Here is a 461,373-nt window from a genome sequence, read left to right as displayed (position 1 = left end):
TAAGGAGACAAAAAGATCTGTTCCGACAGTATACTTTTGATCATAAGCACCTGAATACGAGTACGTATTCTCTAAATGGATAAGCCTTCCTTTATATTTTCCGTTCATTATTTTAGCAACAATTTCCTGAGAGTATACGGTATCTTTGTTATGATTTAAATCAGCAGATTTGTTTTTTTCTACAACATTCGTCTTCACTACCTCAGCTATTGGTTTTTTATAAAGAGAATAATTGTGGTTTGTTACAACGAGCGCTATACACAAACAGCAAATCCCTAATATGTAGAGAAAAATTTGTTTCCGTGATGACTTATTGGACTTTATTTTCGAAAAAAGGTTCCTTATGTGCTGAGCATACAAAGTAGACATAAATACTTTCCTTTCTGGTTATCAGTTGAACGCAGAGCTTTTGAACATGAAGAGACTGCAAAGAGATCCAAATTCCCTTTGCAGTCTTTTCATTCGTTTATTATGAGCGTTATAGAGCAAGACATACTCCAAGTACACAAGACGCTTAAACCTACTGTTTTTTCCCTTCCGTACTGTATCAGAGAAAAATGAAATTATAGTGAAAACATAGAACGATTTATCTACTTCACTAGTTTTTTATGACTATCTTATATAATCATAGGAATATAAAAACAAATAGAAAACTGGCTGCGCTATAATAAGTTGACTTTATAGCTACTAATTAGTTATAAAGCTCATGAAAAGCGACAAATAGTTGCTAAAAACAAGGAGGTTATTTCATGTTAACGAAAAAAACACTTGTCATGCTTTCTACTCTTACGCTTGCAACAACATGCGTAGCATTCAGCACTCCAACTACTGAAGCAGCTGCTAAAGATGCCTACTCACAAAAAATTGAAGCTAAAGCAGAAACGAGGCCTACGCTTCGTAAAGGTTCCCACTCTAGCTACGTAAGAGACTTACAGCAAAGTTTAAAGGATGTGAAGTATAACACATCAGTTGATGGCATTTTCGGTACGCGAACGCAAAATGTAGTAAAAGAATTTCAAACCGATCACCGCTTGTCTCCAGATGGTATTGTTGGTCCCTTAACATGGGCAGCTTTAGATGAGAACAAGGTAGAAAGAAAGCAATTTCCTGTCAGCACGGCTATTGCATTCGGTAAAAAAGAACTCGGTGACAACATTGTCTTCAGTACAGACGACCGCTTACGGAAAGATAACAACGATAAAGCTTACTATAGATTCGTAGCAAAAAATAAAGACTGGATGGATCAAGGGGGATCAGGTACCATAGGCTGGTATCATATTTACAAAAGTGGAGATGTGATTGAAGAATCCAATTAAATCTATTTGCAGATAACGGTTCGAAAAAAGCCTTTATAATCACTCTTTTGAGTGATTTACTGCCCGCCTTACAGAATGCTAAAATTTAAAGGAATCATTCCGTAGGTATTTTACTTGAACAAGAACAGCTGCTACTCCCCGTAGCTGTTCTTGTTATTTTTTTAAGTAAACATACAAAAAGCAGCATGTAAACATTCCACACGCTGCTTTTTGCAATTACATGGCTACTCTGCGGGTCGAGGTCCTGCTTCTCGTCCTGAGCTTTCTACCGTTAGTATTGGCCGAACGGTGACATCTTCATTTACACGAATTTGGCATGATAAGCGCAAATGATCTTCAATTGAACTTTCTGAGTATGCATTTTTCTCTGCGTTTGTTAAGTCACAATATTCACCTTCGAGCACTTCTACCCTGCAAGTTGTGCATTTGGCTTTTCCGCCGCACCGATGAAGAATGTTTATACCGTTGTCTTCAAGTGCCAAGACAAGCTTTTTTCCTTTTTCCACTTCAAAACTTCCGTGTCCTAAAACGGTTACTCTTGGCATGTATCTCCCTCTTTCCCTCTACTGTGTACAAGCGATTTGAATTACACTCTATGCAGTTTTTTTATTGCATGCCTAAGTTGCAATCCATTATTTCTACTGATTGCGACGTCTGTTGTACGTTGCAAGCTCCTTTTACATGCCTAAATCCAATTAAGAAGACCATCATTTTGTAATACGGCCACTAAAACGACAAGCCCAAGTATAATAACAGGTATCAGTGCTTTTAAAATTTGGTACTTAGATAATTCTATGCGCTGAGGTTCCTTTAACAAATGACTTTGATTTAACTCAGTATTGGTTTCACTTTCTTTATGATTCATGTTCCTCTGCCTTTCTATTTTTTATAGTGCGATTCATGTCTACTTCTGCTGAAATCACAAAAATAGACATAGAATTTCTTCATAAAAACCATCTTAACCTTTTTAAGAACATGCTATACCAACAATGCTATTTTAAAACAAGTCCCTATCGCATGTTTCAAACAAACAAACTCACCTTGTTTCTTTTCTTAATAGCGTCAGATCAGAAGACTAGACTTTTTCACATGACTAAATGCATGAGCAAGGTCGTTATTTATAATCAAAAGTAAAACCCCATAACGAGTCATGGGGTTTTACTTCGTACGTTGATTTTTTGGAATTTTAATTTGTTTAATATCTCCCAGCACGTAAATATAAAAAATTAACCCTAGCAACAATACAATTCCCGCTACAATAAAGCTTAGATTAAAAGAACCAGTTTTATCCAAAAGATATCCCGTTAAAGCTGTAGCTATAATTCCACCAAACAAATTATTAGCTAAATTAACAATAGAACTGAGAAGAGAAATAGAGCCTGCAGGCGCAATTTCAGCGGAAATAGACCAGCCGATTGGTGCCGTTGCAGATATACCTGCCAGTCCAATCGAAATACAAATCATCGCTACGACGACATTATCGGTGAAAATAGAGCCTAAAAACACAAACCCTAAGCATAACCCTACTACAATGATCGTACGATATACGTTTTGACTGTTATACCCTTTTTTTATAAGGTAATCAACAAGCCATCCGCCAACTAAAATGCCAGCAAATGTAGCAATTAGCCAAGGTACTGCCGTAAGCAGGCCCGATGACATGATATCCATACCGTATTTTTCTTTTAAAAAAGTTGGCAGCCACGTTAACAGTAAATTAAACGTATATCCATAGCCTGTAAACCCAATCATTAGCCCCCAAACTTTCCGATTCGTAAATAATACTTTTAAGGTATGTAAAAATTTTGATGTTTGCTCATCGTTTGCATTTAGATTATTTTCTTGAATATACTTCAACTCATCATCTGATATGCGTCTATGCTTTTCTGGCTTTTCGTAATAAAACCAAAACAGCAGCGTAAACAGCACGTTTATAATTCCAATGGATAAAAATGCTGTGCGCCAATCAAATTTGGTGATGAGAAATGCTACAAGAGGCGCGCCAAGTACATTTGAAAATTTGGCCGCTGAATCAAACAAAGAATTTGGTAAGCTTCTTTCATTTGGAGGAAACCATAGCGACGTAGCTTTTGATGCTGCCGGAAATGCAGAAGCACTCATTATTCCTATTAAAAACCGGATAATATAGAGAAGAAGTTTTCCTTGCAAAAAAGCCATCGACATCGTTAATAAACTCCAAATCACCATACCGACTCTTGTCACCCATGCTACTCCGAACCGATCAAGTAAGCTTCCGGCAGGTATTTGCATGATCGTATAAGAATACGTATAAATAGAAAAGACAATTCCGAGCTCTGTTCCCGTTAAGTGAAATGCATCTTGTATTGCAGGAGCGGCCACTGACACCGCTACACGATCAAAATAGTTTAAAATAATCATACTGCTTAACAAAGATGAAATGAACCATCGTGTGCGTCCTGTTCGCTTTACTGTATGTTCACTCATAGCTAGCTCCTTTCATCAGTAGTTTGTTCGTTTTATTACCGTAGCATTCTACTTAATACCGCAACTTCTTTTGAAAGAAACATGAGTTTTCTTCATACATCATGTCAGAAATTCATCATTATAAAACATAAAACAAGAAGCGAACAAAAAAAGCCTAAGAATACATCTATTCTTAGGCTTTTCTCGCTAACAGTCTATTTGGTTGAAAGTTCACTTTCGGTTACCCACTTATGATTTTTCACTTTCTCTCCGCCTGTAGTCGGCGTGTAGTCTACCATATATACCGTTGTTTTTTCGGCTGAATCGATCGTTGCTTTTGCCCCTTTCATACCTTTCATATGATCTGCTTCAAGCGTCACTTCGCTACCTGGCTTTAACTGTTCGTTACCCGCATCTTTTATTTCTTCTTGAATAACCCACTTATGATTTTTTACTTTTTTTCCGCCAGTCTTTGGCGTATACGAAACGGTATAGGCCGTAGTGGCGTAAGCACCAACAATTGTTGCTTCAGCCCCGTTCATGCCTTTCATATGATCTGCTTTTATAACGGCTTTATCTCCAACTTTATATGTTGGATTCTCAGCTTGCTTTAATCCTTTTGGAACCTCTCCTGAACTAGAGTGATTCATCTCTGAATGATCGTGCATGGATTCGTTTTTGTCAGTTGAAGGCTTTTCATGACTAGAATCGTTTCCGCATCCGCTTAGTCCAATAATGACAGATGCACCAAGAATAAATAGCTGTTTTTTCATAACAGTCCCTCTTTTCCACATAATAAATTTTAAAATAAAAATCATTTAATCCTTAAAAACAACTTATCTTTGCCTACTCTTCTACTTTTCTTTATTGTAGCCAGACTTTGTGCAGATTTTGTGAAGATGAAGGTAATTGGGTACAAAAAATTCCTGTGCCTAAAAAAGGCCTTCGTATGAAACACTTACCACAAGGAAAAAGTATAAAAATAAAAGGAGGAAAGAAACATGCTAAAAATACGCTTTGCTCTATCCTCACTCTTACTTGCGTTTAGCTTGGTGATGGGAGCCCCCTTTGCTTCTGCACACTCCACGCTCTCATCCAGCGTACAAAAGATAGAAGTAACGTCCATTAAAATGAAAACGCTCAAAACATTTATCGATGAACAAGATATGAATGCATTCACCAATAGTATAAAAAAGGCACAGCATATGAACATTCTCTTAGATGAAGAATCTGCTGGGAGTATTGATTGCAAAATGACCATTACCTATGGAGATGGTTCTAGCCGTCATTATTTCATTTGGATTATGGATGATGGACGCGATGTGTTAATTGCTCATCAAAAGTATCCCGAGGACCTTCATCTTAAAGGGTATGAATTAAGCCAAAAAAATTCCTTGCACCTAACAAAGCTGCTAAAGAATATTCTTTAGCAGCTTTGCTTTTGGATCACTTTCACCGAGAGTGGCTCGATGACTCCAATATTTTTTAGTTTATATTGCCCACATAGCATATACTGCTATGACTGCGAGCACGTACAAAATAGCTGAGATGATCCACTTTTTCATATCTTATAGCCTCACTCTCTGCAATCGCAGTGCATTTAATACAACCGATACAGAACTAAAGGCCATCGCGGCTCCAGCGACCCAAGGAGCTAACAGCCCAACTGCTGCAATTGGAATACCAAGGGTGTTGTAGCCCATTGCCCAGAATAAGTTTTGCTTAATATTAGAAATCGTTTTTCTACTCATTTCAATCGCATCTGCAATGCTCATCAAGTCTCCTCGCATCAGCGTAATATCAGCGGCTTCCATCGCTACATCCGTTCCTGTTCCGATGGCCATTCCAATATCAGCTAACGCAAGTGCAGGAGCATCGTTAATACCGTCTCCTACCATTGCGACTTTTTTACCTTGCTGCTGAAGCTTTTTCACTTCTTCTGCTTTTCCTTCTGGCAACACTTCTGCTATAACATGCTCAATACCCGCTTGCATCGCAATAGCCTGAGCTGTTTGACGATTATCACCTGTAATCATCATCACTTCTAAGCCCATTTCTTTTAACCTGGAAACTGCTTCTTTAGAAGTTGCTTTAATGGTATCTGCAACAGCAAGCATGCCGGCATATTTTCCGTCCAGAGCAACGAGCATGGCCGTTTTTCCTTCTCGTTCTAAATTTGTCATTTCTTCTAAGGCTGTATCAATATTCACTTTATACTGGTTCATAAGCTTTCTTGTTCCCACTAACAGCTCTCGCTCTTGTACAGTTGCTTTTACTCCATATCCTGGAATAGCTTCAAAAGATAATGGGTCTTGAATCTCTATACCTTTATTTTTTATACCTGCTACGAGTGCTTGAGCTAGAGGGTGCTCTGATAAACGCTCAGCCGATGCAACTAACTGTAATAGCTCATTTTCTTTGTATCCTTGTGCAATACGCACATCGGTTAACTCGGGGGTTCCATTTGTCACAGTTCCCGTTTTATCTAAAAGAATCGTATCGATTTTATGCGTTGCTTCTAAATGCTCGCCGCCTTTGAATAAAATACCAAATTCTGCTGCACGGCCCGACCCCGCCATAATGGAAGTTGGAGTAGCTAAGCCTAACGCGCATGGACATGCAATCACTAGTACAGCAATAAGTTTCTCTAAAGCCGGCGCAAATTCGCCAGGCGCAATCCAAATATACCAAACAAAGAAAGTAAGAAGAGCAATTCCGACTACAATTGGCACGAATATACCCGAAATATAGTCAGCTAATCGCTGAATAGGCGCTTTAGACCCTTGCGCTTCTTCTACTACTTTAATAATTTGCGCAAGCGCCGTCTCTTTTCCAATGTTCGTAGCTTTTATTTTTAGAAAACCATTTTTATTGAGTGTAGCTCCGATTACTTTATCTCCAATGTTTTTATCTACCGGTACGCTTTCACCTGTCAGCATAGACTCATCTAAAGCTGATTGCCCTTCAATAATCTCTCCGTCTACTGGTACTTTTTCACCAGGTTTAATAAAAATAACTTCGCCTTTTTGCACTTCTTCCACTGGTATTTCAACTTCCGCTCCGTCTCTTACTACAACGGCCGTTTTAGCTTGTAAGCCCATCATTTTTTTTATCGCTTCTGAAGAACGGCCTTTGGCATTTGCTTCAAACAATTTCCCTAAAAGAATCAGCGTAATTAATATAGCGCTCGTTTCATAATAAAGCTGAGCTGTATGAGTAGATGACCCAAGCGATTTAAGAGAAGAGTATAAACTGTAGAAATAAGCTGCGCTTGTGCCTAGTGCTACTAAAACATCCATGTTGGCGCTTTTGTTACGCAGAGCTTTAAATGCGCCTACATAAAATTGCTTCCCTACCACGAACTGAACAGGCGTAGCTAAAGCGAGCTGAACCCATGGATTCATCAGCATATGAGGCAAAGGAATAAACGATGTAAACGTAAAATGGATAACCATTGCCCATAATAGCGGTACGCTTAAAATCAACGAAAACCAAAACTTCCCTTTTTGTTTACTGAGTTCTTTTTCTCTGTAGCTTTGCTCTTCTTCTTTTTCTTCTGACTTTAGCTTTGCTCCGTATCCAAGTTTTTCAACTCGCTGCGTTATATCTTGCGGAGCTATTTGAGAAGGGCTGTATTCAACAGAAGCAGTTTCTAAAGCAAGGTTAACGCTTGCCTTTGTCACGCCTTCTAATTTGTTTAACCCTTTTTCAATCCGAGTCGAACAAGCGGCGCACGTCATGCCCGTAATAGCAAATTCGGCTTTTTCACTTACAACTCCATACCCAAGCTTTTCGATTTTTTCTTCAAAGGCCTGTGGACTTGTTTTAGACGGATCGAATATGATAGTAGATCTTTCCAAAGCCAAATTCACGTTTGCTTCTTTTACACCTTCTATTTTTTTTAATCCTTTTTCAATTCGGTTAGAGCACGCTGCACATGTCATACCTGTAATTTGCAAGGTGGCTTCTTTTGGTTTATCACCCATCACGTTTCGCCTCCCGTTATATACCTATAAGGGGTATATATTTTTCCTAAATCAAGCGTGCGAAGGTATTCGCACGCGATGCTGTTTATGCTACGTCATAACCTTGGTCATCAATAGCCTCTTTAATATCTTCGACCGTTACTTGACTTGGATCAAATGCAACCGTTACTTTTGCATCTTCTAAGCTTACTTCTACGCTTTTAACGCCATTAAGTTCGCCTACGCCGCCTTCAACAGCTTTGACACAATGACCGCAAGACATTCCTTTTACTGATAATGTTACGTTTTCCATTTCTAGCATCTCCTTTATTTCATTAATCGTTTAATGGTTGTTAATAATTCATCCACTACTTCTTCATCACCAGCTTGCACACGTTCTACAATGCAATGCTTCAAGTGACCTTCAAGCAAAATTTTACTTACACTATTTAAAGCAGACTGCGCAGCTGCGATTTGAGTAATCACGTCGTCACAATACGTATCTTTTTCAATTAATCCTTTAATTCCTCGAATTTGTCCTTCAATTCGATTTAATCGGCTTGTTAGATTTTTTTTCACTTCTGGAGAATGGTGACTTTTTCTTTCACTATTTATCGTACAACATTTTTCTTCACTATTTATGTGATTCGCTTCGACCATCTAACATCCTCCCTTCATAACTTCATCATACTATACCCCCCTACCCTATGTAAAGAGAAAAGCTCGCTTCTGCTTACTTTATCTTTTCACCAATTTCGATAGCTATGCTTATATCATTTTCAACTAACATCAACCCACTTATAGCCTATTCCCCATACGGTTTGCAGGTATTCGTCTACAGGAAAACCCGCTTTTCTAAGCTTATCCCGAACATTTCGTACATGGGAGTCAATAGTACGATCTCCAATCTCCGCCTCATATCCCCACACTAACACAAGCAAGTCGTCCCGGCTGAACACACGATTTAAATGCTGAAGAAGTAACCCCACCAATTCAAACTCTTTAGGCGTCACTTGAATGTGCTGATTTTTATATTGTAATACGTGGTCTTCCTTGCTCCATACTAACCCTTTGTAGGTGACTTCATGTTTTTCTTTTAACGAACGTCTAAGAACCGCGCTGATGCGTGCAACCAATTCTTCTTCGCTAAACGGTTTAGTAATATAGTCGTCTGCCCCTATATTTAATCCCTTTACTATATCTAACGTTTGGCTGCGAGCTGTGAGCATAATGACCGGTAGATCAGACATCTTCCTTACTTTTTGACAAATCTCCCACCCATCTTTGCTTGGCATCATAATATCTAATAACATCAAATCTGCTTTGTTACCTTCATCAAGATAGCGCAGCGCTTCAGTTCCCTTTTCAAACTTTATACAGGTAAATCCGTTTGGCAGCAGATAAAGTTCTAGTAAATCCAGCATCCTTGCTTCATCATCTACTAATAAAATAGTGGGCATCCTATCCATCCTCTCTTAATACAATCTCTACAGTCGTTCCTTTTCCCGTCTCGCTTGTGATGGTTATTTCTCCTTCATGAGCTTCTACAATCTCCTTTACAATTGATAACCCTAATCCGTAACCTCCGCTTTTTCTCGAGCGAGATTTTTCCACTCGATACAGCTTATCAAATACGTAAGGCAGATCTTTTTCTGGAATGCCTATGCCTTGATCTTTGAGAGTTATTGTCAATGATTCGGCTGATTTTTTTACCATTAAATCGATTTTAGTCCCTTCTTTTGAATATTTCATTGCGTTATCAAGTAAATTGATAATCACTTGCTGAAATCTTTCAGGATCTAGTGAAATATAAAGACCTTGAGAGCAGCTTATGTCCAGCTCCATCTCTTTTTCTTTTAAAGCTAAATGAAAATGCGCGCATATGGTGTGCAAATACGTAGCCAGTTCTACTTTTTGTTTTTGAATAAAAAATGTATGCTGATCCAGCTGCGCCAGCTGAAACAAATCTTTGACTAACTGTGAAATTCTTCCCGCTTCTTCTTCCACAATAGCAAGATATTTATCCCTTTCTTCCGGTGTATTAGAAGGCCTTCTTGCTACGTCTGCATAGCCCTTTAAATACATCAAAGGAGTTTGAAGTTCATGTGAAATGCTGCTTAAAAATTCATTTCTCTCTTTTCGTAACCGCTGCAGCTCATTCGCTAACGACTGAATGGACATTCCTAATTGTCCAAGTTCATCTCTTGAATGAGCGCCAAGTTTCACAGACAAATCTCCTTGACTCAGCTTCTCTGTTGCTTTTTTCATTTTGATTAAAGGAGCAGTTATAAATTTAGACAGAGCAAAAATAGTCACAATGGAAAATAAAACGGACACAGCTCCCGCTACGTAAAAATGATGCTGTAGTCTCGCAATCATTTCGTGAATATCCTTTGTGTTTTTGAACATATAAACCGTTCCGAACTGTTGATGGCCTTCTTTAATAGGTGATGCCGTGGCGATATAAGGTTTGCTTTTCCAGTCGCCTTGCATAATTTCACCTTTATATGTAAGAGACCTTCCTTTCCATTTCTCTACTTCTTTTCTTGCACCTTGAATTAAAGGTCTAGATGAACTGATAATTTCCCCTGTTTTATCCGTTATGATAACATCAGTTTCTGCTTCTGATTCCATCAGTGCAACATGGTTAAGCGTAGCAGAATCATGATGCTTCTCTAATACTTCCCGGTGACTGTTTCCTCTTAAACGCAAGCTTTGCAGCTCCTCTGAAATTCGTGTATTGGCAAGACCGCTATATAAATAGAAAAAGAGAGCGGCTTCAATTAGTAAAATGAACATTAAAAACAAGAGTCCAAGCTTAATAGAAATACGATTCATTTATTCACATCCCTTGCTTTCATTATAAAAGTAATAAATGAAGAAACTGTGCAGAATAAAACATACCTAATTAAATAACGGTTATTCTTTGACATTTTACCACGGGTATCTGACAGCTTAGCGTATGAAGTAAGTTTATCATACAGCAAATTTCGAACTTACGAAGCGTGCAGCAATACATAATCCAAAAGCAAAAAGAGATTGAGACATAACAAAATCACTCTAATCTAAAGACGAACAAATTGGATAAGGTAGCTAGTATAAATTACTGGTCACACCGCAGTTGATTTCCGTGCAAGACTTCGCTTTCCGCGGGCGGCCGCTGAGCCTCCTCGTTGCTTACGCTCCTGCGGGGTCTCACCTGTTCCGCTTTCCCCGCAGGAGTCTTCGTCTTACCCTCCAATCAACTGCTAGAAGCAACTATATACATGAAACCTACGTTCACCATACCAATAAAAAAATCCAAACGAGTTGGATTCTTCATCAAGAATCTCGATTCATCGTTCGGATTTTTCTTTAACTAAACTACTTTTACCCCAGCCTCTTTTTATTTAACAATAATAACAGGACATTCTGCGGATTGAGCAACTTCGTGACTTACACTTCCTAGAAAGGTCTCTTTAACAAAGCCCTTTCCTCGGCTTCCTATCACAATGACGTCTTGTTGATTGTCACGTGCGTATTCAATAATTTTCTTTGAAGCGGTGCCTTCTACACCGTATGCCTCATATGGAATACCTGATTGAGTTAAATGATTGTGAGCTTCAGATAAAATATCGCGGTTTTCTTCTTCTATCAGTGCGTCCAAGTCAACGCTAAAAACAGGCTGCTGCAAGTGAATTCTTTCCTTAATATGTACAATTGTCAGCTTATTAGCATTTACGCTTTCAGCTAGTTTACTTGCATGTTGAAGAGCACGAATAGAAGGTGCGGAGCCATCAAAGGCGACTAAGATTTTGTTATACATATCAAGAACCCTCTCTCTTTTTGTTCTTTCATGATGTATTACCATCTAGATGCTGTAGATGATAAAGCAAAAAATAATAAAGTAAGAGACTTCTTGATTTTTGCTTTATCATCCATACTATACTTTTACCGCTTTCAGAAAAAACAAAACATTTATCCGTTTTTTTCCATATGAAAAGCCTTTGCTCACTAGAAGCAAAGGCTGATTGTTTATGTTAGTAGGTTATTTAACAAACTTCTTTTAACTCTTCAGTTAAACGTAAAAAAGTTTCTTTATCTCTTTTTTCTAAAGACTGATCGATTTGCAGTAAAAGCTGTGCTTTTTTAAAGTCACGAAGAGATTTGTTTAGCACTAGTTGAGCTGCTGTCGCGTCTGATACTTTTACTTCTTCTCGTGTCATTTTGCGGGACGTATAGTTTTCCATTACAAGTCAACTCCTCATCCTTTTCGCTATTATATAAGAAATCATATAATTATTCAAATGTTTTTTCTTATTTTTCATTTTAAATTTGACCCCCAAAAACCGAGATTAAGACATAGCGAAATCAATTCAATCTAAAGACAAACAAATTGGATACATGAGCTGAACCGCTTGTGACACCGCTGTTGATTTCCGTGCAACCGCTAGAAGCATCTACCCCCATAAACGAAACCTACGTTCATCACAATAACAAAAAAATCCGAACGAGTTGGATCCTTTATCAAGAATCTCGATTCATCGTTCGGATTTTCTTTCCACTAAAATAATTTTGTCTCAGCCTCTTGTTATCACAACCACTCTGGGCGTGAAGAACCTCGAGGAACGAGAACCGTCTTATATTCCCCTGGAGTTTCCGACATTTCGATTTGTTCTGTAAGCCCTTGGTACAATCCTAAAGGTGTTTGGGCTGTAAAGAGATCCGGTGCAATGTACTCATGCTTCTCTGACGAACCAGCTGTTTGATGAGCATATGTTTTATCATAGATGCCCATTGATAAAATCCATAAAGATACGCGATCTAATGATACACGCACGCGGTAGCTGCCTCCTTCTTTTGCTCTTCTTTCTAGTGCCATTAAAGCACCAACTTCAAGCAGCCAAGAAACTGCATAATCATTGACAACTACAATAGGAGGCAGCTTAGGATTTTCTGGCGATCCTTCTAACGCCATGACTCCCGTTACGCTTCCCGCTGTCTGGTCAAATCCATTTCTTTTTGCCCACTCTCCTTGCGTCCCGTGCAGGTTAACGGTGCAGTGGATGATTCCAGGTTTTAATTTTGCACACTCTTCAGCTGTTAGACCGTATCTCTCTAGAAATCCGTAGCGACGGTTCCCAAAAAAGATATCGGCTTCTTTTAGAAGATCAACCATTTTTTCTTTTCCTTCTTTTTCACCGATATCCAGCGTTGAAGAGCGCATACCGATATTAGACGTAGCGTAAATCGTATCATGCTCCCAATCCGTTGGCTTCCAAATATTTAAGACGTCCGCACCGTGTAAAGCGAGAGCTCTACCGAATCCTGCTCCTGCAATAACGTGGCCAAGACCTAATGCTCGAATACCATCTAGCGGCGTTTTAGGGTTCTTTGAAAAAGGAATTGGCTCACTTTCTCCAATCTTTTCAATTTCAATCAAAGGAAGCTGCGCTACTTCTTCATACACGGACTCATTCATAAACTCTTCAATTGTCCGCACAACAGGCATAATAACTCCTCGCTCCGCTGCAGCTTTTTCCAATTCTTCTGCATTCCATCCGCGAATCGCTTTTGCCACTGCATCAGGGTCTTCTATACAATTTAACAGCTTTAGCGTTTCATGCTTAGAGCGTGGATATGGATTCAGCGGCATCACCCATTTGCCGTCTTTTGTTTGATAAAAGCGAAAGCCTAATGGATTATAAGGATCATTTGCTTTACTCGGTGCGTACCCATTAAGCTTTTCCCATTTTTTATCGTAAAAAGGTGATAATCTTCGAATCGCTTTTCGTAAATCCATATGAATATCTTGACCTTTTCCTCCGCGTATTCTCCAAATTTTTGAGACAGCTACTGACTTAGCAACCAGTGCAATAGCTGCTGCTGAGGCAAGTCGCAGCGTACTAGGAACAATTGGATCTTCTCCGTAAAATGTAATGTTTCCTCCACTGTCTTTTGCTGATAAGCCGACTCCTTGAAGCACATTTTCCAGCTCTTGATAGATATCAAAATCACTATTATCCGTTAAACGATTTTCATTTGCTTTCACAATAGATTTTGTTAGCTGACCTTTCGTAATGTTGCTCATGTGTAGTCCCTTCTTTCCTCGTATAATTACCTCATTATGTCCCTGCTTGCTGAAGTTATGCCCTCATCGAGTTAAATCAAAACACTTTAAATATAACCTTTACGTTAACGTTAATATTATCTTAAAACGAATGTATCATATATCACTTGGGCGAACAAATAATTTGTTTCATAAACAAACAAAAGCGTTTTATGTTTTTGTACATAAAACGCTTTTTTCCTATTTTATATTTTCTTTTTCGAACTACTTTTCGATTGGTTTTTTTAATGCATGTAAATTTTCTTCTGCAGAAAGCATGACCTGGTTCATAATATCTTCCGCATCTTTAATGGCTTGGTTATAAAAGTGAGGACCTATATGTTCTTTAATAAACTCCAATACATTTTCCGCTGCAAATTCACTGATTTCTTCATCTCGTTCGTTATAAAAAAACGTTTGAATTTCATTCAGCATTTTATCTTTGTCTTCTTTTGAAAAATTAATAAACATAAACAAAACTCCTCTTTACATTGATATCTGTCTACCTGACATCATAGCAAGAGGAGCTGAGAAAATGCAGTCTTTTTTTCTTGTGATTTTTGTGTACAATGCTTGTGTTGATTTGAATTAGCTAGACACTTTCATAGCCGGTTTTTCTTTTATGCGGCTTGAGCGTTTTTTCATATCCTGTAAAATCTCTAAATATCTCTTTTCCGTCAACTCATATTTTACGAGTGGGACAAGTGATAACAAGCAAAGAATACCCGGAATAATCGTAAAGATTAAAGCAATCCAAATGAGCGTGCTGTGTGACTGAATTTGATTTGGCACGTACCCTACTGCTGAAAGGATGTACCCACCTACTGCTCCACCCACTGCTGAAGCGACCTTTGTTTTGAAAATATTCGTAGAAAACACCATTCCTTCTGCTCGGTTCCCCGTTTTCCATTCGCCGTATTCTACACAGTCAGCGAGCATAGATGTTTGAGCAATGTTACTAACCCCACCGCCAAAAGAAGCTAAAAAGCTTAAAATCATCACTGGCATAACGTGGAAACCCGTTGCAAACATTGTAAGAGTGGCTACAGCATTTAGGGCAATTCCCCCTATTGCTGCACGTTTCTTTCCAAATTTATTTGAAATGAAAGGAGACGCGATCGCTCCTACAATTTGTGCTGTGAAAAATAAGGTTAAATAAAGAGACGCGATGTTCTCTGCATTTAAATTGTATTTAAAATAGTAAATAGAAAACGTAGTTCGAATCGTTAAAATTGTTTCAACTAAAAGCATTGAGAAAATCAGGTAGCGCAACGGTCTATTTTGAATAAATAAGTTCCAAACTGCTTTTGGCGTCTGCTTTTCCTGTCTTTTTACGGTATAGTTTTCTTTTACTCCTGAAAATGTGATGATCATTGTAATCATTAAGATACACGCATAAATAAGACTAAGCATAAACCAGTTTCCAAAATAATGAGCTAGTGGAAGAGTTAATAAACTAGCAAATAAAGACCCTACTGCTGCAATTGTTCTAGGAAAAGCTACAACTTTATTTCGTTCTTTTACATCTTGTGTAATCGTTGCTGAAAGCGACCAATAAGGAATATCCATGATAGCAAAGCTTGTTCCCCACGCGATATAAGTGATATAAGCATAAATTAATTTTCCTGTGTGAGAAAGATCAGGACTAATAAAACACGCGACTGTAGCAACAGCTGCAAAAAATCCGCCTATTAAAAGATATGGCCTAAACTTACCAAATCTCGTTTCTGTATTATCAACAATCATTCCGATAATAATGTCTGCAATTCCATCCCATATCCTTGCAATAAGAAATAAGGTTCCTACGGCTGCAGCATTTAATCCTACGCTGTCCGTATAAAAAATCATTAAATATGTACTTGTTAATGCATAAATAATATTGTTTCCAAAGCTCCCCATTCCGTATGATAATACGGTCTTTAGAGAAACTTTTGACTGTACCCCCATGCTCATATAACCTAACTCCCTTCTCCTATAAAACGCTTTCATATCATATTATGAGTGACTAGAATCTCATTGCTTTATGAGATTCTAGTCTCCTGTTGCTACTACATGTTTTCTACAACTCGACTTTCGTAAGGCTGCAGAACAATATCTTTAAATACTTTTACTTCTGGCGTATGGTTCATAAGGAAGTAATAACTTGTCTCTCCAAGCTTGCGAGGATATACTTCAACTCCATCTTCACTTTCCGTATGCTCAATCTGCTGCTGTTTTACAATATCAAGCGCAATTTTTTCAAACGTTTGCCCTTCAATTCCACAGCCTACATAATAAACCGTCCCGCGACCAAACTGATTTTTTGTTACAGCGGCTTGATTATAAAATGGATCATCATACTCATACAGCACTTCAGCTGTTACAGGTGTGATAATGTCTCTCCACACGGACGCACTTGCTTGTTCTCCTTCATACGATCCTTTTCCTTTAATAGCTGCTTTTTGAGTAGAAGACAGTGCTTCCACTTCATGAATTTCAATCCCTGTTATTTCTTTTACATATCCGGGCAGCGTCTGTTTAAAGTGAATATTATTTTGTTTGTCTTTAATGCCGGTTCTAAACGTAAAAACGATAACGCCTCCGCTTTCAGTAAATTCAGTAAATCTTTTACCTAGTTCTTCATCAATGATTTGCAAAGCTGGAACAACCAGTACTTTATAGCTTGAAAAATCTCTTGTAGCAGGAATAACATCAATAGGTGTATTCAACTTATAAAACGGTGTATACCCTCTAAGAAGCTCTTGCGTAAAGTCAAACCCTTCACTTTGCTGCTGAAAGCGCCATGACCATATATTTTCATAGTCATATAAAACAGCAACATCCGACTTAATGTCAGATTCAAGTACATGTTCGTACTTAACGATTTCACTAAATAACGACTGAACTTCTTTGTAGCGTCTTCCATAATGATTATCGTGACCTACAATTCCGTAGCAGTATTGCTCAGCTCCTCTTGTCATTCCGCGCCAACGGAAATACAGCATGTCCGTGCATCCATGAGCAAACGCTTGATAAGACCACATTTTTGCCTGATTAGGCCTCGGTAGATAACCGATGACATCATGACCTTGAGCACCCATTAATTCCTCTACAATCCAGAAGTTTTTATGTAGCAGACCTCTATTAAAATCATGTCCCAGTGCAATATGAGCAGGGGTAATCGGCTCTGTTTGACCGCCCCATACCGGATAATTGTCATAGGATACAAAGTCCATGACTTCTAGATTCTCTTCATGGTCAAACCATTTATCAAAAAAGCCTCCTGAGACGTTCGTTGTCAACAGCTGGTGATCACCTTTATATCTCTTCACAATTGCTGTTTGTTCATGAGCATATCTGTTTAACGAAAAAGAGCGAAAGCGCGCCCAATCAAGCTTTAACGAAGGACTGTGTGTCGTAATTGTTTTTACAGGCATAGGCACTTCGGTAAAGTCGTTATACGTTTGTCCCCAGAAAATAGTGCCATACTTTTCATTTAACTCATGAATATCTTTATATTTTCTTTCCAAAAACTGCTGAAACTCTTTATGACATTGTTCGCAGTAACACATATCACTGCCTTCATGGCCAAATTCATTGTCAACTTGCCATGCTACGATTGCTTCTTCTGAGCAGTAGTGCTTTACTAGTTGTTCTGTAATCTGAGCGCTATACTGCCGGTAAAGAGGAGAATTAAAACAATATTGACGTCTTCCTCCAAATGCTCTGACCGCCCCATTTTCATCTATTGATAAAATAGAAGGATGCTGCTTCGCAAGCCAAGCCGGAAAAGTGGCAGTAGGGGTACCAAACATAATGTCAATATTCTGTTTTTTAAGCTTATTGATAACGCTATCAAAAAAAGAAAAGTCATATTGCCCTTCTTTAGGCTCCATAAGATGCCAAGCGAACTCCCCTATTCTCACCATATTTGATCCTAACTCTTTAATACCTTGGATATCTTCTTCTATCATATTCTCTGGCCAATGTTCAGGGTAATAATCGACGCCGATGTACATTTTTCTCTACTCCTATCTATTTCTTTATTTCATTAAATGAACGTTTTGCTGTTACTTGTTAAGGTATTCTTGGAAACGGTGATCAAAAGCAAAAAAATCACATTTCCTGTCTTCATAAATAATTCTCTATTCAACTTTTAAGATACATACTTTCTAATCTTTTAAAACGCTTACAAGTTTATTTTATGAACTTTATTCAAAATATTCAATGGTAAAAATTTAGAGAAAAACATCCTTTTTTTGCTCTTTATTAAAATAAAGAATAAAACGCTTACAAAGACAAATGTTTTTATAATTCTTTTATATATCTTCCCTCACACTTCCCACATCCACATTTAGGTAATAAATTGCTTAGAAAACAATCTTCAAAAGTCATTTCTTTCATACATGTTATCTATCAATTAGTAAGAGTCATTTGACTTATCTATAAAATAGTAAAAATTCCAGAGCAGGTTTTTACCATTATTAACACATTGATCCTACGTTCACCATCACGACAAAAAAAAGACCGCACAATGAATCGATAATCTCGATTCATTGTGCGGATACTTCTTGGGCTAAAATACGTTTGTTCTACCTCTTACTTGCAGCTGATTATGAACACGCCCTTTTACGGATTTGTATTCATGCAGCTTCCATTTATACAAAACTCTTCAAACACAGGGCTCTTTACATTCTCCATTAACAATGGGGTTGCAACATGCTGGAAATTAGAATGACGAATTGTTAGGTTTGTAACGGGAGAACGTTCATAGGCTCGAATCCATAAGCCGTATTTCCCTCCATTACTTTGCAAATTTTCTATGTTGATATTACGAACGACGGGCGTAAAATTCCCTGTGTCTCCTTCTTCATAGTACATGTCTATTTGAATCACTTCACTGCCAACGCTTTTGACCGTATTGCTGCTAAAGTCGATATCTTCAATCGTTCCGCCGCGAACTGAATTTGTTTTAATGCGCAGCGCCCGGTCTAGATTGGGACTGTCCATAACATTGTGCTGAGCAAATACGTTCCGGACGCTTCCTGATATTTCGCTGCCGATCACAACGCCCCCGTGGCCATCTTTCATTTCGTTTCCTTCAATAATAATATTTTCACTTGGTACGTTGATTCTTCTTCCATCTGCATTACGCCCCGACTTAATCGCAATACAATCATCTCCATTGTCAAAATAAGAATCTTTAATAAGCACATTTTTACTCGATTCAGGGTCTACTCCATCATTATTAGGACCATGACCTATAATTTTTACATCATCAATTAAAATGTTCTCGCTTAAGACAGGGTTGATTTGCCACATGGGCGAATTTAAAATGGTTACACCTTTTATCATAATATTTTTGCTGTGATAAGGCTGAATAAAACTAGGTCTCAAATAGTGCCCTTTGCCAAATACGCGCTCTTTAACAGGAACTTTCTCTTCTGCCATTTTAAACAGCAAATCGCGATCTTGCTGTTGATTGGGCTCGCCTTCTTTCCATCCAAACTCCTTTTTTCCTTTCCAGGGCCACCAATGTTCGTTATCACCCTGTCCATCTAACGTACCTTCTCCTGTAATCGCAATATTTTTTTCGTTATAAGCATAGATAAGCGGTGAATAATTATATAGCTCCACGCCTTCCCATCTTGTTAAGACAGCAGGTAAGTATTTGTCAGGATTTTGACTAAACTTAATGGTAGCTTTTTTCATTACATGAAGATTTACATTGCTTTTTAAATAAATCGCACCGGTAACATAAGTTCCTGGTGGAACAACAACGCGCCCTCCTCCTGCTTTGTTAGCCGCTTCGATTGCTTTTTTAAAAGCAGCCGTTGAATCAGACTTTCCATCTCCTGCTGCTCCGTACCGCTTAATATTAAACGTACGGTTCGGAAATGAAGGAGGCTGAATTTGTTCTTTAACTGCTGTTATTTTTTCACTTGCTGAAAGAGCTTCTCCTTGGGCAGAAAACGGTAAAATAAGCATCAGAGTCATCACAAACAAAGAAAGCACATATTTTTTCACTAGCTTTTCCCCTTTCGTTTAACAATCTAGTAACCGACTTATTTATAAAGTAACGCCTGTTTTAAAAATGGCCATTTCTTTAAAATCATTTTTTTCGTTATTTACAAGCTCTCCGCTAGAAACCCCGATCATGTACTCAATAAAGCTTTCTAACGTAGCTTCTTCTGTGTCACCTTCAACCAGTACCCCTCCATTAAAATCAATCCAGTGCGGCTTCTTGTTATAAAGAGCGGTGTTTGTAGAAATTTTTATAGTGGGCACAAACGTTCCAAACGGCGTTCCTCGTCCCGTTGTAAACAGTACAATGTGACACCCTGAAGCCGCTAAAGCAGTTGAGGCAACTAAATCATTTCCAGGAGCACTTAGTAAATTTAAACCGTTAGTTTGTAAGCGATCTCCGTAATTTAACACGTCTACGACTGGGGCCGTGCCTGCTTTTTGAGTACAGCCAAGTGATTTATCTTCTAACGTTGTAATGCCGCCTGCTTTATTGCCGGGAGAAGGATTTTCATACACCGGCTGTTCATGATTGAGAAAATACGTTTTAAAGTCATTAACCAGATGAACAATTTTATCAAATGTTTGTTCATCAACAGCTCTTTCCATTAGCAGGGTTTCTGCACCAAACATTTCAGGTACTTCTGTTAAAACTGTTGTGCCTCCTTGGGCAATGAGCCAGTCAGAGAATTTACCGAGCAGCGGATTTGCTGTAATACCAGATAATCCATCTGACCCACCGCATTTAAGACCTACTTTCAGCCTGGAAATATCAACGTCTTCTCTTTTATCATCTTTAGCAGCAGCATAAATTTCTTTTAACAAAGTGACTCCTGCCTCAATTTCATCCTCGACGTCTTGAGATTGTAAAAACTTCACTCTGCTTTCATCAATTGTACCTAGCGCTTGTTTAAATTCTGTTAAGCTATTATTCTCACATCCAAGCCCTAATACTAATACGCCTCCAGCATTTGGATGCTGTACCATTCCCGTAAGCATGGTTCTTGTATTAAGGTGATCATCACCGAGCTGAGAACATCCGTAATTGTGTTTTAAAACGGTTACATGTTCAAAAGGCGAGATATCCCCTATTTCTTTTTGAAACTGTTTAATCATTTGTTCGGCTATACCATTTACGCACCCTACCGTTGGAATAATCCAAAGCTCATTTCTAATTCCAATGTCTCCGTTTTTGCGGCGATATCCTTTAAACGTTAGCGATTGTTTTTTTTCTTTAGGAGCTGCTAACTTTTGATGAAATTCATATTCGTTAACATTATTTAAATTTGTTTTTGTGTTATGCGTATGCACCCATTCACCAGGTGAAATAGAGTGCGTCGCATGCCCGATTGGAAAACCATATTTTATAATGTTGCCGCCCGCTGAAATTGGCGTAAGAGCTATTTTATGGCCCCTTTTTACTTCTTCTTTTAGAGAAATTTCTTTTCCATCAACCATAAGGTTCTCTTGTGCTAAAAAATCTCGTAAAGCTACTGCTACATTATCTTCCTCATGAATACGAATTACTTCTTTCATATGCTTCACCTCTTACTGTTTAGTTGCGGTTACATAGAGAATTTCTTTTATTGCCTGTTTCATTCCGAGAGTTTCAATGGCTAAGACTCCATTTGTTACGGCTTCTGTTAAGCTAGGAATCGTATTTAAATTCTCTCCCCAATGCTCTTTATATCCCAGCACTTCTTTTACAATGTAAGAAATGCTTTTTTCAGTACCGTCAAACGTATTCCAAAGAGATTCATACATTTCTAGAACTGCAGGGTCATCTGATAGTTCAATTTTTTCTCCTTCTCTTTTTCCTTTATAAAAAGAAATGAGGGCACTGAGAGAAAATGTAAGCAAAGCCGGCAGCGCTCCTTGCTTTTCAACGTACTCTTTAAGAGTTGGGATGTTTCGCGTTTTAAACTTTGTCATGCTGTTCAAAGAGATGCTCATTAATGCGTGGTGGATAAACGGATTTTGAAAGCGTTCTAATGCAGATTTAGCAAATGGCAAAGACTCTTCTTCCGAAACTGGTAAACTAGGAATAATTTCTTCATACAGACACTTTCGAATAAACGTTCCGATTACATCATCTTCGACTGCTTCTCTGACCGTATTTAGTTCCGCTAAATACGCAACAGGCATCATAGCAGTATGAATCCCATTTAAAATTCTGACTTTCTGCAGCGCATATGGTGCAATGTCGTTCACAAATTTCACATGTAAACCAGCTTCTTCCGCGGGAAACTCTTCTTTTACCCACTCAGGTCCCTCAATAACCCATAAGTAAAATGGCTCTGCGATCACAAAAAACTCATCTTCATAACTCAGTTCATTGAGCAGATTTTCATCGTTTGGATAACCTGGCACAATTCGGTCAACAAGCGTGCAGCAAAAAGCATTTGCTTCGTGTATCCATTCGGTAAACTTTTTCTCTAAATTCCATTTGTCGGCATAGCGCAATACCATTTTCTTTAACAAATCCCCGTTTCGCTCCACTAATTCACAAGGAAGGATAATAAGTCCCTTTGTTGGATCTCCTTGAAAAGCTTGAAACCGCTTATATAGAAATGCCGTAACTTTACCAGGAAAACTCGTTTGCGGTGCATGTTCCAAGCGGTCTTCTTCTAAAAATGCGATACCTGCTTCTGTTGTATTAGAAATAAGAAATCTTAGCTCTTCTTTCTCCGCTAATTGCATATACGCCTCATAATCTTCATATGGATTTAGACCTCGGCTAATAGATTCAATTACTTCATGTTCTTTGACTGCTTTACCGTCTTGAATTCCTTGAAGAGAAACCGTAAACAAACCGTCTTGCTCATTCAATTTACCTGCATTTCCCGTAATTCTCGGATTGACAGCTACTATACTGCCTTTAAATGCAGTGTGTTTGTTCATTTGATGAATTTGCCAATCAGCAAACCCTCTTAGAAATACGCCTTCTCCAAACTGCAGTACTTTTTCTGAGTATATACGTGTGTTAGCTTGCATCTGACGGTTTAACTTCATGTTAGCATCTCCTTTTTTGCACACATTAACATTGTTATTTTTATAGCTTTTTATATTGTTTTATTTCTTAAAAATGTTAACGTTAACATTTTTGGGCCGGTTATACTAAATAACCGGCTACATAGATGAGCGTGACTTTACAGACTGGCGAACCATTAATTCGGTATTAATTAAAACTTTATTTTGCAGCATCTTTTTGTCATCTTTGTCCATTAATGATAAAACTGCTTCTGCTCCGGTCATGCTGATTTTCTCGATTGGTCTTTTAACGGTTGTGAGTGAAGGAGTGGTGTATTTGGCTAATTCAATATCATCAAATCCAATAATTGAGATATCACTCGGTACGTTTAGCCCAGACTCGAATGCGGCGTTCATAGCACCGATTGCCATATCATCATTTGAACAAAAAACAGCAGTAGGCGGCTGCTTTAACCTTAACAGTGCTTTCATTCCTTCATATCCGCTTTGCATATCGTAATTTCCTTGAATCATATACTCTTGGCGAATGGAAACATTGTGATCAATTAACGAGTTAAGAAATCCTTCCTTACGCTGTTGAGTTGATTTAAAACCTTCTATTCCTTCTATGATTGCAATATGCCTGTGACCTAATTCAATCAAATATTCGCCGGCTTTGTAGGCTCCTTCTTTGTCATTTGACAAAATATTAATAATCGATGAATCGTCAACTTGACGGTTGAGCACAATCAACGGGATGCCTTTTTCTACTACGTTATATATAAAAGTGTTATCACGGTCGCTTTGACTCATTAAAATAATCGCATCAAAGCGTTTATTGTTGATGTACGTATAATCATCATAATCGTCAATGCCTCTTACAAATAAATTATACTGAACATCAATTACTTTACTTACCCCTCTAATACTATCTACTAAAAAACTTGGTGACGTACCGTTTGCCATGCTCGTAAAAAACAATCCAATTGTATGAGATTTTTGAAGCACTAAATTTTTCGCATGATAATCAGGAATATAGTTAAGCGTATTTGCAATCTCTAAAATTTTCTTTTTTGTTTTTTCTTTAATAAGCGGACTATTGTTTAATGCACGTGAAACCGTTGTATGTGATACGTTTGCTAGTTTTGCAATATCCTTAATTGTAACACCCATTTCATTTACCTTCCTTTAATGAATCAGTATCGATTTTTATTATAAGGATATCACAAGTTAGTAGGAATAATAAGCAAATGGTGAATGTTATGACAGTTTTGACTAAGACCTAGCATGAATATCTTGGACAATCTCCGCGTGTTTCTTATCCGTTAGCTTATACATAAAACCAATAATCACTGCAGCAATGGACAAAGCAATAGCAGGATATAGTAACAGCAAACTTTTAATTCCCACTAATGTACCTGCCTTTTGTGCCACGTTTGGGATATACCCAACTAACCCTAAACCAATACCTGATAAGAAGCCGGATAGCGACTGAGCAAGCTTTCGAGAAAAGTTGAACAATGAATACGTTGTGCCTTCTTTTCTTTCGCCTGTTTTCCATTCACCATAATCAATAATATCTGATACAAATGCCCATGTAATCCCGTTAGGAATGCTGATACCTATAAAAGCAATACTTGCTAAAATCGTAAAAATTACGACGTTAGAAGGCATAAAGAAATTTACTGTGTCCGCTGCAATACTGATTCCTAAGCCAATCATTGCAGCTTGCTTTTTTCCAAATCGGCTAACAAGCTTTGGCAGCATAATGACTCCTAGAAAGGATGAACCAATAATAATAAAGTTCATGTAAGCCATCAATTTAACATTTCCTAAATTATACTGTGCAAAGTAAATAAGCATAGCTGATTTAATATTGTAAGCTGAAATGGTAAATACCGTCATAAACACTAAAATTAAAAGAGGTTTGTTACTTACAAACGTCTTAAAAATAGACTTGACTGATAGTTTTTCTTTTGGACTCTCTTTTACGACAATGCGTTCTTTGCAATTGCGATAGCATACATAAAAAGCGATGATTCCAATGACCGACATAATTCCCATAACAACGGGATAACCGATTTTTTCATTTGGAAATAACAGAATGAGCGGTACAACAGCAATGCTGGTTACAAACAGTGCACCTAATGATCCTGTTTGACGAAAAGCAGCAAGAGACGTGCGATCAGAAGTATTTTGAGTCATGGATGCGCCTAGCGATCCGTATGGAATATTGACAAATGAATAGCCAATTCCCCAAATCATATAAGAAGCGTACGCATAAATTAATTTACCTGCCGGTGAAAGATTTGGCGAAATAAACGTGAGTACGGTTAAAATGGCTAACACCATACTTCCGAATAGTAAATACGGCCGGAATTTCCCTTTAGCTCCGATGTTTTTTCGGTAATCAATGGACGAACCAACAATGGGATCACAAACTGCTGCAAATAACTTACTTACTAGAAAAATCCCTCCCGCAGCCGCGGCAGGGATGCCTGCCACATCTGTAAAGAACTTCAACAAATAAAGCTGCCCTAAATCGAACATGAAACCGTTACCAAAATCACCCATACCATAAGATATTTTTTCTTTTACACTAAGATTTTTCTTTTCTACTTTTATTTCAACCTTTCTTTCTGTTGCCACAACACTCATGGTAATCCCCCTTCTCCCCTTGCAATTCTTTAAACTATTTTGCGCCTTTATTTTTGCAACGTATAGGCTGGGAAGCTAAAGTAGTCTTTAGCATTTTCATAACATATTCCTTTTACAATTTGCTCAAGCAGCTGTTGGTCATTAGGTACTTCCCCTTCTTCCACCCACGTACCAATTAAGCTGCATACTAGTCTTCTGAAATATTCATGCCTTGTATACGAAAGAAAACTTCGGGAATCTGTTAACATACCGATAAACCGACTAAACAACCCAACATTTGATAACGCTTTCATTTGTTCTAACATACCTTCTCGTTGATCATTAAACCACCAAGCCGTGCCAAGCTGCAGCTTGCCAGGAATACCGTCTCCTTGAAAGCTGCCAATTATACTTGCTAATACATAATTATCTTTTGGATTTAACGAATATAAAATCGTCTTTGGCAAACTATTTTGTACGTCCATTTGATCAAGAAGCTGTACGAGAGGCTCTGCCACTTGTCCGTCATACATCGAGTCATACCCTGTATCTGGACCTAACTGACGAAACATTTTGGTGTTATTGTTTCTAAGAGCATGAAGGTGAAATTGCATTGCCCAACCTAGCTCATTATACAGCTTCCCTAAAAAGATTAACGTATATGACTTGTATTTACTTTCTTCCTCAGTACTTACGCCTTCACCTTTTAAGGCTTTTAAGAAAATCTCCGAAACTTCTTCTTTCGAAGTCTTCGTATATACCATTTTATTTAGTGCGTGATCAGATAAACGCCCTCCCATGGAATGGAAAAAACGAGCTCGACTTTCAAGAGCTTTTAACAAATCATCATAGGTGTAAATGGAGCGGTTTGAACAATCTTGCAACTTTGCAATCCAGCTCTTAAACCCTTCTTGGTTGATTTCAAGCCCTTTATCCGGACGAAAACTTGGAAGTACTTGGGTCTCAAAACCTTGGACATCTCTTAGTTTCATATGATACTCTAATGAATCTGTTGGGTCATCCGTTGTACAGATAACTTTTACGTTAGAACGTGTAATAAGATCCCTTGCACCAAACTTACCGCTGCGTAATTTCTCGTTTGCTTTTTCCCAAATAAACGGTGCCGTCTGTTCATTTAATATCTCATCAATATTAAAAAAACGCCTTAACTCTAAATGCGTCCAATGATATAGCGGATTCCCAATCGTCATCGGAACTGTTTTAGCCCACGCGAGAAATTTTTCATAGTCACTCGCTGATCCTGTTATCTTTTCTTCTTCAATTCCGTTCGCTCTCATCAGTCTCCATTTATAGTGATCTCCATCTAGCCAAACGTTAGTTAACGTTTTAAACTGTTTATTCTCATAAACTTCCTGCGGGTTTAAGTGGCAATGATAATCAATAATCGGCATATCTTTTGCGTAAGTATTATACAAGTGTGCTGCTGTTTCATTTGTTAATAAAAAATGGTCATCCATAAACTGTTTCATTTCTACCTACTCCTTTACTTTTTTGTTAACGTTAACAAAATTTTATATGAGGATAAATAATCTTATTTATAGATAACTATTTTAATAAGATATAATCTTCAACAACAAAAATGTTAACGTTAACATTTTATTTAATTCTATTACTTATTTCTAAATTTTACAACAATTTATCTTTATATTTTTTCGATTTTTTTCTTTTCTTGTTTTCATATACTGATTCTTTAATTTTAAAAACACGATTTCTGACATGATTCCATAAGAATTAAAGCAAGTTTTTTCACATAGGGCTTATACAAGAGTAATAAGGTGAACGGCTGTCTTTAATGCTATAATAAATTTCATATGCAAAATATCACTACTAGCATTTAAATCATACATAGCCGCTCCACCTTGTTTTCGTATCATTTAAAATAAAGGAATTTTAAAGAGAAAAGTGAATAGTATAAACATGCACTTTATTTACTATCTCTTTTTAATTTTCATATATTCATTGCTTTTAAAGGAGAGGATATCATGCCAGGAGCCACAAGCATGGTCGTAATCGGGATTACTGCCTTAATTGTATTTGGACCAAGCAAATTGCCGGACATAGGACGAGCATTTGGACATTCCCTGCGAGAATTTAAAAATGCAGCGGAAGGAATTATACAGGATGACGACAAAAAAACTCCAGAGGATACTACTGAAGATAAAGAGGAAAAATCCTAATTTTTATGTAAATGAAAGTTATACAGACTAAAAAGCCCACTTTTAACGTGCAGTGGGTTTCTTTTTTGATGTATGATAGTAAAAAATAGTAAAGAAAGAGGGTAACTTTTTGTTTAAATCGAAACTGCATTTTTGGACATTAGAACTATTAATGATTGCTTTACTGATTTATATTTGTAAACATATTTCGTTTGTTTTTCTGCCAATCGGTGTGTTTATCTCCACTTTGTTTTTCCCTATTCTTGTAGCTGGTTTTCTTTTCTTTTTATTCGAACCAATTGTGTCATTTCTCACAAGAAAAAAAGTGCCAAAAACACTGGCCATTTTACTATTATACGTTGTTTTTATCGGCGTAATTGCTTCTATTGTAGGCGGTGTGGGACCTACTTTATCTAAACAATTAACTGATTTGGCTAAGAATATTCCGTCTTACATTGTAGAAACGAGAGAGTACATAAATGATTTATCTAATTCAAGATGGTTTAACTGGCTCGTTGAACAAAAATATGTGTCGCTCGATCATATTGAAGAGTCACTTTTAAACTACGCGTCTACTTTACCTACGAATCTCACAAACAGTATTTCATCTGTTTTAAGCGTCGTAACAAATATTACACTTACGGTTGTAACCGTTCCTTTCATTCTTTTTTATATGCTTAAAGACAGCCATAAACTTCGTAAAAATACGCTGCGTATGGTTCCTGCTTCTTACCGAAAAGAAACGTTACGTACAATGAAAGAAACAACAAATACGCTAGCTACTTATATTCAAGGCCAAATGCTCGTTTGTTTGTTTGTCGGTATTAGTACATTCATTGGTTACCTCATCATCGGGTTGCCTTATGCATTAATACTCGCACTAATAGGAGCCCTTACTAATATTATCCCGTACGTTGGCCCTTTTATTGGCGTAGCACCCGCTTTAATCGTAGGTTTATTATACTCTCCTACAAAAGCGATATTAGTAATTATTGTCGTCGTAATCGTTCAACAGCTCGACGGGAACATTATTTCTCCGCTAGTAATTGGAAAGAAATTAAACACACATCCTTTAACAATTATTATTTTATTGCTTGTTGCGGGTAATATTGCAGGAATACTCGGAATGATCTTAGCGATTCCGGCTTATGCTGTAACAAAAACCATTGTGATAAATATTGTAAGAATGATTCAATTCAGAAATAAATCTATCAAGTTGTAAAATGCAAAGGCAATACAATAAAAGGACCTTCTCTTGAAGGTCCTTTTATTGTTCCATAGGTTCAGCACTGACACACCATCAGGTGATTTCCATCCGGATCTTTAAATGTAAACCAATGATTGTGTTGAATTCCTGTCGTTAGCTCTACTTTTTTCTGTTTCATATATTCATAAGCTTCTTTAATATCGTTTGTATTCAAATGAAAAGCTGGCGTTTTAAAAAGCGTATTTTTTGAATAAGTTTTGCTATCTAATACAATTCCTGTTCCATTCATAGGTATCACATATAAATGATCATATAAAATGTCTCCATCTGCCGGCAAACCTAGCACGTCACAATACCAGTCTCGTGCTTTTTGTATATCTTCTACAGGAATAAAAATCGTGCCTACTTCATTTAATATAGGGTTCATTCATGACCTCCAGGGTATGTTTAGTAGTTTTAGAAAGTATTCTCTTTTAACCGCTGATATCCTTTTATTTTAAATTGCTTGCTATTCATCCAGTAAACTCCGCAGCAGAATTAGCAGTCTTGCGAACAGAGTTATCCTTCTTACATAAGCTACACAGCAAATGTATATACTTCATGACCAAATTTGGATTGCGAAAAAAGAAAATAAGAAAATCTCCCCCTTCGCCCCCTTTGCACGTGTATAATGAAAAATAGACTATAGATAGTAGCCGTCTTTTGTTTGTGGCATCGAACTTTCGTGCATTACAATAGATTTAAAGCTACTATCCAACTAAGAATTAAAATGACTAACTTAAGATTAAGGAGGTTAGATGTGTATGGATTATTCATCTTTACTCATACGCGAAGTCATTGATAGAGTATCTAAATTACGCCTCTTATCTGTTTATAACGAAAGTATAAAAGGTGATTTAGAGAGCACCATCCTCCCTCTTTATCAGCAGCACTTTGAAAATAAAGATGTAAACGAAGCGTTGAGAATTTTAAAAAAAGACTTTCTCAATCGTACGAAACGCAGGTGGTTAGATGCTGCTATACGCGACTATGAGCAAAAAAAGCCCAAGAAGAATAAAGAGCTGATTGGGGAATACAGAGCGCTAACAGCTTATTATAAAACAAACGGAAAAGAACTCTTTTGCAAACAGTTTGAAAACATACCGTCTCCGGAAGAAGTCATTAATAAACGAATTGATATCCTACGTGAATGGAGTCAAGAAGATAGCTTCTTCTTAACTGATTATCCTTATATTCATCAAAAAACCAAAACGCAGCGAGAAAAAGCAATTCATACGGATATATCTATTATTATTGGGCTGACTATACTGGACCCTAGCTTCCAAAACGGAAACCACAGTATTATTGAAAGCCCTTTTTCAACTGTAGAGAACCCTTTTTTCTCTAACTCAAGAGCAAAGCTTCTCGTCGAGCAACCCCTATTAGAGAAAGAAGGAAAAGAATATTTCTTAAGTACTTATAACTCTGAAGACGGGACAGATTACGAATTGTTAATAGAAAAAGAATACGCTGAAGAAAATGGAAATAAAATTAGTGATTTAGATCGGTTTGATTATAAAGTGTTTTTAGAGATCATGAGCCAACGCGACGAGTTGTTCGCTACACAAAAAATCATTAATGTAAAGATTGGTGACCTTGTGAAAGCACTTTATAAAACAGACAGTAAGCGCAATTACCAGATGATAGAAGAAAGAATTACAAAAATGAAGCACTACAGCATGTCAAAAGTACAGCATAATAAGACAATTGCCTATGGTATTTTTGACTTTGTGGATATTACTACGATGCCAAACGGAACGCGAATTGCTGAAATTCACGTCAATGAAGTGATATATAGAGACTATATTCAACGCCAAACGGTGCGTATTTACAAAAATAAAGTAGAAAAATTAAGTTTAGACGCCGCTTACCATTTGCTATTCGTTATGCAAAAAGAGCGTCTCATTTGCTATGAAACAAAATCTTCATACAATGTCACAAGAGATTATTTATATTTTTCGACAAGAGTCCGCTTTCGAAAAAGACGCAAAAAAGAAAACCTTGTCGAAATTGAAACAGCCTTAGATGAGCTAGTCGAACAAAAACTAGCTGTCCAATCTTATAAAAGAGTGGGCCAAGTGTTTCAGATCACCTTTATTCCTGTGGGAGAAAGTGAAGTAAAAGACTTATTAGCCGGTGATTACGAATATGCTCCCCTTTCTATCTATCAAAACGTAACAAGTTCTATAGGCTAAAAAAAGAATGCTCTTATGATCTTTATAAGAGCATTCTTTTTATCTGCCTACCATTAGTTACTGCATTTTTTGCTCCACATTTCCGTGCAAAAGTGTTTTTTTGCTCCAATTCTCCATATAAACATACTATTTCCCCTGCTGATATAGTTATTAAACTTCACCTTCCCTATCATTTTGTGAACTTTTTGTGCCTAAAAGAAGTGTTATAACTAATTTTTGCTCCAGGTTCCCGTGCAAAAGTGTCGTTTTTCTTTCTATACTGTATTTACTATAAGTTTGGCTCCAATCTTCCGTGCAAATATGCCACTTTTACATAATTTTTCTTGAGACAGCGACTTTCCCCCTTCGTTTTCTGCATTTTTTGCTCCAAATCTCCGTGCAAAAGTGTTTTTTGCTCTAGATTTCCGTGCAAACATGCCACTTTTTTAAAAAAGCGCGATTTTTTCTGCAAATGTTCATTTATTCTTTGTAAAAATGTGAACTTTCTGTGTCTAAAAAAGGGCATTTTTTTGTTTTATGTCCCTATTTTCCGTGCAAATGTGTCACTTTGTTGCCCAAATCTTTATTTTTATCATTTTTGCTCCTATTCTCCGTGCAAATATGTCATTTTTACATCAAATTTTTTTTTGAATTTGTCACATTACGTGTATTTCATCCGTCATAATACGACATTTGTCTTAAGAATGCTGTTTTATCAACGTTTATGAAATGTAACGCTATTTTTGCTCCACATCTCCGTGCAAATATGTCACCTTGTAAATAGATGTCTCGTCCCTTGGTATCACTAGTCTTTTAAAAAAATGCACCATTTTTCCGTGCAAATATGTCATTTTACAGCCTATATGACTGTGTCTATACTGTAAAAGATGACGTATATAGTTTTGGAAAGGAGGTAACTACATGAGTATACAAAAGCTGGCACTAAAACGGCACACTCTGATAGCAAACAAGCTGCTGATTGTCATGAGCGGTTTAAATAGAGAGACGAAACGAGACAACAGCTATTACTATGAAAAACATTCATTTGGTCTAGCAAAAAACTTTGTAGACATAAAGTGGACGGGTTCTCTGATGAAGCAAATTTTAGCTTACGTAGCCAAATGTAACAGCCAAGGTCATATTTCAATTATTTCTGAGCAAGAACTGGCTAATACAATCCAATGTTCCGTTCGGACCGTTCAAAATAATAATAAGCTTTTAGAAGACTATGACATCATTCGCTGGAATCGTTTATGGGGAGACTATATTCAAGTTTCTTTAAACAACTATTTAGAGGATTTTTTAGATTTACATATAAAAGAAGCTGCTGATGCTCAAAACATATCATATACTCCGGAAATGCTTGATAAAGATCACAATACATATACTTCAAAAGGTGGTTACACTTCTGTTTCAATGGAAGTGATTTATCAATTGCTGGCTATCAAAAATATTAACATGCTGCGCCTGGCTTTACGTGCTTTGTATGTATACGAATCTGATGTAAACGTAAAGAAAGATTCAGAAGCCCTTTTATCTTACACCGAGGTAAAACACATTCTTCCGAAATACATTGGCTATAAAGCTGCTATTAAAGAAATGGCTAGTAAATTAAGTAAAATTTTCCGTATCGATGTACTAGAAAAAGATGATTGTGTCAAAACATTATTAGAAGAAAAGCAGCCAAGAAAATCGATTATTGAAAAAATCAAGGATGGTTTTATTTTAAGTTTCAATTTAACTGGTGCTCATGATAGTAAAAAACAAAAAGAAATCGAAAAAATCCGTGGAGAGCATGCATTTGCTCAGTTTAAGAATTTCTTTAAATCTTTTGGCCATTATTCTATTAAAAAAGAAGATATTCATTCCATTGTGCATGAGTTCGGTTTAGATATAATCGAAAAATCATTAACGTCCGTTCAGCGTTACCTACAACAAACTTACATAGAAGAAAGTATGGATGCATTTCGCCCTCTTGTGCATGAAATGGAGTCAAACTTCTTTACGTATATCCGCAAAATTGCCAACGGGTATTATCAGGCAAAAATTAACGCTCTATAATACTCTTTTTTGTTATGCCTTTTTTTACTCACCTCTACTTTATTTCCCTCCTATTCTTTCTTTCTCTTTAACTTACTAAAATATATTTGTCTATTAACTATAATAAATCTCTTTAAATGATAATGATTTTCATTTTCGTGAAAAAAATCAACTAAATGAACAAAAAATACAATAAATAAACGTTATTTTCCGATCGATTGCGTAGAAAATATGGCCGTTATAAAAAAATCCTATATTTTTTCGTGAAAATTCTTGTTGTTAACTGCAGTTTTTTTGATTCCTTAATACCCCTTAAACTCAGTCAGCAGAAGGCTTTTACCAATATAATTTTTAACAATGTTTATAATCTCTTTAATTTCTTTTTAATCTCTTATAAATGTATAGTAATTTCTTTAAAATAAAGAGCAGCGAATAAATAGCATTTTTTATACAGGGAGACATTGAGCTCCTATACAAATTTTAATCCTAAGCTGGTTTAGTTTAATGACTAGTAAATATAAAAACAGGATTAACAGCTTTTTTTCTCTTCAAATAAAACACACACAAAACCTGGAGATCTGTATTGTGTGTGTTTTATTCAGTAGAGCTATATAGGTTAAGAACTTTTTACATATTTTATGGCAGGTTGTTTCATTAGTTGGAGTTTAAATGATCTCTATCTACCGCTTCCGGCGGTGTTTCCATCCAGCCGTTTTCCATCATAATAGATGCAGCATCATATACAAACCTTGAGATATTTGTCATTGATTTTCCATATAACAGCGCCAAATCATGCCTTCCATTGACGGCTACTGAATTTCCAAAAGCTCTCATTTTCATTGAGAACATATCCATTTTGTGAAACAGCATCAATTTATCCGAAAATGGTGAAAAAGTAGAAGTAGTGACTAAATGATCAAGAAAAGATGGCGCTGGTAAATTAGCTCGGTGAAGCTTTTCGATATAGCGTTCTACCGCATTATTTGTCAGGTCTTCTCCTTTTACAAATAATGCGCGGATTTTTTCACTTTTAACAACTTGACTAAATGCTAAGATTAAGGCTTTACTTGTCACATTATTCTCGATGTTATCGTACAAATGAGCAATTTCTAATGCATGCAAAGGTCGAACATCTTCTATAAACCCGCTTAAATAATGAGTGTTAGCCATGTTCACTTTTTCTGGTGCAGGAATAATTGGCGGCTTAATAATAAGTCCTTTATCCATTAAGATTGCTTTTATTTGCTCCATCAGTTCCATTGTAGCTTTCATACAATACGTTAAAAATGTCTTTACATCTTCTCTATACACTAGGGGCAGTGCGATACTGTAAATGCTTAGTCCCGCTTTAGCAGCATATTTTAAATAATGCACGTAAAATTCATCTTCAAACAGCTTTGGAGCGCCTACGTTCACGTCTTCTTCCGTAAATCCATATGGAATTGGCACATTCTCTTTTGTGAAAATGTCTTTTACGGTACTTTGAAATTCTTCCGTTAGGCCTTTTGCATGCTGTAACAGCTTTTTTATATCGGGATCTTCAACGTGTTCAAGAAAATAACTTAAAATATACGAAGACATGCTGTTGCCCATATAGGTTGCCCAAAGTTTACCCATTTCGGGGGCTGTTAATTTCTCTTTCACGCTTGTTTTTTTTGAACCTATTTTAATTGGTTTGATTCTTTCCATCTATAATCTCCTAATTCAATTTGTTCTTAGGTTGGTCTTTTCTATTTTATCTATTCCTCCACTTTTGTCCTTTGTTTAACGAGTTAACATTATCAGGTGAGATATGCAGGTTTTCAGTGTTTTAATCTAAAGTCGCACCTATTCGCTGTTTGTTTCCGTGCTTAACCTGTACGTTGACCTTCACATTTATTGAGTCTTGTGTTAAAGGAATGGCCCCGTTGCTTTGAACAGCTTTCCATTTGCGCAGTTCTTTTTTGTAAAGAACATGAGAAAGCCTGTAAACATCGCTGTTTATACTTAAGCCTTGCGCGTACGTTTCAATAATTTGTTTCTTAATTTTCTGTTCAGCTTCTTTTTTTATAGTTGATAGTTTTTCGTCCTGCGGCATAACTAAAATCGTTGCTTTTGCCCGAACTTTTATATTAAATGTTAGATCACTACCTTTTATAACAGGTTCAATTTTTACTTTTTTCTTGTCTACCACAAGATCAATATCGGAATGATCAGGCAGCCTTACCCGTAAACCAGCTCGTACAAATTCATCGCTTATCCATCTGAGCCCTTTGATTTTATTCTCAGAAAAAACTCCTTTTAATTCAGATGATGTAATAGCCACTGCTCCGTTTACTTGAATAGCTGTTTCTCTTTTTTGATCCGTTGTTAAATGTTCTTTAGTCTCAACTAAAGGAATGTTTACTTCATGACTTGGTTCGTTAAGATGGATAATGAGCTCTCTTAAATCAACTGGTGGAATAAATGAGTTTTGCTTAAAAATCACTTTAGGATCGCTCAAGCGTGAAAGAGCGTTAGATACTTCGAACATAGGGGTAGCTAACAACGTTTTTTTCAAAGGGCTTTTTGTAGCATACATCCAGATGTTGTATCTCGTTTCCCGATAACGATCTAAAAAATCCACCGCAGATTTGACAGCGCCATGCTTTAACGCATCGTCCGTTAAAACAAGGAAAGCTAAGTGCCCAAAAAAGATTCTGCGCTGGGAAATTTGATAATACCTAAAAATAGCTTCATCAATGGTTTTTCCTGTTGCATAGCCAACTTCTACTTTGACTTGACCAGCGCCAGCACCGCTTGCCTCGGATTTTGCCAGTAAACTTAAATTGATTGTCTGCAGATAGAGAACGTAACGATTATCTTTAAAATCTACCCCCATTCCCTGTGCGTATACCATTTGTTCCGGTTCATTCGTATCCCAGCACCCCGAAAGAAACAATAAAAAAGAGCTCATAACAAGTATAAGTAAGTTCCTTATGGTTCTTTTCACTAACTTCCTCCTTCTTCGCGGGTGGAATCGCTTGGGTTAAGCATACTAGCTCTTGTAGCTTTTTTACTTTCGGGCAGGCGGAAGAGAGATTTTAAAATGTTTTTCGCGTCTAGTCGGGTTGCTAATTCGAAATATGGCACACCAAACGTCCGAATGTTTGTAATATAAATCATGACTAAAAAGATGGAAATAAAAAAGCCAAAAAAACCTAAAATGCTGACACAGATAATACTAAAAAAGCGGATCAGTGAAATGGTTCCTATCAGGGACTGATTTGCTAGCGTAAACGTAGCAATCGTAGAGCCTGCAATAACAACAAGCATGGCGGGACTTGTTAAACCGGCTCTAATGGCTGCATCACCGATAATAAGCCCTCCGATTACACTGAGGGTCTGCCCGACAGAAGTCGGGAGTCTAAACCCTGCCTCTCGAAACAATTCAAATAAAAGAAGCATTAATATTGCCTCAAGAGAGGTAGGAAACGGGACACCTCTTCTTGCTTCAACAATCGTAGCTAATAAGCTGAGCGGAAGCTGATTTTGATGAAAAGCCGTCATTGCAACCCAAAAACCCGGCAAAAAAGCAGCGATAGAAAGCCCGAAGATTCGAAGAATACGCTCAAAAGAGCTGTATAAATATGTATTTTCTTTATCCTCAGATCCTTTTAATAAGTAAAAAAGGTTAATGGGTGTAACATACGCATATGAAGTTCCATCAATTAATATAATGAACCGGCCATTTAAGAGAGATTGAACTGCAAAATCAGGTCTCCCTGTATAAGCGTGGCGAGGAAAAAAACTATACGGATTTTTATTAATGAGCTCTTCTAGCTGTGTTCCGCTGAAAATACCGTCGATATCGATATTCCCTAACTTCTCCATAATCTCGTCAAGTATCTTCTTGTCCGCTACGTCTTCCATGTATAAAATGCTTACTTTTGTTTTTGTTCGTTTTCCAATCTCTAAAGATTTTGTTAACAAGGAAACCGATTTAAGACGCTTGCGAATTAAAGCAATATTCACAGGTAAGTCTTCAATAAAATTATCTCTAGGACCCAATATGGTTACTTCATTTTTCGTTTCTTCTGGACTTCTTTGAGGACGGTCAGAAATATCGATAGACACAACAGCGTGTGGTAATCCAAAATCAATGAATAATTTGCCGGAAAAAATTTCTGAAACTGCCTGTTCTTCATTTTGAACGATAGAAACTGAGGGAAGGTTTAATAATTTTATGATCTGGTCTCCTTCTACTTCCCCCTCTAGCTTAGCGCAGCATTCCTCTAATCTTTTAGGGATCATTCCATATAGCATTTCCGTACTCACTAAACCGGTACAATAAATCATAAGCACTCGTTTGTTATAAAAATAAACGGTCTCGAAGTTAATATCGCCGCATTTTCCAAATAAATCTCTTAACGTACGCTCATTGATGATCTGAGAACGAGAAGAACTTTCTTTTAAAAGACTTTCGCTCTCTTGTTTTTTAGAGCTGTAGTCTTTTTGCTTCTTAAAAAATTCCACTTTTACCCCTCCTTGTTTTATGAGAAATTAGAAAGACTATGACTACTAAGAAAAGAGAAAAAGCAACGAACAGCCAGAAAGTAGCCGGTATGATTGTAAAAAATAAAAGATTTGAAAAAGTAAAGTCTGTTATAGGAGCCAGCGTGCATACAGTGATAACCACTAAAATGAGTAAAAGAAACCTTTTGTGGCCTTTTTGAAATGGAACTAATTCTTTCATAATAAAAAGAAAGGTCGAAATGCGGATGAAGGTACCCGACAGCCACTGATAAATAGATAAAAAGTCGATATGCTCTATAAACTTTCCAAGCGATGCAATTCCCCATTCTTCATAGGGAGGGAAACGTTGCTTAGAGGCTTCTACAGGACCAAATTCAGTAATTGCCCCAATGAGAGGCCCAATTGTAAGGCCTGTTAAGAGAATTCCTGCCACCGCTAAATGCTTATAGCGTATAGGCTGCGGTACTTTGTGCTGCAAGAAAAGCAGCAGCAGCAGCTCTACCATCCCTGATCCTTGAAATACAATACTTTTAATAACCGGAAAATAGCCATTTTCTAAAACAGGCTGCAATAAAGAATAATCTTTAAATTGAAAGTTTGTAAAAGAAACAAAAAAACCTAATAGTACAATAAAAAATAAAAGAAACACGTTTACAATACTAATCGTTCTCATGCTCGTAGCGGCAAGTAAGCAACAGGTAAAACCAAATAATAAAATGAGTATAATTAAAGGTGTTCGCTGAAGAAAAATAATATTGATCCACGTAATCGTCTCTCGTAAGGTGGCAATTTCCATAATGGTCAAATAAGCGATTATAAGAAAAATAACAACATTGGTAAATGACTTATTCATATGTTTTTTCATCCATTGAAAAAGATGTTCGCCGTTTGTTTTTTTATTTACATATACGAGTAAAGGAACCCATATGAGTGTTAAAAGACAAGTAAGAAGAACAGTGATCCAAGCATCGCGCCCTGCCGTTTTAATTAATGGAGATATAAGCATCACATGAGTTTTTAAGCCAATAAACGTCATCGAAAGAAGGATCAGCTGAAAAACAGAAATTGAGTCTGACTTATTCATGGTAACCACTCCTTCTCTCCGGTAAATTTACTACTGGTAGCTTATCCTAAATTTCTCATAATATAATGGAGAATCATTATTCACAAAATAAAAAAGAGCTGTTTTATACGTGAAGTTTCTCACGGATAAAACAGCTCGGTCTGTTATTCACTTATTTTCACGAGGCCCTATTCTCTGCCCATTATTCAGCGCGTTCAATTACTAGTTAGCTGGACTTCTTTCTTATCTTCATTTTCTTCTATTCCCGCTTCTTCTATATTCACAAAAGGTTGATCAGCAACGGTCACTAGGTCGCCGCCGCAAACGTGACGAACAACGGTTACGAGCTCTGGAAAATCGGGAAATTTTCCGTATAACGTTTTTAAAGGAAGTGCACCTTTGCACACCTTACTGTTATGTGGTTCATACCCTTTGAGCGTGTCAAGCAATAATTGTTCTCCATTTTCAGTCAGTTTGATATAGGTGTTTCTTTTATCATTTTCTCTTTTGGATAGATACAGATACCCTTGATTTTCTAATTTTTTCGAAAAATTAAATGCTGTAGAGATATGCATAGCTCCTAAGTTAGCTAACTCTGACATCGAGATTTCTCCCGTGCTGCTAGCCAAACATAAAATATGATGCTCATTTACATTCAGACCATAAGGCTTCACCCATTGCTCCCAATCATCTTCTGCAGCTCGCCAGATGGCTTTACTTACCTGCATTAATTTAAATCCAAACAATGATGCATCTTTTATTGTGTATTCATTTTCTTGTTTCGACATACTATCATTCCTTATTTGTAGGCTATTGTAAGTTAGTTTATTTTTAAAGCGTGTAAAAACATTTTTATTTCATCTAATTTATCAGTATACCTACAAAATCAGACGAAAAAATACACGTGCAGTTTAATTTCTCAGCTTTATTCCACAATATCTCTGCAATTTTGAAGAAACGTCTACCAACTAAAAAGAGTTGCTTACCTTATTTTTATTTAAAAAAGTAATACATGTCTTTTTAATTACTAATAGGTGATGCAGATTCTAAGTGAGCAAATGCTTGTTCTAAGTCTGCAATTAAATCTTCCGTATCTTCAATTCCTACAGATATGCGAACCAGTCCTTCGGATATTCCAAGAGCTTTACGTTCTTCAAGCGTACATTCTACGTGACTAGTCGTTCTTGCCGGACCGTAAATCGTTTCAACTGCTCCTAAATTACCGGCTTTATTTGCATACGTTAACTTTGGCAGCAAAATTTTAATAGCTTCCATTTCTCCTTTTAACACAAAGCTTAATATTCCACCAAAGCCTTTCATTTGTTTTTTGGCAATATGATGATGAGGGTGTGTTTCCAATCCAGGATAATAGACGGCTTCAACCGCTTCTTTCTTTTGAAGAAATTTAGCAATTTCCAAAGCGCTTCGTTCTTGTTGACGTATACGTAATTTTAACGTCTTCATTCCTCTTAAAATAAGATACGCTGACATGGGGTCCATGGTCGCGCCATTGATTTCACGGTAGTGATACACATGCTGTATTAATTCTTTAGAGCCGCATACTACTCCTCCTAAAGCATCGGCGTGTCCGCTTAAAAATTTTGTGGCACTGTGAATGACAAGATCTACTCCTAATTGAAGAGGGTTTTGGTTAATTGGTGTCGCAAACGTATTATCAATAATGACCACTGCCCCTACCGATTTTCCTGCTTTCGCTATTCTTTCAATATCAATAATTTTCATCGTAGGATTTGTAGGAGATTCTAAATACAGCACTTTACATCCTTTATTTACTTCCGCTTCAATTTCTTCATGATTCCCCGTATTACATAAGGTTACATCCACTCCAATGTTAGGAAGAAACTCAGTGAAGATTTTGTTTGTTCCCCCATATGTATCTTTTACCGATACGACTCGGTCTCCGGGTTTTAAAAACGTGTATAATGTGCTGCTAATAGCCGCCATGCCGGAAGAAAATGCGACCGCTTCTTCTGCTTCTTCGAGTATCCTTACTTTTTCTTCAAAAGCTTTAACCGTAGGATTACTCATGCGATTATACGTATAGCCTGGTTTGTTTCCTAACGCAACTTCTTGCCATTCGTCTACATCATCATAATTGTAAGCTACGCTGAAGACGACAGGAACTTGGGTGGCATTGTAAGCAAGCGATTCTTTTTCTCCTGCCCATACCGCTTTTGTTCCGTCTTGTACATTTTTAAACTGTTTGTCTGTCATTCACTCATCACCTCTGGTTTTGTTAATTAGATATTGATTAAATTATATATTGTATACAATATACTGTATATAGTACAGAATAATCTGATAATAAAATATACGTACATTCCTCATTAAATTTAAAAAAGATCGAGATATAACGAAAGCAATTCAATCTAACGACGAACAAATAGGATACATGAGCTGAACGCTCGTGACACGGCAAGTTGATTCCGTGCAAGACCGCGGGCACTAAGCGCGAAGGAGTCTTCGTCTTACACTCCAATCAACTACTAGAAGAACTTAAAACGAATCGAAACTACGCTTATCATAACAAAAAAAACGAACCACTAATCAAAAATCTTGATCAATGGTTCATTTTTTACTTCGTCTAAATTTAAAACAGCTAAAAACTCTCAGCTTATAAATTGAATTTTTTTAGTCTGTTATAAAATGTACTTCTTGGTATATCTAACAGTTTAGCGGCAAGTGACACATTACCCTGCGTTTTACGTAAAGCATCCATGATCAAGTCTTTTTGAACTTTTTCACGAAATGTGAGTGCGGATAGGGACGTAAAATCGTTTTTTTCTATTTCTTGTGAAGTATCAGAGTGAGAGATGGTCCTCTGACCACCAAGATGTAAAGAACTCAAATAACTCAATATTGTCTCTTTTTCTGTGTCCGCGTTTAGTGAAATTTTCAAGCGTTCAAGTACATTAAATAATTCTCGAACGTTTCCGGGCCACTGGTAATCTATCAATTTATCTACTAGTTCCTTGGGGAAATTCATATTCCAATCATTCGTTTGACAAAAGTACCGCATAAGATGCGGAATATCTTCTTTTCTTTCCCGTAAAGGCGGAACATGCACGGGGTACACGTGAAGCCGGTAGTATAAATCTTCTCGAAACTTCCCTTCATTGACAAGTTGGCGAAGATCTCGATGAGTAGCGGTAATAATCCGGATGTCTACCGGAATTTCCTGATTGTTTCCCACAGGCGTGACCTTGCGCTCTTGCAATACTCTTAACAAAGAAACTTGCATAGAATGAGGAAGCTCACCTATTTCATCAAGAAAAATCGTACCATGATTAGCCTGTTCAAACTTCCCTTGATATCCTTGACGCCGTGCTCCTGTAAAGGCTCCTTCCGCATAGCCGAATAATTCACTTTCCATAAGTTCCTTCGGAATGGCACCACAATTAAGAGCAATAAAAGGCCCGTTTTTACGCGAACTGTTTTCATGAATCGTTCTCGCCACTACTTCTTTTCCAGTACCTGTTTCCCCTAAAATATAGACCGTTGTATCCGTAGGAGCCGCCTGCTTTATTTCTTCTAATGTTCGCTGAAAGGATCGGCTTATGCCTGCTTCTCCTTTAAAACAAAATGATTGAGCAGAGATCTGTTTAGTTGTTTGGTTATGAGTCGTTTCTTCTGACAAGTAAACAATCTTTCCAATAGAATGACCGTGTCTTTTTGAAATGACAGGCACTTCCATCACTATACGAAATCCCTGTTGTACAATCGTATTCAACTGTTGTCCTGACCATTTAGGTATACATTCCCGAACGGTTTTACTTGCTCCTACAATCACTTCTTTGTAATTGCAAAGCAGCAAGAGCTGCTTGCTATCAATGAAATTCATAGAAGCATGAACCAACTCAATTTCGTCTTTGTGCATTCGAATGCTTAATTCCCGTTCGATTGTATAAGCGATGGACGTAACCATTCCAAGCATATAAGGATGAGCTCTGTTTACGGGACAAGAAATATTAATAACCCCAATTAAATTTCCGTCGTCATTTCGTACAGGCGCTGCCGAACAGCTCCATTGATGCGAAGCAATCGAATAATGTTCTGTACCTGTTATCATAATGGGTTCTTCCGTTTGCAGAGCCGTCCCGATTGCATTTGTTCCTACTTCTTTTTCTGTCCAACAGGCACCTTCCACAAAATTAATTTTTCTTGCTTCATTCAGTGTAAGTCTATTTCCTGTAATAGATAAAATATAGCCTTCTGGGTCAATTAATAGAGCAACCATTCCTAAATCTGCCGCTGATTGTCTGATTCTTTCTAAGTGCGGCAACGCCGTTTCAAGAAATAAAGAGTTCATTTGTTTTCGAGAATGAAAATCTTCGTTTCTTAAAATCGATCTGCCTTTATTTAGGTAAGGGTTAACATCTGCGCTTTTACAGCGGTGCCACGATTTTACAATGATGTCGTTTAACCTTGAAGATTCAAGTGCTCCTTCGTTTACAAAACGTTTCCATGTGTTTAAAGAAAGTGTGGATTCCATTTCTTACCTCTCCCCTATAAACTTAATTGAATATAGTAAATCAAGGCTTGTTACTATTATTATAAATCACAAAGAAAACGTTATCATTATCAAAGATAGATTCTTAAACTCACGTTATGTAAAAATTAATAGAAAAACTAGACGAGGATGCAGGAAAATCCCTCTCCCTCTTTCATGATTCCTTCATCCTCTAGTTTACCTTTTTGAATCATTCATTTTTACTTTTCATTCTTAAAGAGCTTAATAACTTGAGCACTTGTATAATCATGAGTGAACGGCCTGACCCGCTGACTGCAAAAGAGCTTCATGAATCGCTTCGGATAATGTAGGATGAGCAGCGATAAAGTCTTCCATTACATCCGTGGTCAACTCCCCGTGCAGCATGATGGTTCCTTGTCCAATTAATTCTGTAGCATGTGCACCTACAATGGAAAGTCCAATAATTTCATTAAACTGCGGTTCTACGATTACTTTCACTTTTCCAACAGAATCATTTGCAATCATCGCTTTGCCGTTTGCCGTAAACGAAAATTCTCCGACACGAACATCACCGTATTTTTCTCGGGCCTGTTTTTCTGTCAAACCGACACTTGCAATTTCAGGATGAGTATAGATGCAGCGTGGTACAGCTCGGTAATTCACGCTCTTATCTTTTCCGCATGCGTGCAAAGCAGCAACTGTGCCTTCATGAAAGGCTACATGAGCAAGCTGAATTCCGCCGACTACATCTCCACAAGCATAGATATTAGATATATTCGTTTGCATATGCTCATTAACATCAATTCCTTGTTTTGAAAAATGTATGCCAAGCTTTTCTAAACCTAAACCTAGCACTCTAGGCTTTCTCCCAATTGAAATTAATGCATAGTCAGCCTGCAGTTCATGCAGCTCTTCTTTATGTTTAAATAGAGCCGTTTTATCTTCTGGCTGCATTTCTGTTAGCGAAGCAGATGTATAAATCGTTACGCCTTTTTTCTCTAACTCTTCCTGTAACGTAAAGGCGATATCGGCGTCTTCGCCAGGAAGCAGCTGATCTGCCGCTTCCACAATCGTTACTTTTGTTCCCATTTGACTGTAAATGCTTGCAAATTCACACCCAATTACCCCTCCTCCTACTATTAAAAGAGATGAAGGAATAGCAGGCAGCGACATCGCTTGTCCACTGTGAATGATCCACTTTCCATCAAAAGGTGCAAACGGCAGGCTAGCAGGTTCTGAACCTACAGCAATAATAAACTGTTCAGCCTCTATTTCTTCTACTTGATTTTCATTTCGCACGGCTAGGCGATGATTTGTCAAAAAAGAAGCTTCTCCTTTCATGACTTTAATACTGTTCTTTTTCATTAAATAGCCAATTCCCCTGACCAAGTTTTTAACAATGGCTGTTTTATGATGCTGAACGCCATCCCAGTTAATTTTCACTTGTTCTAAAGGAAGAGTGATGCCGAATTGCTCAGCTTGCTTTATTTTCTCATAGGCTTCCGCGCTTGCTAATAATGACTTTGTCGGCATACAGCCCTCATTTAAACATGTTCCACCTAAATCTTTTTGTTCGATTAACGTAACTTGTTTTCCTTGCCGGGCGGCAGTGATTGCCGCCACATATCCTGCAGGACCGCCGCCAATGACAACTAAAGGTTTCATGGAATGCACCACCTTTCTATAAGAGTAGTAAAATAGGTTGCTCTAAGTATTGTTTAATAGTTCCAAGGAAATTAGCTGCAGGTGCTCCGTCCAGTACGCGATGATCAAACGTCAGGCTTAAAGGCAGCACGTTTCTTCTTTGTAAATCGTCTCCTATATACATAGGTACATCTTCAGTAGCTCCCACACCAAGGATTCCTGTTTCAGGCGGGTTCAATACAGGTGTAAAATACTCTACTCCGTAGGCACCGAGATTAGTAATAGTGAATGTGGAACCTTGCATGCTATCAGTACTCAACTGACCTTGCCGAGCATCCGCTGCTCGTGTTTTAATCTCTGCAGCTAATTCAACTAACGGCATTTTTTCAGCATGTTGCACAACAGGAACAACTAGCCCATTCTCTAAAGCCACGGCCATTCCAAGATGAACATGATGATAGAGATGAATTTCGTTATCGATATACGCACTGTTCATTTGCTTGTGTTCTTGAAGTGAAAGAACAACAGCGCGAGCAATAAAATCAGTTAGAGAGATTTTCACCTTATGGCGTTGTTGAATCACTTCTTTAATTTCTCGTTGAAGAGACAGCAAATCCGTCACGTCAGCTTTCATATTAATCGTTAATTGAGCACTGTTTAGTAAGCTATTATGCATTCGGCCTGCAATGACTTTCCTCATCCCCGCTACTGGAAGCGTTTCTTTTTTTGTAGCTTTATCTATTTCAACTGGTGGATGACTTGTTTCTGAAGCTTTTTCTGTCAGCACTTTCTCTACATCCGCTTTTGTGATTCTTCCTTTTGGTCCCGTGCCTTTAATCATTTCAATGTCAAGGTTTTCAGATTCTGCTATTTTCCGTGCAATTGGTGAAATGCGCACAGTTTCTTTGCTCTTCTTTGATGAAGCTACGTTTGCTGGTGGCTCTTCTAAAGAGATAGTGGCGGCTACCTCGTTTTTAGGAGCCTGAAGCTCATTTGCTGAACTGCTTTGCTCAGTAAGCTGCTCGTTTGGATTTCCAACATAACAGATAATCGTTCCAGGAGGCACACCTACATCTTCTTGCACAAGGATATCAAGAATCACACCGTCCTGCGGCGCTTCAATTTCCATTTCTATTTTTTCAGAATTAATGCTTGCAATCATATCTCCTTTTGAAACGGAGTCTCCCACTTTTTTATTCCATGTCGAAACGGTTCCTTCTTTCATTGCCATACCTAGTTTTGGCATTACAACCTCTGCAGCCATTTGCTTCCTCCTCCTTTCTCTTTACTTACACGCTTAGAAGCGATTTATCTCCTAGCAACTCCGATACAACTTCAATTACTTTTTGCGGTGTTGGCAGATAAATATCTTCTAATGGAGGTGAAAATGGTACAGGTGTATGTGGTGCTGTAATTCGTTTAATAGGTGCATCAAGCATATCAAATCCTTTATCAGCAACTAGCGCAGCAATATCTGTTGCGATGCTGCATCTTGGGTTAGCTTCGTCAATAACAATTAATCGATTCGTTTTTTCTACAGAAGAAAGAATCGTCTCTTCGTCAAAAGGTGATAGACTTCGCGGATCGACTACTTCTACGTCAATTCCTTTGTGAGATAATTGATCTGCGGCTGTAAGTGCAGTATTTACTTGTTTGCCAATCGCTACAATAGTTAAATCTGTTCCTTCGCGTTTCACGTCTGCTTTTCCTAATGGAATCGTATAATAGCCTTCAGGAACCTCACCTTTCATGTTGTACAATGTTTTGTCTTCAAAAAAGATAACCGGATCATTGTCTTCAATTGCTGCTAATAATAAACCTTTTGCATCGTAAGGGGTAGAAGGCACCACTACTTTAATGCCAGGAATGCTAGTGAACAAAGCATACAAGCTCTGAGAATGCTGAGCCGCAGCTCTGAATCCAGCTCCATGAGTCGTTCGAATCGTGACGGGCACTTCTGCTTTTCCTCCGAACATGTATCTAAATTTTGCGCCTTGATTCAGCACTTGATCTAAGCAGCAGCCAATAAAGTCATTAAACATTAATTCTGCAACCGGTCTTAACCCCGTAGCTGCCGCTCCCATTGCAGCTCCTATATAAGCTGCTTCTGAAATAGGCGTATCAAGAATTCGTTCACGTCCAAATTCTTGTACAAGTCCCTTTGTCACTCCAAGGACACCGCCCCAAGCCTCATCATCTTGCAGGTGGTCAATTTCCGCTCCGCCAGCTACATCTTCTCCCAGCAGAATTACATTCTCATCTTTTCGCATCGCTAGTTTCATTGCTTCATTGATAGCTTCAGACATACTTAATTTTCTAGTCATTTTCTTTTCCCCCTTTAATTAGTAAGATACATAAACATCTGTTAATAGTTCGGAAGCATCAGGATAATCGCTTGTTTCTGCTAGCTCAACTGCGCGTTTTACTGCTTTTTCTACGTCACTTTCAATATCTCTAAGCTCTTTTTCTGTTACTACTTGTTCTGAAAGCAAATAGTTTTCAAAAAGAGCAATCGCATCTTTTTCCTGAAGGTGTTCTTTCTTTTCACTGCCTGATTTATACGTTTGTGCGTCGCCTTCGAAATGCCCGTAATTTCGATACGTTACACATTCAATTAACGTTGGGCCTTCCCCTCTGCGAGCTCGTTGAATCGCTTCAGCAGCTGCTTCATAAACTGCCATCACGTCTTTTCCATCCACTCGTACGCCTGGAATATTGTAAGATGCGGCACGGTCTGCAATCGTGCTGCAGCTTGAAGCATAAGAAAAGGGAGTTGCTTCTCCGTAGCCATTATTCTCAGCAACAAAAACAACCGGCAGTTTCCAAATGGCTGCTAAGTTAATTCCTTCATGAAACGTTCCTTCATTGCCCGCCCCGTCTCCAAAAAAGCAAACGCTTACATCTTTTGTCTTTTTATACTTAGCAGTTAAAGCAGAACCGCATGCAAGCGGAAATCCTCCTCCTACAATTCCATTTGCTCCTAAAATTCCTTTATCTAAATCCGCGATATGCATAGATCCACCTTTTCCTTTGCCTAACCCGGTTACCTTCCCAAATAGTTCAGCCATCATTCCATCTAAATCGCCGCCTTTAGCAATACAATGACCGTGTCCACGATGAGTGCTCGTAATACTGTCACTGTCATTAAGGTGAGCGCACATTCCAACCGCTATCGCTTCTTCACCTGCATACAGATGAACAAAACCAGGTAGTACACCTTTTGCAAAAATTTGATGTACTTCATCTTCAAACTTTCGAATTTCTACCATTTTCTGATACATCCAGCTGGCTTTTTCTTTCGTAAGCTTTTCTGTTTTATTTTGAGCAGTTTTCATTATGGTAAGCCTCCTCATTTGATTATCAAACTTCACTTAATTCCTCTTGCAAGTACCGTGCCAACATGAAAACCGCTTTATCTTAGCAATCCATTGTTTTATTTGTTCTCACAAAGTTAGACAAAATTGGACACTGTTCCAACTTTGTCTAACTTTGTCCGATATTAGAGGAATCAATTATGTAAACTGAATTTAAGGTGCATAATAAGCGTGTGGGTTGAAAATCACATGAATAATTAGCAAGAAAGCTTTTATGTAAATATGATATAATGCTGAAGGAATCGTCTGCATTTTGAAGAACACCAAAGCTTTTAAAGGAGGTTGGTTAAAGGAAAGCGGATTTTATAGAAGTTTTACCGTAAAGTTGGATGTAAATTAAACGATGAAAGATGAGGTGAAAACCTGGAAAACATCCAAAGTTTGCGTCATCTACACTTCGCGACGTCTAGATGACATATCGCCAGGTTACAGTTATGCACAATGCAATTCAACACATTACAAGTTTTCATGTATACGCAGCCATTATTATATTTATCATTACATATTTTCTGATTATGACTGAAAAGATCAATCGCGCTTCAGCAGCTCTTTTAGGTGCTATATTAATGATTTTGTTAGGTATTGTCGATTTTAATAATGCTATTACCGAACACATTCAGTGGGAAACAATTGTCCTTCTTATGGGTATGATGATTTTAGTAGGCATCACAAATAAAACAGGCGTGTTTCAATACGCAGCCATCAAGTCTGCTAAAATTGCTAAAGGTGATCCGGTTCGAATTCTAGTTATTTTATCGATTTTAACAGGCGTCGGATCAGCTTTTTTAGACAATGTAACAACGGTGTTGTTAATTGTTCCCGTTACATTTTCGATTACTACTATCTTAAACATTAATCCTTTTCCGTTTCTTATATCAGAAGTGCTGTTTTCAAATATTGGAGGAACGGCAACTTTAATAGGCGACCCGCCTAATATCATGATTGGGGCAGCGAATCCTCACCTTGATTTTAATGCTTTTTTATTAAATTTAACTCCTGCAGTACTGATTATCGGTGTTGTTACACTGGGGATTCTTGTTCTTATCTATCGTAAAAAGTTAAAAGTAGAAGATAGTAAAAAGCAAGAGCTAATGAGTTTAAATGAAAAAGATTATATTCAAGATTCTGTTTTAATGAAAAAATCGTTAACTGTATTAGTATTAACGATTCTAGGTTTTACCCTGCATTCTGTTTTGCACATTGATGCGGCTATGGTAGCCATTACAGGTGCTGCTGTACTACTGGTAATTGGATTAAGAACTCATGATGAAGTAGAAAGCGCATTTGATTCTGTTGAATGGACAACCATTATTTTCTTTGCAGGTTTGTTTGTTCTTGTCGGAGGCTTAATCGATGTAGGCATTATTAAAAAGCTGGCTGCTGGCGCGTTGAACGTTACAGACGGCAATATCGCACTGTCAGCTTATCTCATTTTGTGGATTAGTGGCATTGCCTCAGCTGTTATTGATAACATTCCTTTTGTTGCTACAATGATTCCACTTATTCAAGATATGGCTCATGGAATGGGAATGAGCCCTGATTCTGCTCAAATCAATGTACTATGGTGGTCATTGGCTCTAGGAGCATGTTTGGGAGGAAACGGTACGTTAATTGGAGCATCTGCCAACGTCATTGTAGCTGGCATGGCTGTAAAAAAAGGACATAAATTTTCATTTATGGATTTCTTAAAAATTGGAGCTCCAATCACACTCGTATCTCTTTTGATTTCAACGTTATATATCTTCCTTCGCTATCTTTTATTTCTGTAAGGGAGAGAAATTAAAATCTACACGAACAGTAAAAAAGACTTCTCAGCTGAGAAGTCTTTTTTGCTCTAGATATATGCGCTCAGGCAGCCCAGATGAAGTTGATAATAAAAGCGGCGCTAATGATGTACATAATCCAGTGGATTTCTTTCGCCTTGCCGGCTAACAATTTAACGAACGTATAAGATAAAAACCCTAGCGCTAAGCCTTCGCCGATACTAAACGTTAACGGCATCAAAATAATGGTGCAAAAAGCAGGTACAGCATCTGTTATTTCGTCGAGAGGAATGTTTTTAATTTCTGTTAACATGAGAGCTCCAACCATAATTAAAATAGGCGCTGTAGCAAAAGCAGGAATAATGCTGATCAATGGAGTGAACAAAATACTGACTAAAAACAGCGTGGCAACAACCAGTGCTTTAAGACCCGTTTTGCCTCCTTCTGCAATTCCCGCCGCGTTTTCTACATACGCGTTCATTGCGGTAGATCCCATAGCAGCACTGGCTACAGTCGCAAGAGAATCTGCCATAAGCGCTTTATCTAACCCTTTAATTTCTCCTTTTTCATCCATTAGTCCAGCTTTTTTAGATAATCCAATCATCGATCCTAAATTATCAAATAGCTCCACAAGCGTAAATGAAAAAATAATAGAGAAAAGACCGTAATGGAGAGCAGATTTAATATCCATTTGTAAAAAAGTTTCTGACATGCTTGGCATTGAAAACGAAACAACGCTGCTGATGCTTTTAGGTGCTTCTACTATGCCCAGCACCATCCCTGCAATTGATACTAGTAAAATACTAATCAAAGCAGCTCCTTTAATTTTTCGAGCAGTTAATACAGTTACCGCGATAAAACCTAATAAAGCAAGTAATGGGCCCGGTTTTGTCAGTTGTCCAAGCGCTACTAAATTTTCTTTGTTGCTTACAATAATTCCAGCTTGCTTAAAACCGATAAAAGCAATAAATAGACCGATTCCAACGGAAATAGCACTTTTTAAAATAGCGGGTATCCCTTCAATAATCTTCTTGCGTAAGCCTGTTATGGTTAAAATAAAAAATACAATCCCTGAAATAAATACGGCTCCTAAACCTGTTTGCCACGTTAACCCTTCACCCAATACCACTGTATACGTAAAAAAAGCGTTTAGCCCCATTCCCGGTGCAACTGCAATAGGCATGTTCGCCCACAATGCAAACAAAAGAGTTGCAAAAACAGTGGCAAAAATTGTTGCCGCAATTGCCGCTTCTTTTGGAATGCCTGCATCTGCTAAAATCGTCGGATTAACAAAGATAATATAGCTCATCGTCACAAAAGTCGTAATTCCCGCAAGAATTTCTGTTTTTACATCTGTTTTACGTTCTGTTAAATGAAACAGCTTATCTACCCATGAAGGATTAGGTGCTGATTTTTTTGTTAGTTCCATATGCTGAGTTTCCATTTTTTCATTCATCGCCACTTGCTTTTCACTCCTTTAATGATCGATTGGATTTTTTTAACTAGTTTTTACAGCCGCTTTATCAACAAGTGTATATTCAGTCATTTCCCCACTCCTTTTTTATGAAAATATGTATAAAAAGAGCCGTGAAAACAGAAGGAAACCCTTCTATCTTCACGGCTCTTTGCTTCTGTAAACAGAAGATAAGCATCCGTCTTTTACGTTTTTTGCAAAACAAACGATTTCATCGAACGTTTTGCCATTTATATAGAGAAGTTATTTAAAGCAAATAACCGTACAAGAATTCTCAGTAGCAGGATCATAATCTCTAAATAAAGAAGTGACCTGGATATCAAATAAAAGCTCCACTTTTTGCTTTAGCATTTTTTTATATTTAGTCGACAAAGCGGCATCAAGAGACATCACTAATTCTCTGTATTCTTCACTGAGGGCTTCTAGTGCCGGCATTCTTTTTGATTGAGCTAGAATAAGAATTTTATTATCAATAATATCTATTTTTTGAGTATTCACGCCTACATTAAAAATCTCTTGGCTAATTTGAGTATACAAAGTAGCTATCTTCTTTTTAGAGATCGGCTCCATATGCTTCACCTTTTTCGTTGTTAAAAATGTGTTTTGCTATATTGTTTTTACTTGATTATCGTCCTTTGACCAGCTGCCGATAAATTCAGGCTCATTATAGTCAAAGAAATTGGTTAAATTCTCATGGCGGTTATCAATAAAAAGCTGATTAGCGACTTCTGATACGAGCTTCGGTATCGCATATTTTAGACCTGAAAGAGCGGAAGCAGAAATTCCACAGCTAATTAAAGCGGAATAATTAAAAGCAAAAAGGCCATATACCATTTTTTGACCTTCACCATCGCGATTTGAAAAAGCAAAGCCATTACTAAGATAAGGGTGGGCATCCAATACTGGATTGGCGATTTCATGTGGTGCTTTGTAATGATCGCTCCAGCGGGCGATGTGTTTTTCAACAAGGCGTAATTCTGGACGAAGAGCCGGATCTGTTAGAAGCCCTGTGCTAATAATTAAATAGTCAAATGTAAAGATTCCCTGAGGAGTTGTTACAACTGCTTTGTTCTGTTTTTCTTCGACATCCAGCCACGGTGCATGTACGTGTAAATGAAAACCCGGCCATGAGGAAGCGCGTCCAAATGTATCATTCGTAGGTGGCTGGTTGTATTCGAAAAAATGAGCCATCACTTCATATTTTTCAGCATCTGACAAAGCGTGGAAACGTTCAATCATTCCTGAAGCTTCCATTTGTCTGATTGGGTTAATACGCGGAAGTTCTTTTCGGCGAACAAATACATGAGCTTCAGCAACCCCTTCAGAAAGCGCATAGTTGGCGTTATCAAACGCGGAAGCTCCTCCTCCTAAAACAGCTACTTTTTTGTTCTTCAACGTAGTAAAATCAATGGTTTGGGAAGTGTGAGAATAAAGGTGAGGCGGCAACTTTTCAGAAATCATAGGCGGGACGTGCCACTCTCCTCCTCCTTGAATTCCTGTAGCTAGTATAACTTTACGTGCCATCAGTGTAGGACACGAAGCTCCATTCCCTTCAATATGCAAGCGATGAATACCTGTTTCTCCCGGCTCAATTAACGTTAATTTTATTTCATTTGCCACAGGAAGGTTAAGAATGCTCCGGTACCAGCGTAAATAATTCATCCAGTCTCCTCTTGGAATTTTGTCAAGAGCTTCCCAGCCCTCTGAGCCAAATTGTGCTTCCCACCACGCTTGAAACGTAAGCGAAGGCATACCTAAATCGATAGATGTTAAGTTTTTGGGCGTTCTCAGCGTAATCATTCGTGCATACGTTTCCCACGGACCTTCTAAACCCGAACGGTTTTCATCAATAACAAGAATATTTGACACGCGTTCTCGCAGCAAGCCAAAAGCCGTTCCTAAACCGCTTTGACCTCCTCCAATAATGATTACATCGTATACGTGTCCACTTTTAGGGATAATTGGCTGTACTTCTGTTGGTTTCCTGAAAGAAAGGTAAGAAAGATCGGTTTCTACTCTTTTATTTAAAGCTTCTAAGCTCATCGTTATCTCTCCTTTCAATAAAGCTTCTCTATGATAAAAAGTTTATTTTTTACCTAACATAAAATGATAGGTTTTATAACATCATTTGATTTATATTTATATTATCACTTTTGGAATATGATTGTATCTCCATTCTCTCTAAAGTTTTTTTTGCAAATTGTATAAAATCACTAATATAATTTTTTATATCTTATGTATGAAAGCATATTTACATTGTTTAAAAGGAAAAAACCATTACAAAGCTTAGTGAAGAAAGCTTTTCTGACATCAAATTTAAGGAAAACATGTGCGAGTTTGTGACAGTTATTTGTTAATTACGCTCTACTACTTGACTATCGTATTCATCAAATCTATAGTCATAATTAGTAACTCAACAAAGGGAGTCAACGTATGAGAAATTTATTTAAAATAACAGCTATATTTACAACGATTGTTATGTTTATTTTAATGATTGCCGGCAGTCTGGTCACAACCACAGGATCTGGATTAGGGTGCGGAAACGAGTGGCCACTATGTAACGGGCAGTTAATACCCGAATACGCAGTAGCAACAATGATTGAATATACGCATCGTTTGATTACCGCATTTGCAGGTCTTCTTGTTTTAGCATTTTCTATTTGGGCTTGGATTCGTTATCGCAGAAACCGTGAAGTGAAAATTTTAGCGATCATGAGTATTGCATTTATCGTTATCGAGTCGTTGCTCGGGGCTTCTGCCGTTATCTGGCCTCAGTCAGCTGAGGCGCTAGCCCTGCATTTCGGTCTTTCGCTTATTGCGTTTACCGGTGTATTTTTACTTTCAATATTTGTTATTCAAAAGGACCGTTCGGATCATTTTATTAAAGGAGCCGTTACAGGCAAATTTAGATGGCTCGCATGGTTTACGCTTATATTTACCTACTGCGATATTTATTTAGGTGCATATGTGCGTCACAAAGGTGCAAGCTTAGCGTGTACAAGCTTTCCGGCTTGTTATGGCAACACTCTTATTCCAAAGCTATCAGGAACAACAGGCATTCACTTTGCCCACCGATTTGCTGCTCTTGTGCTGTTTGTTCTTATCATTTGGATTATGGTATCTGCTATCAAACAGTATAAAGAAACTCGCCGTGATATTTACTATGCGTCCATCATTGCAGTTGCTTTAACCTTTGCTCAAATATTTAGCGGTATCTTTGTTGTCATGTCTCGTTTAAATGTCTTTGCTACACTGTCTCACTCGGCGTTTATTACAGCTTTATTCGCTACGCTTAGCTACATTTGTGTACAAACTTTAAAAGGTAAAAGACGATAAAACCAAAAAACACGTGCAGTTATGAACTGCACGTGTTTTTTGGTTTAAGCTAGTTCTATTCCGCCTGTAATTCCGTAAACTTGAGCTGTTACGTAGCTTGCATCCGTTGAAGCTAAAAATACGTATACATTTGCTAACTCTACCGGCTGACCAGCACGCTGCAAAGGTGTATCTTGTCCAAAGCCTGGAATAGCGTCGCTTGGCTGCCCTCCAGAAATTTGAAGCGGCGTCCAGATAGGTCCTGGAGCAACGGAGTTAACGCGAATACCTTTTGGAGCTAATTGCTTGGCTAGTCCGCGAGTGAATCCGTTAATGGCAAACTTTGTAGCTGCATAATCTAATAAATTAGGACTTGGGCTATAGCCTTGTACAGAACTTGTGGTAATAATAGAAGCACCTGCTGGTAAATAAGGCAGCGCTGCTTTTACGGTCCAATATAAAGAGAATACATTTACTTCAAAGGTTTTGCGCAGCTGATCCGTTTCTAAATCAGCAAGATCTTCTACTGCCTGCTGTTTACCCGCTACGAGCGCTAAAACGTCTAATCCATCTAATTCTTTATAAGCTTTTTCTACTAGCTCCTTGCAAAAAGATTCTTCGCCTACATCACCAGGTATAAGTACTGCTTTTCTGCCTTCTGCCTCAATAAGCTTTTTTACTTCTTCTGCATCAGCTTGCTCTTGTGGCAAGTAATTAAGCGCAACGTCCGCTCCTTCTCTTGCGTAAGCGATAGCTGCTGCTCGGCCAATACCTGAATCTCCACCTGTCACAAGAGCTTTTCTGCCTTTTAATTTACCTGCACCTATGTAACTGTTCTCCCCGCAGTCTGGGATGACGTTCATTTCTTTTTGTACACCAGGAGGTTCTTGATACTGTTTTGGATAGTCTTCATGGAAATATTGAGTTAATGGATTATTTAACTTTGACATATTCGTCACTCCTTTATAAATCAACCTTAACCAACTAAGGAAAAGTTTTCTATATGCTTGTTCTTCCCCTCTTCTTCTTTCATAAACATGTTTGATGTGCTCTACTATCCTCACCTTTCTTTCTGCCATTCCCCTTCAATCAACAGCTAGAAACAGCTGGATACATGACAACTATATTCACCATCACAATAAAAAAATCCGAACGAGTCACGTTCTCTCTTGAGAACCTTGACTCCTTGTTCGGATCTTCTTTTAACTAAAATACGTTTTCCCCCCCTCTTTAAATAAATGGTGAGAGCTTTGTATTTTGCTGTGCACAACAAGTTTTATTTCTCGTCTGTACCTGTTACTCTGTTAGTTCTACTTGTAAAGGCTTTGATTCCTCTTCAGCTTCTTTAGGCGTGCGAACGATTAACACATCACATTTGGCATAGCGTAAAATATGCTGAGATACACTTCCGATTAAGATACGCTCTACCGCGTTTAACCCGGTTGCACCGCATACAATTAAATCAACGTGCTTATCGGGAGCAATTTTTTTAGATATTTTTGTTTTAGGAGAACCGTGTTCAATTAAGGTCTCGACTTTCGTTACTCCAGCCTTAATGGCTAGGTTACTATAGTTGGTTAAAAGTTCTTCAGCAAATTTCTCTGCATCTTGAAAGCGTGTATCCGTATAAAATGCATAAGGTGATGGACTTAACGCCTGTATATCGATAACGTGACAAATTATCAAATGAGCGTTATTTTTGGTCGCACTGTTAACTGCTTTTTTGAATGCCCACTCCGCTTCTACAGAACCGTCTACTGCTACGAGGATGTTACGATAAGCCATATTCATCATAATCTCTCCTTTAACATTCGTTTATAAAGAACTTTCTTTGCTACACTTTTATTGTACTTCTTGCGCAAGCGAAAGTATGTGATTTTTATCACAAGTTATAGAAATTAATAAAAAATGGAGCCGCGCACATCGTACACGGCTCCATTTTTATTGAACTTGAGAGTTAAAAGTCATTATCCAAATAGATCCTGCTACAATCGTAATAACAAAAACGATTCCAAGTATTAAAGCCATCACATTATAACGAGGCTTCTCTCCGTCTTTAATATGCATAAAGAAAAACAATTGAACGAAAAATTGAAGCACGGCCATTCCTAGAATGCTAGCTAGTAATATATTTTTAACAAGTACGTGGTTTAATACCAGTAGCAGAGGAATAACGGTTAAAATAATTGAGAAAATAAATCCGGTTGTATAAGCTTTTAACGACCCGTGGTTCTCCATCTACATCACCCCCATTAAATACACAACCGTGTAAAGGAAGATCCAGACGGCATCAAGAAAATGCCAGTATAAGCTGATAATCGTCACTTTTCGTTTTGTTACAGAGGTAATTCCGTATCGTTTTAACTGGATTGTAATTGAAATCATCCAAATGATGCCAACCGAAACGTGCAGCCCGTGTGTACTAACCAGCGTGTAGAAAGCCGTAAAAAATGCGCTCGTAGAAATGGTTGCTCCTTCGTGAACCATTGTTTGAAATTCATGAATTTCAAGGCCAACAAAGCATACACCTAAAAGCAGAGTTACGATTAGCCAGCCAATTAAAGGCTTTATTTTTCCTTTGTGCATGCTTAATACAGCTAATCCGCTCGTAAAGCTGCTCGTTAATAAGATAAACGTTTCAGAAACAAATCCTGGAACTTCAAAAAATTCCTTTCCCGTAAGGCCTCCCGCAGTATGATTAACAAGAACGGCATACGTAGCAAATAATGCTCCAAATAAGATACAGTCCGTTACGAGGAAAAGCCAAAAACCCATAACTTTGATTTCTTCATCATGTTCATGATGATGTTCTTCGTGGTGCGCTGTCGCATATGCCATGTTATCCGACCCTCCCTACTGAATCTTCTGTATGTTGAATTTCATCCACGGGAATATAATAGTCCGAGTTGTATTGAAAAGAACGAGCTAGTAAACAAGCTCCTACTCCTGTCAAACCGAATATCGCCACCCATACCCAGTGGAACGTTAAGCCAAAACCAGCAATGAACCAGAAAATCGACATGATAAATGGAATACCTGAATTCTTAGGCATATGAATTGGAGAAAAAGCCGCTGTTTCCTTCGCTTTTTTCTTTTTTCTTTCTTCTTTTATCGTCCACCACGCATCTTGCCCCGTTACTGTTGGAATCACTGCAAAATTGTAGTGCGGCGGAGGTGAAGGGATGGACCATTCTAATGTACGTCCATTCCATGGATCTCCTGTTACATCTCGTTCTCCGTACTTAATGCCATGAAGAATCTGCCATGCTTGAAAGATAAACCCTATGCCCATAAAGAAGGCTCCCACTGTAGAGATAACGTTCAGCGGTCCCCATCCCATGTCAAAATCGTACGTATAAATACGGCGCGTCATTCCCATAAACCCTAGTGCATATTGAGGCATGAAGCATACATAAAAACCAATATTCCACGTCCAAAATGCCCATTTGCCAAGACGGTCATTTAGTTTAAAGCCAAACATTTTTGGCCACCAATAGTACAAACCTGCAAAGAAGCCGAATACAACGCCTCCGATTAACACTTGGTGAAAGTGTGCAACTAAAAAGTAGCTATTATGATACTGATAGTCTGCGGGAGCTGCTGAAAGCATAACACCGGTTGCTCCTCCTACAACAAAGCACGGGATAAAAGCAATTGTCCATAGCATTGGCTGAGTCATTTGAATACGGCCGCGGAACATCGTAAATAACCAGTTAAACACTTTAACACCCGTTGGAATTCCGATAGCCATCGTCGTAATAGCAAAAAACACATTCACATTAGCCCCTGCACCCATCGTAAAGAAATGATGCACCCATGTGAAATACGAGAGAACGCTAATAATCATCATTGAAAAAACCATAGATTTATAGCCAAATATCTTCTTTTGAGAAAACGTTGCAACAATTTCAGAAAAAATGCCGAATGCCGGAAGTACAACGATATACACTTCAGGATGTCCCCACATCCAAATTAAGTTAATGTACATCATCGGATTTCCTCCGCCGGTCATAGTAAATAAGTGTCCGTCAAAGAAGCGGTCGATAAACAATAAAGCAAGCGTTACGGTTAATACAGGAAACGCGAAAATGATAATAATACAGCTTGCTAGAACAGACCACGTGAATAGCGGCATGTGCATAAGTTTCATGCCAGGTGCACGCATTTTTAAAATGGTCATAATGAAATTAATTCCAGAAGCCAAGCTGCCAATACCTGATATTTGAATGCCCCAAATATAAAAATCTTGACCTGGTCCAGGACTGAACTGCATGCCAGAAAGCGGTGGATAACTCAACCATCCTGCATTTGGCGAGCCTCCGATTACAAACGACAAATTGAAAAGCATGGCGCCAAAGAAAAATAGCCAAAAGCTTACCGCGTTTAAAAAAGGATAGGCGACATCTCTTGCTCCAATTTGAAGCGGTACAACAATGTTAAAGAACGCAAACATAAGCGGCATTGCCATAAATAGAATCATAATGGTTCCATGCGTAGTGAAAATTTCGTTGTAATGATTAGAATCTAGAAAATGCCACTGAGGGAATGCTAGTTGCATACGCATTAATAATGCATCTACTCCGCCTCGAAACAGCATTAACAATGAAGAAAGCATATACATGATTCCAATTTTTTTATGATCCACCGTTGTGAGCCACTCACGCCATAGCCACTTCCAATTTTTAAGATACGTAAGAACAAAAATAATACCGGCTAGTGTTAACAAAATGGCGACATCGGCTCCATAAATCATCGGTTCTCCAGTCACAAAAAAATGAGATGAAAAATCTTTTAATTTGTCTAACAACTTAGTTTCCTCCTTCCTGGTGCTCATGCTGTGTATGTGCTTGTTCTTCAGAAGCCACATTCATAGTCTTCATGTCCTCATTTTTCATATGGTGATGCTGACTATAATATTGACCACCGTTTTTAATAACAATTTCTTGAAACAAACCTTTAGGAATGGTAGAGTACGATTTTTCCAAGGAAAGACCTTGTTTGGCAAGATTGTTATAATCAGCTTTTGTTAAAGCTGGTGATGTTTCTTTCACTTGCTTTACCCACTGATTAAATTCTTTTGTCGATGTAGATTTAACTTTAAAGTTCATATGAGCGAACCCTTCACCCGTAAAATTAGCACCCGAACCAAAATATTCTCCCTTGTGATCAGTTTGCAGCCAAAGCCCCATTGCCATTCCCGGCATTGTATATAATTGTCCTCCCAACTCCGGTACCCAAAAAGAATTCATAGGTGCATCTGACGTTAGCACGAATTGAACGGGCACATTCTTTGGAATGTTGACATAGTTCACTGTCGCAATATCTTGATCCGGATATTGAAATAACCATTTCCAGTCAAGGGATGTTACTTCAATTGTTAGCGGCTTTACATCTTTTTGCGGCGGATCTACTAAGTCATACGTCGTCTTGGCCGTAGCGAAACCTAAAATACCAATAATAATAATAGGGATGCCCCACCAAATAAATTCAAGACGCTTACTATCGTCCCAGTCTGGCCGATACGGAGCCTTGTTTCCAGGCTTATCACGGTAGCGTAAAACGATATACACAAGCAGCCCTAAAACAGGAATAACAACGATTGTGCATAAAATTATGGAAAAAATAATTAAATGGTATTCTTTTTGAGCCACCGCCCCCTGTGGATTTAAAATCAAATAACGACTATCACAGCCTGCTAAAAAAATTGTAATGAATACGGAGAGAACGATTAACTTGCCAATATGCATTGATTTTTGCTTTATCACCTAAGCTCAGGCTCCCTTCCTCTAAATCTCTGTACATAATAATGATATATAAACGTTCATATTAGAGATGCATCTCAACGGATCAAAGAGCTAATAACCTCCTAACATATTGAAATTTGTCATGACATATTGCTTACTCCTAAAAAATTATCATGTTGTATGTTTAAAAGGTGTGATATTTATCACACTTGAAGCGATTTTTATCTATTTTAAATGGCTTTACCATAATTTCGTCACATATTTGGTTAAATGTGGTGTGAAATGCCTTGCTCCTGGCGGGTAGATTCTTATAAAAGCAAAAAGCTCTTCCAGTTATTATTAACTGGAAGAGTTTTTTAGGAGTAATGAAGTATTGAGCTTTAACACTTACTAATTTGCTTGTTTGACCTGCTGAAACATCCAATCAATCATTTTCTGATTCCGATACGTTGGAACCCATGAAGCATGGTCATACTTTAATTCTTTAGGATATTCCGTATATAGCGGATGCCCCCCAGCTTTTTTTATAGCCTCTATGATATTCCTTGAATAGGTAACAGGAATGATAGAATCGTCTTCAGCATGAAATCCCCATATCGGTTTGTGTGTAAGAAGATGTGCTTTAGCTGGATCGGCTCCTCCCGCTATTGGAACCATAGCAGCAAACAAATCAGGGTGTTCTATATTTAAGTTAAATGTGCCAAATCCTCCTTGAGATAATCCTGTAGAATAAAGGCGATTACTATCTATATTGTAGGATTTTCTTACACTTTGTAGAATTTCATAGGCCGTTTTTAAATCTTCTGATGTTTCGAATACTTTTGCTAAATTGACTTCATTGTTATTATCTCTTGTAACAGTGAAGCCCCCGCTTGGTACATTACGAGCTTGGGGAGCTAAAATAAAAGCGGGGTGCTTTCGTTGATTTTCTGGTGAAGCCCAAATGATCGCTCCGTCGTTGCCAAGAAGCTGTTTTTTATTATCATTTCCTCGTTCACCACCTCCATGTAAAAATAGCACCAGGGGATATGATTTTTTAGAATCATAGTCTTTAGGTACATAAAGTCGGTAAGGCATTGCCTTATAAGTGAATGATAAAAATTGAGTAGCTATAGATTCTCTGCTTTCAAATGAATAAGTAAATATAGCTATACCACTATGATTCTTTTGATGTTTATTTTTCGCGTTTCCTCTTATGGAAATTGCTTTAAGCACCGTATCGTTATTAATAATAAGTGGGTTCGTATACGGATTGCTTTGACTGGTCGGAGTGCTCCCATCAAGTGTATAGTAAGTCTTCGCACCTGGTGTGTTTGTCTTTAATTCAACCTTCTGCTCTAGATAATATTCGCCTGATAAAACTGAAGAAGTTGGTTTTTTTACGTTTCTATAATCATTTTCTCCTTTTGCCGCGACGATATTTAAAGGGAAAAAAGCTAGAATAAGAACTCCTACAGTAATAAAACTTATAACTTTTTGTATTGATATATTATTCATTGATAATGTACCTCCTTTATATGGTTTTTTAAATGTCTACTTCCATTTCTAGAAGGGCATAGCTTAAGCTTTTCCCGTGCGTATCCACTCCTAAAGAAGTAGTTACTCCACCAAGTAATGCGCGGTGACATACAAATTGAAAAGCTGATATATTAGGAACCTCGTAGCGAACAACGTCTCCTTCTACAATATTTTTTAAGTGTTTTTTCACTTCCAAAGCAGTCACTTTTTCACGTAATAAGAAATAATCTTTTTCGTTATATGGAATTAGTGATAACATAAGCGTGTTTCCCTTATCTCCAGCTCGACTGTGAGCAAGTTCATATAATTTCTTTTTCATTTGTTAAGCTCTCCTTTAATGTAAGATAAGTTTTTATTTTGTTTCGTGGAATCAACGTCGACACAATACCTACTACCTCATTAACATACTTTCTTGCTCCGCCTCCGCCCGCTGGTCCGTTCGTATAAAGAGCTTCTACCTCTTCTCCAATTTTGGCTGCTTCCTTTGAAGTAAGACATCTCCCTGCTACTCTCAGTCTGATTTCATAAGGAGCTGATTCTTGAAAAGAAACTCTATGAACGGAGGAAAGACCGATATAATCAATTCTTAAGTCGACTACTTTATCTTTTAAACGACTATATAAAATTTCACCGGCTAGCTTAGCTCTTTCTAGAGCATTGGAACCAGCGTAGGAAATTTCTCCTTCTCCAATAACACCTGCTTCGTAACCTACGCTGACTTTTAACGTTTTAGGTCTTGGTATACCTGTTCCACCAGATACATGAATTTGATTCAATTTAATTTCATGCAAATGAACCGAAGTAAAGTCAGCAATAACATCTGGTGTTATATATTGATGAGGGTCAGTTACTTCGTAAAGCAGCTGTTCTTTTACAGTAGCTAAATTAATGACTCCTCCTGTGTCTTCTACTTTAGTAATAATTGCTGTCCCATCTTCTTTAATATCAGCAAATGGAAATCCTAATTCAGCAAGCTGTGGGACTTCTTTTTTTCCAGGATCAGCAAAATAACCACCAGCTATCTGTCCCCCACACTCCAATAAGTGTCCAATTACTGTTCCTTGAGCAATTTTATCTACATCGTCTAAAGACCATCCAAAATGGTGTACCATTGGAGCAACAAATAAAGACGGATCTGCTACTCTACCAGTAATAATAACTTGAGCATCTGTCTCTAGAGCTGGCAATATTGTTTCCACACCAAGGTAAGCGTTTGCAGATATAACGTTACCAAAATGAGATATCGGTTCATTTGTTTCTAGAGTCAATCCATTCCTATCTATCAACTTTAGTACATCATCTCCCGTTACGGCTGCTACCTTTATCTCAATGTTTAGTCGGTTAGCTATTTCAACAACTTTTTCAGCAGCATCTATTGGATTGGCTGCTCCCATATTGGTAATAATTCGCACCTTATTTTCCTTAATAATAGGTAAAAGAGGCTCTAGTCTTTTTTCTAACAAAGGATCATAACCCATTAAAGGGTTTTGACTTTTTCTTTTTTGGGCAAGTGCGATTGTTCTTTCGGCTAAACATTCCAATACTAAATAATCTAAATTTCCTTTTTCAGCTAGTATAACCGCCGGTTCTAATCGATCTCCTGAGAAACCCGCGCCTGATCCAATTCTTATCATTTTTATCACCTCAAATAGTAATTGCTCCTGTTATTAATGCCACAATCGTCATAACAATGGTCGTTCCAAAGGCCCACTTAAAGATAAAACGCTGATGATCGCCTAAATTCACTCCGGCTAACCCTACAAGGATAAAGGTCGATGCGGTTAAAGGACTTAATGGAAATCCAGTTGTCATTTGTCCTAGAATAGCTGCTCTGCCAATCTCAATTGGATTGATGCCAAAGTTAGAAGCCGTCTGGCTAATAATTGGTAAGACCCCAAAATAGTAGGCATCCGGTGTAAACACTAAGCTAAGAGGCATACTTGTAATTGCTACTAGTACAGGTAAGTAAGAAGCTAGTGATTCAGGGATAATACTAACCATTGCAGAAGCCATTCCATCTATCATCTTTGTTCCTGTCAAAATACCCGTGAAAATGCCTGCAGCGAAAATCATCGTAGAAACAATTAAAACGTTATTTGCATGGCTTAGTAAGCGTTTTTGCTGCTCTTCTGGATTTGGATAATTGACTAAAAGAGCAATTGCAAACGCGACAATAAATAAAATCGGTAAAGGCAGCCATACTTTAATTAACGCGATAAGAAGCAAAATTGTTAAAGCAAGATTAAACCAAAAAAGCTGGGGCTTTTTCATTTCTAGAGCAGCTGCATGTTCTGTAAACCCTTGTATATGTTCTTCTAGTTCAATGACTCCTAGTCTCTGCCGCTCCTTTTTCCCAATCCAAAAAGCAGATGCTAACACCCACACAATCCCAGCAATCATCGCGGGGATAACAGGGTTAAATAATTGAGAAGAATCTGCATTAAATGTAGTCATGGCTCTAGCAGTAGGCCCCCCCCAAGGAGCTAAGTTCATAACTCCTGCTCCTAAAGCAACCACTCCTGATAAAATAAGAGGATTCATCTTTAATCTTTTATAAAGAGGTAGCAGCGCTGTAATGGTAATCATAAAAGTAGATGCACCGTCACCGTCTAATGATACAAGCATCGTAACAATAGCTGTACCTACGACTACTTTTAATGGATCTCCTTTAACTAGACGAAGCATTTTAGAAATCATAGGATTAAATAAACCCGTATCAATCATTAAACCAAAGTACAAAACTGCAAAAACAATCATAATGCCTGTAGGTGCTACTTTTATAATGCCTTCTAACATCATGTCTCCCATTTCTAATCCAAATCCACCTATTAATGCAAAAACAGTTGGTACGAGAACTAACGCAATCAATACAGATAAACGATTGGTCATAATTAAAAATAGAAATAAACCAATAATTAAAAATCCTAATAATGCTAACATGTAATCCCCCCTGCCCTAAATTTGTAGATTGATGAATCTTGGATGTAAAAAACTTCTGTACTTTTTATTCTTGCAGGATTCATGCCAAGGATATGTAAAAACAGCAACAAACCTTTACAAAATCCTTTCAAAATGTGACAAAAAAATTTATTGCACAACAAAAAAGAAAGCGTTATCAATGAATCTGCTTTCTTTTTTTGTTCTTGTCAATTGAAATTCTAATATTTTAGAAATAATCACCGCTCAGTGAAGAGATACGTTTCTTAATACATAGTTTCCAGCATTTCTGAAAATCTAGAAATCTTTCTAACGACTTAGAAATGAATATGATATTTCTTCATTTTATTGTATAAAGTAGCTAAAGAAATACCTAAAACCTCTGCTGCTTTCCTTTTTCCCCCAATATTATTTGGGTATTTTCTTAATATTTCCTGAATAAATGCGCACTCTTTATCCTGTATAGCTTCCTGCAGTGTTTGATTAGGTTTATCTACCTTACCTAGAACGTCTGAAAAGCTTTGTTCATCTTTAATCATAAATTGTGGAAGGTGATGAAACATAATATCTGTACCTTCTGCCATACATGTGGCATAGTCAATCACATTTTTTAATTCTCTTACGTTGCCAGGCCAATGATAGGATTGAAGAAAGCCTAGTGTATATTCGTCAATTTTGTAAGATGCATTGGCGGTCGAGTATTTAATAAAAGAGGAGACGAGTTTACGTATATCTTCTTTCCTTTCTCTCAAAGGAGGTATCTCTAGTTGAATAACGTTAAGTCTATAAAATAAATCTTCTCGAAATTGTTTCTTATTCACAAGCTGCTGTAAGTTGCGGTGCGTAGCAGCAATAATTCTTACGTCAACTTCTCGTTCAGTAGCTTCTCCTACCCTTCTGATTTTCTTCTCTTGCAGAACTCTTAACAACTTAGCTTGAAGATCATATGACATATCTCCAATTTCATCTAGGAATATAGTTCCGTTGTTTGCTATTTCGAATAGTCCAGCCTTTCCGCCTTTTTTAGCATTTGTAAAAGCACCATCTCCATATCCAAAAAGTTCACTTTCTAACAGAGACGAAGGAATAGCCGCACAATTTACAGGTATAAAAGGACCATGCTGGCGCTCACTTTTATTATGTATAGCCTGTGAAAATAATTCTTTTCCCGTGCCGCTTTCTCCCGTCACAAGAATAGGAAATTGAGATTCTGCTACTTTTTCAGCTATATGAACGACGTGCCTTAACCCTTCTTCCCTACCAATTATTTGTTCAAATGTATATTTTGCTTCATAGATAGAATCCATTCGGTTTTCTAAATTCTTTAACTTTTCGGTTTGTCTTCTCAATTCCTTTGATAACTTGTCAACTTCATTAAGACTTTTACAAACCGATACGGCTCCTGCAACTTTACCTTCTATTATAATTGGAGCCATATCCACCATATATTCCCGATTTTTTTCTTTTCGATATACACCTACTCTGCATTGTTGGTCTTTTAGAGCATTTGTTAACTGAGCTCCTGGGCGATATTCTATTAGTGGCTTTCCAATAATATCACTTTTTACTCCTGTAATCTTTGTATACTCTGGGTTAATAAATCTGACAATACCTTCTCTGTCGATAACTAGAATACCATCATTTATCGAATTTATAACTGCATGCCACCAGTTAAAATTTTTAGAAGAGCAGTCGACCTCTATGTGCTCTTGGAATGTATTCTTCACAGTATTGTAAGCTCCTTTCTATAATAACTTGAGAGTAGATTCTTGCTTTATTTATAATTATCAACTAATTTTCTCTTTTTTGAAACAGAGTCCACTCAATTAATTTGAATAATCTGATTTATAAAAGCGGATATAACCGTGGTTGATCTTATTCCATTATTTGTATTCAAGATGAAGCATTCTTTGAAAAGAGAAATATTTCTCTTTTCAAAGAAACTTATCACCGTAGTTTTTCCGTATTTAACCATTTTGGATTTTGAATTAGAACCGAATTTAACAGCTTCAGCTACCGGTCAATCTTTAACGTATTTGCCCATGACCGTGTACAGATAAAGTTTATATACATGACAAAAAAGAGAAACGTGAAAGAGATTGGTCTTCTCCCTCACGCTTCTCTTTTTATTATTTCGCTATTTATTGGACTTTTAGTATCTCTGCTAAGTATTTATGTACTACACTTGAAGACCTTTAATACCATTCAAGATTGGCAGTAAGCGACACTTAAATGCCGATGAGCTCGTTAACGAACTATCACCTATTGTCTTCTCTGCCTTAAAACATCTTCTATAAAATGCTGATACAAATAATTAATAAAAGCAGTCGCAATCGAGATGAGAAAAAGTTGAAAGCGCGTCATGTTTACCATTTTATATACCTTCAGTTTTTCTGCCAGACTGGTCAAAGGATAAGCAAATAGATAGTCAAATAGGACGTTAATTAACAAATATTTTTTGAAATTCCCATAGGTCAGCTTGAATACCCAAAAATTAGCTATAAAAAACGGTCCAAATATAAAAGAAACGTCGCTTGAAAGTTTAGGGAAAAGAGGTTTCCTTACTTTCCACCATGTAAAGCTTTTAGATAACTCACTGATAAAAGCAATAACTAATGAACTAAATGTCAAAACAGGTAGGTATCTTTTAAAGACAAATTTATCAACTTTTACTATAGACAGCCAAGGCAATAAAAGTACTGCCAACAGCGTTAACTTTCCTTTCATTATGTACCCAACTCCTGCCGTTACGAAAATGTAAGCTAAATCATATTCTCTTTAGTTTTGTGTAATAGGCTCTTTTTTATGTGTTTATTACACTGCGTTAGTTCTTTTATTCGTCTTTTATTACAAGATTTTTTGCTTTCAGGAAATTATTGATTCTCATATTCTGCATGTGCATGGAGAAAATACGGAGGTGAATGTTTAAAGGGAGGAATTAAAAATGACCACAGTACGTGAAGTTATGACTCAAGATGTGAAAGCTTGTGCACCGCACGACCCAGTAACAGCAGCTGCAAAATTAATGCGTGATATTAATTGTGGCTCTGTGCCGGTGTGTCAAGAAAATCGAGTAATGGGAATGATCACAGACCGTGATATCGTGTTAAATTGCGTGGCGGATGGAAAAGATTGCAACACTGTGCATTCCCATGATTGTATGACTAAAGATGTAGTTACGTGTTCTCCGGATACGGATATTCATGAATGTGCACGTATGATGGCAGATCATCAAATTCGCCGCATTATTGTAGTGGAGAATAATAATATGGTTGGAATCTGTGCAATCGGCGACCTTGCGACAGTGAACGTATATGTTGATGAAGCCGGTGCAGCATTAAGCGAGATTTCTAATCAAGTTCATTGAAATTTTTTAGCATATAAATCCTTAATGCTTGTACAAAATAACCCTGTCTGCAAGGAGGTGCTAATATGCCAAATTTAAACGATAACAAATTTAAAAAGATTCAGTCTGAGAGTCAAAAGCAAGGAAAGTCTCAAGAAGAATATGCGGCTGAGCTTGACGCTAATCGTGCAAAAAGCCAAAAGAAAAAGTAAGAATAAAAAAGGATTACAATCGGCAGAGGTTCGGTTGCAATCCTTTTTATCATCCCGTTTTGTTATAGGCTGCGATCAGTTATAAATGTATAGTGAGTAGATGCTTCATACTTCTCACCAGGCTTTAATACACAAGAAGGAAAATGCTTATGATGAATAGCGTCTGGTAAACCTTGTGTTTCCAGGCAAACGCCAAGATATTTCTCTGAGTGAACCCCTCTAATTTCGAATTCTTCGTCTAGATGATTTCCCGTATAGAGAACAACTGAAGGCTGATCCGTTTTGACTTCTATTTTGCGACCGCTTGCTGGATCAAATAATGACATCTGATTTTCAGTTTCTGCTTCTAAAAGAAATGGATGATCGTATCCTTTACCAACTAATACATTTTGCGGATGTTTGGATTCCACACCTTCCTTGAGACTATGTCCTTCTCTAAAATCAAATGGGGTATCTGTGACACTTATCGTTTCTCCAGTAGGTAAAAGATCATCACTCAGCTCTAAGAATTCGTTACTTTTCAGCTTTAAAACATGATCTAAGACCGTTTCCTTTAGATTTCCGCTTAAATTGAAATACGTATGGTTTGTTAAATTGATAAGAGTGTCTTGATCTGTTGTTCCTTCGTAAGAGATATGAAACTCATTTTTATTAGTCAACGTATACGTAACTTTCACTTCAAGATTGCCAGGGTACCCTTCTTCTCCATCTTTACTTACATATGTAAATTCAACACCTACGTGATCACTTGCCTCGATTGTTTTTGCATGCCATATTTTGTGGCTAAACCCTTCTGAACCGCCATGCAAATGGTTGTTTCCTTCATTTTTCTCTAGACGATAGGTTTTATTATTAAGCTCAAAGGCTGCTCCACCTATACGCCCCGCTACGCGTCCGACCACAGCTCCGAAATAAGGAGAATACTTTTGGTATTCTTCTATTGAATCAAATCCCAAGACAACACTTTCAATCTTCCCTTCAGAATCCGGCATTTCAATATTTGATATCACACATCCATAGTCAAGGCAGGTAATTTTAAGCCCTTCATCATTTAATAAGGTATAAGCATGTACAGCTTGATTGTTTAGTTCGCCAAATTTCTCAAAATTCACTTTCATTTTTAATCAGTCCAATCCTCTTTTTATTCGTAAATTGCTTAACGGACCCTACATGTTATACACATGGGATATGTTCTTATAGTTCCCTCTGCAATCCTTCCTGAATCTTCATTATTCTCATTTTATTGTAATCGTGTACATTTCCTAATTCAAGCTTGAATGATAAAGGCTGGCTACTGTTTGTCATTGCTATTTCTTTAGTATTCCTAAGTATTCTTCCCAAGGTCCTACATCTTCTCTGTATCGTTCTGCCATTACTCGAACAATTTGGGCAATATGCGTTAAATCGTGAGCAACCCAAGTCGAGAGCAACTCTCTGACTTTTACTTCCCCAAACTCCGGGTGTTCTCCTCTCACTTCAAGATGCTTTTCAGGCTTAATTAACAGCTTTAGTTGTTGTAAATTCTGCATTCTTATCATGTTGAATTCAAGAAGCTTTTCTTCAATAGAACTAGTAGATTCCTTGTGTAAATGAGCATAGCGATCAAATGGAGGGAAAGCTCCTCCTTTTCCTTCTTGAAGGATGAATTTTAGCCTTGGTATCCAATTGTTTTTTTCTGCTTCTATTAAATGTTCTATTATTTCCGAGGTACTCCAAGTTCCTTCTCCTTCATTACATTGCAGCCACCCTGCAGATAGACCCGACAAAAGTTTTTCAAGCGTCTTAGGCGTACGCTCAAGTATTTCGGTCGCTTCTTTTAAATTAAAATTCATGCTCATTCCCCTTTCTCAACGTAATGATGCTGAGCTGTCAGTTATGTAAAAATTCTTGCGATTCTAGTCAATTTTATCACAATTGACTTCTATTAAAGGAAGGAGATAATCTTCTCCTTCCTTTAATGCTTACTAAAACAAAAACAGAACAGACGTTTGGTTTTTCTCTAGAAATATGATAAAATATATATAGGCTAGAACGCAGTGAGTATCAGTCTGAATGGGTACTACTCATTCGTAAAATAGATTGCTAGCAACTTTTTCATCTTGAGCTTTCCGTGTGAATTGGAGTGGGACAACAGTGAGTAAAAATCAAAAGCGATGGACAAAAGAAGAAGATAAATTTCTTATCCAACACTATGGCGTTATGACGCTTCAAAAGATGGGTGAGCATTTACATAGAAGCAAGGAATCGGTTAATAAACGGCTTACTCGATTAAATCTTCGAGCTTCAGATACAGCTTTACGTAAAAAGTGGACGCCGAAACAAGATGCTTTTTTACAGCAGAACATTGATATCATGAACAACCGTGAAATGGCACACTCCTTAGACAGAAGTCCTTCTTCTATTGCTACGCGCATAAAAGTTTTGGGACTAACACGAAAAACTGCGATGCGAAGATGGACCGTACAAGAAGACGAATATTTGCTAAGGTATTACGGAATAAAACCCCTTTCGCGCATATCAGCGAAATTGCAGCGAAGTGTGCAGGCACTAGAATCGAGGTTAAGTCGTTTAGAGGTGTATGGAGCTAAATCGCACGTAGGACATATCACAGCGTGTGAGCTAGCAGCCTGCCTTGAAGTAGATGTTCATACAATTTACAAGTGGATTCATAAAGAGAATCTACCGTATAAAATGATCATCGCCAAGACAAGAACATTCATGGGAATTGACATTCAATCTTTTTGGAAGTGGGCTGAACAAAATAAATCGTGCCTTAACTTTTTTAAAATACCTAAAAATACGCTTATTCCAGAACCAGCGTGGGTGAATGAACAAAGAAGGCTAGACTATGTAAAGCGCCCTAAATACGAGCATAAAAAGTGGACAGCAGAAGAAGATGCTAGATTGTGGCGTATGTTTTATCAGGAAAAGCGCAATCAGCGAGAAATTGGGCAGCTGCTCGGGCGTTCGAGAAATAGCGTGCAGCGACGCTTAGAGCGTTTACGCAAAAAGAAACTAGCTAGTTAAACGATAAAAAGCTTGGAATAAGCTATGCTTACCCCAAGCTTTTTTTATTGATATGACTTTTGGTTAAGCTTTAACTGCTTTTTCCCAATCTGCTGCAAATTTTTCCATTCCTTGGTCAGTTAACGGGTGTTTTGCTAATTGCTCAATAACAGCGTATGGAATTGTGGCAATATGAGCCCCTGCAAGTGCTACGCGCGTTACATGATCCGGGTGTCTTACAGATGCGGCGATAATTTGAGAGTCGATGTTTTGAACGCGGAATAACTCCGCAATTTTAGATACCAGCTGTACTCCGTCTTCTGAAATATCGTCAAGACGTCCTAAAAATGGAGAAACATACGTCGCTCCAGCACGAGCTGCTAAAAGCGCTTGGTTTACTGTAAAGATTAGGGTTACATTTGTTTTTACGCCTTTTTTTGCAAGGTAGCGCGTCGCTTCCAAGCCAGCCAATGTCATAGGCAGCTTAATCGTAATATTTTTATCTCCGTCGTTAATTTTAATCAGTTCCTCAGCTTGAGCGATCATGTCTTCAGCAGAAAGTGCGTCAGGCGTTACCTCAGCGGAAACGGATTCAACCTCCGGTACCATTTGAAGAATTTCTTCGATGCGGTCTTCAAATCTTACGCCTTCTTTTGCTACTAAAGATGGATTGGTTGTTACACCTGCTAGAACACCAACTTTATATGCTTTCTTAATATCCTCAAGGTTTGCTGTATCAATAAAAAATTTCATCTCACTATTCCTCCTTATTGTTGTACATCAATCTGCATCTCAACTTGCGTGAACTATCGCCTAGCCAATTTGCTGCAGGGCATATAGATTTTCTATAGAAGCGTTTTCAATCTCTTTTGCAGTTAATACCTTTAATTTTTCTAAAAATTGTATGGCGTCCACTCGGTCTTCAATGTCTTCTTCTGTACGAATATTCTCCGTTTTAATCTGATGGATACATTCGTTGATGACTTCTTTATACGCATTCGTTTGGATAAACCATTCTGCTAACAGCGTTTTTGTTGCTTCTCTTTCTTCTTTACTTTTAACTGCAAACAAACTCTCTGTTTCCGTTTCACTCAGCATAAGGCTGCTAAAATCGTGATTCATACAAAGCCAAAAATAACCTTTTTGGCTATCGTAATACTTTCCTTCTCTTAAAAGAAAATACTTAATTCCAAATTTAATTTTATGAGATTGATTCTCTGAACTCGGCATATGAATTTCTTTTATTTCTACGCTTTCTGATACATCCAGATATGTTTCTAAACCGTACTTTGTATTCACTACTTTTGCATCCAATATGTCCATTCTCATTCTCCTTTTCTCAAGTTCTATTTATTTTTATAAAAAAACAGAGGTCTGATTTTATGTAATAACGAATCCCATTTTTGTGGATGTTTTTCTTAACCAACCGACATGTTTTACTGTTTACGCTTTCATTATATATCAGATTATTCGAAAAAACATCAAAAACAATCAAATTCATTCAAAAAAAGTCATAAAATCCTAAAAAAGTAGTCAAAAAAGTTCATTAACTATTAAAAATAGATAAACTTTTATGTTGATTACATGTTTCAAGGCGTCCTAAGGTAATTACCTCTTCAAAAAAAACCGACTTTTATTACATACCCTCTTCGCAAAAATATACCCACTCATTTCACCGTTTTTTCACTTTAACATGATATCTTGTAGTATACTTTTGTTTCACGTGCTAATTCCCATAATTTTTTACTATTTGAGGTTATTCGTTTTTATTAGTGGGAAAGTTACATAAATACAACACGTTATAGGGGGACTTTAACATGGATAAAAGAATTGAAACATTAAAAGAAAAACTGCCTGATAATCATAAGGAGGTTGCTGTTCTTACCTCTCATATTTTTGATGCGCTCGATAAATTAACAACTGAACATCGCAGATATGTTGATATTTCGGCAGCAGCCAAAATAAAGCCGAATCCGGATGAAGAGAAAGCTTTTTTTGATACCATCTATGAAGTAAAAACACTCATTATGTCAGAGCTCGAAAAAACCGTTGAAGATATCGAGCACAAAGGGGATAAAAACTGGCATAAGAACTATAAAGACGGAATCGAGTGATAGACAAATAAGACGTTTAAAAGCCTGTGCTTTTTGGAGCACAGGCTTTTTTCCATGAGATTCTCTACATTCTACTGGGTCGATTGGATAGCTCATGGAATTCAATCATTGAAGGTTTAATACCGTTACTTTTTCACGAGTCATCGATTCAATACTTTTACGAATACCTTGAGCGCCCATACCGGATCCTTTTACGCCGATAAAAGGAAAATGATCAGGGCCGCGTTCTGTGCGGCCGTTGATTTGAACGGAACCGACTTCCATTTTATTTGCAATTGAGAAGGCTTTATTAATATCTTTTGTGAAAACGCTTGCTTGTAAGCCGAATTCTGATTCGTTTGCGATGTCAATGGCTTCTTGGTCAGAAGCGACGCGGATAATTGGTAACACAGGACCAAATGGTTCTTCCCATGCTACGCGCATAGTATCATTCACGTCATCTAAAAGAGTAGGATAGATAAGGTTGCCTTCACGCTTGTTCCCAGTCACAACTTCTGCACCTTTTCCGAGCGCGTCTGCAATTAAAATTTGAATAAAGTCCGCTGCCTTACTATCAATTAATGGAACGATTGTGCATCCATCTTCAGGAGAACCAACTGATAGTTTATGTACTTCTTCTTTTAGGATGTCGACCAGCTCGTTTGCCACTTTTTCATGTACAAGTACACGTTTAATAGCTGTACAGCGCTGACCCGAATAAGAAAATGCTCCGCTTATAATATGTTTTGCTGCTTCCTGTAAATCTGCATCTTCACATACAATACCCGGGTCTTTTCCTCCAAGTTCTAGTACAAGAGGAATCATGCCTGCCTTTTTAGCTAACTGAGTACCTGTATTTGTTCCTCCGGTAAACGAAATCATGTTAATGCCTTTATGTTCAACCAAGTAATCACCAATTACAGATCCGCGACCCGTTACGACGTTTACAAGTCCTTGTGGAATACCTGCTTGATCAAGAGCTTCAATCATCTTAATACCGCTGATCGCTCCTTGCGTTGCGGGTTTGAAGATAACTGCATTTCCTGAAATAAGCGCAGGCGCAAGCTTAGCAGCTGACAAATTTACCGGATAATTAAATGGAGGAATCGCAAGTACCACGCCTAAAGGCACGCGTTCAACAATGGCAACTTTAGACTTAGAACCTCCAGGAAAACTATCTCCTTTCATGCTTTCTCCATTCATATGAAGGGCTTCTTCAACTGTATAGCGAATAAAATCAGCTGTGCGCACGACTTCATTCCTTGCATCTTTTAAGCTTTTTCCAACTTCTCTCATAATAATTTCGGCAATTTCACTCTGCATTTTTACCAGCTCATCTGCCCACTTATATAAATATTTGGCACGGTCTTGCAGAGAAGTTTCCGCCCACTCCTTCTGAGCTTTCTGTGCGGCATGTACCGCTTCATCGACTTCTTCTTTTGTGATAGCCTGCACTTTTCCAATCACATCATGACGGTATGGAGAAACAATATCGATCGTCTGCCCTGATTTGCTTTCTTTCCACTCACCGTTAAGATAAAAAGAATAAGTTGATACATTTAAAACCGTTGTTGTCATAAAAAGTCCCCCTTAATAAAAGTGAAATTTATTATCAAAATTTTCAGTCTTTTTTACGAATGAAAACTATGTGAATATTTGAGCAAAAAGAATTCTACTTGTATTCATTTCTATAACTTTTATATTTCGTGTAACTCCCTAATCTTATACTGCTTACTTGTTGCCTTTAAAGCAGCAGCTTTTTTCTTTTTAACTTAAAACAAACCCTCGTATAATTTAATGAATATTTCGTATTTTTAATATATATAAATTTCTTTCATTCGTACAATATAAATAAGTTATCTTAATGATTAATAATTTTAATGATTCATGCCCCGAATACGAAGAAATCTTTATGGTTTCCTACTTTTTTAAGTGAAATGTCTGTTTTAAGCTCCCTTGATTGTATTTACTTTGGATGGATATTCAGGCGATGCATACACTCTTTTTATTCTATGTGTTGAGAAAATAAAATAAGGGTATAAAATAAATATAGGAAAATGAAGATGAAAGTAGAATATATATTCTAAAGGGAGGGATTTATTGTGATTGTTACTTTAGGTTTTGTGGCATCAATTATTGCGTTGTTTATGCTTTTTACTAACCGGACGTCCAATATCCCGGAAGAAATAATCCATGAAACAACAAATGCCAATAAAGAAGAGCAGTATATGTATTATATATAAAGCGTCTTAACAGACGCTTTTTTGTTGCGCTTTTTACAAAGTCTATAGCGGTTAGAAACGGCCCTCACCTATCATTTATCTTTATTTGTCAGTGCCTGATAGCCATAAATAGTTAAACAGAAACCAATAAATGAAAAAAAGATATGTTTTGGTTTAAAGTTGACTAACTTAAAAAAGTCCAATCTTATGTTAACATGCCTAAATGTAATCTGATTATGCCTATATCCAAAAAACAGGGGAAGCTCTGTTACTCCGTCAGTTATTTACAACCGGTGGAACAATCATAATTAAGACAGAGCGCAGCTTCCAGCAAAACGTTTAAGAGTTAATTCTTTTTAAATGAAAATATCTGAATTCAAAATACGACAGACTTCGACACTATCTATTTGTTACTATATTTTTTAGGTTCTATTTTTAGATTTGAACCGTTTTTACATAAAAAATTCAATAATTTAAACCTTTAAAATGACGTGGCAAGTGGAGGAAACTTAATGTGTTTCAAATGTAGGCTACTGCTGATAAAGATAGAATTTATACGAAAAATGATGATGATGATTGCCCTAGAAGAAGGGTTTACAAGTAGTAATACGATTAAAATCAGTCAGGATCTAGATGTATTGTTAAATCGGTTTGAAGCTACTTGTTAAGAAATGCTGGTTGATAACAGAAAAAGGATCTTTCGATAAGATCCTTTTTTTGCTGTTGGTCGACAATTATTTGTTTCAAAAAAATGAAGGCTGATGTTATTTAGTAGTACATCTTGATCGCTCGTTCATATTCTATTTAAACATTCTGTGCTTCAAAAAAATCCCACATCATTTTTGAAGCATTAGGACCTTTTGAATCAGTATCTGATCCATTGTCATTTCCACCTGACCATGCATGCCCCATATCCTCTACCATAATTTTTTTCATCCAGATTTTATTTTCTGCATCTACGTAGTCATAAGTTATGTAACTATAATGATTTTCGTTTTCCCTTGAAGTGTAAGAAGCAGCATTTTCATGTAGGTCGATACCGAAATACTTATATGTATAAATCCACTGCTGAATTAATGTAGACGCATTAATTGGATTAACTGTTGTATCTGATTGGCCATGAAACGTAATGATGGGAACAGGCCGTGCGTAAGATCCCATTTTCTTATAAGCTTCACCACCGTCAAATTCAGGATTTAGAGATCCATATAGCATAACTTCTCCGGCTGTTATGAGGTCTACAGCATACGCATTACTGCCTGCTGAATGAATGCCTACCGCTTTAAATATATCAGGATAAGCAATAGCCATCACATTCGCCATAAAGCCTCCAGCTGACATGCCAGCAAGGTATATATTAGTAGAATCAATCGCATACTTAGTGGTTATGTGATCAATCATATCTTTTATTATGTCTGGCTCTCCATTACCGCGAAACTGGTTATACTCATAAAACCAATTCCAGCACCCGTTGGAATTAGCAAAGTAATTCATTTGGGGATAGAGAACAATAAAACCTTTTTCTTCCGCTAGCTTATTCATTTCCGTACCCGCAGCAAAATCATCTGCATCTTGTTGACATCCATGAAGCATAACGATTAATGGTACTTTACTTAACCCAGTATATGTACTTGGAACATATACCTTGTAGGTAAAATAATCATCATAATTATACTCTTTCCAAATAGGTTGAAAGAACACGCTCTGTAATTCTATTAAAAGCGTAGAAGCAGTTAAAATTGGATTTGTAAAAAAGGAACATAAAGTATTCACGGAGTTTACCCTCTCTCTATTTCTGATGTATATACTCTCTATTTCGTTATATCACAAAATAATCCTTTTATTATGGCGCTGATCTTTTTTATATGCCTTTAATTATTTTCCTCTTTATGCTTTAATCGTACAAATTCATAATGCAAAACTATAGAAAAAAGAATTCTATAGCAAGAACCGTCACTTAGTGCGTTTAATACAAGTATACGCGCGGAATACTAGAAAAGGACTGGCTATAAAAGCCCGTCCTTTTTTATGTTATCAAACGATTATTTATTTAACCAAAATTAAAAACTGATATTATTTGGCGGTACATTGTCTTCTTTGTCCTCTTTCTTGAGCTCAGATTCTATGTATGAATCTTTAGAGGACTCTCCCATACGCCAATAAACAAGGAAGCTGATGGCAATACACCCTGCTACATAGAAAAAGAAAATTGATTCATGGCCGATGCTTTTTAGCCATAGGGCGATGAATTCTGCTGTCCCTCCAAATATGGCAACTGTAAGTCCGTACGGTAATCCTACACCAAGAGCTCGAATCTCCGTTGGGAAAAGCTCAGCTTTTACAATTGCGTTAATAGATGTATAACCGGTTACAATGATAAGTCCAACTGTCATTAATAGAAAGGCCATGACTGGGTTATGTGCTTGTTTCATAAAAAGAAACAGCGGTACAGTCAGCAATGTTCCCAAAATACCAAAGCTCATTAACAGAGGTCTGCGTCCAATTTTATCAGATAGCATCCCTGCTATTGGCTGAATGACAACAAATACAAGCAGCGCACAGAAGTTAATCCAGCTTACGACCCCTTTATCTAGTCCTACACTGTTTACCATAAATTTTTGCAAATACGTTGTATACGTATAAAACGCAACCGTTCCTCCTAATGTTAAACCAATAACGGTCAACACCGCTTTAGGATGCTTCATCAGTGCTTTAATAGTCCCTGCGTTTTCACGGCTTTCAGAGTCCATTTTAGAAAATTGTTCTGACTCATCCATTGTACGGCGCAGCCATAAAACGCTTAGCGCTCCGATAGCTCCAATGACAAAAGGAATACGCCAGCCCCATGAAATCATATCTGCTTCACTGAGAACGTTTTGCAGAATAATTTGAACACCTAATGCTACCAGCTGACCAGCAACAAGCGTTACATACTGAAAGCTTGAATAAAATCCTCTTCGCCCGCTGCTTGCCATTTCAGAAAGATAAGTTGCAGACGTTCCGTATTCTCCCCCTAAGGAGATTCCTTGAAGCAAACGTGCGAGTACTAGAATAATAGGAGATAATAATCCTATCGTACTGTAGCTGGGGGTACAAGCGATAATCAAAGAACCGCTCGCCATAATCGTAATAGATAAGGTAAGCGCAGCACGGCGACCATATCGGTCCGCGTAGCGTCCCATTAATAAACTACCGATTGGACGCATTAAGAAACCGACGGCAAAGATTGCCGCTGTGTTAAGCAGCTGACTTGTTGGATCGCCTTCTGGGAAAAATTGCGATGAAAAATAGACGGCAAAAGCAGAGTAAACGTACCAATCGTACCATTCAATTAAATTCCCAACAGATCCTTTAAAAATATTACTTGTAACACGCCTGTTGTTTGCAGCTTCACTGGTATGAGCCATGAGTGATCCCTCTTTTCTTTGAGTGTTTAATGTTGGTTCTCCTGTAACATGAAGTAGTAAGTAATTTACCAGCAAATCTTTTTTAACAGCTAGATTGTATTGCTTTCTATAAAACCTGTTCAACCAATTATTTATATAATGAGAGCGCTTAAAAAAGGTTGAATAATTCATTTTGATATCACCTATAGATACAAAATAAGCGGGTTTAAAAGCGGCTGCTGTCTATTACATATGTAGTGTTAATCCTCCCTTCTATTTATATATTGTACTATTGATTTATTAGAAAATATAATATTTTCTAATTATTTATACAAAAATTTTACAAAGTTTGGTTTTCTAATTTATATGTGAAACAGAAAAAAACCACGTTCTTTAAGTAAGAACATGGTTAAGAAAATACTCTTTTCAACTTGAGAGTGTAAGCTGCTTACATTTACATAATATGTAGAATAAACATAACTTGTACTAAGCTCTAACCTAAATTTAAGATAATTATCGAATTTTAATCTTATCCTCTAATATATATACAGCCATAGATGTTCTATAATTTTGTTACATTGGCAACCTTAATTTGACTCAACTGCCTCTTTATCTGTCTCAGCAAAAATAGAATGTATATCATAGTTCTTACAAAGAAAGCGAATCATGCTGCTTCCTATTCCTTTCCCTCTCTCTTTTGGTAAAACAGCTATATGTTTTATAACAGCTTCCTTGGCGTTAAGAAATTCAACTCCTATACAGCTAACTGTTTCTCCATTTACTTCAATACTATACAATTTCCGACTTGGCAAACAAGTGTATTTTTTATACTCTCCATCAACCTTCTCTTCTAAAGTTGCATAAGATAACAGCTTTTTTATTGTCGGGTTCACCATAGTTGAAGTGATTTCTTTCATCCTAGCACCTCTTTTCGCTATTATCTTATGAATAATTAGTTTGTTTTTTAGGACCTTGCGGCTTGCTCTTACATGTCGAAGAATAAACTATACAAAGTAATGAATGAGAAGAAATACCCCGAGAACTGGAGCGGCAGCTAGCATAAGGTTTATAGAGTTTGTAATTCTCCACTTCTTGTCTGTTTTTGATTCTGTGGAAAGGTTAGCTCTCATTCGATCACCGCTTACAGCTGCTCCAGATATGATAAGAGCTAGCCCCACTAATATAATGAAAGCGGTGAAAAGTACTGTTTCTGAATTTACGTTAGCTATTGTACATGCTACTAAAAGAATAAAAGATAAAATGAACCCACCAATAATTGATTTAATCATTTCTGTCTTCCTCCTAGTTTTTTTATAAAACCCCACATATTATCTATATAATATCATTTTTTCTATATTTTTACTTTTGTTTTTTTGTTATTCCAACAGTAATTAAAGCAACTAAAAAAGCGAAACGCTTATGTCTAAGTGCGTTTCGCTCAAGGGAACTACATTTCAACTATCTTTTGTGATGTCTGCCGGACGTATACGAATTACTTTTGATAAGTCACTTAGTGGTAACTGTATCTGATGACCTACACGCCCGCCTGAAAAGTAAATCGTTTCACAGTCTTCTGCCGTAGAGTCAATGAAGGTTGTGAACTGCTTCTTCATTCCGATAGGAGAACACCCGCCGTGAACATATCCTGTAAGAGGTAACAGCTCTTTTTGAGGAATCATTTCTAAGGACTTTTCACCAGCCGCTTTTGCCGCTTTCTTTAAGTCAAGCTCCTTTTCAACCGGTACCATGAAGACATAATGTTCTTTTGATTTTCCTACGGTCACAAGTGTCTTGAAGACTTTAGCAAGATCCTCTCCGAGCGAAGTAGCTACCTGTACCCCACTCAGATTTTTAGTTTCATAAGAATAATAATTGTACTCAATTTTTTTCTGATCTAAAATTCGCATTACGTTCGTTTTGTCTGCTTTTTTACCCATAATTATCACCGATACCATCATAACACGTTTGGTTTTCATATCTCCATATGTTAGGATAGGTAGATTATTTTGTTTATTAAAAAAGCCACTAGAGACGCTAGTGGCTTTTTTCATTCCATACATTCAATTGTTCTACTGCATCAATACGTTTATCTACAGTCTATTCTATATAGTTAAGATTTTCACCTTAACTATATAGGTGACATTTTACTTTATGCTTGCTATCAATCACTGTATCTTCAGGTGTTTCTTTCATGCAGCGGTCAAATGCGAACGGGCATCTTTTATGAAACGCACAGCCTGAAGGTGGATTAAGAGGAGAAGGAATTTCACCTTTAACCTCAATTTTTTCACGTTTTTCATGTTCGTTAATCGCTGGGACAGATGATAAAAGAAGTTTTGTGTAAGGATGACGAGGGTTTGAAAAAATCTCATCTGTTGGTCCTTCTTCTACTAATCTTCCTAAATACATCACGCCAACGCGGTCTGCAATATGTCTTACGACGCTTAAATCGTGGGAGATAAAGAGATATGAAAGCTTCATTTCTCTTTGCAAACTGCGCAGTAAGTTTAAGATTTGAGCTTGAATGGATACGTCCAGCGCTGAAACCGGCTCATCACAAATGATAAGCTTTGGATTCAAAATCAATGAACGTGCAATGCCTATACGCTGGCGCTGACCGCCTGAAAATTCGTGCGGATAGCGGTTGTAATCTTCTTCGTTAAAACCAAGCTTTTTTAATAACTCAATGACAAGCTGCTTTCGCTCGCTTTTTGCGCCTACATTATGAATTGTTAATGTTTCTTGAATGGAAGCTCCAATCTTTTTCCTTGGGTTAAGGGAAGTATGCGGATCTTGGAAAATCATTTGCAAATCTTTACGAATGGTTCGTAAGCGTGATGCTTTGGATTCGAAAATACTTTCTCCATTAAACTGTGCTTCTCCGCCTGTTGGTTCTACTAATTTTAAAAGCGTGCGCCCTGCTGTACTCTTTCCGCAGCCAGATTCACCTACTAATCCGTACGTTTCGCCTTCATAAATGTCAAAGGATACATCTTGAACCGCTTTGATTTGTCCCTTCGCTTTTCCTAAAGCAGAACGAACCGGATAGTATTTTTGCAGGTTGCGAACTTCAAGCAAGGGCTTCACGCTTTGCTGCTTTGCTTCACTAGACATACGCAACCTCTCCTTCTTGAATTTTTTCATAGTGCCAGCATCGAACGCGATGCGTCTCATCGGCATGCTCTAAAACAGGCACTTCTTTATGGCATTTTTCCGTTGCAAACGGGCATCTTGGTGCAAAACGACAGCCGTCTGGCACGTTTGAAAGCGGCGGAACGGTTCCGGGAATGGACGAAAGCTCTTGTGTTCTGTCGCCATCTAAGTGAGGAACCGACTTAATTAAGCCCATTGTATAAGGATGAAGCGGCTTTGAAAACAGCGTTTTAACGTCCGTTTCTTCCATCACTTGTCCTAAATACATCACGGCTACTTTTGTACAAATATTAGCGACAACTCCTAAGTCATGGGTGATGAACAGCACGCCCATGTTGAGCTTGTCTTTTAAATCCATCATAAGGTCAAGGATTTGCGCTTGAATGGTTACGTCTAAAGCCGTTGTTGGCTCATCGGCAATAAGAAGCTTCGGCTCGCAGGCTAAAGCCATCGCAATCATAATGCGCTGCCTCATTCCTCCCGAGATTTCATGCGGATACTCTTTTGCTCGCTGTTCTGGAGACGGAATGCCAGTTAGTCTCAAAAGCTCTACGACTTTCTTTTGCGCTTCTTTTTTAGAGACTTTTTGATGCAGACGAATCACTTCAGCAATTTGTTTTCCAATTGGCATAACGGGATTTAATGACGACATGGGATCCTGGAAAATCATTGAGATTTCGTTTCCTCTTAGCTTTTGAATTTGCTTTGAAGACATGTCCAATAAGTTTTTTCCTTCAAACAAAATCTTACCATCGTAGCTTGTTAGGTCTTCATCTAATAGCTGAAGAATAGATTCGGACGTTACGCTTTTTCCAGATCCGGATTCACCGACAATGCCTAATACTTCTCCTTTATTTAATTGAAGAGATACATTGTCCACAGCCGTTACTTCTCCGCTATACGTTGTAAAAGTTACTTGTAAGTCTTCTAATTTTAAAAGGGCGTTACTCAACGTTTTTTCCTCCTTTTCTTCAGCATTACGTTTTTCGGATTTAACCAATCGCGCAGACCGTCACCAAATAAATTAAGACCGAGTACAATTAAAATGATGAATACACCCGGAAACACGGTCATCCACCATGCGTTGTAAATCGCAAGCTTTCCGTCATACAGCATATTCCCTAAGCTTGGCGTTGGCGCAGGAATTCCAGCTCCTAAAAAGCTTAGAGAAGCCTCTGTTAAAATCGTCACGGCAAACACGTATGTTACTTGAACGATTAAAGGTGATAAGACGTTTGGTGCCATATGAAAACAAATGATTCGAAGTGAGCTTGCTCCTTGAGCTTTTAGCGCTTCAATAAACGTTTTTTCTTTTACAACAAGCGCAGCTGAACGAACAATTCTCGCAATCGAAGGAATAAATACAAGGCTCAGTGCGATAATAACGTTGCTTGTTTTAGGTCCTAAAGCAGACATGATGGCAATTGCTAGTAAAATAGATGGAAAAGCAAACAAGCCGTCACAAATTCTCATTAAAATATAATCGAGAATTTTATAATAAGAAGATAAAAGTCCAACGATTAAACCAAGTACAGTAGCAATAATCGTTACTGCGGCTCCAATCATTAACGATATTCTGACGCCGTACATTGTCCGGCTAAATACATCTCGTCCAAAGTTATCCGTTCCAAACCAGTGCGTGCTTGATGGCGGTGCCAATCGATTTGCAGGGTCGATTTGTAAGCTTCCAAAAGGAGAAATGAGCGGAGCAAAAACAGCAATCAAAATAGATAATGAAATAAGTATCGCTCCTCTTACTAGCAAACGATTTGAGAAAAAGCGAGCTGCCGCTGGGTTTCTTTTTTTCTTTGCAGTTACTGAAATGGTCTCTGTATTTTGTTGTGCGTTCACATTCATCACCCTCCTTTAATCATGATAAGAATTGCGTACACGCGGATCGATCACGGCATACAGCAAATCAACAACTAAATTGATGACCACATAAGCAACCGTAATTAAAAGTACAGCTCCTTGAATAAGCGCGTAATCTCGGCGTTCAATTGATGAAACAATTAGCTGACCTAACCCGGGGATGTTAAATAATGATTCTGTTACTGCCGCGCCGGTTACAAGTCCTGCAAATGATTCTCCGATAACTGTTAAAATCGGTAAAAAACTCACGCGCAGCGTATGCTTAAGCATAATTGTACGTTCATTTAACCCTTTTGCTTTTGCCGTTTTAACAAAGTTTTCAGAAATGGTATCGAGTAAAGAGGAACGCGTCATACGCGTAATTAATGCAGCTTGAATCGCTCCAAGCGTAATCGTTGGTAAAACTAAATACTTTAAGTATTCAAATAATCCAGCATTTAACGGAACGTATCCTGAAACAGGGAAAATTCGAAGCTGTACAGCAAAAAGCAAAATAAGGAATGAACCGAGAAGAAAGCTAGGAATAGAGATACCTAAAAGACTGGCTCCCATAATGCTTTCATCACGAATCGTTCCTTTATGTTTAGCTGCATATATACCAAATAGTAAAGCAAACACCACGCCAAAAATTTGCGCAAGTATAGCTAGAGAAACCGTAGGACCTACATTATCCCAAATCGCCCCGAGCACAGGTTTATTTAAAAAGTAGGAATAACCAAAATCTCCGTGAAAGATGTTAGATAGCCAAATAAAGTATTGATTGACAACAGGCTCATCCAATCCCATTTCTTTGCTCAGCGCTGCAATTTGTTCCGGACTTGCGCCTTGTCCTAAAATGATTGCTGCGGGACTTCCAGGCGTTAAGCGCGTAATTAAGAACACAACAATAGATACAATGAATAAAACAGGAATTAGTGCAAAAAGTCTCTTAAGTGTATAAGCTCCCATCGTAAACTCCTTTCTAAAACAGAGAGCATAAGCCCTCTGTTTATTAGAATAATAAGATATTATTTTGTTAAACTCATATTGTAGAAAATTGGACCTAAATTATACTCATAGCCTTTTGCATTGTTAGAAACGGCATTGATGTTCACTTTATGACCAATAAGCGTGAACGGAAGCTCGTCCCATACGTATTGCTGAATGGCATCAATGTCACCGCGAGCTTCTTTAACAGAAGGAGCAGCTTTAATTTTGTTTAAGTAGTCCAGTGATTTTTCAACTGATGTACCTTTTGTAGTCCAGAATCCTTGGAAGATGGTAGAACGAGCATTCCAGTCAACAGGATAGATGTCCCATTGGTTTGTATCACTCATTTTATCGCTGAATGTCGCCCAGTCGTACACTTCTAATTTCACATTCATACCAATGTCTTTTAATTCTTGTTGAACCACAACAGCTGTATTGTATTGATCTTGGTAATCACGAGACGCCATTAAGCGAATTTCTTCTCCGTTATAACCAGATTTCTTCAAATATTCTTTTGCTTTTTTCTTATCGTGCTGGTTATATTCTTCTTTTCCAGCTGTACTGTAGTAGTTTGGATACTCTTTGTTCACAATGGATGAAGAAAGCTTGTAATAATCTGAGCTTCCGTAAGAACTGTCTAAAATATCTTTTGAGTTAAGAGCTGCGTTAACTGCTTTTCGTGCATTGATGTCTTTAAAGACGCCTTTATCTGCGTTGTAGAAAAGTCCCATAAATCCGCCTGGTGATGTTTCTACTTTTGCATTTTGGCTGCCTTCAACTTGTTTGGCATTATCACTTGATACAGATAGCGCAACGTCAAATTGTCCGGTTGTAATACCAGAAATCCTAGTTGACTCATCGCTTACGAAACTAATCTTAATTTCATCGACGTGAGGAGTTTTCTTAACTTCGCGGCCTTTCGAAGAATAATCTTTAAATTTTTCTAATAAAAGATATTGATTTTTCTTCCACTCTTTTACTTTATATGGACCTGTTCCTATGTAGTCTTTGATCCCTTCATCAGATGCATTGTCAACCACTTCTTTTGGTAAAATAGCTGCTGCGGGGATTGGATCAGCTAATAAAGATAGCGTGTTAACATTTGGCGATGGTAAATGAAGCTCTACCGTATAATCACCGGTTTTTGTCATTTCAGCACCAGAGAAGTTTGTTTTCCCAAGGGATGATAGCTTAATCCATCGGTTAATAGAAGCGACAACGTCATCTGCAGTCATTTCTTTACCGTTATGGAATTTAACCCCTTTTCTTAATTGGAACGTGTATGTTTTTTTATCATCGCTAATATCTACTTTAGACGCTAAGTCAGGCTTAGGATTTCCTTTGTCGTCTAAAATCATTAACCCTTCATAGATACTGCGCGTTGCATCTTTTACATCTGAGTCCCCAGTGATTTGAGCATCTAGCGTTGCTGGCTCACTTTGAGACGCGACGTTTAGTGTTCCGCCTTCTTTTCCTTCTTTTTCACTTGAAGTATTTTTACTTGCGTTACCACTGCACCCTGCTACCATGAGGACAATGGTTAAAAGAGAGATGAAAAGTAAATAAGTCCTTTTCACTAAAATCACTCCTATTTCCTTGTATAAAATTTTAATCCGACTATAATAAGAAGAATAGTAGGAATGTGAACAATTGTAGCACTACCTTCTCCCTTTGGCAATTAGTATTTTTGACACACAGAGGCTATTATACCATTTTCTATTAAATAAATATGGTATATATGTATAATAGTTGAATAAAAGAACCATTTATTTCTTATAAAGCAAGCGATTGAAAACACTTTATCAACGCAGTAAAAAAGAAAAAACATCTTAAGAAATGGTAATTTAACAAAAAAGGAGAAAACAACAGTGGGATTTTTAATTGGTATATCAGGAAGCATTATTGTGGATCAAGGAGGACGCTTTCCAGGCTATAAGCGAGCGTATGTGAATAACGACTATATCGAATCAACAGCGCTAAGCGGCGGAGTTCCTTTTATCTTGCCAGTACTAGAAGATGAAGAAATGATTAAAGCGCAGGCAGAAAGTATAGACGGGTTGATTTTATCAGGTGGACAAGACGTCAATCCCCTTTTATACGGTGAAGAACCGACAACCAAAACAGGTTCACCTTTTTTAGCACGAGATCAGTCTGAACATCTATTGTTAAAGCATGTGATTGATCAAGGAAAGCCCGTATTAGCGATTTGCCGCGGTTTACAAATTTTAAACGTTGCTTACGGCGGCACGCTTTATCAAGACATGTCAGACATTAAAGAGTCATTTATCAAACATGATCAATACAACAATACAAGCGACCCTTCTCATTCCATCATGATTAAAGACGGAACACGCCTACATGACCTTTACGGTAATCAAGCTCTTATTAATTCATTTCACCATCAAGCGATTAAAGACGTAGCGTCAGGCTTTGAAGTTTCCGCATGGGCAAAAGACGGAGTCATTGAAGCCATTGAAAAACAAGGAAATCAATTTGTAGTCGGCGTCCAGTGGCATCCAGAAATGATGGCAAAAGAACATAATTCAATGCTGAACTTGTTTAAGCTGTTTATGGAGCATGTGCAGCAGACAGCTACGAAAAAAGTCAGCATTTGACGTTTCAATCTACTTTGTTACCAATATAAAAAAGGCAGGCCATTGTGGCCTGCCTTTTTGTATGAACTGAAGATGCGCAAAGAAATCTAGACAAATCTTCATCTATTAATTAGATAAAATAGTGCAAGTATTTTTGGCTTTTACAGTATTTCAATATACCCTTCTGTTCCATGTACGCGAATTCGCTGACCGTCTTTTATTAGCCGAGTAGCATTCTCTACTCCGACAACCGCGGGCAATCCGTATTCGCGGGCAATGACTGCGCCGTGAGTCATCAGTCCCCCAACTTCCGTAACAAGCCCCTTTATCCCTACGAATAACGGGGTCCAGCTAGGGTCAGTAAAGGAAGTGACTAATATATCTCCATCTGATAGATTAGCTTTTTCCATGTTTAAAATGACGCGCGCTCGCCCTTCTATCACTCCGGAAGAAACCGGTAAACCTACAATTGCTTGGGACGGAAGGTTTTCTCGTTTATACGCACCTGTAATAATTTCACCTTGAGACGTAATCACACGCGGAGGTGTTAGCTTTTCATATAATTTGTACTCTTCTTTTCGTTTACTGATGATTTGGTAATCCAGTTTATGTGTGCGCACAACTTCTTGAAGTTCTTCAAATGTCAAATAGTATATATCTTCTAGTTCATCAATAACGCGGGCTTTTACTAGCAGAGCGGCTTCTTTCAGGAGAGCCTGCTTATAAACAAAATAACGGTTAATCATCCCGTATTTGGGATATTCACGATAACCGATAAAATTTCGGAGGAGATCAATTCTTTCTTTTGTTTCTTTTGCTTTTTGTTCGCCATCGGGCAATTGCTTTAATCTACTTAATAGCTCTTTCTCTTTTTTTAAGGCTTCCTGCAAACCTTTTTCAAATTTTTGTTTGCTGGCGTTAGCCTCAAAGTTTTTAATATTACCAAGAATCACAGGGATAAGTGCAGCTGGCTTTTCGCTCCACCGAGTTTTCGTAATATCGATTTCGCCGGGACATCGCATTCCGTATTTGCTGAGATAATCATAGATAGCGTCTTTGGTTTCCTGTCCGCCTTCTAACTTAACCAGGTTCTCCAAAAAGTTATCATCTTTTACATGTTTTAAATAATGAATAACTTCTGGATAAGGACGAATTACATCTGCGACATCCAATAGCGCCAGACCCATTTCTGAAGTAATATTGTTTGGTACAGATTGAGAAAGCGCGTCTGCTGCGTTTTTTTCACCTAACCATGTCTCCATTTTTTCATTAATCCATGATGAAGCATCCATAGCGGCCATAAACACAGCTGTACTTTGTGGATCAAATAAATTCTTCTTTAATGTCCCGATATCTTCTGAAATAAAATCGACTAATTCCGACCCTGACTTCGTTTGGATGGTTTGTTTTAGCTCTTTTATTGCTGCTTGATTCTTCTTGATCAAGTCAAAAACGATCGTAAAGTCGTTTTCGATTTGTACCTTAGGCTTAGTAGGCGGCACGCTTTTATTGCTTTTACCGGAACTTTGATCATTAGATAAAAATTTTATGAAATCTCCTCGCTCTATTATGCTTGTAAGTGCGTCTTTCATGAGCGGATCATGCTGTCCCATGGCACCTAACATCATTTTTCTGCTGTCAGGTGAAGCCAGCATAGGGGTGACATCAACAAACAGCCTTCCACCGGCTGTACGCATCGGTGCATTAGTCGTTAACAGAAAAAAAGACAATCCCAGTGGTTTCATGGCATCGGTCATCATTTGTTGGTGTCCAACAGATACATACACGTGATTTTCTTGATCAGCTGCTTCTGGAATTGGATATAAAGTAGTGATTGGACGACTTTGGACAATATAAAATGTATCATCAGCCAAGCACCATTCAATATCTTGAGGACAATCAAAATAAGCTTCAAGCTGTCTTCCAACGCGTTCTAATTGTAAAATTTGAGAGTCAGTGAGCGCTTGATTTTTTTGCAGATCAGAAGGAACTTCCTTGGTTTCTGTTCCACCTTCTTTTAATCCGTAGATAGCTACCTTTTTAGCTGCTATTTTTTTATCGACGATTTCTCCTTCTTGTACTTTATAGCAATCGGCGGATACCAAACCAGATACCAGCGCTTCTCCAAGTCCAAATCCTGCATCAATGGATAGCAGCTTTCGATTAGAAGTGACTGGGTCAGCGGTAAACAAAATACCTGAAGCCTGCGGGAAAACCATTCGTTGAACAATAACCGATGCGTGCACTTGACTATGGTCAAATCCATTTTTTATACGGTAGGTTACCGCGCGATTTGTAAACAGGGAAGCCCAGCATTTGCTAATGTGCTCAAGGATGGCTTCTTTGCCTCTGAGATTTAAATAGGTGTCATGCTGACCAGCAAAAGAAGCATGTGGCAGATCTTCAGCTGTCGCACTTGAACGAACTGCATAAGCATGCTCTTCCCCAAACTGAGAGAGAGAATGAATAACTGCTTTTACAACGTCAGAAGGAATTTTTATTTCCATAATGGTTTGGCGAATTTTTTCGCTGATTTCACCAATTTGATCTCGATCATCAGCATTTAGCATCGTCAGCTGGTTCAGTAACGCTTGAAATGTTTCATTTTGTTCAAGAGCTTTTTGATACCCGGCCGCTGTCACGCAAAATCCTTCCGGTACTTGTATTCCTTGAATTTTTGATAACGCGCCTAAATTTAAAGCTTTTCCTCCAACAAGTGAAAGCTGTGTATCTTTTATTTCTTGAAAGCTAAGAACTAAAGAGTTCATTCAACATCTCTCCTAACCGGTAATGTTTTATTGATTTTACCAGCAGTAAATGAGAATAAACAGTCTATATCGGCATTTTTTTATGTGGTATAATTAAAGTAGGAAGAGAAATACACAACTTTTTGTTTGCGTTTACATATTTGGGAGTTGTATAACTAACTTATCTAATTGATTTGTATCCTTTTTAAAGCAGATAAGCACACGCCTCATAACGCTGCTATTCTTCCCTCCTCGTTTGACTGCAAGAGCATTTTTTTCAATGTTTTTAATCACTTTATCTTCTCATACAGAATGAATTTCTTTTTACCCCTTCTTTCAGCTAGTCATCTGAAGAGTCTGGCCCATCAAATGACTAACTCTCTTTTTTGCTATTTTGAAACCATAGCGTTACGAATGTATCTCTTCGCTCGCTTTCTAGCAACTGTATAAACAATCATCTGCAGTACAAGCGCCGCAAGGCTTATGAGTACGATTTGCTCAACCGAAGTAACAGGCGAAAAGTATTTTTCCCATTTTGGATCAGGAAGTCTTAACGCGTTATAAAAATATGAAGTACTAAAAGAAACGATATTTCCTAAAATAAGTGACAAATCTGCTCTAATCAGCCCGCTTAGATAAGATAGTACGACTGTAACCATGGCCATGATTATATAGTTTATTTTTGAATCATCTTCAAAATCTTTTCGTATAGATAGATAAACATATGGAATGCAGTAAATGGTAAAAATTATAAAAGGAAGTATTCTTCTCATATAGTAATCTCTCCAATATTTAGGATTCGACATAGTTCTCTATTATTATAAATGAACGAAGAGAATTTTTTCCAGTTTTTTGTGCACAGCGAGTGTAGAAATACCCATATGTATCATGATTGTTTGTAAAATCATTTCTTAAGGCAAAGTAAAAAGCACTCTTGTGAGTGCTTTTTTACAGCATATTTATTTAAGCAGCACATGTGTTTATTCAACTATTCTTTGTTTACTAAAGAATAGTGCGTCTTTATATACTACTGCTGCGCTCATAGAGTTTTTAATTGTAACTGAACTTTTTCATTTTCACGCCCGGCGTACTGTTTTTCCGTTTGGCTAAAATGATTAAATTGTAGTGTAATCCTTATATTTTCAACAATAAATTAGCCAATAAAGATGAACGTTCAGCTAGCTTATCAATTTGTATATGTTCATGCGCAGCATGAATTCCTTTACCACAAGCACCTAAACCATCCAGTGTAGGAGTACCTATCGCGGCGGTGAAATTTCCATCACTGCCCCCTCCAACAGCTTCCTCTGTTAACGCTATATCTAATTCGTTAGCAATAGATTGAGCGCATTCGAATAGTTCCTTTGTTTGTTCAGTTTTGACCATAGGAGGTCGATTCATCCCGCCAGTTACTTCAAGTTTGATTCCTTTTGAAAGTGGTTTTAAGTTTAAAATGATGTCCGTCACTCTTTTTGCCTCTTCTTCTGTCGAGACACGCAAATCAATATTTGCTTCTGCGTATTCGGGAACCACGTTTATTCCACTTCCTCCAGTAATTGTTCCCACATTAACAGTTGTCCCTTTTTGATAGTCAGTTAATCTTTGTAGTACTATTACTTGTTTAGCTAATTCTTCAATCGCATTTACACCGTCTTCATGATGATTACCGGCATGAGCTGCACGTCCCCATATTTTTAAGTTGAAAATCCCTGCCCCTTTACGAGAAGTCTTTAAGGCTCCTGAACCAGCCACAGCAGGCTCAGCAACGAGCACGGCTTCACTTTTTTTAGCTTCCTCTTCAATATATTTTTTAGAGGCAATCGAACCAATTTCTTCATCGGAGTTGCAAAGAAAAACAATTTTTTTATTAAGAGGAAGCTGCAATTCTTGAATTGCTTTTATTGCCCATAGAGATTGAATAATTCCCCCTTTCATATCCAAGATTCCAGGGCCAAACAACTTGTTTCCTTCTTTTTTAAGTTTAAGTCTACCTTTCTCCCAAACCGTATCAAAATGTCCTATAATTAAAATTTGTTGTTCTCCTTTTCCTATTGTAAACTTCATGTGATTTCCCACTTTATCTTCTTTTATTACTTCATAGTGTTCCACATCTAATCGGTATTGGAACAGGTCAGTTAAATATGCACCACATTCGTCTACTAACTTTTTATTACGTGAAGGCGATTCTTTTTTTACAAATTTAATTAAATCATCTAGCATAGCTTGTTCATGTTCTTCTAAATAACTATGAATAGTTTGCGGTGTTAACAACTTACCCAATATAATTCCTCCTCTGAGCTCTACAATATCTGTTTGGTGAGCCGTACGCGGCCTCAATTAATACCAATGCAAGAACCTTGCCAACTTTGTTTTCTTAGTAAATTTGTATATTTTTAATTTACTTTCTTTTTATAGGATGTTTTTTGTTTGGTTAATAACCTATAAACGATCCTATAAATTCTATTCTTTTAATGTAAAATACTTTAAAGGCTTAATTTAGGGGTTTAAGTATTTGGCATGCTTTTTGCATTTATTGTAAGTGTGTAAAGTAACAAAAATTTTCAGGGGTTTAAAATTCTGAATAATTAAAATCATTAGAGAGGAGCGAGCATTTTTCTGAACTGTGTACAAGTTAAATTGAAGGGGGATTTATATTTATGCAATCTACAGCTGAAAAAACAGTCCATAAACCTATTAAACGTAAGTTATTTAAACCTGACGCCTATGTCCTTTTATTTTATATTTTAATCTTCTGCACTATTGCTACGTACCTTGTTCCATCTGGAGTATTTGATCGAGTAAAAAAAGGTGACATTACCATGACCGTTCCTGGAAGCTATCACTTGGTTAAGTCCACTCCTGTTAATTTCCTTGAGATTTTTACAGCTATTCAAGCTGGAATGGTAGCTGGAGCGCCCCTAATTTTCCTTATTTTATTTACAGGTGGCGCACTAGCTGTTATTGATAAAACCGGAGCCATTGATACATTTATTCGTAATGTTATAAATTTATGTAAAGGAAGAGTTCTTCTTCTTATCATTCCTATTTGTTTAATGTTTTCTATACTAGGCACCACAGGTATCATTGTTAATTCTGTTATAGCTTTTATTCCAATAGGAGTAATGATTGCGCGTAAATTAAAATCAGATGCCATTTTTGGCGTATCTCTTATCTATCTTGGTACGTATGCAGGATGGAATGTTTCATTAATAAGTCCACAAACCTTAGGGTTATCCCAACGAATTGCGGAGCTTCCTTTGTTATCTGGGATGAGTTTTCGTATTGTGATTTATCTAACTTTTCTATTGTGTACCATATGTTATATCTATTGGTATGCACGTAAAATCAAGAAGGATATTAGCCAAAGTATTTTGGGTTTAGACCGTTTTCCTAATTCTTTAGGTATAAACGAGAACGAAATAAAAACAGAGAAATTAACATTGCAACACAAAATTGTTTTATTATTTTCAGGAGGTTCTCTATTAGCATTCATTATCTGCACACTTATCTTTAAATGGACTGAAAACGAGATGGCAGGCTTGTTTATTTTTATTGCTATAGGTGCAGGGATTATTTCTCGTATGAAAGTTAATGATATTGCTAAAACATTCATGGATGGATGTCAAAAACTTGTATATGGAGCTTTAATTGTAGGAATGGCACGCGCAGTCATTATTTTGCTTGAGCAAGGCCAACTTTTAGATACAATTGTTCATGGCCTTTCAACTCTTTTAGCGCCCCTTTCTCCAGTTACTGGAACGTTAGGTATGTTCATAGGTAGTGCCGCTATTCACTTTTTAATTTCATCTGGCTCTGGTGAATCAACGATGTTAATGCCAATACTAGTACCGCTTGCAGATTTGTTACACATTACCCGTCAAGTAGCCGTACAGTCCGTTTTGTTTGGTGAGGGAGTAGTAAACTGTATTAATCCAACATCAGGGGTTTTAATGGCTATATTGGCTACTAGTGGTATCTCATATGGTAAATGGCTGAGATTTATGATTCCTTTAACTGTTATCTGGGCTGTATTGGCTGCTATCTTTTTAACGATTGGTGTATTAATAAAATGGGGTCCTTTTTAATTCCATTTAAAATCTGATAGAATAAGAGCAAAATGCAACCGTGGGGTAAGGAGAAAATAATGAAAAAACCTACTATACTTCTGGTGACTATCAGTAAAAAAGTATGCAAAACATTTGAGGGAAATCTAAGGATGTTTTTTGGATCGAAAATTCGTATTGAGACATGTTATGAATCTCTACAATTAAATAAGGAGATGATCAATAAAGCAGATTTGGTTGTATTATCAAGCCCAGTGCTTGAAGATACTATTAAAGTCCTGAAACCGAGCATTCCTGTTATGCTTGCTAGACGATCTATCCGAATTGCGAAGCTAGAGCAACTTCTAGATTTGGCTCCTCAAACAAAAATTTTATTGGTTACTAATTATATACAGAATGTTAGAGATTCTATTGACCTTCTGCATGCGTTTGGTTTTGGTCATTTAACATTAATTCCTTATGTGCCAGGAGTTACAAATGCCAAAGAGACTCACAACATCGAGCTGGCAATTACACTTGGACAAGTTGAGTTAGTTCCTAGTCATATAAAAAAAATTATTGATTTAGAGAACCGACCTATCGATCTAACAACTATGCTCGATATTGCTCGTCTTTTAAATCTATCTTTAGAAAATGCTCATTTTTATACAGCAGAATTCTTTAGGGATTTTGTGAAAATGGGAAGGAATTTATCATTATCTATTCAGAATGAGAAAGAGTTAACTCAGAAATTAGAATCTGTTTTAAATGCAGTCCACGAAGGAATTGTAGGGCTAGATGAAAAAGGATTCATTACATTAATTAATGAAGATGCTCATCGAATTCTACAACTCCCTTCTATAAACTATATTGGAAAGCATTACAATGAGGTTATACCTAATTTTCAGATTAGTGAAAATTTAAATAAGCAGAAAGAACAACTAGATAGCATATTTCAAATAAATAACCGATCGATGCTAGTGTCTAAAGTCCCATTAACCTTTAATCAAAAATTTACAGGACTGGTCATTACGTTTCAAGATGTTACGAGAGTTCAAAGAATGGAACAAGAAATTAGACGGAAAAGTACAGAACTGGGTCTAACAACTAAATACTCATTTGATAATATTATTGGAAACAGCCATTTAATTGTATCCGCCAAACAGAAAGCAAATCGTTTAGCTCAAAGTGACTATACAGTTTTGATCACTGGAGAGAATGGGACAGGAAAAGAAGTCTTTGCCCAAGCCATACATAATGATTCTGAAAGGAAAGATGGACCGTTTGTAGCAGTAAATTTTGCAGGGTTAACCGAGACTTTAATCGAAAGTGAATTGTTTGGTTATGAGGGTGGAGCATTTACAGGCGCTAAAAAAGAAGGCAAAATGGGATTGTTTGAATTAGCTCATAATGGAACTATTTTTATGGACGAAATTGGAGACGCTTCTTTAAATATTCAAGCATCCCTTTTGCGAGTCCTTCAGGAACGACAGGTAATGCGTGTAGGCGGTCATAAAGTTATACCAATTAATGTACGAGTAATTGCTGCAACCAATAAAAACTTACAGGAAATGATTAAGGAAGGTACGTTTCGAGAAGATTTATATTTTCGGTTCAACGTCTTACCACTAAACATCCCGCCACTTCGAGAAAGAAAAGAAGATTTATTTATATTAATAGATTTCTTCTTTAAGCTAAATAAAAAAAGGTTAACATTTGATTCAATTGTTAAAGATTTTTTAATAAATTATAATTGGCCAGGCAATATACGTGAGCTCGAAAATTTCATTCGCTATTTAATAGTTATCGTCGAAGGTAATACAGTAACTAAAAATCACCTGCCAGATCAAATTTTGTCATCACAAAGGCCTTCTAATTTAGCAAATGATTCATTTTCGGAGATTGAAGAAGCTCTTCTCTTTTTAAAAAATGGAAGGTTCACAGAAGATTATAAATCTATACTAAAAATACTAAAGGTTTTTAAAAAACAGGGCTTAAATATAGGAAGAGGAGTTATGCAAGAAATGCTCCCTTATTTCCTTTCTGATTCACAATTGAGACGTCGGTTAGCTACGTTAAATAAGGTTAAGTGTATTAAAGTCGGAAAGAGAAAACAAGGAACAGAGATTACAGAATTAGGTATAGAAGTACTAAGTCAATTTGAAAATTTGATGACTGCTAATGAAAAAAAGGCTGTTACTCTTTTGGAGTAACGGCCTTTTCGGTAAGTATTTAATTAACCCATAATTAAGTAACATCTTCTACAAACTCTTCTAGAGAATCATATATTTCTAAAGCGTCCCATTCACCCATACCATGTTCAGCTGTAAAAACTGGATAATCTTCATTCGCTATATCAATAAAAAGCGGGTCACCGCCGATTTCTTCATCATACCCTATGACAAACCAGCTTTCTTGCCAATCTCCTTCTTGATTTCCTATAAGGGAATTTGCTTCTAGACCTTCTCTATAGCCTAATTGTCCATCTAAAAACTCGCTTTTAAGATAGATATAATAAGGAGTAGAAAGAATTTCTCCCACTTCATCTTCAAATTCTACTTTCACTGACGTACCTGGAAGTGCTTTAAGAATTTTATAGATTCTCTCTATATCCGGCTTTATCATTTGCTTCTCCCCTTTAATGATCTGTATGATTTATCGTAGCCATCACCCATTCTTCTAAGCTATCTGCTATTACTTCACGCTGTTCCCAATCGTGCCAAAAGGTGATAATTTGGCCGACTTTTCCTCCTTCATCAGGATCCAAGTCTATACAAATATCGTCTCCTCCTCCATTCGTGGCAATCGAAATCCAACGCGGGTTCCACCACAATTCTTTTTTCACTGGTCCAACAGGTTCTACTTCTGGAAAATCTTCAAATTCTCCTCCATCTAAAAGCTCTTTTAAGGTTTGCCACGTATACAGAATCTCCTCTAGAGGTAATAGAGTATAATTTTCAATAACTCCTATATACTCATCGCTCTGTCCATTATGTATCATTAACCAGTCTTTAAGGTTTTGGGGGAAGGTTAGTCCCATCTTTTGTTCAACCGCTGCAATTTCTGATTCAGCAGCTGCTTCGTTAAGTGTTCCTACTGCTTCTGGCCGATTTATTCTCAACCACTGTTCAAATTCATGCCAAACCTGCTTCATTTTAAAAGCCCCCTTATATAACATTACTAAATGAATCTATGAAAATGATCCTGTACTTTTTAAGCTTATACTAATTATGTATGGAAATCTTATGTAAATAAACTGTTTTATTATTTTCTACTACATGAAACGAACATCAATTAGTTCACTTAGCCTCATTTTGTTTGTTTGCTTACATCCTTCATCTATAAAAACAAAGACATCTCCTAGAGAATCAACAAATTGAATAATTCCTGTTTCCGTTATACACTGCCCATGCTTGTAATACGTCAGGTACACTTTTTTATGTGTATGAAGCGCTTCGATCAAAGTGAAATTAATCTGTTCCATTTGATCTTCTGTTAAAAAAGGTTGTGGTATCTCTGCTTGTTTTTTTATAATTTCCTGTAATCCTTTGTATTGCTCTGGCATAGTGGCGAACGGTCGCCATTTTTTCATTCCTCTGTTCTGCATATTATTTTCCTCCTTTATGCTTTATGACCTCCTAGAAGGCCGTTTCGATAACGAGCCGTTGAATGATCGAGATAGCTTGAGGCCCGTAGAACGCTATTCTTTCCATAACGAAGACGAATGTCATCGATCGTTTTTGCAAGTGCATAGGCTCTTTCACGCTGGTCAATGTCTTCAAATAAACTCATTTGCTCCTCTTCTTGAATGCGTGTGTTCGATAAGGAAATGCCAATGGAGCGAATCGGCATTCCACTATCAAACGTATGTAAAATGGTTAAACAGTACGGAAAGATATCTTGACTTAAGTTCGAAGCTCTCCCCATTTTCTTTTGTCTGGAGAAGCCTCCACCTGTTTGTTTGCTGTAGCCAATGGATAAATGGATCGTTTGAGCCACCACTTGATGCATGCGTAAGCGAAAACAGACATCGTCCAATAGCTCCAACAGCAATAACTCCACTTCTTTTCGGTTTGTATAATCACGGAATAGAATTTGACTCTTTCCAAAGGAACGAGAGCTAGGAATGTAGACATCAGAAATGCGACTGTAATCAATGCCATTCGCATGTTGGTGCAACTCTTCGCCTAGTATGCCAAATTCCTTTTGTAACATCTCTTTTGAAGAAAGAGCGAGTTCTTTGATAGAGTGAATGCCCAAACGATTTAAGCGTCTTTCTGTAGCAGACGAGATTCCCCAGAAATCCTTCATCGGATGAATGGACCACAACTTAAAGGGAATATCCTCATATCGCCAATACGCAACTCCTGTTGGGCTATTCTTAGCCTCATGATCTAAGCTCACCTTCGCCAGTAAGAGATTCGGACCGATGCCTGCGGTAGCTGTCAGCCGTGTCTTGCGATAAATCTCGTTGATGATTTTATGGGCTAATTCTTCTGGTGTTTTAGCGAATAAATGCAAAGAAGCTGTCGCATCAATAAACAACTCATCAATGCTATAGGCATGAAAGTCTTCAGGAGCCACATACTGTAACACCAAACTCGAAATATAGTTCGAAGCCTTGATATATCTCTCCATGGATGGATTCACCACATGGATATCTTTCCTTTTAGGAATGTCTAAAAGGCGACTTCCTGTTTTGATCCCTTCTTTCTTTAATAAGGGTGTGGCAGCTAACACAACCGATCCTGACCTTTTGATATCTCCTACTACCGCAAGCCTTGTTTTCAACGGATCTAAGCCCCGTATGACAGAAGAAACGGAAGCAAAGAACGCCTTCATGTCGATACATATAATCACTCTGTTTGGTAGCTGCCCATAATCCATCGAAAGAACTCTTTAAAAAAGAACGTTTGTTCTCTATATTATATACGAACAAACGTTCTTTATTCAACAAAAACTCTAAATTTTTCCCGATTATTGTAATCATCATAAAGAATATAAGGCAAAATAATTAATAGAAAACTATTAAATGTTTATTTAAACTTGCGAAGTGAATAATAAGAATGATTTATTGAAGAAAAAGCTCTTCATCTTAAGAATAGTGATATAATTTTGGTGTTATTTACCTTGATAGTCAGAACATCTTGGGTATATAGAAAACTAACTTTCTGCAGTTGATAAAATAAATGATGGACTTATAAATCTCCACTAAATAACAACAGGAATTCCTTTGTAAGTTAAATTATTTGCTAACTCTAACTTTGCCTAAAACAGTTGAAAATAGGTGTCGTTTTTAATTTTTTGAATTATATGAAAAATTTTAATAAATTTATTATTCCATGCAGAATTAAGGGAATTATTATATGAGGTTAAAGTGTTCACAGCAAACAGCGATATGACTGAGTTGCATGAAATGCCTTTTATTTATTTTAACTTTGATGTTAACTTCAATATTATTATAGAATTAATGAGTTAACCCGAAAAAGGATATATATAAGTTAAAAATCACAATCCAATTAAGTTTACTCCGGAGATTAAACTTAATAATGGTGTAAATCACCTGCTCAACATAAAAAATCAAGTTATTAATTGAAGATAAGTGATTTGTAAGAATAGCTAAAAAAAAGAAAGCTAATAAAAGATCAGGATTTTGAACTGTTTGAAGATGATAATGGAGAAGCTAAAGAAGCGAAATTGATGATACAAATTCACTTCTGGATTGCTCACTAACAAAGTTAGATATTAACAAAAAGGATAGCATTAAAAGCTATCCTTTTTGTTAATATCGGTTACAATTTAAGTTTTAGCTTGTAACAAATCTATACTGCTGATTATCAATATAGTCTGTTACAGATTGATTTAAAAGTTTTAGATAATCAATTATTTCGTTTTTATACACTTCTAAATCCTCTAGGGCAGAATCCCTTGCACTGTCAATAAATGAAACGTTTCCATGAGCAATAGTATTTCTTTTAACCTTTATTTCTCTGAGACCTGCTCCTACATTTGAACCATGGTTTGTTGGTGTCATTAAACCATGATTTTTAAAAAGTTCTTTAATTACTCTAATATCTACATTTCCACTAAGGTTAATATCTTTCTCTGTAAGAGAAATTTTTTCTCCCCCTATAACAAAACTAATCATCTCTATAGCTTTATCTTTATGCTGATTAAAATTTGTTGTTGTATGACCCAATGTGTCATAAGAAACGTCAACCCATATCTTTTGCAATTCTTGACGAATATCTGAATACCCAAGGTTTTGTATAGTAATTTCGTCATATATTTTCTGCATAAATGTACGAACCGTTGACTCAATTAAATTATATAACATCAGATAAGCATTGGATTTCAAAATAACCATAAAATCAGAATAGTTTAAAGTTGGACTATTTAATTTATCTTTCAAAATTTTTGATTGCTTCTGATCAAAAAAATTATAGAGTGTTTCTAAACATGAAAAAAAATAATTAACTTCATTTAATCGTTTATTAAATTCTAAATCTGTACTGTAAGTTATTGTCATACTCTCATTCCTCACCCAGTAACTTATCCCGAACAAACTCAATTCTATTTTTCACTCTGGTTTTTGAATTACTTCCGTCTGATGTAGTTAGTTTCTTGAATTCCTCACTTTCTAACCAACTATCAACGTTCTCTGGCACTAAATCTTTATTTTCTCTTAATGCTAAATTAATTCCCACAGCCAAAGCTTCAAACCGTACCCTAGGAGTAGTCTTAGCGCTTTTTGTTTTTCTAAAGCCTTTCGGAAAGTATTTTTTAGCAAATTTCAGCATTCCTTTGAATTCATCCTCCATTTTGCTTGCATCGAAAGAATTCTGTTGAGACTCAATATAGTCGTCAATAAAACTTTGAACCCCATGTTTAAAATTAAGGTAATTATTAGAATAAGCGAAAAATCTTAAAACTAATTCAATATTTTCTTGCCTTTGTAAAAGTTTCTCTGAAATAGGAGCTATATCCAATAAAATTTTATCATTCGCCAGCTTAATAATAAAATCCATAAACTCTCCTCCGAAAGAACCTTTTCTAACCTCTGAATCACTAGCCTTTAAAGAGGAAGTATTTAATCTATTGAAAAGTTCTTTTCTAATATCCTCTTTCGTATTAGACCTTAATACTATTACCCTTAAGGATTTTGAGTTTAACTTTCTTTGCTGAGAAGGTGGTAGATTCTTGAAATAAAAACCGTTAATAGCATCTAGTTTCTTTAGACCAGTTAATTTTAGTTTATTATTTAAAAAAGCTGAAAGAGTACTTATCCTTTGAACCCCATCAACGATTTCTAATTCTCCTGTAGGTGTGTCTGATAAGAAGATCAAGGGAATAGGTAATCCAAGCAATAACGATTCAATGAGCCGAACTTTATAATCCTCTCCCCAAACATATTCCCTTTGATAGTCAGGAACAAAGTATTCTCCTTTATCAAAGTTTTCAACAATAAATGCTATTGGAAAATCTCTAATATCATAATCAACTCTCGATTGTTGCTCCAATATTTGCTTTTCAGCTTTTTTTATTTCCAGAGCTGTAATATCTTCACTCATAATTATTTCTCCTTTAAGTCATCTAAAATCTCAATAGTTCAAAGTGAACTATTAGAATATTTATCGTTTATCTTATCTGATATTAACATGAAAATTTTCATTTGAAAGAATTAACTGTTTTGGATGAAGATATTTAATTACGATTTAAATAAACTAAATGTCTATTTATTGAAACACCTATTACTTCGCCTAATTTTACAGGAACCGCATTTCCAATTTGTATACCTAATGTTCGTAAAGAGAATGGTGCTTCAGGATTTATAAACTTATAATTAATGGGAAATGTCTGTAATAATGCTCCTTCTCTATATGAAATAGCTCTGTTTTGCTCAGGGTGACCAAAACGCCCATTACCATAACCATAGAATTTTGTAGTAATGGTTGGAGCAGGTTTATCCCACTCCATTCTTCCGTATACAGAAGGATAAGATTTCCCTGTTTTCTTTTTATGACAAGCCAACAATAAACTTTCGTCCCAATCTCTCCACGTGCCTCCAGGAATCGATTGTTTGATTCGCTCCATGTTTATACTATTTAGCTTTACACTCCTATGCATTGAATCATCTATAGATTCCTCACCACTTTCAAGTGGGGGTAAAGAACCAATCACATCTCTTACAGTAATATAATTCTCCTTCGTAAAAAGTGGATCAATGAGTTTAATTTCTCCAAGCTTAGAAGCTAATAAGATAAGACGTTTTCTGTTTTGAGGAACTCCATAATCAGGACCAAATACAACTTTCCATTCAACTGAATAATTATTATTTTTCAATAAATTCACAAAATCTAAAAAAACGGTTTCTTTCGATAATTGAGGTACGTTTTCCATAGACACTACATCAGGTTGAACATCCTCTATTATTTTCCCAAAATAACTTAACAAATCCATTTTATTTATTGTGTTTTCATTTTCCTTGTAACGAAGACTATATGAAGAAAAAGGCTGACAAGGTGCACAGCCTATTAATACTTTAATATCAGTGTCTTCAGGATATAAAGATAAAATTTCTTCTCCTGTAACATCCTTGATATCTTTATTAATAAATTGAGCATTATTGTTTGTTTCGTAAGCAAAACTACAAGATTCTTCAATATCATATCCTGCTATGACATCAATACCAGCTTGCTGCACACCATATGTAAGGCCACCTACTCCACAAAATAAATCTATAGCAGCAACCTTCAAGAAATATTCCCCCATTTAACAATTTATTTTTATAGTTATTATCTATATGTAAGTCGATATAATATTTTTATATTACAAATAATCCATTAGATAATAAAGCGTCTCTCATTTTAACAATTCTTTGTTTATCTTACCACTCTCAAAACTTTTAAGGATATTATTAATATTTTTCTTTCTAACTTCTCCTACGTTTGTTATTTCTCGCTTGAACAATATCAGTCTTTAAAAAAAGCTTATCTTTTTTTGCACCTCTAATTGGTATTAACGAACCTCTTTCTACACGTTGATTAATGTTTTGAACAGAGCAACCAATTATTTCTGCTGCTTCTGCTGTATTTACGATTTCATTAGCTAAAAAGTCCATTAATTCTTCTTTTGTTTTAATTTTTAGTTTATAGTCTTTCATTACTAAAACCCCACTAACATGGTAATTATCTACATTAATAATCTCAGCTTGTTCATTGACAAGAAAACGTGCATGCCTTATTCAATGAAGTCCATACTTTAATGTATGTTTTTATTTACACCACTTCTTATAAGAGGCGTTTCTTATTTTGTTTGATGGATTCTAATATATTTTTAAATTAAACTATTTAGCCAAAATGAAAAGCCTACTATGTATCTTTTTATTATAATATTTAAGTTTAAATAAATCAACTTAATGAAGATAGAAATTAAAGACTTTTCTATGTATAATAATTTTTAGTTACAGCTAAATAACGTAACAATAGACTTGTTGCTATTATAGTGGTCTTATATTATATATTCATACGTAAAGAATACAATACAAAAACAGTACACCATGGTCTGGGATATATTTTGTAGACATTGGTGATGGCAAGCATAGAAGCTGGGAAGTTTGTAAAAATTATAGTTTTTTAAGTGCTGGTCAGGGAAGTAAATATAGTAGGCCTATAAGAAAATTAAAGGTTGGAGACAAGATACTTGCCTACTTTAGAGGCAAAGGATATGTAGGGTTTGGAGATATTACATCTCCTGCAGTAATGGCAAAAGGTTTTCAACTGCCTAATAGTACTTTTCTATTTGATAACTCTCTTAAGCAACCAAACATTATGGCAAATAAAAATAATCCTGAACTGGGTGATTGGGCAGTAGGAGTGAAATGGTTAAAGGCATTAGATAGAGAGCTTGCATTGACAAAACCAGGAATCTTTGCAAATCCAAACGTAGTATGTAAATTAAGACATCAACCAACGATTGATTTTCTGGCTTTCCATTATCCTTTAAAAAAAGGCTAAAAAAGATATAGATATATATTATCTTGTTTTAGTAAATTCTTACTTCAGTGAAAATCTTGTGATTGAAACCTATTCAAATCTCCATTATAAATTCAGTCCGAGGAAACAGATTACAACAGTGGTCACTGCTAATTGGTGAACTAGTTCAAATGATTTAGATAATAATGAGACAAATCAACTAAACACAAGTGGATACTTATTTTGAATGAAACGATTTAACCAAAAAGAACCTCCTGTTTTTACATAGAGGTTCTTTTTGGTTATTTAATATCCTAATATAGAGAAACCAATAAAACAAATAAAAACTAGTTGAGACATCTATATTTGTCAGTATGGAATAGGATTACAATTTTAATTGGAGATTTTATTTAAAAGTAAATTCCTCTCTTTCAAAAATTTCATCAAATAAGGGCGAGTTTTTATCATAAGATATTTCCCAGTCCTTTAATATTTCTTTTTCTTTTTCTTTGAGGTTTTTACCGTGATAAGCGCCAAGCTGGAAATATTTAGATCCTAATATTTTATCACCTAAATTCTTAACAGTCTCTTCAACAATCCAATTTAGTGCTGCAGTTGCATCATCTAAATAATCTTGAATTAATTTGAGTTTGTCCAAATAAGCTCTTCTCTCTCTATAATATGACTCATCGGCTTCTTTTCCAAATCTTTTACGAGGGTAAATAGCTATCATTTTATCGTTATCTTTTTCACTCATATATACGAATATATCCATTGCAAGCCAGACTCGATTTGAAAATAATTTTATTGCTATTTCAAGTTCCCTTAACTCTTGAGGCCAAACAGTTTGCCTTACCTCTAAATCAAAGTAACACGTTGAAGAATAAAGTTTATAGAGAATCTCCGGGGGATTAATAATCATACTATTTGTCCAGCTGTTCCAATTATCTAACTCACAAAGTTTTCTCGCCTTTTCAATTAGATTAAAATATACTTGGTTAATCCCTTTAGTTTCCTGTTTACATAACGACAAAAAGTTTTTAATTTTTTCTATGTATTCTTGTTTACTCTCTGTTTTACCATCAACCGAAAGCTTTAATTTATTCCCTAACAAATAATCAGCACAAACATTAAAAACATGGAAGTTATAATTTATGTTTTGAGAATTAGCTATCTTGAATAAATATCCTATAATTGCCATATCGTACATTTCATCGTTTAATGGATCAATTCGTATATCTATTTCTATTGGTTTTTTTTGTAATTCATCATACTTTTTTTCAGTTTTAGTTGTAAAATCTTTCTTGTGCAACAATTTATCAATAAATTTATGAGCACTAGAATCTAAGTTTCCTATTAGCCTTAACTCATAATAGTCAGCTTTTGATCCAGAAACTAAATCTGTAAGTATATCACCAATTTTACTAACATCAAAGTAATTTTCAGTTGATTTTACCTGCGTTACACGCCTCTTAATTTTTAATCCATCTTTCATAGTTCGCGTAATATCAGATTTTTCTTCATCTTTTGGTTCTACACAAATTGTATCCCAATCCTCATTTTCTAAAGAATCGAGAATGCTAACTAATGTTTGAAACATAATTCCACGTGCAGTTATATTTCCTCCACCCATCCAAAAGTCCCCCTGCCTTTTTATTTTGCCAAAAGTAATTATATCTTAGCTTAAGAAGTTAAGGTAGACAAATTAAGAAGGTTATAAGTAATATTTCCCGTCTATTATTATGTGATTGTGAGGGGAGATAGCATGGATTAACAAGCAAAAATAGAGTATTATGCCCCATTTGAAAGAATTATTTTTGCTTAATATAATTTATTATTATATAGATACTTAATATATAAACTATTTTTACGGGGGAACATAATTAATTAGTGAGATATTTGAACTGTTTTCAAACTTGATCCACTTGATAATTCTTGTTGTAATTAACCAACATATAACTATTACTAAAGATGTTGCTAAGCAACAATGTATATGGATATCAGTAACTCCATCTGTATTTAATAATTCACCTACAGAAATTATACTCACTTGGGTAAAAATAGGAACAGTTATGATAATTTCTTGAGTTACATTTCAATGAACCCAAAATTAGCATGACCATTATAACTTCATAAAGTGCCAAACCAAAAATCCTTAGAAAAACATAAAAACGATTAAAAAAATTTTTTTGAGAAATGAAAAGATATGTAAAGATTTTATCTTTGAAGATTTTCTTACGAATGCTCCTCTTGTTTTTCTCATCCCATTATTCGATTTAAAACGTTCGTAAAAGTTCATAAATTTTGGTAGACGTTCGTAATTTTTTTTAAAACTTAAACGAACGATAAAAATAATAGATTTCTTATATAATAAAAAGGTTCGTAAAGGTATACTTTTACGGTCGGTACGTGCAATTTTCTTCAAAAATTATAGAGGTAAAGTCAAGAGTTTTATTTGTAACTTTTTAACGCTGTTTAAATAAAAAGTAAATTACTCCTTCTGCTCATTTGTAAAATTAGAACATTTCCCTCTACAATTATTGATAATTTTCAAATTGCAGAATATAATAATAACAAGAGTTTACCACAGGAAACTTTTTAGCGTACGGTAAATAAGCTTTTAATCATTTAAAATGATTCCCTCATCATGAATAAAAAGAGTGAGAGGTAGCCTGGAACTATCTCTCACTCTTTTTATCATTATTTTACTTGTAGCTCAGCAATCATATCTTCTAGACGCTCTTTCTGTGCTTGAAGCTCTTCCATAGAAGGTTGATAAGATGATATAGTTTGTTGTCCACCATATGCCTGTTTAGGTTGAACCAAACGTTGTAATTGCCCACCGTTTTGTTCATATAAACGGTAGCCTACTGCGCCTACCACTGTTCCTGATACAAATCCCATTAGAAAATCGCGATTAATCATTATAAAACTCCCCCATAATCCTAAGTTTTTTATATCAATTCATACAAAAGGTATGAATGAATATCTTACGTAATTGTAGATAGCTTTTGTGATTGCACTTTCTGCTTTTCATGTAACAATTCCAATACATTCACAATCCATGTAATCATTGCTACATATAGCATATTTGAGGGCCCTAGAGATAACATCGTAACAATTCCAGTTAAAATATCTGGGTGCCTCATTTTATTGCTCGTACCGTGGGATAAGACCGTATAGCCTGTCGCAACTACTGCTCCATATACGAGTGCATCTGGTTTATAAAAAGATGCTTTTCGAATACCTGCCAGTAGAAGTAATCCCCCAGAAAACAATGTACGTAGCCAATCATTTCGTGTGGCAGGATCCATTTGAATCATAATATCATCTAATGGATCTAAACGCGTTTGCTGAAAAAAGATAGATACATAACGAAAAATGGTATTGCGAGAAAGTTGTGAAACATCGTAGTATATAAGCATGGTTTGAATAGTGGGTTCTATTCTCACACTCGTTATACCTTTTAAAGCAGAAAACATATGCTCTATTTCCACATGATTTTTCTTATCTCTCAATGCTGGGATATGAAATCGAATACGACCTGGTATATCATGCAGAACGTAGAATTTGGGATTCATTGGTTTCCCTCCCTAGCCATAAAATTCTTGCACTATTTATTACTACACCAATAGTGGCCGCATTATGAATAGCTGCTCCCACAATTGGAGAGAAGATACCTAAAGCACCAAATAAAATTGCAATACCATTAATAGCAAACGTGGCAATAAAGTTTTGTTTAATAATGTTCATGGTCTTTTTAGATAGTCCAACTAACTCAGAAAGCATTTCTGGGTTATCAGACGTAATAATAACGTCACTGGCTTCTGAAGCAATGTCTGTTCGTTTAGCCCCCATCGTTACACCTACATGGGCATGAGCTAGAGCTGGAGCATCATTGATGCCATCACCTACCATCATGACAGCCCCTGTTCTCCCATACCTTTTTACATAAAAGGCTTTATCTTCTGGCAAAGCCTCTGCATGATACCAGTTCAGTTTTAAGCGACGCGCCATTTCTCTCGCAACCGTTCTCTTGTCTCCTGTGAGCATAATAATGTCGTTAATACCTTGATGTCGAAGATTTTTCACTGCGCGATGCATACCAGAACGTATTTTGTCAAAAATGCTGACTACTCCTACAAGTGTTTGATCATAGGCTACATAAATTACATTTTCGTCGTTTTGCATGTGTTGAAGTAAGTTAGTTGTTTTAATCTTTAATTCATTCATAAAACGTAAACTTCCAACAACAACTTTTTTACCATTTAGCCAAGTGGAAATTCCTTTTCCTACCGTTGTTTCTACCTGAGCATTATTGTCTCTATTAGGAATTGAAATATTCCAATCTTTCGCTTGCTTCATAATTGCATCAGCAATAGGGTGGGTAGAATTTTTCTCAACTGCCGCAGCTAAACGAATGACATCTTCTTGATTAAAGCCTTCAGCAGCAATTACTTGCTGAACCACAGGCGTTCCTTCTGTAATAGTTCCGGTTTTATCAAGAATAACTGTATTTAGTTTAGACATCTTTTCAATATGATCACTGCCTTTAACAATAGCCCCTTCTTTTGCAGCACGTCCAATGGATGCGTATAAAGCTGTGGCCGTTGATAATTTAATTCCACAAATAAAATCAATAACTAACATACTCATCGTTCTGTTAAGGTTTCGAGTGAAGAAAAATGTAAGAAGTGCCAAACCAAAAGAAACAGGAACCATTTTTTCAGCTACTGTATCGGCTATATTTTGAATAGGAGCGCGTTTATCTTGTGCTTCCTCCAACAGTTTCACAATTTTAGAGAGGGATGTATCTTCTCCTACTTTTTCAACTGTTACAGTAACATGTCCACTTTGCAAAACACTTCCAGCGTACACATTATCTCCACCACTTACCTCTCGCGGCATATACTCCCCAGTAATTGAAGACTCATCTGCTGTACCGTTCCCCTCTATTATGATTCCATCCACGGGGATCTTTTCTCCAGTAAAAACTACAACCTTATCACCAACTTGAATATCCTCGACTAAAACCTTTTCTTCAAGGCCCTTTTCTTTTACTCTCCAGGCATATGAGACATCTAATTTTAGAACTGAGTGAATATAATGCTTGGTTTGTTCAGACGTATAGTCTGTTAATAGCTCACTAATAGTAGACATCAAAGTAATAATTAAAGCCGATCCCGGATTCTTCATATATAAAGAAGCAAATATAGAGGCAGCTGTTAATGTATTAGCATTCCCTTTTCGCTCTTTTAGGACATGAACAACACCGTCTTTAATGACCTCATAGGAAGTACTAATAGCAGTAAGGGTGCTAATCCAATAAGAAACTACCTTTACTATAGGAGAATATGAAGAACGTTGTAAGTACCAGTTAATTAAAAATGTAGTTCCACAAGCTATAACAGGGACAAATTTCTTCCACGAAGATGTTACTTGACTGATTGTATGTCTATATTTCCAGATAAAAGACTTTAGATTGTTCAAAGAAAGGTTAATGTGATGGTAAACAAGTAGGCTTCCGGTTACTTGTTTATAGCTTGCAGAATACACTCCTGGAAAAGAGCGTAGCCAAGTTTCAATACGGCTTATTTCTAACTGTTTAGGTATATAAAATCGGGTCCTACCAGGAAGAGAATGAGCTACCTTTACCCCAAACATCATCACCTATTCTTTTCCCCCTTCTCCTTAATGATATTGTATGACCAATAAAGTAAACTTGCAGAAAAAGCAGGCGCACTTCCAAATGTCTGAATACCTTTCCCTAATAAAAAGAGAACAAATAAACTATCAAAGTCAGCAAAACCGTTGGTTTGCTTTTTAATTCCTTTATCTACAAATCTAAGTGTGTTAGTCATACCATTCATTAATGTCGCATCTTTGTTTAAGATGGCATTAGATGCGATTTGTACAATATAGCTCATGAGTTCGTCTAGCTCTTCTTGGTTAATATGCGGGACAACAAATTGAAGCACTAAACTTCCGGTTAGTTCTGAAGCCTTCGATGTTAGAATAAGAGGGTGTTTCTTTACCTCTTCCGTTAAAGTCTTTGCAATAATACGATGCTTCCAACTGTCGCATTGTATGCGCAGGCGCCCTGGCATGGCATGTATTACTTTTATTTTTTGATCACGGAATTGAGACATAATTTTCGGGGCAATAAAGGAAGCACCTAAACCTATTACAGTGGGAAGCATGCTCATTCCTTCCTTTCCTTAAGATTTATATTCTTTTTGATATATTTGTTCAATAAGGTGAAACCACTCTTCAATTTCTTTGTTATTTGTCATGTGGGAAGCTTTATATGTAATAAGTAAACTCCCGGTATCTGGTGTAAATACTGCGTCATAGACAAGGGGTTGAGATTTCAAATTTAAAATAATTAATTCAACTAGCTTACTATTATCTTTCCAAACAGTTGAACGAAGTCTAATTCTTCCTGGAATGAAATGTACAAGATTAATCTGTAACTTATTCAATTTCTTCTCTGCAAATTTCATTAATACTTTCTCTTTGACACTCATTAATATCCAAATACCACCAATCATTTTTCTTTATTTTACCAACTTATATATTTTATAACAATATGATTATTAAAATACTGTAAATTTTATTACGTACAAGTAAGTACTAAAATTTACAGTATTCTAGTACTGATTTTCAACAATAAGATAAGAAATTGCAAAACTAAACGTATCTGTATTTCTCAGTTCTATACCTTATGCTTTTTACATAATATACATTAAATCGTAAGCGTTACGTTTTGGTGGAGGGATAATTATTATTTTTGAGGTTTTTATCTTTTAAATATTTTTTATATTAACTCTTTCTTATTAGCTGCATAATGTGTTTAAACTCTATCATATAGTTTTAGTAATTGGAGGTGAAATGATAGATTGTGACAACTCTATCACAGTTAAGTAAAGACCTAATAGGTGTGCTGTTACTAGTGCTTTTTGGTTATTGTTTTTTCTTTGTCGATATAAATACGCACGATTTAGCTATCCCAGCATCTCTATTAAATGTAAACTCCATTTTTTTAAGCATTGTACTTGAGGCTATACCCTTCATTTTAATCGGAGTATTTGCATCTGCCCTGATTCAAGTATTTGTCTCAGAAGAATTCATTCAACGTCTAATTCCAAAAAATCCGTATATAGCTCTTTTACCAGCTGTTCTAGTAAGTGTTCTTTTACCTGTTTGTGAATGTGCCATTATTCCAGTTATAAGGCGGTTATTAAAAAAAGGAATGCCTCTTCATATCGGGGTTGTCATTCTAGTGGGGGCCCCCATTTTAAATCCCGTTGTCTTTGCTGCTACTTTTTATGCCTTTCAATCAAATACATCCATCGTCTACAGCCGTATGGGACTAGCTGTTGTTGCTTGTCTATTAATTGGTCTATCCGTTTATTTCTTTTTTAAAAATTCGAATCAGCTACGACATGTACACGTTCATGAACATGAGGACGCAAAAGTAGGTAATAAGTTAAAGCAAACGTTGTATCATGCTAGTGATGAATTTTTCGATATGGGTAAATATTTATTATTCGGGGCGCTTGTGGCAAGTCTGTTTCAAACCTTTTTAGATAGACAATTATTAACAAACCTTGCAAGTAATGAATTTATGTCTTCTGCCGTTATGATGGGATTTGCTTATGTACTGTCACTTTGTTCAGAAGCAGATGCTTTTGTTGCTTCATCTTTTTCTCATACATTTTCACCTACAGCTCTTCTTGCCTTTCTACTATATGGTCCTATGATGGATTTTAAAAACACCATTATGCTATTGTCTTTTTTTAAAAAACGTTTTGCATTTAGTCTGATTCTTATCATTACTGTGGTTGTATACGTTATTGTCATGACTTATGGGATAGTTAGTAGATAGGAGAAGTGGTATGAAAAAAATTGACCAGCAATTTGTCATCTATATAAGGGGGATATTGCTAATTGGTTTTTCCCTCCTTATGTTTAAACTCATATTAACAGGTAAAATCATTCAATTTATTGCGCCTAAAATGATGCCTTTTATATTGTTTTCTTCTGGTACCTTTTTTTTGTTGGGAATTATACAAATTTGGCGAAGTAGTATCAATAAGGATTTATCTTGTGAATGTGGTCATGATCATACGGAAAAAGGAAAAATTCGAACAACGTTTTTTTACTCTTTATTTCTATTACCTATTATGACGGGCTTTTTATTTTCAAATCACACACTTGATAGTTCGGTTGCAGTAAGAAGAGGGTTAAGCTTTTCAGTTAATACGCCTGATACTCCACAACAAGCCGGAAATGATGAAAAAATTGACACCACTAATTCAGAATTGGAAAAGGATACGAATGATTTCCTGTTTGGAAATTCAGAGGAAACACCAAAGAATGTTCCAACAAGACACCAAAATAGTATTGCTGCTAAAGTAGCACCTAAAGGTTTTCATGAATTACTTGAAAAGAAGCTACTCAAAAAACCGAAAATTTCTATAAATGATACGGATTATATTCCAGTCATGAATATTATTGAAAACAATACAGATCAGTTTGTTGGAAAAAAAATCGAAGTCAGTGGCTTTGTATACCATGAAAAAGGATTTAAAGATAATCAATTTGTTGTTGCTCGTTTTGGAATATCTTGTTGTGCAGCAGATGCATCTGTATATGGCTTATTATCTACCCTAGAAAATGCCTCAGCATTGAAAAAAGATACTTGGGTTCATATAAAAGGAATCATACAAAAAACTACGTACAACGGAGAAAATGTCCCCTATATTCAGGTTCAACGGATTGAGTCCATTCACAAGCCTGATAACCCGTACGTATATGAACTTTATCAAGGTGAACAACTGATAGGACCTGGAGAATAAAAAGACTATAAGGCACGTGTATGCTACCAAGGGCCAACTACACGTAATTTATTCGTTACGTTAGATGCTTGGGAAGTACAATGTTGTCTAAAAAGCTATACTTTTGCGAACATATAATTTTTTGTTTTTTAGAATGTGAGTATTGATATTAAAAAGAAGCCACTACGATTGTTTGGCTTCTTTTTACGTGTACAATGAATTTAGTTGCTATTTTCGTCAGACCATTTGTCTTCGCTATCGATCCATTCGTTCTTCTTTAAATCAAAAGATTCTATATCATCATGAAAATCTAGATAAACAGGCAGATTTATTCCATTATCGCCAGCTTTATTCCAACAAGTGATAAACCATTTTGAAATCAGTTCTTTCTCAGCAGCAGATATTTCTTCTTCATTTTGTTCATAAAAATCCCAAAACTCATCTGAATGCTCGTCGGCTAGCTCATAGTATTCAAACTCTTCAAGTAGCTCATAACTACCTGAAAAAATGGCACGATTGTTTCCTTCATAGAAAACTTCATTCGCTTCATTGTCCATAGAAAACATCCTAATAGACAAATCAAATGGCTGAATGAAGATTTCAAAGTTCAGTAAGTCAATGTCCTTATAATAATGAAAAGTATGTATTTTTTCGATATTGTTAATTAACTTATCTTCATTTTGTTCAAGTGTTTTCTTTAATGAACCAATATATGAATCAACCGTAAATAACTTATCACCTTTATTTTCTTCCTTTGTATGCTTCCAAGTATCAAAACGCTCATTAATCTTTGTATTAATCGCCTCATAATTATTCCACGTATCTTCTACCTCATAAAGGGATTTTATATGAGGAAATATAGCTTCATAATCATCTAAATAAGTACCTTTATCGAAATCAAAGTAATCTGTTGTAAAGGCCTTTCCTTCCGCATTCAGCATATCACTGGCAAAGACGCCATCCCATTCCATATATATTTCAGTTCCGGTCATGTTCTTTTGTTTAAACTCTATAATTTCTTGCGCAGCCTCTTCTTCAAATTCTTTGCTATATAAGTTTTCTTCAATAATCCAACCGAGATACATTCCAGTATGAACGAATGCCTGCTTTTCACTCAAGTTACTCGGGAAATCTCCTTCATAATGCCATTTAGCTTTATCATAGACGGTTGTCATGGCCTCTTCCTCTTTCTCTATATCTTCTATTAAGGTAGTTTCTTCTTGTTCACGACTACTTTTTTTATTTAATGAGTCTTCGCAGCCTTGCAGGAACAAAATAATAAACACAAAAAATGGAATGCACTTTAATTTATACAAAATTCCCTCCATGAATTACATTAAAAGTAAATGATATACCACATTATATACTGTAAAGGTTAAACAATATATATTTAACCAATGAAAATAGGATTATAGTAAAAAATGTAGTTTCTAAAAAGCTTGTTTAGCTTAATCATTCTTTGCGGCTATAACTACTTTTTAATTGTTTTGGATCTAGGGCGGGTACACGAAATAATTGCTTTAGAAAATCATCGAAAGTATCTGCTATTTTGATATACTCCCATTCTGTAGTATCGTGTGTTGAAGCTGAGAAGTTTTCTGCGATATACATAACAGTAGGGTCTTGTGATCTATTACGATAATCCAACACGACCCAATAGTGAAAATCCGTCCACAAAACCACAAATTCACCGGTGAGTTTGACTTCTTCTAATAGTTCTTTGGAAGATAAGATGCTTATATCTTCCTTTTCAAAGTGTATAGGATCAATATCGCTAATCCTTGCTCTTTGCCCGTAAGGAATACTTTCTGTATCTCCATCAGGTAACATAAAGTATGGGTAGTTTAATCCCCCACCATTTCTTATTTTCAGTAAATCCAATAATGAACTAGGTAACTTAACACCTAAAATAACTTCAGCTTGCTTTATGATTTCATCATTTATCGGATAATCTATACGCTTATATTCACTATCATCGCTCCAAAAACTATCTCCCTGATAAAATTCTTTTTTCAAAACTTCACCTTCTTCAATCTAATGTCTATAAACTTCATACTTTTACTTCTGATAAACTTTCAAGACTATCTGTAATCCCCTTAATTAATCCTTCTAGTTTATATACAAAATCATCAATTTGGTTTAATTCAGTAATAAGATAAAAATTCACGCGTGTTTTATCTGGAATATCTAGCTTATTATCAAGTACAAACTCGACTCCGATATGTCCTTGATTGTTAAAATGAAAGAATCTAACTTGTACATATTGAGCAGCACTTTCATTATCTTCCCCTTGAATCCATTGATACTCTTTTCGTTTTAAGTTTGAAAATAAAATTAGATTATCTTTCAACTCTTTGAGATCTTCAATAGTGGTGTAAAAATGAGTATTTACTTTACAATAGGGAGAAGTGACAACCATATTTAATTCAAGAAAGTTTTCATCTTCCCAAACTTTCTTTAATTTAACTCTATACTCAGACATTAAGTATCTCCTTTATTTTTAACTATTTTTCATTTAACTTATTACTTCACTATCAGCTCTGATCTCCTAAAATAACAAACTGACTACAACTTGCTTTGGCCCACTTAACAAACAAAGTGTCGAATACCAATATAAAAAATATTACATAATTATACTCTATAGGTAACTTAACTTCTATCTAAAAAGCAAAATAAAAAGCCACCCAGTATTTGCAGGACAGGTGGCTTTTTACTATAAAATGCATGTGCAGACATATAATAACACATTTTTTACCTTATAGACTATATTTTTCTGTACGAGCATATGAATAAAAGGTGCGCTTTTTATTCATTCGTTTGGGTTATGCCCTAGTATGAAACCCTTACGCGTCAAGGATGTATAAAAAGATGCATAATCGATAAAGAGGACCCTTTTGAGAACCTTTGCCTCCCAAGGGTTCTTTTTTGTGATGTGTTCCGGAAAGAGACATTATGTTAACTAAGATTGTATATTGTATTCATCTCAAGCTTCTTTTTTAAGAATAAAATAGTAAAAAGAAGAAATTCCTAAACTGACAAATATAATAGGTAGAACAATCATTGTATGTTCACCTTCTTTTTCATAAAACCTGTTGGGGTAGACGTTTCAGCTGTTACTGGAGAGTCAAAAAATACTCTTTTTAATTTTTTATATTCGAAGAAAAGTAAAGCTATACTCATACAGGATAACAAGATGGTAACAGAACGAGCTGGTATCTCAAAACAAAAGTCAAGAATAGTAATATTTACTGTGATAGGTAAGTAAATAATGTTTCCTAAAGTTGCTGTCCTTGGAATCAATAATAATAAAGCAGCTGTTATTTCTCCAAAAGCGATAAAAAGATTATATGTATTTGAATATCCAAAAAAATGCCAAGCTAACTGCATTGCTGAGTCCTTTGTCGAGTCATATATAAAGTCGCCAGTAGAAAATTGGCCTGGATAGATTTTGGCAATGCCGTAAACCAAGAAAGTTAATGCTAAAGACCATCTAAATGTAGTGATAATTGTCATTCTAAGTTTTTTTAGAAATGTACTTCTATTCATTGATTTTCCCACTTTCTATTTCCGTTTTAATAAACCTATTTTGTATTTCTTTGCTAGGGACGAGACAACTTTCTTTTTTTCCAAAGAATCGATATCGATTCTTTGCAATAAAACGGTACACTCTATCTCGGATTTTTTTAGGTATTATCCAAAAGAGAATGAAAAACCTTATAGGTCCAGTAAGCTTATTTATGATATGTAAGATTGCTGTAGATTCCGTATATATTTGACCTTTGTCAATTAAGATAATGGAATCCAATTGCGTATTATTCGGATTGTGCTTTATTATCAATGAACGTGCTAAAACCGATTGAAGAGACAAAAATTTAAATATGCCTTTAGGATCTCTTTTTATCACAAATTGGACCCAATGATTACATACGTTACATATACCATCAAACATAATAATAGGTTGATTGTCTTTTTTCAGCTTCAATATATTTCATCCCTTTAGTTAATTGTAAATAATTTCTATAAATAATTATAATACGAGATTTAATAAAGCTCACCTAACAATAATGTAAGACGGGCTTACAATTTTGTTAGATGAGCTTCATTTTTTGTTAAGAGTGCATAGAACGTGGATTATGGTAACTAACATTAATAAGTAAGGCTATTTATGTTAGAGTGTACATAGAAACATGTATGAGTTTGGAGGCAGAGTCGTGAAACGTGCAATAGGGATATTTCTTATTGCTCAAGCTTTATTAACGTACTTAACTATTAAGATGATGTATACTCCGTTTATCGTTAAAACATTACATAGAGATACTGGGGTTATGACAGTTTCATATAGTTACCCTTTAATGTACTGGTTAATTTGTATAGCTTCGGGCATTATGCTTTTAGTGGGAACGTATCTAGTTTTCGCTAAAGAAAGAAAACAGATCTTTAACTAAAGGTCTGTTTTTTTATTTCTACCGATAATACCTGTTATGTTAACTAAAAGGCGAAAAAGCCAGCTTTGGGGAAGATGGCTTTTTCTACTGATAAATATTAGGTTGTAAGTGGAGTCCTGAAAGACTTCTCAAGTAGTTTACTCAAAGGTTGCAACAGTTATGCAATCTTTATATAGCAATTTCGCACTATCCTATTGCATAAGTGAAAGTTTTAAAAAATGTATCTATATTTTCATTTCACAAAACAGGTACGGAAAAGTATGAAGATCTTTATTAAAAACTCTCAAATAAGAGAGTTTTTTTATTTTTTTGTATAAAAAACACAACTTTTTTTGAAAAACTCTCGTCTAAGTAACGAATATTGGTTAAAAGGATGGTCAGGATATTGGAAAATATAAAAAAAGAAGAAATCGAGCGTTGGTATGACGACCATAGCGACGCCATATTAAAATTTATTTTAATGCTGGTGAAAGATTATCAGCAAGCTGAAGATTTGACGCATGAAACCTTCGTGAAAGCTTACCTCTCTTACGATTCCTTTCAGCAAAACTCCAGTGAAAAGACGTGGTTGTTCCGCATTGCGCATAATGTCACCATGGATTATTTTAGAAAATAGAAACCTTTAAGTCTTCTGAAAGATTTTATTCTGTCGAAAACAGACCCTAATCGTTTACCTCAAGAGATGATTGAGCTTAAAGAAACTTCTCTAGAGCTGTATCAAGCGTTAGAAAAGCTGAAAGACGGACACAGAAAGGTTATTTTACTGCGAAAAGTTCAAGGTTTTTCTGTTAAGGATACGGCGACCATTTTAGGGTGGTCTGAAAGCAAAGTAAAGTCTACACAGTTCAGGGCAATTCCTGCTTTGAGAAAGCAGTTAGTAAAGGACGGATATATATATGAAGAAACGGTTTAATTCTTTTATGGATGATAGTTCACTAGAAAAACTGAATGAGGATTTGGTCTGGAAATCAAACCAAAAACAAAAACAGAAGCAGCGACTTCTAGAAGCCATTGATCAATTAGAGCAATCAGAATCAGTAAAGCCTGGAAACGATATATTACCTATGAAAAAAAATCACCTTCTAAGAAATGTTGTCTACTGTGGGATTGCACTTGTTATTTTGAGTGGTGCATTCATTAGTTCAGCATTTGTTTCTCCTGCAATGGCTCAAGTAGTTTCTAAAATCCCTTATTTGGGTCAGATTTTCAAGAAAGAGTCTGTAGGCACTGAAATTATTAATACGCTAAGGAAAAAAGGTTATAAAATTGATTCTTTAGGTCAGACCTATTATGGAGGAAAGAAGCAAATTGAGATAAGTGTGGATGGTTCAGAGAAGTATTTTAAGCGCGTTAAAGGCGATATAAATAAAATTACAAAAGATATTTTAGAGGCACGTAACTATGATAGTTATAAAGTCAAAATTACACGGTATGATCCTGTTCAATATGAGTATAAACCTGATCCTCGTCAAGAAAAATACGACAAAATAAATCAAGAGATTGATGCTGAATTACAAAAACGTAATTATCATGTGTTAGATGCTAGCATAGCAGGGTTTGACTCGGATACAAGAGTAGCTCTAGAAGTACTTGATACTGAGAAGCATATTGAAGATATTAAACAAGTGATTAGCGATGTTCTTGTTAAAAATAACGAAGAAAAAACACCTATAAAGGTATATAAAATTAACTTAAAAAAGCAAGAACAAGAAGGTAGATGGGGAAATATCCTTGATGATGTTGGTGAAGATTTATTAGGAAAAGATAGATATCATGTGAAGATGGTCGGCTACTCTGTTCACCCTGAACCACAAGTATTCATCTATACCTCATTAAGTTATTCGGAGGAGAATAAACAGTTTGCCCGTAAACTCGAAGGGGTTATTGATGAATTCCTCCAAACAAAAAACATGAAGGCCAAATTAAAAGAGGATCCTTATAAAATTATTATTTACGCTAAAGGAAAGAAAAAACTAAATTAAATAGATTGGTTACTACCCTAAGGAATAGGCCCACTATTTCTCTGGGTATTTCTTTTTTTATTTGTATCAAACAAAGTATGGCCTATAACCTACTATATATAAGTAAATTTTTCTCAAAAATAGAAAACTATTTTGTTTTTGAAGCGTCTAATTAACGATGTCAACAAATCTATATAGAAATGGTGTTTTACAAATGGAACGTAAGAAATCAGAAAGCTTTAATTATGGGCTTGCTTTCACCCTTTTGTTATTTTTTATCATTAGTTGTGTTGCTATTTTTAATGCCCAACAAACAGGACAGTACACAACAAATTTCGTCGTTAAACAGGTGGAATGGTACATTGTAGGCGGAGTCATTATCTTCATGATGATGAGGCCTGATGAAGATCAATTGAATCGGATCACGTGGTTTTTCTACGGTTTTACTATTTTTATTCTTATTTTGCTAATTATTTCGCCCACAAGTATTGCTCCTCTCAAAAATAATGCGAAAAGTTGGTTTGTGCTCCCCGGAATTGGTTCTATTCAGCCATCCGAGTTCATGAAAATCTCCTTAATATTAGCGTTTAGTAAAGTAATTCAACAGCACAATGAAAAATTTAGAGTTAGAGATGTCAGAAGTGATTTGCTACTGATTGGAAAACTAGGTGCAACACTTTTTGCACCCATTCTTTTAATCATGCAACAACCCGATTTAGGAACAGCATTAGTTATGATTTTCTTATTCTTTATGATGGTATTTGTTTCAGGTGTTGCATGGAAATTGATTCTACCTATTTTTGCTTCTATGGGAGTAATCGCCTCTATCATTTTATACATGGTTCTGAATCATGCAGCCATCCTAGAAAAATATCTTCATGTTCATTCCTACCAGTTTGATCGTATCTATGCATGGTTTGATCCAGAATCTTATGCAGGAAATCTTTCTTATAACTATATGCAAGTTGTAAAGGCCATTGGCTCCGGTTCTATATCAGGGCGAGATACCTCCCATTATGCTGTATATGTTCCGGAAAAGCATTCAGATTTCATTTTTAGTGCAATTGGAGAGAACTATGGATTCGTGGGAACAAGTTTGGTTCTCCTTTTGTTTATGGTATTAATTTATCAAATTATAACGGTAGCCTTCCATACAAAAGATAAATATTCTACGTACATTTGTACAGGAATTATATCCGTTATTTTCTTCCATGTTCTTGAGAACGTAGGAATGTGTATAGGCCTCCTACCTATTACAGGAATCCCTTTACCATTTATAAGCTATGGGGGCAGTTCTCTTATGAGTAGCATGTGTTTAATGGGACTCGTTTTAAATATTAGTTTTAGATCAAATGTATATATTTTCGATCAAAGTGAGAGGTAACTAAAAATGAATCAAGAAGTGAAAAGTAATGAACCAAATATGACGTCTCAAACACGTCTGCATATATTAAAATATGTTTTATTTGTCTCTTTTGGGATCCTGTACATTGGCTTTGTTATGTGGTGTTTGTAGACTATTAACCTAATTCAAATATTTTAAGTACAATAAGTTAAAAAAGTAAGTTCGATTTATAATTTCATAATTAAATGAACAAAAAAGAATCCTTTGCAAATATGCAAAGGATTTTCAAATTTATTGGAATAGGGGGAATACGTTATTAGTGTGGCCAGATTTGTAGATTCATATACATATAACTTTAAAAATAAATATTTTAATTGAATTCCCTCTTATAAAACAACTTTATTTAAGTGATATTATTTGTTGAGTAAATATTAAAGTATGTTAGTTATTACTAATGTTTCACTATTTACAGTTAGTGACGACAAATAAGAAGTTTTTCTACAAGGTATGTAATATGTAACGCTATTTTTAATAAAGTAAGTTAACTATTACTCTTGTAAATGAAAGTAAATTATAACATTATATCAACAAGAGTAATAGTTAATACTGTTACAAAATATATAGTATTTTTTAATACATTACTTTTAATTAACACTTAATCTATTGTTTATTTTTATAACAGATAAATTATGGACATGACCTTCTTCTTTTTAGGTTAGTTTTTATTTGGACTGATCTCCTCATGTTCTCCTAAAAATTAATAATTACTTTTCCTTTCGGTCGTCCACTTGCAACTAGTTCTAGCGCCTCATTTACGTTGTCTATGGGAAATAGTGTTGGATGAATTGGTGGAACAATGTTGTGTTCCTCAATGATTTTGGTGATTTTTTTTAGTTGTGCGCCGTCAGAACGAACAAACATAAAATGATATTCCACGTCGTGTCTCTTGGCTTTGTAGTCATACTTTGCACCAGCAACGGAAAACAGCTTTTGTTTCCAAAATGGAAAATTTCCTTTTTTTCCGAAACGCTTATTTGGGCCTGTACGGAGAGAGAGCAACCTTCCCCCAGGTTTGATGATACTCAATTCGTTGTCAAATTCTTTAGGACCCAGTGTATCGATCACATAATCCACATTCGACAACGAGTCAACGTAGTTTTCTGTTGCATAAACCAAATATTGATCTGCACCCATTTCCAACGTGCGTTCGCGCGCTTCTGAGTTGCCACTAACAATAACATTCAGACCTATTTCTTTTGCGATTGGGACAGCCATTTGACCAAAGCTACCCGATCCACCTGGAATAAAAACAGATTTACCAGGCTGTGCCTCAAGTTCTTCGTGTAGACCTTGATAAGCTGTTAGTCCAGCCAGTGGTGCTGCAGCAGCTTCCACATAAGATAAGTTTTTTGGCATTAGTGCAATGGCGGTAGCATCAATTGCGGCATATTCCGCAAAAGTACCAATTTTTTTTAATGGGAGACGTGTATAGATGTCATCTCCTACCTGAAATTCTTTCACGTTTTTTCCAACCTTTTCTATAACTCCTGTCAATTCATTACCAAGCGTTAAGGGGAATTCATAGTCCTGAATCAGTTTTACACTACCTGTCATAATCAACATTTCGAGTGGATTGACCGCCGCAGCTTTAACTTTTACCAAGACTTCGTTGTCATTGATTTCTGGGATTGGAATATCATTGACTTGGGCCTGAATATCTTTTGAATATTTGGTGATCTGAGCTGCTTTCATGAGTGTTTTCATTCTTTTCTTTAGCACCCTTCCATTGAGTTGCTTTTATTAGTTTTTTTATCTTATTTTTATTATTTTCACTGTCTACTTCATTTTTTCTCCTCAATATAATTCTTTTTATAAAAAACTTATATTATTCCAATCGTTTAGGTGGAGGAAACCTTATTTTAGGATCAACCCACCACCTAAACCTTAAACACTTACAAAATCACCTTTTTATCCATCTGATACTGTTGTTTTATTTTAGAACGTTCATTCTTAAATAGTTAAATTTTTTGAATTGATGCTGTAAACTATGTTTATCACCCTAATGAGTTATGTTCGTTTTTCAGTTATATATAGATTTAAAACCTTTGTTGATACATTAAGCGCCTAGTATTGGATAGATTTGATCTCTTAAATTGAAATTGTAGCTTTCATCTACAATACCTACAACTTTATCATTGTCATAAAGTTCCATCATAAAACCAGCCATTTGCTTAGCTGTGTGATACATCGGCATAAAGTTTTTATAATCGAATTCTTCTACATCCTGTGAAGTTTTCTCAAATTCTGTTTCTGTCACTGCTGGTGCTAAAACTTTGGCCTTCATTTTTGCACCTTTAAGCTCTAGTTCTTTTGCAAGCCCTTCTGTAAATGCACTAACAAAATATTTAGATGCAGAATAGGTGATACCACCAATATAAGTTGCATATCCCAGTGCGGAGGATACGTTAATTAATTGAGTTCCCTCTACATGAGAATAATCTCGCACGAATAGCGTAGAAAGGATTGCCAATGACTCTATGTTAAGACGTAACATGGATTCTACTTTTTCTAAATTCTGATCTGTCACAGAAGAAGATTCACCAAGACCGGCATTATTAATCCACGTCTCAATTTGATACTGCTTTAAACTGTTATACAGTGCGTACGCCTGATCTGTTATCGATAGGTCACTTGTATGAATAATAACATCTAAATCAGGATTTATATTATGAATGACTGATTTGAGCCCTTCTAATCTCTCTAATCTTCTAGCTACAATAATTAAGTTTTTTCCACGAGCAGCAAATTCTAACGCTGTTTCATATCCTATACCTGAACTTGCTCCTGTAATAACTGTGTACTTCATATTCTTTCTCTCCTTAAAAATATATTTAGATTGGTGTTAATTCATTTATTTAAACAACAAGATATAATTCATCCTAGTGCTGACAAATTCATATCAATAATGGTTTCTAATTCTTTTTTATCATTTGTTGTTTTTGCTAATACTCGTATTCCTACAAGGGAATTATGAATAAATTTAGAGAGCCCTTTGATATCATAGTGCTCAGGAATCTCTCCTTGTTCTTGACCATGTTTCAGTAAATCAAATAATAAGGTTTCGGTCTTTATAAACGTCTCTGTAATTTTTTCAGCTACTTCTTGATCAAGTAACGATAATTCAACTGCTGTGTTGACTGTTAAACACCCTTTTGGCTGTTTATCGGCTGGATAAATAACCATTTCAAATAATTTTCGTATAGCCTGCTTAACCGTTAAATCGGGTGTTATGTTACTTTTAAATCTTACATCCATTACTTCTACATAGTGACTCAGGGCTCGAATAAATAAAGTATGTTTGTCACCGAATGTATCATAAATACTTCTACGGTGAACGCCCATATAGTTCACCAAATCTTGCATGGATGTTTTTTCATACCCCTGTTGCCAGAAAAGCTCCATTGCTTTCCTTAATGCTTCTTTTTCATCAAATTCTTTATTTCTAGCCATGTACTCACACCTTAGAACGTATTATCTCGTATGTCTGAGAAAGGATTTAGAATCATTTATACACTTAGAGTGCAACAATCTTATACTATTCATTCCTCCCTCAATAAACTCTTCAGGTAATTTAAGAATGATCATTCTTATTTTGATAAGGTACTGTTAGATCTAACTTGTACTTAGTATATCAATTTGAGAACGTTCAGTAAAGAATTTTCAATCGGAATTTAAGACCATTATTTTCCTAATTAATCAGAATTCTTTAGTAGAACAAGAAAAAGTAACGAAGTTTTGAAGCAAGCTCACCCTATAAAATCATCTATAAATGCTTCTTTAGAGGCAAACTCAAATCTAACTGTATATTTCTTTATGATTGTTTCAAGATATAAACAATAACAAAAACTCTCTATGCTAAAAAGAAGGTTAATCATTTAATGGTTAACCTTTTTTTTTGTTTGTTCCGGAAATTGGTTTTATGTTAACTAAAAGGCGAAAAAGCCATCTTTGGGGAAGATGGCTTTTTCTACTGATAAATATTAGGTTGTAAGTGGAGTCCTAAAAGACTTCTCGAGTAGTTTGCTCAATTTAATACACTTTATTCTTACACAACATATCCATTGCTTTTTCTAGAAGTAAAATGTCTTCCCTCATCATTACTTTCATATCGTCGAGATCAAGTTGAATATATTCTTCTTTTAAACGTTCTAATTCCCTCACGAACAGAGATCCAGTATAGTACCCGTAATTTGTTTCCAATGCATATCTCCTTTGTGTGCTATTAATATATGTAGTTCCCTTTTATTCAGATTAACAATCAACAAAAGTAAAATTTTCCAAAAATAATCCTTTGCTATACAAGCAAAGGATTTTCAAATTTATTGGAATAGGGGGGAATACGTTAGTAGTTTGCCCAGATTTGTAGATTCATATACATATAACTTTAAAAATAAATGTTGTGAACAATTCTGTTTTTACAAAATAACTTTATCTACGTTTTATAGTTAGGTAAGTAAATATTAAAGTATTTTATGTATTTTTAAGATTTCACTATTTATAGTTAGTGGCGACAAATAGTGCATTTTTCTACGTGAATGTCGAGAGTGTAGCATGAAGAAAAGCGTTTAGGTGGTATTTAGACTATAAAAAATAGCCTGGTTTGAATGGCATGTGGTATTTTTAGACGTTTATACCGAAAATAAGCCACCTAGGGATATCCGGAGTAGGTGGCTTATACGATAAACTTAATATGGAGCAAGCTGTTAAAAATTAATTTCTGTCAAAAAGAGAGCTGCCAGATATACCTGGGTTCGTCATTTCATAGGGATTTAAAATTAACTCAAGCTCCTCCTCAGTCAATACGTCATATTGCAAACATAGTTCTCGTACCGACTTTCCATTTAAAATAGCCTCTCTAGCAATTCGTGCTGCTACTTCATATCCGATATGTGGATTTACGGCTGTAATAATCCCTACACTTTTTTCTACATACTCTTTTAAACGTCCCTCATTTGCTTCAATGCCTCTTAGACAATGGTCTGTGAAGACGTGGAATGCGTTATTCATAATACTGATTGACTGAAGCAAGTTAAATACAAGAACAGGCTCCATCACATTTAGTTCAAGTTGACCTGCTTCCGATGCCAGGCAAATTGTATGATCATTACCTATAACTTGAAAAGCTACTTGATTAATCATTTCAGGCATGACAGGATTGACCTTTCCAGGCATAATAGATGAACCAGGTTGACGAGCTGGTAATATAAGTTCAGCTAATCCTGCACGAGGACCCGACGCCATTAATCGGATATCATTCGCAATTTTAGACATATTAATCATGCAAACTTTTAAGCTAGCGGAGACTTCTGTATAAGCGTCTGTATTTTGAGTCGCGTCTACAAGATGATTGGCCTTCTTAAGTGGTAAACCACTAATATTTGCTAGATATCTTACAACATTTTCGATATAACGTGGATCTGCATTTAAACCCGTTCCAACTGCAGTTGCTCCCATATTAACCTCATATAAATGTCCATAAGATTGCTTAATACGTTTCATATCGCGCTCAAGAACACGACTATATGATTCAAATTCTTGACCAAGACGGATTGGAACCGCATCCTGTAGGTGAGTACGTCCCATCTTTATAATAGAATCAAATTGTTCTGCCTTTTTCTGAAATACACTGTGCATATAATTCATTGTTTTTAGTAACTTATTTAACAGATTAAGCGTTGCAATATGGATAGCAGTTGGGAATACGTCGTTTGTTGATTGTGACATGTTTACATGACTATTAGGGCTTAAATCGGAATAAGAACCTTTCTCGTGACCAAGTAACTCTAAAGCTCTATTTGCAATAACCTCATTTGCATTCATATTCATTGAGGTCCCCGCACCACCCTGTATTGGACCAACAATAAATTGATTGTTTCTTTTCCCTTCGATAACCTCTTCTGCTGCTTCAATAATTGCGTTACCCAATCCATCATATAACCTTTTGGTTTCCATGTTAGCAAGAGCAGCAGCCTTTTTTACGATTCCTAATGCTTTAATAAGCTCTGGGTGAATCTGATATCCTGTTATTGGGAAGTTTTCAACTGCACGTAAAGTTTGAATCCCATAGTAAGCATAAGTAGGAACTTCTTTTGTTCCTAGGAAATCTTTTTCAATTCTTACATTTTGTTTTTCTGGTATTTCTATATTTTTCATAACATTGATCTCCTTCTTTACATAAAAAGAAATTTTTTTATGCTACGTCCGATTTTCTAATAGAATCTGTATAATGCTTTGCTTTTTCTTTATCGAATCCGCCTTCCCACTTAGACATCACAATAGCAGCTAATGCGTTACCTACTACGTTGACAGATGTACGAAGCATATCTAAAATACGATCAATACCAGCAATGAATGCCATACCTTCTAGAGGTAATCCCATTGATCCTAGTGTTGTTAATACAACAACAAATGAAGCTCCTGCAACTCCTGCCATTCCCTTAGAAGTCAACATTAATACAAGTAAAAGTGTAATTTGTTCTATGAAAGATAAATGAATCCCATACATTTGTGCAATGAAAAGGGCAGCAATGGCTTGGTAAATGGATGATCCATCAAGGTTAAAGGTATATCCTGTCGGAATAACAAATGATGTGACAGCTTTCGGACAACCAAAGTTCTCCATTTTAGTCATTAACCTTGGCAATACTGCTTCAGAGCTTGCGGTTGTAAACGCTAAAATTAACTCATCTTTTAAGATTTTTATAAGCACTAAAACATTAGTTCCAGCCATTTTTGCAATAATACCTAATACTACAAAAACAAAGAAAATCATGGTCAGATATATAACGAGTACTAACTTTCCTAAAGGGATTAATGAACCAATTCCAAACTTCGCCACATTCAAACCAATTAAAGCAAATACGCCAAATGGAGCAAATTTCATAACTAAGTTTGTCATCCAAAACATGGATTCTAGTACGCCTTCAAAAAAATTTAAAACTGGTTTGCCTTTTTCTCCAATTGCTGCAACTCCTAGACCAAATAAGACTGAGAAAAAGATAATCGCTAATAAATTTCCTTCAGTCAATGATTGGAATATATTAGTTGGGATGATATGAACAATTTGAGCTGCTACACCTGCACTTTCAGTTGTTTTAGATGTTTCTTCATATTTGGATATATCACCTTTCTCAAGGTTCCCCATATCTATACCAGTACCTGGATGGAACAAATTTGCGGCCAATAAGCCCACTGCTAATGCAATGGTAGTAACAATTTCAAAATAAAGAATGGTTTTTCCACCTAGTCTTCCTAACTTTTTAATATCACCTACACCAGCTATAGATACGATGAGTGCAGATACAACGATAGGAATAACAATCATTTTAATTAGGTGAAGAAAAATATCTCCTAAAGGTTGAAGAATGGCCATCACTGCATGATTTCCATAAAAAAGAGCACCTATAGCAATCCCGAACGCAAGTCCAATAAATATTTGTGTAGCTAATCCCAATTTCTTCATAGTTGTAACCCCTTTCAATTTACAGTTCATTAAAACACTTAAAGAGAGCCTATGCTTAGGCTAGCGTCTATAAAAAAAGACAATAATTAAAAATAAGTCCAATGTGTAAATAATCTTTAAAATAAATGGTAATCATATAATTTGAAATTAACTCCCCCCTTCAGTAAAGCGTTTTCAAAATCTTTAATGTAAAATACACTTTTTCGGCTCACCTTATATACCTGAGCATATAGTATCATTTATAAAGAGATTTTCTATTATCCTTTTAACCTTTTGAAATCCTGTTTATTGTCTAACATTCATATAAACCTAGAAGTGACTGTTACTAGATTTATATGAATGTTAGACAACATATTCTAAACTATTATCCCTTCATTTCAGATAAAGAAATATCTTCTTCTTTTATTTAGAGATAAGGAAATCATAACATTAGATATCTCTATAACTTGTTAAAATAATTAAATCTCTTAAAATGTTTTTCTTCAAATTAAATGATATCGCTTTCAAAAATTTCAATCGTAGTAACTACATATATCTTCTCTGAAAGCTAAAGGAATTTAGGATTTATTTCAAGTGTAACTTAATTAACTAAACTACAGCATTAAGTTGGGGTATCTCCTTCAGCCTCTTCATACTGTAATCTCATTATAATAAACATGCGTTTCTTGTATATAGGTAATGAATGGAATCAAAAAAATGATAATAACGAAAAGTATATTTTTAATTTCATGTTCTCTTTTTGCGTACTTCAGTTACATTATATTTATATACGACAGATAAATCAAGAAAATTATTATTCATTTCGCGTACATTTTATTTAGACAGGTCTCATAGAAGTAAATAATATTTTAATAACGACAAACTGTTATGGAAAAAACAAAGTAATTTTAACATACACCTTTTATATAGACTTAATTGTGTTAGTCTAATAAAAGTCAAATAGAAAAGAATGATCAACCTGGAAGAAATAAAAGAGCAAGAAATCGATTTTGATAAAGTGTATGACTATGTGGAATTTCCGAATAAGGTTAGTGGCCGTTGCGATCACTGTAACTCAGCTTACTTCAAAAGCTCCGTAAAAGGTGGCGTTTTCTTACATGAATGTAGAGAATGTGGCATGAGGAAGAGTATATAAAATGTAAATATATAATAACCAGGCCCTTCAGAATTTAAAGGGGCCTTTTGTTTATGTTTAATAAGGTTGAGTAATAGATACTTCAGTTTAAGTGAGGAAGCTAATCCCTAACCTATAAAAAGCGCAGATTCTAGGGCCGTTTACGCCTGACCTACTGCAGTAATGAAGCATATCTGCACTTTATTTTTAAATATTTTCCATAATAATAAGCGACCCTATATACTGTAAACAAAGTTACTAAGGTCGCTTATACTATATTTTGATTTATTATTTTTTTGTCTGTTTCTTTATAATAAAATATCTGTAATCTCATTAATCTTCTGACAGAATTTCGCTATCATTATTAATTTGATCGAATAAATAAGTAAGATAAGAATCTAGTTCAAATTGATTACCTTCAACAAAATCATATAGCATAGAATTATTTTCTTCTCTCATTTTTAATCACTCCAATTTAAGTTTTTTCAATTTTTATACATGATGACCATGATTCTTTTTTTGACCCATTTTTCTTAAAAGAAAGCTTACAATTAATACTAAAATGATTGATCCAATAATTGCTGGGATAATTGCAAAACCGCCAATGACTGGCCCCCAACTTCCCAAGATAAGGCCGCCCAACCAAGAACCAATAAAGCCAGCGATAATATTACCAATAATACCTCCAGGAACGTCGCGTCCCGTAATTAAACCGGCGAGCCACCCGATAATTCCACCTACAATTAGCATCCATAGAATCTCCATTACTACTTCCCTCCTTTTAAATTATTTAGTTAACTTTACCCCTCACTAAAACTCATTAATCTTGTTATTTTTTTCCTGATCAGAGTTTTTCTTGTATATAACCATCTACGCCTTACTTACTGCAGTAAGAGCTCCTTGTTGTTTTTTGAGTAGACAGGTAAATTTACTGCAGTAGCTACATCATAGTATCTAAAGAATTACGACTTGATTACTAATCAGTATCTATTTCAGTACCGTTGCCGCGTTAATACGCATTGTGGACGTCCAGTTTTAATTAGCCATTTTTCTTTCCTTTGTTAATCCGGATTACACGTTATCTTTCCATATCTTAATGCATCATAGATAGCTCGCCCATCACTTAAACTCGTTTCTGAATATTCAAAGGGTAAGAGCGAGAAAACAATATAATAAATAGAGAAATAAACAAATTGGTAAGAAAAGAGATTCTTTGAGAGAACACCCAACATAATTAAACCATACACAAGAAGGATAGACGCTACATTAGCTACGGTACCTCCAGCATAAACACAAGCATGAGTAAAACGGTTATCATACTTTAATTTTTCGTAAATACAAAAGGAGTGCAAAAAATAAATAGATTTTATTTTAATTTTCTTCCACCTAAAAATCGTTCTCCCTTGTCCAATGGTAAAATCGACCTTTCCTCCTAGAATAATAGCCATAAGTGAGTGCCCCAGTTGGTGAATAACAGACACAAGTGGAATGACAATCAAAAAAGAAAATAATAGTTTCGGCATATCACTCCATCCAAACATACCTGTCTCCCTTTCCTCTTAAAATAATCTTACATTTGATATTCCACATTTTCGCCTATCAAAACCGGTATTTTTATGAGGGCTGTATAAGAGAATGATGCTTTTCTATTCTTTGTATTTATGATTTCCATTAGGTTAACTAAATAATTAAACCGGACTTTCTTTACAATAAAAAGAGCTACCTCGAAATAGAAAAACTAACCTGAAGAGACATAAGAATACGAGGAAAGAGCTTATAGTGGTAAATAAACTGAATGGATGAAAAGGAGCCATTGATTTCTTTAAAAATAAAAAACGCTTAGTATGATTGCTTAAGCGTTTTTTATCTTTATTCCAATTCAGTTAATGGCCGATATTGTTTAGAAGTAATTAAATCACCCTCAATAAGAACATAAGGATGTGTTTCCATCAGAATAGTTTTGAGATACTCTGGCATCCTCTCTCCTTTGTATGCACAAATTAATGGGAATGAGAGTTTATTCACCGCGCTATCCACTATTTTTTCAAAATCTTCGATTAGATGTAAAGGATCTTCCATTGTGCTCCATTCTACATGTGCCCATGATCTGAAAGAAATTCTATTTTCTAAGTAGGGCTGAACGCTCTTATTAAAATAATTAAGAATGGCAGGAGGATGATAACTACCACTTGAATAATAGAAATCAAAGTTGTTTATACGATGTATCATTTTCATTTGATCTGTAGTCAATAGTATTTTCAAATGGTCATGAATAAAAGGATAAAAACGGTCATTTTCAATAAGAAGAATGCAATCTCCAGCAAAAATCCCCTCTTGGATATAACTTACAACTTGTCGTATATAATTTTCTTGCTGGTCGTAGGAATACAGTATATGAATACTCTTTTGTTCTGCAAACAACTGATTCATTTTACTTTTCAACACATAATCCCTTCTTTCTTCTCGCTCTCTCATTATACTAGGATTATGTAAACAAAATATAGTGGTAACTTATTGAATTTTCAAACAAATAAATAAAACCACATACAGAAGGTGCGCTTTTTATACACTTTTCTAAGCTCTGTCTCAAAGAGAAACCTTGTTAAATCAACGATGTATAAAAATATGCATAAAGTAAAAAACTCTTCTTCCTGCGACCCCTTTTCTATAGAAGTAACATCTAACGTATTTTATTAAAAATATCGTTAACTATTACACACATTGTAGAAAAAGTTCATATTTGTCGTCACTAAGTGTAAACAATAAAACTTTAATAATAACTAAAATACTTTAATGTTTACTTAACTAATAATAGAACGAAGATGAGGTTATTTTACACTCGGAGATTTAATCACAATATTTATTTTTAAAGCTATATGTATATGAATCTAAAAATCTGGTCAGACTAATAACGTATTCCCCCTATCCCAATAAATTTGAAAACCCTTTGCTTATAGTAGCAAAGGGTTCTTTTTATCTTCTATATCTCAAAAACAGACAGTTCCTCTCAGCTTGAAAATCAAAAGAATAATTCCATAAGGGGAATACTAAAAATAACAGCAAAAATCTGCGAAATTAAAATTACTCTCGTTTTGCACTTTACGATTGCCCAATAAATCCCTATCGCGATCATATAATTTTTAGATAGATGCCATATCTCGGGGAGGAGAACAATCGTTAAAAACATCATAAGGGTCATAACAGAAGTGGTGATGAGTAGATGTTTAAGTAACGTATTATCCGTTTTTATCATCATTTTCCCCGAATTGGTCTTTCCAGTCCCAATAACTATCATAAACCTCGTCATGTAGCATTAATTCACTATGTTCATCTTCCAATTCTTGTTCAGGTAATAAGTGCTTTGGTTTTATTTGAAGACCTAGCCAGACTCCATCGTTATCAATTTCAATGTCATTCGGATCTGAAACGCCATCTACTAAACACATAAAATCATGAAATAAGCCCATCATATTATCCTTAACTATCTTTTCAATTGCTTTTATTGATGCTGGCGATAAATTTTCGCTACTTAAACTTAGGGCTTCTTCATCTGTTAAGTTTAGTTCCTGCCAAACGAGTTCTTTATTAATATTAGTTAGTTGGTTACCCATTTGCGAATATTCATGTATAAGTTTCTGCATTTCCATCAACATAGCTTTTCTTGAATCCATCGTTATATCTCCATTCTTTTCTTCTTAGTGAAAATTTAATCCCAGTAGTTATAAAGAACTTCCCCTACAGTAATTGGTTTCCAATATGCTATTTGTGCTAATTCTGCATGGTTTAGTTGGTTGTCATTTTTTATTAGAACAGATCCTTTTTTACGCATATATAGTAACCTTTCGTTCAGTGACTCTGCATTTAATAATGTTTTTATTTAAATAAAAGATCTATTTCTTCCCGGTCATAATCTAAAATCCAATGATTATATTCTTCATAAAGAAACTTTATAGATTCTTTATTAGAGGCTAATACATCACAACCTCGATCATCATACAAATGAAAAATGATTTCTTTAGAAAGATTAACAAAATAAATATCATAACCACTTTGTGGGTTGTTTTTAAGTATGCTAGATGGATGATCAAAGTCTTCATAACAAATAGCTTTTAAGAGTTGTACATATTTTAGTTCTGGTTTCTTACAAGAAAGTGCAAATCGATGAGTGACAGATTGATCATCTGCCTCATCAAATACACTAGGTAAAGGATGATGACTTAATTGATATAGCTTTTCCTTATTTTTTATGTATTTTAAATATACGTTTAAAGGTCTTTTTTGGAGGAAGATATCTTTTTTTATGGAGTGTACATCCGTAATAAGAAGAATCTCATCTTCTTCTTCAAATACTGCTTCAAATAATCGGATTGAACGATAAAATGCTTGCTCTAAATGTTCCTTCTTATAATAAGGTATCAAAGGATCCGATATTTCAAAACGAATGCTATTTTTCCATAAATAAAATAGAGAAGGGCCTAATATTAGTCTTTCAAAATGTTTTTCTAAAAATGAGTGTAGAATATCATGGTTCATATATTTTTCTCCGTGGTTTTTGATTTTATTTTAACATTTTTCTAAGTGAATTCTTTATATACGATATAAAAAGCTCTCTTTATAAATTCTGTTCTCAGAACACATTAAAAAGGAAATTTTATGAAACTTCAATACTCAATTTAAAGGTAGAAATGAATAGTAATAAAAAAAACACTTGAATAATAGTTTATTCAAGTATCTCTTGATAATAGTGATTTAATTTTCTTTAATTACACTTGAAGGGCTCTTTTTATTAGGCAAAAAGACAAACTTCGAATCAATAATGAAATGTAGTGCGATAGGAACCCACAAAGAGCCTGTCCCCACAAGAAGAAAAAACATAATGCCACCTAAATAGGAAGTGAATAGTACCCCTTTCCAGCCTTGGTAGAGGTGAACAATTCCAAATAACAGACTTGAAATAATTCCAATTGCAACGGTAGATAAATGAAAAAGGAGGTGGTCGAAATAATGAAACATTGCGCCACGAAAAATAATCTCTTCGCAAACTCCTGCTGTAACTGCTATCAAAAGAAAAAACAGCCTTTCCTTGAAGTTTGATGGCAACAGGAATTGAATACTCTCATCACTTAATCCTTCGGAAATTTTCTCTCTAGCATTTTTGGAAAAGGAAATCATAAAAACAATCATTATAATACTAATTCCTGCCCCCACTCCCGCAGACAGTAAAAAATCTTTATCTAAAGAAAATAAAGGTTTTTTAATAGAAAATAAGTTGTTAAACGTGTGTTTAGTCAAAAACCAATAGACTAGAAATATGATGACCAATATCCATTGAGTAATAACAATTTCCCCGTACATTCTCCATTTGTTTAGTTGATTACTTTTTATTTTCTTTAAATAAAAATAGTCCCATACTGGATACCCTACAATAATTAATAGTAAAAACAGAGTAAGAAATATCATGTTTATCACCTCTTAGTTGTTAAATATTTTCAAACCCATTTTATTATAACATTGTGATTTTTAGTAATTAGAATAAATTATGTTTTATTTTCTAATTGTAAACAATTAATACTGTAACCATTTTTGTATTGAATATTAACAGAAGACAGGTGTTAACACTGAGACAACTGTCTAGGGTTCCTATTTAATGAGAAAAAGAAGCTCCTCCCTCTCCCAAAAGGTAGGTTCTTTTGTTTTTAAGTTCTATTTAAACTTTTTTATACCTCTAGTTTTTATAAACCACGTTATTGGCGCAGATTCAACTATATGGTAAAATGATCCTTTAAAGGATTAATAAAGAAATAGGAGTGTATTTTATTTGTTACATGTAGTAATACCGCTTTTAGTACTAACAACTGTGCTCTACTTTTTCATTTTAAGAGCTAGAATAAAAAAGGTAGGTTTTCAACCTAAAGAACTTCTCTCCAGTTTATGTTTTTATATCATATCCATTAATTGTTTTTTATCGATGTGGCTAAATTATAACGGTACAATAAGTTGGGTTGTTAATATGATGTTACTATTACTCGCTGCTTACTTTACAAAGTATTTAAAAGTAAATAAAAATAAAAATACATAAGATATTTGATTTGTAATTAATATAATGAACTTTATTGGTAGTGAAGCTAAATATTAATGACCACATCTGTGATTAGATATGGCCATTATTTATACATAAAAACTATCGATTATGAGTTTATTCTGTTTATGATTGTCGCCCTGTTTGTAGTGAAAAGTATGTAATTTTGCTTCTTAGTTTTAATGAATATTCGATCAGTTGTTCCATATGGAGGACCTATACGGATTGCATCAACTTCTTTACCTCCATACGTATCGTCTTCCGTAATCTCAATAATATCTTCTAGTGCAATATTAAATTTAGCAAGTTGCCATTTTATGATTAATTCTTTTTCTGTTTTCTTAACGTCAATTCCCACTGTAAACATATAAACATCCCCTTTTTCCTTATAATTACATTTTAACACACTATAAGAGAAGATAAATTAATGAATACAATATGCCGAGTTAATTAACATAAAACCTATTATAAGAACCATAAATATTTGAAATAATTAGATGTTTCTCTTTTTAATTTAGTAAAATTATCTAAGAAGATAAAAAGGGGGAAGCAATTCCTCAAACTGAATTGGATTGGAAGCCAGATAAAGAAGCTATGACATGCATAGAGATGGTTCGACATGTCTTAGAGTCAGAATACTATTATCATCTAGCTATTAAAAATAGGGGTATCTTAAAAGAATTTGACTCTCCTTTTGAAAAAAAACCATTGATTTGTGTAAAAAGTGAATTGGAATTTGCAGACATATACCATCAACAATTTCTAGAGATGATAAGTACCTTTTCAGATGAGGATTTAACATGTATTCAAATAGATCGTTCAGATGTAGGCTATATTCGTTCTTTAGGCGATATGTTATTGCGTATAGGTTATCATGAGTTCGTACACGCAGGACAACTCTTACAGTATTTAAGAACAATGGGAGTTGATCGTCCTAAAGTCTGGGATTAAACAAGTTAAGCGCTTATGTATACCACATATACAAACCCAATTAACATAATCAGCATTTCAGATTCTAACTGTTTCGTTAGAATCTCAACTCTGAGACATATGTGAAATTTTTACTATACACCGCTTGGAGATATTATAAAGTGCCTTGCTGTCGATAAAAAAGTTCCAATTAATTTGACATTATCCAGTCCCTAGAAACCTAACACGTTTTCTTTTTCAGGTTTCCATCCAATATGCCATATTCGTTTTGAGCAATTCTTTCACTTTCTGCATAGCTTATATATTACAATAAGCAACATCGATTCCCATTAAGTGCCCAAAATAGTGATGTACGATTGTGTTTGACATACCTTTGTTATCCACACTGTAAATTCTTTGATCATGTTAATCAACTCACGAATGTACTTGTTTTTGTGATGATCAAACTGTTTGTACGTTTCCTCTACTTTACTAAAATCAATCCATTTCTTTAGTTTAATCATAGGCGGGTTGGTGCTCAAAAAATACGCGAGTTCTTGCAGCTGATTACTGATCCTCAGCCATGTTTCTGCTTTGATTTCTGTCACTTGGGTAGGTTGATACTGTGGCACATACTTGCAAATCGTGGTGTAGAAATAAGCAAAAGCTTCATCAGCAAAATAGACCGATTCTTTATTCCAATACTTTGCATTGTACTCACCTGGCTTCACTTCTATATAATAAGCATTTTCCACCTTATCCACATCTGTTATCATTTCAAAAGGAGATTCCATAGTAACACCTCTTCTTTAGATAACGTTAGTATGTCCGTTTTTATTAGTGATTCACCTAAAAATCACTCCAAAGTTAATATCATGTACTTTTATTTTTTTAACCATTTATAAAACATAGGTATGATTGCCCTTCCTTTGAATAGGTTAGTTGTAAAAAAACATATCGCCGAAAGGAAGTAGCAATTATGCATATAGAAATAAATACCTTATTTACTTTAGGTTCTGTAATGGGTTTATTAGTAGGTGGAGGACTTCTTAAATTAGTTAGTCACCTGTCACGAGGTAGAATTCAGTTTATGTATGCGATATGTGGAGGAATCTTATTAGGGTTGTTATTTTTTGATATCCTTCCTTCCACATGGCATCTGTATGATTTAAAAGGCGTTCTATTAGGCATCGTAGCAGGATATATCGTTATGCTATGCATTGACCTCTTTTTGCATAAAACAAATAGTGCAATTTCACCTTTTCAGTCACTTATTTTATTAACGGCTGCAATCTTTTTTCATAATATTATTACAGGAATTACCTTTGAGATAACAGATCTACATCAGTCAGCTTCCGTATTCGTAGCTACCCTCTTACACCAAATTCCAGAGGGTATGGCCCTAATGACCGTTCTCTCCATAGCAAAAATACCTAACGTCTTCTTTTTATTCATTATAGTCCTTCTATCACTATCTTTGGGAGGGAGTTTATTACTTGGAGAAAGTGTACAAGCTTCCTCGCTTAAAATACAAGCTTTATCGACCGGAGGAGCAATTGGTACCCTATCTTTTGTTATTTTTCATGAAATAATAGGAAAGGCTATTAGTCACTTCAGAAACCTACATGTATGGCTATTAATATCGCTAGGAGTACTAATTATTTATATTTATCACTATTCCCTTTCACTATTTCATAGTCATTAAACTTATATAGAAAATTTTAGAGATCTTAATTTATAAGGTCTCTTTTTCATTCTTATAAGATTAATCATATTACATAAGAAATTCAAAAGTCGTGATCCGAATTTTTTCTGATTTGTTAAAAAGAAGTATGAGATTGATTTGGAAACAGCTTTTGAGTGACATAAATGATTTTTAATAAAGTTGAAAATACTAAAATAAATGGTCAAATTAAATGTCGAAATAATGAAACTCCTTTTATTGTTTTCCAGAACTTAAAAGCACTCACTATCTCACCACAAAAGAATTAACATTCTATTTCTACTGTCTTAAAAGGAATGTTTAGTATATGGAATTTTCAACAATTTAAAGATCCGCCAATTGAGTTTTTTAAATAAACTACTTTTAATCAAATCCAAAACAAGAGAAATAACGTTTTTTAAACAATGATCAGTTTTTTGCAGAAAGGAGAGATTCTTATGGTAGACAACCATAATCACGACCACGGAGATGTATTTCACTCCCATGCTCCGATTGGGAAAATGAAATTAGCATTTTTTCTTACTTTAATTATCCTGGTAGTCGAATTAATTGGAGGATTCATTTCACGCAGCTTAGCCCTACTTTCTGATGCTGGACATGTACTTACAGATATTGCAGCCATAGGGCTATCCTGGTTTGCTATGCACCAAGCCCAAAAGCCAGCTTCGGAAAATTTCACTTACGGGTATCACCGTTCAGGGATACTAGCTGCTTTTATTAATGCCATGACGTTAATTGTTATCGCTGTTGTCATACTATACGAAGCGATTGATCGCTTTAAGGATCCCCAACCAGTGGGAAGTACGTGGATGTTTATTAGTGCATCTGTTGGTTTAGTCATGAACCTTTACTTAGGTCTTGGCTTAAGGAAGGAAGACAACATCAATGTGAAAAGCGCCGTACTTCATATGATTGGGGACGCAATGGCTTCGGCAGGAGTTATTATCGGAGGACTTATTATCCTATTCACTGGGTGGAATATCGTTGATCCAATCCTAAGCGTTCTTATTGCATTCTTAATTGCTTTGGGCGCATGGAAAATTGTAAAGCAGACAATAGGAATTTTAATGGAAGGTACACCGAAAGGAATCTCTTTAGAAAAAGTAATGGAAGCAATTCATGCAGTTAAAGGTGTACTAAATGTCCACGATTTACATGTTTGGAGTATAACTAGTGGGAAAAATGCATTATCCTGTCATGTGGTGTTAAATAATCAGATAAGTTTCCTGGAAAGTCAGGTCATATTAAGAGAAATTGAATCCAAACTTCAACATCAAGAAATTGAGCATGCAACTATCCAGTTAGAAAACGAAGAGCACCCTCATGATGAGTCAGCTATTTGCTCTACCACCAAACGTGAAGGTCATCACTAATACAACTTGGTGTTTTTATATGTGTAAACCCTGAAGAATATTGCTGTCGATAATAAACTAAATGTATAGGTCAACAGACAAAAAAATCATGACTCACTTTTACGAATTATTATTTCCCAGCTCTTTCTTACATTATGAATGAGTTTTTGTGTTTTTAAAAAGATATATTTTCACGAACAAAATATTCAAATCTATTGCAGAGTGTTAAAGAAATTATTATCGTTAATAAAATAAAAAGCCATCTAGTATTTGAAGTAAAGGTGGCTTTTTACTATAATATGCACGCACGTCCAGACATACATACTATATCTTTTCATACAATCACATGTAAAAAAGACTATAAGAATTTAAAGAAAGTATTAATAATAAAAATCACACTTAAAAGTGCAATAAAAACAATCAATTCAATTGTTTCCTCACTATCTTTTATTTTATACTTTAAATCTCTATCTTTAAGCTGTATGTTTTTCTTATATCCTAATTCCATATGATTAATTCCTTCCCTTTATGTATTCGTTTTAATTGGCATGTTTACTATTTGGCTTGTTTCCACATGTAAGTTAGCACCCTCTATACTGTGTTCTTATGCTAATGTATTCTCTACTTTAGCTGTTATATCATGAGCAGCGTCTACTCCCAAGATGGAATTTGCGAGAATGGAGATATCTACTACAGGACTCCATAATGTTTCCTCTCTTTTATCCTAACAAAGCAAGTTCAAGTGGGTCTATAGCAACCTTTTTGAAGGATTCTATAAAAATAAACCCCTATCAAGAAAGTTTCGTTAAGTAAAAAAAGTAACAATCTTAGATTTATCTGTTACATGTTTAATTGAATTTATTCAATATTTCATGGGACGTAGCTTAGATATAGACGATGTTCTACTTAATATGTTTGGAACAGTTATAAGTTATGTGGTTCTTTTAATAAATAAGCAAGCCAGTAAAATAAAAAAGGGCGACTATATAGATAGATGCCCTTTTTGTTCCAATAAGCTGGTTGATGGTAACTAAGTATATAATTTATAAAACAGAACAACCTCCTGTACAGGAGGTTGTTCTGTTGGGAATACGTTATTAGTCTGGCCAGATTTGTAGATTCATATACATATAACTTTAAAAATAAACATTGTGATGACTCTGTTTTTAAAAAGCAACCTTACTTAAGTTTTTTTAGTTAAGTAATTGATAAAGTATTTTATTTATTATTTATTTTTTACTATTTACACTTAGTGACGACAAAATAGTTCTTTTTCTACAAATTTTCCCAACTTGATATTACTAAATACCACTGAATTTAACGCTCATTCCGTTATCTAGATGAAATAAGAAGATACCTTTTCCTCAGAGTCCATTAGAAGAAATATTTTTTTCATTAAAACCCTCCAACTTATATTTATGGATTTATTTCTCTGAAAAGACAACAACAATAATTTAGTGGATAGCGTAACAACGATGGTTGGTTAAATTTTTGTGATTCTAGCTGTGAACGTCTTCAGCAACACGTTCACCAATATCCAGCACACGCGAGATGTTTTGCACAATTTCAGGAAGCCCGATCACGGCCTCTTGGAACATCCAAATATAAGCTAGGACTGCAAATATGCTCTTCGTGAAATGATTTCTTAATTTATTATTTGAAAGGTTCTTTTTCAGGTAATCCCAATATGTCCGTATTTTTAGGTGTATGTCCTAATAGACGTAACATAACTACAATTTGTCCTTTATGATGTGATTCGTGAGTAATTGAATGGGTAAGCAATTGACGAGGTGTCTTTCTTACAAAACCACTGTTTGCTCTCCAAGCAAGTTCTTTTTCGATAGACTCATCAAATTTATCTGTGAATTGCTCCAATACTTTTTCTACATATCTATCAGCCTGTTGAAAATAATGCTGAATATCGTCTATTTTCATAGTATTAATTACTTCTTTTGTGAATAGTGGTGATGATGTTTCTGAAAGCACAAAAGAACCTAACCAAGCATGGTAGCAACCTGCCACATGAACTAGAGAATCTCTAATATTTTGAAAACCAAATGCAAACTCTTTCGTCAAGTCACCTTCACTCAATTCTCTACACTGCTCTAATAAAGTTTGTCGTGCTTGTTTTACCCATTCATATTCTAGCTTTTCCATAACAATCCCACCTCTCAGACATATAATGAAAAATTATTCTTTACTATACACTCTTTAGAATTATTATTACACCCATTTTTTCATTAATTAGTTAAGTAAATGATAAAGTACTTCGTGTATTAATGACAAATAGATCATTTTTCTACAAAAAATATAAAGTATACAACAAATATGGCCTAGTGACAGGATAGGAATGTTTTGTTTGAAAGGAATTTGTAACTTTTAAATAGAATGATTATGAAAATGGACAGATAATAAAATTTTACACATAAGGAGATAAAACTATGGAAAAAAACAACCTACTAAGAATGGACAATGTCAGCATCGTTGTAGAATCCCTTGATGACGCAATTTCTTTCTTTAAGGAGATTGGCTTGAGTCTCGAAGGGCGGGCCACCGTCGAAGGTCAATGGGGTGGCCGCGTAACGGGATTGGGTTCTCAGCGTGTAGAGATTGCGATGATGGTCACCCCGGATGGTCACAGTCGGATTGAACTTTCGCGATTTCTCAGCCCACCTACTATATCAGATCACCGGAATGCTCCTGTAAACGCTCTCGGCTATCTACGCGTCATGTTCACTGTTGAAGACATTGACGAAATGGTGTCCAGACTTACTAGATATGGCGCTCAGCTCGTTGGCGAAGTGGTTCAGTACGAGGACTCGTATCGTCTCTGCTACATTCGTGGAGTAGAAGGACTTTTAATCGGTTTGGCAGAGCAACTCAGTAACAAATAAGTAAGTGACGTTTTATAAAAGTCTTTACTGAAATGTACGTTTAACCTATCTGAATCTTCAATAGATCGAGATTATTTTCAGGTTTTTTCAAACCTTTATTTTACTTTTTCGCCCCCCTATATATACTTAATTATGGAATTTTTGTTTTAATATTCATAAAAAGGGTATTAGTTCTAAGAATCAACTAAAATAGGAGGAGATCAAATGAGAAGAGCGAAACAAGCTGTTGTAGCTTCTGCTGTAGGTTTAGCTATGTTAGCGACGCCATTAGCTCTACCGAATTTAGGAGGTTCTGCTGGCTCCGCAGAAGCTGCAGAAGTTGGAGGAGACGTAGCGATTGATCCAGTAGCCATAGGACAAGCGATTGCAGATGCGGCTAAAACGGCCGACAATCGAAGTGGTTTTGTTAAGGGAGCGATGGAAAAAGCTTTCTTTGAATCGGGTCAGCAGTATAATGTGATAGTAATGAATTTAAGTCAAGGTTATAATTCCGACCAGTTACAAGGTGTACAATATTTTGATACCGTAGATTATGATGGTATCACGTTCGGGGTCTGGATATTTGAAGAAGGAACGTTTATTAATGAAGGTGATGGAGGTTATGATAACTGGGCCTTTAGAGGTTGGTTTGAACGCACGGGGGACGATGAGAAAACGGTCAACTTCCATAGACCTTGATCTAATTAAACAGAACCCTATTTAATTAAATAGGGTTCTGTTTGTTTGCTATAAGAATTTTTCTGTTTAAAGAGATTGCAATAAAAAGTCTAGTATAGCGCTTTAGACAACAGTATCTCAATTAGAAATCTTGTTCCTTCCACAGTAGCCCAATTTTTTGTTTTCTCTGCAAAACCTTTTCTAGATAACGTTCCGTTATTTTACGATCACTGTGGCCAAGCTCCTTTTGAATTAAGACAATATCAGCTCCCTGCTGGCTACTATAAATCGCATAAAATGACCAAAATAATGAAGTGAAATCAGTGAAATGGATGGGCTTGAAGCTGCCGGGAAAGGCATTTTAAGCTTTTATTAGCTTTCGTTTTCACTATCGCTATCGTTATCAATATCATTATCGTTGTCAGTATTACCATATTTAAAATCAATAATGTTTTTTCTAATTTCTTCTCTGATTTCAGGGTTTTCTTTTAAGAAAACCTTAGCGTTTTCTCGTCCCTGCCCTAAACGTTCCCCATTATAAGAAAACCAAGATCCAGACTTTTGAACAATATCTACTTCAGAACCAATATCTAAGATTTCTCCTTCTCTTGAGATACCTTCTCCATACATAATATCTACTTCAGCAATGCGGAAAGGAGGTGCCATCTTATTTTTGACTACTTTAATTCTTGTTTTGTTACCAACTATGTCATTTCCCAGTTTAAGTTGTTCAGCGCGGCGAACCTCAAGGCGAACGGAAGAATAGAATTTTAGCGCTCTTCCGCCTGGCGTTGTTTCAGGATTTCCAAACATAACGCCTACCTTCTCCCGGATTTGGTTGATGAAGATAGCAATGGTTTTAGACTTATTAATTGCTCCAGATAGTTTACGAAGGGCTTGAGACATCAAACGAGCTTGTAGACCTACGTGAGAATCTCCCATTTCTCCCTCAATTTCTTTTTGAGGAACTAATGCTGCTACTGAGTCAACAACAATAATATCTACAGCACCACTTCTAACTAATGCTTCAGCAATTTCAAGTGCCTGCTCACCAGTATCTGGTTGAGATAACAGTAACTCATCAATATCTACACCTAGTTTTCTTGCGTAAACTGGATCAAGTGCGTGTTCAGCATCAATAAAGGCAGCTCGACCTCCATTTTTTTGTACTTCTGCAATCGCATGTAAGGAAACTGTTGTTTTACCTGAGCTTTCGGGTCCGTACACTTCCATGATTCTTCCTTTTGGATAACCATTAATCCCAAGAGCGATATCTAAAGCTAATGAACCTGAGCTAGATGCCTCAACTTTTGTATGTGTGCCTTCCCCCATCTTAATAATTGATCCTGTACCGAATTGTTTTTCAATTTGTTTTAGAGCCATATCTAGTGCTGCTTGTTTATCATTCATAATTTAAAACCTCCGATTGTTAGTACGTTTACAGTAAACGACAATGTATGTGGATAAATAATAAGGATTGGCTCAAATGTTTTTGCTCCGTGCGAGAAAATTTTGTGTTTAACTGTCTTGGTTTATTCTGTTGTTCCTTTATTTATCTCTAAACCCTTAATATCGAACAAATGTTCCTGTTGTGTAATCATACAATAAACGCATCTAGTTGTAAAGGAGAAAGTTTTGTACAAACCAGCCAAAGAAATATCTTTTTTGTAAAAAGTAGGTTTATACCTTTAATACTTACAGTTATTGAAACTTCAATCTATAAAATAACCCTTATTATACGAACAAAGAATAATTCATTCTCTTATATACATTATGTTATGTACTTGGACTATCGAATAAGAAAAGGGATAAATTATAATAGATTTATTAGAGAAAATTTCCACCTAATAAATTCAAATGAAATTCGTCGTTAAAAATATGATACATTAAATACGAGACAAGATATGAAAGGAGTTTTTTAATGAGTAACCATGAAGCACAAAATGAATTGCCACCAAAAACATGTGCAATCGATCGACTTGTAACAATGCCGGATGATGTAAATAAAGTAATCAAAGGCAGCAAAACAGCAACTCGCCGAAATGGAAGATATGCTGATGTAGGAGAGATAATGGTTTTAGAAGATCAAAAATTTGTAGTGGAACGAGTTTATTCTCAATCACTAGGTGAATTAACCGATGAAAATGCTCGCCAGGAAGGCTATGCTACAGTAGAGGAATATAAACAATCTATTTTGTCTTATCATCCTGGGATGCCTTGGCTTCCGCAAATGAGGGTATGGGTGCATGAGTTCAGATTAGTCAACGATTGATAGGTAAAAGAAATGGATTTGTTGTACCGTATATTAGTATATATTCATGTTTCTAGTGTCATTTTATCGATTGGTCCTTTCTTTATTCTCTTGCCAATTGTTAAAAAATTACATAGTTCAAGAGAACAAGAAATGAATGCCTATTTGATCACATTTCAATCTGTTGTTAGGCTCGCAAAACATACGGGCCATGTTCTTGTTATCACAGGGATACTCCTCGTTATGTGTGGCCCATGGACGTGGACTACGCCGTGGATTATAATGACACTGATTTTCCTTTTTTGCTCCTTGTTCTTTCTGGCCCGTGCTTTTTCACCAACACTTCGAAAGTACAAGGAGGAAGGACAAAATAAAAAAGAACTGGCAACTAAACTAGAGCGATCTATTTGGATTTATATCATTCTATTAATGACTATGCTTTGGTTTATGGTCGGTAAGCCAACTTTTTGGTGACACCCATCCATTTGTCATCACTAAGAGTAAATAGTTAAACTGATTATTTTCATCAAATACTTTACGTTTTACTTAACATAACTCGTATTTTAGGTATGAAAAAAGATTTTTGCTTGTATATCAGATGCACATTTGGATTAAAAATAAAAAACCCCTATTAACCATATGTTAAAGGGGTTCTTACTTATTGTTTAAACTCCAAGTATGAAGTTCTTATAGAAGAATACACTAAATATCAATATGTTTCAAGTCAACCCGAGTAATTATCTACTTGTTGCTACTATTAATAGGTTGATCTATAGATTGTTGGGTCTCAAATAGAGAGGTCTTAATGCCGATTAAAGACGCTACAATCGTTAGGATGCCTGCTGAAATAAAAATTAAAGAGACGCTAATATATTCAGCTGCAATACCTGCTAACATTCCACTAATCGGTAAAGCCAAAAAAGCTAACATACGAGTTGAACTAATTACTCTTCCCAATAAGGCTGATGGCACAATCTCTTGCCTAAGGGTAAACCAATTAATTGCTAATAATGTTACCGAACCGACAATTACAATTCTACAGACTATTAACAAAATAACTGCAGTGTTTGAAAAAGTAAGGATAGTTTGCCCTAAACCTATTATTACACCACAATAGATAATTATATTTCCCCGTGGTAATTTATTTAGTTTATTTGCAGCATAAATTGCTACAAATGACCCTAAGGTTTGTAGGGAAAATATTAAACCAATATACTGTGCCGATAAATGTAAATTATCTTTTAGATGAAACATAAATAAAGCTTCCATAGCACCATAACCCACATTGATTAAGAATATGAGAATAGTCCCTATCAAAATCTTTTTAGTATTTATAACGTATTTAACTCCTTCAGCTATTGAATTCATTATAGAACTATTAACTGGATTCTGGCTTTTATATTTCTTAGTTATTAAGCCAATGAATATTCCAGAAAGAAAATACGTAAAAAAATTAAAATATAATAAGTTATGAGTTCCAACCAAAGCAATTAAAATGCCTGCTATTGAAGGGCCTGCAAAGGTTGTAATTGTCTCTGATAACTTGAATAAAGAGTTACCCTGTATTAAATTTTCACCTTCTAAAATTTCTGGTATGACTGATTCAAAACTTGGATGATAAAATGCACTCACAGCTGATATTAAAAAAGCTACCACATATACAATCCATATATCTAACACGTTTATTGAAGCTGCAAGAGGTATGATAATAATTAAAATGGCTGATAAAATATCACCTATTAATAAAATGTATTTCTTACTTATACGATCAGCTAAGGCTCCGCCTAACAAACTAAACAATACTTGAGGCGTAATTTCTAAAACAAATGTTAATGCCATTAAACTTGGTGATTTAGTCAAATCATATACTAATAAAGGCAGTGCGATTTGAAAAAAAGACGTGCCCAACTTACTTGTTGTGGCACTTAAAAATAAGCATAAAAAATCTCTGTTCTTTAGTACTTCATAAGATTTCAACATTTACCCCCCCATCATAATTATTTACCTGCTGTTACAGGTGCGGAATGGCAAACTGGACAATCCTCTTTCTTATTCCACTCTGAAATAGGGTAAGTTTGATATGTAAGGAAATTTAATTCCATCATTTTCCCTAATGATGTTGGAGTTTGAATACCTGTTACCAACCCTAAAAATTCATTTACAATAGCACCAGCCAACATAGCTACATTAGGACTAATCGCAGCATTATTTCGTTGAAAATTTATCTGATGCATACTGTCAAGTTGCTTATTAACTATAACATCACTTTCAATTATGGTTTGTTTATGACACTCTACACACCCAGTTTTTCCTGGTAACATAGAATAAAATCTGCCCCTTGTGTTTAGGACTCCACCTGAAACTAACGGCTTTCCTAACTTCACTACTGCTTCATTTACCCAGTCCTGTATATGAAGGGTTGGTTTATCGGCTACACAAATTACATAATCACTACCTTCAATATGTGCCATTACATCTTCAGCACATTCTATACGCTTATTAGTAACGTTTAAATTAACATTAGGATTAAAACGCGATATTCTTTCCTTTGCTAATTCCGTTTTTAACTTATTAATATCTTTTTCAGAATATAACAACTGTCTATTAAAATTGCTTAATTCCAAAGTATCAAAATCCAATGCATTAATGTTATGAAAACCTAATGCAGATAGATGATATAGTATTTGACTACCTAAACCTCCGATTCCGAGCAAAGCAACCTTTGTATTTATGATAGTTTCTTGCACATTGTACCTATTGTCCTCTAAAGACGTAAAAAGCGAAAAGTAATTAAGGTTTGCTTTGTATCTTTCGAGTTCATAATCTCCTATAGATTGAGGATTCAAAGAATTATCTTCTAAATATTTCTCTGTATCTAATGCCTTTATCCCTTCCAATACCTCATTTTCTTTTATGTTTGGATACTTTTCTTGGACTAAATGTATTATTTCTTCTATAGAATTTTTTCCGTTAATAAGAGAAATTAAATACTTAATACTTCCACTGGGATCTTCAATAACTCCTGCTACTCCATCTTCTTCACCAATATGGATTTCATCATTTATAAAAAATACAGGGATTGTCTCTTTGAACTTAGGTTTCATTTTCTACATTTCACTCCATTTCTCTTAATTATTGAAATAGGGAACTATCATATGATAGTTCCCTATATTTACAGACTTGAAGTTTAAACAATAAGTAAGTAGTTCACATAATGATAACGTTTTAGCCTGGAATACCGTTTAATACCGCAGCTTTATTAGTTGTTTTCTTAACTTTTACCTTCATAACTAACACCTCCATTTCTTAAAAGATATATTTATAATATTGCATTAAAAAGGCATTTTCAACAATTAAATCCAATTTTTATAATATTCAAACAAAAACAGGTAAATTATACTTTTTTTCGTTTATTTTAAACCGACAAATATTCCATTTATAATATTTTTTCTTGCATGTAAAACCAGCATAGATGAGTAATCCAGGTTTCCGCAGTTTTCCATTGAGTAGATATTTTTCTAACTTGTGATTCTGTTAATAATTCGTTATACTCATAAATCTCTCCTACTACTTTACGTATAATTAAATCTCCTGCGGGTAGAATGTCTTGACGTCCTATACCTCTCATTAGTATTGACTCTGCCGTCCATTTTCCTATACCTCTATGTTTCATTAAATAGCTACAACCCCCTTCACGATCTAATAAATATAAGCAACTTAAGTCTAGCTCCTCATCTATAATGGCTTTAGTTATTTCATGAATATATTCAGCTTTCCTTTGACTTAGCTTTAAGTCACGAAGTTGGTTTATATTTAACTTCATCACCTTGTGGGGGCATAAATCTGTATAATATTCACAGTTATTAATTATTATTTTAGCTCCTGTTTTTTCTAACAAACTCTTTTTAATCCTATGAGCAACTTTTGCACTAATTTGTTGACCGATGATTGCCCATATGATGGATTCGTAGACACTTCCTAATAAAACAGGTCTAAACCCTTCGTACATTTTTATTAATTTTCCTATCTTAGATTCATTAGCTATAGACTTTTGAGCTTTGTTTATATCTTGTTCCAGACAAAATATTGTGATAATTTTCTCCTTTACTAGTTGAACCTGATTATTCTTAACTTCTTCACCAATAACTTTAACTTCCAAGTACTTACTATCGATTCCTTCGTCCCTAACTAGTACTAGGTACGTTCTTCCCCCTATTATAAAAGCTCTACAATATGTGTTTTCAATAACCTTCTCGATTACAAAAGAGGGCGAGTTTTTTATGTACCTTAAAATTAAATCAAAATTATATATGCTTGGTTTATTAATTCTAATTATTTTTTGTCTCATAACTTCCTCCTAATTTTTAATAAATCTATATTAACAGGCTTTCTTGAAAAATTAATGATTAATCTAAATAAACAGATAATATTTATAAAACCATCCATATTTTTCATTGTAAGACTTTGGATATGTTATATTTATAGTAAAATTAAAGGAGTGAGCGAAAATGGATGCGATGAGTTTTATTTTACTAAACTTTGAAGAAGTGAGACGTCGAAGTATAAAAGTATGGATGTCAATACCTCAAGATAGGTTAGACTGGCGCCCTGATCCAGAAGCAATGTCATGTAGGGAGATGATACATCATGTTCTTGAAGGAGAATACCTCTATCATCAAATGTTAGAAAAACCCCTTAACCTTTCTCTAACAGAGGAGCATAATCCTTATAAGGCAGTAACATTTAGTTCTGTTGAAGAAGCATTAAAGTTTGCTCAACCATATAGGGAAAAATTTATAGAGTTTTTAGGACTCCTTAAAGAAAAGCAGCTAACAGAGATAAAAATAGACCGATCGGAGATGGGATATATTCGAGAGTTAGGGGACATGTTGTTACGAGTTGCTTATCATGAATCAGTACATACAGGACAACTTTTAGATTATTTAAGAACTGCAAAAGTTAAACGTCCTATAATATGGGATTAAGTTTCTGATTAATCTCCCGTTGTTTTATTTTTCTCTGCTCTAAAGAACGCTCATACAAAGCCATAAAGTTGTTTACTTAAAGGGGGAAGAACCATTGTGAATAATGAAAAGCAGTTACTTAAATTTCAGACGTTTCAACAACTTCACAAAAGACCCTATACTTTTGTATTGCCTAATGCTTGGGATGTTATCAGTGCTAAAATTTTTGAGAAAAATGGGTTTCCAGCTATTGCAACAACCAGTGCTGGCATAGCAATGTCTTTAGGATATAATGATGGTGAAAAAATCCCTTTTGAACAAATGTTAGGAGCTGTTAAGAGAATTATTAATTCCGTCAATATTCCTGTCAGTGTAGACCTAGAGTCTGGCTATGGAAGGTCTACTAATGAAGTGGTAGATAATACAAGACAAATTATTTTAGCAGGAGGAATTGGTATAAACCTAGAAGATGGGACGGGAGATTTAGATAGTCCTATTTTAGATGTTTCGTTGCAAGTAGAAAAAATATCTGAAATTAGATTACTATCCAAATCGCTAAAAGCCCCATTATTTATTAATGCGCGTACTGATTTGTATTGGTTAAATACAGGAGATCCGGATCTAAGACTTCAAGAAGCCATCAATAGGGGAAAAGCATATCAAAAGGCTGGAGCAGATTGTATTTTTATTCCTGGACTATATGACATGGAGTCCATTAAAAAAGTTCGACAAGAACTATCTTGTCCCATTAATCTTTTGTCTGGGCCAAACTTGCCTTCTATTAATACATTATCCCAAGTTGGTATTGAAAGAATAAGTACTGGATCCGCCCCTTTTAGAGCAACTGCTACATTATTACAAAGAATTACTGAAGATATCCTTTATGATAATAATTTTCAACGATTAATGAATGATAATATGAGTTATGATGCGATAACAGAACTAATTGGGACTCCTGAATAGAATTGATCAAATTTAATTTAGCTTGCCTTTATAGAACTGGTAGGACTACTGAAATATACAGTAGTTCTTTTGCTGTTTGAACTATGTTTAAACAGCTACCATAAAACGTTTTATAGATCGTTGATATAACAACTATTTTCTTTCAGGTGATTGAAGATATGATGTATAAAAATCTCCCCTTTTATACATGTGCTCGTCATGGAAAAGATAGTCGTTATCGTATAAATATGTTATCATTTATCTAAAGTTATAGAGTTATCTCAAAAAGCAACCTCACTCGAATGCCATTAAAGACTGAGGTTGCTTTTTCTTTTTTAAATAAAATTAAAATAATTGTGTTAACTCAAAAGGTAAGTTAGTTGAATAAAATATTAATTTACTATCTAAGTAGTAACCGCGTTTTTATTCTACAAGGAGGCCTAGAATGATGAATCTAATCGATAAGAAAGTTACACACAAGCATTTTGGAACAGGTACTATAGTTAAATATAATGATTCTAGTATTGAAATAAATTTCGCATCAGAAAACAAAAAATTTGTTTTCCCCGATGTATTTGGAAAGCACCTAAAACTGCATGATAAAAGTGTTGCTCATTCCCTGGAAAAAATTTTAGAAGAAAAGGAAACGGAACGAAAAGAGGAAGAATGGAAGAAGGAAGAAGAAAAAAAATTACAGCGAAAAAATCAGGAACTTCGCTGGGGACATGAAAAACTTATGAAAAACCATAAACTTCATCCTGAATCACAAATGGTTTTTTGGTGCGACACAGAAGAACAGAATAGTTCTTTTTCAGAGTGGACGGTTTTTTCAGGCGTAATAAAAAGTGGTAATTACAAGGGGAAGCCAACCAAACCCACCCGCCTACATCAAAATAGCGCTGTCTTGTTAACAGCAATAGATTCCAGTATGCCTGAAAAAGACAGACGCATCTTAGGTGTCTATATGGTCAATGAAAATTTTATCGGTAAGCTTTGCGAAGATGGATATATTCCTGCTCATTCAACGTACAGACTCCAACTTACAGAACAAGAATCCAATCAGATGCTTTTCTGGAAATATTATATAAACGAAAAGAACTCCCAAAAAATGGTGTGGAATACAGGTAAATACCGTTATTTTGATAATTCATGGATGGCTCAAATTTTGCTTGATATAGTTTCATTGAAAAGTGACTCAAACGAACGAGAGCAGGCACAGCAATTTTTTGAACATTTTTGCAAAATGAATTTGATAACGGATCAAGATTTACCAAAGCCTAATGGCGCATTAATGCGTATTTAGACGTTAGCCCACAGGTAATTAATTAAGAATGAAAAAAGACAGACGCACTTTTCTGACCCATTGCTAATGACGAACAGTGCCAGGCTCTGTTTGCCAATAAAAGCGTAAATAAAGAATCTACTGCTACGTGTAAAGTAAAACAAGCAGGCTCTTAATAATTAAGAATCTGCTTGTTCTGCTCTACATAAGGACTATCAGTAAGTTATTTTATTTTTTTCTAAACAGGTACATATCTAACAACATATCAACAAGCAATAAATTAAGCTAGTACGTTTATTTTAATATACAGTTGAGCTAGATAGAATATCTTTATGAAAACGTACTGTTTCAGAACTATAGGCAGTCATATTTAGTACACTTTTTACAGAATATGATATGAGGACTACCCCATCTTTCAGTGTACTCACCCAACAAGGATGAAAGGGTATTAAAAAATAAGATTGCTTATCAAGTTTTTCTAAAACAAATGGTGCTGGGGGAGCTTTTTATTTTTGCTACAATTCTTAGAAAGAAGTATTTGATATTATTAAAAACGCTAGTTACAGCAATTATAGGAGGTATTCATTTTTTAAACTTTTGTAAAATTATCCACTTGAGAGAAAGCAGACAAAGAAAATATAAATCATATTATACATAGCTTTTCCTTTTCTATTATCTTCCTTACCCTACTCCTAGTTACTGAAACTTTCCCTTAAAAACAAAGAACAGCTAATATTTTTAAATAAGGAGTTTTTAAATGAGTAATTATGAAAAAACTAAGAATAACAAAAATATAATTTTAGGTATTATATATGCTCTAATTGTAATATCTGTATATGCATTTAACTTACATCTACAGATAGCTTTGTCTATACTTACTCTTGTCATAATATTTGAACTTGTAACCTCAATAAAAGAAGATGACAAAGCTAAAAATGTTATAAACATTATTACCATATGTTTATTTATACTTGGAATTGTTTTTCTCTAACTAGTACTTACTAATAGCTAACAATATAAAAAGAGCAAAGGCTTCTTATAAATGAAGAAGCCTTTGCTCTTTTTATATCTTTCCCACTCTTTTTCTAGACGGTTAGTATGCTTTTGAATATCGCTAACATGTTTTAATTTAAGATTAAGGTTGCCTGATATAGATAGTCAGCAACAGTATACTTTTACGGGCTTTTTTTTGAGATAAGAAAACTATCATTTTCCAGTTTAAGTAAGTTGAAGCTCGTCCTTAGTGAACCATAAAAAATCCCCACTAAATATAGTGTAACCCTCACTCTCAAAGAGTAATTTCTTTACACTATACTTAGAGGAGATAATACCAAATTTTACTGTTTTTCTTGCATTACTTGAGCTACTTCAGTAAAAATTACACCTAAGCCATGTGCACCTGCGTCCGGATAACCAAGGCTTCTTTCTCCAACCGTACCAGCACGCCCCATACGTGCAACAATCTGTTCAGTTGATTTTGCTCCTTCAACAGCAGCTTCTGCTGCTTTGACAAGCGCATGTTTCAAGCTTTCACCTTCAGCAGCACTTGACGTTAACGTATCTGCATAAGGTACTAAGGCATCAATTAAAGTTTTATCTCCCACAACAGCTCCACGTCCAAAAGAACGTTCTCCTGTTGCTTGAATTCCTTTTACAGACGCTTGGATCATTTCAGCAAATTCTGTTAAAGTCAGTTCGGTTTTAGATTCAGTGTTCTTTCCAGCCGCACGAAATGCTGATCCCCAAATAGGCCCTGATGCCCCGCCACAGTGCTCCATGATAACAATGGAACATGCCTCTAGAAAGTTGCCAATATCATTTGATTTATTTTCTAGAATTTCGTGCCATTCAGCTTTCAATTGTTTGAATCCTTTAGCAACACTCATACCAAAGTCTCCGTCACCAGCATGGGAATCTAATTCACAAAACGGTATTTCATTTCTAATAATACATTCACTCATTTGGTCTACCATAAAAATAATATTATTCAACGTCAATCGATTTTCCGTTACTACGGAATATTCTTTGTTGGTTTGCACCTCATAAGACACTTTCGGGGCCTCTACGCTACCGATGATTTCATCATAAGTGACAGCTGGTACTTCACCTTTGATTTTTAACGCAGGAGTATCGCACTCTTCAGATAGGAGACTCTTTAAGTTTTCATCTAATTTCATAATCGAAATAGAAGCACCGGCCATATCAATGGCTGTCATATAGTTTCCGACAAACGTTCTTGCAATCGTTACTTTTCTACGTGACAATTCACGAATGACAGAATGATTTAATAAATACAGTTCTTGAAGAGGTGTGCTTCCAAATCCATTAATTAGGACAGCCACTTCTCCTTTTCCATCTTCTATCCCTATTTCTTTTAATAATGCCGTTACCATGCGCTCTGCAAGTTCGTCTGCTGAAATAATTTTTTCACGACGGATACCAGGTTCTCCATGAATGCCAACACCAAATTCCATCTCATCTTCTGCAATCTCAAAAGTAGGAGTTCCTTTAGCGGGAACTGTACAAGAAGTTAATCCAATACCAATGCTTTTAACATTTGCAATAGCGCTTTCTGCTGCCTCTTTCACTTTTGATAGATCATATCCTCGTTCTGCTGCAGCACCTGCTATTTTATGGACAAGAACAGTACCAGCCACTCCACGTCTTCCAACTGTATATAAACTGTCCTGTACAGCGATATCATCATCTACTTTTACATAATCCACTTGAATTCCATCTTCTTCAGCTAGATAAGCAGCATTCTTGAAATTCATCATGTCACCACTGTAGTTCTTAATCACGAGTAAAGTTCCCTTATCGCTAGCAGTTTCTTTAATGGCTTGATAAATCTGTATTTGAGAAGGTGAGGCAAATACATCACCACAAACTGCTGCATCTAACATACCCTTCCCAACATACCCAGCATGAGCAGGTTCATGTCCACTGCCGCCCCCGCTAATTATGCTTACTTTATTTTTATTAATTTGCTCTTTTTTAATGACTTTATATTTTTCAATTAAATTCAGTTCCGGATGTGCTAGAACCATTCCTTTACACATCTCAATTACGACATTTTCTGGTTTATTAATAATTTTTTTCATCTTATATTAACCTCTTCTTATAATCATTTCCAATTTGATCTGCTGCAAGGATAGCTGCAGCTACTGACTCTGGAGTAACAGGGAATGGCATAGAATAAATAGATTCCTCTGGAATACAAGCTTTGTTAGCTACTTCCATTAACTCTTCTTGTGTAATTTGTTCTACTCCAATATCAGCAAGACAAACTGGGAGTCCTACTGCTAAACAGAAATCTAACACTTCTTCTATTTCCTCAGTTGGCGCATTTTCCAATACCAATTGTGCTAATGTACCAAAAGCTACTTTTTCACCGTGGAAGTAGTGGTGCGCACTTTCTAAAAGAGTAAGCCCATCATGAATGGCATGTGCTCCAGCTAATCCACCACTTTCGAATCCTAATCCTGATAATAAGATATTGGCTTCAATAATGTTTTCTAAGGCCGGAGTAACAACATTATGATCGCTTGCTGCTTTTGCTTTAACCCCGTCCTCTAATAGAGTGTTGTAGCAATGTTCTGCTAAAACTAGCGCTGCATTTGTACCTTTTGCTGGTGCACATACGTCCTCACGCACTCCACAAGGTAATCCAGCATTTACATTAGAGAAAGAACGTGCTGTTGCTCTTGCTTCGAAATAAGTGGATAACGCATCCCCCATACCAGATACTAAGAATCTAGTAGGTGCATTAGCAATGACTGTTGTATCAATTAATACAACACTTGGGCTTTGCTTAAAGTATGCGTAATCATCAAAAGCACCCTCTGGTGTGTAGATAACTGCGGAATGACTTGTAGGTGCATCCGTAGCAGCAATTGTTGGGACGATAATTAATCCCTCTCCCTCTGCTACACATTTTGCTGTATCAATTGCCTTACCACCACCTAAACCAATTGTACAATCACAGTTGTTTTCTTTTGCTATTTCCTGCAATCTAGAAATTTCTGGTCTTGAGCACTCGCCATTGAATCCGCCTTCAAAAAATGTAATACCATATTTTTCTGCTGTTGCATCTAATTTGCCTTGTACACGTTTAATATCTTCAGGATGTGCTATTAAAAGTGCAGAGGTACCAAATGTTTTCACAAAATAACCTAAATTTAAAATTTCATCTTCACCTTGAATGTATTTTGAAGGACTAATAAATGCTTTTCTCATAAATAAAACCTCCTAATTAACTTTGTAATCCCTTACAATCGGAATTTTACTATCTTTTGTGTAAGATTACATTAGTTTTAAATGACGAGTTTTTACAACTTTTTATCGTATTTTTTTGCTCTCTTCATTTAATATGGTATTATTATGACATTATTTCAGGTAAAAATACTACTAAGTTCACGTTGAAAAGAGGTTACCTTTATCGCTGAACACTCTTTTATTTTACGAACTCAGGAATAAAATAAAGGTATTCTCAAATAGGTAATCCAAACTACCATATGGGAAGTAGAAGCAAGGGAGATAAAACATCATTGAAAACTACTTACATGAATTTAGATAAAATACTAGATTTAAAGAAATGGCGAAACCTTCAAGATTCGCTTGCGCTTGTTACAAAATTAGCGATTGTCACGGTTAACTATAAAGGAGTGCCCATTTCTCAACACAGTGGTGTACGTCCATTTTGTGAGACTATGCGTAAAAATCCTAATACGGCAAAACTTTGTGAAAAGTGCGATGCGCGAGGGGGACTAGAGGCAGTTAGAACCAATGCTCCGTATATCTATTTATGCCACTGGAATATTGTGGATATTGCCATTCCCATTATAATTGATGATAAATATGTAGGCGCCATCATGGCGGGAGAAGTGAAAATTGAGGATGGTGACAAACATCCTCCCTTGGAACAAATGCTTACTGTTCCATCGAAGGGATTTGAACAGAAGTTAAATAATAATGAGGAAATACAGCGTCTATATGATTCTATTCCTACTCTATCCTATACAGAAATTAACGAAGCTGCTCAAATGTTATATAGGCTTTGTAACTACATTGTAGAGGAAGCTATGAATAAAAACTTGATTTTAGAAGTATATGAAAAGATGGCTCCAGTAAAAGAGGACCTTTCTACTGAAGATATTTCTTACGGTTATTCTCTAGATAATATTCAAAATATAAAAAAGGAACTAGCCAACACAGTTACTAATGCTTACGTAAAAACGTCTATTAACGATCACTTAGTATGTAAAAACAAAGTATTACAGCCAGCCTTTGACTACATTTATAAACATAAAAGAGAAAAAATTTCTCAACAAAAGATGGCTGATTTATGTCACATTAGCACAGGTTATTTCAGCCGTGTATTTACCAAAGAAACGGGTATGAATTTTTCTGTTTTTATTTCGCTCAAAAAAATAGAGTGGTCCAAACAATTATTAGAAAAAACGGATTTGTCTATTGCACAGATTAGTGATGAATTAGGTTTTAATGACCCTGGATATTACATCAAGACATTTAAAAAATATGAAAATATAACTCCTAACGTCTATCGGAAATATTATCAAGAAAAGATGTAAAGTTTTCATTCCTGACGTAAGAAACATATAACTTTTCCATACTGATACTAGTATTCTGAAAAAGGGTGCTTTTCAGTATGGAAAAGCAATGAGACACAGTCATGTGCTGGCCTTTACGCTATAAATAATATATAAATCTCTATTCCGCATGCTTATAAACATTGGGTCTCAGGCCTTCAAATATTGGGATGTTTTTTTGTTGTTCTGTAACTTTCTGTATATGAATTTCTGCTGTTATGATTTCTTCTTTGTCTCTCCCCTCTTTTATAATGTTTCCATTTGGATCGATGACCATTGAATGTCCAGCGTATGTGTTGCCGGCATGATTTTTATGATTCACATTCCCCACGCTGTTACATGCAATGACGTATACACCATTTTCTATAGCTCTTGCTCTCAATAGTGTTTTCCAATGGTCTATATTTTTAGTAGTCCATTGTGCAACGTAGAATACAATTTTTGCACCTTGAGACGCTGGATAGCGTGTGATTTCTGGAAAACGTAAATCGTAACATATAATTTGACTAGTTTTGATACCGTTAATTTTGAATACTTCCGGTACTTCATCTCCACCTGTTAAATAATGATGTTCATCTAACATCGGCACGAGATGTATCTTATCTTTTTGGTAGAGTAGCTCCCCTGTTTTTGATACCGAAAAGGCCGTATTATAAATGTTTTCATTCCTTTTATTTGAGACTGAACCTGCAATGATATTCACCTGATGCTTGGTTGCTAAACTTTGTATAAAAGGAAAAGTGCTCTTTAAATTAATATCTGCTTTTTGTGCTACATTTTTTAAATCATAACCAGTGTTCCACATTTCAGGTATCACAACAATCTCCGTATCTATATCCAGCTTTTCTGCAAATAAGGATACAATACGGTTTTCGTTTTGCTTAACTTCTCCTTCTATAATCTCCATTTGAAATAATTGTACTTTCATGTTTTTCCCTCTTATTCATAGATAAATTTATAGACAGAATATAAATCATTATTATATTTGACATCTTCACCATGTGAAGATGAAATTATAGACGGTTTAATTTCATCTATAATTCGTCCACTATTAATGTTTTCGTTCATATCAACTGTGAACTTTCGAATCGGTGGATGTAAGGATTCGGTATTAGAAAAGAATAAGTCTCCAGTTAGCAGCACATTGTCATCTTTATGATGGTATATGACATGTCCCGGGGTATGACCGGGTGTTAGATATACGTCTACGGGTAACGTTTTAATGATATTGTCACTTAAACTTTCAACTTGATGTTCTACGCCTGTTGTTTCTTTTTCTGCCTTATTTGGATACGGTTTTTCGCCATTGATAAAAGGCGTTTCAATTTCGTGTGCGTAAATAGGAATATTTAAATGATCTTTTAAATACTTGGCACCATTAATGTGATCCAAATGGCCATGTGTCAGCAAGATACTCTTGGGAATACCTAAAGATTTTGCTGCATTCAACTGCGCATATGCATAGTCTTCCATTCCGGTATCGATGAGATAAACATCCTCACCATCCACTACGTACCATGTATTGATCTTAACTCGGATACCAACGACGGTTTCATAAGTGAGTCTATAAACATGTTCAGAGATTTGAACAAATTCCAATTCATACACCTTCTTCTGATTTATTTGATATTATAAGTGTAATCAGAAAAAATAGGAGTAACAAGAAGGCACAAATTTGTTACTCCCCATTGAGGTGAGGAAATGTCAGAATTTAAAAGCGATCAATACGGCCCTTGTACGTTAACTGTAAAGCAAGCCTGTCCAATTGAATTAGCGATGCACATTATAGGCGGTAAATGGAAAGGCATTATTTTGTCTTTGTTATCAAAGTCACCTATGTATTATAATGCAATGCGCCGTGAAATACCGGGTATTACTCAGCGCATCCTTACACTCCAGCTTCGCGATATGGAAAAAGACGGATTAATAGAAAGAGAAGAAACAAACGATAACCCTAAAAGAGTTTTATATTATTTAACAGAGCTTGGAGAAAGTTTTATCCCAATACTTAAATCTTTAGAGAAATGGGGCAATGCTTATATAAGCAAGCAGGAAGAAGGAATAAAAGAGTCTCAATAATTAAGGAGAGTTGGCATTTTTATTTTTGGTAACAGACTCTTTAGAATTTAGCCTATACATGGCTATAAACTCCCAAATTTAGTTTTCTATACATAAACATCTATAGCTATTTTAATGAAGATTAAGAAATAGTGATAACGATACAAATACTAAAGTTTCTACTATTTTTTTTAGAATGGCATGATTTTTTTCATTTTCCTTTCGAAAAGGCATATGTTAGTTAATAAAAGATACCTTTATTGTTGAAAGGAAAATTGATCCTATGATTGCGTCAAAGGTTAAATTTGCTGCCTCGTTCTATGCAATAATGTCTATTAGTTTTTGGGGAATTTCCTTTGTCTCTACCAAAGCTGTTTTAGATAAACTAGATCCATACACACTCCTTGTTCTTCGTTTTGGAATTGGGGCACTTTTTTTATTGGTATTATTAGTGCTAAAGAGATATCCATTAAACATTCCGCTCAAGTATATTCCTCATTTGATTGTGTTAGGTATCCTTGGAGTATTCATTCATCAAGTTATTCAGGCAACAGCACTGCTCACAATAAATGCTTCTGCAGCAGGGTGGATTATTTCGTTTTCTCCTGTATTTACGGTCATTCTCTCCGTATTTTTTTTGCATGAAAAGATGACGTTATTAAAAGCATCAGGGATTATTGTAGCTATTATTGGCGTTCTACTGGTGACCACTTCTAGCAATCAGCATTCACTTCAGCTTCCGGTTAATATCGGTTACCTGTTAATGATTTTAAGTACATTAAACTGGGCAATCTATTCTGTCCTATTAAAAAAGCTGGATATCCAACTTCCCTCTCTTGTTGTTACGTTTTATATGTGTTTAATAGGGTTTACTCTAACAACTCCTTTTCTCGTAAGAAATAAAGGATGGGAGATCATGCCTTTTTTAACGAGCGTGGAGTGGGCTCATTTATTATTTCTCGGTGTATTCGTTTCAGGTGTTGCCTATTGGTACTGAGCAAAGGCATTAGAGGTTTTAGAGGCGTCCCAGGTATCTGTGTTCCTTTATTTAGAACCAGTAGCGACATTGATAACAGCTGTTTTACTGTTACGGGAAAAGATTATTCCCGTCAGTATATTAGGAGGAGTCATAATTATAGTGGGAGTAATTGTAGCTAATGGAAGACTACTAACTTTTTTAAGGTATTTGCAGTGGAGAAACAAAAAATTGTAGCTATGCAGAAAACCCAAAAATTTGTGCTGCTCATAAGGAGGTAATGCGTGTATGAGCTTAATTGAACAGGTAAAGCATATTTTAGATAACTTGGACTCCCCTACCAAATTGGAACTGAGAGAAGCACTTTTGGCTTTAGATATAAACTTTAATGATTTAAAACCACTATTGCAGTCAGCAAAAGACAAGCCATACTATAGAAAGCTTCTCTATCAAAATGACGAAGTGGAATTACTTGTTATGAATTGGTCAGCAATAGAGTGTGCTCCTCACGATCACGGTCATTCGCATGGATGGATTCAAGTAGTAAATGGTACAACTATAAATACGGTTTACGAAGTTAAAGAAAACCAAATGCCAGAAGAGCTGTTTTCTCAGCATCAGGGAAAAGGTAAGCTTTTTTTTGCTCCCAAGAAAGGTGTGCACAAGATGAAGAGTGCTGAAGGCGCGGGTCTAGTTACTCTTCATCTCTACTCTCCCCCAATCAAGGAGATGATGGTTTATGATTTCAAAACATGCGCTGCTTGCATTGTATCCGATGATTGTGGAGCGTGGTGGCCAGATCATCTTCGTCAAAAGGTAAGAGAGATTCAATTAAAGAAGAAAGAATGATATTTGTTGACCCTTGGAATATTTCTCATACAGAAACAAAATAACTGTTTAGTCGAGTTAAAGGACGTACATCACGAGATTTTCTCGCTTAGAGTTACTGTCTTAACAAGAAAACTCCGCTAAACATAATCGATTTTATGTTAAATAAAAAAGACAGAAAGAGTCTACTTCTTCCTGTCTTTTTAGTCAATTAAGCATCAGCAACATGAGTTGCTTGCAGGTGACTTTTCATTCACTCCAACGCTATCCTCAGTCTTATGAACCTCACTATCAGATTTCGTATAAAAAAACTCCCACTCGTTCCCGTCAGGATCTGTTACCCAAAACTTATCTTGCACAGCATAGCAGCAGGTCGTATCTATTTCTTCACGAGCAAAGAACCCCTCTTTTTCTAGTCGTGATTTATGAGAATGAATCTCCTCAGGAGTTTCTACTTGGAAGCCGAAATGATTCACTTGATTACCTTTTACATCGTCACGTACGTTCAAGGTGAAATTTAATCCGGGTTCATCTAACAAGAATTTAGCATAATCTATTTTCGTTTTCACAGGTTGAACGCCAAATACCTTTTGATAAAACTTAATGGACGCCTCTAGATTCGTTACATTAATTCCTACATGAACATATTTCATTTACACTTCCTCCTTCGCATGCTAAATAATATTATTTGGAATGTAGTAAATTAAGAGCATGGGCCGCTTTTACTTGTATCTTTTCTAAACAAGCAGCATAGTTCTTCTGATAAGAGGTGGTTCACCTCTTTATCATTTAAATCATAATAACTCCATGTCCCTTTTGTTTCTTTTGTGATGAGGTTTGCTTCTAATAAAATCTTTAAGTGGTAGGAAAGTTTAGATTGAGACATCCCAAAGAATTCAGTTAGATCACATACGCATGTCTGTCCTCGCTGGCAGAGCTCATACATAATTTCTAATCTCTTTTGATCAGCAAGAGCTTTAAATTTTTGTTCGTACTGTTTAAATGGGTGCTTTCCTTCCTTGACTGTTTCCATTGTCATTCTCCTTCATCAATTTTTTTTGATTTAAAGTTCGAAGCTCTCGGCAGCTTTTTTAAAGTTACTGTATGTAGTTTCCCCTCTTAACGTAGGATCTTGATGAAAAAAACGCTGAAAGATTAGACTTTGTGCTTCCTTATAGTTCATCCCTTGAGTGTTCATAACTAAATGAAAATAGGCTCGAAAGTACGTAACCGATAAGTTTCCAGAGTTGTTGACTCTCACTGCTTTTCCCCTCACTTTTATAAATCAATTTTTTTTGATGTATTCATCATATCTGGAAAATTTAGATAAATCAAGACATTAATCAAATTTTTTTGTTTAATAGTAGTGTATATTTTTGTTGAATGTATAATAAAATACTTATATAATTATATTTGGAAATAAGGAGGTGAGTTGGATTGGATGTAAAAGTACAAATAGAAATGGAGAAAGCAGCACAGATACTGAAGCTGCTTGGCGATAAGACAAGATTATCTATGATGAAACTGCTCCAAAATAACGAGTGCTGTGTTTGTGAGCTAGTTGAAATTTATAAAGCAAGTCAACCGGCTATTAGCCAACACTTGCGTAAATTAAGAGATATCGAACTTGTAAAGGAAAGACGAAAAGGACATTGGATTTTCTATTCATTAAATAAAGAAACCGGCTATTATCAGTTTGTCCTTAATATACTTGAATCTTTACCAAGCGAAGATGGACGATTAAAAGAACTAGAAAAGCAAGGATTACGCATTAGTTGTTGCTAATAGTAGGAGGTTTGTAAAGTGGTATCAGTTATAGTAGCCTCCCTCATCTTCTTAGTGACATTGATTTTTGTCATTTGGCAGCCAAAGAACTTGTCTATTGGTTGGTCAGCGTGTGGAGGCGCAGTAATAGCTCTTTTAGCAGGTGTGGTTGATTTCCATGACGTGCTGGATGTAACTCAAATTGTATGGAACGCAACGTTAACGTTTATTGCAGTTATTATTATTTCTTTAATTTTAGATGAAATTGGATTTTTTGAGTGGGCAGCGTTACATATGGCACGAGCTGCAGGAGGTAATGGCGTTCGCATGTTTGTATATGTATCCCTCCTAGGAGCTGTAGTAGCCGCATTATTCGCTAATGATGGGGCAGCCTTAATTCTAACACCTATCGTACTTGCTATGGTGCGAGCACTTAAATTTGAAGATAAAATGGTCTTTCCTTTTATTATCGCCAGTGGATTCATTGCGGATACAACATCATTACCTCTTGTGGTAAGTAACTTGGTCAATATTGTATCAGCGGACTTCTTTGGGATTCGCTTTTCTGAATTTGCCTCACGCATGATTGTGCCAGATTTATTTTCACTTTTGGCAAGTATTGCTGTCTTGTATTTGTATTTTCGCAAAAGCATCCCTAAGAAATACAATCTAGATGATTTACAGAAACCGGTTGAGGCCATCAAAGATGAGAAAATGTTTCGTTTATCAGGAATTGTTTTATTCATTTTAGTTCTGGGTTACTTTATTGGTGAGTTTTTCGATATTCCCGTTTCTATTATTGCAGGAATTATCGCCATTTTATTCTTAGGAATAGCAAGAAAAAGCCCAGCTGTTCACACGAAAAAAGTGTTAGCAGGAGCTCCATGGGCAATTGTTTTCTTTTCGATTGGTATGTATGTTGTTGTGTATGGATTACGCAATGTGGGGCTAACTGAAGTACTAGCAAGCCTTATTCAAACAACCGCTGATCAAGGATTATTTGCAGCAACCATTGGTATGGGATTTATTGCAGCCATTCTCTCATCGATTATGAACAACATGCCAACCGTGATGATTGATGCTTTGGCCATTGATGCAACTTCTGCAACAGGTACGATTAAAGAAGCTCTGATTTATGCAAATGTCATTGGTTCGGATCTAGGACCAAAGATTACACCTATTGGCTCTCTAGCGACGCTCTTATGGCTTCATGTTCTCTCCACAAAAGGAGTTAAGATTTCTTGGGGAACTTACTTTAAAACAGGTATTATCTTAACCATCCCAACATTGTTTATTACGCTTGTTGGTTTATATATTTGGTTATTATTTATTTCATAACACATCATAAAGGAGATTTTACACATGTCTAAAAAAACACTTTATTTCTTATGTACAGGTAACTCTTGCCGTAGCCAAATGGCTGAAGGATGGGCAAAAAAATATCTAAATAACGATGAATGGGATGTACGCAGTGCAGGATTAGAAGCTCATGGATTAAATCCTAACGCTGTAAAAGCAATGAAAGAAGCTGGTGTTGATATTTCAAACCAAACATCTGATATTATTGATCCTGAAATTTTAAATAATGCGGATTTGGTGGTTACATTATGTGGCCATGCAGCTGATCATTGCCCCGTAACACCTCCTCATGTGAAGCGTGAACACTGGGGATTTGATGATCCTGCAAAAGCAGAAGGAACAGATGAAGAGAAATGGGCGTTCTTTCAGCGTGTCCGTGATGAAATTGGTGAGCGTATTCAGTGTTTTGCCGAAACAGGTAAATAATTAATCAAGAAGCAGTCTATTTGTGTAGACTGCTTTATTTTTTCTCCACTAATAAGGGGCTTTTCACTTTTATAGTTCCTGAAAATAATAGGCTCTTGTTTAGTACCTGAACGGCTAATAATTAATTGTTCGTAATAAATACCACCTCTGATGTAAACCGTAGTTCCGGGTTGAGCTGCTTCACTTGCCTTCCTTAATGTTCTAAAAGGTTTGCTTTTAGTACCTAAGTTTTTGTCATCCCCTGTAGGAGAAACGTAGATCTCATGATGTATAGGTTCTACTGAAGGCTGATTAGCTGCCTCAACCCTTTGGTTTATACAACACAGTAAAATAAGAAAAATACCAACTGCTTTTTTTATAAGATACTCCTTAAAGTTAATGAGTTTCACTTACAAGATGTTTAAATTATACTATGGCTCTTTTAATAAGTATGTAAAACATCGCACTATGTCTTGTTATTTTTTAAAACTACAGCAACTTTTACATTTAAAACGGAAAGTGCTAAAGTAATGCTAGAATATGGAGGTTTGAGAAATGAATAAGGAACTTAAGTTACGACCTTTGGAAAGAGAAGATTTAAAATTTGTCCATGAACTCAATAATGATGCAAATATTATGTCTTATTGGTTTGAAGAGCCTTATGAAGCTTTTGTAGAGCTACAGGACTTATATGATAAACATATTCACGATCAAGGTGAGCGTCGGTTCATACTAGAAAAGGACGGGGATATGCTTGGATTAGTGGAATTGGTCGAAATTGATTATATTCATCGTAGAGCAGAGTTTCAAATTATCATTGACCCTACATATCAAGGTCATGGTTACGCCATGGTTGCCACAAATCTAGCAATGAATTATGCCTTTTCGGTATTGAATATGCATAAACTTTACTTAATTGTAGACAAGGAAAACGAAAAAGCAATTCATATCTATAAGAAGGTCGGTTTTTCTATTGAAGGTGAGTTAAAAGATGAATTTTTTGTCGATGGAAGCTATCATAACGCTATAAGAATGTGTATGTTTCAAAAAGAATATTTACAAACCAAAAGTAAAAACTAAGGTTGAATTAGTATAAGCTTCCTGCTCACTAAAAGAGAAGAAAGAATGAGATTGGGCTTCTGTTAATGCAAAGAGAAAAACTCCTGTTCAGACGCAACAGGAGTTTTTCTCTTTTTAAGCTGTAGATGATATACAAATTTCTATTCTGCATGCTTATAAACATCCGGTCTCAGGCTTTCAAATATTGAGAAGAGCCTTTACCATAACGGTAAAGGCTCTTCATACGATCTTCCCTAATGGGAATCTTGTATTATCTTCATCTCTATTTTTAATTAAGGTCTATGAAAATTGACTGTTTTTTCATCATCTCCTGTGCGTTCAAACCAGCCTCTGAAGGCCCAGTTATCATAACCTCCGTCACCTTCATTAATAAATGTTCCTTCTTCAAATATCCAGACTCCATACGTAATACCATCATAATCTACGGTATCGCCTAATTGGAAAAAGTTGAGGTAGCTCATTCAATATGATAGTCAACTATTATTTAATAGATTTAGTCGCAATATAACAAGGCATATATTCAGTGATTTCTCCCTTGTGGTGATGATCTTCATAAAGATCTTGTAAGGTGAATCCAGCTTTTAGCTGTCCGCCAATTTGAGTTTCTAATGAATGGCTAAACTGTACACCGCCATTTTTTATAAGTTCTTCATCATTTTCTACGGTGTTTTTAGTTCCATCATAAGGTAATTTATTAACCACTTGTAATGCATTCTCATCTTCTCCAAATAAATAAAGAGCAGGATTTGCAAAGCCAGATAGCAGAACGCCACCTTTTTTTAGAACTCTAAAACATTCTTGCCAAACGTGTTCAACATCTTGAATATAGCAGTTTGATACAGGGTTAAAAATCATATCGAACGTCTCATCTTCAAATGGAAATGTCTTACTCATATCCCCTTTAACTAAGTCAATAGAATAGCCTTCTCTAGTGGACACCATTTTTTCTAATTCTAATTGCTTATCAGAGTAGTCAAAAACCGTAACTTCCGCATGTTGCGCTGCAAAGACTGGGCACTGCTGTCCTCCTCCGCTAGCAAGTCCCAATATTTTTGCTTTTTTAAATGGAATAAACCAGTTATGCGGAACAGGCTTACAAGGTGTCAAGTAGATATCAAAATTACCTTGAGTTGCATCTGCAAAATCTTGATGATTAATAGCTAATGACCATTCTCCTCCAGCTGAAGCCCATTCATCCCACATTTCGGAGTTGATTTTTGTATAATTAGATTTTTGCGCCATAGTTAATCCCCCTTTACCTTTTTACGTTCCATGTTTAATTTTACCATGTCACTAGAAGAATAGTTTAGATGTACTAATTAATTTGTTCTTTTTCAGATAATTAATCTGTACTGGAGAAGTACTTAATAGATATTTTTAAAAATAAAAAACACCCTTTTGAAAAATCAAAAGGGTGTTTGTATCTTAAATATAAAAGCTTGTATATAAACAAGGTACGAGTTTTATTTTTAATGGCTTGTCTCGAAGCTTTCAGCCATCATAAGGTCATTTTTGTAGGCAGCCATTGCGAGTTCATATCGCACCTTTTGGCTTGCTTCTACAAAATCAGCTTCCTTCACAAGGCCTGATAATGAATATTGGTGACCTTTAAAACCTACGTTCAGTTCAGTAATTTGATTGAATTGAAAGCTCTCTATAGGAATTCCATCCACATCTTTCAACAAATATTGACCATATTTGTTGTTACATATTTGTGCTACCTGCTCCATTACTTTGAAGGCATCGTCCGGGTTTTGCCTATAGTTGAGAATAAGACTTTCATTTACCCGGCGTCTTCCTCGGGTTCCGTTCTGAAGTTCCGTGATATTGCTATATGAGACGGTATAGAGGTAGCCGTCATATTGACGAATCTTTAAGTAGCGCATCGTAATTTCTTCTATTTTCCCTTGACGGTTTCCGTTGAGAATAACATAATCTCCGTGGTGGATCTGGCGTTCAAACAAGTAAGTCAGTCCCATTATATAATCACGGATGATATGCTGGAGGATTATTGCCAGGGCACTGGCTAACACTACCGAACTAGTGAGAATCTTTCCGAAGTCAAAGAAATGGCTAAGCACATAAATAAAGAAAAAAGCCAGCCCCAATACTCTTGTGACCTGATTAGAAAAGTGCATGAGCGTCTCTTCTCTTTTTTCATCTAAAAAGCTCGTTTTATCAAAGAAAAGCTTAATGAATTTGCGAATAAAATAAACGATAAGTACAATCAGCAGCCCTACCGTTAAAACCTTTACGGGAAACTGCTGGAAAAATTCAGTGAAAACCAACTTACCCACTCCTTATTTCTAACACTATACCAAAAAAATGTACGGAAAGACAAAAATCTTCTGTTCCTTACAAACCTTAATGATAATAGCACGGTTTCCTCAAAAAAAGAAGCATATTCTATGCTTCTTGAAGGTCGGTCATATTCGGCGACAGTCTTTCAAATTGTCTTCCATCCTTATATATCTTTTGAATTTTGGAGGCTTTCTAATAAAGACATTCCTATATGTTCATCCTTATTTCTACTTAGTCTATAATTAGCTAAAACGACGGAAGCAACTTTCTTTTCTTTATCAATCCCTAAAAATGAGCTGAAGCATCCTGTTCCACCTCCGTGCAATATCACATTATTGTTTTTCTTTAAAAGCAACCATCCAAGACCCATATCAAACTTCTTTGTTCCATTGGCGTATTTTTTATGACAAAAAGACAGATATGGTTTATCTTCATCCATATTTATTTTTGCGTATTTAAGTAAATCATCAGCGGTTGAGGATACTGCGCCCGCAGGTGATATAAAATTCCCCTTGTCCCACTGCCAGTTGCCACAATCATTATTTTTGCGGTCATAGCCATGTAGATTATTGTTTGAAGCGCCTAAACAAGTATCCTTTAGTCCAAGCTCATTAAGAAGAAAGTCATTCATAGTATCCCAATACCCCTTGCCCGATATCATTCCCAACACGTATCCAATAAGGGATATACCGAAATTGGAATACTTCCATGAATAATCTACTTCTTTTAATTTACTTTTTTCGATCAGCATCTTCATTTTGTTAAAATCCATATGTAACGGATTATTTTTATTCAAATCACTTCCGCCAAAAATCAAATTAAAAATTATTTTAAAATATTCCCGTTTATTTAAAGGTAAGCTTCCTGAATATCCAGAAGAGTGAGTAGCGAGGCGGAGCAATGTAGGATAATACGTGTCTTCCTTAAGTTCTTTTATGTACTTTCGTATAGAATCGTTTAGTGTCAACTTGTTTTCAGATATGTATTTTGATAGCAGCGATATAGTGAAAGTCTTAGTAATAGAACCAATTTCATAATGATATTTTTTGGATGAGTCAATTTCACCGCTTTCATTATAAATTTTGATAACATATTGGTTGTCCGTTAAATAGCCAACGGTTAATTTCAAATTCTTTTTTCCTCTACAGGTCTTGTTAATTAATCGTACTGTTTCATCACTGATTTCAAACATAATGAGTGCTCTCCCTTATCCTTTATTTCGAAAATCATTAAAAGGATCGATATGCTTCAAAGTAAAGTAGCCTATCAAATTTATTTTTATAAGTTCTTTTTTATATTATCAATTGCTTGAACTCTTCGACTTTCAAGCTCCCTTATCACTCTCAACTGTAATTCATTGTGATCTTCATCCATTTTGATGTTGCCTTCTTCTTCAAATCCATCATGTTCTTCCCCGTCAAAGCTATAAAGTTTCTTTAAAAGCTTCCACATTATTTCCAACTCTTCGGTTGAAAACTTTTTAAAAAGGTCTTCCAAAAAGAAAATTCCTTTTTCTGAAACAACAAGCAGCGCCTCTTTTCCCTCTTTTGTGATTTTCACGTTAACTGCACGTTTATCTTTACTGCTAGGAACCACGTCAACATACCCCTTCTTTTCCATAATGGTAATTAACTGCTTGACGCTTTGTTTTGTGGTTCCTAATTTTCTAGCAATATTATTTAACGTTGTTTCATCTTCAGGTAAATGAGCAATTGCCACCATCGCCATATGCTGTCTTGATGTTAAGAGCTCAAGAGACTGATCTCCTTTCACCTGGACTTTATTTGCCAGAGAAAATAAGGTAGCGTAAGTTTGCTGCATTAAAAAAAGATCTTTATAAATATCCATATTAACCCTCCATTTTAGACAATATATTGTCTAAAATAATAGTATATTTTGGTAATTAAGTCAATGTACTGTTTATTTTAATTTTGACTATTCTGTTACACTAAAGCAGGCAAAGAAATAGTGGCCTTTCGTAAGCAAAAGTTGTCCTTTCTATATCTAATTAGATATACTAAAAAGGCACTCTAATTTAATATCACTCTAAAAAAATGTAAGAAAACCGATACGAAGTAAAGGAGAAAAAACATGAACCAACACACACAACCTTTAAACCCTATCGCCTTCCACCTTGGTCCACTTGAGGTCCATTGGTATGGAATTATTATAGGGATAGGAGCTTTTTTAGGCTTTTTGTTAGCCTCGAAAGAAGGAAAGAAACGAGGTATCTCTTCAGAAACCATCTCTGATTTACTTCTGCTAGCACTACCCATTGCTATCGTTACTGCTCGAATTTACTACGTACTTTTTGAATGGAGTTACTATAAAGACCACCCAGGCGAAATTATAGCAATTTGGCATGGAGGCATAGCTATTCACGGTGGAATTATTGGATCTGTATTAACAGCTATATGGTTTTGCAGAAAAAAGAATCTTTCTTTTTGGAAAATGGCTGATGTTTTAGCTCCTAGCTTATTATTAGGCCAAGCTATTGGCCGGTGGGGAAACTTTATGAATCAAGAAGCACATGGCGGACCTGTTACACGTCAGTTTTTAGAAACTTTACATTTACCTGATTTTATTATTAATCAAATGTATATCAATGGAACTTATTATCATCCTACATTCCTTTATGAATCCCTTTGGAACATAATAGGTGTTCTTGTCTTGATCGTCCTAAGAAAATCTTTGTTAAAAAGAGGCGAAGTCTTTCTTACTTACCTACTATGGTATTCGATAGGACGATTTTTTATAGAGGGATTGCGTACAGATAGCTTAATGCTAACTTCTCATATCAGAATAGCTCAGCTCGTTTCTTTCTTTTGCGTGCTAGGCAGTTTGATCCTGCTATGGTATAGACGTAAAAAAGGCTTAGCAACTAGTAAGACTGTATCTCTCTCATAAGCACATATATTTTTGTATGAATGATTTTTTAAAGAATTAAAGGATAAAAACATACAAAAGGAGCAAATTGATTTTCAGTAACTCTGAAGATCAACTTGCTCTTTTTTTGTTTCATTTATTAATATTTTTAATCTTAATAATGATTTATCTATATTTTACTAATGATAAAGTGTCTTTTATAGTTAAATCATACACTTCTTATGTGAAGCCGCGCTTGATAAGAACTCATATTGGAGATGAAATGTATGATAAATATAAATAAAGCCCAAAAGCGGACTCTATTCTCACGAACAAATGCCCAGACGTCATCTAATGTTTCTTTATGGGCCGGAGGAATTGCTTTTACTTTTCTTTTTGCTTTACTTGCTTATGGATTAGCGAAAGTCCCGGGATTCAATCATATTGGTCCACTAGCCTGTTCAATTATAATGGCAGTCATTTATCGTCAAATTTGGGGATACCCTGAAAAAATAAGATCTGGAATTGAATTTTCTTCTAAAAAGCTGTTACGTTATGCGATTGTTTTATATGGACTAAAGCTTAATATTGATGTTGTTATTCATCAAGGGCTAGGACTGCTACTTCGCGATGTGGGAACGGCTGTATTTGCGATTGTTTTAACAATTCTTCTAGCCAAATGGATGAAGGCTGATCGTGGTTTATCTCTTCTTTTAGGAATTGGAACAGGAATATGCGGTGCGGCAGCTATTGCAGCTGTTTCTCCGATTGTAAAAGCAAAAGAAGAAGATACAGCTATCGGAGCTGGTGTTATCGCTTTAGTGGGAACTCTATTTGCGATTGGATATACCATTTTAAGACCCTATATACATTTAACGAATATTCAATATGGAATTTGGTCAGGCGTTGGTCTCCATGAAATTGTCCATGTAGCTCTAGCTGCAGCACCGGCTGGACGCGACGCCCTAGCTATTGGCCTGTTGGCTAAGTTAGGCAGAGTGCTTTTACTTGTGCCATTAAGCTTTATCTTAATGTACTGGATGAAGCGAACAGGAAAAATGGAAAAGGATACGAAGATTGAATTTCCTTGGTTTTTAATAGGTTTTATCATCATGAGTATTTTTGGAAGTTATGTCGTTGGTAAGCACCTTATCATACCTAAAACGATCATGAATGATATTTCAACTCTAACCACGTTTCTTTTAACAATGGCTATGGTCGGCTTAGGGTTAAATGTAAGTATGAAGGCTCTTCGAACAAAAGCATTAAAGCCGTTGATTGCGATGTTTATTACCTCTATACTCTTATCATTTCTTACGTTTTGGACGATGTAAAGACCAGTAAATTAAAATGATTAAGTAACAGCTAATACTTCGTATACAACTGTTAATGTGAAAAAGTCTTTTATTTCTCAGGTTTTAAATATCTTTCCAAATTTATGGATTAATTATAGAGAAATCTAAACCTATACTAGATACTAATGGCAGTTCCTCTCCTTAATAAACGGTTTCAATTAAAAAACACCCTTTATTGCAGTAAGTAGTGATGTAATAAAGGGTGTGTTTGTATATACTAGGGGTTGTAGTGCTGAACTTGGTGTTGTTTTAAGAGCATTAAGCGGATAAAAATTCGAAGCATCTCCTACCATGAAATACAGTAAAGCAGAGAAACATTTAGAAAATACATTGACGCCTCTGAATCAGTCATGGTATAAACACAATAGGAGAGTTTAGCACTTAAAAGCATAAAAGCGATAAAGTTTAAAACAATATTTATATAAATAGAATACATAGGAGGAAACAAATACCATGGGACATAATAGCAAAATTATAGACTGTACCATTCGTGACGGAGGTTTAATTAATAATTGGGATTTTAGCGTTGAATTTGTGCAAGACTTATATAACGGCCTAAGCGCAGCCGGCGTTGAATATATGGAGATCGGTTATAAAAATTCACCTAAGCTTCTTCAAACAACTGAGCCCAACCCATGGAGATTTCTTGACGATAACTTTCTCAAAGAAATTATCCCTGAGAAAAAGTTCACGAAGCTATCTGCTTTAGTAGATATCGGGCGTGTAGATCCAAATGACATCTTGCCGCGTGAGCAAAGTATGTTAGATATGATTCGAGTGGCATGCTATATTCGCGAAGTAGATAAAGGCTTAGAGCTTATAAAAATGTTCCACGATTTAGGCTATGAGACTTCACTTAACATTATGGCACTATCTAGCGTACCGGAAAATCAGCTTATTGAAGCATTTGAAATGGTAAAGAAAAGCCCCGTAGATGTTGTGTATATTGTTGACTCCTTTGGAAGCCTAGACCCTGCCGATATCGAGCATCAAGTGAAAAAGTTCCAAGCCATGATTCCTAGCAAGCAGCTTGGGATCCATACGCATAACAACATGCAACTAGCTTTTGCTAATACATTAACTGCGATGCGTAATGGCGTTACATTCCTTGATTCATCTGTTTATGGTATGGGCCGTGCAGCTGGTAACTGTAACACAGAGCTGCTTGTTAGCTACATACCAAAACCAAGCTATGAGATGAAGCCGATTCTTGGCGTAATTGAAAAGCATATGCTTGAAATGCGTCAAAAGTGGGAATGGGGCTATATCATTCCTTACATGATTTCTGGTGTGCTGAATGAACATCCACGTGTTGCTATGGCTTACCGTGATAGCGAGGATCGTGACAAATTCGTAGATTTTTATGACAAAGTAACGTCTCCAGAAGTTACTACGTCTCCAGCATCAAAATAAGTTAAAATACTAAAAGTACCTCTGTTAACCGGGGTGCTTTTTTGTATTACATAAAAAACCATGATTGTATAGCATATCCTTAAACTTTGATACCCTCGATCTCGACAATTAGCTAAATGTAAACAGTCGTGCTCTTCTTAAACTATTATTTATGTATATAAACCGGCGTTCCAATGGGAACTGCAGAGGAAAGTTCTAGAATATCTTCATTATCCATTCGGACACATCCATGTGACATATCTCTGCCAATAGAAGCTGGATCATTAGTCCCGTGTATTCCATATGTAGGCTTTGACAGTCCCATCCATAAGGGGCCAAATACAGCTGGAGGGGTCGTATCTTTATTAATGATTTTAAATTTCCCAATTGGAGTTGGAGTAATCATTTTCCCTACAGCAATAGGATATGTCTTTACTAATTTAGCTCCATCATATAGTTTTAATTGATGCTGCTTTATTGAGACATCTATCCTTTTTGCCATAGAAGAACCCCCCCACCCTCTTATAATTTACTATACATAAAATTTTCTAGATTAATCCATAATGACTGCTGCTATTTATACTGTTCTAATAGTAAAGAATTTCTTTAAAAGCCAAGGTCCTGGCGTAAACCCAAGCGTTAATTGCCAAGCACCTATTGCTTGCAAGCCGAATTGACGAACTAACACCATTTTTTCACTCATGCTTCTTACATCTTCAAACCATACTTCATGCATCTGCCCCGCTTGATCTTTATACCGAAAAAATGGAGATTTGTACTCCTTTGAATATTGAATGGGAGACTGATATCTCATCGCTGTTTTAATCGCATTTTGATTGGATATAGCGGGTGCTACCGTGCCGGGCTTGTAAGGAATTGACCAATTGTATCCATACAAAGGAACGCCAATGATGAGTTTTCTTCGCGGAACACTTTTTATCGCAAATTCTACTGTTCTTTTTACTTCAGTAATAGGTGCAACAGGCCCCGGATCGCTGCCTGCATGATGCCAGTCATATGCCATAATGAACATATAGTTAACAACGGCCCCTATTCCCCCGTAATCATATCCTTTTAACCAAGGGATATCTTCGCTCGTCTTGGCTGGAACCGCTATGGTCAGCACGTACCCTGCAGGTTTTAAACGTTCACCCAGCTGACGTAAAAATCCTGTAAAAAGATCTCTATCCTCGGCCTTTACACGTTCAAAATCAATATTCACCCCGCCGTATCCTTTTCTAGATACTAAATAAAAAATATTATTAACAAGATTGTTTCTGGCCTGAGGATTATTTAAAACTTGATGGGCAAGATCAGAACTAAATCCTTCAGAAGTTAGATTAGTAATCGTAACTAACGGTGTAACTCGGTTTTTCCAAGTCGTTTCAATCGCTACTAAATCGTTTAAATTATTTATAATATCTCCATTGCTGCCAAAATGATATTCAAAGATAGAAATGGAAGAGGAATACGTTGCAAAATCACTGATTAACTCGCGATCTGCTTCTGGGTTTCGAACGGCATAATATTCTAGTGTCCCTGCAATATAGTCTGATATGTTAGGAATGTTTATTTTCATTCCGACTTGCAAGTAGTTATACGAGACTGAAGGATTGGCCCTTTTCAATTGCTCCAAGGACACGTACGCTTTTTTAGCAATACCTTTCATCGTATCACCAGGTTGAACTGTGTATACATATAGGGCTATGAGCAAGGCTTGACCTGGAACAATATTTGCTTCTTCTAACCCATTCACGCTCCTAAGCTGTGCAACGGAATAACCATATCTTCTGCTTATTGAAGATAACGTATCACCAGGCTGAACTATATGAACAAACATGTTTTCTCCTCCTATGTACTCTTTATCTATTTACGTTTTATTCCGCACCAAGTTTAAAAAAGCCATTCAATAAATGTATATGAGTATTGTTTGTTTATATAACTGAGTTAAGTAAGGGATAACCTCTTTACACACTCTCACTCTATTGCGTCCCTAATACGGGTAGAAATGTTCCAGAGATGATCTCAAAATCTATGTATCATAAATGTATGTTTTTGGTGTACTTGAAACAGGCTGTTTTTTGTCAGATAGGATTATATTAAGAAATAAAAAGAGCAAGCTCTCTATCATGAGAGCTTGCTCCTTCCATTTAACGATTAAATGGAATTGCTCATAATTTCCCACACCTTTTTCTCATGTTTTTAAGCCTCTTGTGATTACTGCAGAGAAAAATTTTTGTCCTACGGCTAAGAGTTAATAGAGGAGAAGCACATGCTGAGGGCACCAACTCAAGCATGTGAAATATCTTAACCGTACCCTAGAGCAGGATCATCAGGGGATGATATTTTTAGAAGCTATCTCCTATTTAATAAAGGAGTTTTTTGTAAAGAGGAAGTCAGTTCTTTCTTAACCTTTTACCTTGTGTTTCTTTTATTTATTTCTTTTTTTCCATTTTATAACCTCGATGTTAACGCCATGATCTTCTTGAGATGATATGGTGAATTCGTCCATTAATTTTTTTACCCCTGATAAACCAACGCCTAATCCCCCTGACGTTGTATAGCCACTTTCTAGCGCTTGTTGAATATTTTTAATGCCTGGTCCTTTATCTATAGCTATTATTTTGAGTCCTATTTCAAGTTGATTCTCTATTATTTCCATTATAATTTTCCCCGTAGTGGCATATTTATATATATTTCTGGACAATTCTGAAATAGCCGTAATAATTCGGGCCTGATCGAGTGCGCTGAAGCCTAAGCAATTAGAGAACATTCGTCCTTTCTGACGGGCTTCTACTATATCCACTTCCGTGTGTATCTCAACAGTTAAAGGTTCCTTTCCTTTATCCGATTGAAATAGCATAATTATCACCACTTTCTTTATTTTAATAGTAGTAAAAAAACAATAGGCCAAAAAGAAAGGTTAGATAACCTTTCTTTTTGGCCTACATCTAGTTCAGTGCCTAGCTTATCAGTGCCGTTATGAAGTTGGGTTTAAAATCAGAAGAATTGTACTTTTATCTTTATGAAAATCCCATGCGACCAGTATATCTGTTACCTTTGAATCTAAAATCACTTCTAATGATTGACTATGCTCATGGAGTAGCCTTTTTTCGAGATTTCTTTTAGCCAATGTAAGGTTTTCTTCAAACCCTAATTGGACTAATTCTTTCTCTATATTTACCATAATACCTTCCCTAATTATAAGGAGTGTTCGCTGATCTAATAAATAAGAAGAAACATCTTGAGGGAGTTTTTCTGCTTTTTGAGTCACTTCCTCAACTTCTTTATGCAGCAATTTCTGATTTTTATAGGAATGGTTGACTATGTTATGTTTATCAGAATGGATCATGATAAACATGCCAGACTGCAGCTCTAAATTCCAATCATAATAAAATTCTTCAATATCTAAATGTATATTTAATTGGATATATCCTTTTATCTCTTCAATTAAAGTCTCCATCAACAAATCACGTGTTTTTTGAACATAGATAACTTGTCCCTTGTCTAGCAAAGCCTTTTCTAAAGGTAATAAAAAGGCTTTAAAATAAACGGTTATAAAAGGAGGAGAAATGACGGTGAATACACCTCCAGGACCTCTTCCAAAATTTTCACGAAGTAACCTTCCCATATAACTACTTAATTCTTTTTCCAGTTTCGTTTTATCCATAGATGGTGCACCTAGTTTCTAGTTTCATAAGGTATACTATTCGTGATGTTTTATGAAAACTCCTTCTTCATCATAAGATCATTTTAGGTAATAAGAATTCACTTTCTATAAAATGTAAACTAGTCATACTAGTACATTTTTAATAGATTGGTTTCTGTTTACCTTTGTATTTTCTATGTTTAAAGATTCTTCTTTTATTTGAAATTCCAATTTTACTTCCGTAGATAATGGTACTTAAAAGTATTATATCCTTGCTAATTTCTTCTTTGTAAAATTCATTGTCATACTTTTTGTAATCCTGCAACAATCGACGAAGCTCTTTTATAAACAATACAATCTCATGATTATCAGCCATACCGACCAAATCCTTTCTGTTGGCACATCCTATTTTCAGATGCTATTTTAGGGGATTATTCCGTTACAAAAGGACTTACTCTTTTGAAACAACAAAAATAAGCCGAAAAAGAAAAGGTATGAGCTTTTCTTCCTCGGCTTATGTTTGGCACAATGTGTCCAATTCATTACTGCCTCATTAATTTTTTGGTTTTAAGATAAGAGTAATAATGCTATTATCCTTTTCAAAATCCCAATCCACAAAAATATCAAGAATGTCTGCATTTAATATCTCATCATAGTCATCGTTTTGTCGTAAGATTCCTTTTTCCAAAGGGCGTTTAGAGATGCGTAAGGTGTCATCAAAACCCAACGAAATTAGCTGCTTTTCAATAGCCACCAGTATTCCTTCTCTTACGATGACCAATGTACGATCACTTAATTTATACGAAGAGATTTTCTCAGGCCCTTTTTGTGCAATTTCACTCATCTTTATAATCCGATCATGAATTGCTTGTTTTCCTGGGTAAGGGTCACCCTCAGTCAAATCGGCTTTCAAATCGTCCAGACAAACTCCCACAAAAATTCCGGAGTGATGATCTAAATTCCAATCATAATATAAGTGCTGGATGTCAAGGTCTGTAATCCCTTTAATTTGACCAGTGATTTGAGGTTCAAGAGTCTTTACCAAAAGCTCTCTTGTAGTCATAACCTGAAGTTCTTCATTCTGGTTTAACAGTACTTGTTCCATCGGCGATACAAAGCCACTGACATAAATAACAACATAAGGTTCATAAATCGTAACATGAACAGCCTCGGGGCCTTTTCCAAAGTTATCTCGTAACAATTTGCCCAAGTTATTCGCCAATTTTGTTTGCTGAGCCTTAATATCCATATTTCTTCATCCTTTATTAAGAAAGAAGCATCATATCTTCTTTCCATCATTTTATTGTACCATTACGAACGAATAATTTAAATATGCAGAATAAATAAAAAATAATTTGTTACTTCATGTTTAACCGAATTATAAACGTTCAAAACCTCTTCTTTCTATTGCTTGGTACGTATTTTGAATGTCACCGAAAAATACGAATCCGTTGGATTCGTACTGATGTTTTCAATGAAGTGAGTTATAGCATGTAGTCAAATTATTGTTGGGGAAATATAGCTTTATCTTTTAATTGATGCATCGCAGGGACATATTAAAAAATAAACAGAGGTGCAGCATGAAAGAGAAAAAAAAGCCACTTATTTTACGCAAGTGGCTCTTTGCTATGTGGATTGAATTCACTTGAACCTCTAATAAATAATGGGAAAACGTAATCTATAATCGATTTAGATTATTCTTTGACTAATTTAACAAGCATATGAGCAAGATGATGTTGTTCTTCCTCGTTTCCAACTTTCCATAACTCATGTAACAAGTATTGCTCTTCATTTTGTGGCTCCTCATGGGTTGCGAGATAGTCAGCTATTTTTTTAGCTGCTAGAGCTAGTTGATTATCATTTAACCCTAGTTTCTCACCTTTTGTGACTTTATCCCCTAAGTAACTTTTAAATTCGTTAAAACTGGAAAGGATGTTGTCTTTCTTCTCTTGACTCATTTCATTTAGTTTATCCTCTACTTTATTCTCAACGGTTTCAGTATTATTGTTCATTTTTCATTCTCCTTCCAATTAGGTATCAATGTTCTTATATGGTAAATCCCCCATTTACAGGTATATAAACATTTCGCAGCCTATTCATATATTAAGTAGAATAATAGTAAACCTTGAATAAAACTCGAGTATTTGTAATAAAGTTTAGTGAAACACCTTTTTGATAACAGGATGTATTTCTTAGGATGTTAACAACCTAGGTTAGTTCCACAAAACTTAACGGGTTATTTAGATGAGGAACGGAGTGAATACAAATGAGTTTAGCTACTTATATAGGTTCGAACGTAGAATTACCTATTAATAAGGAATTAGATAATTTAGTTACTATTGGGAATTGCTTTTCAGATGAAAGAAATCGATTGAACATAAAGAAACACCAATTTACTACCCTTTATGTTTATGAAGTTGCAAGTGACTGGGGAATTGAGATTACGGAATATATGAATAAGAGCAGGCGCAAAGAATCAAAAGAGAAACTAATTGCACTATGCAAATTGATGGACCGCTATCTTAAGTCAGGAGACTTTTTTGAATTGTATAGTTGTTGGGTAGGAGAAGAAGCTGAAGAACCAGAGAGGAAATTAACGTTAAACATCCATTACTTTGACATCGACGACATTGACATGCCAGAAAAAACATTAGTTAGAATTGAAAAATGAGTTTGCCCTATTATTATGGTGAAATTACCCTTATATAGTATACATAAAAACAGAAAAACTCCCCTAATACCTTAAGGGAGTTTTTCTGTTTAGTTAAATATTAAGGGTGTAATTGCTTGTTACTTACATATCATTTAATATTTTTGTAGATATTTATTATAACCTATCAAATGATTTCGGGAAAGCAAAAAATGAAAGCGATTACTTTTAATTCAAAATAATAGATGAAATATAACTGTCTTTTTATGAGATGTATTTTGGTTCTGGAAAAATACAGTGCTTAAGCTTACATGCTCTAAATTTCTCCTCATCTATTAATAGATAAGGGGGAATTTTTATTCTTTATCGTTTCCTGGCACAGCATTAGAAACTATAGAAGTGTCTCCAGTATAATACTTATGGGGATAAGGATCAGAAGGCTTTGTTGCAAACTCTTTCTCAAGATCAGCTAATTCCTCTGATACCTGTTCTAAATCATTTGATTGATTATCACTCATATAAAACTCCTCCTTTTAATTAAACAATGTTCATCGCGCATTAAGGATACGTTTTTTCATAATGTGGATATACATGCTGTTTTCATTCTATACTTTCCTGTGCCTTTTCTTCATTTAGTATATATTTCAAATTAATATTTATTACTTTTTATAGGAATTTTCATTAGTCAATTATCTACCGCACCCATTCTTTTTTGTTTTATACTTTCGCTTCCTCTAGGGTTTCTTACCTATACACTAACTAATCTGCTTCTTCTGATTATCCAGCCAAGTGAACTTATTATTTTTCCTTTTACAACCGGAATATTGGGAATGGGCATAGGCGCTGCTTTTTACATTTTTAACAAGAGATTGTACATTGTTATAAGTGGCGCCACTCTATTAACTGTTGGGATTATTACCTTATTGTACGGTTTCAAATTCCCAATACTAGGTCCTGCGATTCCCAATAATTTTTCTCTTTCTACTACTGGTTTAATTTTTGTATTTACTTTCCTTTATAGTTGGATTTGGGTTGAGCTCAGCTTAGCTTATTTAAAAAAATTAAAAACATTTATTTCCTAGTGAATCTACAGACTAATCTCTTAACAGAGATAACTCGTTAAAATAATGGAGAAATCGCAATCAGCTTTTTAGAAGAACGTCAATTAGGATAATCTCATCTGCATTTTTTAAGGCTCTTTTTATTATATTTTCAAATTCGACTAAACTATTTGCCCGTTCTCCTTTAATTCCAAAGCTAGCTGCCAATTGGACAAAATTTGGGTTTGTAAAAGTTACTCCATAGCTCTTACCAAACTTTTTGTTCATCATTTCCTGCTCTATTTTTAATGTAGAGTCGTTTAAGACAATAATAATGAATGAAAGCCCTAAGCGCTTTGCCGTCTCTATTTCTGCAAAATTCATTAAAGCTCCTCCATCTCCAGTAATACAAATAACTGAATCATTAGGGCAGGCTAGTTTAGCTCCAATTGAGCCTGGTAAAGCAATACCCATGGAAGCTAGACCATTTGATATAATGAACTTGTTAGCGTTTTTGGGTTGATAAGTTCGAGCTATAGATACTTTATGAGCTCCCACATCTGAAATCACAATTGTTTCCTCTGAAGAGAGCTTATCGATACTATGCAAGATATTCTCAATTGTCAAATGAAGTAAATTGCTGTCTATCTTTTTCTCTTCAATATGATAGGATTGCTTAATTTGTTTCTGGAGATTACCAGAAGGAATCCACAGTTTAGAAGGAATATCGAGCTGATTGAATACCCGTAAAGTCTGCTTTATATCTCCAACCAATTCAGCTTCTACTGGATAATATTCATCTATTTCTGCTGGTAAGGTATCTATATGTAAAATTGGTGTTTTTTCCGTGTTCCATTCTTTGGGTAGCTTCTCGACAAAATCAAACCCAATTACAATAAGCAGATCAGCTTCCTTTAAGCCTGCGAGCACTTCATCTTTCTCATTAAATCCAAACGTAAAGAAATTTTGTGGATGATCTTTAGATAACACACCTTTAGCCATATAACTATGGGTAACCGGTGATTGAAGACGTTCAATAAATAGTTGAAGCTCATCCACGGCTTCCTGTCTAACAACGCCGTTACCGATAATAACAAAAGGTCTCTCATACTGCCTAATAAGAGTATTGGCAGCCTGAATTGACTCCATGATAGGTATACTTACGGGTATAGATGTAGGTGAAATAGGTTTGATGGGAACGATTTGAGTTGCTAATTCTTCTGGCAATTCTACTACTATGGGTCCTGGCTTTTCCATTTGTGCAATTTTAAATGCTTTTCGAATAATCTCAGGAAGCGTTTGTGCATCTTTTATTTGAACACGCCACTTCGTTGCTGGTTCTACCATTTTAATAATGTCCATATATTGATGTGACTCTTTATGCTGTCTCCCCAAAACAGCCTGTCCCGTTAATGCTACAACAGGAGAGTGGTCTAGTTTTGCACTAGATATACCTGTCAATAAATTAGTAGCTCCTGGTCCTAATGTTGATAAACATACCCCTACTTTGTTTGTTAACCTTCCGTATACATCTGCCATGAAAGCAGCTCCTTGTTCATGCCGCACATTCACGAATTGAATCTGTTTAGAGTTGGATAAAGAATCAATAAAATCCAACGTCTCTTTACCAGGTATTCCGAAAATATATTCAACTCCCTCATTTTCTAAACATTGAACAAGTGTATCCGTCACTTTCATATTGTTCGACCTCTCTTTAGATAGTATTCTGACAAGCTTATGTGAAAGAAATAGCTCATTAATTCTTATCTCGTCTTTTCTCGTTTTAACTAACCGAAACCCTAAATATATGGAATGAAATCATACTCACTAACTATTGTTTATAGTGTTACCATTAGGTTCTTATGTTAAATACATTTTTTAGAGAATGTATAAATAATTGGATGAGTCAACCTTTCATCCGTGTGAACTGATTGGGAGTGTGACAATACTCTATAAAGAATTATTATTAGAAAGTAACATTTTAAGGAATGTAAAAAATCCCATATACAAATAATAAGCCGAATACTCGTATAAATTGGAAGGAGCGGCTTTTATGAAAAGATTATTATGGGTAGGATTTATTGTGTTATTTTCGCTAAACATGCTGGTTGAACCAAGTAGTGCTCGTGCTGAAGCACCAGAACATCGTGTTAGTCAATCTCAGGTAACGTTTGAAAATGAATTCAGAAGACTTTGGATGGATCATGTATTGTGGACAAGTAATTATATTACAAGTGCAACAACAGCAGGATCAGAAGACCAAAAACAGGTGTTGGCAAGGTTATTAAAAAATCAGGAAGATATCGGGAATGCTGTGAAGCCGATATACGGAGAAAAAGCTGGGAACAAACTTACGGCTTTGCTTAAGGAACATATTGTGATTGCCGGCAAGATTGTAGATGCAGCTAAAACGGGAAAGAAAGCCTTGGTGAATCAATTAAACAAAGAATGGTATCGAAATGCTGATGATATAGCAGCGTTCCTTAGCCAGGCTAACCCTTATTTAAAAAATGAAGACTTAAAAAAATTACTGTATATGCATCTAAAATTGGTGACAAATGATTTATCTGCAAGCTTAGAAAAAGATTGGGAAGCAAGAATCGTTGCAATTGATGAAGGAATCTCACATATCGTCTTAATGGCAGATACTATATCTGCGGGAGTTGTGAAACAGTTTCCAGAGAAATTTAATAAATAATCTTAATAATCGCCAATAGAATGCTGGAGATTATTTGAAATTCCTTCATAAGAAACTGCACCTGTAAGAACTCTTTTGATTGATGCCTCTAGGAGACCTTATGTTCACTAAAAAGGTACATGTAGATATTCTGCATAAATCGTCATACCAAAAAAAGGTTTATTAAACTTAAACACTGGGTATTATCAAATCAAGACGATGTGTTAAGAGTACCGCCCGTGCATAGGGTGTGTCCTTCTCTATTCTATAAAAAATGGCGCCTCCAACGGCGTCATTTTTTATTTGTAAACAAGTTTAAGGATGCTTCATGCGAAGGTTGGATTTATATCAAAAGGTACATAGATTCTTATCTAATAGAATCTATTTTTACACCACTATTCAAAAAGATTTTGAGTGAACTTCCCTTTCTTTTGGGCAGACGGGTCCCCGTGTGCTCTCTCATCTAATTTAGTTCATATTTATGAATAAAATGCCCATAATGAGTATGTGGGCATTGGTTGATCTTTGACTTCTATCATTTCGATGTTTAGAAGATCACTTATAAATATTTTGAGGTTTTTGCATATGAACCTCATTATGATGTAGATCGTCATACCCCAATCACCTTTTTAGTGAAGTGAGTATTGATAAAGAAAGTTAGAAAGATCACATTAATTTAAGTTTAAGATGTCTCTATTGGGATAATATAATAAATAAGCTAGATTTAATGATAATCTGGTTTATTTTCTACATTCTAGGAGGCAACAAAAAATGGAACACGGTAAAGTGAAATGGTTTAATGCTGACAAAGGTTTTGGATTTATCGAGCGTGAAGGTGGAGAAGATGTATTTGTTCACTTCTCAGCTATTCAAGGTGAAGGCTTTAAATCCTTGGATGAAGGTCAAGAAGTGACTTTTGATATCGAACAGGGGCAACGCGGACCACAAGCGACAAACGTAAATAAAGCATAAAAACCATACTAAAAAGCAGACTCTATTTTCAGAGTCTGTTTTTATTTAAAAAGATTTTTATATCAAAACTTATTTATCAACAATTATAGTTCGTGTTTTTTTAATTCTTCTTCAAAGAAAAAGGTACTTGGATATTTGTCGACTGTATAAGAGTATCTTTTCATGTTTTTTACATAATGATTTTTTAAGATTGTTACTGATTCATTCGATACTCTTATAGTTACTATTTCTCCATTACTAAATATTTTCTCACTCATAGCCCTTATCCTTTTTTGCACCTGTGTAAATTACATACAAAATAATAAGCGTATTAAGAAACCTGCTGTTTTTGTGTATATAAAATTTTTCATAAAATTGATATCTTGGGCATAATACAGGATAGACACTTGGTAGAGGGGCGATTATTTGAGGCTGAAGGATGGAAACTTTTATACAGATAGTAGAACCAATAAGGTATATAGATTAAATGAAGATGACAAGGGAAGCTGGTACCTGAGTACACGTGATGATGAAGATCATCATCAAATGTCAAAAACCTCGGGGCGTAACATGATGAAATTGATAAAGAGTTTTTATACCAAAGTGAACGACAGTTGAAAATTTATCACTCTGCAAAACAACATAAAAAAATAAAGCTAGCTTAACCCAGCTAGCTTTATTTTTAGTTTATAGAGCTAGTTATCATAATGTTTTTTTAGGAATTAAGCAACGATACGAACAAAAATTTTTAACCTGGCCGTTGGCAATCACCTATTATTTAATTTCGATTGCAGAAGCCTTGTTGTCCCAATTCGACGCCATAATACCATTTCTATATTGTTTTTTAAAAAATCATCTATAATTGATATTGTTTTAATCTCATATTGAGATATATAATAAAAATAAGAAAAAAGAAAACGCTTTCTAAATTTAAATACATTGTTACTTTTCAAACTATAAGGAGGATTTAAAATGAGCCAAGTGGAAAGAAATTCTAAAGTACAGAAATTAGTTGAGTATAAAAAATTCAATGAAGAAGAAGTTTTAAAAATGACAGATCCGCAGGTTGAATATTATCACTGGCTCTATTTTGATGATTCCGCTTATGATTATATGTAACTCAACTATAAAGTAAGAAAAAAGCACAAAAACGTTTGGTTCCAACGGGTTTGTGCTTTTTTCGTTTCTTTAATTATACGATTACTCGTTTTCAATACCTTTTCCTGTGACAACAAAGTGAGGGCTGTCTTCCTTTCGGTTGAAAAGTCTCCAGAACTCACTATACTCATCGTCTTCTGACGTATCCGGAAATCCCTCCACTAAATAACCTTGAGATAAAAAGACCTTTAGCCCTCCTACTTCATCCGAGTCAACTCTTTCAACAATCGTGTGTTCGTTTATACCTTCTATAAAAGATTCAATTCGTTCATCGAATCGATTATTTCCCTGGACATCCCATTCAAAGTACTCATTTTCATCATCCAATCCTGTTCTTGGAGAATAGAAATCCCGTGAGGCTACTACAATTTTATTACCTTTGACAATACGCCATGAACATTGAATATGTAAAGCGTATTCAGCTACCTCTTCCGTTTTCCCCCTTCTGGTTACTAAAATTTTTTCTCCAAATCCTAGCCAAAACAAATTTGAGGCTCTCCCCGCGCATCTTACATTTAAGCCCACTAATTTGTCTAATTTTGATATAGTTGCTTTTCTCATGCTTTTCTCCTTTTATTTGCAGCTAAAGCTCACTTTTACTGCTCAAATTAATACCTGGTATATTCATACTAAACATAAGCTACATAAAAAAGCTCTTTGTGAAAACACCGTCTGTTTATTTCTGCTTTTTCCCTTCTCTTACTTCGCTGATTGTCTTTATAAACTCACGCTCAGTTACTCCTAGATAGGAGTCGGAACGACGAACATATACAATCCTAAGGTTTCTATAAGGCCCAGGTATTGAAAAGAGCTGTACTAACCCTTCCCTCTCATATCTCTCCGCTAATGACCGGGCTATAAGTGTCACACCAAGACCAGAAACTACTGTCCCCATAATCGTTTCAAGTGTAGCAAATTCCATAATTTTCGGCGATACGATTTGTTCGTCTTTTAACCATTGCTGTAGTCTTTCTCTATATTGGCAGCCTTCATTAAATAAAATGAATGGTAGGTGCAGTAACTCTTTGGCAGACTGAATCTGCTTCTTCCCTTTTTCATTTGCACTGCATACAAGTACAATTTCTTCATCAAAAGCCGGAATTTGATCAAGCATTGACACATTTACTGGTTCTGCTACAAATGCCCCGTCTAGCTGGAACTTAAGAACTTTCTCTATTAATTGTGTACTTACTCCTGATACTAGAGAAATATCCACATTTTTGTGCTTATTATGATAGGAAGAAATGATTTCAGGAAAGCCTACTACCGTTTCAACTAATCCAATACATAATGATCCAACAAGGTTACGCTCATCTTGAAATGCTTTCTGTATTTCATCCATTAGCCTCATCATTTGTTCTCCGTACGTTAAAAGTTTTCGACCTTCTACATTTAATGTCATTCCGCGTCTGTGACGATGAAACAATGGGTGTCCAATTTTTCGTTCAAGAGATCGAATACGTGCTGTTACATTTGGTTGGACGTAACCTAGCTTATCAGCAGCAAGACTTACACTTCCGTATTCTGCCACAGCTATAAATATACGTATATCTTCTACTTCCATAAACATCCTCCTTTCTACTTACGTTCATTCATTTAGGTATTAATGATAATGATATCTACAATCATTTATCATTATTTTACAAGATATCAAGCTCTAGATAAAATAATGACATCCGAGTGCTACTGCAATTATTTAGTAGCCATTACGTAAAGTTCTTAAAATGAGGTGACTAAAAGGAGGAAATCTGATTGTTTTATTTACTATTGTTTCTTGCCATCATCTTGGAGGTAATCGCAGTATTTTTTCTTAATCTTACAAATGGATTCACAAACTTTGTTCCGACTGTTTTAGCCATACTATTTTATTGTTCTTCGATTGCTGCTTATATGGTCCTTAACGCCAAAGGTGAAGTAGGAGTAGCAAGTGCTTTATATGCAGGAGGAGCAACCGTACTTGTTGTTGTCACAGGTATTATTTTTTTTGATGAAACTATTTCCTTATCTAAAATCTTAGGAGTTTCTCTTATCGTAATTGGTGCAGTTTCTCTTAACATTAAAGGAAGTTCTAAAGAAAGAAGGGCAGCGTAATGGGATACGTATTTTTAACGATTGGCTTAGTTTTAGGCATTGCAGGGCAAATGTGTGTAAAACTATCTAAAGGCTTTAGACAAACTGTTCCCACGATAGGCGCATTCTTGCTGTTCATTGCCTGTATTTATTTTATTTCTCTAACGACACACTATTTTGAAATGGGTATTGTTTTTGCTATATGGGCAGGGCTAACGATTGCTAGTACAACGCTGTTAGGTATTTATATATTTAAGGAATCAAAAAACAAAAGAAAGATTATCTCCGTTACTCTTATTATTACCGGTGTTATTGTACTAAAGGCTTTTTAACACACAAAGATGTTTAACCGAAAATCTCTTGTTCTTATATTGGGCATTTACTCTTCAACTAGTATTTAGTAAGGGTTTTCATATTTCCGAAATCGCGGAAGTACATATATTAAACTGATTTGTGTTAGACTGTTACAAGCTTAATACTTTGAAAAGAAAGGTCTGAAAAAACATGACACAAACGAATACAGCATTTCGCGATGCGCTTATCAAATCACTCAGAGGTGAAAGAGGTCATCTTCCAACAATTAATGCAATAACCGATATTAATATGGAACTTGCTTCACATAAACAAAAGGAATTACCTTACTCTATTTATCAATTAGTGAAGCATATGAGCTATTGGCAAGACTTTTTACTTGCTCTTGCTAAAGGAGAAAACCCTGAGAGACCGAAAAGTGTAAGTGAAAGCTGGCCTGAACATCCTGCTCCGGTTGATGAGGAAGAATGGCAAAAGACGATCCAGCATTTTTGTGATGGAATTGACGAAGCTTGTCACTTAGCTGAGACATTATCAATCGAAGAACCTCTGGATGCTTGGCCAAGTGAAACCCCAGGGGGATTACTGCGTAATATTGCTTCTCACAACAGCTATCATCTAGGTGAAATTGTCATTATGAGAAGATTAAACGGAGCATGGCCACCGCCAACGGGAGGCTTTCCTGCTTAGATTGAGACATAATGCAGAAATAAAGCTCTAAAAAGCGTCCATTAAACACTTTTAGAGCTTTATTTTAGTTGTGTACTATTACCTTTATGAATAAAGTGTGGGACAAAACAAGTCTTCCTCTGCATTTCTGACAATTGAAAAGTGTGCAACGTTGTAATGACCATGTAAAGTTTCCTTATAATGCTTTATGATTTGTTCAGCACTTAAAACCATTACTGTCCATTGTTGAATGTCCATCACCCACTAATGTCACATCCACCCCATTGATTGTAGCTGTTCTGACTTCACTATCTATACAGTGTTGTGTCTAAATCAATGAGCAACTTAGCGGATTTTCTTGCCCCCTTGGTCTCTTGACCAGCTCCCCTTCACAGTTAGGACAAATATACATCGCACTTTCACTACATTTATCACAGAATGTACATTCATGTGTACAGATATAAGCAACAGAGCTATTATGGAGTTTCTTATTGCACTTTTCGCATGTATTTCTCATTTCTAAAGCCATTAAATCCCTCCTTTTGATATAATTAAATTGTATTGTATAAATTTCTATTTTCACATATCTATTTTATTGTATTACTAATTAATAGCTTTAATATTGACGGAAAATTCATTATTTTAATTTATAATTTAAAGCGGGGTATGTTTTATGGATGAAATTGATAAAAATATATTACTACATCTACAAGAAAATGCTCGTTTGTCTTTTACACAGTTGGGAAAGCTGGTTGGTTTATCAACCCCTGCTGTTAATGAAAGAGTAAAAAAACTTGAAGAGAAAAACATAATAGATGGATATAGAGCAATAATTAACCCTGAAAATTTCAACAAACCTGTAACTGCTTTTATTTTATTTAGCAATACAAAATGCAAGCAATTCGTAGAATATTGTAAAGAACACCCTGAAGTTATTGAATGTCATCGTTTGGCGGGTCAATACAACTATCTAGTAAAGGTTTTAACTCATTCCGTTCAATCTCTTGAAACATTTATTGATGAATCTATGGCTTTTGGAGAGCCATCTACATTGATTAAACTTTCATCACCAGTTGTCTATAAAGCAATAAAATAGAAAGGGAGAAATATCCAATATGAAAAAGCGGATTTTGAGTTGGAGCATTCTTGTTGGGGTTATTATTATTTTAGCTATTGGTATACCAAGGATAACAGCTAATGAAGCAAGCCCTTTAGATTCACCAGAAGAAAAAAAGAAAGTAGAAGAACTCGAAGAAAATTTCCGAAAGTGGTCACTTGAACCACTGGATAAGTTTATGGTGCAAAGTTACCAAGCAAAGCCGAATGGACATCAGTGGAATAGTGTGAAACAAAAATCAATTAAAAATTACCGTGTCACATATTACACGTTTTTTGGATTTCGTTACATGGAAGCAGAAGTTAGTTGAATCTAAGATTATGCCACATGCCCGTTTTTTCTTAATCATGATCAATTCGATGTTATATAGATATAAAAAATAAACGTACAAAAAAAGGTAATGCAACATGCACTACCTTTTTTGTATTGTAATTGGTCTCTAAAACATATGAAATTATTTTAAAATTATCAATATTATAGATTAAAAGGATTTTATTACCTTTTATGGTATACTCAAACCTGAACTATTCTTAAGGAGTGAACGAATTGGAAGTGAATAACCAAACTCAAATGAGAACAGTTATTGAGTAGATGTCTAATGCAAATACCAATTTTAGAAAAGGTGATGTGTGTAGATGAGTCAAAGATATGTTCAGCATCGTTTATTTCCTTACTTATTGGCCGTGTTTTCCGTATATTTACTTATCAGTAAAAGTAGCTTTATACCATGGTCCATCCTTGCATTTATAGTAGTTAGCACAAACGTAATAGATAAAAGATATAAGTCTTCAGAAAACACTAAGAGATATATTTTTGCTAATAAGAGACTAGATTTTGTGTACAGACTTTTTTTATCTATCAGTGTTTTATTTATTATGATGAATCTACTTGTCTTAAAATTAGGTACAATATCTGTACTATATGTTCTTCTTCTACTATTTTTGACATCCATATTACTGTTCACTAGTCATATGGAATAATACGCTGTCTGTAGAATAACGAATGGTAGAGTTTTATCAATTAGAGCGGAGCATAAAATTGCAATCAACTTTTCAAAGAAGATTTAAAGACATACTATTCATTATTCTAACCTTATTACTTGTCATCTCCGTATTAGTAAATTTCGCTAGTTATTTTAATAGCAAGCAAATCGAAAGCATCAGTTCACAATGTTACGATAAAGGCGGAGAAGTCATACTTGAGATACATAACCCTTTTACCAATGATTATTCTTTTATATGTAGGTAGGCTTTATCTATCTACTCCAGTGTTTTTTCATAAATGCAGGGACATTTTCATTTTGCATTTTAACGAACGGTCTTTGCAAAAATAAATAAGCGCAGCTGCTTACTTCAGCTACGCTTATTTATTTAAATCTTTATGTTGATATTAACCTATAAACCATTCAATTCTCTACCTATACCTTATCTAGATGAAAATCTCTCCATTATGGTCTGTACATGTCATAGCTCTAATGTTTAGTCTCAAATTAACTCCAACGTTTTTCGAGACGCAATATGATGGTAAACTGCACCAATCATACCTGATTGATTTCCAAAACTAGTAGATCTGATAACAGCACAGAATGCTGGATCAATTTCTAAGATTCTCTGTTTTAATTCGTTTATGAATGTTTTTCTTGAAGTAATCCCTCCCCCGATATAAAAAGTAGGAGGAGCAAACACATAATATAAGTTTAAGATGTTCATTGCCAATCCACTATATAAGTCACTAACCAGAAGCGATGCCACTTCTTCCCCTTGGTCGTAAGCTTCAAAGATTTGTTCACCTGAGACATTTTGAAAAGGTATGTTCATACACGTTGCATATTTTTCACGAATGACTGCCAGCGTAGCTGTTTTGTTAAATTTATGATTTTCTGCAATATCACTCGTAACGTGTTCACTGAACATATGTCCAAACTCACCAGATCGGTTACGTCTCCCTCTATAAAGAGCGTCGTTCAAATAAATTGCGCCTCCAATTCCTGTTCCAATAGTTAGACAAAGAAAGTCAGTCTCTTCTTTTGCACTTCCTTTCCATTTTTCTGCTAGAGCTACACAATTCGCATCGTTTTCTGCACTTATTGCCAAATCAGGAAATTGTTCTTTAAAATATGCAAAGATATTGAACCCATTAAAATCTTCAATAGCACCGCCCATTTCAATAAAACCTGTATTAGGATTAATAAAACCAGGTATGCTTAGAGCTAGCCCTACTACATCAGAATCCATTCGGCTTTCAATTTGAGTAAGAATAGTCTGCCCTTTCCTATTGGCTAGAGGTATTTTTACGGATTCAACAAGATTACCGGAAAGAGAAAATTTCCCCATTTTTAAATCGGTACCACCAATATCACAAGCTAATACAAATTTCATTGTATATCCTACTTTCTTCTTCAAAATATTGACTATAACTTCATTATAAGTGCATAAATAAAGAATTACCCCCTATAAAAGTATACGGGGGGTAATTCTTTATTTAATTGTTTCAAGCAATATTACTTTCTGATTGTTTTTTTGCTTCGAGCTCTTCATTGTAAGAAATACTATCTTGCATTCTGACAAAAGGAAGATAAATCATCACTGACATCGCAATGGTTACTATTTGCAATAAAGCCCCTCTCCAGCCGCCAATCAAGAAGCCAGAAATAACCGGCGGTGTGGTCCAAGGAACCTGAAGTGCATTGAAAGGCTCTACCCATCCCCAAATGATAGAGAAGTAAACCATAAATGATGCGATTGCAGGAACAACAATAAAAGGAACAAACATTATTGGGTTAAATACAATTGGCATACCAAAAATGATTGGCTCGTTTATATTGAATAATCCAGGAGCTAAAGATAATCGACCGAGCTGCTTTAAGTGCGATGACCGTGCCACTATAAGAGCTGCAATAATAAAACCAATGGTAATACCTGATCCTCCTAGTTTCGTAAATACATCCAGGAATTGAATGGTTACAACTTTAGCATTTTCGCCTACAACAAGCTCTTTACCAGAATCCAATATTGCTTGGTTTTGTAGAGCATTGGCTGTTAGAAGCGGTCCCATTACTCCCATAATAATGGCAGCACCATGAATTCCACACCACCAAAGAAGTGACATTAAGACCATGATAAGAACTGCACCAGTAAGCGTGTCCGTCAAATTTTGCACGGGTACTTGCAGCAGTTTATAAACAATTTCAGTGAATGTCTTATTTGCAAAAGCTTGGCATAATCCAAAGACAATGGCAGCTACTGTAATGATGGCAAACCCAGGAATTAGTGCAGAGAACGAGTTCGCAACGCCTGGCGGAACACCTTCTGGCATTTTAATACGAATATCACGCTTAATAAACTGCGAATACACAAAGCCAACAAATAGACCAACTACAATCGAGGCTAGTACACCCTGCCCGCCGGTCCAAACTTTGGGAATAACACCTGTGACGGTTTCTCCGCTTTTTGCCAAGACAGAGGACTGAGTGATAATAAGGAAGGCAACTACACCTAAAATACCAGCTGGCGTACCTTCAATTTTTTCGTTCCGGACGTATGAATAAGCGATTCCAAACACACCAATAAGAGCCAGAATATCAAATGTAGAACCGACAACCTGGGTAAGTGGAAGGTTCCACTGTTCTCCAAAGAATTTCACCATAGCCTCTTCCCAGCCTGGAATCGGGGCAGCGAGAATTAATAGAAAGAGAGAGCCGATAATTGTCATCGGCATTGTTAAAATAAACCCATCCTTAATTGCAAGTGTTGGTTTTGCATTTGCAAATCGAAGGAAGAACGGGGTGAACTTTTCAAATACACTTTCTAAGCGACCCATAGGGGTACCTCCTTAAAGTTCTTCTGCGCGTGTAGCGATAATATCCTTGTACCAAAAGAATGACTGCTTTCGTTTTCTTGCAAGATTATTTTTGTGATCGACATAAATGAATCCGTATTGTTTTTTATAACCATTTAACCAGCTAAGCAAATCAATGACAGACCATGCAAAGTATCCTGAGACGTTAATTCCTTCCATGACAGCTTTTTTGACAGCGCTTAAATGATTTTCAATATAGTCGATTCGAGGTTGATCATGAATCTCTTCACCAACGATAGGATCTTCATCTCCTAAACCGTTTTCCGTGATATACATTTTGATGTCCCCGTAGCGTTCTTTAAGCATACGCATCCCTTCTAGAAAAGCATCAGGAGCGATTTCCCATCCCCATTTGGTATATACCTTTTCTTCTATCATGACTGTTTTGTATACACCGTCAAATGAAGGGTTTCCAGGTTTACCTGTTGAGTTCTCACGTCCACCAGACAATACGAGGGCTGAATCGTTTTTCATTACGCGCTGTGGGCAGTAATAGTTTAATCCGATGAAATCATTCATAGGTGCCGTTCTATGAAGCAAATCCAGTTCCTCTTCTGTCATTTGCGGGAGTAGCCCTTTAGCTTCGAGCTCTTTTATTACATATTGTGGGTAAGCTCCTTTCAAAATTGGATCATAATACCAATGTGTCGAATATGCATTCGCATGTCTTTCTGCAAATTTGTTCTCTTCGTCCTCATCAATGCTAAACGCCGGATTAAAAACATGAGTAATGCCAATTTCCCCCTCATAGCTTGACTGTTTGAAAAGTTCAACCGCACGGGCATGAGCCACAAACACATTATGTGTCGCCTGAAAGTATGCTTTCGCATCCCCTTCAATTCCTGGTGGGTGAGCACCGGTTAAATAGCCTAACGAACAAAAGATAACCGTTTCGTTAAAGGTAATCCAATTCCGTACTCGATCACCGAATGCTCTAAAACAAACATCAGCAAACGTGACAAATGCATTGGCTGTTTTAGGATTTAGCCAGCCGCCTTCTTCTTCAAGCGTTTGAGGAAGGTCCCAGTGATACAATGTGACGAACGGAACAATTCCGTGTTTTAAACATTCATCAATGACATTATTATAGAATTCCAATCCTTTTTGGTTTACTTCACCTGTACCGTTGGGAAGAATACGTGTCCAGGCAATGGAAAACCGATACGATTCCAATCCCATCTCTGCCATAAGTGCGATGTCTTCTTTATATCGGTGATAATGATCAATGGCCACATCACCGTTTGTTCCTTCAAATGTTTTACCGGGAATCTTTGAGAAGACGTCCCAGTTCGAAACCCCTTTACCGTCCTTGTTCCATGCCCCTTCTACTTGATAAGAAGCTGAAGCTGCGCCGAACAAGAAATCTTTTGGCATTTTCAAATCATTCACCCCGTTTATTTATTCGCTAATTTAATCGCGTGTTCAAGTACTTTTGCACCATTCATCATGCCGTAATCCACCGTGTTAATAACATCAATAGCGACACCTTTTGGTTCACAAACAGCTTTTCCTTTGTTTAACAAATACTTCACCTGAGGACCTAATAAAGCAACATCGATATTATCAACATACTTTTCCATCTCTGACTCAGGGTAAGCTGCAATCTCAGCTTCTACACCACGCTCACCAGCAAACGCTTTCATCTTCTCCACTAACATACTTGTAGACATACCTGCTGCACAGAATAATCCAATCTTCACCATATCAATTCATCCCTTTCAATAAGTTAATTTCTTTTTGCATGGTCATCATATGATCCAATAGCTCTTTCACTAAGATTGTGTTCATCAAATGGTCTTGGGCATGAACCATCAATACACCAACCCGTGCCGATTTCCCTTGGGCCTCTAGTGTGACAAATTTTGTTTGAATAGCATGTGCTTCGTTTAAAATTGAATTCGCTTTTGCTACTTCTGCTTCTGCCTCTTTTACTTTGTTTTCTCTGAGCAGATGTAAAGCAGCGTGATAGCTCGCTTTAGCATCACCTGAAAATGCAATTAATCCAAAGATATCTTCAGAGCTAATCTCAATCGATTCTTCGACCATATATGTACACCCTTTCATAAGTACAAATCTAATTTGTTGGTACAAATTTTATAAATTTATAATAACTCACTCAGATTCATATGTAAACTATTTTTTTTATTTTCAGACAAAAAAAAAGAGCCCTGAGCTCTCTTTGCACCTTAACTACCTTTCATATTTGATACTTTTAGCAATTTTACATGTTTGAAGTGATGCACTGACTGTGAGTAATCAAATATTGCACCGTTTATTAAATAAACCGTATTATCTACCACCAAAGCCGGATCATTCTCTCTTAATCCCAATAAATCAGCTTGCTCACACATAAGATAATCGGCACGAATAACACGATCTGCAAAACCAATTGCTAGTTGCTGGTCATTGCGTAAATATGTATAAATCGATTTTTTCACAATATTTTCATCAAGGTATTTAACAAGATTTTTGTTGAAATACGAAGTTTCAATTGAAAATGGATCACTATCAACATATCTTAGCCTTTTTACATAATAAATAGGTGTTCCAATCTTACATCCCATATTTTGGGCTAGTTCCTCATCCGCATTAATTAATTTAAAATCTAGCAGCTTGTTTTCTACAAGGCGGTCACTAAAATCATTGGTAACTCCTTGTAGCTTTTCAAGATTAACGTATCCATTGTTGTGATGATTACGAATAAATGCACCGCTGCCCTGAACTTGATATACATATCCTTTATTCACGAGAATTTCAATTGCTTTTCGTACTGTATTACGGCTCACCTGATACTTTGCTGCATATTCATCTTCAGTCAAAAGTTTATTTGTTTTTTGATAAACATGCTCAGTAATATCAGATTCAATTTGGCCAGCTACTTGCAGATATTTTGGCATCATTCTGTTTTACACCTCTCTATACAAACTAAAAAACTAGGGATTATTATAGCATAAAATACGGAAAGAAGTGCTTTTATGAATATACTTGAAATAAAAAAAGCTTTATACCCTTGTTCAATATGAGGATAGCTATTACTTATACCATTCCTGAAGTACTGGAATTGACATACTGTAAAACATCTAATTTTTTTAAAAACACTGCACTTACGAATCAAAAATGAAGTTCGACGTCTTTGTCTAATTGCTTTTTTCATACAAGCTAAAGTTAACTTTAATAAAAATTGAGACCTAAACTTATTACAAAGAGCACACAATATATATTCCTTTGAGAAATCCAGGGTGTATGCCTTTATCTCTAAACTTTTTTAATAGTTTAAAAGCGGGTAATACATTTCATAAAAAGGTATGATTTTATTAACTTTTTACGCATTACACTCACGGCTGTTGCTTTCTCTTTCATCGGTGTTATATTCAGGGTAATTTATGCTCAAATAATTGGAGAGAAAGATGTCCAAATCGAAAGTCTTATCGGTCTCTTTATTGGTTTTTTTATTGGGATTTTCTTAATTTCCTGCTTTACTGATTATCGTAAAGAGAACAAAAATAATAAATAAAATGACCAAGTTCGTTTGCATAACCGTTTCAATTAAAAAGTGCGTTAGCCCTGCTTGGGTTAACGCACATGATCATTCGCTTGAATCAACAAAACTCACGCTTTTATAAGATCTAAACATCCTTTTAAATGCCAAAATAAGGGCTGTTCGGATAGAAAAATCAAGGTTAATTAGTAAATTCGGGGTGCATCGTACATTCACACTCAATTGCCTTTTAGACCGATGATTTTTCTGATGACTTATTGCCCGGTGCAAACCAACCCAATAGCGCGATACCAACTAATACTCCATAGAAAATCAGGGTCCAAGCGGTGCTATGAGGGAAATGAGAATCTAAGACGCCGATATCTTTATGCGCAAAAGTAATAACCGCAAGTTTAACACCGACCCAGGCAACAATTGCATATGCTGTCGTTTCTAAGGCAGGTCGCTTTTCAAGGAGTTTTACAAACCAGGTTGCTGCAAACTTGATTAAGATAAGACCTGCAATCCCTCCAAGAACTACAACTGCAAACTGCCCTCCGTCCATACCACCGATTTCTCCAAACTGTGAATCCGGAAGCCCAAGAGCTATAGCGACCGCAGCTAAAATAGAATCAATGGCAAAAGCAAGGTCAGCTACCGCAATTTTCCCCACTGTCGGCCAGAACCCCTTTCCAGCAGACTCCTTCTCATCATCATCATGAATATTCTCATTATGTTTCCCAAACCGCGCCTGAATGACATGCTTCAAACCTAGATACAGAAGATAAACGGCTCCTATGGCCTGTATCCACCAGACGTTGGCGATAAATGAAATGGCAAAAAGAGCTCCAAACCGAAAAATAAATGCCATAAGAATTCCGTAATTAATCGCTCTTTTTTTCTGATCCTCGGGTAAATGTTTAGCTATAACTGCTAGTACAAGAGCATTATCGGCTGATAATAATCCTTCTAACCCGATTAGAATCAATAATGCCCATACGTATTCGAGCCAAATAGATTCCATCCATTTTTCTCCCTTCCAAAATGTAACTTGTTATTCTAAAGGTTTTGTTTACAATAGAATAACCATATATCCTAAAGGCAACCCTAAAAGATAGGATTTTCATTATTTTAACACTAACCTTCTGTAAAATACCGCTTTAAATACAAATAAAAACCAAATTATTAAATTTTTACATTTTTATCATATAACTTCGCCTTGTTAGGTTGTTAATGAAAACGTTGAACCACCATTTATTTATAGGTTTGTCGCTTAACATATAATCGCTATCATTTACCGATTTCCACCAAGTACTTGCGGCCAATTAAAAGAACGGGTAAAACATATTGATCAATATGTTTTACCCGTTCTTTATTTATTTTTTTACGCTAGAATAAAAAAGTCAATTAGGACTAATCCCTACCCAAAACAGGTCCACTAGAGCCTGAGCCGTTTTTTCAGGGCCTCCTAATTCTGTAATTAATTCTTTTTTGTTCCGAATCATTGTGACCGTTGAAAATGTATGCGCAAGCAATCTGGGACTTGCTACGACGATTTCTCCGTTGTCTGCGGCCTGTTTGAATACGTTCTCTAATGCCTCATGTATCGCTTTCTCTGCTTCACGAATTTCACGAATATGATCTTCTGTAAGCGACGAAGTCGCTTCTTGTAATAATGTTTCAAAATCAATATGCGGCCGCTTTAAATGATCCAATGTTACCTCATATAATCTGTGTTTTAACCCATTGGAATTTTGCAATAATTTCTCCGTCTGTTTTGTAATACGTTGGAACATGCTTGATACGGAAACTGTAAACAAAGTTGCCTTATTTTTAAAGTAGTAGTAAACGCTGGCCTTGGTCACATCGCTCGCTTCAGCCACTTGCTCCATTGAAACTTTTTCGTACCCGTATGCCATAAATAAATGAGCAGCTGTTTTCAAAATTTGCTCTCTCGTTATATTATTTTCAGTTGTTATTTTAGGTCTGCCAGGCTTTTTTTTCGGTGTCTGATTCGTATTCATAAGGGCCCTCCTTCTAGTTCAAGAAATTGGCACATTTAAACTAGTTGATTAATTAACCTTCTGGTATATATAATTATTGAAGGTTCTATATATATTGTAATAGAAACAAACAGATTTGGAAATGAGGGAGAATTAATGAAAGAATCACCTTTAGCAACATTCAGTCGATATATGACTGGGAAAGTGAGTCGATGGATTGTAATTGCCGTATGGATTTTGGCAACTGTAGTCCTCACGATTGCTTGGCCTGCTGTGAATAAGACGGAAGTAAACAATGCACCAAACTTAAGTGAGAATTCACCTTCCGTAGAAGCTGAAAATCTTATAAAGAAAGAATTCCCTAATTCATCAGGGGTTCCTGCCTTACTTACATGGCACAAAGAATCAGGTTTGAATAATGATGATCTAAAATCTATTCAGCAAATGGCGGCGGATTTAGAAAAGAAACCATTAGAAGCACAAACGTCTACTCCGCCTTTGCATAAATTACCGTTAGCAGCTCTGCAAAAGATGGTTTCGAAAGACGGAACAACTCTTGTACAGCCTATTTTCTTTGAAGAAAACGTTGAAACGGATGTACTAGAAAAAAACCTAGATACGATTAAAAAACAAGTAAAAGAGAATGTTTCATACGATTCTTTTGCGACGGATATCGATGAAAAAGATAAGCTAAGCACGCGCGTTACAGGACCTGTAGGAATTCAAGTAGATGCAACCAGCCTATTTGAAGGAGCAGACGTTTCCTTACTAATCGCGACAGTTTTATTAGTCTTAATTTTACTTCTTGTAATTTATCGTTCCCCAATTTTAGCGATTATTCCTTTGATCGGTGTAGGTTTTGCCTATGGGGTGCTGAGTCCAATTCTCGGTATTTTAGCAGATAAAGGATGGATTACGGTCGATTCACAGTCCATATCCATTATGACGGTCTTGTTATTTGGAGCCGGAACAGACTATTGTTTATTTTTAATTTCTCATTATCGCGATGAGCTTCGCAAAGTAAAAGATAAGAGACAAGCACTTATCAACGCCTTTAAAGGTGCTTCAGGTGCTATAGCGATGAGTGGCTTTACGGTTGTCATCTCTCTTTTAGCTTTAATCGTGGCAAAGTACGGGGCTTACCACCGTTTTGCAATCCCGTTTAGTTTATCTATTCTTATTATGGGATTAGCGAGCTTAACTCTTATTCCTGCCCTGCTTGCAGTTATGGGAAGAGGTTCTTTTTATCCTTTTGTTCCTCGCACTCCTGAAATGGAAGAAGAATTGGCGAAAAAGAAAGGAAAACCGGTGCGTGACCGAAAAGAGAAAAACCGTTTCGGGAATTGGATCGGTAATGTGGTTACGACTAAACCATGGACAATCATTGTAGCTTGTCTAGTCTTTTTTGGAGCTTTATCCATATACTCTAGTCAAATCAAGTACACGTATGATTTATTGTCTTCTTTCCCTGAAGATATGCCTTCTCGTGAAGGATTTACGATTATCTCTGACGCTTACTCTCCTGGTGAACTAGCACCAGCACAAGTAGTAATTGATACAGAAGGGAAATCGGTAGATCTAGAAAAAGAGTTAAAGAAAAACGATCTTATTAGTACCGTTTCTGCACCTCAAAGCGGTAAAAGTAATAAGGATTTAAAGGTATATGACGTCACGTTTAATGTAAATCCATATAGTATAACAGCTATGGAGGCTATTCCAGACTTGAAAGATGCAGCCGAAAAGGCACTGTCACAGTCCGGAGTTTCCTCAGTAAAATCCAAAGTATGGATTGGCGGTCAAACAGCGACGCAATATGACACGATGACTGTTAGTGATAAAGACAACAGTATTATTGTCCCGTTAATTATTATTTTTATATCGCTGCTGCTAGTGGCTTACTTGCGTTCTATTGTAGCTATGCTTTATTTAGTGGGAACCGTTATCCTCTCTTACAGTGCAGCTTTAGGCTTAGGCTGGCTCATCATCCACAATATCATGGGAGCAGATGCTATCCAAGGAGCGATTCCTTTATACGCATTTGTATTCTTAGTGGCGCTTGGTGAGGATTATAATATTTTTATGATCTCAAGCATCTGGCAGAAAAAGAAATACATGCCGTTAAAACAAGCGATTAAAGAAGGCGTAAGTGAAACAAGCGGTGTTATCACATCAGCTGGAATCATTTTAGCTGCTACTTTCGCGGTTCTAGCAACACTGCCTATTCAAGTTCTGGTTCAGTTCGGAATTATCACGGCTTTAGGTGTTCTGTTAGATACATTTATTGTGCGACCATTCCTTGTACCTGCGATCACTACGGTTTTAGGAAGATTTGCTTTCTGGCCAAGTAAAGCTGAAGTGGTATCAGAAAAAGAGAATTAAGTAGTAAAACAAAGGTGTTTTATAATTGATTTACTATATGGCTTCCATGAATGTAAAACCAAGAAAAAAGCAAAGAGAATATTAATATTCTCTTTGCTTTTTTAATTTACTTCCATCTGTGCTCTTCTTTATCTGTTAGCTTTACGATAAACGGAAATAAACCAATAAGAGATATAGCAACAATCCCACTTAAATAACCTAGCCCCATTAAAGGACCAGCACCTTTAAAGGAGATAAATTGTCTAGTATGGCATTTAGGACACTTCTTTCCTTTCTTAGAAAACCCAAGTAACCATACATTTTTAGCGTTCCATTTGTAATTGCAATGATTGCAACAAGCCATATATATTCTACCTTTCTTGTCTTATGCTTTTATTTGTTTTTATGTAATTTTTGAGCGGAATTATAATGTTAGTTCATATTAGTCTGATGATGATTAAAAGCCATATTTATAATTTCTCCAAGCAACAGTCCTACAGCTGCTACTGGTATAAACACTTTAAACATACTACTAATAGAAACATCTAAGCCTAAAATCAGTAAAAGAAAATAACCAAATAAGAATCCTGTACAGATAAATGAATATTTTTTTATCAATTTTCTCAAAAAAACACCTCTTTTGCTTGAATACTCCATTCACATCTTTATGTATAAAAGGATCATTCATTCTTAACAAAACGTTTATTTCTTTTTTTAACTTGAACGACTTTATAAATAAACAAACCTAAAGAAACCAATAAAATTAACCAAAAGATTTGAAAAGCTACGTCCGCCCAATTAACACTTGATATATCCATATTATCGCCTCCTATATCTTTTACGAACGAATTTCATAAAAGTTCCATATTTGTATTATTTATTGTGTTTTCTAAGTGATATTCTCACTTGCACTTTAGAACCTCCTATAATCAGTCTTAACTTTAAATGTATTAAAAAAGGGGAATACACTTTGTAAAAAGGTGTGATTTTATTAACTTTTTACGTATTACCACAACGGCTGTTGTTCTTTCTTTTTTTGGTGTGATATTCAGAATCGTTTACGGCCAAATAATTGGAGAAAAAGATTTTCAATTAGAAAGTCTCATTGGTCTCTTCGTTGGATTTTTTGTGAGTATTTTTTTCATTTATTGTTTTAATGATTATCGCGAAAAGAAAAAACATAATTAATTCACTAATTAGCAAACGAAGTGCTCGCTGTAAATTTTAATAATCTAGAATGACTTTCCGCACAACTTTCATAAAAGCAGGTATTTAGGATAAATTATTACTGAAGAAACATATGCTACTGGAGGTCGTAACTTGTTAATAGGTGAGATTGTTCAAAAGCTAAATAATGGTGCTTCTTATGAAGATATTGCTTCTTCCATTAAAATTAGTGAAGATATCTTGAAAGATGATTTAAAGAAATTCGGATTTCACTACGATGATAAAGAAAGAAATCTCGTATTTACAGGATACGAATCTGAATATGAAAATACACTTTGTGTTTGTTACTCTGATATCAGGAAACTTTCTACTTAACATTTTTGCGTTAAAATGATATTACTTCTATTAAATTATAAAAGCGCGGGCTGCATTCAGTCCGCGCTTTTAACCCTCTTCATTTTAGCTCTCTTTTTAATACTTTACCGAGCTGGTTTTTAGGGAGTTGATCAACAAAATAAACTTCCGGAACTTTGTAACTTGCTAGACGATCACTACAATAGTTTAGAATATCTTCTTTTGTTAAAGAAGAATGAGGATCCTTTACTACATAAGCTCTAGGTTTTTCTCCATAAACAGGATCTTCTACTCCTACTACAGCAGCTTCTATAACCGTACCTATTTGCTCAATGATTTCTTCGACCTGATCGGGATAGATATTATCGCCGCCATATACGATAACATCTTTATAGCGTCCCATAATATATAAAAAGCCGTCTTGATCTATCTTTCCAGCGTCCCCCATATAGAACCAGCCATCTCTAAGAACTTTGTCAGTCGCCTCTTGATTATGCCAATAGCCTTTAAAACAATAGGGGCTTTTTATAATAATCTCTCCAACTTCTCCCGTTTTCATTTCTTGTCCTGAATCAGGATCCATAATTTTTACTTCTACACCAGAAAGAGGCTTGCCTGCGGATTCAATTTTTTCATCTCCCATATTTGGTGTCCATACACTGACTGTCCATGCTTCTGTACTTCCATACCCTTGTATCATGCTGATGTCTAATTTTTCATATTCCTGAATAAGATAAGCAGGAACTTTTGCCCCTCCGGCAATAGCAACCTTTAGTGAAGATTTCTTTGACCCTGCATTTTTCACTACTTCGAGCATTTGCATATACGTAGAGGGAAACGCTAACATCATAGTGATCTTATGAGTTTCAATCGTTTCCCAAATGATTTCCGGTGTAGGATCTGACAACAGAAATAACCCCATTCCGTTGGAAACAGATTTCAAAATATTATTAATAGAACTCATATGATAAAAAGGATGCGAGGCAAGAAATCGACCATCTTCTTCATAATCGATTCGTTGACTCGATGGTTGTATATAAGAATACACATGACCATGTTCAATCATACAGCCTTTTGCGTTACCAGTAGTTCCAGAAGTAAAAAGAAGCATCGCAATGTCATCTTGGAAGACCTGTATATTTGGATTTGATGTGGAGTACGTAGAAAAAATTTCATTATATTCTTCAACTGTCTCCACACTATTTTTTCTTCCTACTTGTAAAGTAATAACGTCATTTAATAGTTCAGAATCAAAAGGAATAACCTCATGAAATTTTTGGTCGTAGAAAATAACTTTAGGTTGTGCACTGTCTAAAATATCGATAATTTCATACTTCGTCAGCTGCCAGCTAATAGGAACCGCTACGGCTCCAATTCTTAATGCAGCTAGCAGAATGGTAGGAAACGGATGATTATTTTGACATAGAATTGCAATTCGATCTCCTTTTTTAACATTATGGCTTAACAGGTAATGAGCCAGCTGATTGACACGTTCATTATATTCTTTAAATGTATGGAAAGATGTACTCCAAATTAAAGCCTCTTTTTCAGCAGATTGTTTAGCTCTTTGCTCTAATAGTTCTCCAAGTGTATACATGATAGCTCTCTCCTTTAATGATAATTACCAGTTTGAATCATATTTAAATGGTGCTTCCTTCTAATTATTTTTAATTCTATAAACTACATTACCCACACTTAACGTTAACGCAAACGTAAATTATAGACGTTTGAAAAATTCATATCTTTTTAGCATGTAAAAGATACATATTAGTCATTCAGAAAAGACTATTCCATATACTTTGAAGCTTATGCTGAGGAATTCATAGCGTTTGATCTTGTAGGATTCTTTTCTTTTTTTAACTTTAGTCTCCTTTTGTAGCAGCTATTACGTATGTTCTCTTTCTATGCATCGAGTTAATTGCTAGTTGCACTCTCCATGTGAATAACAAAAGTCTTAAGAGTTATATTAATAAAAACGCTAAGATAATATAGAGCTTCTCTTCTTGCTATAGGATCTATAAATGACCATGGAGGAAAATATGAATAAAGTCTTTTTTATTTTTATGATTATTGGTGTACCTCTTTCAATTATTGGCAGCATGTTTAATTGGAATTATATTTTCATGTTTTTTATTTATTGCGTGACATTAATTAGTTTGGCTAATTACATTAGACGTTCCACTGAAAGCCTTAGCGTTGTAGTAGGTCCAACAGCAGGCGGATTACTGAACGCTACGTTTGGCAACGCTGCGGAAATTATTATTTCATTTTTTGCATTAAGTAAAGGATTAAATACAATCGTTATTTCCTCCATTACGGGAGCAGTTCTTGTTAATCTTCTTTTTGCCAGTGGAATATCCATGATCGTTGGAGGTATTCGATTTAAAAAGCAAAAATTTAGTGTGTTTAAAACACGACATAATACTTCCCTCTTAATGTTTGCTATTATCGTAACTTTTGTATTGCCATTTATCTTTGCAAAACGCTTGGATGATAAAGATATGCAGGTTCTATCCACTTCTTTTGCTATTGTGATGCTGACCATTTACCTGCTTGCTCTTCTTTTTAAACTTGTCACACATAAAGGGATTTTCACCGGAAACTCAGAAGAAAATGGAGAGGAACCAGAATGGGGAAAAAAGAAAGCAATCGTTGTGCTTGGACTGGCCACAATTGTACTAGCTTATATTAGTGAAAAACTTGTTGGCACCATTGAGCCAGTAGGTGATGCCTTAGGCTGGAGTCACGTTTTTATTGGAATTATTGTTGTGGCCATAGTGGGAAGTGCTGCAGAGTACGTGTCAGCAATTGCCATGGCCTATAATAACAGAATGGACGTAATGGTGGAGATCTCCATTGGTTCAACCGTCCAAACGGCCATGTTTGTTGCTCCTATACTTGTTCTGTTCTCATACTTGTATGATTTCTTGCCTCTTGTGTTTAATACAGCAGAAATGATTGCGATGATTCTTGCCGCTCTCATGACGGTGACCGTTGTGAACGATGGTGATTCCAACTGGTTCGAGGGTGTTTTACTTGTTGGTACCTACATTGCGATAGGCTTTAGTTTTTACCTTTTATAGAATTTTCTCAAGAAAAAGATGAAAATTTCAGCTTACATAAAGACAAAGCTTAATCATCTTTTTAAATCTTGACGAATAATATATACACAAAAATTTGCTTTTCTTTTGCATGGTTTTCAACTTTAAACACAATTAAAGTATTGCTGTATTGATAATATATAATCGTATATGAACAAGAAAAACGAGCTCTTATCTGCTAAGAGCTTGTTTTTTATATTTATTTTATCTACCTTACATATAACCGTTTCAAATAAACAAAAGACACCAGTAAACCTAAAATGTATGTACATATTTTGAAGCGAATGACATATTAATAGCTCAAGAGACAGTGTTTACTAATAAAAGTTAGAGGAGATGAGAGTGAGAATGGATAAGTTTAATTCACAATCATCCACTGATCATCCAAACCCGCAAGTATGGAATTTTGTTTCGGCTCCTAATTTACATCCCATGAAGGTTACCATTACTACTAATAAGCCTGGAACAGCTCCCGGCCTATTATTTGTTGCACCCTATACGGTATATGGAGCAGCGATGATTGGACAGACCGGCGCACTAATTATGGATCAGACGGGTAATCCAGTGTGGTTTAGACCGCTTGCTAGTAGGTATATCCAAAATACAGACTTTCGAGTACAAATGTACTGTGGGAACCCTGTTCTTACGATGTGGCAAGGGACAATTTCAGGAACTCAAACCGCAACCCCAAACCTTCCAGCTGGTGATCCTGAACCTGGTGCTTATTTTCAAATTATCAACCAGCATTATGAGGTCATTAAAAAGTTATTTGCTAAAAAAGGATTTACAGCTGATGTGCATGAGTTTACAATCACCAAACGGAATACGGCTTTGTTTACAGCCGTAAAACAAATACCCGCAGATTTATCTAAGTATGGAGGGCCATTACATGGGTATTTTAGTAATTACTCTATTCAAGAAGTAGACATTGAGACGGGAGAGCTTCTTTTCTTTTGGGATGTACTTAAACATATTAATCCATCTGATTCGATGGTACCTGCTTCATCCGCAACAAGCTCTAATAATATATGGGATTGTTACCACGTAAATTCAGTCGAAGAAGGTCCAAACAATACACTTTTAGTGAGCATGCGTAGTATGTGGGCTATTTATAATATTGACAAAGAAACGGGAAAGGTAATTTGGCAACTTGGTGGAAAGCAAAGTAATTTTAGGCTTGGACCGAACGCTAAATTTTCTTGGCAGCATGATGCGCGCTACAGGTCCGAAAACAGGATAAGCTTGTTTGACAATGCCTGCTGTGCTTCTCCTGATTCTCCACCTCAAGGGCAAGCGCGTGGTTTAATTCTTCACTTAGATTATAACCACAAGGTTGCAAATGTAAATCGAACATATTATCATGACCCCGCTTTATATGTTCCAAGTCAAGGAAATGCGCAAAAGCTTTCCAATGGAAATCAACTCATTGGGTGGGGACAAGAACCGTACCTTTCGGAATTTAGGAACGCTGGCAATACACGGAGAAACCCTTCATTTAATTTGTTATATGATATGCAGTATCCAAATCAGAATCTTTCGTATCGAGCCTTTAAAAATAAGTGGGTAGGTCTCCCACTTTATCCGCCTAGCATAACTGTAGACTTATTGCCCGACGGTGAAGCTACAGTTTACGCATCATGGAATGGTTCAACAGAAACAGTCGCTTGGCAGGTGCTGGCGGGACCAACACCTTTTAAATTGTCAGTAGTGGTATTTAGTACCCCTCGTACTGGATTTGAAACAGATATTCATGCTGAGGCAGGTGGTCCCTATTTTCAAGTCAAAGCATTAGATTCATGCGGGAACGTCATTGGTACATCACCAACTACTTACGTGAAAATAAGACGAAATAGACGAAAGTGAGCATTAATAATCCTCTATTAGATTTTTTAAAATGTTCGTATAGTGCCCCTACTCTGAAGACCTGGGGGAATACTTGATATAGATGAGTATGGGGTGCTTTTTCTCTCGAATTACTTACCTTTTAAAACAACATCTTCTGATTTGTCATTCCATTTAACAGTTAAAATCAAATGTTTAGATTTCATTATACCTTCACTAGCGTCAACCTTTACTTTCTCTTTAAAATTCCCTTCTTCATTTAACCTTGCGTCTCTCACTGCAATTCCATTTTGATTATTTGAAGTGTCTAAATTAATTCCAAAATCCCCTACGTTTTCTACCTTACCACCTAGATAATTTAAGTTAATTTGAGCTGTTTCTTTACTATTTTCAACGGGATATAACGTAATAGTAGCTGACCAGCTTTGAGTTTCACCTGAAAACTCTAAAGGATCCCCAGCTTTACTTTGACATCCAACTAATGAAACAAAAAAGAAAAGACTAAATAAAGCAATACAAAACTTTCTCATCCTCGTCCTCCATGTAAACAGCATAATGTCATTTTTACTAACTTATATTTTATTGAAATATATCCTTAGTCAACTTGCCGTTAGTTTAAACAATGAAAGGTCTCCCAGAAATAATTCTGAGAGACTAGTAAAAAAATTAACCTGTGAAAAAACTTACAACACCTATCAGCACAAAAAATATGAGAATTGCAGATAGAATGAGTACAACTGTAAAGATAGGTTTATACTTTGCTCTATTTTCTTGATTACTTATCTTATTATGTAAATCATCTAACTTTCTTTCAATTTCATCCAGACGTTTTTCAGTGTTAATATCCATCACCTCCTACCTTTTATACGAATTACTTCTCTAAAATCTTCCTAATTACTGTATTTTAAAGAATATATATGTAAAAATGCTTTAAATTGTGTGTATAGTTAGTTACCAAAATCCTCTTTTCCCATAGTAAACGTTCATTAAAAAACAAAAATCTTAATCTAAATCAAAAGTGAAATGGACTTACTTGTTTGATAATAAACGAAATAATAAACGAAACAGCAATTGTTGCCGCTAGCTGCTTTGGAGTTTTGTAAAGGACTACGCATAAAACAGCATACATAATGAATTCTTCAATATAGTTTACATGTATGTAAAATATTCCAACCGCTAAAGAAAGACTTAACAATAACCCCATAGGCAACGCTGGTAATATCCAAGCTAGACGTAAATTATTTTTAGCCATCCATACAATATCTGCTAGAAACGGAGACGCTAGTGCGATACTTCCCCACAGTAAAAAATAACTAGTTGGAAAAAATCCAAATAAAAAAGCGGAATATATATAATAGCCTGTTAGCATTCCTATAAAGAACATGAATGTATTAAGAGCCGCACTAATTTTGGTTTTACTATACGCAGCTATAAGGGTAGCAATCAGTACCCAAATCCCTGTCCTCGAACACAAACCTCCAAAATATGGCAGAATATTCATCCGCCAACTTCCATCAACACCTGCAACAGTATCTAAATATTTGGTTGCTATCCCCAAAGCTGTACCGAAGACTAAATAGATAATAGAAAATGCAAGTTTGTTTGTAGACTTAACTATTCCAATAGTAAACTCCCCCTAACCAAAGAAAATCTATTAAAATGTTTTAACTCTTTCGTCCAAAAGCTTTTGTATCAATATTTTTGTCATCTAGGAAACTCTCTATCTTTATCTGCTCTCTTCCATTTACACTTTTATTTTTATTCATAAGTGACTCAATTTCTGTTTCAGAAAAATCTCCTTCACTCATATGCTCAACCATGTCATCGATTGCTTGATCCAGTTCATCCAAAATTTGATTGGAACCCATAATATAGCGGCTAATTCTCTCTGAATCTTTTTTATATCCTTCTGGTAAAGTATTGTGCGAAATATAGGTGGAAAAGTTATGATCATTTGCTTTCACCAGGTCTTTTAACTGTTCAAATTTTTTCGCTTGAGCTTTATTTAATTTTTGATCGGACTCCATAATTTCTTCAAATTGATCACCGGTATTGGATAGATCCTCGTTAGTGTCTAAGTATGTCTTTATACTTTCTTTCATTTCTTTTTCATCAATTAAGGCATTATTTTTCGATGAACTAAATATGGAAGTTGGTAATACAATTTTTCCACTAGCTTCTTTTGTACTTTCCTGATAAGAACAAGCGCCTAATAAAAAAATAATTATTAAGCTAAAACAAAGTTTTTTCAATTCAAACGCTCCCTTTAACAATGTATTGGTTCCATTAATTTACATAGAAAATTTTAACATTAAAATCCTCTTAGGACTATACATCTAGAGGCGTATATTGGAAAAGTCCCCTCACCTAATTAAATATAGCAAAAAATGTTAAGAACAAAGATTTGTTTGCTGTTATAGTGAACGTAAGGTAGGTGAATGTAAATGAATTATGTAACTTGTATACAGAGAACGCTGGATTACATTGAGGAGAATTTGGAGACACAAATCACTTTAGAAAAGTTAGCAGAAATTGCCTGTTTTTCTCCTTTTCATTATCACCGTGTCTTCCAAGCCATGGTTGGAGAATCAGTGATGGATTATGTGAGAAAACGAAGACTTACACGCGCAGCAGAACGCTTATTTTTCACAGATGAAAAAGTCATTGATATCGCACTTGATGTTGGTTTCCACTATCAGGAGTCTTTTAACAGAGCGTTCAAAAAATTTTATGATGTTTCACCGAAACAATACCGTAACGCAAGAAGAATATCTGGACCGCTACGGGGAAAAGCCTACCTAACTACCACACTTTTGTCAGGAGGAAATAAAATGGAACCAAAACTAGTCACTAAACCTGCTTTTTATGTCATTGGATATGAGCTAAAAACAAAGAACGAGGGTGGCCAGAATAATAAAGACATTCCTGAATTTTGGCAACAGTACATGCAAAATGGATTAGGCTCTAGAATACCCCATCCCATAAACAAAAACGTGGAGCTTGGTATTTGCACTGACTTTAATCCTGAAACGGGTGAGTTTGTTTATGTAATTGGTATGGAAGTTGAGAAAGACACTCCAGCACCTGAAGGAACAGTTTACAAAAGCTTCCCTGAACTAGAATATGCCGTATTTACTACACCAAAATCAAATGAAGAATCTTTTACTTCTTCCATTCAGTCCACGTGGAATTATGTTTTTACAGAATGGTTCCCTGAATCGGGTTATGAACACTACGGATCAATGGAATTTGAACTGTACGACAAAAGATGTTATGGCTCAGAAAATAAAGAGATTGACATCTACATTCCGGTAAAAAAACAGGCTGTTAAGGCGTAAAAGAGAAAAGCATTCCAAGTAGAAATTCACTTATAATGCTGAACATATTCCTATACAAAAGCCCAATCTCTAAGCACTTATATTTAAGAGAGGGCTTTTTATTCTTTTGCATTGGGAATTTTGGAATCAGCCAATTTGAATATTCCCTTCATTTTTAGTTATCATAATGTACGATATCGGCAATAAAAACATCAGATATACAGAGAAATACGATGTGCTTTTCTCTCCAATTACTTAATTCTTAAAACAATATCTTCTGATCTGTCACTGGATATAAGGTAATACTAGCTAACCCGCTTTGATCTTCTTCTAAAAACTCTAAAGAATCCTCGGCTTTATTTTGACATTCAACTAATACGACAAAAAAGAAAACAAAATTAGATACATTTACTATCACTTTATTTTATGTATTTTCCTCACGTGCATATTTTTTACATTTTATAGGAATGATAACGTTACTCGTTGTATAACAAATATTCACTCATATAAAAGGTGGTAAAACGTGCGACAAAGATATCTTCTGAAAAGCTCTAATAAAGAAAAGACAACAGATTGTTCAGCAACTCCCTTATATGATGATGTAAATAAAAATATAGAGAGACTATTGAACGAATTAGGAAATAGCTCCGATGTATTGGTTCGAATGGTTGAGTCTCCGTATCAAAACACGTTAAAAGCAGCCGTTATTCACCTTGACGGATTAGCAGATGAAAACATTATAAATGAGAATATCATGACTCCTCTTATTCAGTGGCTTAAGGAAAGTAATCAAGTAGTAACCGCCAAAGAGATAGAAGCACAAATACCCCAGATGTTAACTGTATCTCAATTGACTATAAAAGAGAATTGGCATGAATTTATGTCAGCCGTTTTAACTGGTGATACAGTCATACTACTGAATGGAAGTTCTAGAATTTTCATTGGCAATACAAAAAAACTTCAGTCCCGCGCAGTAACAGAACCAACCAGTCAAACGGTTGTTAGAGGACCTAAAGATAGTTTCACAGAGAATTTAAGGACGAATACTTCTTTAATACGAGCTAGAATTCAGGATTCTAATTTACGCTTAGACAGCATGAAAATTGGAAGCGTAACCCAAACAGATATAGGGATCATGTATATTCAAGGGAATGCAGATGAACGTATTGTAGAGGAAGTCAAAGAACGTTTAAAAGAGATTAAGGTAGATGGGGTCCTCGAGTCGAACTATATTGAGGAATTTATCCGGGATGATAGGACGACTATTTTTCCACTTCTATTAAATACGGAACGACCTGATGCCGTTGTAGGAAATTTATTAGAAGGTCGAATTGCTATTATTGTACAAGGAACACCTTTTGTATTAATCGCACCTGCTATTTTTTCTCAATTTTTTCAGTCTCCCGAAGATTATTATCAAAATTATTATATTGCTTCCTTTTTAAGGATACTAAGATTTGGTTCTTTTTTTCTGTCTATGTATGCGTCTGCTATCTATTTAGCATTGATTACGCATCATCAGGGACTTATTCCAAACACATTAATGGTCAGTTTAATGGCGCAAAGAGAAAGAGTTCCTTTTCCAGCAATTGTAGAAATGGTAGTGATGGAATTAGCTTTTGAGATGTTGCGAGAAGCAGGAATCCGAATGCCTAGAGCAATCGGACCAGCAGTCTCAATCGTAGGAGCGCTGATTTTAGGACAAGCAGCTGTAGAAGCAGGTTTTGTATCGGCGGCTGTTGTGATCATTGTTGCTATTTCTGCCATCAGCAATTTTACACTGCCATCTACTAGCATTGTCAATGCGGCCCGTGGTTTTCGGTTTATCTTGATTCTAATTTCAGCATTTATTGGCTTATATGGAATTTTGCTTATGACCTTATGTATATGGCTTCATATAAGTAGTCTAAGATCTTTCGGTATCCCCTACTTTTCACCTTTTGCTCCCTTTGATTTTAAAAAGCAAAAGGATACTTTAGTTCGATTCTCTTTACCATCTCTGTTGAAAAAACATCAAAATAAATAGACGTCATATAAAGATGAATGAGGATAGAAAATGAAAACTTATCTTTCGCTTTTATGGATCGCTGCCATTTGTTTATGCGTTTCAGGATGTTCGAATTACCGAGAATTAAACCAAATAGGAGTTATTATAGGATTGGGAATTGATAAGAATGAAAATTTGGAACAACCTTATAAAGTAACCTATCAGGTCATTAACCCAAGTGGTTTGTCACAAGGCAGTTCGTCGGGAGGACAAGGTCTTCCTGTCATTAACTATACAGTAACGGCCAAAACGTTAGTGGAAGCATTAAAAAAAGCCTCTGTCGTCATCCCAAGAGAACATATTACTTCTCATCTTTCGCTTATCGTTGTAGGTGAAAAGTTAGCAAGAAATGACCTTAGCTCATTATTTGATGCCTTGGATCGAGGCAAGCAAGCTCGTACAAGTATTCCAGTTTTTATTGCACGTGATGGAACTGCTGAGAAATTGCTTGGTGTGATTGAACCTTTCGAGGTTACTCCAGTCAAAAGTATCCTAAGTACAACCCAGAACAATCAAAAAATGTACGGAATAGTTAGTAATGTACAAGCATATGAAGTTATTTCTATGCTTTTGAGTGAGGGAAAAGACCTATCTCTTCCTGGAATCACCATTAACAAACCCTCTCAGAAGTCAGAAGAAGCAGGCAATTTAGAGAATACCAGCCCAAGCGCTATGCAGGTAAAAGGATTAGCTATGTTTAGAAAAGGGAAATTAGTTCAATGGCTGGATGGGGATGAAGCTCGATCTGTTCAACTTGCTACGTCTAAAGTGAAGAGCACGGCCCTTGTTTTCCCTTGTAATATAAATGAGAATATCACAGTTACGACGACCGGAATAAAAAGTCAAATAAAGACAAAAATCCGCCATGGACAACCTTTTATTCATACAGATTTGAATGTGATGGGAGAAATTACGGAAACATCATGCCAGAAAGATTTAAGCAACCCTAAGGTCTTAAAAGAGTTGGAAAAAGAAGTCCAAAATGAACTGCAAAAGGAAATTACAAAGACTATTACCATCGCACAAAAAGAAAAGGCAGATATATTTGGCTTTGGTGATAGCTTATCTCGAACCAACCCTAGTTATTGGCGTCAGCATAAACAGAATTGGAAGAATCTATTTTCAAGTGCGAAGGTATCGATGAATGTGAACGTCAGTATCGTAAATACCGGAATGCGTACAAATCCTTATGAGGTAAATTAGATGAGGAGCTGAAAAAGCGTTGACTAAAATAAAAATCGATGGATTTCAATTATTTTGTATGATGTTTATCTTTATATTGGGCAGTACGTTACTTTTAGATATAGGAAAGGCTGCTAGGCAAGATGCATGGATAGTCCCCCTTTTGGCTACTTTTTTTGGGTGTGTACTGTATTTAGTCTATATCTCCTTATATAAGAGATACCCTAATATGCCTTTGACTGGCTATCTCATTAAAATCTGGGGTAAATACGTAGGCGGTGCTATTAGCTTTTGCTATATTATATATTTTGTTTATATTGCTTCTAGAGTACTACGTGATTTTGAAGAATTACTAATTAGTTCTTCTTACTATGTTACATCGATTATTACGCTGGGCATATGTATGACCTTTGTGTTAATTTATAGTATTTACTTAGGAATAGAAGCATTCGCACGAGTTACATGCTTATGTTTTGTTGTTATTTTACTGACTCTTTTTATATTAAATGTTTTGTATGTAGTAGGAGGCTATATCAAGGTGGAAAACCTTCAACCCGTATTAGCAAATGGATGGGGAAACATAGGGAAAGAGTTAGTCCCTCTTGGTATTACTGTGCCTTTCGGGGAATTGATTACCTTTACTATGATTCTTCCTTATTTGAATAAAAAAAGTCAGGCTGCAGCAATTGGACTATCCGCCATTATAACAGGAGGAATTGTCTTAACCATTAATTCGATTATTCTTTTGTGTGTACTCGGACCAGAGACTGTTTTAAGATCCTCTTTCCCGGCTCTTACAGCTGTGAGTTACATTAACATAGCTAGTTTTATTCAAAGGCTGGATACCTTTATTCTTATTCTCATGGTCATTTTAGGTTTTGTTAAAATAACCATCTATTTCTTTTGTGCAGTGATTGGCGCGGCTGATTTGTTTCGAATGAAATCTTCTGTTACAAACATTTATTTAATTGGCGGTGTTATTTTTTTCTCCTCACTGATGATTGCTCCTAGTTACCAAGCTCATATAAATGAAGGACTCAAAATTGTTCCTTATTTATTGCACCTCCCTTTTCATATAGCAATTCCCATCTTATTGCTGATTACAGCATATATAAAACAAAAAATAAAGCCTGCCCTTTCATGACAAGGGAGGCTATTGTTTTTTTAACACAGGAAAAATGCTAACAGTAACGAACAACAAAGCAAATAAAATAATCAAAAAATAATCTTCCCCACGTGCAATTATAAAATATTGTTTTATATTATAAAGCAATTGAAACATATAGTTTCCCTGAAAAGCGTCAATGAACGCAATAAGAACATAAGCACCCAACGTAATACATAAGGATGGAATTATTTTAGCCATTATATCAGCCTCACCTTTTTCTTTTAAATTGCGGTAAATACTATAAAAATATACAAGGCGTCCATGAGATTTAATACTATTTATTAAATAATTGATCTTCTGCAAAGCAATCTGTTATAAAAACCTTACATAACAAGAATTGTGGACAATGATTTCCAAGGAGCTTTGTTCATTCTAATGCACGGTTCTATTTTTATAAACTCTTGAGAAATAGTACAAGCCAAGCAGAAGTAATCCTACATTTGTATAAACATAAAAGATAAATCCATACCAAACATTCTTTTGAGCCAATGAATCAAAAACGTAGTGCAATAAGTGGTATAGCGCTACATAGATTAAACAAAGACTCCAGAAAATATTTTCTTCTCTAGAATAAATCTCTCTTAGTAATAAAAGAATGATCCACCAAAACACAAGTATGGATAATGTACTGAGTAAGTTAATTGGATAAGTCTTATAGTAAAAAGAATACGCGCTGCTATAAAATAAAAGCATCGATAGTAACAACATGAATAGTGGCTTTCTAGAGTGTTTATTGGTGATAAAAAAGTACAAGCCAATTAAAATGGCCATAAAAAAATAAATGTAATTCAACAAATTCTCCATCTCAAACCTCAACATTTTTATAATTTAATACTATGATATTTACGTTTCTCATAAAATCTTTTATGTAGTGGGTCAAAAACACAGCATCTTATGCTTCCTTGCCTCTTTTATGTGTACAATACCCAAAGATAGCAATTCCAAAAGAAACTCCAAAAGCGGTTGAAAATGCTGTTAAAAGATCAGAATTAGAGGTAAACAGAATATTAATCATTAAGTTTCCTCCGAAGAAGATTAAAAAATATACAAAGAATTTCAAAATAACTTTTTTCAAGAACTACCCTACTTTCATAGATGTCGTTTAAATTGACTGCTGATTCAACACAGATTTTAAAAACCACGAAATTATAAATATATCCAATATAAGATTATATTACCATATATTTTTACTGGCCATAAAAAAGAACCTCTTTAAAATAGAGGTTCTTTTTTATAACAGATAAGATATTTAGTTACGGTAATGACAAGAATTAAAATGTCATTCGCAAGTTTTAATTTAATAAAGATAGTTCTCTTACTACCTATAGCTTCTCTACCAATTCATCAACACGGACACAAGTGAATCCTTTTGTTTTCACTGTTTTTAATACATCTCTTAACGCATTAATTGTGTTTCTCGGAGCTTCAGATTCCGCCCCGAGCGTATCTCCGCAGTCGTGCAGCAAAATGACGTCCCCGCCTTTTATATTGGCTAGGCGTTGTTTAATCTTTTCGCTTCCGCCAGAGGTTCGCCAATCTTCCGCCATGATTGACCATAGAATAATCTTATATTTACCTCTTCTAATAAAATCGAAAAGGTTGAGCATTCCCCAAGGCGGGCGATAATAAATAGGTGTGACTCCAGTGATAGATTTAATTACCTTGGCTGTATTCTTAAGTCCTTTTCGAACTTTCCAAGGCGACATAAACCAGTTGGAGTGATGTGCGTAGTTATGAATTCCGATTAAGTGGCCTTCATTATGCATGCGCTGAATTAGTTCAGGATACTTTTCTGCTTTGGTACCAACCACAAAAAAGGTTGCCTTCACTTCATTTTTCTTCAGTAAATCAAGAAGTATCGGGGTATAAACAGGATTCGGACCATCATCAAACGTAAAAGCAATTTTGGATAAATCCCTTCCTCTTTTAATTACGTTCACTCCTAGGCTACGTGATAGGAAATACGGAATAACGGTGTATAACAAAATAAAAAAAATAATAGCAGAAATCATAAAGCCCATACTATATACTCACCTCTATCTCTTCTTGCTTTTGTATCGTTCTACCACTTGTTGCGTTGAGTAATGAACCGCGTCTTGCTTCTCCGACAATGACACGGAGAGCGTCTATGGATGATGTTTTAGTTTGGTATTTTTTCATTCTTTGTTTCATCCAGCTTAAAGGTGCTGAATAGTGGACCAGATTTTCGACCCGCGCAATCAACTCTTCTTCTGTTTTTACAGAAAGTGCGAATCCTGAACGACATAAATACTCTGCATTGTCTTCTTCTTGTCCTGGTAACGAATGATAAAGCAGTATTGGTAAACCCATCGCCATTGCCTCAGAGGTTGTCACTCCCCCCGGCTTGCTGATCATTAAATCTGAAATAGCCATTAATTCTTCAATACTTTCACAGTATCCCAAAATTCTCACGTCATGCTTTGAGTCTTTTAATTCCCACTCTAATTGTGTTTTTAACTTCTTGTTTTTACCGCATACTATAAAAAGTTGAATCGGTGTAGAGATGGACTCTAAGGCCTTAAAGGTTGAAATCCCTTTTCCAAAAAATCCGTCGCCCCCTCCCATGATAAGCAAGGTGAACATATTTGGATTGATCATATATTTATCTAAGAGAAGATCCTTTGGAAGAACATCTATAAATCTTTTCCGTACAGGTATTCCAGTGTTTTTAATTTTATCTGCCTCTACCCCTAACGCAATTAATTGATCACGCAATCGCGCAGACCCTACCACATATTGATCTGTAGAGCGATGAATCCAATAAGAATGATCCGTATAATCTGTGATGATGGTTACCGCTGGAATATCAATTAACCCTTGCTCTTTTAATTTCGATATAATTCCTGCAGCAAATGGGTAGGTACTAACCACTACTTTCGGTTTTATTTCCTGTATGATTTTAAGCACGGTTTGCATTCCTGACAAAAAGATCGAATTTAACTTAACAGAAAAAGAACTTTTCACACGAGTTTTTTCATACAAAAAGCTATACACTTGTGGAAACTTCTTAATTCCTTTTTTATAAATATAATGGCTGATTGGATAAAGGTTGGGATGAACCCACTCCATAATGTCAATGGTAATAGGCTCAACATCAGCAACCATATTACTTACTGCTTCACTTATCGCATTTGCCACTTGTTTATGTCCTTCTCCAAACGTAGCGGAAAGAATTAAGTATTTATCCTGTTCACGATTATTCATGATTTTTCCCTCCTTGTAGTTTGTATGCTTTTGCTATGGGGTAAAACTGAGACTTTTCAGCACATCTTTTTGTTCTTTTGTTTAGGCGATTAAATAATTGCTCTGCTGATAAAAGAGTAAGCATGATAAAAAATCAATACCGGGTATTTAGCCTTTTTGGTAGTGCATCTTTTCTTTTTTTTCGTTACATAGATTGTTTGGGAACTCCTTACACTATTTATTAGAAAAACAAACAGTCTTAAGTTGAGCTTTCAAATAGCACATTTTCAGTCTACGTTTTGTAATTAAAAATAGGCTAAAAATAACATTAAAAATTAATGAAAAATCCAGTTTTTTTAATAAATAGTGCTACATTAAAAAAATCAAAGGTGAAATTAACCTTTTCCCTCCTCTTATTTTCAATCAAATCCAAGCATATTTGAGTTATTCGCCGTGCTTTAGGCAAATACATATTATGAAAGAAGGACAAACCATGGATTTTATCACATCTTATATAAATCAATACGGATATATCGTGCTGTTTCTGGCATTGATGCTGGAACTTCTTGCTCTTCCTCTTCCAGGGGAGCTGCTCATGGGCTACGCTGGGGTTCTTGCTTTTCAAGGACATTTAAGCTGGGTGGGAAGTATCCTGGTGGCTGGTATGGGGAGTATGGTTGGAATGACCATAGCTTACGGGGTAGGCTATAAGTTAGGGACTCCTTTTTTTGATAAATACGGAAAAGCCCTTCATATGGGGCCAGAGCGAATTGAAAGAATGTCAAAATGGTTTAGTGTACATGGAAACAAGCTGTTGATTATTGCTTATTTCCTCCCGGTTATTAGACATATTACAGGATATTTTTCAGGAATTACTCGGCTTCCCTTTCGTACGTATGCACTGTACGCCTATAGTGGCTCATTTCTTTGGGTCACCACATTTATTACTCTAGGAAAGTTATTAGGACCTCAGTGGGAACAGTTTCATCATGCTATCAAGAAGTATTTTGTCATTGGGATGATTGTAGCTGTATGTTTGTTCGTTGCTATTTACATTTATAAAAAGTTCAAAGTAACGATTAAAAAGATAGCAGTTAATTGCCTCAAGTGGATAGTAAACGTATTTCATACGCGGAAACGGGCAGGTCTTGTTTTTATATTTACAGCATTAGTTACATTAGGATTTATTCTGCTTATGATTGGAATGACGCAAGACTTTATCGAAAACGAGTTTGGGGATTTTAACAAATTAACGAGTTTATTAATAACAGCCCTTTTTAATAAAGATTGGAATGTACCAATGCGGGTATTTTTCATGCTAGGATCTAAGAAAGTTCTGGTAGCATTGATTTTCTTTACACTTGTATGGATTTTATGGAAAGGCAGAGATAAAAAAATTGAATTGTTATCTCTGGTAGTTGCTGCAGGCGGCGGAGAACTATACGAAGAAAGCCTGAGACGAATGTTCCACCATTTCTCCCCTATTAGAAAATCGTTGATAGAACAGCTTTCATACACCTTTCCAAGCGAGCAGTCTTTAATGGCTTTTGTTATTTATGGGTTTGCTGTATTTATGCTGGTTCGACACTCTAAAAGGTTATGGATTCCTACATTAGCACCAATAGCGGCCATTCTTATTTTATTGCTTATTGCGATTAGTCGTTTGTATCTGAGTATCCAATATCCCAGCGACATTGCAGCAGGATATGTATTTGGAGGAGTATGGCTAGGGTTAAACGTTTTACTTCTTGAAACCTTCCGTCTTATGAAAGGTATTAATCTATAAGTGATGCTGTAAAAAAATTTATTTGTGATGTTTCCCATGAGAAAAAACACCTCCAAGTGATTGCTCGGTACTCCATACCCAGTTATCAGCTTGAAAGTGTTTTTTTATTTATATAAAATCAGAGCCTGTCCAAATTATTAGAAATTACGTTTTCTTAATCTGCGAACGCTGATACTTTCTAAACTAGTCGTATTTCTATTACCTGAATTATCTTCCCATACTAAGAATCCGCCTTCTGCTCGAATAAACGTACCATTTCCATCAAGCTGTCTCCCAGCAGAAAAAACTTGAATTTTATCTCCTCTTCGAAAATTATCTACTATAGAGCGAGATTGAGATGTACGACGATCTCCACTACGACGTCTTGGCATAATTTCATCTCCTTATACATTTATAGTACACACTATAAAAAAAGCAAAAATTGGCATAAGCAAAGCGCGTAAAAGTATAAAAATATTTTATAAAATAAAAATTTGGCTATACCTGTCTTTAGTATTTCTGCAAGGTTTCTTACATTTATCCACAGTCCCATGAGACCTCTGAATCTCTTTCATCTTGTAACGTGACCTAGATTCAGTGAGTATAAAATACATAAGGGATGTTTAAGGTGTTTGATGTATATAGTCTGAGAAGTCTTCTTTTAGACATAAAAAAAGAATCCTCCATGAAAAAGAGGATTCAACAGGGTAAGTAAGAAAAAGAAATATACATGCATGTTCCTGGGGGGCTACGCTTGTATAATCAACTTATACCCGCTATTCACTGATTGAAACAGCTAAAAACATTTTATAAAAAAATTGATAGTTAACCTATTAAATTAGCCCTATAGATTCTTGAACTACTCCCCCACGGATGATAACCATCGCCTATATATGAAAAGTCATACTTTTCATAGTATCCAACGTAGTCGGTGCATAAATAAAGATTATCAAATCCGGCATTTTTCGTATCTTCTTTCAGCTTTAAAAGAAGTTGCTCACCTAAGGATTTACCTCGATAACTTTCTTCAATGTAAAGAGAACACACCCAGGGCCATAAATCCATTCGACTTATAAAATCGTTGGTGATAAGCCCTGCGCAGCCGATAATTCCTCCTTCGTCTTCTAACAGGTACCAGACTGGAAGACAACTATTTGTGTTTAAGCTATGTATAATACAGTCTTCGTAAAGCTTTAAATTCTCTTTACTCGCCCACTTACGCTGAGTATATTCAATAGCTTTGTCTTTGTACTCTACCTGTTCTCTAATATTAATAATTCGCATGACAAGGGCTCCTCTATTAAAATTAAATCCATTCTTTTGTATGTTCATAAATGAATTTGATATCGTTTTGATAATGCTCAAGATGCCCTTCGTCTATCATTTTTTGAAACGCAATATCACCTTCACTAGCTTTTCTTGTAATTGTTTTACATAACCCCTCTAATCGCAGCAATACCATTTCCAAATAACCTTCTTGTAATTCTTCGCCATAAGATTCAAAAAATAATTTCACTCTTCGCTTTCTATCTTGAGCATGCTGTGATGAATTATAATAAATTTTCTCACCTGTTTCAGAAAGATAAAATCTACTCAAAGGGACGCACGTATAAAGAGTATAAGCAATGTCCCAAAGTCTTGGCCCAGGTGCAGCAACATCAAAATCAATAATTCCTATTGGTCTCTCATCATTAAAAACAATGTTGTATATAGCAAAATCATTATGACATAGTATTTCAAATGGTTTAGGCGTGTTATCTATTGATTTCCAGCTGTCATCAAATGAAAAATCACTCACTGAATCATGATAAAGACGGAGCATTTTTCCTATTTCTATCAAAACATCATCGGACCACATATATTTCTTCAAGGGATAATTACCAGCTTCACCTTCAATAAATGACAAGACCTCTCTCCCTTTTTCGTCAATGCCTAAAAATTTTGGTGCATAAGTAAACCCCTTGTTTTCTAAATGCTTTAATAGCTTATGAAATTTATGACTATCTGATTTTAATTCTCGTCGTACGGTATTTCCCGAACGGTAAACGTTAGAAACATTCCCTCCTGTTAGTACTTCTTCTTCCTCAAAGCCTGACATATACATATTCCCCCTGAATATACCCGATTTGTCGTCAATAAGTGAAAGTGATAAAGCATTCACCATAATGAGATACCTTATTTTACTATTGATTTAGAAAAGCCCGTACTTTTCCCTTCATAGCCCATTAATGTTACTTTACATTATAAAAAAAGAATCTTCATTTGAAGATCCTTTCAGCTACTTGTTCCATATAAAAATCCGCTAAAAGATTGAAAGACCGCTACTATGTTAAATCACCAAAAGCCACCGTCTGAGTGGATAATTTGTCCGGTAATCCATTCCGCTTCTTCACTTGCTAAAAAGATAATTAATTTGGCGGCATCTCGAGGCTCACCGAGTCGACCCATTGGGAACTTAGGCAGTAAATCTTCCTTTAACTCACTCCTCATCCAGCCAGTGTTAGTTGGTCCAGGATCTACAGCATTAACAGTAATTTTAAGAGGTGCTAATTCAATAGCAACTGATTTAGTAAATGTAGAAACGGCACCTTTGGTGGCAACATAAGCCAAATTGCCAGGCTCAGGTGACTTATCTTGACCTGATACCATATTAATAATTCGACCGCCATGCTTGCCTTCGATTAGACGTGCAAACTCAACAGTTAAAAGACATGTTCCTCTAACATTCACGTTATAATGAGCGTCGAGAACATCAGCATCTATCGAACGAAAATCTACGTCTACAGAATGTGTTGCATTATTTACAAGGATTGATGGAGAACCCAGTTTGGTTTGAACTGTATCAAGCAGTTTTCTTGATGCATCGGGCTGTGATAAATCCAATTCCATCGATTCACATCGTACTCCCAGACTGCGTATCTCCTCAATCAGGTGCTTCGACCAATTAAAATCATCCTCATTACAATAATCCATTAAACGATCATAATTTGACCAATGAGTGAAAAAAATATCTGCGCCTTCTTTAGCTAACTCCCTGCATATTTCAGTACCAATACCTTTTGCCCGACTAGCACCAGTCACAATCGCAATTTTATTTATTAATCGCTTCATAAAGCATCTCCTCATTGGAACGCTGAATTTATATGCTTACCAACAGCACACGATTTCAGCAATCCTGTATATGTATATTAATCTATCAAGTTGTAATGAATGAAAAAGGTAATCAAAGTTTAAATGGTATTACAATATCTATATTCTGCACTCATAGACAGAGAATGAGATGCCTTCTCCGTAGCCATCTTTTACTTCATGAACAGTAAGATTGTTAAATCCATTAGAGCTAAGGATACGTTCAAATTCTTCTGAGACATAAAGTCGAAGAGGGAAATCCATTATCTCCACCTTTTTTTTCTGATTTCCTTGAAGTAGCTCATATTTTATCTTAGTATTCAAAGAGCTCGCTTTTCTATCGTAGAAGCTTTTTTTGTAAACGACGATGATTTCTTTATTAAAAGATACTCTATTTGTTCCAGTCCAATCTACTAGTTCTTCAATTTCACTTTTTTTCTTTATAATCGTTAAAAGTATTTTCCCACACATCGGTTCTAATACTTTCATATTTTGGTCTTTTACAAAGGAAAGATAAAACTCCAGCTCTTTTCTCTCTGCAACGGATTTATCAACTTCGTATAACCTTGTGCAAAGCTCTCCATAGTAATCATTCATTCTCGTTTTCACCTCACATGATTAGTCTTCCATACGTGCATTCAACTTTCCTGCTCTATTCTAGTCAATATAGAACTTATTACAGATAGTAAACTCTCGGTCTCTAACAGTTTATGCTCGTCCTCTTCCCTTGGTTTTGGTTATATTTCACTTTTTGGTAAAGAGATAGGCAAAATAATCGATTCCCTAAATAAAATTCAAAAAGGAAATATTCTCATTTTAGAGAAGTGAATAAAGGGCTGCTTTTCATTTTTCTAACACTTAAAAGGAGGTACACAAATGAATGAACAAATACTAAAAATAGATAAAGTAGAGATTTGCACAGAAAGCTTTGGAAACCCCAAAAATTCTGCTGTACTTTTAATAATGGGAGCAATGTCCTCGTTAGATTGGTGGGATGAAGACTTCTGTCTTCGCCTCGCTGAAAGGGAGAGATTTGTTATTCGTTACGACCATCGTGATTTAGGCCGCTCTACCACTTATCCGCCGAGTACTTATAACTATACAATAACGGATATGGCTGATGATGCAATTGGCGTTTTAGATGCTTATTCTATAGAAAAAGCTCATATTGTTGGAATGTCGTTGGGCGGGATGATAGGTCAGATTCTTGCTCTTAGATATCCCGAACGCATAGATTCCCTTACTTTAATTGCATCAAGCATTTTTGGAACTGAGGCGGAAAAATTGCCTCCAATGGACCAGCGTATACTTGATTATCATACAAAAAGTACTTCCATAGACTGGTCAAATCAAGAGGCAACCGTTCACTACCTTGCAGGTGGATGGAAAACGTTAAGTGGAACAAAACCTTATGAAAAGGAAAGAATGTATAAGCTAGCAAAAAGAGAAGCTGCCCGCGCCAAACAGTTGCCGAGTAGATTTAATCATGCTTTACTTCAAGGAGGAGGCCAATATTATGACAGATTGAGTGAAATTAGCACACCTACGCTGATTATTCATGGAACAAAAGATCCGGCACTGCCTTATGAACATGGACTTGCGCTTGCAAAAGCTATTTCTCATGCTAAATTAATAGCTCTTGAAGGTACAGGACATGAAGTTCATAGTGAGGACTGGGACCAAATTATCGAAGCAATTGTAGGGATTAGCTCTTAAAAGTAAAAAAAGAGAAATGAAGACTTCAAAGCGCTTTTTCAAGAAAGCTTTGGGGTCTTTTCATATTTCAAAATTCCTTTCTTCTACTAGCAGTTGACAAAAACGTTTTCTATAGCAAAGGGTATTTTGTACAAAAGGACCTACATCTTTTCAAGACAGCTTATTTACGATACACTAATAATTCATGAAATATCCACATAAGGGTATTAAAGTAAGAAAATGGAGGCTTTTTATGAAATATTTTAAGGTATTTTTTTGTTTAATCTTATTACTCCTAGTAGGCATAACCGGCTGTTCTCAAAAAGAAGAAGTTACAAGCATTAATACTGTTGATGTAAAAAAGCTTAAAGAGCGTAGCGGAACTTATGTTGGAAATAATTCTAACGTGGTAGCTATCGTAAGGGACTTGCCTGGAGGAGAAACATTTAAAGAAATTGATTTACATAATAAAACGCTAAAAATAACGTATGGTACTAGAGGGGGCTCTCTTTCAGAAGATGAAACGTTAAAATATTGGTTTGACGGTAAGAATACATTGGAGAAAAACTTTCTTTATAATGCTATTTATTTAGCAATATTAGTGCCTAATGCTCAAGGTTACAGTTTTAAAGTAGACAATCAAAAATTCTCAGTATCTAGAGAAGAAATGGAACAGTTTATTTCGGACAACATTAAAATGTTACCGGATAGTCATAAATTATTTGATAAAGAAAAAGCACAGCAATTTATAGATGATAATAAAGAAAAGATAAATAAAACAGTTAAATCGGCAGCTATTCGAGAACAATTCTTTAAGAAAGTTCCTATCGTAAAAGAATAAGACCAAATAACGAGCCTTAAGTAAGGCTCGTTATTTGGTGTCTATTCACTTAAATAATCTTTTAAATTAAATAAAAGCTCCAGAAAGTCACGAATCAAGGAAATCTTTCACAGCAGTTAAGAACGCTGATAAATTCTCTGTATGCACCTCATGTCCAGCTCCTTCTATCGTCACTAACTTGCAATCTGGAATACGTTTAGAAACTTCCTGCAACTTATCTTGAGGGATATGGCTAGATCCTCCTCCTATGATGAGAGTAGGTGCAATTATCTCTGTAAGACTTCCCCACCATTTAGGCTTCGGGTTGTTCAACTGTTGAAGAATTGAAGGTACAACCTCCCAGTCAAATGGTAGAGAGCCAGGAGGTTTAGAAGGAATTTCGAACTTCTCTCCTGTAAAAGGTGGAGGTGTATCTTCAACAATTAACCGTTTTACCCTTGATGGAAATGTCTCGGAAAAAAGGTAGGAGACGGTGCCACCCATAGAGTGACCCATTAACGTAAAGCGCTCTAATTTCAGCGCATTTACAAACTGAAGCAAGTCATCACACATAAGTTCAAACGTATACGTGCCGGCTCTCTCGCTTCCACCGTGTCCTCTTTGATCTAAAGCTAAAAACCGATATTCCTTTCCTAATGCAGCCGCTACTTCGTCCCACGATTCTGCACTCATTCCTAAAGCGTGAAGTGCAACAATGACAGGTGCTGAAGCTTCGCCCGCCTCTCGATATTGAAATGTTAAACCATTTAGTTTAATTTGATTTACTCGCATTTTCAAATTAGATCAACTCCTAACTCAGATTTCACCAATTAAAATCTAGTTTATTAATGTTCATCTATATATTAGTGAAGGAATGAAGATTTCCTTCACCTCTTATCTTATTGGGAAAGATATCAGATTATTTTATGTATCCTGTGTAATTCTTTAGTCGGCATAATGTACCTAGAGTTTTTCACTTTCGGTACCTATATAATTTAAACCAAAAGTACTGCAAGCCAATTGAATAAACGATTGTAAAGGAAGAGACATAAATTTATCTTTATGCCAAAACATTTGTGTATAAAGGGTCGTATCCACTTTAGTACAAGCCAATTCTTTTAATATTCCTTTCTCAAGCTCTCCTTTTACCACTACTTCAGGCAATATCGCAATACCTAAATCCAACATCACACATTGCTTAATAGCTTCCACACTTGCAAATTCAAATTTAGTGGATGTACAAATACCCGCCTCACGAAACAAGTTTTCCAACACTACGCGATATGAACAACCTGATTCGGTATACAAGAGAGTCTCATTTTCAAGCTCTTCTAAGTAGATATCCGTTTTATCAGCTAAAGGATGCTGAGGAGAAGCAACAATTTTTAAGTCTTCTGCAACAAGACATTGTGTATGTAGATTTGCATCATGATGCTGAATAGGCTCCATTGTAAAGGCGATATCAAGAGTGCCGTCTAGTAGCTGCGCTCTTGTTTGTTCTTGAGAATAAATAGGTTTAAAAATCATTTTAACCTTAGGAAATTGATCCTTAAACTCTTTTAATATGGGAGGCAATCTATAGGTACACTGGCTTTCAGAAGATCCAATAATAAGCGTACCCGAAGGCTCCTCCACTCCACTTACAGCGTTTTTTGCTTCCTTAGTCAATTGAATCATTTTATCTGCGTATCTTTTAAATTCTCTACCTGCCTCTGTTAAAACCAAGCGTTTCCCAAGACGTTCAAATAAAGGCGTTTCAAGTTCATTTTCAAGAGCTTTTATTTGTGCGGTAACGCTTGATTGAGCAAAATTCAAAATTTTAGCCGTATATGTAAAATTTAAATTTTCTGCAGCTGTTTTAAATGTAATCAGTTGTTTTATTTCCATTTCCCTCACCTCTATGTAATCGGATATTCCGATTGATTCAATCGGAATATTCATCTGTAACGATCGTTAATTTCATTATAAAATATGGTAAATCAAACCACAACATACTAAATACAAAGTGATAAGGGGAAATCATAATGAATATAAAAAAAGAAAATACAAAGGAATCGATGAGTTTAACACAAAAAGATACGAGTAAAAAAGATTTCAAATACTACTGGAATGAAATTATTCGAGCGCTTATCGTGACTAAATAATTAGAGCCAATCAATTATATGTTGCTTAAAAAAGCTATATAAATTAAATTCACGTACAAGCGTTTCAATGTAAAAACAATAGCCCGCTAATTCTGAATACCTTCAGAGTTAGCAAGCTATTAATCTAATAAATTTATAGTCATGTTTATTCGTTTGAATCCAACCTAAACTCCGCAATGTCCTTGTCATCTTGGGAGACGATAAGCGTACCTTTTATCTAACACTTCATGGTGTGATTGAGCTTCGATATGGTATTTAGAATACCTAAACTTAATTATTAATGTTCTTGAGACAAAGCAAAATTAGAATAAATAAAAGTACTCGTGCTAATTATTATTATCCATAAATAAGCTGTTTCCTCCCATTTTTTTAGGTTTAACACGTTTTTTGTACATATGATAATGTATCAAAAACGAATAGACATATTGAAAACAAAAAAGCTACTGGTATGTGGGACAGTCTCGTCCCACATACTAGTAGCTTTTTTAATTAAAAATCGTTGTATTCCTCTAAATCATCATCATCTAATGACCCAGATAATTGCTCTAGATCTGCAACCTTACCTTCTTTGAAGGTTTGGTGGCTTTCTGAAGGCTTCTCTTCTATCTCCTCTTGTTTACTCACAAACCCGTTGGACTGAGCTAATTTCTTTAATTCCCGTAGTTCGGAATTGATATGTTCAAGAAGTTCTTCTGTTCTGTGTCCTGCTTCTACTTGATTGGAAGATGAACTATGAAGGTCACGAACAATTAGAGATGAAATATAGTCCCCTAATTTTCGAGACTTTGCATATTTTGCAAGTATATCATAGACTTCATCACTCAACTGATTAGTTTTAATCGTAAAGGCGTTTTGACGCTCTGACATGGTTATCACCTACGCTGTTAGGATTTAACGGCTTTCTTCTCGGCTTGTTTCTTTTGAAGGTACCCCATGCTTCGGATTTCTAAGCCGAATAAATTTAAGTGACGGCTATCCTCAGGCACTTTATGATATTTCTCTGTGCGTTCTTCGCCAATTTTTTCACGCATGCTATTCATAATCGCTACTTCTAGTGTAGGAGCGACACCGCCACTATATACATATTTTCGGATTTTATTTGCTGGTGGTGGGGCGACATCATTTAACTTAGCTAGTAAGATCTCTACATAATCTCTTAGAGAAGATTTGATTTGAGCTGTTAAATCAATGGATTCACCTGTGTTTTCATTTTTTAGTTCAAACTTTTGTTTGCTGTAGTTATCTAAAATAAATTGATCAAAAGCGCGTAAATCGGTAAACAACTCTGGGAATTTCTCTTTTCGTAACTTATCGATATGTGCTAAGTAGGGAATACCCTCGATACTTTGGAACGATTCACGACTGTTCGCAGCCTTCAACCCTTCAGGTAAGATTACAACATCAATGGATCCTCCACCGATATCGATCATTACGGTTTCACATTCCACATATTCATTAGCATCTTCACGGTCTTGAAGCGTTAGGTCTTTCTTTAACGCAAAACGTGCGATTTCACCTTCCTTTAAACAAACACTTTCTTCCACAGATACTTTTAATTCTTTTTCAAATCCTGGGGTATGGATATAAAAAGTGTGATCACCAACAAAGCGATTTGCCATAGCCTTTTGCGCTTCACCAAACGTACTTTCTTTTTTTAGTAACCAAATTGGTAACATTGTAGAGAAATAGTCAATTTGGATGTTGTTGTCCTTTTGATCTTTTGTGTGTAACGCGTGGTAGTATGCAACGGCAGCTAAAAATGTTACGTATGGAATATGACTTGTAATTTTATTATGTAAACGATTGATATGATTGTTTGCTAATTGTTGGCTGGCGGCAATGTCACCCACTAAGAAATAACGTTCTTTTTCTTCCTCTCCAATGGTTGTAGATAATAAGATACGCTTTTTAAATTCCTCTGGTGCTGTAACAGCATCTGTGAAGAATGAATCAGCAGCTTCTTTTTGGAGTTCTACTACGTTGGTTTGGAAATCAAATAGATATCCATCTATGATATTCATATCGACTGAGTTCCCACAGTCTTTATTAAAACGTGAAATTTTCATCTCTATACACCTCTTTTTTTAGTTGAACTTCTGTTGAACTTATTATACAAAAGAAAAGGTAGATTTTCAATCCTTCAGTTCAACTGATTTATCATCAAAAACTTACACATATCAACAATTTTTTTATCTAGTTGAACTTATTTCCGGATTAGAAAAACAGTGTCAGGAAAGTTCTTTTTCGGGAATAAGAAAGTCGGAAGTAGAGATTCTGGTGAAAAAAGAGGTTGAGACAAAAGTATTTTAGATGAAGTAAAAAACGAGCTATTGATCAAGCGATTAGTAGTTTGTTTTTTTATTAAGCTAAACGCAGACTTCATTTGTTTAGATCTTTCTAGCAGTTGATTGAAGGGGAAGACAAATACTCCTGGTGGAAAAGCGGAATGTATCAAGATAATATTTATATTCGTTAAGAGACTTAAAATCTTGTTTGACAATATTAGATAATACTCACCTTTTTTGAACTACCTTTTTCATTAATTGACTTTTATGATCTTTGTCTTTAACTATAATATAATTCTCTGTTCCTTTTACTGAATAGATTTCTGAACCAACTGTAAAATAGTTTGATTGATTATTACCCGCGGGCATTTTAGTTGCTTTGGTTTCCTTTTCTATTGTCCCTATTTGGTCTCCTATTTCTTGTGTTTGATCTAATTTATCTTCTGTTCCGTTATATTCCTTGTTTTCAACTACAACAATGATAGCAGAAGAACTCTCTGTATTCGTCCCTAAACTTTCTTGATTACATGCAGTTAGAACGATTAAATAAACTACTGACAGAAAACTAAGTGTTCTCTTCATAATAAGTGGCCTCCAGAGATCATTTATTTTCCTTACCCTTTAATTAAAATTGACATTAGAGGATATACCAAGTTCAGTGACTTATCACAATGTATTCGAAAATAAAAAATCTTAAAAGGTCTATTAAACAAATTTCTCATGATCCTCAACATAAAAATCTACATAACCGCAGCTGGAACAAACATAAGGTATTAACTCACTATAATTATGATTATTAGTTAATACGCTGCTTGGCGTTTTATTTATACCTAAACTTCCAGGTGATGATTGAATACGAGCTTTGGTTAAAGTTGAATTACATTTAGAGCACTTTTTGCTGTACATACATATCACTCCCTCTATTTCATAACATCATTTCTATTTTCTACAGTACACGCTTGTTAGCTTTAAAATTGAAAATTAGCCATATAACTTGAATAATCAAAGGGAAAATAAATGCAATCAATAAAACAATAAAACAATAAATGCCAACAATTTCAGCTCTAGTGTTTGGGTAACACCCGCTCCATCCACTTCTCTTGTCCAGACAACAGCTGTTCCTACGACGAAAAGTATGATCCAAATTATATTAGCTATCCGCCAGGAAATCCATCGTCTTTTCACATCATCACTCCTTTCAATTTAAGCTGCATCTTTCTTTATTAATTCCCAGGTAAGAGCAATGGTAGAAATAGCTCCACCTACCGCAAAGAGATAAGAAGAAAACGGTATTGTTTCATGCATGAATAAATCTCTTATTCTATAAAAACACAGGATAATAGTGCCGATTAAACCAATCATAAGCCGAATATTTTTATTGATTGTTTTCTCCCCCTTTAGGCTTCTCTTTGCACCTGATCCTTTATCATAAGTCCAAATATAGCGAAGAAGTTTAATACAACCAGCAATCCATAATAAAAGCCAAGCCCTTCAAAAAATAAAGAAAGAATGGGAAATATTATAGTTTCAAAGCCAAACAACATAATAATAAGTCCAATTCCTTTAGCGAGCTGCTTTTCATCCTTAGGTGTAAATATCTTTCCATATCCAGCAATAAAATTAGTACTACCTTTTTTCCATACACGTTTCCCAATATAAATGATTAAACAGCTTACTAGACTTATAAATAATAATTTCAACACCAGACATTACACCTTCTTTACATACTTTAATTTAACATATATAGTACATTTTACCATAATCAATAAACAAATATTATGTATTAAAGGTGGACTCACAAAATACAACACTGTAAAATATATACATACTAATTTGGGAGGTTTTTGTTTGTTAAACTTATGCTTAGAGCTGGGTGAGTAAGCTTCCTTAATGAATGTGTGCATAAAGGAAGCCCCATTTATGGAGTATAAAAAGCGGTAATTTAGCAAGTTGATAGGAGACTCTAAATGGATATCTTAATTAAACAAGAACTCACTGAAGAATATAATGAAACTGAAAAAGTTGTGAAAAGCGCCTTTTTAAATGAAGAATACAGCGATAAGAAAGAACATTTACTTGTGAAACGAATTAGGAAGTCAGATGAATTTATTCCTGAACTTTCACTAGTCGCATTAAATCCGAATGCAGTAGATATTATAGGCCATATTCTTCTATCTAAAATAACAATTATAGATGGTGATAACGCTACCGTTTCTTTAGCACTTGCTCCAGTTTCAGTTGCACCTCAGTATCAAAAACAAGGAGCTGGGAGCCAACTAATACACGCTGCGTTAAAACGCGCAAAAGAGCTTGGTTATCATTCAGTAATTGTTTTAGGGCACAAAGATTACTATCCTAAGTTTGGATTTAAACCAGCTAGCTCATGGAATATATATGCTCCATTTGACGTGCCTGAAGAATTTTTTATGGCCATAGAGTTAACAGAAGGATCTCTAAAAAATGTGCAAGGTGTTGTACATTACTCAAAATCTTTTTCAGAGTAAGCACTAAATGATTAATTAGGTTTTACGTAAAGGCTGCCTGGAAAATAATTTTATAGTATTTTCTATGGGCAGCCTCTTTTTTATTTACCTGATATTATTAAAGCGGTGGATTTTCCACACCTAAATGAATCCAATCTTCTTTTGGAGGCCCATAAACTCCAGCAGGTTTTAGGCCTGCTTGACGCATAAGAATGGTAATTTGACCTCGGTGATGAACAATATGTTTGATTAGTCCCATTAAGATTGTGGCATTTGATTGGGTTCTTCCAAACGCTTCTTGCGTATGTTCTAAAGATTCATCTGTCCATTGCTGTTCGATAATTTTAGCAGCATGAGAACTTACATTTTTAAAGGTTATAGCGATTTCCTGTGCTGAAGATGGAACGCTTGCTGTACTTTCAATTCTGTCTATACTTAATCCGAATTCAGTTAGGTAATCTGGAATATTTGTTGTAAAATGCCAAGCAATTCTCCCTAACGTACGCCCTTCAGGATACACTTGTTGTTTCAACGAATCATCTGTCAAGCTATCTAAAACTTTTTGAGTCAGCATGGCTTCGTTGTTCCATTCTTTGATAAAATCTGAAATGGTATTATACATATAAAAGACCTCCCAATATAAATCTAATCTAAATCAATAACTAAATAATATCATAGAAGAAAAATAAGTTGGCTTATTTACTAAAGGAAGGAGACTTTATGTTATTTAAAGCTACCGCTCAAAAAACTGTTGTTTATCCTTTATTACTTTTAAATACTTTATTACTCATTCAAGCAGTTCAACATAAAGAACTTGCCTTTTTAAACCTTTTGGCTATCCTTTGCTTGTTTCTTTCCCTTTTTCTCCGATATGAATTTCAGATAGACAGAGATACTTTAACCTATAGAATATATATATTATGGTTTAAAGTATATGCAAAAACCGTTAAACCCAGGGACATTAAAAGAATTGTATTTAAACGGTTAAGTTGGAAATCAAAATTAGCAGTAGTAAAAGTAGAAAACGGGTGGAATATGAGAATAGCATTATTTAATCCACCAAATGTTTTTAAGGAATTAGAAACATTTGCACATGAATATGATGTAGATATTCAAAAAACAGCAGATTATTAAATTCTAGAGAAAACATCTTGAATGCCACCGCGTTTTGGATACATTAAACTCCATGTAAGTTAGGCCGTATAATCAGCGTTATTCATTTCTAATCAAGCTGCTTTTGGACCTCTCTAGCGCTACAAAGCATTAGTAAAGAGGTCCTTTCCTAAACACCTCCAAGTTAAACACTTTGTCCTCCTTCCTCACATCAACCCCAAGCCCTACATAAAAATAGGCTTCAAGGGCATTCTTTTTAACATTATTTGGATATATAATTCGTATATAACGCTTTTTAAGAGGTGATGATTCTGTATATATCAAAAAAGGTTGGCATTTTAAGCTGGTTTGCTACTTGCTTGTATTTTTTAGTTGAACCTTTCTTTATTTTGACTTCAACTGCTCCCTACAGTTTTTTACATCACGCAATGAGTGATCTTGGTGTAACTTCTTGTGGAAACTACACCTATTCAATTGCACCTCATGAAATTTGCTCTCCTCACCATTTCTGGATGAACGTATTGTTTATTATAAACGGATTGACACTTTCAATTGGTGTTTTGTACATTTCACAAAACCTAAAGAAAACGAGAAAAAGCCAACTAGCAACAGCTTTTATTCTTATATTAGCTTTAGGTAATATTGTTTCAGGCTTTATACCGGCTGATATTAATTTATTTTGGCATTCAATACTTGCTCAGCTTGGCATGGTTACTGTTTTAGCTGGTCTTTGGATGTATGCATCATCTTTAAGCAGCGGCAAGTATTGGACTTATGGCTGCTTAATTTCCCTACTAATCATTCTCCTACTCATTATGCTTGTATTTTTTGTTCCTATGCCTACCGGTCTGCTGCAAAGGTTATTCTATTTAGTAATCTTTATATGGGGCACCGTGCTTTCCTTTATGTTAAACAAATAATCCATTATCATTCCGTTTCATATGAGCTTACAAGACTATGTTAAACTAGCCGGAATTTCAAATAGCAAAAAGTCCATAGAGGCATTCCCTATGGACTTTTTGCTATTTTGTTAAATAAATTCTCTTAATAATTCTTTAGATTTCTTTCCGCTAAAACCAAAATAATTGCCAATAAGTTTGACGTATTCTGTGTAAGTAACTTTTCTATTTAAAGCAGTTTCCCACCATATCTGTGGATTATAATAACGACTTCCACTAGAACAATAGGTTAATTGTATTTGGGTATCCTCAAATTCTTTATTAAAGTTTTTTTCTACCCTTTTCATATGATAGTTTGAAGAAACAACGATAGCAGATTGAAAGTGATAGTTCATCATTAGCTTTTTTGTAAATTTAGCATTTTCCGTAGTACTTGTAGCGTGATTTTCTAATATAATTGAATCCTCAGGTATTCCAGAGTCTTTGGCTTGATGATAAAAATTATTCTCTTGACCATTCGAAAGGATCAAATGAGACGCATATCCTTTTTTATATAATTCAATTCCTTTCTCCAGTCAATCATTATCACCACTTAACACAATAATCACGTCAGATTTTACAGGCTTTTCGTTCACTACAAGCTCTTTCCCGGCAAACAGGAAAAAAATCATCCCTAATCCCAGCATGAATATACTGATCTTTACTCTTTTACCTTTAATTTTTTGCATATAGACCCTCATTTAAAAAGTTCACTTCATATCGTATCATAAAGCTCAATATTCATAAAAATAAAAAGGTAATCTTCAAAAAAATTTTGCGCGCTGCAAGTAATCACAGCTTTTATATAAAAGTTAGAAGGTAAAACTTTAACAAACATTCTTTCTAAATATTTTCGTTATGATAGCTGTTCAAGTATTTGTAAACCTTGGAGCTGTCACGGGCCTTCTTCCTATTACCGGTGTCCCCCTAACTTTTATAAGCTTTGGAGGTTCTTCGCTGACATTGTTAATGCTTGCTGCAGGAATACTTACCAATGATTCGATGTTTACCACATACACTCAAACCTATCAAAGCCACTCAATGGAACAAGCTTATATAAGGAATGTTTAACGTTTGAATGGCTAACTGGTGGCTATAATAAAAAGTCCTGACTATATATCAGGACTTTTTACTTTATTTACATAAATAATAATCAAGCAGCTGCTTAGAATTGCTGTGTTTTTTACTAGTAATCTATTAGAGGATAGATTTACTTCCTAAATAACGAGGTGCCCAGTAAGAATTGCTTAACGATGCAATAGTTACACCAGTTGAACTTCCAGCATGAATAAACTGCCCGTTTCCAATATAAATTCCAGCGTGTGAAGGACCTCCAGTAGTATCGAAGAATACGATATCTCCAATATTCGGAGTAGATGTACTTTTTCCTGACTGATACAAGGTGGCTACTGTTCGCGGTACAGTTACTCCACCTCCATTTTTAAATACATAATAAATGAAACCACTGCAATCGAAACCATTTGGAGAAGTTCCGCCCCAAACATATGGCACCCCTATGAATTTTTTAGAATAAGCCACAATATCACTAGCTGTCGCTTGCGTTGAACTATTAACAGTTGAAGAACCAGTGGCGCTAGTAGATGCGTTATTTAAGGCATTTAAAGTAGCTGGACCTACTATTCCATCCACAGCTAAGCCATGATCCCGTTGGAAATTCATAACGGCAGTTTGAGTAATTGTGCCAAAATAGCCTGTTGGTGTGGCGTTAAAGTAACCTTTTTCCTTTAACAGCTGCTGTACTTTTTCAACTTCATTACTAGTCATTCCATATTTCAGAAGTGTACTGCTTGTAACCGCACTTGTTGAATTAGCTATTAACGCTTGATATGTATTAGGTCCCACCATTCCATCAGCGGTTAAACTATGAGAACGCTGAAAGCTTAGAACTGAATCTTTTGTAATTGAACCAAAATAGCCAGTCGAAGTAGCTGAAAATATGCCCTTCTGTCTTAAAACATCCTGTAATTCTTTTACGTCTGGATCTGTCATACCTTCTTTTAATAGCTTGTCCCCTAAAGCTGCATGGCTTATTGTTGGTAAAACAATCAATGATGAGCATAAAGCTAATGAAGAAATTATCTTTTTCACTAAGTATATCCCCCGATGTTATATTTTTCTTGTTCTTGACTATAAAATTTTAGCAGGGAGAAATAGAAAAGAAACAACCCATTTATGAATTTTTTGTGACAATTATAAAAATCACTTGATTTATTAGGAGGTAATTATTTGTTTTGTCATATAAAGTATAAATATACTTATAATGGTTAAAGTTACTATTCTTTGACCTTACTGTTTTACGTATATACCGCTAAATCTTTCATACAATAAAGCACCTTTTTATAATTGTGAACATAAAAAAGAAAAATAGAGGCTGCATGGTAAAGGATAGGGGGAATAATGTGAGCAAAATAGCAGGTTTGAAGCGCCGGTTTAAATACTTACTTATTAAACTATTACGATTAAAAGATCATTCACATAAAGTTGCGCTAGGTTTTAGTCTAGGTTCTGTTGTGAACTTTGTTCCTACCTTTGGATTTGGCATTATACTATCCGTAGGTTTAGCTAAATTATGTAAAGGAAACAGCATAGCAGGACTCATTGGTGGAATGTTTTTTATGTGGGCCTTTCCGTTGATGTTTTACTTGAATACAGTAGTTGGAGGATATATATTCCCAATCGATCTTGATCAAACTTTACTTCAGAATACAGATGAAGATTTAGATAATCGACTAGAACTAGGAGCAAAAGTAGGAAAGAATTTTTTAACAGGCATGATTCTTAACAGCTTCTTATTTGGAAGTATACTCTATATTGCTAGCTACTATATTATAAATCAGTACAGAGGCTTTCTCTTACACTACATCTCTAAAAAGTGGATAGTAAAAAAACCGTACTAAACAAATGGATTATTAGCTTGATTTCAACCTTTATTTCTAATTGTAAATCAATATAATTTATATAAAAAAACCATTAACCTGAACATTTTTTCAAAAGGCATAGAGGTAAATTAGCCCATAATTGATACCTATGGTTATCAATTATGGGCTAAGGTACAATCTTTGTTTCTGTTTTAAGATAAATATGGAGGAAATACATTGAAAGAGAGCTCTGTCTATTTTTTTTCTTGAATATCAATTTGCTGCATGTGTTCTAATGTACTCCTTTCAATTGTATATATCATTTACCATTTTTTATCATAACGATCGATAGTAAACCTAATATATTTTTTTCTTTGTAAGAGTACATTCAGTTTAAAAACTTAAAAACAGTAAAACAGCTCCACGTAAAAATAAGTAGCCATACTATGATAATAATTGAACCCACAACCCAATTTTTAGGTTTTTCATTTTGAATGAGCTCTTCTGCTTTTATTGTGCAGTCCTCTATTACATTTTTAGGTATCATCTTTAAAGCAAGCATAATTCCTAAAGGAACAATGATTATATCGTCAATATAGCCTAAAACCGGTATAAAATCAGGAATTAAATCGATTGGACTGAAGGCATATGCAACCACACAAGCAGTAAATACTTTGGTATACCAAGATACTCGGTTATCTTTATAAGCTAAGTATAAGATAAATAGCTGCTTTTTTAACTTTTTAGCCCACAACTTTAATTGGTTAAGCATGTTTCCTATTCTCCTTATGGACGGTTTAATATAATATGAAAATCGGTTTTATTTTTTGTTTAAATGCATGTTTCTTTTATGAGTAAATTCAAAACTATACGAATAACTGATTAATGCAGTCATCTTGATTTGCAGCTAGTTTAGGAACAGCTCCAACAGGAACCCAATAATAGAAAAAGATTAATCCTGCATCTTCCCCTTCAGAATTCACCTTATATTCCCACCGTTCTGCCGTTTCTTCTTGAACTTCTAAATGAAAAACATGTCGTTCATGATACTGACTTTTACTTTCATGATGATAGACGTATGTTTTTATTTTGTTCACCGATAAAAACTCCACTAATCCAGATTCTTCTTTGACCTCCCTATATAAAGCTTCTTCAATTGTTTCTCCCTCTTCTACAGTACCTGCTGGAACTTGAACTCCTGCTTCTGGATAATCTCTATGTTCGCAAACTAGTAACTCTGTATAGGGATCATTGAATCTAGTTATGTAAGCCATAACTTTTGTTATCATCGTTTTACCCTGCATGCTTGCTTCCTCCTATATATAGATACTAACCGTGCAAATTTCTTCATCAGCAAACAAACTTCTTTAGCTCTCAAGAATAAATCAGGCATATTTTATTACATCCATTTTAATTGCAAAAGAATTAGTCTCAGTGTTGTCATAATAAGCTGCTTTTACGGAAGGTTAACTGGTATGGGAATTGGAATAGTTAGTTTTGCTATTCTGATAAGATTTGTAATCATCATATCAGTAAGTGAAGTAATAGGAAAAGGCAAGAATCAGATTGATTCTTGCCTTTTCTGTCTTTATTTTCTTTCAAGAGAAGGTTCTGATACATTTTCGTATTCTGTAATTTTACAGATGCGATTTTCATGACGCCCCCCAACAAATTGAGTTGATAACCACGTCTTCGCGATTTCGCGGGCTAAACCTGGCCCAATTACTCGTTCCCCCATGGCTAAAATGTTCGTATCGTTGTGTTCACGTGTCATCTTAGCTGAAAAAACGTCATGAACGAGTGCGCAACGAATTCCTTTTACTTTGTTAGCGGCAATACTCATCCCAATCCCTGTACCGCAGATTAAAATTCCAAAATCGGCTTCTCCATTCGCTATTCTTTTGGCAAGTGGAATCGCATAGTCCGGATAATCGACTGAACTGCTGCATTCGCAGCCTAAATCTTCATATATTATGGACATTTCATCTAGCAGATTGATAATCTCTTTACGAATGTTTATTCCGCCATGATCTGAAGCAATTATAACTTTCATAAGATTACTCTCCTCATTCATCTATAGTCTTAATTAAAATTCTAATGATTTTTGAGTCTCTTTTCCTGATACGTTATTTCCTAGAACAATCCTCAGAACACTTCCCGTACCATGTTTTAACCCCTTCAGAGTTGTCTACATTCTCAATAACTTTCCCACATACTTGACAAACGATAGTTCCCTGTTTTACATTAACCTGCTTATTCATAGCTATTTCCTCCTTTTTATTAGAAAAATTCGTTTGTATTCAAATACATTTCTTTAAAGACAAATTCGTTTTATCTTTAGTTTGATAAACCATTGTATGATAGAAAAGATGTGCTTAAGCTAGAATGGTATCCAGTAAGCTGTATTTATCATCATTACTAGATAACTTCGAATGAACTTTTTCAATATCTACATTGATTAAGTCATTTTCTTTAATTCCTACGGCCCTACCAGAATACCCTTTAAGTAATAGTTCTACTGCTGTAATCCCCATTTTACTTGCTAAGATACGATCAAATGCGGATGGCTGCCCTCCTCTTTGGATGAAACCTAATATACTCGTCCTTACGCTGATATCTAATTGATCCTCAACATATTTTTTCAGGTCTTGAATATCGTATATGTTTTCAGTAATTAGAACTAGGTTATCTTTTTTGCCACTTTTGATTTTCTTGTTCAGCTTGGAACATATCTCTTCAAAACTTAATTTTCTTTCCGGTGTCGAGATAATTTCTCCAGCTCCCGCTAAAGCAGAGTACAGGGCTAAATCTCCGCAATATCTTCCCATAACTTCTACAATCGTAGTCTTTTCATGAGATAAATCTGTATCCTTAATTTTACCAAGACATTCTAATATCGTATTTAATGTAGTATCAAATCCAAGTGAATAATCTGTGTAAGATAAATCATTATCAATCGTTGCCGGTATACCAATGACATTTACACCTAACTGATGTAATTTTTGTGTTCCTTTAAAAGAGCCTTCACCGCCGATTACTACTAAATGATTAATTCCATAATCTTTTAATATACTTAAAGCTTTTATTCTCCCCGACTCTTTCATAAATTCTGGGCACCGGGAGGTTTTTAAAAATGTCCCTCCTTTATCCGCAATATAGTCTACATCCGTAGAGGTTAATCTATAAAGTTTACCTTCTATTAAACCTTGGTAACCACCCTCGATTCCCATTACCTCCATGTTGTGATAAACAGCTGTTTTTACTACTGCTCGAATAGCAGCATTCATTCCTGGAGCGTCTCCGCCACTTGTTAAAACTCCTAGCTTCATCATTGTCATACACCCCTGTTATTCTTATCCATGTAAGAAAGTTGACCGACAGTCTTAGAAACTAATTGCCGGCCACTTCTAGTACTACACATTTCTTTCAAACAAGAATCAACTAGTTTTTTCTAATTGATCGACTGTGTTTTTTTTAATAGCTCTTCCTGACTGTTTTAGTAAAAAGGCTACGATAAAGGACGCTACAAACATGCTAATACCTAAAAATGTCATACTAGCATTAAAAGATCCTGTTAGATCTTTAATGTATCCCACAATATACGGTCCGAAGAAACCGCCTAGATTACCAATACTATTGATAAGAGCAATAGCACCTGCAGCAGCAGCTTCTGTTAAGAAAGATGGTGGAATTGCCCAAAACGGAGAATATGCTCCGAACGCTCCGCAAAGACTGATCGTCAAGAATACAAACGATAAAACAATGTTCGTATTTGCAACGTAGCTACTGATAATTAATGCCACGCCACTTGTTACTAAACAAGCAACGACGTGAAAACGTCTTTCATTTTTTTTGTCAGAGTGGTTACTAACCAACATCATGGTTACCATTGCACAAACATACATTAACCCTAAAATCCAGCCCATCGCATGTGTACTAAGAGAAGTCGTTTTAGATAAACCTTCTGAAATTGTCGGTAAAAACATGACGATGCCATAGTAGCCAACCATCCAGAAAAAGTATCCTAGGGATAAGGTTAAGACGTCACGATCTTTTAAGGCCTGAGCAAATGTATAGTGTTTGGCTTCCTGTTTTTCTAACTTCTCTTTTGTTGTAACGTCGATTAACCATTTCTTCTCCTCGTTCGTCAGCCATTTGACATCCTCAAGCTTATCGTCAAGATAGAAGAAACATATCACACCTAAGATCAAAGCTGGAATCGCTTCCAAAACGAAAAGCCATTGCCATCCAGCCATGTTTAACCAGTCAATGCCTAATAAGTAAGTAGAGAGAGGAGATCCTATTGCATTAGCACCAGGGATCGCAATCATAAATCCGGCAATTGCTTTTGCATGATGTTTTGTTTGATAAAAACCACTTAGATAAAAGACCATACAAGGATAAAAGCTAGCTTCAGCAACTCCTAAAAGAAATCTTGCTGTATAAAACTGCCATGGTGTTTGGATAAAAGCCATTAAAATAGCAATAACTGCCCATGTAATCATGATTCTACTAATCCATCTTCTAGCCCCGACCTTTGTCATCATAGCACTGCCAGGTACCTCTAAAAGGAAATAGCCAAGAAAGAAAATTCCTGCTCCTAATCCAAAAACAGCATTAGAAAAACCTAAATCTTCATTCATTTGTAATGCAGCAAACCCAATATTTACTCGGTCAAGTATAGATATGGTAAAACATAAAAATAGAAATGGAATGAGCCTCAACGTTACTTTTTTGGTAGTTGAACGTTCTAAGTTAATTGAATCCAAAATAATTCCTCCCCTGGGTTATCATCTTTCTCCTCTTCGTGTTCTTTGGTCTTTGACCCGAGTATTTACCCTAGGCTAATTGACAGAAAGAATTAGTGGTTGATATAAAAGATGATTAATCTATTTCTAAGTCTAAGTAAATCTAGCTCCTACTTCTGTAATCCCTTTCATATGGGGATGTAAAAAATGAAAAAGCGAAGTATCCCCTGTATTATTTATCATTTAAAAAAGTAAGAACTATTAGAAAATATCGTACAACAAAACCTTACTAGCGATATAAAAGCATTATAAATCTACTTTCTATACTAATAATCCAAAATATTTGTAATGCACAGTAACGATAAAAAACGCTTACATTTTTGAGCCCCTCTGCTAATCTCTTCAAAAAATATCAAGCTTAAAAATAATGAATTTTAAGATTCACATTACCTCCGTTTTATTAATTTAGCTACTTGTATACTAAGTTACCTTATATAAACAGTGTACTTACATACCTAACAATTGTCAATATAATTATTAAATTAAACATTTTCTGAATTTTATTAGAAGAGAAGAAGAATGCGTATTTTGACATTATAGAAAAGTGCTTGCTTTATGCGGTTTTTTTAACACAAAAAAGGCAGCTGCACTTTAGCTGCCTTTTAACTTCATATTTAATATGCTTTTGATAGAAAGTCAGTTGGAATTAGGCTTTCCAATAACGATCATATAAATTTCGCATGTGAAAATTCATAATTCTCACAGCTTCTTCTTCATTATGCTGTTCAATTGCATTAATAAGTAATTTATGCTCATTAAAATTAACTTCTCTATAGTCAGGTTTCGTTACTGTTCGATCTCTTATAAACTTCCACATTTCCTGCTGCTTCATTGCATTGCTGATAGCTGCCATAATGCTAATAAATAAATCATTATGCGAGGCCTTGGCTATGCCGTTATGTAGGGCTTCATCCGTTTCTGGTACATACACGCCTGCGTTCGTTTCTTCCTCCATCTTATTAATTGTTGCACGCAGTTCCTTAATGTCTTCTTCTGTAGCTCTCAAAGCTGCAAAGCGTACAATAAGAGGTTCTATGTTCATTCTTGCTTCAACAATGTCTTCAGGGGAGGCAGATTCCATCAAAAATGTGGATTGAGAATTTTCAGCTTCTGTTTGAAATTCTTTAACGTATACACCTTCTCCTTGACGAGAATAAATAAAACCGTTCAATTCTAGTGCGCTAAGGGCTTGTCTAACAGGCACTCGACTTACACCGAATTGTTCACACAGCTCCCTTTCAGCAGGGAGTTTATCTCCCACTTGGAACGCGCCAGATTGAATTTCAGAAAGAATTTGATTATAAATTTGAATATATAATTTATTATTGGAAACTGGATTAAAACTAATGGAAATCACTTCTCTCTATAATTATTAACTCATTTTATTCATAATTAAGTAGACATAATTATTATATACTGTTCTATTTTTAGGGGCAACAAGCCTAGCATCTTCTAACAAAAAAATCCTTATTTATGTAGTGAGTTTTTCATTTTGCTAATGATTTTATCAATAAACAGCTATACAGGCATACCATAATGGCATGCCTGTATAACGAACTTGAATATTAATCCATATGTGAGCCACCGTTTATATCAATTTCTTCTCCTGTAATATACGAAGCTTCTTCTGAAGCTAAAAAGGCAATTGTAGCCGCGATTTCTTTCACTTCACCTGGTCTACCCATAGGAATACTATCAATCACAGACTTTGCATCTTCTTCAGGGAGAGACTTCCAAATTTCTGTATTAACGAGTCCGGGAGCTACACAGTTAACCGTAATGCCATCTAAAGCTACCTCGCGCGCTAAGTTTTTTGAAAAACCTAATACTGCTGCCTTAGATGCCGAATAGTGAGGTCCCCCAAACACTCCTCCACCTCTTTTAGCCGAAACAGAAGACAGGCTTATAATTCGACCATACTTTTGATCTTTCATTGTTTCTAATACTGCTTGCGTACATAGAAACAACCCAAACATATTGACGTTAAACACTTTTGTAATGTCTTCAAGCGTCATATCTTGAACGGTAACCTTTTGAGAAATCCCTGCATTATTAATTAAAATATCAATTCTGCCGAATTCTTCAAGTGTTTGTTTAACCATCGCATCGCAAGAATCCTTACTTGTTACATTTAGCTCTATTCCCAAGGCTTTGCCACCGGCTTCTTTTATTTCGTTGACTGTATCTTGTACACCATCAAAATTGATATCTGCTATAACAACAGCCGCTCCTTGCTCTGCAAGTGTCAGGGCGATTGTACGTCCAATTCCTTTTTTGGAACCGCTACCAGTAATAATTGCTACTCTCTCTTTTAAATCAAACATATTATATTTCCCCCATCTTGTTAGCTTCTTCTATTTAATTTAGTTAGTCTTAAATCAGTTCTTTAGCTGTTTTGATAATATTTTCTACAGTAATTCCATTTAACTCTAATAGTTTTTCATAAGGCGCAGATTGCCCAAATTGATCCTGTACACCAATTCTTCGAACTGTACCTTTTCCTTCTTCCGCAACTACTTCACATACGGCACTGCCAAGGCCATTTAAAATATTGTGATCTTCAACCGTAATGATTTTTCCAATATTTAAGCAGTCAACCACTGCTTCTCGATCTAAAGGCTTAATCGTATGCATGTCTAGTAATTTCACAGATATGCCTTGTTTCTCTAATTCTTTCGTTGCCTCTAAAGCGAGTCGTACTGTATCGCCGTTGGCAATAATAGCGATATCGCTTCCCTCTTTAATTTTCTTGGCTTTTCCAATTGTAAACTCTTCATTTTCATCGTAAATCATGGGAACCGTATCGCGAGTAAAACGAAGATATACAGGTCCGTATATTTTCGCAGCTTGTTCTACTAGCTTTCTAGTAGAATAATAGTCAGCTCCCATAATGACGGTCATATTTGGAACCGATCTTAATACACCCATATCTTCTATAGCCTGATGACTTCCGCCATCGTTAGCTGGCGTTAGACCACCGTGTGAACAAGCAATCTTTACATTTAAGTTAGGGTAGCAGACTTCTTGTCTAATTTGTTCAAGCATTCTTAACGAACCAAAGACCGCGTAAGTGCTTACAAAAGGAATTTTACCAGTCGTAGCAAGTCCAGCTGCTAACCCAGCTGCATTTTGCTCTGCAATACCGACATTAATATGCTGGTCGGGTAATTGTTTGATAAAGTTTACTGTTTTACACGACTTTGCAATATCGACATCAATGACATAAATATTTTTATTTTCTTTCCCTAATTTTACGATTTCATCTCCAAAGGCTTCTCTCGTAGCTTTTTTTATTGTAAGATCTTTTTCTAGTATGCTCATTATCTTAAACCTCCTGCTACTTCTTCCATTGCTTGATGATATTGTTCTTCATTAGGAGCAACTCCGTGCCAATCAGCTACATCCTCCATGAACGAAACTCCTTTACCTTTTACCGTGTCACAGATGATACATTTTGGTCTTCCATTCTTCGCTACTCTTACTTCATCCAATGTTTCTACAATCTCTTCCATGGAGTGTCCATTAATTCGCTTTGTTTCAAAACCAAACGCATCAAATTTTTTCTCTAAATCTTGTAATGGCATAATTTCATCACAAAATCCATCAATTTGAAGTCTGTTATTATCTACAAATACAATTAAATTATCTAATTGGTACTTAACTGCTGTTTGAGCAGCTTCCCAAATTTGTCCTTCTTGACATTCTCCGTCTCCTACTAAAGAAAAAACTCGGTAGTCTTTAAAATCTCGTTTCCCTGCAATTGCCATGCCTACGCCACACGAAAGTCCTTGTCCTAGTGAGCCTGTTGAAATATCAATACCTTTACACTTTTTCATATCTGGATGCCCTTGAAACGGAGAACCGTATTCTCTTAGCGTATATATCGTTTCATAGGGAACGAATCCTCGTAAAGCTAAAGCGGAATATTGAATGGGACAAACGTGACCTTTAGAAAGAACAAATCTATCACGATCTTCCCAGTTAGGATTGTGCGGATCAACATTCATTTCTTTGAAATAAAGCGCTGCCATAATATCAGCTGCAGAAAGTGAACCTCCTGGATGGCCAGATTGTGCTCCATAAATCATTGTAAGAGCTGTTTTTCTTAATTGAATGGCTTTTCCTTTTAATTCTTCAATACTAATTTCTTTCATTTTAGTCACCTCATTAATTTATGACTTGCTGTTTTCTAAACGATATATCCATTAACATATAATTTAGTACACTTAGGTAACTTGTATACTAAGTAGCTTTGTGACTTAAGTGTACATCTGAAATGCGAGTTCGTCAATAACAAGATTGAATTATTAGAATTTTTTTATTTGAAACAAGTCGGTTTGTAAATTCGTGTGTTGTTTTTTCTAAGGTTTTTAAGCAAAAAAAGTACTGCTCCTATTTTAGAAGCAGTACTTTTTTTATTGATTAATTAGTAAATCGCATATATAACCAAAGGCTTTATCAAAAAACAACTATGCTTTTGCACTGGAATTATTGCTGCTTATCATGTCTTGGCTACCAGATTTAATGTTTTTAGCTACTAGTATACCTACTACCCCCGATAACCCTAAAATAATGAAGATGGAGTTGTAGCTTGTAACAAGAGCAATAAGCGTGGACGAAATAATACTTCCGAAATAACGAAACGTTGAATAAATGCCAGAGGCTGTACCAGACTGCTCTTTGCTTACCGAGTCTAGAGAGGCAACCTGCATGCTTGTTAAACCTATTCCGGTCGAAAAACCTCCAATAATTAAAGACACTATAAGAAAAAGAATAGATCCAACGTTCTCTAAAGATAGAAAAAGAATAGTAGAGACAATGATCATAGCAAAAGAAAAGCCAATCACTTTTTTAGAACTAAACTTATTGTTTAACAATCCTCCTATCCAGCCGCTTAAAGACATTGAAATCGAAAAAACCGATAAAACAATACCCGTTTGTGCTGTAGATAAGTGAAATTGAGCCTTCATTAACAGCGGCATAATTAATAAAATCACATACATAACAAAATTGCTAAGCATAATAGACAAATTAGCGCTTGTAAAGGTGGCATTTTTAAACAAAGAAAAATTGATAATCGGGTTTTCTGCCGTATTTTCTCTTTTGATAAACAAGAATGAAGATAAAACAAATACTAATCCCATTATTAAAGCCTTAGTAATTTCCATACCGTGTGTTAATAAAATCAATAAGGAAATACTAATGGCTAAATAGATGGAACCTTGAATATCTAAAGTACTTGCTTGTTTTTTTACATTAGATTTAGGAATCATAACTATGCCACTGATTAAAGCTAAGAAAAGAAAAGGCACATTCACCCAGAATATAGCTTCCAAGTTGAAGTTTTCAAGCAATACAGACCCTAGCAATGGTCCAATTGCAGCACCCAATCCCATTCCCATTCCAAATACACCTAAAATTTTAGGAAGCCGCTCTTTTGGCACCACATATCTAATGATGGCTATAGTGTTAGGGGTGAGTAAAGCTCCTCCTACTGCCTGCAGTGATCGAAAAATAATAAGGGAAATGAGATTAGTTGAAAATATACATCCTAAAGATGCTATAAGAAAGAACACCACGCCCCATAAATAGATATTTCTGTTTCCGTACAAATCTCCTAGCTTTCCAGCGATAGGCTGAGTAACAGCCATTACAATCAAATAAATAGTTACTACCCACGAAATATTTGCAAGTGGTTCATTAAAATGAGCTGATATAGTTGATAGAGCAACGGCAATCATGGTTGAATTAATTGGTACAAGAAATGTCCCAATTAGCAATGAAATAATCAAGATAAGCTCTTTATGTTTACCCAAACATTAATGCCTCCTTTTAGTGGAGAGAAATTCCTTTTATAAACGTGTTTATACTGTTTTTTATCATATCTTGATAATCCGCATGTAAGGCTTTGTCTCCAAAATTTAGTTTATACATAAAATATCCCCAATACGTACTTAGGAAAATCTCTGCTTGTGTGCAGCAATCTAATTCTTTGATATATCCTTTCCTTTGCATTTCTTCAAAGTATTCTTTTAATATTTTTTTCGTATCATTAATTTTTTTTATAATTTCCTCGTGCGCTTGTGAGAAAATTAAAGGGTCTTTTAAAGCAATTGAAATCATGTCTCGGTTATTATCAAAGTCTTTTAGTAACAGATAACCGAAATTCGTCAAATCTTTTTCAAGCTCCCATTCAATTGATTTATCAAAAATCTCAAGTGAAAAGCTTGTTGTTTTGACAATAGCTTGAATAATGCCTTCTTTATTGCCAAAGTGGCGAAAAACAGTCAATTCATTAACGCCAGCTTGCTCTGCAATTTCTCTAGTGGTAGTACCTTTATAGCCTTTTTCTTTAAGCAGTTCTATTGTAGCTTTTGTTATCTTCTTTTTTGTTTCATCTTTTTTCATGTTAATCATCCTTTATGCTTCCTGAATGTAAGTATTTACTTTCCATTAGGCAGTATATAAAGGAAAAAGAGCTGTTGTCAAATAGAAGCGAAGAGAATCACTTAGTCATTTAAAAGCGTGACCATTCCATTCGTACCATCGACCATAACCATATCGCCATCTTTTAGCTTATCCGTACTTATTTTCGTACCAACTACTGCAGGAATTTCATATTCACGTGCAATTATTGCCGAGTGAGAAAGAATACCTCCAGCGTCGGTGATAACAGCTCCCGCAGTCTGAAATAAAGTAGTCCAAAGTGGAGTAGTGGTCTTACATACTAAAACATCACCTTTTTCCAGCTTAGAAAAGTCTTTCGTATTTGAAATGACTGTTACTTTTCCGGTATAGATTCCTGAAGAAGAGGCTAACCCTTTAATACAATGTTCGCTGTTCGCGTCATCTTCCTCAATAGCTCCCATATATTTCTCAGCTTCTTTCAGCTGAGCTGCTTCAGGGACGCCGAAGTATCTAGGTAAATTAGACGTTTGCTCATGTTCTGCGTGTTCTTTTTTACGTTTCTCGATTAATTTTGTCATGTCTGCTGGATTTTCTAAAAGAAACTCTAGCTCATCAAGATATAAGAAGAAAACATCTTCTTCCACTAGAAAAACATGATGATGTACTAGTAAATTACCTAGCTTAAGTAGGAACAAACGTGCTTTTGCATCCAGCATTGCATCGATATAAAAATGATGGTCATCTCTTATAACGGATGCATTTAATGCCCACTGATAGTATTTTTTAAACTCTTCTTTGTGTTTGCTATCCGCTATCTGTTCCAGAAATTCATTATAGTTCTGTTCACGTTTTTTGACCGTCTGTTTGAAATTCTCATCAAAGTTGTAATTGTCATTAACATACCCTTGAATAATTGATAATGCGTGAAGAGGATTCTCTAGCCAAGTTTCTCCTACAAAATCGTGACTTACAACGTTTCGATATCCATACTGTTTTAGAAAAGTATTTAATTCAGCCATAAAGCTTTTTCCTGCTTCACTTTCCTCTAACTTTTTCACTAAAGTTTCTGTACATTCTTCTTCGAAGATCTTAGTAAGTTCCGCATTGCCTTTAACTGTTAAAGCAAGTCTAGAAAGCTCCTGATCAGTTTCCAACGATTTGTTCATTTTCCCCGTCAATAGCTCATAAACATCGTGTCCGGATTTTTTATTTGTAAGGTTTTTATAGTACTCTTCAACTATAGTATTTAAAGACATTTGAGGCATAACAATATCAAAGTGCAGATCATATGCCATTTTATAAAAATCAGCTAAACTTTGAAGAATCTCTTTTCCTCTCTGAAGGGTTAGATTTTCATAGGTAAAACTATTTAATTTGTTATAGTAAGGCAAAAATTGTTCCGTAATCATTTGATTCATTCGTTTTGTTAGGATTGGATAAATACTTTCCATCAATTCTTTATTTTCTTGGAATCTTTTATTAGAATCTCCTTTAAAAGGCTCCATTTTTGTATAGATATGACCTTTATAAAGTTTTAAATTAAGTCTATTAAACATAAACTTTAATTTTTTAAAACTAGCAGCTGTTCCTTCAGAAAATGCCGGAATAATAAATGAAGCGTACAAAGGACTAACAGCATGAGAAAAACTTGTGTCATTTAAAATCCAAAACTCTTCCATATCCTCGAAACTTAAAGATATATCTTTTTGGAAAGGAGTTAATTCTTTGGCCTCTGTTAATGTAGTAATCGCTCTTGCCTGCAATAGATATACTTGATTGTCTTGAACCCCAAACTCTATGTCTACTGGATGTTGGTAAAGAGCTTCTACTTCTTTTGTTATTTCGGCCAGTTCAATGATTTTCTCGTCTGTTAAACAAAACCTTTGCTGCTCATCTTCCGTTGTTTCGATTTCTTCAACGCCTTCAACAAGTGGAATTATTTTTACTTCTTTTAGCCCTTTTTCTTTCTCTATTTTAAAAGTTTGTTTATTAACTAGGTAAACATCAGGTGTTACTAAGCCCGATACAATTGCTTCTCCTAGTCCATAGCTAGCATTAATCATCATTTCTTTTGTATTATGAGTGACAGGATTTTGACTGAATATCACTCCCGATACTTCGGACTCAATTAACCCTTGAACAACAACTGCCATTGAAACTTCGTCAAAATTAGCATACATATTTTGAGTATATTGTTCGACTCTTTCAGTAAAAAATGAGGCCCAGCACGCTTTCACTTTACTCAAAAAATCCTCGGTACTTTTCACATTAAGATAGGTTTCATACTGGCCAGCAAAAGATGCACTTTCTAAATCTTCAGCACTAGATGATGAACGAACAGCTACCGATGTATAAGAGCACTTTAGGTTTCGAAATGCCTCTATGAGATCTGATTCAATTTCAATAGGAATTTCCCCGTGTAAAATTCTCTCGTGTATATTATCCGTTTGACGATCAATCCCGTTCCATTCGATATATCGCTTTAAAGCTTCCGTTTGAATAACAAACCCATCTGGAATCGGTAAATTTTTTCTTTTCATTTTTATAAGGTTTAAAGCTTTTGCTCCAACTCGTTCATTCGCCTCGTCCACCTTTTGAAAACTTAAGCTATACATTAAAAATATTCATCCTCCCACAAACTAATTTTAAAAAATGTAAGTAATTACTTACTTTATATTTATTTTAATTCTTTTAAATTTTTATGGTCAATAAAAAATGGTAAAATATTTAAAAAATGCATATTTAGTTGTGCTTTATTTTAATTTCACTTAAATAATATTCCTCTTTTTTATTACATTTTTTAACTTTTATTAGTCTTTTTTATTATAAAGTCTAAATAGTTAATCAATTAAAAAGTTACTAAAAGAAATGCAAAAAACCCCATCTAAATTAAGATGGAGGTTTTCCTCTTTTACAGTTGGGTTAACCATTATCTCTGAGTGCTTACAAGCTTCCACTGGCTGAGTGACAATTTTATCTTATATCCTCTAATATATAAGTGAGCGCTATCAGATTTACGAATCATATGTGAAGTCATAATCCAAACTCTCCCTTCTTATAAAACTATTTTGGAAATCTTAACCTAAGCATAGCTCAGTATTGTAAACCATTTATTAATGACAAGAAAAGATTATGTAAACATTTTAAATTACAGGGGAACCGCTCATTACTTATGTTTCAACTTCAGTAGATTTAGGTCTATAATTGAGACATTAACCATCTATAATGGTTATGTACGAGGATCAGTCTATTAGACTGACAAGCTATTATTTATGTTGGATACAATCCTTTTTAACTCCATTAAATCATCTATTACCACATCAGCCTGTGCAAGCTCAGCTGCTTGAGCAAAATCAAAATTGCACCCCACTGCCATTAAACCATTATTCTTTGCAGCATTGATATCCGATAGACGGTCTCCCACTACTGCTGCGTGCTTTACATCGTATTTCTTTATAATCGTTTTGACTAAATCTCCTTTATCGAGCGTTTGGATTTGTTGAATACTAAATGTTTCTGTTACCCACTTATCCAAATCGTAATGGTCTACAATCGCTTCTAAATATTCCTTCAAACCGTTACTTGCTATGTAAATGGAGCAATTATTTTCTTTTAAATAGCTAAAGACCTCTTTTACATTAGGGTATAAAGCGCCTTTGCCTTTTTTTATATTCTCAACTAAGCTTTTCAAAAAATAGTCATTCGTATACTTTCTTATTTCACATGAATGAGTAGGTAATAAAGCTTCCCATACTTTGGGTAACGGTACACCCATGATTTCACGATACTTATCAACAGGAGTACTAGCATTCCACTGGTTGAGTGTACGCAAATGGTTAAAGGTATCATCAAGTGATAATTCTAAAATTTTATCTGTTTGAAACAGCGTTCCATCCATATCAAAGATTAGTGATTGCAACATTAAGTATCTCCCTCTTTCAACAGTATTTAATACGTATCTATATACAATACCATAAAAAGGAATATGTGATTTATTAAAAATAGTAATCACTGTTCTCAGCACAAAAAGAGCACCTACTTATTTATAGGTACTCTTCTTAACTTTACATACTTTGTTTGAAATAATAAATGAAAAAGTGGCCGCTATAATCGAACTTAAAAATGGATAATTAACAGAAAAAATACTGACCGTTGAGCTACTCAAGTGCTGTGAAGTCTCAGGTACATATGTAAGTGTAAGAAATAGACCAGAAACAATTTGAAAAGCAAATAGCAACAATATAAAACTACCAATAAACACTGCATAGTTTTTCAAAAAAGCGCCTCCAGTACTCTTAATTTATAAACCTGATATTATTTTAAAAATAGTGACGCAATGATAAAACCTATAATCATTACAGTAATAAGTACACCAAGACCCTTCCATCCTAAGCTGCCTGCTAAACCAGATAAGTTTCCAGCTTCATTTCTATTAAATGCATCGTTCATATTCCCAGCTGGATTTCTTTTTACCTCTTCGTGTTTTAATCTCTCTCTTCTTCTTTCAGGTGTTTCTTTATCTTCGCTCATTGTCACACCACCATTTTTAAAACATTATAACATATTATGGTTAAAATATAAAATAATGGTTTTTTAGAAACGAAGAAAGAAACCTATAGTGACAGATCTCTTTTCCTCAACTAACTGTACACATTTCTTTTTTTAATAAGTATGAAACAACGCTTTTTAATGAAAAAGTATACAGCTCTAGTTAATATAATTACTATTACAAACACCTACATCAAAGAGATCCTCTTTATTTAAGGGGATCTCTTTAATAGCCTTATACTAGATACACATTCTTGAAGTTTTTTTGTGTAAGCTTATTTATTTAAAACCTCTTCTTTTATAATTGCTTTTTCATAGATCAATGGTTTGGTTCCTGCTTCTGGTAAAAGATAAATAAAAACAGTAAACATAAGTTGGAGGATTGAAACGACGGTCAAAAATAGAAAAAGACGTTCCTTATTCTTAAACCATATTACTAAACATAAAACTACAGATATTAACGACAAAAACAAAAAAAGAAAAAAGCTGTATAAATAAGAAACACCGTAACGATACGAAATATTTAAAAAGAAGAATACTATGTAGAGAAGTATAAAAGTTGACGGTACTACTTTAATAAAGTTGCTCAATAGAAAAATCCTTTCCCTTTATTTGTTGTAGATTGGTCGCCCTAACACTCAATTTACATAAAAGAGCAAATATTGAAAGTTACAGCAAACATGATTATATTTATTTACTTCAATTTTTATCTCTCATTTTCTTTCTTTGAAAAATGAAACTAGCTATAAACAAAAAGCCCAATAACATCGTTAAATAAAAGGTTACAGAATCACCTGAACGATTAAATTCATCTACAATGATGCCTTCTTGAAACAATAAGGCTGCTGCAATTATTAAAAAGAAAAAAGAATTGACGATTACATAACTACTTGCTTTGACTTTATTTCTCAAGAAAATTATATACACCAAATTGCATACTGAAAAAACTGCGATCAGGTAATAAATAGGCCTTAATAATGTAAATGTTTCCCCAAGCATCAGCATATTCTCCTCTATTACTATTATTTGAAATTTACTAGTCAATATATTTCATTTTGCAAATAAATGATCATTACTCATCTTAATTATTTAATTTTTGAACCAAAACCCCTCCAACTTTGTCCTTATCATCTAAAGAAAACTCAATATTGAGTTTATGAGTTTTATCAAAATACCCTATTATTGTTGCTCCGGTATCTTCTCTTTCGTAATAATTTTTACCATATGCCCTAACGACACTTTGTTTGCTGTCACCAGTATGTATTCCTTTCTCTGTAGCATACTTGTTACTAATCAAGTCATATCTGCTGACTTGATTATCTACAATTTTAAATTCAACATCATACTTTTCTGTACTTTTTCCGTAAATGTAGGTAGTATACGGAGGCTGCTCAGTAATCTCTATAAATTTTGGTTTCTTCTTCAAACCAATTGCTACGTCATATTTAGAACTGCCTATTGATACTGATTTAACGTTTTCTAATTCAAGGTTTGTGCTTTTGGTGCTTGAATAGTATTTTTCTTTAGGCGCAAAAGATGGATCACAGCTAGCTACTAATAGTAAAATGAGTGGAAAGATAAACAAAAAATAATTCTTAATGCGCACTGTTAGACTCCTTTATATCGTTTGTTTTTACTCTGACTCTCGGCATTTTTAATCTATTAACTATTTTTCTTTTGCATATATAAGTCAATCGAATAGAAAACACTAACTGCAAAGTAATACATGGCAAGTATAGCTAACGTCTCATAGACAGATTCCGCAGCGCTATTTTTCACAAAAGAAAAAACAGTACGCACTACAAAGAAAACGATAGGATAGATGATAAATAGAGAATTAAATTTACGATTCATAGCAACACAAAGTTCCTTTATTTGGATATTTATGATTATTATAACATATAATTCTCTCGTTTATTTCTTTACTACATATTCAGTAAGTTTTTCGTTTACATAACACCGTTTATCAATAGTACTAAGTCAAAAGAAACTCTTATTAGTAGGTCTTATTTTGATTATCTGTTCTTTTTGACTTCTTATCTACGATGAATTTTAAATGGCTAATAAAAATCAACAAGCCACAGATAACCATTAACCAGCGCGTAATCCCTTGATGTAAAGGGTCAAAAAGGTTTAATAAAGCTATTCCCAATCCTGATAACATAGCTAGATAACGTAAGATCAAGTATAATCCCCCATTTCGGTATTTTACACCTATAATACTGTGGCTTTAAACTGTTACGAATATCGTATAAACTCTTTGGCAACGTAAAAGAAATTCTGGCTTGACTTCTACATAACAAAGAAGAAGGCGTGTACAGGTTACATCTATACGGTATTATTAAAACAAACAGCAACCCTGTAAATAAAAGGAGCAATCCCATGAAATTCAATAAGTTAATACCAGAACTCTCCGTAAAAGATATTCACAAATCAAAAAAATTTTATTTAGAGATACTCGGATTTGAGCTTACATACGAACGTCCAGAAGATCAATTTGCATTTATTTCACTAAACGGAGCACAAATGATGATTGAGCAATATAATGGTCATTGGGAAACGGGTGAACTTGAATACCCATATGGTCGAGGGATTAATTTTCAAATTGAAGTAGAAAATATAGAGGCTATTTTACAAAACTTAAAGAACCATAATATTTCACTTTTTAGAGACACTATGATAAATAACTATAGTGGCTTTACTCAGAAAGAATTTATAGTTCAAGACCCAGATGGCTACTTGCTAAGGTTTTCTCAGGCTTATTCAATGCAATAATAAAACTCTTTTAATTTATGTTTATGACTTTATCACTTATTCCAAGAGTGAAGAGGATCTCTTAAGCAAAAGATACCTCTTCATTTCTTAGTTCATAGCTCCGCACCACACCATGGACAAAATGAAATCCCAATAGTGGATGAGCCACCATCATGGATAATTAAACCGTATTCCTTGTTCATTTTGTCAAATAAGATAAGATTATCTGGACACTCAAATGGATCACTATGAATATCACACGTAAAGTTCACATGATAATTCATATAATCGCAGCAATGCTTTTTCATTCGTTTTCTCCTTACTATATCGTCATTATTACTTTTCTCGGTAAGCTGAGCAGTGGTCATCTGAAATACGATAATTTTCCTTACCGGTTGGGGCTGCTACCTCAACTAATTTATGTCCCAACCAGTCCCACACAGCTACTGTATGCAAAGATACCCATTTCAGATCTCCTCTAGCAAGACGAAAAGAATCATACCAGTTTTCAGTCGTTACTAATAGATTTTTATAAGTAAGTTCCTTTTTCCTTAAGTGTTTGATTTCCAACATGAAATCTAACATATTTTCTTCCTTAGGCACTTGAATAATTCGCGCTATAAATGTTCCGTTAGGATTTTTTTTCGTTTTATAAACTTTTTCCCTTTCTATTTCTAACTCTGGACGACCCCTCATCTTCCTTCCCCCTGTGTGCTAACACATAATCTCTATGCTAAAAGGTTATAGCTGTTTCAGTATTTCTTCTATCTTCTCTTCAATATCAGCTTCTAAATAATTTTTTGACAAATCGTACAAAGTACCTGTCCCTTTAAAATACCCACCAAAGTAATACCACAACTGAAGGTAATGAACGTATGCATCTTCTTCATCTGTAAATCCATCAAAGTTTATCGCAACTTGGGAACGATATTCTTTTTCTAGACACTGCTCCGAACTTAGATTTGGTAGTTGGTCGCCATCAATATCTCGACACACCCATATTTTTAAGTTCTGCTTACCATCATGTTCAAATTTATTTCTATATTTGTGCTGAAGACTTTCGCTGTATGCCTCTCCTACTTCTTCCAACTTCACTATCTCTCTTTTTAAATTCTCATTTATTTCACTCTCAGGGACTAGAATGTATTTGTCATCTGCTTCCTGACCCTGTTTATCCATAAATAGCTTTTTCAATTTATCAAACAAGCTTTTCCCACCTATCTAAAAAAGAATATATGCATGTTAAATTCGACTAAAGAAAGCTCATTTCCTTCTCTGAACTGCGTTTAGTCGTCATAACTAATATGATATCAGCTACTTCCTTACGTGTGGAATCTTTTACGAGAGTGCTGATTTTCTGACATACTTGTAATTCGATATTTTTTACAGTGAATACATATGTTAAAGTGTAAAGTAGTGGAATGAAAGGAGTAACGACAACATGGCTCAACGAATCGTCAATATGTTTTTATCTGTTTTAGCTGCTTATGGAACGTTAATTCTAACGAAACACATGAGTATTGCAGATAATATTTTTGTGACACAGATTGTTCGTCTGATCATTTGTATTGTGGCTGTTATCATTGTGACAGGAATTACTACATACATTTTCAGAAATAAATCTTCTAATAAATAAAAGGGCAGCTATTTAGATAGCCGCCCTTTTTGTTTTCCTTAATTCTCATTTTATTTCACCCTAAAGAAATGGGGATGTCTCAAACACTCATGAGACATCCCCATTAAGGTTATACATACTTTTACGCGTTTAAAGCACGCACAAATTCTTTTGCTAGGCTGATTGTAGACTGCGGATTTTGTCCTGTTAAAAGCTTTCCGTCTACTTCAATATGATCGCTCCAATTATCTTTTGCAATAAACTCGGCGCCTAGCTCACGAAGCTTTGTTTCAAGAAGAAACGGCATGTATTTATCTAACGTTGTATCTTTCTCTTCTGAATCAGTAAACGCTGTAATACGTTTTCCTTTTACAATCGGCTCACCATTTTTAAGCTTTCCGCCTACAAGAGCTGCCGGTCCGTGGCATACCGCTGCAATTAGCTTGTCGTCTTCAGCAAATTCTGTTAGCAAACGATGTAAGTGCGTATCGTCTGGAAAGTCAAACATTGTTCCGTGCCCTCCAGGTACAAACATACCTGCAAATTCTTGTGAACTTACTTCAGCTAATGATTTTGTATTCTCTAAAAGTTTTCCTGCTTCTTTGTCTTCGTCCGTTACATCATCTGTTAAGCTGTTAGGATCCACAGGTGATTTTCCGCCTTTTGGACTTGCTACGACTACTTCGTATCCTTCTTTTTTAAATTCTAAATATGCTTCAGAGAATTCTGTAAGCCAAATTCCAGCAAGCTCTCCATTTTCCATCGTATGTCCATTTGTAACAACCATTAAAACTTTTGAATTTCCTGCCATGATTTACTCATTCCTTTTTCATTTATTATTTACATACATGTATCATTAATAATTCATTTATCTCTTTGAATATGTTCCCCGGTATTATTTGATGAAAACATGGTAACTTTTTCTTACTAATAAAAAGAACAGGTGAAAATAATAGTTGAATTATATAGAGAAGCAGGATTTTTTTTACACTTTAAAGATTAGACGGAGCCGATTTTTTATATGCAGTGTGACAAGTCTTCACTTTAAATATTTTTTTGACATATACATCCAATTCGATTAATATCAAATTAGATGTATATCGAATTAGAGGGAGAAGGTATTAAGCTATGCAATTAGATAAGTTGGTTAATTATCATAAAGCCGTTGGTGATCCTACCAGGATTAGAATTATTTCACTATTAAAAAAAGGGCCTCTTCACGGGCAAGCAATTGCTTATAAGCTGGGGTTGCAACCTTCAACTATTACTCATCATATTTCAAAGCTAAGAGATGTAGGAATTGTTTATCAAAGAAGACAAGGAAACATTATTTATTTTTATCTAGACCTTGAAAGACTTGAATATAACTCGAAGGCTATTTTAAGTATTGGAGAGGATTCGATGGAAAATCAAGACAACCATTTACAGGATAAAGACAAATTATCTATTGTTAAAAACTTTATAAATAGTGACGGTACTTTAAAAATTATTCCAAGTCAAAGAAAGAAAAAGAACGTAATATTAGCCTATTTAATACGTGATTTACAGCACGGAAAAACGTATCCAGAAAAAGAATTAAATGAACATATTAAAAAATATCATGAAGATTATGCAACGATTCGCAGAGAGTTAATTATGCAGCATTTTATGTATAGGCAAAATGGAGAATACGAATTAAATCCGAAAGAGATGTGGCCCGTTATTTATTAAAGTGGACGTAAAGACTTTCATTTTTCAAGCCTTCTAATTCGATATATGTCTAATTAGTTTGTGTTGTTTCAAATAGAATTAAAGTAAAAATGTAATTTCCAAAATGAAAGAAGCCAACATTTTGGTAAGCATGTGACATTAATTTTATTCTCCTATGTGTTGGCACAGCAACCATATTAGTTTGCTTACTGCTTCCCCTAAAAGCATCTGCTTTGAAGAAAAGCATAAAGTCTCTGTATGCAATAAGGATTATCCTCTACCAGTTAAATTAGTGAATAATCCTTATTTTTTAAAACTATAAAAAAAGTGTTTTAACCATGATGAGATCTATTTGTTCTTCGTCTCCCATATAAAATGAGTGAGATCCAATTTGAACAAATCCCTGTTTCTTGTAAAAAGCAATCGCATTTTTATTTTTTTCCCATACCCCTAACCAAATTTTCTTTTTATTAAATGTCGTTGCTATCTCTACTGCTTTATTAAATAAATGTTTACCAAGTCCTTGTTTTTGAAAGCTGTTACCTATATAAATTCTTTCAATTTCAAGCGCTTCTTCCCCCATCTCTTCAGACTGAGCGTCATTCATATTAACCTTTAAATAACCTGCAATTTCATGATTAACATACATAAAAAAGAATTGCGAAGACGTATTGGATAGTTCTTTTTCTAGCTGTTCGATTGTAAATGCTTTTTCTAAATAAGCTGTCATATTTTCTTGTGAATTCTGATCTTTAAATGTCTCATAAAACGTTTTATAGCTAACGTCTTGAAGATCATATACATCTTCAAGAATACACTTTTTTATATGCATCATCACTGACATGCCCCTCTCCTTTATATCATCAATAATTTCTCTTGTTTCCTTTTTTGACAAACTCCCAGTCTGTTTCGATATTTTTTCTTACTCTTTGAACTAGCTTAAGAATGGTATCTGCTTCTTCCTGGGTAAAACCTTCTAATGCCACTTTATCCGAATAATCATTTTCTCTTTTTATAAACGGGTATACGTTCTTCCCTTTTTCAGTAGGAAAAAGGTTTTTATTTTTTTTATTATGGAGATCATCTTTCTTTTCAATAAAACCATTCATTTCAAGCTTTTTTATAGCCCGAGCCGCTGTTGTGCGATCTACTTTTATCATTTCAGCTAACTTTTCCTGAATGATTCCTGGATTTTCACATATTCGCACCAAATACAAATACTGCCCTTTTGTCAGGTCATATTCTTTAAATTCTATATTACTAATTGAATCCAACGCTCTTGCTATCATGCCAATTTCACGCAGAATTTCACTCATAAAATATCTCCTTTATACATATTTTTGTTGCAAATACAATAAAAATAATCTACATTTAATGTATCTCAAAATAGTTGCATTTGCAACAAAAAATAACAAAAAGGATGATGACAGTGAAGTATGTTGTTTATGCAGGAGGAATTTTACTATTAACTCTTGGAATTGCTTTAACGATACAATCTGACCTAGGAGCTTCACCTTTTGATGCACTGCTGGTTGGACTGTCACTAAACGTAGGTCTTAGCGTTGGAAGCTGGGAGATTATACTTGCCTGTATTTTAATTTGTGGTAATTCTCTTTTAAGCAAACAAAAGCCAGAAATACTGGGACTGTTAACGGCATTCATAACAGGTCTTAGTATCGATATATGGCTTTTTTTCTTAAAGAATTGGATTACGTTCGAAAGTTGGTACAGCAAAGTATGTTGTTTCGGAATCGGTTTAATCATTATAGGAGTAGGAACCTCAGCCTATTTACATACAAATTTTGCACCTATTCCAATTGACCGCTTAACATTAATCATACAAAAACTAGCTAAAACCAATTTATTTCTTTCAAGAACATTTATTTACCTCACATTCTTACTAGCCGCAATATTTTTAAACGGACCAATTGGTGTTGGAACGTTATTAACCGTGTGTTTAGGCGGCGTGCTGCTTAATTTCTTTATGCCCATTACTCAAAAAGCAGTAGACTGCATATTACCAACATCTCATACATTAAAAAATCATATTAAAGATCATAAACGTTCCATTACGTAACTAATTCTGTCTATATCATGGTTTTCATGCACAAAAAGCGGATCTCCAGTTAGAGATCCGCCTTCTGTGTGTGATTACTCTATTTTTTTGCCTCAGCTTTAATAATAAAACGATGTTGTTCTACGTCGAAAAACCCTTGAGACTGTATAATTTGATGGATATTATACAATCCGCCGATATGTGTTTCTATATCAAAATTAGGAACTTGCCAAGGAATTGCATTTAGATAAAAAACTAGCGCCCCAATATCATAAAATCTCTGCACAGGAAACTCTTCCTTGCAAAAGATGATGTTAAAAGAATTTTGTTTGAGCTCTTCTATTGCTTTCTTTAAATTCCAATTACAAAACTCTTTATTTATCGGAACCCCTATACATTCATTGATTCGTGAACAGTCCAATCCTCCCACTTGCTGAGTGAAAAACGTGCCTCCCTTAGACAAAATCCTTCTCACTTCAGAAGCACAAAAAGCTTCGTGCTGGTTCAAAATTAAATCAAATGTACCATCTTTAAACGGTAGATTCTCGTTTTCAGTTCGTTCAACAACTGTGACACCAAATGGCTCTAACCGTTTTTTAGCGATTGGAACGTTAGGTTTGTATCCTTCGGTAGCATACATAACGCGAGGAAAAGGTTGTAACAAAGATAAAAACTCTCCTCCTCCTGTTCCCATATCTAAAGCAGCATTAGAGTTTTGAATAAGGCGAAAAGCTTCACTTCCATATGACCACGAAAGCATATCGCTATCCATACGACCAGTACGAGTAATAATAGAAAAATCCCATCCAGTAAAATCAACATTTGTATTGTTTACAGCATTTAAAAAATGTTTGTCCGTTATCATGTTAAAATCCTCCTTTTAATAGTCAGTCAGCATTAATCATCTATCCTAAACTAGTAAAAGGCGGGCCACGAACATACAGGCAGCGTTGTTATGTTTCATATGCTAACTTATTCAAAATAACCGCTCCTTCATCCGAATTACGTATTTTTCATTTATTTGTCCATTCATATGTAATATCGGGTAGTTTCTCTTCGTTTTCACCTCCTCTTTTTATAATACTGAAGCCGTGTTTTTCGTAAAATCGCTGTGCGTTTTTATTTTGTTCAAATGTACGTAATGTTAATTTTCCATTTGATTCTGCTTTGGCTCTTTCAAGCAATCGCTGTCCGATTCCTCCTCCTTGATAATCTATATGAATGTACAGCTGGTTAATTTCATCAGCGTTATAGGCGACCATTCCTACTATTTGTTCATCTATTAACGCTAATTCAACTTTATAGTGTGCTGACAATATATGATCTAAAAAATAAACATGACGGTCAAAACTGTGCATTTCCTTTTGTCCAATCGCTTTTTCTTTACTATCTCTCCACATTTTTACCGTTGCCTCAGCAAATTGTGGATGATAGTGAACAATATCAACATTAAAATGGGCCATGCATTTTCCCCTTATCTGTCATTGTGCTATTCGTATTTTTAATAACGATGTCTAGATATTCTCTTCATGTGGTTGAAGCCTGTCAAAATCTTGTTTTAATAAAGAGTACATGTACAAATCATCAAATTTTCCACACGTAAATTCATAGCTTCTTAATAGGCCTTCTTTTATAAAACCGTGCTTTTTTATTAATTTTTGTGAAGCAGCATTAGCAGGCTCTATCAAAGCTTCGATTCTCCGCAAATTAAAATGTGTAAACCCATATTTTATGACCGCGCCCAATGCCTCATTAGCAATTCCATTTCCCCAGTAGTCTCTGGCTAATTCATAACCAATTTCCGTACGGTAATAGTCATGAACTCGATTAAGAAACCCGCAGCTGCCAATAATGTCGTCTTGTTCTTTAAGAGTAATGCCCCATCTTATTCCAGATTCTTTGTTTAAGATTGATTTATACCATGAAATCTCATTTAAAGCATCTTCAACCGCTGTAAAAGGCTCTAAACCGTAGTGCTTCATTACTTCTTTATCGGATAGGTATTTTAAAATATTGCTTGCGTCTTCTGCTACAATTTCCCTTAGTACAAGTCTTTTTGTTTTAATTATGGGAAAATGATGTGACACCTGTAATTCCCTCCTCTTATCCATTCATTAACTGGACGGATCTTTTCTCACAGCTTTATCTAATTTAAATAACGGTTAGTAAAAAAGTTCTTTTATTATTAGTGAATTCCTTTTTTAGTCATAAATATTTGTCGAAAAACAAGCAAAAAAGCACGCGATTCTTCATTTCTAAATCAGAACCGTCATTTATTTTGTATTTGTTCGTTTTAAAAATTAAAGGAATAAAAGGTAGAAATGAAGAATTCTTCACCAACTAGTCTAAATGAAAAGAATAAGGAGAACGATATGAAACTGTATGGGGATTTTGAAAAAGAAGATTGGCTAAACGTATTAAAGCTATCAGAAAAAGAGCTGCCTAATGCATTCATTATTCATGGTGAGTGGGGATTTGAAGATAATATAAGCTTATGGAAAGAGATTTTATCTACTGATGTTCATATGCCTAAATGGAACACGGTAATAGGTAAGTTCAAAAACAGAAATATAGGATTTGCGAATGTGTATGGCAGTCCGATGGCGTCAAACATCGTACATCAATTTGCTGGCAGCGGAACCGACTTATTTATTCAAACGGGATATTTTGGAGGCTTATCTTCCACTGTACAATATGGAGATATCTTAATTGTATCTGCAGCACAAATGCAAGACGGCGTATCACACTGGTATTTACCAGAAAAAACGCTTGTAGAAGCTGACAAAGAGTTAGTGGAAACCGCCTGTAGGTATTGTGAACAAAAAGGCTACAGCTATATAAAAGGACATGTGGTTAGTATGGGTGCCATGCTTATTGAGACGCATGATATGGTAAAAGAATGGTCGCTTGCAGATTTTCTCGGGGTGGATATGGAAACAGCTACCACTTTAGCTATTGCTCATAAATTCAACAAACGCGCCGTGGGCTTATTAAATTTATCAGACCACCTTCTTCACGGCGATACTCTTTATTCGTATACAAAGGACAGAGAGTTAATAGAAAGTGAAACTGATAAAGCCATTCGCGATGTGGCTCTTTATTTGAGTAGTAAATTCTAATAGCGTGCTGTCTTATAAAAAATTTTGTATTATTGATATGAGTAAAATCTATTTGGAGTAGAATGCTCAGTTATACTATTGTTTTTAGAAGTATAGCTTTATATGACTCTGAAGAAATGGGGTAGACTAAAAAAGATAACCACTTATAAAAGCGATTATCTTCTGGCTGCTTGAAAGTATAAAAATGAATCTTATAATAAATATACGAATTTTTCTGCACTGTAAATGCGACAGTCATTGTGAATTAAGAAGCATGCAGCACCTTCTGCTCCTTTTTTCCTTTTTCTTTAATTAGTAAGACACCTAACAACCCCATCATTGAAAACAAAATTGGAATCATAAAAGCATAATGATAGCCCACGTGCAGCGAGCGTTCAGGGAATAAATCAAGGACATTTCCGAAAATACTAGGCAATAATACGGCGCTTAAAAAGCCTCCCATATTAGCAAAACCTGATACAACTCCTACTTCTTTTACTGAAAAAGATTGGCGTACTACGGCAAATGTCAAAGCGCTTGCGCCGTTTCCAAATCCGATGATAAAAAGTAAAATAACGACTAGCATGAATGAAGGTTTCACTCCCGTTAATAATAATCCTGTCCAGCTAAGCACCACAATAAGATGGACGAGTGAATAGATTTTTTTAATGGAGTTTAACCTGCTTGATATCCAGCTAATTAAAGGTCCGCCAATCATAGCGCCAAACAAACCATACATAATAAGCTGACTTGCATCAGCGCGAGATAAATGAAACACATTCATGCCATAAGGAACTCCCCAAGAGCCAATAAAACCTACATATGTACCTACTACACCAAAATGACAAAGAAATGTTGCCCATGCTTGACGAGTCGTCATTACCCTTTTTAGGATCGCCCATACGCTTTCTTGAGTCTTAACAGAGGCTTTATTTGCTTTAGCATCATCTACAAATAATCGTTTAGGTTTTACGACTAAAACGACATAAAGCAAATAAGATACCGCGATTAAAACTAGACCTATACTAAGAAAAGGAACTCTCCAGCCTGAAAGTGAAATCCACATAGATAAAGGTACAGTAGCTGATAATGAACCTACACTTCCTACCAGCCCAATTAAACCTAACAGCTTTACAAACTCATTTCCCTTGAACCACTGACTTAAAATTAACACTAAATTGACAAAAATCATGGAGTCTCCGGTACCGACTAGCAAACGAGAGAAAATTAACACATATTCGTTGGGAGATGTGCTGTAGATAAGGCTTCCTATTCCGGTTAAAAGCGATCCGATGATAAGAAATCGATTTGGACCGTACCGGTCAGAAAGTAAACCAACAGGAATCTGAAGGCCTGCATAGGCTAAAAATTGTATACTCGTCATCAATCCTATAACGGATGCTGAAACGTGAAAATCTTTCATTAACTGCTCGGTAATAAGTCCAGGGGCTGTTCGTTGACTGACAATCAAATAATACGCTAATAAAGCGGTTCCAAAAACCACCCATCTATAACTACTTTCCTGCTTGTTCATTTTGATAGATCCTCTCATGTATAATTTTTTCTGCGTAGAAATGCTGGTGGAAAACGTTTAAGAGATGAAGATATTGATAGAATGAAGGTCTGTTTGATAAATAGGTCGCTATTGCGGACAGCTCTTCTTTTTATCCTTGTTTTTCCTTTCTATTATAATTTTAAGTTTTTAAAGGTTATTTTTCAATGAGGTATGGACTTTTAAAATATATCCTTTACTATTTCCCTTTCACTATTAGGCATCCAAGTTAGAGTTCTTCTTGTCATTTTTGGTTATAAAGCAATTTAATAAGAACCCATAAAGAACCTATATCACCCGTGTTTTTTTCAAAAGACCTCTTTTTTCACAGCTTTTCAGCTGTTTAATAAGTTGGTATAAAACTTGCATGTTCATCTATGAACACTTACTAAAGGAGGAGAACTTTATGAAAAAAGTTAAACGCAAGAAAAGTATTAAAAAGCAGGTCATTACTGGTGCTGTTCTCGCAGCATCTCTTTTACTGCCCATTTCAGCTTCTGCTGCATCTGCACCTTATACACTTTATCAAGTCGGAAGTACTGCAGACAAAGCGACTAGTACAAGCTTTGGACAAGTCTATATGGGTGGAAGCATCGATGTAGATGAAGCGTTCAAATGGATGATTCAAAAGGCAAACGGCGGAGATTTCTTAGTTATAAGAGCGACGGGTACTGATGCCTATAACTCTTATATCTACGACCTAGCAAAAAGCATAGGTAAGCCTCTTAACTCTGTTAGCACAATTGTCGTCGATGATTTAATAAGAGCAGGTTCAGACTCTTCTTTAATAGATAAGATTAACAAAGCAGAAGGCATCTTTTTTGCTGGAGGCAATCAAGCTGATTATGTAGATTTTTTAGAAGGGTCTCCCGCTCTTACAGCATTAAATAATCGTATTAATCAAGGCATTCCTTTTGGAGGAACAAGTGCTGGTACTATGATTCAAGGGGATCACATTTACGACTCTATCTCAGCAGGCTCTACAACTTTAGATTCTAAAACAGCGCTAAACAATCCTTATAGTTCTCTTATTTCCTTTACAGATTATTTGATTCAAACACCTCATAACAACAACATTCAAACAGACACCCATTTTGAACAACGAGATAGAATGGGACGCTTTTTAACCTTTCTTGCACGTAATATTAAAGATGGAGAAGAAACTGGAACAAGCGCAAAAGGGATTGCTGTTAATGAACAGTCAGCACTGTTGGTAGAAAAAGATGGTTCAGCTAAGGTCGTAACACAGCCGGGCTCTACAAATGCAGCTGTTTATCTAGCTAAAACGAATATGGCTCCTACCACTTGTGCAAGCGGCCAGCCGCTGACGTTTAATAATATTTCTATCTATAAATTATTTAATGGCAGCACTTTTAATCTTTCCAATTGGACAGGTTCTGGAGGATTAGCTTATACTTTAAACGTAAACAGCGGTGTTATTACTTCTTCTACAGGAAAAGTTTACGGCGGAAATCAGCCGTAAACGGTAAATGAATAAGAAAAGGGAAGCTTGATCAGTAAAGTTTCCCTTCCTTACGCACATCAAGGATTGATTAAATGCTGTTTTGTTTTTAAATGATATAGATAATGCAGTCCTTTTTCTGTTATTTTTGTTCCTGCTCTGCCTCTGCGTTTTATAATATACTCTTTTTCTTCTAGTAGATCCAAACGATTTCTCACCTGCTGTTCTGTAAGAGTAAAGCCTTTTAAATGCTGCGTAATCCACTTTCTGCTTGCTGCTTTTCCTGTATCATTACACTGTTTTATCGTTTCTAACAGGGCACGATTTTCTTGAAGTTCGATTAAGTCAACCGATTCATTTTCAACTTCATACAAAGAATGATCTTCTTTTTGACTACTAAGCCTATACTCTACGTCTTTTGCTTTCACTTCGTTGTCATCGCAGACGGTAAGTAAATACTCAATGACGCCTTTTAATTCTCTTATATTTCCTAACCATTCATGTTCGATAAGCAGCTTCATCGCTTCTGGATGGATATGCGTCCACGTTTTCGATTTGGACATAAAATGATGAATCAGTAAAGGAATATCGGTTCTTCTATATCTTAAAGGAGGAATCGTTAAAGATAATACATGTAAACGATAGTACAGATCTTCTCGAAACAGACCTTCTTTCATTTTATGTAGTAAATTGTTGTGAGTGGCTGCTATGATTCTTACATTAATCGGAATGACTCTTGTACCTCCTACCCGCCTAATTTCTTTTTCTTGAAGCACCCTTAAAAGCTGAGTTTGTAAACGCGGGCTGATATCACCAATTTCATCTAGAAAGATTGTACCTTTATCAGAGCTCTCAAACAGCCCTTTTTTGCCGCCTTTCTGCGCTCCTGTAAAGCTGGCTTCTTCGTACCCAAACAGCTCACTTTCTAGTAATGTATCGGTCATGGCACTGCAATTTACGGCAAGAAACGGTCCATTTTTACGTGTAGAATGATTGTGGATAGCCTGAGCAAACAGCTCTTTTCCTGTACCGGTTTCTCCTTGAATCAAAATAGGATACTCAGTGGCAGCCATTTTCCGGGAAATTTCAATCGTTTTAAGCAAAGCTGGGTGTTCTCCTATAATATCTTGATAGTTATACTTAGCAGAAAATCCGTTTTTTCTAAGTTCTGACTGCGCTTTTCCTTCTATTTCAACAGCTTGATTAACACTTTTAAACGTTGCTACAGTAGTATTGCTTTTCTCAATCATCGACTTATAGATAACCATTTCGTACCCATTTATGTTAAAGTACTGACTTTTCTCGTCGGACGATATAATAAACTCCACAAGGCCTTTGTTAGAAATTACGCTTTGAATCTCATGATCTATAGCATCGGAAGAAGCTAGCTGGAACAGTGATTCTAACCTTTTATTGAATAACGTAATTTTTCTATTAAAATCCACGGCAAGAATACCATCTTCTACTACGTTTACAATACTCTTTACATGAAGGTGAAGTTCTTTCATTTTCCCTTCTGCTTCTATTAGTTTTTTTTGCAGCACAATGATGTTTCGCAAATAGCGATCCCAAATAATTGAATGATTAGACTGATTAAAACCGAATGATTTTATAAGTTCAAAAATGGTCGCCATGTCAAAAAGTCTAACGCCTATATCAATTACATGTTTTACGTATGGGGGACACAAGTGAACCTCACCTGGAGAAACAGCAATTTCAACACCTTCGTAATAGGTCTTTTGCTTTTTAAAAGGGATAAACTGAACATGATTAATGCCTACTTGATAAAGAGATTCTATTAATTTAAGAGTTTCTTTATCGTCATCATTTACAATTAATACTTTTGTATGGGCAGGGATTTTCAGTAATTCATTTATATGCTTATGATGAATTGTTCTATTTCCTACAATTTCATGTGCATGCTGAACGTCTAATCTGTTCTTCATTTCATGATATATACTCTCTGATGAATAAAGAACAACATCTCCATCAATTTTTCTTGGTAATTCTTCATCAATCGCAAAGCATTCAATAAAAATATAATCGCCTAGCAACTCTTTTAATTGATTGTGTAAAATGATTCTAGTTTGCTTGCTTCCTGTTATTAAAACTAATTTCTTTTTCATCATATGGACACCTTTCTACAGGCCTTTAACTTGACTTGCCTTCAGAGATTAGTCTTGGAATACTATACCTATCATTTTATACTTTGCTGTGCATTTCATCTAGCGGACGTTTGTCCCTTTTGTAAATAAAAATAAGTAGAAAAAAGCGCCTCCACTTTAATGGGTGGAGGCACGATATGCTAAAGTGCTAGATGTATTGAATTACATTTTTCTCATTTAATGTCTACGTTTATTGGTTTGATATCTAAGGCTACTTTCACAATAGAGTAATCGTCTTTTTGACCGTCGGTATAAGCCCAATAGCCATTGCTTTCAGGGCTTTTTCTGAAGGTAAGCTCAAAACCTTTGCCTTGGTTAAACGCATAGCTCTTTATTTCTTTGCTCTGAGCGTTATCGATAAGATCGTAAGCTAAAAATTTTCTTAATACACCGTGCGGAGAGAAAAGACCCGTGTTTGGCCCAACCTTTTCACTGTAGTATTCATTTTTTCTAGTAGATGTTTTAGCTGGGTTTATGACGATTTCTTTTGTTGTCATATTTACTTTATCGCCTGGAGTAATACAAGAGATAAGAATATTTTTGTAATCACTCGGAAATTTGTCATTTGCCTGTACTTTGGCTAAATCAACTAACGTAATACCGCCTCTTCCAACAACTTCTATTTGTTTTCCTAAATTGTTGACCACCATAGCTGTATCTTCATCGATTCCGTACGCAAGCTGATTTTTATTTCCTTTTTCGTACGCTGTTGCAATAAGACGTCCCAGTCTTGCTTTGTTGTCAAAATGCTGATCTACCAGACCGTATTGAAAAAAACCAAGGCCTTTTTCCAAATAAGCAGGACCGCCTTCTTGCTGAGTCATATCATCGTATGTGTCTGTAAATCCGTACGAAAGAGCTCCGTAGCTATCTCCGCCAGCGAGCATAGTATTACTCATAATCGCCGCTCCGGCACTCGTACCGCCAAGTACTGCCCCGTTTTTATACGTATGCCATATGGCTTGTAAAACTTTTGAGTCCGAACCATTTTCATTCCGCAACGAGCCCGTAATCAAGGTTTGATCTCCTCCTACAAACCAAATGCCTGTTAGCCCTTTAACTTTTTGCGCTAGTTTATCACTGTTCATATTTGTTTTCCAAGTCAACTCATCTTCAGAAGTTCCTTTAAAGTCGTGGTTTGAAATAGGTAAAATCTCTATATTTTCTGCCTTCACTCCGTATTTAACTAAATCACTTTTAAACTGATTAGAGGAGTCGAACTTAGTACTCGCTGCAGGAACAATCCCTATTTTGGCCTGCTTTCCTCCTGCAAGAGTAATAAACTTGCTATACACGCTTGAATTACTGCTTCCAAGCGCTCCTCCTGCAATTAAGAGGTTACCTTTAATCTCGTCGTATACAGGACTTTCAGGTGAAGAAAAAGTAGGTTTTTTATACGTTAAACTAGTTTTTTTATCCGGTTGAAATTTGACGGTTTTAGGTGTAATGTCCATTCTTACATTTACAATGGAATAATCATCTTTTTGTCCATCAGTATACCGCCAGTAGCCGTTTGTGTCATTATCCTTTTGGAAAGCAATTTCGTATCCAGACCCTTTACTGTCATAAACATAGCTGTTAGCAGATTTCATTGATTTATTATCAACGAAAGAATATGATAAATAAGCCTTTAATCTTCCATACGGTGTAAAAACACCCGTAGCAGGCAGTGCGTTAAAGGAATAATATTCAAACCCCTTCGTTTCTACTTTATCGTTTGGAAATTCAAATGATTTTAAATGATAGTTAATTTTATCTCCAGGAGATAAGTAACTGACTTTTATGTTCTCTAAGCCTGAACGCACTTTTTGCTTAGATATAAGCTTAGCTTGGCTCATATCTAATACAGCTACTGCGCTTCTTCCAACGACTTCAACCTTTTGATCTTTATTGTTAACGACCATAGCAGTATCTTCGTCTACACCGTATGCAAAGTTTTTTTCTTTGTCGCGTTCAGCATTATACGCAGCTACTGCAAGTCGCCCAAGTCGTGCTCGTTCATCCATATGCTGATCAATTATGCCGTGTTGGAAAAATCCCAACCCTTTTTGAACTGATAGAGGCTCGTATTCTTTCTTATTGTGTTGGTTTTCGTTTACATGTTTATTTTCCTTGTTTCCTATACTTTCTTTTAAAGCTCCTAGACTGTCTCCTCCTGTAATCATGACGTCACTCATAATTGCAGCTCCTGCACTTGTACCTCCGATAACTGCTCCCTTACGATATATATCCCAGATAGCTTTTAACGCTTCAGAATCGTTTCCATTATTTTGACGAAGGGAATCCACAATTTTTGTTTGGTCTCCTCCAACAAACCAAACTGCCGTTAGTCCTTTAATCGTACGGGATAACTTCTTGTCGTTCACTTGATTCTTCCAAGTCGATTCATCTTTTTGTGTGTCAGAAAAATCGTGATTGGAAACGGGAAGAATTTGAATAGAATCTGAGTTTACTCCGTATTTCACGAGGTCTTTCTTAAACTTTTCAGAAGACTGCAGCGTTGTGCTAGCAGCTGGAATAATCCCTACCTTGGCTTTTTCTTTCCCCCCAGCAAGCAAGAGAAATTTTTCATATATATCTTGATTGGATGTTCCTACACCTCCGCCTGCAATAACAAGGCTGCCTTTAATGCCTTCAGTATTTTCTTGTGCTTTTGCAAGCAGGGGTGTACTCAACGAAGAAAGTAATGTAAAGCTGATGAGACATGAAACCAGTTTCTTTTTCATTTGAAAGATCCTTTCCACGCAAATTTTAATACCCTTCTCTAATTAGCTCGTATCCTTTCCGCGATACTTTTGATAAATGATATCTAAAACCTGTTATTCAAACGTTCCTTTCACAACAGGGACACCGTCTTTTACCATTACTTTACCTTGAGCAAAAACCGTTTTAATTGTTAGCGTCTCTTTGTCTAAAAGGACTAAATCTGCATCTTTTCCGGGTTGAATATGCCCTTTATTGGACAGTTTTAATACTTTGGCAGGATTAGAAGTAATGACTTGAAGAGCTGTTTCTAACGGTACTGATTCCTCTAATACTGCATCTCGTACTTCTTGAAATAAAGAAGACACTTTTCCAACTTGAAGACCTTTATAATCTCCGTTATCATCAAAAAACGGCAGGCTCGCGTTTCCATCGGATGAAAACGTAATGCTGTCAATCGCCACTTTCTCTTCCAGCATGATGCGTAACCCTTTGCTGCACTTAACTTCGCCTTCTTCTAAAAAGTGAGGGATCGTACTAGTCGTAAAATCTACGTAGCCGCCTCGCTTTGCAAATTGAATTCCTTCTTTAAACAGCTCTTCATTTCTATTAATATGTGTAGGGTGAAACTGACGAATTGGCAGGTCTGTTTTATCTACGATTTGATTCAATAAAGATAATTTTCGTTCTCCGTCTCCTACGTGAATCTCTAATATTCCGGCTTTCCCTGATAAAATCCCTCCATTGCGGGCAGCGGAAGCCACCTTCACCAGTTCTTCAAATGTCGGTTCAGAAGAACGGTGGTCGGAAATGGCAATTTCACCTACTCCGATAATTTTATCAATTAAAATAAGATCTTCTTCAATGCTATTAGTTAACGTTTTTACCGGTATTTGATAGGAACCTGTGTGAATGAAGCAGCTAATCCCTTCTTCTTCTAACCCTCTTGCTTTGGCCAGAAGGTTTTCCATTCTTCTTGTTGTACCGTCTGTTCCAAGTACACCTACAATAGTTGTAACACCGGCAGTCGTTGCATCGGTTAACATTAGTTCAGGAGTGCGTGTTTTATATCCACCTTCTCCTCCTCCGCCAATAATATGAACATGTGAGTCAATGAAGCCTGGAGCTATAATGTGATTAGCGGCATCTACAACATCAATAGGAATGGACGTATTTACATGATCAATACAATCTTTTATAAGGATGATTTTGCTGTCTGCAAGCAATATATCTTTTTTTCCTAAGTGCTGTGGTGCATATACTTCTGCGTTTTTGATTAAGGTTAACAACTTCTATTCCTCCTAGTAAGCTCAACTTACAAATTACATTTTTCTATCTCTTAAAATGGCCCGTAATTGATAAAATAAGCAATCACAACGGCTATTAGACCAATCACATATTGAATAAGGACTAACGGCAACACCCATTTTGCCCACTTTGTCCATGAAATTCCCGCAATTGCTAAGCCAGCCATTAATGTTCCAGCCGTCGGGAAAATAATGTTTCCGATGCCGTCTGCAAAAGAAAAAGATAATACTGCCGTTTGTCGCGTAATATCAAGCAAATCTGCAAGAGGCGTCATGATTGGCATCGTCAGCATCGCATGACCCGTTCCAGATGCTAAAATAAGATGAATCAGCGCTTGGAAGTTGTAGATTCCGATGACGCTTAAATATCCCGGAATATGTTGAATCGCTCCAGATACTTGATGAAGCATAGGGTCTACAATATGACCTTCATTTAAAACAACAAGAACTGCGCGAGAAACTCCGATAACAAGCGCTCCTCCAACCAGTGCTGCTGCCCCGTTTGTAAACGACTTAACCGTATTTTCAACAGAGAGTCTTCCAATAATCCCAATCACAACTGTCAAAATCACAAACAGAGAAGCAATTTCAGTAATGTACCACTTATACTTAATAACGCCAAAAGCAAGAATTACATAGTTAACAAGAAATGCTGCCATAATCCATTTATGCTTTCTAGTTAACTTCGCATCAGAATTTAAAAGTTTATGTGCATTAGTTATGCTGTATTTTCCGTATGTTCCTATAGAAGGACTTCTTTTCACTTTCATCGCATATCGGTAGACAAACCATACTGAAACAGCATAAACAACTACGAATAAGATGAGACGAAAGCCCATTCCAGAAAACATAGGAAGCTCTGCTACTCCTTGTGCAACACCTACTGTAAATGGATTCATAACGGCCGTAGTAAAACCCGCCGATGCGCCAATTAAAACAATAGCAGTCCCTGTTAATGCATCGAATCCAAGAGCAAGTGCCAGCGGAATTAAAAGAGGAATATAAGCTAGCGTTTCTTCCGCCATCCCCATTAAAGAACCGCCTACCGCAAAAAATAGCATCATAACAGGAATTAATAATTTTTCTCTAGTAGCAAGCTTTTTAGCCATCGTTGTAATCAATACATCTACTGTCCCCGTAGCGCTTAGTACACCAAAGAAACCGCCGATAATTAATACAAAAAAGATAATGTCGGCTCCTTCTACCATTCCTGTATGTATCGCTTTGACCATATCAAAGAATCCAACAGGTGTAGAACCAATCCATTTAAACGACTGAGGATCTACCGTTGTTCGTCCGTCTACTTCTACACGTGCGTATTCTCCGGCTGGCAAGATATACGTTAAAATAGTAGCAATCACAAGAAAGCCTAACAATAAAGCAAAAACGTTTATTTTTCTCTCTTTTTTCCGTACCTTATTTAATGAACTCATTTCCTTTTGCGGTTCACTCATTCTTCTTCTCCCCTTCATTGTGAAATAGTAACTTTAAACAGACATCTCGTTCTTTAAAAGCAGCTTCCTTATCTGCAGCTACACATTGCTCCTTTCTCTTGTGTTCTTCACATATAGTACAAGCAATTTTCGTGCCAACGTATAACCGTTTAATTTTCTGAATTATGATATAATTAAAATGTGTTTTAGGTGTTAATTGGGTGTTTTTTAAAATTTAATAACGCCAATTAAGAAGCTAGTTGATAGAAAATCTGGAGCATGAAACCATTAGCTAGTTCTTTTTTTAAAAAGCAGCAAAACGAAAGATAAAAGAATTTAATCTATAGACATAAAAAAATACTACACTCAAATGGCTAGCTGAAAAACATGCGTATTACAAACTTACAAAAGTGGCTGCTACAGTAGAACACGCACTTTATCAAACGCTTCAAGATGAAGTGAAAACGAAAGATTTAGGCGGACATGCCTCTACATTGGAGTTTACAGAAGCTATTTTAGAGAAAATAAAATCCACGCAAAATTAACAGCAATTTATCCATTCTATAGAGGTGATCATAATGAAAAAAAGAAAGATTATTATGGACTGTGATCCAGGTCATGATGATGCTATTACTATTATTTTAGCTGCCGCACGACCGGAATTAGATATTTTAGCGATCACAACTGTTTCGGGAAACGCAGAAATTGAAAAAACGACAGTGAACGCTTTGAAAGTGTGTGATTTAGTATTTTTACATAACGTGGTTGTCTCAAAAGGAGCAAGTGAACCATTGATTCGCACGCGTGAAAACGCTCCTAGCGTACATGGTGATTCAGGGTTAGACGGCCCTGAGTTCCCTCCTCTGTCTCGCAGCTGGAGTGAAGAACACGGAGTAGATACTATTATACGAATGGTAAAAGAGTCAGAAGATCCCGTTACACTTTTACCTACAGGCCCTTTAACAAACATTGCCTTAGCTTTAATGAAAGCTCCAGAAATGAAAGAAGACATTGAAGAGATTATCCTTATGGGCGGTGGAACCTTCGGGAACTGGACACCAACGGCTGAGTTTAATATTTGGGCAGATCCAGAAGCGGCTAAAAAAGTGTTCGATAGCGGCATCCCACTCGTAGTAATGGGGTTAGATATTACGCATCAAGCCGTTGCAACAGATGACGTTATTAACCAAGTCATGAACATCGATAATAACGTAGCAAAAAAGGTCGGGGAATTATTAGCATTTTTTAAATCTGCCTATAAAGAAACCTTTGGATTTAATGGCCCTCCTGTTCACGATGTATTGACCGTTGCTTACTGTGTAGCTCCAGAACTATTTACGCTAAAAGAAGTTAATATTGTAGTAGAAACACGCGGAGAATACACGGCTGGAACAACTTCAGTTGATTTGCTTGGAGTCACAGGGAGGAAACCCAATGCTAAATTCGGTTTAACTCTTGATGTAGACGGATTTTGGAATTTGATGATTGAGGCTCTCAAAACATATTCAGCTTCGTAATGTTCATCTAGAAGATAAATTTTATAGAGGCAGCACCAGAACGTCGAGTTCACAACTTGCTGGTGCTGTCTTACGTCTATTCATACTATCTAGCTGTTTTTTTCGCTTTTTGATTGAGCATTAAAGTAATGATTGAAGCAACAATCACACCTGTAATCAAGCAGTTGGATATATCTTTATAAATTACTCCCATTACTGTCCCGCCTATAACACCTACACTAATGAGTAAAATCCGTTCTCTTTGGTTCATAATTTATCCCTCCATCTTTTTTAACAAAATATTTAATTTATGAAGAGCAAACTGCAGGTCTATTTGCTCTTCTTCATTTAATTTGGAGATATTTGTATTGAAATTACTATAAATCCCTCTCCATTTTTCTTCTTGAATATTTTTTCCTTTAGACGTTAATGAGACTAAAACTGCACGCTTATCTCGCGGATCAGGCATTTTGATTAAATATCCTTCATTTTCTAATTCACTGATAACATTCGTTAACTGTTGTTTGGCAATATTTAATCCATTACTAATTTCCTTAATATTCAAATCTCTTTTTTTCATATACATAAATTCAACTACGTGATTTTGTAAATGTGTTAATTTCACTTCATTCTTGTTTAAGTTCTTGAAGTTTTCAAATAAAACCGGTATTAAAGCGATATATTCCTTAGCCAGTTTTTCCTTCATGAGATACTCACCTTCTTTAGTAAATATATTATTACTAATTTTGAATAAAAACAATAAAAATCGTTTATTTTAGTAAAAATACATTTACTAAAATCCATACACACTTCTAAAGTTATGTTATCTCGCTCTAAAAAATAGTTTATTAATCCTATGGAAGCAGCTATTTAACAATAAAAAAAGTAAGGAAGTATACTCCCTCACTTTCTGTTTACAACTCCCGTTAAAAAATTCAAAAATACGTGTACGCCTGCTTTTACAGTTATTTCTCTTACATCACGCAACGGATCTAGACATACAATATCCATTGCTTGAACAAGCGGATGACTCCCAGCCGTGTATACCGCTTCAAACAATTCCTCCGTTCTCATTCCCCCTGTGGTTCCTGCTGGAACTCCAGGTGCGTAAGCAATATCTAACACGTCCATATCAACGGTTAAATAGATCATGTCTACTTCTTTGCTCAGCTGTTTTAGTGCTTCTTTCACCGTATGAGTTACTCCCGCTTTTCTTGCTTGCAGTAACGTTACATAATGAACGCCTTTGCTATCTGCATATTCCTTTAACGATTTTGAGTTGTAAAACCCGTGAAGCCCAATATTCCATACATGAGTTGCATCAATTGTGTTGCTTTCAATTAAATTCCGTATGGGTGTTCCGTTAGAAGGGCCATTGTCTTCTAAGCTTCGTAAGTCAAAGTGCGTATCAAACTGTAAAATTCCTATTTTCTGTTCAGGATGTGACTCTTTCCATCCTTTTACTAACATAGCTGTAATGGAGTGGTCTCCTCCGAGCATAACAGGCAGCGCATGCGGATGACATTTCCGCATAGACATCATCGCTTCTTTTATATACTGATGAGACTTCTCTATATCCGTTACGTGCTGTTTGACGTCCCCTAAATCCAACACTGACAAGGAAGTCAAATCCGTATCATACTCAATATGATACGGATTAAAGGATTTCCAGAGTTTCCTCATGGCCATTGGCGTCTCACTGGCTCCAGAAGCACTAATGGAAGACCTTGAAAGAGGCACGCCCAAGACCGTAATATCTATCGATGTAAAGTCGACGTTGCACCCATCTTCAACTGTCTGAATCCAATCACTTACTTTTGGGTCAGAAGTACTTTGACGCTGCCAGCAAAAAGGCGGTCGATCAAGCTGTGGGTACGGATAGTTCATGTAAAACACCGCCTTCAACCACAACTTTCCCATCTTTTAATACCGTGTCTACAAGATTTACGGCATAGTTATACTGCAGCGTTTGGTAATTGGGCGCATCAAATAGCACTAAATCGGCTTTTTTACCTACTTTAATACTTCCGATTTGATCCCCTTTGCCAATGGCATGAGCCGCGTTGATCGTACAGGCTGTTAAAACTTCTGCTGGCGTCATTTTCATCGTTAAACAAGCTAAATTCATAATAAACGGCAGCGATTCGGTAGGAGAAGACCCTGGGTTTCGATCTGTAGACAAAGCAACCGGTACCCCTGCTTCGATCATTTTTCTAGCACGCGCCGGCTCTTCCATTAAAAAGAATGCAGTACCCGGCAATAGAACGGCTATAACTCCGCTTTCAGCCATTTGCTTAATTCCTTGATCCGATGCTTTTAATAAATGATCCGCAGACACAGCTCCCACTTTAGCCGCTAACTCTGCCCCGCCAAAAGACACAATTTCATCGGCGTGGATTTTAGGTTTTAGTCCGTATGCTTTTCCAGCTTGTAAAATACGCTCTGACTGTTCAACTGTAAACACGCCGTCTTCACAAAATACATCACAAAACTCCGCTAGCTCTTCTTTTGCAACAATTGGTATCATTTCTTCGATAACAAAACGAACAAACTCATCTTCATTTCCTTTGTACTCAGCTGGCACCGCATGAGCTCCCATAAAGGTTGAAACAACATCTACTGGATGCTGTTCATTCAGTTTCTTCGCTACTTTTAATTGTTTGATTTCATCTTTAAGATTTAAACCGTACCCGCTTTTGGCTTCGACAGTTGTAACTCCGTACTGCAGAAATTTATTTAAACGTTTTGTAGATTGCTTGATTAGCTCCTCTTCTGTTGCTTGTCGTGTACTAACGGTTGTTTGTAAAATTCCTCCTCCCGCTTTTAAAATATCAATATACTTTGCCCCGTTTAAGCGCATTTCTAATTCTTTTTCACGACTGCCGCCAAACACAAGGTGAGTGTGGGGATCAATCAACCCAGGCGTTACGATTTTTCCTTCGGCATCAATTATATTAATAGGTTCATGGATATGCTCAAGGTATTCCCGCGCTTTGACGTCAGGCCCAACAAATACAATTCTTCCATTTTTCACGAGTACGCTGCCATTTTCAATGATTCCTAGAGCTGACATTTCTTCCGCTCGTCTAGGCTGACTTCCACCTTTAACCGTAATGACTTGTTCAGCGCATTTGATATACGTAATAGTCATACGTATCCCTCCTTTTTATTCATGTAACGCGGGAATTTGTATCCCTTTTTCTTTTGCAGTTTGAATGGCCTTATCATAGCCGGCGTCTACATGACGAACAACACCCATGCCAGGATCTGTTGTTAAAACACGTTCTAGACGTTTAGCGGCATCTTCCGTCCCGTCTGCTACTACAACCATTCCAGCGTGCAGAGAATACCCCATACCTACTCCTCCTCCGTGGTGAACGGATACCCAGCTTGCGCCTGCTGCCGTATTGACTAATGCATTTAAAATAGGCCAGTCTGCTACTGCATCACTGCCATCTTTCATTGCTTCAGTTTCACGATTTGGCGAAGCCACGGAACCGGCATCTAGATGATCTCTGCCAATAACGATAGGCGCTGACAGCTCTCCGTTTGCTACCATGTCATTAATAATTTTTCCAAAGCGCGCTCTTTCTCCGTAGCCTAGCCAGCAAATACGAGCCGGCAATCCTTGAAACTCAATTTTTTCTCTCGCCATTTTAATCCAGTTGCAAAGATGCGTATTATCCGAAAACTCACGTAAAATGACTTCATCTGTTTTATAAATATCTTCTGGGTTTCCTGACAAAGCGACCCACCTGAACGGTCCTTTTCCTTCACAGAACTGCGGACGGATGTACGCTGGGACAAATCCCGGGAAATCAAATGCATTCGCGACACCTTCATCGAGCGCCACTTGGCGAATATTATTGCCATAGTCAAAAGCAACCGCGCCTTTTCTTTGCATCTCTAACATGGCTTGAACGTGAATAGCCATACTTGCTTTTGATTGTTTTATATATTCATTTGGATTTGTATTCCGCAATTTTTCTCCTTCTGCTAAGCTGACTCCAATCGGCAAATATCCGTTAAGCGGATCATGTGCCGATGTTTGATCTGTCACAATATCTGGGATAAATCCTCGCTTTATCATTTCAGGCAAAATCTCGGCTGCATTTCCAACTAATCCAATGGACAGCGCTTTGCCCAATCTTTTTGCATCTTCAGCTAACGTGATTGCATCAGCTACACTTTCGACTACCGTATCGCAATACTTTGTTTCGATACGTTTTTCAATACGCGTGCGATCAACATCAATTCCAATGACAACGCCGCCTGCCATCGTAACGGCTAGTGGTTGTGCACCTCCCATTCCTCCTAATCCAGCTGTTAACGTAATCGTTCCTTTCAAAGTTCCGTTAAAATGCTGGTTGGCACACTCAGCAAATGTTTCATACGTTCCTTGAACAATGCCTTGGCTTCCGATATAAATCCAGCTTCCTGCAGTCATTTGCCCGTACATCATTAACCCTTTTTTATCGAGCTCATGGAACGTCTCCCAATTCGCAAAAGCAGGAACAAGATTTGAATTTGCTAATAAAACACGCGGCGCATCACTGTGCGTTTTAAAAACCGAAACCGGCTTGCCGGACTGTATGAGAAGCGTTTCATCTTCTTCTAATTCTTTTAACGTATCTACAATACGATCGAACGCCTCCCAGTTACGGGCTGCTTTTCCGATCCCTCCGTATACGACTAACTTTTCCGGATGCTCTGCTACTTCGGAATCTAAATTGTTTAGAAGCATGCGAAGAGCGGCTTCTTGTACCCAGCCTTTTGTCGTTAGTTCTGTTCCACGAGGTGCTTTTATTCCACTTTGTTTTGTCTCCATTTCGTTTTCCTCCTCTATAAAAATGAAAAACTGTTAAACTAACTTTTTATTACAGTGCTAGTTCATAATTCGTATCTTGCACAAAAGTTTTGAAATCAGCTGCTAACGCCTCAATATCACGTGAGAAAATTCGATCTTTCATAATGGTTGGTACGGTTTTTCTAATTCTTGAATAAATTTTTCTTGTTTCTGAAGCAAGTTTATCCACTCCTTGAATATCGGCTGCTTGAGCCGCACAAATTGCTTCGATTGATAGAACTCTTCTTGTATTTTGGATAATTTGATAAGCATGACGTGCAGCAGTCGTTCCCATGCTGACATGGTCTTCTTGATTCGCTGAAGATGGGATAGAATCAACACTTGATGGATGCGCTAATACTTTATTTTCGGAAACTAGTGAAGCCGCAGCGTATTGAGTAATCATGAGCCCGGACTCTAGACCTGGATCTGCACTTAAAAATGCGGGCAGCCCGCTAAGCTGAGGGTTTACTATTCGTTCAATGCGCCGTTCAGAAATATTCCCAAGCTCCGCCATTGCAATTCCTAGAAAATCCATAGCAAACGCAATGGGCTGCCCGTGAAAATTCCCTCCAGAAATTACTTTGCCGCTGTCAGCAAAGATGAGCGGGTTATCAGTTGCTGAATTAATCTCAATTAACAGCTTTTCTTTTACATAATTTAAAACTTGATAAATAGCACCATGAACTTGAGGAATGCAGCGCAGTGAGTAAGCATCTTGCACTCTTATTTGACCTTGAGAAGTAGTTAATTGACTGCCTTCTAAGTACGAAAGAATTCGGGCAGCTACCTGCTGTTGTTCCGGGTAAGGTCTTACTGCATGTGACTCAGGCATGAATGCTTCTACAATACCTTGCAGACCTTCTAATGTCAGTGCTGCAATTCCGTCAGCAAGATCAGCGAGCTTTTGAGCTTCAAGGTACGAAACTACTCCTACAGCCGTCATTGCCTGAGTGCCGTTGATCAAAGCTAGCCCTTCTTTTGCCTGTAATTGTATAGGTTCAAGCCCTGCTAGCTTTAAAGCATCTTCTCCTTGCATTCGCTGACCATTATATACAGCTTCTCCTTCTCCAACTAGCAGCAGCGCTAGATGTGATAACGGGGCTAAGTCACCGCTAGCTCCAAGCGAACCTTGACTCGGGATAACCGGTACTACGTTTTGGTTTAAGCAATCGATAAGAAGCTGCAAGGTTTCCAGTCGTATTCCGGAATACCCTTTAGCTAATGCGTTCGCTCGTAAAAGCAGCATGACTCTGCTTACTTCTAACGAAAATGGCTCTCCTAGTCCGCAGGCATGACTGCGAATCAGGTTAATCTGCAGATCGGCTAAGTCTGTTTTTGAAATAACCGTATCACTAAACTTTCCAAATCCCGTATTCACTCCGTAAATTACGTTGTTGTTCGTAATGCTCTCTTCAACTAACGTTCTGCTTTTTTGTATATGTTCAACTGCGTGATCGCTAATTTTCACGGAGTATCCTTGGTAAATAACTTTGTAAATTTGGTCGAACGTCAGTGAATTTCCATCAATTTGAATAAACATCATACCCGCTCCCTTGTTAAACTGTAGACTGCCTTTTCTTTTTGAACACAAAAAGGGGCTATATCAAAGAGGAAACAAGCTCCTTTTGATATAGCCCCCTATAAACTAACCTACTTACACTATGGGCTTTTATTAATAATCAGTATTTCACTTATACATACAATCGCTAAATGACTAAATCACTATACACTTTAAGCTGTACAACTTAAAGCAACTAGGGTACCTACACTAAGTATTACGCTGAATTAATCATTTGTCAATTATTATTTAAGAAAATTTTAAATAATCTGAAATAAAATCGTTATTTCTTATAGCAGCGATGATTCACGGCTGCACAATTTTATTTTTTAAACGTTATCGGACGTTCATGTCGCTTGGGTGCGGACCTTTGCGGCGGTTGCTGTTTAATCCATTAATCTCTGCCATATCATCAGCAGTAAGTTCAAAATCAAACACGTTAAAGTTTTCTTCTATTCTAGACGGTGTAACTGACTTAGGAATGACAATTGTGTTGTTCTGTAAGTGCCAGCGCAATACAACTTGAGCCGGAGTTTTGCTATGTACTTCAGCAATTTTTTGAATAACCTCGTCTTGTAACACTTCTCCTCCTTGATCAAGAGGGCTCCATGCTTCCACGAAAATATTATGTTTGGCGCAAAACTCTTTTAATTCATTTTGAGCAAGATACGGATGGCACTCAATTTGGTTTAAAACAGGCGTTACGTCACATTCATTTAACAAGCGCTCCAAATGCTCAATTTCAAAGTTGCAGACGCCAATTGCTTTTACTTTGCCATCGTGATAAAGCTTTTCTAATGCTTTATACGTCTCCACATACTCATCATATTGAGGAGTAGGCCAGTGAATCAAATATAAATCCACATAATCAAGTCCTAATCGTTCTAGGCTTTCATCAAACGCACGTAGTGCATTTTCATAGCCTTGGTCGCTGTTCCAAACTTTTGTTGTAATAAACAGCTCTTCCCGAGGAACAGAAGATTCTTTAATCGCTTGACCTACTCCTTCTTCATTTTTATAAATCATAGCTGTGTCGATAGAGGTATATCCAACTTCAATTGCTTTTGACACTGCAGCTGCTGCTTTGTTATCTTCTACTTGCCATACGCCAAATCCAAGCTGAGGCATTTTTAAGCCGTTGTTTAATGTGACAATATTCATTTTACATGTCTCCTTTTTTGTTAAAAAGTTCAAAGTTTTAATGATGGTGCCAGCCGATCAGCATAGCAACCTGGCCCATTATAATGCCGACTGGGATTCCTACAATCATGGCTCCAAATCGAAATTTAAAAGACCATGCCCGCGGTACAAGGGAAAACAAATAAATCATACTCATCGTTGCCATACATGTACTGCTAAAGAAACTGACGATAGTGTGTAAATTTGGCATTCCTTCTCCTCATTTCACTAGAACATCTGCGCCTTTTCAATTTCATCATTTATCTTTTGTTCTAATGCCTATGTTTTCGCAGCCGACATAGTTACATTCGTCAAAGGGTTCCGTAATCCTGCTTCAATCAGCTAAAAATACTTTACCTACGTAACTTTTTTAATTAAAACGAATATGTGCTTTTAACTGAGAAGTTGTGTATAATTTCCGTATATACAAAATAATAAGAATTTTTTTACTTCAAAGAGAAACTGTACGTTCTCTGTAAGGCAATCATACATATTTGCAAGAGTTAACGAAAGGAATGGATATAAAAAATGGCGATTGAAAGAGTAAAAGCATATTTTAAACAATATGGCATGGAGAATCGAATTATTGAAATGGATGAGTCCAGTGCTACTGTAGAACTGGCAGCGCAAGCTTTAAAATGTGAGCCGCAACGGATTGCAAAAAGTCTTTCTTTTAACGCAGAAGGAACCGTTTTATTGATTGTGGCAGCAGGAGATGCGAAAATTGATAATCGAAAATACAAAGAAGAGTTTGGAACCAAAGCAAAAATGCTTGGAGCAAGTGAAGTAGAAACGCTGATTGGTCATGCTGTAGGCGGAGTATGCCCGTTTGCTGTTAATGAAGGTGTTCACGTGTATCTAGATGAATCTCTGAAACGTTTTGTTACCGTTTTCCCTGCCTGTGGAAGTGGAAATAGTGCAATCGAATTAACAATACCCGAACTAGAAGAATTTTCGAAATGCTTAAAATGGGTTGATGTGTGCAAGAGATGGAATGAATAACTTAGGTAAATTAAGGTACAGATATACATAAAATAAATCAATCAGTACGCCAATAAGCTGAAACAGTTTTTTGTTTCAGCTCATTGGCGTACCTAAACGAATTTATGAAACAGCTTAACCCAACCTAGGTAAGAAACCCCTAAGAGAAATACAAAAAGAAATAGTAAAGGAATGTTCCTAGGGATAAAAAGCCAGCCGTCTAACGTATTCCACAGAAATTCACTTTTATTTGCTTTTCTCATCATTTTCACCTCAAGCAGATTTACTATTTTGTATTCAAAAATTCTTTTACATAGTTATATACAGTATCTTCAACTTATGACCTTTTTTCAAGAAAAACGTGCACGAAAAATGGACTGAATCTGAATCTTCTTAATGTATACCTGTTATGTACTCATTCATCGTCTTAGTTTCATCTGTAAAAAAGAAGAAGCCTACATGTTTAGATGCAGGCTTCTTCTCGTTGATTCAGTCTTTCCTTTGTTTGCCTAGTCAGGCCCTTTCGTTACGTATATCGGTTCATAACCAAAGTGCCTTGCGTGAAATACGGATATCTACTTTCAATTTGCGGTAATACATTTGCTGAAGTCGCTGTTAAGCCTTTCAAAACTAATCAGTCCCTTCAAACGCTAAGTATTTAACCTTTCACAACAACCATTTGCATGATAGCTGCTGTACTATATGTGTACCCCGTATTTATATAGTAAAACCTAAAAAAACAATTTTTTATTACATGTAATTTTCTAGACTTTATAGCAAAGAAAAGTTAGATAGTATAGGTGAAAGAAGCACGACAGCCATTAGCGCCCTACTGTTCAGATTTACGCATTCAAAGAAAAAATCTGAACTGAAATTCAAAAAAATATTTAATGTATGGTTTCATCAATTTTTTGAAACGCATCTTCAAGTGAAGTATATCCGTTTGTTTCTCCTTCGTTACCTTGAAGAGTCCATTCTTGATTTTCGACTGCTAATTTCCCGTCTTTATCTTTTAGATAAGGTCTGTTAACCATAAACACATGATCATTCTTTTTTACTGTGTAGCCAAGATAATAGTGATTACCTTCTCCTTCCTCTTCATATACGGAGACGCCTTGAAGGTTATATTTGTTTAAAATGTCATCCATATGATGAGTCAGTTTACTTACAATCGCTTCTCTTCCTACATATTCCACATTTCATACCCCTTTTCATTTTGATTTATACTTAGCATTCCCTTGAGCATATTCAATTACACTATCTTTCAAACGTTATATGAACAAAGCAAGTCAATATAATAGTCATTCATTACATAGTAATAAAAAAGCTACCTCACTATAATGCAATGAAAAAACATTGCTAAGTGAAGTAGCTTTTTTGTTACCGAAATCTACAGAGAAACTTGATTATAGTTCAGTTAAAATAATCGGTTCACCGTTTGTTACAACAATTGTATGTTCACATTGTGCTACAAGACTATTATCAGGTGTAACAAACGTCCAGCCGTCGTCTCCGCGTTCAATGATATGATCAGCCTTCATAGAGATAAACGGCTCTACAGCAATAACAAGACCTTTTTTCAAGAGGGCTTTATCCATTGGATCATAATAGTTTAAAATGTGGTTAGGAGCGTCATGCAAGCTGCGGCCAACACCATGACCCGTTAAGTTTTCAATAACAGCATATCCGTTTTGGTGTGCAAAGTTAGAAACAGCACGACCAATTTGATTTTGTTTTGAACCAGCTTTTACTTTTTTCATAGCTGCCCAAAATGCATCTACTGCAGCTTGACACAGCTTTTCTTTTTCTTCGTCTTGCCCAATAACAAATGAAATACCCGTATCCGAATAATAGCCATCAAGTACTGCGGATACATCCACATTTACTAAATCGCCATCTTTTAATACGCGGTCTCCCGGAATACCGTGAGCCACTTCTTCGTTGACACTAATGCACGTTACACCTGGGAAATTATATTCTTTTTCAGGTGCAGAAATAGCACCGTGTTCATCTAATATTTTTTTACCGATCATATCAAGCTCTTTTGTTGTCATACCCGCTTTTGCTTGTTTTTTCATTTCTTCGCGCGCAAGTGCAACGATACGTCCAATTTTGCGTAAACTTTCTAAATCCTGTTCGTTACCAATAATCATAAAAAAACACTTTCCTTCCTCGAAATATATATCCTATCCGATTTTATCATATTTTTATGAGGATTTTTCAAAAGACCTTTTAAGAACTAAAATGTACGATTAATTAGACTAGTAAGATATTTATCATATGTCAAAATCCTCTTCATTAACCTATGAAATTCAAAAAAGCATGCTACTTCACCGCAGCATGCTTTTTTATGTTATATAAAAGATCCCTCAAATAAGGAGATGCTTTCACAATCCCTTAATCCACTGTTTCAAATTTCACTTCATTAAACAAACTAGTAGAATTCCACACATTCAGCCCAGCATAACCTTCTGAAAAGGTAGGGTCCATCGTATCGATCACCAGCTTATCATCGAGATAAACTTGAATGTGTTCTCCTTCAGCCATCACTTTCAGATGGTAATCCGTATTTGGTTTTAAATCCAGCTTTCCCCCATCGTCGTAAATAATGAGATCCTTTCCTATTCCGTCTCTGAACGCAATGAGTTTCACTTGATTATTAAGCACATCTACATTCGCAGCGTAAGCGTTATTTGCCTGTTCATCCGAACGGAATACTAGCGCTCCTGCTCCTGTAGAATTTGAAACGGAATCGTCTAACACCTTTATCTTTGCCTCATATGTGAAATTTTTTGCTTTTTTTGATGATAAGGTAAGGGAATCTTCTTTGCTTCGTCCTTGTTTTCCGTTAATCGTATCGGCCCATAGCCCGCTAATATTCTTCCATTCAGATAAGTTTGTATCAACAGGACTTTTATTCCAAATAGATTTTAATGGATACATCTTGAGAGAATTTAATTTTACAGCTCCTCCTTTGCTATAAAGCTTTATTTTATTGCTTGAAAGCGTTGGAAAGAGCTGATCCGTTATTACTTCCGTGCCATCATTGCCAAATACTTCTACAGACGACTGGTCTACAAACATATGAAGCTTAACCTTTCCGTCTTTTGGAAGCATGGAAGCAAAGTGTTTGCCTTTCACATTTTCACCAAAATCAAAGCTTCCAGAGTTTGTTCGGTCAACAGACAATCGCTGCTTGTTTACGTTATAGCTGACTTTTGTATTTTCACTGCCTTCTTTTTGAATTTGAAAACCAAATTCTTGTGCATCTGTATTTGAAACATCAAATTCTGCAATGATTTCATATGTGTTTTCCTGTATGCCTGAAAGAAGATTTTTGTTTTCAGTAACCATCAGATTCTTCAATATCTTTTTTTCTTGCTTATTGCGAATTGAATCAATTGAAACAGGTATTTGTTTCAAACGAAGCCCTTTTGCTGTGTTGGTTAGTTCTATTTTTCTTGGGATTGACATAGAGCTTCTCCAAGTAGTAGTTGGGGTATTGTTTGCATATTGCCAATTGCTCATCCAGCCTAGCCAATACTTTTCTCCGTTATCTCCTTCAACTCCGCTCCAATCTACAGCGGCATAAAAGTCGGCACCATAATCTGTCCAAAGCACTTCCTCTGGCGGATTTTCATTTTTAAATGTTTTTCCGTCGAAATCGCCAACAAAGTACTGCATACCTGAACCTCCAGCTGCTGCTCCATCATTGATGCTGACTTGCAGCACCCATTTTTTCTTTGTGCTGTCTCCATCAACCGGCAGTTCAAGTAAAGTAGGACACTCCCAAATCCCTCCGTTGCTTCCGTGAGTTGATTTCACCCATTCTCCTGACACTGTGTTCCAATCTGAAAGCTCTCCGCCTTCCCTTTGTTTAGCTTCCTCTGGTTCTTTTGCTACACTGTCTACTTTCTCCGGCATTTTTTCTGTATTAAATACATTCACATCATCTAGATTAATATGCCCCCATCCTCCTACAGCTTGATCAACGGCTTTAATGTACAGTACTTCTCCTATATACTTAGAAGCATCCCACACGTAGCGCTGGTACTTTTCATCTGCAAACTTTGTATTCGCTTGACGAATCAATTCTTTGTCGTCAGAGGCCCGGACTAAGGATACATAGCGATTTGCGGAGTCGTTTCCTCCTCCTATTAACAAATTGATTTCACCTGAACCGCTCAATTTAAAATAAGATGAATGTAATTCTCCCGTGGCATTATCGCCATCATGCTTATCAGAAAACCCCCATAAATGATACTTTCCCTTCTGTTCAAAGAGGCCGCTCCAATTTGCGGTGGCATCCGTTACATGATCATTTGTGAATGCATTTCCTTTTATTGTTTTCCAGCCGGTGAGATCTCCTATTTCAAAACTTTTATTTTTAATTTCCTTTTCATCCGTATCAATAAACTTGGTCATGTTAACGTCTTGGAACCGGACTGAAGATTGATTAACGTGTAATCCAAACAATCCTTTTGAAAAAGTTTCATCTTTTGCAGTAAGGGTGAAGTTATCGTCTATATGCAAATCAAGTTCATTTCCCGATGCAGTTACTTTTACTTGATGTGATTTGCTCGTATCAATTTTTTCGTTTGTTTCAGCAAGTACAGTTGAAATGCCATTTTGAAGCTTGACTAGTTTGACTGTATCCTTAGAAGCATCCACGCTAGCTATATATCCGTTTTTGGCTTCCGCGTCTGCTCGAAAAAGTAGTGCACCTGAACCATGGTTTTCATCTAAAAATGTCATATTTGACTCGTAAATAAACTGATCTCCCTGTTCTTCACTCATAATATATCCGTCGCTGTCAGATTTACCGATTTTTCCATCAGTAGTATCATTCCATGTTCCCGTAACAGGTTTCCAGTTAGATAGATTGGTGATGAAATTAGATTGATTCGTAAATTTAACATGACGAAAGACAGCTGTGGAATTCCATGCTGTTAGTCCAAACTGACCGTTTTCAAAAGATGCATCACTGCCTTCTAAAACCTGTTTTCCATTTAGCAGTATCTTAAAGTGGTGACTGTTTGCTTTTACTTTCACATGATACGCTTGTGACGTATCCAGCCTCATTGGCTTTGAAACAACGGTCGTTACGCTTCCTTTCTCTACTTTGTTAAGTGTTAAGAGGTTCTTTTCAGCATCTAAATTGACGGTATATGCATTTGTTGCATCTTTATCAGAACGAAAAACAAGGCCTCCTGCACCTTCGCGTCCATTCTTTTCTACAAGCATAATTTCTCCCTCTAGAGTAAAAGATTGACCTTTTTGTTCAGACAAAGTATATGAATAGGCACCGCTTTGACTGTTTGCTTGAATCCCTCCGTCAGATCCAAACTCACTTGCGTATTTCCAACTTTTTAAGTCAGGTGATGTATAAAACATGATTTTATCTTTAGCAGCTAAAGACATCACCCACTGCTTGGTTTGGTCGTGCCAAAATACTTTTGGGTCGCGCCAGTCAGGAACTGGGGGATTCGGCATAACAGGATTTCCTTCATATTTGGTCCACGTTCTTCCGCTGTCCTTGCTATATGCTAGACTTTGCACCTGCCCTTTACTGCCCGAGTGCGTAAAGATAGCTACCATCGCTTCTTTTCCAAACCCTGCGGTATTATTCCAATCGATAACGGCACTTCCTGAAAAGATCTCTCCGTTCTCATCTGGCGAAAGAGCAATCGGAAGGTGTTTCCATTTCACTAAGTCTGTACTAACTGCATGCCCCCAGTGCATAGGTCCCCAGGTGGTACCGTAAGGATAATACTGATAAAAAAGGTGGTACTCCCCGTTATAATAGACCATTCCATTTGGATCGTTCATCCAGTTCGCTTCTGGAGAAAAATGAAATTGATTCCGGTATTTTTCTTGATAATACCCTGTATTATCAGCTAATACAGGGTATACAGAAAACATACTTATGGAACAAGCGACTCCAATCATCAATAACTTTTTGACGGTTCTTTTCATCTTTCTTTCCTCCTTTATTGGCATACTGGCTATGCAAAACATGTTCACCAGCGGATGCTAGAAGAATAGATGACTCCTCTTATTTATCAGCCTAAAAAGCCGATCCAATAACCTCCTATACCGATTAAGAAAATACCGAAAATAATAAGCAGCGGATTTGTACCTTTTCGAAGCATCCATGCTACTAATAAAGTTAGCGCTAAAGGGAGCAGTCCCGGTAAAATACTGTCGAGTACGTCTTGCACGGTTTTCACGACAACTTTACCAGAATCATCTTTGATCCTAGAAACAACCACTGGTATATTAATAGTGGTCCATTTCGAAACCAATGCTCCCATTACGAAGAGTCCTAAAATGGATGCACCTTCCGTCAGTTTTTGAATTCGATTGCCTACTAAATCTTTTAAAATTTCTGTTCCTTTTAAATAGCCATATTTTAATCCATAATATTTTGTACTTAATCGAATGGCATTAATTAAGATAAAAAACAGCAGTGGCCCGGCAATATTCCCGCCTAACGCAAGAGATGCGCCTAGTGCCGCAAGAACTGGCCGCAGCGTTCCCCAGAAAATAGGGTCTCCTACGCCAGCAAGCGGGCCCATTAATCCAATTTTCATTCCGCTGATGGCTTTTTCATCAAAATCTTTTTTGTTTGCCATTTCTTCTTCCATTGCTGCCGTGACGCCGAATATAGGTGCAGAAATCCACGGATGTGTATTGAACCATTCTAAATGACGCTTTAGTGCTGCATTTCGCTGTGCCCCTGGTCCGTATAAACGTTTAATTGCTGGAATCATCACGTAACAGTAGCCCATTGCCTGAACACGCTCAAAGTTAAATGAACCGAGTAAAAAATTCGAGCGAATAAACATGCTAAAGATGTCTTTTTTCGTTAATCTTTTTTCATTTTCCATCTCTATCCCTCCCTTAAGTTCGCCGTTTAGGCATCTAAATCATCATCGTCATCATCATATACTTGTTCGCTCCCTGTAGCTGCGGGAACGCCTGCCGGCTGCATTTGATTTCGCTGCTGCATTACTTGCTGATAAAGAAGTGCTAAACAAAGACCTAACGCCCCAAATCCTACCAGGTTAAACCCTGTAAATGCCGCTAATAAGAACCCGATATAGAAAAAGGGCTTTAAATGAGGAATGTTCATCATATTGATAACCATGGCATATCCTACGACCACGATAATGCCTCCCCCAATTTGCAGACCTTTTGTAATAACTTCCGGAATATTTCCGAGGAAAGTTTGCACGGCGCTTACGCTGATTAATGTAACAATTAACGTTGGAATCATAACGCGGAGAGCCTGAAAACCCATAGCAGTAATATGCATAATTTCAATTCCTTTAAAGTTCCCTTCTTCCGCGTACTTATCAGCTCGATGAATTAAAAATACTGTGATGGTACGAACAAAAATGGTGAGTACTTGCCCTGCAGCTGCTAAAGCTATAGCTACCGCAATGCCTTCACCAATCCCCTGACCAGCTGTGATAACCAAAATAGTTGAAATAACAGAAGCAATAGCCGTATCAGGTGCCATCGCCAATCCAACATTCATCCATCCAAGAGCCATTAATTCCAGCGTTCCACCTAAAATAATCCCCGTTTTTAAATCTCCAAGCACCAAGCCTACTAACGTGCAGGCAATGAGAGGACGATGGGATTGCCCTTCGTCCAATACGCTTGCGATGCCAGTTACCGCTGCAATGACTAATAATAAAATAATTTGTATGGAAGACATAAACTCATCTCCTTATTTGATTTTTGTTTCATTTCTCAGTAGTTGAATAAAATTTTCGCTAGAATCTGAAGGTAATTGGCGCAGCTCAAGCTTTACGCCTAGTTCCTGCAGTTTCTCAAAAGCATCGATATCTTTTTCGGTAACGCTTACAGATTTGGTGATTTGTTTTCGGTCATTAGCAAAACGCATGCCGCCTACGTTTACTGTCTCGATAGGCACTCCAGCTTGAACAAGAGCGACAATATCTGCAGGATTTTCAAACAGCAGCATGGCTGTTGTATCCTGATAACGAGGGCTGTGAAATGCTTTTGTCATTTTAGAAATTGAGACAGCACTTGCTTTTACATTCGAAGGAGCCACAGAAAGAATAAGCGTTTTTCGCATTTCATCCGCTGCCACCTCATCTGAAACAATGATAATTCGATCTGCTGCATTTGTTTTGATCCATCTTGTTAATACCTGCCCGTGAATAAAGCGGTCATCAATTCTTGCTAAAACGATTTTCATAATAATCCATCCTCTCCGATTTGGTTTGCTTGCTGGACTTTCTCCAAATGTTCACTGCACACTTGAAAACTTTCTTCATTCACTTGCTTTAATCTCCCTAGCATCTCTTTTAATGTAACGTGTTCCCTCATGGCTAACACTTCTAATAACATAGGCAAGTTAACTCCGGATACCATATCCGCTGTTTTGTTTTTAAGGATATAGGGAGTAGCCGCATTGTAAGGTGTACCTCCAAAAATATCGACTAGAAAAAGCACTTCATTTTCTAAGGGCATTTCCTCTAATGCTTGCTTATATTTTGCTTCAAGCGTTTGGATACCCTCTCCTTTTAGAAAAGGTACGGCTACTACGTGATTCTCTTCACCAAATATCATTTTGGAAGACCCTTCTAATGCTGGTGCGAAATCACCATGCCCACTAATAATGACTGAAATCATGTACACTTGCTCCTCTCTTTTACGTTCTACACTTATTTATTGCAAGTATCGTGCCAACAAAGAGTATTAAGCGCTTTCATTTATTTTTCAATACCTTTTTCTTTGTTGTTGATACAGGTTTCTTAAAATAAATAAACCTGTATCAAAACGTCATGCGTTTTAATACAGGTTTTTCTGTTATTTAAAAAATGGGATAAAAAAAGAAACTAGCGGCATATAAATTAAACTAGTTTCTTGGGATTATCATATGATTTTTACATTTCATCCGCAAAAATGGTGGCAATAAATAATTTTTCATCTCTTGTTAAGGTAAGTTTAAGCTTTTTTTCGACGGCTTGTAATGTTTTTTCCGTTTTTTGATAAATATTTTCTAACTGAGGAGTGATTTCTTCATCCTCCGGAAAAGCAAGAGGTTCGTTTTTTATCATTCTTTCTAAAGCAAAGGCTGTATGCATCACAATTCGAATCATAACGGTGTTGCTTAATTCCATTTCTAACTCATCTTGTACGTGATTTAACCACTCTAACAGAATTTCACTTATGAGATACGGATTAATAAATAGAAGGTACTTTCGTAAGTTTTCTTCGCAAAGTTCACGCACTACAATATTCCCTTCCGTCTTCTCCTCATCATAGCGTATCGTTTCTTTTGTAATTGCCTGTTGAAGTATTCGCTCTCCCTGCCCTTCAATAAGGACTTCTAGTGATACATGAGGCGCATCAATCTTAGGGTTTTTGGTACCTGCTGTTGCGACAATTTCATATTCTTTTTGAATTTCCCGAATGTTTGCTGCTAATTTAATAGAAGAAACGGTTAGAATTTTAATAGGCTCTTGAGATACTTTCCGTGAAATAATCGTTAAGATTTTTTCTAATTGTTTTGCTGTACCGCTTCCTGTTGTACAAATAGAAACAAGGGCTTTCTTTTTCCCAAACACATGCTGCTGCTTATCTATAAATTCCATAAAGTCTTTTTGCACCGAATCAAATATGGCATATAAATTTAAGTCTAAATAATTTACTTTTCTAACGGTGTCTAACACCATAGACGTCGTCACGTTGCTGATTGTTTTAATCTTAGTCCCTGTTTTTTGTTCTAACTTGCTTTCTAACATGGCAAGCGAGCCCATGTCTACAAGCATTAATACGCCTTCTCCTTCATCTACTTTCTTAATTCCCTGGATTAATCTATCTACAATTTCGACTGGAGATACCGTCAAAGGCACATCAATAGCTATAATAGGAGTACTTCCTAAAAGCTCCGTAGCCACTTCTACCATAGAAGTTGCCGTGCTGTTTCCATGTGCAGCAACCACAATCCCCACTCGCTTATTTTCTTCTAACGTTCGAATGGATTGAATAACCATTGTGAGATAAATAACTTCTATTTCTGGCACGACAATGTTAAACCACTTTTCAATTCGATTTTTAAAAAGCAGGGCTACCGCATATTCTTTTGGATACGTTTCGCGAATTTCATCTATCTCCTTTGTATTTAATACGTCTACTTGTTTTTTTCGCTTTAAAAAGGATTCCATATGCATACTCAAAAAATGAATAAATCTGCGATCAAATTTACAGTTCAATTCTTTTTCTGCTAAATGTTTTAATTCTTTTGTAAGCTGAATTACGTCGTCTTCTACGAATTTCATTAAATTAGAACTCTGGCCATTTTTTTGATTAAAAAAGCTCCGAACATTCAAATGAATGTCAGTAAGAATATATTGATTGATGTCTTCTTGAGATAAACCTTCTTTTGTTAAAACATCTACTTTTTCTTCTATTAACTGATATAAATTAAATGATACGTCTTCCTCTATTTTTATTTCTTGGCTCTCCATAGCCGGAGAAATGATCGTTTTGAGATTTACATATTCAGAAATTTTTCTGCTGCGCTCCATATTTTTACTATTTGAAATCCAATCTCGTTTAATATCATCAGGCAAATCTCTCACTGTAAGTTCCACCATATGTTTACTATCAAGGTTATTTAAAAATCCGTGTGCGCACACGAGCTGTACATTGGACTTTAACTGCCCTACATTCCCAAATTTTTCAGTGTGGATTAAAGCATTTAATACATCAATGTGGACACTTAGCTTTTTATTAATTCGTTTAGCTTCTTGTTCTAAAAGAAACGTTGTGAGACGAATCTTTTCTTTGAGAGATCGCTCTTCTAATGACGGAATATGGATAGTCATCGGAATTCTTCTTAAGAAAGTTTGCAGTAAGGCTGAACCGGGATTTTCAGTTGTAGCACAAATAATTAATACTTTAGACGTTCGCTTATGATCTGTTTCCCCTAGGCGATTGTACGTACCTTGATCAATGAGGTAAAAAAGCATTTCTTGACCTTCAGGAGGAAGCCGGTGTATTTCATCCATAAAGAGAATGCCTTTATTTGCTTGTTCTACTAAACCTACTTTACTTTCAGTTGCTCCAGTGAAACTCCCTTGCTTATGACCAAATAACTGAGAAAGAAGTAATTGAGGATTATGGTAATAATCAGCGCAGTTAAAGGTAATGAACGGGGCCCCTGTTTTTAACCTCTCTGAATATATAGCAAATTGATAGATTCGTTTTGCAAAAAGAGATTTGCCTGATCCCGTGGGACCTAATAGCAGCATATGTAACCCATTGGGCGGGTAAAGAACAGCAGCTTTTGCTTGAGAAATCGATTTTTTCAAACTGCCTGTGGCTCCAATCATTAATTCAAAAGGATTAGCAGAAAGTGCTTCTTCTTTTCCCCCATTAGATAGCTGTTCTAGTTTTTCCACTTCCATCTTATTCGTATCCCACTTTTGACGAAAAATGGTTTCGACAATCTCTAGCGGAGCGTAGCGAACGGGGAACATTTTAATTTTAATTACTTTTTGCATGCGGACAAGTTTGTTCAGTTCAAGACTTACATTAGATCTCTCTAAATCTAACTGTTCAGCAATTTCAATCGCTGAGCTTCCTTGTTTATGTAAAAGTTCCACTTCTGTAAACTCCTGAAAATTACTCAACAGCTGATTGTATACCTTATCAATTCGTTTCATTAGAAGCACCTTCTTTATTTTCAGTTCACGATCGGAAGTTTCTCTTTCAAAGAAATGAGACATTCCCTACTACTACAAGTTATTTCACCTATAAGTACCATCATGTCATACTAATCTATGAAAGCGTTTCAAGCCATTATATGTAAATATATTAAGTTAGTCAACCTTGCATGTCAACCGGTTTCATTCTTAAAGTTATAGTCTGTCTGAATGTTTCATTTTCTTTGAATAACTGTGAATCTGTATATACTACTTTTTCATTTTACTTAGCACTGCAGTTACAGCATATTTTTGCTTACATAATAAAACGAAAGAAAACAGCAGCAGTTGTCGCCATTCTCTTTCGTTTTTAAAAATTATTTATCTGCAGTTAATTGTCCTTGTTGTAAAATACTATTTTTCACAACAGCTGTTTTTGATCCTTTAATACTTAACAAGAAGCTAGGAGCAAACGTAGAGTGTTCCTCTGAATAGAAGCCTCTGTTTGTCATGTAACTTGTAATCACGACATTGTCTCCTTTAACTTGCGGAACTGCAAAATGTGAATACGTGAACGTTTTGTCATTAGGATCGAGGTTCATATGTAAAACAAGTCCTGTATCATTTAGCGGTTTGTATTTTCCTGTCAGCGTATTTGATACGTATCCTAGCATATATACGTCATCTTGGCCGATACCATCAATGGTCATTTTAGACCCGCGAGAATCTGTGAATAAGTACCATTTTCCATCTTTTTTGAATACATTTGCGCGTTCAATTTCATCTGTTACCGTGTTTGAGGTAATCAGTGGATCCATTACTTTTTTTAAGGTATAGTCGTTATTTAGTTCTACAATGCCTAATGCGCCGTTTGCTAAAGAGGCTTTCTTTTTATTAGAACTCTGCAGTAATTTCTCTTTTTCTGATTGGAAAAATGGATTGTTTCCACCGTAGTAAGCTCGATTGTAAAGAGAATCCTCCCCTTGATAACCATCTTCAGTTCCTGTGTTTGCTTCAAACACAAGGTATTTATGCCCTTTATCTTCTACATAGTGAGGATCTCTCAACGTATGATTATCTTCTGAACCATATGCGCCTTCGTCGATAAACTGCTGAATATTTTGATATTTTTTACCATCACCATCAAAAATGGATTTATGATCTTCAACACCTTCAATTTTTAACGTATCTGCACTTGGCTGAGATACATTTACTTGAGCTGTTGTTAAAGTTTGTTTTCCATAGTTTGCACCTGAAAAATTAGTATAGAATAAGCGTACTTTTCCGTCTGATGTTAAAGTAGCAGATCCTGACCATTCTTGTGTTTGTTTTTTCAAATGAGGGTCATTCGGTACAAATTTATCACTGTCTTTGAACACTCTTCCTGCATTTTTCCAACTGTCAATCGACTCTTCACCTATTTTTTTATAAAACACATAAATAGATGTATCATCCGCATCTTTAGGATTGCCTGCTAGTGCAAATACAACTTGGTAACCATGGTAGTTGGCTACTGTTCCGTCAGCATTTTGCAGAGGCCAGCTGTCCCATACGTCTAAGTCAATTAAATTACCCGATTTATCATACCCTTTTGCAGAGGCAATATTTTTGATTGTTGCTTTATCAAAAGCTGGAACTTTAAACTGTTCGCTTTTTTGCTGCTGAGGAATTTTCAGCATGTTATCACGTGTAATATGAGAAACTCTATAATTATTATTTGTATCTTTATGATTGCTTTCAGCTGCCCATGTTTGAGATCCAGCACCTACTAACATAGCTGCAGCAAAAGATAATGCTGTTGTTCGCTTTGCGATTTTCTTAATGTTCATCTGTTTTCTCCCTTTTGTATCATACTTTTTCTTGTGTTACTCACAAGTGATCCATTTTCTATGTATCGAGAAGTCATATCCATCTGGTGAAATAACAGAACCGGTTCCATTACCTTTCCAAGATTACTTGCATAATATTGAAAAGTCAAATAGGTAAAATGGAGTGATCCTACCCTTTTTTATCCCTTTGTTTTTTTAATTTAGTTATAAAGTCTTAAATCTTTAACTTTTTAATTAAATCGGCAAATTCATCATCATATTTAACCTACTATTCTTTTATAAGCTTTTCTACAGCTGTTAAAGTACCCAATCTTCAAGAAAATATCGTTAATGTATTTTTTGTGAAATAGTGGAATAATTTATTATATAATAGTTTCTACTGGTAATAATAAGAGACAAAAGAATTAGGTAATCTCTTTTTATTTTGATTCTTTTATACTGTTAAATTTTATGCAGCTCTTCCCAAGGAATCGCTATCATTTCAATTAATCAATCATACATTTTTCAGGAAATCAAAAAGAGCTCTTTATAAAGAGCTCTTTTTGGTTTCATTTATGCTGTCTTTAAATAGCTGTTCTTATCTAAATAAATCAAGTGCCGCAGTACGTTTGATAAGGCTGATTAGACGGAGCAGACGGTGTACAATACTCTGACTGATCCGGCGATTCATATGGGCTAGAAAGCACTTCTAGAAGATCTTCCATAACGCTGTAGTCTCCTTTTTGTGCTGCATCTAGCGCTGCTTCTACTCGGTGATTTCGAGGAATGACAGCGGGATTGTTATGTTTCATAAGCTCTTCCGACTCTGCTTTAGATTGTTTTTGTCTGCCTAGTCTTTTCTGCCATAACTCCTGCCACTGTGCAAATTCTTCGCTTTCAAACAGGTCACTCTTTCCTAGCTTATTGAAAGTTAATGCACGAAATGTATTTGTATAGTCAGCTTTATAGGTTTTCATCATGCTAAGAAGCTCTTGGAATAATGCTTCATCTTCTTTTTCTTCGTTAAAAAGCCCAAGTTTAGCCTGCATACCCGCCAGCCAGTTTTCTCGATAGAATTTTGGAAATTCCGTCACGGCGTTTTGTGCTATTTCAACTGCTTTTTCTATATCTTGATCCAACAGAGGTAATAAAGCTTCAGCAAACCTCGCAAGATTCCACCCTGTAATGCCTGGTTGATTTTGATATGCATAGCGCCCTTGTACATCAATTGAACTAAATACAGTTTCTGGATCATAGGTATCCATAAATGCACATGGCCCATAATCAATTGTTTCTCCGCTAATTGTCATATTATCCGTATTCATGACGCCATGAATAAAACCAATAAGCTGCCATTTAGCAACTAGGGTAGCGTGACGCTTAATCACTTCTTGAAGCAATGATAAATATTTTTTTTCATTCTTTTCTATGTGGGAAAAGTGACGTTCTAATGCATAGTCAGCTAAAGCTTGAAGGTTTTCGACTGTTCCCCATTTTGCAGCAAATTGAAATGTGCCAAAACGAAGGTGACTGGAAGCTACACGCGTCAAAATCGCCCCCGGCAGTTCTTTTTCGCGAACAATGGATTCGCCTGTTGTTACGACTGCCAGGCTCCGAGTAGTCGGAATACCAAGGGCCTGCATCGCCTCACTAATCATATACTCACGCAGCATAGGTCCCAGAGCTGCACGACCGTCTCCACCCCGGGAATACGGAGTTCGGCCTGAGCCTTTAAGCTGAAGATCCACTCGTTCACCCGAAGGCGTAACTTGCTCCCCTATCAGCATAGCCCGTCCGTCTCCTAGCATGTTAAAGTGGCCAAATTGATGTCCTGCATAAGCCTGTGCAAGTGGGAAAGCACCTTTTGGAACACTGTTTCCAGCCAAAATGCTAACTCCTTCTTGGCTTTGCAGCTGTTCTTTTTGTAACCCTAGAGATGCGGCTAAAGAGTCGTTAAATTTGACTATTTTAGGTGAACTCACTGGATTAGGATCAAGAGGCGTAAAAAAAATGTTTGGTAACTCCGCATAGCTATTACGTAAATTCCATCCTGTTTCTTTTTGATTAGTCATCGTATCTCCTTTTCTTCTTGTGTCTTAAAACATAACTCTTTTCTTTACTGATCGTGGTTTTATAAGTGCAGCAGCCCTGCTCTATCCTGCTTTCTTTTGGGCATCTTAGAGCAGGACAGTTTCTCTTTCATTCATTATCTCTTTTACTATTATATCGTATTTGCTCGTACTTTTAATCTAAAGTGCCTTATCCATTTATATACCGCCACTTTGTTGACGAGCTATTAAATGCTCAAAAAAGAAGAAGTATTAATATACTTCTTCCTCTGTATTTTACCCCCAAATATCTTTTAAATTCCAATACGTTAACTCTTTTACGATTACGTCTCCTCCTTCAGTAAATAACTCAATTCCAAGCCTGGTTTCTTTTGGATAAATGCGGCTTGTCATGGTAGCTTGTCCTTCGTTTGCAAATACTTCGATGGAAGAACGATCCACAAATATTCGTAAAGCTAGTGTCTCACCTGCTTGCAACGCTACTTTCCTCACTCCATCTTCTTTTCCCGAGTGAGTACAGTCAAGCACTAGCTTTTGCTCATTAAGGTTATAACACATAAGTGTTCCTTCATTGTTTATTCCACAAATTTTTATTCCTACTGATGAAGCTTGGCAGTCCGCTAAATCAAATACAGCTTGTATCTCTAGCAAATCTTCATTTACTTCTACTACATAGCTTTCAGAAAGAGCTTTATTGGTTAGCATATTATATTGAGTTTTCCGAAGTGATGTCAGCTCTTGGACGGGGTTCATTAACACTTTATCCTCTCTTAAAGTTAGTTCTCTCGGAAGCGTTAGCGCACCGCACCATCCATCCTCTTTCGTTGGCATATTAGCTTCCCACATGTCCATCCACCCGATTGCAATTCGTCTTCCTTTATCATCTAAAAGCGTTTGAACAGCATAAAAATCGTGGCCGTGATCTAATTCAGTAAATGACCCATGATGAAAGGTATTGGTTTCATAACTATATTCTCCAACTAAATATCCCGTTTGGAAAAGGTTGTGATAGGAATCACCTTTTGCTTCTATCCCTTGAGGAGAAATCATTAACACATGCTTTCCGTCTAACTCAAAGAAGTCCGGACACTCCCACATATATCCTAGATCTCCATCGCTTTTAGCAAGGACGCCAACATATTCCCATTTTCGTAAATTTGAAGACCGGTATAAAATAACGCGTCCCTCTTGTTTCTTTGTTGAGTTTCCTAGAATCATATACCAGAAATCCTCGTGCTTCCATACTTTAGGGTCTCGAAAATGATGAGAACTATCTGCCGGCGGCTCCGCAATAACTGGGTTGACCTCTACTTTTTCAAAGGTAATGCCGTCTTTACTAACAGCTATATTTTGGTTTTGAAAAAAAGTATCCAGCTCTTTGTCTATATAATTATGTCCTGTATAAATTAGCGTAAGTTCTCCTTGGTTATCCACGGCACTTCCAGAAAAACATCCATCTTTATCAAATGTATCTCCAGGAGCTAAAGCAATCGGTAAATGCTGCCAATGAACAAGATCTTTGCTTTTGACATGTCCCCAATGCATCGGTCCCCAATTCTCGTCATAAGGATGATGTTGATAAAAAACATGATATTCTCCTTTATACTGAACCAACCCATTCGGATCATTAATCCAGTTCGCTGGCGCCATAATATGATACCCTAACCGATATTGATGATTTACCTTTTTCTCTGCTTCATTTAATGAACGTTGAGCTTGCTCGATTTTATTTATCGTTAACATCATCATATCCCCCTATATAATCTGCGTGTTTTCTTGTACATCTTTTCTTATAAACTTATGTTTTTTAGAGTTTAGTAGTGTAAACATGGAAATAACGTTAAATACCAAAACCATACCTCCCATAATTAAATAGGTACGGGAAAAGCCTACGCTATCATATAATCCTCCCGCTATGGGTGAAAGAACTGAAGCACCTATTTGTGAAGCGAATTGGAATCCAACCAAATAAAGGATAGAAGATAGGCGCGTGTCAAAGTTAGCTGCCAAATATTTAAAGATGGCAATGAGCATAATAGGAAGTTCTAATGCATGAATAAGCTTCATCGAAGATATTCCAATTGGACCAACCACAAGTCCTGACCCAATAATACGAAATCCCATTAGAAACCCTGCTAAAATCAAACTATTTTTTGCACCGATCTTATTTACAATAAACGGTGCTGCGAACATCATTCCGGCTTCTAAAAATACTTGAAACGAATTTAAGTAGCCAAATACTTGATTACCTATCGATTCAGTAGGAAACAAAGATGCGTAATAGATAGGAAATTGCTGATCGTATACCCCATACACGCACGTAACGCCAACAACATAAATCATAAAAAACCAAAATTCCTTCAATAAGAATAAATTACCTACATCTCTCAGCGTGACAGATTCAGCTTTTTCCATTTCATAGCTGCTCATTTCTACCTTCACAGAAAAAATAATAGCCACTAGGATAACCGCTGAAACGGATGCCACCCAAAAATTAATATGAGGATTAATGTTAAATAGTTGTCCTGCAAAGAATGTAGCTGCAGCCCAGCCTAATGACCCCCACATTCTAGATTTCCCGTACTCAAATTTATATTTTCGGCTGACTTTCTCTATGTATGTTTCAATCGCTCCGATGCCCGCCAAAAACGCTACTCCTAAATATAAGCCTCCAATAATAGCTCCTATCAACACATTGTATTGAAGTAAGGGCCCATAAACAAAAATATAAAATGGTCCTACAAACACTAAAAGACAGCTAATAAAAAATAAAATGTGTTTCTTTAAACCTATCCTGTCAGATATATATCCGTACAAAGGCTGCATACACAATGCAAAGATAGCGTTTACAGAAAAGATTAAGCCTGTAGCTGATCCGTTCAACTTAATCTCTTGCCCTAACCAGATAGAAAATAAAGAGTAGCTCGACGACCACGTAAAAAAGAAGAAGAAAAAATATGCACTCAGCTTCCAATATAAACTTTTTGAACTTTTCATTTTAGTTACCCCTTTAGCTTAAGATATAAAATCTTTTATCTAACAAAATGAAAGCACTTTCAACTTGATTTTATGTCAACCGGTTTCATATGTCAACCGGTTTCACATTTTATATTGCAAAAAGCTTGTATTAGGCGTAAAAGTGGGCTTTGTGGTATGTTTAAGTTGTTCAATAAACCGTTTACAATCCTTACATAGATTTTTATGTATCAAAATAAAACGTAGCGACTGGAAAGCTGCTTGCTTGATTGCATTTATTTTAAGGCTTTTCCACAGCAGATATATACTATAAAAGCAAGGTTTTGGAGAAATTAGGAGGAAACTAGATGAAAGCCAAAATTAGTGATGTAGCAAAAATTGCAGGTGTTTCACCGACTACAGTTTCTCGTGTATTAAATAACCGTGGTTACATAAGCAAAGAAACGCGAGAAAATGTCTATAAAGCAATGAAAGAAATTAATTATTTCCCAAATGATATTGCGCGTTCATTATTTAATAAGCGAACAAATTTAATCGGGATGATTGTCCCGCAAACGAGCAACCCTTTTTTCGGAGAGTTAGCCTTTCATATTGAAAGTATATGTGCTTCCCTTAACTACAAAGTACTTCTTTGTAACAGTCTGAATCGCATTGATAAAGAAAAAAAATATGTAGAAATGCTTATCAGAAATCAGGTAGACGGTGTTATTGCCGTTACTTATAATAGAGGTATTTTTGATTCCGAAAGTCAAAGCCTTCCTGTAGTAGCAGTCGATCATTATTTATCAAAAGATATTCCTACCGTATCTTCTGATAACTATTCTGGAGGAGAACAAGCCACGGAATTGCTTATTTCAAAAGATTGTAAGCATATTATTCATATTAACGGTCCCCTTAAACTTGAAACTCCAGCTAACTTAAGAAGGAAAGCATATGAAAACGTGATGAAACAGTACGGAAAACAGCCTATCACGTATGAGATTTCAAATACCTTTGACCGCAACATTCAGCGAGAAACTATTTCTAAGGTTTTTGAAGAACATCCGGAAGTAGACGGTATTTTTGCAAGCGATGACTTACTTGCAGCTTTAGTAGTTGCTGAAGCACAAAAAAGAGGAAAATGCATCCCAAAAGATTTAAAAATCGTGGGCTATGATGGAACAGAAGCCAGTCAGACTTTGTTACCTGGCCTAACTACAATTCAACAGCCAATCGAATCGATTGCTCAAACAGCCATTGATATTTTACTAAAAGAAATTGAAGGAGAATTTAGTAATGTCCCCCGTGAAATCTGTCTTCCTGTTAAGCTTCTAGAAGGGCAAACGACGTAAAAATATGTTTTTTATAAAATAAATATCAGTTTGTTGCATATTCTTCTTCCTTTATTCACACCTTAACGTTACAGAAAGGAGTTGAATACAATGGCAAACAATAAAAGCAGCAATAATAATGAATTATTAGTATACGGAGCTGAACAAGCAATCGATCAAATGAAATATGAAATCGCTAGCGAGTTCGGAGTAAATTTAGGAGCTGACACTACTGCACGTGCAAACGGATCAGTAGGCGGCGAAATCACAAAACGTCTTGTACAATTAGCTGAGCAACAACTTGGCGGCGGACGTTTCTAAGACAATTTCATACACACCATGACTTAAGGAAGAATGGATATCCATTCTTCCTTTTCATATATTTAATTTCCATCTTTATATAAAAATTATTATTGCTCATCTTCTTTACTGACTGATTTTGTTTTTCCTTTCTTTAGTACAGCACTGATTCCTAAACAACAGACAGCTGCTATCCATCCGGAGATGAGAAAATAAACAGAAGTATTTGCAAAGAGTGTACCTATTAAAATAAACAGGCCTCCGAGAATAATAAAAAAGACGTGACCTTCACCAATTTTTTTCACCTTCATCACCTCTCCCCTACCTGCGTATACAAACTAATGTTCAGATACAAAAGAAACTTCTTGATAAACAAGAAGTTTTCTTACGTCCGTTTCTTTTTCAATAAAAAATAAAGGTGTTTTCTTTTTATTTATTCAACAAAACCACTCAATATTCTTCTCAATTACGTGCTATTCAATAATTTCTTCTGTTTTATACTCTTTCATAAATACATCAATAACATCTCCCGCTTCCTCGTTCTCCTCCTGCATTTGAACGAGTATTTCGTTTTGTGCATTTAATGACATTTTTTCTTATGTCTTTTATTTAAGCAAAACAAAAAAACGGCTTTTATCAGCCGTTTTTTTGTTTTGCTTTTCGATTATGAAAAAGCATATTTATTTCTTTATTTGACCGTTCTCTGTATCAGGTATCATACGTTTATTGATTCCGAATGCGTAAAAACTAATGACAACGAGAGCGAGGAAAATAACCCCTACAATAAGTGAAATACGCGTTTCATCATTAAACCACATGCCTACAAGCACCATTAGTAGAAAAGCAATGGTTACATAGTTCGTTACAGGCGCAAAAGGCATTTTGAAAGGATGACTATCCATTTCAGCACCTTTAGCTTTACGGAAACGAATTTGGCTGATAAGAATAATGAACCAAGGAATCATACCAGGAAGCACGCTAGCACTGTATACATAAACAAATACATTAGGTGGAGCGATGTAGTTTAAAATAACACCAATTACTAATCCAATCATAACAGCGAGCGTACTGTAAATTGGAACGCCGTTGCGAGAAATTTTTGTAAAGAATTTAGGTGCTTGACCGTTTACACCGAGCGTATAAAGCATGCGTCCTGCACTAAAGATTCCGCTATTACAGCCTGACATCGCTGCCGTAATGACTACAAAGTTAATGATACCTGCAGCTGCCGTAACACCAACTTTAGCAAATGTAGATACAAATGGACTTCCTAAAGAATCTAACTCATTCCAAGGATATACCGTCACGATGACGAAAATAGCGCCAATATAAAAAATTAAAATGCGCCAGATGATGCTTTGAATTGCGTTTCTTAACGTTTTTTTAGGATCCTTTGCTTCACCAGCTGTAATCCCAATTAGCTCGACTCCTTGATAAGCTGCAATAACAAGAGATAGCGCGAAGAAAAAGCCTGACCATCCGCCTGCAAAGAAGCCTCCGTGTGCCCAAAGATTTGATAACCCGATTGCGTCTCCATCATTTCCAAATCCAAAGAAAATTAATCCAAGTCCTGCGATAATCATTAAAATAATCGTTACAATTTTAATCATCGCAAACCAAAATTCAAACTCTCCAAATGATTTCACTGAAACTAAGTTTGCTGTGCCTAAAATCAACATGGCGATAATACCAGGCACCCAAGCTGGTAAATGAGGGAACCAGTAATGCATATATGCTCCTACCGCTATAATTTCGGACATCCCTACGATTACAAATTGAAACCAGTTACTCCAAGCAGCCATATAACCTGCTAATGGATGAATATATTTGTGGCCAAATGTAGCGAATGAACCTGTGCTTGGTTCCATGTACAGCATTTCGCCCATAGCACGCATAATAAAGAAAATAAACATTCCGCAAATTGCGTAAGCAAGCAATACCGATGGACCTGTCCATTGAATCGTGCTTGCTGATCCCATAAATAATCCAACGCCAATTGTTCCACCAAGCGCGATCATTTGAATGTGACGAGATTCTAAGCCTCTTTTTAACTCTTTGTCTGCCATTCCATTTCCTCCTCCTAAACTTGTTATAGCTCTGTTAGGAAAGATACTCTCTGTTTCTGATGGAACAGCTGTCGTTTTTAAATCATTCCATTTTTACCTAGTACCTTTACAACTAAACTATTTTTTCTATTTTTAGCTATTCGACTGTATAATTACTTATTTTATAATAATAAATTTTCCTCAGAAATACAATTGTTTTTTTCAGAAAAACACTTAAGTAAACCATTTACCTCTGTCAAATCAGTCATCTTCGTAAAATAGTTTTTTATTTCAGTATAATTAAAATTTTATGAATATTAAAATAAATATAGTCTCAGCTTGGATGCTGGAACACTCTCTTTCTCAAGGATAACGAAATGAAACCATTACTTAATCGAATAAATTCCTTTTTTCTACTTTTACGTTTTTTCTTTCTTTTCTTAGGGAAAGTATCCATAGAAAATAGAGATGAGGAGGGATTTTTCATGTGGCAAGCTGCGATGTGGGGCGGAATTTCAGGATCAGCTGTCCTTCTTGGTGCTTTGGCAGCAGTTTTTTTGCCTATCGGCAAAAAGATAATTGGTTATATTATGGCTTTTGGGACGGGTGTATTAATTGGAGCATCTACCTATGAGCTGCTTGGAGACTCGGTTCATAGCGGCGGGTTAAAAGCTACTTCTCTTGGGTTCCTTGCGGGGGCTGTCGTTTTTACTTTTTTAGACTATCTAATTTCACGTCAAGGAGCGAATAAAAGAAAGAGGTCTACCAAACAAATGGCCGCGAATAGTTCTGGAATTGCTATATTTATAGGAACCGTCATGGATGCAATCCCAGAGTCCATTATGATTGGAGCTAGCTTAATTGAAAATGCAACCGTTAGCTGGCTTCTTGTTATCGCTATTTTTATAAGTAATATTCCTGAAGGACTGTCCAGTACGACCGGTCTAGTAAAAAGCGGATTCTCTAAGAGGAAAATTTTTTTACTATGGGCAGCTGTTTTGTTCATTTCAGCTTTTAGTTCATGGACAGGCTTTGTTTTTTTAGATCATGCATCTGAGACACTTATGGCTGCTTTTGCTGCTTTTGCCGGCGGTGGTATTATTGCTATGGTAGGTTCTACAATGATGCCAGAGGCCTATGAAGAAGGAGGTTCTATTACAGGATTGATTGCTGCACTTGGATTACTTGCTTCATTGATACTGGATCATTTCTCTTAATCGTCTTCATACTACTTTTATCGTTTCCAAGTAGAAAACAGAAAGCCTTCTACTTGGAGATATTTATCTCAAGCACATTATGATGAATGTGTCTTCTTAATAAATAAAATCGTAGTTCTCTCTTATTTCCTGAGTAAAAGCTTTCCAATCCGTAGCTTCAAATTCTGCATCCCGTGCTTTTAACTCTTTTTCCATTCCTTGAATCTCTTGAACAGCTTCTATTGTTCTTTCACTTCCTGGCCCTACTCTCCAAATTAATTCTTTGTATTCTTTAATTTTATCCATTAGATAACCTGTCTCTAATTCTTTATATTTAGACATATTAGCTGACTCCTTTTACTTCATTCTTTCTTCTAAGATATCATATTTCTCCTTTATGGATAAGCCTCTCCTCTGACGTTTCTTTAACCTCAAAGATAAAAAATACAACAATAAAAAAGCAAGCACAAGTGCTTGCTTTCACTATTATTATGGCAGTGGTTCAACCGCTACGTTCCCTATCGTTACAGCTGCTGTATATGCGTTCGTACTGCTTTGGCGTAAGCGAAGATTAGCACTCCCCGCTGCACTTGGATTTAGTTGGACATTTACAACCTTTTCTCCATTTCCAGCTGCGTCCGTTGTAATTGAAAAATTGCTGCTGTATCCATAGGATGACGGCCAGCTTCCATCTGCGTTTTGGACTTTAGCAATTTGAGTTCCCGATCCGTTATATACACCTAGATTAAACGTGCTGTACGCAGTGTTAGCTGAAAGCCCGCTTACCTTTACGCGTATTTGGAATACGCCGCTCGTTGGTAAAATGGCTTGATGTTCAAATGTGTAAGCACTAGCAGTTGGTGGTTGCGTAGTTCCACCTTTATAACCATATGAACCAGATGCAAAAGTTGACGTATCGTACCATTTATACCCTGCTGTAGGTGCTGACCATGGTTCTGCCTGAGGCTCAGTGGACTGACTTGGCGTTTCCGATGAAAGTAATGCTGTAGCTTGATCCAATTGAAGTCCTGATACTTGATTCAAAGAAGTATAGCTTTCTTGCTTCGCTAACCAATTGACCATATTTACAAGCAGTGTAGAATCGTCTTGTTCCTTAAATCCGTCATATGTGGTTTTAGAAGATCCTGTATCTTCTCGTTTATATTTTGGTGTAGCATCTTCAACCGGTGAAGAATCTCCTATAAAAGCAGCTTTACCCGCCCCTACTTTTGAAACAGCAGCAAAAGGACCTTCTGCTCTTCCCCCTCCGTTATACACTCCTTGATCTACAGCATTTGACCATTTTGCCGTTGTCTTAGGAAGATACACAATTCCTTTTGCTTTGTTTGGGTCCGTAATAGCAACCGTAGAACCTGCATGCATAGCAACGGTGGAAACACCTAGCGTAATACCGAATGCTTGAGAAGGAGATACAATATCATTGGCTGTCACATCACCAATGGCATTATAGCGAAAGCGAACACCAAAGTTACTTGCTAACCAGTCAGAACTTGTTACGTTTTGCATTGCCTCAGAGTTTGCTTCTTCCGTTGTCATGCCTTTTGCTGGGTTTGTCCATGCTCCACGACGGTACCCGTTAAAAACTTCTGAAGAATCCCAGCGGTTTTTGTTTCGGTCTGCATTGTAATGATCAGCAATAAAGAAGACGCTTCCCCCGTTCTGAACATATTGTAAAAGGGCAGCTTGTTCAGAAGATTTATACGGAATATTTGCTTCTGGCACAACAAACACACTATAGCCGCTAAGGTCACTGTATGTAATCGGCGTAGATTTCCGCAGCTCTTTTACATCAAACCCGCTGCCAGCCAGCCCTTTCCCAAAATCAGAAAAACCTCCGTCAATAACCCAATCTGCTGTACCCGCCGTTTGACCATGGGTATTATCAAACAAGATTTTTTTACCATTGTTTTCATTTACAACAGAAGCTTTAATTTCTGGTGCAGGGTCAGCAGCGCTTTCTGCTGATGCTGGATGAGTAGTAAAAGGCAGTGAGATAGATAAAGCTGTACACATTGTCAAAACGGCATAACCTACGCGACTATATTTTTTCCGCATATAAAATGCTCCCCTCAAATTTTTGCAACGCTTGTCTTTTCAAGAGGATTATAGCAGGTTCATTTATGATTTTTTTAAATTTATTGTAAATAATATATATTTTTTCAAAAAAGGTTCTTTATACCTTATATTTGTCGAGACATTCCCTTTTAAATATGCCCATGATTATATGTAAAATTTGTTAACGATAACGACTTGAATATTCGAGAATACTGCGCAGCATTTGACGTGTACTCTTTGATTCGTTTGCGCGTTCTTTATATTCAAGAGGACGACTAGGCGTTGACTTATTTTCTTCTTTATACTGAGAATTTTTGTGTTCTGACACGTTTTTTCACTTCCCTATCTCTATTTTATCCAGAGCAGCTCAAAGCTGCTCTTTTGTCTGTCACTCTTTTATTTGTTATGACGACTTGCTTTTGCTTTTTGAAGCTCATCTGTATGAATATCGTTTGATAAAATATTTTCATTCACATTATCAACAGGAGCTGCTGCACTGCTGCTGACTCCTTGGTTTGTGCTTTTATTTTGTTTACTCATTTCATCCACCTCCATGTGTAACGTCTATATTTTATGGAGTTATAAAAAGAAAATAAGAGGTAGTATTAGGAAAATGACTTTCTTTTCTTTTTGCTTGCATCCTCATATTGAATAAAAATAAAATCTCCATATTTAACAGAATGCACCAGAAATAAATGTTCATACTAAGAGTAGAAATTCTGCATATTCATTTTGAAAATATAGGAGGAACTAAGTGTGAGTATAAATAGAAACACACTATCCATTTTTGCCTTAGGCGGCATTAATGAAATAGGAAAAAATATGTATGCCGTTCAATATGATGATGACATCATTGTAATTGACTGCGGCTCTAAATTCCCTGACGAAAGTTTATTAGGAATTGATTTGATCATACCTGATATTACATATTTGCAAGAGAACCGAGAAAAAGTTCGAGCACTGGTTGTTACGCATGGTCATGAAGATCATATTGGAGGTATTCCTTATCTCTTAAAACAGTTAAATCTCCCCATTTACGCAACAAGCCTTACACTCGGATTAATCGATATTAAACTGCAGGAACATCAATTATCTGCTGAGACGGAGCTTATTGAAATCAACGAAGAGTCAGAAATTACATTAGGCAATATTCCGCTTTCTTTTTTTAAAACGAATCACAGCATTCCAGATTGTCTTGGAATTGTCTTTCATACGCCTGAAGGAGCTGTTGTACATACGGGAGATTTTAAGTTTGATTTAACTCCTGTTAACGACCAATATCCAGATCTTCATAAAATGGCGAAAATCGGCAGTGAAGGTGTACTGGCTTTAATATCAGAAAGTACAAATGCTGAACGCCCCGGATTTACACCTTCAGAAAAGCTAGTTGGCAAACATATAGAAGAAGCTTTTCGTAAAGCAAAGCGAAAAGTGATTATTTCTACTTTCGCCTCGAATGTTAACCGCGTACAGCAAATTGTCGATGCAGCGATTAAAACGAACAGAAAGCTTGCGCTGCTAGGAAGAAGCATGGTTAACGTTGTATCAGTTGCCTTAGAGAAAGGATATTTAACCATTCCTGAAGGGATGCTAATTGAACCTTATGAAGTACATTCACTTGCGCCTGAACAAGTCGCTATTCTCTGCACTGGAAGCCAAGGCGAGCCGATGGCCGCTTTATCTAGATTAGCCAGCGGAAATCACCGACAAGTAGAGATTGTTCCTGAAGACACGGTCATTTTATCAGCAGGGCCTATTCCTGGCAATGAACGTAATATCTCTCGTATTGTCGACAGTCTTTTCACACTCGGGGCTCATGTGATTTACGGTTCAGGAAGCGCAACAGGGATGCACGTATCAGGACATGGCTATCAAGAAGAACTAAAATTAATGGCTACATTGATGAAGCCAAAGTATTTTATCCCGATTCACGGTGAGTTTCGTATGCTTCATCACCACAGCTTATTAGCAGAATCCGTAGGGGTGGAAAAAGCGAACATTTTTATTATAAATAACGGTGATATTGTCGACATCAAGGGCGGAACAGCTGTTCAAACAAGAAAAATCCCTGCAGGCAATGTATATGTAGATGGGTTTGGCATTGGGGATGTTGGAAATGCGGTTTTACGTGACCGCAAACAGCTTTCAGAAGATGGCATGCTGGTTATTGTGATTACTTTAAATAAAACGGAAGGAAAAATTGTGTCGGGTCCAGATACAATTTCGCGAGGTTTTGTTTATACAAGAGACTCAGAGCAGCTATTAAAAGACGTTAATCGACAAGTGACTAAAATTGTAAATCAATTACAAAAAGCGCACGTTCACCAATGGAACATCATGAAAAAAGAAATTAAGACCACCCTTGGACAGTTCTTATATAACCAAACGAAAAGAAGACCTATGATTCTTCCCATCATTATTGAAGTTTAATCCCTCCAGCAAAAACTGCCTTAGTCCCCACTAAGGCAGTTTTTCCCTTATAAATCCGAAGCTTAACCTAAAGTCAGAAGTTGCCTTCTGTAGTTTATGAATAGGCACTGCTTTTATATGTATGGTTAAAAGTGTTAGGTGTATTTCTTCTTTTTTACCCCATTCTATAAGAGAGATATTTCACCGCAAATATCTTGTGAAAATATCCTATCCTTGAGGTGATTATGATGAATGATAAAAATCATGTAGATCAGCATTCAGAACTATTCCGCCACAACTGGACGAGACCGAAGCGTTCAAAGTCCCAAGTAAATGGACATACAGAGATGTCTCAAACGAACATCATCTTGCGAAGTAATGCAAAAGCTCATCGTTGGTAAGGATACACTTCAACAAAAAAAAGACGCGAACGCGTCTTTTTTTGTTATTGGCCGTCTGCCCAGCTTTGAGTTATCTTGCGAATATGACCATCTTCATAATTATTTTCTCGTAGCGCTTTTGCTTTGTCATCTACTACTTGTTTTTGATCTACTTGTGAAGAAGGAGTCTGCTTGTTTTTTGGCATGATCATAACCACCTTTTATTTTGTAATTGTACAACGTGCATAGTGTCCCTCATAAAGATTAAATATATGTTAACTAGCGGCTTCTTCTTCTTTCCACTTATGGCGCAGTTTTAAAATAACAAGGCTTATAACAATTAAAAAGCCTAAGCTTGCAAAGAAACCTGGTCTGCTTGCAGATTCTAACAGCGTACCGCTTACTGCTAGCAGGATTAATAAGAGGCCAACAGCTTGTTTTACTTTATCCCAAACGGTTTGTTTAATTAAGCGATGAAACGAAATTAAAATAAAAAACCAGTTATAAATCAGCATCAGTCCAGCTGCTGTTGTAATGTACTCATAAATTTTCCCGGGCAATAGCAAGGAAAGGACAATAGAAATAACTAATCCCGCTGTTGTTAAAAGTAAAGCCGGTAAAGGAAACTGCAGCTTTTTCTGTTTTTGTTTTGAAAACAATGCAGGAGCATCTCCATCTTCTGAAAGAGTGACAATCATTGTTGTTACGGAAAAAAAAGACGCTGACATCGTTGAGAAACCCGCAATAATCATTGCTCCATTAAAAACATGAGGAAAAAATGGAAGATGATATGTTTCTAAAGCCTTTATAAATGGACTTTGATTTCCATGAAAATCATGAAATGGCACAATTAAAATAGCTAAACTCAGTGAAACAATATAAATAATTCCAAGAAGAATAAGCATACTTCTTCCCGCTTTCGGTGCGTCTTCTTTTTTTTCTAAACGAACCGTCATGATTCCCATGACTTCGATGCCGCCGAAAGCATAAAAGGCATAAAGCAAAGCGCCCCATAAACCTAAAAATCCATGAGGGAATACTTCACTTATCGTTCGCGGCACTCCTTGTTTGGCACCTTCGTCAAGAAATCCAAATAAAGCGAGACTAGCTAATACAATAAACATTAAAATAGCAGCCACTTTTGTGACAGCAAATACATTTTCCATTCGTTCAAAGCCTTTTGTCCCGATTAATACAACACTAATGCCTAAAACAGCATAAATAGAGGCAAAGACCCACAGTGGAATATCTTCAAACCAAAAACGTGTAAAAAGAGATAAAGCCGTGAGCTGACTCCCCATGATCAGCATCTCTGAACTCCAGTACACCCATCCGCTGCTAAATCCTGCCCATCTTCCATAAGCTTTTTTAGCATAGGAGCGAAACGAACCTTTTTGAGGATCTTGAGCACTCATTTTAGCAAGCGCCTCAAATACAATAAATGTGCATACTCCTGCCAGTAAAAAAGCAATTAAAACAGAGGGCCCGGCTGCTTTTATGGCAATACTTGATCCTAAAAAATAGCCTGTGCCGATTATGCATCCTACTCCGATTAAAGACAGCTGCCACCATTTTAATTTCCCTTCAACTTGACTTCCGCAGCCTATTTTCTTTTTCACTCTATCACTCCTCACACTTCGATGTAGTGTGTGATAGTTTGAAAAATTTATGCGTAAAAAGAAGCATCTTTTCTATTATTTTTCAACGTACTGAAAACACTTTAGATTCAGCACTTCTTTTAGCCTAATTGCTGTGCGGCTTGCCAGCCGAAATATAGGCCAAACCCTATTAAAGATAACCCCGATACAACGGACACGGCAGTTAAAAACGTCGCAGCTAAGTATCGTCGAAACGTGCTTGCTAAAGCTGCCATCGCAATATCCCAGGCCAGAATTCCCGTAAAAATAGCGCAGCTATATAAGATAAGCTGTTCAGTTTCATATGTATTAGCCGTTTTTGCTAAAACAGAGCCATAAATACCAAGCCAAAAGAGAATTGTAAGCGGATTCGTTAATGACAGCAAAAAACCTGAGAAAAAACACTTTAACACAGAATCACCGTTTGTTTTTCTATGCTGTGTAATCCTCCCTGCACCCATTAGCCCCTCAACACCTGTATAAATTAATACAAAGCACCCAAACGAAAAAAGAAACGTTTTCATAAAATCGCTACTTAAAAAATGAACGGATCCAAAATAAACTACAAGCATATAAAGAGCGTCAACCGATGTTGCTCCTATACCTAAGAACCAAGCATGCAAAAAACCATTTTTAATTCCTTTATCAAGCTGAGCTGCATTGATTGGACCGATTGGCGCAGCTAATGATAGCCCTAATAATACATAGCTGAAAAAAGCCCCCACATACATCCACCCTCTATCACTTCTAAGATTTTATAAATTGAACTATGATAAATCTATGCAACCTGCTTAGCTTGTACTACGTAATTTTTATTTTATTTCTAAATCCTTTTGTATAGCTACGAAAAACCAGCGCATGTTAACTGTAAATACTATACAGAAGGGTGAGAAGCATGAATTCATACACTCATATTAAAGAAGCATTACAATTAGCTGAACAGGCTGTTTATCAAGGGCAGATGAATTTGGATGCAGCCAATTTTCAAAAAGCTCAAATGCATTTGAATATCGTTCAGCAGCAAATTAATGAACAAAAAGAAGTGACGTCTGGTGATAAAGAATTAAGACGAATGCAAGAACACTTAAGACATTTACGCGAAGCACAGCAAGCTATTCGGCAAAATTCTTAATAAGAGTAATAAACATAACTGTTTTCTCACTTCCAGATAAACAAATCTGAAAAAGCTCTAAGAACACACTGCGTTCTTAGAGCTTTTAATCCTTTATCCTAAAAAAAGAAAGGAGAAAAACTCCCTTCTTTTTTTACATTAATTATACTTTTGCCGGAACTTTAACGCCCATGATCGCTTTTGGCTCTAGATATTCTTCAATACCAAATGCTCCCCACTCGCGTCCAATACCAGATTGTTTGAATCCGCCGAATGGTGCAGCTCTGTCTTGCTCAGCATCATTGACGATGATTTGACCAGCTCTAATATTTTTAGCAACATAGTCAAGTGTTTCTTGGTCTTTTCCGACCGCATAGCCTGCAAGTCCATAAACTGTATCATTTGCGATTTCAAGAGCTTGTTCTAAGTCATCATACGTAATAATAGTTGTTACAGGTCCAAAGATTTCTTCTTGTGCAATAACCATATCATTTGAAACGTCAGTAAAGACTGTCGGTTTAACAAAGTATCCTGTCTCTAAGCCGTCCGGTTTGCCCGTTCCGCCAGTAAGAAGCTTTGCACCTTCATCCATTCCTTTTTTAATATAATCCTGTACGCGATCCCACTGTTTTTCCGCTACGAGCGGTCCAGTTACGTTGTCTTTATCTAACGGATCACCAACTGGGAATGATGGTAGAACCTTTTTCACTGCTTCTTCAAATTTTTCTTTCATAGAGGCAGGAATGATAATGCGCGTTGCTGCCGTACATACTTGCCCAGTATTCATTGCAATGTGTGAAACTGCTATTTTAGCCGCTTCTTCTACATCCGCATCCTCTAATACAACTAGCGGTGATTTCCCGCCTAGCTCAAGCGCTACTTTTTTGATTGTTTTAGCCGCGTTTTGCATAATTTTCTCGCCTACGGCACCTGATCCTGTGAATGATACAAAATCAATGTCCGGGTGAGAACTAATACCGTCACCGATTGTGCTTCCCGTTCCGTTTACAAGGTTAAAGGCACCTTTTGGTACGCCAGCTTCATCAATGATCTCTGCTAATATCATCGCTGCATACGGTGTAAGTTCTGATGGTTTTAATACCATTGGGCTTCCTGCTGCGATAGCTCCTGCAATTTTAGTAGACGTCTGATTTGTTGGGAAGTTCCATGGTGTAATAAGTCCGCTTACTCCAATAGACTCTTTCACGACCTTGTAGCTTCCATGATCTTTTTCAAATGTGTAATCTTCAAGTGCATTAGCTGCTTCTTTAAAGTGGCTAAGTCCCATTTCATAGTGAACTTCTTCTGAAATCTTTAAAGGAGCGCCAAGCTCTTCAGTCATAACTTCGATAAGTTCCTGTTTACGCTTTTCATATCCTTTTGCAATATTGCGAAGCATTTTGATTCGCTCTTCTTTTGTTGTTTTTGAAAATGTGGGAAGAGCTGCTTTAGCTGCTGCCACGGCTTTATCTAGATCTTCTTTTGTACCTAAGCTAATTTTACCAATTGATTTTTCAGTAGCAGGATTGATCACATCTGACGTTTCGTTTCCTGTTGATTCAACCCATTCTCCGTTAATAAAGTGTTTTAAGTTTGTACGCATTGATTTGATCTCTCCTTTTAGTTTGTTACTTTTAGTTTGTTACTTTTAGTTTGTTAATTGTTGAACTATGTCATCTAGTTTTTATCTACCCGCCTGTCTGCTTCTCAAACACCGCTTCTATTATTTTTTGTTTCTTTCACTGCCTTATCCCTTTTCCAATCGGCTTTTCGCAGCTGAATTTTTTTCCTCTGCAGCTTTTTAGTTTTTTATAACAAACAGAGATTGAGTCCTAACGAAATCAAGCCAATTTAAAGATGAACAAATGGGATAAGGTAGTGGATTATTTGTTATACCGCTGTTGATTTTCGTGCAAGCCTTCGCTTTCCAAGGGTATCGATGAGCCCCCTCATCGCTTACGCTCCTGCATGGTCTCACTAAATGAAACCTACATCAAAAAAATCCGAACGAGTTTGATTCTTCATCAAGAATCAAACTCGTTCGGATCTTCCTTTAACTAAAACACTTTTGTTTTCCCCTCTTTTGTATTAACGTACTTCTTGCAAACGATGTACCACTCTGCTTTCAATTAACGGTTCTGTTTGCTGTCTGTATTGTTGATAGTGAGGTGTTTCAATGTGAGCTTCAACATCTTCTTGGCTTTTCCATTTCTCATAAAAAACAAATGTGCCTGCTTTGTCTGTATCCTGGTGGAGAGTGTATTGAATACATCCTTTTTCTTCTCTTGATGGTTCAATAACTTTTACTAACTCTGATCGAAGCTCTTCTTCTTTTCCTGGCTTGGCTTGTAAAATGGCGTTAATAATAACTTCTGACATCGTTTTTCCTCATTTCTTTTAAAAAATAGTCTCCATAAAAAGCTTCCCTCTTTTTGTATTCATTACACTGACCATCATATTTTTTGTATGATGATGGATCTCTCTAGTCCAAAACAGCAAAACATACGCGTTATCTACGGCAGTCTTTGTTGATGCTGTTAATAAAAAAGCCTGTAGTCCTACAGGCTTTTTTACATCTTAGTTTAATAATTGTTTCACGACTGCTTTTGCTACACTGATTGTTGACTGAGGATTTTGACCTGTTATTAGGTTGCCATCTGCTTGTACATTATCGGTCCAGTTTGGAGCAGTTACTACATTTGCACCAAGTTCACGCAGGCGTGTTTCCAAAAGAAACGGCATGAAGCGGTCTAATGTTGTTTCACGTTCTTCATCATCTGTAAACGCAGCGACATCTTTTCCTTCCACCAACGGCTTTTCATCTGATAATGTAACACCTACTAAGCCTGCGGGTCCATGGCATACAGCGGCTACTACTTTGTCTCCTTCGTATAGTTCACGAATTAAAGCATGAAGCGTTTGATTATCTGGCAGATCAAACATTGTGCCATGACCGCCTGGTAAGAAAACAGCATCAAATTTAGCACTGTCTGTAATTGTATCAAGTTTTAGGGTATTCTCTAGATGCTTAGCTGTATTTAAGATTTCTTGAGAAGTCTCTCCTTCAAGGCTGCGAGCATCCACCGGCGCTTTTCCTCCTAGAGGACTTGCTACAGTAATCGTAAATCCAGCTTTTTCAAACTCTACGTACGCTTCACCAAATTCTGAAAGCCAAAGGCCTGTTGGATGATTTTCTTTCATTTTGTCAGCCGTTGTTACGACCATTAATATATGTTTAGACATAGTAACGTCCTCCTGTAAATAAAGATAGTATTTTCTGTTTCCGCCTTACACATCATATTGTAAGAGAGGAATTACTATAATACAAATTAGAAAATATCTGCTTATCCATAAATATTTTTATAGATACTGTGGACGTCTTTGTTAATAAAGCATCTGTGAAAGAAACAATCATCTAACACCTGAACTTATTTTTTATACACTCAAAAAAAACCGCCCTTTTGAGTAAGCGCGGTTTTTTCCAGAAAAGCATAGAATCTATTTTTTATGTTAAAGAGCAGATTGAGCGTTCATTTGTTTCACGTTTTTTTCTCCCGTTTTTTTAAGACTCACCATAAAAATAAACGAAATACAGTACAGCCCCGCCAAGTACGTCATCGCTACCGTCATATCATAGCTTTGCAAAAGATAGCCGACAAGAATGGGTGACACCCCTCCGAGCGCTCTCCCGAAGTTAAAAATAGTGTTCGTTGCAGTACTGCGAACTTCTACCGAATAGTGACTGCTGATCAAGGCTCCGTATCCTGCGAACATTCCGTTTGAGAAAAATCCGACAACAGCTCCTCCTATAAGCAGCCCTGCACTTCCTTCGGCATACGAGTATAAAAATACCGCACACGCTGAAGCGAGAAGAAAAATTCCAAAAGTACGCTTCGAACCAAAACGATCCATAAATTGACCAAATGTTAGCATGCCTATAATCATTCCAACGGCTGTACTGATTGTCCAAAGAGCTGAACTTGAAACAGAGAGTCCTTGTGATTGCTGAAGCATAGACGGAAGCCATATCATGAGTCCGTTATAGCCTGCAATTTGAACGGTAGCCATCACTGCCAGAGAAATAGTCGTCATCGCCGTCTTAGGCGTAGCAAATAGTTGACGTAGCTTGCCATTATTTTTAACAACGGCTGTTTTCTCTTTTTGAGCTTTTAACCACTCAGGAGATTCGTTTAAATTTTTTCGTACGATAAAAGCAAAAATGACGGGGATAATTCCGACAAAAAACAGCGCTCTCCATCCGAAAATCGGCAGGATCAGAGAACTTAAAAGCGCCGCAAGAATAACTCCAAATTGTGCGCCAATACTAACATAAGATGAAGCTCTTCCTTGCTTATGTTTCGGCCACGCTTCTGCAACAAGAGCCATACCGATTCCGTACTCTCCTCCAGCCCCAATTCCGGCAATAAATCGTGAAGCATACACTTGTTCAACATTTGCTGCAAAACCTGTTAATGCCGTTCCGACCGCAAATAGAAGAACCGTGTAGGTAAAAACCCGCACTCTTCCAAATTTATCTGCTAAAATTCCGAAGATGACTCCGCCTATCAGCATTCCTATATTCGTAATAGAAGAAATAAGTCCACCCGTTGCTAAATCAATGTGAAATTCAGCGATAATCATTGACATAGCAAACGAGATAAACATAATGTCCATCCCTTCTAACGTCAAACCTGCTACTGATGCTACAACTGTCTTGTTACGATAATTCATGTTGTTCCACCCTCCACTGTATTCGTTCTGTATCAACGCTCTTTCTTTTTTGAAGGAATGGATAAAATAACATATGTCCATTCTCTTTTGAAGCCTCTCTGGACTTCGTTTAAAAGAGGTACGTAACGCATAAAAGCCCTTTTGTCGCAGAGGGCAAAAGGGCACAGATAGGCATAGAAGCAGTAAATAAGTGATCCGTCCTTTTCGGCCTCTCTGGACCGTCTTAAAGGCAATTATTATATTAATCATTATGTTAACACGCCGCACAAAAGCTTTCAATAAGAAAAATATCTTTTTTAAAGCAGCTATGTGCATCTCTCACTTTTTACGTTCATACTACTTTGTCCATTATTTTTTTAAATGTGGTTAAAACCAAAACCTAACGTATCATGTTCAAAGCCTTTTTTCGGTGCACCTATCGTTCCATACACACAAACGCTAATCCATTCGTCGCTTGATCCTGAGAACTCAATTTTTCCGCGCACAATTGAAAATGTGAGTCCTACCGTCCGTAAAATATCACCTAGCTGCAGCGTTCCTCGACTAACTCCTTGAATGGCTTCGAGTATAGCATGATAAAGAGCGTGGACTTCCCGGTACGACTGGGCATTAATAATGTTGTTTGTCTTGGCGCTCGTTTCAATTGCGGCCACAACTTTAGATAGCTCCATCGCTCCGACTTTTCCAACTGTATAGCTATATCCTCTCTCATTGATTTCCTTTTCAATACCTTCAGCTAGTTCCGTATTATGTAAAAGAACGAGTAAAGATGTTAATCTTCCCATTGAAAAATCATTAACTTGTTGAAATTTATTGCTCAACTGTCATTCCCTCCCTTCTATCCCCTTATTATTTTAACAGACGGTACCTAAAAGGGTGCTGATTATTCAGCGAACGAGCGCTCACTTAAAGGGTCAGAGAATCTATGTGTACTGTCCACCACTGTTACGAAGTAGAACTTGCAACAAGTAACTCACCTTTTAGTAAGCGCTTACTTTATTTTCAAGGAAGAAATCATTTTTCTCTACTTACGTTAAGACAAGCTGTGATTCAACTTTTAACTTTCCCAGCATCTCTCTCGTCATTTTTTCTAGGTTATATTCTGCTTTAAATCCCCACTCTTCTTTCGCACAGCTGGAATCTATATGGTTGGGCCAGCTTTCAGCAATTGCTTGTCGAACAGGATCTACTTGGTAATTCAGCACAAATTCCGGAATTGTTTTTCTGATTTCAGCTGCCATTTGTTCTGGATCAAAGCTCATGGCAGAAACGTTAAATGAATTTCGGTGCTTCAGCTTAGAACCGTCTGCTTCCATTAGTTGGATGACAGCGTTTAGTGCGTCAGGCATATACATCATATCCATATAGGTTCCTTTGTCGATATAAGACGTATAGCGCTTATGTTTAACGGCTTCATAATAAATTTCAACAGCGTAGTCCGTTGTCCCTCCACCTGGAGGCGTTACGTATGAAATTAACCCTGGAAAACGTAGCCCTCGTGTATCTACTCCGAATTTATGGTGATAGTAATCGCAAAGTAATTCACCCGCTACTTTATTAACACCATACATCGTGGTAGGACGTTGAATTGTATCCTGCGGCGTCCAGTCTTTTGGAGTCGTTGGACCAAATGCACCAATTGAACTTGGAGTGAAAAATTGGCACTTCAGCTCACGCGCTACTTCGAGCGCGTTTACTAATCCGCCCATATTTAGATTCCAAGCTAGAAGCGGCTTTTGCTCGGCTGTCGCTGATAACAGCGCAGCCAAGTGAATAACCGTATCGACTTTATGCTTTTCGGCGATCGTAAATAACGCAGTCTGATCCGTTACGTCTAAAATCTCGAATGGACCTGAAGTCACAACATCGCTCGTCGTCTTGCGAATATCAGTGGCAATAATATTTTCTGGACCATATATCTCTCTCATTTTCATTGTTAATTCAGAACCGATTTGTCCTAAAGACCCCGTTATTAATACTTTTTTCATCTCAATATCCTCCTCATGTACTGCTTAGATTCAACGTTTAGATTAATTTCATTTCCTTGCCTACTTTTTTGTAGATACGAAGTGCTTCATCTAACATTTCTTTTGTATGAGCAGCCGTTGGCATATTGCGAACGCGTCCTGTTCCTCTTGGAACGGTAGGGAAAACAATTGATTTAGCGTATACCCCTTCTTCTATTAATCTCTCACTAAAAATCTGCGTTTGATTTTCATCTCCTATAATGCACGGAGTAATAGGTGTTTCACTTTCGCCGGTATCAAAGCCCAGCTCTTTTAATCCTTGCTTTAAATAACGGCTGTTTTCCCACATTTGATCCTGCAGCTCTGTACTTGTGCTTAGAATTTCAATCGCTTTAATACATGCAGCAGCCGTGCCTGGTGTAATAGCAGTCGAGAATAAAAACGGGCGGCTTCGTACTTTCAACCAGTCAATTAAGTCTTTTTTTCCAGCTACGTATCCGCCTACAGCTCCAATCGCTTTTGACAATGTTCCAATTTGGAAGTCTACTTTTTCAGATAAGCCAAAATGTTTGACTGTCCCCATACCGTTACCCAATACGCCCGATCCGTGAGCATCATCTACGTATGTGATTAAATCAAATTCCTGTGCGATTTCTACAATTTCTGGAAGCTTAGCAATGTCTCCATCCATTGAGAATACACCGTCGGTAATTACCATTATTTTATTATAGGCACCGGACTTTTGTGCTTCGCCTGCTTTTGCACGAAGATCTTCCATATCCGAATGTTTGTAAGGAATAATTTTTGCTTTTGATAGCCGACACCCGTCAATAATTGAAGCGTGATTCAGCTCATCTGATAAAATCGCGTCATGTTTATCCATAACTGCAGAGATGGCTGCCATATTGCAGTTAAAGCCAGATTGGTAAGCTATAGCTGCTTCCGTATGCTTAAACTCGGCAAGCTTTTCCTCTAGCTTAATATGAATATCTAGAGTTCCATTAATCGTTCGGACAGCTCCAGCTCCCACTCCGTATTTTTCAGTGGCTTCATTGGACGCGTTAATAAGCCTTTCGTCTGTAGCAAGCCCCAAATAGTTGTTGGATGATAAATTAATTAATTGTTTTCCATCAATTTGAATCACAGGTCCATTTGGTCCCTCTACTGGATTAATGACGTTGTATAGCCCTTTATCTTTTAAATCTTCTAAATTATTATTCAAGAATTCTTTTAAGCGTCTGCTTGTCATCTTCCATACCCCCTCATTGTTGTTCAACACGTCTTATAAACTTCTCTTTTCCTCATTAAAAGATTAATCTAAGCACTTGTAGTATATGAATTAAAAATCAAGTGTATTCCTGAGGAAGACAAATGTTTCTTTTGTAAGCGCTTAAAATCCAATACTTATAGAATTTATAATAATCAACAACCAAGTAAATGTCCATACTAAAAAAACAAAAAATAAGAAATTTTCGGCAATAATAAAAATCCTTCCTTCTGTTAACGATTTTTCCCGAACGTTATTAGACAATATCTTTTTTCTTTTCTCTCTTTGATAATTCTTTTAAAAAAGAGACTAATGCATAACTAATTCAACAGCTAAAAGCACCTACATTCACCTACCAATAAAAAAATCCGAACGAGTTTGGTCCTTAATCAAACTCGTTCGGATTGTCCTTCAATTAAACTACTTTTGTAACAGTCTCTTCCGTTACTTTTGCACAGATATGTTCTTTATTTTTTTATGGCTGTTTTTTACTAATAAGCATGAGACAGCAAAGCTTAGTAAAGCAGCTAAAAACGTTCCACTGTAAATAATGTGAACACCTGATGCAAGAATTTCATGCAGCTTTGACAGTTCTTCTGCCGGTACCCCGCCTGTCTCAAACGAAGCATTCAAATTTTCTTGCTCTAATTTCTTTGCCTGTGAAAGCGTCACTAAGTTAAAGATTGTACCAAACACTGCGGAACCTAGTGTTTGACTAAATGTATTTGTAAACGTATTAAGAGCCACCGCTACTCCTCTTTTGCTGGCTGGGACTGCTGATTGAATAACTAACATAAAGATAGGCGTAATAATCCCCATTCCTAACCCAAGAACCCCAACGGCTACATAAATTAAAAATACGGGTGAGTGCGTAGAGACTAAAAACAGCATAAAACATGCTGTACTTACGATTGCCGTTCCTAGCGTAAGGATGGAGTGCGTTTTAAGACGCCCTACTAAATTCCCTGAAAGCAGTGAACCAATTGTCCAGCATACTGGCATGGGCATTAACACAAAACCGGCAGCGGTTGCACTTTTCCCCAGCACCCCTTGACTCCAAATTGGAAGGTAGACCGTAATACTAATAACTACTGATCCGACAAGAAGTGTTAATAAGTTTATAACAGATACACTTCGAATGGAAAACAGTTCAAGCGGGATAAGAGGTTCGGGCGATTTCTTTTCGATATAAATAAAGCCAATGAATGTCAGAACAGCTAGAACAAATAATCCTATAATGGTTGGATCTCCCCAGTTTTGATGCTGACTTCCGGTTAAAAGCGCGTATAAAAATGCAATGGTTCCCACTGAAAACGTCACCGCTCCAATGTAATCGATATAGCGTTTTTCTTTTACCACTTCTTCTTTATAGTTTACTAAAAGAACAATAAAAGCCATTAGTCCAAACGGTATATTTAAAAAGAAAATATAGCGCCAAGACAGCGTATCGACTAAAAATCCCCCAAGAAGAGGACCGAGAACTCCAGCAACTCCCCAAACTGCGCTAATCCATCCTTGCGCTTTGGCTCTTTCTTTTGCTTCTTCATACAAGTCGCCAATAATAATCATTGTAAGCGGCATAACGACCCCGGCGCCTAGCCCTTGGATTGCTCTATAGACAATTAATTGCTGCATCGAAAAGCTAAGTCCGCAAAGTATCGATCCGATTAAAAAAATAATAATTCCAACAAGCATAACTTTTTTGCGGCCGAATAAATCTGCTAACTTTCCGTATATAGGTGTAGATACAGCGGTTGTCAGCATATAAATGGCATACACCCAGCTAACTAGCTCAATGCCCGACAAATCACTTGTAATTCTTGGAACAGCCGTACTGACAATGGTTCCTTCCATTGCAGCTAAAACAGTGACAAGCAGCAGCGCTGTCATGATTCGTTTCCTCATTTTTTTCTCTCCTTACAACTGCGGGCATACCGTGTTTTTTTCTTGCAGAAGATAAAAGCGGTTTCAATATACGGATACCCTTTTAGCCTTTATATGTATGTGATGCCTCGCATATAGTTGCTGCCATATGCAGCCAAATAATTATTTTACTATAAATTTTTTCAAAACGATAGATAATTTCAAAAATATGACTTTCCTCTCATTAATAGAAACATGCGTACATGATGTTTAATTCCCTTTTTCAATTACAAAAAAGCACCCCGTAACACCTGGTACGGGATGCTTTTTACGTATTTTGTATAATTAACTTAGTCGGGGATCTTTTAATAAACGTTCCATTTCTTCCATATGATTTGTTTCATCTGCAATCATATCCTCAAGTTTGACAACAAGCTCTGTTAATCCTAACTCTTCTGCTTGTTTTTTACGCTCTTCGTAGCGCTGGATCGTTTCTTTTTCAGCCTTGCTCGCTTCTTTAAGCATTTCCGTCACGTTTGAGACGTGCTTCACCTCAGCTGGCTTTGTTGTTGGCTCACCGCCAAGGTTTTTAATTTTTTCTGATAAATAAAGGGCATGCCCTTGCTCGTCAGGAATTTCTCCTTCAAAGAAAGGTTTTAAAATTTGATATTCTAGGCCGGTTACTGTAGACGCATAGTAAGTGTACTGAATAACCGCTGAATATTCACCCGCTAAATCGGTATTAAGTCCCTCTATTAGTTGTCTCATTTTCTCTTCCATTTGAATAAACACCCTTTCATTTACTGTTAGTAGGCATATACCCTTTTTAACGAGTCCTAAACCATAATAAGGTGATATTCTGCTCCCTTTTTTAAAAATAGGGAATTTACTGACTGGAACGAAAATGTTTGATTTCTATGTTCTTAAAGAAAGACGTTCCTCCTTGGGAAAAAAGCGTAATTCCTTGGTCGTTGTATCGCGGAAAAACCTCGCTAGAATGCACGGTTTTCCCATCATCAACAAAGACTTCAATGCTTGTTTTATCTACCAATATCTTCAAATGAACATTTTTCTTGCCTGCATCAAAGTAATCGCGGCTTTCCACATATTTTTTGCTTTGATCAGGCTGATTACTATAGCTTCTATTCACATATGAGACGTTATCTTTTGCAAAAACCCCCACATCAATGTGCCGCTTTTGATCTGCGGACTCTCGAAGTCGTAAGCCTACATTTTCTGCATCTGACCATGAAATATCTGTATCAAGCTGATAAGCTTCACCTTTTACCTTTAACTTTTTCTCTCCGTTTACTTCTACTTGCTTGAGAGAATTTGTTGAATCAGTTAGCTGATTTAATTCTTCGACAGGCTTTGATAACAGGCTGTACTGATCGTCGTCTTGTTTTGAAAGCGTAATTTCACGGGTTACTGAATCGAATCCGTTAAACCCATCTTTCATCGTTGGTGTCTTATCTGGATAATCCCAGTTGTTCATCCATGCAAAAGCGTAGCGTTTTTCTAAAGAATCCTCATTTTTACCGTCTTTAAACGTGACTGCTCCGTACCAATCAAAACCATGATCTAGCCATTGCGGCTCATCCATATCGGGAGTGAATGTTGTTCCATCGTAATTTCCTGTCCAATAAGCATAGGTGTTTGGCTTTCCGCTTTCTTTTCCATTTGCACTTGTCCCGAGAACCCACTTAACTGTCCCGTCATCCGCCTTCATTTGAAAAAGATCTGGACATTCTGTAATGCCAATATCTTTAGTGACAAGTCCTCCCGTATACGTCCAATCCTTTAGATTAGAAGATTCATAAAATCCGATTTTTTCACCTTCTGACATGACGAGAACCCACTTATCATGTTCATTATCCCATATGACTTTGGGATCTCGAAAATCTTTGGTGCCTGGATTAGGCATGATAGGATTTTTGCTATATGATTTAAAGGTTTTTCCTCTATCGGTGCTATACCATAAATACTGTTCTTGCTTTTGTCCATCAGCAGAAGGCTGGGTCATAATCGCTACAATTGCGCCTTTACCAAAACCTGCTGTGTTCTCTTTATCTTCTACAACGGATCCGGACCATATATCGCCATTTTTATTTGTATACTTTGGAATAGCTACTCCTTTATCTTTCCAATGAACCAAATCTTTAGACGTTGCATGTCGCCATTCCGTCCCGTTCCCTTTAGGGTAATCATGATTGTATAAGTAATAGTAATGATACTCTCCGTCAAAATAAATGGGCTTTTGAGGATCATTTTTCCATTTATCAGGCGTGCTAAAATGATACACCGGGCGATAAGTGGATTCACTTTTATTTCCTTTTTCTTTTCCTCGATCTTTTGTATCCTCTTTTTTGGATACGCCTGCTATAATGAGTCCGGCTATTACAACTAAAAGAACGGCAAGCGTTATCCATTTATAAGCACCTTTTTTCTTCAAACAAACCCCGCCTTTCTCTTTTTTGTCTACATCGAATAAAACAAAAGAAAATGGTGATTACAATCACCATTTTCTTTTGTTGCTATTGCAAAGGGCTTAGTCTTCATCCACTGTTAACTGACCTTGTTCAAGAACGCTATCTTTTACAACAGATGTTTTTGAACCGTCAATATTTACTAAGAAGCTTGGTGCAAATGTAGAGTGGTTGTCTTCATAAAAGCCTCTGTTTGTCATGTAGCTTGTAATAACAACATTATTACCTTTTGTTTGCGGTACGGCAAAGTGAGAATACGTAAATGTTTTATCATTAGGATCTAAATCCATATGAAGAACTAATCCCGTATCATTTAAAGGCTTATATTTTCCTGTTAACGTATTTGAAACATAGCCTAGCATATACACATCATCTTGTCCGATTCCATCAATCGTCATTTTAGATCCGCGAGAATCAGTGAACAAGTACCATTTTCCATCTTTTTTGAAAATGTTTGCACGTTCAATTTCGTCTGTAACTGTATTTGATGTGATAAGCGGCTTCATTACTTTTTTGAGCGTATAGTCATCATTTAACTCAATAATGCCCAAAGCCCCGTTTGCTAAAGAAGCTTTTTCTTTATTAGATCCTTCAAGAAGCTTTTTCTTTTCAGATTGGAAGAAAGGATTGTTTCCTCCGTAGTATGCTCTGTTATATAGAGAGTCTTCGCCTTGATAGCCATCTTCTGTTCCAGTGTTAGCTTCGAAAACAAGGTACTTATGTCCATTGTCTTCTATGTAATGAGGATCTCTTAGCGTATGGTTATCCCCTGTGTCATAACCGCCTTCATCAATAAACTGCTGAACCGTTTGATAAATCTTTCCGTCACCATCAAAGATTGACTTGTAATCTTCTACTCCGTCAACTTTTAACGTATTATCGTTTGGCTGAGACATGTTCACTTGAGCTGTCGTTAACGTTTGTTTTCCGTATTGTTTACCTGAATAATCCGTGTAGAATAAACGAACTTTACCATCTTTCGTTAATGTGGCAGAACCAGACCATTCTTGTGTTTGATTTTTAAGATGCGGGTCATTCGGAACGAATTTATCGCTGTCTTTAAACACTCTTCCAGCGTTTTTCCAGCTGTCAATCGATTTGTCTCCAGCTTTTTTATAGAAAAGATAAACAGACGTGTCATTCGAATCTTTTGGATCACCTGCTAGGGCAAACACAATTTGATATCCATGATAAGTCGCCACTGTTCCGTCAGCATTTTGTAATGGCCAGCTGTCCCATACATCTAAGTCAATTGTATTTCCCGATGCATCTTTTCCCTTAGCAGAAGCAATGTTTTTAATAGTTGATTCGTCAAAAGCAGGAACTTTAAACTGATCACTGTTTTGCTGCTGTGGAATTTTCACCATATTATCGCGAGTAATATGCGAAATTCCGTAGCTGTTATTAAAGTCTTTGCTGTCGTTTCCTTTAGCAAATGTTTGGTATCCCCCGCCTACTAGTAGGGCTGCAGCCAATGTAGCAGCAGTTGTATGCTTAGCAACTCGTTTCATTTTCATATGTTTTCTCCTTTTGGGTTAGTAAAGAATATAAATTTATTAATTCAATTAGCTATTAAAAATCCGAAAACAGAACCGGTTCCGTTCAACCAAAAGATTACTTGGATAAATGACGAAAGTCAAACGTGCCAAATGTAGCTATTTCTCATTTTCATCTTTTTCATTGAGCTGTAACTAGGACCAAAGTTTACGTGCAAGAGACTTTTTATGTAACCGTTTTTCAAAAAAAAGGGTACGACTTTTTTTCCATTCCAAACTACGTTTTCCAGCCGTTGCGTTTTATACTCTTTACACGATTAAATACTCTATCTTTCTAGCATTGAAAGCGCTATTCCTTTTTTTTATGCTTTCCAATCATTTTGTTTTCATCAATATCTTGAAAAATCAGTACTCTTTTTTATTATTCGGACATGAAAACGTTCTATTCTTTTTCCTTCCTGAAGATTAGGATGATGCTAATAAAGGTCTAAAGTATGTTTTTCGAAAAAAATATTCCTTCTTTTTACCTACTCATTTTTATCTTTTTTAATGCATCATACGCCATCCCTTCTTATAAAAGAGGGAGCGTATGATGCATCTTTTTAATATTAAGAGTCTAAGCCAGTTGCTTTTCCTTCACGGCTGGAATCAGCTGCTCCAAATAAACGGCCGTTTTCTTTATCAATTTGAATACCTTGAACATTTCCGATTGGGAACGGCTCATCTCCAAAATTAAACCCCATGGCTTCTAGCTCTCCTTTGGCATTCATATCCACTCCGGCTTCCCAACCGATAAGTGATCCTGTACTATTAAAAATTCTTGGTTCTTCAATCGCTTCTTTTATATCCATTCCATAGTCTAAGACATTCATAAGCGTTTGGAACACAGAGCCTACAATGGTTGGTCCGCCCGGAGACCCTAAAGTGAGTACAGGTTCACTGTCTTTAAAAACGATGGTTGGGCTTTTACAGCTAACCGGACGCTTTCCTGCATCCGCTTGGTTTAGCCCTCCAGGAATAGCATCAAAATCAGTAAGCTCGTTGTTGAGTAAAAATCCATGGTCTTTAACCATAATTCCTGTACCAAAAGGATGTTCCACAGTTGATGTACAAGCGACAATATTGCCCCAGCGGTCAACTACCGTGAAGTGAGTTGTTTCACTAAGCTCACGTTCAGGTTCATAAGGCTGACGCACAACGTTCACTTTTTGGCCTTTCTCATAATCCCACGGGTTGCCAAAATCAACTTTCTCATTTTTATGCTTCCAATTAATTAATTTTTGACGTTCCTTTATATATTCGTCATTTAAAAGCCCTTTTAATGGAATGTCACTGTAGGCTGGATCTCCAGAGAATGCAATTTTATCTGAAAATGCAATGCGCATAGCTTCTGCAAACAAATAATACTTTTCCCACGATTTCACGTCGTACTGAGACACATCGAAGTTCTCTAATAGCTTTAAAATTTGCAGCACCGTAGCTCCTCCTGCACTAGGCATGTTGGAAGAAGCAATTCGGTATCCTTTATAATCTCCCCACACGGGTTCATCAATCTTAATTTGGTATTCTTTCAAATCTGACAGTTCCATAAAACCGCCGTGCTCTTTTATCGTTGAAATAATGGCTTCTGCAATTTCACCTTCATAAAAAGCCTCGATACCTTTTTCTTGAAGAATGCGGAATGTTTTAGCAAGAGCTTTTTTATTAATCATATCTCCTTCTTGCATAGGCTTGCCGTTTGGAGAATATAGCTGCTTAGCATGTTCTCCTAGTCGATAGGCATATGTTTTTAAAATATCTCCAAGCACCCAGTTTGTTTCCACACCCGCTTCTGTTGCTTTGGCAGCCGGTTCAATTAATTCAGCAAGGGGTTTTGTTCCATACTCTTTACGAGCTGCTTCCATCGCCTTTAAAATCCCTGGAATTCCAATTGCCGTTGCATGAGTAGAACGCTTTCTAAACGGAATAACTTCTTTATTTTCATCAAGAAACATTTCAGGATAAGCTGCTTTAGGAGCCTGAGAATGTCCGTCAAAAATTTTAGTTGTTTTGCTTTCATTGTGGTATACCATAAAAAAGCCGCTGCCTCCAATACCGGTCATCATCGGTTCTCCAACGTTGAGCCCAAACTGAACGGCAATTGCTGCATCAATTGCATTACCTCCAGCTCTTAGTACCTGTTCTCCGGCGTCGGTTGCAATTGGATGGGCACTGGCTACCATTCCTGTTTTTCCAACGGCTGTTTCTCTTCTATATGAACTCTTTCCTGAACGAGATAAACTTTTGCCATTAATCATCTTTTACGACCTCCTAGTTACTTACTTTATCTGGGATATTGGTAAAATACCCTATTGCTTTTGGGATAAAACTGTTTAAATTTGTATTGATTACTGTACCTAGACCGATATCCCTAGCGTATTTTAAGCCCTTTGAAATCTATAAAACAGAAAAAGCGCCAACCCGTTTTATTTAAAGAACAGGGTTGGCGCTTTTTGCGTTTTCTAACGTTTATACACTTTTACACTTGTACCGAAGCTACTTCATTATTTACATTCAGCAGGTTATAAAGCTCTTGAAGCCTTCCAATTTCATAGGTAGAATTCCAATTTGTATCATTCTTTTTTTCCTGAGGATTAAACCAGCACGTATCAATACCGGCTAGCTGCCCGCCTTGAATGTCTGCACTCAAAGAATCTCCAACAATCAATGTTTCATGTACGGACAGCTCTTTTATACGTGAAAAAACATAATCAAAATATTCCTTCATAGGTTTTTGAAAACCTGTATCTTCTGAAACAAATACTTCTTTAAAATAAGGATATAGACCTGAGTCCTGAAGGCGCTTATATTGTGTAGCCGATACGCCATTTGTAACAACATATAACTCATAGTGACTGCTCAGGTTTTTAATTACCTCAATAGCTCCGTCAATTAGCTGATGACCATTATTCAAATACGTTCGGTACTCTGCTTCAAGCAGCTTTCCGTCTTTCTCTATTCCATATTCTTTACATAGAGTAGAAAAGCGAGTATTTACAACTTGCTCACGACTTATTTTATTTTCTTCAAAAGCTGTCCATAACCCCTGGTTTATCAAACTATAACGTTTTTTGCTTTCATCAGTCAGCGGAATACCGTGGTTAGCAAAAAGAAGCTGTAAAGCCTGCTCTTCGGCTGCGTTAAAATCTAAAAGCGTATTATCAATGTCAAATAGAAGCGTTCTGTATGTTTTCATTCTTCTCTCTCCCCTTCAACTAATCTATTGCTTTTTCTACTCGTATATATTGTCGTTTGCTAGACAGCTCAGTTTTTCTTTATCTTTGAGAATAATAGAGCCTTTCTGTTTTTCAATAACTCCTTGCGCTACAAATTTCTGAAGAACACGATTTAAATGCCGGTAAGTCGTTCCGATTAAATTGGCTATATCTTTTAGGCTTTCTGTTTTTTGATCCATAACCAAATTTGATTCTTCACAAAAAATAGAAAGCAAGTAGCTAGCCAGCCGCACTTCAACTGGGTACATTAAATTAAAGCTGAGCGAGTTCGATTTTGCGCAAAACTTTTTTGTGAGCATTTCCAGTAAAAACGTCAGCAGCTGTGGATCATCGCTCGCATGCTGTTTTAATCGTTTGTATGGTATACCAATTACAACTAAAGGTGAAACGGCTTCAACCGTATTCATAATATCAACATCCTGTACATACTCAATATCGCCTATCACTTCAAGGGGCTGTTTAAAGGAAAGAACAAGCGTCTTGCCTTCGGGCGATATGGTATAAACTTTAACCTTGCCTTTCACCAGTATGTACAAACAGTGAGACACGTCTCCTTGAGAACAAAGACGTTCTCCTGCCTCCACATCATACAGTGACAAATGCGGTAGTAAGTCTTTCTTGAAAACTGACTCTAATCTATAAGTATTTATATACTCCAGCAGTTGTTTCTCACTCGTAATTTCCCTCATGTTTTCCTCTCCATCATAACGGTTTCTTTTTATTAAACAATAACACTTCCCAAAATAAAAAGGACATATGTCCCGAATAAAATTTTAATTTTTACGTTATGTTCATAGATCCCTTTCAAAAGAAATATATACACAAAAAAGACTCTAGCTCGTTTGCTTAGAGTCTTTTTTTGCTAAACGCTCTTTTTATTTCTCCCGTATCCAACGTAAATAAAGACGCCAATCAGCATCCAGCCGATTGAGTACATCCACGTTACCATTGATAAGTTAAACATAAGAAAGATACAGCAAAGAATAGCAAGAATCGGAATGAATGGCACAAAAGGTACTTTGAAACCGCGCTTTAAATTAGGCTGAGTTTTTCGCAGAGCCAAAATTGAAAATGAAACGGCAGCAAACGTAACAATCGCTAGCATATTGGCTAAATCCGCCAGCTGTTTTAAGTCAACAAAACCAGCTACAATCGCGCCTAATGCGCCGACAAGCCATGTGGATATAACAGGCTCACTGTTCTTTCGGTTTACTTTTGAAAAAAGAGACGGCAATAATCCATCATGACTCATTGACATCAGTACGCGAGGCACAACAAACAAATAAGCAAATACGACGGCCATTATACCAATAACTGCTCCTATAGATACAATAAGCGCTGCCCATTCTTGTCCAACGCTATTGAGCGCATATGATAACGCATCGCCCACGTTTAGCTCTTTATAAGAAACCATCCCTGTTAATACTAATGCAATGACTACATAAATGACTGCACAAACACTCAGTGCAATCAAAATACCTAGCGGCAAGTTTCTTTGCGGATTTTTCACTTCTTCTGCCGAAGTAGAAATGGCATCAAATCCGTTATAAGCGAAAAAGACGGAAGCTGCGCCTGCAAAGATCCCTTTCACACCAAAAGGAGTAAATGGGTGCCAGTTATTTGTATGAATAAAAAAGACGCCGACGGCTACAAATAAAAGAACAATACCTATCTTGATTAAAACCATTAAGTTATTTATTTTTTTACTTTCTTTTACCCCTCTTGTTAATAAAAACGACATGCACAGCACAATAAATACTGCCGGAAGGTTAATGATACCTCCGTCGCTCGGTATGGCGGTTAACGATTCAGGAAGTCTAATACCAAACTCAGTAAGCACATTATTTACGTAAGAAGACCATCCGCCTGCTACAGACGCTAAAGACACCGTATAGCATCCTACAATGGACCACCCTATTAAATGCGCTACAAATTTTCCTAATGAAACATATATGTATGTATATGCGCCTCCTGAACTTGGAACAGCTGAACCAAATTCTGCATAGCACAACGCAACAAGAATACAGGCTATTGCAGAAATAATAAATGAAACGGAGACCGAGGGCCCTGCATCCCTGGCGGCAACTAGTCCTGCTATAACCAGAACTCCTGTCCCAATGGTTGCTCCTACTCCCATCAAAATAACATCAAATAACCCTAGTGTCTTAGTTGATTCTTTTGCTGCATTTTCCTCTAACAGCTTATTAACATCTTTTTTTGCAAACAGATTACTCATGATGACTAACCTCTCTTCATCTTGTTACTAACAATACTTTTTATAGTCTATTTTTTAATGGTAGATCTTTCTATGTATGTAACAGTAAACTATTTTACTACATTTAATTTTCTGTGTAAAATATTTTAGTTTCTGAACTTTTTAATGATTAAAACAAATTCACTAATGATGTTTTTTCTATCACCCTATTATGTTGTACCCGACCAGACTAAATACATGCGTTAAAAACTTTATCAAAATTTCCTTCATTCATGATTGCTTTTGTACTATACTAAAGAAAAACTTCTTAGGAGCAACATAAAAGATGAACTTATTTTATTTTCTCAAGGGGTTAGTGATTGGGTTTTCCGTTGCTGCTCCCGTCGGTCCCATTGGTATTTTATGCATCAATCGCACGTTATCTAAAGGGCGATTACACGGGTTTGTATCCGGGCTGGGAGCAGCTACAGCAGATGCTCTTTATGGATGCATCGCTGCGTTTGGCCTAACGTTCATTACAACCTTTTTATTAACCCAAAAGATTTGGCTTCAGCTGATTGGGGGATTATTTTTATGCTATTTAGGTGTACAAACTTTTCGTTCTCAACCTGCAGAGCACGCTGCTGCTGCTAAAGGAGAAGGGTTGCTTCGTTCGTATACATCCGTTCTCTTTTTAACGGTTACGAATCCAATGACGATCTTATTTTTTATTGGCGTGTTTTCTGGTGTAGGCATTAGTAAATCAGCATTTGATGTTGCTTCTGCGCTGACAATGGTTGCAGGCGTATTTTTAGGATCGGCCTGCTGGTGGCTTTCGCTCAGTTTTGCTATTAGTCTTGCCCGGTCGAAGTTTACGAATAACAGCTTGATCTGGGTAAATCGTATTTCGGGAGCGGTAGTACTGACTTTCGGGATATTTGCGTTATACAAGTTGCTATAAAAAGTCACTTGTCTCCTTTTCTGGGGACAAGTGACTTTTTTAATAGAAAAGAATAATCTTAAAAAATACCCTAAACGCTGTGTTTTCTGTATAATAGATAAATAGAAAAACAGAAAAAGTATAAAAAATGCTTGAAAACTACATACTCAATCAATAGTCTTCAAACATAATAAGGGGAAATAAAGCATGACCATTCTTCTCGTAGATGACAATCAAGTCAATCTATTTGTGATTGAAAAAATTCTAAAAGGCGCTGGCTACGATAACTGTGTGTCTCTTACGTCTGCCCATGCGCTTTTTGACTATCTTAACCTGGACGATAAGAACTCAAAAACGAATTCGGTCGATTTGATTTTACTTGATATTATGATGCCCGAAATCGATGGAATCGAAGCCTGCAGGCGAATTCAACAGGTAGAACGCTTAAAACATATTCCAATTATCTTTGTCACAGCCCTAGAAGACAGCAGCAAATTAGTAGAAGCTCTAGACGCTGGCGGAACAGATTACGTCACAAAGCCGATTAATAAAGTGGAACTGCTGGCTCGTATGCGGGTAGCCTTACGCCTTAAAGCAGAAATTGACTGGCACACGGAACATGAAAAGAAAATTCAAACTGAGTTAGATTTAGCTACGCACGTACAGCAAAACTTACTCAGCCCCCCTTTACGAGAGAAAGATATTCAAATGGAAGTTTCATATTATCCTTCTTTTAAATTAGCGGGTGATATGTACTATTGGCACAAAATTGACGAGCACCGGTACGGTATTATTCTTTTTGATATGATGGGGCACGGCATCTCTGCCTCGCTTGTTTGTATGTTTATTTCGTCTGTGCTCAGAGAAGCTATCAAGTCCCTCATAGACCCTGAGCAGGTTATTATAGAGTTGAATCGCTACATGGAATTATTGCACAGCGAAAAAGATGAAATTCCTTACTATTTCACTGCTATTTATTTAGTGATTGATACGGAAGCTAAGACAGTAGAATATGTGAATGCCGGGCACCCAGAAGGTTATATGTTAGTGGATGAACATACGCTCGTTCCTCTTCAACGAGGAAGCTGCCCTGTAGGGTTTTTTGAAGAAATGGACGTTCAGAAATCTGTTGTCAGCTTTGAGAACGATGTGCAAATTTTGCTATTTACAGACGGAGCTCTTGAATCGATGGGCCCTTGCGAAAATGAATCTGCTCTTCGTCTTCAACAACTTACTGAACAAAAATGGACAAATCCGCAGGCATTTATGAATGAAATTTTTTCAGAAGAACAAAAGTTAAATCAGCCTGATGACATGTGCGTGCTAATGATTCAAGCACAAGCACAATAAAAAAAGACCTCCCATGAGAGGTCCTTTTTTTATTGCTTTTGATATATGCGCTCGTTCCCTGCAAACTCGATATAAGAAGCTGCTCCCTCAGCAAAGCGAAGCGTTTCTTTATCGCCAAGTCCAAGAAACCCTTTTACACACAGGCTTTCTGAAAATAAATTATACACTTGATTTTGCAGCTGAGCTGTAAAATAAATAAGGACGTTTCGGCAAATGATGACGTGAAATTCATTAAATGACTGATCCGTGACTAAATTATGCTGAGCAAAGATAATATTTTTTAACAGCGACGGATGAAAATATGCATAGTGATGATCCGTTTGATAATATTCCGAGAAGGCATTCTTTCCCCCGGCTTGAATATAATTTTTTGTATATGACTTCATTTTACGTAAAGAAAAGGCGCCTTGTTTTGCTTTTTCTAATACATCTTCGTTCATATCGGTTGCGTAAATGACCGTTTTATCCATTAACCCTTCTTCTTCTAAAAGAATCGCCATAGAAAATACCTCTTCGCCCGTTGCACAGCCAGCGTGCCAAATGCGAATTTCCGGATAATCCTTTAATACCGGAATCACTTTTGTGCGAAATGCTTTAAAAAAGCTTGGATCGCGAAACATCTCTGTTACATTTATTGAAAAATCATTTAAAAGCTGATTCATAAATTCTTCTTCGTGAATCGCTTTTTCTAACAATCGAGACACGGTTGGAATACGTTCAATTTTCATTCGATTATAGACTCGGCGACAAATAGAAGATTTAGCGTACTGTCTGAAATCGAATCCCGTTAATCGATAAATAGCCGTCAGCAGTAAATCAATCTCTAAATCTGTTTTTTTATTCATAACTAAGTCTTCACTTAAATCTAGGTGCTTCATATCCATTTATGTTTCATACCCCGCTTAATTTACTAGCCATACACGCATAACGGAGAACAGCTGATTTAAATCTAAAGGTTTGCTGATATAATCTGATGCTCCAGCTTCCAAGCATTTTTCACGATCGTTTTTCATCGCTTTAGCGGTTAATGCAATAATAGGCAAATCAACAAGCTTTAGCTCTCCTCTGATTTTCTGCATGGCTTCATATCCGTCCATTTGCGGCATCATAATATCCATTAAAATGAGATCAAATGGTTCACTATTCTCCATCATTTCAAGACACTCTATTCCGTTATGAGCTGTCATAATGGTCATACCTTGTTTAGCTAGCGCAGTTTTTAAGGCAAAGATGTTGCGCTGGTCATCATCTACGATGAGCACTCGCTTATCTTGAAACACATTTTCATCATCTTGCAATGAAGGTTCAACTGGTTGTACAGGATGATCAATTTCAGTTATTTCTGCTTCAGGTTCAGCTTCTTCTACAGATACCGCTACTTCTTCATATGCAAAATTCACTTTTTCATAGTCAATAAGACCATTAGAGAGACTAGGAAGATAGAGTGTAAACGTACTTCCTTTTCCTACTTCACTGCTTAGAGAAATCCAGCCGCCCAATAATTTTGCAAACTCACTGCAAATAGATAAGCCAAGTCCTGTTCCTCCGTACTTGCGGACCGTAGCTCCATCCGCCTGCTGAAACGCTTCAAAGATAAGCTGATGCTTTTCTTTTGGTATACCAATTCCTGTATCAGCTACAGCTATTTCTAGCCAGCAATCTGTATCAACTGTACGCATAGCTGTTGTGAGACGATGGTCAGCTACTCGTTGAATGGATACGGTGACAGATCCCGATTCCGTAAATTTAAATGCATTTGATAAAAGATTTTTCACAATTTGCTGGAATCTCTTTTCATCTGTGTGAATGATGTCCGGTACATCTTGTGCTTTATTAATTTTCAATTGTACGTTTTTCTGTTCAGCAACGTGGCTGAAATTACGTTCGATTTGATCTGGAAGCTCACTCATATTCATCTCAGCAAGCAAGATATCTAGTTTTCCAGACTCTACTTTTGATAAATCCAAGATATCGTTGATTAACGCGAGCAAGTCTTTTCCTGAAGAATGAATAATACGAGCGTATTCTTCTTCATCTTCAGATAGCGTTTTGGCTGCGTTTTCCTCAAGCATTTCAGACAGAATAAGAATGCTGTTAAGTGGTGTTCGAAGCTCATGCGACATATTAGCAAGAAATTCAGATTTATATTGAGAATTCAACTCCAGCTGATGCGCTTTTTCTTCTAAATCTTCTTTTGCAGCCTCTAATTCAAACGATTTTTCTTCTGCGTCTTTTGTTCTTTCTTCTAGCTGTTCATTAATCATACGCAGCTCTTCAGACTGCATTTGCAGTTCTTCTGATTGTGTTTGAAGTTCTTCAGACTGAGCTTGGAGCTCTTCTGTCATCGCCTGAGATTCTTTTAATAGACGAGCAATTTCCATACGTCTAATTACGCCATTGATAGTGAGACCAAACGTTTCAATCACTTGACTAATAAGTTCTTGCTCTAAAACTGTAAACTCGTGCAGCGATGCAAGCTCGATAACAGCAATTACTTCATCTTCAAACAAGACGGGTACAATAAAAATACTCTTAGGTTTTACGTCTCCTAATCCGGAAGTAATGAGCTGGTACGTGTCAGGTACATCGTTTATGACAAAGGTTCTTTTCTCTAAAGCAGCTTGTCCAATAAGCCCTTCGCCTATCAAAAAGCTCTCTCTTCCCGCGTCGCTTTTTCTATCTGCAAAAGCAGCTTGTTTGACGAATAGGTTTCCTTTATCATTTTCCTCTCGAACATAAAATGCTCCGAAAGAAGCTCCTGTCATTTCTGAAACCGTAAAGAGAAATTTTTCCGCTAGCTTGTCTACCGATGCTATGCCTTGGTACATCGTTACAGCATGAGCAATGTTCGTTTGAAGCCAGTTTCGCTCTTCAATATTTTCTAACAACGCGTTCGTGGCTAGCCCTAAATCTTTAATTTCATCATTAGATCGAACTTTAATTCTTCCTTTTAACTCGCCTTTTGAAGCCGTAATTCGTTTGATCGTTTGCGTAACTTCTTTAATCGTATTCACAATAGAATTAGACAACACAATAGCGATAGCAAGTGAAATAAGCGTAACGAATAACAGCAAACCGTAAAGTCCAATTTTAATTTTTTGATTTTTCTCGTCTAACTCTGTTGCTCTTGTTTCAGTCGATTTTTTCTCTACATTTCTAAAAGAAGTAAACTGGCTGCGTATATCGTCCATATACTGGCGCCCAGGATCTTTCTCAAAAAATTGCTGAAGCTCTTTTGTATTATTTTCTTTTTTTAATGCAATGGTCGGTTCACCAGCAGCTTCAATCCAGTCTTGAATACTTCCTTTAATCTTCTCCAGTTTCTCCTGCTGATTTGGATTATTATTTAGAAGCTGATACAGCGCATTATAATCTTTTTCCCAACTTGTTGCTGCACTGTTATAAGGTTCTAAGTAACTCGCTTCTCCTGTAATAATATAGCCTCTTTGTCCGGTTTCCATATCAAGCAGGTGCTTTTCAATTCGATTGGTCAGATCATGGACTTCAATATCATGATCAATGATAAAATTTCGCTCTTTTTGCAAAGATGAAATTTGACTGTTTAAAACAATAAATGCAATAAATAAACAGACAATAACAATTAAATATCCAATAATAATTTTGGATTTGATGCCAAACCTCATTTTCTTTTCCATAATGTTCCTACTTTCATTCTAGATATTCTTCTAGAAGCATTCGAAAAACATGTTTATTTTTGCCGCTGGACAATTTCACTTTCAGTACACACTCTCCACTCCATCTTCCTTTGCTTGATAAGGCTTCTCTCTTTTTCCTATCAGGTCAACATTCCTATTATACACTCTATTTTTGTACAGAAGAATATTTATTGTGCAAGAGGTGAAGATTAATTCCCCAATTAGAAATTGACGTTTTAAAACGCCATATAAAGATAAGCCCATGCCTGTACAGGCATGGGCTTATCTCATAATATATTTGTACACAATAAGGTAATGAAAAGTAATTTATGCTTTGGGGAATCACATAAATTATGACAACATAGGTATAAATACTTATATGCAAAATGCAAAGCATTCATTAATTGAATTGTACTTGGATAGTAGAAAACATTGCCACTTTTTTTAATTTAAATATATTTTTTAAACTTACATATCTACTTGCTGTACTTTTTATCTCGAGCTCTTTAACATTGCCAAAATCTCTGCGGAGCTCGCAACTCTTTTATTTTGAAGCGTTTCAGCAAGATGTGATACTTTATAAAGTGTTTCCATGCTTTCAATCGGATATTTCCCAGCTGCTGTTTCAGCAGAAAGCATCACTGCATTCGTGCCGTCCAGTACTGCCTGAAACACATCCGTCACCTCGGCTCTTGTAGGAATTGCGCTGCTCACCATTGATTGAAGCATTTGTGTCGCGGTGATCACATATTTATCGTGCAAGCTGCATTCATGAATTAATATTTTTTGGAGCAAAGGAATCCATTCATACGGTAGCTCTACCCCTAAATCTCCTCGTGCAATCATAATTCCATCGCCTTCTTCACATATTTGCTTGAAATTTTCTATAGCTTCCATTGTTTCCACTTTCGCAATCAGCTTTGGTGCATTTAGATGTTTTAAATGGATAAAATCTTTAATGTCTTTTAAATGTTCAGGGGTTCTTACGAACGAACAAGCAAGAAAATCTACTTTTTCTTTCAATAAGAATACGATGTCTTTTTTGTCTTTTTCAGTAATGGCCGGCAAACCGACGCGAGCACCTGGCAAATTCACGCCTTTATGAGACGAAACAGATCCGCCCTTTTTTACCTTTGTGACAAGTGTATCTTCTTCTACTCCTTCAACAGCCAGTTCTACTTGACCGTCATTGATTAAGATTTTGCTTCCTGTTTGAACATCCTTCACGATACCCTTATAGTCAACGCTGGCTCCTTTTTCATTTCCTGACATCTGCTCTGTATATAAAATAAAAGATGCGCCTTCTTTTAACACTATTTCTTTTGACTTTATCACTCCAAGTCTAATTTTAGGACCTTGTAAATCTCCTAAAATTTGAATAGAGGAATTTAAAGATCTTAACGTATCTATAATTGTTTTATGACTTTCATGCGACCCATGAGATAAATTCAGCCGAGCAATTGTCATTCCTTTTTCCAACAGTCTCTCTAGTACATCTTTCTTATTACTAACAGGTCCGATTGTACAGATTCTATCGATTGCCACTGCCTTTCACCATCCTTTTAATGTAGGATGCCCATTTCCATAAAAGAGATAAGCTTTATACAAAAATAGGTATATCACCACAAAAAAATGCCTCTTAGTCAATAACTTGCCTAAGAGACAGCCTTTTTATTACTTTACCCAGCTTTCCGTCACTTTCTTATTTTTAGAAATCCAGTTTTTCACGCCTTTTGTTTCGTCTTTTGCACTGTTAATTTCTGATTCTAATGATGCCAATTGATCAGCGCTAATCGAAAAATCTTTAAGCCACTTTGCTGCTTCTGGATAATCTTCCTTAAAAGCTTTTTTACTGATTGACTGTATTTTCTCAGGTCCAGTTGGATTCATCGTATTTTTGGGATCTTTTAAGTATCTGAGATTATACTTTTCAAAAGCCCAGTGCGGGCGCCATAACGTAACAACAATAGGTTCTTTATTAGCAATGGCTTTATCCAATTCCGATAGCATCGCAGCTGTACTGCTCTCTACTAAATTCCAGTCTGTTAACCCATAGCTGGGCATGGCATGGTCTTTCGTAAGACCATTGATTCCAGATCCCGGTTCAATACTAATAATCTTTCCGTTAAACTCCCCTTTCTTATTTTTTAAATCACCTATCGACTGCGCGTCTACATAGCCGGGAACGGCTAATCCGCTGTCTGCTTGATCGTACCAAGTGCCGAGAACGGCTACTTGTTTTCCGAATCTTTTCATGTAAGAACTATGGGTAGTAGGCATCCATACATCCAAAAATAAATCAATATTTCCTTGAGCAACTCCTGAGAAAAGCGGGGCTACGTCACTTTGAACTGCTTTAACTTTATAACCTTTTTCCTCTAATAATTCCTTCCATAAAAACGTAACGGCTACGGCTTCGTCCCATGGTATGTACCCAATTGTAATTTCTTTTTTAGTCGTCGTGCCGCTTGCCGTATTGCTATTTCCGCATGCAGAGACAAGCAGCATGACGACGATTGTTAGCATAATAAAAGAAATTTTTTTTGAATGTTTCATCTAACCCCACCTTTATCCATTTTATTTGCTTGATTGAATATCTTGGCTTTTTCGAGTAGAAAGATGCGTTAAACGATCTAAGATAACGGCAATAATAACAACCGCAATCCCACCGATAAACCCTAAGCCTACATCCAGCATACTGATGCTTCGTAATACCTCTGCACCTAGGCCTCCCGCACCGACCATGGAAGAAATAACAACCATCGAAAGAGATAGCATAATAACTTGGTTTACACCCGACATAATCATAGGCAAAGCGAGCGGCAGCTGGACTTTAATTAATTTTTGCCATTCTGTCGCTCCAAAAGCTTCCGCTGCTTCTAAAGTGGTGTGCGGAACTTGCTGAAGCCCAAGCAGCGTCAGACGAACGGCAGGCGGCATTGCGAAAATAAACGTAGCAATAAGAGCTGTAACATTCCCTAATCCAAATAAAAGTACGGAAGGAATTAAGTAAACAAAAGCAGGCATCGTTTGCATAATATCAAGAATAGGCTTTATGACTGCCCCCACTTTGTTAAAGCGGTGTGATAATATGCCTAAAGGAACGCCGAATAAAAGTGAGATAATCGTAGAAGCTAAAACGAGAGATAAGGTCAGCATTGATGCTTCCCATAAATCCAAGCTAATAATAAGAAGTAACCCAAAACACGTAAATGCAGCTATCTTCCAATCTGTCAACCATAGCGCTAATAGAACAAAAACAAGGACAGTTACTAGCGGAGGAGAGGCTGTCAATGCCCATTCAAGGCTGCTGATTAAACTGGTCATTATCTGGTTGATTCCAGTAAATACACCTGAAAAACTATCAATCATGTAATCAACAAATGAATTTGCCCATTTATCTAAAGGAATACGAGGAATCATCGCAGCATTCACCATCATATTTATCGAACCTCCACTTGATATGATTTAACTTCTTGCTGCTCGGTCACTGCAATACGTTCAGTGAGATTTGCAATAAGAGTACTCGGGGAAATCATACCTTGTAGGCGATGATGATTATCAACAATGACTACAGGCGAATGACTGTCTGTAAATAGAGGAATCATTTCTTGTAAAGACATATCAGGATTGACGCAATGCGGCTGTGTCAATGCTTTTCCTTTTAAATCATGCTTATGAGCTTCAATAAGCTCCATCACTGTATAGATGCTCATCATACCTAATAAGCGGTCAGAACTATCAAGAACAAAAATCGTAGATAAATGATTGGTTCTCATTCTTCTTAATATAACTTGTGGTGATTCATACTCATAGGCAGCCGTTTCTACCGGAATAACAGCGTCTTTAGCAAGGCGGATTTTGCCGTAATTAACGTCTTGAACAAGCAGTTTTACATAATCGGTTGCGGGTTGACTTAAAATATCTTCAGCCGTTCCAAGCTGTACAATCTCTCCGTCTTTCATTACGGCAGCCCGGTGCCCTAAAGTTAATGCTTCATCTAGATCATGCGTTACAAAGATAACTGTTTTTTGTACTTCTCCTTGAATATCAAGAAATAGCTTTTGCATATCTCTTCGAATAAGAGGATCTAACGCCGAAAAAGGCTCATCCATCAGCAAAATCTCTTGTTCAGAAGCAAGGGCTCTCGCTAATCCAACCCGCTGCTGCATACCTCCTGATAATTCATAAATTCTTTTATAAGCTTGTCCATTTAACCCCACCATTTCAAGCGCCTCTTTCGCTTGCTGATACGCCTTGAATTTCTAGACCGAACGTAATGTTGTCAATTACGGTGCGGTTTGGAAGAAGGCCTACATTTTGGAATACCATTCCAATTTTATTTCTTCGTACTTGCTGAAGCTGTCTTTTTGGCATATGAGAAATATCTGTATTTTCTAGATATACCGTCCCTTCTGTTGGTTCTATAAGTCCGTTCAAACATCGAAGTAAAGTAGATTTACCGCTTCCTGATAATCCAATTAACACAAAGGTTTCTCCCTTTTTCACTTCGAAATGAGCATTGTAAATAGCAACGGTTGTCTTAGTAGCTTGTTCAACTTCATATTTACTTTGTCCAGACTCTCTCAGCTTAAGAGCCTGTTCTTTTTGACGGCCAAACACTTTTGAAACATCGGTAACGCGGATAATGGGTTCTGTTAGTTTAGAGCTTGTACTCAATTTATTTCCCCCTTATTTTTAAAGTAGATTGTTAGAGATGGTCTGGCACACCGAGATAATGTGCCAGACCGCTTCTATTTACTATTCGACCTTCATACCGATTGCTTCTAATACATAATTGTAAAAATGCGAAACGTGCTGTTCGATAGGTACTAAAATCCCTCCTTCTTTATAAGATTTTGAGCTCATATTTTCTTGACACCACTCACACGCTTCAAAATCTTGTAAATTAACGCGGTGAAATAATTCCACGGCATCTTTTGGGTCAAAATCAGGCTTAGCCATTTCTTCCGGGTCGAATAACCATTCGCAAATTACTTTGGACTTTTCTGCACTGATTGGAATAATACGATGAATAATAACGTGATCCGGTGTTAAGTTGATAAATACAAGCGGCAGAACGGTAATGCCAAAATACGTGCGGTCATCTTCAGGAAGCAACCCTTTTAACATAGGACGGCTTCCTTTCCCGCTAATTGAAAAACCTTCTAACTCATTGCCAAACTTAGCTCCACCCCCTACTGAATTTTGAGTGCCGACTCCCGAACGAAATTCAGGGAGCGTTGCCGTAAGTTCAGGGTGAATAGAGGAACAGTGATAACACTCTTGAAAGTTTTCTACAATAAGCTTCCAGTTTGCCTCGACTTCGTACTCTTCACGATGAGCGGATTTTAAATTTTGAATTTCATACCTAGCAAACGTATAAAGCTCTCCAAAACGATCAAAAATTTGTGCATCTAGCTGATATTCAACAGATATCGGATTGTCTGATAAATTAACCCAAACCATGCCGTGCCACACTTCAATGTGAACGGATGTTAGTCCGTAACTTTCGTTATGCACGAGTTCTTCTCGACAGTGGCTTGTGTTAGGAACACCTACTAAATCACCATCTAAGCTATAGCTCCACGAATGATACGGACAGCGAATGACCCCTGCTTTACCGGATGCTTGGCTGCACAGCTTAGCTCCTCGATGCCGACATACGTTTAAAAATCCTCGCAGTATATGGTCTTTTCCTCTAGTAATTAAAATATTTTCGCCTTCAACTCTCGTCGTAATATATTGTCCTGGTTCTGCTATTTCGTATTCAAATGCAACTAAACTCCATGATTTAGAAAATATATGATCTTTTTCTAACTTAAAAATGTCCGAAGATGTATACAGCTCTCCTTTCAACGTGGGCTCAAGTCTCCCATTATCATTTACTAAACCATGTTCCATAACCATCTGCTATTCCTCCTTCGCTTCTTTAGAAACATTTAAATAGAACCATTCGCAAGAGCTGACGACGATTTATACTATTTTGTTCGCCGCAAATCGCTGCGGAGCAAACAAATCAATTGGGTGATTGGTTTTTCCCTCTGTCACTAAATCTGCTAAAATCTCTCCTACTACGCTTGCAAACTTAAAACCATGTCCGGAAAATCCCGCTGCAATTGCTACTTGAGGATATTCAGGATGCAGCGAAATGACAAAATGTTCATCTGGTGTATTGGTATACATGCACGTTTTCCCTTGTAAAAACCGACCGTTGAGCTGCGGAAGACCTTGAGCTAGATAGTGCCGCATCATGTTCACTTCATCTTCATATATATTTCGATCAATCGTTTCCGGCGTACACGCCGTTCCTTTTCGGAAAAACGCCACTTTTGCTCCTTCAGCCTTTAATCCAAAAGAAGGGAAACCATACAACTGTACATAATCATCTGCTTCCCAAATATAAATCGGCTGTTTTCCCACTGAAAAAACGTCTATTCCTTGTGTTGGTTCAAAAAACATTTGCACATGACGCTCTACTTGTAAGCTAACACCTAATTCCCGTAATAAATCGGGTGCCCAGGCGCCTGCAGAAATAATGATTTTTCCAGCTTCATATATTCCATTAGCTGTTACAACACGCACGCCTTCACCAGAAGGATGGGCTTCCCACGACACCACTTCTTCAAAAAAATGAAGCTCAGCTCCGTATTTTTCTGCTTGAAGAAGGTGAGTATATACGCTTGCTTCCGGCCTAACGAATCCAGCTTTTTCTTCATATAGAGCAACCGTAGCAGGTGAAGGTGTAAATACCGGAAACCGTTTGTAAATATCCTTTGCTTCTAGAATCTCATACGCAAGATTCCACTGTTTAGAGCTTTCGATGCTTCCAGAAACCGTCAAGCTTTCAGGAGGTCCCATCATAAGTCCACCGGTAACCGTAAAAATTTCTTGACCGCTTTCTCTTTCAATTTCATTCCACAATTCGTAGGCGCGAAGCAACAATGGAACATAAGCAGGGTCTTCAAAATACGACTGCCGAATAATTCTAGAACCGCCGTGACTCGATCCTAGATCATGAGCAGGACCGTATTGTTCTAACCCCAATACCCGCTGCCCTTTTTTGGCGAGCTGATAAGCAGCTGTACTCCCCATAGCTCCTAATCCGATAATAATGACATCATAATGTGTTGACATCTGCATTCCTCCTGCCTTTCGATTGATCAATTAAACTACCGCTGGGGAGTGTGTCATCATTGCTGCTTTATAACGCTGACCAAAGTATTCAACTTCTAAAACCATTTCTTCATTTACAGCTTGAGATAATAAGGTGTGTACAATTCCTTTGCCTAAGCTGTATGAATAGCCAGCACTTGTCACAAATCCGAGGGCCGTTTCTCCATAAAAGACCGGTTCATATCCCATTACTATCACTGAAGGATCATCTAATATGAGCGTCGCTAATACTGTTTCAGAATCTTTTCGCTGACGATCAAGCAATGCCTCTTTTCCAATAAAAACTGGTTTTGTTAAATCAACCATTTCATGAAGGTCGACTTCATATGGATGATGTTCGCTCCAAAAGTCTTTCCCGCTTTTTAACGAAAAAGATTCAATTCGAAGGTTTTCAAGAGCTCGGTCTCCCCCAGCAATCAGCTGATAAGGCTGTCCTTCTTCCATTAATAAATCCCATAAATTCAGACCGTGATCGGAAGTCGTAATTAATTCCCATCTCTCCATTCCCCCGCAGGAATCACGCAGAGCAAGGACTGAAACATTTTCGATAAACAGCGTTTTCGCTTGCCCTTCAATCCAAGTGTTGCCAAGGTCTGAGCGTTGAACCATGGACTTCATTACTCCTGTAGCTTTAGGGCCAATTAATGCTAAACTGCATGTCCCTGACGTTACATCTTGAAAAACAACTTGATCGCTGTGTGGCACGTGTTTTTGAATCCAGCTTGCTTCTACAGCTCCCGTACAAACAATCAAGAAAGTGGATATATTTTTGCGAATAACCGTTATTTGATCTTTTATGCCGCCTCGCTCATGCAACATACACGTGCGTATGCTTTGACCTACTGCAATGTCTATATTTCCTGTCGTTAGCTTCTGTAAAAACTGGAGAGCTCCTTCTCCTTTAATTTCTAACCTTTTCTTTGCTGCCGTTGTATCGTAAAGAGCTGCGTGCTGACGAGTATGCAAATGTTCAGCTTCAATAATTGGTGACCAATATTCAGCAGCCCATCCATTTCTTATTACCATCATCTTTTCATAAGTAGACATAAGCGGATAGTTAGCTTCATACCACTGGGGCTGCTCCCATCCTGCTTTTTCATTAAAATAAGCTTTCAGTTCTTGTTGACGCATATAAAATGGACTCACGCGCATGTTTCGCGATACTTTTCGCTGCATAAATGGATGGTGAATACTATAAACCTCTTCATACTCTTCAATAGACCGCTGTTTGTAATAAGCAGGGCTGCATGCATACGTATCGAAACGATTAATGTCGCATAGCTCTAAATCCACAGTCGGCGCACCATTCATCATCCATTCAGCCATTTGTTTTGCGACACCTGCAGAGTGCGTTACCCATATAGCTTCTGCTACCCAAAATCCCCGTACCGTTTGTGATTCACCAAGCAGCGGCATACCATCGGGCGTGAATGAAAAAATGCCGTTCATTCCTTTTTTTATTCCCGTTTGTTTTAATGTCGGAATTAACTCTATTGAATCTTCCCACGGTTTTTCAAAATCTTTTGGTGTAAAAGGTTTAACAGAAGGCATTTCTTTTGTTTCTCCGTATTTTGTAATATCACTGAGTTCAACTGGAAACGGCTCATGCTGATATGATCCAATCCCAAGCCCTTTTTCTACTTGACGAAAATAAATTGAATTATCTTGATCTCGAATAAGAGGAGTGGCGGCTTCTTCCGTTTCTCCGTTCAACTCAAGTAAATCATTTGTAAACACATATTGATGAGCCATTGGCTGAAGAGGGATCGTTACACCGACCATTTCTCCGATGCGAGGTCCCCAAAATCCAGCACAGCATACGATTACATCTGCTTCGAATTTCCCGACACTTGTGTACACTGCTTTTACTTGACCCTTTGTCACTTCAATATCCGTCACTTCTGTATGACCGTAAAACTCTACTCCGCACTCTTTAGAAAAACGAGTCATTTTATCAACGGCATGCAAAGGTTTAGCAATACCGTCTGACGGAACATAGAGACCTCCGCAAATACGATCAGGACAAATCAACGAATTTTTTTCCGCGCATTCCTGCGGTGAAAGAAGAAAAGCTTCGATTCCCCATGAGCTGGCAACACCAGCCTTTCTCTTTAGATCTTCTAATCGCTCTGGTGTACGGGCAACTTCTAAACTGCCGACAGGATAAAACGAGCGCTGTTCATCTGTACTCAACTCTTTAAAGGTCTCGACTGTTTGAGAAGCTAGTGTTGTCAGGATTTTTGAAAAGCTAAGCTGAAATACAAGCCCCGGAGCGTGAGAGGTAGATCCTCCTGTTTCAAGCAAAGGGCCTTGCTCAATCACTGTTATGTTTCTTTGCCCCATTTTACTTAAATAGTAGGCAATGCTGCACCCGACAATTCCAGCTCCTATCACTACTATTTTTTTATGTTCCATCACTTTATATCTCCCTCCTTTTTTGGTTTGAAGATGTTAAATATTGTCGATAGTTAATTATATTTTTAATATTCATAATTTTCAAAGTATTTTGTTAAAAAGTGTGACATAGATTTTTTTCCCTTTCTTCCGCTAATGTTCGGATAACGCTTTCTTAACTTTAAAATCCCAGAAAAATCGCCGTTTTTTTCTTTCGAATAACGAATTTTAAAGAAACTATCTATCTGTCAAAATGACACTTATCAATGAATGGTTATACCAAAAATGACGGAAAGAAGATAGCTAAAATAACTTAGCTATCTTCTTTTTAAACCATTTACCGATTAATTAATTTTGAAGGCTTAAATACTTTTGCTTATTTTTAGACCAAAGTTGCCTGTTTGACTACTTTTTTCATTTCTTCTGCAACGTTTCTTTTGTCTTTTTCACTTGTAATCCCCCCTCCTACAATCACAAGATCCGGCTGTGACTGCACGACTTCAGGAAGTGTATTCAGTTTAATACCTCCTGCCACCGCTGTTTTTGCATTTTTCACAACTCGTTTAATCGTTTGAAGCTGCTCGAACGGAGTCTCTCCTTCAGCTTGAAGATCATACCCTGTGTGTACACAAATATAGTCAACACCGAGTGCATCGACTTCTTTTGCACGTTGTTCAAGGTTTTTTACATTAATCATATCGACAAGAATTTGTGTTCCTTGTTTTTTGGCCTCTTCTATAGCGCCTTTTATAGTCGAATCGTCAGTAGCGCCAAGTATGGTAATAATACTAGCACCCGCTTCAGAAGCTTTCATGACTTCATAAGCACCTGCATCCATAATTTTCAAATCAACTAATACCTTTAAAGACGGAAATGCTTCCTTGATTTCTTTGACTGCTTTTAGCCCTTCGTTAATCACAACCGGAGTACCAATTTCTACAATATCGATATACTCTTGAACCTCCTGCACTACTTCTTTTGCCTCTGAAATGTTTACAAGATCCAATGCTAATTGAAGTTCCATACCTGCTTCACTCCTTCATTAAATGAGGTTGCCTAGCATGAATTCATTGTAAAACCGTTACTTTCAAAAAAAAAGTAGGCACTTTTAAAACATATAGTCACTAAAAATATACTATGAATGCGTGTATCTTATCACTTGCATTTATTTTAGAAAATTCTGAATAATAAAGGCGTTTTTGTAACCTTCTCAAGAAAAGATTTTATCCCATATGTGTGGAGTTATTCATTTCAGGTTCTATAAAGGTTTCCATATAATTTTTTCCCCACTCGTCCATGCTTTCAAGAATGGGCATCAAGCTTCTCCCGTGCTCAGTCAAGGAATATTCAACTTTTGGAGGTACAACCGGATAGACTTTTCGGTGAACGATTTGATCTTCTTCTAATTCTCGCAGCTGACTTACTAACATTCGCTGAGTAATTCCCGGCATCATAGATTTTAACTCACCAAATCGCTTTGTTCCTTCTTTTCCTAGATGCCACATAATCAACATTTTCCACTTGCCTCCAATAATCGTCAACGTTAATTCCTTTTCACAGTTAAACGTTTTGCTAAAAAGTCTGCTCAATCCTTTTTCCTCCCTTTTTATGTGTAATAGTATAGTTTTAGACACTATATGAAAATAAAGTGTCTACTTATAAAGGAAAATTGTACCTGCTATACTGTAATCTGTAAAGATGGTAAAAGACTATATTCACTGCAATAGACCGTTAAAATAAAGGAGGAGATCAATTGGACAGCGTAGCTCGTTCACGTGATAATTGTCTCAAGTCTCATTTACCACAAGCGTTAGAAGTGGATTCCATGACCTTTATCTTATTTGGAGCAACAGGAGATTTAGCTAAAAGAAAAATTTTTCCTGCGTTATATAATTTATTTTTAGATAAAAAGCTGCCTTCTTCCTTTTCTATTATTGGTACGGGTAGAAGCAACTGGTCTAATGATGCCTTTCAAATATATGTAGGAGAATCCGTAAAGACTTTTTCAAGGCGCTTTAGCCAAGGTGAATCCAAGATAAAAGAATTTCTTAAGACAGTTCGCTATCATAAAATGGATGTTACCAACAGTGATGGATATGACCAGTTGCTGCATGCTATTCAAGAAGGTGAAGCAGAATTAAATATTCCTGAAAATCGTCTTTTCTATTTATCAGTGGCTCCTGAATTTGTAGACGTTATTGCTTCCAATATAAATAGCGGCGGATTAGGATCTACAAAAGGCTTGAAACGTCTTATTATCGAAAAGCCTTTCGGACACGATTTACAATCTGCTCAAGTGTTAAATCAAAAGCTTACTGAAACGTTCAATGAAGAAGAGATTTATCGTATCGACCACTATCTGGGAAAACCAATGATTCAAAATTTGGAGGCTCTAGCAGCTGCAAACCCTATTTTACAAGCACTATGGAATCATCACTACGTTGCAAATGTCCAAATTACAGCTAGTGAAACAGTTGGTGTAGAAGAAAGAGCGCCTTACTATGATCAGTCCGGTGCAATTAGGGATATGTTCCAAAACCATATGCTTCAAATGCTTATGATGACTGCCATGCAGCTGCCAAAGACACTTAACATCGCAAAGACTCGCCAACAAAAGATAAAAATTATGAAAAGCCTTCGCCCTCTACAAAAAGAGGTTATCCATTCGAACGTCATAAGAGGTCAATACAAAGCGGGAAAAATCCAAAATTGTTCCGTTATAGGATATAAAGAAGAGCCCGGCATCAATGCTGCTTCCGTCAATGACACATTTATAGCAGTCCGGGTATGGATTGATCATGAGCTTTGGAAAGGAGTGCCTTTCTATCTTCGCACGGGAAAAAGAATGAGTAAAAAATGCACGCGTATCGTCATTGAATTTAAACATCCTTTAAAGGAGGTTTATACAGCCGATGAAATCATTCCTAACCTTTTAGTTGTCGAAATCAGCCCAAATGAAGGTATTTCGCTGCAATTAAACAGCAAAAATCCTTTGAATGGCAATAAAATCGAACCTATTTTTATCAATTTCTCCACAAATCAAAAAGAAGTACCAGAAGCTTATGAACTGCTGTTATTTGATGCTCTACAGGGAGACTCCACGTTTTTTGCTCATTGGGAAGAAGTTGAATTATCTTGGAAATGGGTGCAGCCTATTTTAGAAGCTTTTAACAATGAGGACTTTCCTCTTCATTTTTACTCTGCTGGTACAATGGGACCAACAGCTTCAAAGCATTTGTTAGAAGAAGATGGGTTTAAGTGGTGGTAGTTTTATAATTACCCTAGATTATTTCTAATCTATAAAAAGAGATTGAGACATAACTAAAACAATGGAAAGATCCGAATGATACGTTGTTCGGACCTTCCTTTAACTAAAACATTCATGTTCCATCCTCTTTTTGTACATGTTTCAAATAACTTCACCTGGCTAAATCTATGACACTTAAAAAATTAAATCTTCGTATCTTCTTTATTTAATATCAGCCATTTGATTTTTCGATCTCGCTCTTTTCTTTCTTGTTCATCAACCAAATCATATTTCTTCAGCAAATGAAACATCTCGTTTAATGTTGTTTGCGAAGGGTTTCGCACGAGAAACTCATGAAATAATGAACGAATATCTTCTGGCAGCCACTGTGACTGCGAATTAAACTTCTGATGTACATCTTCTACCGAGTGGTCTAAATTACATTTACCCATACCTTTTCCTCCTCTTTTATGTAACTGTTTTGCATTTTTTAGTCTTCTTGGCGTTTAAACGTATTTGGCATAACAACTGCCACAACTTCTCCGGTCGCAACAATAATGTCATTCGCGTATACTTCTGTTTTAACTCTCCATTTCTTCGGGTGAATTTCTTCAACGGTTCCTATCGCTTTTAGTACTTCACCCTGTGGCGTTGGTTTTTTAAAATCTACGTGGAGAGAACCGGTAACAAACCGCGGCGGCTCTGCTGAATCTCCTATTTCGCAGCCATTTTTACGGTATAGAGCAAGAGATGCAGAGCCTGTTCCATGACAATCAATCAGTGATGCAAGAAGTCCGCCATATACAAATCCTGGTATAGCTGTATGTTCAGGCTTAGGTGTATAAAGGGTAATTGTTTTTTCTCCTAGCCATCCTGTCCGAAAATGATAGCCGTCTTGATTTAATCGGCCGCAGCCGTAACACCATGCAAAATCATCCGGATATTCGTCTTGAATCGCTTTTACTACTTTTTCCATGGTTCACCACTCCTTTTTTCGGAATATTTTAACACATTTTCTCTTACAATCGTTAGAACTAAACGGACTATTTTCAAGCTTACATAACTAAAAATCTTAGAAGAAAAGCCTCACTTAAAAAATAAGTGAGGCCTTATCGTTAAAATTCTTCATAGGCAGCGGGGTCTTGATTATTAAGTCTTCCATCTTCGCGGTTCAATTCTGAAAGCATATTCATCTCCGTTTCATCTAAAGAAAATGAAAAAATCGATATGTTTTCAATCTGCCGCTTGCGGGATGACGATTTAGGAATTGCAATCGCTCCTAGCTGATAATGCCATCGTAAAATTATTTGTGAAACTGTTTTATTATGACGGTCCGCAATTTGTTTAATTGCTTCATTTTCTAAAACAGCACTTGCTCGTCCTAGTGGACTCCAAGATTGAATCTGAATGTTTTTTTCTTGATACCAATTTCGGTATTGATGTTGATTAAAAAAAGGATGAAGTTCAATTTGGTTGATGCTTGGTAAAATGCCCGTCTCTTTTTCCAATCGCTCAATATGCTCGGGAAGAAAATTACAAACACCAATTGAACGAATCAAGCCCCAGCGCTTCGCATCAATCAGTGCTTGCCAAGCTTCTACATAATGATCTTGTTTAGGATTAGGCCAATGAATAAGATACAAATCGTAATAGTCTAAATTCGCGCGATATAAAGATTCTTGAATGGTAGGAATTGCTTTGTCATACGTATGGTATCGCCCTGGGAGTTTAGAGGTAACAAATAGTTCTTGTCTAGAAACCGGTGTTTTTCGGAGAGCTTGCCCCACAGTGCCTTCATTTTCGTAATTATAAGCAGTATCGATTAAACGATACCCTACATCAATCGCACTCGTTATAGCGTTGACTCCTTCATTTCCGTTAAGCTTGTATGTACCAAAACCTATAGCAGGCAAGGTTCCCCCGTCATTAAGGGTTATTTCAGGAATTACTTTACTCATTATTATCCACTCCTTTCGATCATGCCCTAAGGTTAGCATATATTATCCAATACTTGAATAAATCTGCATCACTCCTTTTCACAAAGGAGTGATGCTTTTAAAACAATCCAAAAAGCGATTACGGAGAAACCTCCGTTTTAAACTCATTAACTTCGCACTTTTCTGCTTCTTTCTTGTTTTTAGTTAACGTAAAGAAAGCTACAAAACCTAAAAGCGCCGTACTAAATAAGATAGCAGCCATCGGAATCGCTGTTGTTTCGTTGATCCCTACTAAAGGAGAAACAATTGATCCTAAAGTTAATGGAAGCATACCTAACACGGCACTCGCACTCCCTGCTCTATGTCCTTGATTTTTCATTGCCAATGTCACCGAGCCTGTGATCGTCATTCCTATAGAGATCATGTAAATAAAAATGGGAATAACAATCGTAGCAAGCGGTCCTTTAAGCATAGTCATGATAAGAAGTACGCTAGTAGCACTTACAGCCGTAATCACGGCAATGCGAAGCAGGCTTCTTTCATGGATAATTCCGCTAAAGCGCCCAATAATAAAGCTTCCAGTCACAATAGCCAAGCCGTTAATACCAAACAAAATGCTAAAAACTTGCGGAGAAACATGGTATATCCCTTGATAGACAAATGGAGTGCCTGATACATAAGCAAAGCTTCCTCCATGGACCAGTCCGATAGTTAGGGCATACCCAATAAAAGAACGGTCTTGTAATAAACTGCCCATTGTGCGAACAGAATGACCAATTGAACTTGGTGTTCTATTTTCAATGGGCAAAGTTTCTTTTAAACGCATTGAGATTGTTAAAACAATTAAAAGACCTATTAAACTTAAAAACAAGAAAATAGTATGCCAGCTTGCAAAAGGAAGAAGTAAAATAGCACCTCCGGCCATCGGTGCTATCATTGGTGCAAAGGCATTGATAACCATTAACAGAGCAAAAAACTTCGTAAGTTCTCTTCCGCTAAAAACGTCTCTGACAATGGCGCGAGAAAGAACAACTCCTGCCGAAGCCGTAAACCCCTGCAAAAAGCGTGCGATAACTAAAGCCGTGATAGTAGGAGCCAGTGCACAGAGCAATGACGATAACATAAATAAAGAGATGGAGATGAGTAAAGGTCCTTTTCGTCCCTTTGCATCACTGATTGGACCAATCACGATTTGACCAACGGCAAGTCCTAGTAAACACGATGTTAAGCTAAGCTGTACAAGTGAAGCTCGCGCATCTAAATGATCAGCAATAGCTGGAAAACTTGGCAAATACATATCGATATTAAGCGGACCTAATATCGCAAGCGTGCTGAGAAGAAACGCCAATCCTAGACGTTTTTTTCCAGTTGGATTATGAAGCATAATAGCAGAGCACCTTCCTTACCTAAATATTGTATTTTCACAGATAACCTCTAGTCTATTGAAAGGCACCCCTTCTGTCTAGGACATTTGTCTAGAGATGCAGATAAAGTTCCACTGGCAAAGAAGGAGGTATGAGTAACTACAACTACATACGGTTAACATAAAAAACAGCGCTTGAAATTCCTCCAAGCGCTGTTTTTTATATACTATCTAATGCCTGCTGTAAATCTCTCATAATATCTTCCCAAGCTTCCAGCCCAACTGATAAACGAAGAAGTTCATTTGAGATGCCCATTTCTTTTCGAGCTTCTTCCGGCACAACTGCATGCGTCATCGAGGCAGGATGCTGAATAAGTGTTTCAGCATCCCCAAGACTCACCGCAATGGAAATGAGCTTAAGCTGATTCACCACTTTTACGGTTTCTTTATAACCGCCTTCCACTTCAAAAGAGAGAAGCCCCCCTCCTTTTTTCATTTGCTTTTTCATGAGAGAATAAGCAGTGCTGTTTTTATCCCCTGGATAATAAACGGCTTTTACCTTGGGATGGAGACTTAATTGTTTTGCGATATGTTCAGCATTCTCACAGTGGCGATCCATTCGAACGGCCAGTGTTTTTAAGCCTCGGAGTAACAGCCACGCATCAAATGGTGAAAGAATACCTCCAATATCTTTTTGCGTCGTTTTGCGCAGTACGGAAATAACCTCTTTGTCCCCTACTACAATTCCTGCCACAACATCTCCGTGTCCACCAATAAATTTAGTTGCGCTATGAATAACTAAGTCGCATCCAAGCTTCAGCGGCTGCTGCAAATAAGGAGTTGAAAAGGTATTGTCTACTACCACGGGAATTCCTTTTTGTTTGGCGATACAAGTCACTAACTCTAAATCTACTAAAGTCATAGTCGGGTTAATCGGTGTTTCAATATAAATACATGCTGTATCTTCTTTGATAGCAGCAAGAATTTCTTCCTCAGTTTCCAAGTTGGAAAAAGAATGATGGATTTGATATTTTTCCTCAAGCATTTCCAGTAAACCAAACGTGCATCCATACACTCCTTTAGAACATAAAATATGATCGCCTGCTTTTGTAAGTCCAATCAATACAGCCGATACTGCAGCCATTCCTGATCCAAATGCCAAAGCGGCTTCGCCTTCTTCAAGCTGTGCCATACGCTCTTCTAAAATGGTGACCGTCGGATTAGATAACCGAGAATATACATAACCATTTTCTTCTCCGCTAAATCGGTTTGCACCTTGTTCTAGAGATGAAAATGTAAATGTAGACGTTTGATAAATAGGTGGAGCTAAACTATCAAAATGATGTTTTGATTCGTACCCTGCGTGAATGGCTTTTGTTTCAAACTGATATTTCTTTTTTTCGTTCATACGGCTTCCCCCTTATGCAAACAAGCGCTGTGTCATTTTTAAAAATGTAAGCGTTTTCTTTTATTATATTTCTCTTTTCTTTTTTCGTTCCCTGCCTATCTATGTAGATAATTCCACCGTAGAGAAGGAAGCGACATGCACACTGCACCTCGCTTTACTTCATCATCTGTTTAATTAGTATTGAATTACGCTTTTTAAATACTTCATTATGAGAAGAAACCATAGCTGTCTTAGCAGCAGAGGGCTGAACGAATTGTTTTGCTTTGTTTACGGCATTAGCAGCATCTTGAAAAGCGCCGGTAATCAGATGGACTTTTCCTTCGTGCATGAGAAGATCTCCAGCTGCATATACACCTTCTACAGACGTTTCGCTTGCTGCATTACCTGCAACGTAATAGTCATCAATGGTTTTGATATGTAGTTCGCTGTTTTTTAACAGCTCTGTATCTCTTTTATAACCGTGATTAATGATAACTTCGTCAATCGATAAATAAGAAACCTCACCGGTTTGATGATTAGTCAGCTCAACTTTTTCAATAAATTCATGCGTCGCATCAGCCACTAATTTTGTAATAGATGTGTTAAGCAGACACCGAGCCGAACTGTTTATTAATTGTCTTACTTGTGCTTCATGACCGTTTAGTTCACTGTTTCGGTACGTAATATATACCTTTTTAGCAACGGGCTCTAGCTCATTTGCCCAATCAATGGCTGAATTGCCTCCCCCGGAAACAATCACCGTTTTATTTTTAAAATGCTGCAGAGATTTAACCGTATAGTTTAAGTTTGATATTTCAAAACGTTCTGCTCCTTCAATTTTGAGCTTTTGCGGATTTAAAATACCTCCTCCAACAGCAAGGATAATGGTTTTAGAGTAATGATGTTCACCTGAAGAACCCGTCAGCTGGAAAATACCATCTTTCAAGCGAGAAATGGATTCAATCTTCTCATCTAAAACAACAGTCGGATCAAACGTCAGTCCTTGTTCCACAAGCTGTTCAATAAGCTTCGCACCGGAAATAGGCGTTTGGCCCCCTACATCCCAAATCATTTTTTCAGGATAAACGTGAAGTTTTCCGCCTAGTTTTGGCTGATATTCAATCAGCTTTGTTTTCATTTCCCTTAGCCCGCTATAAAAGGCAGAATAAAGGCCAGCCGGTCCCCCGCCTATAATTGTCACATCAAAAAGTTCATTGTGTATCATGCACGTTCACTCCTCGTAATCAATTGTCATTGATTATCATTCTCATTTAAATATACATCTTCTTCAACGTTTTGACAATAAAAATAACTATTGACATCCGGAAACGTTCGAATTATAGTATGTAAAGTAAACGATACTGATAATCATTATCAAGTATTTGTTGTATTAAATGTAAACGGAGGGTCAGATATGGTTCGCCTATATACAGAGAAATTACATATTAGTTATGGTGAACGTCTAATAGTAAAGAATTTAAGCGTTAACATTCCAGACAAAAAGATTACTACAATTATTGGTTCAAACGGATGCGGCAAATCAACGCTTTTGAAAGCCATTACCCGCATTATTTCTCATCAATCCGGTTCCGTTATTTTAGACGGCGAAAACATTTCAACAGAACATACAAAAGCACTCGCTAAAAAAATGGCTATTCTCCCTCAAACCCCTGAAAGTGCTAAAGGCTTAACGGTGGGAGAACTTGTATCTTATGGGCGATTTCCCTATCAAAAGGGGTTTGGGCGTCTATCAAAAGAAGATTATCAAACGATTGACTGGGCTCTTGAAGTAACCGGAACAAAAGATTACAAGTTTCGTCCTGTAGATTCTCTTTCAGGCGGTCAGCGCCAGCGAGTGTGGATTGCGATGGCTTTAGCTCAAGAAACCGATATTATATTTCTTGATGAGCCGACTACCTACTTGGATATGGCTCATCAGTTAGAAGTGCTTGAGCTGCTTCAAAAATTAAACAAAGAGCAAGGACGTACAGTTGTAATGGTGCTTCATGATCTAAATCAAGCCGCTCGCTTTGCGGATTATATTATCGCTTTAAAAGATGGTGAAATTGTCAAAGCCGGAAAATGTGAAGAAGTCATTACGCAGGACGTTCTAAAAAAAGTGTTTCATATCGACGCTGAAATTGGACGAGATCCGAGAACAAATAAACCAATGTGCATCACGTATAACTTATTAAGAGGAGATAACTAAATGAAAAAATTATTGCTTCCATTCATGCTTATATTCGTATTACTTATTAGTGCCTGCAGCAGCGGTTCAACTGAAAGCAAAAATGATTCTAGCAAAAACAGCGAATCCAAGACGATCACATATCAATCTGAAGACGGCCCTGTAAAAGTTCCGGCTAATCCGAAACGTGTTGTTGTGTTAGGTTCCTATGCAGGTAACGTACTTTCTTTAGGTGTTAACATTGTCGGAGTAGACTCATGGTCTAAAATGAATCCCCGCTTTGAAAAGAAATTAAAAGGCGTGGAAGAAGTCTCAGACGAAAATTTAGAAAAGATCATTGAATTAAAGCCTGACTTAATTATTGGCTTATCTACTACAAAAAATATTGATAAATTGAAAAAAATTGCCCCTACTGTCACGTATACATACGATAAAGTAGATTACCTTACTCAGCATGTAGAAATTGGAAAGCTATTAAATAAAGAAAAAGAAGCACAATCATGGGTAGACGACTTTAAAAAGCGTGCGGCAAAAGCTGGTTCTGATATCAAAGCTAAAATTGGCGAAGATAGCACGGTTTCAGTTATTGAGAACTTTGACAAGCAGCTTTATGTGTTTGGGGATAACTGGGGACGCGGAACGGAGATTCTTTATCAAGAAATGAAATTAAAAATGCCGGAGAAAGTAAAGAAAATGGCTTTGAAAGATGGATACTATGCGATTTCGCCAGAAGTTCTTCCTGAATATGCCGGAGATTATTTAATCTTTAGCAAAAACCAAGATGGAGATACATCATTTGAGAAAACAGATACGTACAAAAATATTCCTGCTGTAAAGAATAATCACGTATTTGAAGCAAATGCAAAAGAATTTTATTTTAATGATCCAATCACATTAGATTATCAACTAGATTTCTTTACTCAAAAATTTCTTGGCAAGTAATTCATTCAAGAGGAATTCTTTTTAGAATTCCTCTTACTTTGTTTTACTAAATTTATTCTTACATGAAAAGATGGGTGTGTTATGAAAAAAGACAATCAGCGTTTCGTTCCTTTTTTATACAAATTAATAGGTATGCTGCTCGTATTCATCATAATGTTTGTTTCTTCAATGGTTTTTGGCGCTGCTGACATATCGATAAAAGATGTATGGCTAGCACTTTCATCAAGCAGTGTAAACGAACAGATTTCGATCATCAGAGATATTCGTTTACCTCGTGAAATCGCCGCTGTTTTTGTGGGGGCTGCTTTATCAGTATCAGGGGCTATTATGCAAGGTATGACAAGAAACCCACTTGCAGATCCAGGACTTTTAGGGTTAACGTCTGGCGCAAATGCGGCTTTAGCTGTAACAATTGCCTTGATCCCTGCTATAAATTATTTGGGTATTACGATTGCTTGCTTTATAGGAGCCGGGGTTGGCGCAATCCTAGTGTTTGGGATTGCTGCTCTAAAAAGAGGAGGATTTTCTCCGCTTCGAATTGTACTAGCGGGAGCTGCCGTTTCAGCATTTCTTTATGCCATTGGAGAAGGCGTTGGTATTTATTTCAAAATTTCAAAAGATATATCGATGTGGACTGCTGGGGGAATGGTAGGCACTTCTTGGGAACAGCTTCAAATCATTGTTCCTTTTATTCTCGGAGGTATATTCATTGCCCTTTTGCTTTCTCGGCAGCTTACTATTCTGAGTTTAAATGAAGAAGTGGCTGTAGGATTGGGCCAGCAAACGACAAAAGTCAAAACCATTTTATTTGTCGTCATGATTCTTCTTGCGGGTGCTTCTGTTGCGCTAGTGGGAAACATGGTGTTTATCGGCTTGATGATTCCTCATATTGTACGAGGAATTGTAGGAACTGACTATCGTTTTATTATCCCTATGTCCGCTATCACTGGCGCAGCGTTTATGCTGCTCGCTGATACATTGGCTCGAACGGTCAGTGCTCCTTATGAAACACCGATAGCAGCAGTTGTATCGATGATTGGTTTACCTTTCTTTTTAGTTATTGTTCGTAAAGGAGGAAAAGCATTCTCATGATTCACCCAGCGCTTATTAGAAAACAACGAATAATTATGATGCTTCTCACTGTTTTGATTCTTGGAACGGTTGTGATAGGAATGGGACTCGGTGATGCACCCCTTCCTTACAATAAAGTGTTTCCTACTCTTTTTGGCAAAGGGAATTTTGCAGATGAGTTCGTTCTTTTTTCAATTCGACTTCCGCGAATTATCATTACTCTTTTAGCAGGAATGGCTCTAGCTTTATCAGGCGCTATCTTACAAGGTGTTACGCGCAATGACTTAGCGGAACCTGGAATTATAGGAATTAATTCAGGAGCAGGCGTCGCAATTGCTGTGTTCTTTTTATTTTCCCCAATTGAAGCAGGCTCTTTCGTTTATGCCCTTCCGCTGGTAGGCTTTATCGGCGCCTTGTTGACAGCTGGTCTTATCTATCTTTGTGCATATAGTAAAAGCCAAGGACTGCAGCCTGTAAAGTTGATTTTAACAGGCGTAGGTTTTTCAATGGCTCTTTCTGGAATGATGGTGGTGATTATGTCATCAGCTGATCGGGTTAAAGTTGATTTTATTGCTAAATGGATTGCAGGGAGCATCTGGGGGACAGACTGGCCTTTTATATGGGCTCTTCTACCTTGGCTTCTTGTCTTGATTCCTTTTATATTGTACAAAGCAAACTCATTAAACATTTTTAATTTAAATGAAGCTGCAGCTATTGGAGTCGGAATTTCTCTGGAGAAAGAACGTGTAACATTGCTTTTAGCCGCGGTGGCATTAGCGGCAGCCGCGGTTTCAGTGACGGGCGGCGTGGCTTTTATTGGACTTCTTGCTCCTCATATTGCTAAAGGCTTAGTAGGACCGAGAAGTCAGCTTTTTATTCCCGTTGCTATTCTACTTGGCGGTTGGCTTTTGCTGATTGCAGATACGATAGGACATAACATTGCCAATCCTAACGGTATACCGGCAGGAATTATTGCCGCCGTAATCGGTGCTCCTTATTTTGTTTATTTGCTTTTGAAAAAATAATAAGCGAGGCTAAGAAATAACGAACCACTAATCAAACATTTCGATTAGTGGTTCATTTTTCACTTGGGCTAAAATACTTTTACCTCAGCTTCAGTTTTGCTTTTTTTGTCTTTCATCTGCAGCGTTCGCTCTAGCCTGTGCTTCTAAATCGTCTTGGTCTGCTAATTCACGAGAAAACTCTTCATCTACTCCATCTCCTTTAGATGCAGGATAATCCGCTACCTTTTTTAATTGTTTTTTCAACTCTTTTTCATTCATTATGAACACTCCTTTATTCTAGACTGTTAATAGTATGCGTTTGTCGTTTCTGCACTATGTGGAGAAAGAAGGAATTTTACCAATAAGACCGAAGGCATACATAATAAGAAAAAGAAAGGACGTGTTATATGGTCATCATTATTACGCTCTCTATTATCATTGTATTTGTTATTTTACTGCTGTGCGTGGTTACCACTTCGAAAGCTTATGATTACAAACATACGGTAGATCCACTTACAAAAAAACAAGACGAAAAAAAGTAGGTGAGCTCGTTTCACACCTACTTTTTGTATTACCCTCGCAGTGATTTTAAATCATGATCGTTCAATTGAAATGCTTGCTTAATTTTGTCTTCCAAGTTTTTTGTTACTCTTCGCTTACCCACTTCAACCAGTGCAATTAAAGAAAAACTGCAGTTCACTGCTTGAGCGAAGTTTCGCTGATTCATATTGTAGTTTTTCCGAATGTTTTTTACCATCTCTTTATTCATTTACACTCACTCCGCTTAACTCAATATACTTTTTTCTGCTCAAGTTCAAGTCACATGTTCATCTAGCTGCCGACAGAGCGTGAGAAATTGCTGCTGCTCTTCTTCTTTATAGCATGCAAACAGTTTTTCAACCCTTTGCTGCATGTCTTTCTCAGCCGCTTGAATCACTTGTTTTCCCTTGTTTGTAAGCTCAACCATAACTTTACGCCGATCTTCTTTTGAATGGTAGCGCTCCACAAGATTCAGTTCATACAAACGTGTAATTGATGCTGTGATAACGCTTGGGCTCGCCTTCATTTCGTCTGCCACTTTGGTCACAGGCATTGTACGTGCACGTTCAACAATCAGTAAAATATGATATTGAAAAGGGGTAATTCTGTAATACTGTAAAAGGCTTTTTACATTTGTCATTACTTTTTTGTTTAAAGATATTGAAATTCTTTGAATTTCTTCACCAAATATCAATGGATCCATCCACCTCACCGCCCCTTTCTCTCCAACATGTTTTATGATGAACTTTTGATTCTATAGCACTTTATGAATTTATACTTTTTGGAGCTGGAAGCATACGAATATCTTCCTCTTGAGCTTTTGATTTCTTTTTTTCGACTACTTTATCTTTACGTACGTCACGAAGGAAGAAACTTAAAATTAAACCGATAACAGAAATCGCTGTTGCCCAATAAAAAGCATCGTTAATACCTTGAATCGTACCTTGCTGCGTCATTTTTCCAGATAAAATCGTCAGCGCTTGCTGCTGAGCTTGATCTTGTGATAAATGCAAAGTAGCAGCTACTTTTTGTACAAATAAATGAAAGCTATTCATAAAGAATGGATCAGACGTATTCATGGAACTGCTGATTTCATTTACATGATACGTTGTACGGTTTGTAAAAATGGTCGTCATTAAACTAATACCAATTGAACCACTTACTTGACGAAGCGTATTAGACATTGACGTTCCGTGACTGCTTAGTCGCTGCGGAAGCTGATTTAAACCCGCTGTCATAATTGGCATCATTAACAGTGACATACCGAACGAGCGGATAATATAAATCGCTAAAATATGATTAAATGGTGTATCCATCGTCAGCTTCGTAAATTCAAACGTTGAAATAGATGTAATGAGCATACCAACGATTGCTAGCGGACGAGGTCCCACTTTATCAAACAATGTACCTGAAATCGGGGACATAACCAGCATAACAAGTGCGCCAGGAAGCAACAGCAGTCCTGAATCAAAAGCAGAATATCCGCGGATATTTTGCAAGTAAATTGGAAGCAAGAACATACCTGCGTACATACTGATTGTAATCGCAATACTAATAATATTTGATAGTGAAAAAATATTATATTTAAACACGCGCATATCCAATAGCGGCTTTTCAGATTTAATTTGTTGAAGAACAAATATAATTAAAAGAACTGCCCCGCCAATGATTGTAGAAAGAACAACTGAATCCGTCCAGCCGTCATTTCCAGCTTCACTAAATCCGTAAAGCAATAATCCCATACCTGCAAGTGATGTCACAACCGAAGGCATGTGAACTTTTACATCCTTTGGAGGCTGAATGTCTTTTAATTGAAAGAAAGCAATAATTAATACAATCGCACCTAATGGCACCATGCCGTTAAAAAGGATGTGCCAATCATAGTTTTGAATAACCCATCCAGATAATGTTGGACCAATAGCCGGTGCGAACATCATGGCTAATCCAAAAATACCCATCCCTTTTCCTCGCATGTGAGGAGGGAAAATAAACACAATAATGGTCATAACAAGAGGCGATAAGACACCTCCGCCAATAGCTTGAATTAAACGGCCGGTAAGCATAATCGAAAATGTAGGTGCAATTCCGCAAATCAATGACCCTACTGTAAAACAAACCATTGCAAATAAGAACAAGCGACGCACACCAAATCGTTCAATTAAAAAAGCTGAAAGCGGAATTAACGCCCCGTTCACAAGCATATATCCAGTTAACAACCACTGAGCTGTATTTGCGGTTACGCCAAACTCAGTAATTAAATGCGGGATGGCTACGTTTAGTAACGTTTGATTTAATATTGCAAGAAACAAACCAAGCATTAAAACAATCAATAGCGGAATATGCTTTTTGATGGATCCATCACTTGTGTTTTCTATACTGGCTGTCATCATATTTCCTCCCTTCTTGAACTGTTGTAGTAAGAATTAGTCTTTTGAAATTTTTACTTCAGCGTTCATTCCTGGTAGCACATGCTCTGAATAATTGGAAATAGAGATTTTTACAGGAACCGTTTGAGATACTTTTGTGTAGTTTCCATCTGAGCTTGAGTTCGATGTTAAAGCTGAAAGTGAATTAGTTGCATATCCCACTTCTTCAACTTTACCGTCAATTTTTGTACCACTGTCTCCATCTACTGTTACATCTACATCGTCGCCCTCTTTAATATCCTTAAGCTGATCCTCTTTGATATTCGCTACGATAAATAGATCTTTCATATCTACTTCGGTTGCAATTTGCTGTCCAGCTTGAACCATTTGATTTTCTTTTACATTTGTTTGAATAATTTTTCCATCTGCTGGTACTGTAGCAGCTACAGAGCCTTTTTCAGCTTGAATCTTAGCAATTTCAGCATCTTTTGATACATCATTTCCTTCTTCCACTGTCCAGCTTGCTACCTTACCTGCTGCAGGTGCAACTACGTTGTATACATCTCCAGATACTTTAGCGTTATCCGTTGTAATATAGTTCGATTTTTGAACGTAATAATATCCTCCTCCAATTAATAAAGCTAAAATAACGATGATTCCAATAAAATTTGTTACCATTAAGCGACTTCTAGACATTCATTACTCCTCCTTAATACTTCACTAATAAAATTACTTTTTTATATAGCTTTTTCATAAAGATATTATCTCCATCTATTAGGAGATATGTTTCTTTATAATCATCTATTTGGTTAACCACCTAAATAACTTTATCATAAAGATATTTTTTCGTAAAGATATTAATTTAAAAATAATAACGATGGTTAAAGATAATCATTGCCATCCTTTACAATTGTTTCATTTTATTTTAGAGTTAGTTTATATATGTCCGTAGTGTACAAGGAGATGGAAGCTAGCATGGATAACAATTTAGAATCAAAAATTGAGCACCTTTACCAAATTAACACATCTTTTTTTCAATATATGCGACATTTAGTCGAAGAAACATTAAAAACACAGCCTTATCACTTAACACCCACTAAGTTTTATATCTTAAACTACATTGCCAGCGGCACAAAGTATATGGTAGCAGATATTTCAAATAAACTTCACTTAACCTCGGGCGCTACAACTAGCTTATTAAATCAATTGGAAGAAGAATCTCTCATTCAGCGCGTGCGAGACGAAAAAGACCGGAGAGTGGTGTGGGTTTCATTGACCGATGAATCAAAAAAGCTTGTTTCAATGATTACAGAGAAGCGAAATGTATTTTTAAAAGATATGCTAGCAGCTCTAACTGTAGAAGAACAAGAAGAATATTTTCGCTTATTAAATAAAATGGATGCCCTTTTAAGTGATAAATATGGATTTTCATATTAGATTATCCAAAAGAGCTCCGCTTCGAATTGAAGCGAAGCTCTTTGTTATTTTAGAAAGCAGAATTTATTAGGGCAGCTGCTTTGTCAGGAAAATCGATAAAAGGATTTCGATTGCCTTGCAATTCAAAAATTGCTGCATTGCGATGTTTTTCATAAAGTGAAACATTAAATTCTTCATGCCATTTTAGTAAAAGAGGAAGATCTACTCGCGAAGAGTCAATTTTATTATGATAGCGAATTAAAAAATAAAGCGTAGCTCGAGCCACAATTCCTTTTCCATATTCGGGTTCAAACTTACCTTTTTCTGCTTTGCCGCATCCTTCTTTCACATCTGATTGCTTAACTTCCGGTGTATAATCCGGGAAGTCAATATAAGAAGAATTACCTCTTCGACTGTTACAAGAAGGCTCACACGCAAATAAATGATGTAAATCGCCTCTCATAGGCTCTTGTTTTCCAAACCAGGACTGCGAGACAACGTGCTCACAGTTTAGCAGTATATCATTGTTTGAAACAGATGAGTTAGTAAGCGACTGAAGTGCATCAATATCTTTTTGTATCGTTTCTAAAGGATCCATTCCTTTTCCTGAATACAGACTCTTCAGCTCTCCATTCTCCTGTAGATCCACCCATGGATATACATATTTATGGGGGGAATAACTTAGCAAATGCTGATGCGTTTCCGTTAACAAAGCTTGCATGGCTTCTCTTTCAAAAAGAGTACCTCGATAATAAAGATTTTTACTCTCTTCATCCGTCTTTTCATCATAATAGCTTCGATTGTTTACGTATTGCTGATAAAGGGCTTTTGCCTGCTGTTTTTCCACCATTAATATATCTAAACTGCTTCTCATCCCATCACCTCTGAAGTCATTTGACGTTGAACTTCACGCAACAGCTTTTCAACAATGGTCAAGTGCACAAACCCGTTTCCTACTTCTCTTGGTGATTCATTTAATGGAAGTGTTCTTCTGATTAACTGTGCGTAAAGCTCTGGTTCTGTAAGTTCTCTTCCAAACGTTTCATTTGAAAGAACTTTTATCAATGCCAAAGCTCCCGCTACGTGAGGCGTTGCCATAGAAGTTCCGCTCAGTGCGGCATACTTTCCATTCAAGTAAGTTGATACGATCCTCTCTCCCGGAGCCACTACGTCTACTTCGTTGTTCGAGTTGGAAAATATCGAAGAACGTTTCTCTAAATCAACCGCTCCTACGCTAATCACTTCATTATATGAGCCTGGGTACGCAAACTCATCTGTGGAGCTTTCTCCATCTCCTTCATTTCCCGCTGCGCAGACAACTAAAATATTCTGATCAACAGCATCTTGAATCGCTTCATGTAGCTCAGGCACATCGGCCGGACCTCCAAGTGACATTGAAATGATATCTACTTTTTGCTGAATGGCGTAGGTAATACCTTCGATAATCCACTCATATTGACCTGAACCATTCCCATCAAGTACTTTCAGGATAAGTAAATTCACCTCCGGCGCCACTCCTACAACACCATTTCCATTATGAGCTGCTGCAATTGTGCCTGCTACGTGAGTACCATGACCATTATAGTCTTGATAAACATCAGGATTTTGTTGATCATCGTGCGTGAAATTTCTTCCTCCAATAATTCGTTCCTGCAAATCTGGGTGTGTAACCTCACAGCCAGTATCCAAAACCGCTACGGTTATTCCCTGTCCTTTTGTTTGCTTCCATACTTCCTCTGCTCCAATTAGAGCGACTCCTTCTGGGACTTCATTAAATTGATTCAATTGTTCAACTACTTGAAATGGGATAATGCGCACTTTGTTCTTCATTTAGATTCCCCCTGCAGGATTAAATGGAAGCTAGTTCATGGTGGGATCACTTTTAATCGCTTATTTTTGGAGTTCACTCATCGAGGTTTGTTGCTTCTAAACTTATTATAACACAAAATAGAACACACGTTTGTATTTTTGTAATTTTTTTTAAAATAAACAAAAAGCAGAAGCGAAATTTCCGCCTCTGCTTTTTGTTTATTGTTGGTTTTTAGAGGAATCAGGAACGGCACATTGACCATCTGCACAAAAGGCATCATCTGCGCCTTCTGGAGAAAGACTCTTCAAAGTGGGAGTCGGATTTTCTTCTTCCCATACTTGTTGGAGAGCCCCTACAAATGTCTCGACTGGCTGTGCACCTGAAATCGCATATTTTTGATTAATAACAAAATACGGAACACCGCTAATGCCATATTGCTGAGCCGTTGCTTCATCACTGCGCACTTCATTTGCATATGCGTTTTTATCCGTAAGAATTTGACGTGCTTCTTCTCGGTCAAGACCTGCATCTTCTGCAACAGCAACCAGCGTCTCTTCTTCACCTAAATGTTTTGACTCAGTAAAATATGCATAAAGAAGCTTTTCTGTCATGGCTGCTTCTTTTCCTTGAGCTTTTGCAAATTTAGCTAAACGATGAGCGTCAAATGTATTAGTTGGCTTCATATCGTCAAAATTAAAGGATAATCCCACACCAGCTGCCTGCTGTCCGATACCTTCATTTGCTTGCTTTGCTTGTTCAATGGTCATTCCATACTTAGCAGCAAGAGCTTCATTAATCGTTTTACCAGTATTAACTGGGGCATTTGGATCTAGCTCGAAGCTTTTAAATTCAACCTGCACATCATCTTTGTCTGCAAATTGCTGAAGCGCTTGCTCTAATCGACGCTTTCCAATATAACAAAAAGGACAGACAAAATCTGACCAAACTTCTATTTTCATCGTGACACCTCTTCAATTCAAGATAATTCTTATCGTAGCATACCTTTGAAGAAATTCCATCATAACTTGCTCAAACAAAGCAAAAACACCGTGTTGATTTACATACTAAGTGTATTCAATCAACACGGTGTTTTTATCTCACTTATTTTAAATTCATTGCTTTTAGAAGAGCATCATGTAAATACGTATTTCCATATTAGCTAATTAATGCTTGGTGGAACTTCAAGCCAGCCTTTTTTAATCATAATTTCCGTCGCTTCGCTTGCATATTGAAACGCATCTTCTCCTATCAGCATCATTTTAGCCACAATATCTCTTCGAAAACTAAATGCTGCTCCAAATGCCTGACTTCCAATGCTAAAATTACTAAGTAAAATATCGCATGTCAGCATCAAACGATCAGAAAAAGCAGGCGTTTCAGAAGTCGTTATGCTTCCTGTTGAGGCAACAGAAGGTGAAATATCGTCTTGTATAATTATTTCTTCTAGGCGCGTAATAATCTTTTTACTGAGCTCTTTTCCTTTCAAAAAATGCTTTTTCACTTCGGCATCTTTCGCCGTTTGAGAAAAAGCCTTCATTAACTTCATCCCGACAATGTTTGTTTCGACTCCATGATAAATCTGCGCTAGCTCCATCGTATTTAATACTCTTTTGTCCGCAAATACATTTAAGCCGCTTAGATATTTTCTATCCGAAACAAACTCAACGGTAGTTGGCATTGGAATATAGGGTGGGCGTGATAAAATTCCTTTTCTCAATAAGTACTGCGTACAGGAATCGTAGCACTCTTGCGTAATCTTTGTTAAATCTTGATAAAATTTCACCACATCTTCTCTGTAGGCCTTACCTAAACTTAATGTATACATCCCCATACTAATTTCTTTAATAACACGAAGAAACATAATATCAAATCCATTAGTAAATAGTTTTGGAGCCTGTACGTTTACGTCTTGAGATGAAAGCCCGGTTGGCACTACGGCTCCTTCTTTTTCAAATATTGTTTTTATCTTTCGTATGTATATAATGAGCTGTTCACGCAAGTCCGTCATAATTGTTTTAGCATCTTCATCGTCTGCATGTTCAATCATATAATCCAACAAGCAAATGATTAACGTTTTCTGCTGATATGTCATCCACAGCGTTCCAATTTCACTTGAGGTAATACTAGGTTTATCAGGCACTGTTACTTCCCTCCGCTTCTTCAGCTTTGTTGAGTGCTTTTATCTCTCAAAAGAGAACATACTCATTGTACGTTTACTTATCATTATGCTATCCAACATTCTTTTTTTTATTTAACCCCCTGACCTATAGCTTTTGAGCAACAAAAAAAACAGCTCCGCACTTACAGAACTGTTTTTTATCTTAAGCACGAAACGAGTACTCAACACCTGTTAAGTCCTCAGATACGCTCCATAGTTTTTCCGCTACGTCCGGTTTAAATAAAACGTCTCCCATCATATCTTTTACAGGATATCCTTTTTTAGCATCTTTTCCGTCTGGCCCAATATATGTACCGCCTTCTATTGATTCAGTAGCTGCATAAAGAGTAGGCAGCGCGCCCATTTCTGCAGATTGACTAAATAGCTTGACTAAAAATTTCAACAAGCCGTTTGGTTCTTTGCCTGAACCGCGTGATAATAGGTTTGTATTAGAAATACCTGGATGTACAGCGGCACTAATTGTCGTTGATCCGGCTGCTTCTAAGCGAGTTTGCAATTCTTTGGCAAACAATAGGTTGGCGAGTTTGCTTTGTCTATAGAACTTCATTGGACTGTAGCCTTTTTCTCCATCTAGATTATCAAAATAGATTTCTCCAGAATTAGCGGCTATACTGCTTACCGTTACGACACGTGAATGTGGAGTGGCCATTAGTAAAGGAAGCAGCAAACCCGTAAGTGCAAAATGTCCTAAATGATTACAGCCAAACTGCAGTTCAAATCCGTCTTTCGTTTTGCTGTGAGGCGGCACCATCACGCCTGCATTATTAATGAGAAGATCCAAAGACGAGTATTGTTGAAGAAATTGATTGGCAAAATGCCGAATAGAGCTCAAGTCACTAAGATCTAATGACATAATAGTCACTTTAGCATTTCCGTTATCTGCTTTAATTCTTTTCTTAGCTTCTTTCCCTTTTGCTTCATTACGCACAGCAAGAATGATTTCTGCTCCGCGAGCTGCTAGAGCCTTTGCAGCTTCAAACCCAATACCGCTGTTTCCTCCCGTTATAAGGGCAGTTTTCCCCGTTAGATCAGGCATTCGTTCAGCTGTCCATTTTGTTTTCATATAAAGTTCTCCCTTTCAGCTATAGCTGCTTTTCTAGAATTTACGCGTCTCGGTCACATACGTTTTTAAAAATTAAACTATGTATAAATTATAATGTTTTCAAAACAAAAGGGACAAGCTTTTTAAAAGCTTGTCCCTTTTATATGTTTATGTGGTTCGCGGCGAATCGTAGCGCCCAAACCAGTCGTACCTGTTTGTGGATATCCATTTGTATAGCGGACTAAACGCTTTTTTCATTAATGGTAAATGCAGAAGCACGCCGATTGGACATGTAAGAGGCAAAACAGCTAAAAGCCGTCTGACCGTTTCAAATCCTGCTAATACTTCCCCTTTTTTGGTGACCATATGAATTTGATCATATAAGTCTCTTCCTTCTTCTTTTAAGTAGCTATACTCCGTTCGCTCAATGTATTGAACTGGAATCCACTGGATTTGGTTCGTCCAGTCCAGCGCTTTAATTATTTTTTTTACGTTGTAACATAAAGGACATTCCGCATCAAAAAATACTTTGTGCTTCATTGTTTCCACCTTTCTTCCCTTATTTCTTTTTCCTTAGTTTATAAATACCCTTTTCTCATTTTTAATAACCATCATTAAGAGGTACTTCTTGTGCAGCCTGGCTTTAAAGCGAACATTTTTTGTGGAGTTTCTTTTGTGAAGCCGCGAAAGAAGATAGGATTTTTTTATAAAATATCACTTTTTTGGTTTAAAGCGCTAAAAACATGTTAGAATAGATTTCATATTGATTTGAAGCACTAGATGCACGCATTTAGTCGCATACTAAAAAGAACTGAATAAATCCAATGATAAAAGGTAAAGGTAATGTCTTCATAAACTTATCATGGAAGTAGGTTTATAAATAACGATGAAAAAAGGAGGGCTGGGTGATTGCTTTTATCCATTTCATATAAGCTTTTTTACGTAAGGATGTGTAAACGATGAAAAATAAGTACATGCTGTCAGCTTCAGGTATGTATATTAACTATTTTCTACTTGGCATGGTCAATATCATGCTTGCATCAAATATGTCATTTTTGACAAAACAATTAAATACCGACGGTGCTGGAATCAGCTATATCATTTCTGCTATCGGAATTGGAAAATTGCTTTCATATTCTCTATCAGGCATCTTGTCTGATAAAGTCGGACGAAAACCTTTGATTATTGTTTCGTCTCTGACGATGGCTATTTTCTTAATTGGCATTCCATTATCGCCAAATTATCAAACAGCCTTTATCTTTGCCATTATTGCTGGTATTGCAAACTCTGCTATGGACGCTGGAACATACCCTGCTTTGATTGAAGTTTTTCCTAAATCTTCAGGTTCAGCCAGTGTTCTTGTAAAAGCATTTATATCAGCTGGAGCAGCGCTTCTGCCGTTTATGATTGCCTTTTTTGCGGATCGTGATTTGTTTTATGGGTATGCTTTTTTCCTTCCCGCTCTTATTTATTTACTAAATATGATCTTTATGTTCAAACTGCCTTTTCCCAATCATAAACGCGAACAGAATACAGTTCAACAGCAAAGTACAGAAGAGAATAAATTTATCTCTCCTCCTAACATGAAACAAGAAGGAATCGCTCTTATTGTGATTGGATTTACTTCTACAGCTCTGTTTACAGTGGCTCAAATTTGGCTTCCTACTTATGGTCAACAAGTATTAGGTATGGCTGAAAGCAGCTCGGTTCGCCTTTTAAGCTACTACAGCATCGGAGCTTTAATCTCTGTTTTAGTATTAGCCGTATTATTAAGCAAAGTGCTTCGTCCTGTAACGGTTATTCTCGTTTACCCGATGATTACTCTTATCGCTGTACTTACGCTTCTATTTGTTAAAGTACCTGCTATTGCAATTGCAGCTGCTTTTTTCATGGGATTTTCTACGGCTGGGGTCTTTCAATTAGCGATTACCGTTATGACCGAGCTTTTCTGGAACAAAAAAGGAACGGTTACAGGAATTGTAGCGACCGCTGCTGGATTAGCTGCAATTTTATTGCCTTTAGCAACAGGGCTCATGTCTAAAACGGGACATATTTCAATTATCTTTATCTTTGATGCGATGCTTTCAGTAGTAGGTATGGCGGCGGCGGCTTTTGTTAATTACCGCTACCGCAAAATTTTAAATAAAAAGCCCCGCGAACAAATTCAAGAAACAGCCTCATAAAAAAGAGGCTGGGGCAAAAGTATTTTAGAGAAAGTAAAAAAACGAACCATTAATGAATGGTTCGTTTTTTGTTATGGTGAACGTATGTGTCATTTCTTTAGGTCCTTCTAGCAGTTGATTGGAGGGCAAGGCGAAGACTCCTGCGGGGAAAGTGGAACAGATGAGACCCCGCAAGGAGGCTCATCGGCCACCCGCGCAAAGCGAAGACTTGCACGGAAATCAACTGCGGTGTCACAAGCAGTGCAGCTCATGCATACTATTTGTTTGTCTTTATATTGGATTAATTTAGTAAAACCTCAACTTCTTCTTAACTTTTTAAGTCATTTCCTCAGCTGATTTTTGCTTCATAAATAGAAACATCACACCTGAAACAACCGCAAAAACAGCTAAAATGTAAAAGGTAGAAGGCAACGGAATCACGTTAACTAGTGACCCCATAGCTAAGCTACTGACAACTGCTGAAGTTTGTATAGCCGTCATATATGCCGTTGTGGCTAGTCCAATTTGACGCGGGGCTAGTGACTGAGCATACACCATTCCTACTCCCATTGTAGCGGATAGAATAAAAGCATAAAATACTTGAAGCGCAATTAATCCACTCAGCGGTAGATGAAGACTCGTTAAAATAAAATAAAGCACTTGGCAAGCTACTCCAATAATAAAGAATCGTTTAACGCCAATCTTATCAGAAAAATAGCCTCCTAATGGCATAAATACTAGCTCAAAAACAGATGTTACGGTAAAGAGAATACCTACAATCGAAACGGATTGCTTTAATGTATCTGTTACATACAGCGGCAAATACATAGAACGACCGGAGTCCCCCGCAAAAATGAAAAGAGCTGCTACGAATACAGCTATTAATACAGAAGGTATACCAGCTGGCGCTTTTGAAGATGCATGCGCTGAAGGTTGAGGCATACTGTCTTCTTTAAGCGCAAAAAGAACCCACACTAAAGTTGCCAGCGATAACAACCCTGATAGTAAAAATAAAAGAGTATACCCTCCGTGGTCAATGATTAAAGCTCCGAGCATCGGTCCAAAAATATAGCCTTGTGAAAATGCCATTCGCACAGTACCGGTAATCGTACCTGCCTGCGATTTACTTTCTTCCTTTTTAACAATAAAATCATTCAGCAGAGCAAAGAAAAAAGAAAACGCATTAAACCCTCCTATAGCAAGTAAAATGAGTGCTATTGTATAAGAATGCGTAAACGCTAAGGGAACTCTTGAAATGGTTCCAATCAGTAAGGCCCAAATAATAAATGGCTTTCGTTTTCCCCATTTGTCTGATAAAGAAGCCAAATAAAACGAGACGATTAAACCAAGAATGCTCATTGGGACAAATAAAAATCCTGCTTGAAACGAAGTGGCGTGCAATGTATTTGTTGCCCAAACCGTTAAATAAGGCATAAAGCCGCCAACAGACAACCCAATAATAAATAATGAAATAAAAATCGTTCGAAAATCCCGGTCTGTAAATACAATCTTTATGCCTGATACAAACGAATTTTCTGCTTTCGACATAAACTCATTTCAACCCTTTCTATCCAGCTGTCAAACGTTCCATTTTCGCAAAAAAACGCACCTTTCTTCAAGAAACAGTAGAAGAAAGGTGTGTAAATAAAGGTTATTTTCCAATTTGTACAGCAATTTTTTCTTTTTGTTCTTCCTTGTTGATCAGCTCTTTGAATTTAGTTAAAAGAGGTGCTTTTAATTCTTCATCTTTTAACGCAAAAGCAAGGGTCGTAAAAATAAAATCTAATTTTTCCCCTGCATCATAACGTTCGCCTTCGAATTCGTAAGCATAAATAGAACGGTCTATATTCATACGCTGAATAGCATCCGTTAGCTGAATCTCCCCACCTTTTCCAGCTTCCTGCGTTTCAAGATAATCAAAAATGTCAGGTGTAAATACATAGCGTCCAATAATTCCTAAATTAGACGGAGCTTCTTCGACTGATGGTTTTTCTACAAAACCATTCACTTCGTATAATCGGTTTTTATTTACTTTTGGATCTATAATCCCGTAACGATGAACGGCTTCTTCCTCTACGCGCTGCACGCCGATAACCGACGATCCCGTTTGGGTATACTGGTCAATCAGCTGTTTTAAACAAGGCTGATCTGGGTCTGTTAAGTCATCTCCAAGTAAAACTGCAAACGGTTCGTTTCCAATAAATTGTCGAGCACAGCCAATCGCATGGCCAAGGCCTTTCATTTCTTTTTGACGAACGTAATGAATATTCGCTAGTTCAGAGATATGCTCCATTTCCTCTAATAGTTCGGTCTTTCCTTTTTGATGAAGCAAGTGTTCTAATTGAATATTATGGTCAAAATGATTTTCAATCGCTTGTTTTCCGTTTCCTGTAACAATTAAAATATCTTCGATGCCTGATTTTAAGGCTTCTTCCACAATAAATTGAATGACGGGCTTATTTACAATTGGAAGCATTTCTTTTGGGATAGATTTTGTAACGGGTAAAAAACGAGTACCTAACCCTGCTGCTGGTATAACTGCTTTTTTTATAGTCTGCATATGATTTACTCCTCTCTGTTAGTTATCTAGCTGTCTTACATCTATTACGCTTTAACAGGCACCATCTTGAAAATTTCTTTCACACCTTGCTTGTATCCTCCCGCTGAGCGAAGTGATTCTCCGATTTGTTGTGCATACTGTTTATATGTGTGAGTAGTTAAAACGTCGTTAACTGTATTTTTGATGAGCTCAGCAGATACGTTATTTTTATCTAATTTCACGCCTGCTCCTAACTCCTGCACGCGATCGCCTACCATAAATTGATCCACTGCCATTGGAATAACGACAAGCGGCGTATCGTAGTATAAACCTTCACTGCTGCTGTTCATTCCGCCGTGAGTAATAAATAAATCCGCACGTTTTAAAATTTCTAGCTGCGGTACGTATTGTTTTACAACGAAGTTTTCTGGAATGTGTGCTAATTCTTCAGGTTTTGTATTTTTACCAATAGATAAAATAACTTTACCCTCAAAATCTTTTAATGCTTCTATACATAAGTTATAGATTTCTAGCTGCTGATTAAAAATAGTTCCCATAGAAACAAAAATAATTTTTTCATTTTCATTTTGTAAGTAATAAGGATCTTCAATATCTAGTCGTTTAACAATTGAAGGACCAATAAACTTGTACTCACTCGTAAATTCAGATACGTGCGGCTGAAAGAATTCTGACGTAAATACTAACGTAATATCCCCTGGATTTGACATAATGTCCATGGAGTCTTTTAACTCCGTATTATATTGGCTGTTGAACTTATTTAATGATTTTTCGAATTGAGGATAAAAGGAAGATTGGTCAGGTTCTGTTTGACCACTTGGCATCATACAAGTTGCTAACTCCTTATTTAACGCAAACGTCGTACAAAGAGAAACCTTTGGAAGCTGAAGAAGGTCGGCCACAGCGGAACCTGCTAAAAGGTGATAATCATAAAGTACATAATCATATGTTTCATGTTTCGTTTCACTCATAATTTTAGTAATAATATTTTCAGATTCATTTAAAAACAAATTCATTATTTCATAGCGGTCATAAGACTCTTCTTTGGTCATCCGGTTGCTCATATCTAGACTTGGACGAAAATCTTCGTATTCACGAAATTCCGCTCCTGCTTTTCGAATTTTTTCAACATATTCTTCAATGCCGTAATAGACGACCTTCTCCCCTTGAGCCATTAATTCTTTTACAATTCCTAAAGAAGGGTTCACATGTCCTTCACCTGGAAAGCCTATTACTAATACATTTCCCATAACATCCATTCCTTTCACTTAGTTAATAATTAAATCACTTAATTATTCATTTGGTAAATTTATTGTATAGAAACTGAATTTACTATAAATTATCTTTATCGTAAAGTCATTAAGCGTTTCCAACTAAAAAAAGGTTAAATAGGCTCATTTTGGAATATAGTTATAAATTAACTCAAGAAAAACAAATATTGTAAAATTTATCTTGTTTGTAAATAGATGTATACGCTTCAATATGATGAAAATAAAAAACACACCTAGCTACATTAAGCATAAGGTGTGTTTTTTATTTAGAAGTTATATAACTCCCATATATCTGATGTTTCTGAACCAATATACCAAGCTGCCGCCCCGCCTAAATGATAGTCATTAATTAATTTAACCCGGCGCTGCATAGATGCTTTGTCTTCGAGCCATATTTGATGCTTCGTACCATTTTCGGTGTATTCTACATAGTACTGAGAGGCTTGGCTGTCCCATTTTTTAGTTAACTTTTTAGAAGAGATAATTGCTTCGGCTTCTTTCATCGTTAAGTCTTTTGTGACAACTTTTTTGGTAGATAGATCCGTTTTCCATTCTCGCGTATAAAAAGGAACTCCCAGCAGGATTTTGTGTGCAGGTACATCTTTCATAAGAAGTTCTGTTCCTTCTTTCACCCAAGGCAGCGAAGCCACAGACCCTGGAACCTGACTCCCTCCCCAGTGTTCTTCATAACCCATCATAATGACGTAATCTGCCACTTGACCAATCTGTTTTCGATCAAAGCTTCCTGACCAAAACGGATCATTATTCTCTCGTGTTACGTCTACTGAAACGGTCATACCATGAGGCTTTAACGCTGCTTTTAATTCTTTAATAAATAAAACAAAATCTTGTTTGTTTTTGATATTAATATTTTCAAAGTCAACGTTAATACCGTCACTGTTTGTTTTCACAAGCGAACTTTCGACTGACGATACAAGCTTTTGCCGCTTTGCTTTATTGCCTAGGACGTCACTTGTCAGCACATCATCGAAATTGTTACCGATGAGCGGCCAGACTTTTTTGCCGTTTTTGTGAGCCGTTTGAACATACGATGGATTTATAGAAGATGAAACAACTTTGTCACTCCGCGTTAGCGTAAACCAGCGTGGTGAAACAACGTCTAAGTTCTTTTGTTTCATCGATTCTGCATAGCCTGCTGTTTTTTCATTAAAGCTCCAGCCCATAACTACTGGCTGATGCTTCTTTTGTGCTAAATCAGATTTTTTGATCCAGCCCTTTTTCCCTTCCAAAAGCTGTACTTGTACATAGTAATCAGGAATAATAAGCATTTGTCCAGGCTTAATATTTGTTGATGATAGCTGATTTAACTTTGTTAATTCAGTCGCTTTTACACCGTACTTTACAGAGATTTTCCAAAGCGTATCTCCTGATACTACTTTATGTAACAAGCCTTTTGGTGGTATTTTCAGCGTTTGCCCCGGAGTTAACTCCGTCGTTTTTAGCTGATTTTGTTTTATTAGCTCGCTGACTGTTACACCATATTGTTTAGCTAGTAGCCATAGTGTATTTCCTAGCACTACTTTATGGGTGATAACTTGAGCTGCATCTCCCGCTTCAGATGAAATAGCAGGAAATTCTTCTCCTTTTTTCACTGTCTGAACAACCGAAGAATGTAAAGATGGAGAACGATACACATTTACATTATCACCTTTGACAGTGCCTACTGAAGAAGCAGCGTCTCCTTTACTTATTGGGGCCAATCCTCCACTGAAAAGACAGAGAATAAGTAGGCTCATACATATTTTCTTCATTTGATAATCTCGCCTCCCCACTTTTTGACATCACCTGTCTAGTTTACTACTCCTATAAGATAGAATCCTAGAGGTACATTGTGGTAAAGAAACGTCTGGGTATACGTCAAACTCAAATAAAAAAGCTTACCGTCCGATGACGATAAGCTTTCGTTTCTTATGCATTTCCCACTACATTTTGATCGTTAATATCCATATCAATTGTATTGGCGGTACTGGCACTGCTTGTAATATTCATAAAGTTTCCTGTGTTCCCGCTACCAGAACCGACTGTTGTAAAAGCTGTACTCTTTGGCTTAATAGCCAGACAATCACCAAACTCCACTGAAGATGAAACCAATACATTCGAGATATTTACGGCTCCTACTACCGATGGCATCTGCCTCTCCTCCTGTTCACTATCTATCTGCTATATGATATGAGCAGAAGGCTAAAAAGTAGCTTTTTCATCTTTTAAATTTTATTAAGGATCAATTCGTTTATACCTTGATTCTGCAAACATATATACTCCGTATGCCATAAGCCCGATTGATACGATAGCCAGCAGTACAGACCCAAAAGGACGCTGCGCTACTTCAGCAAGGGCTCCATCTAACCCTTTCGTTTCGTCTGGATCCGCTTGAAGAGCCGTGCGAATAAGAAAGAAGCCAATAATCCCAAAGACGATACTTCGAGCAATAATACCCGCTTTTCCAATATGCCCGCTCCATCGCCACTCTTCTTTTGACATTTCGTTTTTCTTTAGTTTTTTTAGGAAGCGTCCTGAAAGAGCCCAATATACTTGTCCAATCCCAAAGATAATAACGCCGATACCTGTAAGCGCAATGATGGTTTGCCCAAAGGGATAAGATAACAGCTTGGCTGATACCGTTTGATAATGCTTACCTGACGTATGAACGTGAGCATGAAGCAAAATTCTTACCGAACTCACACAAAGACTAATATAAAACGTGGCTACAACTAAATAGCCTAAACGAGTAAAAGCGCCTTTTACACCATGCCCAACGTGGTGAGGGTCAAAAATAGCAGAAATGATTTGCCAAAACGCATATCCACTTAAACCTACTGCTAAAACGATTAAAATTAAAAATCCAAACGGCTGCTTTGCAATTGTGTGTAGGGCTCCTTGAGAAGTAACCAAATCGCCTTTTAATCCGAAAGCTGTCTGAATCGCTAATATACCGATGATAAAATAGACCACACCTTGAGCCACATGACCAAACCGTGAAAAACGCACGACAAATGGTTTAGTACGTTCTTTTAAGCGATGTAACTTTCGACCAAACGTATCTTTTTTAACAAATGGAGATTCACCCATACGTTTCCTCCTGCTTTTTGAAAACAAACTTTATTTTATAAAACACCTGAAAATAAGCGCGCAAATGATTCTTTCGAACGTTCTACTAAGCTTCGCTTGTAAAATGCTACTGGCTTGATCAAATGACTGTCTTCCATATCTTCTTCATAGTTTTTGATGAGCGTTTGAATTGTCTCTCCGTCAATTAAAAATGCATTAACTTCAAAGTTCAGATGAAAGCTCCTCATATCCATATTTGCAGTACCTACTGAAGCCATATCTCCATCTATAATCACGATTTTTTGATGCAAAAACCCTTTTTGATACGAATATACTTCAATTCCACAGCGAAGAAGTTCAGCAAAATATGATCTCGTTCCATATTGAGTCAGAAAGCCATCATTAATTTCCGGCACCATAATTCGTACTTCTACACCTTTTCTAGCCGCAATACGAAGAGCAGTTCTTATAGCTTCGTTTGGAACAAAATATGGGGTAGAAATCCAAATTGACTTCGTCGCGCTTGTAATCATTGTATAATAATAGTCGCTCATATTTTCCTGCGTATCTGGCCCCGTCGCCACTACCTGAACGAACCCTTCTCCTTCAACACGATGAGGTTTTGTATATGATTCATTGTTAATTAAGCATTCCCCCGAAACGTATTCCCAGTCAAACATAAAAATCGAGTGCAAGGTTTGAACAGATTCACCTCTTAACATCAGGTGGGTATCTCGCCAAAAACCGATTTTTTTATTTTTCCCTAAATACTCATCGCCTACATTCAGCCCTCCTACAAAACCTACTTCCCCGTCAATTACAACTATTTTACGGTGGTTTCGAAAGTTGAATTTTTGATTAAAAAATCCATACTTAATAGGTAAGAACGCATGCACTTTAACATTCGCTTTTTTCATTCGCTTAATATCTGAACCCGATAGTGTAAAGCTTCCCATTGTATCGAATGTAAAGCGCACTTCTACACCTTCACTTGCTTTCTTTATTAAAATATCAATGATTTCTTTTCCTAACGAATCTGAGTGAAACATGTAGTACTCCATATGAATAAAATGTTTTGCTGACTGCAAATGCTTTTTGATTTCGTTAAACGTTTCTTGTCCATTTTTAAGCACATAGGTTTTTGTATAAACATTCATCTTCGTCAAAGATACACATTGAAGGTACTGAGCAAAATAACGCTGATGAGATTGGAGGGGCGATAGATCAGGCGTCGTTTCTTTATCTGCCATCTTTCTAAGCATCTCTCGGTTATGCATACGCTTTTTTTTAAACATATGCCCCTTTAAATAGAGCTGTCCTGAATACAAATAAAAGAAAAAGCCTGCAACAGGGAAGAAAAAGAGAACATACATCCAAACCAACGTACTTTCAGGCGTTCGATTTTCAAGCATAAGTGAATACATACAAATAAAAATGATGACACCATATAATCCAACTAAGGCATACTTCCAATGAACATCAATAGAGGTAAAAAAGAAAGCATAAATTGAAAGTAAAATAATAAATAAAAAAATAAAGTCCAACCGGCGTTTTTTCATAAAAGCTCTCCTAAAAACAAACTGTATTGTATCACTTGTCTATCTTTCATATGAGGTAGTATATGGAATACACAGAATTCTTATCATGCATGCCACATAAAATGTACATATATTTGCACAAAAAGCAGTTTAGCCGCTTAAGCAACTAAACTGAACTACCTCAGACAAGCATCATTTATATACCTATACCCTGGATGGTAAAACAAAAAACCTCCTTACAGGGAGGTTTTTTCACTGGTTTTTCTCGCATGACGATGACTTTTTATGAGTTGGTATAACCAGACTCTTTTTCTTTTTTAGGCCAAACGAAATTAGAAAGAGATAATAAGAAATCAATTCCTACAATAACTGTCCACAATTCCACTACATTTTGCAGCACGTTGGTTTTTCCATTTGATACTATATACATCATCGCCGCTAAAAGAGCTGCCCCAATAGCGTAAGCAACAAGGTGCTGTATCCATGACTTAAAATAATGCTTTGCATATTCTTTTCCATAGCGCCTACGAGGTTTCTCTCCGTTTTTCATCACATAATATTGAAAGCGTTCGTCTGCCCATTGAATCATACTTTTTCCAAAAGCGATCGAAATTCCAATATACACGGCTGCAATAGCGTGAGCATAAGTCGCTGTAGCACCTCCGTAAAGGTCTACGCTCGTCACAATCAGAAGAAAAAAATCAACAACAGGTGTTAGAGCTAAAATAAAAAAACTGAGCTTTTGTTTTTTAAACGTATACCTTGTTGCTAATCCTAAAATGATGACTACCCAAAAAGCGATTTCACATGCAATAATCATCCAGGCTATTAAATTCAAATAATCCCCTCTCTTCCTCTCGTTCAACAAATAGATAATAGGTTTTAAATAAAAATTTTATGCATAAGTTTATTTTTATGTATATACATCCTGCTTCATAACCCTACGGTCTATTCCATCCTCAGCGGAGTTCTAAGATTCATTGAACCGTATTTGCTAGGCGGCTCTTTTAAATCGATATCTATAATACTCCCAGCTCATTCCTACCGCCACTCCAATCGAATAGGCTAGTATATCGCTCCATAAGAAGCCATAACCCAGAATGAGCCCTCCTAGCGCAGTCTTTCTTATGTCATCAATCCACGGAGCGTGATACAGCTGTGTAAATTCAATGAAGTAACAAAACACTATAGCAAACATACCAATCATTTTTGTCTTCCATGTAGGAAACAAAAAACCCGCACTGACAAAAATCATTAAGGCCCATAACGAATCTCCCGCATATATATTTACGATGTGAGGAAGATACGCAGTAAGTTTTCTTGATAAAAGACCTGCTCCCATGATCACAATAGCTAGAAGCAGATATACCCATCTATTTCTTTTATTCATTTCAAACTCCTTTTTCTTCTTAAATGCTCCGTAACAATAAGCCTTCACTGTATAATTTTATCAGAACCGCAGACTGTTAAATACCGCTTTTTTTCATTTTTTACAGCTTCCCCCTACGTATATATGACAAGTGTCATAGTTTCTATATGACACGTATGTCTTAAATAGTCAGAAAAATCCCTTTATACTGAGGATAATATACGGTGATGAAAGGAATTTCATATGACTATACAAAAACAAAAGAATTTACGAAAACAAGTTGCACCCTTTGAAAAAGCAGTAATGAAAGACAGCATAAGACAATTGATTAATACTTTTTTACCTTTTTTCACACTATGGTTTCTCGCTTATGAGAGCCTTTCAATTTCTTATTTTTTAGCATTTCCGCTAACTGTTATCGCAGCAGGGTTTTTAGTAAGAATATTCATTATTTTTCATGACTGTTGTCACTACTCTTTCTTTAAGAGTAGACAACACAATAAAATTCTCGGAACAATTACCGGTGTGTTAACGATGTTTCCTTACAGTCAATGGGGACATAGCCATGCCATTCACCATGCAACAAGCAGCAACTTAGATAAAAGAGGTACGGGTGACATTTGGGTGTTAACCGTAACGGAATATAAAGAAGCTTCTATTTGGAAAAAAATCGCTTATCGTATCTATCGCAACCCGTTCGTTATGTTCGGCGTGGGACCTATATATGTATTTTTGATTACAAACCGATTCAATCGAAAAAATGCGAAGAAAAAAGAGAGAATGAACACGTATCTTACAAATGTATTGATTGTTGCATTAGCAGCAGCGACCTGCTGGTTGGTAGGTTGGCAGGCGTTTGTATTAATTCAAGGACCGATTTTCTTCATTTCAGGTTCAATTGGAATTTGGCTGTTTTATGTACAGCATCAGTTTGAAGATTCTTATTTTGAAGAAGATGAGCACTGGGATTATGTAAAAGCAGCCGTTGAAGGAAGTTCATTTTACAAGCTTCCAAAACTTTTGCAATGGCTAACAGGCAATATCGGGTTTCACCACGTACATCATTTAAGCCCAAGAGTGCCCAACTATAAGCTTGAAGCTGTTCATCAACACACACAGCCTCTTCAAAATGTACCAACCATTACACTCTCAACAAGCCTTCGCTCTCTTCGATTCCGTTTATGGGATGAAGAAAACAAAATGTTTGTGAGCTTTAAAGAAATAAAAAAACGCTCAGCTGCACTAAAAGCAAGCAGAATTTCTTCTCAAACAAAAGCAGAACTTTAATAAAACAGTCAAGCTTTCAAAAGCTTGACTGTTTTATCTATTCACCTAAACTTATTTCATTCTACTTTGTGGTAAACTAATAGTGTATTTTAACAAACAAATGAGGTTCTTTATGAAAAAATATACGTTTTTCCAAAAAATCACTGGGCTATCTCCTTACATATGGACGGTATTTGCCATTTTACCATTTTATTTTATCTTACAGTCTTCATCCATGAATCACATTATTCTTGGCTCTTTACTAACCATCTTATTTTTTATTTTCTATCGTTTTGCATTTGTTTCAACAGACAAGTCCGTTTACGTATGGACGGCTTTATTAATCGTCATTTCCTTAGCACTAACAACGATTTTTAATTATATTTACTTTGCCTTTTACTTCGCTTTTTTTATCGCTTATTTTATTGGAAATATCCAAAAGCGGCTCGCTTTCTTCACTTTGTATGCTGTTCATTTGATCAGCACCGTTATTTCGGTAAACTTTAACGTTGTTATGCAAGAAGAGATCTTTTTAAAACAGCTGCCTTTCATTTTTGTAATTTCCATTAGTGTAATTGTACTGCCATTTAGCATTTATAACCGGAAGAAGCGAGACCGGCTGGAAGAACAGCTGGAAGATGCAAATAAACGTATTTCTGAGCTTGTAAAACAGGAAGAGCGCCAGCGTATAGCTCGCGACCTGCACGATACGTTAGGACAAAAGCTGTCTCTTATCGGTCTAAAAAGTGATTTAGCAAGAAAACTTATTGCAAAAGATCCTGAAAAAGCAAAATCTGAATTAAAAGATGTCCAGCAAACAGCGCGCACGGCTCTTAATGAAGTGAGAAAAATGGTTTCTCAAATGCGTGGAATTCGCCTTAGCGAAGAACTAAAACGCGTTCAAGAGCTTTTAGAAGCTGCCGAAATTACGTTTGTAGGAGAAAAGGATATTTCATTAGAGAATGTGTCTTTGTTAATTGAAAATATTCTGAGCATGTGCTTAAAAGAAGCCGTAACCAATGTGGTCAAACATAGTCAAGCCACCGTTTGCACGATTACTTTACATCAGTCTGCAAAAGAAGTAGGCATAACGGTAGAAGACAATGGAGTGGGTATTAATACGAAAAAAACCTGCTGGGAAGGAAACGGACTTTTAGGAATGAAAGAGCGGTTGGAGTTTGTAAACGGCCATCTTGATATCTCCAGTCAAGGGGGGACGATTATTCATATTACAGTTCCAAACATCGTCAAACATATTAAGGAGGAACAATTATGATTCGAATTGTCATTGCCGAAGATCAGCAAATGATGTTAGGAGCTTTAGGCTCTTTGTTAAATTTAGAAGATGACATGGAAGTTGTCGGAAAAGCTTCTAATGGGGAACAAGCGGTATCACTTGCTAAGCAGCACCAGCCAGACATATGCGTAATGGACATCGAGATGCCACTTAAAACTGGGCTTGAAGCTGCAGAGGAACTGAAAGATTTAAACTGCAAAGTCATCATTTTAACAACGTTCGCTCGCTCCGGCTATTTTCAAAGAGCTTTGAAAGCAGGCGTAAGTGGCTACTTACTAAAAGATAGTCCAAGTGAAGAACTCGCAAATTCAATTCGAAGCGTGATGGCAGGCAGACGCCTCTATGCTCCAGAATTAGTGGATGACTTATATAGTGAATCTACCAGTCCTCTTACAGCTAGAGAGAAAGAAGTATTAGCTCTAGTAGCTGATGGAAAAAACACAAAAGAAATTGCTGACGAACTATCTATTAAGACCGGAACAGTGCGCAACTATATTTCTACCATTCTGGACAAACTCGAAGTAAAGAATCGCATTGAAGCCATTACTCGCTTTAAGGAAAAAGGATGGTTCAAATGAAAAAAGCATGCATCAAACCGAGATGCATGCTTTTTAATCATTTGGGAGTTTATCGTACCCTAATTTGTCGATGATCACGATATGCTCGGGGAATTCATCAAGCAGCTGCTGTTTTGTGAATAATTCAAAGTCACGGAAATCAAAGCCTGGTGCGACCATACACCCTACCAGGGAAAACGTATTCTCATTTGCGACAGAGGAACCGAAAATGGTATCTCTTGGAACTAAAAATTGAGGAACTTCTCCATTTTCTAAGTTTGTACCTAGTTTTACTTCTTGATAGGTTCCGTCGCGGTAGATAATATGAATGGTTAAAGAACTTCCCCCATGATAGTACCATAATTCATCTGATTGCAGCCGGTGGAAATGCGATACATCGTGAGACCTTAATAAAAAGTAAATACTCGTATATAGAAATCGTTTGTCATCAAACTGAGATGACACTTCTTTATCAGAAATTTCATCATTAGAACGATAGGTTTGTTTATAAAACCCTCCTTCTGGATGAGGCTGCAGCTCAAGCTTTGAAATCCAATATTCCCAATTATGTAAATCCATTACGTTCCTTCCCTTCCTTTTTTCTTTTATCATTAACTACATCATAGTAAATCATTCTTTCTAACACAACAAACGGCTTCATTATTCCATTAGGAAAATGAAGCCGCTTACCACCGGTATCTTATCATTACATCCTACCCTTTCTGTTAGCACGGCTATATCTATACCTGCTAGAATGGCAGCGATGAAATAAATACGTCATATACAAATCTAACTGAAATCGATCTCCCTCAATGAAACATTGAAACGGCTGTTCTTTATCTTGATAAATTTCCGCAGATGAACGCTGCTTAAACGGGACAATATTCATCTCTTTTCCCCCTCAGACAGATGTGCTTTTTAGTGTAAATGCTGATGACAAACGTAATATTTTTTGATAAAAGTGAGGGCTGCCTGTGCATCTTGAATGCCAAGCTTTTTACAAACGCCCGCTAACATGAGCAGTTTGTACATAACCAGCTTTTGATTATTGGTTGCCAGTACGTAATAAACAATCGTATTAGCAACTGCCCGCGGTAATCTTATTTTTTTCAACTCATATAACGCAGCAGACGAAGACATGCCTGCTTCGTTTAAAATTTGCTCGGTTGTGTACGTCTCCAAATAGCGAGCAAGCTTTCTTTCTTTATTGTTAAATATACCTTTAAAATCGTTCATTTTCTCTCCCTCTGTTATTTTAATAATCCATTAAACGCTGCATTAATTAGCCATAATGCGATAGCTCCCCCTGATAAATAAGTGCTGAGATAGAATATTAGCTCCATATACCTCCCTCCCATTTCTATCTTACCCCTTCATTTCTCTAGCTGCAGTGATATTCATCACAGTAAAAAGTGTATTGTTGAGCTGCCGAATAGCTCCGCAAAAGAGCTCGTGAGAAAGGTCTCACGAGCTGCTTAGTTAGCATTTTTATTTTCGGATAATGCGTTTAAAAATCATAATAATTAATAATACAACCACAATAACAAGCAAAAATTTCAACATGAGTTGTCCATCCCTTCAAATCAGTAAATCGTCTTTCATTAGTAAGTAGTTACCCTGTTTCGTTTTTTATAAACTGCTGACTGCTTATTTCATGCCAAAAATTATATAATAGTAGAAAATGAGCTTAAATTAGCCCTACATATAAAATATAAACGGGAGTATAACCATGACTGACTATCTTCAAACATTTCTGCTTGAACATTTAGAAGCAGCAGAGCTTATTAGTGTTCTCTTGAACATCCTTATTAGCATTACGGGCGTATTTCCAAGCGCGCCCCTTACGTTCGTAAACGTAAAATTATTTGGTTTTTGGAATGGATTTTTACTTTCTTTTATTGGAGAAGTTTTAGGTGTAGCTCTCTCTTTTTGGCTGTACCGAAAAGGTTTCCGTACACTTGTTCATACCAAAACACCTTCTCACTCCAAGTGGCTAAAGCTGCTGCGCGTACAAGGGAAAGAGAGTTTTATATTCATTCTTTCTTTGCGATTACTTCCCTTTGTTCCATCAGGCCTCATTACATTCTTCAGTGCTGTAGGAAAAGGCTCCTTTGCGGTATTCATTTCTGCTAGCGCACTTGGAAAAATTCCAGCGCTTTTTATTGAAGTTTATTCGGTTTATCATATTTCACGAGGATCTATGCAAGGAAAAATCATCTTGGTGGTTTTATCCATTATTTTACTTTTTTATATAAGTAAAAAATGGAAGAAAAAAGCTTAACAGATTATAAAAAGGGAAGACTATCTAAAAATAAGTAAAAACATTATCCTATGTAACTGTAATAAGATAACGTATTGGAGATGGTCCATTGATTTTCCTGTTGGTTTCTGCAAGTATTATTGTTCCTATTATCATGCTTTTTTTCTCACTAAAGTGGAAAGGAGCAGAACTAGTTTTTAATACGCTAGCCCTTCTTTCAGCGCTAGTATTTGGAAATATAGCCGCTGCTTCTATCTATCGTATCTTAAAAAATCATACTGTTTTTATGACGAGCATTCATGCAATCTTTTTAAATTCAGCTTTTTTATTAACCGGTGCATACCTTGGAATCTATGTATTGTATAAACTGTTAGCTCTGACCTTAAATGTAAAACAGCGTACTATGTGAAAATAGTACGCTGTTTTTTTAAGTGCAGTTTATTTTATGATTCCAGTTGGTATACATAGAGGTGAACCATCAACCGGATTTTGAATGATAGTTGATGATAAATTAAACACATCCCTTATCATTTCTTCTGTAAATACTTGAGCAGGAGAACCTTCTTTGTAAATCTGACCGTTTGAAATACTGATTAAATGATCTGCATAGCGAGCTGCTTGGTTTAAATCGTGCAAGACCATCACAATTGTACAATTTCTCTTTTGGTTTAAGAAACGAAGAAGTTCAAGCACTTCAATCTGATGAGCTAAATCTAAATATGTGGTAGGCTCGTCCAAAAGCAGAAGCTCCGTACCCTGTGCTAATGCCATTGCAATCCAGGCCCTTTGACGCTGTCCTCCAGAGAGCGCATCCAGTGTGCGATGACTTAAATTAGACAGTTTAGTTGCCTGTAAAGCCTCCTCTACAATTTGATGATCTTCAGCAGAATAGCGAGCAAATAAGCCTTTATGAGGGTGACGACCATAATAGCATAGCTCTTTTACTGTTAAATCTTCAGGAGCTTCAGGAGCTTGAGGCAAAATAGCCAGTTTTTTTGCTACTTCTTTTGATGAATGTTGATGAATATCTTTTCCGTTTAAATAAATATTTCCTTCTGTCGGCTTTAATAAACGCGCCAATGAACGAAGGATTGTTGATTTTCCGCAGCCATTTGATCCAATGATTATGCTTATCTTTCCTTCTGGAATGTGAAGGTCAATATCGCGAATAACTGAAGTTGAATCATATGATAGCGAAAGTTTTTCCGCAGTTAACTTTGTCATTACTCTTCCTCCTTTCTCCTATTTTTTCTGTTCACGCCGCAGTAAATATAGAAAATAAGGGGCACCAATAACGGATGTTACGATTCCAGCGGGAATCTCAATGGGCGACACAACCCCTCTTCCGAGACTGTCAGCAATTATCAGGAATAAAGCACCTACTGCTGCTGAAACTGGTAACAAGAACTTCGACCGACTCCCTACTAACCTCCTACTAATATGAGGAGCAATTAAACCAATAAATCCAATTGACCCAACTACAGCTACAGATAAACCGGTTAATATCACAGCCATACTCAATAGTGTATAACGAACGTACTTTGTTCGCTCTCCTAGGCCAACTGCAATCTCATCTCCTAAGTTTAAAATATCGAGCTTAGATGCAAATATAATAATAAAAGGAACAAGTACGACGCAAGGAATTAACATCAAAAGCTCACTCCAGCCTCTTCCCCATAAACTTCCTGTAAGCCAAAGAAGAGTTGTATTCACGTCATCTGGAAACTTAATCATAAAATACTGAATTCCAGCCTGGCAAATAGCTCCTAAAGCTACACCCACTAAAGCCAGCGTATGAGTTTTAGCTCCTTGAGAATAAGAAAACACCATGAGTATAACGGCGATGACCGATGCTCCTAAAAAAGCTGAAAGCGGCAGCAGAAGCATAGAAGCAGCTGGAAATACAATTAAGATAAAAACGGCGAACAGCCCTGCTCCTTTTGTTACACCGATAACATCAGGAGAAGCAAGCGGGTTTTTTAATATCCCTTGCAAAATAGCTCCTGCTACCGCTAAAGCCGCACCGACCACAATAGCAATGAGGGTACGTGGAATGCGATAATTTGTTAAAATAAAGGAACTACCTTGGGAACTACCTACTATTTGCTGAAAGATTTCTGCAGGGGAAATATAAACGGCTCCTACTCCTAAGCTAATTACAACCGTGATGATTAAACATAGCAATAAGATACTTAATATTTGATAAGGGTGTTTTCTTTTCATTGCTTAATATTCCTCCCTTTTCTAGCAAGATATAAAAAGAAAGGAGCTCCGATAAGAGCTGTTACAATCCCTACTGGCGACTCAAAAGGATAGGCAATGAAACGAGAAAGTACATCGGCATAGACAAGCAAAATGGCTCCTAATAGAGCTGAAAATGGTAGGATTCGCTGGTAGTCTCCTCCTACTAATTTTCTAGCTATGTGAGGTACAATGAGACCTACGAACCCAATTGGCCCCGCAACGGCAACAGATGCACCTGCAAGCATAATGACTAGTATACCTGCAAAAAAGCGAATCCATTTTACCTTTTCGCCTAAACCTGTTGCCATATTCTCTCCTAACACTAGAATCGATATAGAACGAGATGATACAAAAGCTAGAAGAAGACCTAGAGATGACCAAGGTAACAAAATTTTTACATGAGTCCAGTCTTTCCCGTTAATAGAACCTACAAGCCAATACAAAACGTCCGTAGCTTGTTCATTTAACACAATCACTCCTTGAGTAAGCGACGATAAAAATAAATGCACGGCCATTCCGGCAAGTGCTAGTTTCACATGAGTTGTCTTTCCGCCCGATGCGAACAAATAAACCGTTATTCCTCCTAAAGCTGCTCCCAAAAAGGCAATATAAACAGTTGATTGAGAGGTAAAATCAGGAAATAGAATAAAAGCTATTACAATCGCTAATGAAGCACCTGCATTTACCCCAAACACTTGGGGTGAAGCAAGCGAATTTCGTGTAATAGCTTGCATCAATGCTCCAGCAGCTGCCAAGCTGGCTCCAATAAGAGCTGCCAGCACGGCTCTTGGCAACCTGAGCGTCTGTACGATCGTTGTCTGCTTAGAGTCATCAGGAGCAAAAATTGCTTTAATTACTTCTGTAAAACTAACTGCAGAGGATCCCACAGCGACATGTAAAATCATTCCGATGATTAACAAGCAAACACTAGCTACCAACACAATGTATTTATTTATTTTTTGCTTTTGGACAAAATTTGTCATTTCCAACACACTTTCTACAGTTTTCTTTTCTAAACAAATAGAAGCAAGAATAGAATAACTATTCTCGCCTCTTTGTCAGATTCAGTTATATTACTGCTGCTTATTGTTTAGTAACTTAACCGTATCTTTTCCAATTGCCTCAGCTGAAATTACCCCTCGGAATCTTGTCCATAAATCACGGTCTACTACAAACACTTTATCATTTTTAACAGCTTTTAAATTTTCCCAAAGAGGATTTGTTTTCCATTCATCCGTTACAAGTTTGCCTTCATTATTTGCTAGGATTAAAATATCTGGATTAATGTCTGACAACTGTTCTAAATTCATTTCAGCATATGCTTCTTTGTTCTGCACAGCGTTCTTCAACCCTAGCTTTTCAAGAAACTCTCCGTCATAAGAAGAAGACGTATGCGCTTGGAAAGAAGTATCTCTCACAACTGCTGGTAAGACTGTCTGACCACTTTCTTCTTTTAACTCATTTTTTAATTTTGAAATCGTTTCTTCATGCTCATTTAATCGCTGCTCTGCTTTTTTTTCTTTTCCTACTGCTTTTGCAATTGTTTTAAATGAGTCTATATTTTCTTCATATGTAGATTCACGACTTTTTAATTCGATTGTAGGTGCAATTTTGTTTAATTCTTTATAAATTGCTTTATGACGCTGCACATCGGCGATGATTAAGTCCGGCTGCAGGGAACTAATTACTTCTAAATTCGGCTGTTGACGTGTTCCTACTGAAGTATAGTCAATCTTTCCACCTACAAGTTTTTTAATCATATCTTTTTTGTTGTCGTCTGCAATCCCTATTGGCTTCATTCCTAAACCTTGCAGAGCATCCACAAAGGATAGTTCAAGAACAACTACTTTTTTAGGATTTTTAGGAACTTTCGTTTTTCCAAGCTCATGCTGAACAGACATCTTTTGGTTATTATCTGAATTTTCTTTTGAAGAATTTTGATTTGACCCGCATCCTGCTAGAACAAATAAAATAGCAACAATAGTAGCTATACTGAGAAGTCTAATCTTTTTAACTTGCTTCATTTTAATGCTTCCTCCTATGTATATACTCTTGATGACGCTGATAATCATTATCATCAATGTTATCTGTTAATTCAAGATGAGTCAATAGTTTTCTCATAATACGGGACATATTTTGAATAAATAACAAAAAAATCCTTTCACTTCTTTTTGAAAAAGCTTTATTCCCTTCCCTTTTTACGATACACTATGTATAAGTTGACCAAATACAACTTTATTGCACTAATACATTTTAGATAAACTTAATTTTGGAGTGAAAATAATGAATTCGTCTCTATTACAAATGAATACTATATTTATTAGTATTCTTATTGAAGCTCTTCCTTTTGTATTATTAGGCGTGATCATTTCAGGAATTATTCAAATTTTTGTAACGGATGAAATGATGGCTCGAGTTATTCCTCAAAATAAAATAGGTGCTGTCCTATTAGCTAGTGTGATTGGAGCTCTTTTTCCAGCCTGTGAATGTGGAATTGTTCCTATTACTAGGCGCTTAATGGCAAAAGGGGTTCCCCTTTATGCTGCCATTCCTTTTATGTTAACAGGCCCTATTATTAATCCTGTTGTTTTATTTTCTACCTTTGTAGCTTTCGGAAATGATTGGAAAATAGTATTTTATCGGGCAGGAGTAGCTTTTATTGTTTCCTTACTTGTAGGTCTTATTTTAAGTGTTCAATTCAAAGCACCTCAGACAAAACGTGAGGTTCATTTGCATACTTCCCCCAAGAAAATGAGTGAGAAAGTTTCACAATCGATTCGTCATACTATTGATGAGTTTTTTTCTGTTGGGAAATTTTTAATTATTGGTGGATTAATTGCCGCCGGCATGCAAACGTTCGTGAAGACCTCTACTTTACTTTCATTGGGACAAGGAAATGTTTCATCAAATGCGGTAATGATGGGACTTGCCTATGTATTATCGCTTTGTTCCTCTGCAGATGCGTTTATCGCTTCCTCGTTTCGCAGTACGTTTACAGATAGTGCTATTGTTTCATTCTTGGTATTCGGTCCAATGTTTGATATCAAGAATACGCTGATGATGCTAAGCCAGTTTAAGACTAAATTTGTCTTTACGCTTTTGGCGTATGTCTTCATTTTAGTACTTATTGTTTCGATTTTAATTGTTCATTAGTAAGGAGGGATTTGGCATGATTCGTATTTTAATTTTAATAGGGTTTACATTCATCTTCATGCACCTTCATGCAACTGGGGATATCTCAAAATATATCAATATGAAATATTCCTGGATTTCATTTTGCACCATCTTTGTCCTTTGGTTCTTGACCATTGCAGAATTAATCTTTTACATGATAGGCCCTAAAAAACATGATGATGATTGTAGCTGTGGATGCGTCCATAATCAGCAAGATGGCAAATGGAAACGAAGAGTATGGTACCCAATTTATATTTTACCAGTACTCACGGTCTTATTTTTACCTGTCGCAACCCTTGATTCTAATATTGTTGAAGCTAAAGGGTTTCATTTTCCTATTTATGACAAAAAGGACCCTTATTCTTCTCATCAATTTTTACAGCCTGACACAAGTTCTTTTTACGGAGAAGAAGCCTATGACAAAATGATTCATCGTGATCTTAAAAAGTTTTCTAAAGGAGAAAATATCAACTTAGAAGACGAGGAATTTTTAAATGCAATGGAGACTATTTACCGATATCCTGGTGAATTCACTGACAAAACCATTTCTTTTAAAGGATTTATGTATCAAACGAAAGAATTAAAAAAGAATCAATATTTTCTCTTTCGCTTTGGTATCATTCATTGTATTGCAGATTCAGGGGTGTTTGGAATGCTTATTGAGTTTCCAGATGATGTTACTTTTAAAAATGATGACTGGGCAACGGTTACAGGAAAAATTAGTACAATGTATTACCAGCCGTTCAAAAAAACCATCCCTGTTGTAAAAGTAACAAAAGTAAAGCGTGAGCAGTCTCCAAAAGACCCTTATGTATATCGAAATAACCAATAATAAAAAGCCGTTCTTTTAAATAAGAACGGCTTTTTACATTAATGAACAAATTCCATTTTTTCTTCGATTTTATGAAATTTCTCATAAAATTCCTGCGCTGAAATCGGTTTGGAGAAATAGTATCCCTGCACTTCATCACATTTTTCTTTATGAAGAAGTTCTACTTGTTCAACTTCTTCTACACCTTCTGCTACGACGGATAGCTGCAAACTTTTGGCTAGTGTAATAATGGCTCTGACAATCGATACTTCCGTTGTATTAGGATCTAAATCTTTAATAAAAGACCGGTCAATTTTCAGCGTATGAATAGGCAGCTTCTGAATATAGCTGAATGAGGAATATCCTGAGCCAAAATCATCAATCGAAATAAATACTCCTGCATCTTTTAAAATTTGTAGCTTTTCGATTGTTTGCTCAACATGCTTCATCGTTACACTTTCCGTAATTTCAAGTTCTAAATATCGTGATTCTAACTCTACTTCACGCAAGACATCTAACACATAATCAACAAAATCTGTTGTACCAAAATCCACGCTTGATATGTTCACACTCATTTTTAAGGGAGGAAGTCCTTTCAGCTGCCAATACTTATTTTGATGGCACGCTTTTTTTAATACCCATTTCGTCAATGTAACAATAACGCCTGTTTCTTCAGCAATCGGAATAAATTCTGCGGGAGAAATAACGCCCATCTCGGCGTGAGTCCACCGGATCAAAGCCTCCACTCCAACAATATGGCCACTTTGAATATTGACTTTCGGCTGATAGTGAAGCTCCATTTCGCCCAGCTCAAAAGCCTTTCGTAAACCATCTTCAATTCTCATTCGTCGCGTAGTATGAACCTGCATTTCTTTTTGATAAAACAGATAATGATTACGCCCTTGTTTTTTGACTTCGTACATCGCTAAATCAGCATGGCAAACTAGCACCTCAAGCGTTTTTCCATCTTTAGGAAATAAACTAACTCCGATGCTTACCCCTAAATAAACATCTCTCGACAGCACTACAAAAGGAGTGGATAAGCAGTCATTTAATGATTTACAGATTTTTCTTACTTCTTCATCCGTCCTATCATGCAGTAAAACTAAAAACTCATCTCCTCCAAAACGCGAAAGAACATCTTGGTTTCTTAGGCAGCTCTTCATTCGATCGACCACCTGAAGCATAAGCTGATCTCCAGCATGATGACCAAGCGTGTCATTTACCTGTTTGAAACGATCGAGGTCTAAGAATAAGAAATGAAGCTTTTTTCCTGAAGCAGCTGCTGAATCAATGGATTTCTCTACAATGTTTGAAAACATACTTCGATTTGGTAAATCTGTTAGCATATCGTGAAAAGCCATATATTGAAGCGATTCTTGAGCTTTTTTCTGCTCCGTTACATCTCTAGTTACTGTCTGAAAAAGCGTCTCTCCATTAATTTGAATGAGCGTAGATTTTACTTCTAAAAAGAGTTCCTTACCTAACGCATTAAACATTTTCAACTGAGCTAATGGAGGTCTTGGCTCATCTTTTCTATCTCTTACTGCCTTCAATCCTTTTTTAATATCAGGAACTTGTTCAGATGAAAAGAAATCATATAACGATTTCCCAACGAGCTGGTCTTCCGTTACTCCTAAAAGCTGAATCATAGCATCATTCACGGACACGACCTCTTCTTCTCGATGGACCATAATTGCCAATGGAGAGGAGTAAAACAAGTTTTCATAACGATTTTTTGCTTCAATCAACGTTTTTTCCGCTTCACGCTCTTGCGTCATATTGCGTATATACAGCATATACTCAACCGTCTCTTCAATCGCTACCGCCATCACCGTTATCTCAACCGTAACTTCTCTATTACTTATCAAAAGGGAGTGCTCAGTCCGTCCGTCTTGTAGAGAAGAAAATTTATAGAAGGGCAGCAGCTTAACAACATCACTCCCGATTACATCTGATGCTTTAAGAGAGAAAAGCGTTTCTGCTGCATAATTGAGCGATAAAACATGTCTTTTTTCATCAATCACCAAAATAGCATCCAGGGCAGATTCAAAAAAAGCCCATTTTAAAACTTCTTGTTTTTGTACGCGTCGATCCATAAAAATGGTTAAAAACACAGCCGTAAATAGGCAGACAACAAAAAAAATAATAACGGCGGATAAATATAGTGGATTTAAAGCAAAACCGTTTGATTGTTCAGGCATTCGCATTCCTGAAAAAGAAGCTGCCTGCATGCCCGTATAGTGCATACCAGCAATAGCAATGCCCATAATAGTAGAACAAATAAGCTTAGCAAAAACGGTAAGCTTCCCTTCATTTAGCTTTGAGTAAAAACCAAGCCACAAAGCTGTATTAGAAGCAGCAACAGCAATAAGAATAGAGAGAAAAACGACAAATGGATCATATGAAATCATAATGGGCTCCATTGCCATCATGCCGGAATAATGCATAAAAACAATTCCAGCTCCCATAAAGCTCCCCGCAATGGTGAGTGCCTTCATGCTTTTCTTTTGTTTGTGAATGAGGTAAAGGCCTATATAACATCCTGTTATCGCTCCCAAGATTGAGAGAAGAACAAACCATAAATTGTATGAAACATCTACGGGCAAGTGAAAAGCAAGCATGGCAATAAAATGCATGGACCAAATGCCTACTCCCAATGTAAATGCCCCGCTGATTAACCAAAACTGAATAAATTTTGCCCGGGAAATTTTCACACGATTAGCTAACCCAAAAGAAGCGTACGCCGCAGTAATAGCGATAAGGAAAGAAAGTGTAACGAGTAACTCATTGTACGTCCCTTCTAGTAAATGTGTATGATGATTCATTCATGACCTTCCTTCAATTCGTTCTTTTCTTTGTTATCGGTTAAGGCCTAAAAATATTTACTATTTCAAAAGAACTTCTGTTGGATTTACTTCTTACTTTTTGAGCGTCCTGACAATATCGCGCTCACTTTTTCTTTATTGACGGTGTATAAACACGTACAATCATCTGACTTATACGCCTCTTTTAATTGAAACGAGAATTTTTTTAAAAGCGTAATTGAATCTTTATTATTAGGATCGACTTTTGCTTCAATCTCCCGTATATGAAACTCTTCAAAAGCTTTTTCTAGCAAAAGGCAGAGCGCTTCTGTCATGAGGCCTTTTTTCCAAAAAGGTCTGCCTAAATCATACCCAATCTCTGCTTGCTTTTTATCATAATCAATACGGTTTAGACCGCAGGTTCCAATGATCTCATCGGAAGTCTTTAATCGAATAGCATAGCGTGTTGCTTTCCCTTCTTTCGTCAAACTTTGAAGAAGTGCAATCATGCTTTCCGCTTGATAAAGCGTCGTAAAGGGCTCAATATTCATATATCTCGTAACCTCTTCATCCGACCAATATGCAAAAACTTTAGAAGCATCTTTTTCTTGAAGAGGAGATAAATATACCCTCATCTATGTTCTCCCTCCTTTTGATGAATGATGGAGCAAGACATTTTCATCTGCGCCTCTTTCACATCTTAAAAAATCTCACATGGTGCACGGAACATGTGAGATTTGACATTTAACTATTTTTTGATTGTGCATCGCGCAGCTGCGTATATAAACGATTAATTGCTACAGTCATTGACTGTTCATAGGAATGATGATCATAATAAACCGCTATATTTTTTAACATTTCATATGTTTGATGATCAAGCTGCACCTCAAGCGTAATTTTTTCGTCAATTGTTGCTGTTTGCAAATGATGAGGCAAGTCCTCTTTTGTAGACACTTGCTCTGCAATATGAATTGCTTCTTCTACTGTTTCAATTCGGCCGTACTGATGCACCCATCTTCTGCCCATTTCAATCGTATCTTTTACAAACTGACGATTGGTAATGGTATCTTTAATATTAAATTGATGATCCGCCACATATACAGATTGATACAAGATTACACTGATCACTTCGTCTTTTAAATTTAATTTTCTCAGCTCATCAATTAAATCCGCTATATATTTAGGTAAAGGACTAAATGTCCCTCGCACTTCCTTAATTAAATCCATGGCAATGGATTCAGTTGAATTGCGTTTAAATGCTTTTATAATATCTATCATTACATGTTCGTTTGCCATACATACACCACCATTTATGAATCGAATAATTTCATGCTCCTTGCTAATTGGCATAGACATTCACTATTCGTTTAAAATATATACTATTATTCTATTATATAAAAAATATGAATAAGTTGGTATAGGATGAATGATTTATCATTATTTTTTCATAAAATTTTATGAAAAAGAACATGTTTATCTATTACTAGCACAAATCCAGCACTGCAAACAACGGTCTCGCCAAAATCTGAGAAGACAAGCATTTATTATTAGTACATGTGAGTTTTTCTTTGATGGAAGACATTAAATAAAAAGAGACCAAACTACCCCCGCTTATTGAAATGGTCAAAAGATTTTTAGATGTTAGATGACAGAAGGTATCCAATATCAGTAATCAATCTCCTTCCCTGTTCATTGTCACTTAGTCCATCTATCAAAACAACGGCATAATACGTTTCGTTACCTCGCATGAGAATAGCACTATCATGTTCCGCTCCCTGTAGTTCTCCAGTCTTATTCGCAGCTTGAAACGCTGATCCTATACGTGCTGGAAGCTTATGCCGAAACTGCTGCATTTCTAGCATTCTCATTATTTTTTCGCAACTAGATTTTCGCAAAAAGTTTCCTTCACATATTTCCTTTAGGCACTTTACTACGTCAGAGGCACACGTATAATTATCACTCCCTTGTTTAACAGCTGTTTCGTCCATCATATAGCGGTTTAAAACGGTTTTCTTTAATCCTAGATTTTTAGCACATTCGTTAATTTTTTCAAATCCTACTAAAGAAATGAGCTCATTTGTAGCTGTGTTGTCAGAAACCATTATCATAAGGGCAAGCAGCTCTTCCACTTTAATATGTGTTAACCGCGGAAGAGCTCTAAGTACACCTGCTCCGCCAACCGTGTTTTTTTCCATTCTTTGAATGACAGATGTTAAAGCCAAGATGCCCTCATCAATTTGACGAAACGCTTCTATTGCAAGCAGCAGCTTGATTGTACTTGCTGCTCGTTGTTGGATAAAAGAATTAATCTGTATGGATTCTTTCCCTTCAATATGAATCCGTATAAGTCCATTATTACTCCGTTTCCATTTCGTAACTGCATCTTCTATTTTCACTCTTGCTTTTTCCATCATTTTGTCGCAGCTGTTTCAATATAGTTGGTACTCATTATCTTTTGATTGTATAAGTGGCAGGCCACAAAATGATTTTCTTCAACTTCCTGCCACTCTGGTTTTTGAGTCTTACAGGCTGCTACTGCAAGAGGACAGCGTGTATTAAACACGCAGCCAGAGGGAGGGTTAATGGGGCTTGGCAATTCTCCTTTAAGAACAATTCGCTTCCGATTATCCTCAACGTCAGGATCAGGAATAGGAATAGCTGACAGTAGAGCTTGAGTGTATGGGTGAAGCGGTTTTTGATACAGCTCCGAACTTGTTGTTAATTCTACTAAATGCCCTAAATACATAACTCCAATACGACTGCTTATATGCTTTACCATCGACAAGTCATGTGCAATAAATAAATAAGTTAACCCTTTTTCTTTTTGGAGTTTTTTTAATAAATTAACTACTTGAGCCTGTACAGATACATCTAAAGCAGAAATAGGTTCGTCTGCAATAATGCATTCTGGATTTAACGCTAAAGCTCTCGCAATCCCTATGCGCTGGCGCTGCCCGCCGCTGAACTCATGAGGATAGCGGTTGGCATGATCACGATTTAGCCCCACATCTTCTAGCAGCTCATACACCCGGTTCAGCATTTCTTTTTTATTGGAATAAAGTCCGTGAACCTCCATTGGTTCTAAGATAATCTCCTTTACGGTAGAACGAGGATTCAGTGAAGCATATGGATCTTGAAAAATCATTTGCATATTACGATGAAAAGCAAATTTCTCTTTCTCTGATAGCTCATGCACGTTTTTCCCTTTATAAAGCACCTCTCCTGATGTACGGTTATACAATCCAATGATTGTTCGCCCGGCAGTGGATTTTCCGCAGCCGGATTCACCAACAAGCCCAAAGGTTTCTCCTTTTGAAATATAAAAAGACACGCCGTCTACTGCTTTCAAAACCTGCTTGTTCGTAATTGAAAAATATTTGCTCAGCTGCTTTACTTCTAACAAATGCTTCGCTGTCATAACTGCCACCTCCTAATAATAGCGCCGGGCTGCGCACAGCTCTTCTTCATAAAGCGTTCCTTTTAATTCAATCAGTTCGACGGTTTTACCCGTTTTAGGTGAATGAAGCATTTTTCCTTTGCCATAACAAATACCAACATGGTGGATAGACCCCTTCCCTTTTTCATAAGCGAAAAACAATAAATCTCCGGGTTGAATAGAGTCTAATCCTACTTCTTTGCCTTTCCTTGCTTGATCGGTGGCATCTCTTGGAATAAGATAGCCGTTTGCTTGATGAGTAGCATAGGCAAACCCGGAACAATCATATCCCCAAGCACTCATGCCCCCCCATAAATATGGAAGATTCAAAAACTGTTCTCCTGCTGCAATAATCATATCTCCAGTTCCTTTTGTTGTTTTACGGTTTCTATCCTCTATTACAACAGCATCTTGACGTTTTATTCTCCCAGTGCCAACCGGTGTTTGAACCTCTAGCCATTCTTTATCTTCTTTTAAAAGAGGCAGCTGCGTTTGATAACTAATTTGCAAGGTTTCTTCCGCTAGCTGCAGTGTCGCAATCGCTGCTGATACCACTGCCGTTGGTTTATTCAATGGAGAATATTCAGCTTGGGAAATCAGTTGGTGGAAAGGAACCCACCCGGGATATCCTCTTTCATCTTTAGAAGAAAACTGAGAAGGAATAACGATTTTTGCCCATTTACCTTTCAGTTCCGTTACATATACTTCTTCTCCTAGTAACAGCTGCGTTTGAACTAAATTTTTCTCACAAAGCTCCAACCGACGTGTATACGTTAATTGCTCCAGCCATTTATCTAGTTTTACTGGGACACTTGTTGCATTGTCATCTATTTCTCTGCAAGAGTCACAGGAAGTCCACACAGTCGCCACAGCTACACAAACGTAATACGCTTTTTTATCCATCACTTATTTCTCCTCCCTGCAGGTTTAACCTTCAGCGTTCGACTTTATCTTTTGGTAATGTAATACCGGATTCAAATTCCACCATTCGTTCATAAGTCGACATCGTGGCATAACTTCCAATTCCCACAGCTGTTTGAGGCGAGCAATGCCCGATGCGAAACCCTCTCATAACAGGCTTTTTTAAAGAAGTCAGGTAACTTGTTAATGCCTCTTCTAATGAAAGCGACTCTGTACGTTTTTTAGGATAGCAGTTATGGAAATCTCCGATAAGAATTCCCGCTGCATCCTGCAGTTTATTGGCCATATACAGCTGTGTCATCATGCGGTCAATTTCATACGGCTCTTCGTCAATATCTTCAATAAATAAAATTTTATTTTTCGTATCTAGTTCAAATGGAGTGCCAAGCGTGCTCACGAGCAAAGTCAGATTTCCTCCTATCAGCTGACCAGTTGCTTCTCCTTCACAAATAGTGTCGAGCGGGCTAATTTGATCCGTATAGTAAAAAGAACGGTGAGAAAATAATTGATAAAAAGCTTGCTTCGTCTCTATATGAACATCTTCTTTTCCGATATCCGACGAAAGCATTGGCCCGTGAAAGGTAACCAAACCTGTGCGCTGATGAATAGCGGTATGTAAAAACGTAATATCGCTATATCCCCAAAAAATCTTTGGGTTTTGCTTAATTAAATTGTAGTTTAATTGCGAGGCAAGCCTAGCAGTCCCGTACCCTCCGCATGCACAGATAATTGCCTTTACTTCCTTATTGGCAAACATCGCATGTATATCGGCTGCTCGCTGTTCATCAGTCCCTGCCAAGTACCCGTTTTTTTTATATAAATGCGCACCCGTTACTACGTTTAATCCTATTTCCTTCAAATATTCTAGTCCTTTTTTTAGATTGTGCTGATTAGGCGGACTAGCAGGTGCAATAACAGCTACTGTATCACCTTTTTTTAATCGTTTTGGTTTGATCATTTGCTACACTCCTTTTGTGTAAAGAAATGAAGAAAGTGAAACTTGGGTCAGAAGGGAATTGAAATCCCCTCTGACGAAAAGTTCCACTTTACTGTTTATCTGCCCACTTCAAATCTAAATAGCCAACAGGATGACGAACAATTCCAGATACGTTATCTTTTATTAAAAACACATAGTTGTAGAAATGAATAGGAATGATCGGCATCTCATCAAATAAAATACCTTCCGCTTTATACATAAGCTCAAAACGTTTTTTATTATCCGTTTCGTTCATAGCTTGTTTAATTAACTTATCATATTCTTTATTGCTCCAAGCTGTACGGTTCATTGAATGACCCGTCTGGAAGCTCTCTAAAAAGTTGATTGGATCTGCATAATCAGCTAAAAACGAACTTCGTGACAGCTGAAACTTTAACGCTTTTTGTTCTTCTTGGAAAACATTCCATTCCATATTGGCAAGCTTCACATCTACACCTAGATTTTCTTTGAACATTTGCTGAAGTGCTTCTGCTATTTTTTTATGTGTATCGTCTGTACTGTATGTTAGCGTAATAGCTGGCAGCTTTTTATATCCTTCTTCTTTCATTCCTTTTTTCAGAAGTGCTTTTGCTTCTTTGCCATCTGTTTTTAGTAAGTCACCGCCCGTTTTACGGAAATCCTTTCCATCTGCATCTTTAAATCCGTATGATACAAACCCGCGAGCTGGTTTTTCTTTATTTTTTGTAACAAAATTAACAATTTGATCTTGATCTACAGCCATTGCGAATGCTTTACGGATATTTTTGTTTTGAAAGGGCTCTTTATCTAAGTTAAAGCGATAGAAGTAAGTTCCCGCTTGGTCTTCGATATGAACATCTCCATCTTTCAGCAGCTTTTCACTTAAATCCGATGGAATTTCAGAAACATCTAGTTCTCCATTTTGATACATTTGGTATTCTGTGTTTGTATTTTCAACAATTGCCCATTTTACCTTATCGAGCTTTACATTTTTAGCATCCCAGTACTGATCGTTTCTTTCCATTACTAGATTACTGTTATGCTTCCATTGAGTTAATTTGAAAGGACCATTAGCAACAAACGAATCTGCTTCTGCAAACCATTTCGGATTTTTTGTTGCTACTTTTTCATTAATTGGAAAAAACGCTGGATTGGAAACTACGCTTAAGAAATAGGCTTGCGGACTTTTAAGCGTAACTTCAAAAGTTTTGTCATCTAGCGCTTTGACTCCTACTTGATCAGCACTGCCTTTACCCGTATTAAATTCTTCTCCACCTTGAATAAAATAACCTAAAAACGCCGCTGGAGAACCAGTCTTAGGATCTAACAGCCTCTTCCAAGCAAACACAAAATCACTTGCTTTTACGTCATCTCCATTTGACCATTTAGCATCTTTTCGCAAATGAAATGTATAGACTTTTTTATCGTCAGAAATATCCCATTTCTCGGCCATTGCTCCTTCAGGCTCATCGCTTTTTCCTAAACGAGTCAGCCCCTCCATTAAGTTATTAAGCATATTCCATGAATATGAATCAAACCCAATAGGCGGATCAAAAGACGTAGGTTCTGCGCCATTATTCATATAAAGGACCTTACCGTCTTCTTTTGCTGTACTGCTTTTCTTTTCTGGCTCCGCGCCTGAATCTTTTGTGGCCGTACAGGCAGCAAGTGCAAATATAAGTACACACATCATTAGTAAAGACCCTATTTTTTTCATCATTTTCCCCTCTTTCATAAGTTCGCTATTCATCTATAAATCTAGCTTATAGTTGTTACAAATTTTTGGGCTCTCTCATCTTGAAGCCAGCAGTGCACTTGGTGACTTTCTTTCAGCTTTGTCGACGTAGGATACATGCGATCACACACTTCCATTACGTAAGGACAGCGAGGTGCGAACGAACATCCAGATGGAGGTGCAAATAAATCGGGAGGTGAGCCTGCAATAGGCACAAGCTCACTTTCGTATAGATCTAACCGAGGAACTGAACGCAGCAATCCTTTTGTATACGGATGCTGCGGCGTATAAAAGATGTCTCTTCTTGTTCCAATTTCTACAATCTTTCCTGCATACATTACGGCAACACGGTCAGCTACCTGAGCAACTACACCTAAATCATGGGTAATTAAAACAATGGAGACATCCGTTTTCTGCTGAATATCCTTAAATAATTCTAAAATCTGCGCCTGTATCGTGACGTCAAGGGCTGTGGTAGGTTCATCAGCAATTAGCACTTCGGGGTTGCATACAAGAGCCATTGCAATGACAATACGCTGTCTCATTCCCCCGCTAAATTCATGAGGATATTGCTTTAGGCGTTCTTTAGGATTTGGAATTCCGACTAGCTCCAGCATTTCAAATGCTTTTTCTTTGGCTTTTTCTTTTGAGATGTTTTCATGTTGCATAATATTTTCTGCAATTTGCTCACCTACGCGAAGAGTTGGATTAAGCGCAGTCATAGGATCCTGAAAAATCATCGAAATATCAGCGCCTCGAATGTCTCGCATTTTCTTTTCTGATAGTTTTGTTAAATCCTGGCCTTTAAATAAAATAGAGCCGCTTGTGATCCTGCCCGGAGGTGTTGGAATTAACCTCATGATACTTTGAGATGTTACGCTTTTTCCGCAACCTGACTCTCCTACAATCGCTAGGGTTTCTCCTTTATGTAAATCAAAACTAACGCCTCTTACAGCTTGAACTTGCCCTCCGTAAGTTGAAAACTGTACGTGTAAGTTTTTGATTCGGATTATTTTTTCCATTTGCTTACCTCCTTAATTTCGGATCAAGTGCATCTTGCAGTCCGTCTCCAAGGACATTAAAAGCAAACATGGTAAGAGAAATAAAAAACGCGGGAAAAAACAAACGCCACCAATAGCCTGATAGAATCGTTGATAAACCATCGTTTGCCATTACTCCCCAGCTCGCATAAGGAGCCTGTACACCCAGCCCTAAAAAGCTTAAAAAAGCTTCAGCAAAAATGGCAGTTGGCACGGTTAGTGTCATTTGAACGATAATCGGTCCCATCGTATTTGGAAGCAGGTTCCGCTTAATGATACGGCTAGTTTTTGTTCCAAACGTTTTGGATGCAAGCACGTACTCATAGTTTTTTATTTGCAATACTTGCCCCCGTACAATTCTCGCCATCCCGATCCAACCTGTAACGGAAAGTGCCACAATAATCGTAGAAAGCCCGGGTCCCATGACTACCATTAGTAAAATTACCACTAATAAATAAGGAAGACCGTATAAAATTTCAATTACGCGCATCATGACATTATCTGTTTTTCCTCCTTTATAGCCTGAGAAGCCCCCGTAAATGACACCGATGATAAAATCAATAAGCGCTGCCATCAGCCCTACAAATAAGGAGATTCTAGCCCCGTACCATGTCCGAGTGTACATATCTCTGCCTAAGTCATCCGTTCCAAACCAATGACTAGCTGAAGGAGGAAGGTTTTGCTCTGTAAAAGAGGCTTTCGTTACGCTGTAGGGTGAAAACATAGGACCGAATATAGCCATCACAACGAGGATGACTAAAAAAAAGAGACCCAGCATGGCCAACTTGTTTTTTACAAGCCTGCGCCATGCATCATGCCAATAAGAAAGACTCGGCCTTACAACTGCTTCGGCTTCAGATTTCTTTTTTTTCTTTGGCGTAAACCACTCATCAGGAATTTGCTTATACTCCTGTTTTTCCAGCACGTTATCCCTCCTTCTTATACAGTTTGATTCGTGGATCAAGTATTCCGTAAGCAATGTCTACTAAAAAAAGCATAATGATGAGAATCGAACTGTAAAAGACCGTAGTGCCCATAATTACGGGGTAGTCTCTCGTATTAATACTGTCCACAAAATATTTCCCCATGCCAGGAATAGCAAAGACTTGTTCAATAACAAATGTGCCAGTTAATACGCTGGCTGCAATCGTTCCAAGAACTGTTATAACAGGCATTAAAGCATTTCTAAGCGCGTGTTTAAATACAATTTTCATTGGCGAAAGCCCTTTTGCACGCGCTGTTCGAATATAATCTTGAGTCAGTACTTCTATCATGCTTGAGCGAGTCAAACGTGCAATAATAGCCATAGGACCTGTGGCAAGAGCTAGAGTCGGAAGAATCATATGTAAAGGGCTCGTCCACGTAGCAGCGGGTAAAATTTTTAAATTGACAGAAAGCTGTTGAATTAACAAGGTGGCCATAACAAAATTTGGAACCGACAATCCGATAACTGCTATGCTCATCGCAATGTAATCAATTATTCCGTTTCTTCTAAGAGCAGCGATAATGCCTAGTGTAATACCGGAAATCACCGCAAGAATTAACGTCACCATTCCAAGTTCAAATGACACGGGAAACCCTCTTCCTAAAAGGTCGTTAACCGTTTGAGACGGCTGTTTAATAGAAGGACCAAAGTCAAAGGTAACAATGGATTTCAAATAAAGAACATATTGCACAACCAGCGGCTCATCTAAGTGATAAAATGATTCCAGGTTTTTTTGAACTGCATCGCTTGTCGCTCGTTCTTCATTAAATGGAGATCCAGGAATCGAATGCATTAAAAAGAAGGTTAAGGTCACAATTACCCACAGCGTAACAAGCATGGATAAAAATCGCTTTAAAATATAACTTTTCACCTTTATCCCACCTTCTAACAGAATGTTGTGCGCGTAGCTAATTCAGTCATAACAAGCATGGCCTGATAAGCTTCTAAAATATCTTTTGCTTGAAACCGAACGGTCGTCGTTCCAGGTTCAATTTCTGTGCCCGGCATTAAATGCGCCCACTCTGCTTGACCATAATTTGCAAATTCTATTCGTAAGGTTGGGTGTTTAGGTGGAATTAAAGGTTTAACAAGGTGTTTGTGCTGAATAGCTGCGGCTGTTTTTTCTTGAAGTAATTGTTCTGCTTTCTTAGGGGTTAATGTTTTGGCTGCAGAACGTGAAATGGCCTGTTTGACGATAGCAGTCGTCACGTTTGGAATAAGCTGCTGTGCTTCCAGCGCCGTTTGGTCATCACCAGCTACCATTAAAACTGGCACGCCGTAATAGCCTGCGACGTATGCGTTGAAGCCTAACTCTCCAATATTCATATCGTCTATGTACATATTGCGAGCACCAAATATCATTGAATGAGACATGACACCAGGCATGGATGCTTTAGCATGATACCCTAGAAATATAGCACCATCAAAAGTCTGATCTAATCCCTGTACCATTGAATATGGTTTTACGCTTCCTGAAATAAGCTGAGTTTCTGGATGAAGCCGTTCAACAAGGAGATTATTCATACTCGAATGACTGTCATTTACCACAACTTCTGAGCACTTTTCTCTAAACCCTGCATAAATGACTGCATTCGCTTCATCCGTCATTATTTTGCGGCTTCTTTCATAATTCTCTTTCTCTCGCAGAACATTTGTGTGATCGACGAGTCCTGTAATTCCTTCCATATCAACCGACAGGTATAGTTTCATTTGTCTTATCCCTCCTCCTTCCTTGACTGTTAGTCAGTTCATTATAAATTATTCTTATGTTTATAATTTATAATTGTAAGAAAATTATAAATTATCTTTCTTCTTTTTACAACAATATATTGAATCTTTTGACATTTTACTCGTCATCCTTTTAACAAGATATCGCTTACAAATTGGAAATCCCATGGTAAAATAATAGAGCAACCTGTTGGTTCATTCAGCCGCTCGTCGGCATTAATTGAGGTGTTAAGAATGTTTCGAGTTTCCATTGCTTCGCTACAATGGTTTTTATTTATGATTTCTAATAGTATGATTGTTCCTATTGTAATTGCTTCTCAGTTTCATTTAAACGCAGCAGATTCTATTCAATTTTTACAGCGAACGTTATTTATTTTGGCTTTATCCGGGCTCTTGCAGGTGTTTATAGGGCATAAATACCCAATCATGGAAGGGCCAGCTGGCGTTTGGTGGGGCGTCTTTTCTCTGTATGCGAGTCTTGGAACCGTTCTGTTTGGTTCTCACTCCGAAACGCTTCGCGTGCTGCAGTTCACCCTTCTTATAAGCGGGATAATTGCTATTTTAATGAGCCTATTTGGTCTCATTGATAAACTAGCAAAATACTTTACTCCAACGGTTACCGGTACATATTTAATTTTATTAGTGACGCAGCTCAGCGGTTCCTTTTTAAAAGGAATGTTTGGCATTACAGAAACGAATTCAGCTATTAAACTTCCAATTGCGCTGACTTCAGCTGCGATTTTGCTGCTGACTTTTTATTTATTATCACACCGGACGTTAAATAAACTCAGCATTATTATTAGTATTGGTGTAGGTTGGGGAGTATTTGCAATGTTAGGGTTAGCTAAACCGATCGAATTTCAGGCGCAGTTATTTTACATACCTAAAGTGTTTGTATTCGGAGCTCCTCGCGTTGAATGGAATATGGTTGTTACTGCTTTTTTTGTAACACTCATTTTAATTACAAACATGCTCGCTTCTATTCGTGTTGTTGAGTCTGTTTATAAACACAAAGGAGAAAAAATTGAAAAAGACAATATTAAACGTTCCGGGATGGTTTCGGGTATAAGCCAGCTGCTTGGAGGATTGTTTTCAGGTGTCGGTGCCGTTCCTATTTCAGGTTCCGGTGGATTTATTTCAGCTACAAATCTTTATAGTCGAGTTCCTTTTATTGTAGCATCGTGTCTTTTGCTTTTTCTGAGTATCTTTACCCCTTTAACGTCCATTATGTCCGCTCTTCCTCCTGCCGTCGGATACGCGGCAATCTTTCCTGTTTTTACAGGTATGATGGCTCTTGGAATTGGAGAATTCAAGCATGCCAAACAGCCCGAAAAAGCAATGAAAAAAGCAGGTATTGCGCTGCTGTCGGGGATAGGGGTTATGTTTTTGCCTTCTCAAGCTTTTTCAACACTTCCTCCTTTAGTTACTACGTTTTTAAGCAACGGATTAGTTCTTGGTACCATTATCATTCTTGCACTGGAAATTTCCAAATCACTTTCGTTGAAAAGACAAGATGCAAAAGAGGGATAAAAAAAGAAGCTGAAACTCAGCTTCTTTTTTTTACCTTTTTACCGTTAATCCTTTTAGTTCATCGTCTTCCATAGCCATTTCATAAAATTCTCCCGTTTCATCGTGCGCTAAAACATAATCCAATTCTTTCTGAGCAGAAGCAGTTTTTCCAAGAAAAGCTAGATAGCATGCCAAGTTATAGCGAATAAAAAGATCTTCGTCTCCACTTTCTACTCTGGTTATCATAAGCGAAGCTGCTGCTTCTGTTTCACCTTCTAAATGATACGCGATACCTAAATCGGTATACATCCCTTCATACTCTTGACGCTGTTCAATTGCTATTTGAAGAAGCTGAACAGTTTCATGATAACGTTCCGTTTTATTATACAGTTTTGCTAGTCCTGCATATATGTCAGGCTGATAAATCTCCTGCTGAAGTAATTCTTGAAAAGCTGTCTCTGATTTTTCTACCTCTTCAAGGTTACTCAAAATAAATGCTCGGTATATCTGCAAATCTATATGATTTGGCTGCTGTTTGAGAAGTTTTTGAACTAAGTTTAGCGCTTCATGTGCAGCCTGTTCATTTTCATGGATATTAACGAGTATATTGGCTAAATGATAGGCAACATCAAAATCCCAGCTTTGATGCAGCGATTTTTTCAGCACGGTGATGCTATCTTCAATCAATCCTTTCTCTTCGTAAAAAGCCGCAAATGCATGCACAGCCTCTTTATTATTCCGATCCGTTTTTATGGCAAGTTCATACAGTTCAATCGTTAAGCCAAGCAGCGTAACCGTTTTTGCCTTTGCTTTGAATTTTGCTAAGCTTCGTTTGAAGATAGATCCTTGTTGCTCTTCTACAATCGAATCGGCATACTCATTTAAAGCCTCGGCTGCGTTTTTAAATAACAAACTTTTGCTTTGTTTTTCCATTTTTATCTTTTTTAAATCTGCCGTAAGCCCGGACAGTTTTTTTCCATTTGGAAAGCTAGACATGAACGTTTGAAATAGAGCGTAATCTTCCGGATCCTCACTTAGCAACTCTGTAAGAACTTTTCTAGCTTCTTCATATCTCTGTTCCATGATGAGCCATTTTGCCTGATGATGGCGAATAGCAGGATTCTGTAGATCTAGTTCAAGAGCCTTCTCTAGATACGCTTCAGCCTGTGAAATGTCTCCTTTTAGACGATACACATGAGCCTGGCTGTCAGCGAGCCATTGAGGTAGCACAATTTCCTCTACGCTCTTTAATACCTCTAACAGCTCTTCATACTCTTTCTCTGTTTCACAAAGTGAAGCTACGTGCTCAACGTTTACTTCCATAGGATTCAGCTGTATCCATTGAAGCAGCCAATTTCTTTCAGCCGTTCGATTTTGTTCTTCACAAGCCATTTCGGCAAGCTTCATACAAGCGGCTTCAAATGTTTTATCAAGAGTTAAGCACTTTTGGAAGGCCTCTTTTGCTTCAGTGATGCGATTCATTGATTGATATATTTCACCTAGCCGATAATATGGCAAAGCATCTTGCTTGATACGAAGCGCTTGATGATAAAGTTTCTCACTTTTTGTTAGCTGCTTGGCCTGTTCGTATAATATGCCTAAATAGCACATGTACAAAATCTCATTAGGGTGCTCTTGATGTTCTGCAGTTAAAAACTTAATTCCACGAGTCAATAACGCCGTGTCTTCTAAATAACCCGTATATGCTTCTAACACTTCATCTAACGCTGTTTGAGCAAAATGAATTCCCTCTTCATAAAGAGCAAATCCAAACTCTATCGTTTGATTGTCTAGCTCCTTTTGTTTTGCTGCATCTAAAAGCATGCTGCCTGCATCCAACATGACGTCGCTGTTCGATGAAAACTTCTGCGCAATAAGCGTGAGCGTATCAACGGCCGTTAAATGTTCACCTGTTTCTAAATACGCATAAGATAAACCCAAATACATAAGGGCATCTTCCTCTATTTTTAAGCCTTCTTTATACAGAGCAATAGCTTCTTCGTACCTTTGATTCGCGACGTATAAATCGCCTAGTCTTCCTCGAATTGTCATGTCGCCCGGTAGATGCTTCATGCCTTCTTTGAGATAGCTTTCAGCTTCGTCCGTTTTTTCTAGTTGATATTGTAGCAAATCAGCTATCGAAAGATATGGATAAGGAACAGTCGGCAAAAGCTGTTTAGCTACTTGAAACCCCCGGTAAGCTTTACGAAACTTTTTTAAATGTTCATCACAACGGGCTCTTTCAAACCAGCTGTGCGCATCTTTTGGGTTTTCCTTTAATAACGCGTCGAAAAGATTTCTGGCTTCTGCGTATCTTTCTTTCTCCATTAAAATAAGTCCGTGATTGATTTGTGTATAAGATTCATCACTATACATATTTAAGGAAATAGTCGAGCATTCAAAAGCCTTTTCGAGGTTTCCTTGGTACATGTATGCAAGTGCTAGATAGCTCCAGTTCAAATGCTGCTCTACGTCTAATTGCAGCGAGCTGCGCAGTGCTTCAACAGCCTCATCATATTTCTCTTCATCCAGCGCAATTCTTCCTTTAAGATAGTGATAAAAAGAGCTATGCTTTTTGTTATCTATGTGGTGTAACAAGGAAGATGCTCCCTTACTGTCGTCAAGTTTAAAAAAGGCATATGCGGCGTGAAGCTTAAGATAATCATGATTGCTATATTTCTCTAACACATGATTAATACACGTACGAATATAGGCTTCATGCTCTTTTCTGTACAAATGCTTCATACTGTAAATAGCGGAAAATGGAACATGCTCATTTGCTTTTAATAAAGAAACGAGATCGTTAATGTGGGCCTCTTCATCCGCTTCAACTAGTTCGATTAAGTCATACAGCTGACGGATAAACTCATCTTGCTCTTTAGAAAGTGAAGCGAGATCCGCTGCCGCTTTAGAAGCAACAATTGATAAAAACCCCGAATTAGCGTAATGCTGATCAAAATTTTTATATTCTACATATGTTGGACTTAGAAAATTAGCATCTTGTACATGGAAAAGTTCAAGTTCATCATCGTAGCCAAATACAACTTGAACGTGGGAAGCTTGTTCAAATTCCAGACTGACCAAAATAGGCAGCCCTTTGTCTAATAGTTCTTTAAACTGTTCAACTGTGCCTGTGAAAAACATCGCTGCAAAGCCAAGAGATTCAAAGTAGCTCACCGCAGTTGATAATTTGGATCCTAAGCCACCGTAAATACGCGTTCCAATCTCATCCTGTGTTTTTTCGGTATGTAAAAGCCTTAACATCATACTCATACTGGCTGGCACGCAATAATTATCTTTTTGAACGATGGGTACAATCGGAAGCTTGATTGTACTGAATTTATCGTCTGTATGCTTTCCGATTAATTTTTGATAAGGTGAATCTTTTAAACATCGCTTGGTCGAGAGCAGATGCATAAGCTGAGATTGCTGCTGCTGTTCAAAATAAATGTCGGCGCGCAGCAGCGTAAAAAAATCTTGATAATCGTGATAGGGTAACTTTGAGTCGATAAATTCAATCGTTTCAAGCAAGAGAGAATACTCTTTTAAATCTTTTAATCGCATCACTTTATCCATATATAAAGACGGAAGCTGTGGATAGCGAACAATAGCCTCGTTAATTGTTTCAAGCGCTTGTTCATGCTTCCCTTCGTACGCATATAAGTCCGCTAGCATTGCATAGCAAAAATCTCCATTCTCCTTATATGCCGTTCCTTCTTTTAAGCAGGCTTCAGCTTTCATTCTGTCGTTGAGCTGCAAATAAAAATATCCCCATCTGTCAGCCATACCCTTTTGGTTATGTGACGTTACTTGTTTCATCCACTTAGAAGCTTCATCCACTTGTTTCATTTCTAAAAGAATTCTTACCTTTAAAAAATAGATTTTCTCAAGCTGTTCCTTTTTAACTGATTCCGTATCCAGCTGAGAAATTAATAAAGAAAGTCTATCATCAGCGTCGAGTATCTTGCCTTCGCGCAGGAGATCATCGCAATAAAGAGTCACCATTCGAATCGAGCCAAATCGACGATAGCCATATGTCGTTAACATTCGGCTTACACGATTTAATAAAGCCTCATCACAAAAGCGGATAAGCTCGTACAGCTCTTCTTCCGTTTGTAAGTGTGTCAACCATTCTTTCACAATCCCCGCAAGGCTCTTTGGTTGAAGGCTTTGTACTTCTTCTGTTATATACGCTACAAGATCAAATATTTGATAATGATCCACCATGCTTTTTAATTTCTGATAATTTATACTCAATTCAAAACCACCTTATTCAATAAAATAAGAACTATTGCATCTGCTGTCTATAAATTGAAGTATAAGAAATTTCAAGGATTTTTTCTAGACACAATATAAATTTAAGCATATTGACGGGTCTTTAAATAGCAAAGAGCTGTCTTTTATCATAAGACAGCTCCGTAAAATCACACTTCAGCTTTCTTCAGTTTTACGCCGCCTTCAGGTTTTGGTTTGATAGCTTTTAAAACTAAAATGGCACCTACTGCACTAACCCCTAGAGACGTTTGGAACACAGCCATGTCCGACCACTTCATAAGCAATGTATAAAGAGGAGGCCCAGCTGCTACTCCGACAAAGCGCATCGAACTGTAAAGAGACGTAATGGTTCCTCTCTCTTCCTTTTCAATTCCTTCTGTAATAAGTGCATCAAGACTGGGAAGAGCTGCTCCAATTCCAATTCCACCAAGCACTAAAGTGAGTAAAATACTAAAAAGAGACGTATTAAAAAATAAAATGATGAAAGAACATGTTAACAATAAAAAGCCAAAAAAAGCAGACCACTTCATAACGATTTTATTGTTGCCAACTTTTTTCCCCGCCACAAAAGAAGAAATAGATAAAGCGAGCAAAGGAATAGCCATTACCAAGCCTTTTTTCGTATTCACAATATGATAACGCTCCTCTAGTATGGTCGATAGGTAAAATAAAACCCCGAATAATACAAGCATAATAATGGCGCCTAAAATAAAAATAGCCATAAGCCATCCAATATTTTCTTTGAGCGTCTTCTTCAAATCCTTCAAAAACTGCGTGATACTTTTCTTTTTTTGTTCAGATTCAGAAGAACTATCATTTTTCGGAACTTTTACTAAAAAGATAACTAAAAGAATCGAAATAAGGCAAAGAATAGGAATGAACCAAAAAGGAAGAAACCAAATCATAGCCGCTAAAAAAGCTCCCAGTATTGGGCTTAGTACTTTCCCAAACGTATTGGCTGTTTCAATTAAACCTAGTCCTTTTGTAATTTCTTGCTCGTCTTTGAACATATCTCCTACACAAGGCATCACAACAGGCATAGCCCCTGCTGAACCTATTCCTTGAATCGCGCGGCCAATTAAAATAACCCAAAATGGATTGGCCATTTGCCATGAAGCCCAGCCTGTTAAAGCCCCTCCTACTGCAGCAAGCAGCAAACTAGGAATAATAATTTTCTTGCGGCCAAATCGATCTGATAAATAACCAGCAATCGGGATTAAAAAAATAGCGAAAATTGAGTAGACCGTGATAATCATGGATACCTGCAGCGAGCTTATCTGTAGACGTTTTTCAATCACCGGCAACACCGGAATTAACATTGAATTTCCGAGGGTCATGATAAGTGGCACAGAAGCAAGAGCAAGTAAATCCAATTTTTTTCTACTTTCCATAGCGTCCTCCAAACCTTACTTCTAATTAACGTCACAATCACACGTTTTTCAATTTAAGCTTTATAAAACTTCTCGTGTTCATTGATTTCAAAGCTTAACTATCTCATTACATAAGATGATGTGTATCTATATTTTTTAGCTAAAAAGGTAATTGCTATTCATGGTTTCACTGTTCTTCTTTAATTTATTGAACTTTGTTATTTATTCTTGTTAATACTTGTAAAAACACATGTTTTTAATCCCATATATGAAGAAGCGTACGAGTATCTCCGTACGCTTCTTCATATATAGGCGTCATCTTATTACACTACTTCACCTCGATGACCATCTCCATCATACATAAACTGTTTATCAATAATATGTTCGATATATATGGTTGTCAAATCGCTTTTTTTCACTTGAGCTACAATTAATCCTAACGGATCACCAATGGTGAAGCTTGTTCCATTTTGAAACATTAACAGCTGCTCATTTAAATGCAATACGCGCTTATAAATTTGTTCTTTCTCTAGGCTGCTGCGGCTCTTTGCTGCTTCGAGCGTTGAAAATAACAAAATGATTTCTTTTCCATTTATTTGTGTACGATACATACACGACCCACTCCTTATCACCGCGTTAAAATTATGCTGACTATACTTTTATTATAAACTAAATTTTCAGTTATTTTTCATCTCACAAGAAATTTTTTTATTAAAAATAGACTATGTCCACGTTAAATAAAATTTAATTTTCAGAAAAGTTAAATTTTAATATTGAAATTTTATTTCTTCTTATTATATAATATAAACAATCATTTACCTCTATTGGAAATGATAATTCGAGTTTCAGCAGCATGATGCTGCACAGTACTAGGGGGATTCAAGTTATGCAAAATGGTAAAGTAAAATGGTTCAACAATGAAAAAGGCTATGGCTTTATTGAAGTTGAAGGCGGAAGCGACGTATTTGTACATTTTTCTGCCATCCAAAGCGAAGGTTATAAATCCTTGGAAGAAGGACAAGAGGTATCTTTTGAAATTGTAGAAGGCAATAGAGGCCCACAAGCCGCTAATGTCACTAAGCTATCATAAATAGATCTTTTTATTTTATAGTAAAAGAGACTCTTTTCTGAGTCTCTTTTTTGTTATACCTAGCGTTTGGCCTCAGTAAGCTGCTGGTCACATGTTTGAATAGACTGCATGCACTGCTGAAGAAATTGCTCGTCTACTCCTGTGCCATGAGCTTTGGCAGATTGAAGCTGTGCTTTTGCATCATTAAGCGCATTCGTTGCCTCTTCAAGCTGCTGAGGACTCATACTCATCGTAGCTGTCCCAATCATCTTTTGAGCAGATTGAATGGACACTTCTACTTGCTTTAAATCATTATATCCTGTTGTTACTTCTTCATTTGAAAACTTATCCATTGAAAGAACACCTCCATATGGATAGAATGAAGCTGCTGCCGACAAATTATACACGCTTACTTTTTAGTCAGCAAATCTCCATACTGCTTAATCTTTTCTCCTACGGTACACTCTTTAATACAAAACGTCTGAGCGTATGTTTTGCCCTTTTCTTTGTTAAACGTTTTTTTTACAAAACAATCACTACAGTAGTAATCCAATAACTCCGTTACTTCTTCTAATAATTGTTTACGTTCCACTCTCGTTCATCTCCATTTCGTTCTGTGTGTTACACTTGCTTCCTGCTAGCAATTGGTATCCCTTGAAGAGCTTGAGTCGCAAGCTGGTCGGCCTCTTCATTTTCCTTCCTTGAAATAGGCTCATATACCGGTCGGATACCAAGTTCCTGCATTTTATCTTCTATTCGATCTAAGTACCGATTAAACTCTTCTTCGAAACAGGGCCACTCCCCTGCAAGCTGATTTAATACAACCTGAGAGTCACCTCTAAACGTTACCGGTATATGATGAACACCAAGTTCCTCAAGCTCTTGTATTAAATAATAAAAAGCAGCATACTCTGCCTCATTATTTGATTCTATCTCTTGCAGTCTTGAGTTTCGTCGTATTCGGTAAGACTGGTTGTTCTGTTTAAAATAAATCACAACCCCAAGCCCCGCTAAAAGCGTATCATGCTCATAGCCTCCGTCAAAATATGCCACAATATCGTGAGGCTCTGTCTGTACTTCCTGTAAGAGCTTTTTCGCTTCTTTTACAGTCCATTTTTGCTGCTGCTCATCAAGTAGAAAAATTTCCTTCGTTCGACCTGTTTTTTCTAAATCACCCACAATCATTAGCGCCTCATTCGCATCTGTGAAATCGGATGTGAAAATTAACTGTTTATGTTTCGAGGATTTATAATGCCATTCAATTTGGAAATTCATAACGAGCATTCCTTTCATCAGCAATTTTGAATTCAACACTTTTTCTGCTTTTTTGTATTTTATCTTCTATTATGTCTTTTCATGACAGTTTTCTTACCTAATAAGCGGATTTTAGCGTTTATACGTGCTAATATAAAATAGCTGAAGTACTTATGATACAATACTATTGATGAAAAAACATGGTTTAAGCTTATATTGTTTTAACAAGGAGGCTGTATGATGATTGAAGTTTATATAGACGGAGCCACTGCTGGCAACCCTGGTCCTTCTGGAGCTGGTATTTTAATTAAAGGAAATGGTGAACATCATCGTTACGCTATTGCTCTTGGGACAATGACGAATCATGAAGCAGAGTACCATGCACTTCTTCATGCATTAAAAATTTGTTTAGAAAAAAAGTATACGAGCGTATCTTTTCGAACAGACTCTCAGCTAGTAGACCGCGCAATGAACCAAGAACACGTTAAAAATAAAGCGTTTGCTCCTTTACTGGAAGAAGCCCTCAAATTGTCCAGTCAATTTGATTTATTTTTTATAAAGTGGATCCCTAGCTCTCAAAATGCAGGTGCTGATCAGCTGGCCAGACAAGCCATTAATCAAAAAGAAGCAGGAATGTAATCCTGCTTAAATCATACCTGATGACTTTAAATATTGAATGGCTTGTTTTTGATTGCTAATACGATTTGATGTCAAATTCTCGAGGAGCGATACAAAAAAACTGCCGTCAAATTCTTTTTGTACTTTTAGTGTCCATTCAATTGTAAATATGACCATCTCGTCAGCTGCACGCGTATACTGCTGACCAAATGAAATAAATCCACGTGCATCTTCTGCTAAATGAAAGCCTTTTTCTTCAAGATAAAGAAGATACTCTTCAACGGTTTGAGCTGTTTTTGTCACTTTTTCGTCCCATCCTTTTGCAAAGGTTCTTCTTTATCTTAGCTTACTTTTGGCTATTTGACTATGATTTCCCTTCTAAAAAATAGCCAATTGCTCCAAGTGCTACTCCTAAAATGGCTCCGCCAATCACTTCTTCTGGCTGATGACCAAGCATTTCTTTCAAGCGCTGTTCCGTCAAATCGTGAAAGCCTCCGTCTGGAAGACCCGCAAGCTTTTCAATTTCTTCGTCTAACGTATTCACTTTAATAGTAATTTCGCCAGTCTGCCTTCGAATTCCTTGTGCATCGTACATCACAATAATTCCAAAAACAGATGCTAACGCAAAGTCAATCGTAGAAACACCTCTTTTTAATGCTACATAGGTAGCCAAAGAAGATACGCCGGCTGAATGAGAGCTTGGCATTCCACCCGACGCAGCAATCATCCGCATATCCCATTTTCCTGTTTGATACTTTTTAATTGGGATTTTTAAAGCTTGTGCTAAACCGATTGATGAAAGAGCAATGACAATTCCTTTATTCATATTGCTTCACCTCATCTATAGTTTGCGATGGATTGACATCTTGTACCCAAGCAAATATTGCCCAACAAAAAACGCCGGGCTAATCTGCTGACAGAGCAGACTAATCCCGGCGTTTTTGGAAACAGTTCTGTTATTTTTTACGCTTTTTTTGTGCAGCATTATTCATTTTGGCAGATTCAACTTCAGCATAAGAGCCGAATTCTTGTCCATATTGATTATTTGCACTTTTATTAGCTTCTAACTTCTTGTTAACAGAATTATTTTGGTTTTGTTGCACGTTGAACTCAGAAGCAAACTCCCCAGCATAAGTGTCATTTGCACTTTTTGCACGCTTTGCTTTTTGAGCCTGATTTGCTTTAAACTCAGAAGAGAACTCTTGGTTATAATTATGCTTTGCATTGTTATTCGCTTGCGCATTTTTATTACCTAATTTTTGACGACCCATCGCTATCTCCTCCTATTTGTACCTCGTTGGTACACTATTAGTATGGATCAAGCGGCACGTCATATCCTGTTCAAATTAAGGTAAAAACACCAGAGCTTAGCACGTTTATATTCTTGCTACGTACTCTTTAACCATTTCTTCCGTCACTACTTTACGGCCTGGAATGATGGTATATTTTTGAGACAGCTCATTAATTTCTGCTGTTACAGCGTTAATACCGTCTACAGAAAAGGGCTTCCCTTCTTTGCAGAGAAGCACAGCTGCTTCAATAGCTTGCTCACGTCGAGCTTCTAAGCTGGCAAAAGCACGTACTAATTCGTGCTGTTTTTTAGAATGGGCTGAAATTTCTTTATGTACACTCATGTTCGTTCCTCCATTATATTATGCTGAGTTAGTAAAAATAAGTTAATGTCCTCATAACTGATTTGCTTTTCCGGTAATTCTTTTAAGTTTTTTTCTATCGCTGCAGATTCTTTCTTAATGCTATCCAAAAAGTTTTTCATCTTTTCATTAAAAGCGACTTTCCCGCTTATCTTGCATTGTACAAATTGCTCAATGATGGATTGCTGCCTATCGTCGAGATTTGCCTGCTTACATAAATCGGCAAATAAAATGACAGGGAAACTGCGCTGCTTTACTACTACTTTCAGTGATAAAAATGCACGAATCAGTTGGAGCATCACTTTTATATCCTCTATTGTAACAGAAGATGTCAGATTTCTTTTACTATTTATCGTTAAAATTTTAAAATAATGATATCCCAATGCTTTTAAGGAATATGATTGAGCCATCATTTGCCGGAGTGGCTCAGCAAACGATGACCTCTGATAATAAACAAAAGGCGACCATAGCCACTCATAAAGCGAAGGGTTTGATTTTGTAAACAAATAAATGGTTTTGTACAAATCCCACCCTTGCATATCATAATTGCCTTCTGCTACATTAATGACCTCTTGAGGTCTATTGAGATGAAGATAGCGTGATGCTTTATATTTATATATAAAGCGGACGTCAAAATCACTCGCTAACGTGTCGAGTCCGTAAGCACGGCTCCCTGATTCACATGCAAACAAAATTTCTACATTATATTCTTTTTCAATTTCCTGTAAACGTTTATTTATGTGTGTAGACATAAAAATTAATGACCCTTTCTTTCCTCCAATACATGTTCTAGCACCGTCATTGTACTTACCAATTCTTGAATTGGAAATTCTTCAGACACGGCCGCTTGCAGCTGTTTGTAATAATCATACCATTCTTCAGATACAGACTGTTTATGCGCTAAAACGTACTGATTCACTAAATAGGTATAGTGTGAATGAAGAGCAGCTTCTTCTTTCGCAATGTAGTGATTAACATCCGGCTTAATACGTTCTAATAAAGCAGCGTGGAGCTTTGCTTTCTCATTTTTTTCAAAAAAGCTTTTATTGTTTTTATACAGTGAAAGCTCTTTTTGATACGATTCATTCTTATCGAATTGATGACTTGTCACAACTTCGCTGCCATTTGGCGGCTCTAACGAGTTCAACGTTGGAGTAAACGTCGGTTCATAGCGCTGTAGCTTTGTGATGATCAGTCGATGCCAGTCTTCGATTAATTTTACGATGTATTTTTCGATTCGCAAAGTGGTCGCACGCACTTCTTGCGTTGCGTCGAAGGAAATAGACGTTAACAACTCCTGCAAACACAGGCGCAGCTGCTTTTGCTTTTCACCTCGATCATCTCTTAAGTTTGCCGGACTGAATGCTTCTTTAAAGAAGTCATCGTACCTCACAAACAGACGTTTTTTCACATAAAATAAAAGCTCTTCTAATTCTCGGTCAAACTGCTGTTGTTCATATTCAAAATGAATTTCATGCAGTTTTGCTGCTACCTGCTCATTTTTTATGTGAAGAGATTGAATGTATCGCTTTTTATCGACTTCTGATTTTGTCTGCACCTGTTTCATTTCATTGGCAACTGCTAAAATTTGTTCGAAATCTGCATAGACACTTTGGATAGCAAGCTCTGGTAATTCATAATTTATGAAGCGGTAAAACGCATTTTTGAATGGCAGAAACATTTTATCCTCGTGGTTTTGCAAAGCCTGCAAGCTTGATACCGGGTATAAGCGCGGAAAGCGTATACCATACTGTTCAAGCTGCTCTTTTACGTACGTCTGAACTAACTGCAGCTCTGTATCCGAGCTGGCTAAGTCCGCTGCATTTACTAAGAAAAACATTTTATCAAGCGCAAATACATCTTTTACACGGCCAAGCTGAATAAGAAATTCTCGGTCAGCTTTTGAAAATGCATGATTATAATACGTTACAAATAAAATGGCATCTGCATTTTTGATATACTCAAACGCTACTCCCGTGTGTCTCGCATTGATTGAATCAGCTCCAGGTGTATCAACAAGCGTAATGCCTAAGCGAGTAAATTCACAGTCATAATACAGGTTAATAAATTGAACAAAACACGCTTTTTCTTCCTTGGCTACATAATCATGAAATCCTTCTGTATCCACTACTACTTCTGAACCGATATGATGCTTGACTTCGCCGTAGCCTTTTTCTACTGCCTGTAAAAACGACAAATGCAGCTGCAGCTCTTCTGTTGCCTGCAGGGTCGGAATAATCGCTAGCGCTTCGTCAATTGTTTCTACTTCATGATGAAACAGCTTAAGTGCACCATTTAAATCTTGGATCATCTGCTCGTTTGTTTTAATTTGCACAACAGCTGTTTTATGCGGCCGTTTTTCTGTTGGAGGCATAATTTTATTGATGGTTGCTGTTGTTGGATTCGGAGATACAGGAAGTAATCTTTCTCCAATCAACGCATTAGCAAAAGATGACTTACCGGCACTGAATGCTCCGAATAAAGCTACGGTAAACGTTTGATTTGATAGCTTTTTACGTTTTTCTTGAAGCCTATTAATAAAGCGGTCTAATTTTCCAAATGAACGGAGCTGTTCGAGAACAGCTGATACATCTTGAAGAACCTTTTCTGTTCCTGTTTCATGCACAGCTTCCTCAGGCTGTGAAACTAACTGCTGCTCACTCGCAGCTTCATGCTTTTCTTCAGCTTTCATGATGCCCGTTTCATATTCTTCTTGTAACATATATGACAACTCGTTTGTATCTTCTAGCGTTAGGTCGTCATCAGTTTGCTGTAAAGATTGAAGCAACGCTTTTGTACGTGCCAGTTTTGCTTTCATTTCCTGAAGAGATGTATACGCTTCTTCAAATGCCTCACATTCCTGCAAGTGTTGAGAAATATTCTCACGCTTTACTTCATCTTGCTCCATTTTGCTCTGTTCGATTTGCGCATAGAGCTCGTATAATAATCGCGTGGCTTTTTTCTTAATGTGATCAGCTACATCTTTTGCGTACGTTAAAACATAATCACCATTAATCGTAGCTCCTGCTTTTACCGTTTCAATTAAGTCATGAGGTTCTAACGGAATTTCAAACTGCTGAACCTGGCGTATAAGATCCGGGTCAGTAAGATTTTGATTTTTCACCAGATCTTGCACATATTGCTGCAAGTGCCACTGCAGCTGAGAGGCTGTTCGTTCTTTCATATCGTCAAAAAATAACGTCAGCCGCTCTTTTTTTACTTCCTCGGTCTTTTTCTTAGCAAATAAAAGACCGACTTTGAAATCAGGCTTTGTCGTTTCTAAAAACAGCCTAGCTTTTTCTCTCATTTCATATGGTGTTAAATTGGCGTTGCTTAGTATCTTGCCTGTTTCTTGTTGGTACGTTTCTGCTAACTGCTTTTCAGCACGCTTTATTTCCGCTTCTTTTTCGAGAAGCTGCTCTTTTTGCTGCTTATTTATTTCATGGTTCTCAAGCGTCAGCTTATGGCGCAGCTCGTCATGAATCGTTAACTTTTCTTCTTCTTGGTCTTCAATAAAGGCAAGGTGATCGTCAATTAACATTTGCATCGCATGTTGAATATGCTGATGTCGGTTTTCTTTTTCCGTCATCATAGCAAGTAATAGAGATTTTACGTACGAAAGGTCATTATGACGGTTGGCTGGCTCTTTTAACGACGTATAGAAGATTCCTTCTGGTCTAACATTCCACTTTAAAAATGACGTTTCTACAGATTCTTTAAATGCTTGAAATGTTAGCTGATCTTCTTGATGTTTATCGATTTGATTTACAATTAAATAAAGCGTTTTATTAGCTTCTTGCAGCTGTTTTGCAAATTGAAGATTTAATTCTGCCTGCACATGATTATAATCCATCACGTAGAAAATAACGTCCGCTAAGTGAAGAGCTGACTCGGTCGATACACGATGCGCATCATCTGTTGAATCAATCCCCGGTGTGTCCATCACCACAACATTTTTAGGAATAGCGTTTGTCTCGATTGATAAATGAATGGACTCTACTTCATCTCCGTCGACAGCAAACTGCTTAATTTGTTCATACTGATAAGGCGCTTCATAACGCACCGGCGGCTGTTTGCGGTAATAAACGGTTGCATGCTCATCCCCCGCTTTTACTGATACTAAGTTTGCGCTTGTCGGAATAGGACTTGCAGGCAAAATTGCTTGCCCCATTAATTCGTTAATCATACTCGATTTCCCAGCCGAAAAATGTCCGCAAAATGCTACAACAAATTCACCGTTCACCCACTTTTTTAACAGCTGTATTGCTTTTGCTGCCTGCTGTTCATCTCCAGCTGCTTGAAATTGCTTATGTAAATGAAAAAGAGATGCTTCCAATTGGAGATTTTCTTGATGTTTCACACTCACTTTACCCATTATTACTCTACCCCTTTTGCCTCATTCAAGACTGTATTTAAATGTTCTCTATCCATCTTTGTTTCTGCTTATTCTTTCTCTATTTTACTTGATTCACCTACGTTTTCCCATAAAAAACTGAATTTTTAGTTACAAAAACAATAAAAAAAGCTGTCAATAATTTGACAGCTTTGCATTGTATTTATTTACCGTGTATATATTACGCCTTTTGGGCTTTTTCAATATTTTTCATTACATACGTTGTGACGCCAACATATGTAGCAAGTGCTCCGATCACAAAAAGACTAACCATTACGTCCACCACCGTTTCTACTTGATGAAATTGATAATCTTTATCATTTGATTTCATCTTATCATGAAAGATAATCATTTTCAATTAGTTTTGAGATTTTTTTGCAGGAAAGAAACGTCCCGTATTTTGCATGACCTCGCCATAATTTGTTTCATTCGTTAGCGCTTGCTCTTCTAAAGGAATTCTAACGGCTAATATACACAAATTGAAAACAGAAAAAATAGCTAACGTCCAGTATGCCTGAAACATAAGCGGAACTAACACCAATTCTGCCGCTACAACTGTATAATTTGGGTGCTTCATAAACCGATAAGGACCTCTTAGCACAACCTTCGCGTTAGGCAAGACGATAATTTTTGTATTCCAATACTTTCCTAATGAAGAAATAGCCCATACTCTTGCAAGTTGCACAAGCACAAAAAAGCTAAACAACAAAAAAGAAAAGTGATACATTCCACCGTTTAACACATACACTTCCGTAAAAAGAGCAGCAAAAAAAGCGGCGTGCATGCTTACCATCCATTTGTAGTGACTTTGACCAGCTTCGTATGCTCCCTGCTTCTTCATCCAAGCTTCATTTCTTTTGGCAATCACCAATTCACATAGACGCTGTAAGATAATAAATACAAAAAAACTATAAAAAAACAATCGCTTTACCTCCACTCTAATAGAAGCATTTCAGAACTAAATCCAGGACCAAGAGCTGTTAATAAACCGTATTCTTTACTCGGAATTTCTTTCTTCATAAAGCGGTCTAGCACATATAAAACGGTTGCCGAAGACATGTTTCCATGGTTTTTAAGTACATCTAGTGAATCAGCAATCATATTTTCGTTTAGCGATAGCGTTGATACATATGCTTCAAGCACTTTTTTCCCTCCAGGATGAGCAACAAAATGTTTTAAATCCCGACTGGTCAAATTCTGAGTTTGTAAAAAAGACTCAACTTCTCCGCCTAACCACGAATCGATAATAGTGGGAATATCTTTTGAAAAGACAACAAATAACCCATCATTTTTAATCTCCCATCCCATTACGTCTTCGGAATTTGGCATAAGCGTCGATTGTGTATGTAAAATGTAAGGAAAGCTTTTTGAACGGGAAAAAGTGATATCTGCTTCGTCACCTGCGACTAAAGCAGCTGCTACTCCATCAGCAAATAAAGATGTACCGATTAAGTTGCTTTTTGAACGATCATTCCGCTGAAAAGTCAAACTGCACAGCTCAACGGATAATACAAGAACTTTAGCGCGCGGAAAGGCTTTGCAATATTCGTAAGCCCTTGAAAGTCCAGATGCTCCTCCGGCACACCCTAATCCCCATATAGGGATTCTTTTTGTATGGTCTGAAAACGCAAGCTTATTCATAATTCGAGCTTCAATGCTAGGCGTAGCTACACCGCTTGTTGAAACGTAAAAAATAGCATCAATTTCTCCACACGGCAAGGGGGTACTTACATAGTCTTTATTTGTTAAGCATTCTTCAATGGCTTTTGTACCTAATTCAACAGCACATTCTATAAAAGCATCATTTTTTTCTTCGAATGTATGATCTTCTTGAAACCAAGATAAGTCTTTGGCAAAATTACGTTTTTCAATTTGACCATTTTGAAAAACGGTCAGCAGACGATTAATATCTTTAAACGACTCGGAAAAAAGTTCTTTTGCAAATAGCAGCGTGTCTTGCTGAGTTAATTCATAGGGGGGAACTCCAAATCCAACTGAGATAATTTTTGGCATACACTTCACCTCTTTGATTGCGTTACATTTAACATTTGTAATAGCTGGGGATTTATTCAATTCTTTTTTAGTGGAATGGAGGTGAAACATAAAAAAACTTTCCTGTAACTCAGGAAAGTCTACGTTTTGAAGAAGTGTATGTTTGTTGTGCACTTTTATTATAGCGCAAATAATCTGAATGTACAGATACAATTTATGGATTGACGAAAATAAGTGCTTATTTTTTATGAAAAGAAAATGGACATATAGATTTCATCTACATATTCATTGTTAAAATAAGCTTGTTCTTTCATAACACCTTCTTGTTCAAATCCTACCTTTTTATACAATTCGTATGCCACTTTATTAGAAGCAAACACAGTTAAAGAAAGTTTATGAAGATTATTTTCTTTGCACCAGTTTAGCGTATAATTCATAAATTGTTTTCCTATTCCCATTCCCTGTGCTTTTGAAATAAGCCATGTACGGAAGAGCCCCGTGTGGCGCTTCATTTTAATTTCGCCTCTCAGAACACGTGCGATTCCAAGCACTTCACCTTCGACTTCAGCTACAACGTACATGTGATTGTTCTTTTCTACTGATGCAATAAAATCTTGCTCTTCTTGGACTGTGCGCGGCTCATCTTTTTGAATAAATTCCCCGGCCTCAATAATTTCTCTTACCGCTGTTGTAATATGCTCTGCATCACTTGCCTTTGCAGGGCGTATAGTGACTTCACGTCCGTCTTTTGCTTTAAATTTCACTATGTTTTTCTCTGCTGTAATCATCTATATCAACTCCTATATTTTTCACCATTCAGTACTACTATTTTGGTTCTAGCTTGCGTAATTTATCAGTGGTAAAGTTCTGCTTTTCATTTCATCTAACAAGCAATCATGTGCATTTGTTGTATTACCCACGCTTTAAACAAAGCTAAACCATTTTTGAAATATTTATTCTTGCACAGACATCCTAGAAATGCAATTAATTGCGTTAAAGAACTATTATTTCAAATTTTCTTTACAAAAGTGCATAAAAAAGAGGCTGGGACACAACGAAATCACTCCGACCTAAAGACGAACAAATGGGATTAATCCGCTAGAAGCAACGAAACGCATGAAAGCTACGTCCATCTTAACAATAAAAAAATACGAACTAACAACCAATAATTTTGATTATTAGTTGCTAGTTCGTATTTCACTTCGACTAAACTATTTTTGTCCTACTTTTTATTAAAGTCCCATTGAGATATATTTTACTTCTAAATAATCTTCAATGCCGTAATGACTTCCTTCACGTCCAAGGCCACTTTCTTTAAAGCCGCCGAATGGAGCTTGAGCTGCAGATGGAGAGCCATCATTTACTCCTACAATGCCGTACTCTAATTCTTCAGATACAAATGTTGCTTCTTTGATGTTTTCTGTAAATACGTAAGCTGCTAAACCATAAGGGCTATTGTTTGCTCGTTCTACGGCTTCTTCTACTGTTTTGAATGTTGCTACAGGTGCCAATGGTCCAAACGTTTCTTCAAACATGCAATTCATGTCATCAGTTACATTTGTGATAATTGTCGGCTCCATAAAGAAACCGTTTTTAGTTGTTATAGCTTGTCCGCCAACTACAACTTTAGCTCCTTTACTTTTTGCATCCGCAATTTGTGCTTTTACTTTCTCAACCGCTTTGTCGTTAATTAGCGGTCCAACTTGTGTACCTTCTTCTAATCCGTTTCCTACTGTTAATTCCGCCGCTTTTGCTGCAAATTTTTTAACGAAAGCATCTGCAATGGATTCTTGTACGTATACACGGTTTGTGCAGATGCACGTTTGACCTGCGTTGACAAACTTAGAAGCAATTACGCCGTTTACAGCAGCGTCTAAATCTGCATTTTCTGTTACGATAAACGGTGCATGACCGCCTAATTCAAGCGATAATTTTTTCACAGTATCAGCAGCACCGCGCATTAGATGTTTACCAACCGCTGTTGAACCAGTAAATGTTAATTTTCGGATGCGTCCGTCTTTTTGCCATGTGTCGCCAATAGCTGCTGCATCTCCAGTAACAACATTGATCACACCTTTTGGAACGCCCGCTTCTTCTGCGAGTTCTACTAAACGAAATGCTGTAAATGGTGTTTCTTCAGATGGTTTTAAAACAATTGTACATCCTGCTGCAAGAGCTGGGGCCACTTTACGCGTAATCATGGCTGCAGGGAAGTTCCATGGCGTAATAGCTGCTACAACGCCAACAGGCTGTTTTTTAACCGTAATACGTTTATGCGTATGATGAGCTGGAATCGTTTCACCATATACACGCTTTCCTTCTTCAGCAAACCAAGCAATATAATCATTGCCATACTGCACTTCACCTTTTGCTTCTGCAAATGGTTTGCCTTGTTCCGTTGTCATAATTTCTGCTAGTTGATCTTTATGATTTTCAATAAGTTGATGCCATCTCATTAAAATAGCACTGCGCTCTTGAGCGGTTCTTTTCGACCATGTTTTAAAAGCTGTCGCTGCTGCATCAGCGGCAAGTGCTGCTTCCTTTGAGCCTGCCTTGGGAATTTGTCCTATAACTTCTTTTGTTGCTGGATTAATCACATCAATTTTCTCTTCTGTTGTTGTCCATTCACCGTTAATATATAGTTTGTTTGGATACATCATTCATCCTCCTAGTTGTGTGAATTTCTTTGCGCTGTGTTAACTACACTATATACACTAGCATCTTCGTTGATTTATGAGAACTTCCCTTCTATACTATGGGTATAACAAAAGGTTATAGGTGATAAATATGAAAACAGAATGGCTTGAGTCTTTTATTGAAACAGCCAAAACAAAAAGCTTAAGCAAAGCAAGCGAACAGCTGCATATGACGCAGCCCGCGCTCAGTAAGCAAATGAGAAAACTAGAAGAAGATTTAGGAGTAACATTATTTATTCGCTCCGCTACAGGAGTAGAATTAACCTCAGCAAGTGAAATTCTTTTACAAGAAGGTGAATCCATACTATCAAGCGTTCATGCTCTTCAAAAAAAATTAGTGTCTACGCAAGAAGCTTGTGATTTAACTATCGGAACGTGGCAAAGTATGGCTGCTTTTTACTTACCTTATCAACTGGCTTCTGCTAAAGACCACAATCGCCATATTGATATAAAAACCTCGCATCACTATTATGATTTGTTAGAGCAGTTAGAAAGCAATCAAATTGATGGAGCTTTATTTGATGATCGAGAGATTCAACATACTTACTGGTCAAAATTATTATTCAAAGAAGACTTTTATTTATTTGTGAATGATCAGCACCCGTTAGCCGAAAAAGAAAGCGTATCATTTGAAGATTTCAAAGAAGAACCCATTGTAGTTCTCCCTCCAGGGTGCGATGTTCGGACACTAGTAGAAAAAGCGTACAATCGTCATAACTTAAAAATGTCCATTGCCAATGAAATTGAATTTGCTCAAAGTATTATGGGATTTATTTCAGCTAATTTAGGTATTTCAATTCTCCCTGAAATTTTTATGCGCCATTTACAAAGCTCAAACATTAAAGCATTGCCTATTACAGACTTCAAATTCAAAAGAGAAATTTCATTAGTGGCAAAAAATCCTGACGTGGGGAAAATGCTTTATACACTGTTTTTCAAAACACGATCTTAATAGGAAAGACGACCAAATTAAGCCTAAGTTCCCCATAACAATGAAAAGATCCGAACGATTAATCGTTCGGATCTTCTTCAACTAACATACTTTTGTGCCAGCCTCTTTTTATTTCGATATTGCTTCATTTGTTAACTTTGTTTCTGCAACTTGCGCACGTGGTGATTTCATCATATTAAAGACAATATTTAAAAAGATTGCTGTAAAACTCCCCATCACAATACCGCTTCCAGTGAGAACTTGAAGACTCTCTGGTAAGTTTTTGAAGAGTTCAGGTACAACCGTCACCCCTAGACCCATACCAACCGAACATGCAATTACAAGAAGGTTTTCTTGTTTTGCTAAATCAACTTGACTAAGGATTTTTATACCTGAAGAGATGACCATCCCAAACATGGCTACCATAGCTCCTCCAAGTACAGAGCTCGGGATAACTGTCGTCACGGCTGCGATTTTAGGTAGAAAGCCCAAAATGATTAAAATTCCACTCGCTGCAAATACAACATTTCTTGTGCGAACACCTGACAACTGTAAAAGTCCTACATTTTGAGAATACGCTGTATAAGGAAATGCGTTAAAAAATCCGCCTAATAAAATCGCCAATCCTTCTGCACGATAGCCTTTAGATAAATCTTTTTCATCCACTTCTTTTTTACAAATATCACTAACGGCAAAATAAACGCCTGTGGACTCGACAATGCCAACAAGTAAAACAAGGAACATTGTCAGGATGGCCGTAATATTAAACGTTGGCATCCCAAAGTAAAACACGTGAGGCATATGAATCCACGCTTCTTCTTTTACGCCGGAAAAATCGACTTTTCCCATAAAAGACGCTGAAATCGTTCCAACAACCAATCCTAATAACACAGAGACGGAGCGCATAAATCCTTTTGTAAATCGATACAGAACAATAATTAATAGCAAAACGCCAAAACCTAAACCTAAATTGCTCAAGCTGCCAAAATCTTTACTTCCTTCTCCTCCAGCTAAATCTTTAATCGCTACAGGAATTAACGTAATTCCAATAATCGTTACAACCGAACCCGTAACTAAAGGAGGGAAAAACTTAACCAATTTACCTAGAAAAGCAGAAAGAAGGACAATGAGTAAACCGGCGACGATAATAGAACCATATATGGAGGAAACGCCGTAAGAACCTCCAATTGAAATCATAGGTCCTACGGCAGTAAACGTACACCCTAATACAACTGGAAGACCAATACCGAAAAAACGATTTTTCCATACTTGCAGTAACGTTGCCACACCGCACATAAATAAGTCAATCGCCACTAAATACGTAAGCTGCTGCTGAGTCAAGCCAATGGCTCCTCCAACAATAAGAGGGACAACAATCGCACCTCCGTACATAGCTAAAACATGCTGTAAACCAAGTGAAAAGACTTTTCCTTTATTCATATTAAACCTCCACTGTTGGTTTATCTTCAGCAAATGTAACTTTACCATTTGATAAAGACTGAATGCGCGCTAATGATTCTACTTTAACGCCTGATTTACGAATTTGTTTTCCTCCATCTTGGAACGCTTTTTCAATAACAATACCAATGCCGCCTACTTTAGCACCTGCTTTTTGCACGATATCCATCAAGCCGAATGCAGCTTGGCCGTTTGCTAAAAAGTCATCAATAATTAAAATCACGTCATCTTCTCGAATAAATTTATCAGCAACTGAAATTTCATTTTCTTCTTTTTTTGTAAATGAATATACTTTTGATGTAATGAGTCCGTCTTGAAGTGTTAAAGATTTTCTTTTTCTGGCAAACACCATCTCAACGTTTAGCTTCAATGCAGTCATAATCGCTGGAGCAATTCCTGATGATTCAATCGTTAAAATCTTCGTAATTCCTGCATTTTCAAAGCGCGAAGCAAATTCTTCTCCAATTTCTTTCATCAGTACAGGATCCATTTGGTGGTTTAAAAATGTGTCTACTTTTAAAACCGTGTCCGATAATACGATTCCATCTGTTAAAATTTTGTTTTGCAAAGCTTTCATAGTTCGTTCCTCCAACGTTTGTATTAAAAAAGCTCAAAAACATAGCTGCACTCGTATATGAGTAGAGCAATGTTTTTGAGCTTTTACGCACAAAAGTGAAAAACAAACTTCATCGCTCACCCATAGTCAAACTATTTACGGTAGTTTGGTAGATACTTACGAGCCTTATTCTCGTCATTATATGAGTGCGTTATTGAGTTACTTGTATTATATCAGCAAATCTTTTATTTGAAAATATCTAAAAAAGATATTTTCGAACATTTACTTGCAATACAAAACATAATATTCGGTTATAGCACTTTTTATACGTGATAAATTTGTCCGTATTTCTCTTCTAGATATTGAATTAAATAATCTACATTTAGCCCTTCACCCGTCACATCGTTTAAAATTTCAAGAGGTTTTTTCATTTTTCCGTACTGGTGAATATGTTCTGTTAACCAATTTGTAATCGGCGAAATTTCTCCTTTTTCCAAGAGTTCATCATAATTAGGCAAGTCTTTTAACATGGTATGCTTAAACTGCGCTGCGTACATATAGCCCAGAGCATAGGAAGGGAAGTACCCAAAGCTTCCTCCGGCCCAGTGTACGTCCTGAAGCACGCCTTCTCCATCGTGACTTGGACGAACCCCTAAATATTCTTCGTATTTCTCATTCCAAATTTCCGGTAAATCCTCAACTTTATACTCCCCGTTTATTAATCCTTTTTCAATTTCGTAACGAATCATAATATGAAGAGGATACGTTAACTCATCTGCTTCAATACGAATAAGAGACGGTTTTGCTTCATTTACTCCTCGGTAAAAATCTTCTAAACCTACATCGTCAAACTGTTCCGGCGCATGCTTTTTTAGTACGTCGTAATGATGCTGCCAAAATGCTTTATTTTTCCCGACAAACTGCTCAAAAAACAGCGACTGTGATTCATGAATTCCCATTGAAGTACCTTCACATAGAACCGTGCCAACAAGATCCTTTGAAATATTCTGCTCATATAAAGCATGGCCACATTCGTGAATCGTGCCAAAAATAGCCGTTCGGAAATCGTTTTCGGCATATTTAGTTGTGATGCGCACATCTCCCGGATTTAAGCCAGTAGCAAAAGGATGGACGGTTTCATCAAGTCGCCCCGCTTCAAAATCATAGCCGAGTGTTTTTAACACGTCTAGACTAAATTGCTTTTGCGCTTCTTTTGGGAAAGTACGGAATAAAAATTCCGTATTGGGCTTTGTATTTGACCCGGCGATTCGCTGAACAAGAGGCACAATATGCTCCCGCAGCTTTCCAAATACCTCGTCTAAGATTTCAACCGTCATTCCCGGTTCAAAAAGGTCTAATAAACGGTTATATTTGTTTCCTTCATACCCCCAATACTCCACAAACTTCTGATTAAACGCTACAATTTTTTCAAGGTACGGTTGAAATAAAGCAAAATCTGCTTTTTCTTTTGCTTCTTCCCAAATTGACTCCGCTTTTGAAGTTAACGTAACGTATTCTTTATATTCGTGCGGAGGAATCTTTTTATTTAAGTCATATTCTTTTTTACACTCTTCCACTGCTTTTTTCGTAATATCGTTTATGTAAGGCTGTGACTCAGGGTTCGTTAATTTCTCAATAAAACCTGCCATTTCATTAGAAACGGAAAGATTGAACGCTTCTGATGACATCATGCCAATCACTTCAGAACGCTGATCCGCCCCTTTTTTTGGAGCGCCCGTTCTCAAATCCCAGTACATCACTCCGATTGCCTCGTGATAACTTTTGATTTTATTCATGTATTCATAAAACTGTTTCTCAATTTTCTGTATGTCTTCTCTCATTGTTTTTCCTCCTTACTTTCCTTATTTCACCATAAATTATTTTATCATAATAGTAACGGTGTGTATATAACTGAAAATTCAATCTATTGGACATATAAAAAAGCGCGGCTGCCACCGCGCTTTTTTATACGTTTTCTATTTTCGTTGGAACATTTTGTTCAATGATTGAACGCACTTTTGAATCTGTGCTTTTTGGCATAAAGATCGTGATTAGACCCTTATCATTATGAGAGCGAATCAGCCTTCCAACTCCTTGCTTTAAGCGAAGAAGCATATACGGCATATCTGCATCCCAAAATGGATCGACTACTTGATTGCGCTTTGCTTCAAAGACCGGATCATTTGGCGGATACGGCAGAGACCAAATAATTACATTCGATAACGAAGGTCCAGGAATATCCAACCCTTCCCACAAATGAACAGCGCATAAAATCGTTTCTTCTTCTCTTTGGAACTGAGATACTAATTTACTGATTTCTTGATCGCCCTCAAATAAAAATGTGTACTGATCTAACTCTTTGGAAACTTCTTTGAACATCTCTAGTTCTTCTTTGCTGTTAAACAATAAAAGTGCTCGTCCGTTCGTTTTTTCGAGCTGAGCAACAGCAAAGGCGAATTTTTCAGCAAACGCTTCTTCTTGATCATCGGAAACATCTTTCACCGCAATTTTCATTTGCTCATCATAATCAAATGGCGATTCAACGGAAAAAGAAAGCGGCTTTGCAATGCCTAAGCTATATGCTAAATAATCGAACGATTGGTTATCTGAAAGAGTGGCAGAAGTGAAAATATACGGTATTTTCTTCGCAAATACTCGTTCTTTTAAGACGTCTTTTACTGCTTGCGGCATAATAACCAACGTCAGCTGCCAGTTGTTTTCTTCCACCCAGTAGATGGCATTTTCGTTGTCCATAAATAAGCGCAGCGAATAATCAATTTGATCTAGGTACTCATCTACAATTCGCAGCGTATATTCATCTACTGTATAGGTCTCACTCTCAAACACAAGCTCGTTTCCGATATGTTCAAGCAGCGATAAAAGTTCTTTTCCTACACTTTGTAATCCGTTTGTTCGGGCTACTTCTTTACGGCTAGAACCAACGATTTCTGTGCTTGCTTCACTTAAACGGTCAAAGAACATTGCATACACATCAATAGCGTGCTCGATCTTCACAGCAAATTCTTCTCGCACGTCATTTTCTAATAGACGCGTTAACAAGTTTTCTAACGTATCTTCTTGAATGCGATACGTTAGAGCCTTTTGTGCAGCAAATTCCAGCAGGTGACCTTCATCAAATACAACACAGCTGCTTTCAGGAAGAAGCGGAAGCTGTCCTTCACGCTTGCGGGCTTCATATGTCCAAATGTGCTCCATGTAAAAATCGTGAGAGCAAATAATTAAGTCATGTGCTTTTCTATAGTGCTCGCGTGAAAGCGTTAAGCCACATCTATGACGCTGCTCACAGGAAGAGCAATCTTGAAACGTATCCCAGTTAATTTGATTCCATTCCTCATCCGTTAAATGAGGATATTCTTTACGGTCTCCGTAGTGATAGAACGACTGCATACCACTATGATCATGAACAAAATCAGGAAGCGTATCGTAAATTTCTTCAATGTTTTCATTATCTGTTCGTGCTGTCACAGCATCTAATTTCTTTAAACACAGATACTGATCTTGAGATTTTGCTAGGCGAACATCCATGTTAATATCTAAAATACCAGAGAGCTTGGCAATGTCTCCTTCGGCTTTTACTAACTGTTCAATTAATGTTTCATCCGCACAGGCAATAATAGCCGGCTTGCCAATATACCTTGCATAACAAATAGCGTACAGTAAATACACAATGGTTTTCCCTGTTCCTACACCTGCTTCTGCAAAGATTACATTTTTTTCTTTAAAAGCTCGTTCGATTTGAAAAGCCATAAAAATTTGTTCATCCCGAAGTTCTAATCCTGCGTCTGGAAGATGATCATAAAAAACATCACCTATCCATTCATTTAATTTATCAAAAAAGTTTTCATCCCGCTCAATTGTAAAAGGCAACCGCTCTCTCATCATCGATACTGACTCCTTTATTTATGTAAATATCTATCAATAAAAATTAGCTTCACTTCTTTTTATCTAGTAAATTTCTCATGTAAGCAAAACTTAATTATTGACTACTTTATCTAAAATGTCAATAAAAAGAGCTGAACATAAAAAAGGTTCTGTCTGTAAGGACAGAACCTTTTTGTATAAAAGCTGGGTGTATAGAACGCAAACGGAATAAGTGCTATTAAAAAATTAATTACAGCGGAATTTGGAATCCGTGGACTGAGACAATAAAAAGGCCGCTTCATACTCGGCTTTTGCTTGTTCCAGCTGAGTAAGCGTCTCTCCGCTAACTTCTATTCCCTGCTGCATTAAATGATAGCTGTTTTCCAACGCTTGCCGAATCATAGTGAACTGCGTGTTTCTATCCATTTATAAACATCCTCTCTCTGTAGTGCTTACTATAAAAGTGAATACTATCATTCTATACACCAGCTGTTTATTTTATTCTCAAAACCAGCATCTCTGGCTTAATAAATGGATTCTTTCATTTAAGAAAATAATCGAACTTATTAAAATATTTTAATCCTCACTTGACATATAGGAATAATATATTTTAAAATTACTTACAGATTCAATCACTCAAAACTACATACTACAGGCTTACCGGTCAACCGATAGCCTCTAATTGCCAGATACACGTACAATCCGTCTGTGCAATTAGAGGCTTTTATTTTTTAAAAGCCTGCTGAGAGGAGAAAAAAATGGCAGAACTGCAGTTGCAGCATGTGTATAAAAAATACGGAAAAGATAGTCTTGCAGTTGATAATTTTAATCTTCATATTCAAGACAAAGAATTTATTGTATTTGTAGGACCTTCAGGGTGCGGCAAATCCACTACCCTTCGCATGATCGCCGGCCTTGAATCGATAACAGAAGGAGAATTGCTTATTAATGGAGATCGTGCAAACGATTTACCTTCTAAGGACCGGGATATTGCAATGGTGTTTCAAAACTACGCGCTTTACCCTCATTTAACGGTTTACGACAACATGGCATTTGGCTTGCAGCTCCGCAAAGTCCCAAAACAAGAAATTGATGAGCGCGTTCGTGAAGCGGCTCGTATTTTGGACTTAGAACCCTATTTAAAACGCAAGCCAAAAGCATTATCAGGAGGTCAGCGTCAGCGAGTGGCTTTAGGAAGAGCGATTGTACGGAATGCCCAAATTTTTTTAATGGATGAGCCTTTGTCTAACCTTGATGCGAAGCTTCGCGTACAAATGCGTGCTGAAATCAGTAAGCTTCATCAGAGGCTGCAGACGACCATTATTTATGTAACCCACGATCAAACAGAAGCCATGACGATGGCAAGCAGAATCGTAGTTATGAAAGACGGAAAAATTCAGCAAATAGGTTCACCTATGCAAGTGTATAATGCTCCAGAGAATACGTTTGTAGCCAGTTTTATAGGCTCACCGGGAATGAACTTTTTCACAGGAAAAGTAGTGAACAGCAAACTGTACATCAGTGAACATGAGTTTCAACTGACAGAAAATCAAATGCATTCGTTACATGAAAAAGGCTACAATAATCAATTCATTACTGTAGGAATTCGACCCGAGCATATTACGCGTGCCTTTTCTGATGCTCCTCATATTTCATTACCGGTAGATGTGTCTGAGTTATTAGGAGCAGAGTACATACTATACAGCAGTTTAGGAGAGCAGCTCTTTGTGGCTAAAATCCCTGGGGATGAACATATTCAAGTTCATCAGCACTTTCCGTTTCATTTTCAAATGAATCATGCTCATTTCTTTGACCAAGCATCTACCAATCGTATCAAAATTGACCAATAACTATCTAAAAAGAATTCTATAAATGGGGGAACTAAAATGAAAAAATTATTAATTCTGTTAGCAATGCTCACCGTGATCATCGCCGGCTGCGGCAAAAACAGTTCAACAAGCGGCGACAGCAGCGATTCTTCAAAAAAAGTAACCATTAACTTTACGCATTGGCGAGGAGAAGATACGAAAGCCTTTGATTCTATCATTGAGCAATTTGAAAAGAAAAACCCAAATATTCATGTAGAGATGACCGTCTTTCCTTCGGATTCATATCAATCACAAATTCAAGGATCTCTACTATCTGGAGAAGGCATCGATGTATTTGCTAGTTTTCCAGGAAGTCAATTTGAAACGATTCGCAAAGCAAACGGTTTTGCAAAGCTGGACGACCAAAACTTACTCAGCAAATTTGACGAAAAGCTAATCCAAGCGGGTAAAGCGGATAATACGCAATATGCTCTTCCTTATCAGCTAGTCTATAACATCCCTGTCTATAACAAAGGCATTTTTGAAAAACTAAATTTAGATGTTCCTAAAGACTGGAATAGCTTTTTAAAAACAGCTGAAACATTAAAGAAAAATGGTTACACGCCGATTTTATTTTCAGGAGACGTAAGTCCTTCTCAATTTATTAACCCAATGATTATGAATAACGAACCTACAAATAACGCCCTTCACGAAGTAGAAACGGGCAAGCGCAAGCTAACTGATGAATGGTTTATCAAAACCCTATCTCAAATTAAAGAATTAAATGATAAAGGTTACTTCCAAAAAGATGCTCTTGGTACGAAAAAAGAAAGTGCTGCAGCACTTTTTGCTCAGGAAAAAGGCGCAATGCTTGCTCAAGGTTCTTATATGATGGCTACAGTCAAACAGCAAAATCCAAAGATTGATCAAGGTTTGCTTGCACCGATTACAGTGGATCAAGATAAAGCCAAATACGAAGGTGTTCATACCACAACATTCTTATTAGGTGTTGCTGAAAAATCAAAACACAAAGAAGCTGCTAAGAAATTTTTAACTTTCCTTGCAGATTCAAAGATTTCTTCTGAGTATGCAAATGCTACTGGCCAGTTATTAACGGTCAAAGACGTGAAATATGATTCACCTGAACTCAAAGAAAGCGCAAAGTGGAAAGACAAAAAAACGGTCTTCCAACCTCGATTTACCATTTTAAATGAGCGCGTATCAAAAGCTGTTGAAACATCTGTACAGGACGTACTATCCGGTATGTCAGCGAAAAAAGCTGCTGAAAAAGCACAAGGAGAGGTAGAACGTGTCGCTAAAAACTAATACGTCTATTCAAGAGGAAGAAAAGAGAACCCCTTCGTTCTCTTTTCCTCTCTTTTCATTTAAAAATATCTCTAAAAGCAGGCATCTATGGTTGTTTTTGCTTCCTGGTTTTGTCATATATACGGTTTTCTTTGCATTGCCAACGCTTTCTGCTTTATTTTTAAGTACAACTGATTGGAATGGATTGTCTTCTCAGTTCTCATTTGTAGGGTTTCAAAACTTCAAAGAAATTTTAACAAACGATGCTATTTTTACACAGTCGCTTACAAACAACTTAAAGTTCACAATTGGCGTGCTGATCTTTCAAACGTTATTGAGCTTAGGCTTTGCACTCTTACTTTATAGAAATTCTGCATGGAATACATTTTATCGCTCACTCTTTTTTGTACCGACGATTATTTCGTCCGTGTCGATTGCGTTCACGTGGAACTTTATGTATGACCCCAACATTGGAGGAGTTAACCTATTTTTAAGTAAAATAGGCCTTGAGCATTGGACACAGTCTTGGATTGGAAATGGACATATCGCAATTTACAGCTTGGCTTTTGTACAATTTTGGGCACATACTGGTCAAATGCTTATTATTTTTGTAGCTGGAATTCAAGCTATTCCCAGTGAGTTATATGAAGCTGCTAGTATTGATGGAGCAACACGATGGCAAAAATTCAAGCGCATTACGTGGCCTCTTTTAGCTCCAGCTACGACAATGGTTGTGGCTTATACGACCATACAAAGCTTTAAAGCATTTGATTTAATCATTGCAATGACAAATGGAGGTCCCTCCAACTCAACTGAAATTCTTTCGACACTTCTTTATCACGAAGCTTTTATTAATTTTCGTTTTGGCTATGCCTCTGCCATTTCCGTTGTATTTATGATTGTGATTGCTCTTTTAACGTTTCTTCAATTTCGCGTACTTCGCCTGACCAAAATGTAAAAGGAGATTCTTTTATGAAACAAAATCCATTCAGACATCTGATTTTAGGGATATACGGTTTAATCATTCTGTTGCCCTTAAGCTTGGTTTTATTAACAACCTTTAAAACAACGCCTGAACTTTACAGCAACCCAATTGGATTACCAGCAGGCTGGAATATTGAAAATTATAAACAGCTGCTCGTCAATGAACCCATCTTTGGCTATATTAAAAACAGCGTGATTGTTACCGTCTTTAGCACGTTTTTTATTCTATGGTTTTCAAGCATGATTGCTTACGCTATTATTCAGCTACCTCAAAAGCTTGGATGGATTGTATACGGCTTTTTTGTTTGCGGAATGATTGTCCCTACTCAAGTCAATATGATTCCTGTCTTTTTGCTGATGAATAAGCTTGGACTGGTCAATACGCTAACAGGGGTCATTATCGTCTCCATAAGTTTTTTGCTTCCTATCGGTGTGTTTATTATAACGGGGTTTATGAAAACTTTGCCAAAGGAACTATTCGAAGCCGCTCGCATGGACGGGGCGTCAGAGTGGAAAATATATTCAAAAATCGCTCTTCGACTCTCCATACCTTCAATGGCTACAGTAGGAATTTTTTCGTTTGTGATCGTGTGGAATGATCTGTTATTCCCTTTGCTATTATTAAAATCTAAAGAAGTAAAAACGCTGCCTATTGCATTATTGGACTTTCAAGGGGAATTTCTAACCAATTACCCTATGCTGTTTTCAGCAGTCGTTCTTTCTTCTATTCCATTATTGATTGCGTACGTGTTTTTGCAAAAGCATTTCATTTCAGGAATGACCTCTGGGGCATTAAAATAGCAGGCAAGAAAATCACGCTTCCCTGCCTGCCCCTTTATTCTATAGGATTATTTTTCAAAGCACGCTGAGGTTTCGGTTTCTCTACTATTAGGTGTTGGTAAACGTACATTAAAGCAGCTTTTAACAGAAAGATACCTAGCAAATGGTACTCTTTAAATGTGCCTACCCTAAAAAGCTTTGCACGGCTCATAGCTCGTTGAAAAGGATAAACAAAAAATGTATCTACGATTGCATTTAATAACATATACCTTCCAAAATGGCCATATGTGAACTTTTTAATCCATAAAGAACCTGCTAAAAATGGACCTAAAAGTAAAGCAGCTTCACCTGTTAAATATGGATGAGGAGGATTAGGGAATATCCACCACTTCTTTTTTTCAGCAATATAGCTTTCAACCATAATTAAAAAGGAAATAAACATAGTAGATGATAAATAGCGCTTAATATGCTGTCGTCCTATAAAAGGGATGGTTAACCATGAAAGAAGCATCATCCCGCCAAAAACCCGTGCTGATCGATTTTTTCTCATTTTATCACCTCTTAGGTTTTAGTATGAGATTTCCCTTTCGTAAATATGTTAGAAATAAGCTAATCATTTCTCGTTTTAAGCCTGCTATTGAAAAGAAATGAATACATATATTGCCCTGCTACTCGCCCATACTATAAAAAAACATAATGGGGTGAGTACATGCATGATTATTATGACGGACTATATAAATACCTGCTTAATGCTACGTTTTGGTTTATTTTATTAATTGTCGTGCTCGGGATAGGCATGTTTGGAATGCTAGCTTATCGCGGTTTAAAAAAGAAATAACGTAAAAAAGCCAAGCTGTTTTTACACCGCTTGGCTTTTTGTATTTATTGATCGTTGCGTGGAGGACGAGGTCCCCAGTACTGATAGTAGTCTGTTTTAATAAATCCGTTAAACAATTTGCGTTTTTTCGTCGCTTTTTTACCGTAGTACTGTTCAAACTGTTCATGAGATGTAAGCATATAAATCGACCACGTATCAAGCTTAGAAAACGCTTCGCCCATTTCAGCGTACATTTTTTCAACAGAAGGACGATCGCTTAAACGTTCGCCGTACGGAGGGTTACCAATAATGATTCCATATTCTTTCGGCGTCGTAAAATCGCGCACTTGCATTTGCTTAAATTGAATTAAATCTCCAAGTCCAGCTTCAAATGCATTTTGCTCCGCTACTTTTACCATACGATGGTCAATATCATGACCAGCAATATCTAGCACTTGGTCATAGTTCGCTAAGTCTTCTGCTTCTTCGCGCGCTTTGTCCCAAATGCTTGCTGACATCCACGGCCACTCTTCTGATAAGAAGTCACGATTAAATCCTGGTGCAATATTTTGACCGATAAGCGCTGCTTCGATAGCAATTGTACCAGAACCGCAGAAAACATCGACAAACGGACGATTCGCATTCCACGGCGTTAGCATAATTAAAGCAGCTGCCAGCGTTTCTTTTAAAGGAGCTTCCCCTTGTCCTACGCGGTAACCGCGCTTATGAAGTCCTGCACCGCTTGCGTCAATTGTTAATGTAGCAACATCTTTTAATAACGCTACTTCAATTTTAAACGTTGACCCCGTTTCTTCGAGCCAGCCTGTTGTTTTGTTATAATGTTTTTTCATGCTGTCAACAATTGCTTTTTTTACAATGCTTTGACAATCTGATACGCTGAACAATTTAGATTTAACTGATTTTCCCGATACAGGAAACTGTGCATCTACGGGCAAATAATCTCCCCAATTTAATGCTTTTGTTTGTTCAAAAAGCTCATCAAACGTACGAGCTTTGAACTGTCCAACCTGTACTTTAATTCGATCTGCTGTACGAAGCCATAAATTGCATCGAGCAATTGCAAGCTCGTCTCCTTCAAAGATAACCTTGCCATTATCTACTTCACATTCATATCCTAAAGCACGCACTTCTTTAGCGACTAGTGCTTCAATTCCCATTGCTGCTGTTGCAATAATTTTATATTTCGCCATTTTTCAACCTCATTTTGTTTCTAATTATCTACACTAAGTGTAAAAGTACCATATACATGCGCCGTAGTCAAAGCTTTCTCCGTCTTTTTATCAAAATGCAGAAACTGCTCGCTCTTGGTAGAGCCAGCAGTTTCTTTACATATGTCGCATATAGATTTGTTTTTAAAAGCTTTCCATTTTAAAATTGCGCAATCGGTTGCTCAACTTGTTTATGAAAGTAAGTATACACGTGTTTCATATGGGTGCAGCGTACATTGTTCAAGCGTTTCGTTTTTATCCAACGGATAATTATGAATCAGCACTTCTATGTTTGTAAATGAGCTCTCTGAAGGAAACTCGAACGTTTGATTATTCGGTGACATATTACAAATAACAACAGCGGTTTTACCTTCTAATGTTCGCGTATACGCGTAAATAGCGGAATCTTCTTCTGCCAACAGCTTATAAGTTCCATACACCAGCACATCATGCTGTTTTCTAATTTTAATGAGCTGTTTGTAAAAATTCAGTACCGAATTCTTATCACTTTTCTGCTCTTCTACGTTAATGTCTACGTAATTTGGGTTCACTTTCATCCAAGGGTTTCCGGTAGAAAATCCTGCATTTTTTTCTGTATTCCACTGCATTGGCGTCCTTGAGTTATCGCGGCCTGTTTCCCAAATAACTTTCATAATCTCGTCATGTGAATCGCCTTTTTCACGCTGAATACGGTAGTAGTTAATCATCCCAACATCATCATAATCATCAATAGAATCAAATTTAACATTGGTCATTCCAAGTTCTTGTCCTTGATAAATAAACGGTGTTCCTTTCATTAAAAAGTATAGTGCAGCTAAGCACTTTGCACTTTCCACTCGGTAAGCTGTGCTGCCGAATTTATTTACAGAACGAATTTGGTCATGATTTTCTAAATATAAAGCGTTCCAGCCGTTAATTTTTTCTAAACCATTTTGCCAATTAGTTAAAATTGTTTTTAACTCGATTAAATCAAGCGGTTTTTCTTCTCCTTTATCCCACAGTCCCATATGCTCGAACTGAAAAATCATATTGAAGTTTCCACCATCTTCAGCTACCCACTCATCTGCGCTGTCCGATGTTACACCATTTGCCTCTCCAACCGTCATAATATCGTATTTGGCAAACGTTTTTTCTTTTAGCTCTTTTAAATGTTCTTGAATTCCCGGTCGATTCATATGCCCTTCAAACGATGGCACATAATCTAGCTTTTCAGGGTTCGGCAGATCTGGGAAGCCGGCCACTTTCTTAATATGCGAAATAGCATCTACACGAAAGCCGTCAATTCCTTTATCTAACCACCAGTTAACCATTTCATAAAGCTCATGACGTACTTTTTCGTTTTCCCAGTTTAAATCGGGCTGTTTTTTAGAAAATACGTGCATGTAATATTCTTTTGTCTTTTCGTCGAACTCCCAAGCTGATCCGCTAAAAATAGATTCCCAGTTGTTTGGCTCTTTTCCATCTTTACCTTCGTGCCAGATATAATAATCACGATATGGATTCTCTTTAGCAGACCTAGATTCTAAAAACCAAGGATGTTCATCTGAAGTATGGTTAATAACTAAATCCATAATCAGCTTCATTCCGCGATGGTGAACTTCATCTAACAGCTCATCAAAGTCTTCCATTGTTCCAAAATCTTTCATAATATCTTTATAATCACTGATATCGTAGCCATTATCGTCGTTAGGAGACTGATAAATCGGGCAAATCCAAATGACATCAATTCCAAGATCAGATAAATAGTCTAATTTTGAAATAACCCCTTGAATGTCACCAATTCCGTCGCCGTTTGAATCCATGAAGCTTCGCGGATAGATTTGATACGCAACAGCTTCTTTCCACCATTTCTTTTCCATGTGCTCAACCCCTCAAAATAGTGCTTTTACGTAAGCGTTCGCCTTTACGCATATCGCTATTTTATAATGAATACATGCAAAAAAATAGGTTTTTCACAAAAAAAATCGTTATTCTCTTTTGAATAACGATTCTCACTGCGCTAATTTGTGTTTAAAGGCATAAATGACGGCTTGAGTTCGGTCCTGCACATCCAGCTTACTTAATAAATTGCTCACATGTGTTTTTACCGTCTTTAGCGCAATAAATAATTCGTCTGCAATCTCTTGATTTGTTTTACCCTGTGTCATTAAAAGTAAAATTTCCATTTCACGAGCTGTGAGTTCTTCATGAGGTAAAGACGGCTTTCTCATTTTAGACATCATTTTACCGGTTACTTCAGGCTCTAATACAGATTCCCCCTCATATGTACGGCGAATAGCAGCTGCAATTTCTCCTGCTTTAGACGTTTTTAATAAGTAGCTTGTTGCCCCTGCCTCTAGAGCGGGATATACTTTTTCGTCATCTAGAAAGCTAGTGACAATAATTACTTTTGCTTCCGGCCACTGCTTAATGAGCTGTTTTGTTGCTTCAATCCCGTCCATTTCTTCCATGACTAAATCCATTAAAATAATATCCGGGCGCAGCTGAAGCCCTAATTCAACGGCCTGTTGGCCATTGGCTGCTTCAGCTATTACATGAATGTCTGTTTGAGCCGACAAATACGCTCCTACGCCAATACGAACCATTTCATGGTCATCTACTAACAGTACATTAATCATTTTGCTTCTCCTCTCTTTCTACTAACGGTACTTTTACTTCTAGCTTTGTTCCTTTGTCGGGCAAACTAATAATTTTTAATAGGCCTCCAATTTCAACTGCGCGTTCATACATATTTTGCAGACCGTACGATCCGACTTTCTCCTTTTCTACATCAAAACCAACTCCGTTATCCACAATACGTAAAATAATGGAAAAGTCACGTTTGATCAGCAGCACGTCTAAAGCTGTTGCATTTGCATGACGCAGCGTATTTGATACGGATTCTTGCAAAATTCTAAACAAGTGGTCTTCAATGCCTTTATCAAGTTCAAACCCTTCTATTTTCCAATTTAATTCAAGCGGTACTTTTTGAGCAAGCTCATTCATCAGTTCTTTCATTCCAGCCTGTAGCGATTTTCCTTTTAATGCTGCAGGACGAAGATGAAGAAGCAAAGCCCTCATTTCAAGCTGTGATTGATTAATCATTTTTTCAACCATCTTTAATTGCTTAGCTTCAGAGTCTTGTAGCGTAAGATTGGATTCCGTAATAGCAGACATAAGCATCGAAGCGGCAAATAGCTGCTGACTAACGGAGTCATGCAGTTCTCTAGCAAGCCGATTTCGTTCTTGAGAAACAATTTCTTGCACTTGCTTTTGCTGATTTTCCACTTTTTCCGTTGCCATCTTTTGAGATTGCTGCGCTTGAAGAATCATTTTATGATCTACTTTGTTTAAACGGCTTATAATTCGAGACGTTTCTTGAATAAGCGGTTCATTTGCCGGCATATGCCGGTGGCCATTTTCTATTTCATATAATCGGTTTTCAACATATGCCCACTGCTGTCTCCACATAAACCCCATGATTCCTCCAATCACACTTCCAATCGTAAGGCTTAAACTGAAGGAAAACAGCACAAAAGGCATGCCAAATACGCTCGTTTTCCATAAGTCGCTAAGTTGAAAAACAGGATATGCAAAAAACACGGTAAGGAGCACGGATACAAATACAAAAAAACTTAAGAAAATCCCCCACAATAACTGCCGTTGAAGAATACTCATATCCTTTGCACCTCTAAATCTCCAATCACAACAGTTGTAACAATCTTCACCCTATGAGCAGATTGATCAAATTCCTCTGTTTTGATAGACAAATTTTCATTGAACGAAAAGCCGCGCTGATGGCCAAAAACCGTTACGTTTCCTGCTAGTTTAGAATGATTCACAGATACTTCTGTTTCGTAAGGAATGAGCACTTTAATATTTCCAAACACTTGACGAATAAAGATAACCGCATCGCCTTTTGGCAGAACAGTATTGCTTAAATCAATCACAATGTCTCCCCATACGCTTTGAATATTAATATCATCCCATTCGTATACGGAGTCTTCGGTTCTTTGACTACCAAGAAGTTTATTTGTCAAAACCGGCCGGACCTGCACCAAACTTTGGTTTGGCTGCTGTGTCAACTCGTCAGTTGGTCTAAATTCAACCGGATGCTTTCGTAATTGAATAAATCTAAGTAAAAAGTACAGGAAAAGAGCAATAACTAAAAACTTAAAGGCAACCGTATTAAATATATTCAACACAAGCCCAATAACGCCAATCCAAAATAACATACGCCCTAATTTTCTTCTCATTTTTTTTCGCCCAATATACATGAACGCACCGGCAATTAATACAGAAAAAATCAAGCCGCTGTGAAAAAACATAATTTCAATAAACAGGACAAATAAGCTGCAAATAAAAATGAACATAAGAGATTCTGTTTTGTTTACGCTTTGCACAGCTCCCTCTCCTTTCTCCTCGTAGATGACATAGCGTTCTTTGGATGCTGCAGATATCTATTCTCTCACCTTAAAAAGACGCAGAAACCTACGCCTTTTTTAGAATACCATGTTTTATGCAGAAACACTGATTTTTTACGATGATTTTACTCTTTTTTCTAATTCAGCAATCTTGCTGTCTACCGTTTGTCTGTAGTAATTTGTATTAATTTGATTTTCAAGCTGGTCAATATAGGTTTCCATTTCGTCAAACTGACTGTAGGACGCATAAGATGCTTCCGTTTTCATTACTGAATTCATACGATGGTGCGCACGGGCAATATTTTCGCGCCCCATTAGTTCCATACGGCGAATATGCATATCTTTTACCTTATGCTTCATTTCTTCATACTTTTGTTCAAGCTCTTCTAACTGCTTGGATGCATCTTCATAAGATTCTTTTACACGCTTTGCTCTCTCTTCGTAGTGAGCATGCTCTTTTACAATAAATTCATGTAATTCTACTTCTTCAGCTGCTTGCGCCACTTGTGCTTGCTCATGACGTTTTTTCATCATGTCAAGTGCCAGATGGTATTCGCGATTAAACTGCTCTTTTAACGTGTGCTGCCGCTCAACAAGCTGCCTTACCTTTTCAGTCTCCTGCTCGCATTGGCGCAAATAGTGATTTAACGCAGCAATTGGATTTTTTTGTTCTTTGTGATCAAGTAATTGATGAAGGTCTGCAGAAATCGTTTCTTTCATTCGAGTAAATAAGTTTCTCATTTTGTTCATCTCCTTAGATAATAAAGTGAAATTTTATTATTTTTGATTTAAGTCAGCCCACTGACGTTCAAAGTGCTTAAACGGATCTTCTTTTTCCATTTTTATAGGCCTGCTGCTGTTCCACTTTTTATATACAATGTAAAGTACTACTGCTGCGATGATACCAGCAAGAGCCGGAAGGTTTGAAACGGTTGTTAAGAGTACGACGACACCAATAAACCCCCAGAACCATTTTTTAAAGGGGGTCTCTGCTTTAACAAACCCTTTAAATGCTACGTACAAAATAACCAAGCCAAGCGCAAGTCCTACCATGGGGCCAGCATTTGCAAGAAGAACGATAGCAGCTACCGCTCCAATCAAAAACAAACCAACTTTTTTCATTTTGTTTCCTCCTTTCGCTTCTCTATATACTTAGTTTAAGGATGATAACGTTTTTTCAAAACGAGCTAGAGCTTTATTTTCTCCTAAGACCTGAGGCTGACAACAAGCTCAGCCTGATTGTACAAAAAAAATGACAGCTTATGATAAGCTGTCATTTTGACATAAAAAAAGCTCTTCCGTTATATGAAGAGCTGGGTTGGATTAAAATATAGTGTATAACAACTATTGTCGATTGCTTTTCAATAACGTTCTGTAAGCCATGTTTTGTACCATTGTACTGCAAGCGGCTAGCTACCTCGTACTCCGGTGGCAATTATCTATCTACAAAATGTAACCATTTTGTCCTTCCTTCCGTTCAGTTCCTTCCAGAAAGTTCCCCTACCATTATTTGGGTTTCTCGCTCGAGGGGTTTACCTCGTTCCACTCTTATCATTTCTGATAAGACTTCGTCACTGTGGCACTTTCAGAGTAGTCAAGCCATATCTTAAAAAGACTTAGGCTTTTTCCCCGCCGTTAGCTTTTAACAGCTACCCTAGCTTATGACTTCGCTAGGCACGAACACTACAGACATCGCAGTCTGTGCGAGCATGGACTTTCCTCTACATCCTCATATGTGATGCAGCAATTACCCGAACGTTATTGATAACGACTTTCCTTAGTATAATAAAAATAGGAGTTGAATGCAACTCCTATTTTTAGGTTATTCGTATAATTTACTTCCAAACACATGTTTTTCTAAGTTTGACAAACGTTTTAAAATATCAAAGTTTGTCGTACCCGCTTGCTGCTGCTGTTGAGCCGGCGGCGGGGTAAACGAAGGTTGTTGCGGCTTTTTAGATAACTCTTCTACTTGCTTTTTTAAGCGTAAATTTTCAGTTTGTAATGCTTCAATTTCTTCATGAAATGCTTCATAATCTTTAATAACAGAATCTAGATACTTATCTACTTCCTCTTGATTATAGCCTCTCATGCCTGTTTTAAATTCTTTTTCTAAAATTTCTTTGGCCGTTAAACGAATTTTATCAGCTAACATCTCTATCACCTCGAATACAATAAACCTTATCTTTATTATAATTCATTTTTTCAAAAATAGCTTCAAATGTCAATTTATCTTTTAAAATGTTTCGTCAAGTGGCGTTAAAAAGACGAAAATTTTTCTTCATCCACGATATCTTGTAAGTCGTGAGACGTCACCATTATAATAGGGTATTCTTCTCGTTCAGCACGCTTTTTAGCCGTTTCTAACATATATTTAGGACTTCCTTCGTGCTCTTCGTCGTAAACTAAACAAATACCTTCACTTTTTTCTACTAAAAATTGATTTTTCAACCGAAACTGTGCTGGACTTTCATATTTCTTTTTTGTGATGCTATCTACATAATCTGCTTGACTTAAGACGAATTCATACAATTCTTTATTGACGTCATTCCATTTTTCTTCCTGCTCCAAAAATGGTGTTAAAACAGCTAACTGAAGCTCGGGATAATCGAGCTGCAGATCAAATACCACTTCTGCTGCCCAAATCTCTACTCCTAGCTGGCCACTAATCAATACCCATTCTAATCCATCTTCTACTAATTCCTGTAATTTTTTATAGAGCGCTTTTTTTATGTATGTAATGCCTTGATGTTTTTCATTAAAAATTCCAAGTTCGAATGGCTTATAACCAGTAACCGTTAGCACCTTCATTATATAACTCCTTTGTAACAAAATAGAATAGGAACTGATGTAATCAGCTCCTATTAACGTACATTATCTAAAATACCCTGAATTAGGTCCTTGATGCGCGCCTTTTGTATGACAGCTTCCTTGGCCGCAACCTTTGTGTCCAGGATAACTAGCGCCTGCTACTTGACCTGGGTAACCTCCTTGGCCTGGAAAACCAGCTCCACCTACTTGACCTGGGTAGCCTCCTTGGCCTGGATAACCAGCACCTGCTACTTGACCTGGGTAGCCTCCCATTTGACCTGGATAGCCTGCTCCACCTACTTGAGTTGGATATTGCTGCGCACCGCCAAAAAACTGTTGATTTGAAGTTTCATTTACAACAGATTGTGTTTGCGGGAAGTAATGCACGTGCTTCACATTTGTATGATTCACCAATGTATTATGACTTGGATGAATGTGAGGTACAACTACCTCCTGAGAAGTAAACTGTGTGCAGCATTTTGTTGGATGCACAATTGGTGGCATACATTTTGTTGGTCTTGGATACATATCCTTTTTCCCCTTTCACTGTTTAGTTATTACACTATTACAATATGTGAAGGGTAATGTACATGTACTAAGACAAACACCTATTTTTGACCTACATAAAGGAGTTATACGAATTTTTCAAACTGCTTAAGACAATTACTGTTAAACAAATTAATGCGAAAAATGATACTAAAATCACATTTTTCATGAGGCCTCTCTCCATCTCACCAAAGTTCTGTTTTTAAGCTGTAAGAATCAGTCTTACATTGACTAATTTTATCAATGACTGAAAAATAGAACAATATAAAACGTCTACAAAAACAAAAGAATAATAATTCTGAATATTTTAAAATAAATCAGCTGAAGCCTATCCTTTAGCTGATTTATTTTTTAATCTAAGAAGTCTTTTTTCAAGCGCTTCCTTCGACGTTTTTTTCGTCATTCCCCTGAGTTGATTCCACTTCTCCGAGGCTAGCTCAGTATATAGAAGTGCTTGATGAACATCTTTGAGACGATGCTCATAAATTTTAGCTAACTCAACCAGTGCTTCTATAGCGACGTCACCTTCACATGTTTGAACCAAGGGTTCAAACATGTCCACTGCCTCTTTCCAACTCTTCTCTTTTTTATAATGATAAGCCATCGCTAGCTGAGCTTTTTCATGCTCTTCTTTTTCTTTTTCCGCTACGCCTTGATAAAGGGAGAAAGCGTGCTTGTTCTCCCCCAACTGCTCATACCACCTTGCCACTTCATATGTTTCTTTTTCTGTAAACTCCTCACTAGTAAGGAGATGTTTTGATAAATGAATGTATAAGGTAATAAGCGATAAAATATCATGTTCATTATGTTTCATAATGTCGAATAAGCCTCTTGGATTTTTCGTTTCAATAAAATCAAAATAAATCATGGGAGCTAAGAAACCGGGAATATCATCAACTCGTTCAATTCCAAGTATTTCTTTTTCGACATTTGCAAGCTTAACCGAACCCATTTTATGTTTCCACAGCCTTCTTGACGCATGCAGTAAATCAAAGTGACCGAACTTAGGCAGCTTGGGCAAATGATCTCTCAATAGCGTATGGCGAGTCTTGACGTGAGGCCAATCGAAAGATTTACCATTATAAGTCACAAGCGTCGTGTAGTCTACTTCTTTTAAAAAACTTTCATAAAATGCTACTTCTCCACTTGGCTCGGTTAATATATGCTGACGAAAAACGACGGAATCTTTTAACACCCTTGCGTATCCTAGCAAAAAGATAGTCGTTCCCGTACCTGTACTAAGCCCCGTCGTTTCCGTATCAAAGAAAAACAAATCTGAATATGTGTGGCCTTTTGATGAAAGCGGATGAGCAACTGTAGACTGATTCCATACTTCCACTACTTTTTTCAGCTCATTAAATTCATAATGTCCATGCTTGTAGTCGAGCGGGTAAACCACTTCTCTGATCATACAGTAGCTGTCTTCGGCAAAGTAAGGCGCAGCATGATTTCCCTTCCATTCCTGCTCATAGGGAATAGACGCGCCCTTAGATCGCTGGGGGTTACTTTCAACCGGAGGCTTCGCTTCTGTAACATGAAGATGCTTTTTCATACGGTTTAATTTATTTTTAAAAGACACGAGTTCACCTACTTTGCAGTTGTTGTAGCAGTACGAGCGCATCGCTTTTCGCGTGTTCTCCCTGTGCTTCCATACCAATACAGGAAGGACAGCCGCTTTCGCAAGAACAATTTACAATTAATTGATTAGTTTGACTTAGCACACCATTCATTTGTTCGTATACTTTATCGCTTAGGCCAATGCCTCCCGGGTATCGGTCATATAAGAAGATAGTGGGCTGTTCATTGTGCACCGCTTTTATCTGAGGCACTACATGTAAATCAGAAGGATCGCACATCACCATAAGCGGTGCAATTGACTGAATGGCATTTGCCACGGAAATAAGAGCTTGTTCCAATCGTTCTTCAGATTCGTGAAACTGTTCTTTTTCAAAGCTTAGCCACACGGCATTTGTATGAAGCTCTTCTTCCGGAAGTGAAATGGGCCCTGACCCTATGTTTTCATGCGTCTCAAACTTTATTTTTTTAAATATCGTCGCCATGGCGCTGACCATTACATCGCCATAACTGATTGAATATGTCCCTTCCAGTCGTTCTTTATCAGCTTCTAGAACCTTCAAGTTAACCGCCAAGTTTGCATCGGTAAAATAATCTACATCGACTTCACGAACATACGCTTTTTTCTCATCCCAGTCCAAGTATTCTACTTGATACTGAATGCCTTGATGCAAGTAAATCGCCTCATCATGAAGAAGCGTCATAGCACTAAAGCGATCCATTTCTCCAATTACTTTCACATTTGCAACGTCTGATTGATCAATGATGACAACATTTTCTTGGGATGCAGAGCGCAGACTGATATTATGAGCTGGGAAGGAATCATTCATCCAGTACCATTTATCTCCGCTAAAATGAATCACTCGTTCTTCTTGCAAAAACTCCAGCACGTCTTCAATTTTTACCCCATCAAATGTTTCTCCCTGCTTAAACGGCAGCTCATAGGACGCACATTTTAAATGATCGACTAAAATAACAAGATTATCAGGATTAATTCGAGCTGTTTCTGGATTTCTGCTAAAAAAGTAATCCGGATGCTGAATCATATACTGATCAAGCGGACTTGAACTTGCGACCATCACAATGACGGCTTCTCCATGACGTCTTCCTGCTCGTCCTGCTTGCTGCCAAGCGCTTGCAACCGTGCCTGGATAACCTGTCATTACACACACCTGCAGCTGTCCGATATCCACTCCTAGCTCTAAAGCATTCGTACTGACTACCCCGTAAATACTTCCCTCTCGAAGTCCTCTTTCTATTTCGCGTCGCTGCTTCGGCAAATATCCTCCTCGATACCCTTGAATAGACTTATGTTGAAGCTGGTTTTTTACGAGCTCCTGCAGATACGTTAAAATAATTTCCACTCGTACTCGGCTTCGTGCAAATACAATCGTTTGAATTTTATTTTTCAAAAACTCTCCTGCAATATTTCGCACTTCAAGCGTAGCACTTCTTCTAATGTTTAAAGGTTTATTCACAATAGGCGGGTTATAAAAAATAAAATGTTTGCGGCCGCTAGGCGCTCCGTTGTTATCTACTAACATAACATGAGCTCCCGTTAAATGTTCAGCGAGTTCTTTTGGATTAGCGATGGTCGCTGATGTACAAATAAAGATAGGATCGCTTCCATAGTAGCGGCAAATTCGCTTTAACCGGCGGATAACGTTGGCTACGTGGCTTCCAAAAACACCGCGGTACGTATGAAGTTCATCAATCACAATGTATTTCAGATTCTCAAACAGTGATACCCATTTTGTATGATGAGGTAAAATAGCTGAATGAAGCATATCCGGATTCGTAATAACGATATGCCCTGCTTTTCTCACCTTTTGGCGGATATTTGCCGGAGTATCTCCATCATACGTGTAGCTATTGATTGGCACTTCCATTTCTTCAATGATTTCATTTAATTCACTTTTTTGATCTTGGGCAAGCGCTTTTGTTGGGAACAAATAAAGAGCTCTAGCTTGATCGTTCTCCATAATACTTTGCAGTACCGGCAAGTTGTAGCACAGTGTTTTCCCCGAGGCTGTTGGCGTAACGGCCACAACATTCTTCTTAGCTGTCGCCAAATCAAACGCTGTTTTTTGATGCGTATAAAGCGAACCAATTCCTCGTTTTTCAAGTGCTTCCCGCAGTTTCGTATGCAAAGAAGCTGGAAATGGCGCAGTTTTAGCTTCTTTCTCTTCGATTGTATGCCAATGAACAATATTTTGCTGATACGATGGATTCGTTTGCAAGATATCTATTACTTCTTGTAAGTTTTTTCGTATTCTCATTTTCATCACCTGCTTCTATTTTAACGAATGAACGTTCGATAGAAAACCATAAGTTTTTGTATGTTTTTGGTGGATTCGGACATGGTATTAATACAGTAAATTTTTCAAGGAGATGTTAAAAATGGGAAGCCCTTATCTTTGCCCCAGCTGCAAAACAAATCGAACGCGCTTTAATATCATTGAACAAAATGCAAAACCTGTAAAAATGGACCCAAGAAGCGGAGACGTCGTAGAAGAATACACAAACGATACGCTCGATGCCTTTCACGCTGCTTATAACGGACCCCAAAAACGCATTCAGTGCGGAGCTTGCGGCTTAGTAGAAGATGAAACCATGTTTGTACGGCATGCTGAATCAAATAAACTTCAATAAAAAAAGGTGGGGCCCTTTGGTCTCACCTTTACTCCTATAACTCTTAGTGCTTTTTCTTGATGGAAAAGCAGACATTTTCATCTAAAAAATTCATGTCTTTTCTTATACAAACATGCTAAAATACCTAAAAAAAGATATGGAGATGATGGTCATGTCATTTCTTCTTTCGCTTTTACCTTTCTCCTTTCTGAAGAAATTTCGTTTCCCTTCAGGAAGAGAAGTTAATGAAGATAAAATGTTCGATAAAACGAATACAGAAATGCTTCAACAAAGAGTCAAGCTAGTTTCACTTGCTCTTGTCATTTCCTACCCTCTTTATATTTATATAGGGTTTTCTTTACTTCAACATGCGGGGACATCTCAGTTTAGACATACACTAATTGGTATTCATTTCACTAGTTTCGCTCTCTCTTCTCTTTATTTATTCTTCTATTATTTTAGTAAAAGAAAAGAGCGATTTGCTAACTACTTAAGCACCATGGTATATGGCTATATATTTTATTACGTATTTGCTGCAGCACTTTCTACTATTAACAGCCAGCTTTTCACAGGTCGCGTAGACGTCTATATGATGCTTTTGATTTCCACAGCTGTTTTATGTCCTATGAAATTAAAACATCTGTGCATTATTTTTATTCCTAACCATCTTTTTTTACTATATGGCTTATCACGATATGTACCGGATTCTTTTTCTCTTATTTCAAAGCAGATCAATACAACTGCAGCAGTTGCTATCGCTTTGCTTATCTCATATATTCTCTATACATACCGTCACAAAGAATATATGAATCATTTAAAGCTAAAAGAAAGCGAACATAATTTTTTTACGCTGTTCAAAATTAATCCCTATCCTTTACTATTAACGAGATTATCCGACCACAAAGTGCTGCTCATTAACAATAAAGCTATTCATTTTTACAATCTTGCTTCTCAAGATCTTGATCAACTAGACGGATTTATAATCTACCCTACTGATGAAGATCGAGAGGAGATTTTAAAACGTCTTCAACAAAAAAAGCATGTAAAAAACTACATCCTAGAAGCACGTGAACATGGAGATTCTAAGTGGGTTATGATCAATTATGAATTACTAGAGTATAGAAGCGAAAGCTGCATACTCGCAGGTATTACCGATATAACCGATTTAAAAGCGGTTGAGCATGAATTGAGCTTGCACGCTTCAACTGATATGCTAACCGGAATTTTAAATCGAAGAAGCGGAATGGAAAAACTGCAGCTGGAACTGCTGAGAGCTAAAACCAATGATACATCTTTTGTATTATGTTTTATCGATATTAATTCCTTAAAACTAGTAAATGATCAATACGGTCATAGAGAAGGCGACTGGCTTATTAAAACAATAGCAGAATCAATTAGTGGTTATATTAGCAAGGATGATACGCTCTTTCGCTACGGAGGTGATGAGTTTTTATTAATTGCTCCTGAACAAACGGAAGAATACGTACACGAGCTATGGCAAAATATTAATAATCAGCTAGAAGATAAAAAGAAAGAATGTAAGAAGCCATATGCACTGTCTGCGAGTTACGGGTTTATTATATGTGCGCCTTCAGACGACACCAACCTAGATACATTAATTCAAAAAGCAGATGCTGCCATGTATAAGCAAAAACATACGCGCGTTTCTTCCATCTTTAAGTAAATCATCGAAGTCCTTGCGCCATCGCATCAAGTAGATTCGCTAAATAGAATGACCAAGGAATAAATCCGTGCATGAATTACGCATGCACTTTCTTTCTTTGCAAAGAAAAACTATAATAGATGATGCAAGTATTTTACTGATATATGGAAAGGACGTACATATGTTTACAATTAAAGAATATACAGCTGAACAATTGCAGGATCCATTTGGTCTCCTTCTAGGTGAACGCTATGAATTTCATTTATACATTGAGGTAGAACAAGAGGATGAATTATATACCGGCAGCGACCTAGCACTACGCGTAGTATATATTAAAGGCGAAGATAACACTTCTATTGCCCAGACTCATTTCTACGAAGTTTCAACAAATAAAGTATTAGACTTCGACCTAGAAGAAGAGGAAGAAGCAGCTGTCAAAGAGTTTTGCGGGAAGCATTTACCTTCAGAGGAAGGGACAGATAAAGAGGAATAATTAAAAGCGGCTGGAACAAAAGTAGTTTAGTAAAAATCCGAACGATGAATTGAGATTCCTGATGGAGAATCCAACTCGTTCGGATTTTTTCGTAGTGATGGTGAACGTAGGTTTCATGTATGTAGGTGCTTATAGCTGTTGATTG

Annotated in this window: 446 protein-coding genes, 1 other RNA gene, 6 pseudogenes and 1 riboswitch (1 of these 454 cut by a window edge); of the genes and pseudogenes, 118 read left to right on the top strand and 335 right to left on the bottom strand. The window is 36.6% G+C overall.

Translation table 11 applies throughout. The annotated features are described in order from the left end of the window. Positions 1-198, bottom strand: partial view of a YibE/F family protein gene (locus LJY09_RS09250; protein ID WP_033579521.1) — the start only. 795 nt of this gene lie to the left of the window's left edge; only the first 198 of its 993 coding nucleotides appear in the window; its start codon is at positions 196-198; its stop codon lies beyond the left edge, outside the window. A gap of 551 nt (positions 199-749) precedes the next feature. Here LJY09_RS09250 and LJY09_RS09245 point away from each other — a divergent pair. Then, positions 750-1,316 (top strand): peptidoglycan-binding domain-containing protein, encoded by a 567-nt coding sequence (locus LJY09_RS09245; protein ID WP_033578741.1) that lies wholly within the window; start codon positions 750-752, stop codon positions 1,314-1,316. Positions 1,317-1,540: 224 nt separating this feature from the next. On the opposite strand, the gene LJY09_RS09240 is transcribed toward LJY09_RS09245, so the two are convergent. The 4 genes from LJY09_RS09240 to LJY09_RS09225 all read right to left on the bottom strand — a co-directional run bounded on the left by LJY09_RS09240 (position 1,541) and on the right by LJY09_RS09225 (position 4,534). Next, on the bottom strand, positions 1,541-1,861 hold the full coding sequence (locus tag LJY09_RS09240) for a 2Fe-2S iron-sulfur cluster-binding protein (RefSeq protein WP_014460509.1): 321 nt from the start codon (positions 1,859-1,861) through the stop codon (positions 1,541-1,543). A 140-nt stretch (positions 1,862-2,001) separates the two neighbouring features. Next, the gene (locus LJY09_RS09235) at positions 2,002-2,181 is read right to left on the bottom strand and encodes a hypothetical protein (protein ID WP_028413682.1); all 180 of its coding nucleotides are present in this window, start codon (positions 2,179-2,181) and stop codon (positions 2,002-2,004) included. A gap of 293 nt (positions 2,182-2,474) precedes the next feature. Further along, entirely contained in the window at positions 2,475-3,782 is a 1,308-nt protein-coding gene (locus LJY09_RS09230) for an MFS transporter (RefSeq protein ID WP_155010199.1), read from the bottom strand. A gap of 194 nt (positions 3,783-3,976) precedes the next feature. Then, a complete protein-coding gene (locus tag LJY09_RS09225; RefSeq protein WP_155010200.1) occupies positions 3,977-4,534 on the bottom strand; it encodes a YdhK family protein in 558 nt (185 codons plus the stop codon). 228 nt (positions 4,535-4,762) lie between these two features. Between LJY09_RS09225 and LJY09_RS09220 the strand changes: the two genes are divergently transcribed. Continuing rightward, positions 4,763-5,191, top strand: coding sequence for a hypothetical protein (locus LJY09_RS09220; RefSeq protein WP_155010201.1), 429 nt, complete (start codon positions 4,763-4,765; stop codon positions 5,189-5,191). Positions 5,192-5,329: 138 nt separating this feature from the next. On the opposite strand, the gene LJY09_RS09215 is transcribed toward LJY09_RS09220, so the two are convergent. The 17 genes from LJY09_RS09215 to uxaC form a co-directional block, all read right to left on the bottom strand. Then, complete coding sequence (locus tag LJY09_RS09215; RefSeq protein ID WP_228307683.1) at positions 5,330-7,747, bottom strand: heavy metal translocating P-type ATPase; 2,418 nt, start codon at positions 7,745-7,747, stop codon at positions 5,330-5,332. An 85-nt stretch (positions 7,748-7,832) separates the two neighbouring features. After that, positions 7,833-8,039, bottom strand: coding sequence for a copper chaperone CopZ (gene copZ, locus LJY09_RS09210; RefSeq protein ID WP_013056613.1), 207 nt, complete (start codon positions 8,037-8,039; stop codon positions 7,833-7,835). Between the two features lie 14 nt (positions 8,040-8,053). Continuing rightward, the gene (locus tag LJY09_RS09205; protein WP_155010203.1) at positions 8,054-8,386 is read right to left on the bottom strand and encodes a metal-sensitive transcriptional regulator; all 333 of its coding nucleotides are present in this window, start codon (positions 8,384-8,386) and stop codon (positions 8,054-8,056) included. A 119-nt stretch (positions 8,387-8,505) separates the two neighbouring features. Beyond that, entirely contained in the window at positions 8,506-9,186 is a 681-nt protein-coding gene (locus tag LJY09_RS09200; protein ID WP_155010204.1) for a response regulator transcription factor, read from the bottom strand. Position 9,187: 1 nt separating this feature from the next. After that, on the bottom strand, positions 9,188-10,564 hold the full coding sequence (locus LJY09_RS09195) for a sensor histidine kinase (RefSeq protein WP_155010205.1): 1,377 nt from the start codon (positions 10,562-10,564) through the stop codon (positions 9,188-9,190). 547 nt (positions 10,565-11,111) lie between these two features. Continuing rightward, positions 11,112-11,531: a universal stress protein gene (locus LJY09_RS09190; protein ID WP_028413689.1), complete on the bottom strand. Its 420-nt coding sequence runs from the start codon at positions 11,529-11,531 to the stop codon at positions 11,112-11,114. Between the two features lie 226 nt (positions 11,532-11,757). Continuing rightward, positions 11,758-11,955: an IDEAL domain-containing protein gene (locus LJY09_RS09185; RefSeq protein WP_013082792.1), complete on the bottom strand. Its 198-nt coding sequence runs from the start codon at positions 11,953-11,955 to the stop codon at positions 11,758-11,760. 344 nt (positions 11,956-12,299) lie between these two features. Beyond that, positions 12,300-13,796 carry a CoA transferase gene (locus tag LJY09_RS09180; protein ID WP_155010206.1) on the bottom strand — a complete coding sequence of 499 codons (1,497 nt, stop codon included), beginning with the start codon at positions 13,794-13,796 and terminating at the stop codon, positions 12,300-12,302. 243 nt (positions 13,797-14,039) lie between these two features. Continuing rightward, complete coding sequence (locus LJY09_RS09175; RefSeq protein ID WP_013082790.1) at positions 14,040-14,285, bottom strand: DUF2164 domain-containing protein; 246 nt, start codon at positions 14,283-14,285, stop codon at positions 14,040-14,042. Between the two features lie 117 nt (positions 14,286-14,402). After that, positions 14,403-15,767, bottom strand: coding sequence for a glycoside-pentoside-hexuronide (GPH):cation symporter (locus tag LJY09_RS09170; RefSeq protein ID WP_098112760.1), 1,365 nt, complete (start codon positions 15,765-15,767; stop codon positions 14,403-14,405). Positions 15,768-15,862: 95 nt separating this feature from the next. Beyond that, positions 15,863-17,812: a beta-galactosidase gene (locus LJY09_RS09165; protein ID WP_098112761.1), complete on the bottom strand. Its 1,950-nt coding sequence runs from the start codon at positions 17,810-17,812 to the stop codon at positions 15,863-15,865. Between the two features lie 610 nt (positions 17,813-18,422). Next, positions 18,423-19,820, bottom strand: coding sequence for a glycoside hydrolase family 28 protein (locus tag LJY09_RS09160; protein WP_028413693.1), 1,398 nt, complete (start codon positions 19,818-19,820; stop codon positions 18,423-18,425). A gap of 42 nt (positions 19,821-19,862) precedes the next feature. Continuing rightward, positions 19,863-21,353, bottom strand: a complete 1,491-nt coding sequence (locus LJY09_RS09155; RefSeq protein ID WP_028413694.1) for a UxaA family hydrolase — start codon at positions 21,351-21,353, stop codon at positions 19,863-19,865. A 12-nt stretch (positions 21,354-21,365) separates the two neighbouring features. Beyond that, positions 21,366-22,829, bottom strand: a complete 1,464-nt coding sequence (locus tag LJY09_RS09150) for a tagaturonate reductase (RefSeq protein ID WP_028413695.1) — start codon at positions 22,827-22,829, stop codon at positions 21,366-21,368. A 117-nt stretch (positions 22,830-22,946) separates the two neighbouring features. Next, positions 22,947-23,960, bottom strand: coding sequence for a LacI family DNA-binding transcriptional regulator (locus LJY09_RS09145; protein WP_028413696.1), 1,014 nt, complete (start codon positions 23,958-23,960; stop codon positions 22,947-22,949). A gap of 102 nt (positions 23,961-24,062) precedes the next feature. Further along, the gene (locus LJY09_RS09140; RefSeq protein ID WP_028413697.1) at positions 24,063-25,445 is read right to left on the bottom strand and encodes a glycoside-pentoside-hexuronide (GPH):cation symporter; all 1,383 of its coding nucleotides are present in this window, start codon (positions 25,443-25,445) and stop codon (positions 24,063-24,065) included. 47 nt (positions 25,446-25,492) lie between these two features. After that, on the bottom strand, positions 25,493-26,914 hold the full coding sequence (uxaC, locus tag LJY09_RS09135; protein ID WP_028413698.1) for a glucuronate isomerase: 1,422 nt from the start codon (positions 26,912-26,914) through the stop codon (positions 25,493-25,495). Positions 26,915-27,427: 513 nt separating this feature from the next. On the opposite strand from uxaC, the gene LJY09_RS09130 reads away from it, so the two are divergent. Next, on the top strand, positions 27,428-27,622 hold the full coding sequence (locus LJY09_RS09130; protein ID WP_013082787.1) for a twin-arginine translocase TatA/TatE family subunit: 195 nt from the start codon (positions 27,428-27,430) through the stop codon (positions 27,620-27,622). A gap of 109 nt (positions 27,623-27,731) precedes the next feature. Next, positions 27,732-28,823, top strand: a complete 1,092-nt coding sequence (locus LJY09_RS09125; protein WP_025751972.1) for an AI-2E family transporter — start codon at positions 27,732-27,734, stop codon at positions 28,821-28,823. Between the two features lie 61 nt (positions 28,824-28,884). On the opposite strand, the gene LJY09_RS09120 is transcribed toward LJY09_RS09125, so the two are convergent. Beyond that, complete coding sequence (locus LJY09_RS09120) at positions 28,885-29,235, bottom strand: VOC family protein (RefSeq protein WP_098112763.1); 351 nt, start codon at positions 29,233-29,235, stop codon at positions 28,885-28,887. Between the two features lie 376 nt (positions 29,236-29,611). On the opposite strand from LJY09_RS09120, the gene LJY09_RS09115 reads away from it, so the two are divergent. Together LJY09_RS09115 and LJY09_RS09110 are read left to right on the top strand one after the other, a co-directional pair. Further along, entirely contained in the window at positions 29,612-31,042 is a 1,431-nt protein-coding gene (locus tag LJY09_RS09115; protein WP_028413700.1) for a hypothetical protein, read from the top strand. Between the two features lie 900 nt (positions 31,043-31,942). Next, the gene (locus LJY09_RS09110; RefSeq protein WP_028413701.1) at positions 31,943-33,082 is read left to right on the top strand and encodes a hypothetical protein; all 1,140 of its coding nucleotides are present in this window, start codon (positions 31,943-31,945) and stop codon (positions 33,080-33,082) included. Positions 33,083-33,715: 633 nt separating this feature from the next. Here LJY09_RS09110 and LJY09_RS09105 read toward each other — a convergent pair. From LJY09_RS09105 to LJY09_RS09055, 11 genes are all read right to left on the bottom strand, one after another. After that, positions 33,716-34,750: a DUF3231 family protein gene (locus tag LJY09_RS09105; protein ID WP_028413702.1), complete on the bottom strand. Its 1,035-nt coding sequence runs from the start codon at positions 34,748-34,750 to the stop codon at positions 33,716-33,718. Between the two features lie 121 nt (positions 34,751-34,871). Then, positions 34,872-36,032: a Ger(x)C family spore germination protein gene (locus LJY09_RS09100; protein WP_228307682.1), complete on the bottom strand. Its 1,161-nt coding sequence runs from the start codon at positions 36,030-36,032 to the stop codon at positions 34,872-34,874. Then, complete coding sequence (locus tag LJY09_RS09095; RefSeq protein ID WP_028413704.1) at positions 36,032-37,555, bottom strand: spore germination protein; 1,524 nt, start codon at positions 37,553-37,555, stop codon at positions 36,032-36,034. The genes LJY09_RS09100 and LJY09_RS09095 overlap by 1 nt, the downstream gene beginning before the upstream one ends. Then, entirely contained in the window at positions 37,542-38,639 is a 1,098-nt protein-coding gene (locus tag LJY09_RS09090) for a GerAB/ArcD/ProY family transporter (RefSeq protein ID WP_028413705.1), read from the bottom strand. Before LJY09_RS09090 ends, LJY09_RS09095 begins: the two co-directional genes overlap by 14 nt. Before the next feature lie 194 nt (positions 38,640-38,833). After that, positions 38,834-39,406 carry an HTH-type transcriptional regulator Hpr gene (locus tag LJY09_RS09085; protein ID WP_028413706.1) on the bottom strand — a complete coding sequence of 191 codons (573 nt, stop codon included), beginning with the start codon at positions 39,404-39,406 and terminating at the stop codon, positions 38,834-38,836. Between the two features lie 232 nt (positions 39,407-39,638). Further along, the gene (locus LJY09_RS09080; protein ID WP_028413707.1) at positions 39,639-40,853 is read right to left on the bottom strand and encodes a cystathionine gamma-synthase family protein; all 1,215 of its coding nucleotides are present in this window, start codon (positions 40,851-40,853) and stop codon (positions 39,639-39,641) included. Positions 40,854-41,253: 400 nt separating this feature from the next. After that, entirely contained in the window at positions 41,254-43,131 is a 1,878-nt protein-coding gene (locus tag LJY09_RS09075) for a sigma-54-dependent Fis family transcriptional regulator (protein WP_028413708.1), read from the bottom strand. A gap of 264 nt (positions 43,132-43,395) precedes the next feature. Further along, a complete protein-coding gene (gene lpdA, locus LJY09_RS09070) occupies positions 43,396-44,775 on the bottom strand; it encodes a dihydrolipoyl dehydrogenase (protein ID WP_028413709.1) in 1,380 nt (459 codons plus the stop codon). Between the two features lie 16 nt (positions 44,776-44,791). Further along, positions 44,792-46,018 carry a dihydrolipoamide acetyltransferase family protein gene (locus tag LJY09_RS09065; protein WP_028413710.1) on the bottom strand — a complete coding sequence of 409 codons (1,227 nt, stop codon included), beginning with the start codon at positions 46,016-46,018 and terminating at the stop codon, positions 44,792-44,794. Between the two features lie 25 nt (positions 46,019-46,043). Further along, positions 46,044-47,078, bottom strand: a complete 1,035-nt coding sequence (locus LJY09_RS09060; protein ID WP_028413711.1) for an alpha-ketoacid dehydrogenase subunit beta — start codon at positions 47,076-47,078, stop codon at positions 46,044-46,046. Between the two features lie 18 nt (positions 47,079-47,096). After that, entirely contained in the window at positions 47,097-48,089 is a 993-nt protein-coding gene (locus LJY09_RS09055) for a thiamine pyrophosphate-dependent dehydrogenase E1 component subunit alpha (protein WP_033578716.1), read from the bottom strand. Positions 48,090-48,562: 473 nt separating this feature from the next. On the opposite strand from LJY09_RS09055, the gene LJY09_RS09050 reads away from it, so the two are divergent. Next, positions 48,563-49,897 carry an ArsB/NhaD family transporter gene (locus tag LJY09_RS09050; RefSeq protein ID WP_154991770.1) on the top strand — a complete coding sequence of 445 codons (1,335 nt, stop codon included), beginning with the start codon at positions 48,563-48,565 and terminating at the stop codon, positions 49,895-49,897. A 79-nt stretch (positions 49,898-49,976) separates the two neighbouring features. Here the strand turns inward: LJY09_RS09050 and LJY09_RS09045 are convergent, their stop codons facing one another. The 3 genes from LJY09_RS09045 to LJY09_RS09035 all read right to left on the bottom strand — a co-directional run bounded on the left by LJY09_RS09045 (position 49,977) and on the right by LJY09_RS09035 (position 53,408). Continuing rightward, entirely contained in the window at positions 49,977-51,353 is a 1,377-nt protein-coding gene (locus tag LJY09_RS09045; protein ID WP_228307681.1) for an NCS2 family permease, read from the bottom strand. A gap of 255 nt (positions 51,354-51,608) precedes the next feature. Continuing rightward, on the bottom strand, positions 51,609-51,935 hold the full coding sequence (locus LJY09_RS09040) for a Na-translocating system protein MpsC family protein (protein ID WP_098999850.1): 327 nt from the start codon (positions 51,933-51,935) through the stop codon (positions 51,609-51,611). Positions 51,936-51,971: 36 nt separating this feature from the next. Then, complete coding sequence (locus tag LJY09_RS09035) at positions 51,972-53,408, bottom strand: NAD(P)-binding domain-containing protein (RefSeq protein WP_228307680.1); 1,437 nt, start codon at positions 53,406-53,408, stop codon at positions 51,972-51,974. Between the two features lie 390 nt (positions 53,409-53,798). On the opposite strand from LJY09_RS09035, the gene LJY09_RS09030 reads away from it, so the two are divergent. Beyond that, positions 53,799-54,701 carry a COX15/CtaA family protein gene (locus LJY09_RS09030; protein WP_014460550.1) on the top strand — a complete coding sequence of 301 codons (903 nt, stop codon included), beginning with the start codon at positions 53,799-53,801 and terminating at the stop codon, positions 54,699-54,701. A gap of 44 nt (positions 54,702-54,745) precedes the next feature. On the opposite strand, the gene LJY09_RS09025 is transcribed toward LJY09_RS09030, so the two are convergent. The 12 genes from LJY09_RS09025 to LJY09_RS08970 all read right to left on the bottom strand — a co-directional run bounded on the left by LJY09_RS09025 (position 54,746) and on the right by LJY09_RS08970 (position 67,606). Then, a complete protein-coding gene (locus LJY09_RS09025) occupies positions 54,746-55,630 on the bottom strand; it encodes an SDR family oxidoreductase (protein ID WP_016763765.1) in 885 nt (294 codons plus the stop codon). Positions 55,631-55,976: 346 nt separating this feature from the next. Beyond that, positions 55,977-56,471: a universal stress protein gene (locus tag LJY09_RS09020; protein ID WP_186819732.1), complete on the bottom strand. Its 495-nt coding sequence runs from the start codon at positions 56,469-56,471 to the stop codon at positions 55,977-55,979. Between the two features lie 150 nt (positions 56,472-56,621). Continuing rightward, positions 56,622-56,918, bottom strand: coding sequence for a cytochrome o ubiquinol oxidase subunit IV (gene cyoD / locus LJY09_RS09015; RefSeq protein WP_155010210.1), 297 nt, complete (start codon positions 56,916-56,918; stop codon positions 56,622-56,624). Next, positions 56,919-57,518 carry a cytochrome o ubiquinol oxidase subunit III gene (gene cyoC, locus LJY09_RS09010; protein WP_033578711.1) on the bottom strand — a complete coding sequence of 200 codons (600 nt, stop codon included), beginning with the start codon at positions 57,516-57,518 and terminating at the stop codon, positions 56,919-56,921. Position 57,519: 1 nt separating this feature from the next. Beyond that, positions 57,520-59,487 (bottom strand): cbb3-type cytochrome c oxidase subunit I, encoded by a 1,968-nt coding sequence (locus LJY09_RS09005; RefSeq protein WP_155010211.1) that lies wholly within the window; start codon positions 59,485-59,487, stop codon positions 57,520-57,522. A 1-nt stretch (position 59,488) separates the two neighbouring features. Continuing rightward, entirely contained in the window at positions 59,489-60,427 is a 939-nt protein-coding gene (locus LJY09_RS09000) for a ubiquinol oxidase subunit II (protein ID WP_416339299.1), read from the bottom strand. A 387-nt stretch (positions 60,428-60,814) separates the two neighbouring features. Then, a complete protein-coding gene (locus LJY09_RS08995; protein ID WP_155010212.1) occupies positions 60,815-61,921 on the bottom strand; it encodes a chitobiase/beta-hexosaminidase C-terminal domain-containing protein in 1,107 nt (368 codons plus the stop codon). 28 nt (positions 61,922-61,949) lie between these two features. After that, positions 61,950-62,261 carry an AtuA-related protein gene (locus tag LJY09_RS08990; RefSeq protein WP_155010213.1) on the bottom strand — a complete coding sequence of 104 codons (312 nt, stop codon included), beginning with the start codon at positions 62,259-62,261 and terminating at the stop codon, positions 61,950-61,952. Beyond that, positions 62,242-63,576, bottom strand: coding sequence for an acyclic terpene utilization AtuA family protein (locus tag LJY09_RS08985; protein WP_155010214.1), 1,335 nt, complete (start codon positions 63,574-63,576; stop codon positions 62,242-62,244). Before LJY09_RS08985 ends, LJY09_RS08990 begins: the two co-directional genes overlap by 20 nt. A gap of 10 nt (positions 63,577-63,586) precedes the next feature. Continuing rightward, positions 63,587-64,882: a CitMHS family transporter gene (locus tag LJY09_RS08980; protein ID WP_155010215.1), complete on the bottom strand. Its 1,296-nt coding sequence runs from the start codon at positions 64,880-64,882 to the stop codon at positions 63,587-63,589. A 314-nt stretch (positions 64,883-65,196) separates the two neighbouring features. Then, a complete protein-coding gene (locus tag LJY09_RS08975; protein WP_224980055.1) occupies positions 65,197-66,606 on the bottom strand; it encodes a sigma-54 interaction domain-containing protein in 1,410 nt (469 codons plus the stop codon). Between the two features lie 535 nt (positions 66,607-67,141). Continuing rightward, complete coding sequence (locus LJY09_RS08970; RefSeq protein ID WP_098999839.1) at positions 67,142-67,606, bottom strand: hypothetical protein; 465 nt, start codon at positions 67,604-67,606, stop codon at positions 67,142-67,144. Between the two features lie 217 nt (positions 67,607-67,823). On the opposite strand from LJY09_RS08970, the gene LJY09_RS08965 reads away from it, so the two are divergent. Together LJY09_RS08965 and LJY09_RS27630 are read left to right on the top strand one after the other, a co-directional pair. Continuing rightward, positions 67,824-68,246 (top strand): CBS domain-containing protein, encoded by a 423-nt coding sequence (locus tag LJY09_RS08965; protein WP_154972827.1) that lies wholly within the window; start codon positions 67,824-67,826, stop codon positions 68,244-68,246. Positions 68,247-68,311: 65 nt separating this feature from the next. Continuing rightward, a complete protein-coding gene (locus LJY09_RS27630; protein ID WP_013056562.1) occupies positions 68,312-68,437 on the top strand; it encodes a hypothetical protein in 126 nt (41 codons plus the stop codon). 62 nt (positions 68,438-68,499) lie between these two features. Here LJY09_RS27630 and LJY09_RS08960 read toward each other — a convergent pair whose 3' ends face one another. Continuing rightward, positions 68,500-69,555 carry an aldose epimerase family protein gene (locus LJY09_RS08960; RefSeq protein WP_154972826.1) on the bottom strand — a complete coding sequence of 352 codons (1,056 nt, stop codon included), beginning with the start codon at positions 69,553-69,555 and terminating at the stop codon, positions 68,500-68,502. A 189-nt stretch (positions 69,556-69,744) separates the two neighbouring features. After that, a complete protein-coding gene (locus LJY09_RS08955) occupies positions 69,745-70,269 on the bottom strand; it encodes a DinB family protein (RefSeq protein ID WP_033578707.1) in 525 nt (174 codons plus the stop codon). A gap of 301 nt (positions 70,270-70,570) precedes the next feature. Between LJY09_RS08955 and LJY09_RS08950 the strand changes: the two genes are divergently transcribed. Next, positions 70,571-71,464 carry a sigma-70 RNA polymerase sigma factor region 4 domain-containing protein gene (locus LJY09_RS08950; RefSeq protein ID WP_155010216.1) on the top strand — a complete coding sequence of 298 codons (894 nt, stop codon included), beginning with the start codon at positions 70,571-70,573 and terminating at the stop codon, positions 71,462-71,464. A 63-nt stretch (positions 71,465-71,527) separates the two neighbouring features. On the opposite strand, the gene fsa is transcribed toward LJY09_RS08950, so the two are convergent. Beyond that, a complete protein-coding gene (fsa, locus tag LJY09_RS08945) occupies positions 71,528-72,196 on the bottom strand; it encodes a fructose-6-phosphate aldolase (RefSeq protein WP_013082751.1) in 669 nt (222 codons plus the stop codon). Positions 72,197-72,256: 60 nt separating this feature from the next. Next, positions 72,257-72,766 (bottom strand): hypothetical protein, encoded by a 510-nt coding sequence (locus LJY09_RS08940; RefSeq protein WP_063247220.1) that lies wholly within the window; start codon positions 72,764-72,766, stop codon positions 72,257-72,259. A gap of 494 nt (positions 72,767-73,260) precedes the next feature. Between LJY09_RS08940 and LJY09_RS08935 the strand changes: the two genes are divergently transcribed. Beyond that, a complete protein-coding gene (locus tag LJY09_RS08935; RefSeq protein WP_028413740.1) occupies positions 73,261-73,557 on the top strand; it encodes a hypothetical protein in 297 nt (98 codons plus the stop codon). Positions 73,558-73,662: 105 nt separating this feature from the next. On the opposite strand, the gene LJY09_RS08930 is transcribed toward LJY09_RS08935, so the two are convergent. Then, positions 73,663-75,114: an NADP-dependent glyceraldehyde-3-phosphate dehydrogenase gene (locus tag LJY09_RS08930; protein WP_049164067.1), complete on the bottom strand. Its 1,452-nt coding sequence runs from the start codon at positions 75,112-75,114 to the stop codon at positions 73,663-73,665. Positions 75,115-75,638: 524 nt separating this feature from the next. Here LJY09_RS08930 and LJY09_RS08925 point away from each other — a divergent pair. Together LJY09_RS08925 and LJY09_RS08920 are read left to right on the top strand one after the other, a co-directional pair. Then, positions 75,639-75,779: a hypothetical protein gene (locus tag LJY09_RS08925; protein WP_165573386.1), complete on the top strand. Its 141-nt coding sequence runs from the start codon at positions 75,639-75,641 to the stop codon at positions 75,777-75,779. A gap of 491 nt (positions 75,780-76,270) precedes the next feature. Further along, positions 76,271-76,426, top strand: a complete 156-nt coding sequence (locus tag LJY09_RS08920; RefSeq protein WP_016763750.1) for an aspartyl-phosphate phosphatase Spo0E family protein — start codon at positions 76,271-76,273, stop codon at positions 76,424-76,426. A gap of 136 nt (positions 76,427-76,562) precedes the next feature. On the opposite strand, the gene LJY09_RS08915 is transcribed toward LJY09_RS08920, so the two are convergent. The 10 genes from LJY09_RS08915 to LJY09_RS08870 form a co-directional block, all read right to left on the bottom strand. Further along, a complete protein-coding gene (locus LJY09_RS08915; RefSeq protein WP_228307678.1) occupies positions 76,563-77,531 on the bottom strand; it encodes an extracellular catalytic domain type 1 short-chain-length polyhydroxyalkanoate depolymerase in 969 nt (322 codons plus the stop codon). A 287-nt stretch (positions 77,532-77,818) separates the two neighbouring features. Next, positions 77,819-79,165: an MFS transporter gene (locus tag LJY09_RS08910; RefSeq protein ID WP_098112818.1), complete on the bottom strand. Its 1,347-nt coding sequence runs from the start codon at positions 79,163-79,165 to the stop codon at positions 77,819-77,821. Between the two features lie 566 nt (positions 79,166-79,731). Then, complete coding sequence (locus LJY09_RS08905; protein WP_155010218.1) at positions 79,732-80,061, bottom strand: GNAT family N-acetyltransferase; 330 nt, start codon at positions 80,059-80,061, stop codon at positions 79,732-79,734. An 87-nt stretch (positions 80,062-80,148) separates the two neighbouring features. After that, positions 80,149-80,433, bottom strand: coding sequence for a DUF5316 family protein (locus LJY09_RS08900; protein WP_048021410.1), 285 nt, complete (start codon positions 80,431-80,433; stop codon positions 80,149-80,151). Between the two features lie 165 nt (positions 80,434-80,598). Next, positions 80,599-81,081: a Cys-tRNA(Pro) deacylase gene (ybaK, locus tag LJY09_RS08895; RefSeq protein WP_034264724.1), complete on the bottom strand. Its 483-nt coding sequence runs from the start codon at positions 81,079-81,081 to the stop codon at positions 80,599-80,601. A gap of 187 nt (positions 81,082-81,268) precedes the next feature. Continuing rightward, positions 81,269-82,258 (bottom strand): ABC transporter ATP-binding protein, encoded by a 990-nt coding sequence (locus LJY09_RS08890; protein ID WP_116738585.1) that lies wholly within the window; start codon positions 82,256-82,258, stop codon positions 81,269-81,271. Beyond that, positions 82,251-83,249 (bottom strand): ABC transporter ATP-binding protein, encoded by a 999-nt coding sequence (locus tag LJY09_RS08885; RefSeq protein ID WP_014460576.1) that lies wholly within the window; start codon positions 83,247-83,249, stop codon positions 82,251-82,253. The genes LJY09_RS08890 and LJY09_RS08885 overlap by 8 nt, the downstream gene beginning before the upstream one ends. Further along, positions 83,246-84,154 carry an ABC transporter permease gene (locus LJY09_RS08880; RefSeq protein WP_063247212.1) on the bottom strand — a complete coding sequence of 303 codons (909 nt, stop codon included), beginning with the start codon at positions 84,152-84,154 and terminating at the stop codon, positions 83,246-83,248. Before LJY09_RS08880 ends, LJY09_RS08885 begins: the two co-directional genes overlap by 4 nt. Positions 84,155-84,163: 9 nt before the next feature. After that, entirely contained in the window at positions 84,164-85,117 is a 954-nt protein-coding gene (locus LJY09_RS08875; protein WP_028413754.1) for an ABC transporter permease, read from the bottom strand. Between the two features lie 59 nt (positions 85,118-85,176). Next, positions 85,177-86,715, bottom strand: coding sequence for an ABC transporter substrate-binding protein (locus LJY09_RS08870; protein ID WP_228307677.1), 1,539 nt, complete (start codon positions 86,713-86,715; stop codon positions 85,177-85,179). 291 nt (positions 86,716-87,006) lie between these two features. Here LJY09_RS08870 and LJY09_RS08865 point away from each other — a divergent pair, with 291 nt between their 5' ends. Then, entirely contained in the window at positions 87,007-87,753 is a 747-nt protein-coding gene (locus LJY09_RS08865) for a gamma-glutamyl-gamma-aminobutyrate hydrolase family protein (protein WP_108674599.1), read from the top strand. Positions 87,754-87,893: 140 nt separating this feature from the next. Here the strand turns inward: LJY09_RS08865 and ppsA are convergent, their stop codons facing one another. From ppsA to LJY09_RS08850, 3 genes are all read right to left on the bottom strand, one after another. After that, a complete protein-coding gene (ppsA, locus tag LJY09_RS08860) occupies positions 87,894-90,500 on the bottom strand; it encodes a phosphoenolpyruvate synthase (protein ID WP_155010220.1) in 2,607 nt (868 codons plus the stop codon). Positions 90,501-90,868: 368 nt separating this feature from the next. Continuing rightward, the gene (locus tag LJY09_RS08855; RefSeq protein WP_033578688.1) at positions 90,869-91,252 is read right to left on the bottom strand and encodes a hypothetical protein; all 384 of its coding nucleotides are present in this window, start codon (positions 91,250-91,252) and stop codon (positions 90,869-90,871) included. A 361-nt stretch (positions 91,253-91,613) separates the two neighbouring features. Then, the gene (locus tag LJY09_RS08850; protein WP_223546515.1) at positions 91,614-92,759 is read right to left on the bottom strand and encodes a M20 family metallopeptidase; all 1,146 of its coding nucleotides are present in this window, start codon (positions 92,757-92,759) and stop codon (positions 91,614-91,616) included. 377 nt (positions 92,760-93,136) lie between these two features. On the opposite strand from LJY09_RS08850, the gene LJY09_RS08845 reads away from it, so the two are divergent. Next, complete coding sequence (locus LJY09_RS08845) at positions 93,137-94,564, top strand: YfcC family protein (protein ID WP_098999829.1); 1,428 nt, start codon at positions 93,137-93,139, stop codon at positions 94,562-94,564. Positions 94,565-94,623: 59 nt separating this feature from the next. Further along, on the top strand, positions 94,624-96,735 hold the full coding sequence (locus LJY09_RS08840) for a sigma-54 interaction domain-containing protein (protein WP_155010221.1): 2,112 nt from the start codon (positions 94,624-94,626) through the stop codon (positions 96,733-96,735). 34 nt (positions 96,736-96,769) lie between these two features. On the opposite strand, the gene LJY09_RS08835 is transcribed toward LJY09_RS08840, so the two are convergent. The 8 genes from LJY09_RS08835 to LJY09_RS08800 all read right to left on the bottom strand — a co-directional run bounded on the left by LJY09_RS08835 (position 96,770) and on the right by LJY09_RS08800 (position 103,685). Then, a complete protein-coding gene (locus LJY09_RS08835; protein WP_098999827.1) occupies positions 96,770-97,147 on the bottom strand; it encodes an SMI1/KNR4 family protein in 378 nt (125 codons plus the stop codon). A 13-nt stretch (positions 97,148-97,160) separates the two neighbouring features. Then, positions 97,161-97,676 (bottom strand): SMI1/KNR4 family protein, encoded by a 516-nt coding sequence (locus tag LJY09_RS08830; protein ID WP_034264737.1) that lies wholly within the window; start codon positions 97,674-97,676, stop codon positions 97,161-97,163. A 120-nt stretch (positions 97,677-97,796) separates the two neighbouring features. After that, positions 97,797-98,129: a YolD-like family protein gene (locus LJY09_RS08825; RefSeq protein ID WP_098999826.1), complete on the bottom strand. Its 333-nt coding sequence runs from the start codon at positions 98,127-98,129 to the stop codon at positions 97,797-97,799. A gap of 14 nt (positions 98,130-98,143) precedes the next feature. Next, complete coding sequence (locus LJY09_RS08820) at positions 98,144-99,409, bottom strand: Y-family DNA polymerase (protein ID WP_228307676.1); 1,266 nt, start codon at positions 99,407-99,409, stop codon at positions 98,144-98,146. Between the two features lie 919 nt (positions 99,410-100,328). After that, complete coding sequence (locus LJY09_RS08815) at positions 100,329-101,051, bottom strand: MAE_28990/MAE_18760 family HEPN-like nuclease (protein WP_228307675.1); 723 nt, start codon at positions 101,049-101,051, stop codon at positions 100,329-100,331. A gap of 4 nt (positions 101,052-101,055) precedes the next feature. Beyond that, positions 101,056-102,093, bottom strand: a complete 1,038-nt coding sequence (locus tag LJY09_RS08810) for a DUF262 domain-containing protein (protein WP_228307674.1) — start codon at positions 102,091-102,093, stop codon at positions 101,056-101,058. A 133-nt stretch (positions 102,094-102,226) separates the two neighbouring features. Next, positions 102,227-103,279, bottom strand: coding sequence for a DNA cytosine methyltransferase (locus LJY09_RS08805; protein WP_228307673.1), 1,053 nt, complete (start codon positions 103,277-103,279; stop codon positions 102,227-102,229). A 175-nt stretch (positions 103,280-103,454) separates the two neighbouring features. Further along, a complete protein-coding gene (locus LJY09_RS08800) occupies positions 103,455-103,685 on the bottom strand; it encodes a DNA-binding protein (RefSeq protein ID WP_228307672.1) in 231 nt (76 codons plus the stop codon). 667 nt (positions 103,686-104,352) lie between these two features. On the opposite strand from LJY09_RS08800, the gene LJY09_RS08795 reads away from it, so the two are divergent. Further along, complete coding sequence (locus LJY09_RS08795; RefSeq protein ID WP_228307671.1) at positions 104,353-104,538, top strand: hypothetical protein; 186 nt, start codon at positions 104,353-104,355, stop codon at positions 104,536-104,538. 364 nt (positions 104,539-104,902) lie between these two features. On the opposite strand, the gene LJY09_RS08790 is transcribed toward LJY09_RS08795, so the two are convergent. From LJY09_RS08790 to LJY09_RS08765, 6 genes are all read right to left on the bottom strand, one after another. Beyond that, a complete protein-coding gene (locus tag LJY09_RS08790) occupies positions 104,903-106,129 on the bottom strand; it encodes a hypothetical protein (RefSeq protein ID WP_228307670.1) in 1,227 nt (408 codons plus the stop codon). Between the two features lie 1,067 nt (positions 106,130-107,196). Beyond that, positions 107,197-107,421: a hypothetical protein gene (locus LJY09_RS08785; RefSeq protein ID WP_011106165.1), complete on the bottom strand. Its 225-nt coding sequence runs from the start codon at positions 107,419-107,421 to the stop codon at positions 107,197-107,199. A gap of 65 nt (positions 107,422-107,486) precedes the next feature. Continuing rightward, the gene (locus tag LJY09_RS08780; protein ID WP_048021443.1) at positions 107,487-108,077 is read right to left on the bottom strand and encodes an HMA2 domain-containing protein; all 591 of its coding nucleotides are present in this window, start codon (positions 108,075-108,077) and stop codon (positions 107,487-107,489) included. After that, complete coding sequence (locus LJY09_RS08775; RefSeq protein ID WP_228307775.1) at positions 108,049-110,163, bottom strand: heavy metal translocating P-type ATPase; 2,115 nt, start codon at positions 110,161-110,163, stop codon at positions 108,049-108,051. Before LJY09_RS08775 ends, LJY09_RS08780 begins: the two co-directional genes overlap by 29 nt. Then, positions 110,163-110,702, bottom strand: coding sequence for an HMA2 domain-containing protein (locus tag LJY09_RS08770; RefSeq protein ID WP_223546509.1), 540 nt, complete (start codon positions 110,700-110,702; stop codon positions 110,163-110,165). Before LJY09_RS08770 ends, LJY09_RS08775 begins: the two co-directional genes overlap by 1 nt. Positions 110,703-110,714: 12 nt before the next feature. Beyond that, on the bottom strand, positions 110,715-110,999 hold the full coding sequence (locus LJY09_RS08765; RefSeq protein ID WP_228307669.1) for an HMA2 domain-containing protein: 285 nt from the start codon (positions 110,997-110,999) through the stop codon (positions 110,715-110,717). A 398-nt stretch (positions 111,000-111,397) separates the two neighbouring features. Between LJY09_RS08765 and LJY09_RS08760 the strand changes: the two genes are divergently transcribed. Both LJY09_RS08760 and LJY09_RS08755 read left to right on the top strand, forming a co-directional pair. Further along, on the top strand, positions 111,398-112,384 hold the full coding sequence (locus LJY09_RS08760; RefSeq protein WP_108674595.1) for a permease: 987 nt from the start codon (positions 111,398-111,400) through the stop codon (positions 112,382-112,384). Positions 112,385-112,394: 10 nt separating this feature from the next. Beyond that, complete coding sequence (locus LJY09_RS08755; protein WP_108674594.1) at positions 112,395-113,357, top strand: TIGR03943 family putative permease subunit; 963 nt, start codon at positions 112,395-112,397, stop codon at positions 113,355-113,357. 731 nt (positions 113,358-114,088) lie between these two features. On the opposite strand, the pseudogene LJY09_RS08745 reads toward LJY09_RS08755, so the two are convergent. The 5 genes and pseudogenes from LJY09_RS08745 to LJY09_RS08725 all read right to left on the bottom strand — a co-directional run. After that, positions 114,089-114,511 (bottom strand): annotated as a pseudogene (locus LJY09_RS08745) (hypothetical protein); the annotation flags it as partial. A gap of 277 nt (positions 114,512-114,788) precedes the next feature. Then, complete coding sequence (locus LJY09_RS08740; RefSeq protein WP_099000563.1) at positions 114,789-115,352, bottom strand: SMI1/KNR4 family protein; 564 nt, start codon at positions 115,350-115,352, stop codon at positions 114,789-114,791. 34 nt (positions 115,353-115,386) lie between these two features. Further along, a complete protein-coding gene (locus LJY09_RS08735; protein WP_099000562.1) occupies positions 115,387-115,818 on the bottom strand; it encodes a hypothetical protein in 432 nt (143 codons plus the stop codon). A 575-nt stretch (positions 115,819-116,393) separates the two neighbouring features. After that, on the bottom strand, positions 116,394-116,882 hold the full coding sequence (locus LJY09_RS08730; protein ID WP_228307668.1) for a hypothetical protein: 489 nt from the start codon (positions 116,880-116,882) through the stop codon (positions 116,394-116,396). Then, positions 116,875-117,285, bottom strand: coding sequence for a thiol-disulfide oxidoreductase DCC family protein (locus LJY09_RS08725; RefSeq protein WP_228307774.1), 411 nt, complete (start codon positions 117,283-117,285; stop codon positions 116,875-116,877). The genes LJY09_RS08730 and LJY09_RS08725 overlap by 8 nt, the downstream gene beginning before the upstream one ends. A gap of 262 nt (positions 117,286-117,547) precedes the next feature. Between LJY09_RS08725 and LJY09_RS08720 the strand changes: the two genes are divergently transcribed. The 5 genes from LJY09_RS08720 (at position 117,548) to LJY09_RS08700 (ending at position 121,126) form a co-directional block, all read left to right on the top strand. Then, on the top strand, positions 117,548-117,781 hold the full coding sequence (locus LJY09_RS08720) for a hypothetical protein (RefSeq protein WP_034266402.1): 234 nt from the start codon (positions 117,548-117,550) through the stop codon (positions 117,779-117,781). 385 nt (positions 117,782-118,166) lie between these two features. Next, positions 118,167-118,397, top strand: a complete 231-nt coding sequence (locus LJY09_RS08715) for an RNA polymerase sigma factor (protein ID WP_228307667.1) — start codon at positions 118,167-118,169, stop codon at positions 118,395-118,397. A 15-nt stretch (positions 118,398-118,412) separates the two neighbouring features. Beyond that, complete coding sequence (locus LJY09_RS08710) at positions 118,413-118,694, top strand: RNA polymerase sigma factor (protein ID WP_315941877.1); 282 nt, start codon at positions 118,413-118,415, stop codon at positions 118,692-118,694. After that, on the top strand, positions 118,678-119,763 hold the full coding sequence (locus tag LJY09_RS08705; protein WP_228307666.1) for a DUF4179 domain-containing protein: 1,086 nt from the start codon (positions 118,678-118,680) through the stop codon (positions 119,761-119,763). Before LJY09_RS08710 ends, LJY09_RS08705 begins: the two co-directional genes overlap by 17 nt. 193 nt (positions 119,764-119,956) lie before the next feature. Then, positions 119,957-121,126, top strand: a complete 1,170-nt coding sequence (locus LJY09_RS08700; protein ID WP_154973061.1) for an FtsW/RodA/SpoVE family cell cycle protein — start codon at positions 119,957-119,959, stop codon at positions 121,124-121,126. Positions 121,127-121,837: 711 nt separating this feature from the next. On the opposite strand, the gene LJY09_RS08695 is transcribed toward LJY09_RS08700, so the two are convergent. From LJY09_RS08695 to LJY09_RS08670, 6 genes are all read right to left on the bottom strand, one after another. After that, complete coding sequence (locus LJY09_RS08695) at positions 121,838-122,851, bottom strand: NADP-dependent oxidoreductase (protein ID WP_228307665.1); 1,014 nt, start codon at positions 122,849-122,851, stop codon at positions 121,838-121,840. 352 nt (positions 122,852-123,203) lie between these two features. Next, positions 123,204-123,953, bottom strand: coding sequence for an SDR family NAD(P)-dependent oxidoreductase (locus tag LJY09_RS08690; RefSeq protein WP_028413778.1), 750 nt, complete (start codon positions 123,951-123,953; stop codon positions 123,204-123,206). Positions 123,954-124,021: 68 nt separating this feature from the next. Then, positions 124,022-124,597 (bottom strand): TetR/AcrR family transcriptional regulator, encoded by a 576-nt coding sequence (locus tag LJY09_RS08685; RefSeq protein ID WP_154972803.1) that lies wholly within the window; start codon positions 124,595-124,597, stop codon positions 124,022-124,024. Positions 124,598-125,176: 579 nt separating this feature from the next. Then, entirely contained in the window at positions 125,177-125,347 is a 171-nt protein-coding gene (locus LJY09_RS08680; protein WP_176551740.1) for a hypothetical protein, read from the bottom strand. Positions 125,348-125,857: 510 nt separating this feature from the next. Beyond that, a complete protein-coding gene (gene aspA / locus LJY09_RS08675) occupies positions 125,858-127,300 on the bottom strand; it encodes an aspartate ammonia-lyase (protein ID WP_228307664.1) in 1,443 nt (480 codons plus the stop codon). A gap of 37 nt (positions 127,301-127,337) precedes the next feature. Continuing rightward, complete coding sequence (locus tag LJY09_RS08670) at positions 127,338-128,609, bottom strand: cation:dicarboxylate symporter family transporter (protein WP_028413781.1); 1,272 nt, start codon at positions 128,607-128,609, stop codon at positions 127,338-127,340. A gap of 949 nt (positions 128,610-129,558) precedes the next feature. On the opposite strand from LJY09_RS08670, the gene LJY09_RS08665 reads away from it, so the two are divergent. Next, a complete protein-coding gene (locus LJY09_RS08665; protein WP_108674593.1) occupies positions 129,559-129,744 on the top strand; it encodes a DUF8096 family protein in 186 nt (61 codons plus the stop codon). A 312-nt stretch (positions 129,745-130,056) separates the two neighbouring features. Here the strand turns inward: LJY09_RS08665 and LJY09_RS27625 are convergent, their stop codons facing one another. The 8 genes from LJY09_RS27625 to LJY09_RS08630 all read right to left on the bottom strand — a co-directional run bounded on the left by LJY09_RS27625 (position 130,057) and on the right by LJY09_RS08630 (position 136,169). Further along, on the bottom strand, positions 130,057-130,182 hold the full coding sequence (locus LJY09_RS27625; protein WP_255219823.1) for a hypothetical protein: 126 nt from the start codon (positions 130,180-130,182) through the stop codon (positions 130,057-130,059). Positions 130,183-130,215: 33 nt separating this feature from the next. After that, the gene (locus LJY09_RS08660; RefSeq protein WP_028408939.1) at positions 130,216-130,488 is read right to left on the bottom strand and encodes a GlsB/YeaQ/YmgE family stress response membrane protein; all 273 of its coding nucleotides are present in this window, start codon (positions 130,486-130,488) and stop codon (positions 130,216-130,218) included. 296 nt (positions 130,489-130,784) lie between these two features. Continuing rightward, entirely contained in the window at positions 130,785-131,264 is a 480-nt protein-coding gene (locus LJY09_RS08655) for a site-2 protease family protein (protein WP_063247027.1), read from the bottom strand. Positions 131,265-131,592: 328 nt separating this feature from the next. Beyond that, complete coding sequence (locus tag LJY09_RS08650) at positions 131,593-132,168, bottom strand: MEDS domain-containing protein (protein WP_081356431.1); 576 nt, start codon at positions 132,166-132,168, stop codon at positions 131,593-131,595. 791 nt (positions 132,169-132,959) lie between these two features. Continuing rightward, the gene (locus tag LJY09_RS08645) at positions 132,960-133,394 is read right to left on the bottom strand and encodes a hypothetical protein (RefSeq protein WP_028413785.1); all 435 of its coding nucleotides are present in this window, start codon (positions 133,392-133,394) and stop codon (positions 132,960-132,962) included. A 202-nt stretch (positions 133,395-133,596) separates the two neighbouring features. After that, positions 133,597-134,256, bottom strand: coding sequence for a DUF3885 domain-containing protein (locus LJY09_RS08640; protein WP_028413786.1), 660 nt, complete (start codon positions 134,254-134,256; stop codon positions 133,597-133,599). 216 nt (positions 134,257-134,472) lie between these two features. Further along, positions 134,473-135,183, bottom strand: coding sequence for a type II CAAX endopeptidase family protein (locus LJY09_RS08635; RefSeq protein WP_051418575.1), 711 nt, complete (start codon positions 135,181-135,183; stop codon positions 134,473-134,475). A 728-nt stretch (positions 135,184-135,911) separates the two neighbouring features. Then, entirely contained in the window at positions 135,912-136,169 is a 258-nt protein-coding gene (locus tag LJY09_RS08630) for a SunI/YnzG family protein (RefSeq protein ID WP_028413788.1), read from the bottom strand. Between the two features lie 170 nt (positions 136,170-136,339). Here LJY09_RS08630 and LJY09_RS08625 point away from each other — a divergent pair. Next, positions 136,340-136,753 (top strand): annotated as a pseudogene (locus LJY09_RS08625) (DinB family protein); the annotation flags it as partial. Between the two features lie 308 nt (positions 136,754-137,061). On the opposite strand, the gene LJY09_RS08620 reads toward LJY09_RS08625, so the two are convergent. Next, on the bottom strand, positions 137,062-137,505 hold the full coding sequence (locus LJY09_RS08620; protein WP_028413789.1) for a hypothetical protein: 444 nt from the start codon (positions 137,503-137,505) through the stop codon (positions 137,062-137,064). Positions 137,506-137,690: 185 nt separating this feature from the next. Between LJY09_RS08620 and LJY09_RS08615 the strand changes: the two genes are divergently transcribed. Both LJY09_RS08615 and LJY09_RS08610 read left to right on the top strand, forming a co-directional pair. Then, the gene (locus tag LJY09_RS08615) at positions 137,691-138,416 is read left to right on the top strand and encodes a ZIP family metal transporter (RefSeq protein ID WP_228307663.1); all 726 of its coding nucleotides are present in this window, start codon (positions 137,691-137,693) and stop codon (positions 138,414-138,416) included. 455 nt (positions 138,417-138,871) lie between these two features. Continuing rightward, complete coding sequence (locus LJY09_RS08610; RefSeq protein ID WP_028413791.1) at positions 138,872-139,807, top strand: cation diffusion facilitator family transporter; 936 nt, start codon at positions 138,872-138,874, stop codon at positions 139,805-139,807. A gap of 337 nt (positions 139,808-140,144) precedes the next feature. On the opposite strand, the gene LJY09_RS08605 is transcribed toward LJY09_RS08610, so the two are convergent. Then, positions 140,145-140,294: a hypothetical protein gene (locus LJY09_RS08605; RefSeq protein WP_155017187.1), complete on the bottom strand. Its 150-nt coding sequence runs from the start codon at positions 140,292-140,294 to the stop codon at positions 140,145-140,147. A gap of 316 nt (positions 140,295-140,610) precedes the next feature. Here LJY09_RS08605 and LJY09_RS27825 point away from each other — a divergent pair, with 316 nt between their 5' ends. Continuing rightward, positions 140,611-140,820: a VanZ family protein gene (locus tag LJY09_RS27825; RefSeq protein WP_081732881.1), complete on the top strand. Its 210-nt coding sequence runs from the start codon at positions 140,611-140,613 to the stop codon at positions 140,818-140,820. Positions 140,821-141,439: 619 nt separating this feature from the next. Here LJY09_RS27825 and LJY09_RS08600 read toward each other — a convergent pair. Then, on the bottom strand, positions 141,440-141,943 hold the full coding sequence (locus tag LJY09_RS08600; protein ID WP_028413792.1) for a DinB family protein: 504 nt from the start codon (positions 141,941-141,943) through the stop codon (positions 141,440-141,442). A gap of 284 nt (positions 141,944-142,227) precedes the next feature. Between LJY09_RS08600 and LJY09_RS08595 the strand changes: the two genes are divergently transcribed. Next, positions 142,228-142,680, top strand: coding sequence for a VOC family protein (locus LJY09_RS08595; protein WP_047751219.1), 453 nt, complete (start codon positions 142,228-142,230; stop codon positions 142,678-142,680). 204 nt (positions 142,681-142,884) lie between these two features. Continuing rightward, positions 142,885-143,358, top strand: coding sequence for a hypothetical protein (locus tag LJY09_RS08590; protein ID WP_028413794.1), 474 nt, complete (start codon positions 142,885-142,887; stop codon positions 143,356-143,358). 351 nt (positions 143,359-143,709) lie between these two features. Here LJY09_RS08590 and recA read toward each other — a convergent pair whose 3' ends face one another. Next, complete coding sequence (gene recA, locus LJY09_RS08585; protein ID WP_028413795.1) at positions 143,710-144,747, bottom strand: recombinase RecA; 1,038 nt, start codon at positions 144,745-144,747, stop codon at positions 143,710-143,712. A gap of 511 nt (positions 144,748-145,258) precedes the next feature. On the opposite strand from recA, the gene LJY09_RS08580 reads away from it, so the two are divergent. Together LJY09_RS08580 and LJY09_RS08575 are read left to right on the top strand one after the other, a co-directional pair. Continuing rightward, the gene (locus tag LJY09_RS08580; RefSeq protein ID WP_028413796.1) at positions 145,259-145,609 is read left to right on the top strand and encodes an ASCH domain-containing protein; all 351 of its coding nucleotides are present in this window, start codon (positions 145,259-145,261) and stop codon (positions 145,607-145,609) included. Positions 145,610-145,627: 18 nt separating this feature from the next. Beyond that, on the top strand, positions 145,628-146,062 hold the full coding sequence (locus tag LJY09_RS08575) for a DUF2269 family protein (RefSeq protein WP_028413797.1): 435 nt from the start codon (positions 145,628-145,630) through the stop codon (positions 146,060-146,062). Between the two features lie 267 nt (positions 146,063-146,329). On the opposite strand, the gene LJY09_RS08570 is transcribed toward LJY09_RS08575, so the two are convergent. The 3 genes from LJY09_RS08570 to LJY09_RS08560 all read right to left on the bottom strand — a co-directional run bounded on the left by LJY09_RS08570 (position 146,330) and on the right by LJY09_RS08560 (position 149,936). Then, positions 146,330-147,565: an MFS transporter gene (locus LJY09_RS08570; RefSeq protein WP_372454547.1), complete on the bottom strand. Its 1,236-nt coding sequence runs from the start codon at positions 147,563-147,565 to the stop codon at positions 146,330-146,332. A gap of 20 nt (positions 147,566-147,585) precedes the next feature. Further along, positions 147,586-148,692 (bottom strand): HesA/MoeB/ThiF family protein, encoded by a 1,107-nt coding sequence (locus LJY09_RS08565; protein WP_028413799.1) that lies wholly within the window; start codon positions 148,690-148,692, stop codon positions 147,586-147,588. A gap of 332 nt (positions 148,693-149,024) precedes the next feature. Beyond that, positions 149,025-149,936: a DNA-3-methyladenine glycosylase family protein gene (locus tag LJY09_RS08560; RefSeq protein ID WP_028413800.1), complete on the bottom strand. Its 912-nt coding sequence runs from the start codon at positions 149,934-149,936 to the stop codon at positions 149,025-149,027. Between the two features lie 160 nt (positions 149,937-150,096). Between LJY09_RS08560 and LJY09_RS08555 the strand changes: the two genes are divergently transcribed. The 4 genes from LJY09_RS08555 (at position 150,097) to LJY09_RS08540 (ending at position 153,767) form a co-directional block, all read left to right on the top strand. Further along, positions 150,097-150,573, top strand: coding sequence for a DinB family protein (locus LJY09_RS08555; protein ID WP_028413801.1), 477 nt, complete (start codon positions 150,097-150,099; stop codon positions 150,571-150,573). 96 nt (positions 150,574-150,669) lie between these two features. After that, complete coding sequence (locus LJY09_RS08550) at positions 150,670-151,515, top strand: isocitrate lyase/PEP mutase family protein (protein ID WP_028413802.1); 846 nt, start codon at positions 150,670-150,672, stop codon at positions 151,513-151,515. Positions 151,516-151,942: 427 nt separating this feature from the next. Further along, positions 151,943-152,797, top strand: coding sequence for a hypothetical protein (locus LJY09_RS08545; RefSeq protein ID WP_028413803.1), 855 nt, complete (start codon positions 151,943-151,945; stop codon positions 152,795-152,797). 736 nt (positions 152,798-153,533) lie between these two features. Then, positions 153,534-153,767, top strand: a complete 234-nt coding sequence (locus LJY09_RS08540; RefSeq protein WP_028413804.1) for a hypothetical protein — start codon at positions 153,534-153,536, stop codon at positions 153,765-153,767. 346 nt (positions 153,768-154,113) lie between these two features. Here the strand turns inward: LJY09_RS08540 and dhaK are convergent, their stop codons facing one another. Both dhaK and LJY09_RS08530 read right to left on the bottom strand, forming a co-directional pair. Then, complete coding sequence (dhaK, locus tag LJY09_RS08535; protein ID WP_098999928.1) at positions 154,114-155,877, bottom strand: dihydroxyacetone kinase subunit DhaK; 1,764 nt, start codon at positions 155,875-155,877, stop codon at positions 154,114-154,116. Between the two features lies 1 nt (position 155,878). After that, positions 155,879-157,012, bottom strand: a complete 1,134-nt coding sequence (locus LJY09_RS08530) for a glycerol dehydrogenase (RefSeq protein WP_028413806.1) — start codon at positions 157,010-157,012, stop codon at positions 155,879-155,881. Between the two features lie 311 nt (positions 157,013-157,323). On the opposite strand from LJY09_RS08530, the gene LJY09_RS08525 reads away from it, so the two are divergent. Continuing rightward, entirely contained in the window at positions 157,324-158,367 is a 1,044-nt protein-coding gene (locus tag LJY09_RS08525; protein WP_028413807.1) for a PocR ligand-binding domain-containing protein, read from the top strand. A 139-nt stretch (positions 158,368-158,506) separates the two neighbouring features. On the opposite strand, the gene LJY09_RS08520 is transcribed toward LJY09_RS08525, so the two are convergent. Together LJY09_RS08520 and LJY09_RS08515 are read right to left on the bottom strand one after the other, a co-directional pair. Next, positions 158,507-159,313 carry a carbon-nitrogen family hydrolase gene (locus tag LJY09_RS08520; RefSeq protein WP_028413808.1) on the bottom strand — a complete coding sequence of 269 codons (807 nt, stop codon included), beginning with the start codon at positions 159,311-159,313 and terminating at the stop codon, positions 158,507-158,509. Between the two features lie 11 nt (positions 159,314-159,324). Further along, complete coding sequence (locus LJY09_RS08515) at positions 159,325-159,984, bottom strand: MBL fold metallo-hydrolase (RefSeq protein WP_028413809.1); 660 nt, start codon at positions 159,982-159,984, stop codon at positions 159,325-159,327. A gap of 102 nt (positions 159,985-160,086) precedes the next feature. Between LJY09_RS08515 and LJY09_RS08510 the strand changes: the two genes are divergently transcribed. The 3 genes and pseudogenes from LJY09_RS08510 (at position 160,087) to LJY09_RS08500 (ending at position 162,268) form a co-directional block, all read left to right on the top strand. Continuing rightward, positions 160,087-160,464 carry a winged helix-turn-helix transcriptional regulator gene (locus LJY09_RS08510; protein WP_028413810.1) on the top strand — a complete coding sequence of 126 codons (378 nt, stop codon included), beginning with the start codon at positions 160,087-160,089 and terminating at the stop codon, positions 160,462-160,464. Between the two features lie 262 nt (positions 160,465-160,726). After that, positions 160,727-161,656 (top strand): annotated as a pseudogene (locus LJY09_RS08505) (DMT family transporter). Positions 161,657-161,707: 51 nt separating this feature from the next. Then, the gene (locus tag LJY09_RS08500) at positions 161,708-162,268 is read left to right on the top strand and encodes a cysteine dioxygenase (protein ID WP_048018678.1); all 561 of its coding nucleotides are present in this window, start codon (positions 161,708-161,710) and stop codon (positions 162,266-162,268) included. Between the two features lie 197 nt (positions 162,269-162,465). Here LJY09_RS08500 and LJY09_RS08495 read toward each other — a convergent pair whose 3' ends face one another. Both LJY09_RS08495 and LJY09_RS08490 read right to left on the bottom strand, forming a co-directional pair. Then, positions 162,466-162,900: an ArsI/CadI family heavy metal resistance metalloenzyme gene (locus LJY09_RS08495; RefSeq protein WP_033578632.1), complete on the bottom strand. Its 435-nt coding sequence runs from the start codon at positions 162,898-162,900 to the stop codon at positions 162,466-162,468. A 50-nt stretch (positions 162,901-162,950) separates the two neighbouring features. Next, complete coding sequence (locus tag LJY09_RS08490; protein ID WP_033578631.1) at positions 162,951-163,280, bottom strand: ArsR/SmtB family transcription factor; 330 nt, start codon at positions 163,278-163,280, stop codon at positions 162,951-162,953. Between the two features lie 404 nt (positions 163,281-163,684). Between LJY09_RS08490 and LJY09_RS08485 the strand changes: the two genes are divergently transcribed. Genes LJY09_RS08485 through arsC form a run of 3 tightly spaced genes read left to right on the top strand, consistent with a single transcriptional unit; the run spans position 163,685 to position 165,796 of the window. Continuing rightward, positions 163,685-164,032 (top strand): ArsR/SmtB family transcription factor, encoded by a 348-nt coding sequence (locus LJY09_RS08485; RefSeq protein ID WP_155010254.1) that lies wholly within the window; start codon positions 163,685-163,687, stop codon positions 164,030-164,032. Between the two features lie 18 nt (positions 164,033-164,050). Then, positions 164,051-165,349: an arsenical efflux pump membrane protein ArsB gene (locus tag LJY09_RS08480; RefSeq protein WP_028413816.1), complete on the top strand. Its 1,299-nt coding sequence runs from the start codon at positions 164,051-164,053 to the stop codon at positions 165,347-165,349. Between the two features lie 24 nt (positions 165,350-165,373). Next, the gene (gene arsC, locus LJY09_RS08475) at positions 165,374-165,796 is read left to right on the top strand and encodes an arsenate reductase (thioredoxin) (protein ID WP_154972798.1); all 423 of its coding nucleotides are present in this window, start codon (positions 165,374-165,376) and stop codon (positions 165,794-165,796) included. Here the strand turns inward: arsC and LJY09_RS08470 are convergent. Next, the gene (locus tag LJY09_RS08470) at positions 165,769-166,185 is read right to left on the bottom strand and encodes a DUF1565 domain-containing protein (protein WP_228307662.1); all 417 of its coding nucleotides are present in this window, start codon (positions 166,183-166,185) and stop codon (positions 165,769-165,771) included. The genes arsC and LJY09_RS08470 overlap by 28 nt on opposite strands. Before the next feature lie 145 nt (positions 166,186-166,330). Between LJY09_RS08470 and speG the strand changes: the two genes are divergently transcribed. After that, the gene (speG, locus tag LJY09_RS08465; protein WP_028413819.1) at positions 166,331-166,855 is read left to right on the top strand and encodes a spermidine N1-acetyltransferase; all 525 of its coding nucleotides are present in this window, start codon (positions 166,331-166,333) and stop codon (positions 166,853-166,855) included. A gap of 272 nt (positions 166,856-167,127) precedes the next feature. Here speG and LJY09_RS08460 read toward each other — a convergent pair. The 5 genes and pseudogenes from LJY09_RS08460 to LJY09_RS08440 form a co-directional block, all read right to left on the bottom strand. Next, positions 167,128-167,310 (bottom strand): annotated as a pseudogene (locus tag LJY09_RS08460) (stress protein); the annotation flags it as partial. Between the two features lie 25 nt (positions 167,311-167,335). Further along, a complete protein-coding gene (locus LJY09_RS08455; RefSeq protein ID WP_154972796.1) occupies positions 167,336-168,097 on the bottom strand; it encodes a class I SAM-dependent methyltransferase in 762 nt (253 codons plus the stop codon). A 227-nt stretch (positions 168,098-168,324) separates the two neighbouring features. Continuing rightward, positions 168,325-169,152 carry a mechanosensitive ion channel family protein gene (locus tag LJY09_RS08450; protein WP_224980017.1) on the bottom strand — a complete coding sequence of 276 codons (828 nt, stop codon included), beginning with the start codon at positions 169,150-169,152 and terminating at the stop codon, positions 168,325-168,327. Between the two features lie 167 nt (positions 169,153-169,319). Continuing rightward, positions 169,320-170,348 carry a serine hydrolase domain-containing protein gene (locus LJY09_RS08445; RefSeq protein WP_034264908.1) on the bottom strand — a complete coding sequence of 343 codons (1,029 nt, stop codon included), beginning with the start codon at positions 170,346-170,348 and terminating at the stop codon, positions 169,320-169,322. Between the two features lie 86 nt (positions 170,349-170,434). Further along, positions 170,435-171,004, bottom strand: a complete 570-nt coding sequence (locus tag LJY09_RS08440; RefSeq protein WP_028413823.1) for a MarR family winged helix-turn-helix transcriptional regulator — start codon at positions 171,002-171,004, stop codon at positions 170,435-170,437. Between the two features lie 243 nt (positions 171,005-171,247). Here LJY09_RS08440 and lgt point away from each other — a divergent pair, with 243 nt between their 5' ends. From lgt to LJY09_RS08425, 3 genes are all read left to right on the top strand, one after another. Continuing rightward, positions 171,248-172,063 (top strand): prolipoprotein diacylglyceryl transferase, encoded by an 816-nt coding sequence (lgt, locus tag LJY09_RS08435; RefSeq protein ID WP_154972795.1) that lies wholly within the window; start codon positions 171,248-171,250, stop codon positions 172,061-172,063. A 245-nt stretch (positions 172,064-172,308) separates the two neighbouring features. Beyond that, the gene (locus LJY09_RS08430) at positions 172,309-173,355 is read left to right on the top strand and encodes a YeiH family protein (RefSeq protein WP_154972794.1); all 1,047 of its coding nucleotides are present in this window, start codon (positions 172,309-172,311) and stop codon (positions 173,353-173,355) included. Positions 173,356-173,829: 474 nt separating this feature from the next. Beyond that, complete coding sequence (locus LJY09_RS08425; protein WP_154972793.1) at positions 173,830-174,789, top strand: aldolase catalytic domain-containing protein; 960 nt, start codon at positions 173,830-173,832, stop codon at positions 174,787-174,789. A gap of 145 nt (positions 174,790-174,934) precedes the next feature. Here the strand turns inward: LJY09_RS08425 and LJY09_RS08420 are convergent, their stop codons facing one another. From LJY09_RS08420 to LJY09_RS08390, 7 genes are all read right to left on the bottom strand, one after another. Then, positions 174,935-175,270 (bottom strand): L,D-transpeptidase, encoded by a 336-nt coding sequence (locus LJY09_RS08420; RefSeq protein ID WP_033578620.1) that lies wholly within the window; start codon positions 175,268-175,270, stop codon positions 174,935-174,937. A gap of 75 nt (positions 175,271-175,345) precedes the next feature. Further along, the gene (locus LJY09_RS08415) at positions 175,346-176,608 is read right to left on the bottom strand and encodes a glycoside hydrolase family 18 protein (RefSeq protein ID WP_098999934.1); all 1,263 of its coding nucleotides are present in this window, start codon (positions 176,606-176,608) and stop codon (positions 175,346-175,348) included. A gap of 591 nt (positions 176,609-177,199) precedes the next feature. After that, entirely contained in the window at positions 177,200-177,631 is a 432-nt protein-coding gene (locus LJY09_RS08410) for an ATP-binding protein (protein ID WP_042992195.1), read from the bottom strand. Between the two features lie 117 nt (positions 177,632-177,748). After that, positions 177,749-178,438, bottom strand: a complete 690-nt coding sequence (locus LJY09_RS08405) for a Na-translocating system protein MpsC family protein (RefSeq protein ID WP_099330835.1) — start codon at positions 178,436-178,438, stop codon at positions 177,749-177,751. A 139-nt stretch (positions 178,439-178,577) separates the two neighbouring features. Beyond that, entirely contained in the window at positions 178,578-178,793 is a 216-nt protein-coding gene (locus LJY09_RS08400; RefSeq protein ID WP_098999935.1) for a hypothetical protein, read from the bottom strand. A 177-nt stretch (positions 178,794-178,970) separates the two neighbouring features. Beyond that, positions 178,971-179,666, bottom strand: a complete 696-nt coding sequence (locus tag LJY09_RS08395) for a Na-translocating system protein MpsC family protein (RefSeq protein ID WP_014460656.1) — start codon at positions 179,664-179,666, stop codon at positions 178,971-178,973. A gap of 445 nt (positions 179,667-180,111) precedes the next feature. Next, complete coding sequence (locus tag LJY09_RS08390; protein ID WP_014460657.1) at positions 180,112-180,429, bottom strand: DUF3243 domain-containing protein; 318 nt, start codon at positions 180,427-180,429, stop codon at positions 180,112-180,114. 254 nt (positions 180,430-180,683) lie between these two features. Here LJY09_RS08390 and LJY09_RS08385 point away from each other — a divergent pair, with 254 nt between their 5' ends. Beyond that, positions 180,684-181,088 (top strand): hypothetical protein, encoded by a 405-nt coding sequence (locus LJY09_RS08385; protein ID WP_098113362.1) that lies wholly within the window; start codon positions 180,684-180,686, stop codon positions 181,086-181,088. Positions 181,089-181,423: 335 nt separating this feature from the next. On the opposite strand, the gene LJY09_RS08380 is transcribed toward LJY09_RS08385, so the two are convergent. Next, positions 181,424-181,585, bottom strand: a complete 162-nt coding sequence (locus tag LJY09_RS08380; protein ID WP_165635770.1) for a hypothetical protein — start codon at positions 181,583-181,585, stop codon at positions 181,424-181,426. A gap of 624 nt (positions 181,586-182,209) precedes the next feature. Next, the gene (locus LJY09_RS08375; RefSeq protein ID WP_154972792.1) at positions 182,210-183,805 is read right to left on the bottom strand and encodes an acetolactate synthase large subunit; all 1,596 of its coding nucleotides are present in this window, start codon (positions 183,803-183,805) and stop codon (positions 182,210-182,212) included. Between the two features lie 355 nt (positions 183,806-184,160). Between LJY09_RS08375 and LJY09_RS08370 the strand changes: the two genes are divergently transcribed. The 3 genes from LJY09_RS08370 (at position 184,161) to LJY09_RS08360 (ending at position 186,854) form a co-directional block, all read left to right on the top strand. Continuing rightward, positions 184,161-184,805 carry a glycosyltransferase gene (locus tag LJY09_RS08370; protein ID WP_108674578.1) on the top strand — a complete coding sequence of 215 codons (645 nt, stop codon included), beginning with the start codon at positions 184,161-184,163 and terminating at the stop codon, positions 184,803-184,805. A gap of 750 nt (positions 184,806-185,555) precedes the next feature. Further along, positions 185,556-185,756: a cold-shock protein gene (locus LJY09_RS08365; protein WP_013056409.1), complete on the top strand. Its 201-nt coding sequence runs from the start codon at positions 185,556-185,558 to the stop codon at positions 185,754-185,756. 951 nt (positions 185,757-186,707) lie between these two features. After that, positions 186,708-186,854 (top strand): BH0509 family protein, encoded by a 147-nt coding sequence (locus tag LJY09_RS08360; RefSeq protein WP_014460666.1) that lies wholly within the window; start codon positions 186,708-186,710, stop codon positions 186,852-186,854. 81 nt (positions 186,855-186,935) lie between these two features. Here the strand turns inward: LJY09_RS08360 and LJY09_RS08355 are convergent, their stop codons facing one another. Together LJY09_RS08355 and LJY09_RS08350 are read right to left on the bottom strand one after the other, a co-directional pair. After that, positions 186,936-187,454: a hypothetical protein gene (locus tag LJY09_RS08355; RefSeq protein WP_154972790.1), complete on the bottom strand. Its 519-nt coding sequence runs from the start codon at positions 187,452-187,454 to the stop codon at positions 186,936-186,938. Positions 187,455-187,569: 115 nt separating this feature from the next. After that, positions 187,570-188,457 carry a LysR family transcriptional regulator gene (locus LJY09_RS08350; RefSeq protein ID WP_228307661.1) on the bottom strand — a complete coding sequence of 296 codons (888 nt, stop codon included), beginning with the start codon at positions 188,455-188,457 and terminating at the stop codon, positions 187,570-187,572. Between the two features lie 188 nt (positions 188,458-188,645). Between LJY09_RS08350 and LJY09_RS08345 the strand changes: the two genes are divergently transcribed. The 3 genes from LJY09_RS08345 to LJY09_RS08335 all read left to right on the top strand — a co-directional run bounded on the left by LJY09_RS08345 (position 188,646) and on the right by LJY09_RS08335 (position 189,965). Beyond that, a complete protein-coding gene (locus tag LJY09_RS08345) occupies positions 188,646-188,984 on the top strand; it encodes a DMT family transporter (RefSeq protein ID WP_154972788.1) in 339 nt (112 codons plus the stop codon). After that, positions 188,984-189,295 (top strand): DMT family transporter, encoded by a 312-nt coding sequence (locus LJY09_RS08340; RefSeq protein ID WP_154972787.1) that lies wholly within the window; start codon positions 188,984-188,986, stop codon positions 189,293-189,295. Before LJY09_RS08345 ends, LJY09_RS08340 begins: the two co-directional genes overlap by 1 nt. A 172-nt stretch (positions 189,296-189,467) precedes the next feature. After that, entirely contained in the window at positions 189,468-189,965 is a 498-nt protein-coding gene (locus LJY09_RS08335) for a DinB family protein (RefSeq protein ID WP_033578599.1), read from the top strand. A gap of 84 nt (positions 189,966-190,049) precedes the next feature. Here the strand turns inward: LJY09_RS08335 and LJY09_RS08330 are convergent. Together LJY09_RS08330 and LJY09_RS08325 are read right to left on the bottom strand one after the other, a co-directional pair. Beyond that, positions 190,050-190,272, bottom strand: a pseudogene (locus LJY09_RS08330) (cysteine hydrolase); the annotation flags it as partial. Continuing rightward, positions 190,273-190,473: a DUF1272 domain-containing protein gene (locus LJY09_RS08325; RefSeq protein ID WP_028413848.1), complete on the bottom strand. Its 201-nt coding sequence runs from the start codon at positions 190,471-190,473 to the stop codon at positions 190,273-190,275. It lies immediately after the preceding pseudogene. A gap of 144 nt (positions 190,474-190,617) precedes the next feature. On the opposite strand from LJY09_RS08325, the gene LJY09_RS08320 reads away from it, so the two are divergent. Then, positions 190,618-191,040 (top strand): Lrp/AsnC family transcriptional regulator, encoded by a 423-nt coding sequence (locus LJY09_RS08320; RefSeq protein WP_099330829.1) that lies wholly within the window; start codon positions 190,618-190,620, stop codon positions 191,038-191,040. A gap of 19 nt (positions 191,041-191,059) precedes the next feature. Then, on the top strand, positions 191,060-191,371 hold the full coding sequence (locus tag LJY09_RS08315) for a hypothetical protein (protein WP_099330828.1): 312 nt from the start codon (positions 191,060-191,062) through the stop codon (positions 191,369-191,371). 1,174 nt (positions 191,372-192,545) lie between these two features. Here the strand turns inward: LJY09_RS08315 and LJY09_RS08310 are convergent. The 8 genes from LJY09_RS08310 to LJY09_RS08275 form a co-directional block, all read right to left on the bottom strand. Beyond that, positions 192,546-193,439 (bottom strand): ROK family protein, encoded by an 894-nt coding sequence (locus LJY09_RS08310; protein WP_099330827.1) that lies wholly within the window; start codon positions 193,437-193,439, stop codon positions 192,546-192,548. Positions 193,440-193,551: 112 nt separating this feature from the next. After that, positions 193,552-194,880, bottom strand: coding sequence for a PTS sugar transporter subunit IIC (locus LJY09_RS08305; RefSeq protein ID WP_047751254.1), 1,329 nt, complete (start codon positions 194,878-194,880; stop codon positions 193,552-193,554). 12 nt (positions 194,881-194,892) lie between these two features. Next, positions 194,893-196,299 (bottom strand): glycoside hydrolase family 1 protein, encoded by a 1,407-nt coding sequence (locus LJY09_RS08300; RefSeq protein WP_154972785.1) that lies wholly within the window; start codon positions 196,297-196,299, stop codon positions 194,893-194,895. Between the two features lie 14 nt (positions 196,300-196,313). After that, positions 196,314-196,622: a PTS sugar transporter subunit IIB gene (locus tag LJY09_RS08295; RefSeq protein ID WP_014460687.1), complete on the bottom strand. Its 309-nt coding sequence runs from the start codon at positions 196,620-196,622 to the stop codon at positions 196,314-196,316. Between the two features lies 1 nt (position 196,623). After that, on the bottom strand, positions 196,624-196,965 hold the full coding sequence (locus tag LJY09_RS08290) for a PTS lactose/cellobiose transporter subunit IIA (RefSeq protein ID WP_098999963.1): 342 nt from the start codon (positions 196,963-196,965) through the stop codon (positions 196,624-196,626). Between the two features lie 140 nt (positions 196,966-197,105). Continuing rightward, positions 197,106-197,819: a GntR family transcriptional regulator gene (locus LJY09_RS08285; protein ID WP_154972784.1), complete on the bottom strand. Its 714-nt coding sequence runs from the start codon at positions 197,817-197,819 to the stop codon at positions 197,106-197,108. A gap of 828 nt (positions 197,820-198,647) precedes the next feature. Beyond that, complete coding sequence (locus LJY09_RS08280) at positions 198,648-199,421, bottom strand: TerC family protein (protein WP_154972783.1); 774 nt, start codon at positions 199,419-199,421, stop codon at positions 198,648-198,650. A gap of 379 nt (positions 199,422-199,800) precedes the next feature. Then, positions 199,801-200,421: a TetR/AcrR family transcriptional regulator gene (locus tag LJY09_RS08275; protein WP_098999967.1), complete on the bottom strand. Its 621-nt coding sequence runs from the start codon at positions 200,419-200,421 to the stop codon at positions 199,801-199,803. A 135-nt stretch (positions 200,422-200,556) separates the two neighbouring features. Here LJY09_RS08275 and LJY09_RS08270 point away from each other — a divergent pair, with 135 nt between their 5' ends. Next, positions 200,557-202,779: an MMPL family transporter gene (locus tag LJY09_RS08270; RefSeq protein ID WP_098999968.1), complete on the top strand. Its 2,223-nt coding sequence runs from the start codon at positions 200,557-200,559 to the stop codon at positions 202,777-202,779. Between the two features lie 411 nt (positions 202,780-203,190). Here LJY09_RS08270 and LJY09_RS08265 read toward each other — a convergent pair whose 3' ends face one another. Both LJY09_RS08265 and LJY09_RS08260 read right to left on the bottom strand, forming a co-directional pair. Continuing rightward, positions 203,191-203,385 (bottom strand): hypothetical protein, encoded by a 195-nt coding sequence (locus LJY09_RS08265; RefSeq protein ID WP_028413858.1) that lies wholly within the window; start codon positions 203,383-203,385, stop codon positions 203,191-203,193. Positions 203,386-203,438: 53 nt separating this feature from the next. After that, the gene (locus tag LJY09_RS08260) at positions 203,439-203,576 is read right to left on the bottom strand and encodes a hypothetical protein (protein WP_165635762.1); all 138 of its coding nucleotides are present in this window, start codon (positions 203,574-203,576) and stop codon (positions 203,439-203,441) included. A gap of 502 nt (positions 203,577-204,078) precedes the next feature. Here LJY09_RS08260 and LJY09_RS08255 point away from each other — a divergent pair. Then, on the top strand, positions 204,079-204,300 hold the full coding sequence (locus LJY09_RS08255; RefSeq protein ID WP_098999970.1) for a hypothetical protein: 222 nt from the start codon (positions 204,079-204,081) through the stop codon (positions 204,298-204,300). A 79-nt stretch (positions 204,301-204,379) separates the two neighbouring features. On the opposite strand, the gene LJY09_RS08250 is transcribed toward LJY09_RS08255, so the two are convergent. Then, positions 204,380-205,876: a class I adenylate-forming enzyme family protein gene (locus LJY09_RS08250; protein ID WP_154972781.1), complete on the bottom strand. Its 1,497-nt coding sequence runs from the start codon at positions 205,874-205,876 to the stop codon at positions 204,380-204,382. A gap of 442 nt (positions 205,877-206,318) precedes the next feature. Between LJY09_RS08250 and cax the strand changes: the two genes are divergently transcribed. Then, positions 206,319-207,362, top strand: a complete 1,044-nt coding sequence (cax, locus tag LJY09_RS08245; protein ID WP_048018640.1) for a calcium/proton exchanger — start codon at positions 206,319-206,321, stop codon at positions 207,360-207,362. 366 nt (positions 207,363-207,728) lie between these two features. Then, entirely contained in the window at positions 207,729-209,243 is a 1,515-nt protein-coding gene (locus LJY09_RS08240) for an arylsulfotransferase family protein (RefSeq protein ID WP_098999973.1), read from the top strand. A gap of 110 nt (positions 209,244-209,353) precedes the next feature. On the opposite strand, the gene LJY09_RS08235 is transcribed toward LJY09_RS08240, so the two are convergent. The 4 genes from LJY09_RS08235 to LJY09_RS08220 all read right to left on the bottom strand — a co-directional run bounded on the left by LJY09_RS08235 (position 209,354) and on the right by LJY09_RS08220 (position 211,474). Then, positions 209,354-209,752, bottom strand: a complete 399-nt coding sequence (locus LJY09_RS08235; protein WP_034327810.1) for a hypothetical protein — start codon at positions 209,750-209,752, stop codon at positions 209,354-209,356. A gap of 136 nt (positions 209,753-209,888) precedes the next feature. Then, positions 209,889-210,071 (bottom strand): hypothetical protein, encoded by a 183-nt coding sequence (locus LJY09_RS08230; RefSeq protein WP_014460704.1) that lies wholly within the window; start codon positions 210,069-210,071, stop codon positions 209,889-209,891. 163 nt (positions 210,072-210,234) lie between these two features. Further along, positions 210,235-210,723 (bottom strand): hypothetical protein, encoded by a 489-nt coding sequence (locus LJY09_RS08225; protein ID WP_099330823.1) that lies wholly within the window; start codon positions 210,721-210,723, stop codon positions 210,235-210,237. 163 nt (positions 210,724-210,886) lie between these two features. Continuing rightward, positions 210,887-211,474, bottom strand: coding sequence for an NDxxF motif lipoprotein (locus tag LJY09_RS08220; protein ID WP_228307660.1), 588 nt, complete (start codon positions 211,472-211,474; stop codon positions 210,887-210,889). 192 nt (positions 211,475-211,666) lie between these two features. Here LJY09_RS08220 and LJY09_RS08215 point away from each other — a divergent pair, with 192 nt between their 5' ends. The 4 genes from LJY09_RS08215 to LJY09_RS08200 all read left to right on the top strand — a co-directional run bounded on the left by LJY09_RS08215 (position 211,667) and on the right by LJY09_RS08200 (position 216,912). Continuing rightward, on the top strand, positions 211,667-212,560 hold the full coding sequence (locus LJY09_RS08215) for an AraC family transcriptional regulator (protein ID WP_154972777.1): 894 nt from the start codon (positions 211,667-211,669) through the stop codon (positions 212,558-212,560). A gap of 502 nt (positions 212,561-213,062) precedes the next feature. After that, positions 213,063-214,565 carry a spore germination protein gene (locus tag LJY09_RS08210; RefSeq protein WP_098999979.1) on the top strand — a complete coding sequence of 501 codons (1,503 nt, stop codon included), beginning with the start codon at positions 213,063-213,065 and terminating at the stop codon, positions 214,563-214,565. 30 nt (positions 214,566-214,595) lie between these two features. Then, positions 214,596-215,789 (top strand): Ger(x)C family spore germination protein, encoded by a 1,194-nt coding sequence (locus tag LJY09_RS08205; protein ID WP_154972776.1) that lies wholly within the window; start codon positions 214,596-214,598, stop codon positions 215,787-215,789. Between the two features lie 19 nt (positions 215,790-215,808). Continuing rightward, complete coding sequence (locus LJY09_RS08200; RefSeq protein WP_098999982.1) at positions 215,809-216,912, top strand: GerAB/ArcD/ProY family transporter; 1,104 nt, start codon at positions 215,809-215,811, stop codon at positions 216,910-216,912. A gap of 9 nt (positions 216,913-216,921) precedes the next feature. Here the strand turns inward: LJY09_RS08200 and LJY09_RS08195 are convergent, their stop codons facing one another. The 4 genes from LJY09_RS08195 to LJY09_RS08185 all read right to left on the bottom strand — a co-directional run bounded on the left by LJY09_RS08195 (position 216,922) and on the right by LJY09_RS08185 (position 220,161). Continuing rightward, positions 216,922-217,134: a YczF family membrane protein gene (locus tag LJY09_RS08195; protein WP_228307659.1), complete on the bottom strand. Its 213-nt coding sequence runs from the start codon at positions 217,132-217,134 to the stop codon at positions 216,922-216,924. A gap of 694 nt (positions 217,135-217,828) precedes the next feature. Further along, positions 217,829-217,951: a hypothetical protein gene (locus tag LJY09_RS27620; RefSeq protein WP_255293454.1), complete on the bottom strand. Its 123-nt coding sequence runs from the start codon at positions 217,949-217,951 to the stop codon at positions 217,829-217,831. A 307-nt stretch (positions 217,952-218,258) separates the two neighbouring features. Then, complete coding sequence (locus tag LJY09_RS08190; RefSeq protein ID WP_098999984.1) at positions 218,259-218,957, bottom strand: polysaccharide deacetylase family protein; 699 nt, start codon at positions 218,955-218,957, stop codon at positions 218,259-218,261. A 1-nt stretch (position 218,958) separates the two neighbouring features. After that, a complete protein-coding gene (locus LJY09_RS08185; protein WP_155017168.1) occupies positions 218,959-220,161 on the bottom strand; it encodes an MGDG synthase family glycosyltransferase in 1,203 nt (400 codons plus the stop codon). A 472-nt stretch (positions 220,162-220,633) separates the two neighbouring features. Between LJY09_RS08185 and LJY09_RS08180 the strand changes: the two genes are divergently transcribed. Then, positions 220,634-221,926, top strand: coding sequence for a VTT domain-containing protein (locus LJY09_RS08180; protein WP_186806702.1), 1,293 nt, complete (start codon positions 220,634-220,636; stop codon positions 221,924-221,926). A gap of 137 nt (positions 221,927-222,063) precedes the next feature. Here LJY09_RS08180 and LJY09_RS08175 read toward each other — a convergent pair whose 3' ends face one another. The 5 genes from LJY09_RS08175 to LJY09_RS08155 form a co-directional block, all read right to left on the bottom strand. Next, the gene (locus tag LJY09_RS08175; RefSeq protein ID WP_099330817.1) at positions 222,064-222,297 is read right to left on the bottom strand and encodes a hypothetical protein; all 234 of its coding nucleotides are present in this window, start codon (positions 222,295-222,297) and stop codon (positions 222,064-222,066) included. Between the two features lie 433 nt (positions 222,298-222,730). Then, the gene (locus LJY09_RS08170) at positions 222,731-223,189 is read right to left on the bottom strand and encodes a GNAT family N-acetyltransferase (RefSeq protein WP_033578571.1); all 459 of its coding nucleotides are present in this window, start codon (positions 223,187-223,189) and stop codon (positions 222,731-222,733) included. Between the two features lie 22 nt (positions 223,190-223,211). Continuing rightward, positions 223,212-224,003, bottom strand: coding sequence for a phosphotransferase (locus LJY09_RS08165; RefSeq protein ID WP_154972773.1), 792 nt, complete (start codon positions 224,001-224,003; stop codon positions 223,212-223,214). 236 nt (positions 224,004-224,239) lie between these two features. Next, on the bottom strand, positions 224,240-225,016 hold the full coding sequence (locus LJY09_RS08160; RefSeq protein WP_154972772.1) for an SDR family oxidoreductase: 777 nt from the start codon (positions 225,014-225,016) through the stop codon (positions 224,240-224,242). A 138-nt stretch (positions 225,017-225,154) separates the two neighbouring features. Next, complete coding sequence (locus LJY09_RS08155; protein WP_154972771.1) at positions 225,155-225,631, bottom strand: hypothetical protein; 477 nt, start codon at positions 225,629-225,631, stop codon at positions 225,155-225,157. Between the two features lie 279 nt (positions 225,632-225,910). Between LJY09_RS08155 and LJY09_RS08150 the strand changes: the two genes are divergently transcribed. Further along, entirely contained in the window at positions 225,911-226,750 is an 840-nt protein-coding gene (locus LJY09_RS08150) for an alpha/beta fold macrolide esterase (protein ID WP_154972770.1), read from the top strand. A 232-nt stretch (positions 226,751-226,982) separates the two neighbouring features. Next, entirely contained in the window at positions 226,983-227,570 is a 588-nt protein-coding gene (locus LJY09_RS08145; protein ID WP_154972769.1) for a DUF4825 domain-containing protein, read from the top strand. Between the two features lie 87 nt (positions 227,571-227,657). Here LJY09_RS08145 and LJY09_RS08140 read toward each other — a convergent pair whose 3' ends face one another. The 7 genes and pseudogenes from LJY09_RS08140 to LJY09_RS08110 form a co-directional block, all read right to left on the bottom strand. After that, positions 227,658-228,347, bottom strand: a complete 690-nt coding sequence (locus LJY09_RS08140; protein ID WP_154989153.1) for an alpha/beta fold hydrolase — start codon at positions 228,345-228,347, stop codon at positions 227,658-227,660. A 165-nt stretch (positions 228,348-228,512) separates the two neighbouring features. After that, positions 228,513-229,436 carry a LysR family transcriptional regulator gene (locus LJY09_RS08135; RefSeq protein ID WP_176551744.1) on the bottom strand — a complete coding sequence of 308 codons (924 nt, stop codon included), beginning with the start codon at positions 229,434-229,436 and terminating at the stop codon, positions 228,513-228,515. A gap of 746 nt (positions 229,437-230,182) precedes the next feature. Beyond that, positions 230,183-230,560, bottom strand: a complete 378-nt coding sequence (locus LJY09_RS08130; protein ID WP_098113384.1) for a hypothetical protein — start codon at positions 230,558-230,560, stop codon at positions 230,183-230,185. 17 nt (positions 230,561-230,577) lie between these two features. Beyond that, complete coding sequence (locus LJY09_RS08125; RefSeq protein ID WP_014460729.1) at positions 230,578-231,759, bottom strand: Alp7A family actin-like protein; 1,182 nt, start codon at positions 231,757-231,759, stop codon at positions 230,578-230,580. A 447-nt stretch (positions 231,760-232,206) separates the two neighbouring features. Beyond that, complete coding sequence (locus LJY09_RS08120; protein WP_028413878.1) at positions 232,207-232,560, bottom strand: hypothetical protein; 354 nt, start codon at positions 232,558-232,560, stop codon at positions 232,207-232,209. A 364-nt stretch (positions 232,561-232,924) separates the two neighbouring features. Beyond that, positions 232,925-233,163 (bottom strand): annotated as a pseudogene (locus LJY09_RS08115) (DUF3923 family protein). 212 nt (positions 233,164-233,375) lie between these two features. Next, positions 233,376-233,681, bottom strand: a complete 306-nt coding sequence (locus LJY09_RS08110; RefSeq protein ID WP_099330809.1) for a hypothetical protein — start codon at positions 233,679-233,681, stop codon at positions 233,376-233,378. Positions 233,682-233,945: 264 nt separating this feature from the next. On the opposite strand from LJY09_RS08110, the gene LJY09_RS08105 reads away from it, so the two are divergent. Further along, a complete protein-coding gene (locus tag LJY09_RS08105; RefSeq protein ID WP_099330808.1) occupies positions 233,946-234,482 on the top strand; it encodes a GNAT family N-acetyltransferase in 537 nt (178 codons plus the stop codon). 97 nt (positions 234,483-234,579) lie between these two features. Here the strand turns inward: LJY09_RS08105 and LJY09_RS08100 are convergent, their stop codons facing one another. Next, positions 234,580-235,083, bottom strand: a complete 504-nt coding sequence (locus LJY09_RS08100) for a DinB family protein (protein ID WP_099330807.1) — start codon at positions 235,081-235,083, stop codon at positions 234,580-234,582. A 98-nt stretch (positions 235,084-235,181) separates the two neighbouring features. Here LJY09_RS08100 and LJY09_RS08095 point away from each other — a divergent pair, with 98 nt between their 5' ends. Together LJY09_RS08095 and LJY09_RS08090 are read left to right on the top strand one after the other, a co-directional pair. Beyond that, complete coding sequence (locus LJY09_RS08095) at positions 235,182-235,595, top strand: hypothetical protein (protein ID WP_034265100.1); 414 nt, start codon at positions 235,182-235,184, stop codon at positions 235,593-235,595. Positions 235,596-235,879: 284 nt separating this feature from the next. Then, positions 235,880-236,494 carry a DUF998 domain-containing protein gene (locus LJY09_RS08090; protein WP_121944808.1) on the top strand — a complete coding sequence of 205 codons (615 nt, stop codon included), beginning with the start codon at positions 235,880-235,882 and terminating at the stop codon, positions 236,492-236,494. Positions 236,495-236,604: 110 nt separating this feature from the next. Here the strand turns inward: LJY09_RS08090 and LJY09_RS08085 are convergent, their stop codons facing one another. Together LJY09_RS08085 and LJY09_RS08080 are read right to left on the bottom strand one after the other, a co-directional pair. Next, a complete protein-coding gene (locus LJY09_RS08085; RefSeq protein WP_228307772.1) occupies positions 236,605-237,036 on the bottom strand; it encodes a YdcF family protein in 432 nt (143 codons plus the stop codon). Between the two features lie 12 nt (positions 237,037-237,048). Beyond that, positions 237,049-237,201, bottom strand: coding sequence for a hypothetical protein (locus LJY09_RS08080; protein ID WP_228307658.1), 153 nt, complete (start codon positions 237,199-237,201; stop codon positions 237,049-237,051). A gap of 160 nt (positions 237,202-237,361) precedes the next feature. Between LJY09_RS08080 and LJY09_RS08075 the strand changes: the two genes are divergently transcribed. Continuing rightward, positions 237,362-237,583, top strand: coding sequence for an FtsW/RodA/SpoVE family cell cycle protein (locus LJY09_RS08075; protein ID WP_261763665.1), 222 nt, complete (start codon positions 237,362-237,364; stop codon positions 237,581-237,583). Positions 237,584-237,709: 126 nt separating this feature from the next. Here LJY09_RS08075 and LJY09_RS08070 read toward each other — a convergent pair whose 3' ends face one another. Then, positions 237,710-238,621 carry a C40 family peptidase gene (locus LJY09_RS08070; RefSeq protein WP_033578555.1) on the bottom strand — a complete coding sequence of 304 codons (912 nt, stop codon included), beginning with the start codon at positions 238,619-238,621 and terminating at the stop codon, positions 237,710-237,712. 311 nt (positions 238,622-238,932) lie between these two features. On the opposite strand from LJY09_RS08070, the gene LJY09_RS08065 reads away from it, so the two are divergent. Next, positions 238,933-239,430: a DUF2062 domain-containing protein gene (locus LJY09_RS08065; protein WP_099330803.1), complete on the top strand. Its 498-nt coding sequence runs from the start codon at positions 238,933-238,935 to the stop codon at positions 239,428-239,430. 349 nt (positions 239,431-239,779) lie between these two features. Here the strand turns inward: LJY09_RS08065 and LJY09_RS08060 are convergent, their stop codons facing one another. The 17 genes from LJY09_RS08060 to LJY09_RS07980 form a co-directional block, all read right to left on the bottom strand. Continuing rightward, on the bottom strand, positions 239,780-240,163 hold the full coding sequence (locus LJY09_RS08060; protein ID WP_028413889.1) for a YkvA family protein: 384 nt from the start codon (positions 240,161-240,163) through the stop codon (positions 239,780-239,782). A 94-nt stretch (positions 240,164-240,257) separates the two neighbouring features. Continuing rightward, entirely contained in the window at positions 240,258-240,695 is a 438-nt protein-coding gene (locus LJY09_RS08055; RefSeq protein WP_063246960.1) for an NUDIX hydrolase, read from the bottom strand. A 284-nt stretch (positions 240,696-240,979) separates the two neighbouring features. Further along, on the bottom strand, positions 240,980-241,444 hold the full coding sequence (gene rpiB, locus LJY09_RS08050; protein WP_154972764.1) for a ribose 5-phosphate isomerase B: 465 nt from the start codon (positions 241,442-241,444) through the stop codon (positions 240,980-240,982). Positions 241,445-241,517: 73 nt separating this feature from the next. Continuing rightward, on the bottom strand, positions 241,518-241,652 hold the full coding sequence (locus tag LJY09_RS08045) for a GapA-binding peptide SR1P (RefSeq protein WP_107917869.1): 135 nt from the start codon (positions 241,650-241,652) through the stop codon (positions 241,518-241,520). Positions 241,653-241,766: 114 nt separating this feature from the next. Continuing rightward, positions 241,767-242,723, bottom strand: coding sequence for a 6-phosphofructokinase (gene pfkA / locus LJY09_RS08040; RefSeq protein WP_165635750.1), 957 nt, complete (start codon positions 242,721-242,723; stop codon positions 241,767-241,769). A gap of 105 nt (positions 242,724-242,828) precedes the next feature. Continuing rightward, positions 242,829-244,160 carry an MFS transporter gene (locus tag LJY09_RS08035; protein ID WP_154972763.1) on the bottom strand — a complete coding sequence of 444 codons (1,332 nt, stop codon included), beginning with the start codon at positions 244,158-244,160 and terminating at the stop codon, positions 242,829-242,831. Between the two features lie 685 nt (positions 244,161-244,845). Next, a complete protein-coding gene (locus tag LJY09_RS08030; protein ID WP_034265132.1) occupies positions 244,846-245,556 on the bottom strand; it encodes a FadR/GntR family transcriptional regulator in 711 nt (236 codons plus the stop codon). Between the two features lie 208 nt (positions 245,557-245,764). Continuing rightward, a complete protein-coding gene (locus LJY09_RS08025) occupies positions 245,765-246,523 on the bottom strand; it encodes an SDR family NAD(P)-dependent oxidoreductase (protein WP_034265135.1) in 759 nt (252 codons plus the stop codon). A 49-nt stretch (positions 246,524-246,572) separates the two neighbouring features. Then, positions 246,573-247,520 (bottom strand): transketolase family protein, encoded by a 948-nt coding sequence (locus LJY09_RS08020; protein ID WP_099330800.1) that lies wholly within the window; start codon positions 247,518-247,520, stop codon positions 246,573-246,575. Beyond that, positions 247,520-248,371, bottom strand: coding sequence for a transketolase (locus LJY09_RS08015; protein ID WP_051137098.1), 852 nt, complete (start codon positions 248,369-248,371; stop codon positions 247,520-247,522). Before LJY09_RS08015 ends, LJY09_RS08020 begins: the two co-directional genes overlap by 1 nt. A 297-nt stretch (positions 248,372-248,668) precedes the next feature. Next, on the bottom strand, positions 248,669-250,015 hold the full coding sequence (locus LJY09_RS08010; protein ID WP_099330799.1) for an MFS transporter: 1,347 nt from the start codon (positions 250,013-250,015) through the stop codon (positions 248,669-248,671). Positions 250,016-250,031: 16 nt separating this feature from the next. After that, positions 250,032-250,607 carry a TetR/AcrR family transcriptional regulator gene (locus LJY09_RS08005; RefSeq protein WP_226313282.1) on the bottom strand — a complete coding sequence of 192 codons (576 nt, stop codon included), beginning with the start codon at positions 250,605-250,607 and terminating at the stop codon, positions 250,032-250,034. A gap of 101 nt (positions 250,608-250,708) precedes the next feature. Beyond that, entirely contained in the window at positions 250,709-253,222 is a 2,514-nt protein-coding gene (locus LJY09_RS08000; protein ID WP_154972762.1) for a PEP/pyruvate-binding domain-containing protein, read from the bottom strand. 635 nt (positions 253,223-253,857) lie between these two features. Continuing rightward, a complete protein-coding gene (locus LJY09_RS07995; RefSeq protein ID WP_228307657.1) occupies positions 253,858-254,529 on the bottom strand; it encodes an HAD hydrolase-like protein in 672 nt (223 codons plus the stop codon). A gap of 392 nt (positions 254,530-254,921) precedes the next feature. Further along, positions 254,922-255,137: a DUF6366 family protein gene (locus tag LJY09_RS07990; protein WP_034265158.1), complete on the bottom strand. Its 216-nt coding sequence runs from the start codon at positions 255,135-255,137 to the stop codon at positions 254,922-254,924. 717 nt (positions 255,138-255,854) lie between these two features. Next, a complete protein-coding gene (locus tag LJY09_RS07985) occupies positions 255,855-256,154 on the bottom strand; it encodes a hypothetical protein (protein WP_028413899.1) in 300 nt (99 codons plus the stop codon). 82 nt (positions 256,155-256,236) lie between these two features. Beyond that, on the bottom strand, positions 256,237-256,761 hold the full coding sequence (locus LJY09_RS07980; protein WP_154972760.1) for a hypothetical protein: 525 nt from the start codon (positions 256,759-256,761) through the stop codon (positions 256,237-256,239). A gap of 776 nt (positions 256,762-257,537) precedes the next feature. Here LJY09_RS07980 and LJY09_RS07975 point away from each other — a divergent pair. After that, positions 257,538-257,930: a bleomycin resistance protein gene (locus LJY09_RS07975; protein WP_028413902.1), complete on the top strand. Its 393-nt coding sequence runs from the start codon at positions 257,538-257,540 to the stop codon at positions 257,928-257,930. A gap of 92 nt (positions 257,931-258,022) precedes the next feature. Here LJY09_RS07975 and LJY09_RS27820 read toward each other — a convergent pair whose 3' ends face one another. Genes LJY09_RS27820 through LJY09_RS07965 form a run of 3 tightly spaced genes read right to left on the bottom strand, consistent with a single transcriptional unit; the run spans position 258,023 to position 259,115 of the window. Next, positions 258,023-258,217, bottom strand: coding sequence for a DUF6980 family protein (locus LJY09_RS27820; RefSeq protein ID WP_028413903.1), 195 nt, complete (start codon positions 258,215-258,217; stop codon positions 258,023-258,025). 28 nt (positions 258,218-258,245) lie between these two features. Beyond that, on the bottom strand, positions 258,246-258,605 hold the full coding sequence (locus LJY09_RS07970; RefSeq protein WP_228307656.1) for a hypothetical protein: 360 nt from the start codon (positions 258,603-258,605) through the stop codon (positions 258,246-258,248). 45 nt (positions 258,606-258,650) lie between these two features. After that, entirely contained in the window at positions 258,651-259,115 is a 465-nt protein-coding gene (locus LJY09_RS07965; protein WP_228307655.1) for a hypothetical protein, read from the bottom strand. Positions 259,116-259,350: 235 nt separating this feature from the next. Here LJY09_RS07965 and LJY09_RS07960 point away from each other — a divergent pair, with 235 nt between their 5' ends. Beyond that, entirely contained in the window at positions 259,351-259,545 is a 195-nt protein-coding gene (locus LJY09_RS07960; RefSeq protein ID WP_013056341.1) for a hypothetical protein, read from the top strand. A gap of 121 nt (positions 259,546-259,666) precedes the next feature. Here LJY09_RS07960 and LJY09_RS07955 read toward each other — a convergent pair whose 3' ends face one another. After that, entirely contained in the window at positions 259,667-260,335 is a 669-nt protein-coding gene (locus LJY09_RS07955) for a type 1 glutamine amidotransferase domain-containing protein (RefSeq protein ID WP_028413906.1), read from the bottom strand. A gap of 317 nt (positions 260,336-260,652) precedes the next feature. Between LJY09_RS07955 and LJY09_RS07950 the strand changes: the two genes are divergently transcribed. Beyond that, on the top strand, positions 260,653-261,234 hold the full coding sequence (locus LJY09_RS07950; RefSeq protein ID WP_028413907.1) for a DUF2087 domain-containing protein: 582 nt from the start codon (positions 260,653-260,655) through the stop codon (positions 261,232-261,234). 295 nt (positions 261,235-261,529) lie between these two features. Here LJY09_RS07950 and LJY09_RS07945 read toward each other — a convergent pair whose 3' ends face one another. Both LJY09_RS07945 and LJY09_RS07940 read right to left on the bottom strand, forming a co-directional pair. Next, a complete protein-coding gene (locus LJY09_RS07945) occupies positions 261,530-262,057 on the bottom strand; it encodes a spermidine/spermine N(1)-acetyltransferase (RefSeq protein WP_033578540.1) in 528 nt (175 codons plus the stop codon). A gap of 19 nt (positions 262,058-262,076) precedes the next feature. Continuing rightward, the gene (locus LJY09_RS07940; RefSeq protein ID WP_013056339.1) at positions 262,077-262,529 is read right to left on the bottom strand and encodes a MarR family winged helix-turn-helix transcriptional regulator; all 453 of its coding nucleotides are present in this window, start codon (positions 262,527-262,529) and stop codon (positions 262,077-262,079) included. 113 nt (positions 262,530-262,642) lie between these two features. Between LJY09_RS07940 and LJY09_RS07935 the strand changes: the two genes are divergently transcribed. Then, positions 262,643-263,290, top strand: coding sequence for a YczE/YyaS/YitT family protein (locus LJY09_RS07935; protein ID WP_028413909.1), 648 nt, complete (start codon positions 262,643-262,645; stop codon positions 263,288-263,290). Between the two features lie 79 nt (positions 263,291-263,369). Here the strand turns inward: LJY09_RS07935 and LJY09_RS07930 are convergent, their stop codons facing one another. The 3 genes from LJY09_RS07930 to LJY09_RS07920 form a co-directional block, all read right to left on the bottom strand. Further along, a complete protein-coding gene (locus LJY09_RS07930; RefSeq protein WP_155010263.1) occupies positions 263,370-264,134 on the bottom strand; it encodes a class I SAM-dependent methyltransferase in 765 nt (254 codons plus the stop codon). 148 nt (positions 264,135-264,282) lie between these two features. Beyond that, on the bottom strand, positions 264,283-264,732 hold the full coding sequence (locus LJY09_RS07925; RefSeq protein ID WP_098627313.1) for a GNAT family N-acetyltransferase: 450 nt from the start codon (positions 264,730-264,732) through the stop codon (positions 264,283-264,285). Between the two features lie 51 nt (positions 264,733-264,783). Then, positions 264,784-265,356 carry a GNAT family N-acetyltransferase gene (locus LJY09_RS07920; protein ID WP_154972754.1) on the bottom strand — a complete coding sequence of 191 codons (573 nt, stop codon included), beginning with the start codon at positions 265,354-265,356 and terminating at the stop codon, positions 264,784-264,786. 285 nt (positions 265,357-265,641) lie between these two features. On the opposite strand from LJY09_RS07920, the gene LJY09_RS07915 reads away from it, so the two are divergent. After that, positions 265,642-266,388 (top strand): phosphorylase family protein, encoded by a 747-nt coding sequence (locus tag LJY09_RS07915; protein ID WP_228307654.1) that lies wholly within the window; start codon positions 265,642-265,644, stop codon positions 266,386-266,388. Between the two features lie 244 nt (positions 266,389-266,632). On the opposite strand, the gene LJY09_RS07910 is transcribed toward LJY09_RS07915, so the two are convergent. Then, complete coding sequence (locus LJY09_RS07910; protein WP_028413914.1) at positions 266,633-267,901, bottom strand: MFS transporter; 1,269 nt, start codon at positions 267,899-267,901, stop codon at positions 266,633-266,635. Between the two features lie 424 nt (positions 267,902-268,325). Between LJY09_RS07910 and LJY09_RS07905 the strand changes: the two genes are divergently transcribed. Continuing rightward, complete coding sequence (locus tag LJY09_RS07905; protein ID WP_099000025.1) at positions 268,326-269,402, top strand: cyanophycinase; 1,077 nt, start codon at positions 268,326-268,328, stop codon at positions 269,400-269,402. A gap of 59 nt (positions 269,403-269,461) precedes the next feature. Here LJY09_RS07905 and LJY09_RS07900 read toward each other — a convergent pair whose 3' ends face one another. From LJY09_RS07900 to LJY09_RS07885, 4 genes are all read right to left on the bottom strand, one after another. Beyond that, complete coding sequence (locus LJY09_RS07900; protein WP_098113407.1) at positions 269,462-271,507, bottom strand: sigma 54-interacting transcriptional regulator; 2,046 nt, start codon at positions 271,505-271,507, stop codon at positions 269,462-269,464. Between the two features lie 212 nt (positions 271,508-271,719). Next, complete coding sequence (locus LJY09_RS07895) at positions 271,720-274,272, bottom strand: cyanophycinase (RefSeq protein ID WP_228307653.1); 2,553 nt, start codon at positions 274,270-274,272, stop codon at positions 271,720-271,722. A gap of 93 nt (positions 274,273-274,365) precedes the next feature. Next, positions 274,366-275,538 (bottom strand): beta-aspartyl-peptidase, encoded by a 1,173-nt coding sequence (gene iadA, locus LJY09_RS07890; RefSeq protein WP_223546657.1) that lies wholly within the window; start codon positions 275,536-275,538, stop codon positions 274,366-274,368. A gap of 50 nt (positions 275,539-275,588) precedes the next feature. Next, positions 275,589-277,010: a YfcC family protein gene (locus tag LJY09_RS07885; protein ID WP_028413919.1), complete on the bottom strand. Its 1,422-nt coding sequence runs from the start codon at positions 277,008-277,010 to the stop codon at positions 275,589-275,591. 557 nt (positions 277,011-277,567) lie between these two features. Here LJY09_RS07885 and LJY09_RS07880 point away from each other — a divergent pair. Further along, positions 277,568-278,506 (top strand): nucleoside hydrolase, encoded by a 939-nt coding sequence (locus LJY09_RS07880; protein ID WP_228307652.1) that lies wholly within the window; start codon positions 277,568-277,570, stop codon positions 278,504-278,506. Between the two features lie 85 nt (positions 278,507-278,591). Here LJY09_RS07880 and LJY09_RS07875 read toward each other — a convergent pair whose 3' ends face one another. The 8 genes from LJY09_RS07875 to LJY09_RS07840 form a co-directional block, all read right to left on the bottom strand. Continuing rightward, complete coding sequence (locus LJY09_RS07875) at positions 278,592-278,756, bottom strand: hypothetical protein (protein ID WP_167387313.1); 165 nt, start codon at positions 278,754-278,756, stop codon at positions 278,592-278,594. A gap of 3 nt (positions 278,757-278,759) precedes the next feature. After that, positions 278,760-279,191: a MarR family winged helix-turn-helix transcriptional regulator gene (locus LJY09_RS07870; RefSeq protein ID WP_099330791.1), complete on the bottom strand. Its 432-nt coding sequence runs from the start codon at positions 279,189-279,191 to the stop codon at positions 278,760-278,762. Positions 279,192-279,388: 197 nt separating this feature from the next. Continuing rightward, complete coding sequence (locus LJY09_RS07865; RefSeq protein WP_098113412.1) at positions 279,389-280,372, bottom strand: agmatinase family protein; 984 nt, start codon at positions 280,370-280,372, stop codon at positions 279,389-279,391. After that, entirely contained in the window at positions 280,347-281,636 is a 1,290-nt protein-coding gene (gene hutI / locus LJY09_RS07860; RefSeq protein WP_228307651.1) for an imidazolonepropionase, read from the bottom strand. Before hutI ends, LJY09_RS07865 begins: the two co-directional genes overlap by 26 nt. A 15-nt stretch (positions 281,637-281,651) precedes the next feature. Continuing rightward, positions 281,652-283,313 carry a urocanate hydratase gene (hutU, locus tag LJY09_RS07855; RefSeq protein WP_228307650.1) on the bottom strand — a complete coding sequence of 554 codons (1,662 nt, stop codon included), beginning with the start codon at positions 283,311-283,313 and terminating at the stop codon, positions 281,652-281,654. 49 nt (positions 283,314-283,362) lie between these two features. Beyond that, positions 283,363-284,874: a histidine ammonia-lyase gene (gene hutH, locus LJY09_RS07850; RefSeq protein ID WP_028413924.1), complete on the bottom strand. Its 1,512-nt coding sequence runs from the start codon at positions 284,872-284,874 to the stop codon at positions 283,363-283,365. 354 nt (positions 284,875-285,228) lie between these two features. Further along, the gene (locus LJY09_RS07845) at positions 285,229-286,053 is read right to left on the bottom strand and encodes an aldo/keto reductase (protein ID WP_028413925.1); all 825 of its coding nucleotides are present in this window, start codon (positions 286,051-286,053) and stop codon (positions 285,229-285,231) included. 37 nt (positions 286,054-286,090) lie between these two features. Continuing rightward, on the bottom strand, positions 286,091-286,282 hold the full coding sequence (locus tag LJY09_RS07840; protein WP_033578521.1) for a hypothetical protein: 192 nt from the start codon (positions 286,280-286,282) through the stop codon (positions 286,091-286,093). 317 nt (positions 286,283-286,599) lie between these two features. Here LJY09_RS07840 and LJY09_RS07835 point away from each other — a divergent pair, with 317 nt between their 5' ends. Continuing rightward, the gene (locus LJY09_RS07835; protein ID WP_223546488.1) at positions 286,600-287,073 is read left to right on the top strand and encodes a YbaK/EbsC family protein; all 474 of its coding nucleotides are present in this window, start codon (positions 286,600-286,602) and stop codon (positions 287,071-287,073) included. Positions 287,074-287,939: 866 nt separating this feature from the next. Here the strand turns inward: LJY09_RS07835 and LJY09_RS07830 are convergent. The 12 genes from LJY09_RS07830 to LJY09_RS07775 form a co-directional block, all read right to left on the bottom strand. After that, the gene (locus tag LJY09_RS07830; protein WP_228307649.1) at positions 287,940-288,248 is read right to left on the bottom strand and encodes a DUF5634 family protein; all 309 of its coding nucleotides are present in this window, start codon (positions 288,246-288,248) and stop codon (positions 287,940-287,942) included. A gap of 210 nt (positions 288,249-288,458) precedes the next feature. After that, on the bottom strand, positions 288,459-289,205 hold the full coding sequence (gene map / locus LJY09_RS07825; protein WP_014460782.1) for a type I methionyl aminopeptidase: 747 nt from the start codon (positions 289,203-289,205) through the stop codon (positions 288,459-288,461). A gap of 244 nt (positions 289,206-289,449) precedes the next feature. After that, positions 289,450-293,028, bottom strand: a complete 3,579-nt coding sequence (locus LJY09_RS07820) for a GH32 C-terminal domain-containing protein (RefSeq protein ID WP_323134973.1) — start codon at positions 293,026-293,028, stop codon at positions 289,450-289,452. A gap of 86 nt (positions 293,029-293,114) precedes the next feature. Then, positions 293,115-293,942: a mannose/fructose/sorbose PTS transporter subunit IID gene (locus tag LJY09_RS07815; protein ID WP_013056298.1), complete on the bottom strand. Its 828-nt coding sequence runs from the start codon at positions 293,940-293,942 to the stop codon at positions 293,115-293,117. A gap of 26 nt (positions 293,943-293,968) precedes the next feature. Continuing rightward, on the bottom strand, positions 293,969-294,778 hold the full coding sequence (locus LJY09_RS07810) for a PTS mannose/fructose/sorbose transporter subunit IIC (protein ID WP_028408130.1): 810 nt from the start codon (positions 294,776-294,778) through the stop codon (positions 293,969-293,971). A 12-nt stretch (positions 294,779-294,790) separates the two neighbouring features. Continuing rightward, a complete protein-coding gene (locus LJY09_RS07805; RefSeq protein WP_013056296.1) occupies positions 294,791-295,285 on the bottom strand; it encodes a PTS sugar transporter subunit IIB in 495 nt (164 codons plus the stop codon). Then, complete coding sequence (locus LJY09_RS07800; protein WP_028413930.1) at positions 295,282-295,722, bottom strand: mannose/fructose/sorbose PTS transporter subunit IIA; 441 nt, start codon at positions 295,720-295,722, stop codon at positions 295,282-295,284. The genes LJY09_RS07805 and LJY09_RS07800 overlap by 4 nt, the downstream gene beginning before the upstream one ends. A 254-nt stretch (positions 295,723-295,976) precedes the next feature. Then, complete coding sequence (locus tag LJY09_RS07795) at positions 295,977-298,763, bottom strand: sigma-54-dependent transcriptional regulator (protein ID WP_228307648.1); 2,787 nt, start codon at positions 298,761-298,763, stop codon at positions 295,977-295,979. Between the two features lie 356 nt (positions 298,764-299,119). Then, positions 299,120-300,571 carry a glycoside hydrolase family 68 protein gene (locus tag LJY09_RS07790; protein ID WP_028413932.1) on the bottom strand — a complete coding sequence of 484 codons (1,452 nt, stop codon included), beginning with the start codon at positions 300,569-300,571 and terminating at the stop codon, positions 299,120-299,122. 590 nt (positions 300,572-301,161) lie between these two features. Then, the gene (locus LJY09_RS07785; protein WP_099000032.1) at positions 301,162-302,622 is read right to left on the bottom strand and encodes a protein adenylyltransferase SelO; all 1,461 of its coding nucleotides are present in this window, start codon (positions 302,620-302,622) and stop codon (positions 301,162-301,164) included. A gap of 273 nt (positions 302,623-302,895) precedes the next feature. Beyond that, positions 302,896-304,353: a glycoside hydrolase family 32 protein gene (locus LJY09_RS07780; protein ID WP_176551749.1), complete on the bottom strand. Its 1,458-nt coding sequence runs from the start codon at positions 304,351-304,353 to the stop codon at positions 302,896-302,898. Positions 304,354-304,374: 21 nt separating this feature from the next. Then, entirely contained in the window at positions 304,375-305,616 is a 1,242-nt protein-coding gene (locus tag LJY09_RS07775) for an MFS transporter (RefSeq protein ID WP_028413935.1), read from the bottom strand. Positions 305,617-305,942: 326 nt separating this feature from the next. On the opposite strand from LJY09_RS07775, the gene LJY09_RS07770 reads away from it, so the two are divergent. Then, a complete protein-coding gene (locus LJY09_RS07770; RefSeq protein WP_028413936.1) occupies positions 305,943-306,926 on the top strand; it encodes a LacI family DNA-binding transcriptional regulator in 984 nt (327 codons plus the stop codon). A 90-nt stretch (positions 306,927-307,016) separates the two neighbouring features. Then, entirely contained in the window at positions 307,017-307,226 is a 210-nt protein-coding gene (locus tag LJY09_RS07765; protein WP_013058452.1) for an alpha/beta-type small acid-soluble spore protein, read from the top strand. An 89-nt stretch (positions 307,227-307,315) separates the two neighbouring features. Here LJY09_RS07765 and LJY09_RS07760 read toward each other — a convergent pair whose 3' ends face one another. Beyond that, positions 307,316-307,516 carry a hypothetical protein gene (locus LJY09_RS07760; RefSeq protein ID WP_028413937.1) on the bottom strand — a complete coding sequence of 67 codons (201 nt, stop codon included), beginning with the start codon at positions 307,514-307,516 and terminating at the stop codon, positions 307,316-307,318. Positions 307,517-307,885: 369 nt separating this feature from the next. Further along, complete coding sequence (locus LJY09_RS07755) at positions 307,886-309,271, bottom strand: amino acid permease (RefSeq protein ID WP_028413938.1); 1,386 nt, start codon at positions 309,269-309,271, stop codon at positions 307,886-307,888. Positions 309,272-309,735: 464 nt separating this feature from the next. Here LJY09_RS07755 and LJY09_RS07750 point away from each other — a divergent pair, with 464 nt between their 5' ends. Continuing rightward, a complete protein-coding gene (locus tag LJY09_RS07750) occupies positions 309,736-310,467 on the top strand; it encodes a ZIP family metal transporter (protein ID WP_028413939.1) in 732 nt (243 codons plus the stop codon). A 96-nt stretch (positions 310,468-310,563) separates the two neighbouring features. Here the strand turns inward: LJY09_RS07750 and LJY09_RS07745 are convergent, their stop codons facing one another. The 4 genes from LJY09_RS07745 to LJY09_RS07730 all read right to left on the bottom strand — a co-directional run bounded on the left by LJY09_RS07745 (position 310,564) and on the right by LJY09_RS07730 (position 313,062). Beyond that, positions 310,564-310,788: a hypothetical protein gene (locus LJY09_RS07745; protein WP_028413940.1), complete on the bottom strand. Its 225-nt coding sequence runs from the start codon at positions 310,786-310,788 to the stop codon at positions 310,564-310,566. Between the two features lie 147 nt (positions 310,789-310,935). Then, on the bottom strand, positions 310,936-312,522 hold the full coding sequence (locus LJY09_RS07740) for a type 1 glutamine amidotransferase family protein (protein WP_228307647.1): 1,587 nt from the start codon (positions 312,520-312,522) through the stop codon (positions 310,936-310,938). 181 nt (positions 312,523-312,703) lie between these two features. Next, on the bottom strand, positions 312,704-312,850 hold the full coding sequence (locus LJY09_RS07735) for a hypothetical protein (RefSeq protein ID WP_155017158.1): 147 nt from the start codon (positions 312,848-312,850) through the stop codon (positions 312,704-312,706). 68 nt (positions 312,851-312,918) lie between these two features. Beyond that, positions 312,919-313,062, bottom strand: coding sequence for a hypothetical protein (locus LJY09_RS07730; protein ID WP_186806701.1), 144 nt, complete (start codon positions 313,060-313,062; stop codon positions 312,919-312,921). Positions 313,063-313,278: 216 nt separating this feature from the next. On the opposite strand from LJY09_RS07730, the gene LJY09_RS07725 reads away from it, so the two are divergent. After that, positions 313,279-314,952 (top strand): ribonuclease J, encoded by a 1,674-nt coding sequence (locus tag LJY09_RS07725; protein WP_028413942.1) that lies wholly within the window; start codon positions 313,279-313,281, stop codon positions 314,950-314,952. 227 nt (positions 314,953-315,179) lie between these two features. After that, a complete protein-coding gene (locus LJY09_RS07720) occupies positions 315,180-315,332 on the top strand; it encodes a YpzG family protein (RefSeq protein ID WP_014460817.1) in 153 nt (50 codons plus the stop codon). A 44-nt stretch (positions 315,333-315,376) separates the two neighbouring features. On the opposite strand, the gene LJY09_RS07715 is transcribed toward LJY09_RS07720, so the two are convergent. The 3 genes from LJY09_RS07715 to LJY09_RS07705 form a co-directional block, all read right to left on the bottom strand. Beyond that, positions 315,377-315,517 (bottom strand): hypothetical protein, encoded by a 141-nt coding sequence (locus tag LJY09_RS07715; RefSeq protein ID WP_197028698.1) that lies wholly within the window; start codon positions 315,515-315,517, stop codon positions 315,377-315,379. A gap of 69 nt (positions 315,518-315,586) precedes the next feature. Beyond that, positions 315,587-316,930 carry an amino acid permease gene (locus LJY09_RS07710; protein WP_028413943.1) on the bottom strand — a complete coding sequence of 448 codons (1,344 nt, stop codon included), beginning with the start codon at positions 316,928-316,930 and terminating at the stop codon, positions 315,587-315,589. A gap of 119 nt (positions 316,931-317,049) precedes the next feature. Next, positions 317,050-317,673, bottom strand: coding sequence for a LysE family transporter (locus LJY09_RS07705; protein WP_028413944.1), 624 nt, complete (start codon positions 317,671-317,673; stop codon positions 317,050-317,052). Positions 317,674-317,843: 170 nt separating this feature from the next. Here LJY09_RS07705 and LJY09_RS07700 point away from each other — a divergent pair, with 170 nt between their 5' ends. Further along, on the top strand, positions 317,844-318,080 hold the full coding sequence (locus LJY09_RS07700) for a hypothetical protein (protein ID WP_154989201.1): 237 nt from the start codon (positions 317,844-317,846) through the stop codon (positions 318,078-318,080). 142 nt (positions 318,081-318,222) lie between these two features. Here LJY09_RS07700 and LJY09_RS07695 read toward each other — a convergent pair whose 3' ends face one another. From LJY09_RS07695 to LJY09_RS07625, 15 genes are all read right to left on the bottom strand, one after another. Continuing rightward, positions 318,223-319,662 (bottom strand): aldehyde dehydrogenase family protein, encoded by a 1,440-nt coding sequence (locus LJY09_RS07695; RefSeq protein ID WP_028413946.1) that lies wholly within the window; start codon positions 319,660-319,662, stop codon positions 318,223-318,225. A 485-nt stretch (positions 319,663-320,147) separates the two neighbouring features. Then, on the bottom strand, positions 320,148-320,438 hold the full coding sequence (locus LJY09_RS07690; protein ID WP_028413947.1) for a putative quinol monooxygenase: 291 nt from the start codon (positions 320,436-320,438) through the stop codon (positions 320,148-320,150). A 198-nt stretch (positions 320,439-320,636) separates the two neighbouring features. Continuing rightward, positions 320,637-321,302, bottom strand: coding sequence for a type 1 glutamine amidotransferase domain-containing protein (locus LJY09_RS07685; RefSeq protein WP_028413948.1), 666 nt, complete (start codon positions 321,300-321,302; stop codon positions 320,637-320,639). A 267-nt stretch (positions 321,303-321,569) separates the two neighbouring features. Beyond that, a complete protein-coding gene (locus tag LJY09_RS07680) occupies positions 321,570-322,790 on the bottom strand; it encodes an MFS transporter (RefSeq protein ID WP_028413949.1) in 1,221 nt (406 codons plus the stop codon). 356 nt (positions 322,791-323,146) lie between these two features. After that, positions 323,147-323,611, bottom strand: coding sequence for a histidine utilization transcription antiterminator HutP (gene hutP, locus LJY09_RS07675; protein ID WP_028413950.1), 465 nt, complete (start codon positions 323,609-323,611; stop codon positions 323,147-323,149). Between the two features lie 207 nt (positions 323,612-323,818). Next, entirely contained in the window at positions 323,819-324,778 is a 960-nt protein-coding gene (locus LJY09_RS07670; RefSeq protein WP_028413951.1) for an L-threonine 3-dehydrogenase, read from the bottom strand. A gap of 37 nt (positions 324,779-324,815) precedes the next feature. Further along, a complete protein-coding gene (locus LJY09_RS07665; RefSeq protein WP_028413952.1) occupies positions 324,816-326,006 on the bottom strand; it encodes a glycine C-acetyltransferase in 1,191 nt (396 codons plus the stop codon). 462 nt (positions 326,007-326,468) lie between these two features. Further along, positions 326,469-327,929, bottom strand: coding sequence for an MDR family MFS transporter (locus tag LJY09_RS07660; RefSeq protein WP_228307646.1), 1,461 nt, complete (start codon positions 327,927-327,929; stop codon positions 326,469-326,471). A gap of 303 nt (positions 327,930-328,232) precedes the next feature. Further along, positions 328,233-328,667, bottom strand: a complete 435-nt coding sequence (locus LJY09_RS07655) for a ferritin-like domain-containing protein (RefSeq protein WP_013056263.1) — start codon at positions 328,665-328,667, stop codon at positions 328,233-328,235. A gap of 106 nt (positions 328,668-328,773) precedes the next feature. Next, a complete protein-coding gene (locus tag LJY09_RS07650) occupies positions 328,774-330,339 on the bottom strand; it encodes a glycoside hydrolase family 32 protein (protein WP_228307645.1) in 1,566 nt (521 codons plus the stop codon). 96 nt (positions 330,340-330,435) lie between these two features. After that, positions 330,436-331,890 carry a glycoside hydrolase family 68 protein gene (locus LJY09_RS07645; protein ID WP_028413955.1) on the bottom strand — a complete coding sequence of 485 codons (1,455 nt, stop codon included), beginning with the start codon at positions 331,888-331,890 and terminating at the stop codon, positions 330,436-330,438. Between the two features lie 587 nt (positions 331,891-332,477). Next, positions 332,478-334,166, bottom strand: coding sequence for a gamma-glutamyltransferase (gene ggt / locus LJY09_RS07640; protein WP_228307644.1), 1,689 nt, complete (start codon positions 334,164-334,166; stop codon positions 332,478-332,480). 221 nt (positions 334,167-334,387) lie between these two features. Continuing rightward, positions 334,388-335,104 (bottom strand): YjjG family noncanonical pyrimidine nucleotidase, encoded by a 717-nt coding sequence (locus LJY09_RS07635; protein WP_228307643.1) that lies wholly within the window; start codon positions 335,102-335,104, stop codon positions 334,388-334,390. A gap of 36 nt (positions 335,105-335,140) precedes the next feature. Next, positions 335,141-335,833, bottom strand: a complete 693-nt coding sequence (locus LJY09_RS07630) for a Crp/Fnr family transcriptional regulator (protein WP_165635720.1) — start codon at positions 335,831-335,833, stop codon at positions 335,141-335,143. Positions 335,834-336,006: 173 nt separating this feature from the next. Further along, complete coding sequence (locus LJY09_RS07625) at positions 336,007-337,380, bottom strand: amino acid permease (RefSeq protein WP_228307642.1); 1,374 nt, start codon at positions 337,378-337,380, stop codon at positions 336,007-336,009. 304 nt (positions 337,381-337,684) lie between these two features. Between LJY09_RS07625 and LJY09_RS07620 the strand changes: the two genes are divergently transcribed. Then, positions 337,685-338,299, top strand: coding sequence for a LysE family translocator (locus LJY09_RS07620; RefSeq protein WP_028413960.1), 615 nt, complete (start codon positions 337,685-337,687; stop codon positions 338,297-338,299). Positions 338,300-338,485: 186 nt separating this feature from the next. After that, entirely contained in the window at positions 338,486-339,628 is a 1,143-nt protein-coding gene (locus LJY09_RS07615) for a SpoIIE family protein phosphatase (RefSeq protein ID WP_228307641.1), read from the top strand. Positions 339,629-339,657: 29 nt separating this feature from the next. Here LJY09_RS07615 and LJY09_RS07610 read toward each other — a convergent pair whose 3' ends face one another. The 12 genes from LJY09_RS07610 to LJY09_RS07555 all read right to left on the bottom strand — a co-directional run bounded on the left by LJY09_RS07610 (position 339,658) and on the right by LJY09_RS07555 (position 354,443). Then, positions 339,658-340,512, bottom strand: coding sequence for a CheR family methyltransferase (locus LJY09_RS07610; RefSeq protein WP_028413962.1), 855 nt, complete (start codon positions 340,510-340,512; stop codon positions 339,658-339,660). An 18-nt stretch (positions 340,513-340,530) separates the two neighbouring features. After that, positions 340,531-343,284 carry a CHASE3 domain-containing protein gene (locus LJY09_RS07605; RefSeq protein WP_205663964.1) on the bottom strand — a complete coding sequence of 918 codons (2,754 nt, stop codon included), beginning with the start codon at positions 343,282-343,284 and terminating at the stop codon, positions 340,531-340,533. A 492-nt stretch (positions 343,285-343,776) separates the two neighbouring features. Next, positions 343,777-344,829 (bottom strand): pyruvate kinase, encoded by a 1,053-nt coding sequence (locus LJY09_RS07600; protein ID WP_228307640.1) that lies wholly within the window; start codon positions 344,827-344,829, stop codon positions 343,777-343,779. Positions 344,830-344,958: 129 nt separating this feature from the next. Further along, positions 344,959-345,840, bottom strand: a complete 882-nt coding sequence (locus tag LJY09_RS07595; protein WP_221816868.1) for a glycine betaine ABC transporter substrate-binding protein — start codon at positions 345,838-345,840, stop codon at positions 344,959-344,961. A gap of 21 nt (positions 345,841-345,861) precedes the next feature. After that, positions 345,862-346,725 (bottom strand): ABC transporter permease, encoded by an 864-nt coding sequence (locus LJY09_RS07590; RefSeq protein ID WP_028413966.1) that lies wholly within the window; start codon positions 346,723-346,725, stop codon positions 345,862-345,864. Between the two features lie 2 nt (positions 346,726-346,727). Then, the gene (locus LJY09_RS27615; RefSeq protein WP_266105068.1) at positions 346,728-347,510 is read right to left on the bottom strand and encodes a CBS domain-containing protein; all 783 of its coding nucleotides are present in this window, start codon (positions 347,508-347,510) and stop codon (positions 346,728-346,730) included. A gap of 1 nt (position 347,511) precedes the next feature. Beyond that, complete coding sequence (locus LJY09_RS27610; RefSeq protein WP_266105067.1) at positions 347,512-347,964, bottom strand: ATP-binding cassette domain-containing protein; 453 nt, start codon at positions 347,962-347,964, stop codon at positions 347,512-347,514. Positions 347,965-348,045: 81 nt separating this feature from the next. Further along, a complete protein-coding gene (locus tag LJY09_RS07575) occupies positions 348,046-349,194 on the bottom strand; it encodes an aromatic ring-hydroxylating oxygenase subunit alpha (protein WP_047751332.1) in 1,149 nt (382 codons plus the stop codon). Between the two features lie 66 nt (positions 349,195-349,260). Continuing rightward, positions 349,261-350,421 carry an N-methyl-L-tryptophan oxidase gene (gene solA / locus LJY09_RS07570; RefSeq protein ID WP_098113429.1) on the bottom strand — a complete coding sequence of 387 codons (1,161 nt, stop codon included), beginning with the start codon at positions 350,419-350,421 and terminating at the stop codon, positions 349,261-349,263. Between the two features lie 30 nt (positions 350,422-350,451). Then, the gene (locus LJY09_RS07565) at positions 350,452-352,875 is read right to left on the bottom strand and encodes a GcvT family protein (RefSeq protein WP_228307769.1); all 2,424 of its coding nucleotides are present in this window, start codon (positions 352,873-352,875) and stop codon (positions 350,452-350,454) included. 361 nt (positions 352,876-353,236) lie between these two features. Continuing rightward, the gene (gene hxlA / locus LJY09_RS07560; RefSeq protein ID WP_098113431.1) at positions 353,237-353,878 is read right to left on the bottom strand and encodes a 3-hexulose-6-phosphate synthase; all 642 of its coding nucleotides are present in this window, start codon (positions 353,876-353,878) and stop codon (positions 353,237-353,239) included. Positions 353,879-354,077: 199 nt separating this feature from the next. Further along, positions 354,078-354,443, bottom strand: coding sequence for a winged helix-turn-helix transcriptional regulator (locus tag LJY09_RS07555; protein WP_014460848.1), 366 nt, complete (start codon positions 354,441-354,443; stop codon positions 354,078-354,080). A gap of 164 nt (positions 354,444-354,607) precedes the next feature. Between LJY09_RS07555 and zwf the strand changes: the two genes are divergently transcribed. Then, on the top strand, positions 354,608-356,122 hold the full coding sequence (zwf, locus tag LJY09_RS07550) for a glucose-6-phosphate dehydrogenase (RefSeq protein WP_098113432.1): 1,515 nt from the start codon (positions 354,608-354,610) through the stop codon (positions 356,120-356,122). A gap of 182 nt (positions 356,123-356,304) precedes the next feature. On the opposite strand, the gene LJY09_RS07545 is transcribed toward zwf, so the two are convergent. From LJY09_RS07545 to LJY09_RS07520, 6 genes are all read right to left on the bottom strand, one after another. After that, positions 356,305-356,553: a hypothetical protein gene (locus tag LJY09_RS07545; protein WP_033578485.1), complete on the bottom strand. Its 249-nt coding sequence runs from the start codon at positions 356,551-356,553 to the stop codon at positions 356,305-356,307. A gap of 38 nt (positions 356,554-356,591) precedes the next feature. Then, positions 356,592-357,077, bottom strand: a complete 486-nt coding sequence (locus LJY09_RS07540; protein WP_098113433.1) for a PaaI family thioesterase — start codon at positions 357,075-357,077, stop codon at positions 356,592-356,594. A gap of 139 nt (positions 357,078-357,216) precedes the next feature. Continuing rightward, entirely contained in the window at positions 357,217-358,059 is an 843-nt protein-coding gene (locus tag LJY09_RS07535) for an aldo/keto reductase (RefSeq protein WP_098113434.1), read from the bottom strand. 118 nt (positions 358,060-358,177) lie between these two features. Then, on the bottom strand, positions 358,178-359,422 hold the full coding sequence (locus tag LJY09_RS07530; protein ID WP_099000053.1) for a Bcr/CflA family efflux MFS transporter: 1,245 nt from the start codon (positions 359,420-359,422) through the stop codon (positions 358,178-358,180). 199 nt (positions 359,423-359,621) lie between these two features. Beyond that, positions 359,622-360,809: a methionine gamma-lyase gene (megL, locus tag LJY09_RS07525; RefSeq protein ID WP_033578482.1), complete on the bottom strand. Its 1,188-nt coding sequence runs from the start codon at positions 360,807-360,809 to the stop codon at positions 359,622-359,624. A 154-nt stretch (positions 360,810-360,963) separates the two neighbouring features. Next, complete coding sequence (locus tag LJY09_RS07520; protein WP_098113436.1) at positions 360,964-362,013, bottom strand: NAD(P)/FAD-dependent oxidoreductase; 1,050 nt, start codon at positions 362,011-362,013, stop codon at positions 360,964-360,966. A gap of 189 nt (positions 362,014-362,202) precedes the next feature. On the opposite strand from LJY09_RS07520, the gene LJY09_RS07515 reads away from it, so the two are divergent. The 4 genes from LJY09_RS07515 to LJY09_RS07500 all read left to right on the top strand — a co-directional run bounded on the left by LJY09_RS07515 (position 362,203) and on the right by LJY09_RS07500 (position 366,014). Then, a complete protein-coding gene (locus LJY09_RS07515) occupies positions 362,203-362,997 on the top strand; it encodes an ABC transporter ATP-binding protein (protein ID WP_014460855.1) in 795 nt (264 codons plus the stop codon). Continuing rightward, complete coding sequence (locus tag LJY09_RS07510) at positions 362,998-363,918, top strand: iron-hydroxamate ABC transporter substrate-binding protein (protein ID WP_028413979.1); 921 nt, start codon at positions 362,998-363,000, stop codon at positions 363,916-363,918. Positions 363,919-363,999: 81 nt separating this feature from the next. Continuing rightward, positions 364,000-365,010, top strand: coding sequence for a FecCD family ABC transporter permease (locus tag LJY09_RS07505; RefSeq protein WP_099000055.1), 1,011 nt, complete (start codon positions 364,000-364,002; stop codon positions 365,008-365,010). Further along, positions 365,007-366,014 carry a FecCD family ABC transporter permease gene (locus LJY09_RS07500; protein WP_228307639.1) on the top strand — a complete coding sequence of 336 codons (1,008 nt, stop codon included), beginning with the start codon at positions 365,007-365,009 and terminating at the stop codon, positions 366,012-366,014. The genes LJY09_RS07505 and LJY09_RS07500 overlap by 4 nt, the downstream gene beginning before the upstream one ends. Positions 366,015-366,104: 90 nt before the next feature. Here LJY09_RS07500 and LJY09_RS07495 read toward each other — a convergent pair whose 3' ends face one another. Next, positions 366,105-366,272: a YfhD family protein gene (locus LJY09_RS07495; RefSeq protein WP_228307638.1), complete on the bottom strand. Its 168-nt coding sequence runs from the start codon at positions 366,270-366,272 to the stop codon at positions 366,105-366,107. A gap of 128 nt (positions 366,273-366,400) precedes the next feature. Between LJY09_RS07495 and ytzI the strand changes: the two genes are divergently transcribed. Beyond that, positions 366,401-366,535 (top strand): YtzI protein, encoded by a 135-nt coding sequence (gene ytzI, locus LJY09_RS07490; RefSeq protein WP_014460859.1) that lies wholly within the window; start codon positions 366,401-366,403, stop codon positions 366,533-366,535. Positions 366,536-366,564: 29 nt separating this feature from the next. Here the strand turns inward: ytzI and LJY09_RS07485 are convergent, their stop codons facing one another. The 4 genes from LJY09_RS07485 to LJY09_RS07470 all read right to left on the bottom strand — a co-directional run bounded on the left by LJY09_RS07485 (position 366,565) and on the right by LJY09_RS07470 (position 369,595). Further along, on the bottom strand, positions 366,565-366,762 hold the full coding sequence (locus tag LJY09_RS07485; protein ID WP_047751337.1) for a helix-turn-helix domain-containing protein: 198 nt from the start codon (positions 366,760-366,762) through the stop codon (positions 366,565-366,567). A gap of 45 nt (positions 366,763-366,807) precedes the next feature. Further along, entirely contained in the window at positions 366,808-367,236 is a 429-nt protein-coding gene (locus LJY09_RS07480; protein ID WP_047751338.1) for a MarR family winged helix-turn-helix transcriptional regulator, read from the bottom strand. A 61-nt stretch (positions 367,237-367,297) separates the two neighbouring features. After that, a complete protein-coding gene (locus tag LJY09_RS07475) occupies positions 367,298-368,923 on the bottom strand; it encodes a DHA2 family efflux MFS transporter permease subunit (RefSeq protein WP_099000060.1) in 1,626 nt (541 codons plus the stop codon). A gap of 33 nt (positions 368,924-368,956) precedes the next feature. Next, a complete protein-coding gene (locus LJY09_RS07470; RefSeq protein ID WP_099000061.1) occupies positions 368,957-369,595 on the bottom strand; it encodes a biotin/lipoyl-containing protein in 639 nt (212 codons plus the stop codon). 279 nt (positions 369,596-369,874) lie between these two features. Between LJY09_RS07470 and LJY09_RS07465 the strand changes: the two genes are divergently transcribed. Further along, positions 369,875-370,336, top strand: a complete 462-nt coding sequence (locus LJY09_RS07465) for a MarR family winged helix-turn-helix transcriptional regulator (protein ID WP_014460864.1) — start codon at positions 369,875-369,877, stop codon at positions 370,334-370,336. A gap of 49 nt (positions 370,337-370,385) precedes the next feature. On the opposite strand, the gene LJY09_RS07460 is transcribed toward LJY09_RS07465, so the two are convergent. The 6 genes from LJY09_RS07460 to LJY09_RS07435 form a co-directional block, all read right to left on the bottom strand. Further along, on the bottom strand, positions 370,386-371,189 hold the full coding sequence (locus tag LJY09_RS07460) for an endonuclease I family protein (protein WP_228307637.1): 804 nt from the start codon (positions 371,187-371,189) through the stop codon (positions 370,386-370,388). Further along, the gene (locus tag LJY09_RS07455; RefSeq protein WP_099000064.1) at positions 371,186-372,145 is read right to left on the bottom strand and encodes a S8 family peptidase; all 960 of its coding nucleotides are present in this window, start codon (positions 372,143-372,145) and stop codon (positions 371,186-371,188) included. The genes LJY09_RS07460 and LJY09_RS07455 overlap by 4 nt, the downstream gene beginning before the upstream one ends. 198 nt (positions 372,146-372,343) lie before the next feature. After that, on the bottom strand, positions 372,344-373,084 hold the full coding sequence (locus LJY09_RS07450; RefSeq protein ID WP_099000066.1) for a DsbA family oxidoreductase: 741 nt from the start codon (positions 373,082-373,084) through the stop codon (positions 372,344-372,346). A 200-nt stretch (positions 373,085-373,284) separates the two neighbouring features. Beyond that, complete coding sequence (locus LJY09_RS07445) at positions 373,285-374,265, bottom strand: DUF3231 family protein (RefSeq protein ID WP_115653414.1); 981 nt, start codon at positions 374,263-374,265, stop codon at positions 373,285-373,287. Positions 374,266-374,446: 181 nt separating this feature from the next. Further along, complete coding sequence (locus LJY09_RS07440) at positions 374,447-375,367, bottom strand: oxidoreductase (protein WP_154989232.1); 921 nt, start codon at positions 375,365-375,367, stop codon at positions 374,447-374,449. A 147-nt stretch (positions 375,368-375,514) separates the two neighbouring features. After that, positions 375,515-375,886, bottom strand: coding sequence for a thiol-disulfide oxidoreductase DCC family protein (locus tag LJY09_RS07435; protein WP_028413991.1), 372 nt, complete (start codon positions 375,884-375,886; stop codon positions 375,515-375,517). A gap of 419 nt (positions 375,887-376,305) precedes the next feature. Here LJY09_RS07435 and LJY09_RS07430 point away from each other — a divergent pair, with 419 nt between their 5' ends. After that, the gene (locus tag LJY09_RS07430; protein ID WP_028413992.1) at positions 376,306-377,529 is read left to right on the top strand and encodes an MFS transporter; all 1,224 of its coding nucleotides are present in this window, start codon (positions 376,306-376,308) and stop codon (positions 377,527-377,529) included. Between the two features lie 114 nt (positions 377,530-377,643). Then, positions 377,644-377,865 (top strand): hypothetical protein, encoded by a 222-nt coding sequence (locus LJY09_RS07425; RefSeq protein WP_154989236.1) that lies wholly within the window; start codon positions 377,644-377,646, stop codon positions 377,863-377,865. Here LJY09_RS07425 and LJY09_RS07420 read toward each other — a convergent pair. The 9 genes from LJY09_RS07420 to LJY09_RS07380 form a co-directional block, all read right to left on the bottom strand. Continuing rightward, on the bottom strand, positions 377,845-379,056 hold the full coding sequence (locus tag LJY09_RS07420) for a sugar efflux transporter (RefSeq protein WP_154989238.1): 1,212 nt from the start codon (positions 379,054-379,056) through the stop codon (positions 377,845-377,847). The genes LJY09_RS07425 and LJY09_RS07420 overlap by 21 nt on opposite strands. Positions 379,057-379,159: 103 nt before the next feature. After that, entirely contained in the window at positions 379,160-380,068 is a 909-nt protein-coding gene (galU, locus tag LJY09_RS07415) for a UTP--glucose-1-phosphate uridylyltransferase GalU (RefSeq protein ID WP_099000077.1), read from the bottom strand. A gap of 44 nt (positions 380,069-380,112) precedes the next feature. Continuing rightward, complete coding sequence (locus LJY09_RS07410; protein WP_228307636.1) at positions 380,113-381,315, bottom strand: macrolide family glycosyltransferase; 1,203 nt, start codon at positions 381,313-381,315, stop codon at positions 380,113-380,115. Positions 381,316-381,602: 287 nt separating this feature from the next. Next, positions 381,603-383,108 (bottom strand): LysM peptidoglycan-binding domain-containing protein, encoded by a 1,506-nt coding sequence (locus tag LJY09_RS07405; protein ID WP_224979988.1) that lies wholly within the window; start codon positions 383,106-383,108, stop codon positions 381,603-381,605. A gap of 157 nt (positions 383,109-383,265) precedes the next feature. Further along, positions 383,266-383,487, bottom strand: a complete 222-nt coding sequence (locus LJY09_RS07400) for a spore germination protein (protein ID WP_028413997.1) — start codon at positions 383,485-383,487, stop codon at positions 383,266-383,268. Positions 383,488-383,571: 84 nt separating this feature from the next. Beyond that, complete coding sequence (locus LJY09_RS07395; RefSeq protein ID WP_028413998.1) at positions 383,572-384,426, bottom strand: DUF1206 domain-containing protein; 855 nt, start codon at positions 384,424-384,426, stop codon at positions 383,572-383,574. A 35-nt stretch (positions 384,427-384,461) separates the two neighbouring features. Beyond that, positions 384,462-385,964 carry a cardiolipin synthase gene (gene cls, locus LJY09_RS07390; protein WP_099000082.1) on the bottom strand — a complete coding sequence of 501 codons (1,503 nt, stop codon included), beginning with the start codon at positions 385,962-385,964 and terminating at the stop codon, positions 384,462-384,464. Positions 385,965-386,226: 262 nt separating this feature from the next. Further along, the gene (locus LJY09_RS07385) at positions 386,227-386,781 is read right to left on the bottom strand and encodes a hypothetical protein (RefSeq protein ID WP_228307635.1); all 555 of its coding nucleotides are present in this window, start codon (positions 386,779-386,781) and stop codon (positions 386,227-386,229) included. Between the two features lie 156 nt (positions 386,782-386,937). After that, entirely contained in the window at positions 386,938-387,333 is a 396-nt protein-coding gene (locus LJY09_RS07380) for a ribosomal maturation YjgA family protein (RefSeq protein WP_099000086.1), read from the bottom strand. 222 nt (positions 387,334-387,555) lie between these two features. On the opposite strand from LJY09_RS07380, the gene LJY09_RS07375 reads away from it, so the two are divergent. The 3 genes from LJY09_RS07375 (at position 387,556) to LJY09_RS07365 (ending at position 390,453) form a co-directional block, all read left to right on the top strand. Further along, a complete protein-coding gene (locus LJY09_RS07375; protein WP_228307634.1) occupies positions 387,556-388,599 on the top strand; it encodes a Delta(5) desaturase DesA in 1,044 nt (347 codons plus the stop codon). 112 nt (positions 388,600-388,711) lie between these two features. Beyond that, complete coding sequence (locus LJY09_RS07370) at positions 388,712-389,854, top strand: sensor histidine kinase (protein WP_028414003.1); 1,143 nt, start codon at positions 388,712-388,714, stop codon at positions 389,852-389,854. Then, the gene (locus LJY09_RS07365) at positions 389,851-390,453 is read left to right on the top strand and encodes a response regulator transcription factor (protein ID WP_013056197.1); all 603 of its coding nucleotides are present in this window, start codon (positions 389,851-389,853) and stop codon (positions 390,451-390,453) included. Before LJY09_RS07370 ends, LJY09_RS07365 begins: the two co-directional genes overlap by 4 nt. A gap of 33 nt (positions 390,454-390,486) precedes the next feature. Here the strand turns inward: LJY09_RS07365 and LJY09_RS07360 are convergent, their stop codons facing one another. From LJY09_RS07360 to LJY09_RS07350, 3 genes are all read right to left on the bottom strand, one after another. Further along, on the bottom strand, positions 390,487-391,011 hold the full coding sequence (locus tag LJY09_RS07360) for a cupin domain-containing protein (protein WP_228307633.1): 525 nt from the start codon (positions 391,009-391,011) through the stop codon (positions 390,487-390,489). Between the two features lie 127 nt (positions 391,012-391,138). Next, entirely contained in the window at positions 391,139-391,321 is a 183-nt protein-coding gene (locus tag LJY09_RS07355) for a hypothetical protein (protein ID WP_047751346.1), read from the bottom strand. Positions 391,322-391,350: 29 nt separating this feature from the next. Beyond that, the gene (locus LJY09_RS07350) at positions 391,351-391,668 is read right to left on the bottom strand and encodes a hypothetical protein (RefSeq protein ID WP_228307632.1); all 318 of its coding nucleotides are present in this window, start codon (positions 391,666-391,668) and stop codon (positions 391,351-391,353) included. 493 nt (positions 391,669-392,161) lie between these two features. Between LJY09_RS07350 and LJY09_RS07345 the strand changes: the two genes are divergently transcribed. Together LJY09_RS07345 and LJY09_RS07340 are read left to right on the top strand one after the other, a co-directional pair. Further along, a complete protein-coding gene (locus tag LJY09_RS07345; RefSeq protein ID WP_099000087.1) occupies positions 392,162-392,713 on the top strand; it encodes a TVP38/TMEM64 family protein in 552 nt (183 codons plus the stop codon). Between the two features lie 88 nt (positions 392,714-392,801). Beyond that, entirely contained in the window at positions 392,802-393,101 is a 300-nt protein-coding gene (locus tag LJY09_RS07340) for a hypothetical protein (RefSeq protein WP_028414008.1), read from the top strand. Between the two features lie 29 nt (positions 393,102-393,130). Here LJY09_RS07340 and LJY09_RS07335 read toward each other — a convergent pair whose 3' ends face one another. The 4 genes from LJY09_RS07335 to LJY09_RS07320 form a co-directional block, all read right to left on the bottom strand. Continuing rightward, complete coding sequence (locus LJY09_RS07335; protein ID WP_028414009.1) at positions 393,131-393,916, bottom strand: ABC transporter ATP-binding protein; 786 nt, start codon at positions 393,914-393,916, stop codon at positions 393,131-393,133. Between the two features lie 18 nt (positions 393,917-393,934). Continuing rightward, on the bottom strand, positions 393,935-394,915 hold the full coding sequence (locus tag LJY09_RS07330; protein ID WP_228307631.1) for a FecCD family ABC transporter permease: 981 nt from the start codon (positions 394,913-394,915) through the stop codon (positions 393,935-393,937). After that, complete coding sequence (locus LJY09_RS07325; protein ID WP_228307630.1) at positions 394,912-395,919, bottom strand: FecCD family ABC transporter permease; 1,008 nt, start codon at positions 395,917-395,919, stop codon at positions 394,912-394,914. The genes LJY09_RS07330 and LJY09_RS07325 overlap by 4 nt, the downstream gene beginning before the upstream one ends. Before the next feature lie 90 nt (positions 395,920-396,009). Next, on the bottom strand, positions 396,010-396,960 hold the full coding sequence (locus LJY09_RS07320; protein ID WP_228307629.1) for an ABC transporter substrate-binding protein: 951 nt from the start codon (positions 396,958-396,960) through the stop codon (positions 396,010-396,012). A gap of 259 nt (positions 396,961-397,219) precedes the next feature. On the opposite strand from LJY09_RS07320, the gene LJY09_RS07315 reads away from it, so the two are divergent. Both LJY09_RS07315 and LJY09_RS07310 read left to right on the top strand, forming a co-directional pair. Next, complete coding sequence (locus tag LJY09_RS07315; protein ID WP_028414013.1) at positions 397,220-398,089, top strand: permease; 870 nt, start codon at positions 397,220-397,222, stop codon at positions 398,087-398,089. 16 nt (positions 398,090-398,105) lie between these two features. After that, complete coding sequence (locus LJY09_RS07310) at positions 398,106-398,942, top strand: TIGR03943 family putative permease subunit (RefSeq protein ID WP_028414014.1); 837 nt, start codon at positions 398,106-398,108, stop codon at positions 398,940-398,942. 38 nt (positions 398,943-398,980) lie between these two features. On the opposite strand, the gene LJY09_RS07305 is transcribed toward LJY09_RS07310, so the two are convergent. The 12 genes from LJY09_RS07305 to LJY09_RS07250 all read right to left on the bottom strand — a co-directional run bounded on the left by LJY09_RS07305 (position 398,981) and on the right by LJY09_RS07250 (position 412,510). Beyond that, on the bottom strand, positions 398,981-401,749 hold the full coding sequence (locus tag LJY09_RS07305; RefSeq protein WP_228307628.1) for a bifunctional diguanylate cyclase/phosphodiesterase: 2,769 nt from the start codon (positions 401,747-401,749) through the stop codon (positions 398,981-398,983). 86 nt (positions 401,750-401,835) lie between these two features. Next, positions 401,836-402,363, bottom strand: coding sequence for a GNAT family N-acetyltransferase (locus LJY09_RS07300; protein ID WP_034266572.1), 528 nt, complete (start codon positions 402,361-402,363; stop codon positions 401,836-401,838). A 109-nt stretch (positions 402,364-402,472) separates the two neighbouring features. Next, positions 402,473-403,024: a hypothetical protein gene (locus tag LJY09_RS07295; RefSeq protein ID WP_013056190.1), complete on the bottom strand. Its 552-nt coding sequence runs from the start codon at positions 403,022-403,024 to the stop codon at positions 402,473-402,475. Positions 403,025-403,362: 338 nt separating this feature from the next. Further along, a complete protein-coding gene (locus tag LJY09_RS07290; protein WP_226313280.1) occupies positions 403,363-404,124 on the bottom strand; it encodes a serine hydrolase in 762 nt (253 codons plus the stop codon). A gap of 14 nt (positions 404,125-404,138) precedes the next feature. After that, positions 404,139-405,146 (bottom strand): ABC transporter ATP-binding protein, encoded by a 1,008-nt coding sequence (locus tag LJY09_RS07285; protein WP_108674533.1) that lies wholly within the window; start codon positions 405,144-405,146, stop codon positions 404,139-404,141. A 12-nt stretch (positions 405,147-405,158) separates the two neighbouring features. Beyond that, positions 405,159-406,067: a C40 family peptidase gene (locus LJY09_RS07280; RefSeq protein ID WP_228307627.1), complete on the bottom strand. Its 909-nt coding sequence runs from the start codon at positions 406,065-406,067 to the stop codon at positions 405,159-405,161. Positions 406,068-406,098: 31 nt separating this feature from the next. Continuing rightward, on the bottom strand, positions 406,099-407,043 hold the full coding sequence (locus tag LJY09_RS07275) for a S66 peptidase family protein (protein WP_034266565.1): 945 nt from the start codon (positions 407,041-407,043) through the stop codon (positions 406,099-406,101). A gap of 88 nt (positions 407,044-407,131) precedes the next feature. Further along, a complete protein-coding gene (locus LJY09_RS07270; protein ID WP_033578457.1) occupies positions 407,132-408,775 on the bottom strand; it encodes a peptide ABC transporter substrate-binding protein in 1,644 nt (547 codons plus the stop codon). A gap of 23 nt (positions 408,776-408,798) precedes the next feature. Further along, on the bottom strand, positions 408,799-409,797 hold the full coding sequence (locus LJY09_RS07265; protein WP_228307626.1) for an ABC transporter ATP-binding protein: 999 nt from the start codon (positions 409,795-409,797) through the stop codon (positions 408,799-408,801). Positions 409,798-409,801: 4 nt separating this feature from the next. Continuing rightward, positions 409,802-410,758, bottom strand: a complete 957-nt coding sequence (locus LJY09_RS07260; protein ID WP_176344786.1) for an ABC transporter permease — start codon at positions 410,756-410,758, stop codon at positions 409,802-409,804. Further along, positions 410,742-411,671: an ABC transporter permease gene (locus tag LJY09_RS07255; RefSeq protein WP_155010275.1), complete on the bottom strand. Its 930-nt coding sequence runs from the start codon at positions 411,669-411,671 to the stop codon at positions 410,742-410,744. The genes LJY09_RS07260 and LJY09_RS07255 overlap by 17 nt, the downstream gene beginning before the upstream one ends. A gap of 14 nt (positions 411,672-411,685) precedes the next feature. Continuing rightward, positions 411,686-412,510 (bottom strand): M55 family metallopeptidase, encoded by an 825-nt coding sequence (locus LJY09_RS07250; RefSeq protein ID WP_033578456.1) that lies wholly within the window; start codon positions 412,508-412,510, stop codon positions 411,686-411,688. 252 nt (positions 412,511-412,762) lie between these two features. Between LJY09_RS07250 and LJY09_RS07245 the strand changes: the two genes are divergently transcribed. Continuing rightward, positions 412,763-414,058 (top strand): purine/pyrimidine permease, encoded by a 1,296-nt coding sequence (locus LJY09_RS07245; protein WP_108674531.1) that lies wholly within the window; start codon positions 412,763-412,765, stop codon positions 414,056-414,058. A 30-nt stretch (positions 414,059-414,088) separates the two neighbouring features. On the opposite strand, the gene LJY09_RS07240 is transcribed toward LJY09_RS07245, so the two are convergent. The 3 genes from LJY09_RS07240 to LJY09_RS07230 all read right to left on the bottom strand — a co-directional run bounded on the left by LJY09_RS07240 (position 414,089) and on the right by LJY09_RS07230 (position 420,293). Continuing rightward, positions 414,089-418,294: a tetratricopeptide repeat protein gene (locus LJY09_RS07240; RefSeq protein ID WP_228307625.1), complete on the bottom strand. Its 4,206-nt coding sequence runs from the start codon at positions 418,292-418,294 to the stop codon at positions 414,089-414,091. A 167-nt stretch (positions 418,295-418,461) separates the two neighbouring features. Further along, entirely contained in the window at positions 418,462-419,703 is a 1,242-nt protein-coding gene (locus LJY09_RS07235; protein ID WP_028414028.1) for a bacillibactin exporter BcbE, read from the bottom strand. A 302-nt stretch (positions 419,704-420,005) separates the two neighbouring features. Next, complete coding sequence (locus tag LJY09_RS07230) at positions 420,006-420,293, bottom strand: hypothetical protein (protein ID WP_028414029.1); 288 nt, start codon at positions 420,291-420,293, stop codon at positions 420,006-420,008. 275 nt (positions 420,294-420,568) lie between these two features. Here LJY09_RS07230 and cspD point away from each other — a divergent pair, with 275 nt between their 5' ends. Next, positions 420,569-420,772: a cold-shock protein CspD gene (cspD, locus tag LJY09_RS07225; protein ID WP_013056175.1), complete on the top strand. Its 204-nt coding sequence runs from the start codon at positions 420,569-420,571 to the stop codon at positions 420,770-420,772. 59 nt (positions 420,773-420,831) lie between these two features. Here the strand turns inward: cspD and LJY09_RS07220 are convergent, their stop codons facing one another. Genes LJY09_RS07220 through LJY09_RS07210 form a run of 3 tightly spaced genes read right to left on the bottom strand, consistent with a single transcriptional unit; the run spans position 420,832 to position 422,026 of the window. After that, entirely contained in the window at positions 420,832-421,104 is a 273-nt protein-coding gene (locus LJY09_RS07220) for a DUF2564 family protein (RefSeq protein ID WP_028414030.1), read from the bottom strand. Positions 421,105-421,160: 56 nt separating this feature from the next. Next, positions 421,161-421,343: a zinc-finger domain-containing protein gene (locus LJY09_RS07215; protein ID WP_013056173.1), complete on the bottom strand. Its 183-nt coding sequence runs from the start codon at positions 421,341-421,343 to the stop codon at positions 421,161-421,163. 29 nt (positions 421,344-421,372) lie between these two features. Further along, on the bottom strand, positions 421,373-422,026 hold the full coding sequence (locus LJY09_RS07210; RefSeq protein ID WP_028414031.1) for a ribonuclease H family protein: 654 nt from the start codon (positions 422,024-422,026) through the stop codon (positions 421,373-421,375). A gap of 219 nt (positions 422,027-422,245) precedes the next feature. On the opposite strand from LJY09_RS07210, the gene LJY09_RS07205 reads away from it, so the two are divergent. After that, entirely contained in the window at positions 422,246-422,644 is a 399-nt protein-coding gene (locus LJY09_RS07205) for a reverse transcriptase-like protein (protein WP_028414032.1), read from the top strand. A gap of 6 nt (positions 422,645-422,650) precedes the next feature. Here LJY09_RS07205 and LJY09_RS07200 read toward each other — a convergent pair whose 3' ends face one another. From LJY09_RS07200 to LJY09_RS07150, 11 genes are all read right to left on the bottom strand, one after another. Then, on the bottom strand, positions 422,651-422,926 hold the full coding sequence (locus tag LJY09_RS07200) for a DUF6123 family protein (protein ID WP_013082383.1): 276 nt from the start codon (positions 422,924-422,926) through the stop codon (positions 422,651-422,653). A gap of 61 nt (positions 422,927-422,987) precedes the next feature. Next, the gene (locus LJY09_RS07195; RefSeq protein WP_013056169.1) at positions 422,988-423,449 is read right to left on the bottom strand and encodes a divergent PAP2 family protein; all 462 of its coding nucleotides are present in this window, start codon (positions 423,447-423,449) and stop codon (positions 422,988-422,990) included. A gap of 130 nt (positions 423,450-423,579) precedes the next feature. Then, the gene (locus LJY09_RS07190) at positions 423,580-423,894 is read right to left on the bottom strand and encodes a hypothetical protein (protein ID WP_013056168.1); all 315 of its coding nucleotides are present in this window, start codon (positions 423,892-423,894) and stop codon (positions 423,580-423,582) included. A 105-nt stretch (positions 423,895-423,999) separates the two neighbouring features. Continuing rightward, a complete protein-coding gene (locus tag LJY09_RS07185; protein WP_013082381.1) occupies positions 424,000-424,257 on the bottom strand; it encodes a DUF2533 family protein in 258 nt (85 codons plus the stop codon). Further along, positions 424,254-425,027, bottom strand: a complete 774-nt coding sequence (locus LJY09_RS07180; RefSeq protein WP_028414034.1) for a nucleotidyltransferase domain-containing protein — start codon at positions 425,025-425,027, stop codon at positions 424,254-424,256. Before LJY09_RS07180 ends, LJY09_RS07185 begins: the two co-directional genes overlap by 4 nt. 5 nt (positions 425,028-425,032) lie before the next feature. Beyond that, complete coding sequence (locus tag LJY09_RS07175; RefSeq protein ID WP_228307624.1) at positions 425,033-428,650, bottom strand: dynamin family protein; 3,618 nt, start codon at positions 428,648-428,650, stop codon at positions 425,033-425,035. Positions 428,651-428,849: 199 nt separating this feature from the next. Beyond that, the gene (locus LJY09_RS07170; RefSeq protein ID WP_155017140.1) at positions 428,850-429,020 is read right to left on the bottom strand and encodes a hypothetical protein; all 171 of its coding nucleotides are present in this window, start codon (positions 429,018-429,020) and stop codon (positions 428,850-428,852) included. 6 nt (positions 429,021-429,026) lie between these two features. Next, complete coding sequence (locus tag LJY09_RS07165; RefSeq protein WP_028414036.1) at positions 429,027-429,590, bottom strand: isoprenylcysteine carboxyl methyltransferase family protein; 564 nt, start codon at positions 429,588-429,590, stop codon at positions 429,027-429,029. 5 nt (positions 429,591-429,595) lie between these two features. Next, positions 429,596-430,681: a type III polyketide synthase gene (locus LJY09_RS07160; protein WP_028414037.1), complete on the bottom strand. Its 1,086-nt coding sequence runs from the start codon at positions 430,679-430,681 to the stop codon at positions 429,596-429,598. Positions 430,682-430,905: 224 nt separating this feature from the next. Further along, positions 430,906-431,448: a GNAT family N-acetyltransferase gene (locus tag LJY09_RS07155; protein ID WP_028414038.1), complete on the bottom strand. Its 543-nt coding sequence runs from the start codon at positions 431,446-431,448 to the stop codon at positions 430,906-430,908. A gap of 444 nt (positions 431,449-431,892) precedes the next feature. Next, on the bottom strand, positions 431,893-433,317 hold the full coding sequence (locus LJY09_RS07150; protein ID WP_098113455.1) for an NAD-dependent succinate-semialdehyde dehydrogenase: 1,425 nt from the start codon (positions 433,315-433,317) through the stop codon (positions 431,893-431,895). Positions 433,318-433,447: 130 nt separating this feature from the next. On the opposite strand from LJY09_RS07150, the gene LJY09_RS07145 reads away from it, so the two are divergent. Beyond that, positions 433,448-434,308: a LysR family transcriptional regulator gene (locus LJY09_RS07145; RefSeq protein ID WP_228307623.1), complete on the top strand. Its 861-nt coding sequence runs from the start codon at positions 433,448-433,450 to the stop codon at positions 434,306-434,308. Positions 434,309-434,416: 108 nt separating this feature from the next. Here the strand turns inward: LJY09_RS07145 and LJY09_RS07140 are convergent, their stop codons facing one another. The 5 genes from LJY09_RS07140 to LJY09_RS07120 all read right to left on the bottom strand — a co-directional run bounded on the left by LJY09_RS07140 (position 434,417) and on the right by LJY09_RS07120 (position 440,609). Further along, the gene (locus tag LJY09_RS07140) at positions 434,417-435,727 is read right to left on the bottom strand and encodes a nucleobase:cation symporter-2 family protein (protein ID WP_098113457.1); all 1,311 of its coding nucleotides are present in this window, start codon (positions 435,725-435,727) and stop codon (positions 434,417-434,419) included. A gap of 1 nt (position 435,728) precedes the next feature. Beyond that, entirely contained in the window at positions 435,729-436,322 is a 594-nt protein-coding gene (locus LJY09_RS07135) for a xanthine phosphoribosyltransferase (RefSeq protein ID WP_028414042.1), read from the bottom strand. A 103-nt stretch (positions 436,323-436,425) separates the two neighbouring features. Further along, a riboswitch (purine riboswitch) is annotated at positions 436,426-436,527 on the bottom strand. A 97-nt stretch (positions 436,528-436,624) separates the two neighbouring features. After that, positions 436,625-438,142 (bottom strand): carboxypeptidase M32, encoded by a 1,518-nt coding sequence (locus LJY09_RS07130; protein WP_028414043.1) that lies wholly within the window; start codon positions 438,140-438,142, stop codon positions 436,625-436,627. Positions 438,143-438,266: 124 nt separating this feature from the next. Further along, positions 438,267-440,204: an ATP-dependent DNA helicase gene (locus tag LJY09_RS07125; RefSeq protein ID WP_028414044.1), complete on the bottom strand. Its 1,938-nt coding sequence runs from the start codon at positions 440,202-440,204 to the stop codon at positions 438,267-438,269. Between the two features lie 225 nt (positions 440,205-440,429). Further along, entirely contained in the window at positions 440,430-440,609 is a 180-nt protein-coding gene (locus LJY09_RS07120) for a hypothetical protein (protein WP_013056154.1), read from the bottom strand. 332 nt (positions 440,610-440,941) lie between these two features. Here LJY09_RS07120 and LJY09_RS07115 point away from each other — a divergent pair, with 332 nt between their 5' ends. From LJY09_RS07115 to LJY09_RS07100, 4 genes are read left to right on the top strand one after another with little or no spacing between them, the layout of a single operon-like run. Next, a complete protein-coding gene (locus tag LJY09_RS07115; protein WP_033578445.1) occupies positions 440,942-442,033 on the top strand; it encodes an ABC transporter ATP-binding protein in 1,092 nt (363 codons plus the stop codon). 36 nt (positions 442,034-442,069) lie between these two features. Beyond that, positions 442,070-443,317 (top strand): ABC transporter substrate-binding protein, encoded by a 1,248-nt coding sequence (locus LJY09_RS07110; RefSeq protein WP_028414046.1) that lies wholly within the window; start codon positions 442,070-442,072, stop codon positions 443,315-443,317. After that, a complete protein-coding gene (locus LJY09_RS07105; protein WP_028414047.1) occupies positions 443,301-444,254 on the top strand; it encodes a carbohydrate ABC transporter permease in 954 nt (317 codons plus the stop codon). The genes LJY09_RS07110 and LJY09_RS07105 overlap by 17 nt, the downstream gene beginning before the upstream one ends. 14 nt (positions 444,255-444,268) lie before the next feature. Continuing rightward, positions 444,269-445,081, top strand: a complete 813-nt coding sequence (locus LJY09_RS07100; RefSeq protein ID WP_033578442.1) for a carbohydrate ABC transporter permease — start codon at positions 444,269-444,271, stop codon at positions 445,079-445,081. A gap of 34 nt (positions 445,082-445,115) precedes the next feature. Here the strand turns inward: LJY09_RS07100 and LJY09_RS07095 are convergent, their stop codons facing one another. Continuing rightward, positions 445,116-445,610, bottom strand: coding sequence for a hypothetical protein (locus LJY09_RS07095; RefSeq protein ID WP_028414049.1), 495 nt, complete (start codon positions 445,608-445,610; stop codon positions 445,116-445,118). Between the two features lie 159 nt (positions 445,611-445,769). On the opposite strand from LJY09_RS07095, the gene LJY09_RS27605 reads away from it, so the two are divergent. After that, positions 445,770-445,898, top strand: a complete 129-nt coding sequence (locus tag LJY09_RS27605) for a hypothetical protein (RefSeq protein ID WP_013056148.1) — start codon at positions 445,770-445,772, stop codon at positions 445,896-445,898. Positions 445,899-445,942: 44 nt separating this feature from the next. Here the strand turns inward: LJY09_RS27605 and LJY09_RS07090 are convergent, their stop codons facing one another. From LJY09_RS07090 to LJY09_RS07030, 13 genes are all read right to left on the bottom strand, one after another. Next, positions 445,943-447,088, bottom strand: a complete 1,146-nt coding sequence (locus LJY09_RS07090; protein ID WP_028414050.1) for a THUMP domain-containing class I SAM-dependent RNA methyltransferase — start codon at positions 447,086-447,088, stop codon at positions 445,943-445,945. A 209-nt stretch (positions 447,089-447,297) separates the two neighbouring features. Continuing rightward, the gene (locus LJY09_RS07085; protein WP_028414051.1) at positions 447,298-448,965 is read right to left on the bottom strand and encodes a glycoside hydrolase family 13 protein; all 1,668 of its coding nucleotides are present in this window, start codon (positions 448,963-448,965) and stop codon (positions 447,298-447,300) included. A gap of 132 nt (positions 448,966-449,097) precedes the next feature. Next, positions 449,098-449,724 (bottom strand): response regulator, encoded by a 627-nt coding sequence (locus tag LJY09_RS07080; protein ID WP_028414052.1) that lies wholly within the window; start codon positions 449,722-449,724, stop codon positions 449,098-449,100. Then, positions 449,717-450,763: a sensor histidine kinase gene (locus LJY09_RS07075; RefSeq protein WP_154972725.1), complete on the bottom strand. Its 1,047-nt coding sequence runs from the start codon at positions 450,761-450,763 to the stop codon at positions 449,717-449,719. The genes LJY09_RS07080 and LJY09_RS07075 overlap by 8 nt, the downstream gene beginning before the upstream one ends. Further along, positions 450,760-451,488, bottom strand: a complete 729-nt coding sequence (gene liaF / locus LJY09_RS07070; RefSeq protein WP_028414054.1) for a cell wall-active antibiotics response protein LiaF — start codon at positions 451,486-451,488, stop codon at positions 450,760-450,762. The genes LJY09_RS07075 and liaF overlap by 4 nt, the downstream gene beginning before the upstream one ends. Before the next feature lie 135 nt (positions 451,489-451,623). Beyond that, complete coding sequence (locus tag LJY09_RS07065) at positions 451,624-452,250, bottom strand: PspA/IM30 family protein (protein WP_098113460.1); 627 nt, start codon at positions 452,248-452,250, stop codon at positions 451,624-451,626. Positions 452,251-452,286: 36 nt separating this feature from the next. Further along, complete coding sequence (locus LJY09_RS07060; RefSeq protein ID WP_028414056.1) at positions 452,287-452,631, bottom strand: lmo0954 family membrane protein; 345 nt, start codon at positions 452,629-452,631, stop codon at positions 452,287-452,289. Between the two features lie 248 nt (positions 452,632-452,879). Then, positions 452,880-453,268, bottom strand: an RNA gene (gene rnpB / locus LJY09_RS07055) — RNase P RNA component class B. A 63-nt stretch (positions 453,269-453,331) separates the two neighbouring features. Next, positions 453,332-453,664 (bottom strand): cell division regulator GpsB, encoded by a 333-nt coding sequence (gene gpsB, locus LJY09_RS07050; RefSeq protein ID WP_013056140.1) that lies wholly within the window; start codon positions 453,662-453,664, stop codon positions 453,332-453,334. Between the two features lie 104 nt (positions 453,665-453,768). Continuing rightward, complete coding sequence (locus LJY09_RS07045; protein ID WP_028414057.1) at positions 453,769-454,320, bottom strand: SLOG family protein; 552 nt, start codon at positions 454,318-454,320, stop codon at positions 453,769-453,771. Positions 454,321-454,383: 63 nt separating this feature from the next. Then, complete coding sequence (locus LJY09_RS07040; RefSeq protein ID WP_016763481.1) at positions 454,384-454,848, bottom strand: spore coat protein; 465 nt, start codon at positions 454,846-454,848, stop codon at positions 454,384-454,386. A 346-nt stretch (positions 454,849-455,194) separates the two neighbouring features. Then, entirely contained in the window at positions 455,195-456,445 is a 1,251-nt protein-coding gene (locus LJY09_RS07035; protein WP_049163658.1) for a ribonuclease H-like domain-containing protein, read from the bottom strand. 4 nt (positions 456,446-456,449) lie between these two features. Further along, on the bottom strand, positions 456,450-458,720 hold the full coding sequence (locus tag LJY09_RS07030) for a DEAD/DEAH box helicase (protein ID WP_099000117.1): 2,271 nt from the start codon (positions 458,718-458,720) through the stop codon (positions 456,450-456,452). 121 nt (positions 458,721-458,841) lie between these two features. Between LJY09_RS07030 and LJY09_RS07025 the strand changes: the two genes are divergently transcribed. From LJY09_RS07025 to LJY09_RS07015, 3 genes are all read left to right on the top strand, one after another. Next, positions 458,842-459,093 (top strand): hypothetical protein, encoded by a 252-nt coding sequence (locus tag LJY09_RS07025; protein WP_013056134.1) that lies wholly within the window; start codon positions 458,842-458,844, stop codon positions 459,091-459,093. A gap of 151 nt (positions 459,094-459,244) precedes the next feature. Next, complete coding sequence (locus LJY09_RS07020; RefSeq protein WP_098113463.1) at positions 459,245-460,756, top strand: sensor domain-containing diguanylate cyclase; 1,512 nt, start codon at positions 459,245-459,247, stop codon at positions 460,754-460,756. A 160-nt stretch (positions 460,757-460,916) separates the two neighbouring features. Next, positions 460,917-461,228, top strand: coding sequence for a DUF6509 family protein (locus LJY09_RS07015; RefSeq protein ID WP_155010277.1), 312 nt, complete (start codon positions 460,917-460,919; stop codon positions 461,226-461,228). Positions 461,229-461,373: the final 145 nt, after the last annotated feature.

This window comes from Priestia sp. J2, assembly GCF_020790095.1.
GTDB classification, from domain to species: domain Bacteria; phylum Bacillota; class Bacilli; order Bacillales; family Bacillaceae_H; genus Priestia; species Priestia zanthoxyli.
The sequence above is the reverse complement of the archived record's forward strand: the minus strand, read 5'-3'. Positions and strand labels throughout refer to the sequence as shown.

Coding starts and splice junctions, on each gene's coding strand:
- LJY09_RS09245 (WP_033578741.1), top strand. CDS start 750: ATGTTAACGAAAAAAACACTTGTCATGCTTTCTACTCTTACGCTTGCA.
- LJY09_RS09240 (WP_014460509.1), bottom strand. CDS start 1,861: ATGCCAAGAGTAACCGTTTTAGGACACGGAAGTTTTGAAGTGGAAAAA.
- LJY09_RS09235 (WP_028413682.1), bottom strand. CDS start 2,181: ATGAATCATAAAGAAAGTGAAACCAATACTGAGTTAAATCAAAGTCAT.
- LJY09_RS09230 (WP_155010199.1), bottom strand. CDS start 3,782: ATGAGTGAACATACAGTAAAGCGAACAGGACGCACACGATGGTTCATT.
- LJY09_RS09225 (WP_155010200.1), bottom strand. CDS start 4,534: ATGAAAAAACAGCTATTTATTCTTGGTGCATCTGTCATTATTGGACTA.
- LJY09_RS09220 (WP_155010201.1), top strand. CDS start 4,763: ATGCTAAAAATACGCTTTGCTCTATCCTCACTCTTACTTGCGTTTAGC.
- LJY09_RS09215 (WP_228307683.1), bottom strand. CDS start 7,747: ATGGGTGATAAACCAAAAGAAGCCACCTTGCAAATTACAGGTATGACA.
- copZ (WP_013056613.1), bottom strand. CDS start 8,039: ATGGAAAACGTAACATTATCAGTAAAAGGAATGTCTTGCGGTCATTGT.
- LJY09_RS09205 (WP_155010203.1), bottom strand. CDS start 8,386: ATGGTCGAAGCGAATCACATAAATAGTGAAGAAAAATGTTGTACGATA.
- LJY09_RS09200 (WP_155010204.1), bottom strand. CDS start 9,186: ATGCCCACTATTTTATTAGTAGATGATGAAGCAAGGATGCTGGATTTA.
- LJY09_RS09195 (WP_155010205.1), bottom strand. CDS start 10,564: ATGAATCGTATTTCTATTAAGCTTGGACTCTTGTTTTTAATGTTCATT.
- LJY09_RS09190 (WP_028413689.1), bottom strand. CDS start 11,531: ATGTATAACAAAATCTTAGTCGCCTTTGATGGCTCCGCACCTTCTATT.
- LJY09_RS09185 (WP_013082792.1), bottom strand. CDS start 11,955: ATGGAAAACTATACGTCCCGCAAAATGACACGAGAAGAAGTAAAAGTA.
- LJY09_RS09180 (WP_155010206.1), bottom strand. CDS start 13,796: ATGAGCAACATTACGAAAGGTCAGCTAACAAAATCTATTGTGAAAGCA.
- LJY09_RS09175 (WP_013082790.1), bottom strand. CDS start 14,285: ATGTTTATTAATTTTTCAAAAGAAGACAAAGATAAAATGCTGAATGAA.
- LJY09_RS09170 (WP_098112760.1), bottom strand. CDS start 15,767: ATGAGCATGGGGGTACAGTCAAAAGTTTCTCTAAAGACCGTATTATCA.
- LJY09_RS09165 (WP_098112761.1), bottom strand. CDS start 17,812: ATGTACATCGGCGTCGATTATTACCCTGAACATTGGCCAGAGAATATG.
- LJY09_RS09155 (WP_028413694.1), bottom strand. CDS start 21,353: ATGAAAGAAGTAATTCGTATTCATGAGGAAGATAATGTAGCAGTAGCT.
- LJY09_RS09150 (WP_028413695.1), bottom strand. CDS start 22,829: ATGAAGTTAAACCGTCAGATGCAAGCTAACACACGTATATACTCAGAA.
- LJY09_RS09145 (WP_028413696.1), bottom strand. CDS start 23,960: ATGGGTGTTACAATTAAGGATATTGCAAAACTAGCAAACGTATCACAT.
- LJY09_RS09140 (WP_028413697.1), bottom strand. CDS start 25,445: ATGAGTGTTGTGGCAACAGAAAGAAAGGTTGAAATAAAAGTAGAAAAG.
- uxaC (WP_028413698.1), bottom strand. CDS start 26,914: ATGAAACAGTTTATGGATGACCATTTTTTATTAACAAATGAAACAGCA.
- LJY09_RS09130 (WP_013082787.1), top strand. CDS start 27,428: ATGCCAGGAGCCACAAGCATGGTCGTAATCGGGATTACTGCCTTAATT.
- LJY09_RS09120 (WP_098112763.1), bottom strand. CDS start 29,235: ATGAACCCTATATTAAATGAAGTAGGCACGATTTTTATTCCTGTAGAA.
- LJY09_RS09115 (WP_028413700.1), top strand. CDS start 29,612: ATGGATTATTCATCTTTACTCATACGCGAAGTCATTGATAGAGTATCT.
- LJY09_RS09110 (WP_028413701.1), top strand. CDS start 31,943: ATGAGTATACAAAAGCTGGCACTAAAACGGCACACTCTGATAGCAAAC.
- LJY09_RS09105 (WP_028413702.1), bottom strand. CDS start 34,750: ATGGAAAGAATCAAACCAATTAAAATAGGTTCAAAAAAAACAAGCGTG.
- LJY09_RS09090 (WP_028413705.1), bottom strand. CDS start 38,639: ATGAATAAGTCAGACTCAATTTCTGTTTTTCAGCTGATCCTTCTTTCG.
- LJY09_RS09085 (WP_028413706.1), bottom strand. CDS start 39,406: ATGTCGAAACAAGAAAATGAATACACAATAAAAGATGCATCATTGTTT.
- LJY09_RS09080 (WP_028413707.1), bottom strand. CDS start 40,853: ATGACAGACAAACAGTTTAAAAATGTACAAGACGGAACAAAAGCGGTA.
- LJY09_RS09075 (WP_028413708.1), bottom strand. CDS start 43,131: ATGGAATCCACACTTTCTTTAAACACATGGAAACGTTTTGTAAACGAA.
- lpdA (WP_028413709.1), bottom strand. CDS start 44,775: ATGAAACCTTTAGTTGTCATTGGCGGCGGTCCTGCAGGATATGTGGCG.
- LJY09_RS09065 (WP_028413710.1), bottom strand. CDS start 46,018: ATGGCTGCAGAGGTTGTAATGCCAAAACTAGGTATGGCAATGAAAGAA.
- LJY09_RS09060 (WP_028413711.1), bottom strand. CDS start 47,078: ATGACTAGAAAATTAAGTATGTCTGAAGCTATCAATGAAGCAATGAAA.
- LJY09_RS09055 (WP_033578716.1), bottom strand. CDS start 48,089: ATGAAAACTGCTCAAAATAAAACAGAAAAGCTTACGAAAGAAAAAGCC.
- LJY09_RS09050 (WP_154991770.1), top strand. CDS start 48,563: ATGCACAATGCAATTCAACACATTACAAGTTTTCATGTATACGCAGCC.
- LJY09_RS09040 (WP_098999850.1), bottom strand. CDS start 51,935: ATGGAGCCGATCTCTAAAAAGAAGATAGCTACTTTGTATACTCAAATT.
- LJY09_RS09035 (WP_228307680.1), bottom strand. CDS start 53,408: ATGAGCTTAGAAGCTTTAAATAAAAGAGTAGAAACCGATCTTTCTTAC.
- LJY09_RS09030 (WP_014460550.1), top strand. CDS start 53,799: ATGAGAAATTTATTTAAAATAACAGCTATATTTACAACGATTGTTATG.
- LJY09_RS09025 (WP_016763765.1), bottom strand. CDS start 55,630: ATGTCAAAGTTAAATAATCCATTAACTCAATATTTCCATGAAGACTAT.
- LJY09_RS09020 (WP_186819732.1), bottom strand. CDS start 56,471: ATGAATATGGCTTATCGTAACATCCTCGTAGCAGTAGACGGTTCTGTA.
- cyoD (WP_155010210.1), bottom strand. CDS start 56,918: ATGGAGAACCACGGGTCGTTAAAAGCTTATACAACCGGATTTATTTTC.
- cyoC (WP_033578711.1), bottom strand. CDS start 57,518: ATGGCATATGCGACAGCGCACCACGAAGAACATCATCATGAACATGAT.
- LJY09_RS09000 (WP_416339299.1), bottom strand. CDS start 60,427: ATGCATATTGGCAAGTTAATCGTTCTCTCCGTATTCATTACAATTTTT.
- LJY09_RS08995 (WP_155010212.1), bottom strand. CDS start 61,921: ATGAATAATATATCAATACAAAAAGTTATAAGTTTTATTACTGTAGGA.
- LJY09_RS08990 (WP_155010213.1), bottom strand. CDS start 62,261: ATGAAAAAGAAATTATATGAACTTGCTCACAGTCGAGCTGGAGATAAG.
- LJY09_RS08985 (WP_155010214.1), bottom strand. CDS start 63,576: ATGATAAGAATTGGATCAGGCGCGGGTTTCTCAGGAGATCGATTAGAA.
- LJY09_RS08980 (WP_155010215.1), bottom strand. CDS start 64,882: ATGTTAGCATTATTAGGATTTTTAATTATTGGTTTATTTCTATTTTTA.
- LJY09_RS08970 (WP_098999839.1), bottom strand. CDS start 67,606: ATGAAAGGAAAGTTAACGCTGTTGGCAGTACTTTTATTGCCTTGGCTG.
- LJY09_RS08965 (WP_154972827.1), top strand. CDS start 67,824: ATGACCACAGTACGTGAAGTTATGACTCAAGATGTGAAAGCTTGTGCA.
- LJY09_RS27630 (WP_013056562.1), top strand. CDS start 68,312: ATGCCAAATTTAAACGATAACAAATTTAAAAAGATTCAGTCTGAGAGT.
- LJY09_RS08960 (WP_154972826.1), bottom strand. CDS start 69,555: ATGAAAGTGAATTTTGAGAAATTTGGCGAACTAAACAATCAAGCTGTA.
- LJY09_RS08955 (WP_033578707.1), bottom strand. CDS start 70,269: ATGAATTTTAATTTAAAAGAAGCGACCGAAATACTTGAGCGTACGCCT.
- fsa (WP_013082751.1), bottom strand. CDS start 72,196: ATGAAATTTTTTATTGATACAGCAAACCTTGAGGATATTAAGAAAGCA.
- LJY09_RS08940 (WP_063247220.1), bottom strand. CDS start 72,766: ATGGACATATTGGATGCAAAAGTAGTGAATACAAAGTACGGTTTAGAA.
- LJY09_RS08935 (WP_028413740.1), top strand. CDS start 73,261: ATGGATAAAAGAATTGAAACATTAAAAGAAAAACTGCCTGATAATCAT.
- LJY09_RS08930 (WP_049164067.1), bottom strand. CDS start 75,114: ATGACAACAACGGTTTTAAATGTATCAACTTATTCTTTTTATCTTAAC.
- LJY09_RS08920 (WP_016763750.1), top strand. CDS start 76,271: ATGTGTTTCAAATGTAGGCTACTGCTGATAAAGATAGAATTTATACGA.
- LJY09_RS08910 (WP_098112818.1), bottom strand. CDS start 79,165: ATGGCTCATACCAGTGAAGCTGCAAACAACAGGCGTGTTACAAGTAAT.
- LJY09_RS08905 (WP_155010218.1), bottom strand. CDS start 80,061: ATGAAAGAAATCACTTCAACTATGGTGAACCCGACAATAAAAAAGCTG.
- LJY09_RS08900 (WP_048021410.1), bottom strand. CDS start 80,433: ATGATTAAATCAATTATTGGTGGGTTCATTTTATCTTTTATTCTTTTA.
- ybaK (WP_034264724.1), bottom strand. CDS start 81,081: ATGGGTAAAAAAGCAGACAAAACGAACGTAATGCGAATTTTAGATCAG.
- LJY09_RS08890 (WP_116738585.1), bottom strand. CDS start 82,258: ATGTCTAGTGAAGCAAAGCAGCAAAGCGTGAAGCCCTTGCTTGAAGTT.
- LJY09_RS08880 (WP_063247212.1), bottom strand. CDS start 84,154: ATGAATGTGAACGCACAACAAAATACAGAGACCATTTCAGTAACTGCA.
- LJY09_RS08875 (WP_028413754.1), bottom strand. CDS start 85,117: ATGGGAGCTTATACACTTAAGAGACTTTTTGCACTAATTCCTGTTTTA.
- ppsA (WP_155010220.1), bottom strand. CDS start 90,500: ATGAACTCTTTAGTTCTTAGCTTTCAAGAAATAAAAGATACACAGCTT.
- LJY09_RS08855 (WP_033578688.1), bottom strand. CDS start 91,252: ATGAGAAGAATACTTCCTTTTATAATTTTTACCATTTACTGCATTCCA.
- LJY09_RS08845 (WP_098999829.1), top strand. CDS start 93,137: ATGCAATCTACAGCTGAAAAAACAGTCCATAAACCTATTAAACGTAAG.
- LJY09_RS08840 (WP_155010221.1), top strand. CDS start 94,624: ATGAAAAAACCTACTATACTTCTGGTGACTATCAGTAAAAAAGTATGC.
- LJY09_RS08835 (WP_098999827.1), bottom strand. CDS start 97,147: ATGATAAAGCCGGATATAGAGAGAATCTATAAAATTCTTAAAGCACTT.
- LJY09_RS08830 (WP_034264737.1), bottom strand. CDS start 97,676: ATGAAGCAGGTTTGGCATGAATTTGAACAGTGGTTGAGAATAAATCGG.
- LJY09_RS08825 (WP_098999826.1), bottom strand. CDS start 98,129: ATGCAGAACAGAGGAATGAAAAAATGGCGACCGTTCGCCACTATGCCA.
- LJY09_RS08820 (WP_228307676.1), bottom strand. CDS start 99,409: ATGGATTATGGGCAGCTACCAAACAGAGTGATTATATGTATCGACATG.
- LJY09_RS08815 (WP_228307675.1), bottom strand. CDS start 101,051: ATGACAATAACTTACAGTACAGATTTAGAATTTAATAAACGATTAAAT.
- LJY09_RS08810 (WP_228307674.1), bottom strand. CDS start 102,093: ATGAGTGAAGATATTACAGCTCTGGAAATAAAAAAAGCTGAAAAGCAA.
- LJY09_RS08800 (WP_228307672.1), bottom strand. CDS start 103,685: ATGAAAGACTATAAACTAAAAATTAAAACAAAAGAAGAATTAATGGAC.
- LJY09_RS08795 (WP_228307671.1), top strand. CDS start 104,353: ATGGCAAATAAAAATAATCCTGAACTGGGTGATTGGGCAGTAGGAGTG.
- LJY09_RS08790 (WP_228307670.1), bottom strand. CDS start 106,129: ATGGGTGGAGGAAATATAACTGCACGTGGAATTATGTTTCAAACATTA.
- LJY09_RS08785 (WP_011106165.1), bottom strand. CDS start 107,421: ATGATTAATCGCGATTTTCTAATGGGATTTGTATCAGGAACAGTGGTA.
- LJY09_RS08780 (WP_048021443.1), bottom strand. CDS start 108,077: ATGAATCCCAAATTCTACGTTCTGCATGATATACCAGGTCGTATTCGA.
- LJY09_RS08775 (WP_228307775.1), bottom strand. CDS start 110,163: ATGATGTTTGGGGTAAAGGTAGCTCATTCTCTTCCTGGTAGGACCCGA.
- LJY09_RS08770 (WP_223546509.1), bottom strand. CDS start 110,702: ATGAGCATGCTTCCCACTGTAATAGGTTTAGGTGCTTCCTTTATTGCC.
- LJY09_RS08765 (WP_228307669.1), bottom strand. CDS start 110,999: ATGAAATTTGCAGAGAAGAAATTGAATAAGTTACAGATTAATCTTGTA.
- LJY09_RS08755 (WP_108674594.1), top strand. CDS start 112,395: ATGAAAAAAATTGACCAGCAATTTGTCATCTATATAAGGGGGATATTG.
- LJY09_RS08735 (WP_099000562.1), bottom strand. CDS start 115,818: ATGTCTGAGTATAGAGTTAAATTAAAGAAAGTTTGGGAAGATGAAAAC.
- LJY09_RS08730 (WP_228307668.1), bottom strand. CDS start 116,882: ATGAATAGAAGTACATTTCTAAAAAAACTTAGAATGACAATTATCACT.
- LJY09_RS08725 (WP_228307774.1), bottom strand. CDS start 117,285: ATGTTTGATGGTATATGTAACGTATGTAATCATTGGGTCCAATTTGTG.
- LJY09_RS08705 (WP_228307666.1), top strand. CDS start 118,678: ATGAAGAAACGGTTTAATTCTTTTATGGATGATAGTTCACTAGAAAAA.
- LJY09_RS08700 (WP_154973061.1), top strand. CDS start 119,957: ATGGAACGTAAGAAATCAGAAAGCTTTAATTATGGGCTTGCTTTCACC.
- LJY09_RS08695 (WP_228307665.1), bottom strand. CDS start 122,851: ATGAAAACACTCATGAAAGCAGCTCAGATCACCAAATATTCAAAAGAT.
- LJY09_RS08690 (WP_028413778.1), bottom strand. CDS start 123,953: ATGAAGTACACAGTTATTACAGGAGCAAGTTCAGGTATAGGATATGAA.
- LJY09_RS08685 (WP_154972803.1), bottom strand. CDS start 124,597: ATGGCTAGAAATAAAGAATTTGATGAAAAAGAAGCATTAAGGAAAGCA.
- aspA (WP_228307664.1), bottom strand. CDS start 127,300: ATGAAAAATATAGAAATACCAGAAAAACAAAATGTAAGAATTGAAAAA.
- LJY09_RS08670 (WP_028413781.1), bottom strand. CDS start 128,609: ATGAAGAAATTGGGATTAGCTACACAAATATTTATTGGACTTGCGTTC.
- LJY09_RS08665 (WP_108674593.1), top strand. CDS start 129,559: ATGATCAACCTGGAAGAAATAAAAGAGCAAGAAATCGATTTTGATAAA.
- LJY09_RS27625 (WP_255219823.1), bottom strand. CDS start 130,182: ATGAGAGAAGAAAATAATTCTATGCTATATGATTTTGTTGAAGGTAAT.
- LJY09_RS08660 (WP_028408939.1), bottom strand. CDS start 130,488: ATGGAGATTCTATGGATGCTAATTGTAGGTGGAATTATCGGGTGGCTC.
- LJY09_RS08655 (WP_063247027.1), bottom strand. CDS start 131,264: ATGTTTGGATGGAGTGATATGCCGAAACTATTATTTTCTTTTTTGATT.
- LJY09_RS08645 (WP_028413785.1), bottom strand. CDS start 133,394: ATGGATTCAAGAAAAGCTATGTTGATGGAAATGCAGAAACTTATACAT.
- LJY09_RS08640 (WP_028413786.1), bottom strand. CDS start 134,256: ATGAACCATGATATTCTACACTCATTTTTAGAAAAACATTTTGAAAGA.
- LJY09_RS08635 (WP_051418575.1), bottom strand. CDS start 135,183: ATGATATTTCTTACTCTGTTTTTACTATTAATTATTGTAGGGTATCCA.
- LJY09_RS08630 (WP_028413788.1), bottom strand. CDS start 136,169: ATGTTTACAGTGGGAATTGACGTTAAGAAAACAGAAAAAGAATTAATC.
- LJY09_RS08620 (WP_028413789.1), bottom strand. CDS start 137,505: ATGGAATCTCCTTTTGAAATGATAACAGATGTGGATAAGGTGGAAAAT.
- LJY09_RS08615 (WP_228307663.1), top strand. CDS start 137,691: ATGCATATAGAAATAAATACCTTATTTACTTTAGGTTCTGTAATGGGT.
- LJY09_RS08610 (WP_028413791.1), top strand. CDS start 138,872: ATGGTAGACAACCATAATCACGACCACGGAGATGTATTTCACTCCCAT.
- LJY09_RS08605 (WP_155017187.1), bottom strand. CDS start 140,294: ATGGAATTAGGATATAAGAAAAACATACAGCTTAAAGATAGAGATTTA.
- LJY09_RS08600 (WP_028413792.1), bottom strand. CDS start 141,943: ATGGAAAAGCTAGAATATGAATGGGTAAAACAAGCACGACAAACTTTA.
- LJY09_RS08595 (WP_047751219.1), top strand. CDS start 142,228: ATGGAAAAAAACAACCTACTAAGAATGGACAATGTCAGCATCGTTGTA.
- LJY09_RS08590 (WP_028413794.1), top strand. CDS start 142,885: ATGAGAAGAGCGAAACAAGCTGTTGTAGCTTCTGCTGTAGGTTTAGCT.
- recA (WP_028413795.1), bottom strand. CDS start 144,747: ATGAATGATAAACAAGCAGCACTAGATATGGCTCTAAAACAAATTGAA.
- LJY09_RS08580 (WP_028413796.1), top strand. CDS start 145,259: ATGAGTAACCATGAAGCACAAAATGAATTGCCACCAAAAACATGTGCA.
- LJY09_RS08565 (WP_028413799.1), bottom strand. CDS start 148,692: ATGAAACCTAAGTTCAAAGAGACAATCCCTGTATTTTTTATAAATGAT.
- LJY09_RS08560 (WP_028413800.1), bottom strand. CDS start 149,936: ATGAGACAAAAAATAATTAGAATTAATAAACCAAGCATATATAATTTT.
- LJY09_RS08555 (WP_028413801.1), top strand. CDS start 150,097: ATGGATGCGATGAGTTTTATTTTACTAAACTTTGAAGAAGTGAGACGT.
- LJY09_RS08545 (WP_028413803.1), top strand. CDS start 151,943: ATGAATCTAATCGATAAGAAAGTTACACACAAGCATTTTGGAACAGGT.
- LJY09_RS08540 (WP_028413804.1), top strand. CDS start 153,534: ATGAGTAATTATGAAAAAACTAAGAATAACAAAAATATAATTTTAGGT.
- dhaK (WP_098999928.1), bottom strand. CDS start 155,877: ATGAAAAAAATTATTAATAAACCAGAAAATGTCGTAATTGAGATGTGT.
- LJY09_RS08530 (WP_028413806.1), bottom strand. CDS start 157,012: ATGAGAAAAGCATTTATTAGTCCTTCAAAATACATTCAAGGTGAAGAT.
- LJY09_RS08520 (WP_028413808.1), bottom strand. CDS start 159,313: ATGAAAGTACAATTATTTCAAATGGAGATTATAGAAGGAGAAGTTAAG.
- LJY09_RS08510 (WP_028413810.1), top strand. CDS start 160,087: ATGTCAGAATTTAAAAGCGATCAATACGGCCCTTGTACGTTAACTGTA.
- LJY09_RS08500 (WP_048018678.1), top strand. CDS start 161,708: ATGAGCTTAATTGAACAGGTAAAGCATATTTTAGATAACTTGGACTCC.
- LJY09_RS08495 (WP_033578632.1), bottom strand. CDS start 162,900: ATGAAATATGTTCATGTAGGAATTAATGTAACGAATCTAGAGGCGTCC.
- LJY09_RS08490 (WP_033578631.1), bottom strand. CDS start 163,280: ATGGAAACAGTCAAGGAAGGAAAGCACCCATTTAAACAGTACGAACAA.
- arsC (WP_154972798.1), top strand. CDS start 165,374: ATGTCTAAAAAAACACTTTATTTCTTATGTACAGGTAACTCTTGCCGT.
- speG (WP_028413819.1), top strand. CDS start 166,331: ATGAATAAGGAACTTAAGTTACGACCTTTGGAAAGAGAAGATTTAAAA.
- LJY09_RS08455 (WP_154972796.1), bottom strand. CDS start 168,097: ATGGCGCAAAAATCTAATTATACAAAAATCAACTCCGAAATGTGGGAT.
- LJY09_RS08445 (WP_034264908.1), bottom strand. CDS start 170,348: ATGTTTGAAATCAGTGATGAAACAGTACGATTAATTAACAAGACCTGT.
- LJY09_RS08440 (WP_028413823.1), bottom strand. CDS start 171,004: ATGGATATTTATAAAGATCTTTTTTTAATGCAGCAAACTTACGCTACC.
- lgt (WP_154972795.1), top strand. CDS start 171,248: ATGAACCAACACACACAACCTTTAAACCCTATCGCCTTCCACCTTGGT.
- LJY09_RS08430 (WP_154972794.1), top strand. CDS start 172,309: ATGATAAATATAAATAAAGCCCAAAAGCGGACTCTATTCTCACGAACA.
- LJY09_RS08425 (WP_154972793.1), top strand. CDS start 173,830: ATGGGACATAATAGCAAAATTATAGACTGTACCATTCGTGACGGAGGT.
- LJY09_RS08420 (WP_033578620.1), bottom strand. CDS start 175,270: ATGGCAAAAAGGATAGATGTCTCAATAAAGCAGCATCAATTAAAACTA.
- LJY09_RS08415 (WP_098999934.1), bottom strand. CDS start 176,608: ATGTTTGTTCATATAGTTCAGCCTGGTGATACGTTATCTTCAATAAGC.
- LJY09_RS08410 (WP_042992195.1), bottom strand. CDS start 177,631: ATGCTATTTCAATCGGATAAAGGAAAGGAACCTTTAACTGTTGAGATA.
- LJY09_RS08405 (WP_099330835.1), bottom strand. CDS start 178,438: ATGGATAAAACGAAACTGGAAAAAGAATTAAGTAGTTATATGGGAAGG.
- LJY09_RS08400 (WP_098999935.1), bottom strand. CDS start 178,793: ATGGCTGATAATCATGAGATTGTATTGTTTATAAAAGAGCTTCGTCGA.
- LJY09_RS08395 (WP_014460656.1), bottom strand. CDS start 179,666: ATGGATATTAAGGCTCAGCAAACAAAATTGGCGAATAACTTGGGCAAA.
- LJY09_RS08390 (WP_014460657.1), bottom strand. CDS start 180,429: ATGAACAATAATACTGAAACCGTTGAGAATAAAGTAGAGGATAAACTA.
- LJY09_RS08385 (WP_098113362.1), top strand. CDS start 180,684: ATGAGTTTAGCTACTTATATAGGTTCGAACGTAGAATTACCTATTAAT.
- LJY09_RS08380 (WP_165635770.1), bottom strand. CDS start 181,585: ATGAGTGATAATCAATCAAATGATTTAGAACAGGTATCAGAGGAATTA.
- LJY09_RS08375 (WP_154972792.1), bottom strand. CDS start 183,805: ATGAAAGTGACGGATACACTTGTTCAATGTTTAGAAAATGAGGGAGTT.
- LJY09_RS08370 (WP_108674578.1), top strand. CDS start 184,161: ATGAAAAGATTATTATGGGTAGGATTTATTGTGTTATTTTCGCTAAAC.
- LJY09_RS08365 (WP_013056409.1), top strand. CDS start 185,556: ATGGAACACGGTAAAGTGAAATGGTTTAATGCTGACAAAGGTTTTGGA.
- LJY09_RS08360 (WP_014460666.1), top strand. CDS start 186,708: ATGAGCCAAGTGGAAAGAAATTCTAAAGTACAGAAATTAGTTGAGTAT.
- LJY09_RS08355 (WP_154972790.1), bottom strand. CDS start 187,454: ATGAGAAAAGCAACTATATCAAAATTAGACAAATTAGTGGGCTTAAAT.
- LJY09_RS08350 (WP_228307661.1), bottom strand. CDS start 188,457: ATGGAAGTAGAAGATATACGTATATTTATAGCTGTGGCAGAATACGGA.
- LJY09_RS08340 (WP_154972787.1), top strand. CDS start 188,984: ATGGGATACGTATTTTTAACGATTGGCTTAGTTTTAGGCATTGCAGGG.
- LJY09_RS08335 (WP_033578599.1), top strand. CDS start 189,468: ATGACACAAACGAATACAGCATTTCGCGATGCGCTTATCAAATCACTC.
- LJY09_RS08325 (WP_028413848.1), bottom strand. CDS start 190,473: ATGGCTTTAGAAATGAGAAATACATGCGAAAAGTGCAATAAGAAACTC.
- LJY09_RS08320 (WP_099330829.1), top strand. CDS start 190,618: ATGGATGAAATTGATAAAAATATATTACTACATCTACAAGAAAATGCT.
- LJY09_RS08315 (WP_099330828.1), top strand. CDS start 191,060: ATGAAAAAGCGGATTTTGAGTTGGAGCATTCTTGTTGGGGTTATTATT.
- LJY09_RS08310 (WP_099330827.1), bottom strand. CDS start 193,439: ATGAAATTTGTATTAGCTTGTGATATTGGTGGTACCGATTTAAAAATG.
- LJY09_RS08305 (WP_047751254.1), bottom strand. CDS start 194,880: ATGGGTCGCTTAGAAAGTGTATTTGAAAAGTTCACCCCGTTCTTCCTT.
- LJY09_RS08295 (WP_014460687.1), bottom strand. CDS start 196,622: ATGGTGAAGATTGGATTATTCTGTGCAGCAGGTATGTCTACAAGTATG.
- LJY09_RS08290 (WP_098999963.1), bottom strand. CDS start 196,965: ATGGTCGAAGAATCGATTGAGATTAGCTCTGAAGATATCTTTGGATTA.
- LJY09_RS08285 (WP_154972784.1), bottom strand. CDS start 197,819: ATGATGCCAAAATATCTGCAAGTAGCTGGCCAAATTGAATCTGATATT.
- LJY09_RS08280 (WP_154972783.1), bottom strand. CDS start 199,421: ATGGAATCTATTTGGCTCGAATACGTATGGGCATTATTGATTCTAATC.
- LJY09_RS08275 (WP_098999967.1), bottom strand. CDS start 200,421: ATGAATACGAATCAGACACCGAAAAAAAAGCCTGGCAGACCTAAAATA.
- LJY09_RS08270 (WP_098999968.1), top strand. CDS start 200,557: ATGAAAGAATCACCTTTAGCAACATTCAGTCGATATATGACTGGGAAA.
- LJY09_RS08260 (WP_165635762.1), bottom strand. CDS start 203,576: ATGGATATATCAAGTGTTAATTGGGCGGACGTAGCTTTTCAAATCTTT.
- LJY09_RS08250 (WP_154972781.1), bottom strand. CDS start 205,876: ATGTATACACTTGGAGAACTATTAGAGCAAAGAGCTAAACAATCTGCT.
- cax (WP_048018640.1), top strand. CDS start 206,319: ATGAATAAAGTCTTTTTTATTTTTATGATTATTGGTGTACCTCTTTCA.
- LJY09_RS08240 (WP_098999973.1), top strand. CDS start 207,729: ATGGATAAGTTTAATTCACAATCATCCACTGATCATCCAAACCCGCAA.
- LJY09_RS08235 (WP_034327810.1), bottom strand. CDS start 209,752: ATGAGAAAGTTTTGTATTGCTTTATTTAGTCTTTTCTTTTTTGTTTCA.
- LJY09_RS08230 (WP_014460704.1), bottom strand. CDS start 210,071: ATGGATATTAACACTGAAAAACGTCTGGATGAAATTGAAAGAAAGTTA.
- LJY09_RS08225 (WP_099330823.1), bottom strand. CDS start 210,723: ATGAATATTCTGCCATATTTTGGAGGTTTGTGTTCGAGGACAGGGATT.
- LJY09_RS08215 (WP_154972777.1), top strand. CDS start 211,667: ATGAATTATGTAACTTGTATACAGAGAACGCTGGATTACATTGAGGAG.
- LJY09_RS08205 (WP_154972776.1), top strand. CDS start 214,596: ATGAAAACTTATCTTTCGCTTTTATGGATCGCTGCCATTTGTTTATGC.
- LJY09_RS08195 (WP_228307659.1), bottom strand. CDS start 217,134: ATGGCTAAAATAATTCCATCCTTATGTATTACGTTGGGTGCTTATGTT.
- LJY09_RS27620 (WP_255293454.1), bottom strand. CDS start 217,951: ATGATTAATATTCTGTTTACCTCTAATTCTGATCTTTTAACAGCATTT.
- LJY09_RS08190 (WP_098999984.1), bottom strand. CDS start 218,957: ATGGGCTTTATGATTTCTGCTATTATTTTTTTTATTTTGTTATACACC.
- LJY09_RS08185 (WP_155017168.1), bottom strand. CDS start 220,161: ATGAATAATCGTGAACAGGATAAATACTTAATTCTTTCCGCTACGTTT.
- LJY09_RS08180 (WP_186806702.1), top strand. CDS start 220,634: ATGGATTTTATCACATCTTATATAAATCAATACGGATATATCGTGCTG.
- LJY09_RS08175 (WP_099330817.1), bottom strand. CDS start 222,297: ATGCCAAGACGTCGTAGTGGAGATCGTCGTACATCTCAATCTCGCTCT.
- LJY09_RS08170 (WP_033578571.1), bottom strand. CDS start 223,189: ATGCGAATTATTAATATTAGAGAACAGGTAGAGTACAAAGACAAAGCT.
- LJY09_RS08165 (WP_154972773.1), bottom strand. CDS start 224,003: ATGTCAGGCTTTGAGGAAGAAGAAGTACTAACAGGAGGGAATGTTTCT.
- LJY09_RS08160 (WP_154972772.1), bottom strand. CDS start 225,016: ATGAAGCGATTAATAAATAAAATTGCGATTGTGACTGGTGCTAGTCGG.
- LJY09_RS08155 (WP_154972771.1), bottom strand. CDS start 225,631: ATGAATGATTACTATGGAGAGCTTTGCACAAGGTTATACGAAGTTGAT.
- LJY09_RS08150 (WP_154972770.1), top strand. CDS start 225,911: ATGAATGAACAAATACTAAAAATAGATAAAGTAGAGATTTGCACAGAA.
- LJY09_RS08145 (WP_154972769.1), top strand. CDS start 226,983: ATGAAATATTTTAAGGTATTTTTTTGTTTAATCTTATTACTCCTAGTA.
- LJY09_RS08135 (WP_176551744.1), bottom strand. CDS start 229,436: ATGGAAATAAAACAACTGATTACATTTAAAACAGCTGCAGAAAATTTA.
- LJY09_RS08130 (WP_098113384.1), bottom strand. CDS start 230,560: ATGTCAGAGCGTCAAAACGCCTTTACGATTAAAACTAATCAGTTGAGT.
- LJY09_RS08125 (WP_014460729.1), bottom strand. CDS start 231,759: ATGAAAATTTCACGTTTTAATAAAGACTGTGGGAACTCAGTCGATATG.
- LJY09_RS08120 (WP_028413878.1), bottom strand. CDS start 232,560: ATGAAGAGAACACTTAGTTTTCTGTCAGTAGTTTATTTAATCGTTCTA.
- LJY09_RS08105 (WP_099330808.1), top strand. CDS start 233,946: ATGGATATCTTAATTAAACAAGAACTCACTGAAGAATATAATGAAACT.
- LJY09_RS08100 (WP_099330807.1), bottom strand. CDS start 235,083: ATGTATAATACCATTTCAGATTTTATCAAAGAATGGAACAACGAAGCC.
- LJY09_RS08095 (WP_034265100.1), top strand. CDS start 235,182: ATGTTATTTAAAGCTACCGCTCAAAAAACTGTTGTTTATCCTTTATTA.
- LJY09_RS08090 (WP_121944808.1), top strand. CDS start 235,880: ATGATTCTGTATATATCAAAAAAGGTTGGCATTTTAAGCTGGTTTGCT.
- LJY09_RS08080 (WP_228307658.1), bottom strand. CDS start 237,201: ATGCAAAAAATTAAAGGTAAAAGAGTAAAGATCAGTATATTCATGCTG.
- LJY09_RS08060 (WP_028413889.1), bottom strand. CDS start 240,163: ATGCTTAACCAATTAAAGTTGTGGGCTAAAAAGTTAAAAAAGCAGCTA.
- LJY09_RS08055 (WP_063246960.1), bottom strand. CDS start 240,695: ATGCAGGGTAAAACGATGATAACAAAAGTTATGGCTTACATAACTAGA.
- rpiB (WP_154972764.1), bottom strand. CDS start 241,444: ATGAAAGTTATAATTGCTTCAGATCATGGCGGAATAAACATTCGTAAA.
- LJY09_RS08045 (WP_107917869.1), bottom strand. CDS start 241,652: ATGAATAAGCAGGTTAATGTAAAACAGGGAACTATCGTTTGTCAAGTA.
- pfkA (WP_165635750.1), bottom strand. CDS start 242,723: ATGATGAAGCTAGGAGTTTTAACAAGTGGCGGAGACGCTCCAGGAATG.
- LJY09_RS08025 (WP_034265135.1), bottom strand. CDS start 246,523: ATGTTTGATTTAAAAGAGAGAGTAGCAATTATTACTGGTAGCGGTTCC.
- LJY09_RS08020 (WP_099330800.1), bottom strand. CDS start 247,520: ATGAGCATACTAGAAAAAGATCTTACAATAAAAAAAGCTACGAGAGAA.
- LJY09_RS08005 (WP_226313282.1), bottom strand. CDS start 250,607: ATGAAAAAAGATGAAACAAAAAAGAAGATAACAAAAGCTACAATAGAA.
- LJY09_RS08000 (WP_154972762.1), bottom strand. CDS start 253,222: ATGTATAGCTTAAGTTTTCAAAAGGTGGACGAGGCGAATGAACGAGTT.
- LJY09_RS07995 (WP_228307657.1), bottom strand. CDS start 254,529: ATGTTGCAATCACTAATCTTTGATATGGATGGAACGCTGTTTCAAACA.
- LJY09_RS07990 (WP_034265158.1), bottom strand. CDS start 255,137: ATGAGCGAAGATAAAGAAACACCTGAAAGAAGAAGAGAGAGATTAAAA.
- LJY09_RS07985 (WP_028413899.1), bottom strand. CDS start 256,154: ATGCTTGGGGAAACATTTACATTATTAAGGCCTATTTATTACCTGATC.
- LJY09_RS07975 (WP_028413902.1), top strand. CDS start 257,538: ATGAAATTCAATAAGTTAATACCAGAACTCTCCGTAAAAGATATTCAC.
- LJY09_RS27820 (WP_028413903.1), bottom strand. CDS start 258,217: ATGAAAAAGCATTGCTGCGATTATATGAATTATCATGTGAACTTTACG.
- LJY09_RS07970 (WP_228307656.1), bottom strand. CDS start 258,605: ATGAGGGGTCGTCCAGAGTTAGAAATAGAAAGGGAAAAAGTTTATAAA.
- LJY09_RS07960 (WP_013056341.1), top strand. CDS start 259,351: ATGGCTCAACGAATCGTCAATATGTTTTTATCTGTTTTAGCTGCTTAT.
- LJY09_RS07955 (WP_028413906.1), bottom strand. CDS start 260,335: ATGGCAGGAAATTCAAAAGTTTTAATGGTTGTTACAAATGGACATACG.
- LJY09_RS07950 (WP_028413907.1), top strand. CDS start 260,653: ATGCAATTAGATAAGTTGGTTAATTATCATAAAGCCGTTGGTGATCCT.
- LJY09_RS07945 (WP_033578540.1), bottom strand. CDS start 262,057: ATGTCAGTGATGATGCATATAAAAAAGTGTATTCTTGAAGATGTATAT.
- LJY09_RS07940 (WP_013056339.1), bottom strand. CDS start 262,529: ATGAGTGAAATTCTGCGTGAAATTGGCATGATAGCAAGAGCGTTGGAT.
- LJY09_RS07930 (WP_155010263.1), bottom strand. CDS start 264,134: ATGATAACGGACAAACATTTTTTAAATGCTGTAAACAATACAAATGTT.
- LJY09_RS07925 (WP_098627313.1), bottom strand. CDS start 264,732: ATGGCCCATTTTAATGTTGATATTGTTCACTATCATCCACAATTTGCT.
- LJY09_RS07915 (WP_228307654.1), top strand. CDS start 265,642: ATGAAACTGTATGGGGATTTTGAAAAAGAAGATTGGCTAAACGTATTA.
- LJY09_RS07910 (WP_028413914.1), bottom strand. CDS start 267,901: ATGAACAAGCAGGAAAGTAGTTATAGATGGGTGGTTTTTGGAACCGCT.
- LJY09_RS07905 (WP_099000025.1), top strand. CDS start 268,326: ATGAAAAAAGTTAAACGCAAGAAAAGTATTAAAAAGCAGGTCATTACT.
- LJY09_RS07900 (WP_098113407.1), bottom strand. CDS start 271,507: ATGAAAAAGAAATTAGTTTTAATAACAGGAAGCAAGCAAACTAGAATC.
- LJY09_RS07895 (WP_228307653.1), bottom strand. CDS start 274,272: ATGAAAAAGAAACTGGTTTCATGTCTCATCAGCTTTACATTACTTTCT.
- LJY09_RS07885 (WP_028413919.1), bottom strand. CDS start 277,010: ATGAGTGAACCGCAAAAGGAAATGAGTTCATTAAATAAGGTACGGAAA.
- LJY09_RS07880 (WP_228307652.1), top strand. CDS start 277,568: ATGAAAAAAAGAAAGATTATTATGGACTGTGATCCAGGTCATGATGAT.
- LJY09_RS07875 (WP_167387313.1), bottom strand. CDS start 278,756: ATGAACCAAAGAGAACGGATTTTACTCATTAGTGTAGGTGTTATAGGC.
- LJY09_RS07870 (WP_099330791.1), bottom strand. CDS start 279,191: ATGAAGGAAAAACTGGCTAAGGAATATATCGCTTTAATACCGGTTTTA.
- LJY09_RS07865 (WP_098113412.1), bottom strand. CDS start 280,372: ATGAACTATCCGTACCCACAGCTTGATCGACCGCCTTTTTGCTGGCAG.
- hutI (WP_228307651.1), bottom strand. CDS start 281,636: ATGACTATTACGTATATCAAATGCGCTGAACAAGTCATTACGGTTAAA.
- hutU (WP_228307650.1), bottom strand. CDS start 283,313: ATGGAGACAAAACAAAGTGGAATAAAAGCACCTCGTGGAACAGAACTA.
- hutH (WP_028413924.1), bottom strand. CDS start 284,874: ATGTTTATTCAAATTGATGGAAATTCACTGACGTTCGACCAAATTTAC.
- LJY09_RS07845 (WP_028413925.1), bottom strand. CDS start 286,053: ATGAATATTGTCACATTAAACAACGGCTTAAAAATGCCTCAGCTTGGA.
- LJY09_RS07840 (WP_033578521.1), bottom strand. CDS start 286,282: ATGCCAAATTTACACACTATCGTCAGTTTCTTTAGCAGTACATGTATG.
- LJY09_RS07835 (WP_223546488.1), top strand. CDS start 286,600: ATGGCGATTGAAAGAGTAAAAGCATATTTTAAACAATATGGCATGGAG.
- map (WP_014460782.1), bottom strand. CDS start 289,205: ATGATTATTGGTAACGAACAGGATTTAGAAAGTTTACGCAAAATTGGA.
- LJY09_RS07820 (WP_323134973.1), bottom strand. CDS start 293,028: ATGAAAAGAACCGTCAAAAAGTTATTGATGATTGGAGTCGCTTGTTCC.
- LJY09_RS07815 (WP_013056298.1), bottom strand. CDS start 293,942: ATGGAAAATGAAAAAAGATTAACGAAAAAAGACATCTTTAGCATGTTT.
- LJY09_RS07810 (WP_028408130.1), bottom strand. CDS start 294,778: ATGTCTTCCATACAAATTATTTTATTATTAGTCATTGCAGCGGTAACT.
- LJY09_RS07805 (WP_013056296.1), bottom strand. CDS start 295,285: ATGAAAATCGTTTTAGCAAGAATTGATGACCGCTTTATTCACGGGCAG.
- LJY09_RS07800 (WP_028413930.1), bottom strand. CDS start 295,722: ATGATTTCAGTCATTATTAGTGGGCATGGTGATTTCGCACCAGCATTA.
- LJY09_RS07795 (WP_228307648.1), bottom strand. CDS start 298,763: ATGAAACGAATTGATAAGGTATACAATCAGCTGTTGAGTAATTTTCAG.
- LJY09_RS07790 (WP_028413932.1), bottom strand. CDS start 300,571: ATGAACATTAAGAAAATCGCAAAGCGAACAACAGCATTATCTTTTGCT.
- LJY09_RS07785 (WP_099000032.1), bottom strand. CDS start 302,622: ATGACTAATCAAAAAGAAACAGGATGGAATTTACGTAATAGCTATGCG.
- LJY09_RS07775 (WP_028413935.1), bottom strand. CDS start 305,616: ATGAAAAGTTCAAAAAGTTTATATTGGAAGCTGAGTGCATATTTTTTC.
- LJY09_RS07770 (WP_028413936.1), top strand. CDS start 305,943: ATGAAAGCCAAAATTAGTGATGTAGCAAAAATTGCAGGTGTTTCACCG.
- LJY09_RS07765 (WP_013058452.1), top strand. CDS start 307,017: ATGGCAAACAATAAAAGCAGCAATAATAATGAATTATTAGTATACGGA.
- LJY09_RS07760 (WP_028413937.1), bottom strand. CDS start 307,516: ATGAAGGTGAAAAAAATTGGTGAAGGTCACGTCTTTTTTATTATTCTC.
- LJY09_RS07755 (WP_028413938.1), bottom strand. CDS start 309,271: ATGGCAGACAAAGAGTTAAAAAGAGGCTTAGAATCTCGTCACATTCAA.
- LJY09_RS07750 (WP_028413939.1), top strand. CDS start 309,736: ATGTGGCAAGCTGCGATGTGGGGCGGAATTTCAGGATCAGCTGTCCTT.
- LJY09_RS07745 (WP_028413940.1), bottom strand. CDS start 310,788: ATGTCTAAATATAAAGAATTAGAGACAGGTTATCTAATGGATAAAATT.
- LJY09_RS07740 (WP_228307647.1), bottom strand. CDS start 312,522: ATGCGGAAAAAATATAGTCGCGTAGGTTATGCCGTTTTGACAATGTGT.
- LJY09_RS07730 (WP_186806701.1), bottom strand. CDS start 313,062: ATGAGTAAACAAAATAAAAGCACAAACCAAGGAGTCAGCAGCAGTGCA.
- LJY09_RS07720 (WP_014460817.1), top strand. CDS start 315,180: ATGAATGATAAAAATCATGTAGATCAGCATTCAGAACTATTCCGCCAC.
- LJY09_RS07715 (WP_197028698.1), bottom strand. CDS start 315,517: ATGCCAAAAAACAAGCAGACTCCTTCTTCACAAGTAGATCAAAAACAA.
- LJY09_RS07700 (WP_154989201.1), top strand. CDS start 317,844: ATGAATTCATACACTCATATTAAAGAAGCATTACAATTAGCTGAACAG.
- LJY09_RS07695 (WP_028413946.1), bottom strand. CDS start 319,662: ATGCGTACAAACTTAAAACACTTTATTAACGGAGAATGGGTTGAATCA.
- LJY09_RS07690 (WP_028413947.1), bottom strand. CDS start 320,438: ATGTCAGAAGTTATTATTAACGCCATTTTACAAGCCAAGCCAGGAAAA.
- LJY09_RS07685 (WP_028413948.1), bottom strand. CDS start 321,302: ATGTCTAAACATATATTAATGGTCGTAACAACGGCTGACAAAATGAAA.
- LJY09_RS07680 (WP_028413949.1), bottom strand. CDS start 322,790: ATGAATTATCGTAACAAGACAGTTGTAGCATCAGTAGCAGGTTTGACG.
- LJY09_RS07670 (WP_028413951.1), bottom strand. CDS start 324,778: ATGAAAAAAGTATTAATAACGGGGTCTTTAGGACAAATCGGTTCTGAA.
- LJY09_RS07665 (WP_028413952.1), bottom strand. CDS start 326,006: ATGACAAGCAGACGCTTAAAAGAATTCTTGAATAATAATTTAGAAGAT.
- LJY09_RS07660 (WP_228307646.1), bottom strand. CDS start 327,929: ATGAGGAAACGAATCATGACAGCGCTGCTGCTTGTCACTGTTTTAGCT.
- LJY09_RS07655 (WP_013056263.1), bottom strand. CDS start 328,667: ATGGAAGAGAAAATGAGACAACTAATAGAGGGACTTAATACCGATTTA.
- LJY09_RS07645 (WP_028413955.1), bottom strand. CDS start 331,890: ATGAAAATGAAACGAGTTGCTAAGCATACAACTGCTGCTACATTGGCT.
- ggt (WP_228307644.1), bottom strand. CDS start 334,166: ATGATTAATGGCAAAAGTTTATCTCGTTCAGGAAAGAGTTCATATAGA.
- LJY09_RS07635 (WP_228307643.1), bottom strand. CDS start 335,104: ATGAAAACATACAGAACGCTTCTATTTGACATTGATAATACGCTTTTA.
- LJY09_RS07630 (WP_165635720.1), bottom strand. CDS start 335,833: ATGAGGGAAATTACGAGTGAGAAACAACTGCTGGAGTATATAAATACT.
- LJY09_RS07625 (WP_228307642.1), bottom strand. CDS start 337,380: ATGAGTAATCTGTTTGCAAAAAAAGATGTTAATAAGCTGTTAGAGGAA.
- LJY09_RS07620 (WP_028413960.1), top strand. CDS start 337,685: ATGAACTTATTTTATTTTCTCAAGGGGTTAGTGATTGGGTTTTCCGTT.
- LJY09_RS07615 (WP_228307641.1), top strand. CDS start 338,486: ATGACCATTCTTCTCGTAGATGACAATCAAGTCAATCTATTTGTGATT.
- LJY09_RS07610 (WP_028413962.1), bottom strand. CDS start 340,512: ATGGATATGAAGCACCTAGATTTAAGTGAAGACTTAGTTATGAATAAA.
- LJY09_RS07605 (WP_205663964.1), bottom strand. CDS start 343,284: ATGGAAAAGAAAATGAGGTTTGGCATCAAATCCAAAATTATTATTGGA.
- LJY09_RS07595 (WP_221816868.1), bottom strand. CDS start 345,840: ATGAAACATTCAAAAAAAATTTCTTTTATTATGCTAACAATCGTCGTC.
- LJY09_RS07590 (WP_028413966.1), bottom strand. CDS start 346,725: ATGATGGTGAATGCTGCGATGATTCCTCGTATTCCTTTAGATAAATGG.
- LJY09_RS27615 (WP_266105068.1), bottom strand. CDS start 347,510: ATGGTGGGGTTAAATGGACAAGCTTATAAAAGAATTTATGAATTATCA.
- LJY09_RS07575 (WP_047751332.1), bottom strand. CDS start 349,194: ATGGTTATGGAACATGGTTTAGTAAATGATAATGGGAGACTTGAGCCC.
- solA (WP_098113429.1), bottom strand. CDS start 350,421: ATGTCAACACATTATGATGTCATTATTATCGGATTAGGAGCTATGGGG.
- LJY09_RS07565 (WP_228307769.1), bottom strand. CDS start 352,875: ATGGAACATAAAAAAATAGTAGTGATAGGAGCTGGAATTGTCGGGTGC.
- hxlA (WP_098113431.1), bottom strand. CDS start 353,878: ATGGAACTTCAATTAGCATTGGATCTTGTAAACATTTCAGAGGCAAAA.
- LJY09_RS07545 (WP_033578485.1), bottom strand. CDS start 356,553: ATGGGTAAATGTAATTTAGACCACTCGGTAGAAGATGTACATCAGAAG.
- LJY09_RS07540 (WP_098113433.1), bottom strand. CDS start 357,077: ATGGAAAAAGTAGTAAAAGCGATTCAAGACGAATATCCGGATGATTTT.
- LJY09_RS07535 (WP_098113434.1), bottom strand. CDS start 358,059: ATGAGTAAAGTAATTCCTGAAATAACCCTTAATGACGGGGGAACCTTG.
- LJY09_RS07530 (WP_099000053.1), bottom strand. CDS start 359,422: ATGCTTCATAATCCAACTGGAAAAAAACGTCTAGGATTGGCGTTTCTT.
- megL (WP_033578482.1), bottom strand. CDS start 360,809: ATGAACGAAAAAAAGAAATATCAGTTTGAAACAAAAGCCATTCACGCA.
- LJY09_RS07520 (WP_098113436.1), bottom strand. CDS start 362,013: ATGATACACAATGAACTTTTTGATGTGACAATTATAGGCGGGGGACCG.
- LJY09_RS07515 (WP_014460855.1), top strand. CDS start 362,203: ATGGTTCGCCTATATACAGAGAAATTACATATTAGTTATGGTGAACGT.
- LJY09_RS07510 (WP_028413979.1), top strand. CDS start 362,998: ATGAAAAAATTATTGCTTCCATTCATGCTTATATTCGTATTACTTATT.
- LJY09_RS07505 (WP_099000055.1), top strand. CDS start 364,000: ATGAAAAAAGACAATCAGCGTTTCGTTCCTTTTTTATACAAATTAATA.
- LJY09_RS07500 (WP_228307639.1), top strand. CDS start 365,007: ATGATTCACCCAGCGCTTATTAGAAAACAACGAATAATTATGATGCTT.
- LJY09_RS07495 (WP_228307638.1), bottom strand. CDS start 366,272: ATGAATGAAAAAGAGTTGAAAAAACAATTAAAAAAGGTAGCGGATTAT.
- ytzI (WP_014460859.1), top strand. CDS start 366,401: ATGGTCATCATTATTACGCTCTCTATTATCATTGTATTTGTTATTTTA.
- LJY09_RS07485 (WP_047751337.1), bottom strand. CDS start 366,762: ATGAATAAAGAGATGGTAAAAAACATTCGGAAAAACTACAATATGAAT.
- LJY09_RS07480 (WP_047751338.1), bottom strand. CDS start 367,236: ATGGATCCATTGATATTTGGTGAAGAAATTCAAAGAATTTCAATATCT.
- LJY09_RS07475 (WP_099000060.1), bottom strand. CDS start 368,923: ATGATGACAGCCAGTATAGAAAACACAAGTGATGGATCCATCAAAAAG.
- LJY09_RS07470 (WP_099000061.1), bottom strand. CDS start 369,595: ATGTCTAGAAGTCGCTTAATGGTAACAAATTTTATTGGAATCATCGTT.
- LJY09_RS07465 (WP_014460864.1), top strand. CDS start 369,875: ATGGATAACAATTTAGAATCAAAAATTGAGCACCTTTACCAAATTAAC.
- LJY09_RS07460 (WP_228307637.1), bottom strand. CDS start 371,189: ATGAGAAGCAGTTTAGATATATTAATGGTGGAAAAACAGCAGGCAAAA.
- LJY09_RS07455 (WP_099000064.1), bottom strand. CDS start 372,145: ATGAAGAACAAAGTGCGCATTATCCCATTTCAAGTAGTTGAACAATTG.
- LJY09_RS07450 (WP_099000066.1), bottom strand. CDS start 373,084: ATGAAAATAGAAGTTTGGTCAGATTTTGTCTGTCCTTTTTGTTATATT.
- LJY09_RS07440 (WP_154989232.1), bottom strand. CDS start 375,367: ATGAAAACAAAATGGACAGCTGAACGAATGCCTGATCTAACGGGGAAA.
- LJY09_RS07435 (WP_028413991.1), bottom strand. CDS start 375,886: ATGAAGCACAAAGTATTTTTTGATGCGGAATGTCCTTTATGTTACAAC.
- LJY09_RS07430 (WP_028413992.1), top strand. CDS start 376,306: ATGAAAAATAAGTACATGCTGTCAGCTTCAGGTATGTATATTAACTAT.
- LJY09_RS07420 (WP_154989238.1), bottom strand. CDS start 379,056: ATGTCGAAAGCAGAAAATTCGTTTGTATCAGGCATAAAGATTGTATTT.
- galU (WP_099000077.1), bottom strand. CDS start 380,068: ATGCAGACTATAAAAAAAGCAGTTATACCAGCAGCAGGGTTAGGTACT.
- LJY09_RS07410 (WP_228307636.1), bottom strand. CDS start 381,315: ATGGGAAATGTATTAGTAATAGGCTTTCCAGGTGAAGGACATGTGAAC.
- LJY09_RS07405 (WP_224979988.1), bottom strand. CDS start 383,108: ATGAAGAAAATATGTATGAGCCTACTTATTCTCTGTCTTTTCAGTGGA.
- LJY09_RS07400 (WP_028413997.1), bottom strand. CDS start 383,487: ATGCCATCGGTAGTAGGAGCCGTAAATATCTCGAATGTATTGGTTTCA.
- LJY09_RS07395 (WP_028413998.1), bottom strand. CDS start 384,426: ATGGGTGAATCTCCATTTGTTAAAAAAGATACGTTTGGTCGAAAGTTA.
- cls (WP_099000082.1), bottom strand. CDS start 385,964: ATGAAAAAACGCCGGTTGGACTTTATTTTTTTATTTATTATTTTACTT.
- LJY09_RS07380 (WP_099000086.1), bottom strand. CDS start 387,333: ATGAATAAAAGAAATAGATGGGTATATCTGCTTCTAGCTATTGTGATC.
- LJY09_RS07375 (WP_228307634.1), top strand. CDS start 387,556: ATGACTATACAAAAACAAAAGAATTTACGAAAACAAGTTGCACCCTTT.
- LJY09_RS07370 (WP_028414003.1), top strand. CDS start 388,712: ATGAAAAAATATACGTTTTTCCAAAAAATCACTGGGCTATCTCCTTAC.
- LJY09_RS07365 (WP_013056197.1), top strand. CDS start 389,851: ATGATTCGAATTGTCATTGCCGAAGATCAGCAAATGATGTTAGGAGCT.
- LJY09_RS07360 (WP_228307633.1), bottom strand. CDS start 391,011: ATGGATTTACATAATTGGGAATATTGGATTTCAAAGCTTGAGCTGCAG.
- LJY09_RS07355 (WP_047751346.1), bottom strand. CDS start 391,321: ATGAATATTGTCCCGTTTAAGCAGCGTTCATCTGCGGAAATTTATCAA.
- LJY09_RS07350 (WP_228307632.1), bottom strand. CDS start 391,668: ATGAACGATTTTAAAGGTATATTTAACAATAAAGAAAGAAAGCTTGCT.
- LJY09_RS07345 (WP_099000087.1), top strand. CDS start 392,162: ATGACTGACTATCTTCAAACATTTCTGCTTGAACATTTAGAAGCAGCA.
- LJY09_RS07335 (WP_028414009.1), bottom strand. CDS start 393,916: ATGACAAAGTTAACTGCGGAAAAACTTTCGCTATCATATGATTCAACT.
- LJY09_RS07330 (WP_228307631.1), bottom strand. CDS start 394,915: ATGAAAAGAAAACACCCTTATCAAATATTAAGTATCTTATTGCTATGT.
- LJY09_RS07325 (WP_228307630.1), bottom strand. CDS start 395,919: ATGACAAATTTTGTCCAAAAGCAAAAAATAAATAAATACATTGTGTTG.
- LJY09_RS07320 (WP_228307629.1), bottom strand. CDS start 396,960: ATGAAGCAAGTTAAAAAGATTAGACTTCTCAGTATAGCTACTATTGTT.
- LJY09_RS07315 (WP_028414013.1), top strand. CDS start 397,220: ATGAATTCGTCTCTATTACAAATGAATACTATATTTATTAGTATTCTT.
- LJY09_RS07310 (WP_028414014.1), top strand. CDS start 398,106: ATGATTCGTATTTTAATTTTAATAGGGTTTACATTCATCTTCATGCAC.
- LJY09_RS07305 (WP_228307628.1), bottom strand. CDS start 401,749: ATGAATCATCATACACATTTACTAGAAGGGACGTACAATGAGTTACTC.
- LJY09_RS07300 (WP_034266572.1), bottom strand. CDS start 402,363: ATGAGGGTATATTTATCTCCTCTTCAAGAAAAAGATGCTTCTAAAGTT.
- LJY09_RS07295 (WP_013056190.1), bottom strand. CDS start 403,024: ATGGCAAACGAACATGTAATGATAGATATTATAAAAGCATTTAAACGC.
- LJY09_RS07285 (WP_108674533.1), bottom strand. CDS start 405,146: ATGACAGCGAAGCATTTGTTAGAAGTAAAGCAGCTGAGCAAATATTTT.
- LJY09_RS07280 (WP_228307627.1), bottom strand. CDS start 406,067: ATGGATAAAAAAGCGTATTACGTTTGTGTAGCTGTGGCGACTGTGTGG.
- LJY09_RS07275 (WP_034266565.1), bottom strand. CDS start 407,043: ATGATCAAACCAAAACGATTAAAAAAAGGTGATACAGTAGCTGTTATT.
- LJY09_RS07270 (WP_033578457.1), bottom strand. CDS start 408,775: ATGAAAGAGGGGAAAATGATGAAAAAAATAGGGTCTTTACTAATGATG.
- LJY09_RS07265 (WP_228307626.1), bottom strand. CDS start 409,797: ATGGAAAAAATAATCCGAATCAAAAACTTACACGTACAGTTTTCAACT.
- LJY09_RS07250 (WP_033578456.1), bottom strand. CDS start 412,510: ATGAAACTATACCTGTCGGTTGATATGGAAGGAATTACAGGACTCGTC.
- LJY09_RS07245 (WP_108674531.1), top strand. CDS start 412,763: ATGTTTCGAGTTTCCATTGCTTCGCTACAATGGTTTTTATTTATGATT.
- LJY09_RS07235 (WP_028414028.1), bottom strand. CDS start 419,703: ATGGAAAGTAGAAAAAAATTGGATTTACTTGCTCTTGCTTCTGTGCCA.
- LJY09_RS07230 (WP_028414029.1), bottom strand. CDS start 420,293: ATGTATCGTACACAAATAAATGGAAAAGAAATCATTTTGTTATTTTCA.
- cspD (WP_013056175.1), top strand. CDS start 420,569: ATGCAAAATGGTAAAGTAAAATGGTTCAACAATGAAAAAGGCTATGGC.
- LJY09_RS07220 (WP_028414030.1), bottom strand. CDS start 421,104: ATGGATAAGTTTTCAAATGAAGAAGTAACAACAGGATATAATGATTTA.
- LJY09_RS07210 (WP_028414031.1), bottom strand. CDS start 422,026: ATGAATTTCCAAATTGAATGGCATTATAAATCCTCGAAACATAAACAG.
- LJY09_RS07205 (WP_028414032.1), top strand. CDS start 422,246: ATGATTGAAGTTTATATAGACGGAGCCACTGCTGGCAACCCTGGTCCT.
- LJY09_RS07195 (WP_013056169.1), bottom strand. CDS start 423,449: ATGAATAAAGGAATTGTCATTGCTCTTTCATCAATCGGTTTAGCACAA.
- LJY09_RS07190 (WP_013056168.1), bottom strand. CDS start 423,894: ATGGGTCGTCAAAAATTAGGTAATAAAAATGCGCAAGCGAATAACAAT.
- LJY09_RS07185 (WP_013082381.1), bottom strand. CDS start 424,257: ATGAGTGTACATAAAGAAATTTCAGCCCATTCTAAAAAACAGCACGAA.
- LJY09_RS07180 (WP_028414034.1), bottom strand. CDS start 425,027: ATGTCTACACACATAAATAAACGTTTACAGGAAATTGAAAAAGAATAT.
- LJY09_RS07175 (WP_228307624.1), bottom strand. CDS start 428,650: ATGGGTAAAGTGAGTGTGAAACATCAAGAAAATCTCCAATTGGAAGCA.
- LJY09_RS07170 (WP_155017140.1), bottom strand. CDS start 429,020: ATGATTATCTTTCATGATAAGATGAAATCAAATGATAAAGATTATCAA.
- LJY09_RS07160 (WP_028414037.1), bottom strand. CDS start 430,681: ATGCCAAAAATTATCTCAGTTGGATTTGGAGTTCCCCCCTATGAATTA.
- LJY09_RS07155 (WP_028414038.1), bottom strand. CDS start 431,448: ATGATTACAGCAGAGAAAAACATAGTGAAATTTAAAGCAAAAGACGGA.
- LJY09_RS07150 (WP_098113455.1), bottom strand. CDS start 433,317: ATGTATCCAAACAAACTATATATTAACGGTGAATGGACAACAACAGAA.
- LJY09_RS07145 (WP_228307623.1), top strand. CDS start 433,448: ATGAAAACAGAATGGCTTGAGTCTTTTATTGAAACAGCCAAAACAAAA.
- LJY09_RS07140 (WP_098113457.1), bottom strand. CDS start 435,727: ATGAATAAAGGAAAAGTCTTTTCACTTGGTTTACAGCATGTTTTAGCT.
- LJY09_RS07135 (WP_028414042.1), bottom strand. CDS start 436,322: ATGAAAGCTTTGCAAAACAAAATTTTAACAGATGGAATCGTATTATCG.
- LJY09_RS07130 (WP_028414043.1), bottom strand. CDS start 438,142: ATGAGAGAAGACATACAGAAAATTGAGAAACAGTTTTATGAATACATG.
- LJY09_RS07125 (WP_028414044.1), bottom strand. CDS start 440,204: ATGATGAGAGAGCGGTTGCCTTTTACAATTGAGCGGGATGAAAACTTT.
- LJY09_RS07120 (WP_013056154.1), bottom strand. CDS start 440,609: ATGGATAGAAACACGCAGTTCACTATGATTCGGCAAGCGTTGGAAAAC.
- LJY09_RS07115 (WP_033578445.1), top strand. CDS start 440,942: ATGGCAGAACTGCAGTTGCAGCATGTGTATAAAAAATACGGAAAAGAT.
- LJY09_RS07110 (WP_028414046.1), top strand. CDS start 442,070: ATGAAAAAATTATTAATTCTGTTAGCAATGCTCACCGTGATCATCGCC.
- LJY09_RS07100 (WP_033578442.1), top strand. CDS start 444,269: ATGAAACAAAATCCATTCAGACATCTGATTTTAGGGATATACGGTTTA.
- LJY09_RS07095 (WP_028414049.1), bottom strand. CDS start 445,610: ATGAGAAAAAATCGATCAGCACGGGTTTTTGGCGGGATGATGCTTCTT.
- LJY09_RS27605 (WP_013056148.1), top strand. CDS start 445,770: ATGCATGATTATTATGACGGACTATATAAATACCTGCTTAATGCTACG.
- LJY09_RS07090 (WP_028414050.1), bottom strand. CDS start 447,088: ATGGCGAAATATAAAATTATTGCAACAGCAGCAATGGGAATTGAAGCA.
- LJY09_RS07085 (WP_028414051.1), bottom strand. CDS start 448,965: ATGGAAAAGAAATGGTGGAAAGAAGCTGTTGCGTATCAAATCTATCCG.
- LJY09_RS07080 (WP_028414052.1), bottom strand. CDS start 449,724: ATGATTAATGTACTGTTAGTAGATGACCATGAAATGGTTCGTATTGGC.
- LJY09_RS07075 (WP_154972725.1), bottom strand. CDS start 450,763: ATGAGTATTCTTCAACGGCAGTTATTGTGGGGGATTTTCTTAAGTTTT.
- LJY09_RS07065 (WP_098113460.1), bottom strand. CDS start 452,250: ATGAGAAACTTATTTACTCGAATGAAAGAAACGATTTCTGCAGACCTT.
- LJY09_RS07060 (WP_028414056.1), bottom strand. CDS start 452,631: ATGAAAAAAGTTGGTTTGTTTTTGATTGGAGCGGTAGCTGCTATCGTT.
- gpsB (WP_013056140.1), bottom strand. CDS start 453,664: ATGTTAGCTGATAAAATTCGTTTAACGGCCAAAGAAATTTTAGAAAAA.
- LJY09_RS07045 (WP_028414057.1), bottom strand. CDS start 454,320: ATGAAGGTGCTAACGGTTACTGGTTATAAGCCATTCGAACTTGGAATT.
- LJY09_RS07040 (WP_016763481.1), bottom strand. CDS start 454,848: ATGTATCCAAGACCAACAAAATGTATGCCACCAATTGTGCATCCAACA.
- LJY09_RS07030 (WP_099000117.1), bottom strand. CDS start 458,720: ATGAGAATACGAAAAAACTTACAAGAAGTAATAGATATCTTGCAAACG.
- LJY09_RS07025 (WP_013056134.1), top strand. CDS start 458,842: ATGGGAAGCCCTTATCTTTGCCCCAGCTGCAAAACAAATCGAACGCGC.
- LJY09_RS07020 (WP_098113463.1), top strand. CDS start 459,245: ATGTCATTTCTTCTTTCGCTTTTACCTTTCTCCTTTCTGAAGAAATTT.
- LJY09_RS07015 (WP_155010277.1), top strand. CDS start 460,917: ATGTTTACAATTAAAGAATATACAGCTGAACAATTGCAGGATCCATTT.